The organism is Paenibacillus sp. SZ31, from assembly GCF_012912005.1.
Lineage (GTDB): Bacteria > Bacillota > Bacilli > Paenibacillales > Paenibacillaceae > Paenibacillus.
Map to the genome: position 1 here is coordinate 57,672 of NZ_JABBEA010000003.1, position 461,373 is coordinate 519,044.

383 protein-coding genes, 1 pseudogene and 1 riboswitch (2 of these 385 running past the window's edge) are annotated in these 461,373 nt (G+C 47.8%); of the genes and pseudogenes, 100 read left to right on the plus strand and 284 right to left on the minus strand.

Features of this window, described 5'->3' with window-relative positions:
- The 4 genes from HF638_RS07810 to ftsE all read right to left on the minus strand — a co-directional run.
- Positions 1-1,218 carry the 5' portion of a S41 family peptidase gene (locus HF638_RS07810; protein WP_169479724.1) on the minus strand. The gene continues 255 nt to the left of window position 1, outside the view, so only the first 1,218 of its 1,473 coding nucleotides appear in the window; its start codon is at positions 1,216-1,218; its stop codon lies beyond the left edge, outside the window.
- Between the two features lie 136 nt (positions 1,219-1,354).
- Complete coding sequence (locus HF638_RS07815; RefSeq protein WP_169479725.1) at positions 1,355-2,635, minus strand: murein hydrolase activator EnvC family protein; 1,281 nt, start codon at positions 2,633-2,635, stop codon at positions 1,355-1,357.
- Positions 2,636-2,822: 187 nt separating this feature from the next.
- Positions 2,823-3,740 carry a permease-like cell division protein FtsX gene (gene ftsX / locus HF638_RS07820; RefSeq protein WP_169479726.1) on the minus strand — a complete coding sequence of 306 codons (918 nt, stop codon included), beginning with the start codon at positions 3,738-3,740 and terminating at the stop codon, positions 2,823-2,825.
- Positions 3,730-4,416, minus strand: coding sequence for a cell division ATP-binding protein FtsE (gene ftsE / locus HF638_RS07825; protein WP_024631580.1), 687 nt, complete (start codon positions 4,414-4,416; stop codon positions 3,730-3,732). The genes ftsX and ftsE overlap by 11 nt, the downstream gene beginning before the upstream one ends.
- Before the next feature lie 254 nt (positions 4,417-4,670).
- On the opposite strand from ftsE, the gene HF638_RS07830 reads away from it, so the two are divergent.
- Positions 4,671-6,104, plus strand: coding sequence for a VanW family protein (locus tag HF638_RS07830; protein ID WP_169479727.1), 1,434 nt, complete (start codon positions 4,671-4,673; stop codon positions 6,102-6,104).
- A gap of 235 nt (positions 6,105-6,339) precedes the next feature.
- Here the strand turns inward: HF638_RS07830 and HF638_RS07835 are convergent, their stop codons facing one another.
- The 4 genes from HF638_RS07835 to HF638_RS07850 all read right to left on the minus strand — a co-directional run bounded on the left by HF638_RS07835 (position 6,340) and on the right by HF638_RS07850 (position 10,049).
- Entirely contained in the window at positions 6,340-7,893 is a 1,554-nt protein-coding gene (locus tag HF638_RS07835) for an MDR family MFS transporter (RefSeq protein WP_169479728.1), read from the minus strand.
- A gap of 72 nt (positions 7,894-7,965) precedes the next feature.
- Positions 7,966-8,649 (minus strand): hypothetical protein, encoded by a 684-nt coding sequence (locus tag HF638_RS07840; protein ID WP_169479729.1) that lies wholly within the window; start codon positions 8,647-8,649, stop codon positions 7,966-7,968.
- 33 nt (positions 8,650-8,682) lie between these two features.
- Entirely contained in the window at positions 8,683-9,411 is a 729-nt protein-coding gene (locus HF638_RS07845; RefSeq protein ID WP_169479730.1) for a polymer-forming cytoskeletal protein, read from the minus strand.
- A 14-nt stretch (positions 9,412-9,425) separates the two neighbouring features.
- Positions 9,426-10,049 (minus strand): YhbD family protein, encoded by a 624-nt coding sequence (locus HF638_RS07850; protein WP_169479731.1) that lies wholly within the window; start codon positions 10,047-10,049, stop codon positions 9,426-9,428.
- 131 nt (positions 10,050-10,180) lie between these two features.
- Here HF638_RS07850 and HF638_RS07855 point away from each other — a divergent pair, with 131 nt between their 5' ends.
- A complete protein-coding gene (locus HF638_RS07855; RefSeq protein ID WP_169479732.1) occupies positions 10,181-10,969 on the plus strand; it encodes an alpha/beta hydrolase in 789 nt (262 codons plus the stop codon).
- 198 nt (positions 10,970-11,167) lie between these two features.
- Here HF638_RS07855 and argH read toward each other — a convergent pair whose 3' ends face one another.
- From argH to argC, 7 genes are all read right to left on the minus strand, one after another.
- Positions 11,168-12,571, minus strand: a complete 1,404-nt coding sequence (argH, locus tag HF638_RS07860; RefSeq protein WP_169480027.1) for an argininosuccinate lyase — start codon at positions 12,569-12,571, stop codon at positions 11,168-11,170.
- Between the two features lie 106 nt (positions 12,572-12,677).
- Positions 12,678-13,913, minus strand: a complete 1,236-nt coding sequence (locus HF638_RS07865; RefSeq protein ID WP_091013058.1) for an argininosuccinate synthase — start codon at positions 13,911-13,913, stop codon at positions 12,678-12,680.
- Positions 13,914-14,015: 102 nt separating this feature from the next.
- The gene (gene argF, locus HF638_RS07870; protein ID WP_047840650.1) at positions 14,016-14,981 is read right to left on the minus strand and encodes an ornithine carbamoyltransferase; all 966 of its coding nucleotides are present in this window, start codon (positions 14,979-14,981) and stop codon (positions 14,016-14,018) included.
- A 197-nt stretch (positions 14,982-15,178) separates the two neighbouring features.
- The gene (locus HF638_RS07875; protein WP_169479733.1) at positions 15,179-16,432 is read right to left on the minus strand and encodes an aspartate aminotransferase family protein; all 1,254 of its coding nucleotides are present in this window, start codon (positions 16,430-16,432) and stop codon (positions 15,179-15,181) included.
- Positions 16,433-16,789: 357 nt separating this feature from the next.
- Positions 16,790-17,629: an acetylglutamate kinase gene (argB, locus tag HF638_RS07880; RefSeq protein ID WP_169479734.1), complete on the minus strand. Its 840-nt coding sequence runs from the start codon at positions 17,627-17,629 to the stop codon at positions 16,790-16,792.
- A 336-nt stretch (positions 17,630-17,965) separates the two neighbouring features.
- Positions 17,966-19,204, minus strand: coding sequence for a bifunctional glutamate N-acetyltransferase/amino-acid acetyltransferase ArgJ (gene argJ, locus HF638_RS07885; protein WP_169479735.1), 1,239 nt, complete (start codon positions 19,202-19,204; stop codon positions 17,966-17,968).
- 129 nt (positions 19,205-19,333) lie between these two features.
- On the minus strand, positions 19,334-20,383 hold the full coding sequence (argC, locus tag HF638_RS07890; protein ID WP_169479736.1) for an N-acetyl-gamma-glutamyl-phosphate reductase: 1,050 nt from the start codon (positions 20,381-20,383) through the stop codon (positions 19,334-19,336).
- A gap of 330 nt (positions 20,384-20,713) precedes the next feature.
- On the opposite strand from argC, the gene cls reads away from it, so the two are divergent.
- On the plus strand, positions 20,714-22,162 hold the full coding sequence (cls, locus tag HF638_RS07895) for a cardiolipin synthase (protein ID WP_169479737.1): 1,449 nt from the start codon (positions 20,714-20,716) through the stop codon (positions 22,160-22,162).
- A 156-nt stretch (positions 22,163-22,318) separates the two neighbouring features.
- Here cls and HF638_RS07900 read toward each other — a convergent pair whose 3' ends face one another.
- The 71 genes from HF638_RS07900 to prfA all read right to left on the minus strand — a co-directional run bounded on the left by HF638_RS07900 (position 22,319) and on the right by prfA (position 111,055).
- The gene (locus HF638_RS07900) at positions 22,319-23,227 is read right to left on the minus strand and encodes a YitT family protein (RefSeq protein WP_169479738.1); all 909 of its coding nucleotides are present in this window, start codon (positions 23,225-23,227) and stop codon (positions 22,319-22,321) included.
- Between the two features lie 93 nt (positions 23,228-23,320).
- Positions 23,321-24,434 (minus strand): peptide chain release factor 2 gene (prfB, locus tag HF638_RS07905; RefSeq protein ID WP_169479739.1). Its coding sequence is split into 2 segments (ribosomal slippage): positions 23,321-24,361 and positions 24,363-24,434, totalling 1,113 coding nucleotides; the frame shifts between segments, so codons are not numbered across the junction.
- A 478-nt stretch (positions 24,435-24,912) separates the two neighbouring features.
- Complete coding sequence (secA, locus tag HF638_RS07910) at positions 24,913-27,417, minus strand: preprotein translocase subunit SecA (protein WP_169479740.1); 2,505 nt, start codon at positions 27,415-27,417, stop codon at positions 24,913-24,915.
- A gap of 788 nt (positions 27,418-28,205) precedes the next feature.
- Positions 28,206-28,769 (minus strand): ribosome hibernation-promoting factor, HPF/YfiA family, encoded by a 564-nt coding sequence (gene hpf / locus HF638_RS07915; RefSeq protein ID WP_047840659.1) that lies wholly within the window; start codon positions 28,767-28,769, stop codon positions 28,206-28,208.
- 421 nt (positions 28,770-29,190) lie between these two features.
- Complete coding sequence (locus HF638_RS07920) at positions 29,191-29,388, minus strand: cold shock domain-containing protein (RefSeq protein WP_017691992.1); 198 nt, start codon at positions 29,386-29,388, stop codon at positions 29,191-29,193.
- Between the two features lie 277 nt (positions 29,389-29,665).
- The gene (locus tag HF638_RS07925) at positions 29,666-30,025 is read right to left on the minus strand and encodes a hypothetical protein (protein ID WP_169479741.1); all 360 of its coding nucleotides are present in this window, start codon (positions 30,023-30,025) and stop codon (positions 29,666-29,668) included.
- Complete coding sequence (fliS, locus tag HF638_RS07930; protein WP_105406901.1) at positions 30,022-30,405, minus strand: flagellar export chaperone FliS; 384 nt, start codon at positions 30,403-30,405, stop codon at positions 30,022-30,024. Before fliS ends, HF638_RS07925 begins: the two co-directional genes overlap by 4 nt.
- Before the next feature lie 23 nt (positions 30,406-30,428).
- The gene (gene fliD, locus HF638_RS07935; protein ID WP_248278074.1) at positions 30,429-31,910 is read right to left on the minus strand and encodes a flagellar filament capping protein FliD; all 1,482 of its coding nucleotides are present in this window, start codon (positions 31,908-31,910) and stop codon (positions 30,429-30,431) included.
- 13 nt (positions 31,911-31,923) lie between these two features.
- A complete protein-coding gene (locus HF638_RS07940) occupies positions 31,924-32,316 on the minus strand; it encodes a flagellar protein FlaG (RefSeq protein ID WP_169479742.1) in 393 nt (130 codons plus the stop codon).
- A gap of 131 nt (positions 32,317-32,447) precedes the next feature.
- The gene (locus HF638_RS07945) at positions 32,448-34,355 is read right to left on the minus strand and encodes a glycosyltransferase (protein ID WP_169479743.1); all 1,908 of its coding nucleotides are present in this window, start codon (positions 34,353-34,355) and stop codon (positions 32,448-32,450) included.
- Positions 34,356-34,726: 371 nt separating this feature from the next.
- The gene (hag, locus tag HF638_RS07950; protein ID WP_169479744.1) at positions 34,727-35,617 is read right to left on the minus strand and encodes a flagellin Hag; all 891 of its coding nucleotides are present in this window, start codon (positions 35,615-35,617) and stop codon (positions 34,727-34,729) included.
- A 144-nt stretch (positions 35,618-35,761) separates the two neighbouring features.
- Positions 35,762-36,007, minus strand: coding sequence for a carbon storage regulator CsrA (gene csrA, locus HF638_RS07955; protein WP_024631614.1), 246 nt, complete (start codon positions 36,005-36,007; stop codon positions 35,762-35,764).
- A 1-nt stretch (position 36,008) separates the two neighbouring features.
- Entirely contained in the window at positions 36,009-36,416 is a 408-nt protein-coding gene (gene fliW / locus HF638_RS07960; protein ID WP_211175551.1) for a flagellar assembly protein FliW, read from the minus strand.
- Positions 36,417-36,533: 117 nt separating this feature from the next.
- On the minus strand, positions 36,534-37,103 hold the full coding sequence (locus tag HF638_RS07965; protein WP_169479745.1) for a DUF6470 family protein: 570 nt from the start codon (positions 37,101-37,103) through the stop codon (positions 36,534-36,536).
- A gap of 18 nt (positions 37,104-37,121) precedes the next feature.
- Positions 37,122-38,042: a flagellar hook-associated protein FlgL gene (gene flgL / locus HF638_RS07970; RefSeq protein ID WP_105406881.1), complete on the minus strand. Its 921-nt coding sequence runs from the start codon at positions 38,040-38,042 to the stop codon at positions 37,122-37,124.
- A 24-nt stretch (positions 38,043-38,066) separates the two neighbouring features.
- Positions 38,067-39,623: a flagellar hook-associated protein FlgK gene (gene flgK / locus HF638_RS07975; RefSeq protein WP_169479746.1), complete on the minus strand. Its 1,557-nt coding sequence runs from the start codon at positions 39,621-39,623 to the stop codon at positions 38,067-38,069.
- Between the two features lie 19 nt (positions 39,624-39,642).
- Positions 39,643-40,146: a flagellar protein FlgN gene (locus HF638_RS07980; RefSeq protein WP_145149342.1), complete on the minus strand. Its 504-nt coding sequence runs from the start codon at positions 40,144-40,146 to the stop codon at positions 39,643-39,645.
- Positions 40,147-40,157: 11 nt separating this feature from the next.
- On the minus strand, positions 40,158-40,442 hold the full coding sequence (gene flgM / locus HF638_RS07985) for a flagellar biosynthesis anti-sigma factor FlgM (RefSeq protein ID WP_047840678.1): 285 nt from the start codon (positions 40,440-40,442) through the stop codon (positions 40,158-40,160).
- A gap of 176 nt (positions 40,443-40,618) precedes the next feature.
- Positions 40,619-41,023 carry a TIGR03826 family flagellar region protein gene (locus HF638_RS07990; RefSeq protein ID WP_062836993.1) on the minus strand — a complete coding sequence of 135 codons (405 nt, stop codon included), beginning with the start codon at positions 41,021-41,023 and terminating at the stop codon, positions 40,619-40,621.
- A gap of 150 nt (positions 41,024-41,173) precedes the next feature.
- Positions 41,174-45,202, minus strand: coding sequence for a fibronectin type III domain-containing protein (locus HF638_RS07995; protein WP_169479747.1), 4,029 nt, complete (start codon positions 45,200-45,202; stop codon positions 41,174-41,176).
- 305 nt (positions 45,203-45,507) lie between these two features.
- Positions 45,508-46,458: a ComF family protein gene (locus HF638_RS08000; protein WP_248278075.1), complete on the minus strand. Its 951-nt coding sequence runs from the start codon at positions 46,456-46,458 to the stop codon at positions 45,508-45,510.
- A 12-nt stretch (positions 46,459-46,470) separates the two neighbouring features.
- Entirely contained in the window at positions 46,471-48,360 is a 1,890-nt protein-coding gene (locus HF638_RS29000) for a helicase-related protein (protein ID WP_169479748.1), read from the minus strand.
- A gap of 453 nt (positions 48,361-48,813) precedes the next feature.
- Entirely contained in the window at positions 48,814-49,191 is a 378-nt protein-coding gene (locus HF638_RS08010) for a hypothetical protein (RefSeq protein WP_169479749.1), read from the minus strand.
- Positions 49,192-49,547: 356 nt separating this feature from the next.
- Entirely contained in the window at positions 49,548-50,270 is a 723-nt protein-coding gene (locus HF638_RS08015; protein ID WP_026081439.1) for a response regulator transcription factor, read from the minus strand.
- Between the two features lie 7 nt (positions 50,271-50,277).
- The gene (locus HF638_RS08020) at positions 50,278-51,438 is read right to left on the minus strand and encodes a sensor histidine kinase (protein ID WP_074092506.1); all 1,161 of its coding nucleotides are present in this window, start codon (positions 51,436-51,438) and stop codon (positions 50,278-50,280) included.
- A 47-nt stretch (positions 51,439-51,485) separates the two neighbouring features.
- Entirely contained in the window at positions 51,486-54,209 is a 2,724-nt protein-coding gene (locus HF638_RS08025) for a stalk domain-containing protein (protein WP_169479750.1), read from the minus strand.
- Between the two features lie 297 nt (positions 54,210-54,506).
- Positions 54,507-58,220, minus strand: a complete 3,714-nt coding sequence (locus tag HF638_RS08030; protein ID WP_169479751.1) for a SwmB domain-containing protein — start codon at positions 58,218-58,220, stop codon at positions 54,507-54,509.
- A 192-nt stretch (positions 58,221-58,412) separates the two neighbouring features.
- Positions 58,413-59,615: a methionine adenosyltransferase gene (gene metK / locus HF638_RS08035; protein ID WP_169479752.1), complete on the minus strand. Its 1,203-nt coding sequence runs from the start codon at positions 59,613-59,615 to the stop codon at positions 58,413-58,415.
- Between the two features lie 255 nt (positions 59,616-59,870).
- Positions 59,871-60,143, minus strand: a complete 273-nt coding sequence (locus tag HF638_RS08040; protein ID WP_169479753.1) for an alpha/beta-type small acid-soluble spore protein — start codon at positions 60,141-60,143, stop codon at positions 59,871-59,873.
- Between the two features lie 149 nt (positions 60,144-60,292).
- A complete protein-coding gene (locus tag HF638_RS08045; protein WP_169479754.1) occupies positions 60,293-60,859 on the minus strand; it encodes a hypothetical protein in 567 nt (188 codons plus the stop codon).
- A gap of 140 nt (positions 60,860-60,999) precedes the next feature.
- Positions 61,000-63,597: a hypothetical protein gene (locus tag HF638_RS08050; RefSeq protein WP_169479755.1), complete on the minus strand. Its 2,598-nt coding sequence runs from the start codon at positions 63,595-63,597 to the stop codon at positions 61,000-61,002.
- A gap of 143 nt (positions 63,598-63,740) precedes the next feature.
- Positions 63,741-66,749, minus strand: coding sequence for an S-layer homology domain-containing protein (locus HF638_RS28780; protein ID WP_282435647.1), 3,009 nt, complete (start codon positions 66,747-66,749; stop codon positions 63,741-63,743).
- 586 nt (positions 66,750-67,335) lie between these two features.
- Positions 67,336-67,677, minus strand: coding sequence for a hypothetical protein (locus HF638_RS08060; protein WP_169479757.1), 342 nt, complete (start codon positions 67,675-67,677; stop codon positions 67,336-67,338).
- Between the two features lie 205 nt (positions 67,678-67,882).
- Positions 67,883-71,791 carry an S-layer homology domain-containing protein gene (locus HF638_RS08065; RefSeq protein WP_169479758.1) on the minus strand — a complete coding sequence of 1,303 codons (3,909 nt, stop codon included), beginning with the start codon at positions 71,789-71,791 and terminating at the stop codon, positions 67,883-67,885.
- A 161-nt stretch (positions 71,792-71,952) separates the two neighbouring features.
- The gene (locus HF638_RS08070) at positions 71,953-73,083 is read right to left on the minus strand and encodes a glycosyltransferase family 4 protein (protein ID WP_169479759.1); all 1,131 of its coding nucleotides are present in this window, start codon (positions 73,081-73,083) and stop codon (positions 71,953-71,955) included.
- A 373-nt stretch (positions 73,084-73,456) separates the two neighbouring features.
- On the minus strand, positions 73,457-74,218 hold the full coding sequence (locus HF638_RS08075; RefSeq protein WP_169479760.1) for a WecB/TagA/CpsF family glycosyltransferase: 762 nt from the start codon (positions 74,216-74,218) through the stop codon (positions 73,457-73,459).
- 7 nt (positions 74,219-74,225) lie between these two features.
- A complete protein-coding gene (gene csaB, locus HF638_RS08080) occupies positions 74,226-75,407 on the minus strand; it encodes a polysaccharide pyruvyl transferase CsaB (protein ID WP_169479761.1) in 1,182 nt (393 codons plus the stop codon).
- Positions 75,383-77,404, minus strand: coding sequence for a DUF5693 family protein (locus HF638_RS08085; RefSeq protein WP_169479762.1), 2,022 nt, complete (start codon positions 77,402-77,404; stop codon positions 75,383-75,385). Before HF638_RS08085 ends, csaB begins: the two co-directional genes overlap by 25 nt.
- 217 nt (positions 77,405-77,621) lie before the next feature.
- On the minus strand, positions 77,622-79,340 hold the full coding sequence (locus tag HF638_RS08090; protein ID WP_169479763.1) for a phospho-sugar mutase: 1,719 nt from the start codon (positions 79,338-79,340) through the stop codon (positions 77,622-77,624).
- A 111-nt stretch (positions 79,341-79,451) separates the two neighbouring features.
- Positions 79,452-79,883: a 3-hydroxyacyl-ACP dehydratase FabZ gene (fabZ, locus tag HF638_RS08095; protein WP_169480031.1), complete on the minus strand. Its 432-nt coding sequence runs from the start codon at positions 79,881-79,883 to the stop codon at positions 79,452-79,454.
- A gap of 486 nt (positions 79,884-80,369) precedes the next feature.
- Positions 80,370-80,594, minus strand: coding sequence for a DNA-directed RNA polymerase subunit beta (locus tag HF638_RS08100; RefSeq protein WP_062836973.1), 225 nt, complete (start codon positions 80,592-80,594; stop codon positions 80,370-80,372).
- 12 nt (positions 80,595-80,606) lie between these two features.
- Positions 80,607-81,446, minus strand: a complete 840-nt coding sequence (locus tag HF638_RS08105; RefSeq protein WP_062836972.1) for a flagellar hook-basal body protein — start codon at positions 81,444-81,446, stop codon at positions 80,607-80,609.
- A gap of 420 nt (positions 81,447-81,866) precedes the next feature.
- Positions 81,867-82,751: a flagellar hook-basal body protein gene (locus HF638_RS08110; protein ID WP_169479764.1), complete on the minus strand. Its 885-nt coding sequence runs from the start codon at positions 82,749-82,751 to the stop codon at positions 81,867-81,869.
- A 102-nt stretch (positions 82,752-82,853) separates the two neighbouring features.
- Positions 82,854-83,852, minus strand: a complete 999-nt coding sequence (gene mreB / locus HF638_RS08115; protein WP_145324412.1) for a rod shape-determining protein — start codon at positions 83,850-83,852, stop codon at positions 82,854-82,856.
- Positions 83,853-84,071: 219 nt separating this feature from the next.
- Positions 84,072-84,359 carry a sporulation transcriptional regulator SpoIIID gene (spoIIID, locus tag HF638_RS08120; RefSeq protein ID WP_024632710.1) on the minus strand — a complete coding sequence of 96 codons (288 nt, stop codon included), beginning with the start codon at positions 84,357-84,359 and terminating at the stop codon, positions 84,072-84,074.
- 170 nt (positions 84,360-84,529) lie between these two features.
- A complete protein-coding gene (locus HF638_RS08125) occupies positions 84,530-85,270 on the minus strand; it encodes a M23 family metallopeptidase (protein ID WP_169479765.1) in 741 nt (246 codons plus the stop codon).
- A 478-nt stretch (positions 85,271-85,748) separates the two neighbouring features.
- The gene (spoIID, locus tag HF638_RS08130) at positions 85,749-87,089 is read right to left on the minus strand and encodes a stage II sporulation protein D (protein ID WP_169479766.1); all 1,341 of its coding nucleotides are present in this window, start codon (positions 87,087-87,089) and stop codon (positions 85,749-85,751) included.
- Between the two features lie 468 nt (positions 87,090-87,557).
- Complete coding sequence (gene murA, locus HF638_RS08135) at positions 87,558-88,904, minus strand: UDP-N-acetylglucosamine 1-carboxyvinyltransferase (protein WP_169480032.1); 1,347 nt, start codon at positions 88,902-88,904, stop codon at positions 87,558-87,560.
- A 522-nt stretch (positions 88,905-89,426) separates the two neighbouring features.
- Positions 89,427-89,684 (minus strand): DUF1146 family protein, encoded by a 258-nt coding sequence (locus HF638_RS08140; protein ID WP_169479767.1) that lies wholly within the window; start codon positions 89,682-89,684, stop codon positions 89,427-89,429.
- Between the two features lie 605 nt (positions 89,685-90,289).
- On the minus strand, positions 90,290-90,694 hold the full coding sequence (locus HF638_RS08145) for a F0F1 ATP synthase subunit epsilon (protein WP_169479768.1): 405 nt from the start codon (positions 90,692-90,694) through the stop codon (positions 90,290-90,292).
- A 60-nt stretch (positions 90,695-90,754) separates the two neighbouring features.
- Entirely contained in the window at positions 90,755-92,158 is a 1,404-nt protein-coding gene (atpD, locus tag HF638_RS08150) for a F0F1 ATP synthase subunit beta (protein ID WP_169479769.1), read from the minus strand.
- Between the two features lie 93 nt (positions 92,159-92,251).
- Positions 92,252-93,121: an ATP synthase F1 subunit gamma gene (atpG, locus tag HF638_RS08155; protein WP_169479770.1), complete on the minus strand. Its 870-nt coding sequence runs from the start codon at positions 93,119-93,121 to the stop codon at positions 92,252-92,254.
- A 129-nt stretch (positions 93,122-93,250) separates the two neighbouring features.
- Positions 93,251-94,765 (minus strand): F0F1 ATP synthase subunit alpha, encoded by a 1,515-nt coding sequence (gene atpA, locus HF638_RS08160; protein ID WP_047840700.1) that lies wholly within the window; start codon positions 94,763-94,765, stop codon positions 93,251-93,253.
- 16 nt (positions 94,766-94,781) lie between these two features.
- Positions 94,782-95,330, minus strand: coding sequence for a F0F1 ATP synthase subunit delta (locus HF638_RS08165; protein WP_169479771.1), 549 nt, complete (start codon positions 95,328-95,330; stop codon positions 94,782-94,784).
- Positions 95,327-95,815, minus strand: coding sequence for a F0F1 ATP synthase subunit B (gene atpF, locus HF638_RS08170; RefSeq protein ID WP_169479772.1), 489 nt, complete (start codon positions 95,813-95,815; stop codon positions 95,327-95,329). Before atpF ends, HF638_RS08165 begins: the two co-directional genes overlap by 4 nt.
- A 119-nt stretch (positions 95,816-95,934) precedes the next feature.
- A complete protein-coding gene (atpE, locus tag HF638_RS08175; protein WP_056693857.1) occupies positions 95,935-96,159 on the minus strand; it encodes a F0F1 ATP synthase subunit C in 225 nt (74 codons plus the stop codon).
- A 73-nt stretch (positions 96,160-96,232) separates the two neighbouring features.
- On the minus strand, positions 96,233-97,051 hold the full coding sequence (gene atpB / locus HF638_RS08180; RefSeq protein ID WP_169479773.1) for a F0F1 ATP synthase subunit A: 819 nt from the start codon (positions 97,049-97,051) through the stop codon (positions 96,233-96,235).
- A 48-nt stretch (positions 97,052-97,099) separates the two neighbouring features.
- The gene (locus tag HF638_RS08185; RefSeq protein ID WP_169479774.1) at positions 97,100-97,477 is read right to left on the minus strand and encodes an ATP synthase subunit I; all 378 of its coding nucleotides are present in this window, start codon (positions 97,475-97,477) and stop codon (positions 97,100-97,102) included.
- A complete protein-coding gene (locus HF638_RS08190) occupies positions 97,470-97,724 on the minus strand; it encodes an AtpZ/AtpI family protein (RefSeq protein WP_145324430.1) in 255 nt (84 codons plus the stop codon). The genes HF638_RS08185 and HF638_RS08190 overlap by 8 nt, the downstream gene beginning before the upstream one ends.
- A gap of 185 nt (positions 97,725-97,909) precedes the next feature.
- A complete protein-coding gene (gene wecB, locus HF638_RS08195) occupies positions 97,910-99,067 on the minus strand; it encodes a non-hydrolyzing UDP-N-acetylglucosamine 2-epimerase (protein ID WP_169479775.1) in 1,158 nt (385 codons plus the stop codon).
- Between the two features lie 56 nt (positions 99,068-99,123).
- Positions 99,124-99,753, minus strand: a complete 630-nt coding sequence (gene upp, locus HF638_RS08200) for a uracil phosphoribosyltransferase (RefSeq protein WP_017691929.1) — start codon at positions 99,751-99,753, stop codon at positions 99,124-99,126.
- Positions 99,754-100,178: 425 nt separating this feature from the next.
- The gene (locus tag HF638_RS08205) at positions 100,179-101,426 is read right to left on the minus strand and encodes a serine hydroxymethyltransferase (RefSeq protein WP_169479776.1); all 1,248 of its coding nucleotides are present in this window, start codon (positions 101,424-101,426) and stop codon (positions 100,179-100,181) included.
- 219 nt (positions 101,427-101,645) lie between these two features.
- Positions 101,646-102,239: a TIGR01440 family protein gene (locus tag HF638_RS08210; RefSeq protein ID WP_169479777.1), complete on the minus strand. Its 594-nt coding sequence runs from the start codon at positions 102,237-102,239 to the stop codon at positions 101,646-101,648.
- A gap of 141 nt (positions 102,240-102,380) precedes the next feature.
- Positions 102,381-102,462, minus strand: a riboswitch (ZMP/ZTP riboswitch).
- A gap of 96 nt (positions 102,463-102,558) precedes the next feature.
- Entirely contained in the window at positions 102,559-103,131 is a 573-nt protein-coding gene (locus HF638_RS08215) for a low molecular weight protein arginine phosphatase (RefSeq protein ID WP_169479778.1), read from the minus strand.
- 58 nt (positions 103,132-103,189) lie between these two features.
- Positions 103,190-103,750: a manganese efflux pump MntP gene (locus HF638_RS08220; protein WP_169479779.1), complete on the minus strand. Its 561-nt coding sequence runs from the start codon at positions 103,748-103,750 to the stop codon at positions 103,190-103,192.
- 177 nt (positions 103,751-103,927) lie between these two features.
- A complete protein-coding gene (locus HF638_RS08225; protein ID WP_481856146.1) occupies positions 103,928-105,124 on the minus strand; it encodes an L-threonylcarbamoyladenylate synthase in 1,197 nt (398 codons plus the stop codon).
- A 240-nt stretch (positions 105,125-105,364) separates the two neighbouring features.
- Entirely contained in the window at positions 105,365-106,024 is a 660-nt protein-coding gene (gene spoIIR / locus HF638_RS08230) for a stage II sporulation protein R (RefSeq protein WP_169479781.1), read from the minus strand.
- 256 nt (positions 106,025-106,280) lie between these two features.
- The gene (locus HF638_RS08235; RefSeq protein ID WP_169479782.1) at positions 106,281-107,501 is read right to left on the minus strand and encodes an FtsW/RodA/SpoVE family cell cycle protein; all 1,221 of its coding nucleotides are present in this window, start codon (positions 107,499-107,501) and stop codon (positions 106,281-106,283) included.
- A 271-nt stretch (positions 107,502-107,772) separates the two neighbouring features.
- Entirely contained in the window at positions 107,773-108,993 is a 1,221-nt protein-coding gene (locus HF638_RS08240; protein ID WP_169479783.1) for an FtsW/RodA/SpoVE family cell cycle protein, read from the minus strand.
- An 85-nt stretch (positions 108,994-109,078) separates the two neighbouring features.
- Positions 109,079-109,963: a peptide chain release factor N(5)-glutamine methyltransferase gene (gene prmC, locus HF638_RS08245; protein ID WP_169480033.1), complete on the minus strand. Its 885-nt coding sequence runs from the start codon at positions 109,961-109,963 to the stop codon at positions 109,079-109,081.
- Positions 109,964-109,987: 24 nt separating this feature from the next.
- Entirely contained in the window at positions 109,988-111,055 is a 1,068-nt protein-coding gene (gene prfA / locus HF638_RS08250) for a peptide chain release factor 1 (protein ID WP_169479784.1), read from the minus strand.
- 521 nt (positions 111,056-111,576) lie between these two features.
- Here prfA and HF638_RS08255 point away from each other — a divergent pair.
- A complete protein-coding gene (locus HF638_RS08255) occupies positions 111,577-112,431 on the plus strand; it encodes a carbon-nitrogen hydrolase family protein (protein ID WP_169479785.1) in 855 nt (284 codons plus the stop codon).
- A gap of 143 nt (positions 112,432-112,574) precedes the next feature.
- On the opposite strand, the gene ychF is transcribed toward HF638_RS08255, so the two are convergent.
- Both ychF and HF638_RS08265 read right to left on the minus strand, forming a co-directional pair.
- Complete coding sequence (ychF, locus tag HF638_RS08260) at positions 112,575-113,675, minus strand: redox-regulated ATPase YchF (protein ID WP_017691917.1); 1,101 nt, start codon at positions 113,673-113,675, stop codon at positions 112,575-112,577.
- A 192-nt stretch (positions 113,676-113,867) separates the two neighbouring features.
- A complete protein-coding gene (locus HF638_RS08265; protein ID WP_248278076.1) occupies positions 113,868-114,338 on the minus strand; it encodes a GNAT family N-acetyltransferase in 471 nt (156 codons plus the stop codon).
- 208 nt (positions 114,339-114,546) lie between these two features.
- Here HF638_RS08265 and HF638_RS08270 point away from each other — a divergent pair, with 208 nt between their 5' ends.
- Together HF638_RS08270 and HF638_RS08275 are read left to right on the plus strand one after the other, a co-directional pair.
- Positions 114,547-114,981 (plus strand): hypothetical protein, encoded by a 435-nt coding sequence (locus HF638_RS08270; protein WP_169479786.1) that lies wholly within the window; start codon positions 114,547-114,549, stop codon positions 114,979-114,981.
- 72 nt (positions 114,982-115,053) lie between these two features.
- Positions 115,054-115,494 (plus strand): hypothetical protein, encoded by a 441-nt coding sequence (locus HF638_RS08275; RefSeq protein WP_169479787.1) that lies wholly within the window; start codon positions 115,054-115,056, stop codon positions 115,492-115,494.
- A 150-nt stretch (positions 115,495-115,644) separates the two neighbouring features.
- Here the strand turns inward: HF638_RS08275 and fni are convergent, their stop codons facing one another.
- The 9 genes from fni to HF638_RS08320 all read right to left on the minus strand — a co-directional run bounded on the left by fni (position 115,645) and on the right by HF638_RS08320 (position 126,256).
- On the minus strand, positions 115,645-116,712 hold the full coding sequence (gene fni / locus HF638_RS08280; protein WP_169479788.1) for a type 2 isopentenyl-diphosphate Delta-isomerase: 1,068 nt from the start codon (positions 116,710-116,712) through the stop codon (positions 115,645-115,647).
- A gap of 325 nt (positions 116,713-117,037) precedes the next feature.
- Positions 117,038-118,519 carry a phytoene desaturase family protein gene (locus HF638_RS08285; protein ID WP_169479789.1) on the minus strand — a complete coding sequence of 494 codons (1,482 nt, stop codon included), beginning with the start codon at positions 118,517-118,519 and terminating at the stop codon, positions 117,038-117,040.
- Positions 118,516-119,664, minus strand: a complete 1,149-nt coding sequence (locus tag HF638_RS08290) for a glycosyltransferase family 2 protein (protein ID WP_169479790.1) — start codon at positions 119,662-119,664, stop codon at positions 118,516-118,518. The genes HF638_RS08285 and HF638_RS08290 overlap by 4 nt, the downstream gene beginning before the upstream one ends.
- Before the next feature lies 1 nt (position 119,665).
- Entirely contained in the window at positions 119,666-120,427 is a 762-nt protein-coding gene (locus tag HF638_RS08295) for a lysophospholipid acyltransferase family protein (RefSeq protein ID WP_169479791.1), read from the minus strand.
- Positions 120,396-121,163, minus strand: a complete 768-nt coding sequence (locus tag HF638_RS08300; protein ID WP_169479792.1) for a carotenoid biosynthesis protein — start codon at positions 121,161-121,163, stop codon at positions 120,396-120,398. The genes HF638_RS08295 and HF638_RS08300 overlap by 32 nt, the downstream gene beginning before the upstream one ends.
- Positions 121,163-122,035, minus strand: coding sequence for a phytoene/squalene synthase family protein (locus HF638_RS08305; protein ID WP_169479793.1), 873 nt, complete (start codon positions 122,033-122,035; stop codon positions 121,163-121,165). Before HF638_RS08305 ends, HF638_RS08300 begins: the two co-directional genes overlap by 1 nt.
- Positions 122,032-123,495: a phytoene desaturase family protein gene (locus HF638_RS08310; protein WP_169479794.1), complete on the minus strand. Its 1,464-nt coding sequence runs from the start codon at positions 123,493-123,495 to the stop codon at positions 122,032-122,034. Before HF638_RS08310 ends, HF638_RS08305 begins: the two co-directional genes overlap by 4 nt.
- The gene (locus HF638_RS08315; RefSeq protein WP_169479795.1) at positions 123,492-125,042 is read right to left on the minus strand and encodes a phytoene desaturase family protein; all 1,551 of its coding nucleotides are present in this window, start codon (positions 125,040-125,042) and stop codon (positions 123,492-123,494) included. The genes HF638_RS08310 and HF638_RS08315 overlap by 4 nt, the downstream gene beginning before the upstream one ends.
- A gap of 266 nt (positions 125,043-125,308) precedes the next feature.
- Positions 125,309-126,256, minus strand: a complete 948-nt coding sequence (locus HF638_RS08320; protein ID WP_169479796.1) for a MerR family transcriptional regulator — start codon at positions 126,254-126,256, stop codon at positions 125,309-125,311.
- Between the two features lie 268 nt (positions 126,257-126,524).
- Here HF638_RS08320 and HF638_RS08325 point away from each other — a divergent pair, with 268 nt between their 5' ends.
- The 8 genes from HF638_RS08325 (at position 126,525) to HF638_RS08355 (ending at position 136,303) form a co-directional block, all read left to right on the plus strand.
- The gene (locus tag HF638_RS08325; RefSeq protein ID WP_169479797.1) at positions 126,525-128,000 is read left to right on the plus strand and encodes a phospholipase D family protein; all 1,476 of its coding nucleotides are present in this window, start codon (positions 126,525-126,527) and stop codon (positions 127,998-128,000) included.
- A gap of 126 nt (positions 128,001-128,126) precedes the next feature.
- Positions 128,127-128,750, plus strand: coding sequence for a TetR/AcrR family transcriptional regulator (locus tag HF638_RS08330; RefSeq protein ID WP_169479798.1), 624 nt, complete (start codon positions 128,127-128,129; stop codon positions 128,748-128,750).
- Positions 128,747-129,088, plus strand: a complete 342-nt coding sequence (locus HF638_RS08335; protein ID WP_017691902.1) for a DMT family transporter — start codon at positions 128,747-128,749, stop codon at positions 129,086-129,088. Before HF638_RS08330 ends, HF638_RS08335 begins: the two co-directional genes overlap by 4 nt.
- A complete protein-coding gene (locus HF638_RS08340) occupies positions 129,088-129,402 on the plus strand; it encodes a DMT family transporter (RefSeq protein WP_169479799.1) in 315 nt (104 codons plus the stop codon). Before HF638_RS08335 ends, HF638_RS08340 begins: the two co-directional genes overlap by 1 nt.
- Positions 129,403-129,704: 302 nt before the next feature.
- Positions 129,705-129,836 (plus strand): hypothetical protein, encoded by a 132-nt coding sequence (locus HF638_RS28785; protein ID WP_282435648.1) that lies wholly within the window; start codon positions 129,705-129,707, stop codon positions 129,834-129,836.
- A 231-nt stretch (positions 129,837-130,067) separates the two neighbouring features.
- Positions 130,068-131,015, plus strand: a complete 948-nt coding sequence (locus HF638_RS08345) for a TetR/AcrR family transcriptional regulator (protein ID WP_169479800.1) — start codon at positions 130,068-130,070, stop codon at positions 131,013-131,015.
- Between the two features lie 33 nt (positions 131,016-131,048).
- Entirely contained in the window at positions 131,049-134,285 is a 3,237-nt protein-coding gene (locus HF638_RS08350) for an efflux RND transporter permease subunit (protein WP_169479801.1), read from the plus strand.
- Between the two features lie 341 nt (positions 134,286-134,626).
- Positions 134,627-136,303: a PucR family transcriptional regulator ligand-binding domain-containing protein gene (locus HF638_RS08355; RefSeq protein WP_169479802.1), complete on the plus strand. Its 1,677-nt coding sequence runs from the start codon at positions 134,627-134,629 to the stop codon at positions 136,301-136,303.
- 15 nt (positions 136,304-136,318) lie between these two features.
- Here the strand turns inward: HF638_RS08355 and HF638_RS08360 are convergent, their stop codons facing one another.
- The 11 genes from HF638_RS08360 to HF638_RS08410 all read right to left on the minus strand — a co-directional run bounded on the left by HF638_RS08360 (position 136,319) and on the right by HF638_RS08410 (position 148,785).
- Complete coding sequence (locus HF638_RS08360) at positions 136,319-136,546, minus strand: hypothetical protein (protein WP_169479803.1); 228 nt, start codon at positions 136,544-136,546, stop codon at positions 136,319-136,321.
- Positions 136,546-137,991 carry a dihydropyrimidinase gene (gene hydA / locus HF638_RS08365; protein WP_169479804.1) on the minus strand — a complete coding sequence of 482 codons (1,446 nt, stop codon included), beginning with the start codon at positions 137,989-137,991 and terminating at the stop codon, positions 136,546-136,548. The genes HF638_RS08360 and hydA overlap by 1 nt, the downstream gene beginning before the upstream one ends.
- The gene (gene preA, locus HF638_RS08370; RefSeq protein WP_169479805.1) at positions 137,988-139,283 is read right to left on the minus strand and encodes an NAD-dependent dihydropyrimidine dehydrogenase subunit PreA; all 1,296 of its coding nucleotides are present in this window, start codon (positions 139,281-139,283) and stop codon (positions 137,988-137,990) included. The genes hydA and preA overlap by 4 nt, the downstream gene beginning before the upstream one ends.
- Before the next feature lie 502 nt (positions 139,284-139,785).
- A complete protein-coding gene (locus HF638_RS08375) occupies positions 139,786-141,153 on the minus strand; it encodes an NAD(P)-dependent oxidoreductase (RefSeq protein ID WP_169480034.1) in 1,368 nt (455 codons plus the stop codon).
- Positions 141,154-141,203: 50 nt separating this feature from the next.
- Positions 141,204-142,085: a nitrilase-related carbon-nitrogen hydrolase gene (locus HF638_RS08380; protein ID WP_169479806.1), complete on the minus strand. Its 882-nt coding sequence runs from the start codon at positions 142,083-142,085 to the stop codon at positions 141,204-141,206.
- Between the two features lie 3 nt (positions 142,086-142,088).
- Complete coding sequence (locus HF638_RS08385; protein WP_169479807.1) at positions 142,089-143,378, minus strand: M20 family metallo-hydrolase; 1,290 nt, start codon at positions 143,376-143,378, stop codon at positions 142,089-142,091.
- Between the two features lie 38 nt (positions 143,379-143,416).
- Positions 143,417-144,790, minus strand: coding sequence for an aspartate aminotransferase family protein (locus tag HF638_RS08390; RefSeq protein WP_169479808.1), 1,374 nt, complete (start codon positions 144,788-144,790; stop codon positions 143,417-143,419).
- A 241-nt stretch (positions 144,791-145,031) separates the two neighbouring features.
- Complete coding sequence (locus HF638_RS08395; protein ID WP_169479809.1) at positions 145,032-146,096, minus strand: ABC transporter substrate-binding protein; 1,065 nt, start codon at positions 146,094-146,096, stop codon at positions 145,032-145,034.
- Positions 146,097-146,232: 136 nt separating this feature from the next.
- A complete protein-coding gene (locus tag HF638_RS08400; RefSeq protein ID WP_248278077.1) occupies positions 146,233-147,171 on the minus strand; it encodes an ABC transporter permease in 939 nt (312 codons plus the stop codon).
- Positions 147,168-147,980, minus strand: coding sequence for an ABC transporter permease (locus tag HF638_RS08405; protein ID WP_169479810.1), 813 nt, complete (start codon positions 147,978-147,980; stop codon positions 147,168-147,170). The genes HF638_RS08400 and HF638_RS08405 overlap by 4 nt, the downstream gene beginning before the upstream one ends.
- On the minus strand, positions 147,961-148,785 hold the full coding sequence (locus HF638_RS08410; RefSeq protein WP_169479811.1) for an ABC transporter ATP-binding protein: 825 nt from the start codon (positions 148,783-148,785) through the stop codon (positions 147,961-147,963). The genes HF638_RS08405 and HF638_RS08410 overlap by 20 nt, the downstream gene beginning before the upstream one ends.
- A gap of 480 nt (positions 148,786-149,265) precedes the next feature.
- Here HF638_RS08410 and HF638_RS08415 point away from each other — a divergent pair, with 480 nt between their 5' ends.
- From HF638_RS08415 to HF638_RS28790, 3 genes are all read left to right on the plus strand, one after another.
- Complete coding sequence (locus HF638_RS08415; protein WP_348982086.1) at positions 149,266-151,491, plus strand: methyl-accepting chemotaxis protein; 2,226 nt, start codon at positions 149,266-149,268, stop codon at positions 151,489-151,491.
- Between the two features lie 119 nt (positions 151,492-151,610).
- Positions 151,611-152,612, plus strand: a complete 1,002-nt coding sequence (gene moaA / locus HF638_RS08420) for a GTP 3',8-cyclase MoaA (protein WP_169479812.1) — start codon at positions 151,611-151,613, stop codon at positions 152,610-152,612.
- A 236-nt stretch (positions 152,613-152,848) separates the two neighbouring features.
- Positions 152,849-153,694, plus strand: coding sequence for a methyl-accepting chemotaxis protein (locus HF638_RS28790; protein WP_282435649.1), 846 nt, complete (start codon positions 152,849-152,851; stop codon positions 153,692-153,694).
- A gap of 131 nt (positions 153,695-153,825) precedes the next feature.
- Here HF638_RS28790 and HF638_RS08430 read toward each other — a convergent pair whose 3' ends face one another.
- From HF638_RS08430 to HF638_RS08455, 6 genes are all read right to left on the minus strand, one after another.
- Positions 153,826-154,653, minus strand: a complete 828-nt coding sequence (locus HF638_RS08430) for a carbohydrate ABC transporter permease (RefSeq protein WP_169479814.1) — start codon at positions 154,651-154,653, stop codon at positions 153,826-153,828.
- Positions 154,650-155,534, minus strand: coding sequence for a carbohydrate ABC transporter permease (locus HF638_RS08435; RefSeq protein ID WP_017691891.1), 885 nt, complete (start codon positions 155,532-155,534; stop codon positions 154,650-154,652). The genes HF638_RS08430 and HF638_RS08435 overlap by 4 nt, the downstream gene beginning before the upstream one ends.
- Positions 155,535-155,714: 180 nt before the next feature.
- Complete coding sequence (locus HF638_RS08440; RefSeq protein WP_169479815.1) at positions 155,715-156,995, minus strand: ABC transporter substrate-binding protein; 1,281 nt, start codon at positions 156,993-156,995, stop codon at positions 155,715-155,717.
- A gap of 147 nt (positions 156,996-157,142) precedes the next feature.
- On the minus strand, positions 157,143-158,252 hold the full coding sequence (locus tag HF638_RS08445; RefSeq protein ID WP_348982087.1) for a response regulator: 1,110 nt from the start codon (positions 158,250-158,252) through the stop codon (positions 157,143-157,145).
- Entirely contained in the window at positions 158,249-160,039 is a 1,791-nt protein-coding gene (locus HF638_RS08450) for a histidine kinase (protein WP_169479816.1), read from the minus strand. Before HF638_RS08450 ends, HF638_RS08445 begins: the two co-directional genes overlap by 4 nt.
- A 123-nt stretch (positions 160,040-160,162) precedes the next feature.
- On the minus strand, positions 160,163-162,166 hold the full coding sequence (locus HF638_RS08455) for a beta-galactosidase (RefSeq protein ID WP_169479817.1): 2,004 nt from the start codon (positions 162,164-162,166) through the stop codon (positions 160,163-160,165).
- A gap of 248 nt (positions 162,167-162,414) precedes the next feature.
- On the opposite strand from HF638_RS08455, the gene HF638_RS08460 reads away from it, so the two are divergent.
- Complete coding sequence (locus HF638_RS08460; protein WP_169479818.1) at positions 162,415-163,386, plus strand: AraC family transcriptional regulator; 972 nt, start codon at positions 162,415-162,417, stop codon at positions 163,384-163,386.
- Here the strand turns inward: HF638_RS08460 and mobA are convergent.
- On the minus strand, positions 163,356-163,988 hold the full coding sequence (mobA, locus tag HF638_RS08465; RefSeq protein WP_169479819.1) for a molybdenum cofactor guanylyltransferase: 633 nt from the start codon (positions 163,986-163,988) through the stop codon (positions 163,356-163,358). The two genes, HF638_RS08460 and mobA, sit on opposite strands and share 31 nt — an antisense overlap.
- 159 nt (positions 163,989-164,147) lie before the next feature.
- On the opposite strand from mobA, the gene HF638_RS08470 reads away from it, so the two are divergent.
- Complete coding sequence (locus HF638_RS08470; RefSeq protein ID WP_169479820.1) at positions 164,148-165,341, plus strand: MFS transporter; 1,194 nt, start codon at positions 164,148-164,150, stop codon at positions 165,339-165,341.
- A gap of 703 nt (positions 165,342-166,044) precedes the next feature.
- On the opposite strand, the gene HF638_RS08475 is transcribed toward HF638_RS08470, so the two are convergent.
- Entirely contained in the window at positions 166,045-167,778 is a 1,734-nt protein-coding gene (locus HF638_RS08475; protein ID WP_169479821.1) for a glutamine--tRNA ligase/YqeY domain fusion protein, read from the minus strand.
- A gap of 266 nt (positions 167,779-168,044) precedes the next feature.
- On the opposite strand from HF638_RS08475, the gene HF638_RS08480 reads away from it, so the two are divergent.
- Complete coding sequence (locus tag HF638_RS08480) at positions 168,045-168,302, plus strand: DUF2164 domain-containing protein (protein WP_169479822.1); 258 nt, start codon at positions 168,045-168,047, stop codon at positions 168,300-168,302.
- Positions 168,303-168,348: 46 nt separating this feature from the next.
- On the plus strand, positions 168,349-168,897 hold the full coding sequence (locus tag HF638_RS08485) for a GNAT family N-acetyltransferase (protein ID WP_036612698.1): 549 nt from the start codon (positions 168,349-168,351) through the stop codon (positions 168,895-168,897).
- Between the two features lie 114 nt (positions 168,898-169,011).
- Here HF638_RS08485 and HF638_RS08490 read toward each other — a convergent pair whose 3' ends face one another.
- Together HF638_RS08490 and HF638_RS08495 are read right to left on the minus strand one after the other, a co-directional pair.
- The gene (locus HF638_RS08490; RefSeq protein WP_047840749.1) at positions 169,012-169,800 is read right to left on the minus strand and encodes an SDR family oxidoreductase; all 789 of its coding nucleotides are present in this window, start codon (positions 169,798-169,800) and stop codon (positions 169,012-169,014) included.
- A gap of 26 nt (positions 169,801-169,826) precedes the next feature.
- Positions 169,827-170,327, minus strand: a complete 501-nt coding sequence (locus HF638_RS08495; RefSeq protein ID WP_169479823.1) for a GNAT family N-acetyltransferase — start codon at positions 170,325-170,327, stop codon at positions 169,827-169,829.
- A 263-nt stretch (positions 170,328-170,590) separates the two neighbouring features.
- Between HF638_RS08495 and HF638_RS08500 the strand changes: the two genes are divergently transcribed.
- Positions 170,591-171,787, plus strand: coding sequence for a methyltransferase domain-containing protein (locus HF638_RS08500; protein WP_169479824.1), 1,197 nt, complete (start codon positions 170,591-170,593; stop codon positions 171,785-171,787).
- 79 nt (positions 171,788-171,866) lie between these two features.
- Here HF638_RS08500 and HF638_RS08505 read toward each other — a convergent pair whose 3' ends face one another.
- The gene (locus tag HF638_RS08505) at positions 171,867-175,259 is read right to left on the minus strand and encodes a GH36-type glycosyl hydrolase domain-containing protein (RefSeq protein ID WP_169479825.1); all 3,393 of its coding nucleotides are present in this window, start codon (positions 175,257-175,259) and stop codon (positions 171,867-171,869) included.
- A gap of 161 nt (positions 175,260-175,420) precedes the next feature.
- Positions 175,421-176,410: a LacI family DNA-binding transcriptional regulator gene (locus HF638_RS08510; protein WP_169479826.1), complete on the minus strand. Its 990-nt coding sequence runs from the start codon at positions 176,408-176,410 to the stop codon at positions 175,421-175,423.
- A gap of 722 nt (positions 176,411-177,132) precedes the next feature.
- Between HF638_RS08510 and HF638_RS08515 the strand changes: the two genes are divergently transcribed.
- The 3 genes from HF638_RS08515 to HF638_RS08525 all read left to right on the plus strand — a co-directional run bounded on the left by HF638_RS08515 (position 177,133) and on the right by HF638_RS08525 (position 181,706).
- Positions 177,133-178,770 (plus strand): AraC family transcriptional regulator, encoded by a 1,638-nt coding sequence (locus HF638_RS08515; RefSeq protein ID WP_169479827.1) that lies wholly within the window; start codon positions 177,133-177,135, stop codon positions 178,768-178,770.
- Positions 178,771-178,880: 110 nt separating this feature from the next.
- Positions 178,881-179,909, plus strand: coding sequence for an iron-hydroxamate ABC transporter substrate-binding protein (locus tag HF638_RS08520; RefSeq protein WP_169479828.1), 1,029 nt, complete (start codon positions 178,881-178,883; stop codon positions 179,907-179,909).
- 84 nt (positions 179,910-179,993) lie between these two features.
- A complete protein-coding gene (locus HF638_RS08525; RefSeq protein WP_169479829.1) occupies positions 179,994-181,706 on the plus strand; it encodes an ABC transporter ATP-binding protein in 1,713 nt (570 codons plus the stop codon).
- A 349-nt stretch (positions 181,707-182,055) separates the two neighbouring features.
- Here HF638_RS08525 and HF638_RS08530 read toward each other — a convergent pair whose 3' ends face one another.
- The 10 genes from HF638_RS08530 to HF638_RS08575 form a co-directional block, all read right to left on the minus strand.
- Positions 182,056-183,342, minus strand: coding sequence for an ABC transporter substrate-binding protein (locus tag HF638_RS08530; protein WP_169479830.1), 1,287 nt, complete (start codon positions 183,340-183,342; stop codon positions 182,056-182,058).
- On the minus strand, positions 183,339-185,096 hold the full coding sequence (locus HF638_RS08535; protein ID WP_169479831.1) for a sensor histidine kinase: 1,758 nt from the start codon (positions 185,094-185,096) through the stop codon (positions 183,339-183,341). Before HF638_RS08535 ends, HF638_RS08530 begins: the two co-directional genes overlap by 4 nt.
- Before the next feature lie 92 nt (positions 185,097-185,188).
- The gene (locus tag HF638_RS08540; RefSeq protein ID WP_169479832.1) at positions 185,189-186,838 is read right to left on the minus strand and encodes a type 2 periplasmic-binding domain-containing protein; all 1,650 of its coding nucleotides are present in this window, start codon (positions 186,836-186,838) and stop codon (positions 185,189-185,191) included.
- A gap of 26 nt (positions 186,839-186,864) precedes the next feature.
- Entirely contained in the window at positions 186,865-187,734 is an 870-nt protein-coding gene (locus HF638_RS08545) for a carbohydrate ABC transporter permease (protein WP_169479833.1), read from the minus strand.
- Between the two features lie 15 nt (positions 187,735-187,749).
- Positions 187,750-188,610 (minus strand): ABC transporter permease, encoded by an 861-nt coding sequence (locus HF638_RS08550; protein ID WP_235193717.1) that lies wholly within the window; start codon positions 188,608-188,610, stop codon positions 187,750-187,752.
- Positions 188,611-188,942: 332 nt separating this feature from the next.
- Positions 188,943-190,490 (minus strand): response regulator, encoded by a 1,548-nt coding sequence (locus HF638_RS08555; protein ID WP_169479834.1) that lies wholly within the window; start codon positions 190,488-190,490, stop codon positions 188,943-188,945.
- Between the two features lie 284 nt (positions 190,491-190,774).
- A complete protein-coding gene (locus HF638_RS08560; protein ID WP_169480038.1) occupies positions 190,775-191,998 on the minus strand; it encodes an MFS transporter in 1,224 nt (407 codons plus the stop codon).
- 191 nt (positions 191,999-192,189) lie between these two features.
- Positions 192,190-194,253 (minus strand): molybdopterin-containing oxidoreductase family protein, encoded by a 2,064-nt coding sequence (locus HF638_RS08565; RefSeq protein WP_169479835.1) that lies wholly within the window; start codon positions 194,251-194,253, stop codon positions 192,190-192,192.
- Positions 194,254-194,696: 443 nt separating this feature from the next.
- Entirely contained in the window at positions 194,697-195,548 is an 852-nt protein-coding gene (locus HF638_RS08570) for a formate/nitrite transporter family protein (protein ID WP_169479836.1), read from the minus strand.
- Positions 195,549-195,854: 306 nt separating this feature from the next.
- On the minus strand, positions 195,855-197,216 hold the full coding sequence (locus HF638_RS08575; RefSeq protein WP_169479837.1) for an FAD-dependent oxidoreductase: 1,362 nt from the start codon (positions 197,214-197,216) through the stop codon (positions 195,855-195,857).
- Between the two features lie 460 nt (positions 197,217-197,676).
- On the opposite strand from HF638_RS08575, the gene pelA reads away from it, so the two are divergent.
- A complete protein-coding gene (gene pelA, locus HF638_RS08580) occupies positions 197,677-198,852 on the plus strand; it encodes a pectate lyase (protein WP_348982088.1) in 1,176 nt (391 codons plus the stop codon).
- A 111-nt stretch (positions 198,853-198,963) separates the two neighbouring features.
- On the opposite strand, the gene HF638_RS08585 is transcribed toward pelA, so the two are convergent.
- The 10 genes from HF638_RS08585 to HF638_RS08630 form a co-directional block, all read right to left on the minus strand.
- Complete coding sequence (locus tag HF638_RS08585) at positions 198,964-199,443, minus strand: glutathione peroxidase (RefSeq protein ID WP_169479838.1); 480 nt, start codon at positions 199,441-199,443, stop codon at positions 198,964-198,966.
- 152 nt (positions 199,444-199,595) lie between these two features.
- The gene (locus tag HF638_RS08590) at positions 199,596-200,408 is read right to left on the minus strand and encodes a (2Fe-2S)-binding protein (protein ID WP_169479839.1); all 813 of its coding nucleotides are present in this window, start codon (positions 200,406-200,408) and stop codon (positions 199,596-199,598) included.
- A gap of 93 nt (positions 200,409-200,501) precedes the next feature.
- Entirely contained in the window at positions 200,502-201,389 is an 888-nt protein-coding gene (locus HF638_RS08595) for an ABC transporter ATP-binding protein (RefSeq protein ID WP_169479840.1), read from the minus strand.
- 496 nt (positions 201,390-201,885) lie between these two features.
- Entirely contained in the window at positions 201,886-205,104 is a 3,219-nt protein-coding gene (locus tag HF638_RS08600; RefSeq protein ID WP_169479841.1) for a GAP1-N2 domain-containing protein, read from the minus strand.
- Positions 205,101-206,360, minus strand: coding sequence for a TRAFAC clade GTPase domain-containing protein (locus tag HF638_RS08605; protein WP_024632789.1), 1,260 nt, complete (start codon positions 206,358-206,360; stop codon positions 205,101-205,103). The genes HF638_RS08600 and HF638_RS08605 overlap by 4 nt, the downstream gene beginning before the upstream one ends.
- A 90-nt stretch (positions 206,361-206,450) precedes the next feature.
- Positions 206,451-207,098, minus strand: a complete 648-nt coding sequence (locus HF638_RS08610) for a beta-mannanase (protein ID WP_169479842.1) — start codon at positions 207,096-207,098, stop codon at positions 206,451-206,453.
- A gap of 19 nt (positions 207,099-207,117) precedes the next feature.
- Positions 207,118-208,401 (minus strand): vWA domain-containing protein, encoded by a 1,284-nt coding sequence (locus HF638_RS08615; RefSeq protein WP_169479843.1) that lies wholly within the window; start codon positions 208,399-208,401, stop codon positions 207,118-207,120.
- Positions 208,402-208,486: 85 nt separating this feature from the next.
- A complete protein-coding gene (locus HF638_RS08620) occupies positions 208,487-210,934 on the minus strand; it encodes a transcription initiation factor TFIID (protein ID WP_248278078.1) in 2,448 nt (815 codons plus the stop codon).
- A 1-nt stretch (position 210,935) separates the two neighbouring features.
- On the minus strand, positions 210,936-214,325 hold the full coding sequence (locus HF638_RS08625) for a tubulin-like doman-containing protein (protein ID WP_169479844.1): 3,390 nt from the start codon (positions 214,323-214,325) through the stop codon (positions 210,936-210,938).
- A 258-nt stretch (positions 214,326-214,583) separates the two neighbouring features.
- Complete coding sequence (locus HF638_RS08630) at positions 214,584-216,377, minus strand: vWA domain-containing protein (protein ID WP_169479845.1); 1,794 nt, start codon at positions 216,375-216,377, stop codon at positions 214,584-214,586.
- Between the two features lie 262 nt (positions 216,378-216,639).
- On the opposite strand from HF638_RS08630, the gene HF638_RS08635 reads away from it, so the two are divergent.
- Both HF638_RS08635 and HF638_RS08640 read left to right on the plus strand, forming a co-directional pair.
- Positions 216,640-216,783, plus strand: coding sequence for a hypothetical protein (locus HF638_RS08635; protein ID WP_167350926.1), 144 nt, complete (start codon positions 216,640-216,642; stop codon positions 216,781-216,783).
- Positions 216,784-216,785: 2 nt separating this feature from the next.
- Complete coding sequence (locus tag HF638_RS08640) at positions 216,786-217,718, plus strand: hypothetical protein (protein ID WP_169479846.1); 933 nt, start codon at positions 216,786-216,788, stop codon at positions 217,716-217,718.
- 479 nt (positions 217,719-218,197) lie between these two features.
- Here the strand turns inward: HF638_RS08640 and HF638_RS08645 are convergent, their stop codons facing one another.
- From HF638_RS08645 to HF638_RS08745, 21 genes are all read right to left on the minus strand, one after another.
- Positions 218,198-219,805: a DEAD/DEAH box helicase gene (locus HF638_RS08645; protein WP_169479847.1), complete on the minus strand. Its 1,608-nt coding sequence runs from the start codon at positions 219,803-219,805 to the stop codon at positions 218,198-218,200.
- A gap of 934 nt (positions 219,806-220,739) precedes the next feature.
- Positions 220,740-222,191, minus strand: coding sequence for a SulP family inorganic anion transporter (locus HF638_RS08650; protein ID WP_169479848.1), 1,452 nt, complete (start codon positions 222,189-222,191; stop codon positions 220,740-220,742).
- 544 nt (positions 222,192-222,735) lie between these two features.
- Positions 222,736-222,909 (minus strand): hypothetical protein, encoded by a 174-nt coding sequence (locus tag HF638_RS08655; RefSeq protein ID WP_169479849.1) that lies wholly within the window; start codon positions 222,907-222,909, stop codon positions 222,736-222,738.
- Positions 222,910-223,021: 112 nt separating this feature from the next.
- Entirely contained in the window at positions 223,022-224,692 is a 1,671-nt protein-coding gene (locus HF638_RS08660) for an ABC1 kinase family protein (protein WP_169479850.1), read from the minus strand.
- The gene (locus HF638_RS08665; RefSeq protein WP_062836874.1) at positions 224,693-225,073 is read right to left on the minus strand and encodes a phasin family protein; all 381 of its coding nucleotides are present in this window, start codon (positions 225,071-225,073) and stop codon (positions 224,693-224,695) included.
- A 72-nt stretch (positions 225,074-225,145) separates the two neighbouring features.
- A complete protein-coding gene (locus HF638_RS08670) occupies positions 225,146-225,784 on the minus strand; it encodes a ThuA domain-containing protein (RefSeq protein WP_074092596.1) in 639 nt (212 codons plus the stop codon).
- 43 nt (positions 225,785-225,827) lie between these two features.
- Positions 225,828-226,547 carry an SDR family oxidoreductase gene (locus tag HF638_RS08675; protein ID WP_169479851.1) on the minus strand — a complete coding sequence of 240 codons (720 nt, stop codon included), beginning with the start codon at positions 226,545-226,547 and terminating at the stop codon, positions 225,828-225,830.
- 181 nt (positions 226,548-226,728) lie between these two features.
- Positions 226,729-227,235, minus strand: coding sequence for a hypothetical protein (locus HF638_RS08680; protein ID WP_211175555.1), 507 nt, complete (start codon positions 227,233-227,235; stop codon positions 226,729-226,731).
- 240 nt (positions 227,236-227,475) lie between these two features.
- Positions 227,476-228,306 (minus strand): uroporphyrinogen-III synthase, encoded by an 831-nt coding sequence (locus HF638_RS08685; RefSeq protein ID WP_169479852.1) that lies wholly within the window; start codon positions 228,304-228,306, stop codon positions 227,476-227,478.
- A gap of 130 nt (positions 228,307-228,436) precedes the next feature.
- Positions 228,437-229,579 (minus strand): GerAB/ArcD/ProY family transporter, encoded by a 1,143-nt coding sequence (locus HF638_RS08690; protein WP_169479853.1) that lies wholly within the window; start codon positions 229,577-229,579, stop codon positions 228,437-228,439.
- Between the two features lie 62 nt (positions 229,580-229,641).
- Positions 229,642-229,863 (minus strand): hypothetical protein, encoded by a 222-nt coding sequence (locus HF638_RS08695; protein ID WP_169479854.1) that lies wholly within the window; start codon positions 229,861-229,863, stop codon positions 229,642-229,644.
- The gene (locus tag HF638_RS08700; protein WP_169479855.1) at positions 229,856-231,055 is read right to left on the minus strand and encodes a Ger(x)C family spore germination protein; all 1,200 of its coding nucleotides are present in this window, start codon (positions 231,053-231,055) and stop codon (positions 229,856-229,858) included. Before HF638_RS08700 ends, HF638_RS08695 begins: the two co-directional genes overlap by 8 nt.
- 4 nt (positions 231,056-231,059) lie before the next feature.
- Positions 231,060-232,655: a spore germination protein gene (locus HF638_RS08705; RefSeq protein WP_169479856.1), complete on the minus strand. Its 1,596-nt coding sequence runs from the start codon at positions 232,653-232,655 to the stop codon at positions 231,060-231,062.
- A 176-nt stretch (positions 232,656-232,831) separates the two neighbouring features.
- Positions 232,832-233,167 carry a hypothetical protein gene (locus HF638_RS08710; protein ID WP_169479857.1) on the minus strand — a complete coding sequence of 112 codons (336 nt, stop codon included), beginning with the start codon at positions 233,165-233,167 and terminating at the stop codon, positions 232,832-232,834.
- Positions 233,168-233,211: 44 nt separating this feature from the next.
- Positions 233,212-233,913, minus strand: coding sequence for a pirin family protein (locus HF638_RS08715; protein ID WP_169479858.1), 702 nt, complete (start codon positions 233,911-233,913; stop codon positions 233,212-233,214).
- A gap of 333 nt (positions 233,914-234,246) precedes the next feature.
- Positions 234,247-234,660: a DoxX family protein gene (locus tag HF638_RS08720; RefSeq protein WP_169479859.1), complete on the minus strand. Its 414-nt coding sequence runs from the start codon at positions 234,658-234,660 to the stop codon at positions 234,247-234,249.
- A gap of 46 nt (positions 234,661-234,706) precedes the next feature.
- Entirely contained in the window at positions 234,707-235,567 is an 861-nt protein-coding gene (locus tag HF638_RS08725; RefSeq protein ID WP_169479860.1) for a M56 family metallopeptidase, read from the minus strand.
- Position 235,568: 1 nt separating this feature from the next.
- Positions 235,569-235,985: a BlaI/MecI/CopY family transcriptional regulator gene (locus HF638_RS08730; RefSeq protein ID WP_017691824.1), complete on the minus strand. Its 417-nt coding sequence runs from the start codon at positions 235,983-235,985 to the stop codon at positions 235,569-235,571.
- A 210-nt stretch (positions 235,986-236,195) separates the two neighbouring features.
- Complete coding sequence (locus HF638_RS08735; protein WP_169480042.1) at positions 236,196-237,659, minus strand: catalase; 1,464 nt, start codon at positions 237,657-237,659, stop codon at positions 236,196-236,198.
- Positions 237,660-237,948: 289 nt separating this feature from the next.
- A complete protein-coding gene (locus HF638_RS08740; protein WP_076332450.1) occupies positions 237,949-238,755 on the minus strand; it encodes a winged helix-turn-helix transcriptional regulator in 807 nt (268 codons plus the stop codon).
- On the minus strand, positions 238,731-239,126 hold the full coding sequence (locus HF638_RS08745; RefSeq protein WP_036612807.1) for a Fur family transcriptional regulator: 396 nt from the start codon (positions 239,124-239,126) through the stop codon (positions 238,731-238,733). Before HF638_RS08745 ends, HF638_RS08740 begins: the two co-directional genes overlap by 25 nt.
- A 275-nt stretch (positions 239,127-239,401) precedes the next feature.
- On the opposite strand from HF638_RS08745, the gene HF638_RS08750 reads away from it, so the two are divergent.
- Positions 239,402-240,514 (plus strand): GGDEF domain-containing protein, encoded by a 1,113-nt coding sequence (locus HF638_RS08750; protein ID WP_169479861.1) that lies wholly within the window; start codon positions 239,402-239,404, stop codon positions 240,512-240,514.
- A gap of 127 nt (positions 240,515-240,641) precedes the next feature.
- Here the strand turns inward: HF638_RS08750 and HF638_RS08755 are convergent, their stop codons facing one another.
- On the minus strand, positions 240,642-241,580 hold the full coding sequence (locus HF638_RS08755; protein WP_169479862.1) for an aldo/keto reductase family protein: 939 nt from the start codon (positions 241,578-241,580) through the stop codon (positions 240,642-240,644).
- 162 nt (positions 241,581-241,742) lie between these two features.
- Positions 241,743-243,338, minus strand: coding sequence for an ATP-binding response regulator (locus HF638_RS08760; protein ID WP_169479863.1), 1,596 nt, complete (start codon positions 243,336-243,338; stop codon positions 241,743-241,745).
- A 482-nt stretch (positions 243,339-243,820) separates the two neighbouring features.
- Here HF638_RS08760 and HF638_RS08765 point away from each other — a divergent pair, with 482 nt between their 5' ends.
- The 3 genes from HF638_RS08765 (at position 243,821) to HF638_RS08775 (ending at position 247,343) form a co-directional block, all read left to right on the plus strand.
- Positions 243,821-245,782 (plus strand): anaerobic ribonucleoside triphosphate reductase, encoded by a 1,962-nt coding sequence (locus HF638_RS08765; RefSeq protein WP_169479864.1) that lies wholly within the window; start codon positions 243,821-243,823, stop codon positions 245,780-245,782.
- A complete protein-coding gene (nrdG, locus tag HF638_RS08770; protein WP_169479865.1) occupies positions 245,779-246,288 on the plus strand; it encodes an anaerobic ribonucleoside-triphosphate reductase activating protein in 510 nt (169 codons plus the stop codon). The genes HF638_RS08765 and nrdG overlap by 4 nt, the downstream gene beginning before the upstream one ends.
- Positions 246,289-246,503: 215 nt before the next feature.
- Positions 246,504-247,343 carry a methyl-accepting chemotaxis protein gene (locus HF638_RS08775; protein WP_169479866.1) on the plus strand — a complete coding sequence of 280 codons (840 nt, stop codon included), beginning with the start codon at positions 246,504-246,506 and terminating at the stop codon, positions 247,341-247,343.
- A gap of 148 nt (positions 247,344-247,491) precedes the next feature.
- Here HF638_RS08775 and HF638_RS08780 read toward each other — a convergent pair whose 3' ends face one another.
- On the minus strand, positions 247,492-250,314 hold the full coding sequence (locus tag HF638_RS08780) for a glycoside hydrolase family 3 C-terminal domain-containing protein (protein WP_169479867.1): 2,823 nt from the start codon (positions 250,312-250,314) through the stop codon (positions 247,492-247,494).
- A gap of 368 nt (positions 250,315-250,682) precedes the next feature.
- Between HF638_RS08780 and HF638_RS08785 the strand changes: the two genes are divergently transcribed.
- The 5 genes from HF638_RS08785 to HF638_RS08805 all read left to right on the plus strand — a co-directional run bounded on the left by HF638_RS08785 (position 250,683) and on the right by HF638_RS08805 (position 255,295).
- Positions 250,683-252,227, plus strand: a complete 1,545-nt coding sequence (locus HF638_RS08785) for an FAD-dependent oxidoreductase (protein WP_169479868.1) — start codon at positions 250,683-250,685, stop codon at positions 252,225-252,227.
- A gap of 296 nt (positions 252,228-252,523) precedes the next feature.
- Positions 252,524-252,853: a helix-turn-helix transcriptional regulator gene (locus tag HF638_RS08790; protein ID WP_169479869.1), complete on the plus strand. Its 330-nt coding sequence runs from the start codon at positions 252,524-252,526 to the stop codon at positions 252,851-252,853.
- Positions 252,846-253,439, plus strand: a complete 594-nt coding sequence (locus tag HF638_RS08795; protein ID WP_169479870.1) for an HAAS signaling domain-containing protein — start codon at positions 252,846-252,848, stop codon at positions 253,437-253,439. The genes HF638_RS08790 and HF638_RS08795 overlap by 8 nt, the downstream gene beginning before the upstream one ends.
- Positions 253,436-254,335 (plus strand): DUF4097 family beta strand repeat-containing protein, encoded by a 900-nt coding sequence (locus HF638_RS08800; RefSeq protein ID WP_169479871.1) that lies wholly within the window; start codon positions 253,436-253,438, stop codon positions 254,333-254,335. The genes HF638_RS08795 and HF638_RS08800 overlap by 4 nt, the downstream gene beginning before the upstream one ends.
- A 240-nt stretch (positions 254,336-254,575) precedes the next feature.
- Complete coding sequence (locus HF638_RS08805) at positions 254,576-255,295, plus strand: 3-ketoacyl-ACP reductase (protein WP_017691809.1); 720 nt, start codon at positions 254,576-254,578, stop codon at positions 255,293-255,295.
- Positions 255,296-255,428: 133 nt separating this feature from the next.
- Here HF638_RS08805 and HF638_RS08810 read toward each other — a convergent pair whose 3' ends face one another.
- Both HF638_RS08810 and HF638_RS08815 read right to left on the minus strand, forming a co-directional pair.
- Positions 255,429-255,968 (minus strand): helix-turn-helix domain-containing protein, encoded by a 540-nt coding sequence (locus HF638_RS08810; protein WP_076332438.1) that lies wholly within the window; start codon positions 255,966-255,968, stop codon positions 255,429-255,431.
- A 66-nt stretch (positions 255,969-256,034) separates the two neighbouring features.
- Positions 256,035-256,400 carry a glyoxalase superfamily protein gene (locus HF638_RS08815; protein WP_169479872.1) on the minus strand — a complete coding sequence of 122 codons (366 nt, stop codon included), beginning with the start codon at positions 256,398-256,400 and terminating at the stop codon, positions 256,035-256,037.
- 240 nt (positions 256,401-256,640) lie between these two features.
- On the opposite strand from HF638_RS08815, the gene HF638_RS08820 reads away from it, so the two are divergent.
- The 5 genes from HF638_RS08820 (at position 256,641) to HF638_RS08840 (ending at position 261,231) form a co-directional block, all read left to right on the plus strand.
- A complete protein-coding gene (locus HF638_RS08820) occupies positions 256,641-257,315 on the plus strand; it encodes an alpha/beta hydrolase (protein WP_169479873.1) in 675 nt (224 codons plus the stop codon).
- Positions 257,315-258,085 carry a DODA-type extradiol aromatic ring-opening family dioxygenase gene (locus tag HF638_RS08825; RefSeq protein WP_169479874.1) on the plus strand — a complete coding sequence of 257 codons (771 nt, stop codon included), beginning with the start codon at positions 257,315-257,317 and terminating at the stop codon, positions 258,083-258,085. The genes HF638_RS08820 and HF638_RS08825 overlap by 1 nt, the downstream gene beginning before the upstream one ends.
- 459 nt (positions 258,086-258,544) lie before the next feature.
- Positions 258,545-259,141, plus strand: coding sequence for an SMI1/KNR4 family protein (locus HF638_RS08830; protein WP_169479875.1), 597 nt, complete (start codon positions 258,545-258,547; stop codon positions 259,139-259,141).
- A 195-nt stretch (positions 259,142-259,336) separates the two neighbouring features.
- A complete protein-coding gene (locus tag HF638_RS08835) occupies positions 259,337-260,338 on the plus strand; it encodes a cation diffusion facilitator family transporter (protein WP_169479876.1) in 1,002 nt (333 codons plus the stop codon).
- A 392-nt stretch (positions 260,339-260,730) separates the two neighbouring features.
- Positions 260,731-261,231, plus strand: a complete 501-nt coding sequence (locus HF638_RS08840) for a hypothetical protein (RefSeq protein ID WP_017691802.1) — start codon at positions 260,731-260,733, stop codon at positions 261,229-261,231.
- 290 nt (positions 261,232-261,521) lie between these two features.
- Here the strand turns inward: HF638_RS08840 and HF638_RS08845 are convergent, their stop codons facing one another.
- Genes HF638_RS08845 through HF638_RS08860 form a run of 4 tightly spaced genes read right to left on the minus strand, consistent with a single transcriptional unit; the run spans position 261,522 to position 265,308 of the window.
- Positions 261,522-262,595, minus strand: coding sequence for an ABC transporter substrate-binding protein (locus tag HF638_RS08845; protein WP_169479877.1), 1,074 nt, complete (start codon positions 262,593-262,595; stop codon positions 261,522-261,524).
- Positions 262,592-263,401, minus strand: a complete 810-nt coding sequence (locus HF638_RS08850) for an ABC transporter permease (RefSeq protein ID WP_169479878.1) — start codon at positions 263,399-263,401, stop codon at positions 262,592-262,594. Before HF638_RS08850 ends, HF638_RS08845 begins: the two co-directional genes overlap by 4 nt.
- Positions 263,376-264,209 (minus strand): ABC transporter permease, encoded by an 834-nt coding sequence (locus HF638_RS08855; protein ID WP_017691799.1) that lies wholly within the window; start codon positions 264,207-264,209, stop codon positions 263,376-263,378. Before HF638_RS08855 ends, HF638_RS08850 begins: the two co-directional genes overlap by 26 nt.
- Positions 264,199-265,308, minus strand: coding sequence for an ABC transporter ATP-binding protein (locus HF638_RS08860; RefSeq protein WP_036612848.1), 1,110 nt, complete (start codon positions 265,306-265,308; stop codon positions 264,199-264,201). Before HF638_RS08860 ends, HF638_RS08855 begins: the two co-directional genes overlap by 11 nt.
- 256 nt (positions 265,309-265,564) lie before the next feature.
- On the opposite strand from HF638_RS08860, the gene HF638_RS08865 reads away from it, so the two are divergent.
- Complete coding sequence (locus tag HF638_RS08865; RefSeq protein ID WP_169479879.1) at positions 265,565-266,926, plus strand: MFS transporter; 1,362 nt, start codon at positions 265,565-265,567, stop codon at positions 266,924-266,926.
- 51 nt (positions 266,927-266,977) lie between these two features.
- On the opposite strand, the gene HF638_RS08870 is transcribed toward HF638_RS08865, so the two are convergent.
- From HF638_RS08870 to HF638_RS08880, 3 genes are all read right to left on the minus strand, one after another.
- Positions 266,978-268,189: a nitric oxide synthase oxygenase gene (locus HF638_RS08870; protein ID WP_169479880.1), complete on the minus strand. Its 1,212-nt coding sequence runs from the start codon at positions 268,187-268,189 to the stop codon at positions 266,978-266,980.
- Positions 268,190-268,316: 127 nt separating this feature from the next.
- A complete protein-coding gene (locus HF638_RS08875) occupies positions 268,317-268,796 on the minus strand; it encodes a Dps family protein (protein ID WP_211175557.1) in 480 nt (159 codons plus the stop codon).
- Positions 268,797-269,179: 383 nt separating this feature from the next.
- Positions 269,180-269,917 (minus strand): HAD family hydrolase, encoded by a 738-nt coding sequence (locus tag HF638_RS08880; RefSeq protein ID WP_169479881.1) that lies wholly within the window; start codon positions 269,915-269,917, stop codon positions 269,180-269,182.
- A gap of 287 nt (positions 269,918-270,204) precedes the next feature.
- Between HF638_RS08880 and HF638_RS08885 the strand changes: the two genes are divergently transcribed.
- Complete coding sequence (locus HF638_RS08885) at positions 270,205-270,468, plus strand: hypothetical protein (protein ID WP_248278079.1); 264 nt, start codon at positions 270,205-270,207, stop codon at positions 270,466-270,468.
- A gap of 210 nt (positions 270,469-270,678) precedes the next feature.
- A complete protein-coding gene (locus HF638_RS08890; RefSeq protein ID WP_076332428.1) occupies positions 270,679-270,864 on the plus strand; it encodes a hypothetical protein in 186 nt (61 codons plus the stop codon).
- Positions 270,865-271,045: 181 nt separating this feature from the next.
- On the opposite strand, the gene HF638_RS08895 is transcribed toward HF638_RS08890, so the two are convergent.
- The 7 genes from HF638_RS08895 to HF638_RS08925 all read right to left on the minus strand — a co-directional run bounded on the left by HF638_RS08895 (position 271,046) and on the right by HF638_RS08925 (position 278,545).
- Positions 271,046-272,785, minus strand: a complete 1,740-nt coding sequence (locus HF638_RS08895) for an adenine deaminase C-terminal domain-containing protein (protein WP_169479882.1) — start codon at positions 272,783-272,785, stop codon at positions 271,046-271,048.
- A 160-nt stretch (positions 272,786-272,945) separates the two neighbouring features.
- Entirely contained in the window at positions 272,946-274,004 is a 1,059-nt protein-coding gene (locus HF638_RS08900) for an ABC transporter ATP-binding protein (protein WP_169479883.1), read from the minus strand.
- 18 nt (positions 274,005-274,022) lie between these two features.
- Positions 274,023-274,814 carry an ABC transporter permease gene (locus HF638_RS08905; protein ID WP_169479884.1) on the minus strand — a complete coding sequence of 264 codons (792 nt, stop codon included), beginning with the start codon at positions 274,812-274,814 and terminating at the stop codon, positions 274,023-274,025.
- A gap of 4 nt (positions 274,815-274,818) precedes the next feature.
- Entirely contained in the window at positions 274,819-275,640 is an 822-nt protein-coding gene (locus HF638_RS08910) for an ABC transporter permease (protein ID WP_036612869.1), read from the minus strand.
- 203 nt (positions 275,641-275,843) lie between these two features.
- A complete protein-coding gene (locus tag HF638_RS08915) occupies positions 275,844-276,770 on the minus strand; it encodes a nucleoside hydrolase (protein WP_169480045.1) in 927 nt (308 codons plus the stop codon).
- A 112-nt stretch (positions 276,771-276,882) separates the two neighbouring features.
- Complete coding sequence (locus tag HF638_RS08920; protein WP_169480046.1) at positions 276,883-277,950, minus strand: ABC transporter substrate-binding protein; 1,068 nt, start codon at positions 277,948-277,950, stop codon at positions 276,883-276,885.
- 250 nt (positions 277,951-278,200) lie between these two features.
- The gene (locus HF638_RS08925) at positions 278,201-278,545 is read right to left on the minus strand and encodes a Na-translocating system protein MpsC family protein (RefSeq protein WP_017691786.1); all 345 of its coding nucleotides are present in this window, start codon (positions 278,543-278,545) and stop codon (positions 278,201-278,203) included.
- 374 nt (positions 278,546-278,919) lie between these two features.
- Here HF638_RS08925 and HF638_RS08930 point away from each other — a divergent pair, with 374 nt between their 5' ends.
- From HF638_RS08930 to HF638_RS08940, 3 genes are all read left to right on the plus strand, one after another.
- Positions 278,920-279,837, plus strand: a complete 918-nt coding sequence (locus HF638_RS08930) for a zinc ribbon domain-containing protein (RefSeq protein WP_169479885.1) — start codon at positions 278,920-278,922, stop codon at positions 279,835-279,837.
- A gap of 368 nt (positions 279,838-280,205) precedes the next feature.
- Entirely contained in the window at positions 280,206-280,952 is a 747-nt protein-coding gene (locus HF638_RS08935; protein ID WP_169479886.1) for a DUF3105 domain-containing protein, read from the plus strand.
- A 205-nt stretch (positions 280,953-281,157) separates the two neighbouring features.
- A complete protein-coding gene (locus HF638_RS08940) occupies positions 281,158-282,876 on the plus strand; it encodes a methyl-accepting chemotaxis protein (protein ID WP_169479887.1) in 1,719 nt (572 codons plus the stop codon).
- Positions 282,877-283,026: 150 nt separating this feature from the next.
- Here HF638_RS08940 and HF638_RS08945 read toward each other — a convergent pair whose 3' ends face one another.
- Positions 283,027-283,980 carry a nucleoside hydrolase gene (locus HF638_RS08945; RefSeq protein ID WP_017691781.1) on the minus strand — a complete coding sequence of 318 codons (954 nt, stop codon included), beginning with the start codon at positions 283,978-283,980 and terminating at the stop codon, positions 283,027-283,029.
- Positions 283,981-284,249: 269 nt separating this feature from the next.
- Entirely contained in the window at positions 284,250-286,481 is a 2,232-nt protein-coding gene (locus HF638_RS08950) for an MMPL family transporter (RefSeq protein ID WP_169479888.1), read from the minus strand.
- Between the two features lie 177 nt (positions 286,482-286,658).
- Between HF638_RS08950 and HF638_RS08955 the strand changes: the two genes are divergently transcribed.
- Together HF638_RS08955 and HF638_RS08960 are read left to right on the plus strand one after the other, a co-directional pair.
- On the plus strand, positions 286,659-287,285 hold the full coding sequence (locus HF638_RS08955) for a TetR/AcrR family transcriptional regulator (RefSeq protein WP_169479889.1): 627 nt from the start codon (positions 286,659-286,661) through the stop codon (positions 287,283-287,285).
- Between the two features lie 89 nt (positions 287,286-287,374).
- Positions 287,375-287,965: a GNAT family N-acetyltransferase gene (locus HF638_RS08960; RefSeq protein WP_169479890.1), complete on the plus strand. Its 591-nt coding sequence runs from the start codon at positions 287,375-287,377 to the stop codon at positions 287,963-287,965.
- A gap of 40 nt (positions 287,966-288,005) precedes the next feature.
- Here the strand turns inward: HF638_RS08960 and HF638_RS08965 are convergent, their stop codons facing one another.
- Positions 288,006-288,902 (minus strand): diacylglycerol/lipid kinase family protein, encoded by an 897-nt coding sequence (locus HF638_RS08965; RefSeq protein WP_169479891.1) that lies wholly within the window; start codon positions 288,900-288,902, stop codon positions 288,006-288,008.
- 269 nt (positions 288,903-289,171) lie between these two features.
- Here HF638_RS08965 and HF638_RS08970 point away from each other — a divergent pair, with 269 nt between their 5' ends.
- On the plus strand, positions 289,172-289,723 hold the full coding sequence (locus tag HF638_RS08970) for a hypothetical protein (protein ID WP_169479892.1): 552 nt from the start codon (positions 289,172-289,174) through the stop codon (positions 289,721-289,723).
- 98 nt (positions 289,724-289,821) lie between these two features.
- On the opposite strand, the gene HF638_RS08975 is transcribed toward HF638_RS08970, so the two are convergent.
- From HF638_RS08975 to HF638_RS08985, 3 genes are read right to left on the minus strand one after another with little or no spacing between them, the layout of a single operon-like run.
- Entirely contained in the window at positions 289,822-291,699 is a 1,878-nt protein-coding gene (locus tag HF638_RS08975) for an ABC transporter ATP-binding protein (protein WP_169479893.1), read from the minus strand.
- Positions 291,696-293,423 carry an ABC transporter ATP-binding protein gene (locus HF638_RS08980; protein ID WP_169479894.1) on the minus strand — a complete coding sequence of 576 codons (1,728 nt, stop codon included), beginning with the start codon at positions 293,421-293,423 and terminating at the stop codon, positions 291,696-291,698. Before HF638_RS08980 ends, HF638_RS08975 begins: the two co-directional genes overlap by 4 nt.
- The gene (locus tag HF638_RS08985; RefSeq protein WP_169479895.1) at positions 293,420-293,962 is read right to left on the minus strand and encodes a MarR family winged helix-turn-helix transcriptional regulator; all 543 of its coding nucleotides are present in this window, start codon (positions 293,960-293,962) and stop codon (positions 293,420-293,422) included. The genes HF638_RS08980 and HF638_RS08985 overlap by 4 nt, the downstream gene beginning before the upstream one ends.
- A 277-nt stretch (positions 293,963-294,239) precedes the next feature.
- Between HF638_RS08985 and HF638_RS08990 the strand changes: the two genes are divergently transcribed.
- The 3 genes from HF638_RS08990 (at position 294,240) to HF638_RS09000 (ending at position 299,393) form a co-directional block, all read left to right on the plus strand.
- Positions 294,240-296,231: an S-layer homology domain-containing protein gene (locus HF638_RS08990; protein ID WP_169479896.1), complete on the plus strand. Its 1,992-nt coding sequence runs from the start codon at positions 294,240-294,242 to the stop codon at positions 296,229-296,231.
- Between the two features lie 208 nt (positions 296,232-296,439).
- Complete coding sequence (locus tag HF638_RS08995) at positions 296,440-298,257, plus strand: sensor histidine kinase (RefSeq protein WP_169479897.1); 1,818 nt, start codon at positions 296,440-296,442, stop codon at positions 298,255-298,257.
- Positions 298,254-299,393: a response regulator gene (locus HF638_RS09000; protein WP_169479898.1), complete on the plus strand. Its 1,140-nt coding sequence runs from the start codon at positions 298,254-298,256 to the stop codon at positions 299,391-299,393. Before HF638_RS08995 ends, HF638_RS09000 begins: the two co-directional genes overlap by 4 nt.
- Before the next feature lie 176 nt (positions 299,394-299,569).
- Here the strand turns inward: HF638_RS09000 and uxaC are convergent, their stop codons facing one another.
- Positions 299,570-301,012 (minus strand): glucuronate isomerase, encoded by a 1,443-nt coding sequence (gene uxaC, locus HF638_RS09005; protein WP_169479899.1) that lies wholly within the window; start codon positions 301,010-301,012, stop codon positions 299,570-299,572.
- A 203-nt stretch (positions 301,013-301,215) separates the two neighbouring features.
- Between uxaC and HF638_RS09010 the strand changes: the two genes are divergently transcribed.
- Complete coding sequence (locus tag HF638_RS09010; protein WP_169479900.1) at positions 301,216-301,959, plus strand: MBL fold metallo-hydrolase; 744 nt, start codon at positions 301,216-301,218, stop codon at positions 301,957-301,959.
- Positions 301,960-302,140: 181 nt separating this feature from the next.
- Here HF638_RS09010 and HF638_RS09015 read toward each other — a convergent pair whose 3' ends face one another.
- The 3 genes from HF638_RS09015 to HF638_RS09025 all read right to left on the minus strand — a co-directional run bounded on the left by HF638_RS09015 (position 302,141) and on the right by HF638_RS09025 (position 307,278).
- A complete protein-coding gene (locus HF638_RS09015) occupies positions 302,141-302,770 on the minus strand; it encodes a hypothetical protein (protein WP_169479901.1) in 630 nt (209 codons plus the stop codon).
- Positions 302,771-303,308: 538 nt separating this feature from the next.
- Positions 303,309-304,790: an alpha-amylase gene (locus HF638_RS09020; protein WP_169479902.1), complete on the minus strand. Its 1,482-nt coding sequence runs from the start codon at positions 304,788-304,790 to the stop codon at positions 303,309-303,311.
- A 175-nt stretch (positions 304,791-304,965) separates the two neighbouring features.
- Positions 304,966-307,278 (minus strand): ATP-dependent DNA helicase, encoded by a 2,313-nt coding sequence (locus tag HF638_RS09025; RefSeq protein ID WP_169479903.1) that lies wholly within the window; start codon positions 307,276-307,278, stop codon positions 304,966-304,968.
- A gap of 137 nt (positions 307,279-307,415) precedes the next feature.
- Here HF638_RS09025 and HF638_RS09030 point away from each other — a divergent pair, with 137 nt between their 5' ends.
- Together HF638_RS09030 and HF638_RS09035 are read left to right on the plus strand one after the other, a co-directional pair.
- Positions 307,416-307,913 carry an antibiotic biosynthesis monooxygenase family protein gene (locus HF638_RS09030; protein WP_169479904.1) on the plus strand — a complete coding sequence of 166 codons (498 nt, stop codon included), beginning with the start codon at positions 307,416-307,418 and terminating at the stop codon, positions 307,911-307,913.
- A gap of 171 nt (positions 307,914-308,084) precedes the next feature.
- Positions 308,085-310,067, plus strand: coding sequence for an LTA synthase family protein (locus tag HF638_RS09035; RefSeq protein WP_248278080.1), 1,983 nt, complete (start codon positions 308,085-308,087; stop codon positions 310,065-310,067).
- Between the two features lie 183 nt (positions 310,068-310,250).
- Here HF638_RS09035 and HF638_RS09040 read toward each other — a convergent pair whose 3' ends face one another.
- Entirely contained in the window at positions 310,251-311,141 is an 891-nt protein-coding gene (locus HF638_RS09040; protein ID WP_211175559.1) for a LysR family transcriptional regulator, read from the minus strand.
- 168 nt (positions 311,142-311,309) lie between these two features.
- Between HF638_RS09040 and HF638_RS09045 the strand changes: the two genes are divergently transcribed.
- Positions 311,310-312,167 carry an alpha/beta fold hydrolase gene (locus tag HF638_RS09045; RefSeq protein ID WP_169479906.1) on the plus strand — a complete coding sequence of 286 codons (858 nt, stop codon included), beginning with the start codon at positions 311,310-311,312 and terminating at the stop codon, positions 312,165-312,167.
- Positions 312,168-312,329: 162 nt separating this feature from the next.
- Here the strand turns inward: HF638_RS09045 and HF638_RS09050 are convergent, their stop codons facing one another.
- The 4 genes from HF638_RS09050 to cidR all read right to left on the minus strand — a co-directional run bounded on the left by HF638_RS09050 (position 312,330) and on the right by cidR (position 315,831).
- Entirely contained in the window at positions 312,330-313,001 is a 672-nt protein-coding gene (locus HF638_RS09050) for a GNAT family N-acetyltransferase (protein WP_169479907.1), read from the minus strand.
- Positions 313,002-313,047: 46 nt separating this feature from the next.
- On the minus strand, positions 313,048-313,722 hold the full coding sequence (locus HF638_RS09055; protein WP_169479908.1) for a GNAT family N-acetyltransferase: 675 nt from the start codon (positions 313,720-313,722) through the stop codon (positions 313,048-313,050).
- 254 nt (positions 313,723-313,976) lie between these two features.
- Complete coding sequence (locus tag HF638_RS09060) at positions 313,977-314,834, minus strand: carbon-nitrogen hydrolase family protein (protein WP_169479909.1); 858 nt, start codon at positions 314,832-314,834, stop codon at positions 313,977-313,979.
- A 112-nt stretch (positions 314,835-314,946) separates the two neighbouring features.
- Entirely contained in the window at positions 314,947-315,831 is an 885-nt protein-coding gene (cidR, locus tag HF638_RS09065) for a cidABC operon transcriptional activator CidR (protein WP_169479910.1), read from the minus strand.
- A 161-nt stretch (positions 315,832-315,992) separates the two neighbouring features.
- Between cidR and HF638_RS09070 the strand changes: the two genes are divergently transcribed.
- The 5 genes from HF638_RS09070 to HF638_RS09090 all read left to right on the plus strand — a co-directional run bounded on the left by HF638_RS09070 (position 315,993) and on the right by HF638_RS09090 (position 319,406).
- Positions 315,993-316,364, plus strand: coding sequence for a CidA/LrgA family protein (locus HF638_RS09070; protein WP_017691758.1), 372 nt, complete (start codon positions 315,993-315,995; stop codon positions 316,362-316,364).
- The gene (locus HF638_RS09075) at positions 316,361-317,041 is read left to right on the plus strand and encodes a CidB/LrgB family autolysis modulator (RefSeq protein WP_169479911.1); all 681 of its coding nucleotides are present in this window, start codon (positions 316,361-316,363) and stop codon (positions 317,039-317,041) included. The genes HF638_RS09070 and HF638_RS09075 overlap by 4 nt, the downstream gene beginning before the upstream one ends.
- 105 nt (positions 317,042-317,146) lie before the next feature.
- Positions 317,147-317,665: an AbrB/MazE/SpoVT family DNA-binding domain-containing protein gene (locus HF638_RS09080; protein ID WP_169479912.1), complete on the plus strand. Its 519-nt coding sequence runs from the start codon at positions 317,147-317,149 to the stop codon at positions 317,663-317,665.
- A gap of 128 nt (positions 317,666-317,793) precedes the next feature.
- Positions 317,794-318,489 (plus strand): Crp/Fnr family transcriptional regulator, encoded by a 696-nt coding sequence (locus HF638_RS09085; RefSeq protein ID WP_169479913.1) that lies wholly within the window; start codon positions 317,794-317,796, stop codon positions 318,487-318,489.
- Positions 318,490-318,566: 77 nt separating this feature from the next.
- On the plus strand, positions 318,567-319,406 hold the full coding sequence (locus tag HF638_RS09090) for a DNA alkylation repair protein (protein WP_211175560.1): 840 nt from the start codon (positions 318,567-318,569) through the stop codon (positions 319,404-319,406).
- 126 nt (positions 319,407-319,532) lie between these two features.
- Here the strand turns inward: HF638_RS09090 and HF638_RS09095 are convergent, their stop codons facing one another.
- Positions 319,533-319,910 (minus strand): DoxX family protein, encoded by a 378-nt coding sequence (locus tag HF638_RS09095; protein WP_169479914.1) that lies wholly within the window; start codon positions 319,908-319,910, stop codon positions 319,533-319,535.
- A 422-nt stretch (positions 319,911-320,332) separates the two neighbouring features.
- On the opposite strand from HF638_RS09095, the gene HF638_RS09100 reads away from it, so the two are divergent.
- Complete coding sequence (locus tag HF638_RS09100; RefSeq protein ID WP_169480049.1) at positions 320,333-320,632, plus strand: winged helix-turn-helix transcriptional regulator; 300 nt, start codon at positions 320,333-320,335, stop codon at positions 320,630-320,632.
- A gap of 110 nt (positions 320,633-320,742) precedes the next feature.
- On the opposite strand, the gene HF638_RS09105 is transcribed toward HF638_RS09100, so the two are convergent.
- From HF638_RS09105 to HF638_RS09125, 5 genes are all read right to left on the minus strand, one after another.
- Positions 320,743-321,747 (minus strand): Gfo/Idh/MocA family protein, encoded by a 1,005-nt coding sequence (locus HF638_RS09105; RefSeq protein WP_169479915.1) that lies wholly within the window; start codon positions 321,745-321,747, stop codon positions 320,743-320,745.
- Positions 321,748-321,815: 68 nt separating this feature from the next.
- Positions 321,816-323,474, minus strand: coding sequence for a glycerol-3-phosphate dehydrogenase/oxidase (locus HF638_RS09110; RefSeq protein WP_282435650.1), 1,659 nt, complete (start codon positions 323,472-323,474; stop codon positions 321,816-321,818).
- Positions 323,475-323,885: 411 nt separating this feature from the next.
- Entirely contained in the window at positions 323,886-325,373 is a 1,488-nt protein-coding gene (gene glpK / locus HF638_RS09115) for a glycerol kinase GlpK (protein ID WP_169479916.1), read from the minus strand.
- A gap of 28 nt (positions 325,374-325,401) precedes the next feature.
- The gene (locus HF638_RS09120; RefSeq protein ID WP_169479917.1) at positions 325,402-325,971 is read right to left on the minus strand and encodes a glycerol-3-phosphate responsive antiterminator; all 570 of its coding nucleotides are present in this window, start codon (positions 325,969-325,971) and stop codon (positions 325,402-325,404) included.
- Positions 325,972-326,162: 191 nt separating this feature from the next.
- A complete protein-coding gene (locus HF638_RS09125) occupies positions 326,163-326,930 on the minus strand; it encodes a GTP cyclohydrolase II (RefSeq protein ID WP_169479918.1) in 768 nt (255 codons plus the stop codon).
- A gap of 323 nt (positions 326,931-327,253) precedes the next feature.
- On the opposite strand from HF638_RS09125, the gene HF638_RS09130 reads away from it, so the two are divergent.
- The 4 genes from HF638_RS09130 to gntK all read left to right on the plus strand — a co-directional run bounded on the left by HF638_RS09130 (position 327,254) and on the right by gntK (position 332,197).
- Positions 327,254-328,528 (plus strand): ABC transporter substrate-binding protein, encoded by a 1,275-nt coding sequence (locus HF638_RS09130; protein ID WP_169479919.1) that lies wholly within the window; start codon positions 327,254-327,256, stop codon positions 328,526-328,528.
- Positions 328,529-328,656: 128 nt separating this feature from the next.
- On the plus strand, positions 328,657-329,523 hold the full coding sequence (locus HF638_RS09135; RefSeq protein ID WP_481856147.1) for a carbohydrate ABC transporter permease: 867 nt from the start codon (positions 328,657-328,659) through the stop codon (positions 329,521-329,523).
- Positions 329,524-329,543: 20 nt separating this feature from the next.
- Complete coding sequence (locus HF638_RS09140) at positions 329,544-330,371, plus strand: carbohydrate ABC transporter permease (RefSeq protein ID WP_036612996.1); 828 nt, start codon at positions 329,544-329,546, stop codon at positions 330,369-330,371.
- A 275-nt stretch (positions 330,372-330,646) separates the two neighbouring features.
- Positions 330,647-332,197 (plus strand): gluconokinase, encoded by a 1,551-nt coding sequence (gntK, locus tag HF638_RS09145; protein WP_169479920.1) that lies wholly within the window; start codon positions 330,647-330,649, stop codon positions 332,195-332,197.
- 556 nt (positions 332,198-332,753) lie between these two features.
- Here the strand turns inward: gntK and HF638_RS09150 are convergent.
- Entirely contained in the window at positions 332,754-333,143 is a 390-nt protein-coding gene (locus HF638_RS09150) for a nuclear transport factor 2 family protein (RefSeq protein ID WP_169479921.1), read from the minus strand.
- A 375-nt stretch (positions 333,144-333,518) separates the two neighbouring features.
- On the opposite strand from HF638_RS09150, the gene HF638_RS09155 reads away from it, so the two are divergent.
- The 3 genes from HF638_RS09155 to HF638_RS09165 all read left to right on the plus strand — a co-directional run bounded on the left by HF638_RS09155 (position 333,519) and on the right by HF638_RS09165 (position 335,997).
- Positions 333,519-333,836 (plus strand): ArsR/SmtB family transcription factor, encoded by a 318-nt coding sequence (locus HF638_RS09155; RefSeq protein WP_211175562.1) that lies wholly within the window; start codon positions 333,519-333,521, stop codon positions 333,834-333,836.
- 267 nt (positions 333,837-334,103) lie between these two features.
- The gene (locus HF638_RS09160) at positions 334,104-334,919 is read left to right on the plus strand and encodes a hypothetical protein (RefSeq protein ID WP_169479923.1); all 816 of its coding nucleotides are present in this window, start codon (positions 334,104-334,106) and stop codon (positions 334,917-334,919) included.
- Between the two features lie 118 nt (positions 334,920-335,037).
- On the plus strand, positions 335,038-335,997 hold the full coding sequence (locus HF638_RS09165) for an MraY family glycosyltransferase (protein ID WP_062836785.1): 960 nt from the start codon (positions 335,038-335,040) through the stop codon (positions 335,995-335,997).
- 110 nt (positions 335,998-336,107) lie between these two features.
- Here the strand turns inward: HF638_RS09165 and cydC are convergent, their stop codons facing one another.
- Genes cydC through HF638_RS09185 form a run of 4 tightly spaced genes read right to left on the minus strand, consistent with a single transcriptional unit; the run spans position 336,108 to position 342,380 of the window.
- Positions 336,108-338,045 (minus strand): thiol reductant ABC exporter subunit CydC, encoded by a 1,938-nt coding sequence (gene cydC / locus HF638_RS09170; RefSeq protein WP_211175563.1) that lies wholly within the window; start codon positions 338,043-338,045, stop codon positions 336,108-336,110.
- A 1-nt stretch (position 338,046) separates the two neighbouring features.
- Positions 338,047-339,963, minus strand: a complete 1,917-nt coding sequence (gene cydD / locus HF638_RS09175; protein WP_169479924.1) for a thiol reductant ABC exporter subunit CydD — start codon at positions 339,961-339,963, stop codon at positions 338,047-338,049.
- A gap of 1 nt (position 339,964) precedes the next feature.
- Positions 339,965-341,020: a cytochrome d ubiquinol oxidase subunit II gene (gene cydB, locus HF638_RS09180; protein ID WP_248278081.1), complete on the minus strand. Its 1,056-nt coding sequence runs from the start codon at positions 341,018-341,020 to the stop codon at positions 339,965-339,967.
- Positions 340,965-342,380 (minus strand): cytochrome ubiquinol oxidase subunit I, encoded by a 1,416-nt coding sequence (locus tag HF638_RS09185; protein ID WP_169479925.1) that lies wholly within the window; start codon positions 342,378-342,380, stop codon positions 340,965-340,967. The genes cydB and HF638_RS09185 overlap by 56 nt, the downstream gene beginning before the upstream one ends.
- Before the next feature lie 383 nt (positions 342,381-342,763).
- On the opposite strand from HF638_RS09185, the gene HF638_RS09190 reads away from it, so the two are divergent.
- The 4 genes from HF638_RS09190 to HF638_RS09205 are packed head-to-tail and all read left to right on the plus strand — an operon-like array spanning position 342,764 to position 347,100.
- Entirely contained in the window at positions 342,764-344,056 is a 1,293-nt protein-coding gene (locus tag HF638_RS09190) for a tetratricopeptide repeat protein (RefSeq protein WP_169479926.1), read from the plus strand.
- Positions 344,053-345,045 carry a glycosyltransferase gene (locus HF638_RS09195; RefSeq protein ID WP_248278082.1) on the plus strand — a complete coding sequence of 331 codons (993 nt, stop codon included), beginning with the start codon at positions 344,053-344,055 and terminating at the stop codon, positions 345,043-345,045. Before HF638_RS09190 ends, HF638_RS09195 begins: the two co-directional genes overlap by 4 nt.
- Position 345,046: 1 nt before the next feature.
- Positions 345,047-346,432, plus strand: a complete 1,386-nt coding sequence (locus HF638_RS09200) for a glycosyltransferase family 4 protein (RefSeq protein ID WP_169479927.1) — start codon at positions 345,047-345,049, stop codon at positions 346,430-346,432.
- A complete protein-coding gene (locus HF638_RS09205; protein ID WP_169479928.1) occupies positions 346,429-347,100 on the plus strand; it encodes a class I SAM-dependent methyltransferase in 672 nt (223 codons plus the stop codon). The genes HF638_RS09200 and HF638_RS09205 overlap by 4 nt, the downstream gene beginning before the upstream one ends.
- A gap of 222 nt (positions 347,101-347,322) precedes the next feature.
- Here HF638_RS09205 and HF638_RS09210 read toward each other — a convergent pair whose 3' ends face one another.
- The 5 genes from HF638_RS09210 to HF638_RS09230 all read right to left on the minus strand — a co-directional run bounded on the left by HF638_RS09210 (position 347,323) and on the right by HF638_RS09230 (position 355,662).
- On the minus strand, positions 347,323-349,419 hold the full coding sequence (locus HF638_RS09210) for a tetratricopeptide repeat-containing glycosyltransferase family 2 protein (protein WP_169479929.1): 2,097 nt from the start codon (positions 349,417-349,419) through the stop codon (positions 347,323-347,325).
- Positions 349,420-349,510: 91 nt separating this feature from the next.
- A complete protein-coding gene (locus HF638_RS09215; RefSeq protein WP_169479930.1) occupies positions 349,511-351,481 on the minus strand; it encodes a glycosyltransferase in 1,971 nt (656 codons plus the stop codon).
- On the minus strand, positions 351,438-353,720 hold the full coding sequence (locus HF638_RS09220; RefSeq protein ID WP_169479931.1) for a glycosyltransferase: 2,283 nt from the start codon (positions 353,718-353,720) through the stop codon (positions 351,438-351,440). The genes HF638_RS09215 and HF638_RS09220 overlap by 44 nt, the downstream gene beginning before the upstream one ends.
- Positions 353,721-353,799: 79 nt before the next feature.
- On the minus strand, positions 353,800-355,119 hold the full coding sequence (locus HF638_RS28390) for a DUF6385 domain-containing protein (RefSeq protein ID WP_211175564.1): 1,320 nt from the start codon (positions 355,117-355,119) through the stop codon (positions 353,800-353,802).
- Between the two features lie 45 nt (positions 355,120-355,164).
- Positions 355,165-355,662, minus strand: coding sequence for a DUF6385 domain-containing protein (locus HF638_RS09230; protein ID WP_169479932.1), 498 nt, complete (start codon positions 355,660-355,662; stop codon positions 355,165-355,167).
- A gap of 199 nt (positions 355,663-355,861) precedes the next feature.
- Here HF638_RS09230 and HF638_RS09235 point away from each other — a divergent pair, with 199 nt between their 5' ends.
- Positions 355,862-356,395, plus strand: coding sequence for a hypothetical protein (locus HF638_RS09235; RefSeq protein WP_169479933.1), 534 nt, complete (start codon positions 355,862-355,864; stop codon positions 356,393-356,395).
- Between the two features lie 30 nt (positions 356,396-356,425).
- A complete protein-coding gene (locus tag HF638_RS09240; protein WP_076333781.1) occupies positions 356,426-357,007 on the plus strand; it encodes a hypothetical protein in 582 nt (193 codons plus the stop codon).
- Positions 357,008-357,119: 112 nt separating this feature from the next.
- Here HF638_RS09240 and HF638_RS09245 read toward each other — a convergent pair whose 3' ends face one another.
- The 18 genes from HF638_RS09245 to lspA all read right to left on the minus strand — a co-directional run bounded on the left by HF638_RS09245 (position 357,120) and on the right by lspA (position 376,900).
- The gene (locus HF638_RS09245; RefSeq protein WP_169479934.1) at positions 357,120-358,466 is read right to left on the minus strand and encodes an MFS transporter; all 1,347 of its coding nucleotides are present in this window, start codon (positions 358,464-358,466) and stop codon (positions 357,120-357,122) included.
- An 85-nt stretch (positions 358,467-358,551) separates the two neighbouring features.
- Entirely contained in the window at positions 358,552-359,715 is a 1,164-nt protein-coding gene (locus HF638_RS09250) for a winged helix-turn-helix domain-containing protein (protein ID WP_169479935.1), read from the minus strand.
- A gap of 159 nt (positions 359,716-359,874) precedes the next feature.
- Positions 359,875-360,669 carry an ABC transporter ATP-binding protein gene (locus HF638_RS09255; protein WP_036606660.1) on the minus strand — a complete coding sequence of 265 codons (795 nt, stop codon included), beginning with the start codon at positions 360,667-360,669 and terminating at the stop codon, positions 359,875-359,877.
- A gap of 2 nt (positions 360,670-360,671) precedes the next feature.
- On the minus strand, positions 360,672-361,532 hold the full coding sequence (locus HF638_RS09260) for an ABC transporter permease (RefSeq protein ID WP_248278094.1): 861 nt from the start codon (positions 361,530-361,532) through the stop codon (positions 360,672-360,674).
- A gap of 150 nt (positions 361,533-361,682) precedes the next feature.
- Entirely contained in the window at positions 361,683-362,732 is a 1,050-nt protein-coding gene (locus HF638_RS09265; protein ID WP_169479937.1) for an ABC transporter substrate-binding protein, read from the minus strand.
- A 341-nt stretch (positions 362,733-363,073) separates the two neighbouring features.
- Positions 363,074-363,508 (minus strand): phosphotransferase, encoded by a 435-nt coding sequence (locus HF638_RS09270; RefSeq protein WP_169479938.1) that lies wholly within the window; start codon positions 363,506-363,508, stop codon positions 363,074-363,076.
- A gap of 118 nt (positions 363,509-363,626) precedes the next feature.
- Positions 363,627-364,532, minus strand: a complete 906-nt coding sequence (locus HF638_RS09275) for an Rpn family recombination-promoting nuclease/putative transposase (protein ID WP_169480060.1) — start codon at positions 364,530-364,532, stop codon at positions 363,627-363,629.
- A 196-nt stretch (positions 364,533-364,728) separates the two neighbouring features.
- Positions 364,729-365,376 (minus strand): winged helix-turn-helix transcriptional regulator, encoded by a 648-nt coding sequence (locus tag HF638_RS09280; protein ID WP_169479939.1) that lies wholly within the window; start codon positions 365,374-365,376, stop codon positions 364,729-364,731.
- 12 nt (positions 365,377-365,388) lie between these two features.
- Positions 365,389-366,276: an oxygen-dependent tRNA uridine(34) hydroxylase TrhO gene (gene trhO / locus HF638_RS09285; protein ID WP_169479940.1), complete on the minus strand. Its 888-nt coding sequence runs from the start codon at positions 366,274-366,276 to the stop codon at positions 365,389-365,391.
- Positions 366,277-366,515: 239 nt separating this feature from the next.
- Complete coding sequence (locus HF638_RS09290; RefSeq protein WP_169479941.1) at positions 366,516-367,622, minus strand: TolB-like translocation protein; 1,107 nt, start codon at positions 367,620-367,622, stop codon at positions 366,516-366,518.
- Between the two features lie 75 nt (positions 367,623-367,697).
- A complete protein-coding gene (locus HF638_RS09295) occupies positions 367,698-369,197 on the minus strand; it encodes a sensor histidine kinase (protein WP_169479942.1) in 1,500 nt (499 codons plus the stop codon).
- The gene (locus tag HF638_RS09300; protein ID WP_169479943.1) at positions 369,194-369,904 is read right to left on the minus strand and encodes a response regulator transcription factor; all 711 of its coding nucleotides are present in this window, start codon (positions 369,902-369,904) and stop codon (positions 369,194-369,196) included. Before HF638_RS09300 ends, HF638_RS09295 begins: the two co-directional genes overlap by 4 nt.
- A 391-nt stretch (positions 369,905-370,295) precedes the next feature.
- On the minus strand, positions 370,296-371,192 hold the full coding sequence (locus HF638_RS09305; RefSeq protein ID WP_169479944.1) for a helix-turn-helix transcriptional regulator: 897 nt from the start codon (positions 371,190-371,192) through the stop codon (positions 370,296-370,298).
- Between the two features lie 130 nt (positions 371,193-371,322).
- Positions 371,323-372,732, minus strand: coding sequence for an MATE family efflux transporter (locus HF638_RS09310; protein WP_169479945.1), 1,410 nt, complete (start codon positions 372,730-372,732; stop codon positions 371,323-371,325).
- 269 nt (positions 372,733-373,001) lie between these two features.
- Positions 373,002-373,829 (minus strand): carbohydrate ABC transporter permease, encoded by an 828-nt coding sequence (locus HF638_RS09315; RefSeq protein WP_169479946.1) that lies wholly within the window; start codon positions 373,827-373,829, stop codon positions 373,002-373,004.
- The gene (locus HF638_RS09320) at positions 373,829-374,695 is read right to left on the minus strand and encodes a carbohydrate ABC transporter permease (protein WP_036606633.1); all 867 of its coding nucleotides are present in this window, start codon (positions 374,693-374,695) and stop codon (positions 373,829-373,831) included. Before HF638_RS09320 ends, HF638_RS09315 begins: the two co-directional genes overlap by 1 nt.
- A 24-nt stretch (positions 374,696-374,719) precedes the next feature.
- Positions 374,720-375,910, minus strand: coding sequence for an ABC transporter substrate-binding protein (locus HF638_RS09325; protein WP_481856148.1), 1,191 nt, complete (start codon positions 375,908-375,910; stop codon positions 374,720-374,722).
- Positions 375,911-376,408: 498 nt separating this feature from the next.
- Positions 376,409-376,900: a signal peptidase II gene (gene lspA, locus HF638_RS09330; RefSeq protein WP_169479947.1), complete on the minus strand. Its 492-nt coding sequence runs from the start codon at positions 376,898-376,900 to the stop codon at positions 376,409-376,411.
- A gap of 226 nt (positions 376,901-377,126) precedes the next feature.
- Between lspA and HF638_RS09335 the strand changes: the two genes are divergently transcribed.
- On the plus strand, positions 377,127-377,606 hold the full coding sequence (locus HF638_RS09335; protein ID WP_248278084.1) for a heme-degrading domain-containing protein: 480 nt from the start codon (positions 377,127-377,129) through the stop codon (positions 377,604-377,606).
- Between the two features lie 70 nt (positions 377,607-377,676).
- Here the strand turns inward: HF638_RS09335 and HF638_RS09340 are convergent, their stop codons facing one another.
- The 12 genes from HF638_RS09340 to HF638_RS09395 all read right to left on the minus strand — a co-directional run bounded on the left by HF638_RS09340 (position 377,677) and on the right by HF638_RS09395 (position 388,099).
- A complete protein-coding gene (locus HF638_RS09340; protein ID WP_169479948.1) occupies positions 377,677-378,654 on the minus strand; it encodes a permease prefix domain 1-containing protein in 978 nt (325 codons plus the stop codon).
- A 6-nt stretch (positions 378,655-378,660) separates the two neighbouring features.
- Positions 378,661-378,990, minus strand: coding sequence for a PadR family transcriptional regulator (locus HF638_RS09345; RefSeq protein WP_017691704.1), 330 nt, complete (start codon positions 378,988-378,990; stop codon positions 378,661-378,663).
- A gap of 161 nt (positions 378,991-379,151) precedes the next feature.
- On the minus strand, positions 379,152-380,099 hold the full coding sequence (locus tag HF638_RS09350; RefSeq protein ID WP_036671600.1) for a nucleoside hydrolase: 948 nt from the start codon (positions 380,097-380,099) through the stop codon (positions 379,152-379,154).
- Between the two features lie 247 nt (positions 380,100-380,346).
- Positions 380,347-380,751: a DUF350 domain-containing protein gene (locus HF638_RS09355; protein ID WP_017691702.1), complete on the minus strand. Its 405-nt coding sequence runs from the start codon at positions 380,749-380,751 to the stop codon at positions 380,347-380,349.
- Positions 380,733-382,136: a glutathionylspermidine synthase family protein gene (locus HF638_RS09360; protein ID WP_169479949.1), complete on the minus strand. Its 1,404-nt coding sequence runs from the start codon at positions 382,134-382,136 to the stop codon at positions 380,733-380,735. Before HF638_RS09360 ends, HF638_RS09355 begins: the two co-directional genes overlap by 19 nt.
- 4 nt (positions 382,137-382,140) lie before the next feature.
- Entirely contained in the window at positions 382,141-382,425 is a 285-nt protein-coding gene (locus HF638_RS09365) for a hypothetical protein (protein ID WP_169479950.1), read from the minus strand.
- Positions 382,425-382,892, minus strand: a complete 468-nt coding sequence (locus HF638_RS28395; protein ID WP_211175566.1) for a hypothetical protein — start codon at positions 382,890-382,892, stop codon at positions 382,425-382,427. Before HF638_RS28395 ends, HF638_RS09365 begins: the two co-directional genes overlap by 1 nt.
- 405 nt (positions 382,893-383,297) lie before the next feature.
- Positions 383,298-385,379, minus strand: a complete 2,082-nt coding sequence (gene abc-f / locus HF638_RS09375) for a ribosomal protection-like ABC-F family protein (RefSeq protein ID WP_169479951.1) — start codon at positions 385,377-385,379, stop codon at positions 383,298-383,300.
- Between the two features lie 98 nt (positions 385,380-385,477).
- Positions 385,478-385,639 (minus strand): hypothetical protein, encoded by a 162-nt coding sequence (locus HF638_RS09380; RefSeq protein WP_017691697.1) that lies wholly within the window; start codon positions 385,637-385,639, stop codon positions 385,478-385,480.
- Between the two features lie 112 nt (positions 385,640-385,751).
- Positions 385,752-386,036 carry a YesK family protein gene (locus tag HF638_RS09385; protein ID WP_169479952.1) on the minus strand — a complete coding sequence of 95 codons (285 nt, stop codon included), beginning with the start codon at positions 386,034-386,036 and terminating at the stop codon, positions 385,752-385,754.
- Between the two features lie 53 nt (positions 386,037-386,089).
- Positions 386,090-387,088: a glycosyltransferase gene (locus HF638_RS09390; RefSeq protein ID WP_169479953.1), complete on the minus strand. Its 999-nt coding sequence runs from the start codon at positions 387,086-387,088 to the stop codon at positions 386,090-386,092.
- A gap of 18 nt (positions 387,089-387,106) precedes the next feature.
- The gene (locus HF638_RS09395) at positions 387,107-388,099 is read right to left on the minus strand and encodes a phosphotransferase family protein (protein ID WP_169479954.1); all 993 of its coding nucleotides are present in this window, start codon (positions 388,097-388,099) and stop codon (positions 387,107-387,109) included.
- Between the two features lie 151 nt (positions 388,100-388,250).
- Here HF638_RS09395 and HF638_RS09400 point away from each other — a divergent pair, with 151 nt between their 5' ends.
- Positions 388,251-388,841: a TetR/AcrR family transcriptional regulator gene (locus HF638_RS09400; RefSeq protein WP_169480065.1), complete on the plus strand. Its 591-nt coding sequence runs from the start codon at positions 388,251-388,253 to the stop codon at positions 388,839-388,841.
- A 311-nt stretch (positions 388,842-389,152) separates the two neighbouring features.
- The gene (locus tag HF638_RS09405) at positions 389,153-389,731 is read left to right on the plus strand and encodes an NAD(P)H-dependent oxidoreductase (protein WP_169479955.1); all 579 of its coding nucleotides are present in this window, start codon (positions 389,153-389,155) and stop codon (positions 389,729-389,731) included.
- A 557-nt stretch (positions 389,732-390,288) separates the two neighbouring features.
- On the opposite strand, the gene nikE is transcribed toward HF638_RS09405, so the two are convergent.
- From nikE to HF638_RS09455, 10 genes are all read right to left on the minus strand, one after another.
- Entirely contained in the window at positions 390,289-391,089 is an 801-nt protein-coding gene (nikE, locus tag HF638_RS09410) for a nickel import ATP-binding protein NikE (protein WP_169479956.1), read from the minus strand.
- 160 nt (positions 391,090-391,249) lie between these two features.
- The gene (gene nikD / locus HF638_RS09415; protein ID WP_047840856.1) at positions 391,250-392,056 is read right to left on the minus strand and encodes a nickel import ATP-binding protein NikD; all 807 of its coding nucleotides are present in this window, start codon (positions 392,054-392,056) and stop codon (positions 391,250-391,252) included.
- A gap of 39 nt (positions 392,057-392,095) precedes the next feature.
- Entirely contained in the window at positions 392,096-392,926 is an 831-nt protein-coding gene (nikC, locus tag HF638_RS09420) for a nickel ABC transporter permease subunit NikC (RefSeq protein ID WP_169479957.1), read from the minus strand.
- Positions 392,923-393,867, minus strand: coding sequence for a nickel ABC transporter permease subunit NikB (gene nikB, locus HF638_RS09425; RefSeq protein WP_169479958.1), 945 nt, complete (start codon positions 393,865-393,867; stop codon positions 392,923-392,925). The genes nikC and nikB overlap by 4 nt, the downstream gene beginning before the upstream one ends.
- 66 nt (positions 393,868-393,933) lie before the next feature.
- Complete coding sequence (gene nikA, locus HF638_RS09430; protein WP_169479959.1) at positions 393,934-395,568, minus strand: nickel ABC transporter substrate-binding protein; 1,635 nt, start codon at positions 395,566-395,568, stop codon at positions 393,934-393,936.
- Between the two features lie 295 nt (positions 395,569-395,863).
- A complete protein-coding gene (locus HF638_RS09435) occupies positions 395,864-396,805 on the minus strand; it encodes a glycoside hydrolase family 113 (protein ID WP_169480066.1) in 942 nt (313 codons plus the stop codon).
- A gap of 5 nt (positions 396,806-396,810) precedes the next feature.
- Positions 396,811-397,848: a glycoside hydrolase family 130 protein gene (locus tag HF638_RS09440; protein WP_211175568.1), complete on the minus strand. Its 1,038-nt coding sequence runs from the start codon at positions 397,846-397,848 to the stop codon at positions 396,811-396,813.
- Between the two features lie 22 nt (positions 397,849-397,870).
- Entirely contained in the window at positions 397,871-398,704 is an 834-nt protein-coding gene (locus tag HF638_RS09445) for a carbohydrate ABC transporter permease (RefSeq protein WP_169479960.1), read from the minus strand.
- A gap of 2 nt (positions 398,705-398,706) precedes the next feature.
- Positions 398,707-399,594 carry a carbohydrate ABC transporter permease gene (locus HF638_RS09450; protein WP_169479961.1) on the minus strand — a complete coding sequence of 296 codons (888 nt, stop codon included), beginning with the start codon at positions 399,592-399,594 and terminating at the stop codon, positions 398,707-398,709.
- A gap of 195 nt (positions 399,595-399,789) precedes the next feature.
- Positions 399,790-401,103 carry an ABC transporter substrate-binding protein gene (locus HF638_RS09455; RefSeq protein ID WP_062836745.1) on the minus strand — a complete coding sequence of 438 codons (1,314 nt, stop codon included), beginning with the start codon at positions 401,101-401,103 and terminating at the stop codon, positions 399,790-399,792.
- 224 nt (positions 401,104-401,327) lie between these two features.
- On the opposite strand from HF638_RS09455, the gene HF638_RS09460 reads away from it, so the two are divergent.
- The 3 genes from HF638_RS09460 (at position 401,328) to HF638_RS09470 (ending at position 404,916) form a co-directional block, all read left to right on the plus strand.
- Positions 401,328-402,518 carry an AGE family epimerase/isomerase gene (locus tag HF638_RS09460; protein ID WP_169479962.1) on the plus strand — a complete coding sequence of 397 codons (1,191 nt, stop codon included), beginning with the start codon at positions 401,328-401,330 and terminating at the stop codon, positions 402,516-402,518.
- A complete protein-coding gene (locus HF638_RS09465; RefSeq protein ID WP_169479963.1) occupies positions 402,515-403,699 on the plus strand; it encodes a glycoside hydrolase family 130 protein in 1,185 nt (394 codons plus the stop codon). The genes HF638_RS09460 and HF638_RS09465 overlap by 4 nt, the downstream gene beginning before the upstream one ends.
- 140 nt (positions 403,700-403,839) lie before the next feature.
- Positions 403,840-404,916, plus strand: a complete 1,077-nt coding sequence (locus HF638_RS09470; RefSeq protein WP_348982090.1) for a substrate-binding domain-containing protein — start codon at positions 403,840-403,842, stop codon at positions 404,914-404,916.
- A 75-nt stretch (positions 404,917-404,991) separates the two neighbouring features.
- On the opposite strand, the gene HF638_RS09475 is transcribed toward HF638_RS09470, so the two are convergent.
- The 3 genes from HF638_RS09475 to HF638_RS09485 all read right to left on the minus strand — a co-directional run bounded on the left by HF638_RS09475 (position 404,992) and on the right by HF638_RS09485 (position 408,137).
- Positions 404,992-405,669 (minus strand): hypothetical protein, encoded by a 678-nt coding sequence (locus tag HF638_RS09475; protein ID WP_169479964.1) that lies wholly within the window; start codon positions 405,667-405,669, stop codon positions 404,992-404,994.
- Positions 405,670-405,903: 234 nt separating this feature from the next.
- Positions 405,904-407,331, minus strand: a complete 1,428-nt coding sequence (locus HF638_RS09480) for a pectate lyase family protein (RefSeq protein WP_169479965.1) — start codon at positions 407,329-407,331, stop codon at positions 405,904-405,906.
- A 290-nt stretch (positions 407,332-407,621) separates the two neighbouring features.
- A complete protein-coding gene (locus tag HF638_RS09485; protein WP_062836740.1) occupies positions 407,622-408,137 on the minus strand; it encodes a DUF2179 domain-containing protein in 516 nt (171 codons plus the stop codon).
- Between the two features lie 346 nt (positions 408,138-408,483).
- Here HF638_RS09485 and HF638_RS28795 point away from each other — a divergent pair, with 346 nt between their 5' ends.
- The gene (locus tag HF638_RS28795) at positions 408,484-409,698 is read left to right on the plus strand and encodes a Leu/Phe/Val dehydrogenase (protein WP_169479966.1); all 1,215 of its coding nucleotides are present in this window, start codon (positions 408,484-408,486) and stop codon (positions 409,696-409,698) included.
- 426 nt (positions 409,699-410,124) lie between these two features.
- Here the strand turns inward: HF638_RS28795 and HF638_RS09495 are convergent, their stop codons facing one another.
- The 10 genes from HF638_RS09495 to HF638_RS09540 form a co-directional block, all read right to left on the minus strand.
- A complete protein-coding gene (locus HF638_RS09495) occupies positions 410,125-411,792 on the minus strand; it encodes a hypothetical protein (RefSeq protein WP_169479967.1) in 1,668 nt (555 codons plus the stop codon).
- A gap of 1 nt (position 411,793) precedes the next feature.
- On the minus strand, positions 411,794-412,585 hold the full coding sequence (locus HF638_RS09500; protein WP_169479968.1) for an ATP-binding cassette domain-containing protein: 792 nt from the start codon (positions 412,583-412,585) through the stop codon (positions 411,794-411,796).
- A 235-nt stretch (positions 412,586-412,820) separates the two neighbouring features.
- Positions 412,821-414,329, minus strand: a complete 1,509-nt coding sequence (locus HF638_RS09505) for an RICIN domain-containing protein (protein ID WP_211175569.1) — start codon at positions 414,327-414,329, stop codon at positions 412,821-412,823.
- A 362-nt stretch (positions 414,330-414,691) separates the two neighbouring features.
- On the minus strand, positions 414,692-415,318 hold the full coding sequence (locus HF638_RS09510; protein ID WP_169479969.1) for a PepSY domain-containing protein: 627 nt from the start codon (positions 415,316-415,318) through the stop codon (positions 414,692-414,694).
- A 238-nt stretch (positions 415,319-415,556) separates the two neighbouring features.
- Positions 415,557-416,357: a PepSY domain-containing protein gene (locus tag HF638_RS09515; protein ID WP_169479970.1), complete on the minus strand. Its 801-nt coding sequence runs from the start codon at positions 416,355-416,357 to the stop codon at positions 415,557-415,559.
- A gap of 78 nt (positions 416,358-416,435) precedes the next feature.
- Positions 416,436-417,812, minus strand: coding sequence for a sensor histidine kinase (locus HF638_RS09520; RefSeq protein WP_169479971.1), 1,377 nt, complete (start codon positions 417,810-417,812; stop codon positions 416,436-416,438).
- The gene (locus HF638_RS09525) at positions 417,809-418,564 is read right to left on the minus strand and encodes a response regulator transcription factor (protein ID WP_169479972.1); all 756 of its coding nucleotides are present in this window, start codon (positions 418,562-418,564) and stop codon (positions 417,809-417,811) included. The genes HF638_RS09520 and HF638_RS09525 overlap by 4 nt, the downstream gene beginning before the upstream one ends.
- A gap of 55 nt (positions 418,565-418,619) precedes the next feature.
- Complete coding sequence (locus HF638_RS09530) at positions 418,620-419,264, minus strand: SDR family oxidoreductase (protein ID WP_169479973.1); 645 nt, start codon at positions 419,262-419,264, stop codon at positions 418,620-418,622.
- 316 nt (positions 419,265-419,580) lie between these two features.
- Positions 419,581-420,762 carry an NAD(P)/FAD-dependent oxidoreductase gene (locus HF638_RS09535; protein ID WP_017691659.1) on the minus strand — a complete coding sequence of 394 codons (1,182 nt, stop codon included), beginning with the start codon at positions 420,760-420,762 and terminating at the stop codon, positions 419,581-419,583.
- Positions 420,763-420,786: 24 nt separating this feature from the next.
- Complete coding sequence (locus HF638_RS09540) at positions 420,787-421,233, minus strand: DUF1641 domain-containing protein (protein WP_017691658.1); 447 nt, start codon at positions 421,231-421,233, stop codon at positions 420,787-420,789.
- Positions 421,234-421,919: 686 nt separating this feature from the next.
- On the opposite strand from HF638_RS09540, the gene HF638_RS09545 reads away from it, so the two are divergent.
- Positions 421,920-422,093, plus strand: a complete 174-nt coding sequence (locus HF638_RS09545) for a CsbD family protein (protein WP_169479974.1) — start codon at positions 421,920-421,922, stop codon at positions 422,091-422,093.
- A gap of 165 nt (positions 422,094-422,258) precedes the next feature.
- On the opposite strand, the gene HF638_RS09550 is transcribed toward HF638_RS09545, so the two are convergent.
- Positions 422,259-423,260: an NAD-dependent epimerase/dehydratase family protein gene (locus HF638_RS09550; protein WP_348982091.1), complete on the minus strand. Its 1,002-nt coding sequence runs from the start codon at positions 423,258-423,260 to the stop codon at positions 422,259-422,261.
- Positions 423,261-423,412: 152 nt separating this feature from the next.
- On the opposite strand from HF638_RS09550, the gene HF638_RS09555 reads away from it, so the two are divergent.
- Positions 423,413-423,931 carry a cupin domain-containing protein gene (locus HF638_RS09555; RefSeq protein ID WP_169479975.1) on the plus strand — a complete coding sequence of 173 codons (519 nt, stop codon included), beginning with the start codon at positions 423,413-423,415 and terminating at the stop codon, positions 423,929-423,931.
- Positions 423,932-424,099: 168 nt separating this feature from the next.
- Here HF638_RS09555 and HF638_RS09560 read toward each other — a convergent pair whose 3' ends face one another.
- From HF638_RS09560 to HF638_RS09595, 8 genes and pseudogenes are all read right to left on the minus strand, one after another.
- Complete coding sequence (locus tag HF638_RS09560) at positions 424,100-425,182, minus strand: DUF1835 domain-containing protein (protein WP_169479976.1); 1,083 nt, start codon at positions 425,180-425,182, stop codon at positions 424,100-424,102.
- Positions 425,183-425,258: 76 nt separating this feature from the next.
- Complete coding sequence (locus tag HF638_RS09565; RefSeq protein ID WP_083679557.1) at positions 425,259-425,918, minus strand: TVP38/TMEM64 family protein; 660 nt, start codon at positions 425,916-425,918, stop codon at positions 425,259-425,261.
- Between the two features lie 269 nt (positions 425,919-426,187).
- Positions 426,188-426,631: pseudogene (locus tag HF638_RS09570) on the minus strand (HNH endonuclease); the annotation flags it as partial.
- Positions 426,632-428,199: 1,568 nt separating this feature from the next.
- Positions 428,200-429,375, minus strand: coding sequence for an acyltransferase (locus HF638_RS09575; RefSeq protein ID WP_169479977.1), 1,176 nt, complete (start codon positions 429,373-429,375; stop codon positions 428,200-428,202).
- Between the two features lie 282 nt (positions 429,376-429,657).
- The gene (locus HF638_RS09580; RefSeq protein ID WP_169479978.1) at positions 429,658-431,004 is read right to left on the minus strand and encodes a cryptochrome/photolyase family protein; all 1,347 of its coding nucleotides are present in this window, start codon (positions 431,002-431,004) and stop codon (positions 429,658-429,660) included.
- A 27-nt stretch (positions 431,005-431,031) separates the two neighbouring features.
- Positions 431,032-432,195 carry a response regulator gene (locus tag HF638_RS09585; protein ID WP_169479979.1) on the minus strand — a complete coding sequence of 388 codons (1,164 nt, stop codon included), beginning with the start codon at positions 432,193-432,195 and terminating at the stop codon, positions 431,032-431,034.
- Between the two features lie 258 nt (positions 432,196-432,453).
- Positions 432,454-435,549 carry an ATP-binding protein gene (locus HF638_RS09590; RefSeq protein ID WP_169479980.1) on the minus strand — a complete coding sequence of 1,032 codons (3,096 nt, stop codon included), beginning with the start codon at positions 435,547-435,549 and terminating at the stop codon, positions 432,454-432,456.
- A 240-nt stretch (positions 435,550-435,789) separates the two neighbouring features.
- On the minus strand, positions 435,790-436,218 hold the full coding sequence (locus HF638_RS09595) for an SRPBCC family protein (protein ID WP_169479981.1): 429 nt from the start codon (positions 436,216-436,218) through the stop codon (positions 435,790-435,792).
- A gap of 227 nt (positions 436,219-436,445) precedes the next feature.
- Here HF638_RS09595 and HF638_RS09600 point away from each other — a divergent pair, with 227 nt between their 5' ends.
- Positions 436,446-437,213, plus strand: coding sequence for a class I SAM-dependent methyltransferase (locus HF638_RS09600; RefSeq protein WP_169479982.1), 768 nt, complete (start codon positions 436,446-436,448; stop codon positions 437,211-437,213).
- Between the two features lie 268 nt (positions 437,214-437,481).
- Here the strand turns inward: HF638_RS09600 and HF638_RS09605 are convergent, their stop codons facing one another.
- Both HF638_RS09605 and HF638_RS09610 read right to left on the minus strand, forming a co-directional pair.
- Positions 437,482-438,516: an NADH:flavin oxidoreductase/NADH oxidase gene (locus HF638_RS09605; protein WP_169479983.1), complete on the minus strand. Its 1,035-nt coding sequence runs from the start codon at positions 438,514-438,516 to the stop codon at positions 437,482-437,484.
- A 44-nt stretch (positions 438,517-438,560) separates the two neighbouring features.
- A complete protein-coding gene (locus HF638_RS09610) occupies positions 438,561-438,755 on the minus strand; it encodes a tautomerase family protein (RefSeq protein WP_169479984.1) in 195 nt (64 codons plus the stop codon).
- A gap of 444 nt (positions 438,756-439,199) precedes the next feature.
- Between HF638_RS09610 and pepT the strand changes: the two genes are divergently transcribed.
- Positions 439,200-440,438: a peptidase T gene (pepT, locus tag HF638_RS09615; RefSeq protein ID WP_169479985.1), complete on the plus strand. Its 1,239-nt coding sequence runs from the start codon at positions 439,200-439,202 to the stop codon at positions 440,436-440,438.
- A gap of 82 nt (positions 440,439-440,520) precedes the next feature.
- Here the strand turns inward: pepT and HF638_RS09620 are convergent, their stop codons facing one another.
- Positions 440,521-441,213: a Crp/Fnr family transcriptional regulator gene (locus tag HF638_RS09620; protein WP_169479986.1), complete on the minus strand. Its 693-nt coding sequence runs from the start codon at positions 441,211-441,213 to the stop codon at positions 440,521-440,523.
- A gap of 662 nt (positions 441,214-441,875) precedes the next feature.
- Here HF638_RS09620 and HF638_RS29005 point away from each other — a divergent pair.
- Positions 441,876-442,334 carry a methyl-accepting chemotaxis protein gene (locus HF638_RS29005; RefSeq protein ID WP_248278099.1) on the plus strand — a complete coding sequence of 153 codons (459 nt, stop codon included), beginning with the start codon at positions 441,876-441,878 and terminating at the stop codon, positions 442,332-442,334.
- A gap of 152 nt (positions 442,335-442,486) precedes the next feature.
- Here the strand turns inward: HF638_RS29005 and HF638_RS09630 are convergent, their stop codons facing one another.
- Complete coding sequence (locus HF638_RS09630) at positions 442,487-443,923, minus strand: alanine/glycine:cation symporter family protein (protein ID WP_169479988.1); 1,437 nt, start codon at positions 443,921-443,923, stop codon at positions 442,487-442,489.
- 248 nt (positions 443,924-444,171) lie between these two features.
- Here HF638_RS09630 and HF638_RS09635 point away from each other — a divergent pair, with 248 nt between their 5' ends.
- The gene (locus tag HF638_RS09635; protein WP_062836714.1) at positions 444,172-445,101 is read left to right on the plus strand and encodes a response regulator; all 930 of its coding nucleotides are present in this window, start codon (positions 444,172-444,174) and stop codon (positions 445,099-445,101) included.
- 171 nt (positions 445,102-445,272) lie between these two features.
- Here HF638_RS09635 and HF638_RS09640 read toward each other — a convergent pair whose 3' ends face one another.
- On the minus strand, positions 445,273-445,449 hold the full coding sequence (locus HF638_RS09640) for an aspartyl-phosphate phosphatase Spo0E family protein (protein WP_169479989.1): 177 nt from the start codon (positions 445,447-445,449) through the stop codon (positions 445,273-445,275).
- A 433-nt stretch (positions 445,450-445,882) separates the two neighbouring features.
- Here HF638_RS09640 and HF638_RS09645 point away from each other — a divergent pair, with 433 nt between their 5' ends.
- Together HF638_RS09645 and HF638_RS09650 are read left to right on the plus strand one after the other, a co-directional pair.
- Positions 445,883-446,506, plus strand: a complete 624-nt coding sequence (locus HF638_RS09645; RefSeq protein ID WP_017691635.1) for an acetate uptake transporter — start codon at positions 445,883-445,885, stop codon at positions 446,504-446,506.
- Positions 446,507-446,902: 396 nt separating this feature from the next.
- A complete protein-coding gene (locus HF638_RS09650; protein WP_026081401.1) occupies positions 446,903-447,415 on the plus strand; it encodes an acyl-CoA thioesterase in 513 nt (170 codons plus the stop codon).
- A gap of 35 nt (positions 447,416-447,450) precedes the next feature.
- Here the strand turns inward: HF638_RS09650 and HF638_RS09655 are convergent, their stop codons facing one another.
- Positions 447,451-448,527 (minus strand): anthranilate phosphoribosyltransferase, encoded by a 1,077-nt coding sequence (locus HF638_RS09655; RefSeq protein ID WP_169479990.1) that lies wholly within the window; start codon positions 448,525-448,527, stop codon positions 447,451-447,453.
- An 18-nt stretch (positions 448,528-448,545) separates the two neighbouring features.
- Positions 448,546-449,139: an ANTAR domain-containing response regulator gene (locus tag HF638_RS09660; protein ID WP_169479991.1), complete on the minus strand. Its 594-nt coding sequence runs from the start codon at positions 449,137-449,139 to the stop codon at positions 448,546-448,548.
- A gap of 589 nt (positions 449,140-449,728) precedes the next feature.
- Here HF638_RS09660 and nirB point away from each other — a divergent pair.
- From nirB to cobA, 4 genes are read left to right on the plus strand one after another with little or no spacing between them, the layout of a single operon-like run.
- Positions 449,729-452,170, plus strand: a complete 2,442-nt coding sequence (nirB, locus tag HF638_RS09665; RefSeq protein ID WP_169479992.1) for a nitrite reductase large subunit NirB — start codon at positions 449,729-449,731, stop codon at positions 452,168-452,170.
- Positions 452,171-452,186: 16 nt separating this feature from the next.
- Positions 452,187-452,504, plus strand: a complete 318-nt coding sequence (gene nirD, locus HF638_RS09670; RefSeq protein WP_169479993.1) for a nitrite reductase small subunit NirD — start codon at positions 452,187-452,189, stop codon at positions 452,502-452,504.
- Positions 452,505-452,541: 37 nt separating this feature from the next.
- On the plus strand, positions 452,542-453,423 hold the full coding sequence (locus HF638_RS09675) for a formate/nitrite transporter family protein (RefSeq protein ID WP_169479994.1): 882 nt from the start codon (positions 452,542-452,544) through the stop codon (positions 453,421-453,423).
- Entirely contained in the window at positions 453,420-454,190 is a 771-nt protein-coding gene (gene cobA, locus HF638_RS09680) for a uroporphyrinogen-III C-methyltransferase (protein WP_169479995.1), read from the plus strand. The genes HF638_RS09675 and cobA overlap by 4 nt, the downstream gene beginning before the upstream one ends.
- A gap of 9 nt (positions 454,191-454,199) precedes the next feature.
- Here cobA and HF638_RS09685 read toward each other — a convergent pair whose 3' ends face one another.
- The gene (locus tag HF638_RS09685) at positions 454,200-454,838 is read right to left on the minus strand and encodes a TetR/AcrR family transcriptional regulator (protein WP_169479996.1); all 639 of its coding nucleotides are present in this window, start codon (positions 454,836-454,838) and stop codon (positions 454,200-454,202) included.
- A 195-nt stretch (positions 454,839-455,033) separates the two neighbouring features.
- Between HF638_RS09685 and HF638_RS09690 the strand changes: the two genes are divergently transcribed.
- Entirely contained in the window at positions 455,034-455,801 is a 768-nt protein-coding gene (locus HF638_RS09690; RefSeq protein ID WP_169479997.1) for an SDR family NAD(P)-dependent oxidoreductase, read from the plus strand.
- Positions 455,802-456,404: 603 nt separating this feature from the next.
- Here the strand turns inward: HF638_RS09690 and HF638_RS09695 are convergent.
- The 3 genes from HF638_RS09695 to HF638_RS09705 form a co-directional block, all read right to left on the minus strand.
- On the minus strand, positions 456,405-456,659 hold the full coding sequence (locus tag HF638_RS09695) for a hypothetical protein (RefSeq protein WP_124116914.1): 255 nt from the start codon (positions 456,657-456,659) through the stop codon (positions 456,405-456,407).
- A gap of 171 nt (positions 456,660-456,830) precedes the next feature.
- Complete coding sequence (locus tag HF638_RS09700) at positions 456,831-458,180, minus strand: sensor histidine kinase (RefSeq protein ID WP_169479998.1); 1,350 nt, start codon at positions 458,178-458,180, stop codon at positions 456,831-456,833.
- Entirely contained in the window at positions 458,180-458,857 is a 678-nt protein-coding gene (locus HF638_RS09705; RefSeq protein ID WP_169479999.1) for a response regulator transcription factor, read from the minus strand. Before HF638_RS09705 ends, HF638_RS09700 begins: the two co-directional genes overlap by 1 nt.
- A 254-nt stretch (positions 458,858-459,111) precedes the next feature.
- Between HF638_RS09705 and HF638_RS09710 the strand changes: the two genes are divergently transcribed.
- The 3 genes in view from HF638_RS09710 to HF638_RS09720 are tightly spaced (at most 27 nt apart) and all read left to right on the plus strand, a layout consistent with a single transcriptional unit that may run on beyond the window.
- A complete protein-coding gene (locus HF638_RS09710) occupies positions 459,112-459,930 on the plus strand; it encodes a polyphosphate polymerase domain-containing protein (RefSeq protein ID WP_062836703.1) in 819 nt (272 codons plus the stop codon).
- On the plus strand, positions 459,923-460,603 hold the full coding sequence (locus HF638_RS09715; protein ID WP_062836702.1) for a DUF4956 domain-containing protein: 681 nt from the start codon (positions 459,923-459,925) through the stop codon (positions 460,601-460,603). The genes HF638_RS09710 and HF638_RS09715 overlap by 8 nt, the downstream gene beginning before the upstream one ends.
- A gap of 27 nt (positions 460,604-460,630) precedes the next feature.
- On the plus strand, positions 460,631-461,373 hold the beginning of the coding sequence (locus tag HF638_RS09720; protein WP_169480000.1) for a carbohydrate-binding domain-containing protein. Its footprint extends 1,564 nt past the window's final position; the window shows 743 of its 2,307 coding nt (coding positions 1-743); it begins with the start codon at positions 460,631-460,633; the stop codon falls past the right edge of the window.

Consider the following 461,373-nt stretch of genomic DNA (forward strand, 5'->3'; position numbering starts at 1 on the left):
CGCACTTTTCACATCCGTGCTATTACTGTCATATTTCAGTGGTAACTTCTCTTTGTTAATCGGTGCCACCGAGAAATAATCCGGTTGGTCTACCGCAATATCCGGTTTGATTCCTTTTTCATGAATCCAGTCCCCGTTCGGAGTGAGCCACTTCGCAATGGTAATCTTCAGCAAGCTGCCGTCACCCATTTGTTTGTCATAACTCGTCTGTACGGTTCCTTTACCAAAGGAGTTTTCACCGATCAACTTAGCGCCCGCTGACTGTTGCAATGCACCGGCCAAAATCTCCGAGGCACTCGCGCTACCTTTGTTCATCAGGACTGTGACTGGATAAGCTTTCGCTGATCCATTGGATTTACTTTGTTCCTTTTTGCCGTTCTTGTCTTCGACTTGCACAATAACCTTGCCTTTAGGAACAAATTGCTCAGCAATATCAATGACAACTTGCAGTACACCGCCTGGGTCATTCCGTACGTCGATGACCAGACCTTTCATGTTCTGCTTCTCAAGCTTCGCCAATTCTTCTTTAAAGCGATCGCCTGTATTGAGAGAAAATTGGGTAATGGCAATAACGCCAATTCCGCCATCCTCCATGTGAGCATATACGGTCTCCAGATCAATGTCGTCCCGTACAATAACAAATTCAATCAGTTCTGAAGATCCAGCACGTTTGACTTGTACCTTCGCTTCACTGCCCTTTGGACCTCTGATTTTGTTAACAGCCTTGTTCAGTTCCAAACCTTGCAGGGATTCACCGTTTACCGACATAATCATGTCTTTCGCACGAATACCCGCTTTCTCGGCAGGTGATCCTTTGATCGGGGAAACAACAACGACGTTTCCATCCTGTGAAGATACCTCTGCGCCAATACCGGTAAATGAACCTTCGATCGACTCTTCAAACTGAGCAGCTGTTTCCTGCCCCATATAGTTGGAGTACGGATCACCAAGGGATTCCATCATGCCGTTGATCGCACCGTCAATCAATTTGGTCTGATCTACGTCTTTATAATAGTTGCTTGAGATCAAATCCATCGCGGTTTCAATCTTCTTCAAATCGTTCTTCTGCTGCGTATTGCCGGTTACACTGGCCAGCAAACCTTCACCCGGTGTGGCCTGGCTCGCTATTCCCGGATAAGTCATTAATACCAGGGTTAGTAAACTACCGCCAAGGAGACCCACAATGACAAGCAGTAGCGCCGATCTTTTCTTCATCATCCGTTTGTCACCGCCTTTAGTTTTGAAGCGTGTCAGATTCCATTGTTGCCAGAATCCATTCCCTAAACATGCCAGCTTAGTATATGTCTAGCTTGTACGGAATATGTTTTTTCCATTCGGTCTGTAGATGAGGAAATTACAAATAGTTCATTGGATTGACTGCTGTACCATTATCTCGTACTTCAAAGTGCAAGTGAGGTCCAGTAGAGTTTCCTGTATTTCCTGACTCAGCAATGGTATCACCTTTGCTCACGGTGTCGCCCTTGCTGACTTTAAATCCACCTTCGCGCAAGTGACCATATAACGTCCATAGTCCGCCACCATGGTCCACAATAACCGTATAGCCATAACCGCTATACCATTCAGCCATGATTACAATTCCGCCGGAGGCAGCATGTACAGAGGATCCCACAGGCACAGCGAAATCAACACCGTTATGCATCTTACCCACTACACCCGTAATTGGGTGGGTACGGGGACCGAATGGAGAAGAAATACGTCCGCCAGATACCGGTCTTGAGAAGATACCATTACCTGATGAATACGTGACCTCACTGCTGCTATCCGAGCTGACTCTGGTTGGCGTCTTGGCTGCTGCTTTCGCCCGAGCTGCTGCTGCGGCTTTTGCTTTGGCTGCGGCTGCTGCCTGTTGTTCACGCAATTTATTTTTCTCTTGTAGAAGTGCTGAACGTTTGCTGGCAATCTGCATCAATACATCTTCTTGCTCTTGTGTCAGCTCTTCTGATTCTTCAATCTTAGCATCATATGAAGCGAGAAGCACTTGCTTTTCCGCTTCTTTTTCATTCAATTGGGACTTGCGCTGTTTCTTCTGTGAATACAGGCTCTTGGCTTCTGCATATTGCACATCCAGTTCTGCCTTTTTGTCCACAACGAGTTGCTTGTCCGCTTTGTGCTCATCCAGCAGATGCTGATCCTGATCCACGATCGTTTTGAGTGAATCCGCACGGGTCAGAAAGTCAGTGAAGCTGGTGGAGGACAACAATACATCCAGATAGGATACAGCACCGTCCGTATACATCAGACGCACGCGTGACTCCAAAAGTTTCTCCCTTGCAACAATACGTTCTTCTGCCGCTTGCAGGTCTTTCTTGGTTGTACGGAGATCTTCCTCCGTGTTCTCGATCTGCAAGGATACGCTGGCCAGTTCATCACTAACGACATTGATCTGTTCCATAACAACCTTCAGATAAGCGTTGGTTTTGTTCTTGTAATGCTGAGCTTCCTTTTTGTTGGAAGCAGCTTTTTTCTGCTCCTGCTTGGCAGTAGCTGCCTTGTTCTCCAGTTGCTGAATCTGCTGGTCAATATCGCTGATGCTACTCTTGGCATATCCGTCAGAAGGTTGAAGCGTCATACCGGCCAATAACGTTAGGGCCAGCAGCGAAGCGGTTTTTTTCAAAATGATGATCCCCCATCCTATGATTTCACAAGAAAGCAACCTGCACAGGTGGTGAACAGCATGTTCTTTGCTTTCTTCCAACTTAAAAGACTCCGTCTTTCCTACATATCGTCAAACAGCGTCCATTAATGAACCTGCTTTACCATTCTTTTCGACATATTCTGCAATTCGATCGATCAAAACAAAATTAAACGTTGAGTGATTTCCGAATGGACAGTGTACTTCCCAAAATACCTACCAGCACACCGAGTCCGATCAACAGTGTTCCAAACAGCAACCAGATTTCGCCGAGCGGAATCAAGTTAAGCATCTGCATGAATACATCCTGACCAATCGTGTTCATCAACTGGCTGTATCCAAAGAACAGCACCCCAACCGTAATAACCGAGCCAATAAATCCAATGAGTGCACCTTCAATAAAGAAAGGCCAACGAATAAAGGTGTTGGTTGCGCCGACCAGCTTCATAATGCCGATTTCCCGGCGACGGGCCAGAATCGTTACGCGAATCGTATTCGAGATCAGGAACATGGACATCAGACCCAGTCCCCCGACAAAAATAAATCCGATATTACGGACCAGTTTCGTGAATTTGAACAACACTTCCACCGTTTCCTTGCCGTAGTTCACTTTCATGATCGGCTTCTCTGGGTGTTTTTCGTTCAGGGCTTCGATTTTTTGCGCCACAAAAGTGACGGTTTCCGGTTCAATGACCTCAACTTCAATGGTCTCCGGCAGTGGATTGTTGTCCACATCGAAACCGCTAAGCACATTATCTGCACTCTCTCCAAGACGTTCACGGAACTCCTGTAGTCCTTCTTCCTTGGAAACAAAACGAATCTCACTTACTTCAGGCATCGCGCTGATTTCTTGCTCCAGTGTGTTACGCAGGTTCTCGTCCACATTCAGTTCAAGGAACGCGCTAATCTCCACCTGGCTATCAACCTGATTCGCCATGGAGTTAACATTGAGCACCAGCAACATGAACACGCCAAGAATCAACAGCGACACAATGATGGACATGATGGAGGCTACAGACATCCAGCCGTTGCGGAATACGTTTTTGAATCCCTCCCGCAGATGGCGCAAGAGAGTACTAAAATTCATAACCGTATTCCCCTCTCATCTGATCCCGTACAATCTGTCCACGTTCAATGGCGATTACCCGTTTACGCATCGTGTTTACGATATCTTTGTTGTGAGTCGCCATAACAATGGTTGTTCCTCGGAAATTAATCTCATCCAGCAGTTGCATAATGCCCCATGACGTCTCTGGATCGAGGTTCCCCGTAGGCTCATCCGCGATAATAACCGATGGGTTATTGACGATAGCCCGTGCAATGGCAATACGTTGCTGTTCCCCGCCTGAGAGCTGTGAAGGTTCACGATTTGCTTTGCTGCGCAGTCCCACCAAGTCGAGTACTTCCATGACTCGTTTCTTGATATGACGCTTCGGTGCTTCGATAACTTCCATCGCAAATGCCACATTCTCAAATGCGGTCATCCGTGGCAGCAGACGAAAATCCTGGAACACCACGCCGATGTTACGACGTACATAAGGAATCTTTCTTGGCTTTAACTTACCAATATTAAATCCGTTAATGGATATTTGTCCTTTGGTCGGAACTTCTTCTCTGTACATCAATTTCATAAATGTCGATTTGCCTGCGCCGGACGGACCGACGATATAGACAAATTCATTGCGGTCGATCTTCACCGACACCCCTTGTAATGCGTGGGTCCCATTGGCGTAGGTCTTCCACACGTCCTGCATTTCTATCACATCATCACTTCCTGCTCGCATAGTTAGCCATTATCATTTCGACACAATCCCGGCATTTCCTTTAAAAAGACCTGAATTTCATCAGGAAAAAATCCACGTCATTCCTGTTTTGATGGTGAAGCATGGATTCATATGAAGTTTATTGTAACAAATTTGTTACCTATTGAGTACCCGAAAGTTTTCCTGCATTGGATCATATATATAGAAAGTGTTACAAAGTCGGGAACAACTGAAGTATAAAGGAGCGTACGGTTATGAAAAAAATACATCTGACGGTCATTGTTCTATTCTCCATCCTCTTGATCGGCTCCGCATCCTATGGATTGTTGTATATGTACGTGAATCAGCCTGCACTGCCCAAAGACGTTCATGTTGGCGGCATACCGGTGGAAGGGAAGAACCATAAGGATGTACTGCATGAACTGGAGGAAAAGATCAAAAAGCTCGAGGACTGGCCTGTCACTCTTGAGTTGACCGAACCTGACCCCAAGACGATGACGTACAGCACAGCTCAGGTGGGTGTAAACTACAACGTTAACGGCTTCAAGTCCGCTATAAAAGAGCTTGAGGAAGGAGATATATGGGAACGCGCTTATGCACGTTATCATTTTCCGAAAGAGTTCTCTCTGGATATGAGTTACGATTTACGACCACTCCAAGAACACCTCAGCCCTGCCTGGGAAAAAGAAACCTTCGGTACACCTGCGAACGCTGTTCGCCGCATTACCGTAAGTGACAAAGTCCAGTATATCCCGGAAAAAGGCGTCCGCCGGATTGATTGGGATACACTCACAAATCTCATTCAAACCAAGCTGAAACGGGATTTCAATGTACTGAACCCGGATGAGAAACCCGCCCCATTGCTGATCCAGATACCACTGTATACGCTGAAACCAAAAGTAACCCTTGATTCGCTGCGTGAGGAAGGTATTGACCGGAAGATCATCCAGTTCTCTACGGGTCTTGGCAATAGTAGTGAAGGCCGGATACATAATGTCAGCGCAGCGGCGGAAGCGATTAATGGTATGATTTTGCCACCGAATGCCGTGTTCGATTATGAGAAGGTCGTCCGTACAGCTGAAAAGGATTACGGGTTTCGTGAGGCCCCGGTCATTGTAAACGGAAGACTGACGCCAGGAATTGGCGGGGGGATCTGCCAAGTGTCCAGTACGGTGTATAACGCAGCGCTGTTGACCGGTCTAGACATTATTGAGCGTCGCAACCATTCCCTGCCGGTCAAATATTTGCCGAAAGGACTGGATGCTACCTTTGCCTCAGGCGCCATCAACTTTCGTTTTAAAAACAATACTGGAAAATCCTTACTCATTCATACAGAGGTGAAGAACCACCAATTGATGGTGAAATTTTTCGGCACATTCCCGGAGAATGTCCGCTACGCCCTTGAATCTCGTACCATTGAAACATTAAGCGTCCCGGTAAAATATGTGTCCAGTACGGTACTGCCTGATGGTGCCCAACAGGTGCTGCAAGACGGACAGCCTGGATATATTGTCGAGACCGTGCGTACCAAGAGGGTGGACGGCAAAGTGGTCGAATCCAAAACGATTACACGAGATACGTACAAAGCACAGAATCGTCTGATTGCCCGCTCAGGTCATATCAGTCTGCCTGATCCACAAGAGCCTTCTGTTGTCGAGGATGGTATTAGCGATACGAAACAGCCTTAATTTTTTTTCAAAGCAACCGACAACTTACAGATCACGGAATGGTACAAACAAGGTCCTGCCGTAATTCATGGATAAGCATAAGCTGATCACACGAAAACAAAAAGACACACTTCACATCCTTTTTGAGGATAAGCGAGAAGTGTGTCTTTACATTTTCAAGATAAGTTATTCGAGTTTTACCAAGCTACGATCAGCTGTACTACCTTAACTTATAGTTAGTTTACTTCATTACGGTTTAGTGACCGCCAGTGTATTCGCCTTGCTCTTCGCCTATGACCATTTTCTCTTTCCCCATGAAGAAGGAAGCGACCAACGCGAGTGCAGCCGGAATCACAGCCCAGGCAAATAATTGCACAATGGAAGAAGACAGTGCATGTGTGATCGTATCCAGCACCTGAGGCGGAATCGCCTGTCTGAGTTCTGGCGAGAGCAACGCATGCGGATCGGTCAGATCCACTCCCTGCGGCACGCCACCCGCTGAAGCACCGCCTGCCTCCGCAGCTGAACCAACGAGGGCATCGTTCATTTTACGCGTAAACACCTGACTCTGTACGATACCAAAGATCGTAATGCCCATCGTCATACCGAGGGACCGCAAAAAGTTAAGTGTGGAGCTTGCTGCTCCGCGTCTTTGCGGTTCAAACGCGTTCATGGCTGCATTGCTAAGTACGGAGAACGAAGCACCGACACCCAGACCAACCATCACCATGTAGATACGTATCGTCCAAAGGGATGAATTCTCATCCAGTGTAGTCAACAATCCAAGTCCAATGACAAGTAAAGCCAATGTAGGGATCATGATATTGCGATACTTGATTTTGGTCATCAACACCCCGCCCAAGGACGCCGTCACAACGGACCCAAGCATCATGGGCAGCAGTACCAGACCGGAGTTGGTCGCTTTACCACCGAGTACCCCCTGTATGAAGATCGGAATGTACACGGATGCTGTAATGAACGCCGCACCACTGAACATACCAATAACGTTACTGGACCAGTAGACCCGGTTGCGGAACATGCCGAAGGAGATGATTGGTTCCTTAGCTTTCGTTTCCGCGTACAGGAACAGCAGCGCTAGTGCTACAAATCCGGCAAACAAGCCGATAATCTGCCAGGAACCCCAGGCAAACGTTTTGCCGCCCAGTTCCAGACCGAAGATCAGGCACACAACTGCACCGATCAGCGTTACAGCACCCAGCCAGTCGATCTGTTGGGATTGATGCTGATGGGATTCTTTATAAAAGAACGCAATAAACACAAATGCAATCAAGCCGAGCGGCAGGTTGATATAAAATACCCATTCCCATGTCGCATACTGTGTAATGTAAGCACCGAGCAGTGGTCCAAATACGCTGGACAAGCCGAAGACGGCTCCAAACAATCCGCCCAGTTTACCGCGTGATTCTGGTGCAACCACATCAAACATGATCGTAAACGCAATCGGCACCAGTGCACCTGCACCAATACCCTGAATCGCTCTGTACATCGTCAATTCCACAATAGACGTTGCCGTTCCGCACAGCGCTGAGCCAAGCATAAACACAATAATACCAAATACAAAAAACTTCTTCCGTCCATACATATCCGATAGCTTACCGAAGATCGGCATCCCTGCCATCTCAGCCACCATATACGCGGAGGTAACCCAGACGAACTTGTCGAGCCCGCCCAGCTTCCCGACAATATCCCCCATAGCTGTTGCCACGATGGTATTATCCATCGAAGCCATTAATATGCTGAGCAGTAACCCTGCCAGCACCAATCCAATACTGTTTTTACGTGCAACCATTGTACTCAATCTCTCCATTCACGCTCTATTCATATGACTGCATTAGTATATCCGAAAAGAAGTCTTCGTTAATCAGTCCAAGGACCGATTGCTTTGCAGTAAAACTTCCGATTGCGGATGAATTTGCAGAGATGAACGGTATTCCACTGTACCAATACGGCAACCTGGACCGATTTTTATTTTATCGCCACGGACAATCTCGGCCTCCGTATTTTCTAATTCAATATCATCACCTTCGATAATCTGCGTCTTGAGAATCGACTTACTCCCCGTAAACAAGTCATTCAACCGTCCACTCTTCACCGAGATGATGGAACCGCCCATTTCCTTCACCTCGGATGGACCCATGATTTTGAGTGTCATCTGTTCAGCGCTGAGCATGCCCGCTATCGTCAAACGCCCGTTCAGCTTGATACTTTCGGCCTGACAATCTCCTGACAGATGAAGCTCACCGACCACTTTTATATGCTCAGCTTTGGCATGCAGGCCAGATGCCTGGATTCCATCCTCACCATCGTTGCTGATCTCTCGCTCTGTCAGGGTAAGGGTTCCCGTGATTTTAATATCTGTGGATTCAAGTGATCCGTATATGACCGATGTACCCGTACATTTGAAACGATCACAATATAGATTGTCGTTAAAGGACGCGTCCCCTACGACCTTGATTTTGCCGTACACGCCCCCAGCAGAACTACCATCACCAACAATGCTGATATCCATTTTTTTGTCCAATGAACGCCCCGGATTGTTATTCATATCGATCCCGTCCCTTTCTCTCCAGTTCAAACTTTAAATTCGCTGACTGCTGCCCACCTTGGCATCCCGATCAATCTCAAGTTCACCTGAATACTCAACCAGCCTGATGTTACAGCCACGACCAATATGAATATTGCTACCTCGCACAATATCAGCTTCGGTATCTTCTAGGACAATCTCATCACCCTCAATTAAGGATGTCTTAAATGAAGGGGTCCCGCCCAGACCAATACTTTTCCAAAATCCATTCTGTTGTTCCTTGCGACGAATATCGATACGCTCTCCGCCAATCTCTTTGGCCGAAGAAGATGTATGCAGCCTGATCTCCACTGTTCCCGCATTCAGTAAGCCGCTGATCTTAATATTGCCCCGCACATTCAGGGACTCACATTGCACATCTCCTTCAATATCGATCACACCGCCAATATCAATTCGTTCCCCATCTACTCTTCCACGTACGGTACACTTTCCGTTCACTTCAAGTTCAGGGCTATGGAGATTTCCGTTAATCGTCGTCATGCCATCCACCCGAACACGAGAACTGGTCAGAGGTCCATTCAACGTGCACATGCCGTTAATCGCTGCACTCTCGGAGGTCAAAGCGCCGTGCATCTTCAATGTTCCATTCACTTCCATAGAGGTGCAGTCCAGGTTGCCGTTCACCTTAGCCATGCCATCAATAGATACACGGTGAAACTCCCCGCCTGCCGTTTGACTTATGCCCGCCACATTCAGATCATTCCGCTTATTCCGCTCTTCCATAGATGATCCTCTCCTTAGCCCAATTTGAGTTTTAATTCTTCCATAAATGTTCCCATCGGCTGCCTAAGAACCACTTTCACACCATTGTCAAAATAAAACTCTGTTCCTGCTGTCACCAGCATGAATGACGGAATACCCATCTTGCGAGTAAGCACTAGTTCGCTGGGTTTACCTGTGAAACGATAATAATGTTCGGACATCACATCGATTAGCAATGCACCCTCTTGCCGCGTAATATCTCCGCTCATCAATAGCTTATCTAGAACATACAGCATCATAATCTGCTCCAAAGCATACAGTGGTTGTTCTCGACCTTCTTCTTTCAAAAGATCTAATGAGATTTGTGAAACAATGTTTCGCTCCAACAGCTGTTGCGCAGACATCTCCACTTCACCCAACGTAGGCGAGAACACATCTGCCAGCTCATCCAGCGACAATCCGTCTTTCATATTGAGAATCTTGTCAATGCGTAGTAAAATCTGTTGTTTTGGAAAAAAGGTCTCTTGTCCGGTGTAGGACGACTTCCGAATGAACCATTCCTCCGGAATGAGATTTTTCCGCTTCCAGCGGTACAACTGGCCGTATGAGATTCCTGTCAGGTCCAGCAATTCTTTTTTGGAGATCAAATCATCCGTCATATATGGTCCCCCTTTATATCGAAATCAGTGTAACATAACATTGTTACGTTGTAAAACGTTTGTTATTGCATTGATTTGGCATTGGGTATAACCTGTTAAATATGAACTTATGAAAGGGGTTTCTTATACTCATGGCACTAATTAAATGTGATTTTTACTCCGATACACTCGGACTAAGCACCAGCATGCATGTCATTCTGCCGCAACAAACCCACAATCAGATCGGTATGGATAATGTAACCGGCAAGGGACTGCACCCAACCCTATATCTGTTACACGGTCTGTCTGACGATGACTCCATCTGGCTGCGCCGCACATCGATCGAACGTTATGTAGCTAACCTTGGGATCGCCGTTGTTATGCCACAGGTTCACCGTAGCTTTTATACGGATATGGCAGAAGGCGGACAATACTGGACGTTCATCAGTGAGGAACTGCCAGCACTCGCTCGCTCTTTCTTCCCACTGTCGCCAAAGCGTGAGGATAACTTCGTTGCAGGCTTATCCATGGGTGGCTATGGCGCGTTCAAGCTGGCCCTTCGTAAACCAGATCAATATGCTGCCGCGGCAAGTTTGTCTGGAGCACTCGACATGGCTGCACATATGAATAGCGAAGTATCATCCGCCTTGCAACAATCCGAACTGCTGCGGATATTCGGACCACAGATTGCAGGCTCGGATAATGATCTGATCCATCTGCTGAAAGCGGGTCAAGCGAATCAAGGGCCTCAGCCCCTCCTCTATCAATGTTGTGGAACAGAAGATTTCTTGTATGAGGAGAACCAGACTTTCCGACAAACCTGTGCACAGACCGATTTCAAACTGACGTACGAGGAAGAACCAGGTGGGCATGATTGGGGTTATTGGGATGCGAAGATTCAGGATGTATTGAAATGGTTGCCTTTACCCAAGCGGGACTAGTGGAGAATTGTAGTGGAGCTACTGCGAGTAACTAAACGGGTACTCCGCTAACAGAACGACCTTCCTTCCGTTCGCGGTTGAGTTGAATATATCCAGAGCACCTCTCTGTAAAACACAAAAAAGCAGGCCGCTGAGAACAAAGTTCTCTGGGCCTGCTTCTTTATTGTACGTTCACATTTCAATATGATAGCTGTGGTATTAACCGCGGTTCGTAATCCATTGCTCGGTAATCTCCAGTACCTTCTCGCTGCGTCCAATGGCTTCAGCGACTTGACCCGAAGCTGTTCCGCCGTAAACATTACGAGCGTTCACTACCGCTTCTGGTTGAAGCACGTCATAGATCCGGTCATCGAACAGTGGCGAGAACTGACGGAATTCATCAATCGTCAGATCCAGCAAATACTTGCTGTTCTGGATGCAGTACAGCACTGTTTTACCAATCACTTCATGCGCCTGACGGAAAGGCAAGCCTTCACCCACGAGGAAGTCAGCAATATCCGTAGCGTTGGAGAAATCCTGGTTGACCGCTTGACGCATCCGTTCCTTGTTCACTGTCATTGTCGCGATCATTGGAGCGAACAGTTGCAGCGCACCCTCCAGTGTTGCTACTGTGTCGAACATGCCTTCTTTGTCTTCCTGCATGTCCTTGTTGTAGGCCAGCGGAAGAGATTTCAGTACCGTCAGCAAACCGATCAGGTTGCCGTACACACGTCCTGTTTTGCCACGAACGAGTTCAGGAACGTCTGGGTTTTTCTTCTGAGGCATGATGCTGCTGCCTGTGCAGAACGCATCGTCCAGTTCAACGAATCCAAACTCCGTGCTGCTCCACAGTACCAGCTCTTCACTCAGACGGGACAAGTGAGTCATGATCAGCGAAGCGGCTGCCAGGAACTCAACGATGAAGTCACGGTCGCTTACTGCGTCCAGACTGTTCTCGTACACGCCGTCGAAGCCCAGTTGTTCCGCCACAAAATGACGGTCAATCGGGAATGTTGTGCCCGCGAGCGCACCTGCGCCCAGTGGCAGGATGTTAATGCGTTTGTAGCTGTCCATCAGACGCTCAGCATCCCGTTGGAACATGGATACATACGCCATCAGGTGATGGGCGAACAAAATTGGCTGGGCCCGTTGAAGATGTGTATAACCCGGTACGATGGTATCGAGGTTATCTTTAGCCTGTCCAATCAGCGCTTCCTGTAAGGACTGCAGCATGCCCACAAATCCAACGACGCGCTCACGCAGGTACAAGTGCATATCTGTTGCCACCTGGTCGTTCCGGCTACGGCCTGTATGTAATTTGCCGCCTACAGGACCAATCGTCTCGATCAGGTTTTTCTCAATATTCATGTGGATGTCTTCGTCCGATACGGAGAATTCCACTTCGCCCGCACGGATTTTGTGCAGAACGGTGATCAGACCTTCTTTGATCGTTTCCACATCTTCCGCCGGAAGAATGCCGCATTTGCCCAGCATCGTTACATGGGCCAGACTGCCCTGGATATCTTCCTCTGCCAAAGCTTTGTCAAAATTGATTGATGCCGTATATTCCTCAACCAAATGATTGGTTTGTTTTGTAAAACGTCCTCCCCACAGCTTGCTCACGGTGAGTACTCCCCTTTCGCTCATGGACAAAGCCGCTCCTGCCAGATGTGCAAGAACGGCCTGCCTTGTCATTTATATTGATGTAGCTTTATTGTGCAGGTTGAAATTAGTTTTTGTTTTGCTCCACGCCGGAGTTTACTTTCAAACGCAGTGCATTCAGGCGGATAAAGCCTGTTGCATCGCCTTGATCGTAGGCTTGCGTTGGATCAGCTTCCATCGTTGCGATGTCCGGATTGTAGAGGCTGACAGGGCTTTTCACGCCTGCGCCGATGATGTTGCCTTTGTACAGTTTCACACGAACCGTACCTGTAACGTTCTTCTGACTTTCGCTAACCAGCGCTTGCAATGCAAGACGCTCTGGTGCGAACCAGAAACCGTTATATACCAGTGTGCTGTAACGTGTGATCAGGCTGTCACGCAGGTTCATCACTTCACGGTCCATCGTGATGGACTCCATTTTGCGATGTGCGGTGAACAAGATTGTTCCACCTGGTGTTTCGTATACGCCACGGCTCTTCATCCCAACAAAACGGTTTTCTACCATATCTACACGGCCAATACCATGTTTACCACCCAGTTCATTCAGTTGCTCCATCACTTGCAGCGGGCTCAGACGCTCACCGTTAAGTGCAACACAGTCGCCTTGTTCGAACTCCAGCTCAACATATTCCGCTTGATCTGGTGCATCTTCAGGTGCACTGCTCAGCAGGAACATGTCTTTGTTCTCGTCCGCACTTGGATCGAACCAAGGATCTTCGAGCACACCGCTCTCATAGCTGATATGCAACAGGTTACGGTCTGTCGAGTACGGTTTAGCTGCAGATGCGGTTACCGGAATACCATGTTTCTCAGCGTAAGCGATCATCTCAGCACGTCCTGGGAATTGGTTACGGAATTCTTCCAGACGCCAAGGTGCAATTACGTTAATGTCTGGTGTCAATGCAGCCGCGTTCAACTCAAAACGAACCTGGTCATTTCCTTTACCTGTAGCGCCGTGAGCGATGGCTGTAGCACCTTCTGCACGAGCGATATCCACCATACGTTTAGCGATCAGTGGACGAGCGATACTTGTGCCGAGCAGGTATTGTCCTTCATAGAGGGCTCCTGCCTGGAACATCGGATAGATGAAATCTTTTGCGAACTCATCGCGCAGATCGTCGATGTATACTTTGGAAGCGCCTGTTGCCAGTGCTTTTTCCTCCAAACCGTCCAATTCATCCTTTTGTCCAATATCCGCTGTGAATGCAATAATCTCAGCATCGTACGTTTCTTTCAACCATTTCAAAATTACAGATGTGTCCAACCCGCCTGAATACGCGAGTACAATTTTTTCCTTAGCCATGTTCAATGGTCCTCCCCAAGATCAGTTCCTATAGTTGCTATAAACTTTTATCTATCATCGCGAAATCTGCGCCTAAAATCAACCCATAAAGGCAAACAGCATCTATTCGCTCATTAACGCAGCCATTAATGCCTTCTGTGCATGCAAGCGATTCTCCGCCTGATCAAAGATCAGGGAGTTCGGTCCATCAATTACACCGGCACTCACTTCTTCGCCGCGGTGTGCTGGCAGACAGTGCAAGAACATGTAGTCTGGCTTCGCGCCTTTCATCAGTTCCTCGTCCACTTGATATGCGGCAAATGCCTGCTCCCGAATCTTCTGCTCTTCTTCAAAGCCCATGCTCGCCCATACATCTGTGTATACGATATCTGCATCTTTGGCTGCTTCTTGTGCACTGTAGGTTACAGTCACTTCAGAACCGCTCTCCTGTGCAATGATGCGTGCCTGCTCCACAACTGCACTATCCGGCTCATATCCTTCTGGCGTTGCTACAGCAACATGCATACCCATCTTCGCTGCACCGAGCATCAGGGAATGCGCCATATTGTTGCCATCTCCGATGTAGGCCATTTTCAGACCTGCCAGCTTGCCTTTATGCTCCAGCACCGTTTGGAAGTCTGCCAGTACCTGGCAAGGATGCGCCGCATCGCTCAGGCCGTTAATAACCGGAACATCCGCATGCTCTGCCAGTTCAGTTACATTATGGTGTCCAAAAGTACGGATCATGATGCCGTCCAGGTAGCGGGACAATACTTTGGCTGTATCATGTGTTGTTTCCCCGCGGCCAAGTTGGATATCATTTTTGCTCAGGAAGAGTGCGTGTCCGCCCAATTGGAACATGCCCACTTCAAAGGATACACGCGTACGTGTGGATGATTTTTCAAAAATAAGTCCGATCGTTTTACCTTTCAACGGTTGAAAAGGTACACCGCTTTTTTGCTTGCCTTTAATCTCAATCGCGAGATCAAGCAGATAACGAATCTCCTCGGCCGTATAGTCCGTGAACTCGATAAAATCCCGGCCTCTCAGATCAATCTTCTGAATCTTTTCCGTCTGTTGTGCTGTCATCTGTAATGTCCTCCTTATTTCCGGTTCCCTGCACCCGCATGGGCAGAAGAGAGCAACGTTGACACTTTGTTTGAATGCTTCTCAAGTTTATTCATTTCCGCCTTCTGCAAGTTCACCGCGCGGCTACAGGGATTCATCATCTCGTTCTGCTTCGAGGCCGGTAATGGCCCCGAGACAGAACGGTTCTCATTTTTATGTTAGGCTTTCGCCGCTACGTGCTCTTCGATCAATGTGGCTACCAGCGATACGGCCTCGTCGATCTCTTCTTTGCTCACATACAGGTTCGGAAGCAAACGGATCACATTCGGTCCTGCAGAGACAAACAAAATCCCGCGTTTTTGCCCAGCAAGCACAATATCCCCTACCGGCTCAGCACATTCAATACCGACCAACAATCCCAAGCCACGTACTTCCTTCACAAAGGAATTGCCCGCCAAACGATTCCGCAGGGAGCTCATCAGGTATTCACCCATCTCCGCTGCGCGCTCTGGCAAACGATCTTCCAGCATCGTTTCGATTGTTGCGATTACAACGGATGAAGCTAGTGGTGTTCCACCAAATGTCGTCGCATGGCTTCCTGGCGTGAACGCATCCCGCAGGAAGCCTTTACCCAGCATCGCGCCTACAGGGAAACCACTACCGATACCTTTGGCAACGGTGAACACGTCTGGCTCAATGCCATAATGTTCGTGTGCAAACAGTTTACCTGTACGTCCCATTCCGGTCTGTACTTCATCTACAATCAACAACAGCCCATGCTCGTCACACAGTTTCCGTACATGTTTGACGAATTCCGGTTCAACTGGATATACGCCACCCTCGGCCTGAACCATTTCCAGCATAATAGCTGCTGTGTTGGGTCCGATTGCCGCTTCAAGGGCAGGGATATCATGCAAAGGTACGGTTACAAATCCCGCTGGCAATGGCAAAAATCCTTCTTTCACCTTATCCTGTCCTGTTGCTGTCAGTGTTGCAAGCGTCCGTCCATGGAAGGATTGGGCAAATGTAATCACTTCATAGCGATCTGTGCCTTTCACCTTCTGGTGATAACGACGGGCTACCTTAATAGCCGCTTCGTTCGCTTCGGCACCACTGTTACAGAAAAACACTGCGTCAGCACATGTATTGGCTGTCAGCAATGCTGCTGCTTTCTCCTGGCCTGGAATCTGGAACAGGTTGGATACATGCCACAGCTCATCAATCTGAGCTTTCAGCTTGGCTCCAACTTTCTCCGGTGCATGGCCCAGGCTAGTTACAGCGAGTCCGCACATGAAATCGAGATAACGGTTACCCTGATCGTCCCATAACCAGCTGCCTTTACCTTTGACCAGACTGATTGGATAACGTGCATACGTTTGGAAAAGCGAGCTTTCCGTCTGTGCCGCTGCACCTGTTGCTGTAGCGCCCGCTACTGCTGTGCCAGAACCTGGCTGTTCGTTGCCTTTTGCCATGACCATAATCACTCCTTATTGGTTGGTGTACGCCTAAGGTGAATAAACATAACACTAGACCACTTCGATTGCAGTCCATCTTCCGAACGTATGCATACTTCCACTTCGATAACAGAACAACCTTCCGATCGCTGTTATCCCCGGAATTCTTTGATTAATTGTTTAAAGGTGGAAATCCGGGGATAAAGGCGCACGCTTCGCTTCTTCAGGTTATTTCTGTCCTCTCCGTTCTTGCGTCTTTTCTTCAGATTGGCTCTGCACTCTTCTGTTATCGCGTTATGTCCAGATTCACAAAAAATCGTGCACATATTTTTTTATATAATATACGGCTATTCAGACCCTAGCGTATCGAGCAAATTATTGCATACGGATAATTTTTGTTCCGATGATTTCTCCGCCGAGCACTCGGCTCAGGATTTGGGGTTCGCTGCCGTCTACGATGATGACCTCACGCACTTGACCATGGATACATGCGATTGCTGCACGTACTTTGGGAATCATGCCGCCGTAGATTTCTCCGGTTTGGATCATATCCTCGATCTCCTGTACAGATACAGAAGGCAGTACTTTTTTCTCTCCGCCTACGTTCTTCATGATGCCAGGAACATCGGTCACGACAATCATCCGACTCACGCCGAGATGAGACGCCACTGCACCCGCAGCTGTATCTGCATTTATGTTATAGCGTTGTCCAGTTGCATCTACGCCAACTGGTGCGATAACTGGCATGTAACCCATGTTCACGATGCCTTGGATAATCTCTGCATTCACGCTAGTGACATCGCCTACCCAGCCGATCTCTGCGTGGTTTGTAACAGGTTTAGCCTGGATCAGACCACCGTCCACGCCGGACAAGCCTAGTGCACGACCGCCAACACGTTGGATCAGACGTACGATCTGTTTGTTGATACTGCCCGCAAGCACCATCTCCACTACGTCCAGCACAGGTTCAGTCGTTTTGCGTAGGCCGTTAACGAATTCGGTTTCGATACCGAGCTTCGCCAGGTTATCCGAGATGGCAGGACCCCCACCATGCACGATTACAGGCTGTGTACCCTGAGACTGCAAATCACGCAGATCCGCAAAGAAAGACTCGGGCAACGCTGCTAGCGTACTGCCTCCACATTTCATGACAAACGTTTGTTTCTCAGTACCTGCTACCGTTCCGGCACTCTCATTTGGCAATGTTGAATTCATGAGGGCAAGCTCCTATCATAGTAAAAATTATATTCAAAAAAATATAACACTTTTATACGGTCACAAAGCCTGGTAGGAGTCCATTCCGAATTCGGATTGTTCTTTCGATCGCTGTTGTCTCCAGGTATCTTGAATTATCCCTATATAGGGGAACACCCGGAGACAAAGGCGACCGCTCCGCTTCTGCAGAATCAATTCCGTCTTCTCCATTACTATCGCTATATGTCCAACACCAAACAACAAGTTTAAATTTCATTGATAATTTTTGAAACATCTCACGAAACAGCTTCACAATAGAAGACAGCTGTTTCGCAAAACCTTTATCCCAAAAGTTTATTAAGTGCGGTATGCTGCGTTAATTCGGACGTAGTCATACGTCAGGTCACAGCCCCAGGCTGTTGCCGTTCCTTCGCCGTGGTGCAGATCCACCACAATGCGAACCGTATCGGTCTGCAAATAGGCCAATGCCGCTTCTTCGTCAAACACGACTGGGCGGGACTGCGCGAGTACTGATATCTCTCCCAAACGGATATCTACCGTATCCGGGTTCACCGGTTGTCCTGCGCGCCCTACAGCTGCAATAATCCGTCCCCAGTTGGCGTCAGCGCCAAACATAGCGGATTTCACAAGACTGGACCCAATGACGGTTTTGGCAATTGCCTGCGCGGATTCATCACTTACTGCACCTGTAACTTCTACCTCGACCAGTTTGGTTGCTCCTTCACCATCGCGAGCAATGGCTTTGGCCAGCACTTGGCATACATAGGTGAAGCCAGCTGCAAAAGCGTCCCAATCCGGGTGCTCCATCGTCAGCTCTTCATTGCCTGCATATCCACTGGACATAGCTACCAGCATGTCGTTCGTACTCGTATCCCCATCGACGGTAATCATGTTGAATGTATGATTGGTTGCCTGGCGCAGCAGACGCTGCAACGCTTCTGCACCAATGACCGCGTCAGAGGTCATGAAAGCGAGCATTGTCGCCATATTCGGATGAATCATACCCGAGCCTTTGGCGGCTCCCGCAATCGTAACCGTCTTGCCGTTAACCAGAACGGAGACGCAAGCTTCCTTTTTCACCAAATCCGTTGTCAGAATCGCTTGTGAAAATTGTTCCGCCTCATTCGACTCCTTGCCCAGATGCGCCGGAAGTCCGGTGATGCCTGAATGTACAGCATCCATCTTGAGCAATTCCCCAATGACACCTGTGGATGCCACAGCCACATCCTCTTCTGCCACACCCAACTCACGCGCAGCAGCCGAACGCATCGCATAAGCATCTTCTTCACCTTGTTGTCCTGTACATGCATTGGCATTACCACTGTTGACGATGACAGCCTGAAGGCGTCCATTGCTCAAGCTTTCCCGCGTTACTTTGAGTGGCGCCGCCTGAAACACGTTCGTCGTGTATACAGCAGCAGCTGTAGCCGGTACATCACATCGGATCGCACCGATGTCATTACGAGATGTCTTTTTCAATCCACAGTGAAGTCCACCAGCAGTGAACCCCCCAGGGGTTACAATCGTTCCGTTCTCAACCACGGTAAAAGTCTGTTGCTCCACATTCGTTCCCATATCATATCCCCCGTATGCGTTCAGCTATATGCTGATGATCGCCTGCTTAACCTGATCCGTTCTCCCTAAGTGACTCCGAGAATGCACTCTTACACTCCATATGCCAATGCACCTCTTAAATTTCATCTCTTATGGATATACCGGTGTCATGTTCAGCCCGAGGTTCTCCTCCCATCCCATCATCAGGTTCATATTTTGAATCGCTTGCCCGGAAGCACCCTTCACCAGGTTGTCGATGACCGAAATAATCGTCAAACGCCCTGTGCGAGGATCCACCGCAAATCCGATGTCACAATAGTTGGATCCGTACACTTCTTTGGTCGAAGGCCAGATGCCCGGTTCACGTACACGTACGAAAAGTTTGTTTTCATAATATTTGCGGTACAAATCCACGATCTCCCGGTCGCTGTGTTCCCCAACGAGGCTGGCATACATCGTACTCATGATTCCACGTGTCATTGGCACCAGATGTGTTGTGAAGGTAACTGTAACAGGCGTTCCCGTTATATTGCCAAGCACTTGTTCGATCTCGGGAATATGTTGATGTTTATTCAGTTTATAGGCTTTGAGATTCTCGTTCATCTCTGCATAATGGTACGACAGATGGGTTCCACGTCCTGCACCGGATACGCCCGATTTGGCATCAATAATAATAGTAGAAGGATCAATCCAGCCTGCCTCTACTGCAGGGATCAGTCCAAGAAGTGTAGCTGTTGGATAACAGCCTGGGTTGGATATAAAATTCTGTCCCTTCACTTCTTCGCCATACACCTCAGCCATGCCGTATACCGCTTGTTCCAGCAAATCAGCTGGAGGCGCCGGATGTTTGTACCACTCTTCGTACACTGTTCCATCCTTAAGTCTGAAATCGCCAGACAGGTCAATCACCTTAAGTCCTGCTGCCAGCAGGCTTGGTACGAGCTTAGCACTTACGCCGGACGGGGTCGCTGTGAATACCAGATCCGCGCGACTCGCAATTTCAGCCGGATCTACACCGTCGAGTGGCCTGTGAATCACGCCCGTCAAATGCGGAAATCCATCTGCGATGGACTCACCACTGCTCGATGATGAGATCACCGATGTGATTTCAACCAACGGATGGTTCTGGAAAAAACGAATCAGTTCCACCCCGCCGTAGCCGGTGGAACCGACGATTGCTACTTTTAATTTGTTATTCACTCTCGCTCCCCCAATCTCGATGTATGCGCTACTTGTGCTATGCCCTGGCCCTAATGAGACCTGAACACAGCAATTCCGTCGCTTATATGCATATTTGTGTATTATTATACGACTCTGGTTATATAAATACAACACTCTATCATCAATTTCACATGGATTTCCACCCAATCCGAACATATCTTTTTTCTCATCCGGGACGAATAGATATACTTCTGTTAAAATACGTATTAGTAGGAAACATTACAATCAGGGTCTCATTCATAACTAACCTGCTAATCAAGGACATATGAATAGATTTATGATGGTCATTATGAGACGTGGGGGACTATAGTGCATATCGAATCCATTTTACTTATTGTGCTCCTGGGCCTGAATATTATTTTTGCGGCAGCAGTCGTTTTTTTCGAACGGAAGGATGCTAGCGCTTCCTGGGCTTGGCTGCTCGTCTTGAACTTTATTCCAGTGTTTGGGTTTGTACTTTATCTTTTAACCGGTCAGAACCTGACCCGATACCGGCTTTTCCAGTGGAAAGAACGTAAGAAGCTCGGGCTAGAGGAACGTATTGAATCCCAGCTCACGCAGTTGCACGATAACCGCACCCCTTTCCGCAACCAAGCAACCGAGAGTAGCCAGGACATGATCTATATGAACCTGAAGCAGAACGGTGCTCTGTTAACGGAGGATAATGCGGTTGAGATCATTACGGACGGAACAGACAAGTTCCAGCGACTCTTGGACGACATCGAAGCGGCTCAGGATCACGTGCACGTACAATACTACATTTATAGAGGCGACCGTCTGGGCAAAAGAATTCGGGATGCACTCATCCGCAAAGCACGTGAAGGCATCAAAGTTCGTTTACTGTATGACGCGCTCGGATCGCGGCGGGTATCGAAACGCTTTTTCAAAGAATTGCGCGAAGCAGGCGGTTTGGTTGAAGTCTTTTTCCCCTCCAAATTCAGTCTGATCAACTTGCGTATGAACTACCGGAATCACCGGAAGATTGTCATCATCGATGGTAATCTTGGATACACGGGCGGGTTTAATGTTGGAGATGAGTATCTTGGCTTGAACTCGAAATTCGGTTACTGGCGCGACACCCATCTGCGTATTCAGGGGAATGCCGTTCATGCGCTGCAGACCCGTTTCCTTCTGGATTGGAATGAAGCGTCCAAACAACACGACACACCTTATGTTCCGGCGCATTTCCCTCATATCGAGGGTACAGGAAAGATTGCCATGCAGATTGTCTCTAGTGGACCGGATGCAGAGACCGAGCATATCAAGAACAGTTATCTCAAGATGATTAACGGGGCCAAACAATCGATTCTGATTCAAACGCCTTATTTTATCCCGGATGCCAGTGTATTCGAAGCTATTCGTCTCGCGTGTCTGTCCGGCATTGATGTTCGCATCATGATTCCAAATAAACCCGACCACGCCTTCGTATATTGGGCTACGCTATCTTATATTGGTGAGTTGTTGAAGGTGGGAGCCAAAGTATTTATATATGATAATGGCTTCATTCATGCCAAAACACTTATCATTGACAGTTTGGTCGCATCCGTAGGAACCGCCAATATCGACTACCGCAGTTTCCGGTTGAACTTTGAGGTTAATGCTTTTATGTATGATGAAACAATTGCGACAGCACTTGTACAAACCTTTGAGCACGACTTGCACGTATCTCGGGAGATGACACTCGAAGAATACAAAAATCGTAGTCTGATCATTCGCTTCAAAGAAGCGATTTCCCGTCTGCTATCTCCGATTTTGTAGTGGTCAATATAAGTTAAATTAAGGTTAAGTTGAACTTTTAATAAAAGAAAAGCAGGCACATCCTCTCCCGCCATTTCGGAGAACGATATGCCTGCTTTTTTGATGAAGTCATTTCTTATGAACCTAAACGGCTAACTCACTATTTTTCACACCCATTCACACATGTTCTCCCCGCTTAAAGCCTTCACCGAGCACTTCGTGCGCGTTACTGATAATGACAAAAGCTCCAGGGTCCACAGACCGGATCAACGCTTTGAGTCTTGGCACCTCATTTTGCCCAACCACGACCATCAGTACCGTTCGTTGATCGTCAGTGTAACCGCCTTTGGCTTCCAGCTTCGTTAATCCGCGATCTAGGTCATCCAGAATCACTTTGCTAATCGCTTCCGTCTGGTTGGAGATAATATATGCCACCTTGGAGAAGCCCAGCCCCATCTCAACGGCATCGATCACTTTACCGGTAACATACAACCCAATCAGCGCATAGAGAGACTGTTCCAATGACAATACAAATGCTGCCATAATAATAACCGTAGCATCCATAATGACTACACATAGAGAGTAACTCAGTCCACTGTACTTCTGAACGATTCTGGCAAGAATGCTCATGCCTCCTGTTGACCCTCTACCCCGGTATACAATTCCGATTCCCAGACCAACGCCTATTCCACCATACAGAGAACCAAGGAGCGGATTCGTTGTTGGGATGGCCCAATCCTTTGTGAGATAGACTAACAGCGGCAGGACAATACTGCCCAGGACTGAACGAATACCATACTGCTTACCAATAAGCAGGAAACCCGCGATCAGAAGTGGAATGTTAATTGCCCATTGGGTGTATGCCGGCTCCCAATTAAGCCATTCCTTACCCAGAATTGATAACCCGGATACTCCACCCGAAGCGATCTGATTCGGTAATAAGAATAAATTAAAGGCCACTGCGATTAAAAACGAGCCTACAATGATAGATACCGTATCCACGACATTTCTCCATGGACCATTGAGTGGAATGAGGCTAGTTATCCTCTTTTTGCGATTATTGTGAAGTTGTGATCGTTGTTGCATGTTCTCGTGCTCTCCTTTTGTCTGTAAACTCAAAAAAAGCTCCTGTACACACCAGCATACGCCTACACGTATGGGTCCATACAGGAACTTAGTTTAATCGGTTTCTACTTTAATCTGGCTACGCAAATAACCATCGATGAATGCATCGAGGTCGCCGTCCATTACTGCCCCTGTATTTCCAGTCTCCACGCTTGTACGGTGATCCTTTACCATACTATAGGGATGGAACACATAGGAGCGAATCTGGCTACCCCATGAAATATCCGACTGATCTCCTCGGATTTCATCCAGCTGTTGTTTTTGCTCTTCAATTTTACGCTCATACAATTTCGAACGAAGCATCGTCATCGCTCGCTCACGGTTCTTGATCTGTGAACGTTCATTCTGACACGTTACAACTACACCTGTTGGTAAGTGAGTAATCCGTACAGCAGAGTCGGTGGTATTGATATGTTGTCCACCCGCGCCACTTGCCCGGTACGTATCGATCTTGAGATCCTCTGTGCGAATGTCCAATTCAATCGTATCATCAATTTCTGGTACCACATCACAGGATACGAAGGACGTATGTCTACGGCCCGATGAGTCAAAAGGAGAGATCCGAACCAGTCGGTGCACACCCTTCTCAGCTTTCAGATAACCATAAGCGTTATGTCCTTTGATCGACAACGTAACACTCTTGATCCCCGCTTCATCACCTGGCAGATAATCCAGCACCTCAACCTTGAAGCCACGCTTCTCGGACCAGCGTGTGTACATCCGGAGCAGCATCTGTCCCCAGTCCTGGGACTCCGTACCACCCGCACCCGGGTGAAGCTCCAGAATCGCATTCATCTTGTCGTACGGCTGGTTCAGGAGCAGCTGAAGTTCGAAGTCTGCGACTTTGTTCACGATCGCTGTAATACTGTTACCAATCTCGGCTGCGAGGTCTTCATCGCCTTCTTCGTCCGCTAGCTCTATCATCATCACCGCATCATCATAGTCCTGCTGAAGTCTGGTGTATTGATCCACAGATCCCTTCACCGCATTTAGCTCAGCGATTACGGATTGCGCCTTGTCACTATCGTCCCAGAAATCCGGGGCAGACATCTTCACTTCGAAGTTGCCGATCATCTCTTGCTTCAGATCTAAGTCAAAGAGACCCCCTAAGGTTTGTTAGTTTCTTGCCTATTTCACGCAGGTCATGCTTCACGTTTGGATCGATCATGTGCAATTCCTCTTTTCATTAAGATAAGCTCCCCGCATCCAGGGCATTCCTCCAGACCAAGCATCAGATACGCCAACCTGGTGTTGAGATCACTGATGTATCAGTATATCTCTTTCCCGTAATCATGGTCATATAATTATAACTATGCACCATTAATCGGTTTTGCATCCTTCACTTCATCCTATGGAATACCCGGCTGCGAGGAGCCGTTCATGTCATGCTATTTAAGTTGAGCCAGCATTCTTTACACCGTATCACTCCGATTGCAGTAGCATCTTCCAATCGCTCTTATCCCCAGATTTTCTTGATTCCCTCTTACAAGGGAAAAATTCGGGGATAGCGTATGCTTCCGATGCAGCTTTCTTACAGAAAGCTTTTAGGCGAACGCTCCGCTTCTTCAGATTGCTTCTGCACTCTCCGTTATGTGTAAAATCAAGGTTCAACTTATTACACTAAAGTGTATATAAAAACCATCGCTCTACTCTTGACCGTGACAGTGTTTGAACTTCTTACCACTACCGCATGGGCATGGATCGTTACGTCCGATTTGGTCAGAAACCTTCACTGGACGTTTCTCAGCAGGCTCACCGCTTGTCGAGATCTGACTTTCCTCAACAACCGCTTGACGCTCCTGATTGCTCTCGATCTGTGCTCTCATCACATAAGTCGCTACTTCTTCTTGAATCGAAGCGATCATTTGATGGAACATCTCGAAGCCTTCGAACTGGTACTCACGCAGTGGATCTGTACCGCCGTAGGCACGAAGGTGGATACCTTGACGCAATTGATCCATTGCATCAATATGATCCATCCACTTGCTGTCTACTGCACGAAGCACAACCACTTTCTCGAACTCACGAACCATCTCTTCGCCAATTCGCTCTTCACGTGCATTGTATTTGTTCTGAACTTTCGTGAACAGGAACTCGATGATCTCTTCTGCTTCCTTACCCCACAGATCATCTTTAGTTATGGAACCATCGTCCAGCAATTTACTGTTCATGTAATCAGCAACTTCCTGCAGCTCCCAGTTTTCCGGGATATCGTCACTACAATGTGCTTCAACGATACGTTCAATGGAAGGTTTGATCATATCCATAACGATTTGTTTGATATTTTCGGACTCCAGTACCTCGCGGCGCTGTTTATATATAATTTCACGTTGTTGGTTCATTACATCATCATATTGGAGAACGACTTTACGCACGTCAAAGTTGTTACCTTCAACACGCTTCTGCGCTGATTCAACTGCACGGGTAATCATCCGGCTCTCGATCGGTTGGTCTTCTTCAAAACCAAGCCGCTCCATCATGTTCAATACATTGTCTGCACCGAAACGTCTCATCAATTCATCACCCAGTGACAGGTAGAATTGTGTTGAACCCGGGTCACCTTGACGTCCTGCACGACCACGCAGCTGATTATCAATCCGGCGTGATTCGTGACGCTCAGTACCGATGATATGAAGGCCGCCTACTTCAGCTACACCTTCACCCAAGATAATATCCGTACCCCGTCCAGCCATGTTGGTTGCAATCGTTACTGCACCCGCTTGTCCAGCTCCTGTAATGATCTCTGCTTCTTCCGCGTGGTACTTGGCGTTCAGTACCTGGTGTTTTACACCACGACGCTTAAGCATGTCAGACAGACGTTCAGAGTTCTCGATGGACACTGTACCTACCAGAATCGGTTGATTCTTGCTGTGACGTGCCACGATCTCTTCTACAACCGCTTTGAACTTGCCATCGATGCTCTTGTACACAACATCTGCCATGTCGTCCCGTTTGTTTGGACGGTTGGTTGGAATTTGCAGTACTTCGAGACCGTAGATTTTTTTAAACTCTTCTTCCTCGGTTTTCGCCGTACCCGTCATACCCGCTAGTTTACGGTACATCCGGAAATAGTTCTGGAAGGTAATCGTAGCAAGCGTCATGCTCTCATTTTGTACTTCAATGCCTTCTTTGGCTTCAATCGCCTGGTGCAATCCATCACTGTAACGACGTCCAGACATCAGACGACCTGTGAATTCATCGACGATCATAACTTCCTCATCACTGACAACATAATCTACGTCACGACGCATGATTACGTTGGCTTTCAAACCCTGTACGATGTGATGGTTAAGTGTAACATTGGCATGATCATACAAGTTCTCGATACCAAATGCTTTCTCTGCTTTTGCCACGCCCGCCTCAGTCAACGCTACGGATTTCACCTTGATGTCTACCGTAAAGTCTTCTTCTGGCACCAGACGTTTCACAAAACGATCTGCTGCATAGTACATGTCCGTCGACTTCTGAGCTTGTCCAGAGATAATGAGTGGCGTACGCGCCTCATCGACGAGGATGGAGTCCACTTCATCAATGATACAGAAGAACAATGGACGTTGTACCATCTGCTCTTTGTAGAGCACCATGTTGTCACGCAGATAGTCAAATCCAAACTCGTTGTTCGTTCCGTACGTAATATCACATGCATATGCATGTTGTTTCAAAGCATGGTCCATACCGCTCAGGTTAACCCCTACCGTCATGCCCATGAATTCATAGATTTGTCCCATTTCCTGGCTATCCCGCTGTGCCAAATAGTCATTGACCGTGACCACGTGTACACCTTTGGACATCAACGCGTTCAGATATACCGGAAGTGTTCCTACCAGCGTTTTACCTTCACCCGTTTTCATCTCGGAAATACGGCCTTCATGCAGAGCGATACCGCCCAGCATCTGTACATCGTAATGGCGTTTGCCCAATACACGGCGTGAAGCCTCCCGTACGGTTGCAAATGCCTCTGGAAGAAGTTCATCTGTCGTTTCTCCCTTTTCAATACGAGCACGGTATTCGTCCGTTTTGCCTTTCAGTTGTTCATCAGACAACGCCTGAAGTTGTGGTTCCAGTTTATTGATCACATCGACCGTCTTCATCAGACGTTTAACATCACGTTCGTTCATGTCGCCGAAGATCTTTTTGACAAGTCCTAGCATGGTATACCCCTTTCGTGCAAAACAGAATAGACCCCCTGTTGCCGCCATGCGACACCATCGGATGGATGTTGCTCCACTTGCCCGGGGGTGACAAACAATATAAAAAGTAATATGGATGAATCAACTCCAGGCTTGCCAAGGGTTCCTCATGAAGCTGATTCGGTGTTCAAACGGATCCGGTTATTAGAAAACTAGCCGAAGCCCGAGCCTTGCGAATCATGTTCATGGTGCTGTGCCTGTCATTGATTATGATTAGCGATCATTCGTTGACAATTCCTCATCAGGACAATGATTCTCTTTGCATAAATTGTAACAGTTTGTAAGGGCCGCCGCAACACGCCACGGCACACTTCTTTGAACTTCTGAGACATATCAAATCGAGTTTTAGTGCAAAAAATCACAGTCGTTAGCGGAAGCCTTCGATTGTCATGTTTCGTTTTGCAGGATAGACGGCGCTATCAACGAATTTTGATGGTAAATTTGGATGGAAATCTCAATATCCAGTTCTCGAATGCATGTGTACGAATATTTTCGTAATCATGAGAATCTGGTGGTAAACTTGTACAGTTTGTGATTCTTCTTATTATCTATTAGACGCAGCAGCATAGGGAATAGTTTCACCATTTTATTTCCAAAGGTCATTTCCCAGCCCCTTTACGCACAAAAGAGCCCCATCCCCTGAGGGATGGAAGCTCTTGTTAAGTCTAATCCAGGAAACTACAGTTCCTGGATTCATTATTATTAGATATTCATATGCAAGTCCGATCCGATGATCTTGTACGTTAAGATTAACCTTGTTCGATCAATCCGTACTTACCATCGTTCCGTTTGTAAACAACACTTACTTCTTCACTGTCAATGTTGGAGAATACGAAGAAATTGTGACCAACCATGTTCATTTGGAGGATTGCCTCTTCCACGTCCATTGGTTTCAACATAAAGCGTTTCGTCCGTACGACTTCCAAATCATCGTCATCCGTGTCCGCATCCAGTTCAGCTGTAGCTACAGTACCTGTTGGATCTTCAACGAAGAGTGTTTTCAGGCTACCTTCTTGGCGGAACTTACGGTTAATTTTTGTTTTGTGTTTGCGGATCTGACGTTCCAGCTTGTCCACCACAGAGTCAATGGATGCGTACATATCGTCGCTCTCATCCTCAGCGCGGAGCACAATGCCTTTCAAAGGGATCGTCACCTCTACCGTATGCAAACCTCTCGTCGTGCTCAATGTGACAGCACCGTCAGAGTTAAGGGGTGCATCGAAATACTTCTCGAGTCTACTCAACTTTTTGTCGACATAATCCTTCAAAGCATCAGTAACCTCGATTTGTTGACCTCGAATACTTAAATTCATAGGGCACTCCTCCTTTTTCCTTTGCCACTTCATTATAACACGAATGTAAGCGCCATGTAAAAACTCCCGGTGACCGAATAATGACATCTGTTCAAGCCACATCTACCAACGTAGGAATAACGCCATAATTCGCGATATTTCATCATATTCAGCCATAATCGTATATTTACATGGAATGTCTTATTAGGCGCTTGATGATGTATTTAACCGTTTTTGAGCTTGCTCAATCTATTATGTAAAATGAACCTCAATCAAGCTTGTGAATCTATTAAATTCATTAAGATAAGGTTCCTCGAATGATCCTCTAATCTCGAATCTATTAGAACAAAAAAAGACCCCGGAAAGTACCGGAGTCTGATGCTAGCGATAATTCAATTTGGTAACCATCTAACCATATATGTAGGTCGGATTGTCCGGATGATTATAATTTGATTACGTTAGCTGCTTGCGGTCCACGCGCGCCTTCGACGATGTCGAATTCTACGGATTGACCTTCTTCCAAAGTTTTGAATCCTTCGGTTTGAATTGCGGAGAAATGTACGAATACGTCGCCGCCGTCTTCAGTCTCAATGAAACCGTAACCTTTTTCTGCGTTGAACCATTTTACTTTACCTTGCATGCACTAACATTCCCTTCGTCATCAAATGAAGTAAGCTTCGGCCTTAACCTCGCCCACAACTCAGATAATAACATCCAAAGTTATCCATTGTCAATTGGTAAAGTAAATGTTTTCTTGGAATTTTTTGTAGATTAATTGGGGATTGTGTTGAAAGGTGATGTATCTTGAATATATCAGGTAATTGGAGGGTTGGGACGTCTATTTTAATAGACACAAAAGACCCCATACTGAGTTTTGCCAGTACGGGGTCTCATTGTAATTATACAATACTTTGGTACTACTTTCGTTTATCCATAAGATAACTCTCGGAAGCATACTTGGATTCATATACCGTACGCTGCGTTTTGGCCGAATTTCGTTGGAGCAACCATTCCTGCGCTTCATTTTTAAGTGATGACATACGTTGCTCTATTATCGGGTCATGTGCCAAAACTTTCTTCAGCGTTTCTTTTTGCAGATCACTCATCTCTTGAACATCCAAAACATCATGCAATTGTTGCACTAGAAGTTGACGCTCTTCAACAAATTGTTCTACCAGGTCAGAATCTTGAATTTCTAAATCTTTGATAAAATTCTGCGTGAGCTCAGAAAGTTGGCTGAGAACATCGTTTATCAAAGTCTTGTTACTACTATTCATTGAGCTGAAGCTCCCATTGCTTGCTTGCTTGCTACAATCCAAGTCTCACGCAGTTCCTGAAAGTATCCCAGAGCTTCTTCCCCATGCTTGATCTCTTTTTTAATATTGGCTTGAATCAACAAATGGTTCATGTACTCGTATAGCGAGAACAAATCTTTAGACACAGGATAAGATAGATTCAACGTAGACATTAACTCACTAACAATCGTTTGAGCTTTACCAAGGTTCACATTCGCTTTAGAATAATCTTTGTTTTTAATTCCTTCCAGGCCCAATTTAGTAAACCGAATTGCACCATCATATAACATAATAACCAATTGTCCTGGAGTGGATGTTTGAACTGAAGACTTCTTATATTTGTCATAAGGAGATGTAATCATGCCAAACTATTCCTCCTTTAAATTTATTGAAAATAACTTGCTAAACTGGAAGACTGGGACTGGAATTGACTCATTGCTTTTTCCATAGCGGCAAACTGTTTGTAATATCGAGTCTCCCAAACAGTCATTTTTCTATCCAAGTCTGAAATCCTACTATTGTAGTTTTTCAATTGTAGGCCCATACTACTTTCTATTTTCAATGCGATGCTAGCGTCTGCATCCTGCTTCGAGGTACCTACTTTTTTAACTAACATATCCAAAGTGGAGTTCAATTCTTTTCTCAATCCGCTAAAGATAGCAGGATTGTTAGCGTCATTAGAAGGGCCTCTAAAAGCACTTAGAATTCTATCAGGATTACTGTCCAACGCACTTTTAAGTTTAACCTCATCAATCTGTAGTTTACCCTTCTCATAGTATTGCCCAGTTGTTATTCCTGCCTCACTTAGCACTTTCAAGTTCCCTGAAATGACAGACCTCATTGAGGCTACGGCAGAGCTTAGAATGGTATCATTTTTTAGGAGGCCACTTTTGGCGCGCTCTTCCCAGTTTTTAATGTCGTCTTCTTTCATGTCCTTCTTTTGCTCTGCGGTCAAAGGTGCATAATCACGATACTTCGCTTCAGATAATTTCGTATTCATTAATCCCAATAATTCATTGTAGGTATCAACAAAGGATTTTATCGTCTCCATCGCTTTTGTAGGGTCAGACTGTGTTGAAACCTTGCTGGGTAAGCCTTCAGTTGTCTCTAATAAAGTCAAATTCACACCATTGACTAACAACGTATCCCCTGTAGTTTCATATTTCCGGGTACCTGAAGAAGTGGTAATGTTTACTTCACCTTTTACAGCCCCATTCGCTTGTAAACCTAGTACGTCTGATAACGAACTGGACATTGCTGCCCCACCAGTCCCTGTCCCTGTGATTACTTTCCCATTCTCTCTGGAGGTAATCGTTAACTTACCACTGATCTCATCATAACTTGCATTAGCTGTTGGAATTTCAGAATTAATCCGAGAAATTACGGTAGATAAAGAATCTGTATCTTTAAATACTAAAGATTTATCATTAATATGGAGTTCATATTCTGCCTTAGGTGGGCCTGTTTGGTCAAGCTGTGCTAGCGTAGTATTCAAGCTTGCTTTTGCATCAGGCGTTCCTGTAGTTAGCACTGTTTGGGTTTGTAAATTAGCCTTCTTAGCCAATGTTTTCACTTCAACAGTCATTGTCACAGAAGCTGCGTCCGCATTTGCCTCGGCTCTAACTGCTGTTGTATTTCCACTGACCGTTGATTTTTGTGTATTTGTTGCTGCAGACAGATCCATCTGTTGCAATTTGTTGCTTAGCTGCACAATTTTACTATTTAACTGTCTATAGCTATCTCTGGTCCAATCCAAAATCTGTTTCTGTTGATTTAACTTGTCCAGCGGAACTCTCTTCACTGTCATAAGAGATTTGACCATACTGTCAATATCCATACCTGAGAATCCATTAATTCGCATATTCATTTATAGTAACCTCCTATACCTTTTCATCAATTAGGATACCCGCAATTTCCATCATCTTGGCTACCAAGTCCAATGTTTTTTCAGGTGGAATCTCGCGAATCAATTCACCGGTTTCTTTATTCAGGACTTTCACTAAGATTTGATGAGTTTTTTCATGAACGCTCATCTCCAAAGTTGTTGTAGGTCCCTGAAGGGCTTTTACAGCTCTGTCAATCGCTTTAATAAGATGTTCGTCTCCAGACGGAATGCTAATTCCTTGTCGTTCAAGCTTAGACATATCAACGCCATTTCTCACTGCTTGAATGAGTTGTGTTTTCGAATTTACTAATGCTTCACTTGGTTGACTTAAAGAACTTGAAGTACTGTTGTTCACTGAATTCGTTGAAAGTGAGAACTGTAGATTCATCGTTCATCCCCCGATGGAATTATTTATTATATTTATCGGTAAGTATAAACAGAGAATGAAGAGGTATGGTAAATTAAAGTATCGCTTGACTGTAGATCCACAACTAATAGATTGGGTCAACTCCAAAAATCTCACTTGATAAGACGATTACGTATAGGATAAAGCTCATGGACCCAGGAAACTGCTGGGAACTTCTCTATGATTTCATTTCCAACTTTACCCATTCCTTGTTTATCATTTTTTTTCTCATAAAGACAGAAATTCCGTTCATATACTTCATAACTGGAATCTAAGTTTAACAATTTGGTATAAAACATTTCCGCATCTTCAAGATAACCATTACGGAAACATAAATCTCCTAACAGACGGATGACCTCCGGATTATTAGGAGAATCTTTAAACGTTACAATTAACATATCAATAGCCAATTCATCAAATCTATATTCACTAAGGAGTTTACTTACCCTCAAATGATTTTTCTGATCGTTATTTATCAGCTTCTCGGTGAGATCCTGGAATAAATCAAACTCTTCTATTGTGACCAATTGTCTACATAATGAGAATAAAATATGCTGTAGCGCAGAGCTAATGGATCCAGTTAATGATTCTCCTTTAAGTAGCTGTTTAATAACTTTCATCTCTTTATTGCCAAAATTCATTAAGTTTTGAATTTTATTCACTAAACTTTCTTCCTTGAAAACGTATCCTACAAGCAAGATATCTTGCGCATTTTCTCTCTTGTCCATATCATGGATCTCTTCCAATACGGTTCTCATTTGATTCTTATCTTTACTATATATTTTCGCTATAGCATGAATATGAGGTTCAGTTGTAATATTGAATTTTTTCAAATAAACGTTCAGTAATGGATGACGCAAGCTGTATAATACGTTCATTAAGTTTTGAAGGTCATCAATATTATTCATTCTATAGTAATCTTCAACAATCTGTTTAATGTCATCTAAAGGCTGATTTATCTTTAGAGTGAACTGCAAATAATCCTGTAAAACATGGGCAGAATCCCCTTTGATCTCCATAGCTTTGATTCTTGCATTGTAACTTTTATCTAGTTGGTTGGTTTTCTCATAAACATCTGATAATTGAAGATAAGCCATGTAACTTCCGCTGCCCTCAGTAATCGTTGTTCCTTGATCTCCCAAATCTAAGCAATTCAAGAAACACTTCTCAGCATCTATGAGATACCCATTACTCCCAAATATAATTCCAAGAATATATTTCATTTCAGTTTCTAGTGGGAAGATAGCCGTGGCATCATTTAATATCGAGATAGCATCATCAATTTGGCCATTCTCATTAAGGGCAAATGCTAACTTCGTTAGCAACTCAGGTATATATACTTTATCCTTAGCTAAAGAGTACGATTGTTGAAAATAAGGAACTGCCTTCTTAAACTCATTCATACCAAAATACGTTTTTCCCATATTAAATAAGTTATAAGCAGTAGGGTTCTCTATGACTTCCAATTTCATTAATGGCAAATTACGCTTATATTTTTTTTCTTCAAGTATTTCTTCATCCATGTATCCTAAATGTTGGATTGTACTGACCGACATATCGCTAACATACTTGTTGTTGCTCTCCAGTATATTAAGATGCTCATGCAATCTGTTTTCATACTTAAAATCAACATGATTTCGGAACATTCTCACGGCAGTGTGTGAAAAGGATTTATTAAATTTCATATGATTCTTGATATTGAATACATAATAATCGTAGTCTTTAATTAAATCTTTTTGTAAATCTACGTCTTCTTCTAAATACTCATCAGCATCCATCACTAAGATATAGTCAGATTTCGCATGCTTTATAGCAAAATTTCTCGCCGCTGAGAAATCATTCACCCAGTCAAAGAAATGAATATTTGTGGTATATTTATTAGCTATATCAATAGTTGCATCATTCGAGCCTGTGTCCACGATAATAACCTCGTTAACGACATGTTTCACACTCTCTAGACAGCGTTCTATATACTTTTCTTCGTTTTTTACAATCATACAAAGTGAAACAGATTTGGTCATGATATCCACTCGTCTCTTCATAGTATTATTTTAAATTTTGAATAATAATTTATAGTTTAATCTATATAAACTGGCCTGAAGTATACGCAACAGTGAACTGAGCATAACCATACCCTCTATTATTTTTAAGTTTATGTTTTTCTTTGAGCATTTAATATAAAATTATCGGAGTTATCGTTTCATTATCTACTTTTCATGCATTTTTTAATTATATCAAACGTAAAAGTCCTCTGAGCTCTATAACGGACATACAACAGGTTCCAATGTTACTTTCTTATCACTTCAATATTTCACCATATTTGGGCATAGTAAAAAAGGTTGTCGATGTAAAGATCGACAACCTTTTTCTACCTTTAGGTACTTGATTAAAATTAACGAAGCAATTGCAGAACAGCTTGTGGCTGTTGGTTTGCTTGTGCCAACATTGCTTGGGAAGCTTGAGCCAAGATGTTGTTTTTCGTTTGGTTCATCATTTCTTTAGCCATGTCTACGTCACGAATACGGGATTCAGCAGCAGACAAGTTCTCGGAAGTTGTTCCCAAGTTGTTGATTGTGTGCTCCAAACGGTTTTGGTAAGCACCCAGTTTAGAACGCTCTGCAGATACTGTTTCAATAGCAGCATTGATTGTTGTGATTGCTGCATTTGCAGATGCCGCACTTGAGATACTGATACCACCACCTGCTGTAGCAGCAGTAGATCCTGTTGATGAAGTAGCTGTAGTGTCACCAACAGCCAAACTTGCAGCATCCATAGCTTTAATGGTAAGCGAGATGTTTTGGCCAGCGTTTGCACCAATATGGAAGCTCAAGTTAGCTGCGCTAGTTACACTAGAATCTCCATCTGCGAAACCGTCAAGCAATTTCTTCGTGTTGAACTCAGTTGTGTTGGAGATACGAGTGATCTCTTTAGCCAACTCATCAACTTCGTTTTGAAGAGAAGTACGGTCTTTATCTGTGTTCGTGTCATTGGAAGATTGAACTGCCAATTCACGCATACGTTGCAAGATGGAGTGAGTTTCGTTCAATGCACCCTCAGCTGTTTGGATCAAGGAAATGCTATCTTGACCGTTTTTAGTAGCCATATCCAAACCGCGGATTTGACCGCGCATTTTTTCGGAAATTGCCAAACCTGCAGCATCGTCACCAGCGCGGTTGATACGCAGACCGGAAGACAATTTTTCGATAGCCTTGTTTGTGTTAGTTGTGTTTGCACCCAATTGACGGTGAGTGTTCATTGCAGCAATATTGTGGTTGATAATCATTAGAAATTTCCTCCCTGAAAATAAGTTAGTTCCACATCCTTGTGGTAAACGCCGCGACATTAAGGTCGGCCGCCCTGCCGAAGCAGCGTCTAAACTATATATCGACAGGAAGAGAAGAACTGTTAATAGTAAATTGGAATATTTTTATTTTTTTTTGTTTTCAATACCTTGGAGCAACTCCATAAAAGCAGCGACACTAGGAGCATCAGGTTTTGCAGACTCTCGATTAGCCTCCTGAATTGATGCATATACCTCTTTCCGGAAGATATCAATGTGTTTGGGGGCGGAGATGCCAATTCGCACTGTATCACCTTCCACTGCCAATACAGTTACCTCAATGTTATCTTGAATGATAATAGATTCTCCCTTTTTACGTGACAATACTAACATTTCAGACCCCCTCCTTTGCCGAAGTCGATTCTTCTGTCCATATGAGATGTTTAGTCACATAACCTGTTTGCTGTAGAACAACTTGTTTACCTACCCGATGTGCAGGATTAATTACAACTGGGGCCAAGAGGTTCATCGTTGATTTTGTCACATCTGAATGTATAGTGACTATGGAATAAACGGCTACATCTTCTTTGATTTTGAGTTCTTCTTTATCTTCTTCACTCAGTTCAAAACTATAATCCTGTTTAAACTCAAATGGACTGACTACCAAAAAAGAGAGCTCTTTCTCCTTTAATGATTGTAAGTAACTAAACGGCGTATCTTCCCAAGGAATCAATGCAAAGCTAGTTTCGCTTTCGAAACCAGGTAAACCTCTTGGAAATTCATATATGCTGTGTTCATCCAATTCAATTTTCCCCCATGTACTCGTCTCAATTAAAATAATAAACGCCTCCTTGGCGATGATTTTATAGAAAAAAGCTATAGCGGGGTATTATAACCGTCTATAGCTTTACATTATATCTTATAATCCCATATCAATCGTAGGCGGAGTGTATTGTATAGAAGCATATTGCTGCACATAAATATCCAACTTACCACGTTGATATTCAATCTCTGGCTTGTTCACAATTACATTCATCTCGGATTCCGCTGCTTCAAAGCGAATGTCTGGTGCTTGCGTAAACACACGCACATCCACATTATCAGAGGAAGCTGCCGTACGTGTCTCCGGGAACGGCTTAGCTTGCCAATTTGTTCCTACAATATTGGCAATTGTATTGCCTGGTTTGTGGATGGCTGCCATATCATTTCCTTGTTGCACACGTTCAGCCATATTCTGCATGAATAATTGCTGAATACCCGAATATATTCGGGCATTCATATCAATCATATTCCCACCATGATAGGCAGAAAAAGCCTTGGACTGATCCACATTCAGCTCTATTGCATGGCTTTGCACCGTTAATTTACCAGGCTTGGTCTGGAGCTGAACCTCTGCCTTCGGCTGGCGAATCGAATACTGACCAATGTCCGCATCGATATGTAATATCGTGGGCGTTGTGTGGATTTGTACCACTGGAAGAGTACTCATTAGATGATCTCTCCTTTGTTATCTAAGAAAATCAACTAATGACTGAGATATAATTTTAGCACCAGCGGAAAGGGAAGCATTATATATATTTTCTTGAATTTTGGACTTAATTGATAACTCAGCGTAATCTGCATCCTCAACCTTTGCTTGCAAATCCGTTAAGTTCACTTCGAGATCACTTAATCTACCTTGCATAAGTTCCACACGATTGGTTTTCGCACCAATCTCCGCACGGATCGCGAGCATCTTGTTGGTACGAGTATCAATGTTTGCAAGCTGATTCGATACTTCCTTTTGATCCCCACTGGCGAGAGCCTGACTAATCGTGTTAAAGATTACAAATAGATTATCAGCTTCCGTAGAATCACCAAACACTTCATTACCGGTTACGTTAATTGGGAGTTGGATACTCTCACCCACGATAAAATTAATTTTACCCGAATCAGTAACGACGGAAGCAGCATTTGTTGTATCGAACGATCCGTCAGTACTGGTAGGGAAATCATAAGGCTTCACATCATAGGTTTCACCATTAAACACATACTTCCCATTCAACGTGCTGTTTGAAATATCAACAAGTTGTGCTTTCAATTGCTTCACTTCTTCATTAATACTATCTAGTGCAGATTGCGGGTTAGTCCCCGTAGCTGCCTGCACCGTCAGTTCTCTCAACCGCTGGACCACGCTACCTGCTTGATCCATAACGGTATCATTAAAATCCAACCATGATACAGCGCTATCCACATTCTTTTGATACTGCTCATTAGAAGACAGTTCTGCACGATAACGAAGGGAGTACGTAATCCCTACCGGATCGTCAGAAGGTTTGTTGATCTTCCGTCCCGTTGCCAATTGAGTTTGTGTGCTATTCATCTGTTGTGCATTCCGGTTCAGGTTAAGAATCAATTGTGAGCTCAACATATTATTTGTAATTCTCATCGTTTGTTATGTCACTCCCTTCTATTATCTGCCTACTACGCCAGTAGAGTTAATTAATTTTTCAAGCAATTGGTCATATGTGGTCATAAAACGTGCGGAAGCACTGTAAGCATGTTGGAATTTGATCATATTAGCCATTTCTTCATCCAAGGAAACACCACTGACCGATTGACGGCGAGTGTCCACTTGTTCTACGAGAAATTCAGAATTGGACGTCTGACGTGCCGCTTCCTGAGATTGAACACCCAACTGTCCAACGATCGCACTAAACTGAGCTCCAATCGTTGCATTGCGCAAACCATCAACGGATTTCATTGGAGTATCCTTCAAGTTAGCCAGCAGATTAGCAAGTGTGTTGTTACCTTTAATCACTGTTTCTGCTCCTGAAGAATCCGTAGTGGTTCTGAGCGAGGTTGCAATCTTATTCGGGTCAGCCAAGATTTCGGCATTCAATGAAATGTTGCCAGCTGTAATTGCTGTTCCACCACCCGCTGCTGTAAAGAAAGGTAATCCTGGCGAATTGGTTCCGTCCATACTATATCCAAGTTGGTGCAGACCGTTCAGACCTTTAACCGTAACCTTCAAATCAGTTGCCAACGTCCGTGCTGCACCTGTGTATGTAACTCCATCGAGTACAGTATTATCTGGCAAGATAGAACCTGCAGGAAGGGTGATCTCGATATCCCCATTAGCAAGCGTATTAGCTAAGTCATCCATTTGTTTCTGATAATCAGTCACCAAAGTGTCTCTGGACTTGATCATACCGTGGACCTCGCCGTTAGTGAGCGTACCTGCTGTATAAGCAGCATTCAGAAAAGCAGGATCTACCGCTACTTGTACCGCACCGCCAGTGACGAGTGCCTGTCCATTCATCTGAACCTGATATCCTTGCGGAGAATCCGTAACGGTAACATTCATGATTTTGGAAAGCTTGTCTGTCATCAGATCACGTTGGTCACGTAAATCGTTGGCATTGTCGCCAAGAGACTCGACTTTTACAATGGCACTATTAAGGTTCGCTATATTACCCAGGTAGCCCTGAATTTCATTGCCTTTCACAGCAATGTTACTATCAAGATCCTCGCTAAGTGCATCCAGTTGACGGCTAATCTGATTCATCGCATCGGTAAGAGCAAGGGTTGTTTCTTTGACAATCCGACGTGCCGTAACATCCTCAGGATTCTTACTCAGGTCTGACCATGATTTGTAAAAATTATCCATAACGGTCCGAAAACCAGTGTTTGATGGTTCGTTTACAATAGCCTCAAGTTTCTCAAGCGTATCTCGTTGAATGGACCAACTCCCGAAGTTGGTATTTTCATTGCGATACTGGTCATCCAGAAATTTCTCACGCACACGTGTAATAGAGTCAAATTCTACCCCTGTACCAAGCTGTCCTGGTGTTGTGCTATGCAGAAATGCGAACGGCTCCATTGGAATAGATGCCTGCATGTTTACCTTTTGGCGTGAGTAGCCTTCTGTGTTGGCATTGGCTATGTTATGGCCTGTTGTGCTAAGAGCTGTCGTCTGTGTGAACAAACTGCGTTTAGCCGTTTCGATTGAATGAAATGTAGATGTCACCTGGTTTCCCCCTAATTAATCAGGCACGCGTGTCAAACAGACCGATTCGCCCTGGATTACCGTTCTTATCAGCAGGATGCTGATACGTGGCATCCTGTTCTGGCCGAGAAGCAAAGATGTCCATTGAAAGATCAATAAACATCAACGATTGCTCGATCAGCTTTTGATTCAGTTGATTAATTTCTTTTAATTCATGCAGTGTTCCCGCCAGCTTTTTCTGGACTTCAAGCAATCGCAGTTTGTCAGCCGGATCAAAAATCAGCTTCGAGATCTCGGTAATATTCAGGTTCAGCATGGACTTGATGCCCCGCTCCTGTAGCAGTTCGTGAACTGCACTCTGCCGCTCGATCTCCAATGGCTCCTGTTGTTTCATGAAACGAGATTCTTTGTTGAGGAGGGCAATGAGTTCATCTACATCATTTTTAACAATGACCTGTCTCTTGACCTCGCTGAGTGCCAGCATATCGCGGTGACTTTGTTCCATTTGCTGCAAAACTGCAATTAATCTATCCAGTGCTGCCATTACGTGATCACCTATTCCTTATCAAAAGACTTAAAATACGGCAGCAGCTTGTCAGCAAGCTTGCTACTATCTACCTGATACGTTCCGGAACTCACCTGTTCTTTCAGTTCCTGTATCCGTTGTATGCGTCCTGCATCCTGTGTACGACTTTGTTCCTCAAGCATCTTCATCGCCTCCGGAGAAATGGATACTTCGTCCTTACGGCGGCTCTTCTTGGCATCAGCCTGCTGATTGGATTCAACGTTCCTTTGATATGAATTGATGGCGCCAATTCTACTCGGTTCATTGATTTTCATTTAACTTGCACTTCCTTCCACATAAGGTTTTTACGACGATATACGTTTTTCTTACTTTATCTTTATGTTATCAAAATGATTAGGATAATAAAAAAAACCGATAATCTTTAATAAGTTTATCGGTACGTTTCAAAACATTTGTTATAGCAAAACATGTATTTGAGCCCTCGCTCCTATTAATCGCGTAGTTTGTCGACAGCATTGTAGGTTCGTCCGCCTACATTGTTGTTATCCTTCTGACCTACTTCACGAGCTGCTCCTGCCAAGTCTTTCGTTAAACGATTACGGCAAGAGTCACACATATGACCTTCGCGAATCAACGTTCCGCATACTTCACAAGGATACATCATATTCGGGGCGTTCTCGATGGAAATTCGTCCCTCACGAATGAACTTGGTAATATTTTTAATTGAGACTTCTGTTGCATCGGATAGTTCCTGTATGTTGGTGCCCTTGTTTTCGCGCAAATAATCTACACAGATCTGATATTCCTGCTCTATTTCCTTGATACAGTTCGAGCATACATCTCGAAAATTCAACGCATATAATTTACCACAGCGAGGACAGTTACCTAGATTCATCGCTAAAACGCCCCTCTCAAACTTCCATTTCCGAATAGATAATAACTATACATTACCTTATTTTCTCTGATGAAGCCATAGTCTATTTACAAAACAAAAGGGGGAACAGAATGCATATATACGCAATCCGGTTCCCCCCACTCTACATCATTAATTCAATGTTCTAATACTTAGAACAGAAGACCAAACGCTCGTGTTCTGATCATTTAATGCCCGAATACGATATTTGTGCAAACTGGAAGGTAGCAGATCGGAATGAACAAACGTTGCATCACTGACAACCGCCACAATTTGCCCATCTGCTTCAATTTCGTAAGACGAAGCTCCCACCACAGCATTCCATGTTAAGGTAACATTCGTTCTATCCGATGTTCCCTTTAGAAGTGCTGCAGGCAATTGAGTCGTTCCCGGTATAATCTCACTCCAAACACCCGTACCGGAAGCATTTTTGGCTCGAATTCGGAATGTATGCTCCGTATTCGGTGTAAGCCCGCTCTTCGTATAAGTAACTCCACTCACAGCGACCACTGTACCATCAATCTCAAGATCGTATCCTGTAGCTCCGGTAACTGCATTCCATTTCAGTGCAATAGCCACTGTTGTTGATGAATTAATGATCAAACCTGTAACACCAGTAGGTAGCGTGGTTGATGACACAAGGGATGTCCACGCACTCAGATTGGTGTCGGTCAGAGCACGTATACGGTATTTATGAATCGTGCCGCCAAGTACTCCATTATGGACATACAAGAGATCACTCACAGTACCAACCACTGTGCCGTCTGCCTCAATCTCGTATTTTGCTGCACCAGCAACTTCATTCCACGTCAGCGTAACTGCCGTTTCTTCAGGTACAGCTTTCAGCATTGTTGGTACATTTAATTGGGTCGAGGCGGTTACGATCTCACTCCAGCTACCAATGCCAGCAGCATTCTTCGCACGAATGCGGAAGGTATGATCCGTATTGGCTAGAAGACCACTTTTCGTATAAGCAGCCCCACTCACAGAAATCACAACACCGTCAATTTCCAAATCGTAAGCGGTAGCGCCTGTAGCAGGGCCCCATTTCATTGAAATAGCAACAGGTGTAGCTGTATTTAACATGAGACCGTTAACTGTTGCAGGGATAGTGCTTTGTGTCAGGATTGATGTCCACGCACTTGTATTGGTATCCGTCAACGCTCGAATACGATACTTATGGGCCGTTCCTGGCAACTGTTCTGTATGACTATAGCTAGGTTCTTCTACCGTTGCCACTACTACTCCATCAGCCTCAATCTCATACTTAGTCGCATCAGCAATAGCTGCCCAAGTTAAGTTGATCACAGTTTCTTCCGATGCTGCTTTTAGTACTGGTGTATTTAGGAGTGTCGTTCCATTGATGAGTTCGCTCCAAGCCCCTACACCGGCAGCATTCTTCGAACGAATACGGAAAGTATGGTCTGTGTTCGCTGCAAGACCGCTCTTCGTATAAGCTACTCCCGTTACTGGGACAACCGTTCCATCGATCTCTAGATCATATCCCGTTGCTCCCGTCACTGCTGTCCATTTCAAGGCAATGGCTACGCTCGTAGCCGAGCTAAAAGTTAATCCTGTAACGGAGGCAGGGATGGTGCTCTGCGTCAAGATTGCTGTCCATGCACTCGTATTGGTCTCTGTCAACGCACGAATGCGATACTTATGGGCCGTTCCTGGCAGCAATGCTGCATGGCTATAGCTAGGCTCTTCTACCGTTGCTACCACTGCCCCGTCAGCCTCAATCTCATACTTGATTGCGTCAGCTACGTCAGCCCACGTCAAGTTAACTGCAGTCTCTACTGATGTTGCTTTCAAGACAGGTGTGTTCAGCAGCGTTACTCCGCTGATCAGATCACTCCAAGCCCCTACACCAGCGGCATTTTTCGAACGAACACGGAAGGTATGAGCTGTGTTCGCTGCAAGACCGCTCTTCGTATAAGCTACTCCCGTTACTGGGACAACCGTTCCATCAATCTCCAGATCATATCCCGTTGCACCTGTAACTGCTGTCCATTTTAATGCAATGGCTACGTTCGTAGCCGAGCTAACTGTTAATCCTGTAACGGAAGCAGGAATCGTGCTCTGCGTCAGGATTGCTGTCCACGCACTCGTATTGTTCTCGGTCAACGCACGAATGCGATACTTATGGGCTGTTCCTGGTAACAATGATGTATGGCTGTAGTCAGGTTCCTCTACTGTTGCCACTACTACTCCGTCCGCTTCAATCTCATACTTTGTTGCGTCTGCTACATCAGCCCACGTCAGGTTAACTGTATTTTCTTCTGATGTTGCTTTTAATATCGGTGTGTTCAACTGCGTTATTCCGCTGATTAGATCACTCCATGCTCCTACACCAGCGGCATTCTTTGAACGAATACGGAAAGTATGATCTGTATTTGCTGCAAGACCACTCTTCGTGTAGGTTACTCCTGTTACAGGGACAATTGTTCCATCGATCTCGAGGTCATAACCTGTGGCTCCGGTTACTGCTGTCCATTTCAGAGTAATAGCTGCGTTGGTTGCTGCATTAATCACCAATCCATTAACAGAATCAGGCAACGTATTCTGTGATTTCACTGCCGACCATGCGCTAATGTTATTGTCACTTATAGCACGTACACGATACTTATGTGCCGTTCCAGGTTTGAGCCCCGTGTGCGTATAGATTAAATCTGATATATCTCCAACGACAACACCATCCACCTCAACTTCATATGACGTTGCACCATCAACTGGTGACCAGATGAGAACAACTTCTTCTTGTGAAGGATTGGATTGAACTACAGGTGTACTCATCTGGGTGATTCCTGTAGTTACATCGCTCCAGCTTCCTGCACCACCAGCATTTTTAGGTCTGATTCTAAAGGTATACTCTGTATTGGCTGCAAGGCCAGTTTTGCTATATGTGGTGCCTGTTACAGCAACATTAGTGCCATCAATCTCCAAATCATATCCGGTAGCACCCTTTACAGCAGTCCAAGCTAGCGTTAATTTATTGAATGTGGCATCAGTAACCATCAACGCATCGGTACGGTCAGGTACTGTTAATTGACTCACCATTTTACTCCACGCACTCTCATTGTTAGCCGAGAAGGCTTTTAACACATAGGTATGCGTTGAATTCGCTTCAAGCCCTTCATGTACATAAGAAGTTACGTTTCCTAATTCAATTGGTGTGCCACCATCAATCTGCAACTGGTAGCGATCTGCAGACTCAACCGCCATCCACTGAATCGTATTCTTTCCTTCCTCTGCCGTTACGGCCAAGACGGGTTTGGCAAGCAAGGTTGTTAATGCAGCCGGCTCACTCCACTCACTAGCCCCTAGTCGGTTAATTCCACGTACTCTATAGGTGTATGTAGTATTTGGTGTAAGTGAAGAACTTGTATAATTAATTCCGTAAAAAGGCCCTTTTACCACGCCATTCTCTTCAATCTCATATTGGACAGCTTGTGGAGCAGCAGACCAATTGAGATTAATAGCTACATCATTGGCATCAGTCATTAAATTAGTTGGAACAGCTGGAACCGTAGTAATAGGCTCTGTTGTCCCCGGCTCTTTTACAAAACTGAATGATTCTGCTTTCCGTATGTAATACGGATTCAGGTTGGATACAAAATCTACTACCGCTCCTGTATCTGCGTTAATTACGAGACTTAGCTGTGTTGCCTCGTAGCTTTGCACATATCTTGGCGTAGTCATTCCAAACTCATCAACAGTGGAATTTTTCCATACTCCAACATTGGTTCCGGATTGTCTGTATTCCATAGTCGTGTAATACTCCCATACCTCAGCAAAGTCGACGATAAAAGCATTGGTAACTTTGCCGGTATACGTAGATGTGTAGGAGCCAAATGAAATCTTGGTTATGTCTCCAACTGCCCCATTGATCGATTGACTTCTCCTAAAAGAATATCCTGATGTTGAAATCTCGTATGATCTCGCCCAACTCAGATTAACTGATTTTTGATTTACCTGTAGTTGGCCGTTGTTGTTAGTCAACACATATTGGTAATCATTACTTGATGAGACTATCCCACTTCCTACCGCTGCATGTGCCCGGTTCCCCCCGTACACGCCAAACTGTCCGAATACCAGCATGAATACTAGTAGACGGACAGTCCATAAGTAAAATCTGTTTTTTCTTTTTCCTGCGACCACTTCTGTTCTCCCCTTCAAAAGATATGATGTGCCACTCCCCGTGGTGAACGGCAAAACTATCTATTCTGCGCGAGAAAACCAATTCCTCTTTTTTACATGTAAAAATTTTCTTATAACGCTTTCATTCATCATTTCTTCAAACAACTATACTTCAAACGGTATAAATGGAATGGAGACAATCACAATTATAACAATGATTAATAAAGGAACATATTTTCCTGTCTACTATTAATCATAATGTATAGATTCCCCGCCTAGAGTGTCTGAAGATTACTGGACAGTCATTTATTATTTGGATTCACCTCCTAAGATCTTGCCAGTGTCAGTGTGTATATCTCGAACGGAATCTCCATGGAGAAGCCAGCATTTAGGATAACCCGCCCACAAGCGTCCAAGGTGCTACCTGTTGTGTATATATCATCGATTAGCAGTATCTGTATCGGTTCGGCATATGACATGCCCTTTCGTGTTGGAAGATGAGATCCCCTGTATAGCTCTTCAATTAATTGCATACCATCCGGGTTGATGGTGAAAGCATTCTTCATCGTTTCGATACGCTCACCGCGTGATTTGAAGCTTTGTTTGGTCGTGTTGATCTGGCGCTGCAACAGATCAACGATGGGTAGGCGGCAGGCGGTGGCGAGCCCAGCAGCCAGCCGCTCCGCCTGATTGAAGCCACGTTCGGCCAGGCGCTCGCTGCTCACCGGAACATAGGTGACCGCGTCAGGCCACCATTGCGGCTTCATTTGTTGAGCAGGTGTGGCGGGACGAGCCACGGGGGCTGGGGGTTCTTTTGCCAAAGCAGAATTCTGTTCATCGCTCATCGCTTGAAAGGCTTGAATCAACAGCGCGATTAAGAGCGGCGCGTATCGTTCATGGCCTCTGAATTTGTACATGCCAATCCACTCTTTCATAAGAGCGTTGTACTGTACGGCGCTGCGGTTGAGGATAAAAGAACGGTTTTGCATGTGTGGACGAGCACAGTCCGGGCATCCGACACCCCGACCACAACGCAGGCAGCGGATGGAGCGGATCCATGGAATCTGCTTCACACAACGTGGGCATATGCCCGGATAGATTGGAGACAGGATCGCTCGAGTGCCGCATGTCAGACAAGTCGCTCCCGGTGGGGCGAGCAGGTGATGAAGACGCCCGGTCAGGTGCTGCGCATAATCGGTTAAGTTACTGAGCCAGTTGAACATGGATGAACAAACCTCCAGTCTTGGGAATGTAATGTGAAGTGTGGATACGAACATGGCAGATGGCAATTAGGTTTGGGATGGTGGATGCAGGTAGCCTTTGCGACGAGCGATGGTGTTCATTTTCCGAATCTGGGCAACGGCCTTCACCTGTGAGCGCGTCCGACGAGACGATGCAAAAACCACTCTACCCGCCGGGTCATCCATGGAACGCCCTGCTCTGCCCGCCATCTGAACAAGTGAAGCTTCATCAAAGAGACCATTGTCTGCATCCAATATAAAGACATCGCTACGCGGAATGGTTACGCCACGCTCCAGAATCGTTGTCGTTACGAGCAAACGAATTGTGCGTTCACGAAAGGCTATAACTTTGCTAGCGCGATCAGGATCCTGAGATGAAGTTCCTTCGATATGGATTCCGGGAAAGGTACGACGCATCAGGTTAACAAACGCCTCAATCTGGGCAATACGTGTCACAAAAACAAATACCTGGGCGTCACGCTTCAGTGAAATTTGGATGTTATTTTTAATTACAGTTGGCAATTGCCGTCTTTGAATACACTGGGTCACTGTAACCATCTTGATCAATCTTGGCACGGGCAAAGGATGACGGTGGAAACGTACTGGAACTTTGGCATGAGTGAGTTTTCCCTGCGCTGCTTCCCTCTGTAGCCGAGCTGGCGGTGTAGCAGACAGATAGACGAAATTCCCCTCCGGTTTGCAGGAAGATGACGCGGCATGAGCGAGCATTGGATCGTTGTGATATGGGAAAGCATCCAGTTCATCGATAATGACGAGATCAAATCCCTGGTGAAAACGCATCAGTTGATGTGTGGTCGCGAGCGTGAGCTGAGCGTCTTTCCAGCGTTCGTCACTGCCTCCGTAAAGGGTAGCGAGTGAGGTGTCCGGAAAAGCTTTAGCTAGACGCGGAGCTAGTTCCAGCACCACATCCCTGCGCGGCGTAGCGACCAGTGCTCGTCCACCGCGGTCCAATGTATGTTGGAGTAGAGGGAATATCATCTCGGTCTTGCCGGCCCCGGTCACGGCCCACAGCAAGAACCGCCCCGGCCCATCCCCTGCGGGCGGCCGGGCCAAAAACGCTAGCGCCGCGGTTGCTGCCGCGCTCTGCGCTGCGCTAAGCCCCCACCGGGCGAGCTCGCCGCCGGTGGGGGCCAAGGCCGTACCACGCGGTGCTTCGCCGCGTCGTGGCACGGCCCCTTGCGCTGCACTGCGTAGCAGCAGCGCACAGGCACGGCTGCGCCCCAACGCGAGGCAGGCCTCGCAGTAGGCGCACGCCGCCAGGCCGCAGGCAGCGCAGGGCACGCGCTGCCTGGCTTCGCTGCCACAACGGTGGCAGCGGGGCGCGCTCCGCGCGCGTCCAAGCCACGCGTGCCGACGGCGCGTGGCAGGCCCTTCGAGGGCGGCTGTGATACTCAGCCGCCCGTGCAAGCGCGCGAGCTGCGCAGCCGCGCGCCACTCCCTTGGCGGCTGGGCGGTATCCGCCAGCAACGCCTCCGCCTCGGCCGCCAGCAGTTGGCGGCCGCTGATCCGCTCAGCCAGCAGGGCAGCGTCCCGCTCCAGCTGAGCCCACTGCCCGGCGGGATACGGATCGGGCATCCCGCCTACCTGAATGCCACGCAAAGCAGCGCTCCCTGCTTTGCCCGCTATACCTTTTCTCGCCTCAACTTCCCCCGAGGCCAGTTCATATACATCCAGCTTCCGCACAAGATAGCTATGCCATTCGCGCTCGCCCCACTGATCCATGCCTCGCTCCGTATCAAAATGTTCAACCAACCAAGATGCCTGACTTAACGGCAACCCCTGATCTAACAGCAACCAGCGCAGCACATGTCGCCCACTTCTACCCTCGAGCCACCAAGCCACATCCACTCGAATATCGAGGGACAAGACCATGCTCCACCCTTCACCTACACGGCACACATATAAAGCAACCTTCATATACGCTCCCCCCATCCTAATTTCTCTGAACGCAAAAAAAGCACATGCCAACCCGGCTGTTCGCCGGAGCATGTGCTTCATGTCCATATTCAATCTTCTTATGATGAATCTATTTATTTACTATACCAATTGAATCTCTACATCACAAGGTTAGTCAAACGACATTATCCATCATACAATTCTGCTAATAACCAGAATCTTTCTTTAAAAGAGCGAAACTTTTTCCAATCTGTATCGTCTATACTTTTAAATTAAGATTTCTGACTTCGAAAATCTTATTTCTGTGATCAAGAACTCACCGCACCCAGACAATAACCATAGATTGCATAAAAACCCATTTTTAATTTAAAAGCAGACTTGGCTACAATTACAAAAAAAGACTACAGCTTCTGCTGTAATCTTTTCACTGTAGATCTGCGAAATGATAATCTCATTTCCCGTTCACATGATGATTTATTGCTCTGACTCGCGCAAATCAATCAGTCGAAAAGTGTGATCGGTCTGCGCTACCTGTTCAATATCAGTAGGGACAGCAGGCAGATAGGATGTCTCCAATCCTTGCCTTCGCATAAGCTTTTCAATAATCGTAATCGTTTCCGCTTCTGTACGATCAGCGACAACTGTTAATCTGAAGCTCTTTCCACGGTATAACAATTCCCGGCAAAGTTCTCTTACAATGCCTTCGATCCGCCCTGCCTGATTGGAAGGGATGAGCAAAATCTGCTCGAAACCGTCAGGTTCCGGACGGGAAAGATGGCGCTGGTGCATGGCATGAACGGCCATTGCCGCCAGGAAGTATATGAGCAGAATCATAGTCAGATGAGCAACCATGGCAACTGCACCTCCTCGGAAGGTCATGCTCACCCATGGCGAACATCCCTGTATACAACAAGTATATGCTGTACTTCCTGAAGGGTTACACTTGCATTTCCCATCACTCATATTCCATTCTGATCGACACCGGACGAAGAAAGACAGGCCAGGTCATTCATTCACGCCTAAGCTTGAACATATGTTCCGCACAACTTTACACTTTGCTCATTTGCAGTGATAAAGTCCATTAACCCGCAGACCAATCCAACATTCTGGAAAGGGCGCGAGTGAACACCAATCTATATTTCATCAAGGTTGAACCAACCAATGGACTGACTTACGATATAAATGCTGCTTTATAAAGAAATAGGCTATTAGAGCGTAACCCAACCATATTTGATCGAATTGATAACAGCTTGTGTACGGTCGTCCACTTCCATCTTTTGCAGAATACTGCTGACATGGTTTTTTACTGTTTTTTCACTGATGAACAGGAATTCACCAATCATCTTATTGCTCTTACCTTCTGCCATCAAACGCAGTACTTCAGCCTCACGACGTGTGAGCGGGTTATTGTCGCCAGCGACAAATTTAACACCTGCTTCCTTCGAAGCTCCTTCACTCATTGCCCCTGTTTCATTAAGATACGTCATACGACGCAGCTGCATGATCAGTTTGCCTGTTACTTTCGGATGAATGAACGCATGTCCTTCATGCACGGAACGAATCGCATTGATCAGAGACTCGGCCTCCATATCCTTCAGCAAGTACCCGTTAGCCCCTTTACGAAGCGTCTCAAATACATAACTTTCATCATCATGAATGGACAGGATAATCACTTTGACATCAGGGAACAGCTCACGCAATTTCTCCGTTGCCTCAACCCCGTTTTCGATCGGCATGTTAATGTCCATCAAAACGATATCAGGTTTATCCTGATTGCAGAATTCGAGCACTTGAATACCATCGCCGCATTCGCCGATGACCTCAATGTCGTCCTCCATATTTAAAATGCGTTTCAGTCCCTCACGGAACAGCTGATGATCATCAGCCAAAAGAACTTTAATCGATGCTTTACCAGTATCACGGTTTTCCATCATCCTGCTACTCCTTTCCCTTATCCACGTTTGTCGGGATATGAATCACTATTTTGGTTCCTTGATTTTCTCCGGATTCAATCTCTATTCTTCCTTCTAACAGTTCAACCCGTTCTCTCATCCCAATCAGACCGAAGTGGGTATGATCCTTGCTTTTCTTCGCAAGAAGCTCCGGTTTGAACCCAAGCCCATTGTCCTGAACGACAATTTTGACGAGCTGAGCCTGGTATGTAATTTCCACTACAACATAAGTGGGATAAGCATGCTTTGCAGCATTCGACAGACCTTCCTGCACGAGGCGGTAGATCGCTGCCTCCATCGCGGAAGATAAACGGTGTTCTTTACCTCTTGTTTCAAAAAGCGACCGGATTTTCGTTTTTACCTCAAAATCCTGCACGTACTTCCGAAGCGTTGGAATCAGTCCCAGATCATCCAGTGCCATAGGACGCAGATTGAAAATAACTTTTCTCATTTCTTCAAGACTGGAACGAACCTGGCCTTTCAAATCTACTATTTCGGCCTGGACCATCTTAAAATCCTGCTTAATGAGCATTCTTTCTACAATTTCCGTCCTAAGCACTAGATTGGCGAGCATCTGCGCAGGCCCGTCATGAATCTCACGAGCAATACGTTTCCGCTCTTCTTCCTGGGCCAAAATTATTTTCAAACCAATCATTTGTCGATTTTTGGCAGATTCGATGATCCGGGTCACTTGACCCAGTTCACCTGACAGGTATTCGAGTACAACACCCATCTGCGAACCGATGGTCTCGGCACGCTCCACAGAAGCTTCCACATTTTTGGCACGCTTCTGCAGGTCATCCCGACGGGCCTTCAGATACATTTCCTTCTCACGATAAATCATCAGATCCAGCTGCAGCTGTGTTGCTTTCTCATACGCCTGCTTGATATCATGCTCGGAATAACGGACAAAGTCGCGGCTAACCTCAGTCAGCCGGATCCGGGAACGGCGGTAGTTCAGCTCCAATTGATCTACTTTCTCGATCGTTTCCGCCGTCTCCTTCAACACCGACTTTAACTCCTCGTTGAGTGTTTTCAGCTCATCGCGAGTCGCGTCCATGATCTCGAACATTTGATATTTGCTGTTTTCCATGACTTGTATGGCGTTTTTAATGACGCGGTCTATGGCATCGGCTTGTAAATCCACGTTTGTTCGACTCCATTTCTATCGTTTCCGGTATATATCATACCATATCACGATGAGATGGTAACGGTCTTCGTTTTCTGTTCCCATTTTACAGTCAGTCCAAGTTGCTCGGAAACGAGTCTAAGTGGGACTAAAGTCCTGCCACCCGTTACGTATGGTGCAACAGTTGCGCTCTGTCTTTTACCATTCAGAATGAATTCTTTCTGCCCTACAACCAGATCAATCAGCTTGCCACCACGTAATACCGTGATCCGCTGATTTTTGCTATCCCAGCTTGCCTGACCACCAAAAGCGTCCAAAACATGTTTGATTGGCACATACGTCGTACCATTTTTCAGGACTGGTGCTGCATCAATGGCTTTTTTCGTTCCATTCATCGTCATCGACTTCTGCCCAAGTACAAGCGAGGCTGTTCCCGTAGGCAATCCAACTTCACTGGACTTGGAAGGCATCGTGAATGCGATGTTGTCAAATGCAACCGTACCTGTCTTCGCGCGCTCATCCTGACCCTCTTCCACGTTCACCACATAGACCCGCTTCAGCTTCGCCGGATAGGCGATGTTCAGTCCGTTCAGGTCTACACTCAGCTTCTTCCAACCGTTCCAGTCAATCGCTTTGGCAAGATCGGCATATACGGTTTTGCCATTGGCATCCGTAAATTCGGCACGCAGCCAGTTCAGGCTCTTATCTCCCATAACATCCATCGACATCGATGTCGCTGCAGCAGATACCTCTCTGCCGGTAGAACCATTCAGTTGTGCATAAGCGTACATTTTGCCTGTTCCAGCTGTCATATCATAACCGAGTTGCAGTACATTGGAGCCAGCCTTCTCACCAGTTCCTGCTGTAACGGTTGCCGAACCAGTTACGCCCGCTGCGTTCGTTGTGAAGTTGATCGGATAATTCACATTTTCGAAGTTCTCCCAGATCGTTTCGCTTGCAGAAGCCGAGAGTACTACGACTGTGCTGTAACCATCATAACGACCAATCGCATATCCTACTTGTGCACCGGAATTGACGGAAGATACGGTTAATTGGTCAGCAGTGACTTTACCTTTGAACCCGATAAATTCCCATGTCAGCGAGTCCGCCGGAACCGTAACACTTTGTCCGCTCTTCGTTGTTGCCGTTACCGGAATGGACATCGTTGTGCCTGCTTTGAGCGAACCTAGACCCGATCCTGCTGTCAGGGAAGCCAATTCACTTCCACCCAGTACCGATACTTTAATGGAGGATGAAGCTCCATTGCTCGTTGCCGTCAAGGTTGCTGTACCTGGCTTCACGCCTTTGATCGTGCCGTTGCTGACACTCACGATGCCGTTGTTGCTGGACTTCCAGGACATGCTGATATCGCCTGTTGCGATTGGGTTGTAGTAGGTGTCATATCCTTTGGCTGTGTACTTGCCCTCTTGTCCCACCAGCAACGTTTGGCTGCCACTCACGGCAAAGCCCTTCAGTTTACCTACAGGAGCCGTAGAGAACACACCCAGCGTGTTTACAACCTGACGTTGCTCGGTGCCATACTCTGTGTTGAACGTCAGACCGGCGGTTTGCTCACCTAGTGGACGTGTTACCATTGTTGTGGAGCCGCCTCCGTCCAAGTTCATGCCTTTCCAGACACCCACACTGGTCATAAAGGATTGCAGTTCCGTCAGCGACATCCCGCTGCTGTTACTGTTCTTCTCCGCTGCAATGATGTAGACATACCGACCATCCTGGGAGTATCCTACTGCCGTTCTTGCACGAATACCACCAATGCCGGACGCAGCGATATCACGGGAAAAGGAAGCTGCCTTACCACCATTCACAAGAATGGTATGACCGCCAATCATCATCTCCAGATTACTTGGATCAACCGATTGCCCCGTTGTTTTGGCTTTTAACTTGTAATCCGCATCCAGGGTTTGCCCAACAGATAGATGGCTCATGATCCATGTCGCTGCTGTACCATGCGCACGCAAAATGTACCCATCCTTCGGCACCGTCATGTTTAACGCTTTTTTATCCGAGATTTGGGTGATTACTCCGTTCTGCACGAGAACCTCTGTCGGCGTTGTGGAAGGGTCATTTGGACGTTTGGTGGACGTCCAGGCAGGTGTATAAATATACATCGAGTTGGCATGACTATATTTCACTGCACCCGACTCTACCGTATAATCCTCTTTATTTATCCCACGCAAAGCGAAGGTTGAACCATCCTGCGCCTTCACTGTTCCGTCAAAGGAATACTCGTCGATCATCGGCTTGCCATCCTTGGTCACCGTGAGGGCATACATGCCCGATAGTTCGGAAGGTGTGGAAACCAGTACGCCATCAGAGACCTGTCCACCAATAGGGGCGAGCTCTCCGGATACATTGAAGTAATCGCCGTTTACAGCAGCTACTGCACCATTTTCCTTGGCCATGGCACCTGTGCTCTGTTTGCTGTTCAGATTACCGCCCTTTCCTGTCATCACATCCAGCTTCACATATGGGTTCTGCAGATCCACCTGGATTACATCCGCCAGTACGTTGACCTTGGAACCGGAACGTGTTGTCGTATATCTGTATTTCATGAGCTTCGCACCCGAAGTCAGAATTTCTTCACTCAACTTGCTAGTATTGGTAGATGCCGCTGCGGCCACCGATTGCCACGAAGTGCCTGACCATATCTGCCCGCCTGTGCTCATCACCGGTGCAATCCAGATCACACCCGCCAGCGTCACGATTGCCCATTTTTTCACCTTACTGCCCTTAACGTCTTCCAGCTGTTTCTCATGTTTCCCCAGCATGTCTGAAACGTCTCTCCCATCTTGTATATCAATCTTAGACATCACGAACACTGCCAAGTAGGCAGCCGATAGCGAGATCTCTAGTATACTCTTCTATTAATAGACTGCTTTTTGTGGAAAAAGTTACGTTTGTCCCCTACATTAGCATGCATAAATTATGAAAATAGATAACTGGCCACATCCTTACTGCCGGTTTTAGCTATTCTCGTCCATCTCAACGAAAAAGAGGCATATCAGCAAGTTTAATCTGGCTGATATGCTTCTTAAATAGCATTAGTTATTTCGTGGGATTCGTTATTACAGGTAACCAATCTGATTCAGCATACGTTTGAGCATTACTGCAGCCTGTGCTCTTGTTGCTCTGTCCAAAGGCTTAAATTCCGTTGGTGACACCCCTTGGATAATTCCTGTCAGAACCGCCTTCGCAACAGCATCCTCAGATTTTATTTTATCGGCATCCTTAAATCTGGACAGTGTGTTCTTTGCAGATAATTGAAGAGATGGTGATTGCCCGGCATAATTCATTGCTCTAACCAACATGATTGCCATCTGCTCCCGAGTGACTAAGCGGTCGGGCTGAAATTTTCCATCGCTAGTGCCCACAATGATTTTGGCTTCAACCGCTGCACCAATTAATGCATTTGTTGAACTTTTCTTGCCAAGATCTTTGAATTTTTGTGCCGCTGTCGCGTTGGCTTTGAGCCCCAAACCTTTGGCCACCCATTCTGCAAACTCTGCTCTTGTTATCTTCGTATTTGTATTGTATGTTCCAAGATTATCTGAGGTAATAATCCATTTGGAGGCCAATTCGGTTACAGCATTTCGTGCCCAATCTGCCGTGTTCGGGAAGCTAACCAGATGTGTTATCGGTGCTACAATTTGATTCCCATTAAGTAATCCTCTTGCTGTAATTCCAGTTGACGTTGTTCTAAATCCGGTCGGTACATAGGATAATGCCTGTGTGTTGGGATCAATCGCAGTCAATCCTGTTAGAGTAGTGGATGTGTTGCCAGGAAGCTTAATCCAGTACTGGCTTTTGATATTCTGTTCCACACTTTTGCCTGTGTTGCCATTGAATAATGTGGTGAATACCTCCGTGGCATCTCCCAGACTCTGAGCGTTGGATCTCGATAAAACATATTCCATGGCGCCTGCAGAAAGTCTTGGCACAGTCTCCATCTGTACATACAGTGTTGCCGTACCCGGAGCTGTAGTAATTCCTGCACTTTGTCCCATACTTACCAAGTTCAGTTCAGATAAAGGCACACTCCATATGCTGTCTTTATATTTGACCCCAATCGTACCCGTGCGATACCTGGAAGCCATTTGGGATAACTTATGGAATGGAATTCCAACGTATGCTGTCTCATTGCTTTCTGGTACTTCGAACAATATAGGTTGGTTTAATTTATAATTTGCAGAAGCATATTCAAATGCTTGTCCAAGCTTGGTCTCATCGATCGTATACTGCTGCGTTGTACGATTATTATGTGAGGGTGTGCTCTTAGCAGAAGCTACATCCGTACTCATGACCAGAAGTCCTTGACCAAATCCAGAATCAGCCGCACTCCACTCGGTCAGCCACGCGGGGCGCCCTACTGCTGTAGTATCTGTGGGATTAGTGATTGTGCTCTCCTGAAGTGTCAACGGACCAAATGCCCCTACCTCAGTATTAAGCGCATCTCTAAGCGACACTAGTCCAGGTGTATAGGTAACCGTGCCCGTCTGTCCAGCCGGCACCGATTCGGACAGTTTCAAGGTAACCACTGATCCTGTCACCGAGGCAGAATTCACCTGAATGGTCTTGCTACCAATCAATACTTTGAACTGAGCAGGTGTTAATAACGGCTCAGTTTTCAAAGCGTTTCGGAAGTTAATCCGTATTGTGTCCCCTTGTAAAATACCTGACAAGATCGTTCCGTTGCCATATGTATGTGTCACAGGAACAAGATCTAGCAGAGCTGCCTGATTACCAGCTAAGTCCGTCAGACGATAAGCCCCTGGAACATAAGAAAGGGTTACGATCTGTGCACTTGTTACGGGTGAAGCAAGCGTTAGTGTCACAAGATCGTCCTCGATGTCTACATTGTTAACAAATACAGCTTTGCCATCTACCAATACGGAATACTGATTGTTCAAAGGTTTGTTCAATCGACTTAATGGCTCATTATAGTAGATCCATAGCTTATTGCTGTTAATCTCAGCCTTCTGAAATTCAGGTGGCTTCGTATCATTGCTATTACGCACATAAAACCCACTGAAACCAGCAAGTGCCTGCCCGCGACTATCCTTAATAGGCTGTTCACTCGGCTGATAGGATACCCGGACAACTTCACCATTAGATATCGAACGACCGAGATTCAATGTAACAAGTGAACTGTTATTGGTCGACATACTGCTGACACCCACAGCTGATCCATCTGCAGTAACACTGAACTGTTTATATGCATCACTTGAGTTAATATACACGGTCTCTGGATAATAGAGATTAATTGTATTCGTATATGCTATACCTTCACGTGGTTTGGACATGATGGAATCCAGACCATTCTCCACGTCTCTGGTAGAGAATGCAGGTGCTGCATTAAGTGATAAGTCCTGAATTTTGCGTATCCCGGTTGCTGGTGTATAAGCGATTTTTACTACCTGCCCTACCGCTACTCCCGTATCGAGTACAACATACACACTATCCCCTGACACGTAGGATGAGCTTACATTCCGATTCTCGCCATTAACTGTAACTGCGAAACTTGACGGTAACGGCTCAAGGGTTGAAAGTAACTCGTCATACGTCAATCGGATAATCGTATTGCTGTACATTTTTACTGTCTTAAGTACAGGAGCGGTTGTATCAACAGACAACGTTCTGAATGTCCATGCCGTAGCTCCATTCAATCCAGTGAAAAGATTTCCTGATCTGTCTCGAAATACATTGGCGGGAATATCAATGGTATACGTTGTGTTACTCGTCAGACTCGTTTGCGGAATGATGCGCAACTGACGATTATCGGAACTGTTTATGATTGTTGTAGCATTAACCGTTCCACCATTCATATTTTTCAGCATGGCTTGCGCCGTGTAATTGGTATCCAGTTCTTTGTTGAACGTTAGGGTCAAATCACCTGACAGCCCCACACCTGTTGCCCCATTCGTTGGAGACAAGGAGGTCACAGTTAATGCTGTAGGATCGGATAGCACAGTGAATCCCCAATCGATTCGTTGTATTGCGGACGTGTCATTCCCATTGGCATCACGTAAAAAACCTGTTGGTACAGCTATGTATATCGTGCTGTTATTTGGCCAATTTCTAGCCGGATCAATCGTAACCGTTGTTTGGGATGTATTAAAGCTGATCTGTGTTGAATTCGCATCAATCTCCTCATATAAGGTACTTCCCTGATAGATCTGTAGCTTGCCAGTACCTCTGGACATTGCTTGATCGTAGGTAAGCACGATATTAGCAGACGGTGATACGCCTGTGGCTGCCGTTTGCGGTGACCGGTTTAACAGTCTGGCTGGATTAGCTGCGGAAACATGGAATACCCATTCCTTATTTAAACCTGCAAAGGGTTGATTATCCGCATAGACAAAAGATTGACTGCCAATAGAAACATAGAAGCTACCGCCTGGCAAAGCTGAAGCTGGTCTGATTTCTACCAATTTCCCTAGGCTCGCATCAGCATCGATATCGTCTGGTCTGACGGTTACCGCTGGACTATTCACGTCAATCTCTGAAACGATGGAGCTATCGGAGATTCGACGGATAGTGATTTTATCTCTAGTACCATCAAACTTCTTTACCGGGTTATTGAATTCAATCTTGAGTGGCACAGAACCGTCCACCTGAGTAGCATTTAACAAAGGAAGCGTCGCAATAATTCCTTTTCCAGCCAATTCGTCTGCTGCATATGCAGACTCCATACCTACCCATCCGGTCAACCAGCCTTGTGCAACTAACATCACAACCATAAGACTAACCAATCCCTTACGGGCCATTTTATTCACTAACACCCAACCTTCCCCCTTATCTCAATTTCCTAATTGTCTGATATACAGACCTCTATATTTATGTCGGTCAAAGGGAGATTTTCAATTAATAAAATGGAAATATATGGTGCTTTATTTTGTAAAAAGATGCAAAAAGCCCCTGATTCCATATTGGAATCAAGGGCTTCATTGGATCGACAAATGACCGTTAACGAATTACAGTCCTGCTTGAGTTTTCAAAAGGTCTACTTTGTCCACTTGCTCCCAAGGTACATCCAGGTCTGTACGGCCGAAGTGACCGTAAGCAGCTGTTTGTTTGTAGATTGGGCGACGCAGATCCAGCATACGGATGATGCCAGCCGGACGAAGATCGAAGTTGTTGCGAACAAGCTCAACCAATTTCTCTTCGCTGACTTTGCCAGTTCCGTATGTATCCACGTTGATCGATACCGGGTTGGCTACACCAATCGCGTAAGCGAGCTGGATTTCCACTTTGTCTGCAAGACCTGCAGCTACAAGGTTTTTCGCTACGTAACGAGCCGCATATGCTGCGGAGCGGTCTACTTTTGTCGGATCTTTACCAGAGAAAGCGCCACCGCCATGACGTGCATAACCGCCGTAGGTATCTACGATGATTTTACGTCCAGTGAGGCCTGCATCTCCCTGAGGTCCGCCAATAACGAAACGTCCTGTTGGGTTAATGAAATATTTAGTCTGCTCATCCAGCAATTCAGCTGGAACGACAGGCAAGATTACGTGTTCTTTGATGTCTTTTTGGATCTGCTCCAGTGTAGTCTCTTCAGCGTGCTGAGTAGACACAACGACTGTATCCACACGTACCGGCTTGTCACCGTCGTATTCAATCGTCACTTGAGTTTTACCATCCGGACGAAGATATTCCAATGTACCGTTCTTACGCACTTCCGCCAGACGGCGTGCGATACGGTGGGACAATGCGATTGGCAAAGGCATGAGTTCCGGTGTTTCGTTCGTTGCAAAACCGAACATCAGACCTTGGTCACCTGCACCAATGTTTTCTGTCTCACGAGCCACTTGTTCCGGGTCACGGTTCTCAAGCGCTGCGTTAACGCCTTGGGCAATATCAGCAGACTGCTCATTCAAAGAAGTCAGAACTGCACAAGTGTTATAATCAAAACCAAACTGGGCATTTGTATACCCAATTTCCTTAATAGTATTACGAACGATGGACGGAATGTCCACGTATTCAGAAGCTGAACTGATTTCACCGATGACAAGCACTAAGCCTGTGGCTACGGAAACTTCGCAAGCTACGCGAGCATTGGGGTCGTTTGCAAGAAACGCGTCCAATACGGCGTCTGAGATCTGATCGCAGATTTTATCCGGATGTCCTTCGGTTACAGACTCCGATGTAAATAGATGCCGGCCTTTAACAGACATGAAGTTTCAACCTCCCATAACTAGTAGTATGGCGATTGCCCGAACAAAACATGACAGCGATTCGTTCACTGTACCCTCGAAGCTTTCCAAATGGAATAAGGACGCAGGGTCCGCAGTTACGAAGATAAGGATTTTTCAGGTAATTGCCTCAAACGAAAATCAACCTTTCCCTAGTGGAAAAGGTTGCATACCTCAAATGCCATCTTAACGTATTTGTCAAGACGTGTCAAACGGATTTGGGATAAGGAAAATGCTCTATAAGTGCTGCTCTGCCTGACGAATTAGCCTTTTCGTTATCTCTCCACCAACCGATCCATTCTCGCGGGAAGTCAGATGCCCCCACCCTTTGTATTGCCCATAAGAGTGATCACTCACTTCACCCAGTTCAGATCCAAATTCTGTATCCGCACCAGTCAAACCTCTGCCACCATAACCCACATTGAGGCCAAATTCTGCAGCGATCTCATACTTCATCTGATCCAACATTTGACGACTTTCGGGTACCACTTTGCGATTGCTTCTAGCCATGGTTCCTGCACCTCCGTATAATTGATTGTCAACAGTTATAGAGTGAGCAGGAACAAGGCTGACTAGCCGTATTAATGTTTGTTAGAACTGGGTAATCTGCGCAAATGAAATATACGACTACTGAATAATTCCTTTTACAGCTACAAATCCTATTTCAGAGTATATCCACCACGAACCATTACGGTTAGGCTATATTTGTTCCCTTCCAATACCGCGATCCCCCGTCCATCCCTTGGAAAAGAGAGCAGGTGATTGGTCGGCGCTGCCTGCCCATTCGTTAGGTCAATCCCGTCCGTCAGATCAGCTACACCATTCGTACCTTCACTGACGATCACAGCTTTACCGCTACGTACAATGAACTCCGCGCCAGACTTGCCGATCAGCTGTTGACCCGGCTTCACCGTTACGATCTCAACGGCATCAGAAGCGCCTGACACCAGTGGAGGAAGTGAAGTGTCTCCACCTGTGCTACCGGAGTTCCCGTTTCCGGTAGAGCCGTTATTGCTGCCAGATGAGTTGCCAGAGCCTGTGCTTGTGCCTCCACCCAATGCTTTTTGAATCTGCTGGTCTACATAACTCTTCGTTACAACCGGATCGTCTGCTGTTCCTGGCTGGCTTGTACCTGCACCGATGGCCGTATTGCTATATACCGACCCAACCCACACGCCAACACCAATCGCGAGCGCAGCAAGGGATACTTTCATATAAGGTTTCATGTGAATCATTTTCCTCCTCTGGTAATCTATTAACTTTAACTATAGAGAAAAAATAGGGATGCCACAAGCAAAACCTCGTTTCCATTGGTGTGGAAACGAGGTTTTGTGGACAAATCTAACGATTATTCGAATCTATGCATCTATCTCAAATCGACAGGTTCTTCCTTCGGTAGCTTGGTCAGGTCATATCCGTAGCTTTGTTCCGCAAGACGAAGACGTTGTCCCTGGAACTGATCATCTACGCTTAAGCGATACGAACCACCACGCAACTTCTCGAAGAAGCTGTCTTCTACGCTCCAGCTCAGTGTCTGGTTGGTTCCCACTTTCAGATCGGTTCCCAAAGTCAGCTCTTTCTCATATGATTTACCTGCTTGATCCGTCAGAGTGAGGATTAACTTGTGTTCGTTCTCACCCATCTCAATCTCTTCATTACGGGATAAGCTGTAATTCATCTCAATCTGTACAGATGAGCTGCCTGCCAGATATGCTCTCACACTGTTGGCAGTCCAAGAATAAGGATAGAGATCAATATTGGTTAACGAGCCTTGAACACTAATGGAGGTTGTCGGTACTTCGAATGCCAGAGCATTCACATAAGCAGTCGCTTCCCCTTGACCGGTTACAAACTTGCTGTCTGCAATACCTTCACCCACAATCAGACGCAGGTCTGAGAAAGTAACGGACTTCGGAATCTTAGCCCAGAACGTAACAATCGACTTCTGTCCCGGACCAGGCAGACGCTCTGCTTGCTTCGCAGTTGCTCTGTAATACTGGCCATCCGATGTTTTGAAGTAACCTACCAGTTTACCGAGACCACTTTGACGCAGTGATTTGTTCGTCATTTCGAATTCTGTATACACGATGTCCGACGAAGTTCCCGGATAACGAATCGTTCTCCGCACACCCATTTCGGTCTCTTTATCAGCAGTACCCGAAGTGTATGTCTTACCACTTCCAACATAAGATAACGGTGGGACTAATCCAGACGTATTTAACGTAATCCACTCATTCGACTCTTCTTCACTAACTTTCTCGTTAAGACTAAGTTCCAGACGAGATATACGTAATTCAGAAGGAATCTTGGTCAACAGATAAGCCTCGGTTGTCATACCTGCTCCAAGTAGCTTGCCACTTTGTGTGTAGATTAGCTTCTTGTCTCCTTCAATCTCAGCAGAATCAATCATAAACATCGCTTCAAGTTCAGGAAGTTGTACCGTTTTGTTACCTGCATTACGAATAGTCACTTTTGCGGCAACAATATCACTATCGAGCCACGGCAATCGCTGTAACGATCCAAAAGACACACCAAATGTACCTTTGTTATTCTTAATGACTGTTTCGGTCGTCAATCCATCTCCGCTGGATACCGATTCAGGAATCGCATAGACACCTACAGGATAGGAGAAGACAAATCCATTCGTTGGAGAAGACGTTGTGGATTCTGTGCTTTCATTTTTGTCTACCGGACTCATAACGTACAGCTTGATTTTGCTTGTATCCCCATCACCCTGAAGAGTTGCACTGAGCTTAATCGTCTTGATATCGCCCGGATTCAACTTCAATGTATCCAATGCTTTGGTTTCAATCGGATAGACTGTCCCGTCTGTATTCCGTACCTCAAAGGTATACGTCGGCACCTTAATCGCTTTCTTGCCTTCATTCTTGAGCTTCATTTGAAGGTTAAGACTATACTCACCATCATCAATTCGGACTTTGGCAGATTCAAGCAATGTGGACAGTCGTTGTCCTTCAACAGAAATGATATTGGGCTGATGGGTTGCGACTTCTACATTCGTTTTGCTAGCCTCTGGCAATTGCAATGCAGCAACAGGCAGAACACTCTTCTCTTCACCCTGTTCCTCTACCAGTAACAGCTCAGACCTTTGCAGCTTCACAGACGTAGGAAGAGATGCCATCAGACTGAGGGCCTTATTAGCTTGAGCCTGGATGCTAACATTCGTACTGTCTTTATCCGGAGTTAACGGATAGTTCGTACCACTTGGCGTACGCAAGATCCATTTGATATTCGGATTTTCAAGCAATTTATAACTGATATTGTTTAAATTCACGCCAATTTTCACATACTGATTCTTATCTTCACCTGGAAACACTTTAATGCCAGATACTTTCACCTTCACCGCAGAATCGCTCAGACGAACCGTCTTTGGCTTACCTACAGGTGTAGTAATACTATAGGATGCGGGCACGTTAAACTTACCCAACGTACGTTCATAGTTAGCTTGACTGAAATCCCATTTCACGATGAGGAAGTTCAGATCGCTCAGTTTTACTTCGCGACCCACTTTCATGACATAGGTCAAGTCAACTGTTGATCCAGGCGCGACTGTTTTCTTTTCCTGATCTTTTGCGATTAGTTTAGGTGAGAACGATGTTCCACCTTTGGTTTTCACTTTGCTCCAGTAATCAAGCATCATCATTGGAGTACTGTCATTGTTCTTATAAGACAATGTATACGTAACCACGTTACCATCGTCCTGAGCCAAAATATTGACATCTGTTAATCTTACGGAACTTCGTGCTGTCACTTTAACAGCTGATAGGTTACCGAGTGTATGTACAACCTGTTTCGTAGTTGTTGTCGTTTTCTTCGATATACTGCTATTTGAACTGGTGGCAGACGTTTTATTGGTTGTGCTCGCTGCCATGGCAATGCCAGCTGTTGAACTGATCAACAACATACTCGCGAGCAAGCTCACAAACATTTTCTTTTGATCCACTTCCAAACCTCCCATAAGTTGCTTGTTGCTATTATAGTATAAACGTTTGAGAAGGGTAGAAAGTTACGATGTTGTTGTGATTTTATGTACAAAAAAAATAAAGACCCTTGCTTAGAGCCAAGGGTCCTTATTTGTAAAATAAATTAGTTGATAAGGTTGAACTGTTTTTGCAAGGAAACGTTAGAAGGATCCACAGCGTTACCTGATGTGTCAGTTACAAACTTGTTAGTTGCATTTGTAGAATTAAGGTACAATTCTACATAACTAGCATTAGTAGGTGCAACTTTAGATTTAAATGTCACTACTACTTTAGAAGCGTCATTAGCATCGACTTTAACATCAGTCACGGTAGCTGCAGAACCAGCTACACGAGCCAAGAAACCAGTAGAGTTAGTTGCAACATTCAAAGCTTCATTAAATGTCAGAGTAGCTGTGTAAGTGTACTCTTCTTCAACTGGTGTAGTGCTTGCTGTAACAACGAAGTTGTTGTCTGCAACCAATTTAGGTGCAACACCATCTTTAACATCTACGTTCAAACCATTAGCAACTTTGATACCATTAGGGCTAACAGATTGAATGTTATCTACATTTTGAACAGCAGCAAGTGAAGTGAATTTAGCATCAGTTGGTACTGCAGCAAACGTTTGAGTACCGGAAATTTCAAAGTGTGCCAAAGTTTTTCCATCCACAGTTTCAACATTGTTCAACTTCAGATCATATGTTGCATTAGTTACACTAATTTTGAAGTCGCTAGCAGATACAGAGGAAAGGTATCCATCGAATTGAACATCGATTTTTTTGTCAGAAACTGCTTTTGCAGATTCAACTTTGATTCTTCTCTCTGATTTAGCAGCTACCGCTTTTGTAACTACGTTACCAGCAATATAGTTGTCTTTAGTGTCAGCAACGTTAGCAATACGCACATTCAAAGTTTGACCATTTTGAACATAACCGCCATCTTTCGCTGGGAAAGAGATGCGTACTTGTTGTGCATTCACTTGAGTAACTTCAGTGTTTGCTGGCAATGGCAACAACGAACCTTCTGTTGTACCATTGTCAATACGGTAGTTATATTTGTTTGCATCAACTGCACTACCTGACCCACTCGCAGACATATCTTTGCTGAATGTCACGTATACATCCAGATCTTGAAGAGTTCCGTTACCAGTGCTTTGTTGTGTAAACCAAGCATCTGTAACTGTTGGTTTAGCAATATCACTTACATCGATAGTTGTAGTGTATGGCAACATAGTATTGGCAATTGCAGAAGTATCACGGATACCAGCGATTTCCAAAGTATATTTACCTTGTGGCAACTCACCGATTGTAGTGATTTGTACACGTCTGTTACCAGTACCGTCTACGAATTTAGGAGCATTAACTGGGTGACCAGCAGCTGTAAAGCCTCTAGTTGTTACCAGTTCGCCTTTTTCATTTTTCAATGTGAAGTTAGCATTAGCAGTTTTGGTAACATCATCACCTTCAACGCCTTTGCTGAATTCAACCGTGATTACATGGTTGTTATCTTTTACTTCAGCTGTTACAGCAGAAACTTCTGGACGAGTAGTATCAATTACTGGAGTTACTTTAGTAGTACGTGTAGCAGAGTTGTTGCTGTAGTCTGTTACACCTTCCAAAGTAATTGTGTTTTCACCCAGGCTGAGTTTGTTGTCATTACCAAAGTTAACAGTAACTTTGTTATCTTCCACTGTTACAGTACCTGTTTTACCAGAAGATGTGTGATAAGCTTTGCTAACCGATTTAACAGTTTCGTCGAATTCAATTTCAACTGTATTCAAGTTAGTTGCTTTTGCACTTGCTACTTCTGGAGCTGTAGTATCTTCAACTACTTCGAACTCAACTTCTTTTTGCAGAAGTTTGTAGTTAGCGTAGTCTTCTACACCATTGATTGTCAAAGTATGTTTACCAACAGTCAGATCAGTTGTGATAACTGCAACACTCGGGTAAGTGAAGTTAACATAACCAGAGATGGCTTTACCATCAATACGGAAGTTGGAAGTTGTGTTTACAGTAGAAGCTTTAACTGGCTCGGAGAATACAACTTTAAATGCTTTAGTTCCAAGACCTTTAACTTCAGTTACTTCTGGCAAAGTTGTATCCACAGGAGTCACTTGAACAGTGTCTTTGAATACTTTAGTTTTGTCAGAATTTTTAACATTGCTTACGTTCAACTTGTAAGTTTTTTGGGAAGTGAACGTTTGTTCTGCAGGCAACAACAATGTTACAGTTTTCTTATCAGTAGACAATGTTGCAGATTTGAATGTAAATCCATCTACTGTGTAGTTAGAAGCAAGTTCAGCACTATCAGCATCAACATCACCATCGAATGTTACAACAACTTGTTTGTAGTTGTTAGCTGTTGCACTTACAACTTTTTGAGCTGCAGTTACAACATAAGTAACTTTCTCAGTGAAAGCTTTATCTTTATAAGTGAATTTCACTTCAGTTTCTTTGTTAGCTTCAAGAGCTTTATCCAAAGTTACTTTTACAGTTTCACCGTCACTGATTTTGAACTCAACCACTTTACCAGCTTCAGTTACTGCGTAAGATTCAACTTTGATGCTTTGTGCTTCATCAATTGTGAAAGAAGCACCTACCAGCAATTCGCGCGAAGCGTTAGCTGAGAAGTTCAGACCAGCATCCAACAATCCAGCGTTGATCGCTGCTTGAACATAACCTTTAGCCCATTCAGGAGCACTGTTGTTAGTTTCAGCAGGGATTTCCAGATCAAGAGCACGTGTAAGGATTGTCGCCATTTGAGCGATTGTTACTTTACCATTGCTGTCAAAAGTTTTGCTGTTTGTGCTTACGCCTTCCATGATACCAGCAGCTGTTACTGCTTCAGCGTAAGGAACGAACCAGCTGTCAGCTTTGTAGTTTTTATCTGTATAAGTAAGAGTTCCAGTGATCTCTTTCAGACCAAGCAATTTAGTAACGACTTTTGCAAACTCAGCGCGAGTCATTTCTTTTTCCAAACCAGCGGAACCATCTGGATAACCAGAGAAGATACCTTTTGCTTTCAATGCATCAAATTGTTGTTGTGGTGAAACTGCTGTATCACCGAATGCTACAGATGCAAACATTGAGAATGCCATTGCTGTAGACAATGCTACGGATAAAATTTTCTTCATAACCTTTTTGTCTCCTCCTTGGGCGTTCATAACATTGGAATTTTCTTTAATAGGGTCGCTCGTGTTCCTCATTCTATTGTCGCACCCCCTTTCCAGAGTCATGAGCAAGTTAATATAAATGATGTCTGTGAGCATATCACAGAAACTTGTAAACAAGAATAATAATAGAATCATACGTAAATAGAGTAGTTTCCTAATCCTACCTTACGTATTATACAATGGGTCTCTCATGCCGTAAAGCAATTTTTTCTAATAAATAGACAAGATTCTTCACGAGGTCATTCTTGGTAAGTTCCCCAATGTTTTTGACTCTACATCTTAAACGCAGTAGATTTCAAAAAGTTGCGGATTCCTCAAAAAAAGTTTTGAACTTATTTATATACTGATGCAGTGCGGGTATTTGGTACGTTATAAACCATTAAATAGCTGTATTTAGTACAACCACTTCAAAATGATCCTGTGTAAGTAATGATAAGAACGTTTATTTATACCCGTTACTTTCCGCGATGAAGCGACAAATTCTACAATATTGAAAATAAAAAAAGAGGGCCCTCGGGGCACCTCTTCTTGAATCAGTAACTATTACTTAACGAATCTTCATTGCCAAATCAATAATCTGAGCACGCATATTCGGATCACTATTCAATCTCAGATACATATCGTCAATTGGCTGTCTGTTCTCCCGGTATGTTTTCTCATGCTTCATCGTGGTGTGAGACCATTCAATCAATTCATTCTCAGCCAGAACCAGATTGTTATACGCATCATGGAAGCCAGTAGACTTTACAAGTCCTTCCATCACTTCCTGAGAGATCTCTTCAGTCTTACGTGTATCTTCCAACTTTTTCTCAAGAATGACTGCCTGCTTCTCGAATTGTGTCTTCGCCTTCATGTAGCCCAGCTGGGCTCTTGAATAAATCGGTTTCATTAGCTAACTTCACCCTCTAGATCATTGTGTATTTACCGTTATTGTATCTTAATCTCTAGCAAATTACAAAAATAGTTATTGGTAAAAAGCAGTTTCCTTCTATTATAAATGAACTCTATACAAGATGTTCCTCCGTCATAAAAAGAACCCGCCCCTTTTAGTAAAAGGGACAGGTCCTTCCTAAAATTATCTTAACAATGCTAGATTAGCTCAATGTTTTAGGGAATAACTTCGTGCTCTTCTTAAGAAGTTCTACAGCAATCTTGGCTGCTTCTGCACGTGTCAGATTGCCTTTAGGATTAAATTGGTACATCGTTTTGGTAGATCCTGTGACCTGAACAGGGCTACCTTCCATAATTTTCGCTTTGGTTATCGCTTGTACTGATGGACGAGCATAGTACTCAATGGAAGTGGAGTCCTGGAACGACTTCGCTAAAGCTGAGGACAATTTGCTATCGTTGGCCGCAAGCTTGCTGCTCATTGCCCGCGCAATCATCACTGCTGCCTGTTCACGTGTAATCGAGTCCTCTACTCCAAAGTACCCATCGCTTAAACCTGTTACAATACCCGCTCTCGCCGCTGTTTCAATGGAGGCATAGTCCCACGTGTCGCTCTTCGTCGTAGGAGACACGTCAGTAAAGGTTTGTGTATTGGTATAGTTCAATGGGATATCCAGACCTTTAACTAGCAAGGTAGCGAATTCTCCGCGTGTCGTCTGATCATCTGAACCAAACGCGTTGAAACGCAGGTTATTCATGATCCCTTTGGAATACAATGCATTCAACAAATTTCTTGCCCACGGGTGATTCGTGATGTCCTGATAACTTTTACTTTGCTTCATCACTTTGTAGTATCCAAACTCATCAAATGAAACTGTAATCGTGTGTTTCTTGGTGTCCACGACTCCACCAACAGGAACCCATTGACCAATATTCGTTTTGTCTGTGTATCGGAATACCGTAATCGTTGAGCCCACCTCATCGACAATAGTCGGGTCATACGAGAGCGTTAATGTTCCCCGGTTTGAAGGAACCAGAACACGCTCTGTTGGATATTGCGTAAAGCTTCCTTCCAGCGAGTACGGTGTCACGCCATCTGTTCCCGGCTTGTATCCACTAGATCCTTTATCTCCAAGCTCACCAATTCCTCCGTTGATCCAGTACGTCTCCGAGATCGGCACAAAGTTACTTGTAGTGAGATTCGAGTTAAACATCTCTGTTAAAATGGTTGGCACTGTGATCGGTGTCAATCCTCCTGTACTACGAGGATCAGCCTGTCCGATATTAAAGCCATAGTCATTTTTCCGTTCAAGCACGCCATCCCTCGGATCAGCAATACCAAACAGGATTTTGTTGTCTGGGTAAAATTTGACTACACCACTGCTCGACTTCGCAGCTGATTGCAGTATGGTTCCTTTAGGGAAAGCCAACTCAAGCTTCTTGTTAAACACAGAATATTTATTGACAATCTTAGGTGCCATGTACTGCGCATCTGTCGCTACTGTACCTGTATAGAATACATTGACAGTATCGTTGATGGCACCGCCATCTCTGATAATCTGGATTTTAATAGCATTACTCTTATCCTGTTTCAGTCCTACATAATCCAGAACGAAGCGATTATTCATGTCCGGACGCTTAACGGCAGGTTCTTTATTGATCAGAACCTGAGTTGCTCCTTCAGCTTCAATATCAAAGTGCACATAGTTTTTAGTGACTACAATCTGCTCTCCTACGGTTGCTACAGGAGACAGGATACGATAAGAAGAAGGTTCTCTTACAATTTCCAGTCGTTGTGTCGTTCTTGCACCTGTTCCGTTAATTAACTCCAACGTGTAGACGTGGCTGCCAGGTGCATCAAATACATAGTTACGAATTCGAATCATAAATTCATCTTGATTTCCTGCAAAATCAAAGGTATGTCCATCTGATGTTTGCTTATTAATATCCTGTAAGTCCGTACCTGGGATCGGATTATAACTAAATATCAGCTTTGACCCAGAGTATAAGTTGGCAACTTGTGCACCGCCACCTTTGAATACAAGGTCATATCTTTCTTCGCTCGTTACGTATTTGCCATCCCGAATCACAAAGTCTGGCGTGACTTTGAAGATTTTGTCCATTTCCTCTGTTGTGTACTTGCTCACGTCTGCATCATAAAATTCCTGACGAGTGTCTGTCGGAACAAGGGTTGGCATGAATTTATCAATATTGGATACGTTACTATCCGAGATGTAGATTCTCAATTTTTTCTCAATAATTTTGGCTTTACCGGCACCATCCTGGTCAGTACCAATAATCGTGATTGTGTTTTCCCCGTATACAAGCGGTCCCTCTTTCTTAATGTCTAATGAGAATGAGAACTTGCCGTTTGTTCCTGGGAAACCAGTAACCTTGCTTTGATCGACCCCATTCACTAGCAACTGGGAAACAAATTGGTTTGAGCTTAATGTGCTGAATCCGATAAACTCGCCATCAACCTTTAAAGTATTCGTTATTCTTGAGTTAAAGTTATAGGTCTGTCCATCGTATAAGTTGGCTACATAGATATAGCTTTTAGAAGCGTAAGATACAGTAACGTCGTAATATGGATCTGGCGTTGTGTAGTAAAAGCGAATTTTCTGAGTACCATTGGCCAGGTTTTTGACCAAATATACTGCTTGTTTGCTTGTAAGGCCAGTAGCGGCCTTATCCGTTGCCGAAATATTAACCTTATTGGTACCTGTAGGCATGTATTGACCAATTGGTATTTCAGCACCAATGTCTTGACTCGATTCAACCAAGATATAGAAGCTATCCTTATCAATCTGAGCATTATTTAATGCGATTTTGTTCGTTACTGCTCCTCCAGCATAATCTGGAAGGTAATACATATCCGTAATTGCCTTCACGTCAGGAGCGTAAGTAAATTTACCTTTGTAACCTGCACTGAAATTGCCATAAACGACTGCAACATCGACTGTCTGATTCTTGGCAGGTTTTGTTGGATCCGTCGTACCTGGTTGCAATGCATACGCATTGTTTGTCTTGAAAGATACCAAACGGTACTCAGGTGTAGTTCCGTCTGGACCTGGAATGATGACCTCCTTAACACCCGTCAGTGTCATTGGTCTGCCATTAGCTGAAAATGTTCCTACATCCTCGAATGTACTGTTGCTGGCAGTGTAGGGCAATATTAATTGCACATCAAGCTTAGCTTCGCTAGCAGTCGTAGAGAACGTAGGTGTAACATCCAGTACTGATTTGCTATCGGCAGTACCCAAAATCACATCGAGCGCTGAGAACGGCTGGTTTTTATCATAATAATAAACGGAACGCTCTGTAATCACAGAATCGGAACCATTCGCTATGGTGAACTTCAAATTATTCAATCCAGCATTCAACTTAAGCTGGGGTGTGAAAAACGTCCCGTTTGGTAGCAAAGGGGTATCCAGTTCTTCCCCGCCATTAAGGGAAACCGTAACTTTGGATGAATTCTGAACTTTACCTTGTACTGATACGAGTTGTGTATTCACAACTGTCTGCGATCCTTCATTCAGACCATAAGACGTGTTGGACCCAGTGCTAGGATCGGTGAAAATCTTAAAGTCCTGAACAAAAGGAACCTGGTCATAGAGAACATAGAACGTGTCCGAGCGTTCCACTGCACCCTGATTACCGTAAAAGGTAATTCGGTTAAAACCCGGGAACAGTGTCAAATTGTTAGCAGAGAATTTATTGTTACCACTTGTGCTCGCAGTAACTGCAGTCGTATTCGCACGAGTAGCATCTGCTTCCCACTTCATCTTGGTGCTTCCCGCTGTCACAGGAACGGAGTTAAGCTGTTCGACCTTTACCCGCATCGTATCTTTGGATACGAACGCGTAAGCACCTGCTATCGTAAGCGTCCCTGAAGTCGTTTGGTAAGCCAAAGCCCGAGACAAAAATCTTGCATTATCTGAGTCATCCAAATTAAGATCGGCTGTATTGCTAATGGTGGTATTATCTGGTGTGAAATAAGTAGTCTGTGCGTTGGCAGCCGAAGCAACGGACCCACCGAATAGACCTTGTGGGAACAATGAGAACACCATGGTGACCAACATGATCCAGATCAACGGCCGTTTCTTTTGTTGCATTACGTATCATCTCTCCTCTTTTTAAGTCAGTTACCTTTATATATCGGCAAAAGGTTCCAATTATTTAGTAAAAATCTCAAAATAAACAAAAAACCTTATCCACTAGGGATAAGGTTGGGTCTGGAATAATATTCAAGAATAGCTGTAACCAATACATTTATCTATTTATGATTCGAACGGGTCTCCGGATTCAGCTTGACGCGCATACGCATCAGGAAGTTAATAACCGGTCTTCTCGTCTTACTAACAAGTCCGATGACTTCTGCTCCCACCTGGAGGAAGAACATCATGATACAGATGACCACGAATGTTACCCAGTTCGCTTCAAACATGGCAGCGGAAGATTGGATAATTGCCAGAACTCCGAAGAATGCAGCAATTCCATAAATGATCAGTACCGTCTGACGGTGACTGAATCCAAGTTCACGCAAGCAGTGATGCAGGTGACCTTTATCCGGTGCAAAAATCGGTTTCCGCTGTACCGCACGACGGATAATCGCGAAGAAGGTATCCGAGAGCGGCACACCGATAATGATCAGCGGGGTAATGAAGGACACGATAGCAATTTGTTTGAATCCGAGCATAGACAGCATCGCCAGAGAGAAACCAAGGAATAGTGAACCAGTATCTCCCATGAAGATCTTCGCCGGGTGGAAGTTGAAGAACAGGAATCCAATGATGCTACCCAACAACACAAGGCACATCAAAGCGATCATCATGTTCCCCATCAGGAAGGACATCACGGCAATGGTACCAATTGCAATACCAGATACACCAGCAGCCAGACCATCCAAACCGTCAATCAGGTTGATCGCATTCGTTACACCAACGATCCATAAGATCGTCAGCGGAATGGATACCCAAGCTTCGAGTGAAGAATAGGAATCCTGAAAAGGAATGTTAACGAAATCTACGCGGATATTAAATCCGAATACAACGACAGAAGCAGCAACGATCTGACCAAGTAACTTCACTTTGGCTGATAGTTCAAACCGATCATCGAGTGCTCCAATCAGTACGATAATCGTTCCACCAATCAGAAACGCGCTGACAAAACTCATATCCCGAGTCGTGAACCATGCCGATACAAATGGAAGCAACGCAGCAACCGTAATAATAAAGGCCAGAAATATTCCTAGGCCACCAAGACGTGGCATGATCCGTGTGTGTACTTTACGTGCATTCGGCGTATCCATCGCGCCAATGCGGACTGCGAACTTTTTGACAAGTGGTGTCAGGGCAAGAGCCAGTCCCATTGACACGATAAATCCAATGATAAAGATCGCTACCATTTGAACATTCGACCCCCAATTATAATACCTGTACGAAATTATAAATCCCCTGATCTCTTTTTATATATGAAAATTATTGTTAGTCACTTTTGATGAAAAATTTTGTTACACGATAACGAAGAGTGCAAGGAAAACCTAGAGAAGTGTAACGTTCGCATTTATCACCGGATTTCATCCTTTGGAAAAGGATAAAAGGAAATCTGGGGATAACGGCGATCGACAGGTTGCCTTGCAATCGTAGTGCCAAGTGTAACGCTTCTGTTTTCATGGAGTGGCACACATGTAATCCGGAATGAATTATACGCTCATCACACCCGAAAAGCCATCCTCAATTTCTAGCAAAAACAAGCATTTATCTCGCAATTACCTGTTTTTAACGGACTTTCATCACGTTTTCTTTGTCCCGCATCACCTTAACAGCGAATTTCGGAAGCGCAAGCATCCGTCCAGCCCGGCTTGGTTCACGCAACAAGCGATAGAACCACTCCAGTCTTAACTTTTGGAAAAGGACAGGCGCACGTTTGGTTTTGCCCGAAATTACATCAAAACTGCCGCCAACGCCCATGGTTACGGGAACCTGCAGTGCATCTTTGTGCTGGTGAATCCACGGTTCTTGTGTGTCGGCTCCACGTGCTACAAACAACAGATCAGGTGCTGCTTCCCGAATGGAAGCGACGACCTGTTCATCCTCAGCCGGACCAAAATAACCGTCGCGATAACCCACAATTCGAATCGCCGGATATTGCTGTTGTAACCGAACTGCCGTTTCTTGAATCACCTCAGGGGTCGAACCAAGCAGATATACGCCCCATCGATAGTTTTCTCCAACACGCAGCAATTCATGTAAAAGCTCAAATCCCGGCACTCGCTCAGCTACAGGATCTCCACAATAGTTCGCAGCCCATACAACACCTGTTCCATCAGGAACAATCAATTCCGCAGCTTGCATGACTTCCATGATTGCGGGATTTTCCAATGCGGCCATAACCATAATCGGATTGGCTGTAATGACCTGATGGGGTGTCTGCTTGGAAAGCACAGCTTCCTGGAGAACCTTCACCGTTTCTTTCATCGTCAGTTTGGAAAAAGGAATGCCGTAGATCGAAACGGTAGGTATTGATCCGGTCTGACTCATCTTTATCTCATCCTTTGCGGCCTAAATAGTTAATAATCTGCTGTGCAGGCACTCTGGCTTCCTGCTTCAGTTCGGTGATGCCTTCTTCATGTTCCTTCAACCACTGTGAACGTTGATCCAGCAGTCCAACGACCGTCTTGGCGAGCTTGTCGCCATCGAGTGTATCCGTATTGCCTGCTGGTTCACTATCCAGACGAAGCAGGAATTGATCAATTTTCGGATCATATGAGATGCCCACCGGAGGAACATATTGCGATGCTGCATAGATCAGACTGTGCAGACGCATACCGATGACAAGATCACACTTGCTGACTTCCTCCAGCATAAGCTGAGGATCGGTCAGATCCGGTGTGATGCTAATCTCACTGCCTTTGCTAGTCACATCACCGAGCATTTCCATAAGGAATCGTGATGCCTGTTCATCATTCGGCAAATGAAATGGCAGAAAGCGCAAGTGCACGGCTCTTTTGGAGCACAGCTTTTTCAATCCGGCTGCAATAGCCGTAAGCTCCTTCCGGTCTGACTCCCAGAACCGCACCGATATGCCGATCACAGGAAGCTTGGTATGTCCTCCAGATGAAGCTTCCACTCGGCTAGCTTGATTAGCAGCATTTGCTGAAATAGCACCTGTGCCACTCTCCACTTTTGCTTCAGGTAATGGCAAACCCATGACTGGGTCGGGTACTACATGGATCTGATTCCACTGTAGCCCGAGCCCACGTAGGTAGTCTGCAGATTGTTCATCCCGAACGGATACATAGGTACAGGCCTTGAAGACTGATTTTATCATCGGATTGAAAATTTTACGCTTCACAGGGCCAATACCCTGTGCATAGATAAACGTTGGTTTTTTCAGCCACTGGGCCAGCTTGATGACACCCAGATAATAAGGAATGGATTTCAGTCCAGTTGCATCCTGTAATAGACTTCCTCCGCCACTGATTAATCCGTCACTCTCCTTGAGAGCTTCACGGACTTCCTTGAGTTTCATGCGATGAACAGAGCGTACACCGTACATGGAGGTTGTCCACTCGGGGTCACCCGAGAGTACAATCGGCTCAATGGTGACGTTCGACCTCTGACTTTCCTCTTCCAGCGCTGTCAAAATCGACTTTAGCACCGCTTCGTCTCCGCTGTTGCGGAATCCGTAATACCCCGAGATGACTAACTTTTGAGAAGTGGTGACCATTTTTTCCAACATCCTTCCGCTACTTGCCACACACCCACAGCAATGATACCGAAGATTAAGCCAAGTCCCAATCCCATCACTCCACGAATGAGTGACAATACAGCTGGCGTATGAATATGCGCGAACGTATCCACCATGGACAATTGTCCAATAGCTGCAATAATGAGCACAAAAATGACTTTACGATATTTTAAAGCGGCGAACACGCCAACGATAAACAGCGGGTGTCCCAGCATGAATTCTTTGAATCTCGGCCGTACACCGAACGTATCTTCCAGCGTGGTACGCAGGAACATCTCGAATGGTGTTACTGAACCCGAGTTACCTGTACGACTCAAATAATAGTATCCAACAACGGCAGCAACGAGTGCCAAAACAACCATTAACACATTAATTGGCATACGAAGCATTTCTTTAATTTTCTTAATAGAGAACGAACCTGAACCACGGTAAAACACAATGTAAATCGCTACCAGGGCCATAGGTGCGAAGTGCAACAGACTCACGCCGCGGAACTGGTTAATCACCAGACTGTACGTAATGCTGTTAAGCAACGCGATGACAAAAGGTACCGCCAGGAACGATAGAATTGACGTTCTTACATATAAAACTAATGTCTGCTTCAAACGACGACCCGCAGATGCGTCTGGTTGACGTTGTTGCTGATAGTTCACTGTACGAACGGCCAGCACCATCGCTATGGTCGGCGCAGCTATGGCCACAAGCAAGGCAATTCCTTGCTCCAGCAGCGTTGGTTTTAAGAGGAACAATCCGGCACTGCCCACTAGAGCAACTACAAATGAGATCAAGGTCAGTAGTGGGATAAAGTAAGAAACCATAAGTGCAATCATCGCAATTGCACCAACGAGAGCAACCAGCTTGGCATAACGCTGAATCGACGAATCCTTAACTGTAAATGCTTCAGCTTGTCCTAGTTCGAATCCATGCTTCGCCATGCGTTCTACCGCATGACCTGGTTCACCCAGGCTGTTGATCAGATTCTCAATTGGATCTGTAATCATGGCCTTTGCTGTGTTCCGGCTTGGCGATGCATTCATATAGAGCATACGAATGTTACGGTCTTTGGTTGCCAGAACAAAGCGGTCAGCAATTGTATCTACGTCCAGATTGGCATCTCCATCACTAAGCGAGTATAAACGCGTGACATTGTAGTCTGTTTTATAAGCAAGGGTCTGGAATCCCGACTGCGGTTTCTTCAAGTTCTCAATGGCTGCAAGACCAATGTTGTGTTTGTTCAGCAACTGTGCGAACTGGTCGAGACTTTTCATCTCTGCATTATCATTGTACCCTTTCACAGCATCACCATCAAACAAGATGCGCTTCACGCCATTTTCCTCGAAGAAGGTAAGCAAGCGCTCCATCGATTCCTGGCTGTATGGCACACCGTCCGAGATGCGGGGCAAAATGTAGAAACCTTTATCACGCAGCATCTTCACGGCAACCGGATCGGGCTGCAAAGGCTGCATGTTGGCATTCTCCGGAGGAGTCTGCAATATTAAGCCGCTACGACCTTCATATTCCCATGGTAGCACTGGAATCTGCCGATCAGCGAACGTTTGTTCAATAATAGGGGTATACGTCTGTGTGTTTTCCTCTGATGTAAATAACACATACGTGTAATTTGCGTTAGAAGGAATCACATCTTTGGTCAGGTTCGCGAGATCCTGGCCGTTGTATACCATTAGTCGGCGTGTCTTTCTCAGCTCGTCCAATGTACTTTCGAACACAGCCATCGTTGTTACGCCTGCGTCTTTCAGACGAGTCAATTGTTCATTCATGAAATCTTGCGGATGTGCCTGATAGGCGGAAATATCCAGCAGACCTCGATAGTTGAAGACAAGCTCCACCTTTTTGGCAGAAGATTCTGTCTGCACCCGATCACTGATTACAGGGATGGACGCAACGAGACCGATAATAACGACGAGCCACAACCACTTCCGAGAAGCGTTATTCCAATAAAGCCATTTTTGACGCACTACATGTACCTCCTCAAGTGTTGGAACCAAATGCACGTTCAGCTCAAGTAATTCGTTCATTTAACATTTATACAATAGGTTACAAACAGCTTGTGTCAACAAGCCCTCTTATATGCTAGATCCATCTACACTTTTATTTCAAAGAAAAACCCCTCCGCCAACCAACCTTACGGTGCGGAGAGGCCTTCTCATGTTCTTGCTCATTGCTGCATTCGTATTATTGTGCGTCTACACGCGACATCACTGTAGTCACCAGACGCTCGATCCGGCTTTCCGCATCTTCCAAGTTCTCTCCACGCACGGCGAAGTATACTTTGATCTTCGGTTCTGTTCCTGAAGGGCGCAAGCAGAACCATGAACCGTCTGCCAAAATGAACTTCAGTACGTTCTCCTTCGGAAGACCGTCTAAACCAAGGGAGTAGTCCAGTACATCTTGTACAGCAATTCCCGCTACTTCTTGTGGCGGATTGGAACGCCAGTCGGTCATTTTGCCCTGAATCTGAGCTACGCCATCTTTGCCTTTCAGCGTACGGGACTCCAGCTTCTCCAGGAAGTATCCGAATTGGTTGTACAACTCTTGCAAGACATCATAGAGCGTCTTGCCTTGACTCTTATAATACGCAGCAGCTTCAGCAATCAGCATCGAGGCAAGGACAGCATCCTTGTCACGGGCATAGTTGCCGGAAAGGTAGCCATAACTCTCTTCATATCCGAACAAGAATGTATGACTGCCTGTTGCTTCGAACTGGTTCATTTTTTCACCGATATATTTGAAGCCTGTCAGTGTATTCATCACTTCTGCACCGTAATGTTCAGCAATGACAGCACCCATCTCACTTGTTACGATCGTTTTGACAACCGCACCATTGCTTGGCAGTGTACCCGTCTCTTGCAGGCGACTTAACAGGTAATGTACCATAATGGCACCAGACTGGTTACCGGACAAGACGAAAAATTTGCCATCGTTGTCTTTCACAACAGCACCCATACGGTCTGCATCCGGATCTGTTCCGATCAGAATGTCAGCGCCTACGGATTCTCCCAGCTTCATTGCAAGCGTAAACGCTTCGCGTTCTTCCGGGTTAGGGGATTTCACTGTAGAGAACTCAGCATCCGGCTGTTCTTGTTCCGCTACAATGTGCACTTGCTCGAATCCGATCTGCTCCAGCACGCGACGTACAGGGATGTTGCCTGTTCCGTGCAGCGGTGTGTATACGATTTTGAAATCACGGCCTACGGATTGGATCAGTTCGCGGCTCAGGCTGCAGCTTGCTACGGTATCCACGAACGCTTGGTCTTGCTCTTCACCCAACCAAATCAGAAGGCCTTGAGCTTCTGCTTCTTCTTGCGTCAGCTTCTTCACATCAGCAAGAGAAGGCACTTCTTGAATGTACTGAATGACTTTTTCCGCTTCATCCGGCACCAATTGACCGCCCTCATGATTGTAGACTTTATATCCGTTATATTCCGGTGGGTTATGGCTCGCTGTAACGACGATTCCGCCAGTTGCATTCTGATGACGAACCGCGAATGACAACTCAGGAGTTGAACGCAAGGATGGGAACAGCTTGGCTACAATGCCGTTTCCAGCCAGTACAAGCGCAGCATCCAGTGTGAATTCAGGTGAGAAATGACGGGAATCATGAGCAATGACGACAGAAGGTTTGCCTTCTTGGTCACCATGCTGCTCAAGGAGATAACGCGCAAACCCTTGCGTCGCCCGACCCACAGTGTAACGATTCATCCGATTGCTTCCGGCACCAATGACTCCACGCAATCCTCCTGTACCGAACTCCAGGTTTCTGTAAAAACGTTCCTCCAGCTCTTTCGGCTGATCCTGCAAGTCACGAAGCTCCTGTTTCGTTGCTTCATCAATCGAAGCATCCTCCAACCATTGCTGCAACGTTTCTGCTGCTGCTGTACTTAACTGTTCCATTCCGATAAACCCCTTCCGTCTATATAAATTCAGGTGTGCTGCGTTACTTCAGCATCTTGCATCATTCGGTCCGACTAAGTCCCTGCATGATGTAATTGCTCACGTATGTAATCAGCTTGGGTCAGACAGTGCAAACATGATCTCGCCTTCAGCGACCACTTTGTCGCCCACTCGGGCTGTTGCTTTACCTTTACCAATGGAACCCTTCAGACGTGTAATCTCTACTTCCAACATCAACGTATCTCCGGGCACAACTTGTCCACGGAATCGGAAATTGTCCAGTCCCGCCAAAAAGCCGATTTTGCCTTTGTTGCCTTCCAAATTCAGAATGGCTACTGCACCAACTTGCGCCAGCGCTTCTGTAATCAGTACACCCGGCATTACCGGATACTCTGGGAAATGACCAATGAAGAAAGGTTCGTTAATGGTTACGTTCTTCAAACCAACGGCACGTTTGCCATCCTCAATCTCTAGAATCTTGTCCACCAGCAAAAATGGGGGGCGGTGCGGGATGATCTCTTGGATCTGTTTGATATCGAGCACAGTGTAATCTCCTCTCGGGATGTTTATATGAGCGTTCTTCATCATGGATTGACTCTTAGCGCTACGGTGGTCGTTACGGTTACGGATCGTCCTTCTGATCGCTGTTGTCTCCGATTTTTTTTGATCAACCTCAGAGAGGTCAAAATTCGGTGACAAAGGCGAGCGCTTCGCTTCTTCTGAACGATTCCGTTCCCTCCACTTACTTCGGTGCTGCAAGGTCAACCCTCACATGACAAAATCAAAAGCTCATACAAATGGGTTTTTAATTTTTAAATTTTGTATGAAAAGCATATTTTCGGTTAACACTAGTTATATCCTTCATGACTGCAGTAGTGAAGGTTAAGATAAGGGGTCTCTCTTCGCGATGACGAATGTCTTTCGCAGGGGAGGCCTCTTTTGACGTCAAACGTCATCCATCATTATACTGTTTTCAACGTCAAAAAGAAAACTCCTGCCTGCGCAGGAGTTTTCGCTTAACTCGTTACATTATGGAGCGAATACCAGATTATATACATGTTCCCATGTACTCCATTGCAATACGGAACCGATATCCTGTTTGCCCAGTACCACATATCCAGCTACCATTCCGCCAGCAAGGGCAAGAACAAGCAGGACCGGAACCAGAAACCATCTTGCGATGCGCCATCCACTCTTCTTCTTCTTGACTTCCTTCTTCTCTGGCTTACTGTTCTGCTGCTGTGTTTCTGTCATCACATTCACCTTTTACGCTCTTATAGTGTTGGCAAGACCCATCATGGAGTCACTCGAAGTTAGCGCCCGTGCCGCCAACTGATATGTCCGCTGTCCTTGCATAAGCAAAGCCATCTCCTGTGTCAGATCCACATTGGATTGCTCCAGATAACCTGGACGGATCATGGCAGTCGCTTGACGTGTAGCTGCATCAGCGCCAAATACATCATCCTCGGTTAATCCCGCATCCAGCCCGAACAGGTTATCCGCATACTGTACCAGCCCCTCAGGGCGTTCAATGTCTACCACTTGCAGTTGTGCTCCAATGGTTGCGTTCGCCTCATTACCGCGTCGGATTAGCAGGTTGCCATTTTCATCAAAAGCAACCTTGCTATTATTCGGTGCCGTAATACGGTTTCCTAGACGATCCAGAGCAAAGTGACCTTCGCCATTGACCATAACCATCATGTCTGGTGAATTCGGAGTAGGCTTCGGTCTTGTATCCGGTACAAAATGAAATGCACCCTGACGTGTCCACATTTTTTCCCCATTCGCTTCAACTGCAAACATAGCATTTCCCTCAATGGCCAGATCGGTTGGAAGGCCTGTCTCATTTAAGGTGCCCTGAGACATATCCTTCGTCACATCTGCCAAACGAGCACCAAAACCGAGGTTATATCCCATCGGTGTGGAACGTCCATCCAGTTTGTATTTGTCCGGTTGTTGTTGAACCCGGGTCAGCACATCCTCGAAAGCCGCTTGCTTGCTCTTATAGCCTGCCGTATTCACGTTGGCAATATTATCGGAAATGACATCCAGACGCTGCTGTATGGCAGTCATGGAAACTTTGGCACTAATCATGGAATTATTCATTGGTGGTTTACCCTCCCTTGGTTCCTGTCCACCCTCCCAAACCCTCCCTAGTAGGGAGGGCCCCAGATGGCGCTGCCCTCTGGACTCCCGAAACAGGCGGATTAGGTAAGTGGGGTACGATCTTGCTAAGTGGCGGTGGTGTGTGTGCGCCGCGACTGTCCGACTATGATTCCCGCCATCGTTTCACATGGCTAAATCATAGTCGGACACGCTCTTTATACGGCGTGTAGCTCCGCGTGGTCTCTTCCCTGCTTTGCTTCGCAAAGGACTGTCGAGACCGTCGCTACGCTCAAGTACAGCTGCGCAACCCTCGCATAGGCTCGGCTGCGTCTAGGCTCTTGCGCTTCGCGTGAGCCTCTCTACTTTGCTACGCAAAGGGCGTTTGGCTCTCCGCTACGCGGTTATATTTAAACGTCGTCGTTATACACGACCGACTTCATTGACGGCTTTTTCCAAACTGCGGTCGTAGAACTGTACGACCTTCTGGTTCGCTTCATATGCACGGTATGCAGCGTTCATATCAACCGTTGCCTGTGAAGCATCGACATTCGAGCCTTCCAGGTATCCCTGACGGATCTGCACATTATCACCGGCAGCCAGCATCCGGGCAGTTGCCCCATTTTCATCACTCAGACTGAAATTGCCATCACCTTGACGAACCAGTTGATTCGGCTGGTCAATGACACTAATACCGAGAGTAACGCCTGTCGGTGCACCCGTTGCTGCATCCACAAGACGGCCTTGCTCATCCACTTTAAATTGCTCTACCGAACCTGTCAACACTACAGGTTGTCCATTATTATCCAACACTTGTGAACCTGTTGAACTCAGCAGCTGTCCGGTTCCTGTAATCTCGAAGTGACCATCACGTGTATATCCGGTATTACCTTGTGCATCCTGAACTGTAAAATACGCCTGAGGCTGGTAAGTTACCGTACCATCGGCCCGTACAAATTTGCCTGAAGCATCAAACGGGACAGGTTGTCCAGTCTGTGGATCATTGACAGTCATATTGGATGAAATGGAAAAATCATTTTTCTGTCCAGTCTCCATAATGGTCCCCTGCAAATTCATGGACAAACTCTCTTCCGCGAACACCCCTGTGTTCAGCTTGCCCAGCCGCTTTGTCGGGAGATTCGCATCTCCGCCTACCAAGGTAATGAGCATTTCCGGGAAGGAACGGCTTACGCTATTCACCTGTTTATATCCCGTCGTGTTCGCATTTACAATATTCTGCGTTGCTGTATCATGGCGGCGTTGTTGCGTAATCATTCCCGCAGTAGCGGTGTACAGACCTCTTAACATGAATTAACCCCTCTCCTCAAGCGCTTGTCCTGCATCACAGGCTGGCTGCTTGTCCGTTCTGCTTTCCGAGCATGGCGAACCTTTGCTATTTATATCGGCAGATTAGAACTTTTTCTTAACCACCTGATCCAAATTATTAAGCATAATGCCTGTCCCCTTCACGACACAATGCATTGGATCTTCCGCAACCCATACCGGTACATGCAATTCATTGGACAAAAGCTCGTCCAGTCCTTTGAGCAATGCGCCTCCACCAGTCAACACTACACCACGGTCGATAATGTCCGCTGACAATTCCGGCGGTGTACGTTCCAGTACCGACTTGGCTGCAACGATGATGGATTGCACGGAATCCCAAAGTGCTTCCTGTACTTCTTTTCCCGATACCGTTACGGTAACTGGCAGACCGGATACCATATCGCGCCCACGAATATCCATCTCGGATTGATGTCCACCTGGTGTCACCGAACCAATCGCAATCTTGATATCTTCCGCAGTCCGTTCACCGATCATGAGCTTGTACTTGGCTTTGATAAACTTGATAATGGCTTCGTCGAACTTGTCCCCTGCGACTTTAATAGAAGAGGCGGTGACTACGTCGCCCATAGAAAGGACTGCAACGTCAGTCGTGCCGCCGCCGATATCCACGACCATATTGCCGCTCGGCTGAAAAATATCCATTCCCGCACCGATCGCTGCCGCTTTCGGCTCTTCTTCCAGAAACACTTCTTTGGCACCGCTGCGCTCCGCTGCCTCGCGGATGGCCTTCTGCTCCACGGAAGTAATGTTCGTTGGTGCACAAATCAGAATTCGAGGGTGGCTGTACCAACTTCTTGCACCCACACGATTAATGAAATGTCTGAGCATCGCTTCTGTAATCTCGAAGTCCGCAATAACGCCGTCGCGCAACGGTCTAATGGCAACAATGTTACCTGGAGTACGCCCCACCATACGACGCGCTTCTTCCCCAACAGCAAGGACACGCTTCGTATCTCTTTCAATGGTCACGACGGAAGGTTCATCGAGGACAACCCCACTTCCTTTCACGTGAATAAGCACGTTCGCCGTGCCAAGATCAATACCGATATCCTTGCTAAACATAAAAGAGCCCCCAAAGTGATATTATTTGGTCAGCGTATCCTGTGAAAAAGAGTCCCTTATCACGTCACCGCTCGTTCGACAAAGTGCAACATATATATGTAAAAATCGGGCTGATAAGATGTCATAATTCGATCCTGTACCAGCTTTTAACATATCATACTTCAGGGGAGGGATTCAATGCATGTGTGAGCTTTTTGGCCTACGTCTTTGTGAAGATGCTTACGATTTGGCGGAAGCCAACACCTCACGTTTCTTGCCACTCGTTTTTTTGTATTTGATTTTGGTCGCTTCCCCGCCCCGCAAATGGCGGATCGACTTGTGATACTCCAAAATGTGTTTCACCTGGTCAGCAAGATCAGGGTTGATTTCCGGCAGACGCTCCGTCAGATCCTTATGCACAGTACTCTTTGACACGCCGAATTCCTTGGCTATGGTACGGACCGTATTCCTCGTCTCAACAATGCAGCGACCAATTTTGATGGTCCGTTCCTTGATGTAATCGTGCACGCTCCCGCCTCCCTACTGTGTGGATAGTTTGGTACATTATATGAGGAGCATGCCTATATATTCGCGGTTTAGAGGTGTGACAAGCTTCGAAGGTCCCATTATTTTCTGAAAAGCACAAAAAGAGCAGAGGTTTAACCCTCTGCCCGTCATGTTACTGCGGTATAAATCATTTATTTTTCCGGAAGATATCCTTGCGGGTTAACCGGCTGTCCGTCTTCGTACACTTCAAAGTGAAGGTGGTTGCCGAGCGTTTTACCCAATTCATTAACGCCAGCAGATGCAATCGCATCTCCCTGTTTCACTTCGTCGTCCTGTTTCACTTTGACGTCTGCCAAGCTTTGGTATACCGTCTTCAGGTTATCGCTGTGAGTGATTTCCACAACCTGACCTGTGAGCGGATTTTGTTCCACCCGTGTAACTTTACCGGCAAGTGCTGCTTTGACTTCAAACGTTTTGTTATCCCCACGTGCCAGATCCACACCTGTGTTCGGGATAAATGTATCATTGTACTGCACCATCGCCGCTTCATGTTCCTCCGTTGAAGCTTCGTTATCATAGAAAGGTTTCACTACCGAAATTTCGGACGGTACCGCTACCGGCCATACAAAATTCTCCGACTTTGCAACAACTTCCACACTTTCTTCTTCTCCGCCTACCGCTGTTCCTTCTGTACCCGCCGATGCGCCTGTTTCTACTACCCCGCTAGCAGGGTCCGAGTTCAGCGTTTTGTCGCCTGTGCCCTGATAGACCCACACTAAGGTTAGTATAATGCCTGCTGCTGCGATGTAGGCTGCCGGGAAGACCCAGCGTTTGGACATTGCTCTTTTCCATGAAGAGGGCTGGCTAGCCGGTACTCCTTGAGTTGTTTTAGGAGTTTCTTCTTGGATTGTTTTTTTGTTTTGTTCATTCATGTTAATCACCTCAGTAACAAGTGTTACCGGGTGCAACTCTTTTATACACGCGCGACTCTAATTATTTTCACGGAGGTTTCAGAGAGTGCTATATATGGAGTGTGTGTGCAGCTAGTTGGTGCGCCGCTTCGGGGCCAGAAAACCTTTCGACCGCTGGTTACTACCAGATTTCTTCTATCACCTTCTTCAAAGGTGAAATCCGGTAGTAAAGGCGGACACTTTGTTTCTACAGGTCTTTTCTGTCCCCTACGCTCCCCATACGGCTAGCACTCTTCGTATATATAGCCAAATCTCGAAAGCTCCGGAATGGGTGGTTGGTACTAAGCTCAAATTGGCTTTAATGACCAATCTTTCTACGAAGTCAGTTTACTAGCAGAAAGCGAAATGATATAGGATGTGACTGGATACCGGTCAACTAAGGCTTTCCTGACGTCCTCATGAGTCAAAGCATTTATCTATACATCCCTGTCCCTATCTCCTACTTCGATGCCAGCATCTTGGATGCCTGTCCGAATGAGATACCTGTATAGTAATGTTTGAGGATCTGGGTGGCGGTGTGTCCCTCCTGCGCCATGCCGTTTGCTCCCCATTGGCTCATACCCACACCATGACCATACCCGTACGTTGTAATCTGGACCTCATCTCCCACAGCCTTCCAACTGAATTGGCTGGATCTTAATCCGAGCAGCTTGCGAACCTCAGGACCGTTGAATGTTTCACCTGCGATCTGCATTTCCTTTATTCGATGCCCTTTGGTGGTAGATAATACTTCCATCCATGATCCATCCTTCTGAGCAGTAACCGGAATGGCATCCAAGTTTAGCTTCTGCAGAATCTCGTTACGCTTCATGGTGACCGTCTGCTCGAAGCCGGGTGCCAGGTTTTTATCCCAGGGACTGTCTACACTTTGCAGATATGGCACAGCGTTCCCCCACACATCTTCTGCATTCTCCGTATATCCATTACTTGTAGAGAAAAAGGAAGCTGTGATCGCTTTGCCCTGATATGTCATAACCGCATCTCGACTTTCGCGTACAGCCTGTTGCAACTTCTCCCATTCCTTCGCCTTCCCCAGACGAGTCCATTCCGATTTCACCTGATCTGGCGGAATAAACACCTGGTGGCTGACCGTATCCGTCACATCGGCCGTACCCGATGGAACACCACTTGTATCACTCGCAGCGAGTCTTCGTACGATAAATGTGCGCGCTGCGATCGCCTGCGCCTTTAACGCCTCCAGTCTGAATTCCGCTGGCATCTCTGCTGCTACTACCCCGGTAACATAGTCTTCCAATGGCAGATTCATCGTTGTCCCCGTTGCAGACAGGTATACGCGCACTTGGGGTTCGGGGTAGGTAACAGGGACTGCTGGCGCAGGAGCTGGGGATGGTGTACTGTTGGTATCTGCTCGAACAGGGGTTGGCTTAACCGATTCGCTCTCCCGCGGCCATACCAGAATCACCGGGATCAGTAATGCCATTGCCAATAAGGCAGATACAGCGGCAGCCGGTTGCCATCTTGTTGGGTTACGTCCCCATCGACGTTTTCGTCCGAATGTCCGCATTCGACGACGCTTCACCCGGCGGAACTGGTCCAACTCAATAACAGGTATATGGATGTGCTCGGCTGCCTGTCTGTCTAGTTTATCTGTCGACATCTGCTCTGGGCTTGAACATTTTCCAGGATGTGATGGGACAGCCCTCAGGTTCACTGGGGCAAACTTGTCTTTTTCCACTCCAGTTACGATATTTCCCTCCGGCTCTTGCATACCCGGACGAGGGACAAGGGGTACCTTTACCTGTACACGAGCTTCTTTCATTCGAATATAACCCTCCGTTGTCTATGGCCGGTTAAGTGCCGGTCGTGTTGTTCAAATCCATAGTTTAGGGTATGAGTTAGCTTGATCTGATAGAACCTGATTTAAGAGAAACGAGGCCCCATTCGTTCCGTTACATTTCCAGCTTTCTTTTACTATGTACATCTTAAAAAGGTTGATCTATCGCTGAATACCGGTGTTTAACTGGATACGAGACCCTATATAGAGTACGCTCTTTCATTTGGTTCAGAATTGATACAGAATACGATGTTATGCTATACAAGTTAGGACCAGCTATTAATAGAATCAGGTATTAAACATCACATTCGTCTTCTTGAAAATAAACACAAAAAAAGCCAAGCCGGATGGCTTAGCTTTTCATCTTTTACAACATATGTCTATCGCATTTGTAATCCACACAATCGTGTGACTCAATACTATAGAACAGGATTTTTTTAGTTCAATCCAGTGTTAAGCTAAAGTCGGTTGCACCTTAAACATCGGTACTTCTTTCTCCACTTTTTCACTAGGCGCTTTGGTTGCTTCCAGCTTAGGCTCATCAACCGAAATCCGATAGATGTCAGCGCCAAGTCCGTTAAGCTTCTCAGCGAGATGTACATAGCCACGGTCGATGTGATGAACACCGCCCACTTCCGTTGTACCTTCAGCAACAAGACCTGCAATAATGAGTGCGGCACCCGCACGCAAATCGGTAGCCGTTACTTTGGCACCCTTCAGTTTGGCATTACCTGTGATGATGGACGAACGTCCTTCAACTTTGATCTCCGCATTCATCAATTGGAATTCATCCACATGCATGAATCGGTTTTCAAAAACAGTCTCTGTCACGACACTTGTTCCTTCAGATGCGAGCAAGAGTGCCATCATCTGGGATTGCATATCGGTCGGGAATCCTGGGTATGGTAATGTTTTCACGTCCACAGCCTTAAGAGGACGATCTGCGATTACACGCACGCCATTCTCATCCGGTTGAATCGTTACACCCATCTCTTCAAGCTTCGCAATAACGGAGCCCAGGTGATCAGAGATTGCACCTTCAATGTACACGTCACCACCAGAGATTGCAGCAGCAGCCATATACGTACCAGCTTCTACTCGATCCGGAATGACCGTGTGAGTAACGCCTGTCAGCTTCTCCACACCTTCGATGCGGATCACTCCAGTACCAGCACCACGTACAATGGCACCCATTCCATTCAGGAAGTTGGCAAGATCCACAATTTCAGGTTCTTTTGCCGCATTCTCCAGAACAGTTACGCCTTCGGCCAATGTAGCAGCCATCATAATATTTTGAGTGGCACCTACGGAAGCCACATCCAGATAAATTTTCGCGCCACGCAACCGACCTTGGCTACGAGCTTCGATATAACCTTGGCCCAAGCTGATCTCTGCGCCCATGGCTTCAAAACCTTTCAAATGCTGATCAATAGGTCGTGTACCGATGGCACATCCACCAGGAAGTGAGATTCTTGTATGACCCATTCGCGTCAACAAAGGCCCCATGACCAGGAAAGACGCCCGCATTTTACTTACCCATTCATACGGGGCTTCACAGGAAGTAAGTTTCTCCGCATTTACGGTAATCACTTCGTCCCGGTATGTAACTCCCGCTCCCAGCGATTCCAACACCTTGTTAATCGTCATCACATCGTCTAGAGGAGGCGCGTCAACAATAACGCTTTGTCCTTCTTCCCCTAAGAGAGAGGCAGCGATGATCGGAAGAACAGAATTTTTAGCGCCGCTAACTTTGACACTTCCGGTCAACCTTTTGCCACCGCGGACGATAAATTTGCTCATCATGGTTCCCTCCGCGCTTTTATTCCCTTTTCTTCATTCCGGAATACGTAAGCCCCACTGTGCTAGAAAGGACTGTTGCTGTGTATGGAATTTCGACATATTTTGGCATATTGCCACAGATGTCTGTTCAGAAAAGAATTAGTTTTTATAATCCATATCAATGATACCATGTGCCGTACATCTTGCTATTCAGCATGTAAAATCAGTGTCTTACAAGCCAACAGAGCATCAGAACAGACAGAGTGGGATGGTTATTAGCCGGCATCAACCGGATATCCCGTTTATAACTACAAAATAAGTGAACAATTGTGAATTCCCTAACTTCCATCATAACATTGTTGAATTGTACGATACAAGCATTTTTACATAAAACATCTCAAATTCATCCAATTTTACGTCACATTTTTTTTCTTAATTACTTTACCGACAACTCATACTCTAATTGTTAACACAATTAATCGATGTTATTCGACAATGAGCTCCTTGAAGATCCTAACAGATGATTAACCAACCATCTCAACATTAAAACAAATTCTTCAACATTTGGGTCCAAGACAAGTAGTCAATGACAAAGCCAGCAACGGCGTGCCCCAAAATGATGGCGAACAACAAATGTAACAGTCTTCCCTGAGCACCTCGTGGCTGTCTGATGATTAAATCCAGTTTGAGGTTCTGTAAAGCCCACCAAGACAATGCTATACATAACAGGGAGACGATAATTGAGACCAAGCCATTGGTGCTTAGCGCTTGGTTCACCTGATTCGTCAGATCAGTATCCATATATTCATTACCTCCACATTTGTTGCAGCGATCAGCATATCATATGCCCAACACCCATAACTTGTTAGCATAGGTATGTATTGAGGATAACATGCTGAGCGTACTGTCAGATTTACTCCTGCCATGCAGGAATCTCCTGATGCCCAATAGGCGAGCAGCAACAATCCGGCTGTGCATGACTATGGAATCTACTACGCAGCTGCCTGCTTCTGCTGACTCTATGGAATATAGGCTCTTTCATCATACATTGTCAATTACATTGATTTCCACTTCTAAAATATTTTAATTTTAAAATGCCGGGATTTTGTGACTAAAACGACATAAAAGAGCGCTATTTCGATATCGATTCTGTCATTTCCTCGGAAATAATTTGAATTCCTTCTTGATAAAAATGGTTCTCTCAGTGGTAAATGCGCCCACTACTTTAGTCCTACATTCTATTCAAGTCCTCATAATCGGTGATTAATCTGCTTAATAAACTTCTGTTTAATGAAGGGATCACATGGAATTTGAGGCCAAATCTTTTACTATATTTGATAAAACAATTCTATTAAACAAACTCAAAAAAGCCCGGCAGACTAAGCCGCCGGGCTTCCGAGAATCGTTTATTTGCCGAATACATTAATCCGGTTAACCGCTTTTTGCAGAGCAATCTCTGCACGGCGGTGATCAAAGTGGTCCTGATTGCTTTGGCTTGCAAGCCGACGTTCTGCCCGCTCTTTTGCCGCACGAGCACGATCCACATCAATGCTTTCCGGGAATTCAGCACTCTCTGCGAGTACAACAACCTTATCTCTACGTACTTCGATAAACCCGCCACCGATGGCAACTCGTTTATTTTCTTTTCCGTTATGAATATAGATTGGTGCAATCTGCAAAGGTGTAACCATAGGAATATGACCTGGCAGAATGCCCAGTTCCCCTTCAATACCACGAGCCGTGATCCGATCTACCTGTTCTGAATATACCAGACGCTCGGGTGTTACAATTTCCAACAAAAAGGTGCTCAATTCCATCCCTCCTGAAACTATCCGAAGGATAGCCCACATAAGGACAATCCTGGATTCAGACTAAACCAGTGTTTTGGCTTTCTCCACTGCCTCTTCAATTGTACCCACAAAGAGGAAAGCTGCTTCCGGAAGATCATCATACTTACCTTCGAGAATCTCTTTAAAGCTGCGCACCGTTTCTTTAACCGGAACGTATTTACCCGGAATACCGTTAAATGCTTCAGCAACGTGGAATGGCTGGGACAAGAAACGTTGGATTTTACGAGCACGGTATACAAGCGCTCTGTCTTCTTCACTCAACTCGTCCATACCCAGGATTGCAATGATATCTTGCAATTCATTGTAACGTGCCAAGATACGTTTAACGCCTTGAGCTACGCTGTAGTGTTCCTCACCTACAACTTCAGGGGACAAGATCCGTGAGCTGGAAGCCAATGGATCCACCGCAGGGTAGATACCCATCTCGGAAATTTTACGCTCCAAGTTCGTCGTTGCATCCAAATGGGCAAACGTCGTTGCAGGAGCCGGGTCAGTGTAGTCATCCGCAGGCACGTAGATGGCCTGAATGGATGTTACAGAACCTTTTTTTGTTGATGTGATACGCTCTTGCAGCTGACCCATTTCTGTTGCCAGCGTAGGTTGGTAACCTACCGCGGAAGGCATACGTCCAAGCAAGGCAGATACTTCTGAACCCGCTTGGGTGAAACGGAAGATATTATCGATAAAGAGCAACACGTCACGGCCTTCTTCATCACGGAAGTATTCCGCCATTGTCAGACCTGTGAGGGCTACACGAAGACGTGCGCCTGGAGGCTCGTTCATTTGTCCGAAGACCATTGCTGTTTTGTTGATAACGCCGGAATCACTCATCTCGTGATACAAGTCATTACCTTCACGTGTACGCTCACCAACACCCGCGAATACGGAGATACCGCCGTGCTCTTGTGCGATGTTGTTGATCAATTCCTGAATGGTTACCGTCTTACCTACACCGGCACCACCGAAGAGACCGATTTTACCACCTTTGGCGTAAGGAGCGAGTAAGTCGATAACTTTAATTCCTGTTTCCAGCATCTCTGCTTGGGTAGTCAGTTCATCAAATGCAGGCGCTGAACGGTGAATCGGGTTCTTCCGTTCAGTAGCTACGGCACCGCCAGTATCAATGGTTTCGCCGAGTACGTTAAATACACGACCCAGTGTCGCTTCTCCGACTGGTACAGAGATTGGCGCTCCTGTGTCTAATGCTTCCATACCACGAACAAGTCCATCCGTGGTGGACATCGCAATACAACGTACCCGGTTGTCACCCAGATGTCTAGAAGCTTCGAGTGTAAGGTTCACACTTACGCCGCTCTCACTTACTGTGGTGATCGTAATGGCATTGAGGATTTCCGGCAGACCGCCGCGATCAAACTCGACGTCAACAACCGGACCCATGATGCTCACAACGCGTCCTTTGTTCATCTTAACGTTCCCCTCCTACAAGCCTGCTACTTTTGCAAAAATAATGTCCGTTCGTTTATCTTTGCTCTGCAAGCCTTCATTAATAAATAACAATTATCCTTGTGCTGCGTTAGCACCTGCCACAATTTCCGTAATCTCCTGCGTAATCGCCGCTTGACGGGCACGGTTATAGGTCAATGACAAGTCGTTAATGAGCTTAGATGCATTTTTGGTTGCATTACCCATTGCTGTCATTTTCGCGCCCAGCTCACTTGCCTTACCGTTTAGAAGCGCACCATAGATCAGCGTTTCCGCATAACGCGGAAGCAAAACCTCCAGTACAGCTTCAGCAGACGGCTCGTACTCGTATGCAGCTTGTCCTTCCGCAGCAGTTACCTCAGGTGTTTCCATCGGAAGAAGTTTTTCTACCGTAGGAATCTGGGTCAACGCATTCACAAAGCGGTTATAACAAATGTACAATTCATCAAATTCAGCCAGTTCAAACCCACGAACTGCTTCGTGTGCAATGGATTTGATATCTGCAAATGAAGGCGAATCCGACAGATCTGTTGTTGTGGATGCCATCGCCATTTCACGACGTCTGAAGTAATCGCGTCCTTTACGTCCAATGACGAACAATTCGTAGTCATTCGAGGAGTTATGGCGCTCTTTGAGCGTCTGATTAACTTGACGCAAAACGTTCGCATTGTATCCACCCGCAAGACCACGGTCCGATGTAATGATCAGGTAAGCTGTCTTTTTAACAGGACGGCTCTCCAGCATCGGGTGTTTAATATCTTGTGCGCTAGAAGCAATACTCGCTACAACTTCTTTCAGTTTCTCCGAATATGGACGGGCTGCTTCCGCTTTTTCCTGCGCTTTACGCAGTTTTGCAGCAGCTACCATCTCCATTGCTTTGGTGATCTGCTTGGTGCTTTGTACGCTTTTAATTTGCCGCTTAATTTCGCGCATGCCTTTTGCCATGATTTCACCACCTCAAAACTTTGACGGAGTCAAAGTTACTTCGTAAGCATCATCTTTTTTGACTAAGTCAAAGTATTACATGCAGACATGCGGAATCGAATAGACAACTCCGCAGCTGCAATCATTTATTTAGACAGAGACAGCAAAACTCTTTCTGAACTTCTCAATTGCGCCTTTTAGCGCATTTTCGTTGTCTGCAGTCAATTCTTTAGTATCACGGATCGATGCAAGAATTTCCGGATGACTGCTCTCCATGAACGCAAGGAACTCACGCTCAAAACGAGTAACATCACCTGTTGGAATTTCATCCAGGAATCCTTTAACTGCAGTGTACAAGCTGACTACCTGTTGTTCTACAGGCAGAGGCTGGTTAACACCTTGCTTCAGGATTTCCATCATACGAGCACCACGATTCAGGCGGGCCTGAGTCGCCTTATCCAGATCGGAACCGAACTGGGAGAACGCTTGAAGCTCACGATATTGAGCGAGGTCAAGACGCAGGGAACCTGCAACCTTTTTCATCGCTTTGATCTGAGCAGAACCACCGACACGGGATACGGAAATACCTACGTTGATCGCTGGGCGTTGTCCAGCATTGAACAAGTCAGCTTCCAGGAAGATCTGTCCGTCCGTGATGGAGATTACGTTCGTTGGAATGTATGCAGATACGTCGGAAGCTTGTGTTTCAATAAACGGAAGCGCGGTTAAAGAACCACCACCCAGTTCATCATTCAGCTTCGCGGCACGCTCCAGCAAACGGGAGTGCAAGTAGAAGACGTCACCCGGATAAGCCTCACGGCCCGGTGGACGACGAAGCAACAAGGAAAGCTCACGGTAAGCAGAAGCTTGTTTCGTCAAGTCATCATAGATAACCAAAACGTGCTCGCCTTTGTACATGAAGTACTCACCCATCGAACAACCGGAATACGGTGCGATGTACAAGAGTGGTGATGGATCGGAAGCTGCTGCAGTTACAACGATCGTGTATTCCATTGCGCCTTTACGACGAAGAGTTTCCACAACTTGAGCAACCGTAGACTGTTTCTGACCAATAGCCACATAGATACACTTCATGCCACTACCTTTTTGGTTCAGGATCGCATCAATTGCGATGGATGTTTTACCTGTTTGACGGTCACCGATGATCAACTCACGTTGTCCACGACCGATTGGAACCATTGCATCAATGGCTTTGATCCCTGTTTGCATTGGCTCATGAACCGATTTACGATCCATTACGCCTGGTGCTTTACCTTCGACAGGACGGAATTCCGTTGTAGCGATTGGTCCTTTGCCATCTACCGGAATACCTAGTGGGTTCACAACGCGTCCAATCAATGCTTCGCCTACAGGCACTTGCATGATTTGACCAGTACGTTTCACTTGGTCGCCTTCACGAATATCGTAGTAAGGTCCCAGGATAACGACACCAACATTGCTTTCTTCCACGTTCATGGCGAGTCCCATAACACCGCTTGGGAATTCAACCAACTCGTTGGACATGACGTTCTCAAGTCCGTACACACGAGCAATACCATCACCAACCTCGATAACCGTTCCGACTTCGACTACATCGATATCGGTCTTGTATTGTTCGATTTGGCTCTTAATTAATGTACTGATTTCTTCTGGTTTGATACTCAAGTGTCCTCACCCCAATCTACTGTACTCGTCTGTTAAAAGACTGCTCAAGACGTTCGAGCTTGCCAGCCAAGCTGCCGTCATAGATCGTATCGCCAATGGCGACTTTCAATCCGCCCAGCAGAGTCGGATCAACAATGTTCTCGATACGAATCTTTTTATTCACACGGCCACCGAATTCACGGGCTACCGCTTCTTTTTCTTCATCATTCAATGCATATGTCGAGTAGACGCGCGCATCAGCGAAGCCGAGCGACTCGCCTTGAATCTTCCGATAATCGTTCAGCAAATCTTCCAGCAATTCAACGCGTCCGCGTTCAATCAACAGTAAGACCGTACGGATGACAGGCTCGGACACCTTGCCATCAAGGCTTGAATGAAGCACATTCTGCTTGGCTTCATCAGAGATATTAGGAGATATGATAAACTTCTGAATATCGGAATCTCCAGTCAATGCACTGACAACTACGCGCAGTTCCTCTTCAACCTCAAGAACCTGTTGTTGTTGAAGAGCAACTTCGAACAATGCTTTCGCATAACGCTTGGCAACTATCGTATCGCGGCTCATTGTCGGCCTCCTACCTCATTGAGGTATTGGTTCACAAGTTCCTCTTGTGCAGGACCGTTCTCAACTTCTTTTTTAATCAATTTAGATGCAATCTGAACGGAAGCTGTACCCAGTTCGCTGCGAAGCGCTGCAACTGCTTTGTTCTTCTCGCTCTCAATTTCGCGTATTGCATCGGTTTTAAGACGATTTGCTTCCGCGTTAGCATCTGCGAGAAGAGCTTCAGCCTGTTTACCACCTGTTTGACGAGACTGCTCAATAATATCCTGAGCCTCTTGGCGCGCTTGCTCCAGAGCTTTCTTCTGTTCTTCAACATAAGTAACAGCCTGTTTACGAGTCTCAGCAGCCTCGTTCATCTCTGACATCACGAGTTCACGACGTTTTTCCATAATAGAGAACAAGGGTCCGAATGCGTAACGACTAAGCAACCAATATAGAATTGCAAATGCAACAATCGCGAGAAACGTGTTTTCCCATAAGAAACTCAATCTGTTCACTCCTTCCTGGAGGTATCCTTAAAACTTTATCCTTTTCAGGATGTTAGCTGTTAGCTAATAAAGAAGGCGCGGAGGGCTCAAGCCTTCCCCGCCATTCCATGGTTTATAATTTATGCTGCTCCGTAGAACATGAATGCAAGTACCACACCAATGATCGGCAATACCTCGATCAAACCTACACCGATAAACATTGTTGTTTGAAGCGTTGATTTTGCTTCCGGTTGACGTGCAATACCATCCACCGTTCTGCTGATTACCATACCGTTAGCGATACTCGCGCCCAAAGCGCCCAATCCTGCAACAATTGCTGCTGCGATTAATGCCATTGCTCCCATTTGTATATCCTCCTTAAAAGTATAAATCAAATTTTATTGTTCAGCCTGACGAGAAATCCCGCAGGACTCAAACTTAATGTTCTTCGTGTGTCTCGATCGTCTGTGAAATGTAAACCATCATCAAAATAACAAAAACAAATGATTGAATGGCCCCGATAAAGATACTAAAGCCTTGCCACACCATTAACAACGGAATAGCTGCCAAGAAACCAGCCACTTTGAACGTTGTCAATTTTAGAATCGTTGTAAGTAACACTTCGCCTGCAAAGATATTTGCAAACAAACGCATTCCGTGTGTCACTAGTTTTGAGATTGTCTCAATAATATTGATCGGCACGAAAAACGGATACGGTTTGAAATAGTGCTTCAGATAACCGCGTGTGTTACGGAACAACCCTAGTCCATGAGCTACGAGGAACGCTACAAGAGCTAGTCCCATTGTAACGGACAAATCAGCTGTTGGCGATTTGAACCATGCAATCTCAATATGAGGATGAGCTTCTGGGTTTCTAGCGTGAGCCTCTTCATAAGCTTCTACTGCTGTAACGATTGGCTTACCAAATGCCGTTGCCGCGTTGATATCCTTGACATCCGTCACCGCTTGGAATGGAAGGCCCAGCATGTTACCTAAGAAGATGAACATAATCATCGTAAGCGCAAGAGATACGAAATGTTTTCCCTTTTTCAGATCCATCGTGCTTGAAATGATGTTTAGTACAAATTCAACAGCCCACTCCATAAAATTTTGCAGTTTGCCCGGATTCTCAACTGACAGATTCCGCGTAGCTACGATGGCGAAAATAAAAACAAGAGCACTGGTTACGATCAACATCAGCAAAACGGACAAATCAAGATGAAAACCTCCGAGCATAATCACTGGAGCTTCATGCATACTTTTTTTCACCCCTTTCTCGACTTGAAAGCTGCAGCACCTGAAAAATCATACTTCTTTGCGGGACTGTATAATCCCTATAATCAGTAAGGAAAATTGTGCAATGGCCAGACCACCTGCAACCGCATATGTATTGAAGTACTGCGGAAAGCGCATCGATACATAAATACCTAGCACTGCGAGTGCCGCTCTTGTCAAAAATCCCAGGTTCACACGTTTCAGGTTACCTTCTGCCGCACCATCAGCTAACTTCTTCACTTTGTGGCCTAAATATAACGCATTGATCAAACTGATCCCCGCGCCCAGCGCCAATCCCAAAGCAATTGTCTCCAAACGTGGCATAAACGCCGCTGTAAGAAAACAAAACATAAGAAGATACATGATGAAAACAGTCATCGATCTGCGGTATCTGGTTAGTTCACTCATCACTTTCCCCCATGACTTTTTTCGCGATAAAGTAGATGCTTACACCGCCTGCCGCAAGAAAAAAGAGAACGCTTACGGCGATCCATATTCCGTTACCTCCGATGGTCTTGTCCAACCAGGAGCCAGCGTAATATCCGGCAACAGCCAGAATGGCAATCTCGATCCCAAAAGCTGTCACGAGCCCCATCGCTTTCCATACATTATCATCATGGTTACGGGATGAATTTGGTTTGTTCGAATCGGCCATTTTCCACGCCACCCTTGCAATCCCAGTTAATTTTACTGAATGATGAGAGCCTTTGTCAATTGAATGATTTTAGCGTTTTAAAGGGGGAAACGACGGGAGTATAGACTCTTAGAGCCCATAAACCCGCGGAAACCGTACAGTTTAACTGTATACTTACCCTTTATAAATCCGTCAGAAAATTTGTATTATTTTTTGAATTTTCTGTGAAATGATTCCGGACGCTCACTATTCACACCGAAATGGTGCAAAATCGCATTGACAATTCTTTCCGAAGCATGTCCATCACCGTATGGATTGGCAGCCTGGCTCATGCTTGCATACAGTGTTTTGTCTGTAAGCAGAGCTTTTGTCCGTTCATATACAAGTTCCTCTTCGGTACCTACCAGTTCCAGCGTTCCAGCTTCAATGCCTTCCGGGCGTTCTGTTGTATCTCGCAATACGAGCACAGGCACACCAAACGAAGGCGCTTCTTCCTGCAAACCGCCTGAATCGGTCAAAATCAAGTGAGTGTGCGGGTAAAAGTTATGCAAATCCACCACGTCTAGTGGATCAATTAATTGAATACGGGGATGATTCCCCAAAATCGCGTGAGCCGGCTCCTTCACAGCAGGACTTGGATGCACCGGGTACACGATGGCAATATCTTCGAATTCGTCGGCAATCCGTTTGACGGCCTGGAAAATGTTGCGGTGAGGCTCGCCTTGAGATTCACGGCGATGAGCTGTCATCAGCACAAGACGTTTGCCTTGGGCCCAATCAAGTACCGGGTGTGTGTAGTCCTCCCGTACTGTATATTGAAACACATCTGTTACCGTGTTGCCTGTGACATACGTACTAGACTCCGATTTATTTTCTTTGGCAAGATTAGAAGAAGACCAATCCGTAGGCGCAAAATGTAGATCAGCCAGTACTCCCGTCAACTGACGGTTCATCTCTTCCGGATATGGAGACAGCTTGTTCCACGTCCGCAGCCCCGCTTCCACATGTCCTACCTGAATCTGTTGCAGGAATGCTGCGTAGCTCGCTACAAAGGTAGTCAATGTATCCCCGTGAACCAGTACAATATCCGGCTTAGCTTCAGCTAACACCGGCTCCAGACCACCAAGTACACGTATCGTAATTTCGTTCAATGTCTGGCGGTCTTTCATCACATCCAGATCATAATCGGGATGAATGTCGAAAACTTCAAGTACCTGATCCAACATTTGGCGATGCTGCGCAGTTACGCAAACAATAGATTCAATAGACTCGGGATGTTTTTGCAATTCCAAAATAAGCGGAGCCATCTTGATGGCTTCTGGACGCACCCCGAAGATCGTCATGACTTTAATTTTGTTGGACATTCGAGCAAAGCCCCTTTTCTATAAGTTCCGAACCTCTTACAAGCATGAAAAAATGCTTATTTAGTGCCGTATAGACGGTCTCCTGCATCTCCAAGTCCTGGAACGATATAACCATGATCATCCAGACGGTCGTCCAGTGCTGCTACATAGATATCCACATCGGGATGTGCATCCTGTACAGCTTTTACGCCTTCTGGCGCTGCAACCAAGTTCATCATCTTAATTTGAGTACAGCCACGTTTTTTGAGCACGTCAATGGCTGCAATGGCCGAACCACCAGTCGCAAGCATCGGATCAATTACGATCAATTGACGCTCTGTCACGTCTGTAGGCAGTTTGGTGTAGTATTCTACCGGTTGCAGTGTTTCCGGGTCACGGAACAGACCAACATGTCCAACTTTTGCCGCTGGCAACAATTTCACAACGCCATCCAGCATTCCGAGTCCTGCACGCAGAATCGGCACCAGTCCGAGCATACGTCCAGAGATGACTTTACCTTGTGTTGCGGCTACAGGTGTCTGTACATCAATCGTTTCCAGTTCAACATCTCTTGTAATCTCATAAGCCATCAACGTTGCTACTTCATCCACCAATTCACGAAAATCTTTCGTATTCGTACGCATGTCGCGTATAAACGTCAGTTTGTGTTGAATCAAAGGGTGATCACATATTACTAATTTTCCCATCTAATTTGTCCCTCCGGTAAGTTCTTCATGTTCAGCATTTCCAAATATACCTAGCCATCATTCATAGGCTCGATAAATCCTGTATATTATATCATCACCAACAACGAATTACACCATCAAAGGGCACCCAATCATTACAGAATACCGAATCCTATAAAAAAAAGGACCGGAAAATGATCCATCCGGTCCTTTTTTGCTCTTGCTGTTATGTCGTTGAGAATGTTCAAAAACGTGTAAACACTAATGGTGCTCCGCAAACCGAATGACCTTCCGATCGCTGTTATCCCCAGATTTCTTTGATCCAATTATAATTGTTGAAATCTGGGGATAAAGCGAGCGCTACGCTTCTTCAGGTTCTTTCGGTTTGCTCCGTCTGCGTGTGTACATTAAGAACACTCAAATACAAACAGCATGAGCAAAGTTTTTTAGTATTTAAGATCGGTATATAGCGGGAATTGGTCTGTAAGTGCAGTCACTTCTGCACGCGCTTCATCCAGCTTCGCTGTATCTTTTGGATTTTTCAGCGTTTTGGCAATGATCTTACCGATCGCTACCATCGCTTCTTCGTTCATGCCACGGGAAGTTGCAGCAGGTGTACCAATTCGAATACCACTCGTTACAAACGGGCTTGTAGGGTCGAATGGAATTGCATTTTTGTTCACGGTAATGCCGATGGAATCGAGCACATGCTCAGCTTCCTTACCAGTGATGTTCACACTGCGTGTGTCGATCAGCATCAAGTGGTTATCTGTACCACCGGATACGATGTTCAATCCTTCAGCGATCAGTGTTTCAGCCAGAACTTGTGCGTTTTTCACAACATTCTCAGCATATGTTTTGAACGATGGTTGCAAAGCTTCACCGAATGCTACCGCCTTGGAAGCGATCACGTGCATCAGAGGTCCACCTTGGGAACCAGGGAATACGGCTTTATCAATTGCTGCTGCCCAAGCTTTGGTACACATAATCATACCTCCGCGTGGTCCACGCAGCGTTTTATGTGTTGTTGTTGTTACGAAATGCGCATGCGGAACTGGGCTTGGATGCAATCCAGCAGCAACCAGTCCTGCGATGTGAGCCATATCCACCATGAACAACGCACCAACATCATTGGCAATGGAAGCCAGCTTTTCAAAATCAATGGTACGCGGATATGCACTGGCACCTGCAACGATCATACGAGGACGGTGTTTGAAAGCCGCTTTGCGCACTTCATCATAATCAATCAGGAATGTATCTTCCTGTACGCCGTATGCTACGAAGTTGTACAGCAAGCCGGATGCGTTAACCGGGCTACCGTGTGTGAGGTGTCCACCATGAGCAAGGTTCATACCCAGTACAGTATCACCAGGTTTCAACGCTGCAAGATACACTGCCATGTTCGCTTGTGCACCGGAGTGAGGTTGAACATTCACGTGTTCTGCTCCGAACAATTCTTTTGCACGATCACGCGCGATGTCTTCAACGATGTCCACATGCTCACAACCGCCATAGTAGCGTTTGCCTGGATATCCTTCAGCGTACTTGTTGGTCAGAACAGATCCCAATGCTTCGATTACTGCTTCACTTACGATGTTCTCGGATGCAATCAGTTCGATGTTGTTCTGTTGACGTTTCAGTTCAAGATTCATCGCTTCCAGTACTGCCGGGTCATTCTTGCGCAATTGTTCCATGATTAAATTCCTCCCAGTTTATAAGTGAAGTTATAAAGTGAAACTAATGTTTACACGAAAACGGCGAGTGCAACACCAATCTGAAGAAACGAAGTGGTCGCCTTTATCACCGGATTTCCCCTTTAAATAGGGAATTAAAAAATCTGGGGATAACAGCGATCGGAAGATGGTGATGCAATCAAAGTCAGGAGTGTAACCCAATTAGTCTCGCTTTATATGTTAGTCACAAAATGTCGAATCTGGTTGTTCTTCCATACGATACACCGCGCGTTCGCCGCCAATCAACTTCGGACGAGTCAACGCTGTGGTCACACGTGCATCTCCAACATAGCGGAGCGCTGTACGAAAAGGTACGGCCACATGCCTTAGATGCATTCCAATCATCGTTTCCCCAATGTCCAGTCCCGCATGGGCCTGCACATGTTCAGCCAGGCATGGATCGGTCAGCGAACGATATGCTGCGGATGCCATTGAACCTCCGGCCTTGGGCACGGGTACTGCACCAACCTCGGTCAATCCAAGTCGAGTAAGCACAGAACGTTCCATTACCAGTGCACGGTTCAGATGCTCACAACATTGGAATACCGTGTCAAAACCGAATTCCTCCTGCACCTCGCGTATACCCGCAAGAAGCTGCTGTGCCACTTCAATGGCACCACTCGTACCAATCCGAGCGCCTGCGACTTCACTTGTGCTTGTACCGATCACAACGATCTGTCCAGGCCCAAGCTGTCCGGCAAGCGCCAGTTCATGCAGAATAGACGCGGTCTGTTCCTGCAATCCGGGTTGTTCCGAATCTAACTCAATAGTCATCCTATTATCGCCTCCCGATAAAATCATGCCCGCTTTCTCTTGGCTGTCCTTCGTATTCTTGCACGGCATCTCAGGTACTATTATAGCGAATAATCAGATGAAAGACGAAAAAAAGAGCAGTCTGCGGGTAACGCAGAATTGCTCTTTTGCCCAGGCGACCGGCCGTTTGTTCCGGTGCTCCATCGTGGTTATGCCCACTTCGTCGCCAGTTACACCGGATCCCTGTTTTCCCCTTCATCATAAAACAACCTGAGGCTAAAATCAACGGTTAATTTACATCATGTGTCCTGTTTTTATAACCTGCCCCGCAGGAACAGAATTATCCCAGCTTATCCAAAAGCCGGTCCAATGCGGTCCGAATCTCGGCCGCAGCCATATTGTAATCATCACGGCTGCCACCAAACGGATCAGAGATGTCGAAACTTGGAATGCGTTGTCTGATCTCTATGGCTCGCTCACGCTCCGATGCCAGGATCTCTTGGCCAAGGGCACGTTTCATCTCCAGCGTCGCAAACAGGCTGTCCAATTCCTGAACATCATTTAATACCTGTTCATCATCCTCCACATATTCTTTCAATGTATAGGTTTTGTGGACCGAGTCGGGAAATACCTGCATGACATGCTGCTTATGACTGCGTGTTAACGTAAGAACCAGATCAGCCCAACCTACCAAGTTGGAGCTAAGTTGTGTGGAATGAGGTGGACCTTCAACGTTATGATCTCTCAAAACCGCTTCAGCATGACGGGAAATCGGCATACCCGACGTTGCTGCCACACCTGCGGAGCGAACCTCTACCTGAATGCCGCGCTCCGATGCCAATTTTCGCAAGAGCCCCTCTGCCATGGGGCTGCGGCATGTATTTCCTGTACATACGAATAAAATATGTTTCATTGTGTTAGCCTCCCCATTTTACATATGATGCGAATGATATGATTTCTCAAGTTTTATTCTAAAATATAAACAAAAGTCCAAACGCAAGCAAGATTGCGCCACCAATAGCTTCGCCGTAATCACCCAGATTCTGACTCACCCGGCGGCCTAATAACAGACCCATAACCGACATCACCCCGCCACACACGCCGAAAGCAAGTACGGTCAATACCAGATCACTGCTGAACATTCCTAGTGAAACACCCACGGAAAACGAATCCACACTTACACTGAGGGAAAACAAAACGACGCCGAGCAGGGAACGATGGTCCACCAGCTTCGTATCGCCTTCACGGAATGCATTCAGAATCATATGACCACCCAGCAGGATAAGCAATCCACCTGCGGCATAGGTCGTAATGTCACCCAGCAGCGAGCTGACGTATTTGCCCATGTACATGCCGATGAGCGGCATGATGATATGAAACAGCGCTGTTACTGTACTGATCCGCAATACATCCCGCAGTCGAATGCCCTTCATGCCAATTCCGATTCCGAGCGAGAACGCATCAAGGCCTAGCGCAACAGCCATGATCAAAATGGTTACCAACTGCCCTACATGGGCAGACACATCCCACATCCCCATACCCCCAAGTCACGTAAAGGTTCTTGTACACGTTATGCGGACAAGGACTTAAACATGACCGATGAAAGGTAAACGGTGACGAATCTAATGATCTCGATGCTGGCTTTATAAGTATATTGATGTTGTTTTGGAAAAGTTGAGCAACTCTCCTGACTGTATGATCAGGAGAGGTTATGAGGGTTGCTGGTTGCCAACTTGTATGAGTTGGTTACCCGCCGCCTTGAGCAGCCGATTCATGACGGCTGCTCCCAGCCCTTCGCGTGAGCAGGCTTCAGCCACAATATATGTGGCGCCTTGCTCATCGCAGCTGCGCAGCGCGGCGTATAGCCGGCGCGCTGCTTCTTCCAGCTCGCTGGCGTCACCCAGCGAGAACACGGCATCGGCGCGGTACTGCTCCGCGTGCTCGGCGAACGCCAGCACCGCGGTGCGCTCTCCGCGCTGCGCCGCCTCTGCGAGGGCGGCGCTGATCCAGGCCGCCACCGCTGCGGGCGGCCCCTCCACCACGCACAGCGCCCCTGCGGGTGCGTAGTGCGTGTACTTCATGCCCGGCGAGCGCGGCGCCGGGCTGCCCACGCCATCGGACCCCTCCGCGAGTAGCGCGGGGTCCGTGGCGACACGGGCGGCAACGGCGGACAGCTGTTCCGCCGTAATGCCGCCAGGGCGCAGGATGGTGACGGTACCGTCGTCACCGACCTGCACGACCGTGGACTCGACGCCCACCCCGGTGGGGCCGCCGTCCACAATGCCGCCGATGCGGCCATCCAGATCCTCGCGCACATGAGACGCGAGTGTCGGGCTTGGCCGCCCGGAGCGGTTGGCGCTTGGCGCAGCCACAGGGCATGCCGCCGCCGCGATCAACTGCAAGGCCACCGGATGGTCCGGCATGCGCACGGCCACCGTGTCCAGACCGGCGGTGACACGTGGGGACACCGCCCCCGGCCTAACCGGCAGCACAAGCGTCAGTGGTCCCGGCCAGAAGGCCGCCATCAGCGCTTCCGCTGTTTCATTCACTTCCGTGACCAGGGCATCCAACTGGTCACGATGCGCGATATGCACGATCAGTGGATTGTCGGATGGTCGGCCTTTGGCGACAAATACAGCCTCCACGGCTGCTGTGCTACGCGCATCAGCACCCAAGCCGTAGACCGTCTCGGTCGGGAAGGCCACCGTCTGACCTTGACGAATGCAGGCTGCGGCAGCCTGCAAGTCGGCGAGCGCCTGTTGATCGGCGCTCCCCTTTTTCACATCCACCGTTTCAATATTACCCAATCCGTGATCATTCTCTGCGCTCACCAAGACGCGTACATCCCATATAGCGGTGACCAGATCTCCCGGAGCTTTCGTATCACGGTCTTCTCTATCCCTCATCTCAGAGGTGTTTTGCAATGGTTCGTCGTTTTCTCTGCTCATATATCATCATTCCTAAACTTCAAGTAGGTTGGTTCACACACATATTCAATATAAGTAATTATAACATACCTGTCCCAACTCGGATGCCCTTCACACTTCGCTCCACGTATGGGTCTCTCTGTAACTTCACCACCAATTCATATCAAAAGGGCAGCTTCCTGAATCGAAGTCGCCCTTATCCATAGTATAAATTCGTTGTTATGAGAATAAACTACTGACCCAACTCCACAGTTTCACAGCCATATCCCACAGAAAGAATCTCGCCTCCGGTGTATCTCCCTGCACGGATGCCTCTGCATCTCCAGGTTCAGCCGCTGCGGCCGATACCGTTGAAGGTTTAGCCAGTGCATCCCCAGTTCCTGCATCAATGAAGCACAGCGGCGGGAACAACACACACCACCAATTCTGACCTTTGCCTTCGCCCAGCGTGATCCGAACCGCTTCGTAATCTCCAGCAGGGTACACGGTGCCACCATATAGTTTGGTTGGGAACGGAACAGAACCCAGCTCCACCTGATATGCATAATTCAAGCCACGACTCGCCAGCTCTTCTCCTACTCTATTCTCAATCTCGGACAGATGCTCACGAATGACCTTGCGCGCTTCATCCAGACTTTGCGGATTTTCCAGCTCGGCTACCCAATCGCCCATCTGCGCAACGACAGCATCCCGAATCTCTCGTTTCACCAATTGATCCCCCGGTGCATCCGAGTTTGCTAGAATACGCAAGCGAATCGATTGTTCCGGAATCGCTGTGGCTGCCACAGCTGCATCCGTTTTCTGACCTTCCCACATCATGATAATCATCATAAGACATACAATAATAAGTCCAATTTGCTTTACAATTCGTCTGTTCATTCCGTTCTCCCCCTCGGCTCTCTGATCACGTTGCCTGCAACTCTCTCATGTCTATCAGTATGCCCCGGGGAATCGGAAGTAAACCTATCATTTGCAATAAATCTACTAGATCGATTCTATGATTTACATTCACTCACCAGTCATGTTAAAAAGGCTGATTCGTACCTGGTTACAGGGCAAATCAACCTCTTCATTTCTAAGTACGTTCACGTTATACACTCCACCGCTTAACTTCTCACCTATACCGACTCAACAGTTACACAGTACTTTTCTCTTTCTTGAGCATATTCCATAAACGTTCCGACAACCGAGGCTGCTGCTCCCCCATCAGAAGTTCATCCTCCTCTTCCTGTCCGTACAACTTAATGCTCATGACTACCCCAATACAAGCCATATTAATAAGCAAAGAAGTACCGCCGTAACTGATAAACGGTAACGTTATACCTGTGAGCGGCATCAGCCCAAGGAACGCCCCCACATTCTCAAACACCTGATACAATAGCATTCCGATAATACCTACAATGATAACGGGTCCAGCACGATCTCTGCATGCCAGAGCAATCAGCACCATGCGGTGGATCAGGATAAAGTACAACAGAATCAAAATGGATGCACCGACAAAACCAAACTCCTCTGCGATCACGACAAAAATGGAATCAGAATACGTATAGGGGACTCGTCCACTCTGAACGGATGTTCCTTGCAAATAACCTTTGCCGATGATGCCCCCAGAACCGATGGCTAAGCCTGCATTTTTCGTATGCCAAGAAGCTTTGGAGGTAGCCTTTTCCGGTACAAGCCAGGGATCAATCCGCTCCGCCCAATGCTCTCGTTTTACCTTTTCAAGAAAGGTAAATACTTCATCATGGTAGAAGGTATAGGCTTTGACAAATCCAAAAAACGCCACTCCCACAATCGCCAGCCCGATCAATACATGCTTCAATCTCATATTTCCGATCCAGAACACTGCAACCAGAATCACCACATATCCCAGCGCATTTCCCAAATCATTCTGAGCCATAACCAGTGCAAACGGAATAAACGCCCAGCAACCAATCGGCACAATATCTCTCCAGAACTCCAGCGTGCTTCGTTGCCTCTTCACAATTAAATGGGCGAGGAACAGGATCAGAATCATCTTGAACAGCTCTGCCGGTTGAAAAGAAAAATTGTCACCCAGCTTCAGCCAGCCGTTGGCATTATTGATCGAACTGCCTAGTACATTGGCCAGGATCAATAATATGATCCCCAAGCCATACAAATAAAACGCATATTTCACGTATAACTTGTAATTCACAAGCCCGATGACGAGCACTGCAATGAACCCGGCCACATAGAAATACAGCGTTTTGACATGATGATTCGCCAGGTTGGCATCTGTCTGCGTCCCGCTATAAATAGCAAATATACTTATAATCATGAGCAACAGCATTACAAAAAGAATCACACCATCCATCTTCTTCAGCATTCTCAACATGATTCCGTTCATCCCCCTGGATTCATCATTCCATCATTTCCAATTAAGCTCAATATTACCATTGTATATAATTGGATAATAAAATGGAAATCTGGATTGCTTCAGGTTAAACATTGAATTATTCAATGGCTTGAATTACACCGTAAAAACAATAAAAACCCCAAAACATCCATCCCAATGTAAATTAGGCTGATCTGTTCCAGGGTTTTTATAGTTAACGGACTCATATGCAAATATTTTACGTGCTATTCCAGGGGTTGATTCGAGAGAGTTACTGCTCTTGCTGCGACGGCTTCCGTCTGAACAACTTCATAACCATCTCCGTGATACTGAGTTGTTCTGATGAACCCAGGATATCTTCATTTTCTTCCGTATGCACTTTGATACTCATGACAACACCCATACTGAGCATGTTGAGCACAAGAGAGGTACCGCCGAAACTGATAAATGGAAGTGTGATCCCAGTTAATGGCATCAGACCGATAAACGGACCAATATTAACAAAAATCTGATAGAGCAGCATCGAAATTATACCTACAATCAGGTACGGCCCAGCCCGATCCTTGCACTCTAGTGCGATCAACACCAGCCTGTGAATCAGAATAAAGTAGAGCAGTAACAATACCGAGGCTCCAACAAAACCGAATTCTTCACCAATCTGCACAAAGATGGAATCCGCGTACGCGAGTGGTACTCGATTGGACTGAATTGTCGTACCTTCGAGATACCCTTTACCACTGATTCCTCCGGAACCTATGGCTAACTTGGCATTATAGGTCTGCCACAAAACATCTCTCGATGTCTGTTCTGGCACGAGCCAAGGGTCAAACCGCTCAGCCCAGTGAGCACGTCCAATATCCTTGAGGAACTTGGCAACTTCATCATGATAATGAATATAGGCCTGTGTTCCACCAATAAAGGCAGCAACAGCAATCACAAAACCAATCAGTGCATGGCTGAATTTCACATTGCCAATCCACAACAGGCCGACAAGAATGACTACATAACTCAAAGCATTTCCCAAGTCATTTTGAAGTAGAACCAACAACAAGGGAGGCAAAACGCACAGTGCGATCGGAATGACATCCCGCCCGAAGAATAAGGGTCTGTTTTTCTTTTTCGCAAGCAGAGCAGACAGGAAAACGATTAAACATAGCTTAAATAATTCTGCAGGCTGCAAACTCAGGCCAAATATGGATAACCAGCCTTGGGCTCCATAATACGTAACACCAAAAAAGTTAACGATGACGAGTAGCAGTAAACCCACACCGTAGATATATAAATAGTTTTTGATGATCACTTTATAGTTAATCATGGACATTCCGAAGAATACGATGAAACCTATAATATAGAAAATCCCTGCCCTTTGGGGATAGGATTCCCATCTTGGACGACCAAACGTTGTACTGTAAATCGACAAAATACTGATAACCATCAGAATAACGAGTATAAAAACAATAGAATAGTCTATCTTTTTAAATTTGTGCAGCATGTAATTATGTTCCCCCAAGCATTCAGAAATCTTCGGTATATCTCATTGTAGAGGATTTCACGGCAAAAAGAAAACCCGCGGAACCTTACATTTTCGTCACCTGTTCCGAAGTACGAACACCCAGGACATGCCGCTCGATTCCGGCAAGGTCCGGTACAATGAACATTTCCGGCCAATGTCCCGCCGATTCAAGCAAAGCTGCGATGTCGCGAGCCTGCCCCTGGCCCAGCTCAAAACCAATGATCTGTGGCGGCGCAGGCAACAGTGCCAGTTGCTCCAGCATGATACGGTACGGTGCGAGCCCGTCCGGACCGCCATCCAGTGCCATGCGCGGCTCATGATCGCGCACCTCTTGTTGCAACCCGGCGATATCTGCCGCCGGGATGTAAGGCGGGTTGGACACCAGGATGTCCACCCGAGCCCCGGCGAACGGGGCCAGCAGATCGCCTTCACGGAAGTCGATCTGTACCCCGTTCGCGGCCGCGTTCCGCGCGGCCACTTGCAGGGCGGCCGCCGAGAGATCCCCGGCGCCGACCTGCCAGCGCGGGCGTAGTGAAGCCATCGTCACCGCGATGGCGCCACTGCCCGTGCCAATATCGACGGCGAGCGGAGCGCCGTCAGGAAACACGCGGTCGGCTTCGCGCAGCACAGCCTCGACCAACAGCTCAGTCTCCGGCCGCGGAATCAGCACGGCCGGCGTGACCTCGAACGGCAGCCCATAGAATTCCTGGCTGCCGATAATGTATTGCGCCGGCTCACCCGCAGCCTTGCGCGTGACGGCGTCCTCCCAGCGGCTGCGATGCTCGCTGGAAAAGGGCTCCGGCTGCATCATGTAGTACGCGGCGCCATAGACGCCGAGTACATGTTCCAGCAGCAGCCGAGCATTATTTTGCGGCTCGTACACGCCGCACTTCTCCAAAAAAGAGGAAGCCTCCACGAAGGCTTCCCGACAGCTCTGTTCCGGCGTCATGACAAACTGCGCGCGGGTCACAGATTATTCTCCTCTATCCATCAACTCGGTCTGCTGAGCAATCGTCAGTGCAGACAAGATATCTTCAATCTCCCCGTTCATGATCTGATCCAGCTTGTGCATCGTCAGGCCGATACGGTGATCCGTCACACGGCTTTGCGGGAAGTTGTACGTACGAATACGCTCACTGCGGTCGCCTGTTCCCACTTTGCTCTTCCGCTCAACAGAGATCTTCGCTTCCTCTTCCATACGTTTCATATCGAAGATACGTGTACGCAGAACCTGCAACGCTTTTTCCTTGTTGGAGTTCTGTGATTTTCCATCCTGACATGTCGCCACAATTCCCGTTGGAACGTGCGTTACCCGTACTGCGGATTTCGTCGTATTAACCGATTGTCCACCGGCACCACTGGAACAGAACGTATCGACACGGATGTCTTTGTCATGAATTTCGATATCAAAATCTTCGGCTTCAGGCATAACCGCAACCGTTGAAGTTGACGTATGAATACGTCCGCCGGATTCAGTTGTTGGAATACGCTGCACACGGTGTGCGCCGCTTTCGTATTTCATTTTGCTGTATGCACCACGTCCGTTGATCAGGAAAACAACCTCTTTGAATCCACCGAGATCATTTGTGTTAACGTCCATCAGTTCTACACGCCAGCCTTGTTGATCTGCATAACGAGTGTACATACGGTACAGATCTGCTGCAAACAATGCTGCTTCATCTCCACCAGCTGCGCCGCGAATCTCAACAATAACGTTCTTGTCGTCATTCGGATCTTTTGGCAACATGAGTACACGAATCAATTCGTCCAGTTCCTTCTGGCGAGTGCTCAGTTCGTCAATTTCCATTTTGACCATTTCGCGCATCTCATCATCCAGTTTTTCGCCCTGCATTTCCTTGGCAGCATCCAGATCCTCACTTACCTGTTTGTACTCATTGTACGCTTCATAAGTCGGTTGCAGATCCGATTGTTCTTTGGAATATTCCCGCAGCTTTTTATTGTCGCTTGCTACATCCGGGTCACACAGCAACTCACTCAACTTGTCATAACGGTCGGCTAACGCCTGTAATTTATCCAACATGTATAGTCACCTCACGCATTATTTTGTCCATGCAAATAAAATTTTCAATAATTATTTCGGTTTCATTATTCATAACATCTATAATCTATATTCCACAACGCACAGGATTCTCACCGAATCCCCTGACCGCAGCATGTATTCACATTCATGTATGATCGACGTATAACATCGCTACAACGTCATCAAATCCTTTACTTTTAAAGTGATATCAAGAAATCGTGTACCCTGTGTGAAGCTCGCTTCAGCTCATCTGTTACAGCGCGAAATCCAACGTGGTATACGACTCTTAATTATAGCATATTCTTATGGTTCTGAATAGTAACTGTTCCGCAGGCGGATGAACTAATTTTTATAATGCAAATTTATCAACTTTCACTCGTGGCCATCCTGCTCATGGATTAGCCCACCGGGAATATTGTAACAAATAGATCATTCAAGTTTCTTTCTGATGTTGTGAAATATATACAATCGACGCTATAATTCATGGTTTTGATATTTTATTTTAGGAGGGAATGGATGATATGAACTTAACATCAGATGCTTTTCCAACAGAAAAATTAAAGATTGCTTTAGCACAGTGTTCTTCGATCGACGGAAATATTGAAGAGAACGTTAATAGGGCTTATGAGATGATTGAAGAAGCTGGAAAAGAGCATGCCGATATTATCATGTTTCCAGAAAAATATCTGACGGGATATGTGCCAGAAATCGTAGAATCCAATGTAACTGAATACACGCTTTCCATTAATGATGCGCGGATTGAAAAGTTGCGTCAAGCATGCGAAAAGTACGGCATTTGGTCAATCATCGGAACCCCTCTAAGAAGAGGCGAGGATGTGTTCATCTCTTCAATTATAATAGATTCCAACGGACATGAAGTAGGCGTTTATGACAAGTCTCATTTATTTCAAACGGAGAAGGAAATGTTTTCAACCAATAATGAGCAGGTCATCATTAAATTAAAGGGTTGGAATATTGGGATGGCCATCTGTTATGACGCAGGTTTCCCTGAACATTCTCGTCTTTTAGCACAAAATGGCTGTCATTTATATATGAGTAGCTCTCTTTTTAGTAAAGGAATGGGGTATAAAGAGTCACGAGTATGGTTCCCTGCACGTGCTCTGGATAATACGATATTTACGGCGATGTGTAATCACGTTGGAACAACCGGAGTCTGGGATACGTGTGGACATAGCGGTATATGGAACCCTCTAGGCGATAATCTAATTGATGCCTCGCAAGACAACGTTGAGTTGCTCATAGCTGAATTAGACCCCGATCTTCTTAATCAAGCTAGAAATGGTGAAAGAATGCTTGCAGATTCGTTTGATATAAATAAAGAACACTATTCTTTCAAGACTATTGTTGGTAACTAAGCAAACCTCATATGAATTGATCCGTACATACGTACATTACGATTGATTGAAGTGGCCCCATACATCGATACTAAAAACCCTACAATCTTCACGAGAAGATCGTAGGGCTTTGGTTATTGAATCTACATATAAAGGTGTAACAACTATACGTTGAAACGGAAGTGCATAACGTCGCCGTCATTTACAACGTACTCTTTACCTTCAAGACGAAGTTGTCCGCGCTCTTTGGCACCGTTCATGGAACCCGCTGCAACCAGATCGTCGTAGGAAACCACTTCTGCACGGATGAATCCACGTTCGAAGTCGGTGTGAATGACACCCGCTGCGCCAGGCGCTTTTGTACCTTTGCGGATTGTCCACGCACGAACTTCCTGTACACCTGCTGTGAAGTATGTGTACAGACCGAGCAATTTGTAAGCCGCTTTGATCAACAGGTTCAGACCGGAATCCTCGATACCGAGTTCTTCCAGGAACATTTGTTTATCTTCGCCTTCCAGCTCAGAAATCTCTTCTTCAACCTTCGCACTGATCGGCACCACTTCTGCGTTTTCAGCAGCTGCGAATTCTCTTACTTTTTGCACGTAAGCATTGTTCGCCACGTCGCCGATTTCGTCCTCAGCTACATTGGCTGCGTACAGAACAGGCTTCAGGGTGAGCAAGTGCAGATCGCGCACGATCAGAAGCTCATCATCCGTAAGTTCCATGCTGCGTGCCGGCTTGTCATCGTACAGAACAGCCTTCACTCTCTCCAATACTTCTACTTCTTGAGAGGCAGTCTTGTTGCCGCCCTTCATGTTTTTCTTGGAGCGATCGATTTTCTTCTCAACACTCTCGATATCGGCCAGGATCAGCTCCAGATTGATTGTCTGGATGTCGCTTACCGGGTCAATTTTGCCATCGACGTGTGTAATGTTCTCATCTACAAAGCAACGTACCACGTGTACAATCGCGTCTACTTCACGGATGTGGGCAAGGAACTTGTTACCCAGACCTTCGCCTTTGCTCGCACCGCGAACAAGACCCGCGATATCTACAAACTCAAACGCCGTTGGTACTGTTTTCTTAGGTACAACGAGTTCTGTCAGTTTGTCCAAACGCTCATCGGGTACTTCAACGATCCCCACGTTAGGGTCAATCGTACAGAACGGATAGTTTGCCGATTCGGCACCTGCTTGTGTAATTGCGTTAAACAACGTAGATTTTCCGACGTTCGGAAGCCCTACAATTCCTGCTTTCAAAGCCATGTATATGACAACTCCTCATTGATTACTTGTTCGGTATGGATAATCCTATACATTATATATGACAAACCTCAAGGCATCAAGGAACTTCGCCAATTCGACCAGAGTCCCTTCCGCTTCCCGAAATCCCCGGTTACTGCGGATAATTCGTTTTGCGCAGATCTTAAGTTCGGCCTAGATTATCCGCTATTAGGTTTACCCTTTAATTTCCTTGTACATGGTCAGATCCGTTACCTCATATCCCATCTTGCGATACAGGCTGCTCGCCCGCACATTATGTCCAAAGACATGCAAACCAATGCGATCCACGCCTAGACTCAAGGCCGTCTGTTCAAGCGCCTGCATTGTCTCTGTTCCGTATCCCTTACCACGATGCGCTTCTTCAACCACAATATCCAGCAAAAAAGCATCCTTCCCACGACGATTATCCGTGATATTAAACCAGATATACCCCACATTGCCGTCCACAGGATGCACCAGATTGTAGAGATACGCTCCCGGTGTATTCAAGCCTTCTGGCAGATAACGTTCATAAGATTCCTCCGCCAGTTGCTGCGCCTCTTCCTCCGCCCAGGTACCTGCTTCTACTTTTTCTTCTGCAAAATCTTTAATGGAGCGAATACGAAAACTCGCATAATCTTCCTGATTCATTGGAGAAAGTTCCAACTTGTTTCCCTCCTCAATTGAGTGTTCTATGTAAGATCTCTGTACACTCTTTTATTGCACTACTATATCGTATTGTATCTTGTTATCCCGCTTAGCGCATGAAGTTATTCTGACGATTCAGATTTCAATATTCATATTATCCATTTTGTTTATAACTTTTGATCTCTTCCCATCGTTTATACCTCATGAAGGAAGGGAGTGGATCATATTGAACACACGTCGCCGATTCTCCAAAAAGAAAATGATTATCTTGTCCGCTATCATACTCGGAATCGCCATCGTCGCTTTTATGAGCTTTCTTAATGCAATGGATCCTTTTCGCCACTTAAGAATCACGATCCACAATCAGTCTGACTATGACCTCAACAATATTCAGACAAGCCTGACTACAGGTGGCAACTCGTTCAACACGAATGAGAAGGGTTCCCTACATTTATTGGAGGAGAATATCCCCAGCGGTGAGAATCTAAAATTCGCTCCACAGCTGCAAGTTTCAGGAGAATCGTCTGTTTACCTTACATTTACCGACAGTCGTGGAAAAACATATAACGAGGTGGTATGCGGTTATACGGAATACTTGTCCGGCAATTCGTACGTTACTGTAACCAATGAGAATGTCACCGTGAAAGAAGAATGTATGTAATAATTTAGAAATACCATTATGTGAATTACTGAAACATTTTTACATACCACTAGCATAAAGGAGGAAATCAGATTGATATTCAACGTAATTTTAGGTGCAGGGTTAGCTCTATCTATATTACTTTCTGCACATCCATCTAGTGCTATTGAATTAGAGGATAGAGTGCAAGATGCTCTTACCACCTCTCCAATCACTATGGATCCGATTGTTACTCCAATGGATATACAGCTTATCAGACCATTCAATTACAGCAGTTACAATGCATACGAAAAATCCTTCACATTGGATCCTGACAATGGAGAGACTTCTAATCTTTGGATTAACAATACTAGTACGGATACTGTTTATGCCAAAATTACCGTGGGCAGTCTCTCCCCAATTGACATTCCAATCAAGAGAGGGACTCAAAAAACAACAAGAATAGGTGTCATAGGAACAACAAACGTCAAAGTTTATATCTATAGTTCAACAGGTCATAAAATGGATGTGAATATCAGTGCCCGACAATTTTAATATAATAAATAGTGTAGCGGATATTTCTTAATGAAGTATCCTCTACACTATTTTTGTTCCAGATTATATCGCAAGCAATATGAGTAGACTCAAAATATATAATTAAATAACTCCTAATGAAGTTTATATCATCTTCATTTCAACCCCGGCCTAACGCCGTTCCACCAGACGTGACGTCTGCTTCAAATCCTCAATCTGACCTGCGCCAATACCAAACATCACGGTACGAAGTTCAAACTCAACCTGTTCCAACCGCTCATTCAGCGCATCATCGGAAGCTACTGCGGATTCGAGCAGAGATCGACCAAAACCAGCCAGATCTGCCCCGAGCGCGAGGGCTTTAGCCGCATCCACGCCAGTGTGCAGTCCGCCGCTGCCGATCAGAGCACCAGTAGGGTTCAACGCTCGTACTTCCTGAATACACTCCGCTGTGGGAATGCCCCAGTCCGCAAAAGCTTCCGCTGCTACCCGGCGTACCGGGTTATTGTTGCGGTACTTCTCCACCTGTACCCAGCTTGTACCTCCAGCGCCAGCTACATCGATAAACGCGACACCCGCTTCATATAGGCGTTGAGCCGTCACACCATCGATGCCAAAACCTACTTCTTTCACGCCAACAGGTACGTCTAGCTCGCGACACAAGTTCTCAATCCGCTGAAATAAGCCGCCGAAGTTGGTGTTGCCTTCCGGCTGGAAAACTTCCTGCAACGTGTTCAGATGAAGCACGAGCATGTCCGCACCCGCAATATCTACAGCACGCTGGAAATCAGCCGTGGTGAAGCCATAGTTCAGCTGCACCGCGCCCAGGTTGGCAATGACCGGAATGTCCGGTGCCCAGCGCCGCACATCGAAGGTACTTGCGAGTTCCGGCTGTTCCACGGCAGCCCGGATCGAACCTACGCCCAGCGCCCAGCCTCTGGCGTTTGCTACTCGTGCGAGGCGCTCATTGATGGCGCCCGTTGTTTTGCTTCCACCCGTCATCGAACTGATGAGCAAGGGTGTACGCACCCTTTTTCCAATAAAGGAAGTCTCCAGATGCACCTCTTCAAAATCCAGCTCCGGCAGTGGGTGATGACGAAACGCATACCGCTCCATGCCGCTGGTTACCCCTTCTCCTGCCACATTCTCCTCAAGACAGAGGCGCACGTGTTCCAGCTTCCGTTCTCCCGTAGCCACTTCGGGAAGCAGCCGTTCGCCGGCTCGCTCTTGTTCATTCATGATGAGACCTCCTATGTGAGAATCGTGCGGATCGACAGGATAACCTGCCTGTTCCTAGCTTCTATGTATATACGTCTTTTTCAAAAGACAAAAACATCAATTCTATTAGCATTACCACTTAACTCTATCCAGTATAACGTTCCAAACCATCTATTGAAAGGATGCCCCGACACCAAATGTCTCACTTAAATCTCGGAGCACCACTATCTTATGCCTAATCAAAAGCACGGATCATCCGTCGCACCTTCAAAGCTGGTTAGCACAGACGATGCACACGCATATGGATCAACACAACAGATTTCACTCCATCATCCTGCACAACGAACTATATCAAAATTTCCGATGCCAACTGCTCACCAACAAGCTGTCCGGACAACGTCACAATCGGTGTGCCGCCTCCAGGATGCGTGGTTCCGCCAACGTACCAGAGTCCTTGGACATCTTTGCTTCGGTTGCCTGGTCGCATAAAGGTCTGTTTTACCGAATTGGAGGAGATGCCATAGATCGACCCTTGATGCGCCAAAGTATCCCGTTCGATATCTCGCGGCGTGTACCGGATCAGCACATCGGATTGGTTCAACCCGGTGATTCCCCGTCCTGCCAACTGTTCCAGTACAAACGCTCCATAACGTTCCGTCTGCTGCTCCCAATTCCATGAATCCGACAAGTAGGGGGCATTGACCAGAATGAATAGATTACTGGCTCCCGCCGGGGCCATGCCTGCTTCCGAATAACCGGAGTAACAGATGTAGATCGTCGGATCGTCGGGCATTTTACGGTCGCGGAAAATATGGTCAAACTCCGGTTCATACCGTTCCGGGAAGAAAACCGTATGGTGCAGTAGTGCATCATATTGTCTTCGCACACCTGCCAGCGTCACAAATCCCGAAATGGATGGCTCATACTTCCGTATACGGGCATCGCTCATCTCTTTCCGATGTTCCGGTGCGAGCAGCAGTCGATTCACGCTAAGCACATCTCCATTGGCAACCACCCGATCGGCTTCCCGGAAGCCTTGATCCGTATCCACGCCTGCCACTTTGCCATTCCGAACAACAATCTGCCGGACCTCTGTGCCGGTAATGATCTGTACACCTTTTTCCCGAGCCAGCCGGGTCATTCCTTCGATCAGTTGATAGGTTCCGCCTTTGACCCCGTAGATGCCGACTTCTGCTTCCACATGACCCATCATTGCAAAGATGGAAGGCGATTGATACGGCGATGATCCCACATAGGTCGCGTACCGTCCGAACATAGCGAGCGTATGCGGATGCTGGAAATACGAACGCAGCAACTTATCCAGCTTCACCGTTGGCCGCACGCGGAGCAGGCTGCGCAGCATCTGAAGATTGTATTTGTCAGAAGGAGACAGCAGCAACTTACCCAGAAAATGACGATTGGCTTCCGCATACAGTGCAGCAGACTCATCCATAAATGCATCATAACGAGCCGCATCCTCCGGACTGTACGCTGCGATCTGCTCCTTCATCCACCCGCGATTACCTGACAAATCTACCACTGTGCCATCTGCGAATACATTACGCGTGCGCGGCTCTAATTCATATAACTGTACGTAATCTTCCATTGCTACTCCCGCATGGTCGAAGACCGAACGAAAGGTCGATGGCATCGTGATCGTGCTCGGTCCCCGGTCAAAATGATACCCGTCCCGTTCAATCTGCTGCAGCTTGCCACCTACATGTTGCTGCCGTTCCAGAATGGTCACCTGCACACCTTGTGAAGCCAGTCGTATCGCACACGACAGACCTCCGAATCCTGCACCGATTATAATGACGTTACCTCTCAACTGTACCGCCTACCTTTCCATACATACCCCTTGCCCGAGCGGCCAGCCTGCCAGGAAGCAAGTCCGATGGCAATGACACAGGCCATGCTGACCGGTTGCAGAAGGGCAAGCCACCAGGGCTGTCCGCCAGCATGATCCGCTACTCTTTTCACAGCCATACCTAATAATGTTCCTAACAATCCATACAAAATGGACATCGAACTGCCCATCAGGAGTCCAATAATCAAGCCCAGCGGAGGCACAATATACATCAGTGTATACATCAGCATCGTACCCAGCAGCAGTACGTCTTTACGTCCCATACCTTCGTACATGTTTTTCTTGTATCCATTCCATACTTCAGCACCGTTCTGATACATACGGGTATTTGTTACGTCATGCACATCGGTCAGCATTACCGGATGACCTGCACGCTTGACTGCTTTAGCGAGACTCATATCATCCACCAGATGCGCCTGAATGGCAGCATGACCACCGGATGCTTCGTAACTGGAGCGATGAATCAGCAAAAAAGCCCCCGTAGCGGCCACAAACATCGGACTGGATGATCTGCGTATCATGAAAATGGGCAGATGACTGATGATGGTGAAGACCATCATCGGTACGACAAGCTTTTCCATCCACGTCTTCGTTACTTGATAAGGAAAACCGGTTACCAGCCCCCCGCTCTGCTCACACCCTGCTGCAAGAGTCTGCCGAATGGCACTTGGCTCGAGACGCACATCCGCATCCACAAACATAAACCATTCTCCCTTGGCCTCATGAACCAGCCTGTGACACGCATGGGATTTCCCCATCCAGCCCTCGGGAAGATCGACACCATGCAGCAGACGCACACGTGAATCCCGATCCACAATCGCTTGTACCATGGCCGCTGTCTCATCTTCAGAGCGATCATCCAGCACCAATACTTCCATCCGGAATCCCGACGTATCGCTCGCGAGCACACTTTCCAGACATCCTTCGATATGTAGTCTTTCATTTCTGGCTGGAATCAGCACCGAGACCAGTAGGTCTGGTGGTTGTATTCGGTCTGCTCGGAATGAACGCACTTTGGGCAGACAGGAGACGTTCCATAGAGCGAACAGCAACTGTATGCCCAATATGCAGGTAAGCACAATCCAGAAGACTTCAGATGCATTCATGCTAACGGTTCACCCGCTTTCGTGCCGCATCGTATTTTTCACTTGTCGAACGTACATGACGAATCAACGGAAGCGCATCTGGCAAACTTCCCTGCCCCATCCGTATAAGCTCTGATCTATGATCGTCTAACTGCTGTTCCAGCACATGGCCGAGTCTGGCGGCAATCTCTTCACTCTTCAACGCCTTCCAGTCTTCCATCACAGCCGGGCCCGCCTGCATCGATATTTCCGGTAGATCATGCTGGACCATCCCATGGCACAAGGTTACCGGTACGGCGATGGCATTCGGAGAACGACGAAGCAACAATCCGATGCCTGGACGGAACTGAATTGGTCTGGCCTCCTGATGCAATATTTCTCCTTGGGGAAAAATCCAGACCCTTTTACCTGAATCCAATAATTCACTGGTGTACTGTAGAGAGGTCCGAATACCGGACGCACTCTCCTTATTGATCGAATACGCACCCAATTTACGAAAAAAAGCATATTGCTGAAGCTGTTGCTCCTCCATCATCACATAATGATCACCCCGCGATGTCTGCCTGGCCGCATGATAGAGCAGCAGACCATCCCACCAGGAACTGTGATTCATGAAATAGATCACCGGACGGTTTGGATCAATCGGGGAGTTGTCCCGGATATCCACCTGGGGGTCCAATGACCCCGAAAGAGTGAAGGAGCGGAAGCGCCGACGCAGCAGATAATAGTGATTGTATAAGGAAAAAATCTGATTAAACGGTTTTGATTTTACGGCGCGAATCATAGATCCAGCTCCCTTCGGCAAGAAGCACACCAGCAATAGCGATGATAAAGCTACCTGTAATTCCTTCCTTTAGGGCAAGTAGACCGAACAGAAGAATAAACAGCTGGTACAACCATTTGGCACGTAGCAATGAGCTACGGTCATTAGGCATGGCCGGAAGGAAGAGGGATAAGAATGCGCCCATGATAAACCAGCTTATGTAATTGGTCCACGGAACACCGTAGAAACCACCTGGAGCTTGCCACTCCCAGAATCCTCTCGCATGTGCAACAGGGTCGAGTACCAAATCGAGTACAATTGCCCAGAACCCGGTCTTCACTGCCCGAAGCAGTTTGCCAGTCCAAGTTGAACCGCCACCACTTAACAGCGCGGAGTTACCAACCACTGCGATCCAGGCGAAACCCAGCGTAACTGGCACACTGAACAGATGAATCCCAAAGAAGTCCGAGTAAGCATACTCGCCAAAAGGCCAATGGGTATGAACCCCTACCCACTCCACGCCCATACCTCCCAGCCAGATGATCACAGAGGCTATCCAGAGTCCGGGTTTCAACCAGATGACTGACTGGTCGGACAGACCTGTCCGATTACGCCCTTGGTAGATCAGATCCAGCACATACAATGCGTAGAAGATTAGAAATAAACCATTTGAAAAAGATAATACGTCAGGCACACCGATCGTCAGCATCAAGACGGCTCCAATGACATACCACGCCCAGTAAAGCCACTGGACCATCAGGATACCGCCGTTCGGGAAGCTTGGAAGGCCAGCATCGGGTAACGTTTCACAATCGCACCCAGCATCTCCAGTTTCAATTCATCGCTAACATAGGCCCGCTTGGTATATACGTCATAGTCGTTGCGTTCAACCGCGTGTAGAATAGTGGAGTAAAAGGCTGCTGCCAGCTCGATCGAAAACGCACTTTCCGTTGGATACGTATCCAGACGATCCATGCCAATACGGAACCAGTTCAATGCTGCCGCTTTTAATTCGTGAACAATGGCAATAAAGCGTTCGTCCACGATCCCGTCTTCGAAGTCCTGCTCGGTGTAACCATGCTTCTCCATGATCTCCAGCGGAACATACCGGCGCACTCTGGCCCGATCTTCACCAACATCCCGAATAATATTGACGATCTGCATCCCTTTACCCAAAGCAATCCCGTTCACGGCTACTTCCGCGCCGTTATCATCCCGCAATACAGGCAACAACATCTCGCCTACGGTTCCCGCTACCAGATAACAATAATGCTCCAGTTCCTGCATCGTTGTATAATGCGTTACTTTAAGATCCGTGAGCTGCCCTTCCATCTGACGGAAAAATGGCCCCTTATCCAGATGAGGGAAACTGCTGAACAACCATCTCAGTGCTGGCCAGATAAAATGTCCTTCCGCGTCATCCAACTGATCAAACAAATCATGGATTTCGTGAATCGTATAGGGCGAATGTTCCGGCTCGTCTACACTGTCATCAATCATGCGGCAGAAGGCATAAATGACATATACCGCTTCCCGACGTGGACTAGGCAGCCCTCTAAAGGCCTGATAAAAAGAGGAAGAACCCTTTTGCATCAACTCTTCACACCTGCTCAAAATCGCTTCATTCATGTTCCCATCTCCTTCATGAGTTGATTGACGGCCATCCGTGCACTCTGCATCACAATCGGCACTCCGCCTCCAGGATGTACAGATGCTCCTGCGGCATATAATCCCTGTATATTGGGGAATGGTTTGGGTTGTGGTCGGTATACACCGGACTGGAACAATACTGGCGCAATACCGAAGCTTCCGCCCCCATAGAGCCCGTCTCGCTCTGCGTCAGCGGGTGTACGTACCTTTTTCCACTTGATCGCTGCACGAAGTCCCGGGAATCCCCGTTGCTCCGCTTCGTCCAGTACCCGTTCTGCCAATGCTTCGCTCTCCTGATCCCAGTCGACACCTTCGGCATCTGGTACGGGAATGAGGAAATACAATACACTCTGTCCTTGAGGCGCTGCAGTTTCATCCAATGCGACCGGATTAAATACGTAAAATGAGGACTTTGCCGGAATGCGTCGCTGATTAAAGACTTCCTGTAAACTACCTTCAAGACTCGGTGGCAGGAAGAACTGGTGTGTCGTAGCATCTTCCCAGGTTTTGTCCACGCCGACATAGAGCAATACACATCCGGAAGAGGGACGATACGGCTTTCTTTTCCGCGCTCCCTCTGGGGACTGACCAAGAAAACCCGAAAGATGGGGGAAATCTCCATTGTAGATAACTGCATCCACATTTTCTGCGCCTGCTGCCGTTTCTATACCTTCACACACACCATTTTTAATGGTGAGCCCTGTCACTTCCGAATTCAGCACGACACGTCCACCACGCGATATCAGTTCCTGTTCCAGAATGGCCGGCAATGCTGCATATCCGCCTTTGACCATCCAGATGCCATATTCATGCTCGGCGTAAGGCAAAAGAGAATAGATGCCTGGCGTCCCAAACGGTGATCCACCGATGTATAGACTTTGCAGAGAGTACGCATCAAGTAATTCCTCGTGCTGAAAATAATCGCCTACCGCTTTCCGAACACTTTTGTGGGCACGCAATCTGCCCATGAGTGACATGAGAGAAGGTGTGAAGAAATCCCTTTTGCGTGGAAAAGCCCTTTCCAGAAACGCGGCCCGTCCTGCCGGAAACAACGTGTCCATATCTTTCATGAACCGTGTGAATCCCCGGCTCTCTCCCGGGAACAAACGTTCAATCTCCGACGTCTGCTCCTCACGTGAAGTCATCTTGGTCATGACACGACCACTGTGGTAGTGCACTCTGTATAACGGATCACAGCGAAGCAGCTCAATCTTCGAACGATCTACGCCTGCCTCCTCCATGATGCCAAGTAACATCTCAGGCAGAAGCACAATGGTCGGCCCCTGATCGATCCGGTACTCCCCTTCCTGCTCATATCCAATGCGTCCGCCAACCCGGGAACCCCGTTCATACACGGTGACATCCCAACCCTGACGATTCAACAACAGTGCCGAAGTGAGTCCACCAATCCCGGCGCCTACAATAGCGGCCCGCTTCATGAATGCCCTCCGGCTTCCGCGGTCTTCACATAAGAGGATGGTTTCGAGCGTGTGCGCGCGTCCTCTTCCTGTATCAGCCTCACGCTGATCCGTGCCGATTCGAAGATCGTTGGCAACCCACTTCCCGGATGTGTTCCACCGCCCACCAGCCATACACTTTTCAACTCTTCAAACTGGTTATGTGGACGCAGATACATCATCTGACCCAAATTATGCGCCATGTTGAACGTTGCTCCGCGGTACACATCCAGTTCATTCTCCCAATCGAGTGGAGTGAACAGCATACATTCTTCAATACGGCTGCGAATGTCTGCCAGCTCAGGAATGCCTTCCATGCGTTTCATCATGGCCTCCTGCACATTCTCCCGTTCTGCATCCCAATCGATGTCTGCGGTAAGGTTAGGCGTAGGCATAAGAACATACAAAGCAGATTTTCCTTCCGGTGCCAGCGTCGAATCGAGTCTGGAAGGGTTATGAATATATAGAGATGGATCGGCAGACAGCATTTTGTGCTTTGTAATCTCATCGACGTTCAACCGGTAGTCCTCGGGAAAATAGATCGAGTGATGTGGTAGATCTACTTCACCATCCACACCCAGATACAACATTGCTGTAGAGCAGGAATACTTTTTGCGTTTCATTTTCTCAGGAGTATATTTTTTAAGCACGCCCGGTTCAAACAGATGGTTCACCGCATGAGCGAAGTCGGCGTTCACAACCACATGGTCCGCTTCAATGCGTTCACCGCTCTCAAGCAATACACCTTCTGCACGACCATTGCGAACGATGACCTGTTTCACTGGAGTGGAAGTATGTATGCGTCCTCCGTGTTCTTCCACGACATCGGCCATGGCTTGGAAGATCCGATTCACACCGCCAATGGGGTGGAACAACCCGTAGTGATGCTCAATGAACGATAGTATGGTAAAGGTGCCTGGACAATCCCAGGCAGACATGCCGAGATATTTGGATTGGAATGTAAATGCCCAGCGTAGACGCTCGTCTGTAAAATAGCGGGACAAGATCCCGTAGACCGTATTGTGGACATCAAGCTTGGGTAGAGCTGTTACCGCATCTTTGCGCAAATAGTCAGTCAGCCTGCCAAAAGGACGACGGAGCAAAGGCATGACTTTGCCAAACTTCACTTCTTCTTCTTGCATGAACCGAAGGTAATTGTCCTCATTACCCGGAAACAATTCCTTAATCTGTGCAGCTGTATCTTCCCGATTACGAGAAGGCTTGAACACCTTGTCACCAAAGTTCAGTGCATACAGCGGGGTTAGCTCTTTCATATCTACATAATCGGATAATTTGCGTCCGACCACATAGAACATCTCTTCAATCAGCTGCGGCATCATCAAAAATGTTGCACCCCGGTCGAATCGATATTCGCCCAGTTCCAGTCTGGCAGAACGCCCCCCGATGACTGGCTGTTTCTCGTACACATCTACTTCGTATCCCTGACCGGACAATAGCATCGCTGCTGCAAGCCCGCCAGGACCTGCGCCAATGACAGCTGCACGTTTGCGTTGTTGATTCGGTATCATGCCACTCACCTTTCTATGTAGGGAATTCCTATAGTTCTCTAGCCCCTAACCTATTATTAAACCGCCCAAGAACACTTTAAGCGGGTAACTAGCAAAAACATTATACAAATATAATACAAATATTATACGGCCTTGTAAACTAAAAAATGACCCGTCGGTCAAAATACTCTACTAACCCATTTATAAACACAAAAAACACCCTTTGATCACTTTCGTCAAAGGATGTCCTTTATACACTAACCTATTCATATCATTTGAGATTATGTTTAATTATTGGCCTGTCCGAACCGTACACCGGGTGGTTGCTCTGCGAGATATTCCCGTTCCATCCACGACTGCCAATCCGCAGAACTCTCCGGCATGATCCAATGTGGATAACGCGCATGCTCTGTACGCTCATAACCTTTACCTCCAAGTACAAAGCGAATATGCGGGAACTCGTTCATAATACGCTCGACGAGTTGATCACATTTTTCAAGAAGCCCTGGACTTGTAATCGACAGGCAGACCAACTTGATCTTTTGCTCCCGGATAATGGGGAAGATGCCTTCCTCTGGCGTGTTGGCACCGAGATACAGTACTTCCGCTCCATTTTTGCGCATAAAGAGAGAGAACAGCAGCAACCCCACCTGATGATGTTCCCCTTCCGGACACAACGCCAGAACTTTGGGCAGATGCGGATAGATCGGGAACAGATGGAAAAACTGATAAAAGCGCTGTGATATCAGCTGTGTCATGAAGTGTTCCTGCGCCACCGAAGCTCTGCCTTGCTCCCATGCATCTCCAACCCGAACCAGAATCGGCACCAGCACATGATAGAACATCGAGTCGTACCCGTACATGGTAAAACCAAAATCGATCAGACCATTGGCACGTTCACCCTGAAAGTTGTAGAGCGAGTCATAGATCTGATCTGCCATGCGTGAATAGGCTTCTTCCATCGTTGGCACCGGAGCCATGATCGGCGTGGGCACGGCCGCCTCGGGCGGATTTAATTTGTTTACTTTCAACATCCGTACCGCTTCCGAAATATTGGTCTGATGCAGCTCTACCTGCTCTTTTAACCAGCGCAGATCCGCAACATTCTCTTCGGTGTACATTCGATAACCCGATTCCGTCCGCTCAGGGGTGACCGCACTATACCGATTCTCCCAAGCCCGGATTGTTACCGCCCTGATACCGAGCATGGCAGCGACTTGTTTGATGGAATACACTTTATTACCCACTTTCTTTCCTATATGTGTCCATAATACACAGGTTATATCATTGGTTCCCGTCCTTGTCAGGCATATGAAAACCCCAACATTCTACAAAAATAATACACTCATTATACACAACGGTCACAGACCTGTCGATTGCATCCTGCCAATTTAGTGTTCTGCATTTTACGGATATATTTGCTCTCCTTCCGGTCTATACTGCGTCAACGTTAACATCCGTGTGGTAATAGAAGTCAGCAAGCACAGAAGGGGGAGTCCACCGTTGGTCTCATTACGCCGCCATACATCAGACCGCAAGTCTTCACGCGGCAAATTTCCATACATACGAACAGGTCTCGTCCTATTGGCACTATGGCTCATCGCCGTCATGCTCTATCAGACCTACAAACCATTACCACCTGGCATTTCCTATGAAAGTCCAGAGTATCGAGTGGATCAAGTCGAGTTCCTGCACGACCTCACTTATCCTTCCTCTGACGGACAGATGCAGCATGAACAGCAGATCTTTCAGCGCATGATGCAGATTGTGGAGGAAGCAGAACAGTTTGTCCTGGTCGATATGTTCTTGTTCAATAATTATCAACATAAGGGACAGAACTTTCCACCTGTCAGTTCCGAATTTACCGAAGCGCTGGTTGCCAAAAAAAATCAGCACCCGGACATGGACATTTGGTTCATTACAGATGAAGTAAACACCAACTATAACTCAGCACCCAATCCGTTGCTGGAACAAATGACACAAGCCGGCATTAACGTGGTCATCACCGATGTTGACCCTCTGCGTGATTCAACTCCAGTATACTCTGCGGTCTGGCGGACCTTCTTCCAATGGTTTGGTCAATCCGGAGATGGCTGGATCAAAAACCTGATGGCTACGGATGGTCCGGATGTCACTGTGCGTTCCTATCTCAAGCTGCTCAATGTGAAGGCGAATCATCGCAAGGTTGTTGTTAGTGAGAAGACGGCGATTGTCTCTTCTGGCAATATCCATGATGCGAGTGCCTACCACTCGAACATTGCTTTTGAAGTAACTGGTCCGATCATTGGGGACATTCTTAAGTCAGAGCAAGCTGTACTGGATATTTCAGGCTGCGGTCAGGTTCCGACCTACACGGCCCCTTCCACGGATTCAAACACAGGAGATCTACGCATTCGCTATTTAACTGAAGGCAAAGTGAATGACGCCGTACTCCATGAGATCAATCAAGCTGGCAAAGGTGACACCTTATGGATGGGCATGTTCTATGTGGCCTCTCCGAAAGTGTTGGAAGCCCTGCTGGAAGCCTCGAAACGAGGAACCGAGATCCGGCTAGTGCTCGATCCAAATGAGAATGCCTTTGGTCAGGAAAAGATCGGCATACCGAACCGTCCTGTCGCCGCTGAATTACATGATAAATCCGACGGTAAAATTCAGATACGCTGGTATAACACCACCAAAGAGCAGTACCACACCAAGATGATCTATATTGCCAAAGCAACCGGGGATCATATTGTCCTTGGCGGTTCAACCAACTTCACGCCCCGAAACATGAATGACTACAATCTGGAGAATGATCTATGGGTTGCTGCACCTCCAGACAATAAGTTCACGGTTGATATCGCGAATTATTTTGAGCGGATTTGGAATAATAATGATGCTGAGTTCACGTTAGACCTGGATGAATTTCAGGAGAAGACTACGTTTTTGAAAGGTATCCTATATAAGTTGCAACTGATTCTGGGTCTTACGACCTTTTGATCAGAAACCACATTCATACCTTTTATATCCGCCTGTACTCTACTGTGCAGGCGGATATTTTCATCTTGACAGGCGATGTGAAGTGTGAAAATATAATTACCTAACGACCGTTAGGAAGGTGATTGAATGACTGCACAATCCATTCGGGATGCAGCCCTGTTCCATTTTGCGAGAGATGGCTATGAGGGAGCTTCTCTGAGAGCTATTGCTGATGAAGTCGGGATTAAAAAACCGTCCATATATGCGCATTTTAGCTGCAAGGATGACTTGTTTTTACACACACTGGCCTTTGCTTTTCACGAGGTAAAACGGCACACACTGGAATATTTCCGTGATCATGCGGATCTGCCATTGGAGCAGAGGCTGAAAGGCTTGTTGATCTGGTTCGAACAAGAATACAATGCCCATGCTTCGGCTCGTTTGATGTTGCGTAATTGTTTTTACCCACCCCTTTCTCTGTATGGCGAAGTGATGGATCAGGTATATCCGTTTATCGACGGAATGGAACGCGCGCTAACTCGTCTGCTGCAACGAGCCATGCGTAATGGAGATATTCCGGCCATCCCCGCGGAACAGGCTGCCATTGCATTCATGACGTTTCTCGACGGTATTACCGTGGAGATTATCTATGGAAGTTCCCGTCGGTACAAGAGACGGTTGGAAGCATCCTGGCCTGTCTTCTGGCATGGCATTCATCATTTGAACGAAGAGGCACACAGCGTTGTGCCGGAAGGAGATTCAACAAGATGAACCGCAACTGGTTATATGTATTTATCGGTGGAATTATTGAGATTGTCTGGGTAAGCGGGCTGAAACATGCCTCGAATGCCTGGGAGTGGACTTTGACGGGGATTGCCATCGTGATCAGCTTTGGACTGATCATTGCCGCTTCCAAAAGGCTGCCTGTGGGTACGGTGTATGCCGTCTTTACGGGAATTGGTACGGCGGGTACCGTCCTGACGGAAATGGTACTGTTCGGTGAGCCATTCCGCTTGGCCAAAGTATTGCTCATTGGGCTGCTGCTCTGCGGCGTAATCGGACTGAAGCTGGTTACGGATCAGCAAGAAGCCAAAGGAGGTGCAGTATAATGGCTTGGATGGCAATTGTAGGTGCAGGGATATGTGAAATTTTCGGCGTAATCGGTATTAATGGTGCCTCCACCAAGAAAGGATGGCCATACATCGTACTTATGCTGGTGTCGTTTGTGTTCAGCTTCTCGCTGTTGTCCTACGCCATGACGTCCATTCCGATGGGCACAGCGTATGCCGTGTGGACAGGGATCGGGACGGTCGGCAGTACGATAACAGGCATGTTCCTGTTCGGTGAACGGAAAGAAGCGAAACGGATCCTGTTTATCGCGATGATTTTGGTGGCAGCGGTTGGTCTGAAACTGATCACATAACGGAACGAACTGAATTACACTCTATATCTCCGATTGCAGTACCACTTTCCGATCGCTGTTATCCCCAGATTTCTTTTATCCCCTTTGAAGAGGGATAAATCCGGTGATAAAGGCGAACACTTCGTTTCTTCAAGTTGGTTCTGCAATCTCCGTTATCGTGTAATTCTTAGCTTCCATTATGATATCTATTAAATTTAGTAATATAAAAAAGACGACTTCGATCAGGAAGTCGTCTTTTTTGGGATATGATATAAATAGGGAACCTCTCTAAACTCTATTACGTAAGAAAGGATGGTGTAATCATGAGAAAGTTATTGGTACGCATGTGTGCTTATACTGGGTATACCCTTCTGATCGGTATGGCTATCTTCTACCTAATCGCACTTATCACCATTATCATACTCGCCTTTTACGCCTTCACTGGAGAAAACTAGCCTAATCCGTTCTTGTGACTTTTATTGTACATACAGACTGCAACTTCTTACTTGTTATGCCTACTTCCTTGATTCAGCCTCATGTCACTATACAGATATCACTTCTTAACCCACTCTCATTTTCCAATTTACTCCCATTTGAATTCCTTCAACCAGATCGTTTATACTTGGTTTGACCTTAAAGTCAATTCAAGAACTCACAAGTTCCCTGATGAGGTGAATGTATCGTTAATGAACCCTATACATGATATGAATGAGAAGAAAAAACTCATCATTACTACAGCACTCAAGTTATTCTCATCCAAAGGCAGTGCTGCAACATCCATGCAAGAGATTGCAGAATTATGCGGGATGTCCAAAGGCAGCCTTTACCTCATGTTCAAATCCAAAGAGGAATTAGAAGCCAGTACTCTGGAATATTGCATGTACACACTAATGGACGAGATGACACAGATTGAGCATGAAACCAGCCTCACCTCGCGAGAACGTCTGCACAAGCAGATCGAGACACTGCTCATCCATGTTGCCGAACTCAAGGAGTTTTTGCGAGTACAGATGCGCAGCATGATGATGGATGATGAACAGCAACGCAAGGAACAATGCCATCCGCTGCAAAGAGATCTGGAGGTTCGTACCTTACATTGGTTTAAGGATAAGCTGGAGGAGCAGTACGGATCGGAGATTGAACCTTATACGATTGACCTTATTTTGCTGACACAGGGGCTGTTCCTCTCCTACGTAAAAATCTGGTTTACGGAGATGCCGTCCCTTACTGTTACCAAAATGGCAACAAATTTACTGCAAATGATGGACTATGCAGCGCACGGATTCCTTAAGCAGCGACCTTTGCCTTTGATTCCTTTGGAGGACTGGCCTGCCTGGATTACCGAACCCCATCCAGATTCCACGGTGATGCGGCATCCTATTCATATTATCAAGCAAATGCAGGATATTGCTGCCTCCGAATTGCCTACTGGACAACCAAAGAATGATGCACTTGAGACCATTGCCATTCTGAGGCAGGAGATGATGGAATTCACACCGCGGCGTGCCATTATTCTGGGCATGATGCACAATCTGGAGAACGTAACTGCCATTAAACCTTTGCACTCCGAGCTTCAGCATATTCTGGATGCCATGTATAGCCGGTTCATCCAAGCTGACTCGTCACACACATAAACAGGAGAAACAGAGAGGAGAAGAAACCATCGTATGAAAGGTATTATTAATTTTTCACTGAACAACAAGTTTGCGATTTGGATTCTGACGATTATCATCTCTTTCGCAGGTTTGTACAGCGGATTGACGATGAAACAAGAGACAATTCCGAACATCAACGTACCGTTTCTGAATGTCACTGCCATTGATCCGGGGGCTGCACCGGAGGGAATTGTTGAGGATGTCACGAAGCCGCTGGAAGTAAAACTACGCAATGTAGATGGCGTGAAGACGGTGACCTCCACTTCCATGGAGAACGCAGCATCGATCACACTCGAATTTGATTATGGAACAGATCTGACCAACGCGACGGCAACCGTTCGTGAGGCACTGAATGAAGTCCAACTGCCTGACAGCGTGCAGAAGCCGACCATTTCCAAGTTCAGCATTAACTCTTTCCCGGTTGTATCTCTGAGCTTGTCCGACAAAGACGGCGGCGACCTGGAACAATTGACAAGACTGGTTGAATCGGATATTCAGCCTGCACTTGAAGATATTGACGGTGTAGCTCAAGTTCAGGTTTCCGGTCAATATGTGAAAGAAGTTCAATTGAAGTTTGACCAAGCTAAAATGTCCGAGCTGGGCCTCACTGAAGATACGGTAAACGGTATCGTTCAAGGTTCATCCATTCGTGTGCCCCTTGGACTGTTCGAACTGGATAAATCCCAGAAGGCCGTTGTCGTAGATGGAAACATCATCGACATCGATGATCTGAAAAACCTTGCCATTCCAGTCGTACCCGGCGGTGCTGGGGCTTCTACAGGTAATGGTTCAAACTCAGCCCCACAAGGCTCTGGAGCACCAACTGATGAAGCTGGTCAAGGTACGGCTCCTGGCTCTGCACAAGGAACAGACCAGGCTGCGGGCCAAGCCGCTGGCGGTAATGCCAGTGTAGGTAGCCCATCGGGCGCTGCCAACGCGCCTGGCATTCCAACTGTAAAACTAAGTGAAATTGCCAAGATCGAAGTCATCGGTCAAGCGGAATCCATTTCCCGGACAGACGGCAAGGAATCGATCGGTATTTCCGTTGTAAAATCCAACGATGCCAACACGGTTGATGTCGTTAACGCAGTCAAAGACAAAGCGGAAGAATTGCAGACGCAGTTCAAAAATGCTGATTTGACTGTACTGCTTGACCAAGGTAAGCCGATTCAGGACTCGGTGAACACGATGTTGGGCAAAGCCGTTTTTGGCGCCTTGTTTGCCATCCTGATCATCCTGCTGTTCTTGCGTAATATCCGTTCAACTATTATTTCCATTATCTCGATCCCGCTCTCCTTGCTCATGGCATTGACTGCGCTCAATATGATGGATATTACCTTGAACATGATGACGCTGGGTGCCATGACCGTTGCCATCGGACGGGTTGTCGATGACTCCATCGTTGTTATCGAGAACATCTACCGCAGATTAACACTCAAAGGCGAGAAACTGAAAGGCCGTGAACTGGTTCGCGAAGCAACGCGCGAGATGTTTGTGCCAATCCTTTCTTCCACCATCGTAACGATTGCGGTATTCCTGCCACTGGCATTGGTAAGCGGTATGGTGGGTGAGCTGTTCCTGCCATTTGCACTGACCATGGTATTCGCCTTGCTGGCATCCCTGATCGTTGCCATTACTATCGTGCCAATGCTTGCGCATACCCTGTTCCGTAAAGGGTTGAAGAACAAGCAGAATCACGAAGAAAAACCAGGCAAGATGGCGGAAGGTTACAAACGCCTGCTGAACTGGACCCTGTCACATAAACTCATCACGGTTGGTGGCGCTGTATTGCTGTTAGTCGGCAGTTTGTTCCTGTACCCGTTCATCGGTGCAAGCTTCTTGCCAGAACAACAGGATAAATACGTGACCATTACGTACAGTCCACAAACCGGAGCTTTGCGTGAAGATGTCGAAAAAGAAGCACTCGTTGCCGAGAAGTGGTTGCTGGAACAACCAGGTCTGGAGAAAATGCAATATTCCATCGGCGGCACGAACCCACTGAGCAGTATGGGTGGCGGTGGTGGAAACTCGGCTCTCTTCTATATTGAATATAACGAAGATACGAAAGACTTTACTCAAGTGAAAGAACAACTTGTCGAAGGTCTGAAGAAGGAAGTTACCGTAGGAACCTGGAATGAGCTCGACATGTCCGGCGGTCTGGGTGGCAGTGGTCTGAGCCTCTCCATCTATGGCGATAATGTAGAGCAACTCAAACCTGTATCAGATGAAATTCTGAAACTGGTTGAGGCAGATACGGATAATTTTGAAAAAGCAGATACATCACTCGCTGACACCTACGGGCAGTATACGCTCGTGGCAGATCAGGAGAAATTAAGTTCCCTGGGCCTCACTGCAGGCCAACTGGCTATGACGCTGAGCCCGGCACGGGAACGTCCTGTGCTCACGGAAGTCGATATCGATAACAAAACGTATAAAGTTTATGTAGAGACAGACAACAAAACATTCAGCAGTATTGATGAGATTGAGGATGAAACCGTCACTTCACCGCTTGGCATCGAAGTACCGATCAAAGATGTTGCCAAAGTGGAAGAAGGTACGTCCCCGAACTCCATCATGCAAATTGATGGTAAGGTTGTCGTGCAAGTCACAGCCAACATCCTGGCTTCGGATGTACAAAAAGCTTCGAGCAACTTACAGGCTGAGATCGACAAGCTGGATCTGCCTGATGGCGTTGAAGTGAAGTTTGGTGGTACAACCGAACAGATTAATGATACCTTTACTCAACTTGGTCTTGCCATGCTGGCGGCCATCGCCATTGTATACTTCGTGCTCGTTGTTACATTCGGCGGCGGATTGGCACCATTCGCAATCCTGTTCTCCCTGCCATTTACGGTCATTGGTATTATGGTAGGTCTGTTCATCGCTGGTGGTACGCTTGACGTCTCGGCCATGATGGGTGGACTGATGCTCATCGGAATCGTGGTCACCAACGCCATCGTGTTGATCGACCGTGTTATTCACAAGGAAAAAGAGGGTATGCCTACCCGTGAAGCCTTGCTGGAAGCCGGTGCAACTCGTCTGCGTCCAATTCTGATGACTGCTCTCGCAACTATCGGTGCCCTGTTGCCACTGGTAACAGGTCTCGAAGAGAGTGCCGGTATCATCTCCAAAGGACTCGGAATTACCGTAATCGGTGGTCTGATCAGCTCCACGCTGCTCACGCTGGTTATCGTACCGATTGTGTATGAGTTCCTGATGAAATTTAAAAAGAAAAGAATCGAAGATTAAGAAGTAGAGGGTCGTTCTCATGTAACGGTTCGAGTCCAACTTAAATGTAGACTATACTATCTAACTTCTCGCCTCTTAGCGCATATTGGAATGATTGAATTCCGATGTGATGCTAAGGGGCTTTTTTTCATGTAAATTCACACGATATATAGACTGTCATATAAATACTGCATTTTAATTAAAATCACAAAAAGAATAGTTGTGTTTGTCATTTGAAACAAATGAACGTGAGATTTTAGCCCATCTGCTGTAAATCAACTTATAATATGGATTAATTATGTAAGTCGACGGATTCCAGACTTCAGATAGATCACATGTGATTGGGGAAGGATGGTGGTTGTGTGGGGGAGACAATGCTTCATATTCAGATCAGAGACATGCTAAAACGTCCCGTATTTCGCAAGGCGGAAGTTCTGGCCAGTGATCGTGCGCTGGAGCGGTATGTTCGCTGGGTTCATATCATGGAGGTTCCTGAGGTAGGGGACTTGCTCAATGGCGGGGAATTAGTACTTACGACAGGCATTGGCTGGCAGGAAGGTGAGCAGCACGGCCTGTCTTTTTTGCGTCAGTTAATTGCACGTGGGGCTGCCGGACTCTGTATGGAACTGGGGGATCACACGAAATCGCAGCTCGGTGCGATGAAAGAAATTGCAGTCGCCGCGGATTTTCCGCTGATCTGGTTCCACGAACAAGTCCGTTATATTGATATTACGCAAGACTTGCATTTCACCTTGATTCGAAGTCATCAGCGGATGATTGCCGAACTCGATCGTCTCACCACCTCCTTTAACCAACTTCTTCTGAATGGAGATGGCGTACAACCTCTGCTTCGATTATTGTCACGAACAACCGGATGTGCCGTGGCGTTATATCCACTTGAAGGGGAAGCAAGCGCCGTTCCCTACTGCCCTCAAGAGGAGTTGGAGACTCGACGGCAGGATTGGTTTTTACAGCGAGGACAGTCAGCGGAGGAGCATATTACAGCGTTAAAAGCATACACGGAGAGTGCATTAGATGTGATCAGCATGCCTGTTCAGGCGTTGGACTATACCTTTGCCGACCTCGTGCTGATGCATCAAAAGCTGGCGGATCACGATTCAAGCATACCGATCAAACCCTCAGATGAATTCGTCTTTCAGGCACTGGAACGTTGCGCGGCCGCGATTGCCCAAGACTGGATGCGAACCAAGTACATGGAAGAGAAACGTCGGTACAAAGAAGATATGTGGGTCATTGACTGGCTTAACGGACACCACTCCACGAAGGAAATCCATGAATATATATCTGCCGTTAATCCCCTTCTCGCAACGAGCAAAGCCACTATTATTTTATTCGACAGCAATCCCGCATACACAGATAGCCTCAGACTTCAGAAGTTATTGATCCAACGCAACATCGTCGCCCGGTCAGTATTTGCACGGGAGAACTTCACCCTCTACAGCACAGTTCTAAACCATCAGATCATTCTTATCATTCTCGACCCACTGCCTGGATCTCAGCGCAAAAGTAGTCTCTGGCGCTGCATCCAACAATTGCAGCAACACGAGCAGGAACAGACCCACCGCCTCTTCTCAGGCCTGTTCGGTATCGGTCATAGCTGCGCGGACCTCGCCCGTCTCAAGGATAGTCTGGATTCCGCGAAGGAGACACTGCGAATTCAGAAGGACATCGGCGAGATGCAGCAGCCCTTTTACAGCAACCTTCATTGTTATCGCATCATTGCCAGCATGAAGCAGAGCGGTAATCTGGATGATTTCATCGAAGAATACCTGGGGCCGCTCATTCGTTACGATGTGGAGAAAGGAGGTCAGCTGCTGCGCACCCTCAAGCAATATTTGGTCCTATGCTGCTCCAAGCAAGAGACGGCCACCGCTCTATATATCGTTAGACAGACGTTGTATCACCGTTTAGACAAAATCGAAGCCCTTTTGGGAGAAGACTATATCCTCCCCGAGAAAAGGGTCGCGATCGAACTTGCCATCTACGCCTATGAGTATGTTCATGGTCCAATCGCGTGAAGAGCTAGGCATTGTCTAAGCCCCCCACTGCTCCTGAAGCTGACGAATCAGAATATGACTGAACCACTTCCGTCCAGACGCCGTGCCCACGTATTGCTCTTGTTTCTCTTCGGGAAGATCCGGGTGCCCCCATATGACGTGAGCACCCTCCAGATGTTCCCGTACCGCATAGATCCGATAACCTTGTGCAACCATTCGCTCTATGGCGATCCTCTCGGCCTCAAACACATCATGATCCGACATCAGCTTATCCCTCCATTCACTGCTGTCACGGGCTGTTTCATCGGCATGGGTGCACCTGCATCGTATTTAGCACGCTTCACATACTGCCCCGCTCCTGCCAATCCGCCAAATTGCCGATCTCGAATGACATATTCTCCGCGGCACAGCACCGTAACTGGACATCCCTGTACCTGCATACCTTCAAATGCGCTGTAATCCACGTTCATATGATGCGTATCTGCCGAAATCACCCTGTTTACAGATGGGTCAAAAATAACGATATCCGCATCTGTCCCTACGGCCAGAGTACCTTTCTGCGGAAATAATCCAAATAACTTGCTCGCTCTTGTCGAACATAGATCAACCCACTGATTGAGCGTAATCCGCCCCTTGACTACACCTTCGGAATACAGAATGCTGAGACGATCTTCGATGACCGGCCCTCCGTTAGGAATTTTGCTAAAATCATCCTTGCCCAAGTCCTTCTGCCCTTTGAAATTAAATGAGCAATGATCAGAGCCGATCGTCTGCAACTGACCACTTTTCAGTGCGTTCCACAGTACTTCCTGATGCGCTGCTTCCCGCAGCGGTGGTGACCAGACATACTTTGCACCCTCGAAGTTTGGCTGATCCATAATCGACTGATCCAAAGTCAAATACTGAGGGCAGGTCTCCCCCCAGATCCGATAGCCCATTTCACGCATGCGCGCGATCTGCTCCACCGCTTCCGCACAGGTCACGTGCACGACATACAGCTGTGAATCCGCAAGTGCAGCCAAACGGGCCGCCCGCCCTGTCGCTTCACCCTCCAGCATGGATGGACGAGTCAGCGCATGATGAATCGGCTCCGTGCGCCCTTCGGCGAGCGCCTGTCGAACCAGCAGGTCAATGACATCCCCGTTCTCGGCATGAACCATGACGAGTGCGCCGTACTCTTTTGCCTTTTGCAACGTCTGGAAGAGAATCCCGTCATCCGCCTGAAACTGGTTTTTATACGCCATGAACACCTTGAAGGATGACACACCCTCTTCTTCAATGATCTGCGGCAACTCTTCCAGCACCTGATCATTCATCTCGCCGATCATGAGATGGAAACCGTAGTCGATGGCGGCTTTACCCTCGGCTTTGGCATGCCATTCCTGGAGAGATTCGATTAATGGACGGCCTTTTTGTGTCAGACAGAAATCAATGATCGTCGTTGTACCGCCAAAGGCTGCTGCTGTCGTTCCCGTCGCAAAATCATCCGCCGTTACCGTTCCACCGAATGGCATATCCAGATGGGTATGTGGATCAATCCCGCCCGGAATGACGTAACAGCCCGCTGCATCCACGACTTCCGTTCGTTCGTCCGGCATGAGCCCAATGCCAATCTGTGTGATTTTACCTTTTTCGATCAAAATATCTGCTTCAAAGGTATCCGACGCTGTGACCAACACACCATTACGAATCAATTTGCGGGTACTCATGATATCGCCTCCTTGGTTGATTGATCTCTAACCGATTGCAACATGGCAATCGCAGACTGACGTTCATTCCAGGTTACAGGTTCCTGCTCTGGCACAAGTTCAACCATCTCAATCGCCCCATCCACCGGGCAAACAATCGAACACAGATTGCAGCCAACACAGTCCTCTTCCACCACTTCCAGATAGGAACCGGACGGGTCGGTCAACATATCAATACATTGATGCGAGGTGTCCTCACAAGCAATATGGCATTTGTTGCAATTGATGCAGACATCGCGGTTGATGCGGGCGACCACTTTGTAGTTCAGATCGAGATTGCCCCAATCCGAATACCGCGGAACGGTCTGACCTACGAGTTCTGCAACGCTGCTCAGACCCTTTTCATCCAGATAATCGTTCAGGCCATCAATCATTTCCTCCACAATGCGAAATCCATGATGCATCGCTGCCGTACATACCTGAACCCCTGTAGCGCCCATGAGCAAAAACTCTGCCGTATCCCGCCAATCAGATATGCCACCAATCCCTGAGATTGGAACACCTACCTCCGGATTACGGGCACACTCGGCAACCATGTTCAGTGCGATGGGCTTTACCGCTGGGCCACAGTATCCGCCGTGTGCTCCTTTGCCGCCCACATGCGGCATGGTATTCCACGAATCCAGATCCACACCAGCTAGAGAGTTAATCGTATTGATCAGAGAGATCGCATCTGCGCCACCTCGGACAGCTGCCCGGGCAGTTGCCGTAATATCCGTGATATTCGGCGTGAGCTTCACAATCACCGGTGTGGTCGCCACTTCCTTCACCCACATCGTCTGGAGTTCGACCAGGTCAGGTTGCTGACCAGAGGCAGCTCCCATACCACGTTCGGCCATGCCATGCGGGCAGCCAAAGTTTAGCTCCAGACCGTCGACGCCGACGGCCTCCACCTTTTTGACAATCTCATGCCACTTCTCCCGCGTAGGTTCCACCATCAGTGAAGCGACAACCGCACGATCCGGGAATCGCTTCTTGGTCTCGGCAATCTCCCGCAGGTTCACTTCCAGCGGACGATCGGATATCAATTCAATATTGTTAAACCCCGCTACACGCTGTCCGCCAAAATGGACCGCCGCGAAACGCGAGGATGTGTTGATAATTGGCTCGCCCAGCGTCTTCCACACCGCGCCACCCCAGCCCGCCTCGAACGCACGCTGAACCTGATATCCCGTATTGGTTGGTGGTGCAGAAGCCAGCCAGAATGGATTGGGTGATCGAATACCTGCCAGATTAATGGATAAGTCAGCCATAACGATCCCTCCTTGGTGTTGTTTGAACTTACTAGTTACACTGGACACTCCGATGACAGAACAACCTTCCGATCGCTGTTATTCCCAGATTTTTTTTGATTCCTTTTCTAAAGGGAAAATCCGGGAATAAAGGCGAGCACTTCGTTTCTTCAGGTTCTTTCTGTCCTCTCCGTTTCGTGTAAATGTTTAGTTCAATGTATATCGTTGTATTGGATATTTGGTCGTGCTCAGGATTTCTGCGTAGTAATAGGTTCTAGATAGCACGCACCTAAATTTTAACGAACCGTACAGCTCTTATTCGGGTCCTATGGGGCAATTTCAAAATCTAACGAATCGTAGAAAGCTTATTTTGCTGTATTCGCTCATTTCGGCTTCATTTCAACGGTTTATTATCAAAATAAGACGTGTGAGATTCGTTAGATTTTTCAATCCTCCATTATTGCCACTATAAGATGTGTAGGGTTCTTTAGCGCATAAGGGACACGAGAATTCAATGAACTACTCACGCCGTCTCTTCCACCTGTCCAGGCAACGCCTTCATGACTGCCGCTGCGGCCAGCTTACCCTGCTGTGCAGCCGAGACAACCATCGCCTCACCCTGGCCCTGACCAAAAATAACATCTCCTGCCGCATAGATCTGAGGGTGTGAGGTACGGTACGTATGCGGCTCGATCTCAACGACGCCCCAGTGGTGACGCAGCCCAAACGCTTCGATTAATGGTAGTAGACGATGCTGTCCAATCGCCCGGATGACCGTATCACATTCAATCATGAACTCCGATCCCTCCACAGGCACTGGCAACGCGCGCCCACCTCCAGGCGGAGTAATCAGCTCCATTTTCACGCATTCCACAGCCTGAACCCGACCGTTCTCGTCTCCAATGATACGCTGCGGCATCGTAAACCACCGGAACTCAACACCCTCCTGCTTGGCAAACGTATATTCAAACGCATACGCCGTCATCTGGCTTTCCCCGCGCCGATATAACATCTGCACCCGCTCGGCACCAAGACGTACCGAACAGGTTGCTGCATCTACCGCTGTATTGCCCGCACCAATAACGGCGACCTTCAGACCATTCAGCGCGGGCGGAACACCTTGCTTGGTAGACTCCACCAGTTCAATCGCATCATAGATGCCTTCCAGTGTCTCCCCTTCAATGCCCAGCATAGGTACTGAACCCATGCCACAGGCCAGAATGACCGCTTCATGCTGCTCCAGCAACTGCGAAGCAGGGATATCCACACCGATGCGCACCCCATAACGGATCTGCACACCAAGTGCCTCCACCTGCTCCACTTCCCATAGCGCAACCGATTCGGGCAAACGGAAGGATACGATGCCATACGTATTCAGCCCGCCCCCCTTGGGTTTGGCTTCATAGATCGTCACCTCATAACCTGCACGCCCCAGTTCACGTGCTGCCGACAATCCCGCAGGCCCTGCTCCCACAACAGCGACGGTTCTCCCATTGGCAGGCGCTGCCTGGAATAACGGCTCATTCTTCGCCCGCACCCAGTCGGTGGCGTAACGCTGCAAGTCACCAATCTGAATCGGCTTCGACGATTCGTTTAGTACACATGCGCCTTCACACAGTTCCTCTGTGGGACAGACACGTGCGCAGCTGGCTCCAACCGGATTTGCATCCATGATGGTGCGGGCCGATCCTTTCAGGTGCCCTGTTGCTATTTTGCTAATAAAAGAAGGGATGTTGATATCAGTTGGACAGGCTTTTATACAAGGTGCATCGTAACAGTACAGACAGCGGTTTGACTCCTCCATCGCTTCCTTGCCTGTCATGGCAGGTTTCATCTCGGCAAAACGACTCTCCCACCCATAATCGGATAACGTTGTTCCTGAGCTGTTCATCAATGTCATGCACCTCCTGAAGTTTGATCCGGGCTAGCTTCCAGCTGCTTTTACAGGCTAACGAGATGTTCGTACGTTTCTGGCCTGCGATCACGGTAGAACTGCCACACATTCCGTACCTCACGAATCATCTCCGTATCCATCTCGCCAATAACGACCTCATCCTGATCCCGGCTGCCTATCGCTACCATCCTGCCTCGTGGGTCGACCAGGTACGACTGTCCATAAAATTCACCCATATTCCATGGCGCTTCCACGCCGACCCGGTTGATGGCCGCTACATAATATCCATTAGCTACCGCGTGAGCAGGCTGTTCCAGTTTCCACAGATATTCCGATGTCCCCGCAACCGTAGCGGACGGATTGAACACAATTTCTGCTCCCGCGAGCCCGAGCAATCGTGCCCCTTCCGGAAAATGACGATCATAACAGATGTACACGCCGACTCTGGCGTAGGCCGTATCAAAAACCGGAAACCCGAGGTTACCTGGTTTGAAATAATACTTTTCCCAGAACCCATTTGTACCCTCACCTGCTTCCACATGCGGGATATGATGTTTGCGATATTTGCCCAGATACGAACCATCCGCATCAATAACGGCTGCCGTATTGTAATACGAAGCAATGCCCTCCACCTCGTACACAGGTAAAATAATCACCACCGCAAGCTCCTTCGCCAGCTCTTGAAAACGTCTGGTCGTTGGCCCTTCCGGCACAGGTTCAGCGGATGCATACCATTTGGAATTTTGCTCTGTACAAAAGTACGGGCCATAGAATACTTCCTGCAATCCGATGATCTTGGCCCCTCGTGCAGCAGCTTCACGGACCAGCGCAATGTGCTTCTGAACCGCAGCTTCTTTGTGCACCTCAACGGGAGCCGAACCTTCAATCTCATGAGAAGCCTGGATTAATCCGATGCTGATTTTGCCCATACGTCATAACGCCTCCTCAGGTAAAATGATTGGTTGCTTCACTCCACTGCACATCCTCCGAATGGTGCGATACAACACTTCCGTGCCCAGCCCAATATCCTCCGGGGAGGAATATTCGCTGGGATGATGACTGATGCCGTCTTTGCTGCGGACAAAGATCATGCCATAATCACACACAAGCGAAAGGGCCAACGCATCATGGAACGGACCACTCATCAGTTCTGGCAAAGTAATCCCGATCTCTTCCGCGGATGAACGAATCACCGACATGATTGACTCTGCACAATACCGCGGCTCACTATTCGTATCCTCTGTCAGCGAGTAGGTTAGACCATATCGGGAACTCACGTCATCCAAAATGTTCATCAATCGGGCTTCAAGCCCGTTCCTTCGTTCCATCTCCATATCTCGTAAATCCACCGTGAAGCTGACTTCCTCTGGGATGATATTCCGTGAGTCTGGAAACACCCTCAGACTTCCCACCGTACCTACGGTTGGGGCTTCCGGGTCTTCTCTCACCATGTCGTCAAAAGCCGCAATGACTTTGGCGCTGCCTACCAAAGCATCATGCCGCATCCCCATGGGAACGGAACCAGCATGACCGGCCATGCCTTTCATCGTCACCGTAAGCCACAGCGGGCCCGAGATGCCCGTCACCAGACCTACTGGTGCATTCAGCGTTTCCAGCACCGGCCCCTGCTCAATGTGCAGCTCCAGATAACTGCCTATGGAACCTGGCGGATAGATCGCTTCTTCAAAATCCGAAGGAGAACAGCCGAAGGCTTCCAGCGCCTCCCGGCGGGTCACTCCGTTTTTATCCTGCCGCTCCAGTTCGCCCTCTTCCAACTGACCGGTTATGCCACGCGAGCCGAACAGGCCTTTGTTAAAACGTGAACCCTCTTCATCGCAAAAGGCAACTACCTCAATCGGCATAAGAGGCTGAATGCCATTTTCGATCAGGCATTGCACTGCTTCGAGCGCACCTAGCACACCAATTGCTCCATCATAGCGACCGCCATACGGCTGAGAATCGATGTGGGAACCAATCATGAGGATCGGCAGGGCCTGATCCTCACCTTCCAGACGACCAATCAGATTGCCGAAGGGATCGAGTCGAGTCGTCAGACCGGCCTTTTCCATCCAGAGACGAACCTGAATGATGCCATCCATATCCTCCGGGGTCAGGGCAAGTCGGCAAACACCCGTCTCTGCGATTCGGCCAATGCGTGACAACTGCTCAATTCGCTCATTCAGCCGAAGCTGATTAATGAGTTTGCCTGTTGTGGTCTGCATCCTGCCTCGCCTCCTTTTGTGTTATCCATCTATGGCAACTAACCTGCGTCCAGACTACGGAGCGCAACGAGCAAACTTCCAGCGATCAGATCCAGCTCTTCCTCGGTGGTGACAAATGGTGGGGAAATCGTCAAAATATTTGCAAACCCCGGTACGGTATCACCGTTCTTGCCAATCAGGATGCCGTCCCTTTTACAACTGGCGAGTACCTTCATTACTTTATCCGCCTCCGCAGGAGATCCGTCTGCTTCAATCAATTCAATGCCACAGGCGAATCCGAATGAACGGATATCCCCCACAATGGACAGCTCCAGCAAAGGTTCCAGCTTCTCACGAAGCAGATATCCCAGTTCTTCCGCCCGGCTGACCAGATTCTCTCGTTCCAGAATCTCCAGATTCGCCAGTGCCACCCGACAGGACACCGGATTTCCGCCAAATGTATTCACATGCCGAAAGTGTGCATCCGGGCCGGGTTCCCGGAACGTGTCATACAGATCGGCTCGCACGGCCGTTGCTGATAGTGGCGAATACGCACTGGTCATGCCTTTTGCCATCGTCACAATATCTGGCTGTACGCCATAGTTCTGATGACCAAACTTCTGCCCAGAGCGGCCAAAACCGCAGATTACCTCATCTACAATGAGCAGCACGCCATAGCGTTGACAGATCTCTTGTACGGTACGCATATAATCCGGCGGGGGCACAATCATACCGCCCCCCGTGATCACCGGCTCCATAATTACTGCGGCAACCGTCTCGGGACCTTCCCAACGAATCACCTCTTCATAGATGGTTGCACATTCGAGTCCGCATCCATCCTTGTTTCGTCCAAACGGACAGCGGTAACAATACGGTGGTGGAACATGAGAGAAACCTACGCCGAGCGGCTCGTATTTGATCTTGCGGGCGGCTTGCCCGGTGGCTCCCAGCGCTCCCATGGAGTTGCCGTGATACGCACGGTGACGGGAGATGAATTTGTGCCGAGTAGGCTCACCATTCTGATGGTGGTACTGACGGGCTATTTTGAAAGCCACCTCATTCGCATCTGAACCCGAGTTGGAGAAGAATATTCGATACTCCCCATCCAGCCAATCATTCAGCTTCTCCGCCAGCAAAATCGCCGGTTCGTGACTCTGCGTCATCGGTACATAAGCGAGTGCTTTCATCTGTTCGTAGGCACTTCTCGCAATCTCCTCACGGCCATGCCCCACATTCACACACCACAGTCCCGACATCGCATCCAGATAACGCGTACCATCCTGATCGGTGATCCAACTGCCCTCCCCACTCACTGCAATCATCGGATGATCGTTATGAGGCGAGATGTGATGCCATACGTATTTGCGATCCTTCTCCAGCCATTCTTCCTTCGTACTGCCAAGCGGCTGAGGCTGCTGATCCACAGAATTCATTCGTCATCCTCCTCTCTTTAAGCTGGACCTACAGACTTTACACTCACCCACTCCGATTGCAGTACCATCTTCCGATCGCTGTTATCCCCAGATTTTCTAGATTCATTTTTTCCTTAAGGAAAAATCCGGGGATAAGCGTATGCTTCCGATGCAGCTTTCTTTCAGAAAGCTTTTAGCGCACTCTTCGCTTCTTCAAATTGGTCCTGCACTCTTCGTTCTCGTGTAAATGCTTGTTCCACGCTTATTTCACCGCTTCTTCATAGATGCTTTTCTCAAGCGCTTCATCCAGATTTGCGGCTTTTTTGATCAATCCATAATTCAGTGCAATATCCGCAGTTCGGGCAAAAGACTCATCCACAAAGCTACCGACTTGCTGCTCCGTAAATCCTTCCGGGCGAATTAGCTTCGCAATCTCTTCCAGCATCGTTACCTGATGCTCACGAGTGGTACTGCCATCCGTCACATTGCTCATCACGATATCCACCGTCTCATCCTGTTGATCGATGGCGTAGTTCCAGCCTTTCAAAATGGCACGGGTCACTTTGACCGCAAGCTCACGGTTGCTGTCTACCCAATCCTTCTTGGCAATCAGCGTATCCTCCAGCATGCCAACACCGGCATCTTCAATGTTGAACACATCCAGATCGGACTCTTTCGTTCCACTTTCCAGCACAACGTGGTATTCGTTATAGATCGTCGCCGTAGCTACATCCACCTGATCGTTGAAAAACTGATCCATCGTGAACCCCTGCTTCACCAGTTCAATGTCTTTCTTTGGATCTAGGCCATTCTTCTCCATGAACGCGAGCACCTGAAACTGCTGACTGCCGAACCAGGTACTGACCTTCTTGCCTTTCATCTGAGCCGGATCAGTAATACCTAGGGACTTCTTGGCAATCAAGCGATAACTACTCTTCTGTGAGATCTGGGCGAGCGAGACGAGCGGCAGACCGTTATCCCGGCTAACCAGCAGACTGTCTACTCCTGTGATCCCCACATCTGCCGCGCCATTGACCACCTGCTGCTCAATCACGATATCCGGACCACCCGGAATAATCTCGGCATCAATGCCTTCATCTGCAAAAAAACCTTTTTCCTTCGCTGCGTAGATGCCGGCAAACTGCGCCTGCGGCACCCATTTCAGTTGAATCTTCACTTTGGTTAAGGGTTTATCCGCCTCTCCCGATTCTCCTGAACCTACAACAACTGGCTGTGCCGCCGGCTCGGACTTCGTAGAACATGCGCTCAGAACCGTAACCACCAACATAACCATGACCAGCAGACCCAACTTCAACGTTTTGTACATGGACAGAACAACCCCCTGTGTATATACGATTTTTCAATCATCAGTCCGTGTTCAAAAAGTCTGGTTTTCAGTACCGTGGACTTTTTGAACAACCTCTATCAGGTATTACGATCTATGGTTGCTATCCTGATGTACGTTATGAATCTGTGCGTGCACGGTTCCACGGAATGAGTCGCTTTTCTGCAAGGACAACCGCTTCATACAACACAATGCCGAGCGCGGCGGCGATGACAATGCAGGACCAGGCCAAGGGCATGTTCGCCAGTCGAATCTGATCCGAGAGCAAGTACCCGAGCCCCTGGGAGGCGATGAAAAATTCACCCACAATGGCCCCGATAATACTGGTCGACATGTTGATCTTCAGACCGGCAAAGAGGGAAGGCAGGGCATGAGGCAGTCTCAGCTTCCAAAAAAACTGCATCCTGCTCGCGGCAAGGCCACTCAGCAAATCACTGTAATGCGGCTGAATGGAAGTCAGTCCTTTGAACAGGCTGACCGCCATTGCTGCCATCGTAATCACCGTGACGACAGCAATACGCGACCAGATCCCGTCACCGAACCAATTATTCATAATCGGGGCTAGGGCCACGATGGGAACGGCGTTCAGTGCCGATAGAACAGTAACTGCCGCCCTGCCGCTTGTTGGGAAAAACGATGCACCTGCCGCCGCCAGAGCACCCAACAGGGAACCGAGCAGGAAACCACCCAGCATTTCGGTTCCGCTGTACATCGCGTATCGAAAGAGCATATTGGCATTTTCCTGAATGGATGCCGCAATCGCAGAAGGCACAGGCAGTTGGTAGCTTTCCAGCGAGAATATCCAATGAAACAACCTGAGCTGCCAGAGGGCGAGAAACATTACCCCGGCACCCCAAGGAAGCATGCTCAGTGCAATTGAGCGCCCGCGAAAGCCGGTTCCCGGTCTGGCCTTTCCGGCTTGTCCCCGTTGTCCATGGATTTCCGATCCGGGAGCAGCTGCCATCTGTGAACCCGTGAGGGTCGTTGCTGCACCAGTTACAGCAGCAATCGTCACACCTTCATCACTTTTCCGGCTCAACACTCTACCGTCACTCATGTGGCACGGCCTCCTTTGGCCCTGAATTCAGGCTGCCAGGGGGTCAGCCAACGTTCAGCCAGGCTGATGGCCAAATACGAAATTAGTCCAATACCGATACTAAGTATGATGGTGGCCCAGAACATGCCAACTTGGGCATGGCCGTAATATAACGAACTAACCATTAGGACGCCAAGTCCGTCGGGAGCCCCCATTAATTCCACAACGATGGAGGAGGTCACCGCCAGCGGAGCAGCTATTTTCATACCAGAGAATAGTCCCGGCAGTGCTGAGGGTAGCAGGCATTTGATATATCGTGCAGTCAATGAAGCGCCACAGGATCGCATAAGCTCCAAATGCTCTGGTGCTGCACTTTTCAATCCTTTCAACGTATGGATGATGATCGGGAAGAAGGTGACATAAGCCGCCATAACAATCCGCGCCCACTCCGCATTGTGGATGATGCCGTACACAATTGGTGCGAGACCGATGACCGGAACCATCTGTGAGGAGACTACATAGGGCGATAACGTGCGCTCCAGCCAGACGGCACCGCTCATGAGTAGAGCCAGACCTAGACCAAGCAGCGTCCCCCCCGCAAAACCAATGGCTGCATTGCCAAAGGTGACAACCCCCTGCTCTGCCAGCGTTCCCGAGTAGCGAAACAAGGCCGCAAGAACATCATGCAGATAAGGAAGGCGAGATGCCGCCTGCTGAGGTGACAGGAACAGTTGGAGCAACCAGGCGATTCCTTCCCACAGCACCAATACGGCCATAATCCAGATGACAACCCAGGAACGATAACCCGGTTTAAAGAATCGCAGGGACATGAGATTCATCACGCTCCTCGTAAAAGCAATTGCGGATGGTCGTAATCATGTGGTAGAAAGCTTCCGTTTCTCTCAGTTCACTATGACGTTCGGAAGGCAGGTTGACGGAATGAATGGAATGCACCTGTCCCGGATGCGCCGAGAGCACGATGATTCGGTCGGACAGAAATACCGCTTCGGGGATGCTGTGTGTGACAAAGAGGAAGGTCTTGCCTGTCGAGCGCTTGATCTCAAGTAGCTCCAATTGAAGCTTTTCTTTGGTGAATTCGTCCAGGGCCGAAAAGGGTTCATCCATGAGCAGCAATGGCGGATCAAGCGCAAGGGCACGTGCAATGGATACACGTTGCTGCATCCCTCCACTGAGCTGCCATGGATAATGGTCGGCGAAGCGGGTTAGCCCTACCATTTCAAGCAGCTCACCACTAATGCGGTGGCACTCCTTCCGGCGGGTACCGAGCAGCTCCAAGGGCAATTCCACATTGTGACGAACGGTGCGCCAATCGAACAAGGCAGGTGTCTGGAAGACGATGCCGAACTGCTGCTGTAGCCGAGCACGCTCAGGCTCCTGACCTGCGATGCGAACGGCTCCTGAGGTAGGCTGAAGTAGATCACCCACCAACCGGAGCAAGGTCGACTTGCCACAGCCGGAAGGGCCCAGCAGGGAGACAAACTCATTAGACTGAATCTGGAATGTAACATCCGACAAGGCAGTGACTTGTTGTGACCCTGTGCCGAAGACAACGGACACATGATCTACATCAATATGACAGGCTTCGGGGACTGTAGCTGAGGATATGGAGGACATGGGCATTCTCCTTTGTGGAAAGTTGTTTTCATTGCACACCAAGGCTGAATGGGAGGTTTATATACACGAACGTAACAGGTTTTGCTTGTTAGATAATACTATATCGCTTTGAGCGGGGATTACATTATACAGTGTGTTTTGAGTATGGGCCTGTTCATGTTACACAATGTAAAATGAGAGGAATTCTCAGAGACATCCATGTAAGTTTTCTTGATAGATAGCTAACATGAATTTCACCTAACAACAAACGCACGATCATTTGTATTTATTGAATAAATATTCGGAAAATATGACATATGCCCTCGTATTCTTGTTCGTTTTCTTGTATAAAGATTGAATAGACGTACAAGGACTTCCACCACCACGTGAGTCACGGCTCCTGAATGATGAAGGCGGTACCATTATTCCGGATCAACCACTACGCAGGAGTGTCCATAGATCAGTAGAACGAAGCTTTCAAATCCAGAAATCGGGGTGGTCATGATGTTTGATTGGCTGGGATGGAGAAAAGGATTGCCGCTGTGGCGATCGTATCGGCTGAACGCACATATGAAGGAAGATGTGGAACAGATTTTTGAGGGGATTGCCGAAACGAGACGGCAGCTCATGATGGACTGGGCAGATGAACAATGGAATCACCTGGATCGTTTACTTCATCAAATACAGTCCGTTCGACCACAAGATGTACTGCCAGGTTCATCTCATATAAGTAAACTAGATGCATGGTTTCAATCCAGTTATATTCGAGCCGTTGATAGTACGGAGCTATTTATGCTGAACGAACAGAATCAGGTGGTATTCTCTACATACAAGAAACATATTGGACAGATCTATGCAGATTACGAAGCTTTGATTGGACCAGGATTGAAGTACTCCCGAGCAGATATTCATGGGAAAAAGTGTTTGTATGGCCCATATTCCGATCCACTGACGTTGGATATTGGACCACGCTCGTCCGCTTTTCACGATGATGTCACCTTGCTGTTTATCAACCCAATTCTACAGGAAGGTCGATATGTTGGTTCATTATGCAGCCGTGTTCCCGGGGATGTCCTGGGTGACCTGATTCAACGAGAATCAGGCCATATCTATCCCGACTCTGGTGACAACTATCTCTTTATGGCTGAGTCGAAATTACGGCCCCATCTGCAGCCCGGCACCGCCTTGTCCCGAAGCCGCTTCGAGGATCGTACTTTTACACATGGGGAAAATCTCAAAGATGGCGTCACCACCGAATGGGGTATCGTTTCCGTTAAGGAGCATACCGAGCTGGAGCTCATGTTCACCGATCCATCGACCGGCCAGCTGCACCCCGGAGTAGCGAATACCATTCAGAATGGCTCCAATCTGTTCGTTGCCTTTCCCGGCTACTCGGATTACCGCCATATCTCTGTCATTGGCAAAGGCATCACCTTCCAGCTGCCACACTGTCCTGATCGTTGGGGCATGATGTGTGAGGGGGATCTGGAGGAAGTATACCGGATACGGAGCATCGGCTGGCGCCAGTTCAAGCAGCACAGTCTCTTCACGCTCTTGTCAGGCGTTGCAGGAGCGGCACTTGTCTATGCCCTTACTGGCAGTGGGTGGAGTGCGGCAGCAATGGCGGCTTTTAATGTGCTGTTTGGATTCTTCACTGCATTACAGCTGCATCGCAGCCAATATCGACGGGTTCATGATGACTTGCGCCGCATCAGCCGATTTATTCGAATCAACGCTGAAGGCAAAGGTGATCTGACTCAGCGCCTGAACACGTCTGATTTTGCCCAAGACGAATCAGGTGAACTGGCGAAGTGGATCAATAACATGATTGATTCTCTGGAAGGCATTATGCTGAAGGTACAACTTGCCACGGTAGACGTTATGGACAACCAGTATCAGATGCGAACCTCAACAGAGACAACCCAGGGTACGACTGAGCGCGTGAACTACAAGCTTGGTTCGATGATTCAGGCCATTCGCACCCAACTGGAAGATCTTGATCAGGCCAAGATCGCTGCCGATCACATGCGCTTAACGCTGCAGCAATTGGAGACATCTGCAACGAAACAGATCGGCGTGGCCCAGCTGGAAGTGGAACGAATCGGCGACAAAATGACCCAAATCTCCGGAGCCGTGTCCGATACCAACCGTACCATCCTGTCCTTCATGGACACGATGAAAGAGATTTACCATGCACTGGCTGTTATTGATGAAATTTCTGCTCAGACCAACCTGCTCGCTCTGAATGCTACCATTGAAGCTGCACGCGTGGGCGAACATGGCCAAGGGTTCTCGGTCGTGGCGGGGGAAATCCGTAAGCTGGCCGATGTATCCCGCTCTTCCACTGAAAATATCCATCAGATTCTGGACCGAATCTCAACTGCAGCAGGAGCTGCGTCCCAATTAATCACAGAGGGAGATCAGGTGCTGGCTGAAGGAACAACACTGGTTCAGGCCGCTTCGCAACTTCTGCAAAATGCTACCGCAGAAGAACCTGAACGCACGCAAGTCGTAGATCAAGTGGTCATGCTGATGGAGAATATTGCGGCGATCAGCCATCAAAATCGGGCGACTTCCGCTGAGGTAGAAGCAGAGATGATGGAGCTGATCCATGATATGTTGCAGGTTCAGCATTCTTCGCATAACGTGGAAGCCATTACGGTCTTCCTGCAACAACTTGTGGGACAATTCCATCTGAATCATCCCGCCAAAAATGCTGTCATCTGACGTCATCGTTGACGCGGATTGGAGAAATAGCTAAAATTTGATGCAACTGTTCCTTTTGAAATTGTCGTATCATTTATAATAGAAGATTTCCAATCTGAACCGATGAAAGGGTGGTCTGCATGGAACTGCTTCAGGATTCATTTGGCCGGATACATGACTACATCCGTATTTCTGTTACGGACCGCTGTAATTTACGCTGTGTGTACTGCATGCCTGCAGAGGGTATGGAGTTTGCTCCACATGATGAGATTATGAGCTACGAAGAGATCGCACAGGTGCTGAAGGTGCTTGCTCCAATGGGCATGCGCAAAGTCCGGCTTACCGGGGGCGAACCGCTGGTACGCAAGGATCTGCACAAGCTCGTCGGCATGATCTCGGCGATTGACGGGATTGATGATATTGCACTGACTACCAACGCTCTTCTGCTGGACAAACAAGCTCAGGCATTGAAAGACGCTGGGTTGAACCGGATTAATATCAGTCTGGACTCCCTGCAAGCCAGCCGCTTCTCCATGATTACCCGCGGTGGGGATGTGAACAAGGTACTGAAAGGCATTGAAGCTGCAACAGCCGTTGGTCTGGCTCCGATCAAGCTGAATGTTGTGCTGATGAAGGGTATCAACGATGATGAGATCAAAGATTTTATTGCCATGACGATCGATCAGCCACTTCATGTGCGCTTCATTGAATATATGCCGATTGGACAGGCTTCGGATTCATGGCGCAAATCCTATTTGCCGCTAGAGGCCGTCACGGATGTATGCGCTGAAGCGGGTTGGGCGGTAGAAAATACAATAGGCCCTGCGGGGAATGGCCCATCACGCAATATGAAAATTGCGGGCTCCGAAGGCACATTTGGATTGATTCATCCCGTGAGCGATCACTTCTGTGACAATTGCAATCGACTTCGGCTGACCGCTGATGGACATATCAAAGCCTGCCTCTACTGGTCGGATGAGTATAATGTTCGCCGCTTCGTGGATGACCCAAATGCCATGGCTGCGCTCTTCCTCAAAGCGCTGGGTACGAAACCGAAAAATCACGAGATGGCCCTGGCTCTGGAACAAAAAATGCAATCGCACACGCCGACGGTACGACGCATGTCCCAGATTGGTGGATAACAACAGTACGCAATATAACTCAACGCGTATTCCTGGGTACAGATAAGCAGACAAGAACATCATGTTCTCGTCTGCTTTTTCGTTATTTTTTCATAATTTTCTGAAAATTATCAATTCTGCTGTTTCATTTGTTAAAAATGAAAGTAATATACGTTATGCCCTTGTTGGGTCTTCAAGATTCCCATAATTCTGACGATGTATATACAATACATCTAGATGATATGCACACATAGGAGATGACCATATTGAACATTGTTGAAGCACTCGTTGCAGCAAGCCCGTATTTTAAAATTATGCTGAAAGAACACGATATCATGATTGCAGTAACCGATACCGAGAAGTTCTGGTATTATGTTCCGAGCAACGAGCTCGATCTGGGCATCAAAGCAGGAGACATCATCTCGCCGGATGACCCTACACTACGCCGAGCCCTTAAACATGGCGAGACTTCAGCCAATCGTATTGATGCCAAATTTTATGGTACCTCCATTGTCTCGGCAGCAACTCCACTTCGAGATGAGCAAGGAAATATCGCCGGCGCACTTGCCATCGGCTTCTCCCTTCAGAATGAGGAAAAACTGGAGCACTTCACCGAACTGATCGGCGGAATCAGCGGCAGACTGACCGATATGGTGCAGACGGTAGCTGCCCAATCCGAACAATTGACGGCCTCTTCCACGCAGATTTTGGACAATACGCGCATGGCTGTGCAGAACTCAGGCGAAGTGAATAAAGTCGCTGCATTCATCCGCGAAATCTCGGAACAAACCAATCTGCTCGGCCTGAATGCTGCCATCGAAGCAGCACGAGCGGGTGAAGCAGGCGCAGGGTTCAGCGTCGTTGCATCCGAAGTGCGTAAACTTTCTACAGGTACCAAAGAAGCTACGGTGAATATCGAACGCTCCTTGAAGGATGTCCAGCATTCCATCCAGCAGATGGAGCAGGAGATCACATCGATCTCACAGTCGAGCAACCAACAGGCTGTGATGGTAACCGAGTTCAGCGAGGTCATTGATCAGTTGAACAGCGTAAGCCGTGATCTGAAAGTGTTCATTGAATCCATGCTGCTGAAGGCAGAATAGAATAAACAACGCATACAGATCGATACTGCATGAACATCAAAAACCGTCTTGAACTGTAAGGAAAGTATCCTTCAGATCAAGACGGTTTTTTTGATACTTCAACGGTCACATACAGATGACCTCGTTTCAGATTACCCCTTTACAGCACCCTCCGCAATACCTTCCATAATGAACTTCTGGAAGAAAGCATAGATCAGAATAACTGGAATCGCTGTCAGTACTAGAGATGACAGAATCAACGGCCATTCCTTGTTGTATTCCCCAAACAGCATGTTCGTGGACAGAATCAGCGTATAACGATTCACATCGGTCAGCATGAGTAGTGGCAACAAGAAGTCATTCCAGATCCACAGGAAGTCCAGAATCGCGATGGTGACTGTGATCGGAAGCAAGAGCGGGAAAATAATCTGGAAGAACGTCTGGAATTCATTACATCCGTCAATCTGAGCCGATTCCTCCAATTCACGCGGAATGGACTTCACAAACCCGTGATAGAGGAAGATTGCCATGTTCACACCAAGCCCGATATAGATCAGGGCCAATCCGTACGTACTTCCTTGTACACCCATGCCTTTGGCTACCCGTGTCAGCGGAATCATGATCGAGTGGAACGGTACCAGCATGGAAGCAACAAACAGGAAGAAGATCAAGTTGCTCAAGCGGCCGGAGGTACGTGACAGTTTGTATCCCGCAAGTGAGGCACAGAGGACGATTCCCCCGATCCCCAGAAAGGATACAATTGCCGAGTTCATCGAACTGCCCAACAGATTGATTTTGTTAAACGCGTCTGAATAATTCTCCCAGTGCAACGTTGTAGGCAGCGCGATAAAAGATTGGAACATCTCACCCTGCGTTTTGAAAGAGTTCACAACCGCCATATAGATCGGCAGCATGGCGACGAGAGAGCCCAGAATCAGCAGCAGTCGAATCAGATAACTGTTCAGTCGTTGCATCCTCATGCCTCCACCTCTTTCTTCTTCATGACGGTGATCTGGATGAGTGTAAAGATGAGTACGATGATAAACAACACAACCGATTTGGCACTCGCATAGCCGTATCTGAAGTTGTTGGAGAACGCTTCTTCATAGATGTTCATCGTGATCACCTGCGTGGCTCGGCCCGGTCCGCCACCAGTCAGTCCATACACCACTTCGAACACTTTGAATGCTCCGTTCAGCGTCAGGAAGAAGCAGATGGTCACGGCATGAGTTATCATCGGCAACACGACATTGCGTAGCACCTGGAATGCGTTAGCCCCATCAATAACAGCCGCTTCCTTGAGACTTTTCGGCACACCCTGGAGAGCAGCCAGATAAATGATCATCATATACCCTACACCGTTCCAGAGCGATACGATCAGAATCGAGTAAAATGAAAACTTCGGATCACCCAGCCATTGCTGGTCGAGGAACGAAAAAGCCAGTTTCTCTGCGAGCTGTGGCAGCACCTGAGAGAAGATGAAGGTCCACATGAAAGCACTGATGATCGTACTGATCATGTTAGGCATGAAGAACAGGGTCCGGAAGAGCCCCTTGCTGCGCGTCCGTGATTCAATCAACACGGCGAGCAGTAAGGCAATTCCATTTTGCAGAATCAGCATAAATATTACATATTTCATCGTGAACCACAGGGAGTTCAGAAAGTCAGGATCTTCTTTGAACAATTCCACGAAGTTGCCCAGACCGATAAAGCTGTAATCCCGATTAAGTCCGTTCCAATCCGTCAGACTATAGAACATGCCACTAAACGTAGGGTACAGCAGGAAAATCGCATAGATGACAAAGGCAGGCGCAGTGAACGCGAGCAGTGACAGATACTTCTTGAACACATTCGTAGCCATTGGTTCTCCCCCTTTTCACTCGAAGCGGATGATCGTAAACGAGGGAACGAAGAACGTTCTGCCTGCTGTATCATCTGCTTGGAGACTGTGACGAAATAAAGTACCGCTTAATTTGTTAACAAAACTCTCAAACCGTTGAGATTTGCCAACAAAAGCGGATACTCTATTCCTCACAGCTCCTTACTTGTTGACTTTGTTGTAGGATTTCCACGCCTTGTCGAGCGCATCGATAACCTGCTGTTGATTTAATTGCCCTGAGTAGTAGCCCTGCAACGCTTTGCCTGACTCGTCTTTCACCGCTTGAGGGATAGATGGGTCCTGATAGGCTTTACCTTCATTCACATATTTCTGGGCATCGTCTACCCATGGGAAGCTCTTGAAGTCATGGATCTTGGCAACTGGATTGAACTTGAGTGCTTCATAGAATGCACTTGAATCCTTGTCATCGAGAATGTAGTTCACGAAATCGAGTGCCACTTCTTTATTCTTGCTTGTTGACGATACCGCCAGTGAAGTAGAGGTACTCAGATTGATTTTGGTATCATCCGGATTGTCATTGATCGGCATTGGTGCTACACCAAAGTTCAAGTCCGGGTTGGACTTCAGGATGGTTTCGGCAAACCATGGTCCCTGAATCCACATTGCGGCGCTTCCTGAAGCAAAGGCTGCTGAACCATCATCTCCGCCCACTTCCAGCGCTTTGTCTGTTCCATTGGCATTGACCAGATCGAAGATATCGAACAATTCTTTCATATCCGAGAAGGAGCCCTGATCCTGATTCATCTTCTCGACGAAGTCTTTGTGCTCCGATTGAGTCAAGGCACCCACAGTGAGTGGCAGGAATAATTGCGGAATCCAGGATTCTTTGTAGGACAGTTCAAACGGTGTGATGTTGGCTGCTTTTAGTTTCTCCACGACCGCTTTCATTTCAGTTAAAGTCGTCGGTACCTCCAGCCCTTGCTCTTCGAAAATATCTTTATTGTACAAGTAGCCCCATGATAACGTTTCCAATGGAACAGCCACGACTTTGCCCTCCGCATCCGTTACGGAAGGTTTAACCGAATCTACCAACTTATCGACAAAAGGTTGGCCCGACAGATCTTCCAGATAACCCGCTTTGCTGAACGGTGGAATCTCATTGACCGCATGCAAGGCGAACACATCCGGTGCATCATTGGAGGCGAGTCGTGTCTTCAGAATCTGAGGCGCATTGTCCGCTGGCGGCATCTCCAGTTGCACGTTCACCTCAATGTTTTTCTCTGCTTTCTCCTTGGCTTTGAACTGTTCTATATATTTATCGTAATGTTCTTTCAGCCGAGGTTGTGCAACGAATACTTTGAGTGATACCGTGCTGCCTGATGCCGATTCCTCCTGCCCATTGTCCGTTCCTGCATTGGAACCGCAACCTGCGAGCAGAACACTGACCAGTACTGCACTTGCTACGCTTTTCCATACTTTCATCTCTTATGACCTCCCGGTGTGTAACTGGTTTGTCTTTCATAGGCTCATTATATATCAGAAAATGAAAGCGCTTCATTGGACAAAATTAGACTTGTGTATTGGATTATTTTAAACCTTAATCCTGCCTCAAATGCTCTCTCGTACGTCTCATTCCGTACTACTGCCTGATTTACCTGATATACGAGCCTGTCCCTTCCGCATCTCCCCTGGAGATACTCCGAAATGCTTTTTAAATACCCGATAGAAGTAGGACACATCTTCATAACCCGCCATCTCGGCAACATGCTTGAACGGAATCTGTTCATCCATCACCCATTCTTTCGCTCTCGTCATACGTAATTGGATAACATAGTCGGTTACGTTCACCTCATACTCTTTCTTGAATACCTTGCTGAGATATTCCTTGCTGACAAAAAAGATCTGGGCGAGCTGCTCCAGCGTAATCATCTCCATACAGTGTTGCTCAATGTATTGCTTCACCTCGTCCAGGTTCAACTTGTTCTTAAATTTGCGCTGCGTAATCAGCTGCTCCAAAGCCTGATAGTACGGAGTCGAAATCCATGCGATCGTGGATTCGATGGAAGCCAGCGCAGCCGCAAGAGGTAGCGCCGTTGCTTCGGGCCGCTCGTACAAGCCATTGGAGACGCACAACTCATCCAGCAAAGCCTGTAATTCATGAGCCACCCTGCCAAGCTGGCGAGGTCTGTTAATCTCGCATCGTTCCAGCTTCTGCTGTAATTGCTGGAACCACTCACGCAGACTCTGACCGTTCAGGTCATTAAACCGCAGGCGGGCCTGCTGCTGAAACAGGGAGAACTCACCTGCGAACGAAGATGGGTACGATTCCCACGATTCAGGTGCTGATTCAACCTTTTCCAACTCCCTTGCACATTTAGCAAGTACACCATTCAGTTCATCCGGATTCACCGGTTTGAGCAGATAATCAGCAGCCCGATGGCGGAGCGCATGTTTTGCATAATTGAAGTCATCATATCCGCTCACCACGATCACCTTGATCTGTGGGTACTGTCCGCTAAGCGTCTGCAACAGCTCCACACCGTCTGTGCCGGGCATGCGCATGTCCGTAATGATAATGTGAGGCTGATGATGCTTGACCAGTTGAATGGCCTGCTCGCCATCCTCTGCCTCACCTGCAACGGTCATGCCAAGTTCATTCCAATCTCCTAGGTTACGCAAAATATCCCGGTTCCACGGTTCATCATCCACCAACAGCACTCTGTACAGTTCCTTGTTCACAAGGCTTCGCCTCCTGTATTGCAGGGGATTTGTACCGTAACGCTTGTCCCCTGTCCGTATTCACTTTCAATGCTCATCCCATATTCAGGTCCAAAATGCATTACCATTCGTGAGGCCGCATTGACCAGTCCAATACTTGTACCTGAACTCCACACCCGATCAGCCTGCCGGGTAATCCGCTCCAGTCTGGACTGCATCTCCGTTAGTTTCTCAGCATCCATACCCACGCCGTTATCACAAATTCGAATGGTTACATCTGAAGGTTCACAGACGACCTCAATGCCCAGCTTCCATTCGCCCTGTTTCTTCTCCAGACCATGCAAAAATGCATTCTCCACAATGGGTTGCAAAGACAACTTGGGGATATAACACGCCCGAAGTTCTCCGGTAATCTCCAGTGTATATTCAAGCCTGCCGGCAAAACGCTGTTTCTGAATCAGCATATAATGCTCCAGCTGGTCCAGTTCAGACTGTAGGGGCACAAGCCCATCCGGCGCTCGTACAATATAACGAAACATCTCGCTCAAGGCTCGAATGACCTTGTAACTGTCTGCCGGTTTTTGCGAGTAGACCATGCCGCCAATCATCTGCAACGTATTTTGCAGGAAATGCGGATGGATCTGGGATTGCAGTGCTTTGAGCTCGGCCGTCTGCTTCTCCAGATTCATCAGATAGTTGTCGCGAATATGTTCCCGAATACGATTAGCCATGCCGTGCAGATTTTTCTCCAGCAGACCAATCTCATCCACCCGGCCGCTTCGTACCACTTCCCTGTCTTTGATTAGCTGGATACCCTTCATGGAATTCGCCAGTCTGACAATCGGCTTCGATGTACGCCAGGCCACGAGCGCAGCTAGTCCCACAGAAATGACGGTTGCCAGGCCCCCCACAACTAATCCGTATTTCATCGTCTCCAAAGCACTTTCGTTAATGACATGGGCAGGTACAACCTTGATCACACGTAATCCTGACGGCTCGATGGAGTGAAAGAATACATACTCCTTGGCTGTACGAATGAAGCCCGAACTTTCTTTCGTGCCTGCCAATTTCTCCAGTGCTTCCGCAGACGGCTGAATCTCTTGGTTTGGCTGATAGACTGGACTCCCCGCATTGTCCGCAATGTATACCGCATAGTCTCGCCGGCTATCCAGCAGCTCCAGGGTCTGGTTGAACTCAGCCCACTTCACCTCCAGACTGATGGCGCCAATCTGTGCCTGATCCTCGAAGCGGTTCATGCTGCGGGTCATGTGAAACTTTTGCGGATCGTCCGGATCATTGATAATCGTAAAATCTTTATGTTGTGCAAAAAGCTCATGATATCCTTCCGGTATTTCCGATACCGCCTTGATGCGAGAATCCATGGAGTTGAAGGTGAACAGGGTGTCCAATTCCTTCAGGTACAGTTCAACGCCAAATACATAATTGCCAGCGGAATAGTATACACTGTTGAGCATATTGAAAACGGCCTTCTGTTCGTCGAATCGACTGGCTGCCGGCGCTTCCTGGTTCAACGCCAGATATTGATGCAATTCGTCACTGATCTGAATCGAATAGATAATATTGTTCATGCGGGCAAACTGTTCACCCAGATAGATGGAGGCCCAGTTCATATTGGCTCGGTTGGTCTCCATAATCTCCTCTTCCATGGAAGAGCGGGTATTCTCGGCTGCCATAGCGGTCATGGCAATAACGGGCAGCACGGCCAGCAGCGTCATGGTAAGAATCAATTTATTGCGAATGCTGCGTTTGAAAGGATCTGTCAGCTTCCGATAACATTCGGTAAACACAGCGCATCCACTCCTGAGCTAAAATAGACAAACGCCCCAGCATGGAAGCCGAGGGCGCTTTGGTCTTTATATTCGTTTGGAAATGCTAAATTCAACTTATATACCTAAATTTATTATTTCCTATTATTGTTCGATAATCCGTATGCCCCATGGCTCCAGTTCGATCTTCTCTCCCGCAGCAATCGGGGTTCCTGCCAGAAGTTCCGTCCCTTCCCCATATGCATTCACGAAGGATGTTGCCTCATCTGCATAATTGAAATAGTAGCGAATCGTGTTCCCTTGATCGTTCACACCGGTCTTCACAATGATAGGAAAAGCCAACTCTTGATCAGCTCCCCATACACCCGCTTCCTTCATAACACGTTCCAATACCTTACGGATCACCGCAGAACTGGTATAACATCCGACATAGGTTGCTTTGCCTTTTCCATAGGCATTCTGGGTAATTGCCGCATATTCACCCCAATGTGCATGATCATACCAAGCGAGTACCTCAGCCGTTGTCGGTGTAATTAGTTCCATCCAGGTGTGAACCTGTTTTTGCTCCTCACCAACCTCGAATGGATCATCGCGCAGCGAGACATGTTTTGGCTCTACAAAAAGGTTATAGCTGATCCCGCATGCCTCACTAATCAGGCCGGGCTGGCGAGTAGAGCGTACCTTGATATGCTCATTCGCAAATCCGCTTTTGAACGAATAGATGATATGTCCGCCATCCTGTACGAATTGATTCAATTTTTCCAGCAATGCATCCGAAGCAGCATACAGAGCAGGTACAACGAGTACGTCATACTCCGCATAACTCTCAACCGATGGATCGATCAGGTCACAGCCCATGTTCATCTTGTACAATTCATCGTACATCCAGCGCACCACGTCATTGTAGTTCTTGTCACTGGTGAAGTTAAACCCAAACCACTTGATTGATGTCAGCGCCTCATTGCTGAACAGCACGGCCACCCGATTCTTTTTCTTCAGATTCACGAGCTTCGGACTCAGTCTTGCAAAATCCCTGCCAATGGTCTTCGCTTCGTTGTACACCGGATTCGGTTCGAAATCATGACTGAGCAATCCTTTCCAATACGTCTCAAACGAATTGTGCAACGAATGCCAGTGCCAATAGGCAACCATGTTCGCTCCCGATGCCAGATGGCTGAATGCCTGCAAACGCAGTTGCCCCGGATAGGGAACCCAATGCCAGAACGCCTGCGCTTCGGTCTCCAGTACCAGATAGTTCGATTGTTTGGTCGAACGCGCCACATCCCCGCCGAATGAAATCTCAATGCCGGTCAGATCATCCTGGGAAGGATGGTAGATGTCCACACTGGTGATGTCAAAAGGTTTCGATGCGGCAAAATGATCCACATCCCCTTGAATGCCGTAGGAATACCCACGCCAGTCGAAGTCAAAGTTCTGGGTAACAAACTGTCCTTCCTGTTTGTATTCATTCACAATCCCCACTTGCCAAGCCAAAAAGTTGGTTACCAGCTGCCGCTGGAACTTGGCAAATTCAGCACCCAGACTGCCGTTAATCGTTCCTACAACAGACGGGAAGTCCTCCCAGCTATTGATCCGATTACTCCAGTAGTCGAGGCCAAATTCCTTGTTAAGCTCATCCAGTGAGCTGAACTTGTTACGCATGTATTTGACAAATTGCAGTTGTACATTATCTCCTGCGGTATTGTAATGCTTCGTCTCGTTATCTGTCTGATAACCGATTACTGCTGGATGTGTGCTCACTCGAGAGATCAGCTTGCGGATGATCCGCTCGGCATAGAATAGATAGGTTGGGTGTGTAATATCCATGATCTGTCTTGCGCCGTATTTGCCAGGTCCCTGTGAGGTGGTAGCCAGCACGTCCGGATGTTCCTTCACCATCCATGTAGGAACAGCATACGTTGGTGTCCCAACGATGACCTGAATCCCTGCCTCATGCATGGCATCCAGCACACGATCCACGGAAGAGAAGTCAAATACGCCATTCTGCGGTTCATGGGTGCTCCAGGTTGATTCTGCAATGCGGACCACGTTGATCCCTGCATCCTTCATCATCTGAATGTCCTTGTCCAATCTTTCGTAAGGCATATATTCATCATAGTAGGCTACGCCATATAATAATTTGTCCATGATTTAATCTCCTTTTTGTCGGGAAAATGTAATGATCTTGACATGTGCACGAGTTGACACATTCCAACCCATAATGGTAGCGTTTACATTAATATCGGTTGAAGAACTTGGATTATTCAGTAACCCCTTCAAACGCTTATTCGTTCCATGGATTATCCATGCTTGCGTTAAACTGATTATAATGAAGTATACTAAGGGTGCCGATTGTACAAAGCGAGTTGTTTTTACCCTTTTCCGAGGTGAATGTTATGGATATCCGATCACAGCTCCGAGAAATGCCTCACCATACACTGGCTCACTGGCTGCCTATTATCGACTGTAACATCAAATTCTATGGCGCGCACAGCCAACAAGTTCCCTATGGATGGGCGATGCCGGAGGAATCACATCCGGGCTTTGAGATTATGTTGATTATCGAAGGCACACAAGAGAGTGTGATTCATGGTTATACCTATACCGTGGAGGAAGGTTCCATTCTCCTCATTCCTCCCGGGTTTAAACATACCAATCAATGTGTATCCAAAGACGGCATGACTTATTTTAGCGCTCACTTTAATGTGGATGATCCAGTCTTCACTCTGAAGCTGATGTCACAGCATAGCCAAATCTACGCAGCAGGTACGATAGATAATAGGAAGATGCGCGTTGTGCTGGAGAGCTGGATGGGCATGATTAACGTATCTGAGGCCTACACCTCCACCGACAAAATGATCATGCAGGCACGCATGTTCGAACTGTTCGCCCTGTTGTCCCAAGCCGCTGATAACAAACCGGAGTCCACCACCTCCGTTGCTGCTTCACACACGCCAGCCCCAACAGCCATGCATTATGCGGGAGCTATAGCGGAGGCGATCAAGCAGGCCTTCTATGCCCAGCTTCGAACCAAGGAAGATAGTGTATCCACGGTCAAAGTAGAGCAGATCATATCCTCGTTTGGCATCAGTCCGGGATATGGCTTGCAGGTCTTTCGCAAGGTGTATGGGCGATCGCCCAGGGCTTACCTGTCCAGCCTGAAGTTGCAGGAGGCCAAAGTCCTGATCGAACAGCCAGAGCTGTCGCTCGGTGAAATTGCGTGGAAGCTCGGCTACACCCATCTGTCTCATTTCAGCAGACAATTCAAACGTTGGACAGGCCAAAGTCCGCTACAATATCGCAATCATCATGCAGATGCATCTGGCGATCCTGTATCCTACAGATCCGAATCGAGTCCAGAATCTTGATTGCAAATACGTTCGTAGTCTTCCGGCGTGTTCATATTACTCAATTGCATCGCTACTTGATGAATACCCGCTCTTTCAAGCTCTTCGGCTTCGACATAGCGGCAACCGATCTCTTCAAGCCATCGCATGACTCGAAGATGATCCTGCATCAAGCGTTTCTCCAGATCGGGGAGCACACGCTTGTGATACGCACCTGCAAGCGGATGGACACGTCCATCCACGCGTGGAACATTAGCGGAATAAGAATCATGTGACTCAGCCACCTTTTTTATCCCATCAAAAAAGGACGTTTGCAGGAGCGGCATATCGCAGGCGCAGACCAGATTCCATTCTGTACTGGAAGCCTCCAGGGCCGCGTGAAGACCCGCGAGTGGTCCCTTCCCCGGATAGTGATCCTGTACGCAGTCGTAGCCCATTTCGCCGTAGGTTGTCACGTTGGGTCCGGCTGCCACGATGATACGGGATACTGCGGGTCTCATGGCCTTTGTGACATGTTGCAGTACAACGGAACCGTTCAGTTCCAGCATGGCCTTATTGGTCCCCATGCGACTGGATAACCCTCCTGCCAATATGATGCCTGTCCATTCCCTCGTGTTCATCATGCCATGCTCCCTCCTGGTAACGATGTGGGCTTGTTATATCAATCGATCAACATTTTCTATAGATTGAATCCCCTTTCAACAAATGATACATTGAACAATATGCATTTGAAAGGAATGGCTTAATTGGACAGACCTGTACCTTCAAGAGGTAATCCCTCATTGGTTTCTCTGAAACTATATAACTTTTTCATATATGGCGCCATTTCTATCTTCGCCGGATTCCTGCAGCTCTACCTGCAAGAGATTGGTATGACCAAACTGGAGATTGGCAGTCTGATGGCGATTGGACCCTTTGTATCCTTGTTCGCTAACCCGTTCTGGGGCTTCTGGAGCGATAAATCCCGCAATATTCGTATCATCCTTATGATTATGATGGGAGGCACATTTGTGCTCGCCCAGGGTGTGTTCTATGCGCCCAGTTATACGTGGATCTATGTAGCCATGATTTTCTTTTATTTTTTCCAAAGTCCATTATTCGCTCAGACGAACAGTCTGATTCTCGGATATATCGATGGTACGACCCAGAAATTTGGGGCATTCCGGCTCTGGGGTTCACTCGGTTGGGCGCTGACTGCCGTCGCTGCCGGACCGCTCATTGACCGTTTTGGCATCGGCAGTGTATCCATTATATTTGCGTGCATGATTGCCGCAGCCTTTGTATTCTCCGTATTTCTGCCCAGACAGCCGATCGCTTCGGATACACCCGTGGTTACTTTTCGGCGGTTTGGCAAAGTCATGTTCAATCCGTATTTTATGACATTTATCGGCCTGGGTGTACTCGTATCGGTGCCCAATGCGATGAACAGTACATTTATGTCGCTATACATAGTAGAGATGGGTGGAGACAAACAGATGGTCGGTTGGGCCATCTTCACCTCATCCATTCTCGAAGTCGGCGTATTTCTGCTGCTCGACCGCTTGCTCAAACGCAAAATGAGCATGCTCCTGGGATCGCTCATCCTGATCAGTCTGCTGTTTGCACTGCGCTGGCAGCTCATGGCACTGGCCACCAACCCGATGGAGATTGTATTCATTCAGCTGATGCACTCCATTACGTTCGGTGGGTACTTCTATGTAGGCACACAGCTGACCATGCTGTTTATTCCAAGACCCTATCGTTCCTCCGGTCAAGCGGTCTACACGATGGCTTGGGGCGGTCTCTCCGGCGTGATTGCCGGTCTGTTCGGCGGCTGGTTGTTCCAAAGCTTCGGTGCGGAAATCATGTATAGCATCGGCGTATTCTTCTCGCTCATCGGCGCGGTCGGATTCGGCATCATGTGGTTATCGAATCGCCGTAACGGCTATCAGCCGGTTGTGTTGACGGAGATGGGCAGTATAGATGAGGACAGATAATCTTTTGTTGCAGGCTATTCGAACGTTAAAGATACACTAGGGCACTCCGATGACAGAACAACCTTCTGATCGCTGTTACCTCCGGATTTTCTTGATTCCCTTTTCAAAGGGTAAAATCCGGAGATAAGCGTATGCTTCCGATGTAGCTTTCTTTCAGAAAGCTTTTAGGCGAACGCTTCGCTTCTTCAGGTTATTTCTGTCCTCTCCGTTAGGGTGTAACATCAGCGTACAAAAAACCGAAACAAAAGATTAAGCATAGGTGCAGTAAAGAGAAAGGCGTCTAAGGTTTGTTGCTCCTAACGAACCTTAGACGCCTTATTTGCAGAAATTTCACGAAATTCTAAAGCCAAAGAATCTCAGACACGTTATTCCGCATAAAAGATGTTAAAAAACCCAAAAAGACTAGCCAAATGAGGTAATACGGTGTCTACGATTCGTTTCATTGCTGGAATGCCCAAATACACTTGAATAACGTGTCTTCGGTTCGTTAGATTTTTGGCTCATACGTACATCTATCGCCTCAGCTCATGGTCAGGGTCATGCGGTATTGTATTACTAAGTCTAAAACTGGACCTGGCTAGATCCAGAAAAAAAGAAAGGGCATCCTTCGCCATGATCATGACGAAGGATGCCCTTTCTTTAACTTTTAACTCGGCTGTTTACCAGCACGCTGGTGAACAGACCTTAACTTTTTCCAGCGGTCTTATGCTTTCGGCAGTTGGAATGAGCTTTTCAGGGATACGACCCGGTTAAATACCGGACGTCCTGGTTCGGAATGTTTCGGATCTACACTAAAGTAACCGTGACGGAAGAACTGGAATTTATCCTGAGCATTCGCTTCCTTCATCTCTTGTTCCACAAAACCGTTAACAATCTCAAGGGAGTTCGGGTTCAATTGATCCAGGAACGTTTTCTCTGGTTGCTCTTCCACGACCTCAGTTTCAGCCCCAGCTACTGCTACTTCGACCTCTGCTTCCGGCGCTTCATCCAAGATCAAAGGCTCGTACAGACGGAATTCAGCAGGTACCGCTTGAGTCGCTTCTACCCAATGGATTGTTCCTTTGACTTTACGGCCAGTGAAGCCACTGCCGCTCTTTGTCTCCACATCATAGGTACAATGAATCTCAGTTACATTACCTTCTGTGTCCTTAATCACATCATTACATTTGATAAAGTATGCATGTTTCAGACGAACTTCGTTGCCAGGGAACAAACGGAAGTATTTGTTCGGCGGATTTTCCATGAAATCGTCTTGTTCAATATAAATCTCACGAGAGAACGGAATTTGGCGATTGCCCATCTCCGGATTCTCCACATTGTTCTCTGCTTCAAGCCATTCCACTTGCCCTTCAGGGTAGTTGGTAATAACCACTTTGAGCGGGTGCAGGACAGCCATCGTGCGCGGAGCTTTTAGTTTCAAGTCTTCACGTACAAAGTGCTCCAGCGTTTGCAGGTCGATAACCCCTTGGCTCTTCGAAATGCCTGTCTCAAATACAAAATCACGAATGGCTTCCGGTGTATATCCCCGGCGGCGCAGACCTGAAATCGTTGGCATACGTGGATCATCCCATCCATCCACATGACCTTCGTCCACGAGCAGTTTCAGCTTCCGCTTGCTTGTCACCATCTGGGACAGGTTCAAGCGGCCAAATTCGTATTGACGTGGTTGACTCTCCATCTCACATTCCGCAATAACCCAATCATAGAACGGACGTTGATCCTCGAACTCCAGTGAACAGAGGGAATGCGTTACACCTTCAATTGCATCTTCGAGCGGGTGAGCAAAGGCGTACATCGGATAGATGCACCATTTGTCGCCGGTGTTATGATGGTGTGCATGTGAAATCCGGTAAATAACCGGATCGCGCAGGTTGATATTCGGTGCAGACATATCGATCTTGGCACGCAGCACTTTCTCCCCGTTCTTGAATTCACCTGCACGCATGCGTGTGAAAAGGTCGAGATTCTCTTCCACCGAACGATCACGGTACGGGCTGTTCTTGCCCGGCTCCGTCAGCGTTCCACGCATTGCACGGATTTCGTCGGCGCTTTGGTCGTCGATGTAGGCTTTTCCTTTTTTAATCAACAAGACAGCACGGCTGTACATCTCATCAAAATAATCGGAGGCAAAACGCTTCTCGTTCCACTCGTATCCGAGCCATTTCACGTCTTCCTGAATCGATTGAACGTACTCTACATCTTCCTTGACCGGGTTCGTGTCATCAAAGCGCAGATTCGTTTTGCCGCCAAATTCGCCGCCCAGCGTAAAGTTAATCCAGATCGCCTTGGCATGGCCGATATGCAGATAACCGTTCGGTTCCGGAGGAAAACGGGTAATAACTTCCTGGACTTTCCCTGACCGGAGATCTTCGGTAATAATATTTTTGATAAAGTTAGGTGGGGTTGTACGATTGTCCACAGGTATCAAACCTTTCATGAATTGATTGGAGCTTTCGGGAATTGCAGCAATTCCGGCTATAATTCCTTTATAACGAAGTCATTTCCTGAAAAAAAACTGTTTTCTTGGAAAGTTTCGTACGCGTTTCATTTAAATATACCTTTAACGGGGGAGGAGTTCAATAAAGAACGGCACCAAAGTCAGGATCAGCCGTGCATAAATAGGCCCATAACCATTTTGACGGGTTGGCTCGAATCATGTAGCATGATAGTAAAATCAAATTAAAGGGAGGGTTTCCCATTCCATTGAACTCGCTTAAACTGACCAAAGATCAGCAGGATGAAGCCATTCGCACCATCCAGTCGTATTTCGAAGAGGAACGTGGCGAAGAACTGGGTGATCTGGCCGCTTGGGGTGTCCTCGACCTGTTCATGACACAGCTCGCTCCCTACATATATAATCAGGCACTCCGTGACGCACGTACAACGGTCAATCAACGCATGGCCTCAATGGAAGAAGATCTGTTTGCACTGGAGCAAAAGTTACCCAAGGCTTCCCGTTAATCCACTACAAACAAACCAATACTTATACAGAAAGAAGGTTGCATTCATGTTTACCTATTCATTGGATGAATATACCGAACTCCGGCCACTGGCCATGGAACATACCAAACCGCTGTTCGAACTGACGGATCGTTCGCGGGATCAACTGAGACATTGGTTGCCGTGGGTGGATCATGTGACAGAAGTGGAACACACCTCGAACTTCATTACCAACGCGTTAAAACAAGGTGCCGAGAATGGCGGATTCACCGCGGGAGTATGGTCAAAAGGGGATCTCGCCGGCGTTATTGGATTCCACGAAATTAACTGGACCAATCGCTCGGTAAGCATCGGATATTGGCTTGGCAAAGGTTTTGAGGGTCAAGGCTTGATGACAAGCGCTTGTCGCGTTCTGGTAGACTATGCACTGGTGACCCTGGACCTGAATCGCGTTGAAATTCGCTCGGCAACGAACAACAAACGGAGTCGCGCTATCCCTGAAAGACTCGGATTTGTTCTCGAGGGTGTCATTCGTCAGGCAGAGAAACTGCCTAAAGGTTACGTGAACCATGCGGTGTACGGCATGCTTCAGCATGAATGGGAACTCTTGCGCTAATTCGCCTACATAATGAATCGGGAGTGATCTCTCCCAACATAATGGATCAACACGAATACCCTCGATCTCCACGTAATGTGGTGACAGAGGGTATTTTATTTTATTCAATGACTTTTATAGTGCTCGGACCATACCACCATCCACGATCAATGAAGTTCCGGTAATGTACGTATTGGCTCCGGATAACAGGAATACAACCGCTTTGGCAAACTCCTCCGGTTGACCATAACGGCCTAGTGGAATCTCTTTACGGAATTGGTCAGAGACCTCTTCCTCACTTATTCCGTTCTGCTCAGCCCGTGCTGCATCCAGTTCACGAATACGATCTGTTGCAATACGACCCGGAGCCACCGTGTTGATCAAAATTCCGTATGGAGCAAGCTCTTGAGACAACGTCTTCGCCAATCCAAACACGCCGGTACGGAACGTGTTGGACAGCACCAGACCCGGAATGGGCTGCTTCACCGAAGTTGAAGCGATATTCACAATGTGTCCTCCGCTTTCTTTCATATAAGGAAGAGCACCTCGAATCAGCCTTACATAACTGAGTACATTTAATTCAAATGCACGTTCCCAATCCTCATCCGTCAGTGACTCAAATGAACCCGATGGCGGGCCACCCGAATTGTTCACCAGAATATCAATCTGTCCAAACAGCTCCGCTGTCTTGTGAATCAGAGCCTCAATATCTTCCTTGCGTGTCACATCGGTTGCACAATATTCCACACGTCCGCCACCACCAAGCGCCAGAAGCTCCTGCTTCACTGCTGCGAGCTTTTCTTCGCTCCGACTGGCAAGCATGACGTCAGCACCTTCTGCTGCCAATTGAGCGGCTACCGCTTTGCCCAGTCCTCGACTGGAAGCCAGCACCAGTGCTTTTTTACCTTGAAGTCCCATGTCCATCGTTGTTCCTCCTCCTCAGCTAGTTTCTATTTGGTCTGGATAAAATAACCCATAAGAATATCGTCCACATACTTGTCTCCGATATAAAACTCGGACACCAGCCTGCCTTCCGTCACAAATCCACACTGTGTATAAAACGTAATCGCTCCCGGATTGCTAGAAAGTACGCGCAGCCTGAGCTTGCGAACGCCTTGTTGGGCCGCATGCTGCTTGATGGCATCCATCAAAGCTGTGGCAATGCCACAACGCCGATCATGAGGATGAACTGCAATATGAATCTCGTAGACATGACGGTTGACGGGCATACCTGTGGCTGGCTGAAAGCCCACATAACCACATACCCGCTCTCCCTGCACTGCAATCAATTGACTGCCTGGCGGACAATGCTGCAGATATTGCTGTCTGGAGCGCCAATGCATCGGTGCAGGAGAGGTATATTTGTCCCATACCAAGGTGTCCAACTCCATTAGCTGAGCTGCATCTTTAATCTCGGATGGACGAATCGTAAATGTATGGCTGGTAAGCATAATGATTCAACCTTTCGTGCTATAGTCGACAACGCTGTACGTTACAACGTCGGGAAAGTTTAGAAAATGAAGATTGTTAAGAAACTTAGAATATATCGTTCGTTCGCTTCACTGATTAAAATTCTTTGTTCTATATATTGTAGCATAGCCTCAGCTTTGACTAAAATTCCACTCGATATTGAACCTTTTCGAAAAATGAGATAAACACTTAACCTTGCCGTAACGTCATGGTTTATACTGGTTCGATAAGGAGCGGATGAATAATGAATATCAAAGAGGCAGCAAGCAGGCTCGGTATATCGGCGAGAGCCATTCGCTTTTATGAGGAAAAAGGATTAATTCTGCCCGCCAAACAGTCTAGTAACGGGTATCGTACCTATACCGAGAATGATATCTGGCGGCTTCAGACCATTGCTGCGCTGCGTGAGATTGGCATGTCGTTGCAGGATATTACACACGCGCTCGGAGAGATTGATCAGGGGAACCAGCAGCGGCTGGAAGAATATCTGGAGCTGCAACAGGCCGTCATGTATGCCCAGTGGATTGAGTTGAAACGTATGATGGATACAACCCAGCGCATGATTGACCTGAATCGTCAGGACGGTCCGCTGGATGTCAGCCATCTGCACGACCTTGCGGATAGTGCGCGTCGCCTGCGTGAAGCACGACAGAACTGGCATGATCGGTGGAATTATGATACGCAGGCAGCCATCCACGATCAGCGAGTGCAGGCAGAAGGCAGAGTCACTACTGAACACCACAATTCAGAGGGCAGGCATCCTTCGGATGAAGCCTTTCCCATAAGCGATGAGCATGAAGCTTCACATCCACACCATAATGCAGGTCATTCCACGCCGAGCGAATCTAAGGATATGGTACAGTCTTCCTTTTATCTGTATCACAACTATGAAGAAGCGCTCGAACAGACAACTCATTGGATCTCTCCCGCCCTTGGTGAGAAAGGACTTGATATTGGTACAGGCACGGGTAATCTGGCTGGGAAACTGCTACAGCACGGCGCAGACATGACCGCAATCGATCAGTCCCGGGAGATGCTGCGTAGATGCCGTACTAAATATCCCGAGATGCATGTGAAGCTTGGAAATTTCCTCGCTCTACCTTTTGCTGATCATTCCTTCGACTTTGTTATATCCAGCTTCGCCTTCCATCATCTGAGTCCAGACCAGCAGCTACTGGCATTACAGGAGATACAGCGGGTGTTAACCTCGCGCGGGCGTATCGGCTTAACCGATCTGATGTTTGTTGATGCGACTCACCGTGATTCCTATATTCGGCAGGCCGAAACCACAGGACACCAAGAACAACTGAACGCCTTGCGCGAGCGTCACTTCCCTCTGCTCGATGAGCTATGCGGCTGGTTGGAGCAACAAGGGTACGTAACCAAGCATGTTCGGCATAATGAGCTGTTGCATACGTTGCTGGCGGTTCCGCTGCGTTGACCAATCATGAGTATATGCCAAAAAGGCCATCCCGCCTTGAAGAAAGGAGGATGACCTTGGTGTACATCATGCTATGAATTTACATATAAATATCAACAACCGTGCGCTCAGTTGCGCTACGTGCTTGTCTGAACTCATCAAGTGAGATGCAGACCCCGCCCTGACGGTAACGGTTCGCTGTACGCTCGGTGCGAATGTCCTTACCGTTCACCGCTACACGGCTCACAGCACCTTCATTCAAGTGATAGATAAACGTCACTGGCTCACCCGCATACTCGAATTCGAATTGCATGCCGTTCAGCTCAGCTGGCAATACCGGGTCAATGACCAGATCGCCGCCCTCTTGACGAATGCCAAGCGCGTTGGAGATCAGCTGATTCATGTAGATTCCAGGGCCGCTGGAGTAGATTCTCCATCCGCCTTTCACCTGTACAGTCCCTTTACGAAGCTGGTCAAAATGCTCCTGTGCCTCGTAACGTGTATTAAACTTACCGTCCGAACTACTGAAGTACGAGTTCGCTTGGCGAATCTCCGCGTTAGGTACAACCTCGCCGATACCAACCGGGTTGATCATCGCGAGACCATTCCACACCTGATCTGTCTTGCCGAGCTTCGCCATCGCTTCCACGTAACGGATATGAGCGTGTACATATTGCAAACCAATCTCACGTCCGAAGTTAGACGCTTGCTCTGCACGCTTGAAGTGTGTGCTTACACCACCAGCATATTGAGCTGGACGATTCATCAGACGCACGCCATCCGGGCATAGGAACTGCTCACGGATCAAGGCATAATGTGATTCTGCTTGCTCTGCATTCAGCAACTCACCGATCATGCTGCGCGTCATTGGCAATAGACGATATTGAATGCCTGTCTCTGTGTCCGTTGGATGAAGCATCAGCTTCGCTTGGTCGGCTTCTTCCATGTATACAAAGCCTGGAATCACATCTGTGCCCAGCATGTAACGGTTAAAGTCCTCACGGATGCCTTGAGCCAGCACGTCAAGCTCTTGTGCAAAGTCCGCATCCTTGAATTTCAGCGCTTGCGAGAGCACATTCACGGACTGATACGTCAATGCCACCGTCCAACTGCTCACCATGTATTGCTTGAGCTGTGCATTGGCTGGTTGGAGCGTATCATCCCAGTCGCCATCGCCGTAGGAAGACAGGAACGTATCGTGCAGGAAGTGCGAACGGATATATTCGATCTCTTTTTTCGCGTGATCCAGTACAGTTGCCGTCTCTTCCGTGAACCCGAAGCTATGCTTGACGGTATAAGGTACTTTCTCATCCAGGATCGCATAATCGCGAGTCGCTGTCAGGTAGTCCGCCAATACTTTCAACGGCCATACGATGATGTCACCATGGCTCTCTTCCTGTTGGATCGCAAAGTATTTATCAAACATGAACCATTGCGGCCAGTTGCCATCATCTTCATATTGGTGAGTATAGACCATTTTGATGATATCGCGAACTTGCTCATATTTTTGCGTAGCCATAAAGTACTCCACCGGACCTTGGCACACATCCCGTGTACCCCAAGCCGCGCCGCCGTACTGCTCCAAACCGTGAGGCACAGAATAGTGAACCAGCATATTGTGGGTGTACCACCAAGCCAGCGCATTTACTTTGAACAGATCCTCAGCACTCTGACCTTCGCCACGGGACAAACGGAACCCGTTCATCACACTTGCGAAGAACTCGCGGTATGCCTGCACTTCCTCTTCAAACGTCAGGCTTGAACCTGCTACCACTCCGCTGTCCGCTTGGCCTTCCAATACCCCTTGTACCTTCAGCGTCCATTCAGCACTCGCTTCCAGACTAAGCGTTACCAGAGATGCGGAACCACTGCGGATACCACTTGCCAGCAACGTTTCGTCCCCTACATTCACAGCTGCGCCGTCCACCGACATGCGGTATTGCAGATCTGGATACGTTCCTGCACTAATCGCTTGTGGATCAGCCTTGAAGATCAAAGTATCGCCATCCTGCGTCATATGCAGCGGATATTCGTACTCATTCACATTCATCGTAATCTGGTTTGTTACCAGGTAACGGTATGCCGTGCCACTTGTGGAGCGTACGTTCATGCTCACTTCAGTGGTGTGTGCCCCTGTGTAGTTCGTCACGATGATCGTATCGGATGCCGTTTTGTAGATCCAACGTACATAGTTGAAGCCAATCTCGAACAGGGAAGGCATCGTCAGCAGACGATATTGTCCGTCCATTTCCACATAGATGCGTTGTCCCGCCGTTTTCGGCACGTTTAATGCATTGCGAGCATTACTGATCATTTTATTAAAATTGGTGTTACCAATAACGAGTTGTGAGTTGAAAATACCGTACATATACGATGTTGTCGTAATAACCTGTGCTCCAAGTTGCACGTTGCCACCACTCATCAGAATGTGACCATGTGGACGCTCCACAAGCAATTCTTTTGCTTTCAGAACGATATGCTCATAGCTGCCTGTGAAGAAGGACAACAGTTCCTCGCCACTGTGCTCTTCCTGATGACGATCAGGGAACAGATCATGAATCTCATCTTGTGTCAGATCAAGTGTAACCAGCGGTTCACCCAGGAAGGAGGACAGTTTCACCTGTTCCAACGTATCGCCGTTTTCCACTGTCAGAGCCTGTACTTCATTCCATGCTGCTGTAACTTCATCTCCAAATTCCAGTGCAGAGATTCCTTCGGCATGATTAGGCTTCGCCAGTCCATAGAAGACTACCTGTGCTTCTCCGTTCAGATTCAACAGTTCGGATTGCAATGCCGTATAGGCAAATTCATACTGATATGTCTCATTTGCCAGCGTTGGGCGATTCAAGCTCTCTGGTTGATTCGTTTCCTTGTACGACAGACCGAAGAATTGGAATCCATCTGTGGAGTAACCAACTGCTTTGGTCAGGGAACCTTGTTGCATATATGGAAATGCACCGCCCTGAGGCTGGTTTTGACGGGAACAAACGACATAACCTTTCGCTTCATCTTCAAACACCGTGTGGTCAATGTATTGTGACAGATAAGCTTCATTACTGCGTACCGCACCTGGATCAGCAAGACCTACATCCTGTCCATATACTACGTCTACGTTATGTTGTTGTCCTGTGAGCTTCACATCCCAGAACCATACACCTTGCGGTGTAGCCGTAAATACAACCTGGTAGCCAATGCCTTGTTCTTTGCCTTCCAGCTGGACTGTGCCCTCCCAGATCAACTGGTTGCTGGACTGTGCTTTGCTTGTAACTACCTTGCTATTCGAACGTACACCGAGCAGGGGGAACGAGCTGATGTTCTCTCCCTCGTGCACACGCAGGTACAGGTTATTCAGAGATCCATCAATCTGGTTGCTGAGCAACTGGTTCAACATCGTTGTACCGGATGTAGCCTGGTACAGGTCTCCGCTGTTCAAAAAGGTAAAGGATAACTCCCCGGCACTCAACCGGATCGGTTCATTAATCATCGTTGTCATAAGGTTCACTCCTTGATTTAGTATAGAATCGAAACGTTTCGATAAACTTGAAAAAGAATAGGGGCCTCTTCAAACCGGCTTTTTACAGCCCGTCCGGACGATAACCCCATCATTAAACTTTTACTTCAGCATGCAGGCAATTCTTCGCTTCCAGACCCGGTCTACACCGAACGTACAGAGCTGCGCTCGATCATATTAATCGTTAACGTATACGATGGATCTACCACTTCGCCATTAAGCATCTGGAATAACAAATGTCCCGCGAGCGACCCGGCTTCATGCTTCGGCTGGCGTATCGTTGTCAGCGGTGGACGCACATATTCGGACAACTGAATATCGTCAAAACCGATCACGGAAATGTCATTCGGCACCGATACATCGCGTTCTTCCAGCGCCTTCAGGCCGCCAATCGCCATCTCATCGTTACCGTAAAATACCGCTGAGGGAAGCTCGCCCTGCATGATCATCATTTTGGTTGCACTGTATCCGCCATCACGTACAAAGTTACCGTTCAAACGCCATTTGGACTTTTCTTCAAGTCCCGCTTCCCGCATCGCCCGCAGATACCCTTGGTAACGCAGCGCATTGTCATACGAGTTGGAAGGACCGCTGATATATGCAATCTTCTGATGTCCTGCCTGAATCAGGTGGCGGGTTGCAAGGTAACCGCCCTGCTCTCCATCCACCAGCACGTTGACCAGATGGTCACTCGACAGCTGACGATCCATCACAATGATCGGAAAACGAGGACCGGCAGATTCCACCAGAATATCATCATGAATGTTATGCGCCAGGATGATGGCTCCATCTACTCTTTTTTCACGCAAAAATCGTACTGCCGTTGAGTCCCGTCCACCCATGGAACTGCACGCAATCAGATCATATCCGTTCGCAAGTGCTACATCCTGTACACTACGGATCAACTCCGAGTAGTACGGACCTGACAGATCTGTCAGAATTAAAGCGATCGTGTTCGTCCGGCTCCGTTTCAGGTCCATGGCAAAGCCGTTCTTACGGTAATTCAGTTCTCGTGCTGCCTCAAGCACTTTAGCCTTGGTCTTAGCACTAACCTTGCTATCCCCGCTCAGCGCATAGGAAGCAGTCGAGAGTGCTACACCTGCGAGCTTTGCCACATCCTTGATCGTTGCCATTCCACGTTCGCTCCTTCTAAACTATATATAAGTTCAACTAAAGAATATTTACACTTACCACTCCGATGACAGAATAACCTTCCGATCGCTGTTATCCCCAGATTTTTTTAATTCCCTTCTTCAAAGGGAAAATCCGGGGATAAAGGCGAACGCTTCGCTTCTTCACGTTATTTCTGTCCTCTCCGTTCTCGCGTAAAAAGTTTAGTTGAACCTATAAAGAACAAATTCTAAGTTATCTACATTTTATACGGTACATGGTTAGAACAACCACTAAATCCTAAACAATCGTTCATTAGTCATTTTACACATCAATGGAATAACCATCAATCGAAACGTTTCGAGGCATTCTCAAAAAAAATCCTTGTTTCCATCCTTATGGTACCAGGGTTGAATGCATCCCGTCCCAGTCCATACATAATTGATGGTTATGACGCGTCTTTCAATCTGGAGCTCTATAAACAGTTCGTGCCTAACACAATGAAACTGGCAGTAAACGCCAGATTGAAACGTTTCGACATTTTCATTATAGTCGGTGTTGATAGCGATTTCAACCACTTTATCTATTTTTCACAGAAAAAGTTGATTTGTTCAATCTGTCCATCCACGTCACTTCGTTTATAGTATATACTGCATAATAGTCGAGATTCGAGAATTACGCCAGTACACCAGGGGCATGAGACGAATAATGCCCCTGCTGACTTATGTAAGGAGACAGTTATCTAATGAATATATCCAAGCCCATTTATCATAAAAAATCGCTGTCCCGCCCCGTTTCCTTGCAGAAGATTCAGTCCATCCCTGATGCCCTGTTCAAGCTGCGCCATCTAGTGCAACTTCACGACCGTGAGGCGTTCTCTCGTACAGATGAGATGTGGAGCACACTTCATGTACTATACGTCATCACTGCTGGCCAGGCCAGGCTGATTAGTGCAGAGGGTAAACTGACATTAAATGCAGGCTCCGCAGTGGTTCGGCAAGCTGGAAGCCTGCTTCAGCACGAGAACAAGCGCGGCTCCCTGTCGCCAATACAGGGCATTGCTATTGCTTTTGATTCCACTGAAAATGAACAGCTGTTCTGGCCGTTCGGGATACCAGCTCCCATTGCGAGTCGTACTCTCACCGATAGGGCAGTAGAGCTGGTTCAAGCAAGTTCGAAGGGACATGATTCCAGCCCCTTCAGGCCACATATGCTTTTCTATGAGTTACTGGATATTTTGCGGGATCATGTGGCTCACTCTGCGCATGAGGATCACTCTTGGCTCGATGCCGTGCTTAGACATATCCATCAGATGTATACCCATCCGTTGACCCGCGAACAATTGGCACGGGATGCGAATGTGAGTCCCGAGCATTTCTCACGAGAGTTCAAGAAACATACAGGTCTTACGTTTGTTGAATATGTGACTCGTCTCAGAATCAGGATGGCTCAGGAACATCTGTTGTTCGCGAACCCTACGCTACAGGAAATTGCACAACTGACAGGCTACAGAGACACCTTTTATCTGAGCCGCAAATTCAAACAGATAGTTGGATCAGCACCAACACACTACCGGAAAATGCCCAAGAAGATTGTATCTTTGACTTACAATCATACGGCCTCACTTCTGGCACTGGGCCACACTCCCCACATGGGTGCCGTCGCCAGTTGGATGGAAGAAAAACTGGGGGAACATGGTCATGAACCATTTGAGCAACATTCCGAATATGAGCTGGTTAAACATACGGATCTGATTGCAAACGCTGATCCCGATGTCATTGTCGGATATGCACCGCATCCCGCTTCCGATGAACTACGTCTGATCGCACCAACCATTCTGATGCCTTTTGAGGAACTCGATTGGCAAGAGCAGCTTCTTCATTTGGGCCGAATCACAGGGCTTGAGTCCAATGCACAGACGTTGTTAGATCAATATCATCAACTTGAGCAAGAGGCCAATCATACATTGGATCAATGGATGGAAGGGTCTCGAGGGTCTGCCGTTTGCATGTTTATGATTGGAGAGGACGGCGCTTATATCTATGGTCATGGCTGGGGCAGAGCTTCTCATGTGCTGTATCAATCACTCGGTTTCACTCCACCGTCACGGATGGAGCAGGATGGACAGTTACTTACGGGGTACGTTCATGTTCCGTTATCCGAGATTCACTTGTATGCCGCAGATCACATGTTTGTCGCCTTCCCTGAGGAACCTACCGAACGAGAAATGCTGGATAACCTGCTGAATCAGGAATCCTGGGGTACCCTCTCCGCCGTTCGTGAAGGACGCGTATACGAGATTGATGCCGACATGTTCTATGGATTTGACCCCTTGTCCGTTATGGAGCAGTTGCAGCATATCATGCGTCACCTCACATCATAATTGTCCATGCAGTAGTGATCATAGTTGTCCATGTACAAATACCACATCTTCCTCTATGTTATTAATGAGAATAATAATCATTATTGATTATACACAGGGGGAACAATAATATGTTTGCTGCAAAAAAACGCTTTTCTGGCTTGCTGCTTATGCTCGCCATCATTATGATTCTGGCTGCTTGTAGCAGCGGAACAGGCTCGACTGCCACTGAACAGACATCGGCAGCGGGAACCGAAACGACGACAGCCTCTTCCGAGACGAACACAGACACGTCGTCCGGTTCAGACAATTCGAATGCTACACGGATCTACAAGTCATTAAGCGGGGATGTTGAAATTCCGGCTGAACCGAAACGGATCGTTACGGATATGTACGTAAGTGATCTGCTTGCACTGGGTGTGAAACCCGTTGGTGCTGTTCAATATTATTTGGAAAACCCGTTCTATGCAGATCAGGTGGAGGGCATCGAAAGTATCGGTGATCGGGCGGCAGTATCCATGGAGAAGGTCATTGCCATGAACCCGGATCTGATCATTACTTACTCCGATCAGGCCAGCGAAATTGAGAGTTATCAAAAAATCGCCCCAACCGTAGTGATTCCTTATGGTACATTCACCAATGTATATGACGAAATCCGGGGATTCGGGGAGCTGATGAACAAATCCGAAGAGGCCGAAGCTTGGCTGAAAACATACGATGAACGGATTGAAGCCGCTCGTGCTAAGGTGGACACAGTCATCAAACCGGAGGAAACCTTCTCCATCCTTGAAGTATCCGACAAGAGTTATTATGGATATGGAGACAACTTTGGTCGAGGAGGACAGGCGGTCTACCGCGCTTTGGGACTTGCTCCACTCGAAATCACCAAAAAAGAACTGATGGGTGATACCCAATGGAAAGAGATTTCGCGTGAAGTCGTTGGTGATTATGCAGGGGATCATATCTTCTTGACTGTAGGGGAGAACACTAAAAATTACCAAGGTGATTCCATCTGGCAATCCCTGCCGGCTGTAAAAAACAATCAGGTGTACGAATTGCTGGAAGACCGTTACTGGTACTTCGACCCGATTGCGATTCAAGGTCAGGCTGAAGAATTCGCCGATATGATCGTAGAACGTGCCGAGCAAAACCGTAAATAACATAAGCATGAATACAGGTGTCCGGACAGGCTAATAAGCCTGCTCGGGCATTTGTGTCATATTGAGAATGAGGAGGACTTACATATGCTTCGCCGTTTCATGTCTTATTATCGTCCTTACAAAAGGCTCTTTATATTGGACTTTTCCTGTGCCATCGCCGCCGCGCTACTGGAACTGGCCTTTCCACTTGCTGTTAACCGGGTGGTCGATCAACTGCTTCCGGCTGGCAATTGGTCCATGATCTTAGCGGCGTGTGTCGGATTGCTCGGCATCTACCTGCTCAGTTCCTTTTTCCATTATGCCGTCACCTATTGGGGCCACAAGCTCGGCATTAACATCGAATCCGATATGCGGCGTGAACTGTTCCAGCGTGTACAGAAGCAGTCCTTCCGCTTCTTCGATAACAATAAGACCGGGCATCTGGTCTCCCGCATGACCAACGATCTGATGGATATTGGTGAGATCGCGCATCACGGACCCGAGGACCTGTTCATTGCCCTCATGACACTCGCCGGAGCTTTCGGTATCATGCTGGGGATCAACTGGCAGCTCGCTGTGATGACGTTCATCATTGTACCGTTGATGATCTACCTGTCGCTGTATTTCAGTCGCAAAATGTCCAAGGCGTTCAAGCGCATGTTTGCGGATATCGCCGATTATAACGCACGGGTAGAAAATAATGTGAGCGGCATCCGTGTGGTACAAGCTTTTGCCAATGAAAAGCATGAAGTAGGACGTTTCGTTGAGAACAACGAACGTTTCAGACTCACCAAACTAATCACCTACCGCATCATGGCCTGGAACTCTTCACTCAGTTTTATTCTAATGAAATTTGTATCACTGTTTGTGCTGGTGTGTGGAACCTGGTTTGTTATTCAAGGAAGTATGACTTACGGAGAATTCATCGCTTTTGTGATGCTATCCAATGTATTCCTTGGACCGATCGAGAAGATTAACTCTGTCATCGAGACGTATCCCAAAGGCATCGCCGGATTCAGACGTTACCTGGAGTTGCTTGAGGCTGTACCGGATGTAGAAGATACACCACAGGCAAAACCGATTCCGGATGTGAAAGGCGATATTGCCTTCCATAACGTTACCTTTTCTTATGGAGAACACAAACCTACGCTGTCTCAGGTCAATCTGGATATCCAGGCAGGCCAGACGGTTGCTCTGGTTGGACCTTCGGGCGGGGGTAAAACGACGTTATGCAGTCTGATCCCACGTTTCTACGATGTCGATGCAGGACATATCTCCATCGATGGCATTCCGGTGAAGGACATGACGCTGGAATCATTGCGCTCCCATATCGGGATTGTGCAGCAGGATATTTTCCTGTTTGACGGAACGATTCGTGAAAATATTGCATACGGCAAACTGAATGCTTCCGATGAGGAAATCTGGCAAGCCATTCGCCGGGCCCAATTGGAAGAGCTGGTACAATCCCAGCCAGATGGACTGGACACCATGATCGGTGAACGTGGCGTGAAATTGTCCGGCGGACAGAAGCAACGTTTATCCATCGCGAGAATGATCCTGAAAAACCCACCAATTCTCATTCTGGATGAAGCTACCTCAGCACTCGATACCGAGACAGAAGCTGCCATTCAACTGGCCTTGTCCGAGCTGGCTCAGGGCCGTACGACATTGGTGATTGCCCATCGACTGGCGACCATCAGACACGCGGATCGCATCGTGGTCGTGGAGAACGGCACCGTCGCTGAACAAGGAAGCCATGAAGAACTGCTCGCGCGTAAAGGCTCGTACAGCCGACTGCATCAAGCCCAGTTTGGTTAAAGGCAAGGCTTAAAAGTGAAACCAAGTAGTTGGTAGAATTAAACACATGGTCACAACAACAGAACAACCTTCCCTCTGTCCTAGAGTGAAGGTTGTTTTATATTTACTATTCGTTATATAAATTGAACTACATATTTACACGAGAACGCAGAGGACAGAAATAACCTGAAGAAGGGGAGCTAAAAGCTTTCTGAAAGAAAGCTGCATCGGAAGCATATGCGTTCGCCTTTATCCCCGGATTTTACCCTTTGAAAAAGGAAATCCAAAAATTCTGGGGATAACAGCGATCAGAAGGTTGTTCTGTCATCGAAGTGGCAAGTGTAAATGGCGTTTAGTTCAATTTATATAACTACCCATCCAAAATGGCATTCGCTCGCTCACGAAATTCCACCGCCGCCTGCTCAGGCGTAATTTTGCCAAACAACAGGAGATCATACAACTCACGTAGCACCGCAGTGACCTCAGGTGCACCTACAGGATCAGGCGGGTCCATCTGGCTGCTGTTATCGGCAACCCAATCAATGTAGTCAAACACCTGCGCCAGCTCTGGTTCAACCACCAGCTTCATCCGCTCTTTGACACTGGATGAGACAGGCACACCCCGCTCCCCTTTGAGCAGCAGATTAGCATCCAAATCATTCACAAAAAAGCTGATGAACTTGGCAGCTTCCTCCTTATGTCTGGAATTACCCGCCATGGAGAAAAACATGCCTGGCTTCAAGAACAATCCATCCTGGCTGTTTGGCCCAGGCATTGGGGAGATGGTTAATGGCTTGCCATAACGCTGAGCGGTGCTGATAAATTGATTGGAATACCCCCAGCTAAACAAAGCCTCTCCCAGATAAAACGGGTCGTTATCAGGCTGGCCAATATCTGATGTCCAGATATCCGGTGCAAAAATAAGCTTCTTCTCTGCGAGCTGCTGCATCCTGCCAAAGTAATCAATAAACAGCCCATCGTCTTCATAACCCAATCCCCTGCCATCCTCGGCATATAGCTTGGAACCATACTGTCTCAAGTAGTACGCAAAAAACTGTTCGGGCGTAAAATAGGTTCCCAAGTAAATGCCTTTCCCCAGCAATTGCTCGCCCATCCGATCAAAGTCCGCCCATGTCCACGTCTCCGTTGGCAATTCAATATCATTGGCCTTCAACACTTCCGGATCATAGATGCTAAGCATGGCGTTAACCCCTAAACTGAGTCCGTAGGTTTTTCCATCCAGGCTTCCACTCTCCAGCTGCTCCTTCTCAATATCTGTCGTGTCAATCAGCCCGCTCTGCATGTACGGCGTCATATCCTCCAACAGTTGCAGCGAGCTGTACTGGGACAGATAGGAGATGTCCATCTGGATAATGTCGGGCAACGCATTGCCTGCTGCATGTGGGGCAAGTTTTCTCCAGTATTCGTTGAAACTGCTATATTCGTACTCAATGTTCACATGTGGATTCAACTTCTCATACAGGTCGATAACGGCAATCGTTGCATTGTTGCGGAACTCTCCACCCCACCAAGCGATTCGTAGCGTTATCGGCTCTTCATCCACAATCATGCCCGGCCTTTGATTCAGCTGGTTCACGCAGCCAGGAAGAGTCAGCATAAGACAGATCATGCCTATCGTTCGCAATAATCTTCTCATAGCTTCTCCTCCTTACCTGGTGATGGTGGTGGAAGCAATACGGTTACTTTCGTTCCAAGCCCTGGCTTGCTCTCCAGCAGTACATCATATTCTTCGCCAAAAGCCAGACGTACCCGCTCCCTGATATTCAGTAGACCAATACCTGTGCCTCTGGTTTTCACTTCACCGCGCAGCACCTGTTCCACATATTCGGGTTCCATGCCGGGACCTTGATCCTCCACGATAAGGGCCAGCTTGCCACCGGATATCTCGGCATACACTCGAATCAGACATGATCCAACCTGTGGTTCCAATCCGTATTGAATAGCATTTTCCAGCAGGGGCTGTAGGGTCAACTTGGGAATGGCACACCCCAGATAGTCAGCGGTCACATCCAAGCGGAAATCCAGTCGCTGCCGGAAACGGTAGGTTTGAATGGTGATGTAATGATTGACGATCTCCAGCTCTTCGGCAATGGTAATGATATTTTGCTTGAAACTGATGGAGGAACGTAGCAAATATCCGAGTGATAGCACCATACTGGAGATTTGCTCCTGCCTGTTCTTTTTGGCGAGCCAATGGATCGAATCCAGCGCATTATACAGAAAGTGGGGATTGATCTGCGCTTGTAATGCCTTGAACTCTGTTTCCTTAATGACCAGCTGGCTTGCATAATTTTCTTTGATCAATGTATTAATATGTGTAATCATCAGTCGATACGTACGTTGTAACAATCCCAGTTCATCCATGTGCTGGTGTGTTGGAATGGACAGATTGGCATCTATGTTCTCCAGATCCCCATACTGCACTTCTTTCATCTGACTGATGAGCTGCCTGATCGGCCTTGTCAGACTGCGTGCGAAGACCATGCCGAGCGCAAGCACGACCAGAATTGCGATAAGATAGATGACAATCAGTATATTTTTCAACCATATAATACGTTCAAAAATTTCATCGTAAGAGGCCATATTGTAATAAACCCAGCCGGTATAAGAGGATTTCTTCTGGGAAAGGAATATCTCCCTCCCATCCAGATTTTTGATCTCATATCCCCCACTGCCTGGAAGTGGATTCAGTCCGGCGGACACCGCTTCCGGAAGCTGGCGATATGGATAGACCACATCACTGCCTGCTTTTAAAATAATGTCACTGTCCTGGCTGTCAATGCCCGCATACTCCTCAACGAGTCGCTCGATATTGATACGTAGAAACAGTATACCTACCGGTTCCAGGGTCATCGGTTCGTAGGCTCGCACCTGACGCACCATAACCAGCATCGGATCATCGTCATCCGGGTATAACCAGCGTACTGCACCATTGGCCTGCTCCGCAGCCGCAATCATCCGATCATATTTTTCCTGGGATACGGTTAGTGTCTCGCCATATTTATTCACTCTTCCCCTGGAATCAATCAGATGAACGGACTGCACATAACGTGCAGCCCCACTGATATGCTCCCATAACCGATCCGTGATCTTCTTTCGTTCAATAAAGCTTGAATATGCGCTATCGTCATCCAACAACGACTTCAAGGCTCTTTGAATCTGCGTATCGGAGATCATGTTCAATGATAACGCTTCCAACTTCTGAAGTTCAACATCCACTGTAGACGAAGAAAGGTTCAGAAGTCGGGACGACTTATCAAACAGCTGTTTGTCATACACCGAGTACGTATAATACAAGGACCCAAACGCCAGGATGATGATAAACGCCATCATGAACATAATCATCAGAAACATTTTCATTTTGATGCTCAGTTTTCGGTAGGCTGTCATGACCAAAGCGCTCCTTTGAACCACGTGATACTACTAGGTATATCACATACAGGAAGGTTTTCCCAAAGTTTTAGCGCTCGATTTCTCACGTATTATTTGGACTGATATCGATCATAAGCCGCCTGATGAACCTCAATCGCCCGGTCAATGTCCATGCTCTTGATTGTTTCGGCCATCTTGTCAAATTCGGTGATCGGTTTCTGTCCGCTAATAATGGCAGTCATCGTCTCATTCAAATACGTATTCACCTGGCTCATGATGGATGTACTTGTGGTCACCTCATCTGTTGACAAACGAATTGGAGGAAGCGTTAATGCTGAGCTTGCTTTCATCCATTCCGCATTCGCCGCACGTTGTCCGTCGTCAAATAATAAGGCATCCAGATAACGGCTATCCTGATTGATCGGACCGTCCATAATGGATAGGGCATAGGAAGCCAGTGCCTGGTCATACGTCAGACCGTTCGGATTATCAATGATGGTATCTGTGAATTTGACACCTTCACCGTCACGAACATAGCTGTCATTTTCGATACCAAAGTTGAACAGATCACTACCCTCTTCGCTATAGTTGTAGTCCATCCACTGAACAATATATTTCAATTTGTCTTCGTCTGCGGAAGCCGTAATGGCCTCACCATAAGTCAACACTTTAGCATCCAGATTAAATGTCGCATAGGACGTTCCATCCTGAGATACAGGCCACGGTACGCCGGTTACATTAAAGTTCGGGTCCGTATCTCTCATCAGATTGAAGTATTTCCCCATGCCGCTGAACACACCGCCCTGATATGCGCCTGCCAGATTGCTGGTGACCTTATAGTCGAATGCTTTACCGTCATTGGTCATGATCTCGGGATCAATCAGCCCTTCCTTGTACCACTTGGCCATGGTCTCCAAGAAATCACGGTAGCCCGGCTGAATCGGTCCGAATTCCACCTTGTTTCCATTCATCTGGAAGCCACCAATTACACCAAAGGCCGCTGCAAAATCATGGAGCTTGGTCAGGTTACCCGGTCCCCAGTTTCCCGTGAATGGTAGCTCATCAGGCTTGCCGTTGCCGTTGGGGTCCTGTTCCTTGAATGCCTTAAGCACCGTATACCACTCATCGATGTTGGTAGGTACCTTAAGGTTCAATGCATCAAGCCAATCCTGGCGCATAATTAAACCGGAAGTGGCATTCAGCTTCAATGCATCCAGCTTGAGCAGCGGGAACATATAGATCGTGCCATCGTCGAGTGCAATCTGTTTCTTCACATCCGGATCGGATTCAATAATCCGCTTTAAGTTCGGTGCATAACTGTCGATCAGTTCATTCAACCGGATGATGCGGCCGTCTTTGATCATTTTTTCCGGTCCGCCAACGGCATCCGCCCAGTTATAATAAATGACGTCTGGCAGCTCCTTTGTGGAGATCAGCAGATTGAACTGGTCCCGCTGTTGTCCAAGCGGAGGATGTGTGAACTTCACTTTGATACCTGTCAGCTTCTCCTTTTCCTTATAAGCCGCCATATCGCCAAAATTGTTCAAGGAAGCTGTCAGTTTGGCATCATTGGCGCGCCAGTAATCAATGGTAAATGGCTCACTTGTAATCGGTAGCGGAATCTCGGTCAACGCCTGAACCGCAGGTTCTGTTCCTTCTGCTGGCTCAGCGGTACCTGGTTCATTATCTCCCGTACAGCCCGCCAGTAAAGACATGGTAAGTAGCGATGACAACAGGATGGACCCCATTCTTTTTTTCACGTAATTCGCCTCCATAGATTACATTTTTATTGTTTCACAGCGCCGATTAGAGCGCCCTGAACAAAATAACGTTGGATGAACGGATATACCAGCATAATCGGCAGGGTAGAGATAATGATGGTTGCATATTTGATGTTCTCCCCAATGGCAAAGCCGGTATCGGCGCCCGCACCCATAGCCTCTGTACTGCTGCTGATCAGAATATCACGCATAATAATCTGGATTGGATACAGCTCCTGACTGCGCAGGTAGAGCATCGGTCCGACATAATCATTCCAATGGTCAACCGCATAATACAGCATCATGACTGCCAGGATTGGTTTTGACAAAGGCAGTACAATTCGGAACAAAATCAAAAAGTCATTGGCACCATCAAGCTTCGCCGATTCAATCAGACTGATCGGAATGCCTTCGAAGTTTGTTTTCATAATAAGGAAATAGAAGGTGCTGATGGCACCGGGAATAATAAGCGCAAAACGGGTATCCACCATGCCCAGATTCTGAATCAGCAGAAAAGTTGGGATCATGCCCCCGCCGAAGAACATCGTGAACGTAATTAATTTCATCAGCGTTTTTCTGCCCATCAGATCACCACGTGATAACCCATAGGCAGCCAGCGAAGTCATGAGCAGATTGATGGCGGTACCCACCACAACATAGAACAAAGTGTTCATATATCCCGTATAGATACGAGTATCCTGAAATACCGACTTGTACGCTCCCAGCTGGAAGCCTTCAGGAATGAGCATGAGTGACCGGGAACGCAACATCTGATCCGGGTCGCTGATTGAAGAATTGAACACGTACAGCATCGGGTAAAAGCATAAAACCATGATCACCAAGAGCAGCAGTGTATTAAATACATCAAAAAGTCGTTCCCCTATAGACTGTCTCATCGCTTCACCTTCCGATTACCATAGACTGGTTGAGTTAAGCTTTCTGCTGATCGCATTCGCGATAATGAGCAGCGCGAAATTAATGACGCCGTTAAATAGTCCGATGGCGGTTGAATACGTATAGTTTCCCTCCAAAATACCGGATCGATAGACAAAGGTGGATATGACATCCGATGTCTCATAGGTCGGTGCCGTTTGCATCAGCAATATTTTCTGAAAATCCGCGTTCATGACCGCCCCCATACGTAGAATTAACATGATCACAATCGTTGGCATGATGCCCGGCAGTGTAATATGTAACAGCTGTCTCCAGCGACCTGCACCGTCGATTTTGGAAGCCTCATATAGCTGTGGATCAATACCACTTAGTGCTGCCAAAAAGATAATCGAGGCCCAGCCTGCGCCCTGCCATATGTTGGACAGGATGTACATCGGACGGAACATATCTTTTTCCGCCAAAAACATAATTGGCTGCAGATCGAAAAAGTCACGAATGACGTTAAACAAGCCGCCGTCCAGAGATGAGAACGTTTTCAACATTCCAACCACGACAACAACCGAGATGAAATGCGGCATATAACTGATAGTCTGCACTGCACCTCTGAACCACTTCTTCCGGACTTCATTCAGCAGCAGTGCTAGTAGAATCGGAGCCGGGAAACCAAACACAATACTGTAAAAACTTAAAATCAGTGTGTTCTTAATCAGTCGCCAGAAATAATAACTTTCAAAAAACATGGTGAAATTGTCAAATCCGACCCATTCGCCTGCCAAGATTCCTTTGATCGGGTTGTAGGATTCCTGAAATGCCATCAGTAGCCCGTACATTGGCCCATAGCTGAAAATCAGATAGTAGGCTACAACAGGAACGAGCATCAGATAGACGTATCTGTTGCGGACAAGTTCCTTTTTCACCGAACTCCATTTGCCAGCTGGCTTCAAACGCCCAGGTTCAATCCCCCGGCTTCGATTCAGCTCCATCCACTCGCCCTCCACTCTCGGTATTGATTCACTAACATGACACTTCTAATGATAGAAGCGAGCACCATTTATTCCCATGTTCATTTCCGTTAAATGGATGTTCAAAACCGAGTTCCGTCCGACAAAAAAAGACCCTGCTGCCGATGAATGGCATACAGGGCACGATCACAGATTAGATGTAGATCGGATATACAGGTTGCTATGCAGAAGCTGGTACCAACGCTGTCCTAGGGTACTTTTTTATACTCGGAAGGGGAGAAGCCCGTATATTTCTTGAACATTTTGCTGAAATACGGCCAGTTGGCACCAAAACCTGTCTGTTCGGCAAGCGAGGATACAGTGTAGTTCCCGTCCTGCTCGAGAAGCTCTAATGCTCTACGGATGCGGTAACTCAACACATAGTTCGTAAATTTCTCACCGGTTTCTTTTTTGAACATTTTGCCGATGTAGTCTGGATTCATGTATATTTCCCCAGCGATGGACTGGAGTGTTAGTGTCTCGTCCCTGTAGCGTTTCTCTACCAGCTGTTTCACACTACCTACCATATGCGATTGTCTGGAGCGGTGTTGTTCGTAGCGACGTAGGGTAATTTCCTTGGCGACGGCAAGCAGAAACTGTTGAAAAGAATGTAGCGTGCTGGATTCAATCATGCCTGGTAACTGGTCCATATACCTTTTCATCTCGGTAGAGCCGCTGAGCCGAATGATTTCCATGAACATCTGAATAAGGTAGGACTTCGTTTGGGATATATCGTATCGCAAGCTCGCAAGCAGCTGAAACATCCGGTTAAGCTCTGATCCAACTTCCTGCCAGTGCCCAGCCTTGATTGCAGTAACCATCCGCTCCGGATCGTATTCGAATTCAGGAAGAATGCGCTCTCCGGGAGAGTAAATATCCCGCTCCATAATAAGGCTACCCTCACCGAGGTAAAAGCGGTAATTGAGATACACCAGCGTCTGCATGTACAATTGCCGTGCCTGCGAAAGGTCTCCTGGCTCGCTCAGCGCAATCGTGAGATCATCATGATAGTATCGGGTAAATGTCGCACGAATCTCATCGATATTATGGAACAACTGCGTTTCAGACAACTTGTCCTCCATGATTAGTAACACATGCCCTCCAACCGTGGTACTTAAGATGGGATTGTGAAAAATATCCTCGGCAATGTTCTTGACCGCAAACAAGTGCAAATACTCATGATCTCCCTCAATCTCTACCAGCAACAACCGCACACGCTGATCCTGAAACTGTACATCAAACAACTCCTCAAAGTACTTCCATTCCTTGACCCCGTATGTTCTGTTCGTAACTAGCTCTTTCAGAAAATATTCCTTGGCATGCGGCAGTACACGCTCCAGATTATATTGGATCGACTGCACAAAATGTTCCTGATCGGTCAACTCCCGCTTCTCACTGACCAATTCACTAATAGCCTGTACGAGATGTTCTTCACTGCAGGGCTTGAGCAGATAGTGCTTCACCCCATAATGCATGGCCGTCTTGGCATATTCGAATTCCGTAAAACCCGTGAGCATGATAAACGAGATATCCTGGTACTTCTCCGCCACAGCTTCAACCAGTTGTAAGCCATCCATTCCCGGCATGCGAATGTCCGAGATGATGATATCCGGGCGTTGCCGCTCAATTAAAGCAAGCGCTTCCAATCCATCTTGAGCTATACCGATCAGTTCTGTTCCCAATCGGGACCAGTTCACGACACTGGAGATCCCGTCCGAGATCATAAATTCATCATCAACCAACAAAACCTTGTACATCGTATGCATCCTCCTGCCTTTAACCAGTTCCATTCTATTATATGGGCATTATGCACAAATAGAGGAGAGAACGTTGATTGACATGGGATTAAAGTTTAACAAATCTGATTTCTGAACAATCCTGTCTCATCTCATCGGGAAAATCATTCGCTGGCACGGCTATTGGAGTTAGTCTCTGTAAAGACAAAATAACCATCACCCCGCTACTGGGGTGATGGTTATCCTCGCTTCATTTTACAATATCATCAGGGTATGGGTACGGACGGAGTAATTCCGGTACAACATTACGCATCCATCCCATACTCCTTCACTTCACGATTGCGGTTCAACACCGCGTGCAGCACAAAACCAAGTACCGCAATAGCTGCTGTGCCTGTTGCCAGCCACGCTACAGGAATAAGTCCCTGTTTGTCATACATGACCCCCATCGCATAGGGGCCGATAACCCGTCCAACCGCACCGATCCCACCCGATATCCCGATGTAAAAGGGTGCCGCACTGCCCGCATGCTCCGATATAAAGGCAGGCGTTGCAGGGGAGATCAACATCTCCCCAAATGTGGCCAGTACCATTGCAAGCACCATGCCCGGATAGCTGTACATGGTAATCATGACAATGTAGGCCATGCCATAGAATACCGCACTTGCGGTCATCTGGGCAGTGGAGGTACGGGCCATGGTCCGTTTTACCCAACTGGTGAAAGGTTGGCCTACAAAGATCAGCACCCCGTTCAGGGTCCAGAGCAGACCGTACATTCTTTTTTCCATACCCTCAGAAATGATATACGGGGACACACCTGTGTTCCAGATGGAATTTCCGAATAACAGGAACAGCACCCCCAAGCTCATAAACAGATATAACCGGGTATTGCCCAGCAATGCCCAAACGCCCGGCCCATCGGGAACGGTTTTGCGTTTCGTCAGATGCACTTCCCCCTGATCCGGTTCGACTCGCGATAGATAATACCAGAAGAAAATCGCAAACCCGGCTGAGGTCACTCCGTTCAATACAAAGCTGAGGTGATAGGAAAAGTCAGCCAGGAAACCACTCAGCGCCGTACCAATCGCCACCCCGATATTGTTCGCTACATAGATAATATTGAATAATTCGCCACGTCGCTCCGCAAACCGAAAGCCAATAAAGGCCTGAATCGCTGGCAGCGACAATGAACTGAACAGGCCAATCCAGCCCATCGCACATATAAATACGACCCAATACGCACTAATCCAGGGCAGCGCAAACAAACCTAACGCATTAAGCGCCAGTGAACCAATGATCAGCTTCTTCACGCCCACCCGATGATACAACGAACCTCCAAGCAGTTGTCCGAAGATACCACCCAGGGACTGAATGAGGATTACAAAACCCGCGTTAGCCATCGTTCTTCCAAGCTCATCAAACACATACATGGTGGTCAGCGGCCACATCAATGCACTGCCGGTTGCGTTAACCAGACTTGCTAACAAAAATATTCTCACTTCTTTTGGATAGTTATCCAGCCATCTCATCATCTCTAGTTCATTCTCCTTAATACTCTACAGAACGTTTTACCATATCAAAACAAAAAAAGCCTTAGCCCTGACGGCATAACCAGCCAGAGCGAAGGCCTTTGGAAGTGTTACTTTTTATTGCTCTTTAGATCCTGATACATTTTGTTCTTTGTTTATCTTACCTCAAAAAAATCACCCTGCAAGCACACTCATTGACGCTTCACTTCAACAGTGGCCGAGAAGAAGGTCGCCCCGTTACCCATGTCCGACAACCGATTCGAAGTGAGTGAATTCGCCCGCTGCTTCTTCCCGTCACCATCCCACCATAAGCCTTGGCTGATGACGGTTCCCGGCAACATAGCCTCACTTACCTTGGCGGTAAGTTCGATACGTCCACGATCATTCCATACCACTACAGCATCCCCATCCTCCACGTTTCTGCGGGCAGCATCCTCCGGGTGCATTTGCAATAGAGGCATCTTTTCCAAACGCTGATGTTTGGCTGAATTGCCAAAGGTGGAGTTCAGGAAATTATGGTTTGGCGGTGACAGGAACATCAATGGATAGGTATCGGCAGGTCCAGCCGGATTCTCCCCATCATATCCTTCAACCAGAGCACTATAGGTAGGGAGCGGCGGAAGCCCTCTCTGTTCCATCGTCTCGGAATACAATTCAATTTTGCCTGAAGGTGTGGGCAGCTGATCCAGATATGCAGCATGTGGCGTCATATCCAGCTTCACGAATCGATGTTCCTTCAGTCCCTCCAACGTGACTCCATTCATGTAGGGGTTGCCTGTGCCCTGAAGTGCGTCCTCAATCATCTGTTCCGGCGTTTCTCCGAAGATTGCAGGATCGTACCCCATAGCCTGCCCAAGCAGTGAGAACAGTTCCACATTGCTCTTGCTCTCCCCAATCGGTGCAATTACCGGCTCTTGCAGATGGACGTACTGATGCCAATAAGAGGTGTACAGGTCTGTCGCTTCAAATGAAGATGTGGCTGGCAACAAGATATCTGCATATTTCGCCGTATCCGTCATGAACAGATCATGCACAACCGTGAACAGATCCTCCCGTGCAAAACCTCGCTCTACCCGCTCGGTATCCGGTGCCACCACCAATGGATTGCTGCAGTAAACCATCATCGCCCGGATTGGCTGCTCTGCTTCCAGCAACGCTTCACCAATCCGGTTCATGTTCACCACTCGCGGCTCCGGATTCTGCCGCAGTTCTGGACGTTCCAGCGCGTCGCTATTTGTGCTCGCGTAGCTGTTGGTTCGAACGGCACCGCCGCCTTGCTTCAGCCATTGTCCTGTGATGGCAGGCAGACATGCAACGCTACGCACGTTCATCCCACCATTATCATGGTGCTGGAGGCCGTTGCCGATGTGAATATGAGCCGCATGTGCGTTGCCGTATAGTTCGGCCAGCTCCACAATGGTCTCCTCCGGCACGCCCGTAATGCGTGCAACGCGGTCAGGGGTGTAACTTCGGACATGATCACGAAGTGCCTCATGACCCACCGTATACTTTTGCATAAACGCTTCATCCGTTAGGCCCCGTTCGAACAACACATGCATCAATCCCAACGCCAGTGCGCTGTCCGTGCCCGGATATAGAGGAATAAACCAGTCGCCCCATTGGGCCGTACGATTGCGATGAACGTCGATGACGACGATCTTGGCGCCTTTTTTGCGGGCTTTCTCCGCCAAAACAACCTGGTGCATATTGGTACTGACGATATTGCCACCCCACACCAGGATGAGATCCGCATGCTCCGTATCTTCTGGCACCGTTCCCCGGTTGGCGCCCATCGTATATTTCCAGCCGGTATTTCCAGCAGAGTTACAGATCGTCTGCTCCAGTACACTCGCACCAAGCGCATTGAAGAAACGCCGATCCATACCGTCTACGCCGAGAATGCCCATGTTACCGTAAAAGCTGTAGGGCAGGATGCTCTCCGGGCCGTAGGTTTCGGACAATGCAGTGAATTTGGTCGTAATCTCGCGAATCGCTTCATCCCAACTCATTCGTTCGAACTTGCCTTCGCCTTTGGCTCCTACACGTTTCATCGGATATTGTAGACGCTCGGGATGATACACCCGCTCGGTCATATTTCTGACTTTATTACAAATGGCACCCTTGGTGATCGGATGATCCGGATTACCTGCCACCTTCACAATTTTACCGTTCTCTTTATGTAACAACAGACCACAAGTGTCCGGACAATCGAGCGGGCATACCGCTGCAAATACCCCATTCTCCTGATCGATCATCGTATGGCTCCCCCTCTTTAAAAAACTATCCCTATATCATATCTTCTTCGAGGTTATCACGTAAAGAGAACAGTATATTTTCGCCTAATATTAACCGCTATAGCAGCTTTAAATTATTTTCAAAAAAATGTTTTATCGTTTGATTCAACTTCAGAATTCAGGGGTAAATTAAAAATAAGGCATTAGGCTAGTGTTTCCCCACTTCCTCCTCATGCCATATCATGGACCACTCCCGAAATTCGCCATGAACAGGTTTCGTTCCCCCGAACCTTGTCATGGCGAATTTATTTTGCGTTAAACTTCAATAAAGGACACAAAAAAAAGATTCCGGCCTGCTCCATCACAGCATATTTGCCATGAACCGAGCAAAGTCAGAATCGTCTTCACTTCTATGTGTATATGATATACGTGTATCGAGTAATGCATTGTAGTGCTATGTTCCGCTACGCCTGCTTGCTCAACATCACTCTACCCTCCGTCTCCACAGGTTCGATTGACGTTACTACCTCTGGTTTCACTTTCGGCTCAGCTTGGCGCAGGTACACCACCCAATAGGCTGCAGCTACAAACAGAGCACCACCAGTCAGATTGCCGAGCCACACCGGAATGAAATTCATCACATATTGTCCCCACGAATAATGTCCTTCGAAAATTGCAGCCGGAATGAGAAACATATTGGCTACAACGTGCTGGAATCCAATAGCCACAAACGCCATCGTTGGAAACCAAATACCCAGTACCTTGCCACTCATCGTATCGGATGCATAAGATAGCCATACTGCCAGCGCCACCAGCCAGTTACAGCCGATGCCAGAGATAAAAGCCTGTAGGAAGCCATCATGCAGCTTATGCCCAGCCATATCCACCACTTTTGCCAGATATACACCCTCTCCAGTCAGACCAAGCACATGTCCAAACGCGTACGCGACAAACAAAGCTCCAACAAAGTTACCAATCGTCACTAAGGTTAGATTTTTCAACATGCTGCCCGCGGATAATTTTCGAGCAATCGTTGCAAGCGGAACTGCCATCATGTTACCTGTCAGCAGCTCTCCTCCACCAATGAGTACCATGATCAATCCCACCGGGAACACCGCTGCTCCAATCAGATTAACCAGGCTCCCCCACTCTGCTGGCGCAGAAGCAATCACCCGAATATCCAGTAGAAAACCCAGCGCAATAAAAGCCCCTGCCAGAAAACTGAGTACCAAGACAGAAGACACCGGATATTGCGCCTTTTTCATGCCTGTTTGCGCCGTATATTGTGCAACCTCAAGAGGTGTTTTCGCTGCCATATCGTTCATCCTCTCCTTCATTGTTCATTCATCATTACAATAAAATCATTGGGAAACTCTTCGGGTAGGCGTTGAATGCCATATCCTAATTGTATCTCGGTCCTATACAAAACTTTGTGCAAATTATCACAATGTTGTTTATAAAAGTCGCTATTACGATTGTCATTGAATGACTCTGACAGCAAGAGATATCGTGCATGTTACTTACACCACCTTACAGATATACAAAAAAAGACTGACGATATGCTCGCCAGCCTTTGTGCATTTTATGGTTCATTATTTTATATCAACATCTATTCTGCTTCCTTACACCATTGCTGGTGCTTTCACTTCTACTGGTGGCAATGCTTGCAGACCCGCCGTGTTCAAGAAGTTCCACGGTTTGTTGTAATGTGGCTGGAAGAAGAAGTCGATGAAGGCCAGCTCATCTACGGTCATGTTGTTTTGGATGCAGACCGAGATCGTATTAATCGATTGAGTCAGATCAACCTGTGACATTACTTGTGCTCCGACGATGCGACGAGTAGCCTGTTCATATACCACTTTAAGCAACAGTTTCTCCGCCGTTGGCATGAACTCCGGACGGTAGCTGTCTTCCAGTACGACGGCTTCCACAATCAGACCTTCGTCAGCAGCAGACGTTTCCGTCATGCCTGTACCCGCGATATTTTGCTCATAAATTTTAATACCCGATGTTCCTTGTGTACCCATATACGGTGTCGTAGGACGTACCAGGTTACGAGCTACCAGTGTCCCCATCCGCACGGCGTTAGTCGCCAGTGGAATGTACGCTGCTTTGCCTGTCGGGTTGTAATGAATAGCACAGCTGTCACCCGCAGCGAAGATGTCTTTTTGACTAGTTTTCATATATTTATCCACGACGATTGCGCCGTTCGGCAGCATATCCACTTGGCCTTTGAGCAGTTCGGTATTTGGACGGAAGCCGATGCACAGAATAACCAAATCCGTTTCAAACTCCCCTTTGGACGTGATTACCTTAGTCACTTTGCCATTCTCTCCAGTAAACTTCTGTACCGTTTGACCAAGAGCCAGCTTGATGCCGCGTCCAGTCAGCGTATCTTCGATTGCATCCGTGAATTCAGGGTCCAGGTATTTGTTCAAAATCCGGTCCACACTGTCGATCAGGGTAACTTCCTTGCCGTTCATCTGGAAAGCCTCAACCAGTTCTACGCCGATATATCCTGCACCCACAACGGTAACGCGTTTGGCATCTTTGGCTTTTTCAATAATCGTGTTGGAGTGATTGTAGTTTTTGCAAAGTAAAATGTTGTCCATCTCAATGCCTTCAAGCTTCGGAACGACAGGCCATGAACCAGTTGTTACGATCAGTTTGTCAAACGTATCTTCAAATTCTTCCCCAGTTTGCAGGTTTTTAGCCTGAAGGGTATGACCCTTGGCATCAACTGCTGTTACTTCATGAAGCATCTTGGTCACTACACCGAGATCTGCCAGTTGATTAGGCGAAGAATAGAACAAACCGTCAGGGTCTTTCACAACTCCACCTACGTAGAGCGCAATGCCACAAGATAGGAAGGAGATATTATCATTGCGCTCATACACCGTGATGGTAGCATCCGGGTACAATTTGGCGGTGTTTACGATGGCTGCGGTCCCTGCGTGTGTACATCCGATAACTGCGATTTTCATTAAAAGTTCCTCCTCGAAATATATAAATGAGTTTGAATATAAGGTTTTTGTAGTTGTGAAATATTTCACTTCTTAATCGATACTGTGTATGTGATTTATTTCACTTTATACACTCATTATAATGTGATCTTTTTCACATTGCAATAGGTTGAGCAAAAAAAGTTTGTCGAAAGAGGTCTTTTCCCTGTATTCAAGCCTTTCTTCCCTTCGTTTTATTGATTTCATTTTCCCCGGATTCGGGTGGATTTATGCTATGTAAAGGCTTCCGCGTTCCTGTATGGACGTTTGTAGGTAGAACCTTCTTCTCCATTCACGTTTTACTTGTACAAAAATTAAATGGCTTCAATTTTCAATACAGGGTTGATTTTTAAATTGGTAAGCGCTTACAATAATAACAATCCTTTAAATGGATTTTATGTAAGTCAACAACCAAATCTCATTTCGTTCAGGAGGCGTTCATTTGAAGAAACGTTCAATGTCTGTTGCTTTCCGCCTGGTTCCCGTTACGCTTGCCTTCACCATGATGACAACTGGAGTAGCTATCCCCTCTGCTGCTGCTTCTGCCGATCTTGCACCCGTTACAATTAAAACAGAGGTTCTATCCTCCAAAATCCCAGCAGGTGCCGATGTGTCTTCGCTGCTTCAGAAGTTTAGGGATTTTAGTCATTTTGCAACCGGCGATCTTACCAAGGATACGGCCTATGCCCTAAATATCGTTTCGTGGCAAATGCCTCACGGTGGATTTTACAAAGACATGGAAGAGCAATACACAGCCCCTTGGGATGGTGTAACAGCTCGATCAGGCTGGAAAGACCCGAATGGCATTGAACTTGGCACCTTCGATAATGATGCGACAACTTCCGAGATCCGATTCCTGGCTGACATGTATGAGAAAACAGGCAATCTGGCCTTTAAGAACAGTGTCCGTAAAGCGGTGGACTTTATCCTGATTTCCCAATATCCATCTGGAGGTTGGCCTCAGGTTTATCCCAAACGAAGTAATTACTCTGATGCAGTGACCTACAACGACAATGCCATGGTACAGACGATGCTTTTGTTAGACGATATGGTTGAGCGAAGAAGTGGGTTTAACAACGATATATTGACCACCAACGACCGTAGCAAGCTGAAGAAAGCTCTGGATAAAGGGATTGATTATACGCTGAAAGCGCAAATTATCAATGCTGGTCAGCCCACCGTTTGGGGTGCGCAGCATGATCCTGTGACCTATGCCCCTGTGCCGGGCAGAGCCTATGAGTTAGCCTCCAAGTCGGGATCAGAGTCGGTGGCGATTACTGCTTTTCTGATGTCCAGGCCTCAGACTCCCGAGATTGAACAAGCCGCCAAAGGAGCTCTCCGATGGTTCGATACGGTACGAGAGAATGGAACCAAGTATAACCGACAAGGACCCGTGTATTTTGAACCGAATGCAGGGAGTGTGATCTGGTACCGTTTCTATAACGTGGATGAAGATGTGCCTTTCTACGCGGATCGGGATGGACTGAAGTATATGAACATTCTGGATATCAGTGAGGAACGACGACACGGCTACTCTTGGGCCGGAAGCTATGCTCGTAACCTGCTTAAGCTGGCTTCGGATCAAGGCTATTACACGCTAAACCAGCCATTGCCTTAATCAGGGAACCAACCTCTACCTACTGAGAGACTGAAGCTACGTCGTATACGAAGTCAACTTAAAAAAGCCTATCCTCGCTAATGCAAGGATAGGCTTCTCAACGTTCATGTATTAACCGAGCAATTTCTCGATGTCTGCGATCATGGTCTCCGGAGATTCTTTCGGTTCAACACGACCTACTACTTCACCTTCACGGTTAACAAGGAACTTGGTAAAGTTCCATTGGATGTCGCTTGTTTCGCCTACGCCGGGTTGTTGCTCCTTCAGATATTGGAACAGAGGATGTGTTTCCTCACCATTCACATCTACCTTGGCAAACACCGGGAAATTCACACCATAGTTAAGCTGGCAAAATGATTCGGCTTCCTCACTTGTACCTGGCTCCTGCCCTCCAAACTGGTTACAAGGGAAACCCAGTACAACCAAGCCTTGATCGCGATAACGATCGTAGAGCTTTTGCAATTCACCGTATTGCGGGGTAAGTCCACACTTGCTGGCTGTATTGGCAATGACCAATACCTTACCTTGATACAGATCCAGTGAGACTTCCTGGTTCGCGGTGGTTACCGCCTGATATGAATATACGGACATGACTGATTCCTCCCATGACATATGTTGGTTTGGACTGTTGCGAGCACGTTGGTATAACCAATGAACCTACAGCCTGTCTTATTATTATAAACCTGATTCGATGCGATTACCAAATCTCGGATTTACCCATATCCCTTTGCTCCGGACGCACTTTAACCCGACTTGGCAGCCACAATCGCATCATACCGCTCTTGCCGCTCGGTCTTGGTCAGTTTGGGACAGCTGTAACAGTAGTTCTGCCCACCGTACACCTGATAGTGCAGGCAGCATGTCGGCTTCATCAGCATAGTCTCTCCCGGTTGATGCGGATTATCGATCTCGACCGGTTTGAATGACAGCAAGTTCTTGCGTAACCCCAGAATCTCCGGTGGCATGGCAATGACATGCTCATATCCCTGAATTACAGCTTCTCGTTCCAATTCTGTAATATCCATCTTTACCACCGTCGTCTTGAACCATCTCAAGATGGATGCGAGCTGTGCCCACATCTGACCCGTGTTTGCTTCTCCGGCAAGGGCCACTCCTTCAATCAGTGGTCGTAGTTGTTCGCCGTAATATGCTGTAAGTAACTCATTCCGCCAGAGGGATCCACCTTCAATACCGTTATTGACTGAACCAGGATGGGCATGCTCAGTTGCATCTAAAAGTTGAAAATGGAGTACGGGGCGCCCCTCTTGAACCTCCAACTGCAGTTGGATATTCTCCAGCGAAATATTCAGCGACGTGTCACACATGCAAGTCATGTAATGAATACCAAGCAATAGACCTCGAACAGAGTGCATGAAATATACAGCAGCAGAGCGAAGAGAATCTGCACGCAGGTGCTCATTATAGGCTTCGAGCATAAGCTTTGCGTTCTCCGGATGTCTCAACAATGTCAAAGGCATGCCAAAAACCGGTTCGTTAACCGGGCCGGTCGTTATACGTCCATATTGCTCTAACCACGTGTAGTTGATTGCTCCCATTGGTTGCAAACCTCCCATGAATGCGAATGAGCCGCGTGCATTATGCACAGCGGCTTCATTCTATAATGTAAGGACCACGTATGGCCCATTTCGTTAACTTCCTGTCGCTTGACGAGCAAGTTGCTCTGTCCGTCCGCCTGCATGAACCATCGCGCTGTTCATGACCATCTGGTCTGGCGTTTTGGATTGCTGACGTTCACCTGCAAGAGCGTATGGCAAGCAAAGCGGTACACCGGAGCGCGGATCCGTTACGATATCTGCTTCGATGTTAAATACTTCACGAAGTACATCCGTGTTCATAACTTCCACGGGTGAACCATGTGCAATGGCTTTACCTTTTTTGATACCAATCATGTGATGAGCATAACGGGAAGCGTGGTTCAAGTCATGCACAACCATAACAATGGTACGATTGGCTGTGGCATTCAGCTGCTCCAGCAATTGCAATACTTCAAGCTGGTGAGCCATATCCAGGAACGTTGTCGGCTCGTCCAGGAAAAGGATGTCCGTTTCTTGGGCAAGTGCCATGGCAATCCAGGCACGTTGACGCTGTCCACCGGACAGTTGATCAATCGGACGATCATGGAATTCAGTCATGGCTGTCACTTCAATAGCCCATTCAATCATGCGTTTGTCTTCAGAACGCATGGAACCAAATCCTTTTTGATAAGGAAAACGTCCGTAGGATACCAGTTCAGTAACCGTAAGTCCTTCAGGGGCTGTCGGGTTCTGTGGCAAAATCGCAAGTTGCTTGGCAACTTCACGCGTAGACTGCTTATGGATGGACTTCCCGTCGAGCAATACATTACCTGCTTTTGGAGCCATAATACGTGCCATCGTTTTCAGGATAGTTGACTTCCCTGAACCATTGGCTCCAACAAGTGCTGTAATTTTTCCTTGGGGAATCTGAATATTCAGATCCTCTACAATTAGTCTTTCCTCATAAGCGATATCCAGCTTGGTCGTCTCCAGACGAAACATGCGATCATCCCTCTCTCATTTATCCCGGTTATGTAATCCGGCTATGACAACGAAAACGAAATTGTAATTCTGAGTATTTCCGGCGCAAAAATCTTATACATTAAAGATACTGATAATCATTATCATTTGTCAACATAAAAAACCAAATTTTCTGCTTTTTTCGAGCTTTATTCGGTCTTTTTGAAGCAGATATCTTACTCTCTTTCCGATTACACATGAGAGCTTTTCTCATTCATTCCGCGCACTTCACCACTTCTGACAATCTTTCGAGCTCTTGAATCGCAAATTTTGTGTCCGAATTGTGAATGACTGATTTATTTTCATGCAATGGCTGTATCCGCCATATCAAAAAAAAAAATAGATGACCTTGAATCTAGAGTTCAAGGTCATCTCACATACGCTCGTTTAATAAGGTATGAAGTCAGCATTTTTCAATATTTGGTCAAAAGGCACTCCATGAATCTATGCAACACGCTCAAATAATATGATTTACAGCTTAATTAGGCTGCGGCATCAATTGGATTACCGTCATCCCGCCCTGCGTGCTCTGCACACTGGCAATACTCTCGGCATCAAGATCTGCTGGAAGACTGATCTGCAATCCATACGGATAGAGACGATCTACCTCTCCAATAGACAGCTGTGCAGAATTGGTCGCATCCGCATCCTGTTCATTGGATACAGATGTGTCAGGCGATGTCGAACCAGTAACTTGATCTGCATCCGTACCTTGATCCGTGTCTCCACTCGCAGCATTAGACGATGCATTCGTCCCTGTATCCGTTGTTGTATCGGTAGCAGGATCTGAAGTGGCATCACCCGATATTGCTGGATCTGCCTGCTGAACGCCATCCTCCGTCTGCTCTGTGTTCCCCTCGTTTCCGGCTGAGGAACCATCTGTGCTTCCTTCGGAAGTACTCCCTGAACCACCATCGGATGTATCTTGGGTATCTGGCTCCTCATTCCGATTAAAACTCTCCCACTTGCCTGTAGTATCCAACTCCTGAGTACTATCATCCTTCATCGTCAATTGCAGTGAGCTTTGCTCAAACTCAGTGCTTCCCGTATCATTCCTGAAACGGATCACCAGTTGAGCAGGTGATTGCGTACCCTCCTGTTCACTCGCAGGAATCATATAAGCAATCTGCTCCGCGAGCTGTACCTCAGGTTCAGCCGGTATGACAGGCTCCTGGGTAGATGGAGGGGGTGCCGCTGGCGGCTCTACAGAATCTTTCATCCATGCATATGTACCGCCAGCAATACCCAGAACCAGGATCAAGAGGATTAATCCGAACAGATTTTTCCTTTTACCCGTTAGCATCCGCACCAGTGGAGAGGACAATTCCGTCTTCGCACGGTCATAGACCGGCTTCATTGTCTTGCTGGCTCTCACGTAATACGGTTTGAAAGCTGACTTCGACTTGAATGCTTCACGGTCATGGGCTTTGAAATACGCCACGATCGCATCCGCATATCCTTTATGCGCATTGGAACCCCGGACAAACATTCGATGATCTCCTGACCATTCGAAGAATGGATACAGCCCCTCAGCACGACTTGCATTGGTGCGGATGAATTCAGTCAGGCCAGGATAATCCAACCGGTTGCTGCCGCTTCCTCCCCGATAAAAAGCCATCGGTAAAGCTTCATATACCGCGATCCCCGGATTAACCTGTAACTCTCCGGCAAGCCAGCGACGCGACCAGCGTTGAAGTTCATTACGTTCTGCCAGGGAAAGTGCCTCCAATGCCTCTTCTTCATTCCCCTCGCCACTAAGCCACACTCTCGCAGCCAGCATCATGTTCGTTCGAGCAGATACATCAGAACCCTGACGTGCCGCCCAATCCCGAACCTCATTGCCATGCTGCAAAATATCAATGCTTAATAGCTGTTCACGGTTAACCCGTTCCAGATCCAGATCCTGAATCATAAACAGGTTAATGACATAAGCCAGCTTGTCTGCAAGGCGGGTTAACTCCTCCTGATATGCCGGATCTTGACTGGCAGACGAAGATCCCCCTTTGCGATTAGGACGGGCTGTAGCTTCAGATTGACCAATTCGTGCCGTAATGCCTGTATCATAGGTGACATCAGCGGATACCCGATCCAGTATGTTAACACGCTGGAGGGCTTCATTCGCAGACTGTACCGGATTAGGCGCAGAACATAACCGTTCACGCAGCTCACTCGCTGTCCGCTCCTGCAAGAAGCTGTAGTGGATCGCAGATGGATGGGACGTAACCCATCTTCGGATCACTTCCACAACGTTCGCTGCCGATTCCGTGCGTTTCAGCTGATTGTCCAGATAAGGCTCGAACAACAGCTTGGTGAGCGATTCATTGGCCAATACTTTATCAAAGAAAGCCCGATTCAGCTGAGGATCTCGATCCAGCACAGCATACAATTCCTGTACAGCACGCATCCGCTTCTGAGCACGGGCATTATTTACACCGTAGATGAAATAGTCAACAATCCAGGATTGCACCACCGGCGCGGCAACACTGAAATATTCGCCAATGCGAGCTGCGACGTCTTCTTCGGGTACGTTCTCACGCTTCACGCTGTCCAGTTCCCTGCTGAGCAAGGTCAGGAACAGCTCGTTCAGACGGGAACGTTGCTGTAATCCACCATCCGGCTTCAAATAGGTCAGCAAGCCACTCAGGACGTGACTTTTGTTATCCAGATAGAGGTCTTCCATGCCTTGTTCGAGACCATAGAACACCGCAAGTTCGCCATAGGCTTCAATGGAAAGTTCCCGCCCAGGTTCCATGCCGGACATCATTTCATCCGCAAACGTATAGAACGCATCCGCCGCACCAGGTTCCTGCAATAAAGCCCAGGCGAATTCCGCATAAGGTAACTTCGCCACAGATGCATCCGCATGTGTCACTCTGCCGGATACCAGATCAAAGGTGAAATCCTTCTCCGTATTCCGGTCTTTCGGACGTAACGTCCCTCGCTCAACAAACTGGACGTGGATGCCCTTCTTGGCCTGTGGCTCCTTGGCAAACGTCATGAATCCCAGCTGCCGCCGGAATGCGTATGGTAAAGCCGTGTACAGCAAACGTAACAATCCTTTGGCCCCTGCTGTCACTTCCTCTGCGGGAAGGTCCAGCGCAATGTATACTTTTCTACGTGTCGCTACAGACTGCATTACCGCATAGAGCAGGCGCTTGAACAGCACTTCGTTCATTTTCAAAGCGCTCAGCACTTGGGTTGGTGATCCTACGCCAGCATCGGTCGCCCCACCCTGTCCGCTCCTAGGTGATATAGGCAATTCAGCAAGCGCCGGCAGAACTGTACCTTGTTCGATGTCATAGGACGTGGCGAACACGGCATCCAGCCAGCCGCCTTGTTTCATCTGCTCTTCCGAACGTTCGGGAGACAAGACGTAATTATGTGCAAAAAAGGCACTGCGCAGCCCGGTGAAATCCGCCGACTGGTACACATTTTGCCCAAGAATCGTCTCTCCACTCTCCAGATGAAGCAGGTGAATGGAAGCCGGAAACTTCGTCTCGTCCTTCTCGCTACGGCCTGTGAGCTCCGCTGGAGCGTCATAGACACAGTAGGGGTGAAGCACTTTTTTGATAAAAGAAGGGTCCAGTCCCGGCGATGCCGCAACCGTATCGAACCCCTCTGTTGTGCGAAACACCCCGCGCCGCTCTCGGGTATACAGCTGTTGTTCAATGGGCGGGGTTACGGAAGAACGCATCATCCCACTCTCCCCTCAATGTACTTCAGCTTGTACAACAGCCACAGGAAAGGTTCATCCACGCGGATCGGGCTAACCACACCCTGCAATTTCATATCCACCGGATTGCTGCCCAGCGCAGATACTGCGAAATAGGCTGTATCTTTGAAGTACACATCCATCGTGCCCTTGAACGGACGATCCACCTTCTCGATAAAACGCCGGATCTCCCCGTCGATATTCTCGAACTCGGTTAGGTCAAACCAATCGCGGTGCACCATATTGCGGAAGACATTACTGTTCGATTTGATATAATCCCCCTCTTCATCCTTCAGGGAATGCAGCATGTCGCTTTTCGTGAGCACAACAGCCGTTGGAATATTGGTCTTTGCTTTGTCCTGATACGCGATAAAATCTCCGAACATCGTCAGCACCACGTCACGCGGCTCATCGTATCGTGGTGTCCACTCTCCCGGCTCGTTGCCGAGGTTAATGCGAATCTTGTCCCGAATCGAACGAATCTGAAGCGGGTCCACCATGAACAGAATACCTGCCGAGTTCTTGATGTGCTGCCCGTGAAGTCCGAGATAATCCTGCTCCACCATACCTTCACCCGCAACGTCAAAGAACACCAAGGTCAGCGGCGCTTTATCTTCATCCTTGAACACAAACTGGAAGATAAACGGCTCCTGCAACTTCTCCTTCTGCGTGGAATCCAGCAGATCGCCCCGTTCGAACAACGGTTCTTCATAATCCGCACGGAATCGGCGGCTTATCTCCGCATTCAATGGCATGCAAGCCGCGTCAAAATGATCGGCCGTATAATGCTGCAATGTATGAATTAATGAAGTCATGTAGACGGATTTACCTACCTGAGATGCACCAATGATGGATATGATATTGCTCGGTGCTTTACCTGCCGTAACAGGTAGCTCGTTATGACATTGCGGACACAACCGGCGACGTGTAACGACACCATACCGATCGTTCAGACCCATCACGATGTTATCGGAATAAATCCGATGTTCCTCCGGTACATCATGCGGAGCCAATACGGCCTCCATATCAAATACCGTGTCGAGTCCGAATCTTTCACGATACCGATTCAACTTCGCATCTTCCCCGAGTGCGTAGTCCTCATCATCATCGCGGTGATGGGCGGCGCGGAACACTACCTCTTCCGGTGAAAACTTACTGAAACAATAAGGGCACACAATATCGTAAAACAGCGGACGTTCCTCCGGCTGTTGTCTCTTCAAAAACCGACTAAAAAAGCTCATAGCCACTCCCCTCCCCTGATCAGTTAGACTAAGATGATTTACACTTGCACTACGATGACAGAGTAACCTTCCAATCGCTGGTCCAACTATCTAGTCTGATATAAGTCGATAGGCGGCTCCATATTTCGGTCCGTCCGTGAAGAATAATCGCACATAATCATCCTTGGCAACTTCAACGGGCGGCATCTCATTTCTTCCGGGAGCAAAATCACTCACAAAAGGATACACCGTACCATCCTCCTTATTCAACGGAACCCCGCCCTGTTTGCGAACATAACAGAGGGCTTCCTTTGGAACAGGTACTTCCGCTGTGACGGTGATCAATACACTTTTTCGTTTCTGAAAAAAACCGCTCTTGTAACGAATGGAAAAGCGGATATCCGCCTTCCCTGCGCTTGCAATCACCATGTTGTCCTCGTCTCGTTGACGGATCAGTACAGGTCCCTCTTCCTGCATCTGACACACATACACGGTGTACTTGATGGCACCAAAACCTGTGATCCGATCCGTGTAACCATTGCTCGCCTTATATTCCTCTCTTGTGTACAGCTTCAGCTTGCCCTGTGCAGGCTCTTCCCCGGTACGATCATCGCTCATCATATCCAGCTCCAGCCGTTCCACATAGACAGCTTCTACCCGTTCCGGCCAGAGCCAGCGAAGTGTACAACGTCCTTCGTCCACCGCAAGTGTCAGTTTTCGAATCAAGGGTGTCGAAGGGTCTGCATCCGTAAACCGCATTTCCATTGACCTCCCGACGTTAGAATCCTTTGCTGCGTGTATCTCTTGCTCTCTGACCGAATCCTTCAGCCGAAGAAGTTCCGCCACCAGCTTCGCGACGACCTCTACTCTTCCGCGGCGTGTTCTCCCTAATCGGAACAATCCAGGAGAAGAGGGTCAGTACGCCAGACAAAATGAGCATCGCACCAAGTCGTACGAATGTATCACCCACGTTCGAACCGTCGAGGCCCCATTCCAGCAGAAGTCCTGCCAGTAGACCCGACACCGCACCACCAATACCGAAGCTGAGCGCGAGATGACGGTTATCAAACACGAGTCCGAGTGATACACCCAGCGCCACGCCAATCAGTAACACGGCTGCTACACGGAAAATCGCCAGATAAACGCTATGCTCCATCATGCCTGTACGCTCCGTTACCAGCGTCCGTTCATCTATCGTATCGTAGATCTGCTGGAATGCCAGATTCAGACCACCGGAATCCGGTACATCATAGTACATGCCACCCGTTTGTTGGGCAATATTACGCAGCAGATCTGTTCCTGATGGGTCCACTAGACTTAGGCCGACCGTATTGATGGAGATCTGTTCACTCGCATATTGGGACAAAATATCTGCCGTATCCGCTTCACTGAAGCCATCGGATAACAAGATGACCACTGTACCGCGTTTCGGGTCCTGTTTGCCCCGAATCTGTTCCATGCCTTCCCTCAGCACGGCATCAAAATTGGTGCCACCCGAAGTTGTAACAATGTCATCGATTTTGCTATAAACCTCATTCTTGGCCGCTTCACTATCGAGCGCAATAAACGGCTGTAACAACTGCGGTTGGTCATCAAACGTAATGACAGCTACCTGTTTGTCACTCTCCATTTGGCTGATCAGTGTCTTGGCTGCTTCAAAGCGTCCGTTATCCGGATCTGTCTCGCTCATGCTGCCCGAGTTATCGATCATTAGTACGATGTCCTTCACTTGCTTCACACCGCCCGGATTGATCTGATACAACAATTGCAGGGCGAGTCCAACAACAAACAACAGAGCGAGTGTTGCCGGAACAAGCAGTTTCCACGACAGTCCCAGATACCGGAGCTTCCATGAAGCGCCATTCAGCTTGGGTGAGATTATCTCTGCGATCAAACAGAACAATCCAACGCTCAGCGCCAGTACGCCAAAGTATAATCCCATCAGCAACAGACGTGGCATCTCCCCAAGCCATTGACGCAGCATGATTTCTCCTGCCGCAAAGCCCACTGCCCCGCCAATCAGGCTGAACAGGACCAGGAGAAGATTGATTTTTCGCTGCATGTCTACATGCATCCTTTCCATACCAGCCGTAAACAGGCTGAGTTAATACAAGATTGGTGCTGGGTGTAGGACACCGCCAGACGTCTTAACGGATGGGTGACAACTTCTCCACCAGACCCACGGGGTGAAGTTCATAGCCATTATCCGTGTACGAGTCATAATATACCTTGCCGTTCCGATACACCATGAGATCCTCCAGATGGAAACCGCCCATCAGATTCAGCTTCTCCACGCCACTACTGCGTTCTTCGTACACCACACCCAACTTGTAGATACGTGACGTCTCTTCGGCATGTGCCGCGTAGTCCATGAAAGCACTATGATGGTCACCAAAGAAATACTTCTCTTCATATCGATGTTCCTGCGTATAATCGAATACCCGGACCCGAACAACCGCCTGATCCTCCAGCGTGTGGTACAACCTGCGGAACAGATCATCGCGGGTTAATACATCTTTATCTCCGTAGGCAATCGTGACATTCGCCCGTTGCAACAGTTCTTCTTCAAATGGCAATCGCAATGGCTCGGCCGTAAGCAGCAACGAGTGACATACCTCCATCAGTCGTTTCAACAGACGGTCATCGCCTTCTGTGGCAAGCCGGTTCATGTCTCCCATGTAACGGTCCTCAAACCATACATCCCGTCCGCGTTTGGCTTCCAGGTCGATGATTAGCTCTTCCGTCACTTTGCCGTAGTACTCCATCACGTTCTGGCCGATGTATTCATCCGCAGCAGCGATACTTTGGGCAGCTGTCTCTCGCAGTGTGCGTTCCAGCGCTTCAAGTGCTACTGTGACGTGGCGACTAAAACGATGAAGTTCTTCCATCTCCGTATCGTAGATACGCAGCAGGTGTAATTCATTTTCCAGTCGCAGTAATTCTACCTTTGGTACATACACTCGCTCCAGCATGCAGTCAATCAGATTGCGCACATTCTGTTTATCACGGAACAACGCACGTTTGAACGACTGATCTTCCACTCGCTCTTGCTGACGTTGCTCCAGCAGAGCACGTGCCGATTCAAGCTGCATCGATTTATCCCGAATCAATCCGAGCAGCGCTTCACGCACACTGCCAGGCTCACTGTCACTCCAGGCCGCCCACTGGAAGTAACCAACCTCTGGATGCTCCGCGCGGGAATGTTCAGCATGACGGCGCAGGGAACCGCTAGAGCTGCGCTCGCGCACACGCTCTTCGACAAGACGGACAACGTTATCGCGGAAGTACGCTTCAGCTCCTTGTCCAAACAACGCTCTCTCCGCTTCACGAAGTGAGAGCGGCTTCAGATCAGAGAAACTGACGTTATGCGTCATGATGCCACTCATGCCACTAACCAGATCTTCATTGGGCAGCAGACCTTCGACTTTGCGTTCCACCGAGGCCGCGTCCAGTCCAAAGAAAGATAGCTTGTCCTTAATGCTCCAGTCCGGCTCCTGCCGTATGCGTGCGAGCAGATACCGATACATGTGATATAACACCGCCAGTGCAATCGGCTTGTTTGGCCGCCTGATCTCGGCAAAACCCGCGCTGGCATAACCATGCTGATCAGAGGTGGTACGAATATTGTTTTTAAAAGATGTATTGTTGTACGTGTTCGCTCCCGTGCTTGAAACGCTACCCGAGTGATCCACATCCTGCTTCCTGTTCTTCAGCAGGCAGATGCGGCAGATGATCTCGGCATTTTCGATCCAGCCACCGGGAACGCCGGTTCCACGCTCATTTTTGTCGGACAACAGATATACCAGATCAAACAACGGCGAAGCAGGATGTGCAACGGGAATGGAGATCCCATCCTCCGTCACCAGCAGTTTACCGTTGAATGTGTAGTCCAGCGACTGCATATAATCCAGTTCCCGCAGAAAAGCGAGGCCTGCTGCGCTGGCATATCCGAAGGAGTCCACCTGTTCCATCTCGCTGACCAATACATGCAGATCCGTCTGCACCGACTTGAAGGCTTGGGACAAAATAGTCTCCGTCAGCTTGGTGAGCTCTGGCAACAATACATTCAACGGATCATCCGCTCTGGTTACCACCGTAACGTAAATCCGATCAAATGACGAGTATAACCGTCCATATTCGGCAATCCGGTTGCTTACTCGCCGAAGCGTACGATTCAGGTCAAAGAGCGCCTGATCCGATTCGTGGAAACTGCGATGTACATCCTTACGCCGTGTTTTGGACGGTCGCTCCGTCTGCCCAGCGGACAAAGGCAAGCGGTGAAGAGTCACCTGACCGTCATCGGACGAGCCACCATTCCTCGTTTCAACCGGACGTGCTTCCTGATCTTCTGTCCCGATCTGAACGTAGACCACACCGTCTCCGTTATCCCACTTCAGCCGATTAATCTCCTGCACAGCAGATACGGCAGGTGCAACCAGATCACCAACAAACAGGAACAGCGCCGGGTAATGGATACTGCTGCGTCCATCCCCCAGGCTGCCTTGACGCTCCTGCTCTATTGCATACTGCGCGGCATACTTCTCCAGATCACGCTTCAGGGTATTGTTCGAATTGAACTCCATCCCGGCCGCCATCTTACTTCAGCCTTCTGCGAATGTCATTCAGCTTGGACGACATCGTTCTGTAGAACTGATAGATGTCTTCTCCATTAGCTAGTTCTACCCGCTCATATTCCAGACGATCACGTGATTCCATGAACAGCGCAGCCAGATCATCCAACTTCGTCAGCAGTGGGGTGATATCCTCTGAAGCAGTTAGATCGTTATCGCGGCGGGAGGCTTTGCGCAGCAATGTACTGCGATCCTTCTCCGCCAGACCGCGGAAGTTGCCAAACACTTCATACTCGGCAAAGTTACGGCTCTTCATCAGGTTCGCGAATGGATCCCATGCATCTTCTTCCGGGTCACGGTCATAAACGTAGAGCGCACCTTTTTTGACGATGGTGTCGGTATATAAAGCTTCGATGAAGCGGTCATACCACTGTTCCTCGTCCTGGTACTGGGCAAGAATTCCTTCGAGTTCCGCAACTTTGGCCGAGATGGCATTCATCTTCGCCAGTTCCTCTCGTACACGTGCGATCAGCTGCGGAGAACGTACCAGGTTTTCTTTGGCCATATCTTCATTAATACTGCCGAAAATATCCTTAACTCCTACACGCGGCAACCCTTCGGACTGCAGACGCTTCAGCTCGATCACGGCCCGCTTCACTTCGCCGAGGTTCGGTGTAGTGGACGTCAGACGCATGTCGTAGGCTCCCAGTTTGGCAGACAAATCAAATGCTTCTGTCGTCACAATCGCATACCGGTTGCTTGTATTCTCATCAATGGATTTGGCTGTCACGATGTTGTATCCGAGCGCCTGCTCGAACTCGCTACGCACACGAGCGTTATATTGCTTCACGCGGGCGTTCTCATACACATCTCCCCATGATTTTTCTGGAATCGGAGACGGCAGATAGGTCCAGTTGTTTTTCTCCGTTTGCACCAAGTGACGACCAATGCCTTCTTTGTCCAAAATGGTACGTTCATAACTTTCCTCATATACTTTGAGCGGTGTATACACAAAGAGTGGTACCCCGTTGCGGGTGTTCAGCCAGAATATCCGGTTACGCACTTCACTTTCCTTGACGGTAAAATGAGACTTGCCTACCGCATTGTTCTGATAATTGCGAATCCCTTTCAGAATGCCTGGCGCCTGTGCCGGTACCGATACAAATCCCCATGAAGGGAAATGCAGACTGCCTGTACTGTTGCTCAGATTGAACACCGGAACAGCCTCATCATCCAACTTGCCAGCAATGAAACGTTCCACGAATTTCTCGACTGACTCATCCTGACCGTATTTGATCACCAGGAAATCTTCCATGGAACGGGTAATCAGATCACCGAATTTCTCACTTAGGAAGTCGGAGATGGAGCTGACGATATCAATCTCGTTTTCTTTCACCCACTGGCTGGAGTTTTCCAGCAATTCACGAGAGAAGTCACGGATCAGATCATCTGTATCACGCTTATCCAACAGCCCGTCCACCACACTGACGATATCCGGTACACTTACAACGTTCCAATAATATGTTTTGTTGCCTTTGTGATCGGCTTGTTCTTCGCCGCGTGTCAGCAGATCACCGTTCTTCGTGAATATCGAGCTAAGGGCATTCAGCGTTTCGGTAAATACGTTATAAATGCGGCTGTTCTCCTGGTTCAGCAACTCATACAGATCTTCATAGAACTCGATCATCTGATCGTTGCGTTCCACGTCGGCGTGCAGCCAGTACTCATGAATTTTTGCTTCAATATAAGCATTCTTTTTCTTCTCTTTGGAGACAAAAGCACTCTTCGCATCGCCCAGCTTCTCTTCGGACTGCTCCTGAGCTGCTTCAATATCACGCGGAATGCGGAAGGCATTCTCACGCAGCGTTTCGATGTACGACTGAATCATCTTCAGTACACAGAAACCTTTTTCCGTATAAATCAGACGCGAGACATAGAACGGACCTTGTTCGGGATGCAAAAACATACGCCGGATCTGTTCGGTGAACTGACCCGCAATCTCACCCGGCAGTTGTTTCTTCGCCTTGATATATTCTTCACGAGCACGAGCCAAGAAGTTCTGCTCCAGTTCGGTATCCATATTCACAACCTGTGATTTCACCACGTTGCCATAGGATAAACGCTCGCTGTTCTGATAACCAGGCAGCGGCTCAGGCACGCGCGCTTCGAAGGACTTGACCACACTTTCGAGATCAATACCCAGCTTGCGGGCAAACTTCTCGGTATCCTCCTGATTCGGTGCTTTGGAGAACATGGTGTTCATTTTGTCGAACATGCGATACGCCAGATACGTGGTCATCTCTTCAATTGGCAGTACAGCCGAAGAAGCACCGATGATGTTGTAATCATAGTTAGCCGGGTACACCTTGTTCATCTGTGCAATGTTGGTCCGGATGTTGCTGATATAATCATGGATTGCAAACTCCTCACCCGACTGCTTCTCTTCACTTGCCATGAAGTTGGTAATGTTCTCGGCCGTGACGTTCATGCAGTAATCGTAGGCGTTCTCCAGCAATTTACCTTCGGTATTCGTCGCAGAGATCAGGTGACACAGGTTAAATGGCGGCAGTGGTGAGTTGACTGTTAAAATATTGCCGTACTTCTGTGTAAACCGCTCACCGCGGCTATCCACGTTCATCCAGTAATCCAGCTCTTTGAGCGCAGCATATCCGTTCTTACGAATGTATTCACGAGTGTGTTCGCTCAAGCTTTTGTTGGACAGGTTCACGTCTGGCGTGAACAGATATCCCAGCGTATTCACGCGGTCAATCCCGGCAGAGCCGTGATCCCGTTCGATAATGCCGCGCACGATATAGGAAATATCGAGGAAACAGCCGCTGCCAGTACCGCCGGACAGACCTGTCAGCAGGAACACCATCAACTTTTTGTTGGTACCTACGGATAAGGTTTTGATCTTTTTGTCGATGGCCTGCACGACCTGATTAATCTTCGTGAACAGGAGCAGACGTCCAGCCTGACGTACACCTGCGGCGCCGTTCATACCATCCGTGATGCTTAGTTCTGGAGACAGCCAGTCCGTAATATACGGTTCAAGCACGCTGCGGTTTTGAAGAAGTCCGCCAATCTCGGCATTGGACAGCAGCACGAATTCATTAATCGGATCAAGTCCGATCCCTTTATACTTTTTGGCGCGATCCTGTTCGTTCGTCTCAAAAGCCAGAAACTCCACATTGTCCGGCTTGTCCATTTTTTTCTTGGATACCGGGTCTTGTGGCAGCTTGAAACGACGGTTGATCTGATATTTGAGACGCAGCAACGCATCAATTCCCGTTCCTCCCAGACCAATAATCAGAATGGGGTTATCAATCGTATCAACTCTGATCTTCTCACTGACAATACCTCCGCCAAGTGATACATCCAGTTGCTGAATATGTTCTCTAACAATCGGTTTCATTCCATGTCCTCCTTTGATTAACAAAGTTGGAACTGCAACTTCATTACACTTGCCACTCCGATGACAGAATAACATTCCGATCGCTGTTATCCCCAGATTTTTTCAATTCACTTTTACAAAGTGAAAATCCGGGGATAAAGGCGAACGCTTCCGCTTCTTCACGTTATTTCTGTCCTCTGCGTTCTCGTGTAAACAGTTGGTCCCAAATTTTATTGGCATCCTTTTAAACTAAACAATCAACTTAAATCAAATAATCCTTCACACCAGATATTCAATCAAAATCGTTTTGTCCGCCTGTTGCAGCGGGATGCTCAGTCGGTCACCGTTCTTCAGTTCAACGCCTGAGCTTGCATCTACTGCACGACCGGATTTCTCCAGCGTACCGCCTGCGGTGTTACGGATTATAATTCGATCCCCATTGCTGGGCGTAAATACATATTTTTCGGTTTCCTTCAGCTCAGGGTCCAGTTGCAACAACTGATGCAGATGAAATCTGCCGCGGAAGGATACCAGCTTTTTATATTGTGGATATGACTTATCTCCCGTATTCTCATCACGAATCTCCACGACCATCTGGCCTACAAATCCCCGGTTTTTGCGTTTCAGCCAGCCCATCAAGAACCAGGCACCAACACCGACCACAATCAGAGCTATAACACCCAGGATGACAGGCAACCAAGGAAACGGCTTGTCCTGTTCACCGCCTGACGTTGTTGGTTGAGATCCACTTCCAGCTGCTCCGCTCGCGTTGATCGTGATTGGCGCACTTTCACGGTAGAAGCTGTCTTCTTCCGCACGGATGACTAATTCATAGTTATGATTGTCTGGTACTTCAAACGTTCCGGCAAAACCAGAACCTGTGTTTTCCAGCGGTTGTTCCTCGCTTTTACCTGTATCCACATCTTTCACAACCAGCGTGGCCTTCATATCTGTATACAGATCATTATCCTGAAGTGGCTGACCGCCATTCTCCAGTTTGGCTGCAAGATCAACCTTGTCCCCTTTGGCATAGGACTTGGTCTTAATTGGGTCCACAACGAGCTGAAGATCATAGTTGAACAACAGGTTGATATCGATGCTGTCTTTCGGAGCCCCTTTTACCCGAAGTTTCCAGTCTCCTTCTTGGGGTTTCAACAGCTTCACGAGTGAATAACTCTTCGACGTCGAGAGCTTGGCTGCATCCGAGTTCAGGTCCACGGCTTGTCCGGAAGGGTCCGTCAATTGCACTTCCACCGGCTTCGAAGACATGATCGAAATGTTTGCTTCCAATACACTGTCATTCGGTACATTCACGGTAACTTCCTGATAACTGCCGTTTCCCGTTACAGAGGGCAGCTTCACCACATTCAGTTTGGCATGATCGGCGAAGATCTCACTCAGAATCTGTGGCAGATCATCCGGCGTATCGGTAATGAATGACTTGCCTCCGGTCTGCTGGGCCAGGTCTGCGAGTGCATTCTTGTTCAGCTTGCCATCGGCGTTCAATCCAATCGTATACACCGGAATACCCTGATCCTGTGCTTCCTTCACGGCTTTTGCCAGATCAGCATCGGATTGTGCCTGTGTACGGCCTTTGGTTTTGTTAAAGTCATTGTTCCCATCCGCCAGCAGCACGATCATTGGCGAGTGGGATGGGTCTGCACCATGATTCAGTATGTTGACGGCTTCGGCTAAACCAACTGAGACATCGGTATATGGCCCCCGGCCGAGCTGATCAATAAAATCTTTCAGACTGCTCTTGTCCGCATCGGACTGAATCTCCAGCATAGCCTTTTCCCGCTCCACCTGATCGGTATAAGCGACAATCCCTACCTTGTCCCCCTGGACCGGCAGCATATCAATAAACATTTTCATGGCTTCATTACTGATCTTGTCACGGTCACTTGTATTCATCGAATTACTTACATCGGCTACAAGTACCGCATCGATTCCGCTTGTCTGTGCCTGAGCCGCTGCAGCTTGTGGCAGCAACGCTTGAGGTAGCAGTAGCGTTAGAATTGCCAGTAGAACCATCGTTCCGCTGAGCCAGCGTATTTTGCGTGTCCGCAGCATTAGGTGTACTCCTTCACGTTTGAGATTAAAATGGGAATAGTTTATTATAGGCGTCAAGCCTTAAGGAAATCTTAACAGTCTACTAATAATTTCTGAAAAGCACCCCTATCTTGAGTTACAGTTTTGTAATGACTGACAAAAATCGACGATTTCACACCTGTAACTGGCACAAAAGCACCAACTATGGAAATATGATATAGTTATTGCCAGCAAACTGCAATATAACAGCGCTTGTTTACCAAGCTATAGAAGGGAACGGATTATGGTTACATACGGATGCCTCGCCATATTGTTTCTTTTTGTCATGATAAAGGGTTTTGCACTCCAGCTTCATCGGCGGAAACCGGTCTCCCGCGAAGACACGGATCGTACCCTCTACACTATTCTGAATGGTGAGCGTGATTGAGCATGAGTACTAAACTAGTTGTATCCATACGACCATTTCATCGAACCACCTATGCCTATGAAAAGTTGCAAGTCTGCTCACGTTGTGGACAGTATACCTGCCTGTGGGAAGATGAGTGCACGGCCTGTGGCCGGGGTACTCTGAACTCCGTTCAGGAGAAAGCGACTTCCCGTGTAAAACGCCGCATTGCACGCGACCTGTTCATTACGATATTGTTCGGTGCAGCGGCTACCTATTTTGGTGAAACCATAGATCAGACCATGGCGGCGGCCAGTGTTTCCCTGCTGCTTCTGGCCTTACTGATCTTCATGCAGAAACGTTCGTTCGAGGTAGAGCAGCAGCGCGAGTTGAAGCGAACATTGCAACAGGATGAGGAACTCATCCGCCAGGGTATTAACCGCAACTGGGCTCTGGTCGCCGAAGCTCGAAAGCAGGATGAAGCACTTGCCTATGAGATGCTCCGCGAGATCGGATCACTCGTCTACAATGACCGGATTCGACTGCAACAGGTTGCGCTGTTACAATCCTTTGTCCTGCGCAGTGATATGGATCTGCAGCTCAAGCCCTTGCTGCTGAGCAGTTTTGAGCGGCTGCTCGCTGAATATATCGGTGAGATCGCACGGCTTAAGCCGGATTTGATCCGTGAAGATGCGATTCGTTATATCGCTACCTATGAAGTGAACATTTTACAGCTACACAACGGGATTCAGATTCTTACAGCCGTAGCTGCAGCTGCCGTGCGCAAGAGCAAATATATTGAGTTATTCCCTAGTCTTATTACCCGCTACGCCCGCTTTATGCCCAAGGATCGATTCATGCGGCTCTATCACACGATTGAACGCTATCCGAGCAAGGCACGTGGGGGACTGGCAGAGTCGGTAGGCCGGGTGTACAACGAGAAATATCGAGATCAATACGCAGATGTTCATGTGTAGGGATGATATATTGAGAAAGAAAAACGTAGTTTAGTGCAAACTCACTCCGTGTATATAGACGACTGCAATTTCATCCACCCCTGCATGCACGTCCGCACCACGGATCGAAGGTTATGCTTCTAATGATATAAGAATTGATCCAAAAACACCCCATCCTTAGGTCTAGGATGAGGTGTTTTGAAGTTTATGGCAGTATGCCGAGTGCTATGCGCAGTACACGGACAAAAAGAAAAACTAGATGGGGAATACCTAAATGGCATCTTCCATGGATCAAACAGGCACTAGCAGATGACAAAAAGAATAAGCGGAAATGAGCATCTGTCCTATTGAAAAAGGGCCGCGACATGGTTCCGTCGCGACCCTTGATCTGAGGGTTCGGTACATCTGTACCCGAACCCTCTCATATGTGCCATGCCAATCCCTGTGGCATGGCATGGTGCCTGCGCGGATGCGGCTACATCGCCGCTTGCGTCAAGGCTTTACCGTCCGCGACGAGAATCGCGACGGTCACCCTTCGCCGGTCCGCGTCCTGCGGATTCCGGACGGCGAGAGCCTTCGCTGCTGCGCCCGGAGGTGCGCTTGTCGGCACTACGGCCAGCCCAGCCGCTGCTAGCTGCACCGCGTCCGCTTTGGCCCGCTGCTCCGCGACTGCTGTCGCTGCTGCGCGCGGAACCACGACCTGCGCTGCGCTCGTCGCCACTGCGACCCGCACCGCGTCCACCTTGGCTTGCTGCACCACGACTGCTGTCGCTGCTGCGGCCACCACTACGACCACCACTGCGTCCGCCTTCACTGCGGCCACCTTCGCCACCGCGGGAACCACGACCCCCACGTCCGCCGTCTCTGCGATCGTTACGGCCTGCACCGCGACGGGCACTACCAGTTCCGGAAGAACGTCCGCCTGAACGTTCGTCATCCCCTTGACTGTTAATGGAACGTCTAGCTGCTCCAGTTGAAGCAATTGGACCTTCGCTCGTCCACTGGATACGGGACAGCTTCTGGTCGATACCTTGTTCAATACGTGCAAGTTCTGGTCTGTCGTGCTCTGTTGCAAACGTTACAGCAAGACCTGTACCGCCTGCACGGCCCGTACGACCGATCCGGTGGATATAACTTTCCGCATCATGCGGCATATCGTAGTTAAATACATGCGTTACGCCTTCAACATCAAGTCCACGTGCAGCTACATCTGTAGCAACGAGTACTTGCAGTTTGGCATCGCGGAACGCTTTCATTACGTTCTCACGCTTGGATTGGGACAGATCTCCATGAAGTTCATCACTTGCATAACCTGCTTCACGCAGATCTTGGTTCAGCTTGGATGCACGACGCTTGGTCCGGCAGAAAATAATCGCCAAGTATGGGCGATACGTATCAATCATGCCGCGAAGAGCTTCAAGCTTACCGCGATCCGTACATTCCAGCACCTGCTGGCGAATCTGCTTGATCGGGATAACAGATTGAGAAGATACTTTTACATCTTCCGGATCTTTCATGTAGGTCTTCGCCAGGTTGCGAATACCCTTCGGCATCGTTGCTGAGAACAGCATTGTCTGACGTTTATGTGGTAGCTCGCTAAGAATCGTCTCCACATCGTCCAGGAAGCCCATGTGCAGCATTTGGTCTGCTTCATCCAGCACCAGTTTTTTCACATTATCAAGTTTCAACGTGCCCCGACGCAGGTGATCCAGCAGACGACCCGGTGTACCAATAACGATCTGGGTACCGTTCTGCAATTTACGCAGTTGCTTGTCCACATCCTGCCCGCCGTATACGGCAAGCACGTGCAGTTTATCGTCGTTAGCAGTAAGCTTCTTCGCTTCTTCCGTAATTTGCAGCGCAAGCTCACGCGTAGGCGCGATAATCAGCGCTTGCGGGGAACGGTCGGATACGTTAATTTTCTGAATAATCGGCAGCAAAAATGCCAGCGTTTTCCCTGTTCCTGTCTGTGCCTCAGCGATAATATCGCGTCCACCCAGCAGTACCGGAATCGAACGCTCCTGTACCGGAGTCGGCACGGCGATTCCCTGATGTTTCAGGATCTCGCACCATTCCGGGCGAATGCCCAGTTGTTCAAAGTTTGCCAATCGTTACACCTCTGTATATTCATTTAGATAAGTCCATTTCATAATGACCTTAGTATCAGTATCTGCCATCAAGACTAGTTTTCCTTATATCAATCATAATTATGAAATGAATTTTTTAAAAAGCAATCCACTCGTTGCTCTTCTTCTCCATACCCTGTAGTTTACACGTTAGTCAAGCAAAACAAAAGGGGATACAGCTTTACACCCCCAACTTGTAGCACAAAATTCCAAGATCAGCGTGACTTGTATCAACCAAGTGAGTTTGAGGATGGTTTTGAGAGTAACTATCGGAGCTACCTTTTAACTCTCAAGATGAAACAAACTCCCTCGACTACTAATTTCTAACGAATTGAGGACACCCTATATCGACATTTAGAGCCTTCTGGAATTTCTAACGAACTACAGCCACCTTATTACCCGGAAACATCTGCGGAAGCGCTTCATTATTGGCGAAATCGGCAAAATAAGATGTTTGAGATTCGTTAGAATAACGAAAACATCAAATAACCTCATATAAGACGTGCCAGGTTCGTTAGAGTTTATACACACTGAAGGACACAAGCTTCAACAAAATAACATCAGCTACAGCAATAACACATCTACCAGAACCATAACATCTACTACAAAAACTAGAACTAGGAACAACAACCAAAAATAATCAACACTACCTATACTTCTACTAGAAGTACCACTACTACCATTAGAACTGCCACTAGAACTACTACTATTCCTTCTTCTTCGCTGTACACACCACATTCTCTAATAAAAACAACGACGCCCTCTCCCTGATTTACATTGGGAAAAAGTGCGCCGCTGATTAAAAAGTATCTTTTTATGTTGTCTACTACATAGGGATGTCTAATGTCCGCTCACTTTAATTTTTCACCTTGTCTGCGTAACTACGTTTTGACATTGAACCTTCGTTGCAAACAAGTTACGAACCGTGCCCGCCCGCTGTAGCAAACCCACTCCGTTCAAGAATGCGAGTGCTCTCTTCGTTTAACCCTCGTAGGTGCACGGTTTTACCAAGCTTCGCGTATTTGAACTTCACTTTGCCAATAGCCACAACCGCAGTATTGTCCCAGATATGTGACCCTCCGAAATCAATCGTGATTTCCTTCGGATCGGCCTCTGCATCGAACTCATCCACGAATCGTGACGAAGAGCCAAAGAAGAATGGTCCGTGAACCCGATATACCTTCTGCCCTTGCTCCTGGCTCGCCTGTACACGGATCTTGGTCTGTTTCCAGCCAAAATGCAGCACACTGAGCACAACGCCGACCATGACCCCGATCGACAGATCGTGAGTATAGACCACAATCGCCACCGTCACGATCATGACAAAGGCTTCCGCGCGCGGCACGCGAGCAATATTTTTGATGGAACTCCAATCGAATGTTCCGATACACACCATAAACATCACACCGACGAGCGCACCCATCGGTACCTGTTTCACCACACCGCTAAACAGCAGCAACAGGATCGCGAGAAACGCACCCGCAGTAAACGTAGATAATCTTCCACGTCCGCCAGACTTCACATTAATGACCGACTGCCCAATCATCGCACAGCCGCCCATACCGCCAAACAAGCCGTTCACAAAATTTGCGATACCCTGACCACGAACTTCACGGTTCTTGCTGCTCTTGGTCTCGGTCATCTCATCCACGATGGTTGCGGTCAGCAAGGATTCCAGCAAACCAACCAGTGCCATGGTGAATGAATATGGCAGCAGAATCATCAGCGTGTCCCAGGTCCACGCAATATTCGGCAAGTGGAACATCGGCAAAGTGCTCGTTATATTCCCCATATTGCCTACCGTACTTACATCCAAATGAAACACCACGGTAATAATCGTCATCACGACGATCGCAATCAGTGGAGCTGGAACGCCTTTGAAAAACCGTGGCAAAATATAGACGATTGCCAACGTGCCCGCCACCATCGCATACATGATCCAGTTCGCTCCCGTGAAGTGGGTTAACTGCGCCATAAAGATCAGGATAGCCAGTGCATTCACGAATCCGGTCAGTACCGAATGAGGCACAAATGTAATAAACCGCCCAACCTTAAATATGCCCAGTAGAAACTGGATAATGCCCGTCAAAATCGTCGCCGCAAAGAGATATTCCACGCCATAATCCTTGACGAGTCCAACCATTAGTACCGCCATGGCACCTGTTGCCGCCGAGATCATGCCTGGTCTTCCACCTGCAATTGAGATCACAATCGCAATCGTAATCGAAGCGTACAACCCGACCATCGGATCAACACCTGCAATGATGGAGAACGCAATGGCTTCCGGAATTAACGCCAGCGCTACCGTAATGCCTGCCAGCACGTCTCCGCGAATGTTGCCAAACCATTGTTGTTTTAAAGTATTCATATGTTCTTGCCGTTCCTCCTACGTGTTTTCCTCATAATGGACAATTCTACTGAAGAGTAACGGAAGCCGTTCACACTAACCAACTACCCAGGACAGCACAAAACAACGGATTGCTCTCCGTATGATCCGCCTATGCTCTTGCCTGAGCTGCATCATTCTTTACCATCCGTATAGCCTTGACGGGTTAATGAGCACTCAAGTCTTTTCCGTTCCAGTGTGTACCGCTGGTGTTCCCATTACTGCCTCAGTTGCCTTACTCGTGCGACATCAGGAGCTGATCCTGATGTCAATGGTTTTCCCCTCTCAGAAAAACCGGGTCCGTTAATGTACTGACCTATTATTATAGTCACAGGACCGGATATGTACTAACACAGTTAAGCCGAAAAAACAGAACCTTATCTCCTATTATCTTAATCTTTCTATAATTTACTCACCCATGCTCTATTCACAAAAAATACTCTCACTGTTGCAAAAGGTTTCGCCACCCAGATGATCCGATCTTTGGCGCTTCACATATTTCTGCATTGGCATCTAGGCTCTAGTTTCAGCTCTCTCTGCCTCTCTTCATCCAATACGGAACCAGATAGAACATAGCGACAATGCCTGTGGCTGCCAGACTGACCCATATCGCACTTAGGGTTAGGGTCCGTGCCACTAGATAATAAGCAACAATCCCGGTTAGAAACGTTAAAACAAGGTTACTGACCATCTTTCTCAAAGTACCCCACCCTTTCATCTCTATAGAGTTATGCAAAATACTACAAAAATAACCCGTAAAGATCCTTTAATGAAAGTCTCTTTACGGGTACTCTTGTGGTGTCATGCTGTTTCTAGAATCTTCCCGATTTGAAGATCGAATAGAGCAGGAAAGCCACCATCAGAATCGCCACCAGAAAACCAATCTCAATGACCGGAATATCCCACAGCATCGTGGATTGATGACTGATCGACGAACCGATAATCAATCCCACCATGATGATACAAAAGGCGAGTAACACGATACTGAAAGACAGCCGATTACTAATCTGGTCCATTCTACGCATGAGTGCATCGAGTTCAGGGACACTGATCTCCAGCCTCAGCTTGCCTTTGCTAATGATGGATGATAACTGCCTTAACTGCCCTGGCAGACCAATGACACTCTCGGCCATATCAGCCGCACTGCGGAACAAGCGATTCTTGATTCTTCCTGCGCTAAAACGTTCCTTGATCAGCTTCCGCCCAAAGGGCTCGGCCATATCTACAATGCTCAATGAAGGATCGAGATGTTCGATTACACCTTCCATCGTCAGCAACGATTTACCGAGCAGCAGAATATCGGCAGGCATCACAACCCGGTGCCTCTGGGCTACGCCGAATAAATCATTCAATGCCTGACCCACACTGATCTTGGAAAAGGGAATATCGTAATATTTAGTACGCAACTTGTCCAAATCCACATGAAGCCCACGCAGGTCCATGTCATCTGGCATCATGCCCAATTTCTCAATCGCCCGGATCATACTGTCCGTATCTTTGCGCATTAACCCAATAATAAGCGAAGCGAGTTGTTGTTTCATCTCATCGCTCAGACTGCCCACCATGCCGAAGTCTATAAAAGCAAGACGTCCATCCTTCAATACCATTAGATTGCCCGGATGGGGGTCAGCGTGAAAGAACCCCTGGATAAAGATCTGATTCAATAATGAATCCACCAGCCGCTCGGCAATATTATTCAGATCATGACCGCGTCTGACCAGTTCTTCACGATCATTGAGCTTGATACCTTCGATATACTCCATAGTGAGTACACGTGATGAAGTCTGGTCCCAGTATATTGTCGGGATTTTGACCTTGTTGTCCTGTTGATATTGCTGTGCAATCTTTTCCGTATTCCGGCCTTCGACCGTATAATCCAGCTCGGCCATCAACGCCTGAGCGTATTCTTCTACCATTTGCGGAATCTGATATTGTTTCACCCAATCCCAGCGCTTCTCCGCCATGGCTGTCAGCTCACGTAAGATGTCCAGGTCACGCTGCACAATACGCGATATGCCTGGCCGCTGAATCTTGACAGCTACCGATTCACCGCTTTGAAGTTTGCCCAGATGCACCTGTCCAATGCTGGCCGCAGCTACAGGGGTATCCTCGAACCGGGAAAAGATCTCCTCCAGCGGTGTATCCAATTCCTGTTCCAAAATACCCCGTGCCGTCTCGGAAGAGAACGGCGGGACCTGATCTTGCAACTTCACCAGCTCGCGAATGACAGACTCAGGCAATAGATCTGCCCTTGTGCTTGCGAGTTGCCCCAGCTTGACGAAAGCTGGCCCCAGCTCCTGCAGCACAAGCCTGATGCGTTCACTCAACGTTTTGGTGGTGTGTGCTTCACGCGACATCCACCGTCTGGGCAGAGCCAGCAGCTGGAACAAGCCCAACTCCTCGACCATATAACCGAAGCCATGACGCACTAGCGCCATGGCAATTTCACGGTATCTGCCGACATGTTTGATTCGCACTGCCATCTACTCGATCTCGTTTCCTTTGAGAGGAGGAGGAACTTCAAGTGGAGCCGGGGATTCATCAGGTTGAAGCTGTGGTGAGTGGCCCAGTTCGGCAAGTTTTTTCTCCAGGACGGCAACGCGCTGTTCCAGACTGGTTACATCACTTTCGGATGCTACACCAGCTTCCTGAAGCACTCGTTTAACCTGTTCCTGAATCACCCGCTTGAGCTGGCCTTGCTCTTCATCGCCCCGTTCCAACAGGCGTTCAACCAACGCTTTGGATTCACCAGGCGCAAGTTCCCCGCGCTTGACCAAATCATCCACGGTTTTCTCAATTTTTTCTTTGCTTACGACAGTAAGACCAAGCCCTAACGAGATCGCCTTTTTGAACAAATCGCTCATTTTTGTCATCCTCCTCTTCGTTGATCTCTATATTATACCCCTTATACTCCGCATGCAAAAATATCCGTCCAATCAGACGTAACGAGCAGCCCATTTGCCTGCTTGCAAGAGTAATTTACGGTACGTTTCGTGCGCAAAAGACGGCACATGGTGACCCGGCATAAGATAAACAATGCGTCCAACACCATATCGATGTGCCCAAACCGCAGGCTTTGGTCCATCTTCGGATTGATATTCCAGCAATATTTTCGTTTCGGCAAAAGAACCAAATTCGAACTGATACGGCTCTTCTTCCATTGTGAAATTCGAAATGCCCTCCGTCACGGGATGGCTTTCCGCCGTTACAGTGAATTCAAGCGGTGCATACGCCGGATGATGCAGGAACTTGGCACCGATCATCTGTTTGAGCTCATAACGATTTTGGAGCGAAATGCCGTTATGTATAATGACCAGTCCACCTCCATTACTTACATAGGACAACAAACCTGCTGTCTGCTGTGGAGAGACTTTCCCCTTCCAATCGTCCATGTATGAGATACATACATCAAATCCGGTTATATTTTCTTGCAGCAGCATATTCCGATTCTCACTGCACTGCACAGTCATAGTATCATGGAAAATTCGGCTAATCTCCGCATCCACCCCCTGAAGCGGGTGCCAATCCGGATGTGTATAATCGCCAAGTAGTAGTGCTTTTTTACGATGATCCATTCAATTAATCTCCTTTCTTGTTCACCTCACTGTATAAAACCAACTACCAGGGGAGCTTCTCTCCCTTGTAGTCCACATATGCGGGCTGATCTCCTTTAAACTGTTCATGGCGGTCGATAAGTACTGCGATATGCTGTGCAGATTGCTCGGGCGTGAGATCCGCAGCAACATCCAATTCGCCCCTCATATAACTCTGTACCCAACCGGGATGCACAAGCATCACTTGTCCGCCTTCATCCTTCAGACCATTGTGCACAAGACGGGCCTGCATGTTCAAAGCAGCTTTGGACATACAATAGGCATACCACCCATCCCGACTGCATTGCTCTATACTTCCAGCCTCGGAAGAAATATCAACAATCAGCTTGACCTGTCCTTGAAGAAGGAGGGGTAACAGGGAATGAGTCACACGCAGTGTACCTAAGGTGTTCACATTAAATACTTCAGCCATCTCCGCCATATTCAACGGCCCGCGGATATGATCCGTAATACTTCCTAGTATAGCCGCATTATTGATCAGCATATCCAAATGATTCGTATCCAGCTTCAATGTCTCTGTGAACAGAGCTACCGACAGGTCGTCCGAGATATCCAATTCGATCGCGCGCAGATGGTCTGGATACCCTTCTGCAAGCACACGAATTCCCTCGGAATCTTCCACGTCCAGACCCGCCGCATACACGAGATAACCTCTCTTGAGCATCTGTGCCGTCAAAGCCAATCCCAAACCCCGGGCAGCTCCAGTTACACATACGGTTCTCATCACGAAGTCCCTCCCTCGCATAATGATTCTGTCTTTTATTCATTCCACATTTTCATCTGAAAACCTTTAATTCAGAATGGGATCGCCAACTTCACGACCAAAGACTCAGGAGGCAAAAGCGAGATTAGAGCCATTTTGCTTATTGAATTCAGCTATCTATTTGAGCTATAAATAGCTGCTATTATCTCTGCATATATCGCTCCTGTCGATAGACTAGACAATGCTCCACCCATCTTCGAGCCGCTGCCGGATAAGAGCCCAGATGAACGTGTGTATACCCCGCCACAATGTTGCCTGCGGCATACCCTTCTTGCTTCAAGCCACGCAACCCCTTGGTCTCATACGCATAAGGGATCGTTTCTTCATCACGATAGCTCATCGTGGAATAATGAAATTCATGACCCCGAAGTACTTCACCCTTTTTCAGCAAAAAGGAATCCTGAACGCTACTCGCTTCACGGTAGCCAAGCGCAGCGCGCTTCTTCTGCATCTGCACCTGTGCGGGGATAATGCCCGCCATGTCAAAAGTAACTCCCTCACGGTCGGTCAACGTTTCTCCAAGTACCATGTAACCACCACACTCGGCAAATAAAGGCATGTTGGATTGTGCTGCCAGTCTAAGTCCTTCCAAGAACTCTTGGTTACCGGCGATTTCTGCTGCAAACTCCTCTGGAAACCCACCGCCCAAGTCGGGGCCTGGCGTTACGATCTACAATGGTCATCGTCATTTCCACCTTGTCTTCGAGATAAGAAAAGCTTCTGATCGAAACACTATCAAGGATGTACATTCGTGTTTTAGTTGTAACGTATACATTCTATAATCTAAACAAAACCGCATCATATAGCGATGCGGTTAAGGTTAATGCACACTCTTTATTCATGAAGCGACGCCAAAAGCTTTTTGTCGAACTGATCTAAAACCAGGCCACTAATCTCTAATCTTGGCCGCACGCCCTGCTGCAAAGTAACGTCCAAGCTCAACGATGAGTGCGCCCATCTTCTCTTCTTCCGGAATGACCAGTGCCTCGATGCCTTCTTCACGCATGGAGTTTGCAGTGACTTTCCCTACAGAGGCAGGGATTACGCCTTGTCTGAAGGCTGCAAGCATCGGTTCAAGCTTGTCCTGCGAAGCCGCATATTCGGTCAGGAACCGGACCTGAGGTCCGCTCGTGAAGGCAACAGCATCAACCTCGTGCTGTACAATCTCATTCAAAAGCTGTTCCAGCTCTGCCGCTTCCGGCGGTACATGCCGATAAGGGAGTACTTGTCGAACGATCGCTCCTTGTTCTTCCAACCAGGCTACAAGTTTGGGAGCGGTCTCCCCATGAAGCTGCAACATGACCTTTTTACCCTTAAGATCGTGGGAGGCGAATTCACGTATAAGCCCGTCCGTGCTGCCATCATCATCCCGTACCAGTGGCATTAACTTGCGCTTTTTGAGGGCATTCACTGTCTTGTACCCTCTGGCTGCAATCGGGGATTCCGACAACGCATCGAGTAATTTCCCCGCCACTTCCATGTCCTCAGCCATCTCAAACAACGCGTCCAATCCCATGCCCGTGGTCAATACCGCCCAATCCGGCGGGTCCGAGATCCAGGATACGAGCCCGTCCCTGATACTCCGATCATCCAGAAATACCGTTCCCTGTGCCGGTCGCACAAGCGGAATACCACCCATTTTTTCAACCAGTAAGGACATTTCTTTCGATTTTCGTGGTCCTGTCAATGCTACACGTACACCTGCCAAATGTTGAGCCATTCATGTTCCCCCCGTTAGTTCAGCCGAATGTTCATCAGTCTGACTACAGTATACAGGGTACTTCTGCGAAGGGAAACTGCACTTCCCCTCTTTTTGCCCGTTCATATATAAGGATTTTTGATGGTATGCATCAGGAAGGCTGGAGTTCTCCACCGTGAGAATCCTGCCGTCCTTTCTCCACGTCCTTCACGGAATCTTTCGATTCTTGTGTCTTCTTTTTGCGAGGGCGAAGGAAAAGAAAGAGCACGAGAGGAAACAGCACTTCAAATACAATGGCGATCCATGTCCATTCCCGGGTAAATCGATAGAGCTGAATTGCGTTTCTGAAAAACCAGAAGGCACAGACAAAACCCACCAGCGCGACCGGACCTGTCATGACCTTTCCCGATACGTTCGGGATCATTCGCTTCAATCCCCAACAGACAAAATACAGATCAAATGCAATCTTCGTAATCATGGTAGGCAAAGTTGCCGCTGCAAGTGCTAGGTCAAACCGGTCCAGAAAGTCACTGATTTGCAGCTGCCTTGCCAGTTCATACGAAGGGTATACCAGTCTGGAGGCGATAGGTACACCAATCGACGTGATGGTTTCCACCATAATCAGCATCATCAGCAATCCCGAGATAATTATCCCCCATAGCACAGGCTTGAAGCGAAAATCACTGCCCTTGACGACGAAAGGCAATGCGATCATCTCTCCATAAAAAGAAAATATGTACCAACTCCCTTTGCCTACACCCACCGGATCGACATGAAAGTAGGGCATCAGATTATCCATATTCACCTGCTGAATCAGCATGAAAGGCACAATTACAGAGTTCAGCAGGAACAAGGTAACATACAATTCTGACATGCCGATCAATGAACCAAGTCCACCTCTGACGATAAATACCGCCATAATCATGAGTGACAATACTACAATGGAAATCGGTGTCGTCTCTAGCAAGGTTATGCTGACGTAATCACCAATTAATCGGATATCTCTTGCAAATACAAAGAAAAAAAACAGAATGTACATTACGCCTGCGAGCCTCCCCAACAAGGGGAATCTGTCAGCTAGCGCTTCAAACAGATCCTGGTTCGGAAATCTCCGTTGAACCCGGCTGATCATCCACATCGATACAATCATCACCAGAACGACTGGCACATACGAGAGGTAAGCGTGCTGTTCCGCATAAAAAATGGCCTGTGCATGGGGTTGAATCAATGTACCCGTAATACTGAGCAGCAGCACGAGCAACACGATCTGTCGATGAGTCACACTCTGATTCATACCATACCTCCTTTCCATCATTTATCATTCAATCTGTACTCCGCAACATCCTTAGTCTGCATCTATGGTAACGGTAAGAATCGCTGAATAACATGGCTGATCCATACCGCTACAAAAAAGGTTTTGCTCAAATGGGTTATATATAACCAAATGCCTAATCCCAATGCAATCAGACCATAGGATAACCAGCGATTAATAACTGCCGCCTGCTTCAGATGTCTGAAATCCATCACAATAACAATGATGACCATCCCCAAATAGGTGAACAAAAGTGGTTTAATCATGTATGATATCCTCCTCAACGACACCGATCGGTTTATTGACTACCCCTACATTTTCAATAATGACATGCGGGATAACGTTCACCTCAACATCAGGGTAGATATCATCCCATCGATCCTTCATTTTGTCCCACTCTTTAGGCAAGTGCTGATGAATAGACCGACCGATTCCGAGAATATCCGCACGATATTTTCCTTGAATTAATCGAACACCTTCAACGATATCCTCTTTTATTTTTTTGTGAATCGCGTCATTTAGTTTCAGAATCTCTGTCTCACGCAGATCACCGTAGTTGGATTCGTTATCTACAACCACGCCTTTGGCATACAATTGAATGGTCACGGTCACCTTGTCATTCTTGATACTGGGGTGCAGTGAAGAGTTGTTCTCGTTCAGCTTGATGAATATATCTCCTTCTCCGCGTGGAGACTTGACCATAACTTCCGGCGCATTAGCTTCCCCCATAGCGAGGATCAGTGCATCGGCGGGGGCCTTGTCTATCATGCCAACCAGTTTGTCTTTCTTGAACACGGCCAATCCATCCAGCTTAATATTTGTTTTGACGTCCTTCCAATCTTTCGGAACATTGTCCACTTTCGAAGCGACCGGCAGGAAGGGATCTACGCCATCACTAAGAATGGCATCTATAAACGTTTTGAGTGAACGCGGATTCCGCATATTTAAAAAGCATAGTTCTCTCACCATCTCGGATGGGAATTTTTCTATAGGTGCATCCGTATCCATCACGGCGTACGCCTCACCTTTGGTAACGACTGGCAATGCTGAGAATCGGTTAAGCGGGTACCGTGTAAACAAATCGAGCATGGAGGCCACGCCATCCCGGGCAAGATCCTCTCCAATGAGCATGGTTCGGCGGTGCGCATAATAAATCCTACGAGATAGCGCTTTTTGACCCTCAAGTGAAGTCCCCCGCAGTGTCTTTGCGGTGTTGGACAACATGAACCATGACTTATCCCCACTTGTGCCCCCTCCGCCTCCTTCACTACCGGAAGAACCGGATTGACCTGGAAGCGCAATCTGCAGACTGGATCTGTAATTTTCACCCTCCTTATCGACGGCTATGCCAATCACAAAGGCAACATCGTTAATCTCCTTACGATCCCAGCAACCTGAAATAAACGTGGTACATAACAACAGCACTATCACTGCCCGGTACTTATACATGAATTGCATCTGTTCACCATCCTTCCTCAGCTTCAGGCGAACCATTGATCTTTTCATTCATCCGTTTCTGGTTATCCTGAACTGTAGAAGGACGATTGATCATTTTCCACCACGGCACACGAATAAGAATATCCTTGGTATCTGTTTTACTGTACGGGCTAAGACCTGACAGATAAGGCACACCAAACGAAGTCATCTGTGTCAGATGCACCGAGATCAGGACCAAACCAATCACGATGCCGTACAGTCCGAGCATGCCTGCCAGCAACATGATGGGAAATCGCAGTAAACGCACCGTAATCGCAAAGTTAAACCGCGGGATCGTGAAGGAAGCTATACCTGTCATCGATACAATAATAACCATGGGTGCCGACACAATCCCCGCTTGAACTGCGGCCTGTCCGATCACGAGTGCACCGAGAATACTGACGGCCTGACCCACTGTTTTCGGTAACCTGACCCCGGCTTCCCGGAGGGCTTCAAACGATAGCTCCATGATGAGAGCTTCCACCAAAGCCGGGAAAGGGATCGCTTCCCGTGCACCGGCAATACTGAGAATCAGCGTGGTGGGTAACATGTCCTGATGAAATGTCGTGATCGAGATATACAAAGCGGGTAGAAATAGAGCAATAGCTACGAATAAAAAGCGAATCCAGCGCACCAGATTACTGATGAAGAATCGTTCATAGTAATCCTCACTGGCCTGAAGCATCTGCCACATCGTGACTGGAGCAATCAGCGCAAAGGGAGTGCCGTCTATCATAATGGCAAACCGCCCCTCCAACAGGTTACCTGCTACCGTATCCGGACGCTCGGAATAGTGCATCTGCGGGAATGGAGAATACGGGTGATCTTCAATCAGTTCCTCGATATAACCCGACTCCAGAATGCCGTCAATCTTGATTTTTTCCAGGCGTTTCTTCACGTCCCGTATCAACTTCGGATCAGCAATATCCTCCATATAAGTCAGAACGATATCTGTCTTGGTTTCTGTACCGAGTGTCATACTCACCATCTTGAGAGAGGGAGTTTTCAGCTTGAACCGCAACAAAGCCGTATTGACACGGAGTGTTTCGGTGAATCCTTCCCGTGGTCCCCGAATCACAGACTCCGTTTGCGGTTCCTCCACCCCACGTCTGACGCCGCCTTTAACATTGAACATCCAGGCTTCGCTACTTCCATCTACCACCAGAAGGGCGGAGGATGCCAGCACCCCTTCTGTCGCAGCAGCCCAGGTTTCAACCCGCTTCACCTGCGTCAGCTCAACGGTTGTATCATCCAATGGAACATCGGGTTCGTCTGTACGCTGCTGTACCAGCCCTCGGATAATCGGACGCAGCATATGCTCCTGGATATCAGCCGAGTTCACAATGCCCTCGATATAGACCAGAAGTCCTTTGACTTCCGGCGTAATCATGACGTTGCGAAACACCACATCCGAACAATCGGAGAAGATTTCCTTCACTGCTTTAATCTGAGTTTCATGTATCGTACTGATCGGCTGCCGAATAAAAGGCGGGGACGGCAGTCCCAGAGGGATATGTTTTTTTTCTTCTGAATTTCGTTCAGGTTGTCGGGACTTGTCTTTCCCAGATGTTTTGTCTGCCATATGCCGCCCCTCCGTTCTTGTTTTTTATACAAGGTAGCTTGTGCCAGACAGCTGGGAATTATGTGGTCTTTTTTGCAAAATTACGAATGATTCCTCTGAATGCAAACAGCAAAAAGGCCTCTGTATTTAACAGAGACCTCCTTAACTATTCCAAAACCTGTTCAATCTATTTTTAGTTAATCGGCAAAATAATCTTCAGGGACATAACGAATCTCCGACTTCGCGTAGATGCTTAGCGTGTGACGCTCCCTGTCATACTCTACACGTTCACCCTCCACGTAGTACCAGTGCTTCAAAAGGGGCTGATCCTTGCGTTGAACGAAACGAAATACGTTCAGTTCCTGTCTGAGCTTCACAATCTGTTCCACAGTCTGCTCGTCCAGGCCCGTAACGGTAAATATAAAACCTGTGCCTTCCTGTTGGAACCGATAGGACAGCGCATCTGTTTTGCTATTCGCCAGTCCTCGTCCAGTCACCGCATGTTTAACCATAAACCATTCCTGTTGCGCCATAAGTGTATATCCTCCTTCATCTTGGAGTTCACTCCATCAGCCATTTACGGCAGATCAATGATCATATAGAACGTGTCTTCGTTTGCTTGCAGCTCTATTGAATCCCGCTGTTCCACACGAGCCGTGTCTCCTTCATTCAACAGGTGCTCTCCATTCAATTCCAGCTTGCCTTCAATGGAGAAAATGTACATCCGGCGGCCCGTATCCTGATTAAAGGTTAATGTCTCGTCTTTGGTCAAACGGCCAAGGTAGATCGTCATATCCTGATGAATGGTCGCAACTCTTGGACCTCCGTCTGGCGATACAATAGGCACAAGCTTTCCTGCCAGTGCTGCTGGATCAAATGATGTGGTCTCATAGGAGGGTTGCAACCCTTTCGTATGCGGCATGAACCAGAGCTGAAGCAGACGTACTTCTTCAGTGTCGGATGCATTATGCTCGGTATGAATCATGCCACTGCCTGCTGACATTCGCTGAATACCACCAAAGCCTGTAACAGCTACATTCCCCAGGTTATCTTCATGTCGCAACTTGCCGTTCAGTACGATGGATACAATCTCCATGTCACTATGCGGGTGAGCCCCAAAACCGCGACCAGGCGCAATCACATCGTCGTTCGCTACTCGCATCGGTCCAAACGCCGTATTCTCCGGGTCCTGGTATTCTCCAAAGGAAAAGCTGTGACTGCCACGAAGCCAGCCTCGATCGAAGCTGGAGCGGGCATCGGATGGAATGACGTTAATCATGAAATGCATCCTCCTCATCTTAATTTGATGTACTCAACTTCATGTTCTATTTTTTTATTAGTAACATACTTATTCTCATTGTATCAAAAGAGAGGCATGACGTCCAAACAAGGTGAAACGGCTGTCGCCGTCCTCTAGCGACTCGGCGTGTTTCATTCCGAAGAAAAATAGAGAAGGATGGTGAATAAACATACTTCCCTATATTTTGAAAAAAGCTCTCTACCGATCAGTCCGGTTCGCAAATCCATTTCACGAACCGGCCTGGCCAATAGAGAGCCTCGTTGCAGAATTTATCCTGCAATTCAATATTTTTTTAAGCGATGATTAGTCGATTCAAGCACTCACATTCTGGCGAGCGTTCCCCTGTCTGGAGAAAATATGATCTACGGCTAGGAAGCGGCTTCCTGTGAAGAGCAGTGTCAAGGAACCCGCCAGCAGCAGGTAATCGAACTCCGTACCACTCATGAACGGCTCACCCACTTTGGCTGTAAGCAGAACGCCACCCATAACGATGACAAACAGGGCAGCAAATACGCGTGTTCCCAAGCCCAGAATCATCGCCGCTCCACCCACCAACTCAATGATGGCTACAACCGATGCAAGAAATCCGGGAATACCGATACTTTCGAAGAAACCTACCGTACCGCTGATTCCACCCTCAAATTTACTCCAGCCGTGCAATACAAAGATCAAACCGATCATAATCCTTGAGAAAAGTAATCCTATCTCTACACTTTTGTTATTCATGTTCATCTTCCTCCCTAGTGTTATATTCAACCTCACATAAGTTGATTTATCCAATGGACCAAACAAACAAGATAGACAGCAACAGGAAAACGGTAGCCGACATCAGAACAGCATAACGTGGCAATCTCAGCGTTACGTCCTTTTCCGGGTCCAGGAGACGTGAAATTCGCACATTTACCGACGTATCTGCAAATGAGGATTGAACGGTCAGTTCTTTGGGTCCCCAAGGTTCAGGACAAGCCCGGAGCAACTTGAGTAACGCACTGCCAATGCCTGCCACATTGCCTGTTCGCTCGATGGCCTCATTGTCCGCCAGAATTTCTCTCACGATATTGTAATGTTTTGAAGTATGCTTCAGTACGGGAATATAAGGCATCATGATTGCAAACACCGACAACAGCGTCGTCTTCAGTGGGTCACGGTGCCACAGATGATGGACTTCGTGGTACACAACTGCGGTCTCCTCTTCAGCATCCAGCATCGTCAGAAGTCCTGTGGAGAGTACGATACAAGGTCTCCATAGACCAATTGTGAATGCAACAGGCGATGGGTTGTCCACCACAATGAATCCAGGCTGTCCGAGATGGTGATACCTGGACTCCATCTCGCGGGATAATGCACGAACCTCCATGGAGCGGAGTTTACGCACAGCTGCTCTCGTTTTCATCATACGAACCGTTAGCAACCAGCCTGTTCCGGCAAATGTCAGCAAGACCAGTGCCAGCAGGAAATGCCCAACGGATAACCAGCCCAGACGACTCATCCAATGATTGCAGAGCCAGAGCAGATTAAACGGGATATCCCAGCCAAAAATTTTGTACATCGCGTACATGAACATCTGCATGAACACGAGTAACGGAATGCCAAACCCGACGGTAAACAACAACTTCGAGCGGGCCTTCCACATCTTAATCGCTATCCTTTTTCCACTGTTTGATCTTCTGTTCCAAGCGTTCAATCAGACCCGCATCTGCTTCATCCAGCGCATCCAGCATATGATTCAATGCCAGAGCTCCGAATTCATCCACCAACTCATGTGACAGTTCCTTGGATTGGTCGTTCATAAACTCCTCCTTGCTCTGTACCGGTTGGTACAAAGATGTTCTGCCCTTCTGAGACTTGCCAAGCAGTCCTTTGTCTACGAGCCGATTCATCACGGTCATGACTGTATTAAAATTGACGTCTTTGTCTTGTTCAAGTGCGGTCTGCACTTCACGAATGCTACTGCCAGGACGAGCCCATAAAATGTCCATGATCTTGGCCTCCAGCGGACCGAAAAATCGGTTGAGCCCACGCTCACCCACTTTGAAATTGTGTATTCTCATTTTCTGACACCCCTCACACTACCCATTGTAGTGCCATCAAATGAGAAGTCAACCTCTATGTCAGCTATTTTATGTAAATGATTTGTAAATTTGTTTTCCATTTCAGAAAAAAAGCGAAAGAACCGGGGAGTTCCGCAATTTCACGGTTCTGCCCGGTCTTCACCGAATATCAGTCAATATTATGTTGTGCGAGCAGGGTCATACTGCGTTTTATTTTCCATCCTGTGAAGGCATATGTGCAGAAATATCCACACCAAGTCCATGAGCCAAACGTCCGCCAAGCTGTCCATCCGCCCGGAAGAAGTGACAGAGGGCACGCATTTGAATATCTACAGATACACCCTTGAGGTCATTGATCAGGTTATCCAACAGATGCTGCTGCTCTACAGGGGTGAATGAACGGAAAAGCTCCCCTGCCTGCGTGTAATCATCCGTTTTCTCGATTTTCTCGCGTGTAACGTGCCCTTGCAACGGAACCTGACTGTCCCGGTATGCCGGATCTTCCTGTGGGCTGTTTCCGGAACTGTTGGGTTCATAGTTCACCGGAGATGGGTCCTGATTCACATTCATGAGTCCATCACGCTGATGATTACGAACAGGTGCGTACGGGCAATTCACCGGAATTTGCAAATAGTTTGTACCAAGCCGGTGACGCTGTGTATCCGGATAAGAGAATAAGCGTCCTTGCAGCAATTTGTCCTCGGAAGGCTCAATTCCAGGTACAAGCGCACTAGGAGAGAAGGCCGCCTGCTCCACTTCAGCAAAGAAATTCTGCGGATTCCGATTCAGGGTCATGGTGCCCACCGTATGGAATGGCAATACATCTTCAGGCCACGTTTTGGTTGGGTCGAGCGGATCAAAAGCAAAATCATCCATCTGATCAGGCTTCAATAGCTGTACCTGAAGCTTCCACTGCGGGTATTGCCCGTTCTTGATATGTTCATGCAGGTCCCGGGTAGCATGATTAAAGTCCTGTCCCTGAACTTCGGCAACTTCCTGACGAGAGAAACCTCGAACCCCTTGTGCAGACTCCCACTTATATTTTACATAGTGAACCTGCCCCTGTGCATTAATCCATTTGAAAGCATGTACGCCGAATCCATCCATCTCTCGATAACTCGCCGGTGTGCCCAGATCAGAGAACAACCAGGTCATCATATGCGTTGATTCCGGCGAGAGGGTCATAAAGTCCCAATATCGCGCCGGTTCCTGAATATTCGTATCCGGAGCTGGCTTCAGGGAGTGAACCATGTCGGGGAACTTCATGGCATCACGAATGAAGAACACTGGCAGATGGTTGCCGACGAGATCATAGTTGCCTTCCCGTGTGTAGAATTTAACGGCAAATCCACGTGGATCTCGTGCTGTCTCTGGTGATCCCGTACCGTGAATAACGGTTGAGAAACGAACCAGCACATCTGTCTCCGTACCCGGATCTTGCAGGAAATCTGCTGTTGTATACGCCTTCATGCTCTGCTCCAGTGTGAATACACCATGAGCACCTGCTCCTCTTGCATGTACCACCCGTTCTGGAATACGCTCACGGTCAAAGTGGGCAATTTTCTCAATGAGATGGTAGTCTTCAAGCAGTGTCGGCCCTCTTCTGCCTGCTGTACGGGAGTTCTGATTGTCACCTACGGGTGCGCCCTGATTGGTTGTCATACGTTCTGTCATCATGTCGTCCTCCTCTAATGGGTTTCACGGATGCTATATATCTACTATTAAAATCATATTCGGCGTCAAATTAAATATACATTTAGACTTGATCTAACTGTTAAATTAATTCTAACATGTCCCACTCTGCTCTTGCATGAGGTTCACATGAGTTTAAGATGAGGTTCTTACACACTTCATGAATGAAGCATGAAATGTTTTTAAGGGAATAATTCTGATCTGCCTATCTAATAGGTAGTACCCGAAAAAGCGTGAAGTGAACGATAAAACTAAGCAAAAAAAAAGCGGACTAATCCGCCAGGCGGTAGCCCACTCCTCTTACTGTTACGATATATTGCGGCGAAGACGCGTTATCGCCCAATTTTTTGCGCAAGCTTTTGATATGAACATCGACCACATTACTTCCGCCTGTAAAGTCTGTCTCCCAAATATCGCTGAGCATCTCCTCACGGGAAATGACCGCACCTTTGGCATCGATCAGCTTGAGCAACAGATCATATTCGGTCTTGGTCAAGTGAATGCGGTTATTATCGCGCTGTACACTCATGCGTTCACGATCGAGCCACAGATCCTTGAATCCGATACGTTGCCCTTCCTCAGGTAAAAATCCACGTTTGGGCAGAGCAGGACTATTGCCAATCATACGCTGCACCCGGTACAGAGCTTCCTGCGGACGTGCAGGCCACACCAGCAATTCCTCCTGAAGCATCGGTCCACTCGCGCTGCCGATCATCTTCTCACCGACCAGATACAGACAAGGCGTTGTATGTTCTGCCTCACGGTTCAATCGGCTGCTGATCCCAGCGAATGCATCGATGGTTCCGGCAACAGACAGATCATAGATCAACAGATCGAAGACAAGACGCTCATGCAGATCCGGTTCCCAGCGATGAAAGACCAGCACATCGAAGCAGCTATCCGTCAAGGCCTTTACCAGTTCATGTACCTGCCCTGGCATCGGGCTAATTAGAATAACACGCCGTGTAACAGGACAATTGTCCACAAGAGGTGCTGAATCGGACAAGGCGGGTTTAACCCGCAGGGGTAAACGACGGCCAGGCAGCTTTATTTTTACTTGATCCGTTTGTTTCTGCATTCCCCGCAGACACCTCCAAAGACCACATGAGCATGGTCGATTGCATATCCGGTTTCTTCAGCTACCTGTTTCATCCATTGTGGAGGAACTTCCGTCATCACCTCGTCCACTTTGCCGCACACTTCACACATAATGTGCTGATGATCATCCATGCGGGCATCGTACCGGCTTGCTGTCTCCCCGAGCTTAAGCTCCCGGATCAATTCTTTGTCCGTCAGATAACGAAGAGAATTATATACCGTACCATAGGCCAGATTATATCCTTGTTCTACAAGTCGATTCATGACATCAGCAGCTGTCGGGTGATCCTCTGAATGGCGCACCACATCATATACCGCTTGCCGTTGTATCGTCAGATTTAAAGTTCTCACAACCATTTCTCCTTTATTATTGATGCATTTTATATGAAATCAGACGCTGATCTTCTGCTTACTATAGTTTTCCCTTAAAAGAAGGAATGAATTTTGATTTAGATTAAGTATAAATCTCATTGTATAATGAAGTCAATATCCACGCCAACAACCCGGATATGGAATTAAAAACGTATTTCCCAGCAATCCCCTCAATAATTTGGGATAATATGGTTCGCTACAGCATCATTTTTCAGATAAAATGTAGAGATGTGCGTAAAAAGGGGGAATGTCGGTTGTTTAGCACTTTTTTCATTAATATCTGTATCATGATTACGTTTATGTATGTGTCCGGAATTATCGCCAAGTTCTATAGTATCCGATTGCCTTTTCCCTCGTTACGTGTTCAGTTGATCGGCGGCTTATTATTCGGCATATACGGCACAGTACTCATGAACTATTCCTTCCCTCTGAACGAGAGTACGATTGTAGATCTACGGCATCTGGCCATCGTCACCGCAGCGGTATATCTGGGAGGACTGGCTTCGGTCATTACGGGACTCGTTATCTCGATCCTTCGTATTCTGATGTTTGGCATATCTTCCTCTGCCATTGATGCAGGATTTGTCATGACGCTGATTGGACTATCCGGTGTATATTTCGCCTATGCTTCCTGGTCCAGACTGACCAAAATCATTACGATGAATCTGCTGGGCATAACGTTGATATTTATCGTCCTTATGCTGAACACGGACAGCATGAATTCATTAATGAAGGTATATCCGTTACAGATGACCATTTCCTTTGTCGGTGGGATCTTTATCTATTTCATCGCAGAATTTATTAATAAATCGAATGAAATGTTATTTCTTCTAGAGAGAAGAGCATCTACCGACCATCTTACCAACCTGAGCAATCGACGACAGTTCGAAAAATCACTTCAATCGGAGCTTCAGCATGCGCGGGAGTACCAACAAAAGCTGTCCTTGCTGGCCATCGACATTGACCGATTCAAAAAAGTAAACGACACCTTCGGTCATTCCGCCGGTGATGCGGTTCTGAAGCAACTCGGACAACTGCTCGTTGAACATGCGCGTTCCACCGATATCGTGTCACGAAACGGTGGTGAAGAATTCGCCATTCTCTTGCTCGATTGTGGACAACGTCAGGCCATGGCTATCGCTGAATCGATCCGCCAAGGGGTAGAGAGATATCAATTTGCCCTGCCTGACGGGCACACGATACGTCTAACCATTTCCATTGGTGTAGCTGTGTATCCGGATCATTGCGATGATCATGACGATAACGACTTCTTCGAACAAGCCGACCGTGCTTTATATGAAGCCAAGAATACAGGGCGCAACCGCGTGTGTGCCTTACCACTTCGCTCTTTGTCTCTTACGCTTTAAAGCCTGTTATCACCTAATCATGTTCCACTTCACAAAAAGGGATGTCTCGTTCGCCATTCTGGCGTACAGGACATCCCTTTGCTTATGGATGATTTTATATCATCCGAGCTTGTGTGCTGACAGGAGATTAAGCAAGGATGCCCTCAATTTCCTCGATAATGGCAGCATCCAGCTTCACGCCAGATGCAGCCGCATTCTCTTTTACCTGCTCGGGACGACTCGCCCCTACAAGTGCACTGGATACATTGTTCTGGCGCAGGATCCAGGCCAGGGCCAGTTGGCCAACCTTCAGATCCAGCTTGTCTGCCACTTCAATCAGTTGACGAACTTTCCCGATGCGATCCGCATTGATTTTCCCTTCGTCCCAGCCCAGTTTGGCAGCACGGCTGTTCTCCGGAATATCGGAAACGGACGTATATTTCCCGGTCAATAGACCTTGAGCAAGCGGGGAGTATACGACTTGTCCGATACCTTTACGCTCACCCAGCGGAATAATCTCATTTTCAATATATCGGTCGAACATGTTGTACACTGGCTGATTGACCACGATATGATCCAGGAGCAGACGGTCTGCTGTACCCAACGCAGCTTCCATCTGAACCGCAGTCCACTGGCTGACGCCAACATACAACACTTTGCCCTGGCGCACCAGATCATCGAGCGCGCGGAGTGTTTCTTCAATCGGTGTTTCTGTATGATAACGATGGCAATAATAGATATCCACATATTCAACGCCTAAGCGCTTCAAGCTGGCTTCACATTGCTCCTTGATATGTTTGCGAGACAGGCCTTGGTCATTCGGACCATCACCCATTTTGCCAAATACTTTGGTTGCAAGTACATAGGAGTCACGGGAGTACGCTTTGAGCGTCTGCCCTAGCAGTTCTTCTGCTGCACCCCGTTCGTATACATTGGCTGTATCAAAAAAGTTAATGCCTTCATCGAATGCAGTTTCAATTGATTTCACCGCATTTTCACGTTCCACATACCCTCCGTACGTCAGCCAGCTTCCCAGGCTGATCTCGCTCACTTTCAGTCCGCTTCCACCTAATCTACGATAATCCAATGTGCATCCTCCTCTGTTGGTTATAAAGATGAAGTTCACACTCTATTGTAACGTAACCAGCTCGGAATAAAAGGGCTTTGGCTCAGAAAATGGAAAACCCAAAGAAGCGCACCTACAATAGGTACGCCAAATTAAGAAATTCATATTCGACTGTCTGCTCGTTTAAGGCATAGTAATACTCAATGCGTTCAACAGATCCGCCTGTCTGACCGGCTTCGTCAGAACAGCATCAAAGGTTTCCGCCTCATTCTGGTCGATGTGCATGCCATAGGGAACCAGTACAATGACGGGCAGATTGTCCGTACGTTGCTTCAGTTCATGTACAAAATCGACTGCTCCGCCTTCCAGTAATCCCATATCCACAACGGCCACATCCGGCTTGAAGCCTTCCTTGATCCAGTCATGCGCTACCGTCGAACCGGAGGTCATATGCACATCCATCTCCCATCTGCGCATCAGGGAAGAAACGCCTTGCAGTATGTCAGGGTCTTTGGCAAGCAGTACCTTTCTGCCTCTTAACCGCTGCTGGACACTTGCAAGCTGCGGCAACTCCCAATATCTGCGTAATGGAAGGCTAATCTGGAATTCCGTCTCATTCTCCATCACACGATCCACCTGAATACGACCATGCATGAGAATGGCAAGGTTCTGACTTACAGCCAGACCCAGATTGCTTCCGATCAGTTTTTGGATATCCGATAACATCTGGCCCGTGTACTTCACCTTGAGCAGAAGTGTTCCGGTCTCCTCGGTTTCATCTCCGTTCACCACTGCCGTGATCAGAACCGAGCCTTCACGCGTTGAATCCATAGCATATTGAATGACATGCGCAAGCAGTTGTCCAATCTTGACCTCATCACCAACGAACACTTGCGACACATTCAGTTCGAGATTTAATCCCAACTCAATGTTTTTGCCCGCCGCAATCCCCGCATAGAGATAGACGGTGTTCTCGATGGTACCGACCAGATCGAACGGATCATCATGTATAACGGTTTTCCCTGCCTCATTAATATTGAAATTCATCATATTATTCAGCAAGGAGAGCAGGATATTGCCGCTCGTCTCTATCATATTCACATACTCCGACTGCTCCTCGGACATATCCGGAGTGCGCATCAGATCTGTCAGTCCCAGAATGCCGTTCAGGGGATTACGAATCTCATGACTCATCAGTTTTAGCATCTGCGTTTTGGTCATGGCCTCGGACTCGGCCCGTTCCTTCTCTGCCTGGAGCTGCTCTTTCATTTGTTCCGAATCACTCAGTTTCCGCTCCTGTACATGTAGCGTGCTCTCCAGATCGACAACATAACCCAGGAAGACAGCCATCGCATTCAGTGTCTTCATGTCGGGTTCACTAATCACGTAATCCGGATTATCCATCAAACAGATGGTACCGAATGTTTCGCCGGATCTTCGCATAATGGGTACGCCCACGAAGAAACGATTTCCGAGCCCGCTTGTGACGTCCATAGATCGTGTCATCGGATGTTCACATGTATCCTGGATGGTAAGAACGCTACCTTTATCTCTCAATACCAGGCTGCAATATGAATCCGTAAATGGAAGGACACTGCCTTTAACGATTAACTCTTCCGCACGATTAAAAGCCTCCAAAATGACATTCGTTACCCCGTCATTCGTGGCAACGAAGATGGTATTGACCTTCAATATACCGCTTAATACGTCTACGATATGGGCCGCAGCTTCCTTTATATCTTCATAGAAGCCTCTCGTAATGCCTTCTGCCGTTCCCATGATTCACCCCTCTTATCTTAGCTGCACTTTCAAATCTGTATATCAGAATGTTTAATTACGTACAGGGGTCATCAAAAATCCGAATAGCTGTCACAATCTATACTTATATGATTAACACCGTAGAAGTATAAGAGAATCATACTCCCTGCCCATAGCCCATTTTTCGGACAAAAGTAGGTCTTAAACGGATGGTTTAATAACCGAAAAATCATGTCAAATCTCCTTTTCAGATTGATTAAAACCCATCTTGTCCGACTTCGGATATTTACTTGCAGGATAACTAGAAATTATACGCTTTCGCTCAGACTTTGGGAACCTTTAACCCGTAACAATAAACGGAAAGTCCACCTTGTCCAGTAAGCAGTGTGATCATTATCACACCCAAAAACCCACATATAGTTTATAAATGGATAATAAGAATCTACATATAGTGTTACACGGAAATTGAATGATATCCAAAATCATTTTAGGAGGAACCTTACATGAACATGCTTGAGTATGCCACTCCACCGGCATCCGATCTATTATCCGACCTGGGAAGACGAATTATTGGCGCTGAAGACGCCGATACGCTGAGGGAAAATGCCAATCTGAACGGAGACTCCTTCAGCGGCAAGATGAGCAGGCTCGGTTCGGAGACCGCCAAGTGGCATGCTCTGCGTCATGTGTTGCCGGAAGAGCTTGCTCAAGCTGTGGAGAACGGGGATCTGTATGTGCACGATCTGGACCAGTATGCACTCGGAACGACCAACTGTATCTTTATCCCGTTTGACCGTCTCCTCGCTGCGGGTTTCAACACAGGCAACGGATCGGTGCGCACACCTCAGACGATCATGTCTGCCATGGCTCTAGTTGCGATCATCTTCCAATCCCAGCAGAACAGTCAATATGGTGGCGTATCAGCCAATAAGATTGACTGGGATCTGGCTCCGTATGTACTGCGGTCTTTCCGCAAACATTACCGTAAAGGACAACGCCTCTTTGGTGAGAATGTCCTGCTTGAGGATGAACAGCTTCATCTGGACAGCATTGAAGCGAAGAATCAGTGTCCACGGGCGTATGCCTTCGCCTATGAAGAGACTGAACTTGAGACAGGACAAGCTGCTGAATCGCTGATTCATAACCTGAACACGATGAGCAGTCGGGCAGGTGGTCAGATTCCGTTTACTTCACTGAACTATGGATTATGCACATCAGCGGAAGGACGCCTGGTATCACGCTCATTGCTGGAAGCGACCATCCGTGGTCTGGGCAACGGCGAGACTCCTGTCTTCCCTCAACATATTTTCCAATGCAAACAGGGGATTAATCAGGCTCAAGGCGAGCCGAACTATGACTTGTTCCGTCTGGCAGTCACCTGTTCATCACGGCGGATGTATCCCAACTTTGTCAATGTGGATGCCTCCTTCAACTTGCCCTTCTATCATCCGGAGGATCCGGATACGATCATCGCAACCATGGGATGCCGCACACGTACACTGGCTGACCGGTTTGGGCGCAATCGTCAAAGTGGTAAGGGTAATCTGTCCTTCAACACCATTAACCTGGTCAAGCTCGGCATCCGGTTTGGTATCTGCCAAGGCAGCAGAGCCGTTGCCGATCGGGCAGGCTTCTACACCGCCCTGGAATCCGTGATGCATAATGCTGCTGACGGCCTGTTGCATCGCTACCGCATCCAGACTGTGCAACCTGCCAAGGCATCGGACTTCATGATGCGGGAGGGTGTATGGGAAGGTGGAGAGCAACTCGCTCCGAATGAACCTGTTGCCGATCTGCTGAAACACGGCACGTTATCCCTTGGGTTTATCGGTCTCGCTGAATGTATGACAGCTCTCTATGGACGCCATCATGGCCAGGACCCTCATGTGCATCGGGAAGCGCTGAATATTATTCGGACCATGAGAGAGTTCTGTGACCGGATGAGCGAGCAGCATAACCTGAATATCACCCTGTTTGCCACACCTGCTGAAGGGTTGTCCGGCAAATTCACGAAGATTGACAGAGAGCGATATGGCCTCATTCCTGGAGTTAATGATCGTGAGTATTATACGAATTCATTCCATATCCCGGTCTATCACACTCTTCCAGCTTATCGGAAGATTGAACTGGAGGCCCCGTTCCACACGTTATGTAATGCGGGTGCAATCTCCTATGTGGAGCTTGACGGAAACGTTCGAGCCAACACCGCAGCTTTCCTGCGGATCGTACAGTATGCACTGGCACAAGATATCGGTTATTTCTCTATTAATCATCCGATTGATCGCTGCCCTGCATGTGGTTATGAAGGGGTCATCGGGGATGTATGCCCAGGTTGTGAAGTCCATGAGGACCATGTGCACTTCCAGCGGTTACGCCGCGTAACTGGCTATCTGACCGGAGATTACAAAGTACGCTTCAATGCTGCGAAACAGGCCGAAGTACGGGATCGGGTGAAGCACCGGTGAATCTGTATGGATACATCCCGGAGTCGGTGAATGAAGGGACAGGCCTGCGTGCCGTGTTGTTCATCAGCGGATGCCGTCACGCCTGTCCGGGCTGCTTCAGTCCGGATTCATGGAGCTTTCGAGCGGGTGAGCCCTTTACAGAAGAGCGGCAGCAGCAGATTCTGCATGAAGTGACGAACCATCCGTTGCTGGATGGCGTTACGTTATGTGGTGGTGATCCCTTTTTCTCGGCAGCAGAATGTACGTCCTGGGTTCAGCAGCTTCGGGCTGCACGTCCTGATATGACGGTATGGGCCTATACGGGATTTGAATATGAAGAGCTGATTACCGACCCTGAGAGGGCGGAGCTTGCCGGATTGTGCGATGTTATTATCGACGGGAGATATGTTAAAGCTGAACGTGATGTCTCCCTGCCCTTCCGCGGCAGTCGAAATCAGCGTCTAATTGATGTCAGTGCAACACTAGCCACTCAGAAGGTCGTTACGATGCAGCTCAGTATGCTGTAAACATTGATTTTATTCCCCTCACTAATTAGAAGACACGGGTCCCCGCGGACTCGTGTCTTTTTCGCGTATAGCTGCCTTCTTTAAAGAAATAAGTTTTATCCATTCTCTCTACTTTCTTCTCTATTGCATGACGATATATTATATAGGTAGTTAGTAATTCAGCATTTAAAATTTAACCGTTTACATAAGGTAACCAGGGAGGATTAACCTTTTATATGGATATTGTTCAAGCATTAATTACATGTATGCCTTTCTTTCGAGACACCATCCGTCAGGATGTGACCCTGTCCGTTATTGATCACGAGAAATTCCTGTATTTCTCCGCAGGTGAATCGTTAAAGCAACTGAAGTATCAACCCGGAGACCCTTTGTTAGATGGAAATCGAAATTTTGCAGATCTGAACGGCGGTACAGTCAAACGATTCGATCACTACTCCAAGGATATATTCGGTGTTCCTTTTGACGTAGCATTTATTCCCATTAAAAACGAACAAGGTGAAGTCATCGCCCTGTTTAATCTGCTCTACAGTATGGATGACCAGGATCAGCTGCAACAGCTCATGGATGCTACCGAAAATCTGACCAACCAGTTAATTGACAGTGTACAGCATGTAGCTGCACACTCCGAGGAGCTCAGTGCCACAACCGAAGAGATCCGGAACAACTCCAAACAAGCCGTACAGAAATCAGGTAATGTAACTCAGGTCGCCAGCTTCATTCGTGAAATCTCCGAACAAACCAATCTGCTCGGCTTGAATGCAGCTATAGAAGCTGCTCGTGTAGGTGAAGCCGGTGCAGGTTTTGGCGTTGTTGCCAAAGAAATTCGCAAACTGTCTGTGGATACCAAAGAAGCGACGGCCCGCATCGAAGATTCTCTTCTGTCGGTTCGGCAATCCATTCAGGGCATGGAGAATGAACTGGGTGAGATCACCGCAAGCTCCCAAGAGCAGGCTGAACTCGTAAACAATTTTATGAGCACGATTGAGCAGTTGAATGAAACCAACAAGCAATTGAAGCAATTTGTACAAAAAATGATTTCGTTTGACGGAAAATAAAGATACATTCAATGAAACAAACGCGGTTCATATCATAGAAATTTGCATAATTCGATTCCTACCGCTCAGGGGATTTATGCAAAATGGTCATTAAACAACAAACTAAGCCTCCGAATGTATTCGGAGGCTTTTTCATTAGCTATTTGACTTAACGAATCTCGAAGTGACTGATACGTACACCTGCGGACAGCACAATGTATACATCCTGTGCACCTGATGCACCCGTGAGTTCTGCCTTAACGGTAGACCACTGCTGGGCTTCACCTTGCGCAAGTTCCACACGTCCTGCGAGCGTACCCTCCGGTGAACCAAGTCGCACTTCCAACACAGCACCTGCTTGTTCTGCGGAAACACGAGCTTCAATTGCTGCTGCCCCACTACCCAGATCAGCATCCTTAAAGGTAATCCATCCTTGCTCTCCAATTACGCGGACAGCACTTCCGCCCTCTTTGCTCTCATCCAGGTCAACACCCAGATAAGCATCATAATTCTCGGCACGAGTAGCCACGCCCAGATTACGAGCAGGGATCGTCTCTCCATCTACCGTCAGGTCTGCAACCAGCTGAACATCGGAGGATGACTTGGCAACCATGATGGAGTAAGTTCCACTTTCCACGACATAACGATTACGAGTTACATCCCAGATCGCCAGTTCCTGCACAGGCAAGGTGAAGGTAACTTTCACTGTAGCTCCGGCTTCGATATGAAGACGACGGAATCCTTTTAACGTTTTGAGTGGACGTTTCACCCGGGATTTACCTGCACGAACATACAACTGTACAACCTCGTCACTGGCGATTGAAGCGGTATTAGTCACATCTACAGTTACCGTAACGTTGCCCTCTGTACCCACTTGAGTTGGGCTAAGTTCCAAATTGCTGTATTTAAACGTCGCATACGTCAGACCATGTCCAAACGGATACAGTACATTGCCTTCAAAATATTGATACGTACGACCGGATTGAATAATATCGTAATCTTTGATGTCGGTCAGTTGATCTGCCGATTGTACCCATGTCATGTTCAAACGGCCTGCTGGCGCATAGTCGCCATACAATACGTCAGCTACTGCATTACCCAGTTCCTGTCCTGCGTGTGAAGTATACAATACCGCCGGGATGTTCTCCTGAACCCAGTTGGATGTGAACGGATAACTACCCACGATGACAACTACCGTGTTCGGATTCGCGGCATAGACCGCCTCAACCAAACGTTGCTGGGATTCAGCGAGATCCAGACTTGGACGGTCAATCTCTTCTTTACCATTGACAAGTGGATTGTTACCGACAAAGACAATCGCCGTTTCCGCAGCCTTGGCCGCTGCTACCGCTTCCTCAAGTCCATTCACAACGACATCCTGCTTGAATGTCTCTGTAGCACCGAAGGTTTTCAGTTCTTCGGACACCGCGAATGCATCGTTTCCACCATTAGGTGCAGTCACCGTTTTGCCATTCCATGTGGTCAGACCTACACTTCCGTCCTGTTGTGGCAACAGGTGGAATACTTCCTTCACGAACCAGCCGTACACTTCATCTGCAGAAGCCGTTACGGTCTCTTCATCTGTGGTAAGATATTTTCCGTTGCTTTCCGCCTGCAAGGTATAACTTCCGAAGCCCCAGTCGGACACCATAAACGTCTCTGCTTCTCCGGAAGCAATAACAGGTGATTTCTCACCATTTGCCAGTCCAATCTTCTTCCCATTGGCTACAGAAGTTAACGTAATGCGGTCATTTCCATCCTTGAACGCCACTTTGTCGCTGCCTACTTTGCCACGGATCGCCTCAAGCGGGGATACGTTATACGGCATGGTGCCTGCATACCAGTCACGATAGACGGTTCCGCCTAATTGACCAATTACAGCCACTTTACCAGCTTTTGTTTTGTCCAACGGGAGCGTGCCTTTGTCGTTTTTGAGCAACACTACTTGTTCTCTGGCAGCTCTGAGCGACAGTTCTTTTGCTTTCTCCGTCATCATGGACTCTTCACCGATAGCAGCGTACGGGTTGCCTTCTTCCGGATCGAACTCGCCCAGACGGAAACGCACACGGAACGTATTGAACAACGCCTTGTCGATGTCATCCATCGTGAGTGTACCTTGTTCCAATCCTTCACGCAGTGCCTGTTTGGACAGATCAGCATCATCGGTGATGCTGTCAATTCCGGCTTTAACAGACTCTACCGTACCTGGTGTATGGGAATCATAGTATTTATGATCATTCTTAATACCCATTACATCGCCTGCATCACTGACAACAAAACCATCCATGCCCCATTCGTCTTTGACAATCTCGTTCACAAATGGATGCAACAATGCTGGCGTACCATTAATGGAGTTGTACGCAGTCATCATGGACTGTGCGCCGCCTTCTTTGAAAGGCTTCTCGAACGCTTTCAGATAATATTCACGCATGTTGCGCGGATCAATGCTGGACGAACCACTTCCGCGATCCACTTCGTTATTATTGGCGAGGAAATGCTTCAAGGTAGCGACCGCTTTGTAATACTTCGGATGGTCGCCCTGAATTCCTTTGACCAATGCTGTTGTCAGCTCGGCTGTCAGTTCCGGGTCTTCACCATACGCCTCTTCATTCCGTCCCCAGCGCGGGTCACGTTCCATATCCACTGTAGGTGCCCACAGCGTAAGACCGTTCACTGCCGGATTTCGTTTATAAAATACACGTGCCTCGTCTCCGAGTACGGAACCGATCTCCTTCATCAGATCCGCATCCCATGTGCATGCCAACCCCACCGGTTGTGGGAAGGATGTTGCTTCGCCAAGCCAGGCCAGACCGTGTGCCGCTTCTGTTCCGTGTTTGTATGCAGGCACACCCAAGCGTTCTACTGCTGGCTGATATTGCAGCATGGATTCAATTTTTTCATCCTCAGTCAGGCGGGATACAAGGTCCTTCACACGGGTGTCTAACTCTACTGCTGTATCTTGAAACGGATATTTCGTTTGGTTGGTCGTCATATGGAATCTCCTTTGGTTATCGGTAGTTAATTAAATGATAGCGAATACATATCTGAATAAAAAACGGGGGTTAATTCGGATGAATTCGTTCTTCCGATGGATAAATTAATCCTTTTATAATAAGCATTTATTGCTGTGTAACTTCGTTTTTATCCTTAAACCTAAAACGGTTTCGATAATCCTATCATATAGCATGTTTAGCAAAAAAAATAGAGGTTCTGCGCAGGAAATTGTGAACATCTCCCCTGCAAAATCTGAACAGCACCGTTTTTTCCTGCCATAGTCTGGCAATCATGAATAAGAGTACATCGACGTGCGCTGAACGACAAGCCAATCAACCGATTGAAGATGATCAAGGAGGAAGACAAATGAGCGACAATCAGCAGCCCAAGACGGGTTTGCCCCCGGTCCCGGAATCACTGTGGCGTGCGACGCATGAATTCGATGCCTATCCAAAACTGACCGAAGATATCACTGCCGATGTAGCGATTATCGGTGCTGGTATTGCCGGGATTACTACAGCCTATCTGCTCGCACAGACGGGTATGCGTGTGGTCGTGCTGGAGGCTGGAAAAGTACTGGATGGCACGACCGGACATACCACGGCCAAGGTATCTGCACAGCACGGCGTCATATTTGATGAAATTATGCATCACTTTGGACAAGAGCAGGCCCGGATGTACTATGAAGGCAATGCTGAAGCAGCCAAGTGGATGCGTAATTTGGTGAAGGAAAAGCAGATTGATTGCCAGTGGGCAGAAGAAGATGCCTACGTCTACATTCAGTCAGAGGAAAACATTAAAAAACTGGAAATCGAGCTGACCGCCTATGGCAAACTCAATATTCCTGGTGAATGGGTAGATCCACTCCCTATTCCAGTTCCCGCAAGGGCAGGTATTCGCATGCCGGGTCAGGCACGTTTTGATCCGCTGGCCTACCTGCACTACTTGCTCGATTCTGCTGTGAAACACGGGGTGCAAATCTACGAGCATACAACAGTTACGGATGTAGAGGAAGATGCTTCACTGCATGTCAGAACTTATGGAGATGGCCCATCCGTAACAGCGAAACACGTTGTCGTGGCTTCTCATTTTCCCGTCTATGATCCCGGATTCTATTTCACGCGGTTACACGCGGAACGATCCTACGCCGTATTAGTCGAGCCGGAGAAATCGTATGCGGGTGGCATGTACATCTCTGACGATACACCGTACCGCTCCCTGCGTACCGTCTTACATGACGGAAAAGAACTTATTCTCTTCGGCGGCGAAAATCACAAAACCGGACAAGGCATCTGCACCTTCGGTCACTATGAGCGCCTGGAGCAGTTCGCAGCGGAGACATTTGGCATTCGCAACATTCCATATCGCTGGTCAGCCCAGGATCTAATCTCCATTGACAAGGTGCCTTACATTGGACCGATTACCGGAAGACATGAACGTGTCTATGTGGCGACCGGGTTTGCCAAATGGGGGATGACGACTGGCACGATGGCAGGTCATCTTCTCGCGGATCGCATTACTGGACGTGATAATCCACATGCTGCTATATTCGATCCAGCTAGATTCAAAGCCGATCCTGGGATGAAGCATTTTATTGTGGAAAATGTGAATGTAGCCAAGGAATTAATATCCGGTAAAGTAGGCATTGTGCACAAAAACGTTAGTGATATTGGCGAAGATGAAGGAGCTGTCGTTCGTCATAACGGTAAACGGGCTGGTGCCTACAAGGACACCAGTGGCAAACTGTTTCTGGTGGATACAACGTGCACCCATCTGGGGTGCGAAGTGGAATGGAATGAGGGGGAGCGGTCATGGGATTGTCCATGTCATGGTTCCCGCTTCGATTATGCAGGCCATGTCATTGAGGGCCCTGCTGTGGAAGACCTTAAAGTTCTCGACGCACAAGAGTAACCGACGTGTAGCGATTAATCTGTAAACCGCAGAACCAAAAGTTCATCTCTCAGACCGGATCGGAATCCGCCTCCAGACGGAAGTAACCGATCCGGTTTTTGCGTATGCTGAATTATAGTTACACAGACGGCTTCAGCTGAGCATCAGCATCAAACGAATATATTATCGATCAATCGTGATAAGGAACTATTTTAAAATCACTACCTTGCATTAAATAGTACTGAATGCTATGATGATTCCACTACTACTGAACAATATACACTAGCGATAAATGAAGCTACTGAGGAGGAACCTGTGTGAATGTGAACATCCAGTTCAAAAAAGGAGTATTGGAGCTGTGCGTCCTGGTATTGATTAACCGTCAGGATCGTTATGGCTACGAACTGGCTCAGGCGGTCTCCAAACATATCGAAGTTGCTGAAGGTGCATTGTATCCCTTGCTTCGCCGACTTGTGAATGACGGTTACTGCACTACCTACCTGCAAGAATCAACTGAAGGACCGCCACGTAAGTATTACCGACTGTCCGATACAGGTCGCGCCTACATGACGGCACTAACTACAGAGTGGAATGATTTTGTGCGCAATGTCGCAAATCTGATTGAGGAAGGAACTCCTAATGAATAGACAACAATTTATGCAGGCCATGGAAGTTCATCTACGGCCGATGGACCCGCAGGAACGGGCGGAATTACTCTCGGACTATGATCAACATTTCGAGCTTGGACTACGAGAAGGCAGACTGGAAGAAGAGATCGCTCGGGAACTCGGACAGCCGGAAGAGATCGCCAAGGAAGCACTGGGTGATCGTTATGACGCGCATACGCCGGGTTCAGATGCGTTCTATGCACCGACATATCGCGACATGCGATCTCCCAGAAACAGCACCAGAGCCACTCGCAACTTCTTCACAGCCATCGGCCTGTTGTTCCTGAATCTGATCCTTGGTATCCCTCTTGGTCTCATGATGTGGTCGGTATGGCTTGTTATTGCCAGCCTTTCCTTGCTGGTGTTGGCTCCTGTGGCAGCGGTTGTGGATTTCGTATTCCTGAGCCAACTCGATAAAGCTGAGATCTTCGTTGCGATTGGGGCATTCGGTGTCGGCATTTGTTTTGCCATCGCATCCAAATACGTTTTTAAAGCCTTCAAAATCGTCACTCTTCAATATATTAGATGGAATAAAAACACGATGAAAGGGGATGTTTCTGCATGAGTACCAAGAAGTGGCTTGCTTTGGCTGTGATATGTATCGGAATAGGTTTGCTTGGGACATCCATCTATGGGGTTCAGTTCGGAGATGAACGGGAGCATTACTCCAAACGATGGGATTTCAAAGCGGATGAATTGCAGAACATGATCATGGATGCTAATTTCAGTGCGGATATTGAGTTTGTCGTAAGCCCGGATTCGAATGGTTATATCGAAGTGGATGGCAAATGGGACACTGCCGTAGTCAAAAGCTTTGAACAAGCCACTTTATCCAACGGTACATTCCAACTTTCTCAGACAGAACGTGATCGATTGCAATTTTTTACCCTGTATTGGAATGATCAAGACTCTACAATAACGGTTGCCCTGCCTGAAGGACACCAGTTAAATGAGGTTAAGCTGGATTCTTCTTCAAGTGACTGGGATCTGACAGGTCTGAATGCCAATCAGCTTGAGCTGAACAATACCTCAGGTTCCATTCGTCTGGAAAACATCAAGGCGCCCAATATAGAATTGGCTCTAACTTCGGGTGACATTAACGCTTCCATGATTAATGGAGACATGACCGTGAAACAGACATCCGGAAGCTTCACTGCTGATCAGATAGTCGGTCAAGTAAACAGTGAGATTAAATCAGGAGATATTGAGATCACTGAATTGAATGGTGCGGCCGATGTTCAATTCACCTCGGGTAGCATTCATATTGAACAGTCCCATTCCGCCCCAATTAATGCGTCTGGAACATCAGGAGATATTTTCATTCAAGCTGCACCTGATTTTGACGGAATCTATGATGCTAAGGCTACTTCCGGAAGTGTAGATGTACCTGAATCGCCAATGGTAAGCCGGGAAGTGATCAAGGCCCGTACTTCTTCTGGCAGCATCGAGATTACCAAATAGTGATGAAGCCAATTTCCGAACTGTGGGTAATAATAGTATAATTGAATGCTAGGACGTGTCTCAAAACTCGCTGAAGTGCAGATTTTACCGCCTTTTCGCCCCATGCTGCGTCACTTTCCCTTGACGTGCCCCGGCACGCCTGCAGAAAACTTCCTTGCTTGGAACGAAAATTCAGCAAAATCTGCTTCCTTCGGAGTTTTTAGACACGCCCTAGTCCATTTCTAAGGAGGAATTACCCACATGGAACTTAAAAATAAAACAGCTATCATCACAGGTGCCGGTAAAGGTATAGGCCGTGCGATCGCTGAAGCACTTGCCAAAGAAGGTGTACACCTCGGGCTTATTGCACGTACCGCTTCCGATCTTCAGGCTCTGCAACAGTCTCTGAGTCAAGAATACGGTGTGAAAGTAACCAGTGCTGTAGCAGATATCTCGGATCGCACGCAGGCGGAAGCCGCTGTAGCAGCCATCGAGATGGAACTCGGTGCGGTGGATATCCTTATCAATAATGCGGGGATCGGAAAGTTCGGGACGTTCATGGAGATGGAGCCGGAAGAATGGGAGCGCATCCTGCATGTTAACGTTATGGGTACATATTACGTTACACGCGCTGTCCTTCCGAGCATGATCAAGGAAAGTAGCGGCAGCATTATCAATATTGCTTCCACTGCAGGTGAACGCGGATTCGCTACAGGTTCGGCATACTGTGCATCCAAGTTTGCGCTACTCGGCATGACCGAATCCCTGATGCAGGAAGTGCGCAAGTCCAACATTCGTGTAACAGCACTGACTCCAAGCACCGTTAATACGGAGCTTGCGACCAATGCCGGACTGAAAATTGGCGACGAAGATCGCATGATGCAAGCGGAAGATGTAGCTGAACTTGCACTCGCAACGCTCAAGCTGTCCGACCGTGTCTTTGTCAAAGCAGCAGGCATCTGGACGACTAATCCACAATAGGCAGAGTCTCCCTCTGTCTTTTCTAACGAACTTCTCGCACCCTATTGTTCGTTAGAAATATAAAAGGACGTTTCCCATTGTACATGTATGCAGGTTTGCATGTTCATGACTTGGGAGCCGTCCTTTTTTTATTCTATAAATGATCCAAACCCAATTCTTTGGATACTGCGATGAGCACAACAGCAGGTTCCTCACCGATGTTCGTCACTTCATGGGGCACAACAGCATTCCAGGTAAACGAATCACCCACTTCAAGAACTTCCACATCTTCGCATTGCTCCGCACGAATCTTGCCCTGCAACACCAGATGGCTTTCCTCTCCGGCATGTTTGCTAACCCCGGTCGAAGCACCTGGCGGTAACTCCACAATGGACATACGCATCGCACCTTTGGCTGTAAGCTGCTGCACTTTAATCTGTCCACTTCCGGCTGTCGTTTCCTTACGCTCGTTCTTGCGTACCACGTTCATCCGTTGCTCCGGTGTCAGCAATAAATAGGGAAGTGGCACTTCCAGATAATCCGCAATACTTTCAAGCGTAGCAATGGAAGGTGACGTTTTGTTGTTTTCCACGTTGCTGATAAAACCTTTGGACAACCCTGTGCCCTCGCACATCTGCATGATCGTAATCTGTTTCTGCTTGCGGATCGTACGAATAGCCAAACCAATATCCATATCGCGTCCCTCCCTTCTATTGATCTATATAAGACACCAGTCGTACGCGTAACTTCTTCAGGTTATCTATTCGGCGCTTGCCTCAACAAATATAATCCGGTTGCCAAACGGATCCGTCACGGTCATCTCCCTTGAATTCCAAGGGGTCTCCTCTATACCGGGTCTCGCATGTTTGTACTCTTTCTGACGAAGTGCACCATGTAATGCATCCAAGTTATCCGTTTCTACGCGTAAGGCAGCTCCTGGTGTACAATCTCCATGATGTTCGGACAGATGAATCACGATGGAATCGAGTGAAATCTGCATATATAAGGGCATATCTTGCTCAAATCGATGTTCCCAATCCAATTGGAAACCCAGATATTCAAGGTAGAACTCTCTAGCTTTATTTTCATCAAATATTCTCAGAATAGGCACAATACTTTTTAACATCCTGATCACGTCCTCGGGAATAAGATATGAACCATGCATAGCGGCATTTATTGTAGAACCATTCAAGATTTTTTATAAACAACATATATTCATCATACAAAAAAAGTATTGACCCTACAATGAAACCATGATAAATTTTGTTCATAAATAAGAATATTTATTTCATATTGGTGAACTTTTATTGTAACTTTATTGTCAGAACGATATATTTAACTCAATCCTCTTCAGGTGGTGTTTTCAATGAATTCTCCTTATATACATGAAGTCCGATTACCGTCCCATTACAATTCAGATCAGCGTTATCCCGTAATCTTCGTCTTACATGGTATGGGATCAGATGAACAAGATATGCTTCGTTTGATGGAGCCTATGCAGTCTGATTTTATTATTGTCGCCATCCGTGGACCTATCGTTCAGGGTAGTGGTTATGCTTATTTTCAGATCAAAAGCATTGGCAACCCTATCCGTGAATTGTATGATGCCTCCGTGTTGGGACTGCAACAGCTAATTGTTGATCTGTCCGCCAAATATGCGATTGATCCCACGCGGCGTTATATCGCCGGTTTCAGCCAAGGCGCCATTATGGCGATGACCCTATCGCTGATCATGGGAGATGCGATTAAAGGCATTGTAGCGATGAGTGGATACATCCCGCAATTTGTGAAAGACGAGTACAAGCTGCAACCCGATTCGGAGCTGTCTGTGTTCATCTCACATGGAGATCAGGATCATCTATTCCCGCTCCAACTGGGCGAAGATAACGCCGATTTCTTCCGTCAACATAGCGATCACGTCACATATGTACCTTACAACGGCGGGCACCAGGTGACCCCTGATCTATACCAACAATTCCAACAATGGCTTCGGACAGATGCGAACCTGATTAACGAAGACTCGAAAGGACTGAATTCATAATGATGCCATCCCTGTTTATTGCTCACGGTGCCCCATCACTGGCACTGGAGGAGAATGTGTACACCGAATTTTTGCAAAAACTTGGTCAAGAACTGCCGAAACCCAAAGCAATTGTATTGTTCTCTGCTCACTGGGAATCCACAACTCAGCTTGTATCCTCGGTAGCCAATTACGAAACCATCTATGATTTTGGCGGTTTCCAGCCTGAATTGTACCAGATTAAATACCCCGCTCAAGGACATGCAGAGACTACAGCCGAGGTGGAGCGTCTATTCGCGGGAGCTGGGATTCCAGTACAAACGGATGATGTTCGTGGCCTGGATCACGGCGCTTGGGTTGTTCTGCGCCTGCTCTATCCAGATGCGGATATTCCCGTAATTGCCTTGTCCGTGAATCGATATCTGACAGGTGAGCAGCAATATCAGGTTGGACAAGCACTCGCTTCCTTGCGTGAGCAAGACATTCTCGTCATTGGCAGCGGTGGAACCGTCCACAATCTACGTCGATTGAACTGGGAAAGTAACGGCGTTGACCCGTGGGCATCAGAGTTCGACAACTGGCTTCATGACAAGCTGGTGAGTTGGGATACGGAATCCCTCTTCTCCTATGACAAGCTGGCACCTTCAGCTCAAGCCGCCGTGCCTACCCCGGAGCATTTTGTACCGCTGTTGCTCGCCATGGGTGCGGGTGATCAGAACAAGCAGGCATCGCTCCTTTTCAAAGCCTATCAGTATGGCAACCTCAGTCTGTCTTGCTGGAAGTTTGATTAAAGAGGACTATATAAAACGAACTAAAGTATTTACACTCGCTACTCCGATGACAGAACAACCTTCCGATCGCTGTTATCCCCAAATTTTTTTATTTACTTTATATAAAGGTGAAAATCTGGGGATAAGCTTATGCTTCCGATGTAGCTTTCTTGCAGAAAGCTTTTAGGCGAACACTTCGCTTCTTCAGGTTATTTCTGCCCTCTACGTTTTCGTGTAAAAGATTAGTTTCATTTATATAGTAGATAAATAATTAGCGTGGGTTACAGGGATTGCCCCTGTAACCCACGCTTTATTTGTTGTTTGGTTTAAATGATGAGACCAATGTAGCAGGTAACACAAGGACTCTGGATTCTTGTGTGCTTTTCTGGATTATAACTATAATATGAGGTGAAATCAGGCACAAATTGCTCGCATATCACTCAGCATATTATCTGAATAGCTCATACGGAGGGGAATTGGATGCCAGAACAGCGCATATATGAATTGATGGATGAACTTGATGTTTTACTTGAAGAGAAGGTACAGGATGAGGAAAACCGAGAGCTCTTAGAGGCATATCGCGAGTTTGATGGCGTGACGGATGAGCAGCTTGACGCATTCGAGCGTGAACATGGTATTCGATTACCCGCTGACTTTCGTGCGTTTTATAAGCGTAAAAATGGGAGTGGTTATGGCTTTCACGTCTTGTATCCAAGCCTTGAGGAAGGACGAGAATCCGACCCATTTTACCTGTTATCCCTGGAAAAGATTCAAAAGGAACAGTCCTCGTTGGTGGAGAACCGCCTGGATGATTATTATACCGAAGAAGAGATCCGTGAGCTTGATCCCCGAATCAAACCCTACCTTTTTCAAAAGAAATGGATCACGTTTGGCATGCTTGGAGGTGGCTCACTGTATCTGATGTTCGACTTTGATCCGACAGAGCAAGGAACGGTTGGGCAGATTATTATGTACGTACATGATCCGGATTTTATATATTATGTAGCCGGCACATTTACGGAGCTTTTGGAACAATCCAACCGGAACTTACGTGCCCTGGAGGCCATCGAGTACTGAAGAAGTCTAGCGTGTCCCAGCTGGAATCAGCCTACTCCTTATGGATCACATGAATCACATGATGATATGACCTTTTTTGCATAATGCTGGGATATGTCAAAGCGGTTATAATAACATTTAGTGGAAATGTACAACCTATGTAGATGAGGACTACCTTTTCTACACCATCACATTGATCTGGGAGGAACATACGAAGTGGCTGAACAACCAAAGTCTGAGAGCTTTATGTCTCTCGTCAAAAAAGGAAACACATCCTCCGCCGTAGCGATGGCAGGTAATGCTGTACTTGCTGTGTGCAAAGGGGGAGCCTTCCTATTCAGTGGCAGTGGTGCCATGTTCGCTTCGGCGATGCATTCACTCGCTGATGCCATTAACCAAGGGTTTGTATTTGTCGGAAGTGTGTTGTCCGAGAAAAAACCTACACGCCGCTTCCCGACCGGATTCGGACGGGTCATTAACATTTTCTGCATGATCGCCGTTATTGTCGTGACAATTATGGCCTATGAGACGATTCATGAGGGGATTCACCTGCTCCAACATCCTGCCGGTCATTCCGGTGGGCTCTGGATTAACATTGGTGTGCTCATCTTGAACATTCTGATCGACGGGGCCATTCTGATCAAAGCCATGAAGGAAATTCTCAAAGAAGCACGCGCACCCAAAGCCACCGGATTTGCCTTGGTCCCTGCTGCCATCAAAAATGTAGGCCGTGCTGCACCACCAACACGTCTCGTATTCTACGAAGATGTTGTCGCTGTGCTCGGTGCCCTGCTTGCATTGATCTCTGTCGTGGTCATTGCCTTGACCAATTTTGCATTGCTCGACGGCATTGTGACGACGATTATTGGATGTCTGATGATCGCTGTAGCTTTCCGTGTCGGTTACGATAATATGATCGGATTAATCGGTGTTGCGGCTCCGCAGGATATTGAGGACAAAGTGTCCCAAACCATTCTCGCAGACACGCACGTTGCCGATATTCAGATGATGCGTATCATCCAGGAAGGCCGCTATTATCATGTGGAAGGTCTGATTGAACTGACCAAAGGACTAAGCCTTGCCGATGCAGATGACATCAAGTTCCGTATCCAGGAGAAGTTGATGACGAACCCCGACATCGCGGACGCAGCCATCTCCATCATTGAGGATGACGGTGTGAACAGCTGGGGCAAGAAACATTCGGATGTGGTGAAATAACGAGCTTTGCTTCTGATAACTCATAACAGTAGCTTTACCATTCAGTAGTTGCTCAATTTAAGTTTAACTGTTGACTAAACAGTCAACGAAACGTATGTTGTTAATAACAGATCTCGCCCGCACCTCTGCTTATGCATGTGGAACAGGGCGAGACATTTTTGCGTTATGGGGGTATTTTCCTTGCCAGATGAGGTTTTACTCGAAGTAAGTTATTTTCACGGTCATAAAAAAACTGCTGAGCATCTTTCATACCTAGACTTTGGTCTAGGTTCACTTTAACTCCAAAGACGGAGGATAGACTTTTCCAGTTCATGGTATGCTGTGAGTAACGAAAGTATTGCTCTACATACAACCGTTCGGAAATTGATGTTTGATTGAGAAGGAGAGATATTATGGCTAAACGTACGATCCTTGCGCCTGTTCTCATTTTACTGGGCGTGTACTTGATTCTGAATCAGGGAGGTTCACTCGGTCCGGGTACGATCTTTGCGACCTTCTGGCCCACGTTATTCGTGATTCCACTGGGACTGTTCTTCCACTGGCTGTACTTCTCCATGATTGGCAGAGGGGTTGGACTGCTGGTTCCTGGTGGCTTGTTGCTCACTGTCGGTATTGTCTGTCAGATCGCCATGCTGTTTAACAACTGGGGTACGATGTGGCCGGGCTTCATTCTGGCTGTAGCTGTTGGTTTGTTTGAATTGTACTGGTTCGGTGGTCGGAACAAATGGTTGCTGATCCCCATCAACATTCTAACGGTGATATCGCTGCTGTTCTTCGCTGTGATGTCGATTGGTACGATGCTGAGCAGCTTGAGCTTTATCCAACCGTTTGTGGCGATTGTGCTGATTATGGGTGGGGCATGGATCATGGTGGGTCGCAAAAAGCGCATGTAACCCTTTATTCGTTTCCACTTGGTGACAGAACAACTTCGGATCGCTGTTATCCCCGGTTTTTTTTGAATCCCATCTAGAATGGGAAAATCCGTTGATAAAGGCGACCGCTACGCTTCCTTCGTTTTTTCTGTCCCCTCCGTTAACGTGTGTACGAAAATAATATAACCTGAGCTATTGCTCTGAAGTAGGTAATAGAAAAGGGTTGCTGCTCGTCATTCAAGTGGAATGACGAGCAGCAACCCTTTTTGTTTTTTTCATAATCTAACGAACTGTGCACACGTTATTGGTGGTTATTTACTGTGCATTTTAAACTCCAGGAACAGGTCGTTATAATGCGAGAGCATTTTTTTGCCCAGATTATCGTAGACCTCCAGCTTACCTGTCAGTTTCTCGTCTGGATAGAAGCGTTCATCCTCGGAGATGTCCTCTGGCAGTAACTTAAGTGCCTCCGCATTCGGAGTGGAATAACCGACATATTCCGCATTGCGAGCGGCATGATCCGGGTCCAGCATGAAGTTGATAAACTGGTGCGCCCCTTCAATATTACTCGCTGTCTTCGGAATAACCATGTTATCAAACCAGAGGTTCGAGCCTTCTTCCGGCACCATGTAATCCAGCTTGTCGTTCTCATCCATAATCTCGGATGCATCCCCGGACCACACAAGTCCAACCGCAGCTTCCTCGTTCGCAAGCAGCATCTTGATCTCGTCCCCGACAATCGCTCTGACGTTCGGTGTCAATGTCGACAGCTTCTTCAGTGCTTCTTGCAGATGGTCTTCGTTGGTATCGTTCAGGGAATAGCCGAGACTGTTGAGCCCCATACCAATGACTTCACGTGCACCGTCAAGGAGCAAGATTTGATTTTTCAGACGTGTGTCCCACAGGTCATTCCAGCTATCAAACGTCAACCCATCCACCAGTTCGGGATTGTACACAACCCCCACCGTTCCCCAGAAATAAGGGATAGAGTACTTGTTGCCTTCATCAAAGGACAAGTCCATGAATCGCGGATCAATGTTGTCCAGATGAGTTAATTTGCTATGATCGAGTGGAACGAGCAGGTCTTCTTCTTTCATTTTGCTAATCGCATATTCGGAAGGAATCGCCACATCAAACGTGGTGCCCCCCTGCTCGATCTTGGTCAACATTGCTTCATTGGAGTCAAACGTCTGATAGATGACCTTAATGCCGGTCTCGTCTTCAAACTCCTTAAGCAGATCCGGGTCGATATAATCGCCCCAGTTATAGATGGTCAGCGTGTTGCCGCCAGAATACCCCTGACTCTTGTTCAGATACGAAGCCAGAATCATTAAGGCAAAGGCGGCCACAAAAACAATTGCAAATGTCCGTACCAGTTGCTTCATGGACGCAGCCCCTTTCCTCCGGGTGGTATCCGTGTTGCACGGCGGTTAATGAAGTAATATCCGACTACCAGCAGCACCGTGAGCAGGAACAAGAGGGTTGATAGCGCGTTGATTGACAACGATACACCCTGCCTTGCTCTGGAGTATATTTCTACAGAGAGTGTAGAGTACCCATTACCCGTGACGAAGAATGTTACTGCAAAATCATCGAGCGAGTACGTCAATGCCATGAAGAATCCAGCAAAAATACCCGGTTTCACGTATGGCAACACCACGCGCGTCAGAATCTGCCATGAACCAGCGCCCAGATCGCGCGCTGCATCCATCAGTGTTGGGCTCATTTCCTGCAGCTTTGGCAGTACCATGATTACAACGATCGGTACACTGAATGCGATATGAGACAGCAGGACCGAAATGAAGCCCAGTTTGATGCCAATCATGGTGAACAGAATCAGGAATGATGCACCAATGATGACATCGGGACTCACGATGAGCACGTTATTGAGTGACAACAACGTATTTTTGGTCCGTTTGCGACGCACATGGTAGATTGCCAGTGCTCCTGCAACACCAAGGATTGTCGAGATCGCTGATGACAGCAGCGCAATGATAAATGTATTCAGCACGATGATGAGCAGCCGTGTATCGGCGAACACCTCTCTGTACCATTCGAGCGTGAATCCTTCGAAGCTGCGCATATGGCCGCCACTATTGAAGGAATAGAAGATCAGGTACGCAATCGGTGCGTACAGTATGGCGAATACAACGGCTAGGTAGACGTTAGACAGCTTTCCGTTTCTTCCCATTACGCACCTCCTTCTTGCCTGATCCAGTCAGGAACATAATAATCGCCATCGCAATAATCAAAAAGACGGCAATCGTTGAACCCATCCCCCAGTCCTGGGTGACGAGAAAATGCTGTTCAATCGCTGTTCCCAGCGTAATTACACGGTTCCCCGCAATGAGGCGGGTAATCATGAACAGAGACAGCGCAGGAATAAATACAGCCTGACAGCCTGATTTTACTCCACTAATGGTCAGTGGAAAGATAACCCGGCGGAAAGTCAGCCACGACGAGGCCCCCAGATCCCGCGCCGCGTAGATTAACGATGGATTCATCTCTTCCAACGCATTGAAGATCGGCAGAATCATGAATGGAATGAAGATGTACACCGAGACAAAGATAAAGCTGAAGTCGGTGAACAAAATCTGCTGTGTACCAATACCCACGACTTCAAGTAGAGAGTTGGTCAGGCCGTACGTTCCGAACAGGCCGATGAAGGCGTACGCTTTTAACAAGAGATTGATCCAGCTTGGCAGAATGATCAGCAGCAACCATAGCTGCTTGTGCTTCGTCCGGGTCAGCATATACGCTGTCGGGTAGGAGATTAGCAGCGAGAACGCCGTAATCAGAAATGCATACCAGAACGAACTGAGCGTCATCTGTAAGTACACCGGTGTGAAGAACCGGGCGTAGTTGCCAAACGTAAAGTTGCCCTCTACATCGAAGAATGAATAATAGATGACCAGCAGAACCGGCGCCACAACAAACAACACCATCCATAATACATATGGAATCAGATACGCATTGCGTGTGCTGGCCTTAGTCTGCATGAGCGGCCTCTTGGTAGGCTTCGAGTCGTTTGTCGAACTCTTCCTCGGTCTCGTTAAAGCGCATGACGTGTACAGCTTCCGGGTCAAAATACAGTCCAATCCGCGCGCCGACAACGGCTTTCTTGGTTGAATGAACAAGCCACTCATTGCCCGCATCGTCGTACGTGGATATCTCGTAATGCACCCCGCGGAATAACTGGGAGTCCACATTAACCTTCAGCTTGCCTTGGTCTTCGGTTGTAATCTCCAGATCCTCTGGGCGAATGACAATCTCTACCGGCTCGTCCCGCTGGAGGCCCTGATCGACACACTCATGCTGTGCACCAGCAAATTCCACCACAAAGTCCTGCTTCATTTTGCCCGATACAATGTTCGATTCCCCGATAAAGTCTGCTACAAAGCGGTTAATTGGCTCATCATAGATATCATTCGGTGTACCACTCTGTTGAATCACGCCACCATTCAGGACAAAGATCTCGTCGGACATCGCCAAGGCTTCTTCCTGATCATGTGTAACAAAAATGAACGTGATGCCCAGTCGCTGTTGCAGCTCCCGCAGCTCGTACTGCATTTCGGTCCGCAGCTTCAAATCGAGTGCTGACAAAGGCTCGTCTAGCAGCAGAATTTCGGGTTCGTTCACAATCGCGCGTGCAATCGCAACACGTTGTCTTTGTCCGCCGGACATTTCACCAATTTCACGGTTTTCATACCCGGACAGATTGACGAATTTGAGGGCTTCCAACACTTTGCTGCGAATTTCAGCCGTTTTCATCTTTTTGATCCGCAAACCAAAAGCTACGTTCTCAAATACATTCAAATGTGGAAATAATGCGTAATCCTGAAATACGGTATTGACCTGCCGCTGGTGGGCGGGCACTCGGTTGATGAGCGCACCGTTAAAATAAATACTGCCCTGTGTCGGCTCCGCAAAGCCGGCAATCAGCCGCAATATCGTTGTTTTCCCGCAGCCCGATGGGCCGAGAAGCGTATAAAATTTACCCCGCTCAATCTCAAAGCTGACTGCCTTCAATACGGCTTCATCCTGATCGTATTGCTGAGTCACCGCTTCGAAGCGGATAATCGGTTGTTGTTCTGACATGCTTCACATCGCCCCCTTATACTTGAGGTACACCTTAAGTCTGTACACTTTTCGTTCATGCATCCTTATAGATAACCCATCTATTATATATGATTCAGGTATATCCGCAATGGTTTTGATGTAAACGCCATGTGTGATTTCTTCTTATTTTCAAAAATACTGCATACATTACGGTTATATGTCGATATCTACGCATTCCTTTGGGAAATGAAGTACGTTTGGGATTCCATTTTATGTGTGAGAGGAGTCTTGGCTCTTGGATATTCGTCGTAACTTGCCTTTGCTGATGACGATTTGTTTCCTTAGTCAGATGGGCGGATTCATGATCCTGCCCCTGTTTCCGTTGTTTATTGAAGAATTCGGCCTGTCCGGCTGGATGATGGGGGTTATTTTTGCACTCTTTTATGTAGGTAAAGTCCTTGGGGGCATTCCTGCAGCGGCAATTTATAAGAAACTAGGTGGTAAAAAGGCGCTCATCCTCATGCTGTTACTGCTCGCTGTCTGCATGGGCGGCTTCGCGCTGTCTTCTGCTGCGGTGTTGTTCGGCCTGCTCCGACTGCTGCAAGGGCTCGCTTCCACCGGGCTTACCGTGGTCGTGCGTTCCATCATCGGGGATGGGGGTAATGTAGATAACCGCGGCCTGTACAATGGATATGTCAGCAGTAGTGAAGGTGGCGGCATGGTGCTCGGTCCGGTGATAAGTGGCTGGCTCGCATTGCATTGGCCACTGTCGGTTCCTTTTTTGCTCGTCACGGTATGTTGTCTGATGGCCATGGTCGCTGCGATGGGGATGAAGACGAACACACAAGCTAGAGCTAATCTTAAATCCGGGGATACGTTAAGTGATCATCTATTAGAATATCCTTCGGCTGTCGTGAAGCAAGAAACTCTTGATAACTCAGGATACTCGGTGCTCCACACGGATGACGCCCCTCCTTTACCTTCAACAACATCTGATGCACTGCATACGCAAGCTGCGGACACCTCCTTAACCTCCCAATCCAATCAAGCTCCCGAATCAACAACAACTGGCCCATACACAGGGTTCACCCGGCGGCAACAGCTTGTTGGCTACGGTACGGTACATTTTCTGGAGATGAGCGCCTATGCCGTATTTCTCACCTACTTCGCACTGTATGCAGCTCACATCATGCAGTGGGACCCGTTTGCCACCAGTCTCGCCTTCACCGTATCCGGGATTTCTACGCTTGCCGCTGCTCCCTTTGTTGGTTATCTCTCTGACCGGATGGGCGATCGTCTGCTGCTCTGCATGCTTGGCATATTCCTGATTGGAATCGAAGTTGTTGTATTTCTAAGCACGTCCTCTCATCTATGGGTCTACGTTGGCATGCTGATTGGCGGGGTTGGCGGTGCATGTTATATGGATTCATTCTTTGCTCATATTGGTGATCACATCCCAGACGAGGGTCGAAGCTCTGTCATAGGCAAAATTGTCTCTGCGGCCGAGATCGGCTCCATCGTATCTCCACTAGTTGCAGCACTACTTATGGAGGTTGGATCGCTGTACTCCGTGTTTGTGTTCAATCTGGTGCTGATTGCTGCTGCCATTGTAGTTCAGGCCGTGATGCGGAGTCGATATCGATTGAAAGAGGGGTAGTTCCTTCTTTTGGATAAAAAATGATCACAAAAAATAACCCGCCTGCACAATTTAATGTGCAAACGGGCATTTCATTGGTGTATCTCCGGCCTGTGGCTGGAGATTCTCTACCTGTGTATTCTGCTGCTCGTTGCTTCGCGGCTCTGCGGCAGATGCCACGCCATCTTTCAGGGTATACGCCTGATCTTGACGGAAAAAGTTCGGCTTCACGATCTCATTACGATAGGAGCTGTGGAAAATATGTGTCGTCGCCGGGGACACTGGCGGAATCAGCCACACCCAATCTCCGGTCAACTCTCGCCCTGCCTTCTCTTCCCGCTGTTCAAATAACTCGAACTGCGCTGCCGCCGTGTGGTGATCCACAATGCTCACGCCTGCTTTTTTGAACGAATGCAGCACAGCCACATTCAGCTCGACTAACGCACGATCCTTCCACAGCGTCGTTTCACTCGACGTATTCAATCCAAACGCTTCCGCCACCGCAGGCAGCTTGTTATACCGGAACGTATCCGCCAGATTACGGGCGCCGATCTCGGTACCCATATACCAACCATTGAATGGTGCTGCTGGATAAGATATACCGCCAATCTCCAGTCGCATATCAGCAATCATCGGCACACCGTACCAGCGCATGCCCAGCTCGGCCATTTCCGCTTGCTCCGGATGTTCAATAAGAACTTCCACAATCTCTTCTTCTGGCACAACATACCACTCTGGGGCTTGTCCTTGTGCCTGAATAATGAGCGGTAACACATCATAGGGGCTACCTGCCCCTTGCCAGCCAAGTGACATCGCCGCCTTGGTCAGCTCCACCGAAGCAGGATCTCCGATAATACCTTGCTCTGTCTCATATCCCGCATAACGAATAAGCTGATGATTCCAGAGGCGTACCGGAGTTCCATTCGGCCCATCCGCTGGAAGGATGGTAATCATCGGGATTACTTTGCCACCGTTGGATGCCACATGGATATGATTCAGCACAGCTTCCGCTGCCGTTCCTGCCGTATCAGCGTGACGGGCATCCACAATCCGCAATTTATCCCAGAACAGCCGCCCGATGCAGCGGTTGCTGTTCCGCCATGCCATTTTACAACCCTGCTCCAATTCCTCAGTGGTATGCACATAAGTACCGGTTACTTCGATCTCTCCCATAACGGCAACAAGCCGGGCCTCTGCGTCTTCACGCGAATGGCCCAGCTCTTCATAACAAGTATATATAAACCGTTCAGCTTCTTCCTGCAATTGTTCCAGGTCTGACCGCATCGTTCATTCCACCATTCTGTACATCTTGAATGCCATCATTATACGGCAAGCGCACCGGATTTGTAAGCGAACGGACACTTTGTTCACGGACTCTACATATCGTTGTCAGGATGTAGGGTGACTTTGCTTATTTGCCCAGAAATGCGGTTAACATCCAGACCTCTTTATCCAACGTAGCGGTGAATCCAATCAGCATATCTTCCGTTGCGTTATCTTCCGCTTCTCCTGCTTCGTGAATGCCTTGACGAATCACTTCCACCATTGTGCGCAGATCAGCAACTACCGATTCTACCATACGTTCAGCAGACAACGGTCCTTGTGCCTCTTCAATCGGAGACAGACGCAGCTGTTCACCCATCGTAGCCACTGGACGTCCACCAATAGCCAGCAAACGTTCTGCAACTTCGTCCATATTCGCCGTAGCCAAGTTATACAGTTCTTCGAATTTGGCATGCAGTGTGAAGAAATGAGGTCCTTGGACATACCAGTGGAAGTTATGCAGTTTCGTGTACAGTACGGACCAGCCTGCGATCTGACGGTTCAGGACCTCTTGAAGTGCTGTGGCGTTGTTAGCAAAAGTGTTGTTTCTAGTTTGGATTGTGCTCATGGAATTTATCCCCTCTCGAATATAAAAATAGAATTTGAATTTTATGATGGATTGCTTTGGTTTGCTTATTTTAATTTAGACTTAATCTAAATCTTGTTTTAATTATAACACCGCATATACGGTTTGGGAAGGATTTTGCCCTGTCTTGTACATGAAGATTCCATGAAGCTGAGCTTCATCCTATATCATTAAAAAAAGTGGAGTTACACTGTCCACACGGCTGATTAATGAGGGTGTGTAGTACTTCCTGCACCAGATCCCACTTTTTATTTATACCTTTAATTACGCTCACATACTGCGAATATTCTCACAGTGCACATAACGCAAAAACAGCCCTTCATCTCCGCGAGATGATAGGACTGCCTGAACCCACCTGTACAATTTTATTGCTTAACAAACTCAAAAGTCAGAATACGACTGATTTCCTCATAGCTCGATGCTACAAAATGAGGTTGATGATCGGACTCCGGCGGCGCCTCCCGATGGTTGAACCAGATGACTGTCCAGCCTGCATCCACTGCACCTACCACATCATTACGCCACGAATCTCCGATGTAATAGCTGGAACGGGCATCTGTCCCAGACTGCTTACTCACATATTCGAACAATCTGCGATCCGGCTTGGCATAACCAGTCGTACCGGAGATAAAGATCAGATGCTCGTCCACGAGACTGAGCACATCCAGTGCTTCAAGCTTACGCTGCTGATGCTCTCCTTCTCCATTGGTGATTAGACCAACAGTATGGCCTTTTGCCTGAAGCCTTCTGATCAGCTCATATGCTCCTTCAAAAGGTACAATCTCGAACTGTCTGCTCAAATACTGTGCTTGCAGTTCTTCAGCCTGTCCCGATTGTAGGGGGAGTCCGAACTCTTCCATCGTCAACTCAAACCTCCGACGGCGCATTCGCTCCACTGCATCCGGCTCTGGTACAGCGGACAAATCTTCTTGTGCAGACAGCCAGTCACTATAATAACGAAAACGATGATAGGCCTCAGCATAAGAGAAATCATCCGGCAGGCCGAGAACGTCCTGCAACGCGCCACGAAGCGGCTGCAAGTGATCATATAACGTATCGTCCACATCGAAAAATATCGTTTTAGCTTCATTTTTTATATTCATAGTTGTTACCGATCCCCCTGCTCCTGTCTCAAGCATTCTCTTCTTACTACTATATATGTAATCCTATGGCTCGTCCAAAAGGGATTTGTTGCATGATCACTTCTACTCCAGAACAGTGCCCATAATAAAGCTTAGACCAGCATTGATCGGACGGCTTTATATGTTAAAATAAGGATGATTAAATCTGAGGTGATGACGATGTTCAACCCAAAATTCTTCTTCTATTAGTTGTGCTCAAGGCACTGGCTACTCAAGCCAAAATCTAGCCCGGTACAACGGGGATGAAGATGTTCACACAGGAAGAGATTCAATCATGGGAAAATGAAACAGCTTTTGCACAGAGACACAACAAGAAGTTCATTGATCCAAGAAAAGAAAAGCTGAAAGATCACCGTAAAGGAATCAAGAGCACGCATTACAACAAAGAATGTAAACCCGCTCGTAAACACGATTATCGTCTGTATAGAACCAAAATGAAGCGTCTCATGTACCAGGAGCAATATGATCTTCTGTACAACTATAAACGTACAAGCGGTTGGCTTACCTGGTAAATCAAAGATATAAGGAGTAGTCCTTACATCATCGTGTCCTGCTATTTAAGATGAATAGTAGGACACGATGATGGAGGACTCTTTTTCCAATGGAGTACATAGTCTTACTCAAATAATAGCCGTGGACAATCAGTGATTGCCTCATCCCAGTTACTGGAATATAATTTATTAAAGAACACATCCAAAATGATAAAAAGGTGGAATGAACATATGAGTACTTCTGTAAAGAAATGCACCGATTGTGGAAGCACGTCTTTCGTACAGGCATCTGACTTCATCAATCTTCGTCCATTGGATAAGAAATTGTCAATTGGTTCGGAAAGAGTATATACCGTTTGTTTGGATTGCGGGGAAGTGGTCTCCATTAAGGTGAAAAATCCAGAGAAATTAAAATAAGCGGGGTTCGGATTATATATAATTACACGAACATGATAATACGAATATGAATCCGTGAAAAAGAAGCCCCGGCTCACCTGAGTGAACTGGGGCTTCTTTTTCTTATAGAACACACAAACGATATAATAACGAATAATCTAATGGATCATCGCAAGCAGACCACCAGAGGTGTCTATCCCACTTAAACAATTAACGATACAACCTTACCTGCATTCACATCAATCAGACCATGGTCCGTGATCTTCAGTGCAGGACTTACCGCAAGAGAGTGAGTACTGATCGACATGATCGGGTTGTAATGCACATATCCAAGTGACAACATCGCTGCTCTCAGTTCCTTCACTTGATGGGATACCACTGCCAGTGGTTCTTCCGTCAAAATGCCACCTACGGGAAGTTCCAGATGGGACAGCACCTTGCCGTCTTCCACCACACAGAAGCCACCCTGGCTCGAAATCACTGTGTTAGCTGCCAATATCATATCTTCACGATTACGTCCTACAACCAGCAGGTTGTGATTGTCGTGTGAATATGTCGTTGCAATGGCGCCGCGTTTGATGGTGTCTCCACCGATCAGACCATGTGCACGATTGCCGTTCACGCCATAACGTTCAAAGGTCGCGATCTGCGCATATCCGCTTTCTTCCCATAGCAATTCGCCATCCGCAGACTGAACCGGTGCAATATGCTCTTCCACGAAAGTAGAACCATCCTTCACCATCATGACACGACATTGATACTCACCCTCATCAGCGAGATCAACACCTGATCCACTGACTTTCGGGTCTGACAACTGAATTGCAAAATCTGCTACGCCCAGCTTCTCCAACTGCACACTCTTATAGAAGTGAGGTGGAAATTGCCCGATTACTCGTTCTTGCCTATACGGTTCGGAATTGTCATAAGTTTTGCGGCCGTTTTTGTACACCTGATCAATAGAGAGCTCCTCCAGGTTGGATAACAACACATAATCGGCCACTTTGCCCGGGGCCACGCTGCCACGATCGGTCATTTTCATCCGGGAAGCAGGGGTAGATGTTGCGGCGTAGATCGCATCTTCCGGCCGCATCCCCATCTGAATTGCTTTACGTACGATATGATTGAGATGACCATGCTCCACCAGTGAATCCGGCATCACATCATCCGTTACAAAGCAGAAATGCTGCGCCACATCATGTTGAATCAGGTACTCCATGACTTCCGTGGTCATTGATTTCTCTTGAATTTCAATAAACATACCTGCCGCAATCCGCGCCTGTAATCCCTCAATGCTCTGATGAGTATGATCGGAATCAATACCTGCGTAGATCAGTCGATGCAGATCGAGTCCAAGCAGTTTCGGTGTATGACCTTCGATCACAAGATCCGGATAGTTTTTGCGAATATGCTGTAAAATCTGGTTTGTCTTGCATTCCGGATCACGGATGACATCGACATAGTTCATGATTTCGCCCAGACAGATGATCTCGCCAGTGGCAAGCAGCACGTCCATATCTTCGATTTCAATTGAACCACCTGTTGTCTCCATCGGGGTTGCCGGAACGGAACTCGGGATCGCATAGAACATGTCCACCGTCGTCTCCCGACTCACAGCCATCATTTCCTGTACACCTTCCAGTCCGAACACATTCGCCATCTCATGCGGTTCTGCGACAATGGATGTTACCCCACAGCCAATCAGACCATGGGAAAAGGTTTCCGGTGTCACCATCGTACTTTCGATATGCAGATGGATATCGATCAAGCCAGGAATCATGTATCTTCCCCGCGCATCAATGACTTCGTCTGCCTGAATCATCTCCGGTCCGCCGGGCCCAACGTATAAGAATCTGCCGTCGAGTACAGCGACGTTATTCATTTCAAACCGTTTATAATAACTGTTATACACATGTACATTCACAATTAGTTGATCTGCACGCATGGGGCATAATCTCCTTTTTCACAAGCATTTCACCGAGATCCGGACTGAACAATGAACCTACACTTTAATCAGATGCACTGCACTTGATTGCGTACCACTGCCTCGTCCGGAATCATCGCATGAAATGCCTTCTTTGCTGCTCTTATTACTACATTCACGACTACTCTACCAATACAAGCTTGTCCTGTGGGAAAATCAGGCTAACACGCTGCCCACTAAGGTACGGTGTTTCCATCTCTTGATTTGCTGTAAAGTCACCGAGTTCCGTCTCGATCACATACTGATAACTGCGTCCCAGATACGTGCTGACCTTGATAATACCCGGCAAGGCGTTCACCACATCCGCAGAGGTATCTCCACTAACAATCAGATCATCCGGGCGAATTGCGCCTTTGCGGGCACCGGGACGTGCTGTTCCGGGATGAGCGGTTGCTGTAAACGTGCGTCCACCTGCGCTCAGTGTGATTACTTCACCTGCATCAGTACGCTCAGCGAATTCAATGAAATTATGGAATCCGATGAATCGTGCTACAAACTCCGTTGCCGGATATTTGAAAATCGTTTCCGGGCGGTCGAGCTGCTCAACCACGCCTTTGTTCATAATCGCTACCTGATCCGAGATCGAGAAGCACTCTTCCTGGTCATGAGAGACATATAACGTTGTAATGCCCAGCTCTTGCTGAATGCGACGAATCTCCACCCGCATGTTGAGGCGCAGGTTGGCATCCAGGTTACTGAGCGGTTCGTCGAACAAGAGTAGGTCAGGTTCAATGACCAATGCACGAGCAATGGCTACACGCTGACGCTGTCCACCTGACAGTTCTTGTGGAAAACGTTTCTCAAATCCATTCAGGTTAACGACTTCCAGGATTCGCATCACACGGGAAGAGATATCCTTGTCTTTTACTTTGCGCATCCGCAGGCCAAAGGCCACGTTGTCATAGACCGATAGATGCGGGAATAACGCATAACTCTGAAATACAAATCCGAAGTTCCGCTTGTTCGCCGGAACCTTCGTATAATCCTTGCCGCCGAACATAAACTTGCCCTGTGATGCTTCCAGAAATCCGGCGATGAGGCGCAGCGTAGTTGTTTTGCCGCAACCGCTCGGTCCGAGCAGGGAGAGCAGTTTACCTTTTTCCAGCTCCAACTGAAAATCCTTCAGGATTGTCTGCTTATCGTATGCCACGGATACGTGGTCTAATGTCAGCAATGCCATAGCGTTCTGCGCCTCCAATTAACGTTTAGTAAAGTATGAAAATCCGCCCATGATCCGTTCGATCACGAACATTAAGAGTCCGGTCAGTACCATCAACAGCACGGAAATCGCTGCAATCGTTGGGTCAAAATAATTCTCCACATAAGTCAGCATCTGGATCGGTAATGTGCTTACCCCTGGTCCGGTCATGAACACCGAGATGTCCACGTTGTTGAAGGACTCCAAGAAGGCAATCAGCACGGCAGCGATAATTCCTGAGCGGATGTTAGGCAGCACGACCGTGAAGAACGTTCTTACCCGTCCCGCACCAAGACTCAGCGCAGCTTCTTCCACTGCAAAGTCAAAGCTCGACAGACTCGATGCGATAACCCGAATGATAAATGGAAGCATGATAATCGTATGACCAATCAACAATCCGAGATACATCGGCAGATGGTAGATTACGATCAGGTATTTCATCAATGTAAAACCAAGCACGATTCCCGGGATCAACACCGGGGACAGGAACAGTGCGTTCAGCACGGACTTGCCTTTGAAATCGTAACGACTAAGTGCATACGCAGCCGGAACTCCGAGCACCAGTGCCAACAGGTTCCCCAGTAAGGAAATGATGATGGACGTCTGGAATGTGCGGAGGAAACCGCCTGTGTTGAAAATATTCTCATACCAGCGGAAGGAGAAGCCTTCCGGCGGAAATTTGAGTACCGTTCCCGGTTCAAACGAAGTGACCGATATGATCAGAAGCGGGCCCAGCAGAAAGATAAAGACCAGCAGACTGAACAGGCCCAGCCCGATATGTTTCTCCCGCATATGTCTACCCCTTCGGATTTAAAGTTTTGGCCATTTTGTTCATGACACCGACCACGACAAATGTAATCACAATCATAATCGCGGCAACAACCGAGGCCAGATACCAGTCGTTGAGGGTCATGGCGTTCTGATACAGGAACGTAGCAATCACGCGTTGCTTACCTCCTAGGAGGGCAGGTGTGGTATACGCCGTGAGGCTTCCGACAAAAACAAGCACAGCTCCGATCACAAGTCCTGGCACAGCCAGTGGGAACACGACCCGGCGGAATGCCGTAATGCGCGATGCACCCAGACTTTGTGCTGCTTTGAGCAGGTCACCGTCAATGTTCTCAAGTACACCGACCAGAGAGATAATCATCAGTGGCAGGAACAGATGCGTCAGACCGATCATCATCGCTGCCGGCGTGTACAGAATATCCAGCGGCTTGTCCACGATGCCCAGGCCAACAAGGGTGTTATTGATCAGCCCTTTGCGTCCAAGGATAATCATCCAGCTAAACGAGCGCACGACCGGGCTCGTCAGCAGTGGGAAGATCGCCAGTGCCAGCAAAATGCCTTTGCGACGCGGCGCTTTCTGCGAAATATAATAAGCTGTCGGGAATCCGAGCACCACACAGACGATGGTGGTGACCACGCTGACTTGCAGCGTCGTAAGCAATATTTTCAAAAAGTATGGGTCTCTGAAAAAATGCATGTATCCTTCAAACGTGAAGGAGTTTTCTTGGAAAAACGTCGACCCGATCGTCAGGACAATCGGAATGATCATAAATGCCGCCAAAAACACGAATCCCGGCAGCAATAGCCAGTAGATTACTGATTTCTTCATCGCGATACTCCTGACTTGTAAATTTAATTCGAGATTGATACTTGAGTACTCCGACTGCAGTACCGTCCTTCGATCCCTGTTATCCCCCGATTTTTTGATTCATTTTCATAGGTGAAAATCGGGGGATAAAGGGGAACGCTTCGCTTCTCCAGATCGGTTCTGCACTCTCCGCAATCGTATAAATATCTTATTGGGCAGAGCAACTACGCGTTTAACGCGTTGATAAACAGTTCAAGGAATGCTTCCGCATCTACGGTTTCGCAGACGAGGGTGTTGGGCTGCTCGCCCAAACGGTTTTGGAAGTCGCATACCATCTGGCCATCGCACAGGCGACTGGCGGTTTCGACATCGACGTAATACGATTTGCGTCCTACCAGTTCCGGGGCAAGGGCTACGCCCACGGCTAGTGGATCATGTAAAGCGCAAGCGCGGACGCCGTTCATTTGTTCATAACGGTTGATGTAAATCTCCGTGCTTTGAGCGACATATGCGCGCAGTGCAGGATCAGTAAGGCGCTCAATCGTTGCTTCATTCAGCAATGTTTGACGCGTCACATCAAGTCCGACTTGGGTAAGCTTCTCGATGCCTGCATGCAGTACGATGCGTGCGGCCTCTGGATCAGCGTATGTGTTGTACTCGGCGGTCGGTGTAATGTTGCCATGTCCGCGAACAACACCACCCATGAAGATGACTTCCTTCAATAAAGAAGGCAATTCAGGACACTTCATCAGCGCGAGGGCCAAGTTCGTTAAGGGTGCAGTCATGATTAATGTCAGTTCGCCTGGATACAACTTGGCTTGTTCCACGATAAAGTCTGGTGCAAAACCTTCCTCGGCTTTCTTAGACACGGCCGGATCAGGCAGCGCACCACCCAATCCATCTTGTCCATGTACCCGATGTTCATAATGCGACTTGCGAATGAGTGGTCCAGCTGCTCCGGCAATCACTGGAATGTCTGGTGCACCCGCGAGTTCAAGAATTTTGCACGTATTCTCTGTTGCCTGCTGAAGTGATACGTTCCCACAGACCGTGGTGATGCCGAGGATGTCCAGCTTCCGGCTTTTGACCGCCAGCAAAATCGCCAGTGCATCGTCAATCCCCGTGTCCACATCCAAAATGATGCGATTCAGCGATTCACTCATCCGTTCTCAACTCCTATGCGGTGATATGGTTGCTTGCTGCAAATGATATAAGTTAAACATGTTGATCAAAGATAACTTTTAAGACATCCGGTTGTATGTTTTATTGTGCAATCTCACGGTTCCAGCGATCTGTCCAACCTTTAACCTGTTGATTCACGAATTCCATATCCAGCTTGTTCAGCTTCTCAACCACGTCCGCACCATATGTTACGCCTTCTGCTTCTTCAGCAGTCAGTTCAACCTTGGTATTAACAGGAGAATCGACTTTAGCTTTGGCAGATTTCGCTTGTACATCCTGGCTCAGCTGCCAGTTGATGAACTCTTCAGCGAGCTCTTTGTTTTTGCTGCCCTTCACGACATTGATTGTGTTCATCACGGCATATGCACCTTCGCTAGGTGTAACAAACTTCGCATTAGGCACGGCTGCTTTCAGATCTTTGAAATACATTTCCATGATCGGTCCACCTGCAATCTCTTCTTGGGAGAACATGTTCACGAACTCGGACGTTTGGCTATAGAATTTCACCACATTGCCGCTCAGTTTTTTCAGTTCAGCAAATGCCGCATCTTCATTAAACGTATCGTTTCCGGCTACACGGGAAGCTGCATCCACAACCATTGGGCCAGCTGTTGCCGTAATATTCGGGATAGTCAGGTTACCTTCGAACGCCGGGTCCCACAGGTCACTCCATGAAGTCACTTCTTTGGATACGAGGTCCGGGTTATAAGCGATACCGAGCTGTCCAACTGTGTAGGCCGGGCCATAATCTTCACCAAGTGGTGCTTTGGCAATATCATAAATGTCATTTACATTTGGAATTTTGGAGCGATCGATTTTCTCAAACAGACCTTCATCAATACCTTGTTGTGCATAGTAGTCAGACAGGTAGATGACATCGACATTCGATGTACCCTGACGGATTTTGTTCAGACGTTCAGCGTTATTGCCGACTTCGAGTACGATGTCTACATTATGTTCTTTTTCAAAAGGACCAAATACCGATTCATTGAAGAAATCCTCCGAGAATCCCCAAGTGGAGATAACCAATTTGGTAGCTGCTGTTCCCCCACTGCCTGATCCGCCTGTTGCATCCTCTGTGCTGCCACAACCTGCAAGTAATACTGATGTCATTGCCACTGCTGCCAAACCGCTAATCCACTTTTTCATCATGATCCTAATTCCCCCTGATATATGTGATGTGTATGAAAAAACAAAAAGAAAAGTGCTCTTGTATAAACAAGAACACTTTTCTTCGTAAACAAAGGAAAGCGACACCCGCTGCCGGTACATCATCGGTTTCTGCTTCAGAATCAATCCGAAGACAGACGCCATCATATGAAATTGTATGGAACCTGATCATGAATCCGGGCCATAACCTCCGTATACATCAACAAGAATCAATCCTGCCGATCCATCCTTAGGCCTGTTCCAGAATCACATTCGTGATCGCCCACTGAGTGGACGCATCATAATCCCGCAATATAGCTTCAATTGGCAAACCCATGTGTTGCTCGAGCTTCTCCCGGAATTTCTTCTTATATAAGACAGACATGCGGAAGTCCACTTCCAGCTTTAAGCCGGGGGCCTCCCCTTCCAGGGCGTCAGAGCGCGGTGAACGTCGGTGCTTCGCGTAGAAGGTCACAATATTCTGGTCAATGGTCACTCTCAGGAGAGTGGTGCCAAATCCGAACAGTTCCTTCGAAATTTCGTTATAATACTGGCACATCTTCTTCTTGCTCTCATTGCTGTCCAGTAGTTCCATGAACTCACCCACATCTCTTACTACCGTACATTCGACGTGTTAACACGATTGATTATACATAAATATACGATCGTAGGCAACCCAAAAGATATAGTTAACATGAGAATAACACATAAAAGCGAACGATGAGACATTAACGGTCAAAAACAATTCGTCTTATACCACAGTGAATTTACATTAATATGCCTGCATGTCATTCCTATACTATTGTTACTTCTAAGCCCCGTTTTCATACACAGGATTCGATTCATTGTTTCAAATTTTTCTCTATGGGTATTAATTCCTGCGAAACATAGACAAACTTCGTCATCAACCGTTAAAATGAGACACAATGTTTACCTGTTTTTATTTTCTAGAAATTGGAGGCTTATACCATGAAATGTCCAGTATGTAATCACGAAAATGGAGATGCCCACTTTTGCGAGAGGTGCGGCTCTAATCTAACGCAGACAACCTCTTCGTCCACTCCAGTACCGAACCCGGAATCTGCTGCTGCTTCTGAACCCGAATACACCCGTTGGTCCAGTACGCAAGCCACATCTTCCCAGGAACCCGTTCCATCCAACACACCATCCGTCTCTACTCAAAAGCAACAGTCAACAGAATCAACAGGCAGCGATGACCATGCTTCTGCAGGAGACAATAGCTCCAATCAGTGGAATAATATCGTACAGAATGAGAAAGTTCAGCAAGCCAAAGAAGTAAGCAAACAGTATCTATCCTATTTCCTCAGTGTATTGGCCCGTCCTTATCAGACGATGAAAACCGTTGGTGACCAGCACTCCATTAACGGATGGCTGACGATGGCGCTGATTGCAGTCCTATCTTCTACATACTTCTTAATTACCTTTAGTCGCATAGGCATGGACGGCTTGTTCATCGGTGGATTTATCCGGCCGCTGTTGTTCACCGCCATTATCCTGATTGCCTCTATTGCACTGATGTACGCTATTCTGAAGATTGAAAAAATAACATTCCGTCCCAAAACACTGGTTGCCCAGTTCGGTACATTACTTGTTCCTGCTGTCGTATCCCTTGTTCTGGCGAATTTGTTTATTATCATCTCGTATTCCATCGCGATCTCATTGCTCGCTGTCTCGTATATCATTATCTTTGTCGCTCTGAACTCGGTGCTGTTCCAATATCCACTGAATCGTACCAAAGCAGCCATCGACAGTATGTACAGCGTATTAATCGCCAATGCGGTCGTGTTCTTTATTCTGTATCGATTGTTGGGTGAAATTATTATTGGACTGATCGGCCTGATGCTTTCGCCTTTTGGACGTCTGTAAAATAGTTCAGTTGGAATAAAGCTGTTTACACTCGTTACTTCGATGACAGAACAACCTTCAGGTTCTTTCTGTCATCTACGTTTTCGTGAAATGGTTATTCCAATGAAAATTTTCCTGGCTCTTTAGATTCATACCAGGCTTTCCCTGCTCGCGCGGGGAAGGTCTTTTTTTTGGTTTTCCAAGGCAGCATTGCGCTGAGCATGATTCATACACTATAATGTGTAGTGCAATAGGTATGTTCTTATTTACGTAACAAACACGGACCTAGCAACTCCCGCTACGTAATGAGAGGATCCACTGTTGTTATTAACACTACATTATGTAGTGTATTGATCACTCATTTTACACAGAAAGCAGAGGAACTCTCTATGGACATGTCTCATATGAATCATATGCAAATGGAGCACGAAGCAGGTACATCCTACCTGTGGCTCATCGTGGGTGCAATCGTGTTGCTGTTCTCCATCGCCGCTTATATCTGGGCATCACGCACACAAGGCAAAATCCTGGGCCACATGAAAAAGAAAGAACGGGCGGACATCCAGAAAAAAAGTCGATACCTTCGGCTGATCGCACATGCATTGATGGCTGTGTCAATTGTTACGTTTGGTCTGTTCTTCCTACAGGGTGCAGGGGCAAAATATGATGTAGCTGATCTGACGTCCAACGCGACAATCGATGTGACTGACGATAAATACTCTGGGGCAGACCATACAGAGGACCCGATCCAGTATGAGATGACAATCCCAACATCGGGGCCGCATAACCCGCATGATATCAAATTTGGATTTTATACCGACTTCCCGGGCTATAATTACCTGGTACACAATCTGGAGCACGGAGATATCATCATCTATTATCGTGAGAACGCCAGCGAGGACTTGAAAGAGCATCTGAAATACCTTGCCAAATTTCGCGAAGCCGGGGCAGGTATACTGGCTGTACCAAACAAGGATATCCCCGAAGGCAGTGAAGTTGTCGTGACTGCATGGACCAAAACGATGAAACTCGACCAATTCGACGATGCTAAAGTGGGTACTTTTATCAATAAATATATTAATCAGGGACCTGAAAAGATTCCTGCCTCCATTCGCCAGGGTGGCGGAACGATGTAACGACGTCTTATAGAATTGAAACGTAATTAGCTCCCGGATCAAATTGACTCGGGAGCTAATTCTTTATCGCCCAGATGCCGATATTTCAAATAGAAAAGTGAACATTGGAAATACAATACATACGAACAAAAAGGAACGACCAGCACCAAAGTAAAGAGACACAGAGATGATTCATCCAACAGATCAAGGGGGAACACTTTTACCAATGAACAGTTTGTTTATGCGGATCTTTTTATTTTTTTCCTGTCTGATGCTGGCCGCAGGTGCGGTTCTTGGCATTACGATGTACCGTTCATCGGCTCAACTGGTCGAGCAATCCATGGGTATGCAGGCACAGGCTGTAGCTGAACGGGCAGCAGCATTAATTGATACCTCCCTGTATGTACCACTCAGTACTGGACAGGACCAAACAGCGTATTATGGCACTTTGCGTGAACAGCTCAGTCAACTGCGTGAAGCCAATGGACTCAAGTATCTGTACACCCTTGGTACACGCGAAGAAAATGGAACTGCTACGTATTTCTACGTTGTGGACGGGGCCGCTGCTGATGTGGCAGAGGACGACTTCTCTCCTTACGGTTCCGCAGAAGAGACCCCTTACGAGGGAATGCTACAGGCTTTTGAGCAGAATGAACCTATTCGGGGCGAACTCACACAGGATGAATATGGCGCTACCATTACAGCGTATGTGCCGATCCATGGAGATGATGGGAAAGTCCTGGGGTTGGTCGGTGCGGATTTGGACTCCACTGCGGTCTATGAACTGATGTCCCGCAACCGTATGACTATGATCTGGACAGCGCTGGCGATTGTGCTGCTCAGTGTCTTGTTGGTGTATGGATTCGCCCACTACTTAACCCGTCCATTGGTGAAACTCAAGAAATTAATTACCGAAGTCGGAAAAGGTGACCTGACGGTAAACGTTGAACTTAGCCGCAAGGACGAGGTGGGACAGCTCGCTTCCGAGTTCAAACATCTGGTCACAGGTACCCGGGATGTCATGACGGGCATCCGTCAAAGCTCTGATTCTCTGCTACAAGCTGCAGAAGGAGTATCCAAACATTCACAAGCGACTGCGGAAGCCAGCCAGCGTATTGCCGAGCATACCAATCATACAGCCAGTGGTGCTGCTGAACAGGTGGCTCGTGCGGGCGAAGTTACGGTAGCTATGGAAGAGATTACACGCAGCATGCAGCACATTGCGAATTCTTCCACCATCGTTGCGGATGTCTCGCAGGAAACGACCAATAACGCGGTGCAAGGTCAAGCCAACATCAACACAGCGATGGACAGTATGGACAAAATTCATGAGGCGAATGTGCAGATGGTAGCCTCCACCTCCCAACTGGAGCAGTATTCCGATAAAATTGAGTCGGTGGCACATCTAATGAAAGGTATCGCTTCACAGACCAATCTGCTTGCACTTAATGCAAGCATTGAAGCCGCTCGTGCAGGAGAGTATGGCAGCGGGTTTGCGGTGGTTGCCTCAGAGGTTCGCAAGCTTGCGGGGGAATCGGAGCAGTCTTCCCAGTATGTAACCGAACTGATCGCCGAGATGACACGCCAGACTGCCCTGTTGTCGGACCATATGTCAGCCAGCACTTCAGCTGTACAGTCTGGTCTCGCTGTTGTTCAGGAGGCAGGCCGTTCGTTCACATCCATTCATACCGGGATTGAGACGATGAATGAACGTCTGCATGAAGTATCCGCAGCATCCGAGCAACTGTCTGCCAGTGCAGAAGAAGTGTCCGCTTCCGTGGAGGACATGGAGCATATCTCGCGTGAATCCTCTTCGAGTATCCAGAAGGTGTCGCACGCTACCGGAAGCCAGCTGCAATCCATGGATGAGATGAGTGCATCCGCAGAATCTCTCCGGGTATTGTCCAGTGAGCTGAACGGATTGATTGGTCGATTTAAAATATAGCGGGCAGCTTAGATTGTTATATAGATCAGCCCACAACAAACAAAGCCGCACGGCAGGGACGGGATTAAGGGGTTCAACCCCATATCCAGACCACTGCCTGCGGCTTTATTTTTGTACCTTTAATGTTGGCACGCCCTAAGGCTGCCTGAATTAGTAGCGCTGCGGAGCAGCTTTTTTACCCAAATCCGTCATGTACGTAAAGAACGCTTCCGGATCGGTATCATACACCAGTTGTACTGGACGTCCGTCTGCTTGCTCAACCGTTCGGCCCTGGCTAGGACCATCCGGGATAACAATACAGTTTACGGTTTTCTTCTTCACGATGTCCTCGCGTCCAACGGAAGCCGTTGTCAGTACATCCCACAGATAGTATGTGGAATTTGTCTCACTGTACACCAGTGGCGGACAACCTGCGTAACAGTTACCCAAGAAATCAACGCCTTCGAAGCGGCGCTCTGCTGCCCAGCGGTTACGAACGGCTGGAGTCAGAGGCACTTTGTTCGTGCTTTCCAGTGCAACCAGATCGATCTGGATGCCGCTCTGCCATACACGGTAAGCCGCTTCCGGGTCCCAGAATACGTTCCATTCAGCTGTGCCGTCATGCTCAGGCTCTTCTACGTTACCACGCTCGAATGTACCACCCATCCATACCAGCTTGTCGATTTTCTCTTCAATGTCTGGTGCTTCGTCCAGTGCACGCGCAAGGTCTGTCAGTGGGCCTGTGAACAGGAGCAACGTTTTGCCTTCGGTATTGCGCACTTTCTCGATTAGATGCTGGTGTGCAGGAACAGCAGAGAGTGGTGCTTCCATTTTGCCGGACTCGTTCAGTACAGGAAGTGCATCTACATAGAAGGAATGCAGTCTCCACGCCGCAGGAAATGGATTTTTCCCTCTGGAGTTGGATTTGGATACCTCTACGGAATATGTACCGAAACGATCGATAATTTTACGGCTGGCATCTGTTGCTGGCTCCAGATATCCGTCTGCCGGAATAACCGATACGCCGGTTACATGTACATTGTCCATTTGCAGAAGCATGAACAGCGATACGAGGTCATCCACGCCGCCGTCATGGTTAAAATACACATTAAGTTGGTTCGTCATGCTTGCTTTCATCCTTCCCCTGGTTGTCCCATTGATGTTGATTCATCCGTCTGCCCTAGGCCGACGCTTCCTCTATTATGTCCCAAAACCCTTGGCTACGTAAACCTTCCCCATGCAAAGAAAACAAGGATCATGCCTCATCCTGCGGATATTTTACAGTTCCACCATTCCATCTCAGGAGGACACACTGCTCTACTGTCATTGTTATAAAAATAAAGAAATGGACAGCGAACTTGAAGCCTCGCCATCCATCTCGCCCAATCCATGCATTACATGGACTGGTTCTGTTTCTCCTCATTCTTTTCGGCAATTGGAACATACTTGCCTGGCCAGAAAGCCCATTTGCCCAGCAATGCGGTGATAGCCGGTACCATGAATGGACGAACCAGGAAGGTATCCAACATCACACCAACGGCTGTGATTATACCAAACTGCACCAACACCTGAATTGGCAATGTAGCAAGTACCGCAAACGTTCCTGCCAAGATCAGACCTGCAGATGTAATAACAGAGCTTGTCTCGCCAACACCTTCTCTAATCGCTTGACGAAGCGGCATCGTTTTGCGTTTCTGCCAGATGCTAGAGATCATGAAGATGTTGTAGTCTTCACCCAGTGCCACGAGGAATACGAAGGAATACAGCGGAATCGCTCCCTGAATGGCATCCGCGCCAAGTCCGTAGTGAATGATGATCCAACCCAGACCCAGTGCAGAGAAATACGATAGAACAACTGTCGCGATCAGGTATGCTGTGGCTACGATTGAACGCAAGTACAACAGTAGTAACAATGTAATCATGCCGATGACCACCGGAATAATGATCTTGGCATCCCGTTCTCCGGTCACTTCAATGTCATACTGTTCAGCCGTCTGACCATCGATCCAGACCTGACTATCCACATTAGCTACACCAGCATCTTGAAGCGCCTGTTCTGCAGTAGCCCGCAGATCCGGAATATGCTGCATTGCCTCCATCGAATATGGATTCAGATTGAACTCAACATCAAAGGCGGTAATGTTGGCATTTTCAGCCCCTTGCTGGGCGTCACCCACCTTGCTGATGTAATCCAGCGATTCGAGACGTTGCTTCAGATCAGTTTCTTTGCCTTCGGCATCGATCATGATTTTGACTGGAGCCAGCTCACCTTGAGAGAACTGTTCGCCAATGACCGTGAACCCTTCGCGGGAAGGTACATCCTCCGGGAAGGAAGACAACAGATCGTAGGTGAATTTCACCTGAGTAGAGAACGCCGCAAGTCCTCCCAGCAATACCAACGTAATTGCAAGAACGGTCCATGGCTTCGTTACTACAACACGGCCAATCCAGCTTTCCTTCACTTTGCGCGGGGCAGGAGCCGGTTTGCCTTTTTTCTTCGCACGTTCGACTTCCATCTCATGAGTACGCGGTACGAACGGGTAGAATGAACCCCGACCGAAGATCGCAAGAAGGGCTGGAACCAGCGTCAGACTTGCAATAAACATAATAAAGATGGACAGACTGAATGGTACGGCAAAGCGATGATATGCACCATATTCAGCCAGCAACAGCACCAGTAGTGCTGCAACGACCGTGAATCCACTCATGGCAATGGCGCCGGAAGATCCGGTAATTGCCTGGAAGATGGCTTTCTTTTTATCCGGCTCATGATAGAGAATTTGGCGGTATCTGGAGATCATGAACAGACAGTAATCCGTTCCTGCTCCAAATAACAATACGGTCATGATCGAGATCGACTGTGCGTCCACCGTGATCCAGCCCTGATCCGCCATGAATCCGAGAATGGGGCTTGTCACCATATACGCGAATCCAACGGCAATGATCGGGATAATCGCCAATACCGGCGAACGATAGATCAACAACAGCAGGACTAATACCAGTACAACGGTAGCGATCAGCAAGGATACATCGGCGGAGGAAAAAAGTCCGCTCGCATCAATGGATATCCCTACTGGCCCTGTCACACGGGCAACCAATGTATTGGTATCATCTATAGCTACATCAAACGGGTTCGCCCCGAAGATGTCTTGTGTTTTTTGCTCAAGCGCTTCAATACCTTCCTTCAATTGTTCCGAATCGGCACCTTCATTGAAGAAAAGTGGCATAACCAAGGTGCTTCCGTCTTCCGAAAGCTGGCCTTTCAATGCCTGTGGTGGCAATTGATAGAGTGGCACAACGGACTGCTGTTGTTCTACCGGATCTTGATCCAGTCGCTCCGTTAATGCCTGAATGTTCTGAATCTGCTCATCCGTCAGACCGCCGGCTTGACGCCATACGATCAGTGCGGGCAATCCTTCACCACCAGGGAATTCCTTCTCGGCAAGTGCAGCTGCCTGAACCGATGGTTTGGATTCACTCAGATCCTGTGCGTTATTGGTTTCACGATCACCTACAGCAGGCCATACCATACCAAGTACAACGGCGATAATGATCCATACCAACAGCGTAATCCATTTGCTTCGTTTGCCAGCAACCCAGCGGCCATAACCCGAACCTTCCTGCATTGTCTCTTCATCTCCCTATATTGTTTCTATGAGGCCCTATTTTTGTGATGTTATAGAAATGAACCACGGGTCATAGTATAATCGAGTTAATTATATATACCGGAAGGTTAATTATGCAATCCCTATTTTTGTGAACACGTCTAACAATCGATTAAATACGTAAAGAGGTATGTACCTATGAGCAAAAAAACAAACATTCCCCGTTCACCGGGTAGACCCAAAGCAGGTGTGGATCAAGCATCTGTCCAAACCAACATATTGATGACTGCGTCACGTCTGTTTATGGAATACGGGTATGAACCCGTCTCACTCCAGCAGATCGCTTCGTTATGTAATGTGACCAAAGCATCGATCTATTATCACTTCTCCAGCAAAGCCGATTTGTTCACCGTTGCCATCACCCGCATGATGGCGATGGGCATGCAGCAGACTTCGCTCCGTCTGGATGAACCTGGTACATTGCAAGAACGACTGGTTAAGGTTGCTGAAGCGAAGATGCAGCATTCCCATATTGAAACGGAGACCATGATGCGAGAAGCCGAGAAACATCTGGATCCGGAGCAACTCGCTCAGATTCGGGAAGCAGAGGTTCGTATCTTCGAAGTGCTAGCCACCCATTTTCAGAAGGAGATGGACAATGGTTATTTGCGGGCCGCCAGTCCCATGCTGCTTGCCCATGCGTTTACGTCACTGCTCATGCTCGCCAATCGCGAAGATGTACGCAACATGAATGGCGGCAGCATTGAGGAACTTGCGCAGGAACTGGTGGCGCTGTTTCTGGATGGAGCGGTTAAGCGGAACTAAAGACCCTTCTATACGCTGTCAGTGAGCAGCACAAGATGAATTCCGGAATGTTGACCCCTTATTCCAATCACATTTTAGGAGGAACAACTATGTCCCCACCAAAACCATCACCCCGCATCACCCGTCTGCTGGAAACATCGCGCATATACCTGCGCCCTTTCGAGATTACAGATGTGGATGCTTATTTCCCCAGCCTGTTTGATGCCGAGATGCGCAGGATGACGGGTACACAGAACAGTTTTACACGAACTCAGGTTGAACGTTACGTTGAGAATGCAGCACAGGATGACTCCAGACTGATGCTACTGATTGCTTTGCAGGAAAATGACCAAATCATCGGAGATATCGTCCTGATGGACATGCATGCCAAGAATCGCAGTGCACACATCCGGGTTGCTATCGATCAGGCTGAGCATCAAGGAAAAGGTTACGGTAGCGAGGCGTTGCTGCTTATGCTGGACTACGGCTTCGGAATCTGTAACTTGCATCGAATTGAGCTTGAGGTGTACGCCTTTAACGAGCGAGCCATTCGCACGTATGAGAAGCTTGGATTCCAGCGCGAGGGTGTGAAGCGGGATGTCTTGTTCTACAATCATCAATACCATGATGCCATACAGATGAGCATGCTGGAGGATGAGTTTAGGCAACGTCATATGAAAGATCAGGCAGGGAATGTTTGATTTTTCGATCAGCTAAAATCAAACTAAAAAACCGGGGGATCTAATAACCCTCCCCGGTTAGAAACTTCAAATGACCCGTCAGCACCGATAGCTCGGCGGGTGTCTTCATATACAATTCGCCATCCGTGTCAGCTGACATCGGCGCATCCGTCTTCACTTTTAACGTAGATGCCTTGAAGTATGAAATGCTCTCACTCTGAGGTTGCCAATCTCCCTCTGGCTTGTGCGACAGCATCTCTCGCAGCAGCGGAACGCCTGTCTCATGAATAATGAGCACGTCCAGTTCACCATCCTGCAACGCATCCGGTGCAAAGGGCAGGGCATTCGTTCCCAGAAAACGGCCATTGGCTGCGTAGATCATCACAGCTTCGCCTTCCATCTCTTTCCCATCCGCCTCCAGTTGGTAACGAAACGGCTCTGTACGACTAATTGTCTGTAAGGTGCTGATGAAGTAACTGAGCTTACCCAGCGCGCCTTTCAGATTCTCGTTAATATTCTGCGATGCATCACTGATCAAGCCAATGCCGAAAAAGTTCGTGAACACCCGATCATTAGCCCGTCCAACATCAATGGACACCACCCGACCTGCCAGCATTTCTTGTGCCGCAGTCTCTGCATCCGGTGAAATGCCGAGAGAACGCGCAAAGTCATTACAAGTGCCTCCAGGCAATATGCCAATCAACGGAGGATTTTGCAGATCGGCCAGTCCATTCACACATTCATGCACCGTGCCATCCCCACCGAGGATAAACACCACATCGAATTGTTCCCCGCGCTCACGACACAGCTTCTCTCCCTCACCCGGTTCATCCGTGCGCACAATGACGAGTTCGTGAACAGCAGGAGCCAGCACACCAGCCACCATACCCACTGTATTCTCACGATTGGCCTTGCCCGAATGATGATGATGAATTAACAACGCTTTGTTAAACTCCATCCTTCTCTTCCTCCATTCCAATGTTTGTTACCCTTTACCCACAAAGGTCGAAGCCGTAAACAAGCCCTGCGCTACTCGCTCATCATGATCCAAAATAGGTTTCCCAATTAAGTATGCATCCTAATCGGCATTCATTCGTAATAGTATGCATGAGAAAAAAGGTTTCTCCACACCTTATGTCATAAGGTTGCAAATTTTGCTGGTGAGAACCCATTCAAAATGAGTCAAAGCGGTTATATCTATACCATATACGAATGGAGGGATTCCCTATGATTCCGGCAACGTTGGAACAATTAGAGCAAGTTCGCAAGGAATGCCGTACCATGGTTCGCAAAAGAGCTACCGCATCTGCCGGTACAACACTCGTTCCGCTGCCCGGTACAGACGTACTGGCTGATGTGGGGATGCTGATGCAGTTGCTGCCTGCCATTAACAATAAATTCGGATTATCACAAAAACAGCTGGACGGCATGGACCCCGAGACCAAATCCATGATCTATGGATTCGTCATGTCCATCGGAAGCAAAGTCATCGGTCGTATGATCACCAAGGAATTGGTGGTACAGGTTTTGAAAAGAGTCGGCGTACGCGTAGCCACCAAATCGGTCGCCAAATTTGTTCCATTTGCAGGACAGGGACTGGCTGCCGCACTCAGCTTTACAGCCATGCGCTATGTGGGTAACAAACATGTGGATGACTGTTATGAGGTCGTCAAACGCATGATTGAGCAGCGCGAATTGATCCCGGGTGAACCCGCTCCATCTGCACTGAAGGAAGCTAATAGCGACGACGCGAAGGTGGAAGTGAATAAGAATCAGTAAATAACTCATTCATATCTCAGCGTCAATCCTCTAGAGATACGACAAATAGCCGGAAACCCCTAAGGGTTTTCGGCTATTCTTGTTATTTATATCTATAATCAGATCGCTTGCGGCTGTTGCTCCGTAAATTGACTATTGTACAGATCCGCATAGAAGCCCTGACTTGCCATCAATTCTTCATGATTGCCCTGTTCAATCACGTTACCATGATCCATAACCAGGATCAGATCGGCGCCGCGAATGGTGGACAAACGGTGTGCAATAACAAAGCTTGTGCGATCTTTCATCAGATCATTCATTGCTTTCTGGATAAACACTTCGGTCCGTGTATCTACACTGCTCGTTGCTTCATCCAGAATGAGAATAGCTGGATTTGCCAGGATCGCTCTTGCAATTGTGAGCAACTGTTTCTGCCCCTGGGAAATGTTCGATGCCTCTTCATTCAGCACCGTATCATATCCATCAGGCAATGTGCGAATAAAGTGATCCGCATGTGCCGCCACGGCTGCTTTGATGACTTCCTCTTCCGTAGAACCTTCTCGACCATAGGCGATGTTGTCCCGAATCGTTCCGTTGAACAACCAGGTATCCTGGAGCACCATTCCGAACAGACTGCGTAACTTGCCACGTTCCATGTCCTTAATGTCAGCACCGTCAATCGTAATCCGACCATCCTGAATTTCGTAGAAACGCATTAACAGGTTGATCAGGGTGGTTTTACCGGCTCCTGTTGGTCCAACAATGGCTACCGTCTGTCCCGGTTTCACATCAATGTTCATGTTATGAATGAGCAGTTCATTTTCTTTATATCCAAAATTAACACCTTGGAATGCAACCGCACCTTTGGGCTGCTGTAATTGCACGGGTTGTTTGGACTCTGGAACTTCTTCCTCTTCATCCAGCAACTCGAATACACGTTCCGCCGAAGCAATCGTCGATTGAATAATATTCGAGATATTCGCAATCTGGTTAATCGGTTGTGTGAATTGACGGGAGTACTGTGTAAAGGCCAGAATATCCCCGATGGAGATAGACCCACGTGTAACGAAGATCCCACCGACCACACAGATCAGCACATAACCCAGGTTACCAACAAAACTCATGAGCGGCATAATAATACCGGAGATAAACTGAGCTTTCCAACCGGATTCATACAGCTCTTCATTGACTTTCTCGAATTGCTGTACGGATTGTTCTTCGCGTCCAAATGCTTTGACGACCTTGTGTCCCGTGTACATCTCTTCGACATGACCATTCAGTTCCCCAAGGGATTTCTGTTGACCTGCAAAGTGTTTTTGCGAACGGGATGCGACCAGCATGACAACAACCACACTGAGTGGCAACGTCAAAATCGTGATCAAGGTCATCCATGGACTAATCGTCAGCATCATGATAATTACGCCGACAATCGTGACGATAGACGTAATAAACTGTGCCAAACTTTGCTGAAGTGTATTACTGATATTGTCCACGTCATTCGTGGCACGGCTAAGCGTCTCCCCAGTCGTGCGGGAATCAAAGTATTTCAAAGGAAGGCGTCCAACCTTCGCACTAATCTGCTCACGCATGTCATAGACAACACGCTGGGCTACACCGGCCATCAGATATTGCTGAACATACATAAATGCAGCACTGAATAGATAGAGTCCGCCAAGCAGGTATAATACTTTCATCAATGCAGGAAAATCAATCCCGGCCCCCTGCACACCCTGAAGGATGGCAATGGCGCCTTGGCTGAGAATATCCGTTCCTTCGGCCATGATCTTTGGACTGATGATGCTGAATACGGTACTCAGAATGGCTGCGACCAGCACACCCAATAGGCGAGAACTGTGGGGCTGGAGATAACGAATCAAGCGCCGCAGTGTACCTTTGAAATCTTTCGCTTTCTCAGCGGGAGGTCGCATGCCCATTCCGGGACCTGGACCCGGTCCACCAGGTGGACGAGGCGACTTGCGTTCTGTACGTTCACTCATGCGATCTCCTCCTCTGTCAGCTGGGAGGATACAATCTCACGATACACTTCATTGTGCTCCAGCAGCTCTTTATGTGTTCCTGAACCGACAATTCGTCCCTCATCCATGACTAGAATGCGATCGGCATCCATTACTGTACTTACGCGCTGGGCTACAATCAGCACAGCCGCTTCTGTCGTTTCGGACTTCAGTGCAGCACGAAGTTTAGCATCCGTTTTGAAATCGAGAGCAGAGAAACTGTCATCAAAAATATAGACTTCCGGACGGCGAACAAGTGCGCGAGCGATGGACAGACGTTGCTTTTGTCCACCAGATACATTATTACCTCCTTGTGCGATAAGGCTATCATATCCTTCTTTCATCTCGGTAATGAAGTTCTCTGCCTGAGCCGTACGGGCTGCATGAACAACTTCATCCATTGTGGCATCGTCTTTCCCGTGACGGATATTCTCCGTAATCGTACCCGTGAAGAGGACTGCCTTCTGCGGTACAAAGCCAATTTTGGCACGTAGATCTTCCTGCCGAAGTTCACGCACATCCGTACCATTTACCCGAACACTACCTTCAGTCACATCATAGAATCGTGGAATAAGACTGAGCAATGTCGATTTCCCTGAACCCGTACCGCCAATAATGGCTGTCGTCTCACCTGAGCGAGCTGTGAAGGAAATACCAGACAAAGCTGCATTCTCTGCACCCGGATAACGGAAGGTTACATTATCGAACTCAATCATACCTTGCATCGCTTTCATGCCACTCGGCTGCTCAGGATTGCTAAGATCCGGCTGCATATCAAGTACTTCGTTGATCCGCTCTGCCGATGCCGAAGCTCTTGGAATCATGACAAAGATCATGGAAACCATAATCAGCGAGAACATAATCTGCATCGCATACTGAATGAAGGCAATCAGAGAACCAATATTCATATTGCCGCTGTCAATCCGCAAACCACCAAAATAAAGGATGGCAATCATCGAAAAGTTCATAACCAGCATCATTACAGGCATGATGGTCGCCATGAGCACATTGACCTTGATCGAAGCGTCCCGCAGTTCCGTGTTGGCCCCATTGAAGCGTACACGCTCATGCTTACCGCGGTTAAAGGAACGAACAACCCGAATCCCTGTTAATTGCTCCCGCAGCACCAAGTTGAGTCGGTCCAGCTTTTTCTGAATGGTTTTGAACAAAGGTAAACCCTTGGCACCAATCAGCGCAATGGCTCCACCCAGTACAGGAAGCACAACCAGGAAGATCGTAGATAATTTGGCGTCCTGAGATACCGCCATGAAGATACCCCCGATACACATGAGCGGAGCCATAATCATCATGCGCAGCATCATCGTAAGTACGTTCTGTACCTGTGTAATGTCATTCGTTGTACGCGTAATCAATGAAGCAGTACCCATCTTATCGAACTCCTGGAGCGAAAAGTTCTCCACATGACGGAATACTCTGCTACGCAGTTGTTTGGCAAACCCACCCGCTGTGCGGGATGAGAGGTAACTGGCAATCACCGAACATACTGTTCCGCCAATCGCAATGACCAGCATCCAACCGCCAATCTGCCAGATATATGGGATATCTCCTTTAATAATGCCGTCATTCACGATGTCTGCCATCAGCGTGGGTAGGTACAGTTCAGCCAAAGACTGTAACATGATCAGACCCAGAATGAAGAAGATGGGGATTTTGTAAGGCTTCAACATGCGAAACAGTTTCATCATGGCGTATCATCTCCTTGTGTCGAATCATCCTTTTGCAGGGAGGGAAGTGTATCAAAAAAGGTGTATACCTTCGTCAATAGCTCAGCCAGCTGAGTGCTGTCTTCTTCCCCCAGGTGTTTAACGAGTTTGTTGAATATCTCCATGCGCTCTTCATGAGCAGCCCGAATGATTTCACGGCCTGCTTCAGTAATCGTGATGCGGACAGCACGCCGATCCTCCGGGTCCATCGTCCGCTTGACCAACCCCTCATCTTCAAGACCCCGAATAACCGGTGTAATGGTTGGTGACTTCACTCGTAGCAAAGCACTGATTTCCGAGACTTTCATCCCGGGATGATTGGATTGGATCGTGTCATTAAAATCAGGCGGGTTATCCTGCCAATTCAACCGTTCTCCCGGATGCATCCCGTGGAGCAAACAACCCAGCACCATAATTTCATTGTGATTGCGCCCATGAGGTTTATGTTGCCTCCATTTGCCTTTATTAAACTGCATGATGGAGTATAAAAGCTTCTGAGCGACCGGATCAATACCCGTCATAATGGGTTCCTCCTTCTTTCTTTATCATTCCATAGACATCCAACATCATAGGACATCTATTAAATAGCATTACAATTAAATAGATGTACAATTAATTAGGTATACTAAGTATATTCTCGAAAGAAGACAAAGTCAAACATCTAAAAATAACCAATATAACCCCATAACAAGAGCTGATGTGCGCTTGATTATGGGGTTTGTCATTTTGCCGTCATTGGAGCCCGTTATACTTATTTCAAAATGTAGTAACCAGAATTTAAGGAGATGAAGATCAAAGATGAACAGATTCACAATAGGAAAAGCAGGCTTGATACTGGCTTTATTTGCAATAGTGCTAAGCGGCTGTGTAAGCAGCAAAAGTTCTTTTACAGTAGAATACCCAATGGATATGCCAAGTCAAGATACCCAATTATTCTTCCGCTATTCCACTGGAGAGATTGTACAGGTTCCAAATATTGAAACTGGAAACCAGGTAGAAATGATTACGGATATTAATAAAAAACTAGTCGGGGGATATGCTGAAGCCGATGGGGTTGCTTGGGTTCCTGATCCTGAATATCCAAGTAATAGTCTAATTTATCTGAAAAATATTCAAACTAACAAACCAACAACTGCCGCAGATCATGTAACGCTAACCGGAGCACCCGTGCCGTCTCCTGTTTATCCTGGTTATTTAAGTTATACGTTGGCTGTCTACGATGATCAGGGGAACCCTGTTAACAACCGAACTGAAATCTTTCTGCATGGAGACGATCCCAATCTGGAGTTTCATAGTCTGTATGGATATGGCGACCAAACCGTAACAAGTGGATACTCATACTATACAGAGGGTGGACTTGGGCTTGTGACTTTCCACATCAAATCCACTCCAATTACTAAGCCAATCAGTGTATACTCTGGCTCAAAACTGCTTAATAGTAACTTACTATCCATCGTTACCGATGTTAAAATAACCAACCCGGACGATGTCTATTCCGTAGTAACTGGTGAGACGTTGGCTCTAAATGCTACAATCCTACCTACTAATGCAGCTAATCCTAACGTAACCTGGTCTGTCTCGGATCAAACCGGAACAGCCACGATCGATTCGACTACAGGCGTAATTACCGCTGGAGACCCGGGAACCGTTTTGGTTCAGGCGACTGCTACGGATGGTAGTGGAGTCGTTGGAAGTGTTCAAGTCACCATTACACCGCCTCCTATTCTCGTCAATTCCATTACGATCAACGGCAGCGATTCTGTGCAAGCAGGCCAGTCGATTCCACTAACCGCAAATGTTTTTCCATCCGATGCTTCGAATTCTTCTGTAGTCTGGACCGTGCAGAACGGAACAGGTAAAGCGACTATTGACGCAAACGGAAAACTAACTGGAACTTCAGCAGGATCTGTTCAGGTTAAAGCCGAGGCAGCAGATCTTTCAGGCGTATTCGGAACCAAAACCGTTGTGATCAGCGCGATTAACAACGGGGGTAATGGAGGCAATACAGGTGGTAACTCTGGAGGAGGTTCAGGTGGTGGATCAAGCTCACCAGCAGCACCTGCACCAGTTCCTACAACTGTACCAACACCCGTGACACCATCTGAGCCGAGTCCTCAGCCAACACCCGGAACAACGGTAATACCTGGACCTACATTCAACAACCAGGTTATCAATATGGATACCTTCATGACGAGCTTCACCCAGAAGATTAAAGCAGCACAGTCCAAGCCTGCGTCAGTTCAATTAACCGATACAACTACGCACTGGGCGGGTTCAACTGTAGATACATTCGTAAAACTGGGTGTCGTAACGGGTTATACGGATGGCTCCTTCCATCCAAATGCCAGCATCACCCGTGCCGAGTTCGCAACCCTGATCACCAAAGTATTCGATCTGTCGAGTAACCAAGGCAATACAATAAGCGACGTATCAGGTCACTGGGCAGAATCATCCATTCGCTCTCTGCAAAGTAAGGGTGTGTTGTCCGGTTACCCGGACGGTACATTCAGACCGAATCAAGAGATCAAACGTTCTGAGATCATCGCCATCATCTCGCGCATTATGGATCTGAGCAAGGTACCAACCGCAGAAGCACCCGCTTTCTCCGATCTGGAGCATACCTGGAATAAAGCTCAGCTCCAGCAAGCGGCAGCAGCCGGAATTATTCAAGGAGATCGGAATGGAGAATTCCATCCTGCGAACTCTGCTTCCCGTGCAGAAGCACTGACTATTATTTTACGAGTGCTCCAGACCAATTCTGAATTTGCAGCACTTCTTCACTCCCTATAATTAAGATGCAATAATTGAAGCCTGCCAAGCCTGTTTCCAAGTCTTGGTGGGCTTTTTTAACAGATTCAACCATCGATGGAAACTTCCTTTTTGAACCCAAAAATAAAAGTGAATATCCGCTCTCAAACACGTATGTTTTTAATCTTTATTCTGATAACATAGGAGGCATATCTTGCATGAATATTACTTAGATCGAGGCGGCCCATCCATGAACCCTAATATGTATTTATCTGCATTGCTGATGGCTGCAACCTGCTGCACGTTAATGCTCGCTTACCTCTCCTACAAAAGAAGAAGCTCACCCATAGCCGTCAGTTACGGCCTGGGGATGCTTGTCAGTTCTTTTTATACATTCGGCTATGGCTTCGAGATTATTAGTCAACAACTGGACCATATTCGTTTCTGGCTTCGAATTGAATATATTGGAATTCTGCTCGGGCCAGTTTTCTACTTCCTTATGGTGCTGCATTACACAGGCCGTGAATCATGGGTGCGTACACGCAATGTGCTTCTGTTGCTACTTGTGCCTTCTGTTACGTTCATCATACATAATACCAACGAGTGGCATCACCTCTTCTATACCAATATGACGATCGATACATCCTGGGGATTCCCGCTCGTGTCTCTTGAGAGAGGACCTTTATTTTCTGTTCATGTTGTGTTTTCCTATGCACTGTTCTTTATTTCTGTTTTTTTCCTAGTACAGATGTTGCTTCGTGCCACACCCCCTATGAAAAAACAAATCATATTTATGATTATTGGCTCCTGTGGGCCATTCATTTTCTCACTAATTTACCTAAGCAACATCTTTCGTTCACCCCTTGATTTTTCTCCATTTGGATTTGTTATATCGGGCATCTTCTACACATGGGGAGTCTTCCAGTTCAATATGCTTCGTCTGGCTCCGCTGGCATACCAAAAGGTATTCGAATCCATACAGGATGCTGTTATTGTGTTCGATCTAGATCATATGTTGACCAGTTACAACCGTTCTGCCCGGAGTATCATTGAGTCTCTTCATCCCCAAAGCTTGGGCCAGCATGCGAGTCAGATACTTGTACAATACCCACAGCTTCTAGCAAAGTTGCTTGAACAGGAACCGCTTAACGATGTCCGCAAAGTTCAACTCTCCAACGACCCAAGTGGCAAAATCTATAACGTTCATCTTTCTCTTGTTCAGCATCAAAGCGGTAAGACCATTGGCAAGATGCTACTGCTAAATGATGTGACTGAAGCCGTACAGGCCGAGAAGAAACTTCGCGACAACGCCCAGCAGTTAAGTGAGCTCAACACGTTCAAAGATCGAATGTTCAATGTCGTGGCTCACGATATTCGTGATCCTGTAGCCGTACTGGTTAATTTGATGGACTTGCTTGAGGAAGAAATACAAGAATCGAGTGCTGATCATGAAGAGATTATCCATGAAATGAAGCACCAGATTCAAAATACGTTCGCTCTGGTAGAAGGACTGCTCGAATGGTTCCGCAGCCAAGGCGAAGGGCAGGTCTTCCATCCGGTAGAACGAGATTTACACTATTCTGTGGAGGCCAGTATACGCTTGTTACGTGTTCGCAGCGAGAATAAGCAGATTCGAATGGTATCGAATATTTCACCAGGAGTGTCCGTCTATGCGGATAAAGAGATGCTTGACCTGATTCTTCGAAACCTTTTATCCAACAGCATTAAATTCACTAATCCGGGAGGACAGATCACGTTGAACGCCGAACGAAAGGATCAGCATATTGTGGTATCCGTAAGCGATACGGGAGAAGGGATTACAGATGAACAGGCACGTTCTCTGCTTCAGGATGAGTATCCGGTATCGGCAACGGGAACCGCAGGAGAACGAGGCATCGGGTTTGGTTTGAATCTGTGCCGGGAGTTCGTACGCCTGAATGGGGGCGAAATCTGGTTTGACAGCAGACCTTCCCAGGGCAGCAACTTCTACTTCTCTGTACCTCTTCCACCCCAGTTTAATGCAAACGAGCCTTCTCCATATCCCGTGCAGGTGGAGGACAATACATGAAGGTTATTCTGGTAGACGATGAGAAAGCCATGCACCTGATTATGAAAAAGATGCTAGCAAAGATCGGGGAAGTGGAGGTCATGGGTGCATTTTTGGATACTATGGCGGCATCCTCTTATCTGAATGATCACGAGGTAGATCTAATTTTTGTCGATATTAACATGCCCCGGGAAAGCGGATTGGAATTTGCAGAAGGACTGCGACAGCAGGGCAAACAGACTCGGATTGTATTTATAACGTCTCATGTAGAATATGCCTTATCTGCATTCGATGTCTTTGCCTTTGATTATATGGTGAAACCGGTGAAACAGGAGCGACTCCTCCAGACCGTACACAGAGCGCTGGCAGAGTCGCGCAGCATGCTATCTGTGGAAGAAGTCGTGGCGACGATTGAAACACAAGCGGTAGAGTTCAACGCTCTCGGCAGAATCGAAATTCACAGCGACCACGGAACCAAGACCAAATGGAGATCCAGTAAAAGTATAGAATTGTTTGCGTACCTGCTTGTCCAGCAAGGACGGCTTGTGTCCCGTACCCGTCTCATTGAAGATATCTTCGGAAACATGCCACAAAAAAATGCTGAAGTCTACCTCAACACCACGGTCTATCAGCTACGCAAGTTGCTTAATGCGTACGGACTGAAGAAAGTACTGCATACGTACAATAATTATTACGCCCTGAATTTAAATGATATTACGGTGGATGTTATCCGCTTTGAAGAAGGATGCAGACGACTATCTGTCATCCAATCCAAGGCCGACATGGAACAAGCCCTGTTGCTTGAGCAGCTGTATGTCGGTGATTTATTCGGAGAGTATGGATACACGTGGTCCTTGAGCGAGGTCGAACGACTGTCACTCATGTATAGCGCACTAAACCAACGGTTGTGTAATGCCCTACTGGAGGCCAAAGATACCAGTAACGCCATCCGCCTGCTCAAAAAACTCCTGCATCGCAATGAATTAAACGAAGAATCGCTGATCCTGCTCATGCGGGCACTTTCCATGCAGAAGAACAAGGAAGCCCTGATCGAACATTATGAGCAATATACAGCACATTTACTTCAGGAAATAGGTGCGGCCCCTTCTCCCGAGCTTGCTGCTTTATATGCACAATTATTATCAGAAACCCAGTAGTTGTAGGGTCAATGGATATGGTGCCATGAATCCAAATTATAAAAAAAGCTCCCATTCTATACTCCGGTGGATGAAGACCCGGATATATAATGGGAGCTTTTTATTTCAATGGAAAAGAAGAAACAAGATAGCTCTGTTATTGCATAACTTGCATGATTAGGTGTACTTGTTGAGCATCAAGACTGTGAAGCTGAGACCGTTTTAAGTACTGAGGCAAACGGGAAATATTCTTTCGCATTGTTGTAGGCAATGCCCTGTACGATCTGACCGAGCAGCTCCATATCCTGCGGTGCCTCGCCCTGTTCAGCCCATTCACCAATGAGATTGCAGACCAGCCGACGGAAATACTCATGCCGCGTGTAGGACAGGAAGCTGCGTGAATCGGTCAGCATGCCGACAAATCGGCTGAGCAGTCCAACATTCGCCAGTGCCTTCATCTGAGCGAGCATGCCATCCTTTGTATCATTGAACCACCAGGCGGCACCAAGCTGGATTTTGCCCGGAATACCCCCGCCCTGGAAGCTGCCGATGATCGCCGCGAGCACTTCGTTGTCCCTTGGATTCAGAGAATACAGAATCGTTTTGGGCAGTGCTTGTTGCTGTTCCAACGCGTCGAGCAATCCAATCATCGCTGCGGAAAGCGGCGTATCATTCACGGCATCGTAACCAGTATCCGGCCCAAGCTTGGCAAACATCCGCGTATTGTTGTTACGGGCTGCATTAATGTGGAACTGCATCACCCAGCCCCGATCTGCATACAGTTTGCCAAGGAACGTCAGCGTTACCGTCTTGTACTTGTCCTCTTCCTCACGAGTTACCTTCTGACCTGCAAGTGCCTTGGCAAAGATGGCAGCTGCTTCCTCTCGCGTAGCCACGCCGTAAGGAACATAATCAAGTGCATGGTCAGAAACTCTGCCGCCTACGGAATGGAAGAATTCCACCCGAGACTCCAGCGCAGCAAGGAAGGATTCATAATCGGAAATCGCGGTGCCGGATGCCTGTGACAGCTTGCCCACCCATTCGGTGAAGGTATCCCGGTTCAATTCCAAGCCTTTATCCGGGCGGAAAGAAGGTAATACCGCCGTATCAAAGCCTTCGATTTCCTGAATCTTCAGATGATACTCCAGAGAATCCGTTGGATCATCGGTTGTGCACACAACAGTGACATTGGACTTGGTAATCAGATCACGTGCACCGAATCCGTCACTGTTCAGTTTGGCATTTACTTTTTCCCAGATGGCTGGTGCGCTTGTCTCATTAAGAACTTCGTAGACGCCAAAGTATCGCTGTAATTCCAGATGAGACCACGCGTACAGCGGATTACCAATCATCATGGGTACCGTTTTGGCGTAAGCCAGGAAACGATCGTAATCGGTCACTCCCTCGCCGCCGGTTACATATTGCTCTTCAATTCCGTTCGCGCGCATGAGCCGCCATTTGTAGTGATCACCGTATAACCAGGCCTCTGTAAGATTGCCAAAGGTTTTGTTCTCGTAGATCTCCTGAGGACTGAGGTGGCAATGATAGTCAATAATCGGCATGTCTTTGGCATAATCCTCATATAACTTGACCGCCGTTTCATTGTGCAGCAAAAATTGTTCATCCAGAAAAGATTTCATTCGCCTCGCACGCTCCCTTTAGGTGAGTTTACGTTCATATGGGTTCACTTCCCATCTTTACGCTACACTGTTTGCCATCAAAGTTCAATATAAAATGATAGCGTTATCAAAAAAGGTTGATTTAGGCATATATTCGCGAACAAGGTATACTGGATTTAACGCAAGGATGCTGATCTGAAGATCACACAAGGAGATGAAATGAATTGAAAATTACTTTTCTCGGCACAGGAGATATGTTCAGCGTGGAACAGCATCACAATAGTATGCTGGCTGAATTCGGAGAGACGCATCTGGTCATTGATTTTCCAGAATCGAATGCAAAAGCACTCAAGGAATATGGATTCGCCATGACCGATATTCAAAATGTGTTCATTACCCATCTGCATGAGGATCATATTAATGGTGTACAGATGCTGGGTTATTACGCACAGATCGTAGGCGACCGCAAACCCCGTCTGTTCATCCACGAACAATTGGTAGAGCCACTCTGGAACATTCTATCTCCGGGCATGCGCTACACAACGGATGGTGAACGTACCATGAGCGATTACTACGATGTAGTTCCCCTGCCAGATGGAGGCACATTTGAACTGGGCGGCGTGACGTTTGAGACGTTTCGAACGCAGCATGTTCCCGGTATGATAAGCAATGGGCTACTCGCCAAGCCTTACTTCTATTACAGTGCAGACAGTACACTCGACCAGGAACGGGTGGAGCAGATCGCCGCTGATGTGCAGCTGATTTTCCATGAATGCCATATGCATGATCTGGTGATCAAATCCCATACTTCATTAAAGGATCTGGAGCAGTTACCCGCCGAAGTGAGACGGAAAACCATACTGATGCATTATCATGACGAGTACGCCGATGCGGACAAACGGGAACAATTCAACCGCGAGCATGATCTGCGGATGGTTGGCACGTTGGAATCATTTGAACTGGAGTAGGTAAAATCATACACCCGAAAAGCCTGGAGCATTTTCAATGGAACGAAGTGAGTTCAATCGAATGTGGGATACGATGAATCAGTATTTTGAAAGGTAATAACCTTATCATTTCAATAAAAGAACCGGCAGCGTCTACTCAGATTCCTAATATGGAGCTAGTGTGCGCTGCCTTTCTATGAATCTAATCTTTCTCCCATGACTTCATATACTCAATCGTTCTCGGAGATGGCTCGGCCTGGATATGGAAATAATCTTCCGTTCGCTGATCATTCGGCCCATAGGAAATTTTGATATACATATTCGCGTAACTCTGGATGAAATGACTGGCGCTCTCCGCCTTTGGCTTCAAGACATAACTCCTACTCAAACTCAATCCGAGCGGTTCCTTGTCCAGTCCTAAACTAATCTCGTGTGTATTGCTCACATTGGAATGAAATAGCTCTCCGGCATCGATCTGATTCATCATGTCGGGATCGAGGGTGAAGGACTGAATGACATTAACCATGGGCACCCGAGCCTCATTCACCAGAATCTCATAAGAAATCCGATCAACTCCGGACTCATGACTCACATCCACCGTTGCAGTCAAAGTATACTCATCCGGCGTATTCTTCTGAAAGGACTCAGGTTTCTTCGTAACCCGCTCATTCAAATCTCTTCGCTCCGAATTAAACGTATAATCATCGGTTCGTTTCGGTTCACCCGCCGGCCTCTGGTTTGCTCCCAAACTGCAAGCCCCCAGACACATGGCTAATACAAATAGATACATGACTAACGGGAAGAAACGGTTCATCTCTCTTTTGAAGCTCATACCATCCCTCCTCTTCTCAAGTCGTCTATCAAGAATAAAGCTCATTAGATTTTGTTGTTCGATTTTTTCTCACTCCATATTTGGATTATTATACCGTATATTAAGATGTAAAACTGAACTGACTCTGTTTCATTTCATGTTTAACTTTCAGCAGCAATTTGTTTGCGTATGGTGAGCCTTAGGCCACGTTAAGCTAACGAATCTGAAAGACCTTATTCGGATTAAATTCAAGGTTTCAATATTCTAACGAATCTCAGACGCGCTAATCTGCTGATGTTGCTCCATTTGGCGCTAATTCTATCACTTTTATGGGCAATAAGGTTACTGAGATTCGTTAGAATTCCCATAACGCCATTTCAGTGAAAATAAGGTGTGCTGGGTTCGTTAGGATGGAGTTTTAGTTGTACATAGGAAAATGCAAAAAACCACCTGAACACAGGACTGCTAGCTCGCCTGTTCAGGTGGTTCAACGATTTATATACTTTTTTCATAGCATAGCGATCTGATTATCTTTTCGTATCATGCTAGCACTATGCCATTACTCAGCGTTAGCGCAGTCCTCATTCTGCTCCGGAAGAGCCCATACCGAGACGCCTCCACCGCATACGTGGAAGGTGGTCCAGCCGTCTTCCTCAATGGTAATCTGGTCCTCACAGCTGTTCGTCAGATCCACCCACACTTCACCAGCACGATGCTCTCCGATGAACATTCTCTTCTCACCGTCATCCCCGTTGGAGATGACCACCGCACAACCGGAACCTTCGATTTCCTCTACGCCACGACGTACCCAGCCAATCGTATTCGCGTGATCAAAGTAATCTTCCTGCTCTCCATAGGCCTTGTTGCAACGGGCAGACAGCAGAATGTCCAGAATTTCTTTTTTGCCATCCACAGGTTCTGGTCCACCAATGCCGTAATAATCTCCGTAAAATACAACCGGATAACCATCGCGACGTAATAGCGTCAACGCATAAGCACTTGGCTTAAACCAATCTCCAATCCATGATTCCAACGCTTCATGGGGTTGGGAGTCATGGTTATCTACAAAGGTTACCGCATGGGTAGGATGTGTCTGAACCAAGGTGTCATCAAAAATTTTGGACAGATCGAAGTCTCTGCCGGCAAGAGAAGCCTCATGCAGCTTGTAGTGGAGAGACACATCGAACAGATCGATCTGATAGTCTACCGTATCAAGGAATTCACGACATGCATCCAGGTTCGAGTTCCAGAACTCACCTACGATGTAGAAATCCTGGCCGCGTTTGCGGATCATCTCTGCTGCGAATTCCTTAATGAATTCGTGGTTGATATGCTTGATGGCATCCAGCCGGAAGCCACCGCATTGGAGAGTATCGATCAGCCATTTTCCCCACTCGACCATTTCGTGCCGAACATCCGGGTGGTTATAATCTATATTGGCAAACATCAGATAATCGTAGTTTCCAAACTCATCATCGACATTCTGATTCCAGTTTTTGTTCTCACCTGCGATGCGGAATACACCGCTCCGTTCTCCCTTGGCATCAAAATCCGTGCCATTGAAATGTTCGGAGTTCCACTTAAAGGAGGAGTATTGATCCCCGCGACCCGGGAATGTGAATTTGGTCCAACCCTCAATTTCAAACGGCTCAGAGATTTCCTTCGTCCGATCATTGGGATCAACCTCAATCACTTTGAACACTTCCGTCTCATCTGCTCCGGCCTTGTGATTCATGACCAGATCCACATAGACGGCGATTCCGTTCTTCTGACACTCGGCAATGGCCTCCACCAGTTCCTGCTTGGTGCCATATTTGGTCCGCACGGTACCCTTTTGATCAAATTCGCCCAGATCGTACAGATCATATACACCATAACCTGTATCTTCTGCAGACACTGCCTTGGTTACGGGAGGTACCCATACCGAGTCAATGCCTTTGGCTTTCAGTTCCGGGGCCATTTCAGCCAGTCGCTTCCAATGATCTCCGTCTGCAGCCAGGTGCCACTCAAAAAACTGCATCATGGTATGATTTCTCTTCATTTTAACCGACCTCCTTGATTGCTTTCGAAGCGGACCGCGGAACGGATAGGGTATTCGCCGTTGTTCGTTCGTTGCTAACCAAGTTATAACCCTTTCACCCTACCCTTCAATCACGAAAAAGAAAGAAAAGCGAAAAATATATGCTACATGCATCATATCATCCGTAGTTTATTCATCAAATTCGCTTATAATCATGCCATTCATCAGGTAGCAACGAACGATACGGTTCCTGCGTAAAACGATCATCGACCAGCACCAGTACACCCTTGTCTTCTTCCGTCCGAATCAGCCGTCCACCCGCCTGCAGCACCTTGTTCATACCAGGGAAAATATAGGCATAATTGAACCCATTGCGCCCTGTCCGATCATAGTAATCACGAAGCACATTGTTTTCCAGACCAATTTGCGGCAGCCCCGCACCTACCACAACGACGCCATTCAAGCGGTCTCCCGGTAGATCGACACCCTCCGAGAACACACCACCCATGACGGCAAACACCAATCGTGTTCGTTCAGGATTTGGTTGGAATCCATCCAAAAACTGCTCTCGTTCCAGTTCGTTCATGCCCTGCTTCTGTATGACCGTATCCGCTTCATTCGGAAGCTGTGCATAGGTTTCATAAATCTCTCGCATATAAGGGTAAGAAGGGAAGAACACCATCAGATTGCTGCGCGGCCATTCAGCCACCAGTTGTTGCAGCATCTCTGCAATGGGGCGCCGGGACTGTTCCCTGTCCTTATAACGCACAGATAAGGGCAGGAGCCTTACATCCAGTTGTTCACGCTGAAATGGCGATGGAATCTGCAACGTATAATCCTCTTCCTCTGCACCCAGCATATCCCGATAATAGCGAAGGGGTGACAATGTGGCCGAGAAATGAATGAGCGAGCGGAATCCTTTGGCCGTCTGACGAAGCAGCACAGAGGGATCGAGACAGAACAACTTCACTCTCACTTCACTTCGAACACACTCTGCATACGTAATAAAACGCTCATCATACAGCTTGGCAATACGCAAGAAATTCTGTGCAGTGAAGTAGGCATCCAGCAGCAGCTGATCCGTCTCAGCATTCCCCGAGCCACCTTCCACAAGACATTGCTCCGCAACCATGACAAAAGGCTCCAGCCGTTCAATCAGTTCCTCCGGTGCCTCCTGCTGTATGATCTTTCCTTCCTCCCCACCATTTTTGCGAAGGGTAATCAGATACTTATCAATGGCTCCCGTGTAGTCAACAATGGCTTTGGCAGCAGGCACACTGCTGCCCAGCGTCTGGAACTCTCTTTTCACATCCAGAAACACTGCCTTCTCCAGCTCAGCGGAAAACATCATGCGGCCACGATCGACCAGATTATGTGCCTCGTCCACCAATAACACCGTCTTGCGCTTCTGCTCCTCCAACATTCGTTTCAGAGAAATACGCGGATCGAAAATATAGTTATAATCGCAGATCACCGCATCGGCTGCATACGCCGCATCCAGTGAAAACTCAAACGGACACACCCGGTGTTTGCGCGCATACTGTTCGATGACCGGTCGTGTCATTAATGTCTCATGTTCCAGCATATCCAGCACGGCTCCGTTAATACGGTCATAATATCCTTCGCACATGCCGCATTGCCCCGTATCACAAGCTTCTTCTTCCTTAAAACAGATCTTATCCTTCGCAGTAAGACTGATCACATGCATCTTCAATCCTTCCGATTGCATCCGAGCAAAAGCTTCTTCTGCCGCCACCCTTGTCGTCGTCCTCGCGGTTAGATAGAACAATCGGCTCGCTTCGCCTTCACCAATCGCTTTGACCGTGGGGAACAGCACGGACATCGTTTTACCAATGCCTGTTGGTGCTTTGGCCATCAATCCCTGACCCTCACGAATCGTCTTGTATACGGCACCCGCCAGCTTCCGCTGCCCCTCCCGGTATTTGCGAAAAGGAAACGGCAGCTCTTTCACACTGATATCACGCTTTTCTTCATATGCAGCGATCATCTCTGCATATGGCGCATAACCAGCAATCACTTCTGCCGCAAACTCTTCTAGTTCTTGTCGCTCTGCCATTCGACGGAAACGCCTTTCTTCATGGGTTACCGAATGCACGTACGTCAACTGCACTTGCATACGTGGTTCATCTTCCTGAACGGCGTACATGTAGGCATACATCATCGCCTGCGCCCAATGCACGGGAAGTCCCTCACCCAAATCATCCAGATTGCCCGCAGTCGATTTGATCTCATCTACCGTTAACTGACCCTCCAACCGGATCAGGCCATCACATCGCCCTTCCACCACGTAGGTCAGATCGCCATGATGAATCTCAGCTTCGAGTACGATCTCTTTCAGATCCTCTTCGGTGTACTCCTTCTGTACCCGTTGATGGATTCGAGTTCCCTCCTGCATCGATGCATTGGTCCGGAACCCTGGACGTATGCTGCCACTGCGGTACACATACTCCACCAAAGGTCTTACCGATATCCGAATTGTTGTTGTCATACGATCACCCGTTCTGTTTGTAGTGACTATACTTTATCATGAAAAGACGTACTCAAACCAGTTGATCCGCCGATTGGACTCACTGATTCCCATATGCTATCTTGAGATAGAATGTACTTAATGAGGAGGCAGCTTCTATGTATATCTATTTGGTTCCTTCACCGATTCCGGATGCACTTGCTGCATACCCGCATCTAACTTTGCGAAGCGAAGAGCAAGTGCGCCTGGCGATTGAATCTGCAGAACGCCTGATGAATATCGAGTCTGATGATAAAGTAGCCGCATATGAAGCTTTCGATGCCGCAGGCTCCTGGACTGGCGGAGGTTATGCTGTTTTGAACAATATCCCTGTCACAGAGGATGGTCGTAACGACTTCGAAGAACGGTTCAAGAACCGCGCCCGCAAGGTAGAAGACGAGCCTGGCTTTGTCGGTATTCGTGTGCTTCGTCCTCTGAAGGATGACACCTATGTTGTACTTACACTCTGGCAGTCGGAAGAACATTTCAAAGGCTGGCAGGAATCCCAAGCTTATAGTCACGCTCACCGTAACCGTAGTACAAGCGAAGGCCTGACCGCACAGAAGCCATCCATGTTCCCCAGATCTTCTTACGTCACAACGTACACTGTAGAATAACGAATCGGGTACGAACTGGCTTTTCTTACAGCAACCTGCGCACGCCACACCTCTTCCAGCATGGGAGAGGTTTTTTTGTTGTCGATTGATGGCGGCTTTCATTTTTTGACACGGACATGCTGAGATAGGATAATACTTGTTAAATGAAACTTCGGAAGGGAAGGCGGTACCTTGTCACGCAGTTCACTCACCCGGTTTCTAAGCGGACCGTTTATATTCTTTACCATTATCATGATGATCAAAAGTTCACTGGCTTGGATTGTTATCTTCGATGACATCCCTGTCTGGAAGCCACTGCTGACCGAATTGCCGCTCATCTGGATCGGCTTCTGTCTAATTGAGTGGTTTGCTGCCAAGCGGCGCATGTGGATATACCTTGCCGTGAATCTGCTGCTCTCGGGCATTTTCTTTGCAGCCATCATGTACTACAAATACTACGGCGTAATCGTTAACTATCACGCGCTGGCACAGGTCAATCAAGTGACCTCGGTCAAGAGCAGCATGTTCTCTTTGCTTGACCCCTATTATTTGTTTATTTTTGCAGACGTTCTGATCATTGGAGGGGTACTCGTTCGTCGTCGGATCAAGCTCGGGAGTACAGAACGCCCGAACCGCATTCCGCTTGAACGACGTGCCAGAAGACGGGTTGCCTCGGTCATTCTGATCTTGTCCATGATCCTGTGCATGCTTAACATCTATCCCAATCGGGCCAGCATGAGTGAGCTTACACAAGCAGAACAGATGGGCATCCTCGGTTACGAGGCGTATACCATCCTGGATCGACCTGATAAACCTGTGCCCATCACTCACATTGATCAGACTGACATCGACCAACTGAAACAAACGACCGAACTTCCTGCGATTGTGGAGCAGGGTGCCGCGAGCGGACGCAATGTGATTATGCTCCAGTTGGAATCGTTCCAGAACTTCCTCATTGGATTAACGGTAGATGGACAGGAGATCACGCCTAATCTGAACCAATTGGCTAGAGAGAGCCTGTACTTTCCGAACTTTTATCAACAAGTGGGGCAAGGAAATACATCGGATGCAGAATTTGTTGTGAATACATCGTTCTACACCCCGCCGAACGGGGCAGCAACGACTGTATATGCAGATAAAGCTCTGCCAAGTCTACCTAAGCTGATGTCAGCAAACGGGTATCAAACAGCCACATTCCACACGAATGATGTTCATTTCTGGAATCGGGATCAGTTATACAAGGCACTTGGGTTCGACCAGTATTACGATATCGATTATTTCGGCACACAGGACTCTATCGCCTTTTCGGCCTCGGATGAGATTCTGTATTCCAAAACACTGGATAAGCTGCAATCCATGCAGTCTTCAGGTGATCCCTTCTATGCCCATATCATCTCCATGTCAGCCCACCACCCGTACACGCTGCCTGAAAACAAGGTGAAGCTGACGCTGCCTGAGCGTTACAAGGATACGTTGCCCGGTGATTATCTAATATCACAGCATTATGCCGATCAGGCGGTTGGACAGTTAATTACGGGATTGAAAGAACGAGGATTATGGGAAAATAGCCTGCTCGTCTTTTACGGGGATCACCTGGGACTTCCCATCTATTCACTAGATCGGGATGACGAAGTCCTCATGAAAGAGTTATATGGTCGGGAATATACATCAGCAGATATGATTAATATTCCACTCATTATCTCCGCCCCGGGCGTTACTCCGGGTGTACAGCTGGAGCAGATCGGAGGCCAGGTGGACATTCTGCCAACGATTGCGGGATTAACTGGAATATCACTGGAGGATCAATTGCACTTTGGTCAGGATTTGCTGCATGAAGGCGGAAATCTGCTACCCGAACGCTATTACCTCCCTTCCGGGTCGGTGCTAAACGATGCTTCTCTCTTCATTCCGGCGAAAGGATACGGGGATGGGACGCATTATTCCCTAGCTGATGCGGGCAGGAAGAATGCCGGGCAACAACAGACAGGTGTTCCTTCAGAAGAGACGCCGAAAATTTCGGGAGAAAAGGGATCTCCAACAGTAACCACACCCAATAACAGTGGGCCGTCTTCTTCACGGTTTATAACGAAGGAACAATATAATCGGGCATTGGATCTTGCACACTTGTCCAACAGTTATTTGAGCCAGTTACCAGATCGAAATGACGCGAACTGATTTAATTTTTTTAATATTGTAAAAGAGCTTCATAGCGAATCACCAAGTACTGATGTTTCTTCAAAATTACACACCTATAACGCACATGATCCATCTTCTTAGGATGAATATGTGCGTTATTTGAATTACACGCAATCGGAATTCAACCCTTTTCCGTTTCAGAAAACTACACGAGCTGATCGATCAATATTCTTTAAAATATGTCAGTAGTTCTGATTGAAAATTTTGGGCAGTAGAGCTATGCTCTCGATTTTTATGAACAATCAGACCATGCGTAAAGCTTATTTTAGAAGTAAAAGGAAGAATTTTTAATCTACCCATCTTTAGTTCGTTTTTGATCGCTATTTTAGGGACCAAGGCAAAACCTTTTCCACAGCATACAAATTCCTTGATCATCTCAAGACTTGAAAGCTCTAATGCATCCTTAACCACAATCCCTTCATTTTTTAAAACATCTACAGCAGTCGTATGATACAAACAAGATGTACCGTTACTGATAAACACCTCGTCATTTAGAATCTGTGCCCCTGCACTTTCCACTTTCCGAACCAAATCCTCAGATGCAGCAAAAACAATAGTCTCTTCCATAATCGGATAAAAGAGAATGTCATGTCGCTCAGGGTTCTGAGGAACAATGCCAAAATCCAGGGCATAATCCAGCACACCTTTCAGAATATCTTGATGCGCCCCTTGTTCAACACGTAAATTTACGCTTGGAAAGTTTCTCGTATATTCCTGTACAAATGGAAGCATCCGTGTAAGAAAAAAGGATTCCTGTAGTCTAATATTTATTGTTCCACACGGCTGATCCATATCATTCATACTTTCTTTAAGGGATTCACTTAATTGGACATACTGATAAGCATATTTGGAAAATACTTTTCCAGCTTCCGTAGGTTCCACCCCTCGTGGAAATCGATGAAACAACTTCTGTCCGCAGATCTTCTCCAGCTGTTGAATATGAGTTGTTACTGTGGACTGGACATAACCTAAGCGCTCCCCAGCTCGGCTGAAACTCTTCTCTTCTAGCAAAGCAATAAATGCCTGAAAAAAGCGACCCTCTAAGGAATTCATCACATCTTTCACCCTTTGTATTTTGATTTGAAATAGCTAGCATTCAATCTATTCGTTATTCAAATGAATAGTTTAATTATACAATAAAAACATGTCATCACCAGTTGTACAAGTAAGTAAGAGAACTAATATTGGACTTCTTAATGAATCCAGAAGGAGATGTGAAAAATGAAGATTAGTTATCAGCAACAGAAGGTTGGAGATGTCGACGTTTTTTACCGTGAAGCCGGGCCTGAGGATGGCCAAGTTATTTTACTATTACACGGGTTTCCATCCTCTAGTCATATGTTTCGCGACCTAATTCCCAAACTGGCAGAACAATACCGTGTCATTGCCCCTGATCTTGCTGGGTTCGGTCGCACAACAACTCCACCGCGTAGTCAGTTTGACTTCACATTTGACAGCCTGTTTCGAGTTATTGAAGGTTTCACTGAAGCATTAGCTCTTAAGAAATATGTAATGTATGTGTTTGATTATGGGGCACCTGTCGGTTATCGCTTGGCAGTAGCTCACCCGGAACAAGTTCAAGCCATTATTAGTCAGAATGGTAACGCATATATCGAAGGGTTTAGTGACGCATGGGGACCTTGGGAGATGTATTGGCACTCTCCAACACCTGAAAATCGTGAAGCATGTCGTGATTCCTTAACCCCCGAAACTATCCGTAACTTTCAGTATCTTCATGGAACTGATGCTAGCCTTGTTTCACCAGACGGATATTCACTGGATATTGCCTACATGTCACGCCCGGAAGCTGAGGAAATCCAACTGGATTTAATCCTCGATTATAGAACAAACGTGGATCTTTATCCTGAATTTCAGGCTTATTTCCGGAATTATCAACCTCATCTTCTAGCTGTATGGGGTAAAAATGATCCTGCCTTTCTTCCTGCTGGAGCTTTAGCTTATAAGCGTGATATCCCATCTGCAGAAGTGCATTTACTGGATACTGGGCATTTTGCTCTCGAAACACATGTGACAGAGATCCATGAGCTCATTCACCACTTCTTAAAGAAAATATTTTAAAACCAACTTACATTGGCTCAATCTCAACCTCGAACTAAATAGAAAAAGCCCGTAGAAAGCAGGTCCAATAATGGCCTGTTCTACGGGCTTTTTGCATAACTGTGATCATTCTTCAAGGTACTTGCAACGCCGCTATGATCTAATGTTCCATCCCGCTCCCGTTTACAACGGCAGTAGCGCAACCGACTTGCGAGTAGTCAATTGCTCTACCATGGCAAGCCATTCCTGCGGTTTATTAGGAAGCACTGCATAATATCGATTCAGGAAATCAGCCACTAGGCTGGCTGGCAGTTCACCAAGCGACTCATCGCCTGGCATGAAGCACAGATCCAAGCCGCCCACCGCTTCGCCGTCACCTTGCCAGGATGGATGAACATACGGGAAGTCCAGACGCTGATATCCCAGATGGGACAATACTTCGCGACGTACATACGGATCCATCGGCTTGATGCCGCCAAACTCGTGATCCTGACTCAGATAAGGGTTATAGATTTCGGCAAACATGCCGAACAATTCTTTCCCGTTTGCTGCAGCCAGCTTTTGCAGATCACGCTTGCGGTGATTCGCCAGGAAACTGCCGATTCCCAGTCCTTCTCGTCCAATAATCGTGAAGTCCGTCATGGCTACGTTCCAGTCCTCGTAATAACGGTACTCCGTCGCTCCAACAACTTGTCCTTCATGCACAGCCACGAACACCCGGATACCCGGATCTTCCAACGGTTCTACCCACAGTGGGAAGTCCAGCACTTCTTCCCGCGGGAAAATCTCCTGCATCAGCTTGTGCATTTGGGCAAACAATGGATCATTAATGGATGTAATACGCGTAAATTCCATGGATTAATGCCTCCTCAATCGATGATGTATTTCATTTAAAATTTCTTTATCTGAACGGATTCTGCCACTCCATCAGGGCTGCATAGTTGCAGGATTCCTCATCGTCCAGATAGTCCGCTGTCACACCAACTGGCATGCGCCCACAACGAAGCAGAAATGATATCACCGGATCACGTCTTTCTCCCGCTGCCACCTGGTTCAGATATTCCTGTGCAGAGAGTTGGTCTGCAACCAGATGATAACCCGGCATTCTACCAGCACCTAGTAACCGATCCATCCCCTGAGCGATGACAAGGTGGTACATCGCCTGCATCATAAGCTGAGCCAGTCCCCACTTGCGGTACTTTGGACGAACACAGAGATCAACAATATACAGCGTGTTGCCATCCGGCTGATGGTTACGAATATAGCCGTCATCCGTCACTTCGGCCCAGGTATGACTTGCCGGATGTGCAGGGTCCCACTGCATACGCAGCGAAGTCATCGAGCCGGCCAATTCTCCATCTACTTCAATACAGATGGCGCCCTCCGGGTAATGATGCACATGACTGGTGAGCTGCTCGTGACTCCAGAGCAGCTCTTCCGGATAAGGAGGAGGGAAACTCTCCGCCTGAATGCAAATGAGTTCCTCAAAGTCGGCTGCAACATAATTGCGAACGACTGCCTTTACCCTTTTGCCACTTCGCTCCGGGTCGGTGATCCGCATTTCTTTGGTATACATGTTGCCGGTTCACCCCTTTCCACTGACAAAATGAATTCCCTACTCTGTTTCGCTTCGGTTTTAATTATGTGTTCAAAAAGGTCGGTTTTCAGTACCGAGAAGATGGGATGAAGCTAGAAATGGAGTAGCGGAGCGTAGGGAAGACTACGTGAGCAACGGACATTTCGGCTGAATTCCATATTCGATGCTGATGATGCCACTAGGCATCCTTCGTAATCAAAAGCGGGCTTTTTGAACAACCTCTATAAGGTTGCCTACTCCCAATCGGTATACAAATCGGTACGGCGGTCACGCCACGTCGTTACCGATCCACGTTCACGTACCTCATACAGCAAGTCCAGATCCAGATCGGCGGTCACAATCATATCGTTGTTAATCTCACCCTCGGCCAGAATGCCACGAGGCGGGAACGGAATATCATTTGGCGTAATAATGGCAGCCTGTCCATAGTTGGCCCGCATGAAGTCAACGGTCGGCAGATTGCCCACCGTTCCGGTTAACACAACATACACCTGATTCTCTACCGCGCGGGCATGACTCGTATAACGCACACGGTAGAAACCGTGACGATCATCCGTACAGGAAGGACAGAAGATCACGTCAGCGCCTTTGGCTTTGGCCATCCGCACAATTTCCGGAAATTCAATATCGTAACAGGTCAGCATCGCAATACGGCCTTTATCCGTATCGAATACTTCAAGCCCATCCCCAGGAGCCATATTCCATTCCTGTACTTCGGTTGGTGTAATGTGAATCTTGTCCTGCCGCGCGATGCGACCATCCGGGTAGAACATGTGAGCTGTATTATACAGCTTCCCTTCACGGCGAATGACGTGGGTTCCCCCGATGACGTGCATACCGTACTTAGCAGCAAGTGATGTAAACAGTTGCTCATATTGCTCCGTAAAGTTTGGTAGATCCTCAATTGTCAGCGCATTGCCTTGTTCGTCCCCAATGGACATTAATTGCGTTGTGAAAAATTCCGGGAACAGCACAAATTCGGTTCCGTATTCGCTCGCTGTCCGTATGTAATGCTCAACCTGAGCGGCGAACTGCTCAAACGAGCTGATTGTGTGCAATTGGTATTGTACAGCGGATACCCGCAGTTTCATGTTCGTACACCTCCATCATGATTATGATTCCATTGTAACAACGTTCCGGGGTCAACAAAAGAGTATTTACACGGGACACCACACTGACAGAATAACCTTCCGATCGCTTCCTTTAATTGCCTAGCATGGACTGTGTGAAACCGATCCACTCTCTCGTGGCAAATGACAGATAGCGGTCCTTCCGCCAGATCATACCGAGCTGCCATGGAATCACAGGTTCCACCACCGGTATAATACGCACGCGCATATGGTCCACCTCACGACAAATCGTTTCCGGTAGCAAGGCTACCCCCAAATTGGCAGCAACCATCGCGCTGAGCAGATCCCACTGGGAGCTTTCATATACTACACGGGGCTGGAACCCCGCATGCTGACAAGCCACAATAATTCGGTCATGCAACGCAAAATCCTCCCGAAACAGTACGAATGAGTCATTTTCCAGTTCATGCAGCGCAACCGACTCTTTCTCCGCAAGTGGATGTGAAGGGTGTACGAGTAGGTTCAGCTTCTCTTTGACAAACACAAAATGATCCAACAGCTCATCCACGGTTGGCAGTACGGCAACGCCAATATCCAGTGCACCGCTAATCACATCGGCCTCCACCTTTTTGGCACCATCCTCGAACAGTTGAATGGTCACCTGCGGGTAGGCTTTGTGAAATTCGCCAATGATCATGGGGAAAAAGCTTGATCCTACCATCGGTGGCAAGCCGATCCGCAGATGGCCTTTCTTCAAATTCATCAGGTCGTCCAATTCGGACGACAGACTGCGGAACGACTTTTCGATCTCGAGTGCCTGCCGAAAAAACACATGGCCCGCGTCCGTTAGTTCAACTTTCTTCCCATAACGGTCCAATAACGTGATACCCAATTCCTCTTCAAGACTCTTGACCGTCTTGCTGATGGTGGGCTGGGTGATATATAGAACTTCAGCGGCTTTCGTGAAGCTTTGTTGCCGGGCGACTTCCAGAAAATATTGCAAATGGCGGATATCCATCGCTTGGTTCCCACCTCTCATAGATAAATGGAATAGTAAACATTCTTAATATGCATTTTACTCATGAAAGAATGCCATGTAAAATTTGTGATATCAAATGAATCATTTTCATTTTCATAATAACTTAAACGATTACGTTGATTATACAAGGAGGGATTGAAGTGAAAAAATGGGGCCTTGGTATTGCACAGGTTGCGCTCTTAATGGTTTTTTCACTGCTCATGGACCTGTTGGCCCGTACTCTCCATCTTCCTGTACCGGGTTCGATCCTCGGTATGGTCGTGTTATTCATTCTGCTTCAGACTCGTGTCGTGAAGCTGCGCTGGATTGAAGTTGGAGCTGCCTGGCTGCTCGGTGAACTACTGTTATTTTTTATCCCGTCAGCCGTTGGCATCATGAACTATATGCCCATGCTGGAGCATGACGGATTGCAGATTTTATTCATCGTACTGCTTAGTACATTCCTGGTCATGTCCTGCACAGGTCTGGTTGCTACACGAATTGCCAAACGAAAGGAGCGTCACACCGGATGATTGGATTCCTCTGCCTGTTGTTAACCGTCGGTATCTATTGGGTTACCAAACGAATGTATCGCAATCTGCCAAAAGTATATCTGTCTCCGCTGCTCATTACGCCACTGCTTGTCGTTGGCATATTGCTCGCAACCGGAACGGATTATACCACTTATAGCAGTGGCGGCAAATGGCTGAGTCTGCTGCTTCAACCGGCCACCGTGGCTTTTGCCGTACCACTCTACACCTTTTTCCATGTACTCAAAAAACATATTTCCGAGATTGTCTTCAGTGTCATGACCGGCTCGGTCGTTGCCGTACTTTCTTCTGCCCTGCTCGCCAAATGGTTACGCCTGGATTCAGGGCTAATCCACAGCTTGATCCCGCGCTCCATTACAACACCCATTGCCATGAACGTATCGGCTACAATCGGTGGCATTCCCGCAGTGACAGCTGTTTTTGTTATTATGACAGGCCTGCTCGGGGTGATTATGGGACCTTCGATCGTCAAAATGCTGCGCATCGATGGGGAGATTGCACGAGGCACACTGTTTGGAACCGGTGCCCATGGCACAGGGACATCCAAGGCGTTTGAACTGAGTTCCCTGACAGGTACCATCTCCAGTATCTCCATGGTGCTCGCCGCATTGTTCACTTTAGCCATTGCACCCATCCTTTCCAAACTTATTTTCCCATAATAGATGGAATTATCCCACTTTTTTGAAATATTATTGTTGTATTAAAGCCCTTTCTTCCTTACAATAAGGACAGGTTTTAATTGTGAATATTGCGGGGGAGATGCGATGAAAAGAACCGGAATGAAGAGATCTCTGGACCGTCTTGGACGAATTGTCCTTCCCAAAGAAATGCGGGATACGATGGAAATCCATATCGGCGATCCGCTTGAGTTTTTCATTGAAGGGAAAGAGTTGATTTTAAGAAAGTACAAATCAACATTATGTATTTTTTGCGGTGATGTAGATACGGAAATGTATTTCAAAGAGCAATTCATCTGCCGGACTTGTGCAACTCAATTAAAACACCCGGATGACTCTCCCAACTGGTCCATACCTCAGAACAAACAGGCTCCTGCACCCGTGGAGCGTCCTGCTACCAAATCCGCCTCAGTCTCATCTCCCGCTAGGGAAGAAGGGACCACCGCTGACAACCCAGAATACCCGGACCTGCGGCCGAAGACGGCACGCATGCTGCAACAGATGAAAGAAATTGTTGAACAGAATCCCGGTTTGGCTCAACAGCAAATTGCGGAAAAGCTTGGCATTAGCCAAGGACGCGTCTCTCAATTAAAAAAGTTACTATAATAAGAATGGCATTCGATCATTTATAGTCAGAAGACCTTCCAATTCAGGAAGTCCCGCTGCAAGAGAACCCGTTGTGTTTCGTGGGTTCTTCTTTTTTTTATATTCATATCGTAATGGGAAGGAGTCCTATGGATAAAATCTTGTATTTATCACAATTCGACCTGATGTCCTCCTTATCAGAGGCTGACCTGATTGAAATGGATGGAATGACTTCCATAACGACCATACCTAAAAACAGACAAATCCAGACCCCGCATACGTTTACAGAGGGTTTCTATTTTGTAAAACGGGGAAAGGTTCGTTTATATACATTGAACCCGGAGGGCAAGCAGTTCACTCTCGATATTTTGACGGAAGGTAATGTGTTTGGAGAAATGAACGGAATCTCCCTCGGAACACGTGCCGTTTATATCGAAACAATGGAGGAGTGTGATATTTGCCTGATGGACAAGCAACGTTTTGAGCAGTTTCTGATTGAACATCCACAATTTATGATGAGACTGATGAACGTACTAAGTGAGCGGATGAGGCGAATGAGCGAGTTGACACAGACGCTCGCGCTCGGAAACCTGCATGAAAAGGTGATACATAATCTTTACCGGCTGGCCAAACAGATTGGATGGATTGAAGAGAATGAGTATTGCCGGATTCAGCTCGCGCTTACTCATCAGGAGATTGCCTGGATGGCGGGAGCCACACGGGAATCGGTTACGATTGTCATGCGAGACTTAGCAAAAGCAGGCCGTATCCGTACCGGATTCAAATCAGTCTCCCTTCATCGTGACGAAATCGCTACCCTCCGGAGAATCACTGCCCAGTTGTAAGCTGCCTTACATCTCTGTTCTCCAGCTAGTTGTATTGTATAGCTCATGAGTCTATACAACCAAGGAGGAGTATATCGTTGAATGTTAAGTCAGATCTGTTTATCCCTGATGACGTTCTTTCTCGCAAAGGTGCCCGTAAAGCAACAGAAATTCCAGAGTATATTCGCAATTGGCTACAAGCCGGACATATCGAATCGGTCAATTTGACCGAATGGCTGGCAGTAGATCATGTTCTTCTTTTTCAGAAGATTACCCACGAATGGGGCATGGATGCTGAGACTAAAGAAATCAGTGAGCAGTTAAAACAGATGAATGAACAACGGATTATGAAAATCATTCCGGCCATAGGTATGCAATGGCTTGATGTGTTGAAACGCCTAGCAATCAACGAACAAACAATGCTCTTCCGTTCCATTGCAGAACATCGTTCAGATAGCGTTCGCTGCTGGGGGGCTTATATCATTGGACTGGATTCCCGTCTGAACCTGACTGAAAAACTGGAGCATATTCAGCCCTTTGCAGCAGATCATCACTTTGGTGTAAGAGAAATCGCCTGGATGGCTGTACGGGAGTCCATCTCTGCAGAATTATCCACAGCCTTGCAAAATTTAATATCATGGTACAATGACCCTGATCCACTCATCCGTCGCTTTGCCATAGAATCTACTAGGCCGCGTGGTGTCTGGGCCAAACATATTCCGGAGCTAAAAGAGAACCCGACAGCGGCCCTCCCCTTACTTGACGCAGTGAAATCGGATGCCCATAAGTATGTACAGGATTCAGTAAGTAACTGGCTGAACGATGCCAGCAAGACGAACCCGGAGTGGGTGCGGCAGATCTGTACCACTTGGATTCAGCAGTCGGATACCAAACATACGCTGCGAATCGTCACACGCGCCAAACGGAGTCTAACATAAAAAGATGACCACCGCTCATTGGCAGTGGTCATCTTCTGTATAGGCATCCGCGTATTACATTTCTGTTAAAGGGAATATCCTTCTCCTCGGTGAACTAGCCCAATTAATGTAATCCTTATCTTTCGCTTACGCCTGAATCGCGTCCATATATTCTTCTTCCTCTTCCAATCTGCGCATGCCCACAACCAGGACAATAATGTTAGCTACCAACAGTACAGCCGGGAACGGAACAGCAGCATATTGTGCATAGATCAGATGACTTCCCACGGCCCCAATCAGAATGAATGTCAGTATGCCTGAAGCTAGGATGCGAGTCCGTGGAATCAGCAGTCCTACTGCACTAAGCAACTCCGCAGCGCCCAGCAGATACATGGTCCATGTCGGATAAGAGAAACTTTCGAATGTCTGAATCATCATGTCTGCCCCACTAATCTTGTTAAACCCTGTCATGACGAATACCCCTGCAAGCACAACTAGAAAAACATAACCCAAAATTTTGTTCATATGTATATCCTCCTATAACGAATTGTATGTTCCTACTATGGGATGATTAAGTTTGCGATAAATAGTAAAAAAGAATCTATGTAAAAGTTCCCCAAAGGTAACTCTGTTTTCATATGGTCAGTCTCATTCACTTCCAAAATAGTACGCGTTCATATTATAGGTATTATTTATCAGCAACTTACTTTTATGAAGTAAGTATATAATAATAATATAATTTCTTCAAGTAATTTTTCACTGTATGATGTATAATACATACAAAAGGTATGTTACAGTATATTTTGTAGTAACCCTCATTTACTTGGGTGTCCCCTATTCTTAAAGCGGCAGAAATCATGTCCTTTCATATACAACTTTGAAGAAAATGATCATGAATCGAGGTGAATACGTTGAAGCTGAAAAAAGTAAAAGCACCAAGTCCCTGTATGATCACTCAGGCCATAGACATTATAGGCAAGAAGTGGGTACTGTTAATCATGTACCAACTGTTGTCTGGACCCAAGCGGTTTACGGAGCTTGAAGCAGAGATGGCGATCAGTGGACGACTTTTATCGGAGCGATTGAAGGAAATGGAGGCGGAAGGTATCGTAACCCGGCACATGTTTCCCGAGATTCCTCCTCGTGTAGAGTATGAATTAACACCTAAAGGCAGAGCCATTGAACCAGTCATTGATCAGATCTACAGCTGGTCTTCCGACTGGTTGAAACAGCAGAAATCCGAGTAATATGGATTCCTGATCCATGACATTCCACTCAACATAAATACGCCTGAATCAGGCTGATCTACACGGATCAGTTCCTGATTCAGGCGTATTTATATTACATTCAACTTTTATTAATGAGAAAGATGCTTTGAAGGCTGAAGCTGTACCGGCAGGCCGGAATCTGCCGATGCCAGTGCCGCCGTCGTAATCTCCTGTGTACGACAGGCATCCGCATAATCGGACAGAATCCGTGAACGGTCTCCCGTACGCAGGGCGTGAATGAACGCTTCATTCTCACGCTCGTATGGATTATGTCCTGCCGGAATTTCCAGACCTGCCATCGCATGTGATGCGGCACTTGGCAGAAGCAAACGTTCCGGCGTCCAATCCCACACGCCTGCATCCGTGTAGAACTGTAGCCCTGCGCCGCCCTCTCCGTCTGGCAACAGACATGTATTGGCGATACTGGCAATCGCTCCACTTTCCAGCTTAAGCGTCACATTTGCCACATCGGCAACGGTGACATGCTCATGCTTCTCATGCATGCTGCGCTGAGCTGCTACGGCATATACCTCCGTAACTTCTCCTGCACAATACCGAAGCAAGTCTACAATATGTGTAGTCTGCTCCACGAATTGTCCTCCTGAACCATCCTGACGCCGCCACCAGGCAACCCCTGGCATTCCACCCATCCAGCGGCCAAGAGCCATGCCGACCGTCTGTTCTTTCATTGCTTGTTGTAGTACCTGAGCAGCCTCCTGATAACGGAAATGATATCCGACAGAGGTTAACAATCCGCTCTTTTGTACCTGATCCAACACCTGACGCGGTACGTCCATTCCAGTACTCAGCGGCTTCTCCACCAGGAATGGAATTCCGCGACGATTCAATTCGGATTCAATCGATCCGTGAGACATCGGAGGCACACAGATATACACCGCATCCAGTTTTTCACCATCCAGCATATGTTCAAGTTCACCGTAACCAACAGCATCATAGACGGAGGCCATAGCCTCTGCCTTTTCCAACGTTGTTCCACAGACACTCGCAACACGAACACCTTCCATTCGTGCGAGAATATCCGCATGTACCTTACTGAACCAGCCTGTTCCAATGATTCCGATCTGTAATGTCATGGATGTAATCCCCTCTCTGTGTTACACGCTTACATGTTCCATTCGACTCTTAGCCTTGAAATCCTGCCTCAGATTTTGCCGGATGCTTCCAACAATAGCTGATCCAGTTCCTGTGCATGCATGACCGCTTGCTCTTCAGACCAGTTCAAACGCCCGGCCATATAGGAGTTAACCGCTGCCTTATAACGACGGACTTCATCAATACGGAAAAATAAATCTCCTGTTCTTCGTACTAAAAAATCTGACGGGGTTACTGCCATCTCTTCTTCGATCGCGTAACATAGCATCAACAGCAGCTCCTGTGGCATGCCATGAAGCTCGGCCTTCGTCCGCGGATCAGGCAATCGCTCATACAGTGCCTTCACATTGGAACCATACGTGCGGACCAGCCGCTCCGCAGCAGGTCGAGCAAGCCCCAAGGCAACACCATCCTTGATCTTGCGCTCCGCATAGGATACGAACCCAGCCGAACCCCCTACGTCACCGCCGGAGATAGGCATCTTCTTCGTTACGCAAGGGCCTATAGAATGTCCGTGCTCCTGCTCCATCTGACGCGCGACCAGATCAACAACCATCTCCGCCATTTTGCGGTATCCGGTTAATTTGCCCCCGGCAATCGTAATCAGATTGGAATCAGAGACCCAGACTTCATCTTTACGTGAAATTTCGGAAGGATTCTTGCCTTCCTCATGAATAAGTGGACGTACACCCGCCCATCCGGATTCCACATCTTCGATACCGATCTGTACATCCGGAAACATGCCATTGACTGCATTAATGACATAATCACGGTCGGAGTCGGAGATTCGGGGGTGTGCAGGATCGTCCTGATATACGGTGTCGGTTGTCCCTACATAGGTTTTGCCATCACGTGGGACAGCAAACAGCATTCGACCATCTGGTGTATCAAAATAGACCGCCTGTCTTAACGGGAATCGTTCACCGTCAAAGACCAAGTGAATGCCTTTGGTCATCTGTAGCGTTTTCCCCTGGCGCGAACCATCCAATTCCCGCAGTCCATCCACCCAGGGGCCGGAAGCGTTGATTACCTTGCTTGCTTTCAGGGTATAGGTCTGGCCACCGATCTGATCCATGGCTTCAATACCTGTAATTTTACCATTCTCCTTCAGGAAACCTGTCGCCTTCACATAGTTCACTGCCTGTGCCCCACGTTTGACAGCTTCTTTCATGACTTCAATGGTAAGCCTGGCATCGTCTGTCCGGTACTCCACATAGAGCCCACCACCCAACAGTCCCTGCTTGCGTAGTAAAGGTTCACTATCTGACACCGCTCCAGCATTCAACATTTGGCGCCGTTCACTGCGCTTCACCCCGGCGAGCCGATCATATACCATCAGTCCAATGGATGTGCTGAAGCGGCCGAACGTACCTGCCGTATAGATCGGTAGCAACATCGGTTCTGGTGTGGTCACATGTGGCCCATTCTCGTAGACTACAGCCCGCTCCCGTCCTACCTCCGCAACCATCTTCACTTCATATTGCTTCAAATAACGCAATCCGCCATGGACAAGCTTGGTCGAACGACTGGATGTACCTGCTGCAAAATCCTGCATTTCTACAAGCGCTGTCTTCAATCCCCGGGAAGCCGCATCCAATGCAATCCCTGTGCCTGTAATCCCACCGCCAATAATTAATACGTCAAAATGTGCATTCGCCATGCTTTGCAAATATTCGGTCCGGTGTGCTGACGAGAATGTTTCTGCCATCCTTGAACCTCCCATTGATTCCCTTTATGTTTCCGCAAAAAAACAAAAAAAGGACCACGTCATTCGCTCAGCAATTGCTGAGCGGCACGTGGTCCCTCCCGATCTCCAGACATCATTTTTTAACTTGTGCCTTTATCCTATCACAGATTTTTGACGGCGTGAAGTCCTGAAATGACACATTATTCAAAAAATATTCAAAAAGTTGTTCTGCCAAAGGATGGAATTTCAAATGAATCCACTAACCTTAATATTTCCCTTATAGTGGGTATATGGTTTTGCTTCTCCAGGAAGAATAACCCTGTAAATTGTGCATCATTTTCCACCAGTAAATATCATTTATAACATAAGTTTAGCGAAAAAGTACAAATACCCACATCGTGAGGATTGAAGTTCAATTTCATTTCATTTCTTTTATTTAAAAGCCATTGCTGCATTCACTGCACGCTTCCAGCCTGTATACAGTTCTGTCCGTTGTTCCTCAGCCATACCAGGCTGGAAGACACGCTCGGTATTTTCATGATCCGTCAATTCATCCGCACTCGTCCAATATCCAACCGCCAGCCCTGCCAGATAAGCCGCACCCAATGCCGTCGTTTCATTCACGGTCGGTCGTTCGACAGGAATGCCCAGAATATCACTCTGGAATTGCATAAGGAAATCATTGGCCGCCGCGCCGCCATCAACACGCAGAGCATGCACGGGAATACCTGAGTCGGATTCCATTGCCTCCAATACATCTTTGGTCTGATATGCCAACGCCTCCAGCGTAGCCCGGATAAAGTGTTCCTTCGTCGTGCCACGGGTCAGACCAAACACCGCACCTTTAACCTCACTATCCCAATAAGGGCTGCCCAGTCCCACAAATGCAGGTACCATATAAACACCGTCTGTCGAAGGCACACGTGAGGCGTATTCCTCACTATCTTTTGAAGAGCGAAGCATCCTTAATCCGTCACGCAGCCACTGAACCGCAGACCCTGCAACGAAAATGCTACCTTCAAGCGCATATTCAACCTTGCCATTCATCCCCCAGGCAATCGTCGTAATCAGTCCGTGATCGGATTGTACCGGGTTCTCTCCCGTATTCATAAGCATGAAACAACCGGTCCCATATGTATTTTTCATACTGCCCTTGGTGTAACAGCCCTGACCAAACATCGCTGCCTGCTGATCTCCTGCCGCTCCCGCAATCGGAATCCGATGACCGAAGAAATGATAATCTGTTGTGTGTGCATATACCTCGGATGAACCTCGTACTTCTGGCAGCATGGCCTTAGGAATGTCCAGAATAGCCAGCAATTCGTCATCCCATTGCAGATCATAGATGTTATAGATCAAGGTACGTGAGGCATTGGATATATCCGTGACATGTGTACCCCCACTCAGTTTCCAGATCAGCCAGCTATCAATCGTGCCAAATAGCAATTCACCCTTCTCGGCTCGCTCCCGTGCACCAGGGACATGATCCAGGATCCACTTGACCTTCGTTCCTGAGAAGTAGGGATCGATCAATAATCCTGTCTTGCGGCGGAAAAGGTCCCCGAGACCCTGCGTCTTCAATTCTTCGCAGATGTCTGCGGTCTGTCTGGATTGCCAGACCACCGCATTATAGATGGGTCTGCCGGTTTCTTTGTCCCACACCACAACGGTCTCCCGCTGATTCGTAATTCCAATTCCGGCAATCTGGACAGGCTTGATCCCACTCTCTGCGAGACACGATGCCATCACGGCTAGAATGGAACTCCAGATTTCGTTGGCATTCTGCTCTACCCAGCCCGGTTTGGGGAAATATTGAGGGAATTCCTGCTGTGCAATGTGCACAATCTCCCCGCCGCGATTAAACAGAATAGCTCGGGAGCTTGTCGTTCCCTGATCCAGAGCCAATATATATTTTTCCATACAGACAACCTCCTGTTGTGGGTTCTTTTTACGGTGTAAGCGATTGCTCAAAGTGTCGGATCAGATCTGCGTTGGATGTGGTCACTGCCGTTGCTCCAACACCAAGTGCAAGTTCAACCTCTTCCGGTGAACGAATCAGTCCCCCAGCAATAATGGGGATACCTGTACGTACAGATACTTCCGCAATAATATGCGGAATGACGCCAGGTAGTACTTCAATATAATCAGGTTGGGTTTTGGCCAACAGCAGATAACTCTTCTCCAAGGCATGGGTGTCCAGCAGAAAGATACGTTGAATCGCTGTAATACCCTTCTGCTTCGCCTTCTGAATAACACTTGCTCGCGTAGAGATCAATCCTGCCGGGCGAATGTGCTGACACAGATACTCTGCCGCATACTCATCGTTTTTCAATCCCTGGACCAGATCTGCATGCAAAAGTATCTTTTTGTCATACCGCCGCGCCTCGTCCATTACACTCTGAAGCTGTGCAATATGCGTTTCCAGCATCACCCCATAGGTATAAGGGCCTTCAATCATCGCTTCAAACTGCTTCATGCTCTTCGCAGCTGGCAACATACGTTGTCCCTCAAATGGCACCTTGGTTCCTCCCGCATTCATCAGATGCCTATATTGTATAATCCGTACTGTACGAACGGCAAGCCTTCCGTGAATCAGGAAAATCGAAGCGCTACGCTATTATCCATGCAAAAAAGCCGCTGTATACTTCTCCATGGCGGAGAGTACAACAACGGCTAATCAGCTAATCGTATATGTTCAATGAGTAATGATTAAGCCTGCGCATGCGGAAGCAGCGTCTCTGCCCCAGCCCAGCCATCACTTTCCGCCAAGTGACCAGAACGGTTCACTTTCGTTTGCAGATATTTCTCGTTGAAAGCAGAACGATCTCCCCACAGTGGGACACGTCCGCCCACATTCAATCCCGCTTCCTGCAAAGCAGCCAGCTTCCGTGGGTTGTTCGTGATCAATGTAACCGGTGCGGACCGAAGTGCACGCAACACTGCAATCGCATCGTCATAATTACGAGCATCGTCCGTGAATCCGAGCTGCAAGTTCGCATCTACCGTATCCAGACCTTCTTCTTGCAAAATGTACGCCATAGCTTTGCTGAACAGACCGATGCCACGGCCTTCATGGTTCGCAAGGTAGAATAGTGCACCCGCTCCGTGAGCGGCAATCATCTTCATGGATTGCTCCAGTTGGAAGCCACAGTCACAGCGTTTGCTGCCAAAGATGTCGCCTGTATGACAGATACTATGCATGCGAATAAGCGCATCCTGTGCTTCGGCAAAGTCGCCATACACCAGGACACTGGATTGCTGGCGCTCTGCCAACTCAGCAGCAGCAAGAGATTCAATTAACTCGCCGCTCTCCATTGCTTTGTCTGACTTCATCCAGCTATACCACTGGAATGTCTTGGTCTCCCCATCAAGGTTTACCGGGAGCTTAATCGGTCCCACGAGGTATATGAACTCTTTTCCACTCGGAAAAGTCTGAATTTTGGGGGCAAGCAGTTGAATAATATGTGAATTGATCATTGTCGTTCCTCCTGTTTAGGCCAACTTGTCTGTTGATTGATTCGCATCCAAAGCGAAAATGGATCACTTGGACGTTATATAGTACGTATCTATATTATTCTCATCATCATTAGTTACTTTATGTAAGTTAGTTTAGAATAAAAAATATAATGTGTCAAGTAACTTTTATTTTTAAAGTAACTACCCAATTTATGTTACGCAATGGTCACAAATATGTGTTTCATTTCAGGAATATTGGGTATGAGTTTATAAACTGCTCATACACTAATGTTGTAGTCCAAAGCACTTCATGCCTCGAACTTAATGATGAGGGGGTAATGCACATGATCCGCCGGAAAAGAACTTGCTGGACAGCCATACTGATGGTCTGCGTCCTGCTCATAAGCGGATGCTCCATCTGGCCCGGACAGGACGATTCAGCGAACAACAAAAAGGTAACGCTTACATTATGGTACTGGAACCGTTCCATCGATGATAAGTTGATTGCCAGGGCTAAGGAAAAGTTCCCCAACATTGAACTGACAGCTCAGAAAATCGGCGGTGATTTCAAGGCAAAGCTCAAAACAACACTCGCTGCACGCTCAGGTGAACCAGACATTGTGGCATTGAACGACTGGATCATGGAGCTATTCCCCAGTGAGGACCGTTTCTATAATCTGTATGACCTCGGTGCAGGCGATATTGAAGACCAGTATCTGCCGTGGAAATGGAAGCAAGGCGTTACGCCAAGCGGACAGATGATCGGGTTCCCGATGGATACGGGACCTACAGCTCTCTTCTATCGTGAAGATCTCTTCAAGGAAGCCGGATTGCCCTCTGATCCCGAGGACGTTACACGTCAGATTAACAGCTGGGATGCATATGCCTCTGCCGGAGAACAGATCAAGGAGAAATTCGGAGGCAAGGTATTTCTGACCGATAACATTGGAAGCGTTTACAACCAGGTGCTGTCGCAAGGAGCTGAACGTTATTTCCGTCCAGATGGTTCATTCATCGGCATGGATTCCGCTCTGGTGCGAACAAGCTGGGATACATCCATTGCCTTCAAAGAGAAGGGACTACTTGCCAATGCAGACGGCTGGACTCCGGGCTGGAACGCAGCGATGAATAATGGCGAGATTGCCTCGTTCGTGGGCGCTGTTTGGATGAAACAAGTGCTTCAGGAAGCCGCTCCGGATACATCGGGAAAATGGCGAGTTGCTCGGGCACCAGGGGGAGATGGCAATAACGGAGGATCATTCCTGTCCATCTTGAAGTCGAGTGAGCATCCTCAGGAAGCCTTTGAACTGGTTCGCTGGCTACAAAGTCCCGAGAATCAGTTGGAGCAATATCAGACATTGAACCTGTTCCCTTCCGCACCAGGTGTGTTTGATGACCCTGCCATGAAAGAGGAAGAACCTTTCTTCGGCGGACAGGCGACAGGTCCTGTATTTGCCGAATCGGCACAGCAAGTGCCGGATGCTTTTTTTGGCGAAAGATACCCATCCGTACACAACATTATCACCCGGCGGCTGAATGATGTGGCGAAACAAAATGCCGATCCACAGCAGGTCTGGACAGATACGGTACACCGCGTCGAGCGGGAATTGCAGCGTTAACCTGAAGAACGTGTGGTTTCGTTATCCGCAAAGGAGGAATTCATATGGCTGTAACTGAACCTCGTCTTACTCCCGATCCCGGAAATGCAAGACCTGATCTGGATCGGCAGAAGTCACTGTGGGCCAGAATGTGGGAGCACCGTGCACTCTATGTTGCGATATCACCGTTTTATATTCTGTTTGCGGTATTTGGCCTGTTCCCGATCGGGTTCTCACTTTATCTGGCTTTTCATAAGTGGGATGGTATTGGTGTCATGACGTACAACGGGCTTAACAATTTCAAATACCTGCTGACCGATGCCGAGTTCTGGCAAGCTGTGGGTAACACATTCATGATCTGGATCTATTCGACGATTCCGATGCTCTTCTTCGCCCTGATTATTGCCTTTCTGCTGCATGCACCATTTGTGAAGTTCCGCACCCTATTCCGGGTCGGTTATTTCCTACCGAACGTCACATCCATTGTGGCGGTAGCCATTATCTTCGGTGCCTTATTTGCCAACAATTATGGCTTTCTCAATTATCTGTTGCAGTCGGTCGGGCTACCTGTTGTGGAGTGGCTTAATGCACCATGGGGCATTAAAGTCGCAATCTCCTCCATGGTGGTCTGGCGTTGGACCGGATATAACGCCGTCATCTATCTTGCCGGACTTCAGAGTATCCCGCAGACGTTATACGAAGCGGCCAAGATTGACGGCGCATCAGCGATACAGTCCTTTTTCCGAATTACAATTCCGATGCTGCGTCCTGTGATCCTGTTTACCGTCATTACATCAACCATCGGCGGTATGCAACTGTTCACCGAGCCTCAAGTATTGGTAGGTAATGATGGTGGCGCTGGTGCAGCAGGCATGACGATTGTATTGTACCTCTACCGTGAATCCTTCATTAACAATTACTTCGGATATGGCGCTGCCGTTGGTTGGGGCATGTTCCTCATTATCGCCCTGTTCTCGATTGTGAACTGGAAGCTTGTTCAAGGCAAATCATCCTGATGTGATAAGGGGGAGCGCACATGGCGACCAAACACCTCAAATCGCTGGTGTTGTATACCGGTCTTATCGGGGGCATGCTCATATCCATGTTCCCGTTCTATTGGCTGATTGTAATGTCCACCCGGACAACGTCCGATATCTACAAGTTCCCACCCCAGCTCTGGTTCGGCGGTGAACTATGGAATAATATCACGCGGGTATTGCAGCAGATTGATTTCTGGGGCGCTTTTCTAAATACGTTGTTTGTGTCGGGCTTAGTCACGATCCTGGTGCTGTTTTTTGACTCACTGGCGGGGTTTGCGTTTGCGAAGTTTGAATTTCCCGGCAAAAAGTGGCTCTTCATCCTGCTGCTCGCGACCATGATGGTACCTTCCCAGCTCTCGCTGGTGCCTTCCTTCGTGCTCATGGCCACGTTCGGCTGGGTCGGTTCCTTCAAAGCCCTCATTATTCCCGGCATGGTGAACGCCTTCGGTATCTTCTGGATACGCCAGTATGCCACGGAGTCCATTCCGAACGATCTCCTGGATGCGGGTCGCATCGACGGCTGTAATTTCTTCCGACTCTATTGGAACGTGGCGTTGCCAATCTTGCGACCTGCCTTTGCTTTCCTCGGCGCTTTCACCTTTATTGGTGTATGGAATGATTATCTGTGGCCTTTGATCGTCCTGACAGATGAACGCAAATACACGTTGCAGATTGCGTTGTCTCAATTGAACGGATTGTATAACACAGACTATGCAATGGTCATCGCAGGTACGTTGCTTGCCGTCATTCCGCTCATCGTTATGTTCCTGTTCATCAGCCGCCAGTTTATCTCGGATATTGCCGCAGGGGCGGTGAAGGATTAAAATTCTGGCATTTTGATCCATCCCTCAAGTCTGATATTCTTATCTATAGATGAAATAACAGATGCCATATAAGTTGGATGAATAGCACCACGTGCGCGAAGGGGACAGAAAGGGCCTGAAGAAATGGAATGTTCGCATTTATAACCAAATTTCTCCCTTTGAAGAGGGAATCAAGAAATTTGGGGATAACGGCGATCGGAAGGCTTTCTGTACCCGAAGTGTTAACGTGTAACAGCATTCATTCACTTATATATTTAAGAAAGAGGGATGACAAAATGGCTTCTTCACCCTATATGATCGGCGTAGATATCGGCACGACCTCCACCAAGGCCGTCTTGTTCGAACAGAACGGAACCATTGTGGCACAAGGCAGTGCCGATTATCCGCTGCACACCCCCACACCTGCGATTGCGGAGCAGGATGCGGAAGATATTTTCAAAGCAGTCATCGAATCCGTTAAACAGGCCACTTCCAAAGCGGGAGTGAAGCCAGATGATATCCTGTTTGTATCCTTCAGTTCAGCCATGCACAGCATTCTGCCAGTCGATCAACACGGCAAACCGCTGATGCGGGCTATGACATGGGCAGATAATCGCAGTGCCGAGTGGACCGAAGTACTCAAATCCGAGATGAATGGTCATGAGATCTATCTAAGAACAGGTACGCCGATTCATCCGATGTCCCCACTCACCAAGATCATGTGGCTCACTCGGGATCAACCGGAACTGTTCAGACAGACCCACAAATTCATATCCATGAAAGAATATGTCTTCTATAAATTATTTTCTGAATACGTCATTGATCACTCCATGGCCTCCGCCACCGGACTCATGAATCTGGAAAAACTCGACTGGGATGACGAAGCGCTCCATGTGGCGGGCATTACCCCGGAACACCTGTCCCGATTGGTACCGACGACACATGTGCTGAAACATGGGTTGCACCCGGAGTACGCCAAGGAGATGGGCATTGCAGTCATCACACCATTTGTCATCGGGGCCAGTGATGGTGTGCTCTCCAATCTGGGCGTGAACGCCATTGATCCAGGCGTCGTGGCCGTGACTATTGGTACCAGTGGCGCGATTCGTACGGTGGTGGACAAACCGGTGACCGATCCAAAAGGACGCTTCTTCTGTTATGCGCTCACGGAGGATGCCTGGGTCATTGGCGGACCAGTGAACAATGGTGGTGTTATTTTCCGCTGGATTCGGGACGAGTTTGCGGCTTCCGAGGTGGAGACGGCCAAGCGACTTGGCATCGATCCATATGAAGTGCTCACTCGTGTAGCGGAAAATGTACCTCCGGGTTCGGAAGGCCTTTTGTTCCATCCGTACATGACGGGTGAGCGGGCCCCGCTCTGGAATCCCAATGCACGCGGTTCGTTCTTCGGCCTGACGCTACATCATAAGAAGGAACATATGATTCGCGCTGCGCTCGAAGGTGTGTTGTTCAACCTGTACACGGTCATGCTCGCGATTGAAGAAAAAATCGGTCGGCCGAAAAAAATCCAAGCCACAGGCGGCTTCGCCCGCTCTGAGTTGTGGCGACAGATGATGGCCGATATTTTCGATCAGGATGTCATCATCCCCGAAAGCATTGAAAGCTCCTGTCTCGGCGCAGCCGTACTGGGCTTGTATGCTCTGGGCCGCATCGATTCCCTGAGTGCCGTCTCCGGCATGATCGGATCAACGCATCGGCACCAGCCTGATCCAGAAAGTGTCCGCGTCTACCGGGAGCTACTGCCGATCTTCATCCGCATCTCCCGTAAGTTTGAAGAGGAGTATGCGGATATCGCCGCTTTTCAGAACAAGACGATGCAAGGGTAGTGATGCGATGGGATAGCTAACGAATCGTAGACGTCTTATTTGAAGCTTTTCGCGTGTTTTCAAAATCTAACGAACCTGAGCCACCTTATATCGAATTTTAGTGGCGGAAAACTGTTCTAAAGTGAGAATTCCCAGAAAATAACGTCTCTACGATTCATTAGAATTTGACTTATGCCGATTTTCGTCCAATAGCGCGTCTCGGGTTCGTTAGAATTGACAGAGCATCGTTACCGTGCAGCGAATCACCATTCTCCTAAGCTGCGTCCGGCTCAAATTAACATTCGACTCTAACGACTAGTTTTATGCACGTTCACGAGGACCTTCCCGCCATGTTTTGGACATGCGGGAGGGTCTTTTTCATTTACAAATCAGATCTTCACATACTGTTTTTATGTACCAATTTTCTTTTGGAAACTGTGCTATTCGATAGATGAAGCCCCCGTCCTCATCAGCGCCTTTCAAATTAGCTAAATATTACAAAAAAAGCCCCACAGCTTGAAAGACTGTGGAGCTTCGTTTTCTAACCATTTCATTATTACTTATTTACACTGCGCTATTACTGATTATACTTGCTGAACGCATTCTGGTCGGCTTGTACATTCTCCAGGTACACAATCTGCCCTGCCTCATTCACACGTGCGATATCAATGCCTGCTTTGGCATATACCGTTCCGTCCGCCGCTTGTCCGCATACCGCCCAGTTGGTCTGGTAGCTGCCGTCAGGCTGTTGCACCCACGCATCCCACATATGTTTTACATCTTTATTGTACTCGTAGAAAGCTTTCATGAAACCGTCGAATCCCGTTCGGCTTGTGCCGTTAAGTACAATCTCTGCGTCCGGTGTAAACAGGGACAATAAGTCCTGCATGGCGCGCTCGTCTGTACGTGAAGCATCAAATAAACGGAAATAGTTGTTCAACATCGTAGTAGTACTTGTGGTACTCATTCATATTCCTCCTAAAATAAAAAGCCGTTTTTCAATCTTACAGTTCGAATATTTTCGAACTAACTGAAAAGAAATGTAACACACTTCTTATACCGCCCGCAAGAAATATATAAATTGAGACCGACTTTTACACTAAAACGGAGAGTGCAGAACCAATCTGAAGAAGCGAAGCGTGCGCATTTATCACCGGATTTTTCCCTTGGACCAAGGGAATAAAGAAAATCTGGGGATAAGAGCGATCGAAAGATGGTACTGCAATCGGAGTAACCATGTGTAATAGTTGTAGTTCAACTTATATAGTTCGAAATTTTTCAAACATTGAAAGGTGTGGCCGATTATGCTAACGTCATAGATATGAGAACTCCAACGATACCTATGGCTTCGGAATTGAAACTGACTACGGTCTGCAATGCATTGGGTGATCCGATCCGCATGAAAATTGCACACTGCCTAGCCAGCTCTGGCGAGAAAAATTGTTCTGCCTTCGAAGTAGACCATATTTCCAAATCCACGTTGTCCCATCACATCAAAATTTTACGCGAAGCTGGCGTGATCCAGCCGCGCATTGAAGGTAAACAGCACTTTTATTCCCTACGAAAGGAAGAATTAGACGTACGTTTTCCAGGTCTCGTCGAGATGATTCTGAATACAACCGAGGAATACGTAACACAGGCCCCAGATAAATTGAACTAACCCTTTAGACAAGAACGTAGAGGGCAGAAATAACCTGAAGAAGCGGAGCTAAAAGCTTTCTGCAAGAAAGCTACTTCGAAAGCATAAGCTTCGCCTTTATCACCAGAATTTCACCTTTTAAAAGTGAATCGAAAATTCGGGGGATAACAGCGATCGGAAGGTTGTTCTGTCATCGAAGTGGTAAGGATAATTGCTCTTTAGTTCAATCTTATAGATAGAAGCATCACAATGATCATAATCGCAATTCCCATAAAGGAGGCTAACCACATGGACAAAAAGGCGGCAAAGATACTACTGAGCACCTTCTGGGGAGGTGGTGGCTGGAAAACAACTTCTGTACCCTTCTCCGGAGATGAATTTGAATATGCCAAAAGCAAAGGCATTATGTTCGATCCACTCACGATCACGCATGACAAGATTGTCCAGCGTCTGTACGCCATGCATCAGGATGACTCGTTCAAGGAACGGGTGATCTCGGCCTTTCTACATAGTCTGTCCACCAAAAAAGTCTATCTGCGCAGCGCATTATCCAGCTGGGCTTTAACGTCGAAGATGCCTTTGCATACCTATGCGGAACGCCCTGCCCTTCACCCTAACACCAGTGCCTGTGGAGATTGCAACTTCTTGCGTTTGCAGTCAGACAAGGAATATTCCAACGTCGACTTAAACGTCCTGAACTTTGAACGGATCAAGTGGGGTGGGGTTCGTCATGGCTGGTTGCTCTACTGCCTGATGGATCTGGAATTACTACTCCAGGACAACGATACTAACTATGAAGTAACTCCTGAAGATCAAACTATCCTTGTTAACCTACTTGAAGCAGCTCAGACGGAAGACCCCAAGGACAGTGCACGTTCCCTCGAGAAGAAGTGGAAGGATCTCTTTCCTTCCAGCAAACAGGAGCGGGATGCCCTGCTGGAAATCTGGGCGGCAGCCGGAATATTGGCTCCTGGAGATAAACCGCGAAAAGGCAAAGGTGGTTCCAGTGATTTCGTCTTTGCAGCAACCTGGCAAGGCGATGATGGATATAATACAGAAGCGGCAAATCATTATTTCGGTTCCTATCTTCCTCAAATGCATTAAAACCTGATATTCTGCTCACCTTAACGTGTGTCTGGTTACAATAATGACATCGACAGATTTCCTGTTTAACTCGTATAATAAGGGGAAATTGGTAGATGGGAGTGAAACAAGCGAGTTTATGGTATACATACTGGCTTTTATAGTGTCTTTTGCTGTCGTGGTTCTGCTTATTCCGCCGCTTGGTCGACTGGCTCACCGGCTCGATTTTGTGGACAAGCCTCGGGAAGATGTGGAGCGTAAGCTGCACAGGCAACCGATCCCGCTCACGGCGAGTTACGCGATATTTACTGGATTTTTCCTGACATACATTGCTCTAACGAAAGAAATCACATGGGAAACGGCGGCTCTGGTCGCTGGTGGTATGCTTCTGCTAACGATTGGTACCGTCGACGACTGGTACAAAACGAAAGGCAAAGATTTTCCTGCCCTGCCCAAAATGCTCGTACAGGTCTCTGCGGCAGTGCTCGTATTCGCTTCTGGCATAGCGTTCACCGGATTCGTGAATCCCTTTAACGCGGAATATGTCATGCTTCCGATCTGGCTGCAATTCATTCTCACGATCCTCTGGATCTTCGGGGTGACAACCGTCATCAACTTCTCGGACGGCATGGACGGACTGGCTGGCGGATTATCGGCCATCTCGGCGATCACCCTGTTCATCGTGGCGCTTGCCAAAGGTCAAACGGATTCCGCACTCATGTCGATCATTCTGGTCGGTGTGACCATCGGTTATCTGAAGTACAACAAAGCTCCTGCCAAAGTGTTCATGGGCGATGCAGGCGCTACGTTCCTTGGCTTCATTCTGGCGGTTATCGCTCTGGATGGTGCATTCAAACAAGCGACCATGTTGTCCATCTTCATTCCAATTCTGGCGCTCGGTGTACCGATCTTCGACAACATCTTTGTCGTTATCAAACGTTTCATTCAAGGTAAAGCGATCTACCAGGCCGATGCGAGTCAAGCTCATTATCGACTGCTACGTGCCGGATTGAATCACAAACAGGTTGTTGCTGTGCTCTATCTCGTCAGCACTTGTCTGTGCCTTTCCTCCATTATTTTGATGCTGGTAGAGATGTAAGTATCCGCAACAAAAGCGGTCATATCCGAATGTAAAAAGAGACGAGTCCAAGATTTCCTTGGCTCGTCTCTTTGTTATGTTTTTATGGTTCGGTGCTCACAGGCTCACACCTATCTCGAAGCTACAGGAGGCAACGGTTGTTCTTGTTGCTGTCGATCTGTCCACCCCGGCCGATCGAGTTCGATGAGACGGCGGTATCTCTCTTCCCCAGCCAGCAATTGTTCGTGAGAACCTTGCATAGCAATCTGTCCATTTTCCATAAAAATAAGTTCATCCATCTGTTCCGCACCAATCAGGTGATGGGTCACCCAGATCATCGTCTTGCCTTGCAAACTATCCAGAATGGTCCGCATCAGCTCGCGTTCCGTCACCGGATCAAGCCCTACCGTCGGTTCATCGAATATCACAACGGGTGTCTCCCGGAGCAGTACACGGGCCAGGGCGATCCGTTGCCTTTCCCCACCGGAAAAACGCAGACCCGTCTCCAGCATTGGCGTATCATATCCCTGCGGCAAAGATTCGATCAGACCAGATAAACCTACTTGCGCGGCTACCTGACAAATCTCCTCATCCGTTGCATGCGGGCGCCCGATCCGCAAATTATTCGCTACCGTGGTGTCGAACAGGTGAGGACTCTGATTCAGCACCGCGATGACATCAGTGACACTCTCACCCAGGGTCTGCACAGACATATTATTAATTAGAACTTTCCCCGCAGGCGGAAGCAATGCTCCCTGAATCAGCTTCAACAATGTCGATTTGCCACCGCCGCTTCGTCCAAGAATAGCTAATCGTTTGCCTTGTGGCAGATGAAGGGATATGTCCTGTACGGCGTAAGAATCATCCGATGCATAACGGTAACTAACACGATTGATCTCGATGTCTGCTCTTAGTTTGGGCGGAATACGAAGACGAATTCGTCTGTCCGGGATATCATTCGCAGCTGGCACGGACTCCGATGGCTGTCCAGCCAATCCATTGCCGTTTTTTACTACAGAGATTGATTCGCCCGTTCCGTCAACATCATCCGCTCCATTCTGCACCGAAAGATGCTCTTTCCCTTCCAGCTGTTTCAAGCGGTCCAGCGATTCCCGGTATTGTGGAAGATGCTCCACCGCATCCCCTACAGGCAGGAGCGTTTCCGTGAGCGGAAATAACACCAGCACAAAAGCAGCAATCATCACAGCAGGCAATTGTCCGATAGATGCGGCATTTCCGGCCCATAACGTAACCGATACCACCAACAGGCCAATGACACACTGAGCTATCAGATCACGCCAGCGTGTCCAGCGCCGCAATTTGCGACGAACTGCGTCGACCTGTTCTTCCGCTTCCTCATGCTGCTGAACAAATTCCGCGGCTCGTCCACTTGCAAGCCAATCTCCCAGCCCAAGCACACCGTCGGTCAGACGGGTATACAACGTGCTGTTTTCCTTTTTCAGCCGTACACGCCATTTCCACGTCACTTTCAGCGAGATCGCAGGTAGCCCGGCAACGAGAAATAACATATACAAACCCATCCACAACGCAAATCCCAGATCAACACTGCCAAAGGCGACCACAGCTGCACCGTACATCACGAGCGCCGTAACCGCAGGGAAGACTGTCCGCAGATAAATATCCTGCAACCGCTCCACATCATCGGCGAGTGCTCCAAGCACATCTCCGGTCTGCATGCGAGAGCGCAAGAACAGGGCCTGCGGCTCCAGAATGCGATATAGCTTCACCCGCTGATCGGCCAACACCCGCAGTACGGCATCATGTCCTGCCAATCGCTCGATATATCGAAAGACAGCGCGGAATATCCCAAATGCACGTACACCTACAATAGGTACATACACCATCAGCATATTTTCAGGACGCAGCGCAGACTTGGAGATCAGAAATCCGGAGGTGAACAGCAGCAGTACCGCACACAAGGCAGCGCATGTACCCATCGCAATGACTGCAATGAATCTCCACCGGTACTGTGCCACATACGGAGCAATCCAGCTATTTTTTTCTTTTCCGTTACGGACGGTCTCCATATGTTCATATCCGGACTTCATTTTATATCGCCTCCATCTGGGCCTGAGTCATCTGATAATATACGCCTTGTCGTGCCAGCAATTCCTGATGTGTTCCCGTCTCTGCCACTGTGCCGCCGTCCATGACAATAATTCGATCCATATGCGGCATCCAGTGCAGACGATGGGTAGCCAAAAATACAAGTTTGCCTTCAAACAGCGGCAGCATCGTCTGTTTTAGTTCATACTCTGTTTCCACATCCAGATGTGCTGTCGGTTCATCAAGCAGCAGAATGTTCCGTTGACTAAGCAAGGCTCTCGCCAGCGCTACCCGTTGCTCCTGCCCACCACTGAGCTGTCTGCCGCCAGCCCCAATGAGCTCATGCAACCCACCGGATAATGAGGTCAGAAGCTTGGTTAATCCAGCTGCGCTAATGGCCTTCGCCACTTCCGCATCCGATGCCTCCGGCATATAGAAACGAACGTTATCGGCCAGGCTTCCACTAAAGATATACGGATGCTGCGGGATAGCTGCCGTCTGTCTTCGCCAGGATTCAAGCATATCCTGTGTCACAGGCTGTCCGTTGGCTAATACTTGGCCTGAAGTAGGCAGCTGAAATCCAGCCAATACGTCAATCAACGTGGATTTGCCCGCTCCGCTGGCGCCAATAATACCGATTTTTCCAAGACCCGTGATTTGAAATGTGACATCCTTTAACGAAGAAGGACCTTCATCATCGTGTCGTACCTGTACATCCGTTAGAGCCAATCTGCTATTCTCATTCCAAGAGAACACTGAGGAAGAGGAAGAAACAAGCTCAGGAGTAGTAGAAACAGAAGCAGGATCAGGAGCAAGATGCCCCACAGCCGTTTGATCGTTCAATACGACGCGTATGGTCGAAGTGTCGGCTTTCCTTTTACCCGAAGATAACGATGATGCAGATCCCGTCCCATCCTCTGCCATGTCCGCATGCGTAACAACATTTGCATAGGCTTCTTTCTGTTTCTGTTCAGCGGCTTTCCCCCGATCAATCACCGAATTAATGGCCGCTCCGGCTTCCTTACCGTCTAATGTGGCATGATAATCGGCGCCGAGCATACGTACAGGCAGGAAATATTCAGGTGACAGAATCAGTACTGTCAGCGCAGGTCCGAGCAGCATATGTCCCTCCGTCAGACGTAATCCCAGACCAACCGCCACCGAAGCAACGGACAGCATGGTGAAGAAGTCGAGTGCAAACGAAGAGAGAAAGGCCATTCGCAGGGTGGACATTGTCGCCTTCCGATACCGCTGACTGACCCGCAGAATGGACCCTTCGTGTGTTTTGCTCTGTCCCAATGTTTTTAGCGTCTCCAGCCCACGCAAGGTATCGACAAAATGGTTAGCGAGTGCTTTGTAGGATCTAAATTGTCCGTCTATCTTCCGCTGAGCTGCGAGGCCAATTAGAATCATGAACACGATCAGGATTGGTAGTGTCAGCATTAGAATAACTCCGGACATCAGATCCAGCTTGAACACATACAGCAAAATGACGATGGGGGTGAACCCCATGCCCAGCATGCGAGGAATAAATAGTTCCAAATACGTCTTGTATTGAGCTGTCCCCTCACGTGCCAGTGTGACCAGATGGCCTGTGCCCTCTGTCTTAGCATAACGCGGCCCGAGCCTGAACCACTGCTCCACCATCTGTCTGCGCAGATCGGTCCCTGTTCTCTCCGCATATCGTGAAGTCACGAGTTGTAACCAGAAGGATAGGGCGTAGCGGGCGGCAAAAGCAGCCAGGAACAGCAGCAGTACAGGATACTGCTCCGTTACGGATGAACCTTCAAACAATGCCGTGATGGCCTGTGCCAGCCATTTGGCTTGCATAATGATCGTCATCGCCTGTAGCAGCACCAGCGCTGAGGCCAGCGCAAGTACCGGCCGGATGCCCGGCAGCTTCATCAGCCCCCGTCCCATATCAGTACTCCAGGTGGTGCTGCTCGTTCAGACGTTTGCGTAAGATATAATAACTCCAGATCTGATAACCAAGAACAAACGGCAGCAATGTGCAAGCTACAATTGTCATTACTTTCAATGAATAAGCGCCGGATGCGGCGTTGTATACGGTCAGGTCATATGCCGCTCCAAAGGAGCTCACCATCACTCTTGGGAACAGTCCGATAAATACCGAGGCAAAGGCAATTGCAATCACTGCCCCTGTCATACCGAAAGCCCAGCCTTCACGCTTCTGACGAACGAAGTAGGCCGCAAGTGCAAGCGAGACTGCACCAAGTACAACCATAATCCAGAGGGCCCAACCGCGTACGGTGAACACATCGGTCATGAAATACGTCATTAACGCGTAAACGGCGAGCAGTGCAGCCAGCGGCAGCATCAATTTTTGCGCTGTATTCAAGGCACGCTCTCTGAGTTCGCCTACTGTTCGTAGTGATGCAAACAGCAATCCATGAACCAGACATAGCAGCGTTACGCTCAAGCCACCAATCACGGTGTACGGATTAACGATATCGAAGAATCCTGCGCGCAACTGCATCTCCCCATCAATGGGCAGACCCTTCATCAACGTGGCAAAGACCACCCCGAACAGGAAAGGTAACAGCGCACTGGAAACAACAATAATGATGTCCCACGTTTTGCGCCAGCGCTGCTGTTTCATTTTACTGCGGAATTCGAAAGCAACCCCGCGACCAATCAAGGCGAGTAACACCACTACGAGTGGCAGGTAAAAACCACTGAACAACGTGGCATACCAGTGCGGGAAGGCAGCAAACATCGCGCCCCCTGCTGTAATCAGCCATACTTCGTTGCCATCCCAGAACGGACCGATCGAGTTGATCAGGGTCCGGCGTTCACGGTCTGTTTTGGCGATAATACCTGTAGACATCCCCACACCAAAATCAAAACCTTCCAAAAAGAAGAACCCGACAAACAATACGGCAATCAGCAAAAACCACAACTCACTTAGTGACAACGGAATAACCTCCATCCACGCCGAACGGATCGGCCGATTCATCGTGATCTTCCGGCTTCTCGACCGCAAACGGTCCTGCTTTGATCTCACGTACGAACAGGTATACCATCACGATTCCGAGAACCGTATACGCAGCGGTAAAAGCAATGGTCGAGAACAAGATCATTCCTGCGGATACATTCGGTGAGACCCCGGCTTCAGTTGTCATATAGCCGAATACTGTCCATGGCTGCCTTCCAACCTCGGTCATAATCCAACCTGATGTATTGGCGATAAACGGCAGGGAGATGGCAAACACCATCAGACGCATAAACCACTTCCCAGCGACCTCCAGCTTCTTGCGCATGGCCAGAAACGTACCGTATAGCGCCAGTGCAATCATCAAACCACCCGCTGCAATCATGATGCGGAAACTCCAGAACGTTGTACGTACCGGCGGGATGTAGTCCCCCGGTCCATACGTCTGTTCATACTCAGCTTGAAGCTCCTTCATGCCTTTGACACTACCGGAGAACTTACTGTAGGACAGATAACTGAGCAATCCGGGGATTTTGATCTCGCCCGCATTCTCCTGTTTATCCGGATCAATAAAAGCGACCACCGTCCATGGTGCCGGATCTTCTGTCGTCGTCCATGTGCCCTCACTGGCTGCCATCTTCATCGGCTGTGTCTCCACCAGATATTGCGCCTGGAAGTGACCGGAGAAAGCAACGCCGAATGAAGAAACCAGAGCGATAATGATCGCAATATTAAACGATTTGCGGAAGATCTCTACATCCTGCTTTTTCATCAATTTGTAGGCACTGATACCCGTTACGACGAATGCCCCTGTCATCAATGCCCCAAAGATTGTATGTGGGAACTCAACGAGAAGCTGACCATTCGTGATGAGTGCAAAGAAATCATTCATCTCGGCTCGGCCGTTGTTAATCTCAAACCCGACGGGATGCTGCATAAACGAATTGGCCGCCAGAATCCACAGCGCGGAAAGGAATGTGCCAACGAACACTAGCCAGATACAAGCCAGATGCACTTTTTTGGACAAACGATCCCACCCGAATATCCACAATCCGATAAATGTAGACTCCATAAAAAACGCCAATAGGGCTTCAATAGCCAGTGGCGCACCGAACACATCCCCGACAAATCGGGAGTACTCTGACCAGTTCATACCGAACTGAAACTCTTGCAGAATACCTGTGACTACCCCGACGGCAAAGTTAATCAGGAACAGTTTGCCCCAGAACTTGGCCATCGTTTTGTAGATCTCCTTACCCTTAACAACGTACAACGTCTCCATAATCGCAACCAACAGCACAAGACCGATGGATAGCGGCACAAAAAAGAAATGGAAAATCGTTGTAAGTGCATATTGGATACGCGATAACATAATCGGATCCATACCGTTACCCCTTCTTTCTGTTCACTTCGCAGTATGCGTATCTGGCATTGAAGCTGCACCTTCGCTGTCTGTCCACCAAATACGTTGATGAACGTATTGTGCCAGATTACCTATTTTATACATGTGAGAATTATCACAATCTACGTGTTTAGAGCAAAAAAAAGTGATCCTGGTCACACAAAAGATAAAAATTAGCCTATTACCACAGCTTGCCAACTTCATGTATTCATGGAAGATACTCATGTTTGGGACGGAATGCCCATATGTTAGTCTCAGGCATAACATGCGAAGTGCCGTGAGGGCTTTACATATGAAGTGAAAGCATGAAGCACATGCAGAGAGAATGACGCACCATAATTCAGTCAAGGTGAGGTGAACAATTTATGGAAAATCCTGCGCCGTTACCTGATTCAGCCCCCGAAGTCGGCCCGGATGAGGCTACTACGGCACAGCCCCCTGTCCGGTATGTTCTCTTCCCCCGCAAAGGAGGCTGGTCATCCTTTCCCTATCCCGATATTGCTGCGCTGCTGTCGATCGAGGGAGATGTCTACTATGTCAGCAGCCTGACGCAAACAGAGGATGTACCTTCGGTCATCACCGTGATCTCCCTTCCTGAAGCCGAGCAGCTATTACTGGAACCACGAACCGTTGCGGTCGTTACCCATCCGTACTGGCTTATGGCTACAGCTTCGCTGGAGCCGGATCTATGTATTGTTCTGCTCCCTGAGCCTGCTGGAGATGAAGCAACTTCTCCGCTATGGGAAAGCAGTATTTCCAAACTGGTTGGCATCGCCGATCTGGTGGGTACCTCCTCCGAAACACGATATATGAAGCTGCTTTTCCAAGGTGTACGCGCTGTCTGGCTAGGCGGCGAAGATCCTACACCTGCGGGTACGATGCAAAAGGATGACCTCGAAGTCCCTCTCCGGGACTACGAACTGTTCTTCCTGCATGCGCTGCGGCAGATCCTGTCAGGAACGCTGGATAGCGTCACCCTGCTTCAATGCAGTGTACGTGCTGACTTCTACCGCCAGCTCCGATCCAAAGCAGGCGCCCATGAGACGATATCCTTTTTGCTGGCAGCCTATGAGTACTTGCTTGAAGATCCTAGGGCTATCCATTCACTGCAAGAAGCCTTCACCCATGCGGTCATGAATGGTCGCAGCGATTGCGTAGTCTCCCACTATCGCTTCCTGTCTGCCATCCATGCCCGGGCCGGGAAATTGGAGGACGCCCTGCTGGTGTACGGTATCAGTGCGAGCGACGAACAAGAACGACATCATTATGAACAGCTCTGCCGCTGGCTTGAAGCGGGAGAAGATCAACTTGTACGAGCGGAATTGCTACGTATTAACGATGATTACGGAAACGCCTTGCGTATCCTGGACGAACTTGGCGGAGAAACGGCGAGACATTGGAAATTCCGCATCTATCAGGAGACTGGACGTGTGGAAGAGGCACTGGCTCTGGTGCATGCAATCGATATTCAGGATGATGCCAGTCGCCGGGATTATCAGCAATTATCCGGAAGTGCGCTGGCTCTGCGAGGAGAGCGACACGGAGCAGTCCGACATTTTCTCGAAACGGCACTGGAGGATGAAGATGCGCTCGCCCGGATTGTCGAACTGGAGCTGTTGGATCATGCTGTACAGCAATTGCTTGGGGAGGTGCCATGATGCTGGACCCGAAGAAGCGTAGACAACAGGTGAATGGGCCGATGGTGCACAGGGATATCCGAACCGAAACCACTTACACGCCAACGGAAACAGTCGATCGGACACATACAGACGCATTGGGAAATGGCGATCACACGCCGGATCATGCACAACCAACGCCGAGCACTCGAAGCCAAATTCATCACTGGGGCGACGTACAAGGTCATGGAGAACAGGATGCTGTCACACAAGAGGAAACAAGTGTATTCAAGGAGCCCTTTTCCATTCGTCGGGTTCGCAAAAGCAAAGGCAACAAGCTGACCGCCATGCTCCAGGTTCGTAATGAACGTGGCCGATACCTTGAAGAGGTACTGCATGATCTGAGTGAGTTCGTGGATGAGATCGTGATTGTGGACGATGCAAGCACAGACGGAACCCCGGACATATGCAAAGCCTATCCGAAGGTGGTCCGGCTGGAGGTATTGGAGAAACCGCTGTTCGCCGAGGAATGGCGGCTTCGCAACACCTTATGGCAAGCGGCTGCGGGAACACGTCCCGACTGGTTGCTCTCGGTTGATGCGGATGAGCTATACAGCATAGAGGCCAAGAAAGCCATACGCACTCTGATTAATCAGGAGTATGCGGACTGGTTTGCATTTCGTTTCTACGATATGTGGGGTGGCCGGACCCACTACCGGGAAGATGATCTCTGGTGTCTGCATAAACGGCATACCGCTTCACTTGTACGGTATATGCCTGGATATCCTTATTTTTATCCACAGCAGAATCATCACGTCCCCCGCCTTCCCTTGTCCTGCACTGTATTGCCTGGGATCAGCACGGAATTGAAGGTTCAGCATCTCGGTTGGGCCGGCAGCCTGGAGGATCGGGTTCGTAAATATTTGCGTTACAAACGTATTGATCCTAGCGGTGAGTGGGGCAATCTTGCACATTACGAGTCGATCCTCGATCCGGAACCTCGGCTTCTTCCCTGGAAGGAGGGACAGTGACATGGGCGTGGTGAGTATTCTGACGCATAGCTTTACCGATGGGTACAATCGGGAATTTGGCCGGGTATTTGGCGGTGGACTGGAGCGCTACATTCTGGATCTGTGCAGTGTCATCCGTGGGCTCGGGCATATTCCCGAGGTTCATCAGCTCTCTTATTTTGAAGCGTTTCAGACGCGGACGGAGCAGATTGATGTATTTGGCTATGCGTATGACATGAACGATGTGCCTGAAGCCTTTGACCGGATGGCCGCCGCGGCGCGCGGCCCTGTGATCTATGCGAGCTGTCTGTGGCAACCCATCACCTACAAACCCGGCAGTCTTGGCATCTGTCACGGCATTAACTGGGATCGTCCCGGACTGCCACTGGACACCAAACAACAAGTAGCAGAACACATTCAGCTGGCTTTGGATGGACTTGTGCGCATCGTGTCTGTGGATTCCCATTTCCAGACCTTTTGCCGGGCCGCTTGCACCTATACCGACCCAAGGCAGGTTGTCCTGATTCCCAATGCAGTGGATACGTCCTATTTCACACCAGCCCCGCCAACGCGGACCTTAGAGCAGGAACAGGAAGACGAATGGCTTGCTGCATGGAAGACCGATCTGGCGAGTCATGAGGAGAAGGCTGATGCAGTTATATCAGGGGTGCAAGCTGTAGAGAGCAAGGGTGGAGCAGGTGGTGATGGAACGAATAGAGGTAGGGCTAACGATATTCTAATAGAAGCAGATGCTGACTACCAGATTAATGGTCCAATTCGGGGACAGGTTGAAAAGAAAGCTGTGGATGTAAGTTTGACCCCTCCCCGCCCAATTCGCATTATATATCCGCGCCGCATCAGCATGGAACGCGGCATTATTCCGATGATGCTGGCAGCAGATAAGCTATTGGGTGCTTTTCCGGATCTGGAGATTGAATTTGCCGGGGAACTGGTCGAAGGCAGTACGGTGGGGAGAGCCTTTCGTTATTGGCATCGTACTCATCCACATGCAGCGAGAATTAACCAGCGCACGTATGATTTCCGGGATATTCGGGAGGCCTACCATCAGGCAGATATCGCCGTAATTCCAACCGTGTTCTCAGAGGGCACCTCCTATGCCTGTCTGGAAGCGATGAGTTGTGGTCTTCCGGTGATTGCCTCCAATGTTGGCGGATTGAATGATCTGATTCAGGACGGGTTTAATGGGCTGCTCGTACCTCCTGGCGAGCAGGAACTCACCGCCGCACTGGTACGTCTCGTTCAGGACCGGGCCGAGCGAGAACGACTGGGAATCTATGCGCGCGAGACTGCACTGTCCTATGATCTTGCCAGGTGGCGGAGCCGGTGGGGCACGGTGTTGGAATCTTTTTTGGCAGAGACAGGATTAAAGGAGGGAATTCGGGGATGATGGATACGCCCAAGGCAACGGAATTCATGGAATCAAGATACATCCGGCAAAGTGACCCTAAAACGGACACATTGGTCTTCCCGCTGCATCCGGCATGGTGGAGCCGTCCCTACGAATATGAATGGGCCCGGCGGTTTGCACGTCCGGACGATGTGGTCCTTGATGCAGCCTGCGGCATCTCCCATCCGTTCAAATTCTGGCTTGCAGAGAACTGCCGCGAGGTTCACGCCTGCGACTGGGATGAACGCATTTTGTCTGAAGAGGCGATCCGACTGGATATTGTTTCTGACTTTGGCGAGCAAGCCGCCCAGGATCTGCCGGATTCAAGTCTCGCCCGATTGCACCGTGCACAGGCTAATCTGGCCCAGCTTCCGTATGAGTCCGGCAAGTTCGACCGGGTGTTCTGTATCTCCGTATTGGAACATCTGGATACAGGCACAATGCTGCGGGCTTTTCGTGAATTCGCGCGAGTGCTGAAGCCCAACGGACAGTTGATCGCTACCTTCGATGTGCCCGAGATGCGGCCGGATCTGCTAGAGACGATCATGGCTGTCACTGGATTAACCATTGAAGATAAGCTGAATGTGGAAGAGCCAGATGATGCCATCTGGTCTGATATGTATGGCACGCCGATTCGCTGTTTTCGTGCAGTGATATGCAAAGGTTGAGACGAATTGGGCCGCATTGAGTTAAGTGCAGAGTGGAAGTTGAGGGCATGAAGGCTCGACTCATTGGCAACGGAACAATGTACGGTTCGGGAAATAATCCGATTACCGGCAGCTCCGTTGCTTTTGTACTTTCAATGGAGGTCCTATTGCGGGAATATGTGAGTGATATATAGGGATTGGGGAACTAGAGATGAAAGACAGAGATTAAAGATTAAAGAAAAATTATAGGTGTACCAGTAGCATGTTGCACTGGTTGGTGTACTCTTTGGCAGAGGCTGCGCCGGGTGTTGTCAGGCGCAGCAAGGTTTGCAAGCCCGGCGCGATCGCAGTCGCCGGGCGACCTGTGGCGGCAGGTTGCCGCGCAGTGAGTTGGGCTGAATCAGCCCATTCACGCGCCAGGTTCTGCCGCCCGGCGAGCAGCGCGAGCGTGCCCGCGAGGAGCGCGTGAGCGGTGCGCTCCGGGGCGGGCACTTCGTCCGCGAAGGGCTGTTGCGCGCCGTCAGGCGTGCCACATAGCGCCAGCAGCCCTTCGCGGACGCTCGCGGGTGCGCGCAGCAACCCGCAGCGTGCCGCAGGCGGAAGCGCTGCGAGCAACGCCAGCGCGCCGCGGGGCGGCAGGGCCTGCAACAGGCGCAGCCATGCGGCCCAGGCGCCAACGCTGGCGAGCGCTTGCGCAGCGGCGAGCACGCCGCCAGGCGCAGGCGGGCCGCAGGCAGGTGCGCGGCGCGGCGAGCCGCAGGCAGGTGCGCGGCGCGGCGAGCCGCCGGGCATGGCGCCGCGGGGCGGGCTTCCGCAGCTGCTGCGCGCCAAGGCGTTGCTGCCGGCCGTGGCCCCGCGCTGCAGCAACGCCTCGGCGGCGTGCGCCGCTGCGGGCAGCGCTGGCGCATGGCGATCCGCCGCTCGGGCGTTGTGCCCGCCTGGCTGCTTGTGGCCCAGCGCCCACAGCGCGAGCGCCGCCTCTGGCCCGTGCTGCGCATGCGCCGCCCAGGGCTGCAAAGCCGCCCGAGCCGTGGCGTCTTCGCCCAGCTGGGCAAGCGCAAGCCCGGCGGCCAGCGGCTGTGCCCGCAGCGGGGCAGCAAGTGCTGCCGCATAGCGCAGCAGCCACTCCGGCCGATGCGCAGCCAGCGCGGCCGCGATCAGCGCTTGCCATGCCGCAGGCGGCAAGCTTCCCCGGGCGGCTGCGCTGGCGATGGCCTGCGGCCGCCCGGTGGCTGCGGCTAGCAACAGCAGCCGCTGCCATGCAGGCAAGCTGCCGGGCTGCATGCTCAGCGCCGCTATGTACGCGGCTTCTGCCTCTGCCCAGCGACCAGCCCGCTCATGTGCCATGCCTTCCAGTGTTAGGCTGCGATAGGTTCCAGCACCAGAAACTGATGTATACCTGCTGGCCGTGGAAGCAGCGGATCTAGCCTGTTTTAACCAGTCCAAGGCTACATCCTCTCTCCCTTGATCCAGTTCAAGTACAGCACCAAGCTCCAACAAATCCGGAAAATCCTCATACACGGGCGCCCATGCTTCCACCACAGCAAGCGCCCTCTCCGGGCTACCACTCTCTCGCCAAGCGTAAGCTGTTTTCAGTACCAGATCCGAGTGATATCCGCACTCCGGTGTAAGTTGTGCCAATAATGGGTGCAACAATCGGAGTGCTTCATCATACTTCGCTTGCTGAAACCATTCGGCAGCCAGAGCATATAACAACTCCGGTTGGTCGCCCTCCTGATTTAACGCGGAACGAATCAACTGCATATTTCGTGCACCTTTATTTTTGGTAGTAATCACCTGCTCCAGGTATCCGTAATGAATAACCTCAAGGCCAGAATGAAGCACACTTTGCGGAGCCAGTGCCATGATGGAAGAAGCAATTTCTTCATGAATTCTGCCCTGAAAAGCAATTCGGGGATCATTTCGGAACAAACGACACACCGCATCTGTCACACGCTCTTCACCGGACACACCCAGCAGACTTGTGACCTGTATCCAGTATCCCCACACGTCATCCCTACTTGCCGCTAACAACCGCATGAGTTCTGTATTCATCTGAGGGGTCTGTACCCATACCTCATCCGCATCAAGCACCAGAATCCACGGTTTCGTAGCAGCGGCCAGTGACAGATTACGGGCTTCACTGAAATCTCCGTTCCATTCCGTACGAATTACAACGGCACCATGGAGACGCGCAATTTCAGTTGTATCGTCTACCGATCCTGTATCCACGACGATGATCTCATCCACAACATCCCTAGCTGCGTTCAGGCACCGCTGGAGTGGCACGGCTTCATCCTTCACGATCATGCACAAGCTGATACCTGTACTCACATTCATCACCACCCTCATCAACGGAGTTCAGTCCCATCCAGTACGCATCTGTAATCCTTTAGCTCCTGCACCTACCTTATACCGCTTAGCTCTCGAATTAGTTCTCGAACCCATCCGCCCCTGGCAGTTCAAGCCGAATATGCTGAACGACAGGCCAACAACGGTGTCGCTGTCCATCTGTATGTTGGGCGAACACCTCCAGATGATGATCCGCAGCACTGACCAATCCTTTCACCAGCCAGCTTGTTCCCGTCAGGGTATCCGAAGCCCCAGGGAACGACTCAATGTCACTCACCTTCCCGTTTTCCTTTTTCCCGTCCATCTCTTTCTCTTTCTCTTCCACCCGAATGCTATCCCCAACAGATAAATCATCTCCCACCAATTGCTGCCGACACATCTGAATCAGACTATGCAGTTCCTTCCATCGTCCTGACTGTACACAGCCTTCCATCATCAGTCCGAGCGCCTGCCAGCCATCATACTCTGCTCCTGCAACCGTTCCGTCCATATCGGAGTCCGTGTCCCTCTTCTTTGTCGCTCTCAGACCAGCAATTCGTCCTGTCTGCACAGCAGGTTCCTCATTCGTTACTGCCCCAACCTGAGAACCACGCTTCAACCACAACGTCAATGGATCGTCTCCGCTGACTTCCTTCCCTTCGAGCCATTCCAACCGTTCAAGCCATCGGGCAGACGAGATCGCGAGCAGTCCTTTTTTCCGCTGCACAGGTTCCAGTTTCAAACGTGCCTTGTGCCATCTTCCCTGCTGGATTTGGAGCATGGCCTCCGCCACGGATAAGCGTTCCCTCATCTCTGCGGAAGGTTGTGTGGATACACCCGTTAACAATTGCAGAGCCGCTTCATAACAACGACTTTGCTCTAGAATGCCCAATACTTTATGTGTAGCCTCTTCCGATCCGAGCGCAAAACGCTCCGTCACCAGCTCTGGAATCTGATGTTCCTGCCCGGAGACTCGCATAATTCGGAATATCCGATAGAGTGGCGGTAACAGACTGGATTTGGCGCGTACCGCTTCCACGTAAGCATCCACCGCGCCTTCCAGATCAGCCTTTCCTTCCAACAATCGGCCTAACGTATACCACGTCTGATAGGTGCCGATGCCTTCTTCCGTATGGTAGATGGGTGGGGGTGGCCCCATGCGAACCGCTTCACGCAGCGAACATTCTGCCCGATCAGCATCCCCCAATTCGTCTGCACAGACTCCACGATGATGCATCAGATCCGTGTACTCTGGAAATAGTTCAAGCGCGGCGTCGATTCGATCTAATGCCTCCTGCCAGCGATTCAGATGCTGGAGACAGCGTACTTCATATTTGAATAGCAAATGCGCGTAACTGGTCACCGCAGGATCAATCCCCATCCGGGCAACACCAAACGTCTCCAACGCCCGCTCCGCTTCCCCCACACGCAGATACTCAACACCCAGATTATAGTGATGGAACGGCTGATCCGGTTCTTCCTCCACTGCCTGTTGCAGCAGGCGGACATTGCGGTTCACCTTATCTTTGCGCTCCACAATCGCTGTCTGATACCCATAATGATGGATGATCATGTCCGTCACATGAAAAGCAGCCTCTGGATTCCTACGGCAAATCGCCGCCGCAATCTGCTCATGAATTCGACCTTCGAACCGATGCTCCGGGGCATTACGAAAGAGACGCAAAACGGGATTCACGGTAACCCCCTGCTGACCCGTACCTGTATAGTTATGAATGTTTAAAAACAATCCGTCACATCCGCTGACCGTCGTCCAGCTCCTGATCTGCTCCCGCGCAGCCCTATCGAGCGCCTCGTCCGCATCAAGGAAAAGAATCCAGTCGCCAGAGGCCCGCTCCAGGCCAGCATTCCGTGCTGCGGCAAAATCATCGCACCACTCAAATCCGACAACCACCGCGCCATATTGCTGCGCAATCTCCGCGCTGCGGTCCGACGAACCGGTGTCCACGACGATTACCTCGTCCACCGCTCCCTGGACACTGGAAAGACAATGGGGCAGTAACTCTTCCTCATCCTTCACGATCAAGCATAGGGAAATTCGTTTCGCTCGCAAGCTGATTCCTCCTTTCCTTCGCATGGAAAATCGTGCGCCATGGGATACCTTCGGCCGTCCGCAGCCTTTGTTCCAGTGCAGCATGTTGTGCCGCGAGTGCCCCTGCCGACGGGGAGCGAACCAACTCCTGTCGAAGTGCCTCCATTGCTATCCGCAAGTAACATACCGCTGCACCAGCTCTGGCCTGTTGCAGATCAGGTTCCCGCTCCAGAGCCTGCTCGAACAGAGACAGCGCCTGATCATAATATCCTTTGGCAACCAATGTTTCACCCAGCCAGAATAACCCTTCGGCATCCAGCTCACTGTCGGTCATGCACTGAATCAGGATGTTCGCGGCTACCATGGTATACCCGTGACGATACAGCAGACTTGCAAACTCCCGTCGGACCGTGACTGCCTTTCCCCGATGCTCACGCATCATGATTGCCCGCAGTTCATGCAGTTGCTCAGCAAGCGTGAGCTGTCCAGTCTTTATCGCCTGCTGTACAACCTGTTCTGCCACCATCTGTGACTGCGGACCCCACTCCATAAGCTTCTGCTCTTCTGACGCAGGTTCCATGCTTCGCGGCTCTTTGGTCAACTGGTCCAGCAGACGATCCATGACCTTCCAAACCGTCTTTTCCTGTGAATGGGTAGATGCGAGGAATGTATCGGTTAATCGTAATCCATTAGCCCAATAAGCCAGTGCCCAATCCATTCTGTGCTCAGTCGGCAGATTGACTTCATGTACACATCCAACGTTCCAGTGTTCTTCTGCCAGTTGTAATGCCTCCGAAACCTTATTCGCACACAACATCCAATGTATTCGATCCGCTACATGGATACGAGCAATACGAGAATCTGTATCCAGCATTTTCAATGCCTGCCCATATGCTCCGCAGCCTGCGAGAACATGAATGACTTGTGCAAAATGATCCTCATTCTTCACAGCGTATGGATGGGACATTTCACCACGGATCGACTCAACGTGACCCGACTCTTCGATCCGTTTGCATCTGGCAAGTAATGTTTCTGCTACGTTCTCATCCGTTTCTCCCGATTGTTGCAGTACATCCGCTAACCCCACCCATGCCGGAGCATATGCAAACATGCTGTCCAATGCCAGACCGTACAGATGTGCTGATTCATTCAGGAATCCCCGTTTCTGTGCAAGTCTTGCCATAGCGGTATAAGCTCTGTAACTGTCAGAACCTGCTTCCGTTACATATGACGAGTCTAACGTGCTACCACCATCACTTTGTCCATCACCATACGGCACCTTCAGGCACTCAGTCGCTCGGACGTAGGATTGGTATGCACGTTCCTCCAAACCTTGCTGCTCTAACGTCTCCCCATACAACAGGTGCAAATCCGCATAAGATGGATAACGCTGTCTTTCCACAGCCAGAAGTGCATGCGCCTTGTCGTAACGTTCTAATTCCACAAGGGTCTTCGCATAATCCCTAACCAGTGTAGGGCGATATGGCGTGAGCAACTCTGTCAGGCGCAGTGATTCACTGAACGCTTCAATTGCCTGTTCAATCTGACCAAGTTGGCAATACGTTACTGCCAGATTGTACAGGTGAAAAGGCTGTGCAGGATCATCCTGAAGTTCACGCTCAATCAACTTCAAATTACGTCTTGGTTTATGTTCCTTCGCAATCGTGGAAGCCAGATATCCATCATGAAAGAGGCATAGCGGGGCCAGCGGTTCAGTCTCGATCAATACATTTTCTTCATCTGTATATTTCTCGTTCTTATCCCCATCAGCAGCCTCATTCAGGACAAGCTTGCTCGGGCCGCTACGAACCAACTGCTCATGGATGCGTCCCACATATCGATATCCCTGATGTGCACGGAACAGTCTCACTGGCTGAGAGATAACGCTCTCCTCTACCCTATTACCGAAACGATTCTCTATAGTAATGCGTAATCTTGAAATGCTTTTATGGACTTTGGGCAAATAATTCAGCAGTTCTTCCAATCCCTGTGTAACGTACTCATCGGCATCCAGACATAGGACCCATTCGGTGCTAGCCAGAGGCAAACTTATATTCCGCGCATGGGCAAAGTCATCTTCCCAGCGGGCGTGCAACACCTTTGCTCCGTATGTTCTGGCGATCTCGGTTGTGCGGTCAGTCGAGCCCGTATCAGTGATATAGCACTCCGTGCCGATATGCTTCAAGCTGTCGAGACAGCGGGGCAGGTGATGTTCTTCATTTTGCACAATCATATGGATTCCAAGTAAACGGTTCTTCAAACATAACCACCTCCAATACAAAAAAAGTACATGAAGTCCACCAAAGGAACTCCATGTACCTATATGACAAATGAATGGGTTATGTGCCTTGTCCATTGAAGAACACATCAATCGTACTTGGTGCACCAACTAGGCTGGAGCGGTAGGATAGACGTGTATATTTGAGAAAACGCTGCGGAACCAATACATCAACTGACCCGGACAAAATGCCCGTTACCGTCGTCACATCCGTGTACCAGTTCGAACCGTTCGCACTGATCTCAACGCGCGCATCTACCCGGTTTACACCAGGTCCCCTGTTATATACAAAGAAAGAATACGTACCAAATACACTGGTTGTCACTGCTGGAAGTGGTGTAAAGGTGTTAGCGGTCGGGGTGCTAATAAGCTGGTTTTCCTGAAAACTCTTCTGTGATATGGAAGTAACGCTGCTAAGCGTTCCCGCCGTAATTGTAGCGCCGAGCACACTGGTGATCGTACCATTCAGCAGGTTTGTCAGCGTCCCCGCTGTTACTGTTGCGCCGAGCACACTGGTGATCGTTCCGTTTAATAAATTCGTCAGGGTGCCTGCGGTGATGGTTGCTCCTAGTACGCTCGTGATCGTACCTGCGGTAATCGTTGCTCCGAGTATACCTGTGATGGTCCCCGCTGTGATGGTCGCTCCAAGTACGCTGGTGATGGTTCCGGCCGTGATCGTTGCTCCCAATACACTTGTGATCGTACCATTCAGCAAGTTCGTCAGTGTCCCCGCCGTTACTGTAGCTCCGAGCACACTAGTGATGGTTCCGGCTGTGATTGTTGCTCCTAATACACTCGTAATCGTACCATTCAGCAAGTTGGTCAGCGTTCCCGCCGTTACCGTAGCTCCGAGCACACTAGTAATCGTTCCGGCTGTAATCGTTGCTCCAAGTACACTTGTGATCGTACCATTCAGTAAGTTTGTCAATGTTCCGGCAGTCACCGTGGCTCCAAGCACACTCGTGATGGTACCATTCAGCAAGTTCGTGAGTGTTCCTGCTGTTACCGTTGCCCCGAGTACACTTGTAATTGTTCCCGCCGTGATCGTTGCTCCCAATACACTGGTGATCGTACCATTCAGCAAATTCGTCAACGTACCTGCGGTAACGGTAGCTCCAAGCACACTGTTGATCGTACCTGCCGTGATGGTCGCTCCAAGTACACTTGTAATTGTGCCGTTCAGAATGTTCGTAATGGTTCCGGCATTAATCGTAACGGTGGTCAGACCGGAGATGTTACTGATGGTTCCGTCCAAAATGATGCCAACCACGTTCCCGCTCGTATCGGTTCTGACGGGCTGGGCTGTGCCTGTACTATCCTGGCCGAAGATCAACGTCCTCAAATTATCCGGATTCGTATTAAACGTTGTAAAGTTAGGCATGTGCCTCGTCCTCCTCCCTGGTCAAATCTGTGAAATCTTACTCCCTTACGGCATACGCTGCGCCTGAAAGTAAACATCAAGCCGGGTCGGCTGATCCGGTTCAACAGATCGAATTGCAAGCCGGGTATAATGCAAAAATCGCAAGGGTACCAGCGCTTTGGTCTGACCTCCCGCGACCACCTCCTGGCTGTCCACAGCATAGTCCACGGCATTGGGACTGATCTGGATCTGTACAAGAGCCGGATGTTTGCCCCGATTCACAACGCCATAGGTATACATGCTGAGTGATGAGGTGTCTTGTGCCGGGAGTGAGTGTATGCTGCTACTGGTCTCGGCTCCGACATACGTATGCTCTGTAAAACAATGAATAGCACCAGGGAGTTTCGTACGTGAGGAAGCACCCTGCTTGAACCGGGGACGAGTGATCCGGGAACAAGGGGGTTTCAGCAATTTAGCGCGGCAGGAATGACGGGAGCGACGACGGCTAACATATTTAGTTGGTTGCTTCGTTCTCTTCTTGCTTCGCTTCGCTGTTCGACTCATCTCGATTTCCCCTTAAAAAATGTGCTTACGCATCGTATGCCCGGATTGGAAATACGGGCACGGCAACCGCCTTTATTTCCAGATATACGGCTCAGTCCCCAATCCATTTTTCTGCTTTTCACATACACTGCAAGTACAATGACATGTGAATTAACCGGAGTGTTGCTCTAAAAGAACTGGTCTACGGGAGGTGGATGAGATGACCAACTACAATATATTCAACCAATCCAATGGTCCCCTGTTTACTCAACTGACCAATACCTTCTCGGCACCTGGAATTGAAGCTTCACCAGACAGCGGTGCTGCTGCTGCCGGAAGTTTCTTTGCCCTAACGACGAACAATACCGCAATTCCTGCCAGCCAAAATCTTCTTCTACAGATCGTGAATGGAGCCGGTAGTGGCAGAACTTTACGCATATCCAGCCTCACCGGAGGCACAACAGCAGCAGCTACGCTTGTCATCTATTCTGGAGGAACGGTGACTGGTGGCAGCTCGCCTGTACCCGTCAATACGCTACTTGGAAATACCAACGTCAGTGTAGTCACAACGAGGCAAAGCACGGGTACTCTTGGGGGAACCTTCACGAGCATCGCAAGTATTCCGCTTACCGCAGGTATGTATTCACTGAATTTGAACGGCTCGATTATTGTGCCACCAGGACAAACTTTATCCATTAGTGTAGGCACAGGGAGTCAGACGGGAGCCATTAACCTGTTCTGGTGGGAATTCTGAGTTGGATCATAGTAGAAGGTGGTGTATACAGTGCCAAACAATAATGTATTCAACCCGTTAAGCCAGCCCGTCTATACGTCAAATACCAACACATATACCTCTCCCGGCATTGTTGCCCCACCGGAGAACGATGCCGGCAACACAGGCAATCTGTACAATGCAGGTTCCACCAACTCCACAACACTGGGATTGCTCGGAGGAACGGTAATTGCCACCGTACAATTGGCCAATCCAGCGGGGAGTGGAAAAACCCTATACGTATCACGGATCTCTGGCGGAATTACAGTCTCACTCAACCTGTTATCTTCCTTCAGCGGTTCCATGAGTCTGACCGCAAATGGAACGCTGTCCTCTCCCAGTACACTTACGCCGGTGAACAGCAATCTTTCCAGCAGTAATACCAGTGTAGCCGTAGTACGATTCTCTGCTGCCGTGCCTTCAGGTGCGACTTCATTGATGGCGATGCCCCTTCAAGCAGGGCCATTTCTATCCAATGAATTCGGCCGTTATGTGGTTCCTCCGGGTCAGGCCATTAACCTGTCTGTCGGCGGATCACTCTCGGTTGGTGGACTGATGGCCTCCACTGCCTATTTCGCCTGGTGGGAAGTATGATGTTTCATACATCGCAACGTGCAAACAGCCGCTTTCGGATGAATACCGGAAGCGGCTGTTCGTTTTATTGTAGATGTAATGATGATTAAATATGTTGTTCGGGCAAAGACTGTCAGGCCGATTCCTGCGGAATGATCTCTTTTGCTTCAGTCATGAGAGGTTGCTTTCCCTCCCACAAGATACGCTGTAGCAGAATGCCAGCAAGACCAATCACCAGCGTAGCGAGACCGATATATTGAAAGGTGGGACTCGGCCCTGCGGCTCGAATGAGCGCCCCACCTGCAAGTGGAGCTACGACCAGTACAACACTGGATAGTGAATTTTGGATGCCGAAGACACGCCCTACATAGGCAGGAGGGGTTTCTTTTTGCAACAGATAATTCAGAGTTACCATAAAGAGCCCATTGCCTACCCCGATGCAGAGGCCCCAGATAATGACCCAAATTTCCGGTGTTTGTGGGCCGATCCACCCCAATGCAGCGATTCCGGCACCCACGAACAGATATCCTCCACCCATTCCCCACCCATACCCAATCCTCGGCAGCCGATTTAACAGCAAAATGACGATTACTGCCCCTGCTCCTGCCGATGAACCCAAGCAGCCGAGCAGTGATTCGTTACCTGGCTTGATCTCCCGAAACAGGGTCGTAAACTGATAATCTATCATTAGAATGGCCATGAGTCCAAAACAGCCAAACAGAATCGTGCTCAGCACAGTGCGGCTGCGACGTATAAAATGCCAGCCTTGCTGCCACTGAGTGAATAAAGATTCCGAGCCATCCTTTGCATCAGCATCACTTCCTTCTGTTCCAACCGGGTCCGACTTCTCCACCAAACGCCGTAAGGGCCATAACACCGCGCCCGACAACAGGCGGGTACAGGCATTAATGGCAATACAGATCTGTGGTGAGAAAAAGGCCAAAATGACTGCTCCCAGAAGTGGTCCTGCCACTTTCGAGCACTGGCTCACAAAACCGTTCAAGGAAGATGCCTGGAACAGATGCTTCTCTACCACCACTTGACGAGTTAACGCCTGCTGGGCTGGAACATGGAATACCCCCATCATGGCCCGCAGGGCAAGCAGTGGAAGCAACCATGCCGGGCTTGGTGCGAATAAAATAGCAACGGTTAATCCCACGGTGATTACATCGCACAGGATCATGATTTTCACTTTATGAAGTCGATCAGCCAGTGCACCTGCAACGGAGCCCAGTAATATGCCCGGGACAGCCATACATACAGGAATCAGCGCAATGATCAGTGGATCAGCACCCCAGCGGTAGGCCACCATCACCTGGATGGCTAGTGCATCGAACCAGTCTCCAAACGTAGCCAGAGAGTATGCGATAAACATGCGGACAAACCGGAGGTTGGTCCATAGACTTTTGGAGGATTCCGCAGATGAGGCGGGTAATTCGGTGGATTCATTGGACGTGGGTTCATTAGAAATGACGGTCATACATGTACTTCCTCCCTTGATTACAGCCGTTTACGGTCTGTATGTTCCTTGGCTGTAATCATAAGGGCGTTATATCAGAGGAAGATCAGAGGATGGGGGGGATCGGGGATAAAAAGTTGCGGACTTCATCCACAATTTGCTGTCCATATATGGGAACGCCGTAACTTTTGCCGATCTCTGCGTACACTTGACGATATTTACTGCGAAGTCTGCCTTCAATTCGATGATGACCCATGAACTGGAGAATCTGATATGCAGCATTCAGATATAACGGTGCGTTCAGCGACATCTTCAATACGTCCAGACCATCATCCATTCTAAGTTCCGCTTCACGAACTCGTCCCTGCCGAAGCAACCATAACCCTTCCATCATCTGAAAACGTCCAATCTCCCGCAGATACGGAGCATCCTTTAATCCTGCTCGCAGGACTGCTATCTGAGCCTCAACCGCTTCACCGCTGCCACCCCACAGTTCCACATACAACGCTGCAAGAGCTACAGGCAGTTTGAAATTAACTAGCTCGTCTGTCTCGATCACACGATACGTGTCCTCCAGCTGCATACGGGCCCGTTCAACCTGTCCGATCTCTGCATAGACCTCAACGATGTTTAGTATCCGAAGCTCCCGAAGCTGATCTGCAGACAATGCCGATGAATTCAGAGCCTGCTCATACAGCTGTATACTATTGGCTGGCTCAATTAGGGGGTGCACGAAAATCAGTAGCCAGTATAGACGCTCCTCAAAGGGAATTTCCTTTGTTGTAATCAGCCACTCCAGATCTCCCTGTATAAAACGGATATACAACTGATAATACGGGACAATCTGAATGCCGAGCGCTTCCTGCTGTTGGACCAAGGTCTGTATGGCGTTTCCCTGCCCAAACAAGTGATATTTACGAAGTAATCCGTGAATAGCCTCCTGCATTTCTGGGTCCTGAGTGGAAGGACTCGCGGGTAGAACGGACTTGTTTTCGTGCACAGCAAGCCGATAACCGTAGCCCCGTACCGTATCCAGACTGATCTCATCCCAGCGTTTCAGCTTCTTGCGCAGACGATAGATATGATCATCCACGGTACGTTCAACCGGATATTCCAATGGCCATACCCGGTCCAGCAGTTGGCTGCGGGTGAAGGCTTTTTCCTTGTTTTCATACAGAAAATGCAGCAGTGCAAATTCCTTAGCGAGTAGACGAATGGATTCCGTTCGCCGTGTTACCGTATATGTCCCTTCATCCAATTGCAAAGACATGCCTGGTTCCTCCTACTATGTATAATTCGCTAATCCGAAAACGTATAGATTCATTCCATTTTTTCTCTTCATGGTGTTCAACATACCACAAAAACCCTTTGCGAGAACGCAAAAGGTTTCTGTCGTGGAGCTATTCTTTGAACGAGTTATTCCCTTGCCTTAACCAAGCACGACTCGGTCATCCGCCATTTTTTTGCCGCTAATACGCTCGAATTCACCCAGCAACTCAGGTACCGTCAACGTACGCTTGCGCTCTTCGCTGACATCCAAAATAATTCGGCCTTTGTCCATCATAATCAAACGGTTACCCAGACGAATCGCCTGTTCCATATTGTGCGTTACCATCAATGTAGTAAGTCTCATCTCACGCACAAGTGTCTCCGTCAGTTCCGTGATCAGTTCGGCACGTGAAGGATCAAGGGCAGCCGTATGCTCATCCAGCAGCAGAATCTGCGGCTGGGTAAAGGTCGCCATCAGCAGACTGAGTGCCTGTCGCTCCCCGCCTGACAAGAGACCGACTTTCGCGTTCGGTCGCTTCTCCAATCCAATTCCCAGCTTCTCCAGTTGCGTGTTGAAAATCTCACGTCTGGCACGGGTTACTCCGAAGCCCAGTCCGCGTCCTTTGCCACGTTTGTATGCCATCGCCATATTTTCTTCAATGGACATATGTGGTGCTGTGCCTGCCATCGGATCTTGGAACACCCGGCCAATCCAGCTACTGCGCTTATGCTCCGGCAGGTTTTTAATGGAACGGTCATTGATCAGAACATCGCCCATATCCGGCTTCATCACACCCGAAATGATGTTCATCAGGGTGGATTTCCCCGCTCCGTTACTGCCAATCACCGTCACAAAATCTCCCGGATTCATCGTCAGATTCACACCAACCAGCGCGGTCTTCTCATCCGTTGTGCCTGGGTTGAACAGCTTGGTTACTTGCGTAATCTCCAGCATGATCACATACCTCCCTTCGTCTGCTGACCCCCGGATCGCATCAACTCTTCCGTTCGTTTGCGAGCCAGACTTCGCTGCTTCATGGAGCGCTGCATCGTTGGGAATACAAGGGCGATAATGACGATCACTGCGGTGATCAACTTCAGATCAGATGTATCAAACCATTCAACCTGTAGAGCAAGCGCGACCACAATCCGGTAAATGATCGAACCAACGATTGCTGCGAGTGTAGCCCAAAATACCGTTCTTGCACCAAGGATGGCTTCACCGATAATCACCGAAGCCAGTCCAATGACAATCATACCAATGCCCATCGTAATGTCCGCAAAGCCTGATTGCTGGGCAATAAATGCACCAGACAGGGCAACCAATCCATTGGATAAACTGACACCTACAATCGTAGTCACATCCGTATTCGCACCAAAGCTGCGAATCATGCGTTTGTTATCACCTGTCGCACGGAGCGCAAGTCCAACATCTGTTTTCATGAACAGATCGAGCATAATTTTAAACACCAGCACGACGATAATAATAAGCACCATGACATGCTCACCCGAGAATGGATTATCCATGCCCATAATGGATTTATTCGGCGCGCCAAGAATACGCATATTAATGGAGTAGAGCGCAATCATCATCAAAATCCCGGATAACAATCCGTTGATTTTGCCTTTGGTATGAAGCAGACCTGTACAAGCTCCGGCCACCATGCCGCCAGCCATTGCCGCCAAACAGGCGAGCCAAGGAGAGAAGTCATTGGAGATCATCACCGCCGCGATTGCGCCTCCTGTTGTAAAACTTCCGTCTACGGTAAGGTCAGGAAAATCGAGTATGCGGAACGTAATATACACACCAAGTGCCATCAGTGCATATAAAAGCCCCAGCTCGATTGCTCCTTCAATTGAATTCCAGCTTATACTCACGCTACTTCCTCCCTGTCTATCGAAAAGAATGAGGCGAACCCGTTGCATGTCCGCCTCGCATCCATCCTGCCAGATTATTGTCCGGTCAGATTATTGAATAATGTTGTTGTCCTGGTCTTGCACTGCCGTCTTCATCTCATCCGTAACCGTGATACCTTGGGCTTCAGCCGCTTTCAGGTTCAGGATCAGATCCAGCTTGTCCGGAACGGTGACTTTCATATCACCAGGTTTCGTACCGTTTTTCAGAATGTCCGCAGCCATCTCCCCAACCTGATATCCATGGTCATAATATTTGAAACCAACGGTTGCGAAAGCTCCTTTTTCAACAGTATCTCGATCACTGGAGAAGAACGGAATTTTGTTGTTGTTCGCCGTTTGAATAATCGTATCGACCGCACTCACGACAGAGTTATCAAGCGTAATGTAAAAGGCGTCTACTTTGCCAACGAGGGAATCCGTTGCCTGTTTTACTTCAGATGTATTCGTAACTGGTGCTTTCACCAGCTTGATATTATGTGTTGCTAGTGCCTTTTCAGCGTTATCTGCCATAACCACCGCATTCGGTTCGCCTTCGTTAATCACCAGACCTACCGTTTTCACATCCGGCAGATTTTTGGCGATAAAGTCAGCCAATTGTACGATCGCCTCCGGGTTCGTGTCCGATGCACCTGTAATGTTGCCGCCTGGCTTGTCCATGTCAGTCACCAGTTTGGCACCCAGTGGGTCTGTTACCGCTGCGAACAGCAATGGCTTGTCCTTCACTTGTTGAGCCAAAGCCAGCGCAGATGGTGTTGCAATTCCAAGTACGAGGTCATTTTTGGAATCACCCGAGATTTTCTGTGCAATGGACAAGTTATTCGTCGAATCACCTTGCGCATTATTGTAATCAATTTTGAGGTTCTTGTTCTCTTCAATGCCCGCATCCTTCAAGGCTGCAATAAATCCTTCGCGTGTAGCATCCAGGGATGGATGTTCAACAATCTGGGAGATGGCAATCTGGTATGATTTTTCCTCGCTGCCTCCACCTGTTGTACTTCCCGATCCTTCGGATTCCGAACCTGTACCGCTGTTATTTCCGCAACCTGCCGCAACGATCATTGAAGCAACCATCATCAGTGACATCCAGAATTTCTTTTTCATGTGTGAGAACCCCTCTCCATCTTATAAAATGTGGTTACCCTTATCGCTATCCAAGTGACACGATAGGGCGGGACAAAACGAACGCTTCAACGCATTGTTGCTTTTACCGACAAAAGCAGACAAATATAGACTTTTCTCATGCGACTGAAGTCCATGACCCGTGTTGGTGTTTTTGTGTTTCCCTAATATTAAGGGGCGACCTGATTTCCGTCAATGGTTGAACCGCTTCCAATTTACTTTCATTGTATGATGGTGATAGAAAACATTACATAAAGTAAAAAAAACACCCACAATGTTCCGTAGATGGTCGCCATTAGTACAGCTATAACGTAAGGTTCTACTTATAAATAGGGAGTATGGAGTCTTTTTCTAATCTCGTCCATAAGCATTTTTTTCTCCACATCGGATATGGCATCTGCAATCAGTTTGCGTGCTGCAACAGGCGCAATCGAGGATTCAACATCTGCATAACCAATACCGGACAACTTCTCATACTCCTCCATAAAGATGCGAATATTGGCCTCTCTGGTAGCATCGAGAACAACCGTCGCTTCATGTGGCAGATGCGGGGGCAGTATGGCGTATCGAATCATAATAATGTATTCGGCCAAGTCGGCTTCGGGATTTCCGGTAGAAGCATTGTTCCAGTCAATAATAATGGCATCATTGTCCCTGATCAGTATGTTACCTGGATTCGGATCACCGTGACATAGTTGCTGCTTCATCGGTAATCGATCCAATTGGGCAATCACAGCAGCTTTCTCCGCTTCAGACAAGTATTGTGCTTCAACATGAGAATTTCATATTTAAATTTTTTAAAAAAAGAGGCAACCTTCCCAATATACTTTGGGTAAAGGTCACCTTCTAGCGATCAATGGATAGCTCCAGAGTGCTTTATTCCTTTTCTTTTTGCAGCTCTTCTAATTCAGATGGTGTTAGCCCGGTAGCTTTAATAATAGTAGCCTGATCAAGACCTAAAGTGAGCATATTCATTGCGATTTTCCGCTTGCTCTCAGCTTCACCCTCTTTGATGCCTTCTTCGATTCCTTTTTGAATTCCTTCCTCCATGCCTTTCTTGAGACCCTCTTCTCGTGCTCCCTCAATCATGGAAGCTTCGTCCCATAGAAATTTCTGACGGTCGATATATCGTTGACGCGCTTGCTCATCCTGGCTCAGAAACTCTAATACACTCATGGCTTTTTTTAAAGCCGGTTCGGGTTCGTGCATCATTAACGCCTCCCAGCTTGATCTAGTCATTCCTTTCAGAAATAACAGCCAACGCACCAATCCATCCTTCATTTGAATATTTTCATCATTCAGCTTTGGTATTTCCATAAAGTGAATCTCTATAACATCCGTCAACGGAATATCAGTATGGTCTTCTCTTAAATGAAATACGTTGTGATACTGGTCATTAGCGAGTATTTTGAAATTAACAATGTTGATCGCAACGCATTTTTTGAGTTGGCTATATCTCTGTCCTTCAAGTAATTGTCCGGAGTATTGTTTACCCCAATAGAACAAAGTCCTCTTCTCTAAATCATACTGATTAAACAACTGCATTTCAACATTAATTAGCTCACCTTGATCTGTTTTGGCCCGTATGTCCAGAATGGACTGTTTATCTCTCGGGGTATCTTTGTCCAGATAAGGGTTGACTAACACAATCTCGGTCAGTAAGGATTCACCTGCATTTTTGAAGGTGTGATTCAGAAAAGCCAGAAGAACATCCTTATTCTCTTCACTTCCAAAGATTCGTTTGAACACATAATCGTTCTTGGGATCAAGCAACTCTGTCATCATTATTCACTCCTACGCACAAAATGAACAGGATATATCTGCTGAAATTTCAGCAAACATAAGGATGCGAACATGCACTCGATGTTAGCTCTATTATATCACGCATCGCCATACGAAAATAGCGTTTATACGTAATCCATTATCAAAAAAAGAGACTATCTCGACGAATCGAAACAATCTCTTCTGTATAAACCAGTTAATTCCCCGACGCTTCGCGAATCTCATACTTGCACCTTTTGCCGCCATCGGCGTAACACTCGGTACGCTCCACCTCAGCTTGAAGCAGCGAGCGGAACAGATCGAGTTCACAGCGGCAAGCCTGTTTGTATACACTCGCGACTTGTACAATCGGGCAGTTCATTTCCGTAATGACGTAGGTTCCATCTTCTTCTCTGGACGCATCCGCCATATATCCATTGGCATTCTGGATTCGCGCGAGTTCCTCCACCCGTCCGGCCAGATCCTGGCCCTCCATCTGTGGCAGCCCGCTGCGAAGCAGTTTATCCCGGCGACTCTCGAACAACGCATCTACTACACCGCTCCCGGCTGTGTCAGACAATTCTTCAAGCAGTTCCAACGTAAGGGACGAATATGATTTTGGAAAAAAGCTGTCCCCGCGTACCGTCAGTTGGTACACCGAGGACGGACGTCCGGCCGTAGCCCGGGCCTCCCGAACCTCGATCCAGCCATCCTGCTCCAGTGCCGTCAGATGACGGCGAATGGCCATGCCGGTCAGACCCAGATCAGCTGTCATTTCCCTCGCGGTCAATGTACCATTCTGCTTCAGCATGAACAAAATCCGTTCACGCGTCGTTCGTTCCTCTTCGCGCTTCACGATCAGCACCTGCTCTCCTGCTTATGCGTGTACCGGTGCTGCCTCCCGGCAGGCATCCGAGCAAAAGCGGTTATGCGTCTCTTCGCAATCCTCACAGCTTACATGCTGCAGGTTGCAGGTTGGACAATTAATATATCGGTCATGTGTCGTTCCACAGTGATAACAGCTGGCAATGACGATATCCTCTTCTGTCCGGTTGATCGGTACAGAGATGCGCTCGTCAAACACGTAACATTTACCATCGAACAGATGGCCTTGTACTTCCGGATCTTTACCGTACGTGACAATACCGCCGTCCAATTGAGCCACGTCCTGGAATCCTTCATTGATCATGAACCCCGTCAGCTTCTCGCAGCGAATGCCGCCAGTGCAATAGGTAATAATCGTTTTGTCCTTCATGTCACCCAGGTTCTCCCGAATCCACTCTGGAAACTCACGGAATGACTCAACATCTGGACGAATAGCCCCGCGGAAGTGACCAATTTCGTATTCATAATCATTGCGACCATCGATAACGATCACGTCATCACGTTGCAAATGCTCATGGAACTCTTTCGGCGAGAGGCGTTTGCCGCTAGTCACATTCGGATCAAGATCTTCGTCCACGCGGAACGTAACCAGCTCTGCTTTGTGACGAACAAAGATTTTTTTGAACGCATGCTCTTCCACATCATCAATCTTGAACACCATATCACTGAAGAGCGGATTAGCCAGCATATCTTTCATGTACTGTTCCGTCTGTTCAGGCGTTCCGGATACCGTACCGTTAATACCTTCGGATGCGATCAGAATACGGCCTTTCACACCAAGGTCCTTACAATATTGCAGATGCTCTTGTGTAAACGTCTCAGGGTCTTCAATCTTCACGAACTTATAATATAAAAGCACGCGGTACGCGCTGTTACACATGTATATCACCTGTTCCTATTCCATGTTGTTATTAGCCGGATCATCCGGCAAGACGACTACGTTGCACCCTTACTGTTAAAAAGAAAATAAACAGCCGCCCGAAACATCGTCTCGAACTGCTGCCTGACATTCGACTTTTATTCCTGCATTCTAGTTTATCGGAAGCGGAATAGCTTAGTCAATATAAATGTATAGAAAGGCATGAAAGATATGGAACATATCTGTCCGCAACAATCACCTTACTCCGAGATCGTAATGACCGAGGTTACAAAGTGATACGATTCATTCTCCAATATCGCCTGTGATACCAGGATTTTATTGCCTTCCGGGCTCCAGGCGAGTGGGTCAGAAGCGTTGTCCATATCCGCCGAGATCTGGAACTGTTCTGCCGACTCCGTATTGGAGACGAACAGTCCTTTCTCATTATCATTCTCGGAATTAATCGTATACGCAATCTTGGAATCATCACCTGACCAGCTTGTGCCGAAAATCTGTGTGCCTCTGGCGAGCGTGGCCTTCTCATTGCCTTCCAAGTCGGTGAGCACCAGCGCCCGTTTGGTATCAGCCGTTCTTTTCACAATCGCAAGCCTTGTTCCATCATTAGATGGGATGACCCACTCCACACTTTTCAACACCTGTCTCACTTCACCCGTCTTCGCATCGTATGCATTCAACTGGCCGTCCTCGCCCGTAATATAATAGAGCGTTCCGTTTGAAACCTCGATACTCCGTACATTGAAATTACCTGTCTCCACCAGCACTTTCGTTGTGCCATCCACACTTGCCGAGATCAGATCACCCTTCATATTGGGAAAAACAACATGTTCATTATCCAGCCATGCGCCCTCTTGGATAAACCCATCCTCCTTGCCAGCAGGGGTTGTCTCCCCATTATGCAGGTTCAGGAAGTAGCCTTTGCCCGTATTTTCCTCCGGCTCCCGATAGAATAAGTACTGACCATCCGGTGACACTAGCGGTGCACCCAGACTCGCTTCACCTTCTTTGAGCGGCGTGTCTGTGCCTTTCGTCAGATCATACATATATAAATTATGCGCGTATCTTTCCTGGCCTTCAACCGTGACGGGTTTCAGGGACTTGTTCTCCTTGTCGGATACAATCCAGTCGTCACTTAGCCATGCAATCCCGCGCATATTCGGCAGTTTATCAATTTTCTCCAGCTTGAAGCTCTGGTACACGGACGTGTTGGTGTTATCTTTCACCGTAATATCGGTGCCCGTTTTCCCACCTTGTGCGTTGCCCCCCGGCTCCGTTGTCCCCCCGCATGCTGCTGTCGTTAACAGGGCGATCGCCCCGAACGTGCCCAAAGCTGCTTGTTTCCAATTCATGATGGTCCCCCCTGGTTTCTCTTGCTATAGACCAAGCATACACAGCGCATACTTCCAAAGTTATTCAGACTTGTTTCAAACTTGTAAACTTGCATCTGCCAAAGGAAATACGAGTTGGAATGTTACACCTTCCCTATCCTCTGAATCGCCCGGATTGCTTGGTAACAAGGTGATTGTACCGCCCTGTTTTTCAACAAACTGCTTCACGAGAGATAGCCCCAGTCCGGTTCCGCCGGTTTTTCTGGCCCTGTCTTTGTTCACGGTGTAAAAGGGTTCAAAAATCTTCTCCCGCGCCTCTACTGGGATCAGCGTACCCGAGTTATAGATGCGAATGACCGCTTGACTCTCCTGCATCCGCAGTTCGTTCTTCACCCGGATCACACCATCCGGGACGTTATACTTGATGGCATTATCCAGCATGTTGATGAAAATATGCATAAGACTCTCCCGATCACTGCGGATCACCGCCGGTTCAAGATCCAGTTCCATGTTCAGCCCAAATTTCTCGGCTTTCCCCCGCATCCGGCCACAGGCATCCTTCAGCAGAGCGCTGACCTCTACATCTTCGGCCTGGTTCTCGAAGTCATACTTCTCCAGAGCAGATAAATGTAAGACTTTCTCGACCATCTCGTACAGCCGCTCCGTTTCTTTGCCAATGTTACTCGTGGCATCATCAAGCAGTTGCGGATCATCCTTATACATGTCGAGCAGCTCCACATAAGCTTTGATCGACGTCAGCGGCGTTTTGAACTCATGGCTGATATTGCCGATATATTGTTTCTGCTGCTGCTCCAGCGCCTGAAGCTTCTCAATCGCGAGTTGAAGCTTCTGCTGCTCCGCATGCATGGCTGTGATATTTTGTTGGATCGATGTACTCATATAATAGATGCCCTGCCCTAGCTCCCCCAACTCATCCTTGCGCTTTAAAGGAGACTCCGTAATGTAGTGCCCTTCGCGAATGGAATCTGCGGACTTCTTCAGCCGGGTAATGGCGACAGCAAATCGATTGTAGAACAGGTACCCCAGAATGAAGCTAAGCGCAACAACGGCAATGCCCGCCCATATGAACAGTTGAAGGATACGGGCATAGAATTCATGATAGCTCTGGACTGGATACTGCATCCATACGGCACCCATCTGTCCATCGGGTCCATCCAACGGTGCAGCATAAAGCAAGGTATCCCCTTGCTCATGGTAGGCAATTTTATTTTGCAATGCATAGTTGAGCGTATCCTGAACAATCGCACTCTCCCCAGAGCTGATCGATGAACCGACTTGCTGGCCTTTCATATCATAGAGCGCTATCGGCAATCCGGTAGAGTTGGCCAGTTCCTGTGCAAGCCTACGGCCGTTTTGTTGTAAAAAAACGTCCTGTTCGAGATGAACGGACTCTGTATAGTAGGCCTGTCTCACATTCAAATTCACCAGACGTGTCTGCTGCGATAGAATTCCCTCGATCTGTGACTGCTGATTGCGTTCAATACCGCGTAGTACCAGTGAACTGAGCACCACCACGGTCAGGATAAGTAATGCCGCCAGAAAAACACTGAATTTCAGCTTGATGCTGACTCTCATACCGCCCCGCCCGTTTCAGGCGCAGCGGCTTTGTAGCCAATCCCGTATACCGTCTGCAATTTTTGCTGATCCGTATCTCCAATTTTTTTACGCAAACGCTGGATGTGAATGTCCACGGTCCGTGTGCCACCTGCATATTCCATGCCCCACACCCGATCCAGCAGATCGTCTCGTGTGTACACACGCTCGGGATTGGACATAAGAATCGTCAGTAGGTCAAACTCCTTCGGTGTCAGTTCCAGCTTCTCTTCATTTACGGTCACCGTGCGGTGAGCGACATGGATACGCAGTGTGCCATTTACAATGGCCTGATTCTTCGAATCGTCAGGTGGTGGACTGCTTTTCTCGACACGGCGCATCAATGCTTTTACCCTTGCGAGCAGTTCGCGGATCTCGAATGGTTTGGTCATGTAATCATCGGCGCCCATTTCCAAGCCAACGATTTTGTCTACGATATCATTTTTGACGGTCAGCAAAATAATGCCGATATCCTCCCGGTCCTCCAGCCTGCGGCATACGCCGTATCCATCAAGCCTTGGCATCATCACGTCCAGAATCATGACCTGTGGGTGAAACGATGCGACCTTGACCAAGGCCTCTTCACCGTCACTCGCAGTCTCTACTTCATATCCTTCGCGCCGCAGCGCGTAAGCAATGGCACTGACGATGCTTGATTCGTCATCTACCACGAGCACTCTTTTATTCATAGGATTCATCCTCTACGTTACACGAGATAACTTCAAGTGCAGTACCGTCTTCTGATCGCTGTTAGTTGATAAAGGGCGTAGCATATGCTTCCGAAGTAGCTTTCTGACAGAAAGCTTTGAACTTTGTTTCTTCAGACTGGTTCTGCACTCTTTGTTTTCGTGTAAATATTCAGTTCTTTTTATTTATGTTAGCAAGGTCTATGTTAATTGGCTATGGATGAGTTATCAATTTGTATGAGAAGCTCATGTCCTCTCAGCTTGGACGTTGCTCTACTTTCTTTATACCCCAAAGGCAACAAAAAGAGCCAACCCGTGATTTGGATTAGCCCTTGGTCTGTAGATTCCTAATTCATAATGCTGTATTGGCAACCGTTTTTGATCTCCTCTGCATCTACTCCTCAAATGACAGATTGAGCGGCTCGTCCGACATCTCATACTCTGTCTCCATGTGCGTCAGCGGTGTGTTCAGATCAACCTCCTCGAAGCGGAAGCTGTCGACCCACACTTTTCCTTTGCCGTTCAAAATAACCCCGAATGAAATGACCGCGCTGCCTTCCGGCACATCAAGCACAATACTATACTGGTTCCATGGCTGCGTACCCGTAATAGGCCGATCGTGCATGTTATCGAACTGAAGCACATCATGCACGTTATTATCCACCCGCATCCATAATCCGCAGAACGCGTCCACACGCTCGGTCTTCACGAATCCCGATAACTTCATCCGCTTACCCACATACTTGTCCGCTCTGAACTGTTGCATCATCGTTGCGAACTCGTTAGGCTCCATTGGCGTAACTGCTTTCAAATATCCTGAAGCTTTCCCCTGATGCACTTCGGCAGGATCGATGCCCATCTCATAATTTTGCGGATGACTCCCGGTTAACATCCAACCTGTAATCGTTGACGGTTGATTCATCTGTAATTCTCCTCCTCTGGTTCTTCCTGCGAATAATTTCAGATCGAACAGTTTGCGAAAACGTCCTGGTGGTATGCCATATAATTTGCGGAATGCGCGGGTGAAGGCTTCCTGACTCTCAAAACCACATGCCAGGGCGATGTCCAAAATGCCTGCATCCGTCGATCGCAAGCTCGTGGACGCCAGACTCATCCGTCGGTTCCGGATATAATCCACCACGGTCATGCCCACCTCATTACGAAAAACACGGTGGTAGTGATACGGCGATAACAATGCCTCGGATGCCACTTCTTCCAGCCCAATCTGCTCATGCAGATGAGTCTCAATATAGAACAAACTATGCTGAATCATTTCACGGTAACGGCTCAACTGAGGTAAATCCCCCTTCCATATCCTTACTATACGTGAATGAGTTATCTCCGTTTTGATCATTTCTGCTAAAAAAAACCGATCAAGGGCTCGAACCCTTAATCGGTTTTTCGTATCTTCACTATTTCATTTATACCGCAGGCACAGGTTGCGCTATACCATGATCCTCTTCGTCATGATCCACAAGCGCATGTTTCTCCCAAGCCCGGCTCTTCCAGCGGAAGTACATGATGAAGGCACGTGTCCATTCATCCGCTGCAATGGCGAGCCAGATGCCCGCCAGCCCCATATTCAGCTGGAATACAAACAGGTAGCCCAGTGGCAGACTCAGGCAGACCATGGAGATCAGCCCCATGTACACCGGGAACTTGGCATCCCCCGCTGCACGCAGCGAGTTGATGATGACAATATTGGTGGTACGTCCGGTCTCCAGTACAATACTCAGCAGAATAACCTGCGCAGCAATGCGAATGACTTCCGGATTATCCGTGAACAGACTCACCAGTGGTACGCGGAATGCAATGACCACCAGATCGACGGCAATGGTTACGATCATGGCCCATTTCACACTTTTCCAGACCCGGTGATAGGCCGTTTCCTGCTGCTTCGCACCAACGAGACGTCCAACCATAATTGCCGTTCCCATCCCAATCGCAAGACTGAACAGATAGATATAGGATGAGATGTTGGTTGCGTACTGGCGAGAAGCCAGCGCTTCAGCGCCCAGGAATGTAGCATAGAAGAAAAAGACGAGCTGGCATGAGTGGTACATGATCTGTTCCACTGCGGATGGTACACCAATCTTCAGAATCTTCATGACATAATTTTTCGTAAATTGCAGATAGAATTTGAGTTCTACTCGCACTTCCGTCACGCGATACATCAGCCAGAAGAAGATTAACAGGCAGACAAAACGACTTACAATCGTCGAGATGGCTGCACCCTCTACACCAAGAGCTGGCATGCCGAAGTGACCAAAGATCAAAATGTAGTTTAAACCAACGTGAAGCACGTTCATAAATACGGAGACGTACATCGTCTCTTTTGTGAATCCATGCGTACGAATGATCGCAGCCAGTGAGTTGATTAGCGCCTGAAGGAAAATGGCTCCACCAACGATGTGCATATACGATTTGGCATAGACGAGAATTTCGCCCTGCACATTCATTTTCTCCAATAAAAATCCGCCAAACACCAGGAATGCTCCACTGAGCAATAGCCCCACCACAAGGTTGAGCGTAATCGCCATACCTGTGATTTTGGCTGCTTCATACAGCTTCTTCGATCCGATATATTGGGCGACCACAATCGCTGCCCCGTTACCAACGACCTCCAACAGCAGTATGGCAATTGAAATAATCTGATTCGACGCCCCGATTCCCGCCACGGCATTGTCTGATACGGAACTGATCATCAGCGTATCGACTGTACCCATCAACATAAATAGAAATACTTCCAGAAAAATCGGCCAGGTCAGTGTGAACAAATTAAGCTGTTTGCCCTGTTGTTGTGTCCCGGTCTCTGTAACGGCTGCACTCATGATGTCACCTCTTTAAACTCCGTAAAATGGATATTGCTCTATGATTTCCGACATCGTAACTAATTGTTTCAAAATGTAAACAAAGGGTATAGTAGCACAGTCTTTCTGAAAAAGCATCTGCTTTTACGAAAATATTTTTATTTTTTTCAAAAATATTGAAAATGATTGGAAAAGCATGAAAAAGCCTGGACGATATTCGCCCAGACTTCGGTTTGGAGTTAATTCATGGTTGTATTTCATGATGAATGTTCCGCCATGCGTGCTCTATTTTATTTCACAGAACCTTGTGTAACCCCGTTGATGATCCATTTCTGTGCAAACAGGTAGATGATAATCATCGGAAGCAACGCGAGCAGGTAGGATGCAAACGCAAGGTTAAATTCAGTATTGAACTGTCCTTGGAATACATACTGTACCAGCGGCAGCGTGTATTGTCCCGGATCACTGATAATAATGAGTGGCAGCAAGAAGTCGTTGTACGTGGACAGACAGGTCAGAATACCAACTGTGGCACTGATGGGTGCCATGAGCGGGAAAATGATTTTCCAGAACGTGCCCCAGGTTGTCGCCCCGTCCACAAACGCCGCTTCCTCCAGTGCTACCGGAATGGACCGGATGTAGCCAACGTATACAAATACGTTGAATGCCAGGCCATAAACCGTGTGAAGCAGGATCAGACCTACCAGATTTGTCATCTCCAGCGATGCGGTCAGCTTAACAATCGGCAGCATGATGATCGGGAACGGAATGAACATCGCGCTGACGAAGTAATAATAGAGTCCTTTGAAAAACTTGCGTTTCTGCATATTCCGCGCAATGGCATAGGCCACCATCGAGTTACTGAGCAACGTCAAAAGCACGGTGGATGCGGTAACGATCGCACTGTTACGGAAGGATTGGAAGAAGTTCGTCATGTCGATAGCCCTCGCGAAATTCTCCCAGTGAAGCGTTGTCGGAATGGCGAAGACCGATTGGGCCATCTGTTCCGGATTTTTCAAAGCAATCGTAACGGTCATATACAATGGGAACAGGATAAACAGGGTACCCAGCACAACGAGCAGCATAACGAGCCAATTGATTCGTGTACGGCTTCTCATTACAGATCCATCTCCCTTCTTTGCAGGAACCGGATTTGCAGAATTGAAATCACCGCAATAACGATGAAGTAAATAACCGAGTTCGCAGATTGATATGCATATTCGCCGCCTTCAAATCCGCCGGTGTAGATCAGATGGGAGATGGATTGCGTCGCCCGTCCGGGACCACCGTTGGTCAAGGCTACGATTTGGTCGAAGACCATAAGTGAATTTTTCATCGCCAGCACCATATTAATGGTGAAGAAAGGTGCAATCAGCGGGAAAGTAATGCTCCAGAATTCACGCCATTTGCCTGCACCGTCGAGATTGGATGCCTCGTACAGTGTCGTTGGTATCGTTTGCAGACCAGCCAAATACAGAATCGTATTCAGGGCCACCGATTGCCATACGGCAACAATGACGATACCGATCCAAGCCAGACTTTCGCTACCGAGAATGTTGGTGGATAGCGCATTGATGCCCAGATTTTGTCCCCAGATCGGGAATACGTTGGAGAACAGGTAGTTAAATATGTAACCTACGATCAGTACGCTCAGAATATTGGGCAGGAAGTAGATGCCGCGGAAGAAGTTACGGAACTTGATCTTGGCATTCAGCCCGAGTGCAATGAGTAAGCTCAGGATATTGGTCAGGATCGTCACCACGATCGCAAATTTGAATGTAAACCAGTAGGCGTTGCCTACATTATCATCCTGGAACAAGTTGAAATAGTTTTTGAAGCCAACAAAATCATACTCTTTCCCGAATCCGTTATAATTCGTAAATGAGTAATAGATGCCCTGGAGAGCCGGCAGCGTCATAAATACGAAGAACAATACTACCGCCGGGACCGTCATCCAGTAATAGGGTGCGATACGCTTGTTCATATTCCATCCTCCTTCAGACCAGGCCTAGCGCCGATTGGCAACCTTGTCCCATTCTTTGTCGAGTGTATCTAGATAGTTGTCGATGTTTTGGTTCTGCAAAAAGGACTGTACGATGGAATTCAGCTGCACCGCAGCCGGAATATAGTGATCGGCAAAGTCAATGACCTTACCCTGCTCAATATATGGCATCAATTCCTGTACAGCAGGATCATCCTGCTTCACACCTTCGACCGCAGAGAACAGCGTCTGCTCGTCAATGTATCTTCCGATATTTTCAGGCTCTAACAGAAACGCAATAAACGTCTCTGCCTGCTCGCGATTAGGCGTGTCCGCCGCAATGGTAAACAGGGAGTCGATCCCGTTCACCAGCTTGATCTCGCTTGCATCGTTGCCTGTTGGGAATGGGAAGAAACCGATGTCAACATTCGGGTTCGCTTTGCGAATCTCCGAGATGGCCCAGGTTCCCTGGATGTACATAAAGGCTTCACCGTTAGCAAAAGCACGGTTACCGTCCGAATAGGCTTTACCAAAGTTATCGCCGTGACCGTACTTCATGAGTTCCAGCTGCTTCTCGGCTACCTCGCGGTACTTCTCCTTGAAGGTCACTTTGTCATCGCGCCGCTCCTGGTAGAAATCAATACCGACCAGATTGGAGCCAAGTGCATTGAAGGGCAGGCTCGTCTGCCAGTCATCCTTGTATGTGAAGTAAAATGGAACCTCACCTGCATCCTTGATCTTTTGGGCGGTCGCAATGAGTTCATCCCACGTCTTGGGTACGTCCAATCCCATTTCCTTAAACAACGTTTTGTTGTACATGATGCCGTTTGCATTAGTCGCGTAAGGAATACCTGTCACTTCGTCCATGCCTGTGAGATCCTTCAGCATTTGTATGTAGTTCGGATCAATCGTCTGGAGTAATGAACTATCCGTCAGATCGGTGAAAATATCACTCTGGGCAAGAATAGAATAGGTGTCGGTTGCACCCATAGCCATAATATCCGGTATATCATTTTTGACGACACGTGTCTTTAATACCGTCTCCGCATCGGGTGGATTCACCTGTGTCACCTGGATATCGTCATGCTCCGCGTTGAACGTCTTAATCAATTCATCAAAGGTTGTTTTGGCTTCAGGCTTGTTCTGGAAAAACTCAATCTGCACTTTGCCATTCGCGCTATCCCCACTGGTACAGGAAGATAGAAGTACAGCCATCATTCCACACAGCAACATTGTCCCGAGAGCCTTGGTAAGCGTTGTTCTCATGTTGTACCTCCCTCAGCTTTATAAATTGAACTAATGTGATTTACACGGTGTCACTCCGATTGCAGTACCATCTTCCGATCGTTGTTATCCCCAGATTTTTTTTGATTCCCTTCCTGAAAGGGAAAATCCGGTGATAAACACGCACACTACGCTTCTTCAGATTGGTTCTGCACTCTCTGTGTTCGTGTATATCTTAGTTTCACTTTATATACGTAAAGATTTACCCATTCAAATGGTGAAATAGCCATTTGGTTAATCCTTCCAAACCGACTTCAATCTGAATGGATGATATACGTCTTTATTATTTCTAAAACGATTTCGGTAAAAATGAATCACGGCAGTTCTTCCCATGACCTGAATCAGGGATAACAAAAAGGACACTGGATGATATCCAATGCCCCTCATTTAATAAGCTTATATTCAGCCACTGTAACGCTTTTATCCAACCTATTAAGAACGCCCAACCTTCGGCAAAGCATTGCGTAAACGCTTGGCTCGATAACTCTGATATGCACGAATCAACATGCCAATGATAATCATGACCACACCGATGTTAATTGCGACATCAGCGAGATTCAAAATCCCGCGTCCTGACGGAAATACGAGGAAATCCGTTACCCGGGCATAGATAAATCGATCGATTGCATTTCCCAACGCCCCGCCAACCATAAAACCCGCGCCAGCTTGCATCCAGAAACCGCGAATCTCACCTTTACTCCGGTAATACAGCATGCCTGCTATGAACAGAACAGCAATCACACCAAACAGACGCGCATTTCCCTGAAACATGCTGCCCGCCATTCCACTGTTCTCGTAATGCTGTAACTGCATGCCCGAGTTACCCAGTCTCATGACGTCGCCAACTTCCATATACATCCTCACTGCAATCTTGGTTCCCTGGTCCACCAAAGTCACCAGCAGTGCTACAAAATAAAACAGCATCGTGCTTCTCCTCCTGCCTACGTAGCAATAACTTATTTTAACTTTAAGAGTTATGTATATTAGTTTCCCTTCACTTTACCACAGCCGATGTACGGTCTCCAAATGAACGGTCTTTAACCACGCAAATAACGTCCACTAACATCGTTCAGACTGCATCCAGAAGGGACTACACCAATCCATGTCGAATGTAGACATCAATCATATATGTAAAGGGGCTGCCTGTAATTTGAACCTGACCATGACAGAGAAATTAAAGGAAATGCAGCAGGAAGAAAAGGACTTGGTATTTGGCAAATTTGATTCTGAAACGGCGCTTAACCTTGGCCTGCATCTGGTCGAAGAAGCGAAGCGTCGTTCCCAAGCCGTGACCATCGACATAACCCTGAAGGGACATCGTCTCTTTTTGCATGCGATGGAAGGCACTCATCCCGACAACGAAGACTGGATTCGCCGTAAGAACAACGTAGTGAATCATTTCTCGTCCAGCTCTTGGCACACGGCTCTACGCCTGAGAAACGAGGACCAAACGCTTGAGCAAGACTTCAATCTGCCTTCATCGGACTATGCCCTGGCCGGTGGCGCTTTCCCGCTGATTCTGGAAACTGAGGGACAGGTCGGCACCATTACAGTATCGGGTTTGCCTGATGAGGAAGACCATGATCTGGTCACGACAGGCATTCGCTCGTTTTTGTTGCAGCAGAGTTAGATTAAATGGAGCCAAAAAAAGCCCACCTGATCAATATAGATCAAGTGGGCTTTACTAGCTAAAGCAGTGCTCAGGACGGATTTTTGCTTTTCATAATATGGTACACATTGCTAAAGCTGCCGGAGAGAATGCCTGTAATCGGGAATATGGCCCAATTGATATCCCACCGTTGATATACAAAGCCTGTGAACAAGAAGATGGCTGTCGCCAGCGGCCATACAATCGCTTCCATGGCTCTCACAATTTTTACTTCTTGCTTCTTCTCTACCGTCAACTGGTGCTTCTCCAGCAAGTTCGTGTAAGCCCCCTGAATATTACCGTAATATACAAACAGGAATGCTCCTACCCCAGCCATAACCATAAAAGCAGATACACCATAAGAGGCGTAGTTATCATTGATAGATGAGGCTGCGAAAATAAACACAGGAGACAGAATGCACAGGCAGACACCCGTAATGATGGCTATACGATAAGTCAGAGCGAAGCTCTCCCGACTATGCTGAATACTCATTTTAAGTGTATAAGGAAGCTGGAAGCCCTTCTCCATATGACTGAAGCGTTCAAGCTTCATGCCACTGTGAATGAACATGCCTACCGCAATGGCAATCAGCACGAACATGCCGATCAGGCCCAGTACAGCCCCCGTTTCCACCGAACGGTTTGCAGCTGAAGTGGCATAGTTCTCAAATAAAGTATCCATGAAAATCAGAAACGCCACACCCGACGCGCACAATAAAACACCCAGCCCGATCCAAAATCCGGCATTTCTTTTTGCAGTGGTATATGCGTAGGCTTCTTCTTCCGTCAGCACAGGTACTGCCTCTTCCGCACTGACTGGTTGAATACCGAGTTCTGCAGTTAGCTCCTCAATATTACCAAATTCTGAGATTACAATACCGATGGCTTCATTCTCTGACTTGCCTTCCCGCTTCAACTCCAGGTACTTATCTTCCATCCCCGAAAGGAGCTCCTGCTTCAGATGCTCCACCTCGGGTGTCTTCGGTAGACCAGCAAACATGTTCTCCAGATACACCATAATTGTCTCCATGTTCCGTCACAACTCCCTGATAAATAGATTAACAACCTCCTGCGTAACCTTCCATTCCTCACACTTTTCTCTGTAATAGTCGAGGCCGGGCGGCGTAATCCGGTAATAGGTACGACGCTTTCCCAAACTATTCTCATCTAGGTAAAACGATTCAATATAACCGTTCTTCTCCAATCGGGTGAAGGCCGAGTATAATGTCGTCTCCTTCATGACGTACTTTTCCTCTGTCAGCTGCCTGATGTTCTTGGAAATCTCGTAGCCGTACGACTCCCCTTCGAGCAACATGTAGAGGATCAGTGTATCATTGTAGCCACGTATAACGTCACTGCTGATCACAAAAGATACTCCTCCTCATTACTTCATCTGTCGTAGTAGTTGAAGTATAGCACAATTTACTACGACAGGTGAAGTAGTTATTCCAAAAATGGGCAATAAAAAATCCGTACCTGGGATAGGCACGGATTTTCTTCTTTTTCCTGTAGTTAAATTCTTGCGTTTTATTGGATCGCTGAGAGAACGTCCAGCAGCATGGATTTGAACTTGGGCCGATCAATGGCTTCACAGACACGTACATTCGGCTCTTTGCCAAAACGTCCGTTGATATCGACCACGCTATATCCACGTGTCAGTTCTCCTGCCGCTTCCACGTCCACATAATACTGACCCGACTTGGTCATGATGGATTCATCTGCCGCTACAGCCATCAACAATGTATCCGGATGAGTGGTGCCATTGAGTTTATGTACCGACTTGTTGAACTGCATAACCACTTTGTTGATTGCAGTGAAGAAATCGGCACCCGATGTACCTAGAGCCGCAATCTCTGCATGATCGTCATCGTCCATCACTGAATATTGCGTGCACATCTCCCACCCAACCATCGTGATCGGAATGCCTGCATGCAATACAATTTTCGCTGCTTCCGGGTCCACGTAGAAGTTATACTCGGCTGCCGGTGTGATATTGCCGAGTGCATTATTGGTTCCGCCCATGATGTACAGGTGAGCAATCTCCGGAATAATCGTTGGGTCCTTCTGAATCGCCATTGCAATATTAGTCAACGGGGCAATCGCCAGAAGTTCAATTTCACCTGGATGTGCATGCACCTTCTCAATGATAAAATCAACCGCATGCCCGCTCTCGGGACGCTGATCTGCCTTCGGGAAATGCGCGCCGCCCATACCATCATCGCCATGCACATCTTCCACTGTCCGGTGCTGAGCTTTACCGTAGGCCATTAGCGGACGCTCGCAACCTTTATACACAGGTACCTTGCCGCCATGTCCAGCAACCTGTACCGTGTACAGAGCATTTTCAACCTCCTGGTCGAATTGTACGTTACCGCCCGTAATGGTGATGCCTTCCACCTGAAAGTGGTGCAATGCCGTCAGGATCGCAATCGTATCGTCTCCTGCTGTATCTGTATCGATGATGACTCTTCTCATGATGCCGCGCTCCTTCTTCCGTTTGATATTCATTTAGAACAAAAATACAACATTACACTTAATAACTCTGCGTACAGAACAATCTTAAGATCGCTGTTACCCTCGAATTTCTTTATATACCTTCTCTCAAAGGTAAAAATCCGATGATAAAGGCGAACGCTTCGCTTCTCCAGATTCTTTCTGTCCTCTTCGTTTACGTGTAAACACTATATTCATTCTAAATTATCGTTAATCCCTATGTCTTATTTTACATCAAAAACGTACCAATGACGATGGAAACACCGATTATAATCGAACGCAGCAGCTGGGCTACCGCCATATTGCCTCGTGCAATTTCGTCACACACCCGCATTTTTGGAATCAGGAAATCAAATATAATATAGACCAGGCACAACACAATAATTCCAAACGCCGACCACAGCAGCATATCCAACCACGAATGCGTCGAGAAAGATACCATCCCCACAATAATACACAGTCCCAGCAATTTGCTGCCCATGTACATACCTGCCGCCTCGTTACCTTTGGCGATTTCCTCACTATCGTTATACCGGGTCAATTTGCTAAAAGCGAAATATCCACACACCAATACCACCAGCAGAATGCCTACACCCACCGCCACATTCACGAGGTTTAATCCCAAGTTCTCCATTCCTTCTTCTCCTCCTCATCATTCATCTGTTCACGAACCGTAGCCGCGCAATAATAAGCCATATCTCCGGTCACTTTCTCCCCAATCCGTGGTAACACCCCAGCCAAACGCCCACCGATAACAAACACCCCTGTAAGCAGATAACCGCTGTACGCTCCAGCTTCCGTCTCGATCACAACCTGTTCCATCGGAACCAGCTGCTGATAGATTTTGGGCTGATTTTCGTAATAAGCTGTAATCTCTTCATCCTCTTCTGTTGCTCCAGTTGCAAGATTCGATTCTAGCTCCTCGTTAAGGCGACACACTATATTCTGCTTTCCAAAGGCATTGTCCGTTCCTCCATCCAGCAAAAGAGTTCCTCTGCCTTCGCGCCCCCAATAGCTCTTGGATACATATGGGATGGCGTTCAGCTCGAAAGGCTCCGCCGAAAAATAGGTTGGCAACAGATATCGGGAAATCACGTCCATCTCTGCTTCATCAAAGAGGGTAAACCCGCAATATTCCTGGGTTTGCTCGTTACGCTCGTAAAGTGACCAGATTGCTGCCATGAAACCTTTGCTCTGCATCAGTACATGCTGAACGGGATTCATCAGGCCCAATCTTCCCTCACGTACAAGTTCAAGCAGCGCAGCCCCAATGTCCACCCCTGTCGTCTCATCCCGATCATCGATCAGATACTCCAGCGGATAAAGGCGATACAGCAAGTTAATCTCCCGCCCCCTATGGTAGAGCGCCTCTCCCGGAACAATCTCCAGTTCCTCAAGTGGAGCATAGAAAACTTCGTATCCCGCTTCCTGACAGCGTTTCATCAGGTATTCCGTATTTGTTCGATCTTCGACATGTTCGCCAAAAGAAGTGAACGTCACCGGACCCTGTAATCCCTGCTCTGCATAGAATCGCAGCCATATCCTGAAACACTCCCGAATACATATATCCATCTCGGCAGATGGTGCAGTCAACGCGGCATCTTCAGCAAGACCAACCAGGATATCTTCCAGTGCAGCGGCCTCCGGTATACCCGTAGGAGTGTCCGTATTATTTTCAATACACTTGGGTCCAGCTTCTCCAATAATCCAGTCCTGACGGGTAATGCCTCCAGTTACCAACTCCATACGTGCCGTCGGAATAAGCCCGGGATGGATACCCAACTGATGCTCCAAAAAAGAATCCGGCATGTATTGCTGGATAAATCGCATCACTTTACAGTAAATGCCGTCTACCGTCTCGGCTGCAATACGCAACTCCTCTACCTCCGAGGGAGAATAGACCGTTAATGCAGGCACACAATATTGCTTCCCGTACATTCGATGGTATGGAATCTGTTGTCCCGCCTCACCCTGAAATACCTCTTCGTGACTTAACGGCAGTTGAACCACTTGCCTCATCCGTTTATCCTCCCGAGCTGCGGAAGAAGCTACCGAAGCCGCTTGATTTGGACTTGGATTTGCTATAGGAGCTGTTACTATCCTTGTTGCTTCGATACGACGACCCACCGTAGTAATAGTGCCCACTGCTGGAATCATATTCACATCCGGTATCATACTCCGGGTCACATTCATCATTGTTGCTGCCACAACCGGATAACACGGCAGGAACCGCCAGCATCAGGGAGAAAGCAACCAGCTTCGCTTTTGATCCGGGTTTCGATACTTGCCCCCGCTCTTGGTCACTCATTACAGATCCACCTCTTTCATATAAAACAACACTTTCTTGCGATCCGCATCCAGCACGGAATACAGGAACTCATACGTCTTGCCACCGCGAACCATATAATGGTCCAGCAGTTGCTCGGCAAGCTCCATCGTATAGGTGGAGCTTGCTGTGAGTTCCAACTCCTGAAATGAACTTCCATTCCACAACATATACTCTGCGCTGTACATGGAAGACATTTTGCACATCGCCAGCGCAGCATCCGCAATGGCTGCACCGTACTCGTCCGGCATCTGTTGCTCATACGCCGTCACGTATACTGCATGTTCCCGCCCATCCTGGCATTCATTGGACAGATGCGCCCAGAGTTTATTTTTCACCAGGGTGGCATCCACCAGTTTGCGCATGAACAGTTCATCTCGTGTGACTGAAGTCTGTTCCAGCACCCCTGTCTCCGCTTGTCGATCATCCGACCAACTCCGATACGTCAATGAATAATAGATACCGATAACCTCCCTTTTTGCGAGCTCTCAGGTGAGCCGTTTCAATTCATACAAACGTATTTAACGCATGGGGAGGTAAAAAGTTACACTAGTGAATTAATTTCATAGTACCTTTAGCTGCTTCAAATCAAGGCTAGACATAGATCAAAATGGTTTAATTTGTCTATGTCTAGTTACAAAACTCCATTTTTAGTGAGTTATGAAATTGATTCTATTCCCCATGACATGTAAAAATAGCTACTATTCGAGGTGCTATTGATGGTGCTACACTCGCGTTTTAACGCTTGCTTGGCAACCATGCAGATTCCGCGTTTGGTATGTAACCCCGGTCAAAAAGGCCGGAGAAAATTCTCCGACCTCGTTTGTTCCATCTTATGCTCATGCCAATCTGACTTATAACTCAGCCCACTGGGCCAATACATCATTATATTCAGCGGACAATTGCTCCCGATCATTCCAGATTTGTTCCAGTTCAAGCGGATTGTTCTGTACGGTTTCCAACTGTTGGTCCAGCACCTGAATCTGTGCCTCAAGACGAGCCAACGTCTGTTCCAGCTTCTCCGCAGACGGTTTGTTGCCATTGCCACTTCTATGTTTCGATACAGTTGATGCCGAAGAGGCCATTGCCTTACCTGATTCAATAGAAGCTTCATGATCTCGATTCCCACCGGCAGCCACAACAGTGGAACCGTTCATTATCGAGTTTGTTTCTGGCTTCTTCCCTGATCTGGCAGTCCCACTCGGCGCGGACGTTAAACCTGGCTTCAGCTCTGACTTGGCGTTCCCACGAGAAGAAACGCCCGCGCCTGCTGTAACATGACCTGTCGCCGCCGCACGAGCTTGCAAATCAAGCTTCTTCTCACGATACGCCTCATAGTCTCCCAGATAAGCGGTCATCTTACCGTCCTCCAGTTCCCACACACGGGAAGCGAGGCGATTGACGAAATACCGATCATGAGAGATGGCAAGTACGGTTCCTTCAAAATCAACCAGCGACTCTTCCAGCGCTTCTCTCGATGCGATATCCAGATGGTTGGTTGGCTCATCGAGCAGCAGTACATTGAGTTTGCGTTGCACCAGAAGAGCTAGCCGCAGACGCGTCCATTCCCCGCCAGATAATTGCCCGACAGAGCGAAATACATCCGCTCCGTAGAACAGGTATCGGGCCAGAATTCCGCGAGCCTCTCCTTCCTCCACGCCTGCTTCCAGACGGAAGTATTCAAGTACGTTCAGCTTCGGATTCGTGGGTTCCTCCTGTTGAGCCAGATACCCCACATCCACACGCGCCCCCCACTCCAGCTTGCCCGCGTTGGGCTGCTCGTCACCAAGCAACAGCTTGAATAAGGTCGTCTTGCCGGAACCATTGCGGCCAATGAGTGCAATTTTATCTCCATATTCCAGCAGACCCGAGATTCCGCGCAGGATTTCACGCTCACCATAGCTCTTCTCGACCTGTTCCAATACCGCTACCCGTTTACCCGTTCGATCCGTAGGACGCACATCGAACTCGGCATTTCGGCGCTCCAGTACAGGACGCTTCACCTGTTCCATCCGCTCGATGGCTTTACGCATAGAAGCCGCCCGTCTGAAGAACTTTTCATTCCCACCAACTCGGCCCCACTCCTCTAACTGGCGGATCGTTTCTTTCATTTTTTTGATAACCTTCTGCTGCTCCTTGAACTCCTCGAATTGCTGCAACAGCCGTTGTTCCTTCACTTTCATATATTCCGTATAACCGCCAGCAGATGTTTCCGCTTCTCCATCCTCCAGCTCCAGTGTTCGATTCACGACCCGATCCAAAAAATAGCGATCATGCGAGATCAGGACAATGGTGCCGGGATATTCTCGTAAAAACCCTTCCAACCACTCAACCCGCTCCAGATCAAGATGGTTTGTCGGCTCATCCAGCAATAACAGGTCGGGTCTTACGATTAGCTGTGAAGCCAGCACCACCCGAGTCTGCTCCCCACCGGACAGGGAACCAAAGCGCCAACCATATTGTTCCTTGGCGATATCCAAACCGTCCGCCACCTGATCGATCCGGGCATCCATTTCGTATCCACCCTCACGCTCGAACTGGTCTTGCAGTGCCGCGTAGCGTTTCAGCAGGCGCTCCAACTGATTAGGGTCTGCTGCACATGCCGGATCGGACATCTGCTGCTCCATTTCCTTCATTTGCGTGCGACATATCATAAGCTCCTTGAATCCAAGACTCAGTACACCCAGTACGGTATGGTCATCCAATCCTTCTGGAACCTGAGCCACATATCCCATTCGTGTATCTTTCTTGATCATCAATTGCCCTTCATCCGGCTTGTTCAGTCTTGCCATCAGGCGCATAAGTGTGGTTTTGCCGCTCCCGTTGCGGCCGATTAGGGCGACCTTGTCACCCTCCATAATTTCAAACGTAATGCCGTCCAGCACCAGATGTGCTCCGTGGTATTGAGTCAGTTGTTGTGCGCTAATAATCATCATAATAAGGTTCCTCCTATGGTATGGAAGATCCTGACCGCAACACAAAAAGAGCCGCAGGAGGTTAGCTCCGCGGCCCTTCAGAATTCAAGCAATATCGCTTATCGTCCGAATGAGGTCAAGGCAGGCATCTTCTCGCAAATGTTAACTTCCGTATATTCAAAATTGGACAGACTTCTCCCGTTGGTCAGAAAAGTATGAACAATGCCAGCCATAGCGATCGGCAGCTGGCTAATACGGTTGTTAAGCATCTCGTGATTCACCTGTCTTCACCTCCTTGTCATAATTAATGTAAATATATCACAGACGGTTGCTTTACTGCAACCATCCCTTCGCCCAATTCAATCATACTGTAAAGTAGTTTCATTATTCCGCTTAATTCCTGCCGCGTCGTCGAAGCATCACATCCCTGATCGCCACCGTAATGAGTGTTAACATTCCCGCGGTACCCAGCGATACGCCAAGCAGAGCATAACCGATGCCGTTCCACCCGCCAATGTTGATGCTGATCATGATTACAACGGCACCGCCGAGCAAGGCCACACATGGCAATATATATTGAACCCACGTCAATCGACGTCCTTGCATCCGGTAGATAAGCCATTCAATCAGCAGCTGCACCGCCCACATCCCCAATGTCCACAAGATCAGTACTTCCATAAGGTTCCCCTCCTGTTGCTGGATGGATCAAGCCCTGTGTTACAGACCTTACGTTACTTCAACCAATCTGAGAAAAAGTTCCGGTACCCTTCTTTCATCTTCGTGCGCGAAAAAGCACCAAACGCATACTCCCGGTTGTCTTCCGATACACTGCGCGGCGCAGCCGCAGCCATGTTCACCAGTTCAAACCAGTTATCCTCGTTGCCTGCAAAGGCATGCGTGGATCGAATGTGACCGTAGCAGGCATGCTCCGGCTTCACGACCATTTTGCCCATCGCCATCGCTTCCGTCAGCGGCATCGCAAACGTATCAAAGGCCGAACAGCTCCAATATACCTTGGATGAGTTCATCAACGTAAATATCTCATCCTGCGTGAGCGCAAACTTCAGCTTCACGTTGGAAGGAATGTCGTACTTCTTCATGGTTTCCTTATAGCGTACACCGCCAAACACCATGTATACTTCCTTGTCCGGATTCTGCCGAGCATATTCCAGAACTAGATCCGGGCGACGGTTCACCTCATCCCGACCGATCCAGAGCACCCGATTATGCACAACCTGACTCGGATCATAGTGCCGGTTCGCCAGCTCTTCGCTAAAGCCAATCGGGATGACGTTCACGTCATGTACGCCGAAATTGCGACCCAGTTCTGTTTTCAAAAACTCGGTCTGCACAATGGCTTTATCCACCATCGTATAGAATGGCTTCATCATCTCATATCCCGTCAGCGCGGGATCGGGGAAACTGTGCGGGAACAATACGCTCTTTGGTAAGAACATCTTCAAAAACGTAAACCCGGATACGGTGTAGATGACATGCTCTATATTTTGGCTATGAATCTGGTCCAGCACGATATCGTAGTTTACCAGGTCACCTTTCTCATGCTCATAACCCGGCAACCAGTCGTATCCGCTGACATGACGCTCCGGCGAAATAAACACAATATCCACGCCCAGCTCCAGACCAATCTGCTTCAGCCGATCCGCAAATACGCGCGGTCCCTGAGCTTCCGTGAATTGAATTTTACGCATAACAAGTCCGACTTTACGCAAGCTTCTCACCCCTCATTTCTATTCCTCACCCATATGCTTCATGCACTGCTCCAGCGTCGCCGCCGTCTCAAGCCACTGGTTCCGCAGCTGTTCCCTCGGCCACACACATTCCTCACTCCTCAGGTCACCATCAATCAAACGCAGCATCCAAAGCGAGAATACAATAGCATAAGCATCGTACCATTCTGCAAAAGAAATCCGTTCAATCTGCACGCCCAGGCTCCCCAGTTTGTCCAGATACACATCTATAACCCGCTCTCGCAAAGCAGGCGTAACCGTTCTGGGAAACAGCGGATGCGAGAGATCAACTAGGTGATATATATCCCACAGTGGCGTATTCAGATGGGCATGCTCCCAATCCAAGATGACCAGTCTGCCGTCCACCTCAGCCATGTTACCTGGATGCAGGTCTCCGTGACACAAAACGGTTGGAAGTTCTTCCTCTGCCGTGAGGATCCACCTGGAGATCTTGTCCCAATCGGATTCGGACAGCTGCATATCCAGTCTGGATAACAGTTCATCATTAGATTGCCTATGCATTTGCAACTCATCCAACATTGTGCGAATGGACGGTTTCTGACCCACGCGAGGCAGTTCGCTCCAATTCGTAACAGGTAGCGTATGCCACGCCGCCATATGTACCGCTGCATCAAGCATCGTCGCTTCTTGTGAATCATGCACCAGTTGCCCCAGATCCTCGTAGATCATCCAGCTCTGTACTGGAGCAATGGTAAGATCCGACGCTGCAATGAGTTGCGGATAGATTGGAGGTAGACCAGACATCACACGCTCGTACATCCATCGTTCCCGTCCATGCTGCGCAGGATTCGTCAGTGGTTTGAAAATATAACTTTCACCGGTAGGAACAGTGAATCGCTCCACATATCTTCCGTTCATTCCTTTATACAATTGTTCGCGGCTTGTTATATATTGAACATTCAGCATTCCTTCGGGCGTCACCCAGCTGTATGCATCCAACTCTTCATTCACGCTACCCACCATCCATTTCATTCTTCCTGCTACTCCGATGTTGATTTCTATTCATCATACGTTGCCACTCACAAGCCTGCAAGCTTTGGTCGTAAGCACTTATTTAGTGCTCCAAGAGTGAGGTTCAAAAGTGCTTATTGCATTTTGGTTAGTAATCACTTACTATACAATCATGAAGAACAAATCTCATGTGGATAGCAAAAAGAAAGATATCCTACAAGCGGCGATGCGCTTGTTCGCAACCAAAGGCGTTGACGGCATATCCGTCAAAGAGATCGGTGACGCCGCCGGAGTAACCGATGCGGCGATCTACAAACATTTTAAAAACAAAGATGCCGTTGCCCTGGAAGCCTTCACCCAATACTGTGTCGACTATACTTCACTGATTGACGGGTATGTTCGACAGGAAGGTCCGGTGCTGGAACGCTTCAAGCAACTGGTTACCGAGGTTCTCCATCTGCATGATGAAGATCCCTACGGACTGCTGTTGATTTCACAGAATCATGAAATATTCATTGAAGCTGGAAGCAGCGAGGATTACCGTCAGCCATTGGATGCGTTAATGGATCTGATCGATCAGGGAATGATGCGGGGTGAACTGCCTCAGCAGGATTCACGGCTTACAGCCGTGCTGGTGATCGGTGCAATTACGCGCATGGCGGTCTCGAGTATGCAAGGTGAACTGCCGGAGTTGTTGGTACCTTATACGGGCGAGACTGTTCATCGTCTTGCATCGATGTTGGGGCACTTACCTCAGGAGTAACAATGGAGATGGGATGAAGCTAGAAATGGATTAGCGGAGCGTAGGGAAAACGACGTGAGCAACTACATTGTTTCCGAAGGAAACAACCTTCGTAAGTTTCCGCTAATTTCGGCTGAATCCCATATTCGATGCGGATGATGCCGCTAGGCATAATTCGTAATCAAAAGCGGATTTGTTGAACAACTTCTAAAAGAGAATCTTCAGCATACCATCAGGATATACAGATGGATTACCGGGTCATACGTGACCTTTTCTTTTTGTACATGAGGTTAGTGTTCATTAACTAAAATAGTCAGGACGTGTCATCTTCGATGAAGAAAATACTAATTATTCAAGGCAATCCCGTCTCACCCAGTTACAACGGCGCATTAGCCGAGGCTTACCGCAAAGGTGCGGTGCAGGCTGGTGCTGACGTCCGCACGATCACCCTGAACGAGTTGGCGTTCAACATGAATCTGGAGGGAGGATATCGTAATAAACTTCCACTTGAACCGGATTTGCTACAAGCTCAAGAAGCAATCAAGTGGGCCGAGCATCTGGTATGGGTATTCCCAATCTGGTGGGGAGGACCGCCTGCCCTGTTGAAAGGTTTCGTTGACCGAATCTTTATGCCAGGTTACGCCTTCAAGTATCAGAAAGGAAAACCTTTCCCGGATCAACTGCTCAAAGGCCGCACCGCCCGCATGATCACCACGATGGATGGCCCGAGCTGGTACTTCAAATGGTTCCAGGGTGAGCCCGCACATAAAATGATGAAAATATCCACATTTGGACTCACTGGCATCAAACCTGTGCGGATAACAACTGTAGACCAAGTCGGGAAGAAGTCAGATGAACAAAGAAAGAATTGGTTGGATAAGATTGAACAGCTTGGGCGTAAGATGGGGTAAACACTTTTCTGCAAGAAAATCTCATGGGAAGTATATGCTTCTCTCCAGATTTTCACGTTGTAAGTTAAATCAAAGATCTGGGGATAAGCCGCAATTCGAAGGTAGTTCTGTAATCCGCGAGTGGCGCAATTGTAATTATAGTCTGACTTATATCAGAAAGTAGAAATGTGCCTATTCCCAGTTACAAAAAAGGGTTGTCCCCTACGTCTTGAACAAGACGTAGGGGACAACCCTTTTAGCATTCATTATGGTCTAACGAACCGTAAACACGCTATTAGCGCCATTTTCGATAAGTCTGAGGTTTAACGAATCATAGACGCGTTATTTCCTCGATCTGTGTATCATTTGACGGTTTTAAACTAGTTTGCACCGGAATAACTTCACTGAGGTTCGTTACATTTTGCATTCCACGCTAAATCGCCATTTAACACTCACTCGGTTCGTTAGCGACCTGCATTTAGAGAGACAAATCCGCTCGACAGGCCAGCGTGATGCGCCGACCCAAGTCTTTGGAAAGTCGACTTCGTAACCAACGGTAATGGAATAGGAACAACGCATTACCCAAACGAAATACGACCTGATGGATGCTCAGGCAAAATGGAAGATACCAGCTGCTGCACAGCCGGATGATCCGACTGCATTACCGAATCCCCGGCATCACCGCTATAGACCAGCTTCCCCTGATCCATTACGGCAATACTGTCGCAGATCGTCATGGCGGCACGAATGTCATGCGTGATAAAGAGGTACGACAATCCGTAGGTGGTTCTTAACTCCGCCAATAAGGATAAGATTTGCGTCTGGTGCACCATATCCAGGCTGCTGATCGACTCGTCCAGTACGATTAACTTTGGCTTGAGTGCGATAGCTCGTGCGATGTTAACTCGCTGTAATTGCCCACCGCTGAACTGGTGCGGAAGCTTGCTCCCATCCTCAGGTGAAAGTCCAACCTGCTCAAGCAGTTGTCCAACCACACGAAGCTGTTCTTTTGCCGAAAATCGCTCGTAATTATCCAGTGGCTCACCGATGATCTGCGCGGCAGTCATGAGTGGATTCACAGCCGAATAACAGTCCTGGAACACGACCTGCAGATCGCGCCGTAATCCCTTAAGCACGGGTTTGCTGGATCGATAGATATCCTGACCCTGAAATAAAACCTGACCCTGGCTGGGCTTCTCCAGACCAAGAATGATTTTACCCAAGGTACTTTTACCTGCCCCGCTCGTACCCAGGAGCCCCAGACACACACCCTTTTCGATCGTAAGTGAGATATCTGCCAGCACAGGAGGACGCGCTCCCGAACGATCCAGCCAGTTGCGTTTGCCATAGCTATGGCTTACTTCACGTACCTGAAGCATCAGGTCACCCTCCTCTTTTGTACTTGGCAGAAGCAATCTCCGAAGAAGCTGAAATTACACATCACCATGTTCATTCCACCCCTACGCCTACCCACTCAAAACAAGTGTATTCCCGCTCTACACATAAACTCACTGAACAATTCAACTCATCTGTCATTCGCTATCGTCCTAAATACATACTGGGTCTGGCATTTAACAACATCCGTGTATACTCATGCTGCGGGTGATCGAACAGTTGGTACACATCCGCCTGCTCCACAATTCGCCCCTTCTGCATGACCGCGACTTCATCCGCCATTTGCGAGATCACGCCCAGATCGTGGGAGATGAGCAAGATGGATGTGCCATACTCCGTACGTAGCCGATCCAATTCCTGAAGCACCTTGAACTGATTCACGACATCCAGTGCCGTCGTTGGTTCATCAGCAATAACCAAAGCCGGTCGCAGACACATCGATATGGCGATCATCACACGCTGCAACATACCGCCACTCAGTTGGAAGGGATATCGCTTCATCAGTTTAGCTGGTTCGGGTAAGTTCATATCTGCCAAGGCAGCAATGGCCCGCTCCCTGGCAGCTGCTTTGGACATTCCCGTATGCGTACGCAAGGTTTCAATGAATTGAGATCCAATCGTATATACGGGTGTAAAAGCATTCATCGGATTCTGCATAATAAATCCGATTTCCTTGCCGCGGATGCGCCGCATCTCCTCACCTGACAACGAGCCAAGCTCCCGTCCATTCAGGTGGATGCTGCCCGACACTTCCATCCTGCGCGGATCAAGCAGATGGAGCAACGCGTTACATGTAACGGTCTTACCGCTGCCACTCTCACCGACGAGACCGAAGACACGACCTTTTTTTAATTCAAAATCAATGGGCTCCAGTAACGGGACTGAACCCTCCGCTGTTCTTAGATTCACTTGCAGACCACGAACTTCGAGTACCTTCGCTGCATCATCCATCGTTACGTTCACCCCTCATATGCCTTCGATTCCGAACCACTACCTTTTTGCTATACCATAACGCTCGGATAACGCTTCACCTAAGATGTTGAACGTAATGACTACGAGCAGAATCAATGCCCCCGGGTAGATCATCAACTCCGGATGACTGCGAATATAACCTGTCCCCTCATGAATCATAGCGCCCCATTCTGCATTCGGTGGTTGAATACCAAGTCCCAGGAAAGACAGAGCAGATATATCCATAATCGCCCACCCCATCTCCAGAGTACCCATCACAACGATCGGACGCTGCACGTTGGGGATGATATGTTTCCGAATAATCGTCCACGAAGAGGAGCCGCTAATCCGCGCCGCTGCGATGAAGTTCCGTTCTTTCAGACTAACGACCATGTTCCGGCAGATACGTGCATAATACACCCACTGTACCATCATGAGTGCTAGAAGCACCTGCATCAAACCTGGACCAAAGATCCCTACAATACCGAGCACCAGCACCAGATTCGGAAACGCCATAATGCCTTCACACAAGCGCATCAGCAGACTGTCCACCCAGCCACCAAGGTAACCGGAGATTGAACCTACAATGACACCAATGAGCAAAGATGACAGGAAGATCAGGGTAGCAAAACCAAGCGACACCCGCGCTCCATACATCAGCCTGGTGAGATTGTCGCGTCCCAGATGATCCGTTCCCAGCCAATGCTCAAGCGATGGACTCGCCAGCTTCTGCAACAGATTCACCTTCACCGGGTCATGAGGAGCAATCCATGGGGCTAATAACGCGATCACGAAGAAAAGCAATAGGATCACCGAGCAGATCTGGATGGCTCTCTGTCCTTTAAATACCGCACGCCATTTGTTTATCAATGTTCTGCCCGTCCTTTCGCGGAAATCCGTGGGTCCATAACGAGCTGCACCAGATCAACGAGCAGATTGCATACGATGAACAGGCAGGCCGCCAGGAAGACATAACATTGAATCACGGGAATATCCCGGTTAAATATCGCATCGACAAAGTACCGTCCGAACCCCGGCCAGGAAAATACCTGCTCTACAATAATGGTGCCTGTGAGCAGCTTGCCCATACTCATGCCCATTCCTGTAATAAGGGGCGATATGGCGATTTTCAGCACATGTTTCAGCATAATGACTCGTTCGCGAATTCCGCGTGTTCTCGCGTACTGTACATATGTCTCCTGCAATTGCTCCAGTACACTGGAACGTAACAATCGGGTGTAGACCGCAATAAGAATCAAGGAGAGAGTAATCGTAGGCAGAACCAGATTCTCCCACGATCCACGCCCCTCCACAGGTAGCCAGTCCAGCTTCACCGAGAAAAAGAAGATCAGCAGATAACCTAACCAGAATTGCGGAATAGATGCTCCAAAATAGGAAATCGCACGGCTGACCATGTCAATCCAGCTATTCTTGTACACCGCCGCCAGTATTCCCAATGGAATACTCACCAAAGCGGATAACAACATACTCCAAAAGGCTAGTTCAGCCGTAGCGGGAATCCTTAGTTTCACTTCATCCCATACGGGTTTGTTGGTGAGATACGAAGTGCCGAAGTCGAGCTTGGCAATCTTCTGAATCGTATGCGCATATTGGGTTACCAAAGGCTGATCCAGGCCGAACTCATGCCGCTTTTGCGCAAGCAGCTCCGGTGTTGGATAGATATGAGCGGCTGTCAGATAAGCCTCGGCCGGATCAACCGGTGAAATATGAATAAGCGCAAAGGTAACGAGTGTAGCGATAAAAACGATAGGAATGATCGCGATCATTCGTTTACCGATATAACTGATCACCAAACGTTCCTCCTTTTATCAAGCTACATGACCTTAGCAAGACCTTACTATTCTCGAAATTATTACTTATTGATTGCCCAATTCGATGCCTACAAACGGATTTTCGTCACGGTTTGCCGGGAAAATAAAGTTGGAGATTTTCTTCTGATATACAGCCGTTTTCTTAATATAAGAGATCGGTACGATCGCCGATTGCTCCTGAAGTGTTTTCAGGATAGAGCCATATAACTCTTGGCGTTTCGTCTCGTCTGTGGATGATAGGGCTGCATGCACCTGATCGTCCAGTTCATTTTTCATCGGCAACGCACTCAGGGTCTCGGAAATCCCGAATCCAGGGCTCGCTACAACGTTAATGAAGGAATGCGGATCATACGGTGCGCCATAGTTGTACCAGAAATACAGGTCGAAATCATTGGCTTTCAAACGTTTGATCTGTACCGTCAGTTCAAGCCCAGTAAGGTTCACTTTAACCCCAAGCTCGCTCCATTCCGCCTGAATGGTTTCAGCCATCGCTTTCTGAATTGGGTCCGTCTTGTCAAAAATCATCTCAAAATCAAGCTGCTGACCGTCTTTCTCACGAACTGTACCACCTGCTGGCAGCTTCCAGCCTGCTTCGTCCAGTAAAGCTTTGGATTTCTCCACGTCGTACGTGATCGGTTCCAAGTCTACATTGGTGTACGGATAATTTTTGGACAGTACTGTATCGGCTGGTTCTTCCAATCCGGAAGTAACACCTTCCACCATCGCCTGTTTATTAAACCCTTGCTGAAGCGCCATCCGTACTCTGACATCGGACAGCTTCGGATTGGAAGAGTTCAGCAACAAGCTGCGAGTGCCTACCGGATCAGACAATTGGGTCACATATTCATCGTTGTCACGCAGCTGTTGGAATGCATCCAGACTGATCACACCTTCACCGTAGATGAGGTCGAGATCACCTTTTTCAAAAGCGAGTACACGGGTTTCACCGTCAGGAATGATTTTGACTGTAATCTGATCCACCTTCGGTGCTGTTCCCCAATAGTTCGGGTTACGCTTGAAGACGGCATATTCGTCCTGCTTGTATTCAGCCAGCATCCACGGGCCCGTTCCAACCGGCTCTTTGATGCCTTGGGATGTATCTCCATCATCCGGGAATCCGGCTTCTCCCAAGAAGCGGAAAGGACGAACCACCGACAAGTCCTGAAGAACAGGATAATACGGCTCTGTGAGTGTCATGCGGAAGGTCTGGTCGTCCACAACCTCCGTCTTGTCGAGCACACCTACAATGCCCAGCCAGCTATGTGTATCTTTATTTTTCATTACAGCGTCAAAATTCTTTTTCACAATCTCAGCATTAAATGGCGTACCATCTGAGAATTTCACACCTTGGCGAAGCTTGAATGTATATACTTTGCCGTCATCGGAGATGGTCCATGATTCTGCCAGAGCAGGTTCCAGTTTTCCGTCCTTCTGGTAACTGATCAGCGGCTCATAGAGCATGGATTGGGCAAATAATTGCGAAGGATTGTACGTGTGCGGATTCATTGTGCCGATATCACGTGGCCATGACATCGTAATCGACTTCGTAGATGTTTGATCCGAAGCAGCAGATGAGGATTCATCTCCACTTCCTGTATTGCTGCAACCCACGATAACGAATAGCAACAAGAGCATAGTTGCCAGCATGAGGGCCGAAGATTTGCGATGTTGTACAGACATGGATGTTGAACCCCTTTTCTCTATTTTATGATAATGATTATCATATTCATCCATTAAGAATAGGCAGGAGCCCTCCTTTTGTCAACAAAATTCGACATGGTATGTATCACTACTAAATATGCCAAAAAAGCCCTTCCTGTAGGAGGAAGAGCCTCTCGACCTGAATATGAATCACAACTGCAATAATAAGCTCAACCATAATCTGCTATTCCTTGCTCACAGCATGGAAATCACGAAAGTACATATGCAGATATATCACTGAAATCTATCTTCACATACGCTTCTTGTTTCTCATTTAAACTTCTACAGCGATGCCTTCATAGAACTCACGAATCACCTGCTCCGCTGGCTTGCCGTAAACTCCATATCCGTCATCGGTCAGCGCATCCTTCTCCGTGTGCAGATTTGCGCTCCAATCCCACAGACCGAATCCGCGTACCCAGTCACGCTGACTGACATGCTGGAACATCGCTTCATAGAAACGCTCCTGTTCCTCCGCGCTGACTTCGCCTTCCAGCCCCCAATCGTTTGGCACCTGAGCTGATCCGCTGCGGCTGGGACAACCGGCTTCCGCGAAGAAAAAGGGTTTGCCATAGGGAGCAATCGCGTGCTCAATGCGATCCAGCTGTGCCTCCCAATCTCCGATGGGATAGTAACCACTGGAAGAGATCACGTCCACAGCATCCCACCATTTCACATGACCTTCCTGATATTTGTCCGTGTTGTATGACACCAGTCCCGTGTACACTTCACGCACACCGGCGATCAACTCGCGCCATTCCTGATCCCGACGCTCGGATTGCACCATCTCACAGCCTACGATGAACATCTCACACTGTTCCTGCTCTGCAATCGCTGCATAATGCTTCTGATATGCCGTGTAGCTGCGGAACCAATCCTTCCACTTCGGCTCACACGGCACATCGATATCAAAAAAGTTAATGTGTGCACGCCATGTGCCATCGGTACAGTTGACGGTTGGTTTCAGAATGACACGCAGCCCGAGTGTACGGGCATATCGCATCATGTCCACCAGTTCATCATCCTCCACCAGATGTGCACCCCGATACTTTACTTCTACCGCCTGTGGATGATCCTGATGTGCCGCCAGAGCAAAAATAACATGAGAACTGCCTGTACGTTCAGCCATCAGGCGCAAGGATTCTTTGGCTTCCGGCTTGCGGAAGTCTCCCCTGCCACTCATCCAGCCAAATGTAAATCCCTTGATATACTCCATATGCATTACAGCTTGCCTTCCTCGTGATCTCCGGCGATAACTTCATCGGTCTGGATCACATAGTTCACAATCTCTTCGATGGTCGTGTAAGCGACGCCAACATATGTGTCGGCAGCACCGTAATAGATAGCGATACGTCCGGTATCGGCATCATGTAACGTTGCGCATGGGAAGATGACGTTATCAACGAAGCCTTGTTCCTCATACCATTTTTCGGGTGTAAGTACGAAGTTGGAGGAACGATATTTTACTTTGGACGGCTCATCCAGATCCAGAATAACTGCCCCCATACTATATACCAAACCGTTACAGGTTCCCGTTACGCCGTGGTAGAACATCAGCCAGCCTTCAGACGTTTCGATCGGAGCGGGCCCGCCGCCAATTTTGACCGATTGCCACCAGCCTTGGCCGCCTTTACTCATCACATGACGGTGCTTGCCCCAGTACACGAGATCCGGGCTTTCACTCAGGAAAATGTCTCCGAATGGGGTATGTCCACTGTCGCTCGGTCTGGACAACATCACATAGTTATCGTTGATTTTGCGAGGGAACAACACGCCATTACGGTTGAACGGCAGCAGTGGATTTTCGAGACGGACAAATGTTTTGAAATCATCCGTCTTCGCCAGTCCCAATGCTGCGCCGTAGAAATCGGTACACCAGATGATGTAATACGTATCCTCGACTTTGACCAGACGCGGGTCATACGCATAGTTCGGCATGAACGGATCGCCATTTTCATCTACAAATGCAATGCGTTCCTCTTCAATTGTCCACTCCAGACCATCTTCGCTTGCACCCATGTGCAGATGCGGACGGCCATTAACGGTTTCGGCGCGGAACACCCCAATGAACTTTCCTTCATAGGGAATAACAGCACTGTTGAAAATACGGGCAACGCCTTTGACCGGATTGCGCGGAACCACGGGGTTCGCCGAGTGTCTCCATACCGGGCCTTCTACTCCCTCCGGTTTGGCTTCCCACGGCATATTCGGCAAAGCATCCCCAACAATGTGTACGTTTTTCGTTTCAGCAACTGACATTTTCATTTCTCCCTTCGGATTTTTATTTAACTGAGCCTTGCGCGAAGCCATTGTAGATGTACTTCTGTAGCAGGAGGAAGATGATCATCGTTGGAATAATGGCGATCATGATGCCGGCGCTGATGACTTCCCACTGCGATCCGAACGGTCCCTTGAATTTGAACAAGGCGGTGGATATGACCTGTAGATCGGTCTTCGGCATGTACAGGAACGGTGTGTAGAAGTCGTTATAGATGTTCACACCCTTCACGATAATGACCGTCACAATGGCCGGTTTCAGCAGTGGCAGAATGATTTTCCAGTAGATCGTGAAGTACGAAGCGCCGTCCAGCATGGCGGATTCATCCAGTGCACTTGAGATGGAGCCAAGGAACTGCAGGAAAATATAAACCGCGATGATATCTGTACCCAGGTACATCACGATGGCCGCCCAGCGTGTGTTAAACAGGTCGAGCGCGTTGATGATCTGGAATGTGGCGACCTGCGTCGTAACACTTGGAATCAGGGTAGCGAGCAGGAATGCCGCGACCATGATTTTCTTGCCTTTGAATTTGAACCGATCCAGTACATATGCGATCATGGAACCGGTTAAGGTCGCCCCTATAATGGAGATGACCAGGATAATAATTGTATTTTTGAAACCGACCAGCATGTTACCATCCACAAAAGCCTTCGCGTAGTTCGCAAAGTTCAGCCAGTTGGCTGGTGGAGCAAGCGGGCTGCTGGTGGCGTATTCCGCATTCGTTTTGAGTGATGCAAACAGGATGACCACGATGGGTAACAGTGCGATAAATGCTGCAAGGATGAGGGAAGCATATTTAACCACGCTCGCAAGGGTGTATTTGAGTTGTGTCATGTTTATTCCTCCCCTTTCATGGTGACGCGCTGCACGAGCGTAACGAGAATAACGATCATGAGCAGCACGACTGCCATGGCGGATGCCAGTCCCAGCTTGCCATATTTAAATGCCAAGTGAACCGTTTGGATTACAAATGTCATACTGCCGTTGGAACCATCGGTCATGATATATGGAATATCGAACGCACTAATTGCGCCGCTAATGGCCAAGATCAGGTTAAGCTGCAGGATACGCGTTATACTTGGCAGGATGATATGGCGGAATTGCTGCCAGCGATTGGCCCCGTCAATATCCGATGCTTCATACACATCCTTCGGAATGGAAGAGATCGCTCCCAGGAAAATGATAAAGTTGAAGCCCATGTATCTCCATACCGATGCGCCTGCAAGTGACACATTGATAATATTCGGATTACCGAGCCAGAGCTGCGTATATTGTCCAAGTCCTACAGCATGCATGAGCATATCAAGTGTGCCGTCCGGTTTGAAGAAAAAGAGGAAGATAAAACCGATGGCTACACCGTTCAGCAAATATGGGAAGAACAATATGCCTTTGAAGAAGTTTTTTCCACGGACTTTGAAACTCAGGATCGTGGCAAAGTAGAGTGCCAAGCCCATCTGTAAGAACGTAGCCACAAAGTAGTACAAGCTGACAATAAATACTTTGAAGTATTCCGGATCACTGAAGATGCGCGTATAGTTCTCAAACCCAACATAATCGAACCTTTTGCTGTATCCGTTCCAATCGGTGAAACTGTATTTGAACATGTTAATGACAGGTAAATACGCAAACGTGAACAGCAACGCCAGCGGAATAATTGAGAAGGCACAGATGATAAATATGCGTTGCGCTGAGTAACCCCAATTCGAAACCTTTAAGTACTTCATGCTCTCCACACCTCCAAGCGGTTCACCCGCCTATATATCGAAAGACTCCCGTCCAATGGAATTCCTGCGGAATAACTGCCGGGGATGAGTATGGGTATCATGCTTTCAAATACCACATACTCCATGCTCCATTCATAAATGGCTTCCTATATCCCAGCAGTCCATTCATCACCTGATCCACTTACGTTAATCCAATTATTTCGTGAGTTCTGCCCGTGCTTTGACCCACTTGTCGTTCAGATCTTTCATGATGTCGTCATACGATTCCTTGCGGTTACCGATACCTGCTTCGATAATGCGTTTCTTGAAGTCAGGCTGCCAGAGGCCAATTTCACCTTCGTTATCGATCTTATCAACGAGACCTTCCTGGCCTTCTTTGGCAGGTGTAAGTGTGGAGAATTTCACATCTTTATATTGATCCAAAATGGGTGGCAATTCAGCATTCTTGTCTGCATCCATACCTCCGCCTTGTTCAACTGCGTAGTTCGACTTCGCCAGGAACCAGTCAATCCAGGCTTTAGCAGCAGGTTTGTTTTCACTGTTTACGTTCATGCCAATGTTATAGTCCGCGGAGAGCGGAACCACAACCTCACTTGCATTCGTAGGGAAAGGAAGGAATCCGATGTCGTCTGGTGTATCCGTCATCCCTTGGATCTGTGTGATCGCCCAAGAGCCAAGTGCCATCGTGGCAATTTTGCCTTTGGCAAGATCAGCCTTGGAGCTTTCCCAGTCGGTTGTCGTTGGATCTTTCTCGATTAGACCGTTCTTGGCTGCATCATAGAGCACTTTGTACAGTTCATAGTGCGGCTGACCAGGCACAAAGTTTTCATCTGTATTCGGTTGGTCCACGTTCACGTAGTCCACGCTGCCTGCAACGGTTGGCAGGTCCGATTCCCATTGAGTGAGAGCCCAGCCGGATGCATAGTTGGTGTAGAGCGGAACTGCATCAGTATTGTCTTTGACCAATTGAAGCGCAGCCTGGAATTGCTCCGGTGTTTTTGGCAATTCGGTAATGCCTGCGTCTTTGAAGACCTGTTTGTTATAAATAATGCCGGAGAACGTGATGACCGTAGGGATACCATATACCTGGCCATCTACCATACGTTCTTCAATGGCGGTGTATTTGTCTTTCAATTCATCGTACGTGCCAAGCGGCTCGAAAAAGTCCGGGATATCCGCGATCGGAACGCTGGTCGGGATCATCAAGACGTCACCGTAATCCTTAGTGCTCATACGGATTTTCACTTGTCCTTCATAGTCGGCCAGTGCCTGAAAGTTTACTTTGACATCCGGGTATTCCTTATTGAACTCAGCAGCGTAATCTTTGAATACGGTATCAACAATATCTGTACGTTGGGTAAGGACGGTAATTTCACCCTTGATATCTGCCGGATCTGTACTGATCTCCTCCCCTGCCTGCGAAGATCCACCTCCGGATGAACATGCAGCAAGTAGTGAAGTGATGAGTAGCATCGTCAGCAACATCATCCAACCTTTGTTTTTTCTCAATTGTTTCGACCCCTCTCTTAAGTTAATTAAGTTATCGTTAAGGTTACAAAATGAATTCTATTATGGTAACGCTTACCTGTCAATTAAATTATTTATAACTTAACAAGAAAAATTGCGATGCATTTCGTTGACATCTGTTTTTCAGAGCACTAATATTGATTAATAAAGTTACCGTTAACTTAACTAAATGTGATTGATGTAACATTCTGAAGGAGCGCTCACTTATGAATACAAAAACAACCGAACTTCAATCTGAGATTAAGACGCATTGGGAGAAGCAGATTTTACCCTTCTGGTCCAACCTTAAAGATACAACCCACGGTGGATTCTACGGCTGGGTCGGCAACGATCTTCAGGTGAATCCACAGGCACCCAAAGGCGGGATCGCCACAGCACGGCAACTATGGTCTTTTGCAGCTGCCTATCGGGTTACCGGAAACGAAAGATGGCGCGATCACGCTGAACATGCATATCGTTTTCTCGCTGACCATGTGATGGATACCGAATATGGCGGTATGTACTGGATGGTAGATTACACAGGGGAAGCGCTCGACACGAGCAAACATGTGTATACGCAATCATTCGGCGTGTATTCACTCAGTGAGTACTATCGAGCTACCGGGGATACTTCTGCATTGGAACTTGCGAAAACGCTTTTTGCTCTAATCGAGGACAAAGGTCTAGATGCCGAACTACCTGCGTACAAGGAACAATTTGATCGCACCTGGAAGGAACAGCCCAATGAAATGCTGAGCGAAAATGGGGTGATTGCGGATTACACCATGAATACGCATATCCATGTGTTAGAGGCCTACACCACGCTCTATCGCGTGTGGCCGGATCAACAAGTAAAGGCGGCGCTGGAACGCCTGCTTGGAATTCTGTATGAACGGGTGTATGACCAAGACACCAAGTTTCTCGGGGTATTTTTCAACAAACAGTGGGAATCCATCATCGATCTGCGCTCGTTCGGACATGACATTGAAGCCAGCTGGCTGATTGACGAAGCACTGAAAGTGCTGGGGCTGGAACAACATCCAGAGTATGCGGCGATGGTTACAGATATCGCCTACAACATCTCCAATGTAGCCGTGAATGCCGATGGTTCCCTGCTTAATGAACAAGAAGGTGAACATATCGATGAGAAGCGCATTTGGTGGGTTCAGGCGGAGGCGATGGTCGGGTTCTATAATGCATATCAGCGTACAGGGGATCCACTGTTTCTGGAGAGAGTGGAACGCTTGTGGACCTATACCAAAGAAAACATCATTGATCAGCGCGCTGGTGGGGAATGGTACTGGTCGGTTGACGGCAACGGAACACCGGATCAGAGCGAAATTGCCGGACCGTGGAAATGCCCGTATCACAATAGCAGATTCTGTATTGAACTAATTGAGAGGATGGGATCAGAATGATACACCCGAAATACAAGGAGTTACTGGAGAAACAGGAGCAGCTGCTTACTCGGCCTAATGAGATCAATTCTTCCTTCTACAACGGCGTATATGATCGGTACCAATATCCGGTTATCACTCGCCATCATGTACCGCTGCATTGGAGATTCGATTTGGATGAGACTACCAACCCGCATTTCATGGAACGCCTGGGCATTAACGCAACGCTGAATCCGGGAGCCATCTATTTCAATGGAAAATACGTCATGGTCATCCGCACGGAAGGATTGGATCGCAAATCAATCTTTGCGCTCGCCGAGAGCGATAATGGTATCGACGGATTCCGTTTCACGGGTAAACCATTGGTCTGGGAAGATATCGATGCGGATGAAACCAATCAGTATGATATGCGCCTCGTTCAACATGAAGATGGCTGGATCTATGGCATCTATTGCTCGGAACGCAAAGACCCTGATGCTCCTGCATTTGATACATCCAGCGCAGTGGCACAGGCAGGACTGGTTCGTACACGCGATCTCACAAGCTGGGAACGGTTGCCCAACATTACAACGAATTCCCCTCAACAGCGCAATGTCGTTTTGCACCCGGAATTCGTGGATGGAAAGTATGCCTTCTACACCCGTCCACAGGACGGTTTCATCTCAACAGGCAGCGGCGGCGGAATCGCCTTCGGTCTGTGTGAGGATATCTTGAACCCGGTCATTCATGAAGAGACTATTATCGACGAACGGCAATATCATACAGTCTATGAGGTGAAAAACGGTCAGGGCCCTGCTCCGCTCAAGACGGATCGTGGCTGGATTCACATCGCTCACGGAGTTCGGAACACTGCGGCAGGCCTGCGTTATGTGTTATACACCTTTGCCACCGATCTGAATGATCCGGCGCGTATTATCGCCAAGCCGGGCGGCCACTTCATTGCCCCTTATGACGACGAGCGTGTAGGCGATGTATCCAATGTTATTTTCTGCAACGGTGCTGTGGTCAATGAGCAGGAAGAAGTCTTTATCTATTACGCATCCAGTGATACCCGCTGTCATGTGGCAACAACCACATTGGAAAAACTAGTCGATTATACGTTTAATACACCGGCTGATCCATATCGTTCCCTGAACTGTGCCAGCCAGCGGGGTCAGCTGATTGAACAGAATGAGAAGCTTTTACAGAAACAATTAACATAACATCGGTAGAGCGTCCTCTCAGGGAAACCTGCAATGTGCTGAAAATTAGCGAAACAACAGCCAGAATGGCTTTATTCCAAGTGGGTAACGATGTATACTGATATGGATTGTTATTATGTTGGAAGAAAGTGTTCATCATAGTGACAGCACATTGTGCCTATACCGGCTTGAAGGAGGCGACCATACTGAAGAACAATATCACCATGCGGGATATCGCCGACAGGCTCGGGGTCAGCAGTGTGACCGTCTCGAAAGCATTGAATGATAAAGATGGCGTGAGTGGCGAATTAAAGGAAAAAATTAAAGTGCTTGCTGTTGAAATGGGTTATCGGTATAATGCCGCTGCCCGTTCCATGAAGGAAGGCTTAACCCATAATATTGGCGTAATTATCCCGGAGCGATTTACCGGGCCGACGCAGTCGTTCTATGTACGCGTGTTCCAGCGCATCACCAAACATCTGGAGGAACAGGGCTACTACGGCATTCTGCACATTCTGAATGTGGAGGATGAGGAAGAATTAACGTTGCCCAAACTGTACAGCGATAACAAGGTCGATGGTTTCATCGTGCTCGGACAGATCAGCAAAGAGTATATTGAACTGGTGCGATCGATGGAGGTTCCCAAAATGTTTCTCGACTTCTACGATGAACATTCGGACATCGATTCCGTCGTTACCGATAACTTCTACGCTGCCTATGAGCTGACGAACTATTTGGTTCAGCAGGGCCACCGTAACATTGCTTATGTAGGGAACCTGTATTCCACGAGCAGCATCCAGGACCGATTCCTCGGGTACTACAAATCCTTACTGGAACATCGCTTGCCGATGAATCCGGAACTGGTTCTGAATGATCGGGATGAACGGGGTACGTTTATTGAGATTGATCTGCCGGAACAGCTGCCAACGGCCTTCGTATGCAACTGTGATCAGGTCGCTCATCTGCTCGTTCAGAAACTGACTTCCATGGATATTCAGATGCCTGGCCAATGCTCTGTTGTTGGTTTTGATAATGATATCTATGCCACGCTCTCCGATCCCAAGCTCACAACCGTCGAAGTGGATGTGGAACAGATGGCACGCACGGCAGTTCAGTCCATGCTCAAAAAGGTCGACAACCCAAACCGCAGTTTCGGCCGTGTACATGTGAAAGGCAACATCATCTATCGTGACTCGGTGAGTACTGTGTCTGCCTCATCAGATACTATGGATACTTGAACAAAAAAATGAAATAAACGAACACAGATGACTGGCCTTTATCTTACTGGCCAGTCTTTTCTGATGCATTGGAGCTTAACGACGGCGATGATCTGTTGAATCCATCAAAAATGTAATCGTTCTCCAAATCGAGAGGATAAGGATCAGCTCATACACATTGGTTAAAGTACCGGTTTCCACTGGCAGGGAGATTAACTGCCCTACAAACAACAAGGCAGTTCCAACAAACAGCCAAACCCATTTATGTTTGAAAAGAACGACCAGGCTAACAAATAACAGAACAATCCCCACGATGATCACCATCATCGGCGGACCTCCATGACCTTCTGCCATATATCTCAGTACTCCATACTCTTCTGTAACTTTGAGATTTTTAACCTCAGATAAAGTAAAACCTACAATCTGGTAGATAACCAGACCTAAAGTTATCAGCCATGCTACCACACTCGTTATACTTCTATTGGCAAACTTGGCACCTGAGCTGCGCAAGATATGGTAGCCAACAAGAATAAGGGTAGGGGTAGCAAAGGCATGTAGCCAAAATCGAAGGCTACTGAGAACCATTAACACTTCCCCATCCCCTATCAAATTACCTATAGCAATAATTCCATTGTCGTATGCCAAGCTGAACGCTACGAATAGCTGAAAACTGGAATACGCGAGCCATTGCTTCCTATGGGTTAAATCGACGGCCATCCAAACAACAAGTATCAAATAAACAAGAGTAAGTGCGGAGTATATCCATACATCCAAGCTGCTTCACCATCCTTATTGGTCAATTCTAATAAATTATATTTACCGGTAAGTAAAATTACAAGGAATCACTCTTTAAACGGCCGCCAAACTGTATATGGAGCTAAATTATATAAAAAGAGCACCCCCGGCTATCGTAGCTGCAGGAGCACTCTTTTCCTTGTTTGAAGAATGAAAAAGCAACAGGTTACTCTGATGTCTACTCGTTTGTTCAGACTTAAATCACATCATCGTCTAATAACTTGTCTTCAACCAATTATCCTTGGACCAGGTCAATTTACCCGAACCCGCACCATTGGAAGCCGTGAGGCGTGCATTCAGCGTGGATGGATCATCCGTAGTGTAGCTGTATGGGAGTGACGAAAAGCCGTTCCAGGAGAACGATTTTACCACGGCCGGGATTGGCGCCAACGGGCTGCCAGACGTATCACTACTGCCACGGAATGAGCTTCCATCCAAAGAATACATGGTATCGGTCACTCTGATTTTTCCAGTATAGTTGGCATCTGCGGGATCGGTCTGATTGTTGCGAACAGGGTACAGAACGTCCTTAATGATTGATTTTTCAACTAATACGGCCCCACTCTCCGTAGAGATTGCCCCGTTACCAATAATATCGAACTTATAGCCTTTGGATGCAATCGCTGTTGCCATCGCCGTTGTAATTTTAGCTTTAGCGGAACGTGCCCCTGTTGCATCCATCACGATGTTGTATGCATGTGCGTTGCCTCCACGCAGGCGTGGCATCCGGTCCTGAATATCTTTGTACAAGTTATGGTGCAGCGTCATGGACAGATTGGCGTTAGCCGACTCCAGGCTGGTGGAACCGACCAGATGTCCTTTCTTTTGCGGTCCAGAGATCGCGATAATATCAGCTTTGCTGAGACCTACAGCACTGCTGCGCAGGTAGTTGTACATGGGATAGGAAGCCTTGTTCGCTTCCAATTCGTTAATCTGCTGGGTAATCCAGCTGTTCGAGCTGCCGTCATCCCCTTTGAAGAGGGACCAGGAAATGGTCACGCCGCTGGTTCCTTTTTTCGAATCGACGAGTCCATCATAGGCTTTATTAAATGTGCAGTGATCAATCCATACGTTGCTATTCTCCTCCAGGGTGATGTAATCCCAATCGTTCTTGTCGTAATCCCCTTTGGTGGATTCATCCCATTCCCATAACTCATCAAATTCCAGGTTGCGGATGATGATATTCGAGCTTCGTTTCACGCTGATCGCAGCGTGTTTGATTTTGGAGCCGTTAGCAGAGAAAATAGTGAGTCCATTGAAACCGTCAATCGTGAGCTTGCTGACACCTGTCTGCTTCAATACGGGATGCGTCAACGCATCATTATGCTTGGCAAAAGGAGAAGTCTGCGCTGCGCTCGGAATTTCATTCCATCCCAGATTCAGATCGTTCATGATCTCAACGACTTTGACACCGGAGTTCTTTTTCAGCGCCAATGCCAGATCGGTCGCATTATACACTTTCTTATACGTTGCTGTGTTTGATTCGCTGACGATGCCGCCGCCCGCATTACCTTGGGAGAAGCCTGTGAGATTGTAGTCTGCGTTGCCCGCTGCCTTTACACTTGCCGGTCCGGACAATAAAGTTAACCCCAACGTTAGAGCCAAGGCTGTGCTGCATAAGCTTCTAAATTTAGTTTTCATAGATTCCATTCCTCCCGAAATATGATGATGACATTCGTCCATCGCTGCCATGCCAAGTTACGAAGGACATGTTCTTAATGTATATGTTGAAAGCGATTACAACAATAATCCCTATCTCACATGTGGTTAGGAAAGGCTGGTATGGTAAGGGTTTATACTGTAAGCAACCTTGAATCGTACGGAGTTAACTTTGGAAGTGAGGTTTTAGGGATACATCGAGGCAACAAGAAGGTGTCGGATAAAATGAAACCAAAAAAGCAGGACTGCATCTGCTGCAGACCTGCTCGATTTTACTTTTTGATGGAACGTGTCCAGAAGCCGCCATGGAACTGTTTGGGTTCCACGGTAATGACAAATGCTTTGGGGTCCAGATCGAGAATTGTCTGGTAGAGCAATTTCTGGTTTTTACGTTTTGCCAGAATCTCCATGACGAGCCGATCCCCATCCCGTCCACTGCCCACCCATGCGGTGACGCCGTACCCTTTATCCCGCAAGGCATTAGCAACGTTGCCGCCCATCTGATTACAGATTACTTTAACGGTAACGTAACCGAGTGCAATCTTTTCTTCAATCCAGGCTCCGAGCAACACACCAAGTCCGTAACCCACCGCGTAGACGATTAAGGCAGAAGGCTGGGTCAGATACTTGAGTACCAGATTCAGACCAAGCACATAGATCACAATCTCACCCATGCTGATGAGTGCCGCGATATATTTCTGTCCTTTGAGTGTCAGAATCATCCGGAGTGTATAAGCCGATACGTACACAATCTGGATCAAAAAGATAAATACCAATATTTTAAACAATCAAAATCCCTCTTTCCTGGCCTTCACATCGAAATTGGCCCTTTGCTGCGTATACTCGACGATTTTGTTTCATCTACACTTCCTGTACGTTCACTCTATCTCCATCATTGGACGTTATACCCTCATTCTAAACGGTTGGGTGTCAATTCGTAGGCATTTTCTGCTCTCTGGCATGCCGGAACTGCCATTATAGAACCGTTTGTACCGATTATCAACCCGGCGGAGGTCCCAGGGTCGAAAACCGGTGCCTGTGAATATGCTGTATCAACAAAAAGCCAAGCACGATCACACAGGATAACAGGTCAGAACCAGGATGGATGGGTCAAAACAAAAAGGGGGTACCGTCATGCAGCTATGGCAGGAGATGGAGTGGGAAGGCATGGAGGAACTCATTTTTTGCCATGATGCAGATAGTGGATTGAGGGCGGTCATTGCCATTCATAACACGGTCCTTGGACCCGCGCTCGGCGGATGCCGCTACTGGACGTATGCGTCCGAGGAAGCGGCTGTTCAGGACGCCGTGAAGCTTGCCAAAGGCATGACGTACAAAAATGCAATCTCCGGACTGCCGTATGGTGGCGGGAAAGTGGTCATATGGAATGTGCCTTTTGTGAAAGATGCGGCACCGAATGATGGTAGTTGCGAGTCTGTTAGTGGTGAGCAGGTCATTAGAGATCTAGGGGTAGAGCAACGAAAGGCCGCTGCCACGGAACGGGAAGTCGTCGCCGATCAGGGTGCTGATCGTATAGATAAAAGCCTGGATACGGACGTATCCAGGCGGGCGCAGCGCTTTCGCGCACTGGGTCGTTGTCTGGAGCGGCTGAACGGACGGTACGTGACCGGTCTTGATCTGGGTACCACGGCGACAGACATGGACCAGATCCGATTGGAGACCGCACATGTGACGGACACCACGGGTTCGCTTGGGGCGCAGGATGACTTCACTGCCGAGATGACCGCCTATGGCGTACACATCGGCATTGTGACCTCGCTGCGCCAGCAAGGCATTGCATCTTTGCAGGGCATTCCCGTTGCCGTCCAGGGACTGGGCAAGGTCGGGTATGCCCTGTGCCGTTACCTGCATGCAGCCGGGGCACGGCTCATTGTGGCAGACGTTGTACCGGAGCGTGTACAACGTGCCCTTGTGCAGTTCAGCGGCGCCATCTTGGCCGATCCGGCCCATATTCACGCCGCTGACTGCATGGTTTTCGCCCCCTGTGCCCTAGGGGGCGTACTGACCCCGGCAACGGTGGAGGAGCTGCGCTGCTCCATCGTTGCCGGGGCGGCCAACAACCAGCTGAGTGAACGACAGCTGGTTGCAGGCCGCATGCAGGCGCGCGGCATTCTGTACGTGCCTGATTATGTGCTCAACGCAGGCGGAATCATCTCCACCGCCTACGAGCTGGAAGGCGCCGGGCCTGACCTGATCCGCCAAAAGGTGGCGGGGATTTCAGGCACGCTGAGCAAGGTATATGCAGAAGCTGCGCATTCTGCAATTTCCACAGCCGATGCAGCTGATCGGCTGGCAGAATCCATCCTCCGGTCAAGCCATAAGAAATAGGGCATCCAACCCTGCTACCTATGTATATTCACACCGCCCACACATTCTTCGTCACTCTAATGTTCAAAGCTATAGCATATCTGGAACTCATTATAGCTTCACTGGATTTCGACATTTCGACGTACTGAAAGAGAGCCTCCACTGCTTTACTCCATTCTAACGAATCTCAGACGCACTATTTCGCCTAGATTGGTCCTTTTCCAAGCTAAATAGCTACTTTTCGGAAGGATAGCGTTACTGAGATTCGTTAGAATTTATTTTTCTGATTATTCCCCCCAATAGGTTATCTCAGGTTCGTTAGCGCTGCGGCGAAGGTTTCTTTGGGGGTAGCATCACTTATCAAAAGAGCTAACCTCGACATCAGCGTCTAAGTTAGCTCTTTTACCCTCTCTTATCGTTTAGCGCTCTTACTCTACTACTCAATCCTTAAACTGCAACCGACCTAATCTTCGCTGTCTTCTTCTCTCGAAACAGTAGCGTCCACAGCAACACATTCGCTATGATCAGAAGCGCACCATATATCCATACGCCCCCTGACACGGAACGGAAAAAGACATGGACTCCCCAAAGCATAGCAAGCACAGGGAGAGCGGCAAATACATACCAACCATCACTTTGCTGCGCCACACTGAAGGATTGGGAGAACGGCGGCTTACGCAGCAGCAACTTGCCTGCCAGTGGTACAAGCGCTGTAGCTGTCAGCATAATTATCGCAATATCCGGCAGTATTCGTAATCCAAATGTCCAGGTAAACAGAACGGCATTCGCCAGAAATATAGGCAGGAACATGTTGCACAAGAACGCCTTCAGAGCGCCTTTGTATAACGCGCTATCATTTGCCATCGGTGCAGCGCGAAAGGTCCAGAACGCCTTATATTGTCCCGAAAATTTCAGCATGACTACGACCGTAACAACCAGCATTAGCACAATATAAAAGGTGTATACGAATGAACTTTGCCTAAACTCTGCCCAGGTAGAAGATTGCAATTCGGTAAACCAAAATACATAAGGTAAGACAAATGATAAACCAAGCGATGGATACACCTTCAGCTTGAATTCCCGTTCACTGCGCATCATGCTGGCTGACAGACGGAAGCAAGCTTGCTCCTCTCTGGAACGACTAACCACCTTGGAGATCAACCGATCCCATCTTCCGCGTCTGCGTCCAGAGGACTGACCCGAATGTGCCATTTTTTCCAAATACAGTTCAAAGGCAGGCATAAGCTTCACATATACGATCAGACTCACCACAGGAACCAAGACTGCAAGTGCTGTGAACGTATAGATCCACACATTACCACCCCCTGCAAACAACCATTCATATGCGGCCGCATACCATAACGGAGGTAACAGCAACTGCCACCATGCCGGGGTAAATACCATACCAAAATCAATAATACTGAACGAACGGATAACCAGCTGATAACCGATCGCAATCCCCACGGAAAGCAAAATCTGTACCATGTTAATCATATCCTTCAGCTTCTCACCATCCAGAAACTTCATCATGAACAGATAGATCAGAGACGTTGTCACCAAAATCAGCATATTGATCAGAATCAGTTCTACAAGGAAAATCAGAAAGAAGCCGATCCCATGCGTCACCAACGCGGCAATTAGCGGTATACCGGTTAATGAACCCGTTAGCAATAGTAGATAAACGCCTGCGTGGATGGCTCGGGCCATACCCACCGTTCGCCCATTAACGGGCTTCGTCATAATGATATTGCGATCCCGAATGTCCAGCAGCACAGAGGAAAAATCCGAGATCATGGACGTCATGATCATAAACATTAATATGCCGAACACAAGACCCATCTGAAGCATGAAATGGCCCGCATCCCAGACGATGAAGGGAACCATCAACAGTCCCATTAATCCATACAACCACAGGGAACGAAGAAATTGATTACCTTCCTTGCGCTCCTTTTTCCCTGAATTGTTGGACAAAATGGTAGGTACTCTGCGTTGATCCATCTGGAACTTCACTCGCAAAATCAGACGCAGCACATCATAATCCGCCCCTGTTCTGGCGATGAGCGGACGAAAGCGATCCAGAATCTTGAGTGTGCGGAAGTCGGAGGATTCCTCCATATCAGTACACCTCCTGCACAATGGATACAAAACGCTCAGCAATCGCTTTATGTTCATTGAAGCCTGTCAATTGATTGAATACTTCCTCCAATGTCAATGAACCTTCTATGGATTGCTGTTGGAGCTGCTTGAACGTTCCGTCAGCCACTACGCGTCCTTCAGCAATCAGTACAATTCGACTGCTGATCTTCTCCACAACATCCATGATGTGTGACGAATAGAAAATGGTTGTGCCTTTGGCTGACAATTGTGACAAAATCTCTTTGACCACCATCACACTATTGGCATCCAATCCGCTGAGCGGTTCATCCAGGAACAACAGATCCGGGTCATGCAGCAGTGCAGAGATCAACAGCACTTTCTGACGCATGCCTTTGGAAAAGGAGGCAATTCGGGAATGATATGATTTTTCCATTCCAAAACAATCCATCAGCAGCTTGGCTTTATAATCCGCATCTTCATAGGACATCCCGTACAACTCTCCTGTAAAGGTCAGATACTCCGCAGGCGTTAATTGTTCGTACAATTCCGCGACCTCCGGAACATAACCGATTCTGCGTTTGTACTCTACATCCCCATCCGCAATATCTTTACCAAAGATTCGCACCGTGCCTACATATCCTTCAACCAGCCCGAGTAAAATCTTAACCGTCGTACTCTTGCCGGCCCCGTTCGGACCAATATATCCAATCATCTCACCACGATTCGCTTCCAGATCGATGCCATTCAGCACATAACGTCCGTTGTATCGCATACGCAAGCCTTCAATTGACAGTACTTGTTCTCCACTCACTTCGTTATCCAGCTCCTGTCTCTATCTTTTTTCTACAATTCTACTAGTTTACCACAGATTGGGATGGTAATGATCGGAAATAGGTCACGATATGAGCCATCATCTGCATATCCCCTTCGAGTAAGAGCATCACATAACAAGTGTGAACACATCACAAAGCCCCTGTCCCACCTTATGGTAAGAGACAAGGGCTTCCACTTTAAATTGAACCTTATTTTGTAATATTTAAAACGCCTTATTGCACCTTAACAATCTGAAAATGCTGATTCGTGCCGCCATTATCCGTCCACTGGATGGCCGCAGCCCCATCTGCCAGGGATTGACTGGAGATGTCCAAGACCTTGCCTGTACTGCGGTTCTTCAGTTTATAATAACCACCACCTACATGGACGAGCTGCCACTGCTGGCTGGCCCAGCCCCCATCATTCCACTGTTCAATGACAGCCCCATCCGTCGTCGCACCATTCTCCACACCGATTAACTTACCGCTGGAACGGTTGATAATTTTGACATAACCGCCACCCGCATCAGTAATCTGCCACTGTTGACTGGTTGTTCCCCCATCTGCTCGCTGCTCCAGATCCGCACCGTTGGCGGAAGAACCCCCAATGACATTCAGCAATTTGTTACTCTTACGACTAATCAGCTGATATGAAGCATTCGGGTCCCATACATCCGGTGTACTCACTCCGGTTACAGTCCCTGTTGCTGTATCAATCGTAATACTGCTGGCCCAGTTCATCGCCAGACTGGTTGCACTCGGGAATGAAAGTGGCAGCCAGACATACTTGGAATCCTGCACCGGTCCACTCCACGCACCAGCCCAGCGATCACCCATGTAGAGATAGGATGTGGTCTGTGAACCTTCTACTGGAACAACATAGGTGGATTGAGAACCATACGTTGTGCTGTCCCCAAAATTGCTGAGGCCGCTCCATGTGCCTGTAATGCTGGTGGCTGTGGCATATTTGGCCTGATTCGGATTCCAGCCGGTCGCCCCTGAAGTAATCAGGAAGTAGACGCCGTCTTTTTTGAATAGAGCAGGTGCTTCACGATATTGTCCAGGCCACAGCGTTGTGACTAGGGATTCCACACCCAGGAAATCAGGGGTCAACTTATATATATTCAGATCTGCATTCACTCGGGTCGCGGAGATCAGATAAGCGGTTCCGTTATCGTTGTACACCGTCATATCTCTGGAATCATACCCAAGTGGACGATAGCTGCCCACATACGTGTAGTTGCCATCAACCGTATTCGAAGTAGCTACGGCCACTCTGGCCTCGCCATAATCCAGACCATTCTCTTTATGCATCCACAGCACATATTTGCCAGTCGAACTGTTATAGATGACTTTCGGGCGTTCGATGTTGGAGATATTTAGCTCAGCTGCCGAACTGCTGGTCAGCACATCATTACGATACTCCCAGTTCTTCAGATCGGATGAACGATACACGGACACTGCCTTGAACGTTCCATTCGCATTGCGGTTCTCCCCAAACCAGTAATAATACCCGCTCGCCTTGATCATCCCGCCCCCATGGGCATGAACGACATTGCCATTTGTGTCTTTAAACTGTACCCCGTTCGTTACACTCAGCGGAGCAGCTGAAGCATTCGGTACGGGTGCGAGTAGCATACCTAATGATTGCAGCGCCAAAACCAACACAAGCAAATAACTTAAGCGGCGGGTAAAGCGACGGGAATGTGTATTCTTTTTCAACCATCCATCGTTCATAGCCATATCGTAATGCACCTCCATGTTTTTTGTGAAGCGCTTACATAAAATAAAACCGATATGTCTCATCTGCCTCCGATCGATGATGCATTTTAGCATTAGAATTCTTGGCAAGACTGGCTGGGCATTCACCTCCCTGATTCCGATTGTATCCGCCACGTTCCTGCTCGCATAGTGAACAATCCGGCGGAACATGTACAAATTTATACTCCGCTCTCTCTTCATAGACAGCAAAAAGACGCTTCCCCCGAAGCGTCCCCTGCTATACCTGCCCTGTCCTCCATGATGTGACTATCGCTTGCGGTGTGTGACTTATAGTGGGCAGGTTCATTATATGATATGTTATCGGCATTACTCGCCTTTATTACTCAATCTTCGTCGTCAAAATCCTGATCGAACGATAACACTTTGCCTGTGTTGGCATCGATATCTACATCCGCTTCACCCTGAGCGGTTCTCAGCTCGATCTCATATACATAGCGACCGTCATCATGATCCAGCTCGACTTTGGTTACTTTACCACCCGTAACTTGTTTCAACGCAATATTGGAAGCTTGGGATGCCGTCAATTTGACCTGCTTGGAAGCAGAGGTATTAGACGTATTGCCTGTTACATTATCTTGATAATCATCGTCATCATCGTAGTCTTCATCATTCACGACTGCCAGGATTTTGCCTGTGTAAGCATCCAGACGAACTACCACATCATTGGTTCCTTTTCTGTCGATCTCAATTTCATAGAACGTTTGACCGTTTCTGCGCTCCAGATCCACGTCATCCACTTTACCATCTGCTGCTTTTAACGCTAATGCTTTCGCTTGGGATGCATTCAGCATTTTACCTGTGCTGTTCTGATTCTGTGTTACGGATTGTGTTGTTGATGTTGGTGTAGTTTGCACCGCTTGTCCGTTCACATTCCCGCTAGCCGCTACGGCTGATCCACCAAGTAATACTGCTGCTGACAAGCTACCAATCCAAAGTTTATGTTTGTTCATCATCATTCATCTCCTCGTTGTTGTTGTTTTCGTTCTCGTCTACATTTATAGAATAACCTGCAGGAATGAGAGATCAGCGAGAGTTAGATTAGAATTTGATGAGAAAATGAGGAGATTGCTCATTTAATGAGTGTTCATTATGTATGTAATCTAAAAGAAATGAAAAGATGACCCCTAAATTAGGAATCATCTATCCAACAAGGTGTAACTCTATATTCAATGGATTCCTGTACAAATGTTAATCATCGTCCTCATCCCAAGTCACGGAACGAATCGCTCCCGAGATGGCATTCACTTGCACAATGGCTTCCCGGCCATCCTCCAGATCAATCTCGACCAGATAATACGGATTTCCGCTGTTGGTTCCACGCAGTTCGATGTCGTCCACTTCTCCCGGGACCTCTGCAAGTGCCTTCTGCTTGGCTTGTTTCTCGCTTAGAAACTGAGGCTTGGGATCTTCCTTTGTCGGTTCAGTTGTCGGCGCTGCTATTGTTTTGGAAGATATCGTCTCTCCGGTATATGGATCAATCGTGAGTTCTTCACGGCTGTTATCTTTAGCCTTTACTACCGCGGTGTATACCGGACTTCCTTGCTGCTCCACAAGTTCTAGCGAGACCAATTGGTCATCCGTTTGTTGTTTTAACAACGCCGTCTTGATCTGCTCGCGGCTCCATAACGTCTTCTCTTCCGCTTGCGGGTTGGACTCCAGCCGTTTGATGGAATTCACAGTTGCCGTAACGGCATCCACTTGCACGTCATATAGGCCGGTCTCCGAGCGAAGCTGCATGATATACGTCCCGTCCTTCAACGTGGAATTCACAATCTCACCCGGATACTGATCCAACACCGATTGGGCTGCCGCATCTGCCGTAAGTACCACACCACTCGATTGCCAAGGCTTCCACCACACAACTGCTGCCACAATCAGCACAACGAGAAGCCCTGCACCCCACCAAAGTGATCTTCGCGATTTCGCCCATCTACTGTTCGCCTGTTCATGCCGTTTCATCTCCGGTGGTCGCTGCTCATGCTCTGTCATCACGTTTCCCCCTATGCACTCTCTTATCATCCCCAGTTGATCTGATGCTTATCAGTATATAAGAGAAGAATGAGAATTTCATGAGAGCGGCCCGTTTTGAACCGATATTGGCAAAATAATTGAAGCCTCGGTGCCTTTACCCTCGGTGCTGGTCAGTTCGATCCGTGCTCCAACTGCCCCTGCAAGCTCTTTGGCAAGTGACAATCCCAGACCTGAACCACTTGCACCTAAGCTGCGTGTTCTGGCCGGATCAACCCGGTAGAATCGGTCAAATACCTTTTCCAGCTCGTCCTCCCGCATACCAATCCCGGTATCCACAATCCGAATACGGCACTCTTGCCCCTTGGCTTCCAGCCTGACTTCAATGGCATCTTCACTATACTTCCGGGCATTATCCAGCAAAATAAACAAAAGCTGCTTCAGCTTGCTCTCATCGCTGATCGCCCAGATTGAACCTGGATCTTCACACCTGACTTCGCGGTGATAGGCTTCGCGAAACGCACGTGTGGAGTCTGTAGCCAGTCTCGTGATATCCACACGCGCCAACTGCACATTCCACTGCTCTGGCTGCTTCGCGAGCAGTAGCAGTTGCTCGGTCATCTCTCGCATGCGAACCGATTCGGACAGAATCGCTTCCACTGCTTCATCGAATACCTCGGGCCGCTCTTTTCCTCGCCGCTGTAGCAGACTGGCATAGCTCTCAATAATGGTCAGCGGTGTTTTGAGCTCATGAGATGCATCCGATACGAATCGCTCCTGTCGTTCAAAGTTGGATTCGAGCAGATCCATCATCCGGTTGAACGTCTGCCCCATCGTTTTCAGTTCATCCTTCGATCCTTCCTCCAGTGGAAGACGCTTGAATTGTCCGCTGGACTGTATGTCAGTCATCGTGCGTGTCATCTGCTGAATCGGTCTGGTCATCCGGTTCGCCAGAATCCGGCTGGAGATAATGGCTGGAATGAGAGCAATAATCGTGACCGCCACAAGCACAGTCCGAAGTACAGACAGACGATTCTCTGTCTCTGCAATGCTCTCGGTGACCTGCACATTCACTACCTCGCCATCAGGCCAGATGACTGGGACTGAAACCCACACATAACCAATCTGTTCAACTTGGGTATACTCCGATTTCTTCTCACTTTCGTACTTATAAGGCAGCTTGCTCAACTGCTCGGAAGCTGCTGTTGTTGTCACCGGGGAACTGGTGCCGTCTTCATTGACGATCCGAAGCATGCCGTTCACAGGCGCGTAGGCCCGCAACAAGTCGTCTGGCGGAATGGAGCCGGCAGACTGACGTACTCCTTTGACAATAGACTCGGCCTCTGCTTCCACCCGATTAACCTCGTTATCAATCGACATCCGCTCAAACACGATATAGACCGACAGGTTCACCGCGATTAACAGCACAGCAAATAATACAGACGAATATCCGTAGATTTTACTACGCAGGCTCATGACTGTTCCTTCAGGACGTATCCTACGCCCCGTACGGTATGTATTAAGGGTGGTGTGAATCCGTTATCCACCTTTTTGCGCACATAACGGATGTACACATCCACCACATTGGTATCTCCATAATAATCGTATCCCCACACGGCCTGCACAATCTGATCACGACTGAGCACCTGACGTTGATTCTGAAGCAAATACACGAGCAGGTCGAACTCACGTGGAGTAAGCTCAATGGCCACACCATCTCGGGATACCTCTCGCGTTCCTTCATTTAGTCTCAACCCCGCAGCCGTCAACCAGCCCGACTCAGCTTCAGCCTGATGCCCAGAAGAGTCATTCCCCATATCAGCAGGTGTAGACGAAGAAGCGGAAGAAGCAACAGACGCGACTGCACTAAGCCGTAAAGCTGCCCGAACTCGGGCAAGCAACTCTTCAATCTGAAACGGCTTGGTGATGTAGTCATTGGCTCCGAGATCCAGGCCGGATACTTTGTCTTCCACGGAATCTTTGGCGGTGAGCATAATGATCGGTACTGTAGCATCTTTGGCCCGAACTCGCCGCAACACTTCAATTCCGCTCAGACCAGGCAACATCACATCAAGCAGAATCAGATCCCACTGTCCTTCTGCATACTTCTCCAGCCCTTCTGTTCCACTACCAGCCTTGCCTACCTGATATCCCTCATACTGTAATTCCAGTTCAAGCAGACGTGCTATTTTGGGCTCATCCTCTATGACCAGCACGGCTTCGTTCATGCAGCGCTCCCCCTCATCCCCATCAATTCATTCTCCCGTTATCTTACAATAACATCTACAGTTTGCCCAAGGCATCTTCAACCGGTTGCTCCCCGGCAATCAAATCAAAGGCCATCCGATACGTCTTCTCTTCCTGCAAGGAAGCCACGATGACGCGGGCCACATCTTCACGCGGGATGCTTCCCGGCTTCAGATCGGTTCCAACTGCAATCTTGCCCGTGCCCGGTTCATTCTTCAGACCACCTGGGCGAATAATCGTGTAATTCAGATCACTTGCAAACAATGCACGATCCGCATAATGTTTCGCCACGTAATAAGGCTTGATGGATTCTGACCACTTCTCCCGTTGATCTGCGCCATACGCACTGACCAGAATATATCTGGAGATTCCTTGCTGCTCTGCGGCTTCCATCGTTTTCACCGCACCATCGAGATCAATCAACAGTGTTTTGTCCTGACCGGTAGATCCGCCAGAACCCGCCGTAAACACAATCGCATTATGATCCTTCATTGCCTCGGTCAAGTCCTCCACACTGCCCTCCAGATCACCGATCACCACATCGGCACCAAGTTCCTTCAGCGCGTCTGCCTGCTCCGGTTTGCGGATCATGGCCGTTACTTTATGCTTGCCTTCCTGAACCAGCTGCTCCACCAAAGATTTTCCGATTTGTCCATTTGCTCCTATAACTAAAACGTTCATACGTCATTCTCCTCTCAGTTGAACGGATGGCTTGTTGTTGCTCCCCGTTCCTTTTATTTAAAGATGCTCATCTTATAATTTAAACGAAAGCCGGCGCTTCTAAGCGCCGGCTTCATGTCCATGCCTGTTCAGTACCTCTATGAAATGTGAAGTCTTCCGTTGTCCCATTAATATGCCATATCCCCTGGGTACTTTATACGCGACCTCACATTTGACCACTTCTGCCGCACCTTTTTTCCATCTGAATATCTGTTATCCTTTGTAATCGTGACAACCAAAAAGGACGCCCAAAGGGCGCCCTTGAATGGCATTAAGATTAGTAAGCCAGTGCGAACAAACCGTGAATATGAGCCAGGTAACGGATGTTACTTGCTTCTTTCATCATGGTTGCAGGCAGACCTTTCAGACGAGTCTGGTTGCCACCGATCATGCCGACAGCATCTTTACGACCCAGACTTCCCAGCGTACCGGAGAATACTGGTGTGAAGGATTCCATTGCGCCACCTTTGAACATTACGCCCAAGTTGTGACCGATGGTTTCACCCATTTGCCAAGCCAATTGTGCTGTTGGAGGGTAAGGGCGAGCGCCTTCGCTAGGGAAGACCACTGCGCTGTCACCAGCAACAAACACGTCTTTGTGAGAAGTAGATTGCAGAACTTCCGTAACTTTCGCACGGCCACGATCCACTTCAATTCCGCTGTTAGCAACAACAGCGTTGCCTTGTACGCCCCCTGTCCATACGAGTGTGCTCGTAGGGATGGAGCTGCCGTCTTTCAGCAGAACTTCGTTTTCTTTCATCTCAGTAATCGCTACGCCAACGATGAAGTTAACGCCACGTTTCTCAAGACTCGATTTAGCACGCTCAACCAGTTCTGGTGGGAATCCAGCCAGGATGGAAGGACCAGCTTCAACCGTGTGCAGGGATACTTCTTTGAAATCGATCCCTTTTTCTTGACATACAGCAGGAAGCAGGTCAGCGAATTCACCAACAAGCTCAATACCTGTCAAGCCGCCGCCACCAATAACAAACGTAGCGTCTGCTTTGTTGCCGGACTGTTTGTAAGCATCAAGACGTGCTTCAACGTGTGCACGAATACGGTTTGCATCGCTAACCGATTTGAGCGTGAAGCTGTACTCTTGCAATCCCGGAATTCCGAAGAATGCCGTTTCGCTGCCCAGGGCAACGACAAGTGCATCGTAAGAGTATGTGGAGCCGCTGGTCATCAGAACTTTCTTCTCGTCCGGCTTGATTGTATCCACCGTATCGATTTTCAAGTTCACGTTTTTGCCACGCAGCAATTTTTCGAGTGGAAGAGCTACTGCTTGCTCAGCAATGCTTCCCGCTGCAAGACGGTGCAGTTCCGTGATAATTTGGTGTGTAGGGTAACGGTTCACGACAGTAATTGTCGCTTCTTCCGGAGACAAGTATTGACGCGCAGTCAATGCAGTCAACAGACCGCCGTATCCTCCACCCAAGATCAAAATTTGCTTCGACATATCCATCCTCCGTTCTTCTAAGTCTTAACGTTTCGGTTGTTGACGCTCGTTCAAGATGCTCAAGAAAGATTGAGCAAAACGAAGCGATTGTTGTACGTTTGGATCTTTAAGCATTTTCAGCATAGCGAACAAGCCAACTGAAGTTTGCTCTGTTTGCGCACGGTCATTGGCTTCAATGGCAGCAGAAGCTACACCTTTGGCTTTGTCTACAACAGGCTTAGCGAACTCGCCCATTGCGCTCATTGTGTCGCTGATCAGAACTTTGTCTGTTGCTACACTTTGTGCAAAGTCATAAGCTTTCGTCATAGCAGTAACCATTTCAGCCAATTTAGGCAGGTTCTCCACCAGAACGGTTAAAGACTCCTGTACCTCAGGCTTCATCAGTTGATCCAGAACGTCCAAGGACTGGCGCTCGGAAACGTTGGCACCTTCTGTAACTGGCACCTCTTGTTGAGTAGGCGATTGTGACATAAGAGAAAGTCCTCCTTTACTTTGGGATAGAAGTCCGCGACTTTCATGATGCCTGTCAAGCAGAGCCGAACCACAAAATACATCGAATACATCTAAATGTACCAAATTTCACACAATAGGATGAGCGTAGCTCAGGGCCACTCCCATATCATGCATTGTATCTTGGATCTATTGCGGACAACATGTGTTGACGCACAAAACGACAAGCAGGCCGAAACCGAACTCTATACCCTTATATTACACCTCTTACACATGAACATGAAAAAGAAATTTTTTACACTTGTGAAGATATTGTGAACATTGTAACAAAATCGATTTTTTTGTCAACCCATGCAGGCAAGCTAGTGCTGCCGATCTTCCTGTCCAAAATCCGTATTCCTACCACATGTGGTATTAAGACAAGATCACATATGACCAGATGTACGATATGTACACAAGGAAGGATTGGTTTATCGATATTCACAGGAATTGTTTTCCAAATTCAATAATCTCGCGCAACGAAATTGGTCACTGTCGTTATTATGCAGCGATGAGCACAGCCTTATTCCATTATTGAGACATCTTTTCTATTTCAAGTATGAACCTCTTGCGCCGCGAATGCAAAAATTGGATTATACCTCTTTTGTTTAGAATGCTGGCATCCCGGTTAATTAGGACTACACCAGACAACGAAGGAGATGTTCGATATGAGTAATTCAACTAGCGATAAAATCAAAGCAGGCATTAATAAGGCTAAAGGCGAAGTGAAGGATCAGATCGGTAATGCAACCAATAACAGATCCCTTCAGGCTGAGGGCAAGAAAGACAAAGCCAAAGGTGCTGTACAGGATAAAATTGCTGACGTTAAAAAAGATCACTAGATCCTTTTGATGTGAGGTCAACAGCACGATGATTTCGTGCAATAGATCGTTGTAAACTAGCCTGGCCGTCCGTATTCGGATGAAAATCTGAACATGAGACGGAGGCGCAAAAAAGCCAAGGAAGGTGTTATTCAATACACCCTTCCCTGGCTTTTTTTGTGCGTTCTATACTGCTGGAACTGCGTATCTAGCCATATCGATAATGAAACTGCGCGTTTCCCTTGTTGTATGGTATTCACGGCTGAACTGTCTTACCCATTCGGGATGTTCCTGATACCAACGGAAGGTTCTTTCTAAGCCTTTTTCCAATGTGGTTTGTGGTAACCACCCCAATTCCGCTCGTAATCTGCCTGAATGCACGACCAGACTGGAGCCTCTGGACTGGGTGGGTTCTTGCTCCCGAATCTCTACAGCAGCTAAAGATCGATCCATGGGTTTTAACATCTCCCCGATCTCCTGCATCGTTGTTCCAAGCCCTGTCGATATGTTGTAGACCTGTCCATCTTTGCCTTTCAGCATGATCTGTTCAATGGCACGTAGGGCGTCGTCCACATACAAGAAATCACGCACGGCCGATCCCTGAATATCCAGAGGCAGTCCGTCCAGCATTCGACCAAAGTTTCGGGGAATAATACGGTCTGGCAATTGCCATGGACCATAGAGGTTGGTCAAGCGAAAGAGTTTGACTGGAAGCTGGTAACATTGAGCGTAGGAGTGAGCAAGCATTTCACAGGCAACTTTGGATGCGGAATAAGGCGAGACAGGCGCATACGGATCTGATTCATGATAGACTCTGCCCCAATCGCCCCCATACACTTCAACAGATGAAGCCAGCAAGACTGGAATGTGATGTTCCGTCGCATATTGCAGAATAGCCTGTGTGCTGAGTGTATTATTGCGGAAAACTTCCCCTGGCTGATGATACGAATAATCCACATGAGGCATGGCTGCCAGATGAATAATGTAATCTGTTCCTGGAGGCAGATGAATCCGGTCCGATGCAAGGTCACAACAGGTGAATGGCATCTCATGTAGAGGAGAGACGTGAACAAGCCTCTGACAATAATCATCCCGATCCAGAAGGGTAATTCGATGCCCCTTTTGCGCCAAATACTGTGAAAGATTAAATCCCACAAATCCAGAAGCCCCTGTAATAACAATGTTCACACACGATTCCCCCTTGCGATTTATACAACGAGTGCATTGAAGAGAGTATATGTACTGAGTATAACCTTAAAATGATACATTTTGTATCATTTTACAATTGTTTTTTGTTCGCCCTTGAGGATATCGGGTAATTTATCGTGAGGTGATACCAAATGAATGAACGAAAAAAGAACATAGAGACGTTATTCCTTCAGGAGAATGGTGTAATTCCCAATCATCCGACCCTGCCTGTGCTTTTGTATAAGAATGTATGGGCAGAGGAAGCACTGAATGCAGAATCGTTGCTGAACCGTAATGGATGGGGAAATAGCTGGTTGAATGGTGTGTTCAATTATCATCATTATCATAGTAACGCGCATGAGGCTCTTGCTGTGGTGAGTGGATTCGTGAAATTGATTTTAGGTGGAGAAAATGGGCATAAAGTGTACCTTCAGACAGGCGACGTTGTCGTGCTTCCCGCTGGAACAGGGCATAAACGTCTGGAGTCCAGCACTGACTTTCGTATTGCCGGTGCCTATCCGGGCGGCATGAGTTACAATACACGCACAGGTGAGGAAGGCGAGTTGCAGAAGGCTTTTCAGGAAATACGTGAGGTTCCGATTCCGGATACCGATCCGGTCTATGGGCAGCACGGACCGCTACTAAAAATCTGGAATGGGAAGAAGTCATAACAGATATCATGGAGAGAAAAAAGAACTTTATTAGACAATGCACAGGAGAAATTGGTCCAGTATTCAAGCATGAACAAATAGACTGTCCCCGGACAAGTAGGAGAATCATGCCGGAGTACAGTCTATATGTTTTTCTTCAATCTCTAATCTATCGCACGCCAGTAACTTTTAGTTCCGCTCCTTACTCGCAAGTCGGACACCATAGTATCTCATCGCATATGGGATACCTTCCATCTCCAGTCGGCCCTGCAGCACAAGTTGACGTATTCGATATTCAATAAATGCATCTCCCACAGTTTGTTCTAAATATCCAAGTACTTCACCTACAACACGGGCACATATTATAAATTCATCTGATTGTCTGGTTAATGTAAGATCTCTCACCTTTTGCATAATGAAATCATCAATTCCGTCCTCGGACACGCTATGAATCTTACTATCCTTCATTATTCGCAGATGGTCTTGTTGTTTAGAGAGAGAATCCCACTCTTGCTCCATCTGCTTGCGTTCTTCTGAAGACACCGGCTCTGCATTTACACAGTGGTTCCACATGGCTAATAGCTTCTCAGAAACAATCTCTCCTGTTCTCCAAACATCATACTCAATGTCAGGGTTATGGAATAACTCCTGATACAGTTCACTTGTCTCGATCAGATAAACAGGACTCTTCCTGTTACGAAGCAAATGAATAGCAAACAGAAGACCCGTTTTCTCATGGGCGTTATTAGCATACCAAATGGTTATTCTAGTCTCTTCATCAATGGAACTCATCACGTTATTTAATTGAATCAGTTCATCTACGCCTTTGATAGCGTAATTTCCGTGTTCACTTAAATGCAGTCGCTCCAGCAACCAGAGGTGTCTACGTTGTAGAACTATCTTCTCAGTGAGATCCCCTAATGGGCCTATAGCATAGTAGTCATTCATAGAATAAAAACGTCGTCCCACGCGTCCAGGAACACTACCCATGGCAACCTTAATGCTACCCAACGGTGATTCACCAATCGCTATATGAATTTCACGCGGCTTCTGTGTATCAAGCATTTGCTGCTCAGCTTGCTTCCGATTCCTCTCCTCGCCTAACCCCTCAAAAATCCGCTGTACGCTCACCGCAAAATCAACCGAATGTTCTTCTGTCTGATGACTAACTGCCATGTCCGCGCCAAGATAGAGCATACGCAATAATGAACGAAGCTCTTCTTCATTCATGCGATATAATTCTTTATCAAAATCAAAGACATTTTCAATCATACTAATCCCCCTTTAAAAAAGGTTCATCTCCGGGTAATTCATAAATACCACACAAATATACCACTGTACCCCGAAACTAGGAGGAAATCGATTTGCCAGTTGGTTGATTCAGATCATTCAGCTCTTCACCATCTGACGATGACCGGGTAAAATGTCGCTCCAGTTTACGGCTTGCCCACAGGGATACCGCAATGAACAGCAATACGCCTACCCAGCGTACAGGATGCTCCAAAAATTGTTCCACATTGGAACCGATATACGTAACAGAGAAGATCATGATCGCTTTACCACAGCCCACCGCAAGCAGGAAGGATAACAAGCGCATTCGCGCGATACCTGCTGCCACATTAATAATGACGAATGGACCTACCGGGAAGATACTCAGGAGAAAGACATAACCGAACGCATTCCTCCGAATCCATACCATACTGCGCTGCACACGGGGTTTGCGTGCCCATCGTTCCACAAAAGCGGATTTCCCGATCTCCCGTACGATCAGAAAAGTAACGGTGCAACCAAGGACCATGCCGATCCATGAGTATAAAAATCCTGCCCACAGACCGTATACCGCACCGTTCACACCCACTATTAATAGCGTCGGAAGCGGCGGCACAAATGATTTCATAAACGTAAGCAAAATTCCCGGTAATGGGCCCAGGGAGCGAAACTTCTCCAGCCAGAAACGAATATTTTCTTCCGTAATATAGGACATAATGTCCAATGCTGCTGGGGTCATCTGCATCCATCCAATCTATACAGTCTACGTTCTCAGGTTTGATGTTCACTACACATTTCATCATTCATATGGATGATGAAGCTTCTTTAGCAACTCCCTCCCAGTATAACGTACATCTTCGATGAACATCGTTGTCAATTTGAAGAAATTATTGTACAGCGAACTGACTTACCACCCCAATCAAAATTAAATCAAAAAAAGCACACCTCGACCTCTTGTGGTCTTGGTGTGCTCTTCATATCGAAACCCCGATCCTTCTTTGGGGGTATTTATCCTTCTTCCAGCTGCGCTTCCTGCATGGCCAGTTCAATCAGTTCTGCCTGATGTGCAGCATTCCACTCGGGAATACCGGAACGCATGAACTCTTCGGCATCCATAGCTGCTTTGGACTGGTTGCACAAATTACAGGCGCAGACACAGTTAAGCGGGGTGGTATGTCCACCTTTGGCACGCGGTAGCAGATGGTCAATCGTATCTCCATACGATCCACAGAAGTAACAGGTGTAGTGATCCCGGGTCAGAATATACCGCTTGAAATCCTTGTTGCTGAACAATCGGCGAATCGTGTACCGATTGACCACCACAGCGGCTTTTTCCTTGACCAGCGTGACCGCAAGCTCCATGTCCACTTCCTGATGCCAGCGCCTGCCCTTGTCCGTCTTGCCACGCATCCGTACCATGCCTTGCCGGTTGGTCCGGAGCGAAGCCGGATCTTCCGGGTCAATGGCTACCGGGGCCGCCGGTGTCTGACGACGGGGACGGCCGTCCATGCCAGCTGCGTGACTGCGGCTGGCATGCGCGGGTCGCTGCCCGGATGTACCGCGGGCAGCGTCTTCGCCGTTCGCCTTGGGCGCACGCTCCTTGCGCGCTTGGCGCGGCTTGGACCCTGGCGAGCCAGGCTGGCGCACGGGCGCAGGAGGCCCTGCCTCCGCAGCAGCCCCCGGCGCTTGCCCAGGCTCGCGCCTGGTGGCGGCAGGCTGTGCCTCCGCCGCCGTAGGTGCAGCGACCGTGGTGGAATCGCCACGGTCGCTCAGTGCCGGCGCAGGGGCCTCAGCAGCTACGCTGCGGGCCTGCCCTGCGCCGGGCGCGAGCGCGGCAGCACGCTTGCGGCGCCGCTTGCGCTTGCGTTTGGCTGCGGTCGGTTGATCCGCAGCCAGGGGCTCTGCTGCCGGGCCTTGCGGCTCAGCGGGCAGCAGAGCTTGGTGGGCCGCCGCAGCTTGCTCGGCGGCCTGCACTGCAGCGGCAGCTCGCTGTGCAGTGCCCTTTTCATTCGCAGCAGCATGGCGCTGCGAATGCCCTTCTTCCCCACGCCAACGATCACGTGGCTGAAGATCAGCTACTGCCTCACCTGCCAAACCATCATGCTCGTGATTCGTCTCCGCTTGCTCATTGCCTGTCAGTCCCTCTGAACGCTTGCTCTTCCTCCGTCTTCTCCTCTTCTTCCGATTACCCGAAGAAGAAGCTGAGGAAGTCACCAAGTCAACATGTTCATCGTCATTCGCAGACGTCGAGTCTACTGAAGATTGAGACACCAGACGTCTGTCTGAAGACGACTCGGTAGCAGATCCCTGCTCCATGCCATGAGAGATCCGACCCGCTTCATTTTTCGCAGAGGCAGACGGTCTCGTAGTAACATCACGTGTCTCCAAGCCACCCCGTTGATGCCCCATCCGTTCATTCGTTTGACCGCTCACGCTTGAACCCACATCATGATCAGCCTGTCCGCCCAGCTGACGACAGCTGCGGCAGGCTCCCCGTCTGGCTCCAGGGCCTGCCCGTTTTCCGGTTCTGCGCCTGAATTCGGACATAGACCGCTGTTGTCCGCAATACATACATGTCTTGGTCAGTCGCGCTTCTTGTTCCGTCTTTCCTTGCCGGAAAGGGGCTGGCCCCGTCTCCATGTTGTCACCTCGGTTCCGTATGAATCCGGTTTCTTTCTATTGTATCACATCTGCTCGCGAACACCCTCATGACCGAAGGCCTCATAATCTTTCGATTTGTACTCCTGTGTCTGTTCATTGCATTCATGAAGAATGTGTTCCACGTATTCCAATATATCTTGCATCGGTCTCCCGCATTTATCGCATGTTGTCATTATTTTCACCTTAATCCTGTTATCTATAATGTATTATCGTTCCGCCTTATGATTACCCCTCGTAGATGTAAAAGAAACACTCGTTCCCCACATTACAGATATCTGCATGCATCAAAAAAACCGCTTCCTGCTCTCCCCTAAGGTCGACCAAGAAACGGTTTATTATTCCTGTATTGGAAATGTGTCTTAACGAACGTCTAGTTGCCCCGAGTTCTGTTGTGGTGCCAGACGCGGTTTCGGTTTTGGCAGATTACCAAAGATCACCCATGCATATGGAACGAACCTTGCCGTCAATCCAACAACGATCCACGAAGCGATCAGAGCTACGCCGAATCCTCCGGCATACCACAGATGCACTAACCACGACACTCCCGTTTGCGGCGGATAATTCCGATACACCAGCAGGAACAATGGATGGATCAAATAGATACCAAAGGACAGTGCCCCAAGCCGATTCAGCGGCTTAACGATCAGAGACGGCCCTTTGCGGTAGAGCAGATAAGCGATCTGAATGAGTACCAACGCACAAGCAAAGGTATGCACATTCCAGAAGAATTCATACCACAGTGTGTTATACGTTGCGATCTTCAGACGCAGCTGATAATAGATGTACACATGACCCAGTCCGGCAATGATCCACACCGCCCAGAGCAGAATCCATGAAGCTATGCGCCCTTTAGTGGCATTGGCCCGACTGATGACAAACCATTGCTTGATTTTAGGGAAATAGACTCCGATAAAAGCACCCAGCATGAAATAGGAAAAGTAAGAGAACGCCCAGCTTCCCTTATTGGGTACCTGGAATCCATATTTATTACTTACGATAAATGCCCATTGAATCAATAATCCAATCGGTACAGACCATTTCACCACGGAAGGATACTTTTTGAGCAGCCATAGCACCAATGGGAATAACAGATAGAATTGCATGTTAATAAACACAAAATACAGATGCGTATAGGCCTTACCCGTAAACAATTTCGTAATGAAACTTACAGCCGATTCGCCGAACGGTCGGCCTTGATAATGCGTGAAATGCAAGATAACAAAATACATCAATGAAAACAGGAAATATGGAAGCAAAATATACACAAATCTTTTCTTGTAAAAATTACTTACGAGTTTCTTGTCCAGCGGACGGGAATAATAGTTATAGAACAGTACGAAGCTGCTCATAAAAATAAAGGTTGGCGTACCATATTTCATAAAGATATTAATAAAGTTGTACAGCCAATAATAGCCCGAACCGGTCATGTCCACCGTCGCGTAAGAAGTGGAATGCACGCACAGTACGCCGATAATCGCCATGGCACGTACCAGATTCAGCTCCGGAATTCGCTCTCTTTTCAGTGTTTCACTCATGTTTAAAATTTCTCCTTCATTTGTTCGTCAATATGTCAGATATGACTTAATACGATAAAGCTCTCTATCTATTAAAAGGCATAATGCTTAAGATGGGTAGTCCATTTTCTTAACAATTCCTAAATTTTCATCATATTTCACACTATTTTCATGTCTATATATGTAAAAAAGACCGCGAGTACGCGGTCTGTACAACATCCTGCTTTCAACCAAATGATTGTTGGTTCAACCGGATGAGAATGGTAAATTTGGGTTTGGACACGAACCAGCCCCTGACGGAGTCTACTTCTGGCGGCTCGCCAGAATCTGTTTATACACCTCAATCGCTGCTTGTCTCGATGCCTTCAGATCGACAATGGCATCCTTACGCGGTTGATGGATGTCCTTACTATGCAGATCCTTCAGCTCAGGCAACCACTTCCGAATATAATCACCTTGCGGATCATACTTCTCGGATTGTGTCACTGGATTGTTCACCCGAAAATACGGAGCTGCATTCTCACCAAGCGAAGCACACCACAGCCAGTTACCTCGGTTCTGAATATTATCGTAGTCACTCAGCTTGCGCCTGAAATAGGCTTCACCCAAGGTGAATGGACATTGCAGGTTTTTGGTGAGAAACATCGCCGTGAGAATCCGTAACCGGTTCGGCATATGTCCGGTTTCGTTCAGTTCCGTCATCGCTGCATCAATAATCGGAATACCTGTCTCCGCCTTGCACCAACGTTCGAAATGCGCGTCATGGAGGGCCGAGAGATCGTACACCTTTTCATATGTAAAGTAGTGACTCTCATAGACCGCTCGATACAGGTAGAAATCACGGAAGCACAACTGCCTGATCCATTCCCCCGCCTCTGCCGTGTGACTCGCCGCATCATACATCTTGCGAATGGATACGGCTCCCACTGCTACGTAAGAACTGAGATGGCTCGGTTCGTAAGCCTCATATTCGTCCCGATGCTCACCATATTCAGCAATCCGATCCGATAAGAATTGATCCAACAGCAGATGCGGGTCCTCGTCATTCGAGCCACTGGACTCCAGCAACTCCGGAGGTACCTGCATCGCCTCCGGCCATTCAATCTGACGATCACTCACCTTCAGCTCTGCAACCGTTGTTGCCGAGGGAGGATTAGGATGTTCATTCATGAATTCCACCCACCGCCGATGAAAAGCCGCAAATACTTTATACGGCTCTGACTTGCCTGTGAAATTAGCATATCCATTCAGATCCATCAGCAGATGATCGGTTAGTTGCGTGAACGAAACCTCATGCGCCTCACTGACTTTGCGTATGGCCCTATCCCGCTCGATTGCATATGGCGTCATGTCTCGATGGACTACAATCTCGTCAATCTCACCTTTGAATTCGTTCAGGACGAAATCAACTACTTCAGCCGGTTTGCCGTAAGCAACATGCAGTTTTCGTTTGGCTTCAAGATACTGTCTGCTCAGGCCCGCTGCATGCTTCCTAAAATTCACACCGCTGTGTTCCTTCTCTCGGCCTTGCCGCAGGAGAAATGCATCATAGATGAGAACATGCACACTCTCTTCTTCGTGTTCCCGCAAATAATCGAATCCAGCCAGATCATCCGTACGCAGATCTTTGCGGTGTATGAATAGCTTCATGCCTCACCCTCCTGTCTAAAATTACGTTTATTTATCCGTTAGGTTCTGATATAACCTGCTTGTTTCGGGCTCCGGCTCATGTCCCAGATCTTCATCCAGGGTTAGTGTGAATGAATGATATAAACGAAGTATGCCTTGCTGATCATCTATGGATGCATACACCTCCATCATGAGTCGGCAAATTTCTTCCGAATAAGGCTCCCGTTCCTGCAGTATCGTTAATTGCTCAATTGCTTCCTTACCCCGACCATGCTTCATGTCCCATTCCGCGATATCCATAACCAGCCCGGTATACTTGCGTCTGAGTTCTCTTGCTTTGGCCTGCGCCCAATGGTAATCATGCTCTTCCAGATAATCGGCACGATAAAGTGGAATCATATGCCTCAAGTCATCGACATTGTCGGAGGTAATGGCGTTGTAGACCATGGCTTTTTCGAATTGTTCCACATCACTCACCAGATTACCTGATAAAAGACGATAGCGGTTCATATTGTACTCCAGCTTACCTGTCATGTTCCATTCCTTAAGCAGCTTTCGAATCTGGTACACGGAAGTATGTAGATGGGTTAATCCCTTTTCCTGGGAAACATCACCCCACAGCTTATCCAGCAGAATCTCCTTGCTTACCCACTCTTCCCTGTGATGAAACAAAAAAGCAAACAATTCCTGCGATTTGGTTGTACGCCACTTATGTTTCTTGGCACCCTGATCCAGGCTTCTGTAGATATCCAGATGTTTGAACGTAAGCAGCCCCGGAACTTCAGTATCCAGTTCCACAGATACAGATTCCGATTCCTGTACCTCGGCGGTGGCTGCAACGTGGGAATGATGCGACATTATGCCCGCAATTCGATCAATGGTTTTGGCCAATCGTGCGGAGCTTACCGGTTTCAGTACATAATCCAGGGCATGCAGCTCGAATGCCTCCACCGCATGATCGGCGTAAGCCGTAACAAAGATAATACGAATACTCTGATCCAGTTGCTGTATATATTCAGCCGCCTCCAGGCCATTCATCTCCGGCATGCCAATGTCCAAAAATACAACATCCACACGTTCGTTTGCCAGAAAATGAAGACCATCGCGCGCTGTTGAAAAACATTGTACGGGTGTAATTCGTCCGTCCGTTCGAAGAAGGCGCTCCAGATGAAGCTGCGCCGGCTTCTCGTCATCAATCACAATGGCTCTCACCGTTCATTCAGCCTCCTGCCATGAAAGATTCAATAGGAATACCGATTTTATCGGCATCCGCTTATTAGGGCGTGTCTCAAAACTCTGAAGTGCATCTTTTACCGCCTTTTCGCCCCCTGCTGCGTCACTTTCCCTTGACGTGCCACGGCACGCCTGCGTAAAACTTCCTGGCTTGGAACGAAAATTCGGCAAAATCTGCTTCCTTCGGAGTTTTCAGCCCCCCCTAGTCTGTTAACCATAATTGCTTCACTCAGCACACTAATTGGAATAATCCACCTTTTGCACAGGGATACGGAATCGGATCTGCGTACCTTGACCCACATGGCTATGAATCTCCAGTCCTTGACCATAGAGAGACATCAGGCGACGGTTTATATTTTGCAGCCCGACACCTCCCGGACCTTCGGTACGCCCAGACTTGACCTGAGCCATACGCTCAGGGGGGATACCGACGCCATCATCCTGAACCTGAACGACCACATGCTCGCTCTCTTTGAAAATTCTAAGCTGAACTGTCCCGCCTGCTGCACGCTCCATCACGCCATGACGAATGGCATTCTCCACAAGCGGTTGGATGCTGAGAGGCGGCAGATACAGATGCACGTCCGGTTCCACCTCATATTCAACCACCAGTCTTTCCTCAAATCTGGCCTGTTCCAAATGTACATACGACTCCACCAGTTCCAGCTCTTTGTTCAAAGGAACAAGCTGCTCCCTGTTCTGGAAGTCAAAGCTCCCACGTAGGTAATGACTCAATTCAATTAGCAGATCGGTTGCTTTGTCCGGATTCACTGCACAGGTCGCGATAATGACATTCAGTGCATTGTATAGGAAGTGTGGCTTGATCTGGGCCTGCAAAAAGGCCATCTCGGTTCGAATAGCCTCCTGCACAGAACTCCGCATCTCAATTAACGTCCGAACCCTAGCGCGCAATTCACCGGCATCCACCGGTTTGCTCAGGAAGTCATTGGCTCCCGCCTGAAATCCGTGCTTGATATCCTCAGGCAACCCACGGGCAGTCAGCATCAAAATCGGCAGCTCTGACAAGGAACTGTGCTCGCGCAGCTTGCGACATAACTCAAGCCCGGACATTTTGGGCATCATCCAGTCCGTAATGACAAGATCGATCGACGGGAATTGTTCACGAAGTTTTAATGCAGTGAGTCCGCTGTCCGCTGCGATTACACGGTAACGTTCCGTGGACAACAGATTCAACAATACCTGTCGATTCACGGGGTCATCGTCTACAATCAGAATTGTATGTTCTCCTTCCGAAAGATCATCCGGCTCATCCGATTCTCTTGTCACAAGCTCTTTCGCTCCTGTCCCCTGTGCGGCCACATAACGGGCGGCAACTGGTTTCGAATGAGCTTGCAGCAGCGGCAATTTGATAATGGGCAGGGTGAAATGAAAGGTAGAACCTTGCCCCGGCTCCGATTCTACCCAGATCTCGCCTCCGTTAAGCTCGACGAGTTTCCGAGTAATACTCAGACCGAGCCCGGTTCCATCATTCACTCGCTCCATTGTCCCATTACTCTGCTCATAGGCTTGGAAGATATCCTCTTGTTTGTCCAGGGCGATGCCTACCCCCGTATCTGCGACCGATACCCTCACCCGATCCCCATCGACACTGGCGTACAGCCGAATCTCACCCTGCTCAGTGTACTTATAGGCGTTACCCAACAGGTTATACAGAATCTGCCTGAGGCGATCTTCGTCAGCCTCTACGAGCGGCAACGACTGGGGCCATTGCTGAATCAGTAAAACGGGCTTATCCTCGAACGTGAAACCCGAGACTTCAACTACAGTACGGGCAACCGATTCGAGATCGACAGCTACCCGTTTCAACTCGATCTCACTATTTTTCAGTTTGGAAAAATCCAGAATGTCGTTAACCAACAGCGACAGCCGCTTACCGGTTGCCGTAATCATGGACAGATTTTTAGCTTGCTTGGGTGTGACCGCGCCGGCCGCACCTTCCAGCATGGATTGAGCAATATTAATGATGCCGTGCAGGGGGGTTCGTAGCTCATGAGACGTATTCGCCATGAACTCGTCCTTGAGACTGTCAATGGCGAGCAAACGCTCCGATAGAGCTTCCACGTCACGGAATGATTGTGCGAAGCGGATTGCGGTCACAATCATCTGGGCTAATACAAATAATAAAAGTTCGATCAGCGCAAAGAACGCTGTATCTACGGCAGTGAACGCACCGAGCGTGTGCAATACAACAACCATAAGTATGCTCATCATGCTCACCAGTGCAAAGTGACTATCATTCGGTCGTCCTTTTAACCAATAGAACATCGCTCGCAGCGTATAGAACATGACAACAAGCGAGACCAGCAGCATGGGAAGCTCAAACGATGAGAAAAGGGTCGGAGGGAGCGTTAGGCCCACAATGGTCTGGGCAATGATTAGCACTACAGCAAGACGAACAAACCACTGATGAACTGCCCCTGGTACACGAGCATCCATATATCGAAGCAAGAAGTAATAGGCAAAGGCTGAACTAAGAAGCTGAATCCGAAGCATCTCATTGTTAGTCAGGAACGGTACAAACGTTCCCAGTAACTTCTCCCCATGGGTCAAAGCGTAAAGTGCACCGGAAAGACTAAATAATCCGAGATAATTCAGTTCCTTCTCACTACGCCGCAACCGAAACAGTAGCAGGAAGAAGGCGGCGGGCAAGATAAAGCCGAACAAGGTCATCAGATCCTTGAGCCAGTCCTGTTGCTGGCTTTTCAGGATGCTATGCTCGTCTCCAAATAGAATGGGTGCCACAATGCCCCCAGACGAGTAACTATAATTCGATACTTGAATGATAATGTCAGCCGTGTTGCCCTCAATGGACGTGAATCCCGTAAAGGGCAGATTTAATTGCACATCCGTATCCGGGGTCATTCCCGGCAGTCCTTTGCCGCCAATCTCTTTACCATCGATAAATACCCGGTGGGCCATACGTATATTCTGCGTGCGTATGCCGTAATCGTTTTTCATCGTTCGGGCTGTAAGCTGGACTTGCAGATGGTAGGTTCCATACCCATGTGCTTGCCCCAGAGATTTGTTCCATCGGGCCGGAACTTGAGTGCCTGACGAAGCAGGCAATGGCTTGCGACCGGATACACTTGCTTCAATATCTGCCGGACTGAGCAACTGCCCAGGGTAGAAATCCCAGACACCCTTTAGAGACGCCGGACCCTTGCGATCAAAGTCCCACTGGGTCAGGTCAATTCTTCCATCCGCAGCCTGGGGGTTACTCCGCTCACTAATTAACGTCTGGGCAATCCAGCCCAGTGGAACAATGACAATGCATATGAAACTGATCGTCAGCATAATCCAGTGTTTTCTCATCTATGTATTCCTTCCATCCACAATGGCGAGAGACGTCTAATTTTGTCGATTTATCACTATAATTCATGTTACACGTTTCTGGTGCTCACGGAAATAGTTTCCGTATCATAATCGGTCAAATTCGTTATAATTTGAAGGATTTCTATCTGTTTCCGTTAGGTCTTGGTACACAAAGAAACCCCAGACCGATGTTCACCCAGATAAGCGGGCGAAATGGCCTGAGGTTGATTGAATGAAGATTTATTTAACAACTTGAGCAAGCTTCTGAACGATTCCGGCCCATCCCTGCTCCATACGTTCGCGTACGATGGCGTGAGCCTGTCCAAATTCAGTCAGTTTATCCGCATCCCAACCGCTGTGAATCAGTGTAAAATCCGTACCTTCCGGCTGTTTAAGCAATTGGAACGTCAACGTCCAGTCCCTTCCCCAGCGAAATGACAATTTCTCTAGTGGAAGAACTTCCGTCACCTGACAAGGTGATTGACCGAATGGGCCTGCTTCCAATATAAAGTGGTGACCCTCCACGGGTTCCAGATTGCCTGGCATGAACCAGGTTTTCAGTCCTTGCTCCGTTGAGACCATCTCCCAAACCTTCTCTACAGGTGCATGAAGCAATAGTTCCTGACGGATATCCGGCAATGCACTTGATGAACTTGATGATGAATCCATTCGTATCACCTCCTTATACATTTCATTTCGTATAACTACCCGAATAGAAGTTGACCTCCGCTTTATCCCCACCCTATAATTGGAACATATTACATAAAAGGTGCGTGATTCCTATGATAGTCTGCTCTGAAAAATCCAATTCCAACCGTTGCCGGAAGGGATAATCCTGCTCACTTCCCTTCCACATTTTCGTTTTAATACATTTACATGTGGGGGACACCTATACTATGTCATTCCGTTATTACGGTCCATTATGCACCGCCGTTTATGATCTAACGAAACCTGTGGGACACTCCTTGGGAGGAGACATTGAGTTCTATCGCCATTATCTTCAGGGCTGCAAAGGACGTATCCTTGAAGCCATGTCGGGATCAGGCCGAGTGCTCATTCCTTTGCTTGAAGCAGGCTTGAAGGTAGACGGACTTGATTATTCAACCGATATGATCGACTCTTGCCGTTCTCGTTGTATGGATCGAGCATTACCCATGCCTGAGCTGTTCATTGCCGATCTGGAGAACCTTGACCTTCCATATCGATACGAGGCAATAATCATTCCCGGAGGTTCTTTGCTCCTCATTCAAGATAGAGAGGCATCGATTAACGCATTGCGTAGTCTATTTCAACATTTGGAACCTGGAGGCAGGCTCGTGTTTGATCTGTTTCTACCCGATGTGACACAACCCTCTTCGGTAGAAACATCAATTGTTTCATTACCCGATGGTGATACGATCACAGTAGAAGTGAAAACCATTGAAGTGAACCTTCTTCACCAGTACAAAGTGAGTCTGATCCGCTACGAACAATGGCATCAGGGTGCTCTTGCTGCTACGGAGCTGCAACAACTGACCTTGCGTTGGTACGGCATCGAAGAATTGCGCCTAATTCTGGAACAGGTTGGTTTCTCAGACATCAAGGTATACGCAGACTTTAACCCGAATCAGCCACCTACACAGTCGAATCAAAAATTCGTATACGAAGCGACTCGAAGAGCGTAATCATCAGTAATTTAGTCTACATGCTTCTCATCATACAAGAAAAGGCCACAGCATGAGGTTTAACCCATGCTGTGGCCTTTTTTACTATATAAGATTTGCAATAACATTTACACGAGAACGCAGAGGACAGAAATAGCCTGAAGAAGCAGCGCGTTCGCCTTTATCCTCAGATTTTCACCTTTGAAAAAGTGAATCAAAAAATCTGAGGATAACAGCGATCGGAAGGTTATTCTGTCATCGGAGTGGCAAGTGTAACTGTTAGTGCAAATTAGTATCCACGAGAATATTGCTCCGCAATGGCAGCTTGATCCTTGCTGATACCCAACTCCAGAGCCGCATGGTTCGCCCAGTACGGATCACGCAGCATGCCTCTACCAACCGCGACCAGATCCGCATCGCCGTTGCCAATAACCGCTTGAGCCAGTGCTGCATCCTCCAGCATACCTACTGCAATTACAGGAACGTTCAGTTCTTCACGGAAACGACGGGCAAATGGCAATTGGTAACCCGGATAGTTCCCCGGTTTCCGTTGTCCGGAAGGACCTTCGCCGCCTGAGCTAATATGGAACATGTCCACGCCTGCATCTTGGTAGGCACGCGAGATATTAATGGTATGCTCGATGTCGTATCCACCATCCGCGTATTCTACAGCTGAAATCCGCAAAATCAGCGGCATGTCTGCTGGCATTTCTTTTTTCACTGCACGAATGACTTCAACGCCGAAACGGGACAGATCCTGCCCATACACATCCTCACGATGGTTCATCAGCGGGGAGTGGAACTGATGAATGAGATATCCATGTGCGCCGTGCAACTCAATAGCGTCCACGCCAGCTTGTACCGCGCGGCGAACGCCGTCTGCGAACTTCTGCACCATAGCCTCTACTTCTTCTGTACTTAACGCACGAGGCTCCTTGTACTTTTCTCCCGGGAATGTCACCACCGATGGGGCAACCGGTTGTGGAGCATCCTCTGCTTTTCGTCCCGCATGGGCGATCTGAATAGCTACTTTGGAGCCGTATGCATGAATTCCATCGACAAGTTTAGTGAAGGCAGGTACATGCTCGTCTGACCATATCCCCAAGTCATTGTCGGTAATGCGTCCGTCCGGATCGACATCCGTCATCTCAATTACAATCAATCCAGTTCCTCCAACCGCACGACTCACATAGTGAACCTGATGCCAATCGTTCGGAATGCCATCCTTCGCCGTCACGGAATATTGGCACATCGGTGCCATGACGACACGGTTATTTAATTGCAAACTTTTGAATTGATAGGGTGAAAATAATTGCTCAGTCATTTATGTTGCATCTCCTGTTCCTTGATCATGATGTATATGAAGCCTTACTTATTGTCCAAATCCGAAAACATCTTCCCATTCTTGCCGTAATTGTCCTTCTCCAGATCCTCAATGAAAATAAAGACCTTGCTCGGATCAACATCCAATGTCTCACAGGCTACCTGGGTCATACGTTCAATCAACTGACGTTTCTGCTCAGTCGTCTTGCCTTCCAGTACCTTAACGGTGATAAATGGCATGTCTTGAACACATCCTTTCTTCATCATTTATTATGAACCTGACGTATAGAAACACAAGTACGTACATTTTTGTGCCTTGGTACCCTTTTTGATACCTAGTCATCCTCACATATTTCGGTTCTGCCCCATTCTGGAAATGACTGCAAAACATGATATGATAACCGTAGAGAACCACAATAATTACTATACCCAATTTACATAAGTTGTGACTAACGGTTACACGATAACGGAGAGGGCAGAAATAACCTGTAGAAGCGGAGCTAAAAGCTTTCTGAAAGAAAGCTGCATCGAAAGCATACGCTATACTCAGATTTTCACCTTTGTAAAAGTGGATCAAAAAATCTGGGGATAACAGCGATCAGAAGGTTATTCTGGCCTCGTAGTGGATCAGTGTAAAACAAGTAGCTCAACTTATATACTACTCAAGCTAGGGAGCGATAATAGATGAAAGATATATTAATTCAAAGACTGAGTACTTATGTTCAGATGGATACCCAATCCGATGAAAATAGCGAGACATGCCCTTCCACACCCGGCCAACTGGCCTTGGGCAAACTGCTCGTTGAAGAATGTAACTCCATTGGTCTGCAAGAAGTGACGATGGATGAGAACGGTTATGTCATGGCTACACTGCCATCCAATACCGACAAAGATGTTCCCGTGATCGGTTTCCTGGCTCACCTTGATACAGCGACCGACTTTACAGGTAAAGATGTTAAACCGCAGGTTATTGATAACTATGACGGTGCTGACATTGTGCTGAACTCCGAACTGGATGTTGTGTTGTCCAACAAAGATTTCCCGGAACTGCACGAATATAAAGGCCACACGCTGATCACAACCGATGGTACAACGTTGCTTGGTGCTGACAATAAGGCAGGCATTGCCGAGATCATGACGGCGATGGCCTATCTGATTGAGCACCCGGAAGTGAAACACGGTAAGATTCGGGTTGCTTTTACTCCGGATGAAGAGATTGGCCGTGGACCGCACAAGTTTGACGTGGCTGCTTTTGGAGCCAAATATGCTTACACAGTTGACGGTGGACCACTTGGTGAGCTGGAATACGAGAGCTTTAACGCAGCTGCCGCCAAAATTACCGTACGAGGTACCAATGTACATCCCGGAACTGCGAAGGATAAAATGGTGAACTCTCTGAAAATTGCGATGGAATTGAATCGTCGCCTGCCTGTAGAGGAAGCTCCTGAATTCACGGACGGTTACGATGGTTTCTACCATCTGCTGTCTCTGGAGGGTGACGTTGAGCTGACGAAGATGAGCTACATCATCCGTGATTTCGACCGTGAGAAGTTTGAAGAGCGCAAAACGAATCTGTTGAATATCGTGAATGAACTGAAGTCTAAATACGGAGAGAAAAGCATCACGGTCGAATTGAATGACCAGTACTATAACATGCGTGAGAAAATTGAACCGGTACGCCAGATCGTCGATATTGCCCATGAAGCCATGACCCGGCTGGACATCGAACCTGTTATTCGCCCCATCCGGGGAGGAACAGATGGTTCCCAGCTATCCTATATGGGCATGCCAACACCGAATATCTTCACTGGCGGTGAGAACTACCATGGCAAATTCGAATATGTATCGGTAGATAATATGGTGAAGGCAACCCGCGTCATTGTAGAGATTGCTCAATTGTTTGAGCAGCACGGAGATATCTAATCCGCTTAAAGCGCGGTGCAAAAAGAGCACCCTCTGGTATATTCCGGAGGGTGCTCTTTATGGTCTTAACTTTTAAAAGCTATCACTCATAGATATTGCCTCCCGCGATGACACGCAGCTGTTCCAGATCACAGATCACGAGCTTTCGCTGCACTTTGCGAATAATATTTCGATCACACAGATCGTGAACGACCCTGTTCAGATGTCTGTAACTGGTACCCAACATATCCGCCAGCTCAGTCAGCTTGGAGGTCTGAATCTCTTCGGAAGAGGTCTCATCCTGATCCATGGTGGACAACAGATAGCTGGCAAATCGGCTCTCAACGGGATATAACATATTCAGACTCGACAGGTTGGAGAAGGTGTACAATTTATGCGTAACTTGACTGAGCATGAAGTGGAGAAATTTAGGATTCTCTGCATACGTATTCTGGAGAGAACGATAGCTGATACCAAGCAGCAGGCTTTTGCTCACAGATTCTACCGTATTATTGGCCTCCTTGCCATTGACCAGTTCCAGATCGCCCACAAGCGCGAGGGGTGTACTGAAACGAAGCAACAGCGACTTGCCGTTAGGCAGGGTGGTATAGATCTTGAGCTTGCCCTGCACGAGAAAATACAATCGCTCAGGCCGCTCGCCTTTGGCACATATCAACTCACCCTTGGCAGCCTCCAGCAGTCGCAACTCAGCGAGTGCAGACTCGTCCAGCACCTGATCCAGTCCATTCTCACGTGCAAGCTTACGCATTAGCCCAAAGTCCATAATTTCTTTCATTCCGACTTCCCCTCCGTTGCCATATATAACGTACCCAAAGGGACATATGTCCCATAATTGATATCAACCCGTACAAATATCTTGATATAAAAATAGTTACAACTAGAACTTATATCCAATAAATCATTTTAGATGGGAAATATTTAAAAATTTAATCATAAAATGTTCATTTTTCATGCAAAATGCCGTTCACGAAAAGCCCTTCCTGTCCGATGAAAGATAGAGCCTTCTATAGATCGTTAAAATAATTCATTTAAATATTGAAAGGATGAGCACATTCAATGAACGTTGTAGATGCACTGCTTAAAGTCATGCCTTATATTAGTAAGATCCTCAGAGAGCCAGCCAGTTTGACTGTTTATGATCATGAAAAAGTATTAGATGTCATTATGACAGACAAATTTGATCTTGGTTTTGAAAAAGGAATGCCTCTCTTGGATTCGTTCCAAAACTTTGCCGTCTTGAAAAACGGAAGAGAAGCTACCCTCTCTACTCTCTCCAAAGAAGTTTTTGGTATTGAGCTGGATACCCTGAACATTCCGATCTTTGATGATCAGCAAAAAGTCGTTGCTGTCTTCTGTGTATCTTATGACCAGTCCAATCAGAATCAACTTGAAGATATTATACAAGAAAATCAGGCTATCAATGGTAACCTCGTTGATATGGTACAACACGTTGCCGCTCATGCTGAAGAATTGCAGGCGACCAGTGAGCAGATCCTGCAAAACACACGACTTGCTGTTCAGAACTCTTCCCAAATCAACAAAGTAGCCGGGTTCATTCGCGAAATCTCCGAACAAACCAACTTGCTTGGCCTGAATGCCGCTATTGAAGCTGCACGCGTTGGTGAAGCCGGTGCTGGCTTTGGGGTGGTTGCTTCCGAAGTACGCAAACTGTCTGTGGATGCCAAACAAGCTACAAGTGATATTGATACCAGTCTGAGAGATGTACAACAGGTGATCAAACAGATGGAAGTTGAGGTCTCCCAGATTGCAGCCTCTTCACAGGAACAAGCGACGCTTGTATCTTCCTTCACAGATGTCATCGAGAAGCTCAATGACACGGGCGAGCGTATGAAAGCTCTGTCGGAACAACTGATCAGCTACTCGATCAAAAACTAAAATTTAACGTGTCACCAGATTCCCGATGCATATCGGTTATTCTGGTGACACATCGAATATGTGATAAACAGGACTTGGGTTTCCATGATGGATAATCCAAGTCCTGTTTATTATGTCCGTTTGGTTATTATTAACCAAATTCAGCTATCATCTTAATTTGCTACACGTACTGATTTGTCCCCAATCACTTCTTCTTCCGACTCCCAGCACTCTACTTCACCCGGAATATGAATGCGGTCCCGCGTAAAGATCGGGTCACGTCCTTCGGCTTTCTGTTTCTTGTAGTCCTTTAGTGCTTCAAACGTCACCTTGGACAGCATCAGAATCGCAATCAGGTTCACCACCACCATGAGCCCCATGAACAGGTCCGCCAAATCCCATACCAGCTGTACTTTAGCTACCGCACCGAACACCACCATCGCGATAACGCAAATGCGGTATACCCACAGCCAAACTTTATTGGATTTGATAAACTCAATATTGGTTTCCCCATAGTAATAATTTCCGATTAGCGTACTGAAGGCAAACAGGAACACCATGACCGCCAGGAATCCCGATGCCCATGGACCAATATGTACACTTAAAGCAGCCTGAGTCAATTCAATGCCACCCAGATCGGAACCTTTGTACACCCCGGATAGCAAAATAATCATGGCTGTGCTTGTACATATAACTAACGTATCTGTAAGCACACCAAAAGCCTGAATAAGTCCCTGCTTCACCGGATGTGTTGTATCCGCTGTAGCAGCGGCATTCGGGGCACTACCCATGCCCGCCTCATTGGAGAACAATCCGCGTTTCACACCGTTCATCAGCGCAGCACCCAACGTTCCGCCTGCCACCTGCTCGATGCCGAAGGCATTTTTCACGATCAACGCAATCATGGACGGAAGCTGGGTAATGTTCGCCAGCACCACAAAAGCCGCTACCCCAATGTACAATACGGCGAGCACAACGACGATGTACTCCGATGCTTTTGCAATCCGTTTGACACCGCCCATAATAATTCCTGCAAATATCACGGCCATAATGATACCCACCGTTAACCGATCCGTACCGAATGAGTTTTCGAATGCGACGGTAATGGTGTTCGACTGCACCGCATTAAAGACCAAGCCGAATGAAAGCGTAATGAGAATGGCAAATAAAATCCCCATCCAGCGCTTCCCCAGCCCACGCTCCATATAATACGCCGGACCCCCGCGGAATCCGCCCTTATCCTTCACTTTATAGATCTGAGCCAGCGTGCTCTCCACAAAACTGGAGGCAGAACCGATAATCGCAATAACCCACATCCAGAATACAGCCCCAGGTCCCCCCAGTGCGATGGCCAGTGCAATACCGGTGATATTCCCTGTGCCTACGCGGGCCGCCATACTGATACAGAATGCCTGAAATGGTGAGATTTTGCCTGGTTCCTTACTTTTCGGCTCTCGAAGCACCTTCACCATATCTCCAATCATGCGGAATTGCATGAATCGGGTCTTGGTGGTGAAGTATATACCACATACTACCAATAGTATAATTAACACTTTGGACCATAGAAAATCATTGAAAATGACGACAATATCTTGTATTGTTTGCTCCATCGGTATGCCCCTTTTATATGGTGTATTTCGAGTACAGAGATGAGTCAGATGAAACGTTTGTACCATTCTGCACAACATCGGACCCAGACTTTCAGATGTTACTTATACTACAAGCGCATCTACGAAAATCGACAAATACCTACATGTAATCTCTACATTTATTTTAAAAATGGGCGTTAACTGCCCAATCATTGTCATTTAACCTAACATGTCAGGTTCTATGCAAGCAGAGAAAGGAAATGACTGATATGCGTTATTTTATTGTGGATGATGATCCTGGTGTTCGTTCCATGTTGATGGATATTATTGAGGATGAGGGACTTGGCGATATTGCCGGGGAAGCTGAGGACGGAGCACACATTCACGCAGAACTGTTGGAACTACATAAGGTGGATGTACTGCTGATTGATCTGTTGATGCCACAACGGGACGGGATTCAGACCGTACGGGCGCTTGAGGGAAGGTTCGAGGGCAAGATCGTCATGATCTCCCAGATCGAGTCGAAAAATATGATCGGAGAAGCCTATTCACTAGGCATTGAATATTACATTACGAAGCCGATTAACCGCTTGGAGATTCTGTCTGTTCTGCGGCTGGTGGGCGAGAGGTTACGGATGCAGCAATCCATCGCAGATATTCAGCGGACATTGCAGGGATTGTCCGGTTTGCACCCTAACGAGCGCACTGCGGCTCCGGTTCCGGACAAAACGATTACTACAGCAGGACATTTCCTGCTGTCCGAGATGGGCATGATCGGCGAAGCGGGAAGCAGAGATCTGCTGGACATGCTCGAATATCTGGAGCAGGTAGAGACAGATGAGCATAAGCTGTCGCCCTATACATTCCCATCCCTCAAAGACATCTTTCAGAACGTAGCAGTACGCAAGCTGGGAGAGAACGCCTCTCTCGCGGAGGTTAACAAGGAGATCAAGGCATCAGAACAACGTGTCCGCAGGGCTATCTTCCAGACACTGAGCCATGTGGTTTCTCTGGGATTAACGGATTATACACATCCCAAGTTCGAGAACTATGCATCCAAATTTTTCGATTTTACCGAAATCCGCAAGAAAATGCTGGAGCTGCAAAACAATGTGGAGCCTTCTCTTTCCCAGACACGCATTAATACGAAAAAGTTCGTACAGGTGTTATATCTGGAAGCCAAACGATTGCTGCATTAAGCAGATGCATGATGGATACGATGCAAAAACAAACGGGCATGAATAATACGCCGGATGGTACCTCTTTCTCAACTGAGGCTGTCCATTTCGGCGATATTCATGCCCGTCTGTATGACCAAGCGCTACGATCTATTTCTTCGTTCCGTATATAAAATTAAAATCCATTCGGGCTCAGCCCCGTGAATGGTTTCGGCTAACTCGGTTATACTCATTAATCAATTCGTCCAATGCCATAGACTGCCGAATCACATCGGGATGTCCAAGACCACCCTTGTTATGCTCTACCAGCATATGAAGGTTATGTCTGGCCTTTTCTATTTTATTTTTCAAATCCAAACTCATAACCATGACCCCTGATACCTCCTTATTCTGTGAACCATTTTAGTTTTTCCTGTCAATCTATAGATGGATTAACATATGGCATAGGGGACAAGGATGTTTTGTCTTCTTCTCCAAATTTTGATAAATACTATTCTATCACACAAGAGCGTATCCGAAAATGACTGATTTAACGCTATTTTAGCGAATAATCAAGGATTGGATTCTAGCGTTGGAGCTCATCATTCACAGCCAGAACGGATTGTGTCGTTATTGTGTATATTGAAAAAACAAAAGTCTATTGACTCAAAAGGTAATAAAATCCCTTTCCATAACGGGGCCATTCAGGTACAATAGGGCGATGTGTGTGTCCGGACCCGGCGGATACAAATGATGTAATTTAGAGGACGGCCAACGACGGCCATTGATCCTGATTTGATATTATTGGAGGCTTATCATCACCATGCAGACCGATTCACAGACTAAAGTCAAAATTGTTAATGCCGATCCCAGCGCAATGGGATTATTTGGGTTGGCAATCGTAACCCTGGTCGCTTCTTCTCAGAAGCTTGGCATTACAGAAGGACTTAGCTACGCTATTCCTTGGGCGATCTTCCTGGGTGCATTCGCCCAGTTATTCGCATGCATTCAAGATTCCAAACGCAACAATACTTTTGGTACAACGGCTTTCGGCGCGTACGCATTCTTCTGGTTCGCTATGGCTGCCAACTGGATGATCAAAATGGGCGTATTCGGCTCCACGCTTGCTGAACAGGCCGATGGCAAGCAGCTCGGATTTGCTTTTGCCGGATACCTGGTGTTCACCTTGTTCATGACAATCGGTGCTATTGAAGCGAATAAAGTATTGCTTATCATCTTCATTCTGATCGACTTCCTGTTCCTTGGCTTGACCTTTGATGCTTTCGGCGTAGCTCCTCACATTTTCCACACCATTGCAGCATACGCTGAACTGGCGATCGGAATTGTGTCCCTGTATGGTACAGGCGCTTCGGTACTGAACGCTCACTTCGGCTATACGTTCTTGCCGATCGGCAAACCGTCCGGCATTTTCAAACCCAAGGCTTAATATACAGCAGTAAACCGCCCGCGCGCCGGTCCGCGCCTGGCGGTTTTTTTGCACTCTGACTTCAATGAACTACGAATCCGACCGAAACTTATACTAAGGGATGCTATATAAGTCAAACTAAACATTTACACGGAACGTAGAGGACAGAAATAACTTGAAGAAACGGAGTGGTCGCCTTTATCCCCGGATTATTTCTTTATAAAAAGGAATCATAAAAATCTGGGGATAACAGCGATCGGAGAGTTGTTCTGTCATCGGAGTGGCCAGTGTAAATAATCTTTAATTGAACTTATATAGATCAAAAATAGACCCTGCAACACATGAAATGTCACAGCAGCCATACTGTAAGGAGGAAAAAGCATGAGAGAGATACCGAAACCTACGGAGATGGATCAGGTGGAGAAAAAGTACGTACGCGAAACGCGTTGTTTTAAGACGGCACGGGTATTCCCAACCGATGTCAACAATCATAACACCCTGTTCGGCGGCAAGCTGATGTCCTACATCGATGATATTGCATCCATCGCCGCTTCCAAGCTATGCCGAGTAAATACCGTAACAGCTTCAACCGACTCCGTCGATTTCCTGTACCCGATTAACCCGACGGATTCCGTTACGCTTGAATCGTTCGCGTCCTGGACAGGACGAAGTTCCATGGAGATTTTTGTGAAGGTCATTCGTGAGGATCTGAAGACTGGAGAGAAGAAAATTGCGGCGACCGCATTTTTGACCTTTGTGGCCCTGGACGAAAATAATCGCAAACTGATTGTACCTCGCATTATCCCGGAGACCGAAGAAGAGAAGAAACTATACGAGACCGCTCCGGATCGGGCGGCCATGCGGAAACAACGGCGGGAAGAGAGCAAGAAATTCGCTGACTTCCTAACCGTTACTTATCCTTGGGAATAAGAATACGCTCAATCATCATAATGTTGCACAAAAGGTTATCTGGACGATGCCGGATAGATGGACACTGCTCTGCTATCCGGCAGTTCGCCACCCATGGAGACACACCATTGCTGATAGATGCGATACGCCGCACCACTCTCCAACAACCCCTGACAAGTGTATATGCCCTCTTCGATGGAATTGACACGCCCCGCTGCGTACAAGCGGAAACCTCCATTTAACAAGACCTGATTCACAAAAGCGATATGACCATCACCGCTTAACACACTTTCCGCCACTTCAAGCTGTTTCGCAGCCGTCCAGACCAGCTCCGGCACTGGCATATCTAGTTCGTAGGCTGCAGGATCAACCAGTTCCAGCTTCATATCGCCATCTTCCACGGCGTATACGCGGGTTGGCCGATCAATATACAGATCCTCAGACCCTTCCATCCCCTGCACCACATAAGCACGGCGATAGTTAAACCGAGTAAGCAGCTTCGCAATCCGATCGAGAAAGGTATTATGAAACACACCAAACACCAGATACGGTGAATGGTTATAATCAATGAGTTTCTCTGCCGTGTTAAACACCGTGCGGAAACCCAGCTCTTCCCGTAACGGACGAAGCTTGCGAAGAGGCTCGCACCATTCTTCGGAGGATACATACATGACACCCGAACGCAATGCAGCACCCCGGGCATCTTCCCGATCCATTTTACATGTATCAATTCCCGCTTCCTTTAACAGAACCGACAGCGTAACTCCCCACTTGGGTGGTAAAGGATCACTCCCATGTAAAGTCACCGGCAACCCTGCCGCCGCGAGTACAAATGCAACCGGAAACGTAGCCATGAATGACTTTGTCCGTCCGTCATAGGGACCAGCACAGTCCAATCCGTTCTGAAATACGGAGAACCGTTCCGCGCTGTTACGGCACGCATGAACAAAGGCTTCCAGTTCCTCGACGTTTTCCATTTTCATTCGTTCAGCCATTAGAAACGCAGCCGTCTGGGCAGGGGAAACCTCCTGTTTCAGGATTTTCTCTGCAACCGTCAGTGCCTCTGTATAATTCAGATCACGTGAGCCTCTTTTCCCACGTCCGACCTCTCGGAGTATCTGAGACATATCCATGGAGAATCCTCCTTCCAATTAAGACTGGAGCAGTTGATGTGCCTTCACAATCGCTGTAGCTACATCGACCATCCGTTTGCGTTCATCCATCGCTTTCTTACGTAACAGGTCATAGGCTTCAGCCTCGGAGATCTGCTTTAGATCACTAAGGATAGCCTTTGCCATATCAATCCACTTTCGATCTTCCAGCCTGGATTGCAGCTGCTTCCGTTCCTGCTCCCACTGCTTGCGTTCCATGTAGCGCCGGGCTGCAAAGTGAAGGCTCCAGTGGATCTCCGGTCCAGTCATCGATGGGGTGAGTATTCCATCAATTGAGGTTTCTATCTCGCATGATTCTGCGGAAGAAGAGACCGTATCTGGCCCGCACCACCAAAGCAGCGGGGAATCCGACTTCCCCTTTCCCAGGCAGTTCACCCAGTATTCCACATCAGCCAGCGACAGGTGCAAGATGGACGCTTCCGCCTCACGAGCCAGCTTCAGCGCCTCCGCTTCACTGCCTGCCACCTGTACATGGTACCCGTTTGCTCCCAGCAGCCTCTCCGGTGTCAGAGGGATTGCATCAGATGAGGCAGGTATCGTTGGTTGTACACGGATGACCAATAAAGATCGCATGATGGATCAATCCCTCCCTATTACGTATAGTCAGAGTCCATAACATTTAAGGCGTTAATACATGAAAGCAATAAATGTGTTATATTACCTAACAAAAAGCAGATGGTAACATTTTTGCGTCTTGATTTTAAAATTCGAATCATCTTTTCACGCCTCATCATCCTGCAATAAAAAAGGGCAAAGCACCGTACATGGCACCTTTTCTACAATGTTTATCGTATCCGGTATGCCAACTTCATCTAAATCCTTCATTCTATGAAGATATACTCGTAAAACTTCGTCGTCCATTCGATATTCCAATAAACTCATGTAAACATAATTAACTTTAAATTTCAAATACTTTTTTATGTCAACTATCTTGACATGGATAGATGGATCTTTTATAGTTAAGCCATAACAACTCCATATTTGAATCGATCACAGTTACAACGGCGTAGCTGGTTGAAACGGCAATGAAGCCTGTTTTGCAATCTCGGAGCAAGGGATGCGTATGTATATGCGCAGTCCTCCGAGGCATAACAGGCTTTTTCGATTTTAGAGACAAGGTTTCGAGGCAGTTTGCAGAATGGACCTAAGGGGGCTAATCATAATGAGTACAACGAAAAAACTGGTGCTGGTCGGTAATGGCATGGCGGGAATCCGCACAATTGAACATATCCTTAAGCTTGCTCCGCATGCTTATGAAATTACAGTCTTCGGCGCAGAGCCGCATCCCAACTACAACCGTATCATGCTATCCTCTGTATTGGCTGGCGGAACAACGATCGAAGATATTGTAATCAACGAGTGGAGCTGGTACGAAGATAACGGCATTCGGGTATACCCGGGTGATCCGGTCGTTCAGATCGATGCCGAGCGCAAGGAAGTTGTATCTCAGAATGGTGTACGTGCATCCTATGATGAGCTGATCATGGCAACAGGTTCACAGGCGTTCATCCTCCCACTTCCCGGCGCTAACAAGGAAGGCGTTATTGGCTTCCGTGATATTAAAGATTGCGAGACCATGATAGAAGCATCGCAAAAGTATCGTAAAGCTGCCGTCATTGGAGGCGGATTGCTAGGACTGGAAGCAGCGCGGGGGCTGCTCAATCTGGGTATGGATGTCACTGTCATTCATATTAACGGCCATCTCATGGACCGGAATCTGGATCTCCCGGCAGGCCTGATGCTCCAGCGGGAGCTTGAAGAGCAGGGCATGAAGTTCCTTTTGAACAAACATACCGAAGAAATCACGGGGAAACAGCGCGTAAAAGCCATTCGTTTTACTGATCAAACGGTACTTGAAGCGGATCTGGTTGTCATGGCTGTCGGGATTCGTCCTCAGATTGAACTGGCTCGTAATACCGGCCTCGACGTGAATCGGGGTGTCATTGTAGATGATTATATGCACACCAGCATTCCTAGTATCTCTGCCGTCGGCGAATGTGCAGAACACCGTGGTATTGCCTACGGACTGGTTGCTCCATTATATGAACAAGGTATGGTGCTCGCGAAACGTCTGGCTGGCGCGGCAACTGAAGGATATGAAGGTTCGGTCACTTCTACCAAGCTGAAAGTATCCGGTGTCGACGTATTCTCTGCTGGACAATTCAAAGACGCTGCGGACACTCGCAGCATTCGTATTCAGGATGATGTTGATGGTGTGTACAAAAAGATGGTGATCAAAGACGGACAGCTGATTGGAGCTGTATTGTTCGGAGATACCACAGACGGCGCTTCTCTATTTTCCCTCATTAAGAGTGGTGAGAACATCAGCGGTCGGGAGAAAGAAATTTTGCTCGGTGTACCTTCCGGTGGTTCAGGCTCGGGTCCATCTGTCGCAGAACGCATGGCAAGTATGCCTGATGACGAGATCGTCTGCGGTTGTAACGGTGTTACCAAAGCTTCCATTGGAGATGCTGTACTGAATAAAGGCTGTAATACGCTCGGTGCAATCAAGTCCTGTACCAAAGCTTCCGCTTCTTGCGGTGGATGCAAACCTATTATCGAAAACCTGCTTACGTATTACGCAGGTGATAATGTAGGCGAACAGACCAAAGAAGGCATCTGTGGCTGCACATCCTATGATCGGGATGAGATTGTTGCACAGATCAAGGAAATGGGACTGAAAAACGTTAAAGAAGTCATGAATGTTCTCGGGTGGAATGAACCGGAAGGCTGCTCCAAGTGTCGTCCTTCCCTCAATTATTATCTCGGCATGATCTGGCCGGCTGAATACACAGACGAACGTGTATCCAAATTCACCAATGAACGTTATCACGCCAACATCCAGAAGGACGGTACCTATTCCGTTATTCCACGGATCTATGGTGGTGTCACTTCCCCGGCGGAATTGATTAAGATTGCTACTGTCGCAGAGAAATACGATGTGCCATTGGTGAAATTCACGGGTGGACAACGACTCGATCTGCTCGGTGTTCAAAAGGAGAACCTGCCGAAGATCTGGGAAGAGCTCGATATGCCTTCCGGTTTCGGTTATGGCAAGGCGCTGCGTACGGTGAAGACTTGTGTAGGTAATACGTTCTGCCGATTCGGCACACAGGATTCCATTGAGATGGGTATTCGACTGGAGAAAAAACTCGACAAAATGGTTGCTCCGGCTAAAGTGAAACTCGCTGTATCTGGATGTCCGCGGAACTGTGCTGAAGCGACCATCAAGGATCTGGGTGTTGTCGCCATTGATGGCGCTTGGGAGATTCATGTTGGCGGTAACGCCGGAGTCAAGGTTCGTGCAGCCGAGTTGCTGTGTACGGTGAAGACCGATGCGGAAGTGGAAGAGTGGACTTACTCTTACCTGCAATACTATAGAGAGAACGCAAAATGGAATGAGAGAACGGCGGCTTGGATTGAACGGGTAGGTCTGGATCATGTGAAAGAAGCTTTGGCGGATCGGGATGTACGTCTCGCTCTGGTCGAACGTCTGGAAGTTACACTGGGTCACACGGTTGATCCTTGGAAAGAAATCATTGAAGACGAGAAATTGCGTAAAAACTTCACCCCACTGTCCGGTGCCGAGCCGGTAACCCACTAGAAGAGGAGGAACAGCGATGAACAAATTCCGGATTGGACACGTTGCGGATATTGATGAAAAGGGAGCACGGACATTCCTGATACAGGATACCGAAATTGCAGTCTTCAAGCTGAGCGACGGAAGTCTGCACGCCGTCGAAAATCGCTGCCCTCACAAGGGCGGCAAGCTGTCGGAAGGCATGGTATGCGGGACAGCCGTTCATTGTCCTTTGCATGATTGGAAGATTGATCTGCGTAACGGTAAGGTACACGAGCCGGATGAAGGCTGCTTGAATACCTACAAAACCGAAGTGGATGGCAATAGCGGAGAAATTTACATCACGATTGCGGGTTAAATGTTAGAGATACCCTGACATCAAGGAGGCGTGCGCTATGGATTTTGTTAAACCTGCAGAAGTGCTGCAATCGATGGTCGAAGCTGGTGAAAGCAAAGCCAGAATGAACCGGGTACAGATGCTGATCCGCGGTTTTCTGGCAGGGGCTATTCTCGCCTTTGCAACCACACTGGCATATACCGCTGTATCTCAAACTTCCGTTGGTTTGGCAGGTGCACTGATATTCCCGGCGGGATTCGTCATTATTATTCTGCTGGGTCTTGAATTGGTGACAGGAAACTTTGCGATGCTTCCACTCGCAGTGATGAAACGAAAAATAACACTGCTGGATATGTTCCGGAATTATTTCTGGGTGATCACAGGTCATCTAATCGGATGTGCATTCTACGCTCTGTTATACGGACTAACCATTACGAAGATGGGTACGGATATGAGCAACCCTCTGATTCAAACGCTGATCCAGACCAGTGAAGCCAAAACATTGGGTTATCAGCATTTGGGTGGAGCAGGAATTGTTCTCGTGATCATCAAGGCCATTCTATGTAACTGGATGGTCACACTCGGGGCAGTGATGGCGATGACGTCCACTTCTACACTGGGTAAAATCGTAGCGATGTGGCTACCCATTACCATATTTTTCGCTCAGGGATTTGAGCACGCTGTGGTAAATATGTTTGTCATCCCGGCAGGTATGATGCTCGGTGCACAGGTCAGTATGGCTGACTGGTGGCTGTGGAATCAGATTCCGGTATTGCTGGGCAATCTCATAGGCGGAGCCGTATTTACTGGTCTCGGTCTGTATACCGCACACCACTGGGGAAATCCGGTGAAGATATCTACCAAACTGGCAACCATTCAGGGTGGTCGTTCAGGATTGGCAAGTTCCGATGCTGCACCGAAACTGGGGACACGATCATGAGCCGGGGCCTGGTTAGTATTGTCGGCGCTGGTCCTGGAGATCCGGATCTGATTACGGTAAAAGCCCTGAAGCGTATTCAGTCCGCAGATGTCATTATGTATGATCGGCTTGTGAATGATCAATTGCTCTCCGAAGCTCGCGAAGGAGCACTCCGCATCTACTGCGGCAAGGCTCCAGGCCTTCACTCCATGAGTCAGGAGATGATTGGACGGATGCTTGCTGCGCATGCAGCGGAAGGCAAACAAGTTGTAAGACTAAAGGGTGGCGATCCGTTCATCTTTGGCCGTGGTGGTGAAGAAGCACTTGTGCTGGCGGAAGCGGGGATTGCATTTGAAATCATTCCCGGCATCACTTCAGCTGTGGGAACATCCGCTTCCTCCCTTATTCCGTTAACTCATCGTGGGATTGCTTCATCCTTCGCATGTGTCACTGGAACCGGTAGCGACGGAAGTGTATCCTCGGTCCGCTGGGACCTGCTCGCTCATAGTGTGGATACACTGGTCATCTACATGGGCATTAGCCAACTGCCTCAGATTCAACATGAATTGCTTCACCATGGCAAAAGTGGAAGCACACCCGCAGCTTTAATTGAACGGGGAACCACTTCGGAGGAACGGATTATTACCGGCACACTTGCCGAACTGCACTCCCTCGCCCTGTCACATCAAGTGAATAATCCAGCATTAATTATGGTCGGAGAGTCGGTCCTGGTCCGCGAACAACTGCTTCAGATGCAACAAGCCGCGAACGCCTCCATGACCGGATAATCCGGCACTCTAATCCAACAGCATACGCTCATGAATAGTCCGGCCCTTCTGCCCTGGTTCAATCAGCAGACGGGTCGGTTTGATGTTAATCAGTGCCGTAAGCTGTTCCCCCATATAATGTGCAGAATACTTGAACCCAATCTCCGCCCAATGCATAATCACACCCACCGTAGCAGATACCAAATAACTTAACATGATGTCGTAATTAATGGTTTGCTCACTATCTTCGGTCACCAATACAAAATCTTCGGTTAGATACGTTCTAAACATATTGCATATTCGGGAACCCATATCTGAGTGCATCGTGATTAATGCACGGAAAATATCCTGATGAGCCTCAATATATTCAAATACAGGCATCGTGGAGGGCAGTAATGCAGTCATGTCCACTTCTTTGAGATGTGTGTACGGTTCTGCATAAGCTTGTCCCACCCCCTGCATGAAATCATCCAGAATGAACTGCAATAACTCCGGTTTGCCGGGAAAATGCAAATAGAAGGTTCCCCGGTTGTAATCCGCCCGTTCCGTAATATCTCGAATGGTTAAAGCGTCTGCCCCCTTCTCCAATATCAAAGAAACCGCCGCAGCGATGATGGCATCCTGCGTTCTTCGTGCTCTCCGGTCCTGAGGATGTTCAATGATCAACATTTTCGCCTCCTTTGTTCATTATTGTAAACTAAATGAACACCGCTTACATCTCTGTCCGATAGCTGACATATGCGCTGTCAATGATTATTGTCACACGGCTATGTATATCTTAACATTGAGACAGGAACGATAGATGACAGGTTCAAACTTTTTTTGAGAAATACCTGTCAATAATGAATGAGGAGCGGATAGTTCATGAGTACATCTTATACACATACAGCCATTATTACAGGAGCAGCCGGAGGCATTGGTAAAGAATTGGCACGTCGCCTGGCTGAGCGCAAAATCAATCTGGTGCTAGTCGACCTGAATGAAGAAGCCATCCAACAGACAATTACCGATCTGAACCTCGACAAAGAGCACGTCATCGCCGTAAAAGCGAACGTATCCCAAGAAGCAGACGTGAAAAACTATGTGCAAAAAGCACTGGATGCGTTTGGCCGAATCGATTACTTTGCAAACAATGCAGGGATTGAAGGTCCAACAGGACTGATTGAAGACCTGAGTGTTGAAGCACTGGATATGGTCTATAACGTCAACATTCGTGGCGTATTCCTGGGTCTGCAGAACGTCATTCCAGTTATGAAAAAACAAAAATCCGGTGCGATTCTAAATACCTCTTCCCTCGCGGGTCTGATGGGTGCACCTGCTGTATCTCCATATATTATGTCCAAACATGCCGTAGTTGGTCTCACACGTACCGCTGCGAATGAACTCGCACCTTACAATATCCGGGTAAACGCTGTATTGCCAGGCACAATCAACACACGTATGATGCGTCAGATCGAAGCTAACTCCGGCAACGTGGAAGATTACCAATCTGCTACGGTATCTGCCATTCCAATGGGCCGTTACGGTGAACCGGAAGAAGTCGCTGCGGTGATGAACTTCCTGTTGTCCGAAGAAGCATCCTATGTCACAGCATCCCTCTACACCGTAGATGGCGGCATGATGGGTCAATAAGAAGCTGTAAACGGTAGGTTTGATAGGGATTACCTAAAAATCTCACCTTACAGCGATGTCCAATAGGGATGACTGTAGAGCAAACAGATGAGTGATGCGATGAGGTTGTCCGATAGGTCGGCACTCTTAGAGCCGTACTCATAGCGAAACTCGACAAATGATCCGATATAGTGGCCCAGTACGATAGAACTCAATTTCTATCCTAGTAGCGTTAAACCAACAGGTGACCTGTAGGCATGCCAGGTCGCTACAATCTAAAAAAGGCCTCAACACCACAGTATTGTGGAGTTGAGGTCTTTTTTACGTACAACACTTGCCATGCAGAAGGCTGCATATGTGAAATTCACTTTAGAAACAGCCATCTAACACCTCGTTGTACCCTGTGATTACTCTAACGAATCTAGGGCACCTTATATCGACTAAAAGAGCTTATTTCCCAAACTAACGAATCTCAGACACGCTAATTCCGCAAAAATACTGCAATTGCACCGAAAAGCCCTAAAATCCAGAGAATAATGTGTCTGAGATTCGTTACATTCCCAAACGAGCGAGAAATACCCGAATAACAACTGTCAGGTTCGTTAGATTTTGCCTACGCTTAACTTAATCGACGTACCCTGCGTGACCCTTGTCCATCAAGTAGTCCATTTCAGCATCCAAGATGCTTTCCACAGTCAACTCATCCAGCTTCACATCTTTGCGACTAAGGATGTAGTCAGCCAGATCATCGCCGTCAATATCCACATCGTTGCCTTTGGCATTTTCGTGCGCCTTGTTGATGTACGCTTGCTCATGCTTCAGCACAAGAGCGATGTTCGCCTGGCTTGCCTTCGTTTTATCTGCAATATACTGCATCATTTCTTGTTCATTAATTGCGTTTGCTTCTGCCACGTTCAGTTCATCTCCTTGATTCATACATACTGTTGCCATTGTAGCATAGGTTAACCCATTACAGGCAGAACTTATGCCTGACGAACGATTATAGAGCGGTAGCGAAGGTCAGTGTTGAGCCAGCGTATCACTCCACCCCTACGACAACCGCACGTAAAATGTAGCACCCTCTCCGACCACGCTTCGAGCATACACCTCTCCTTTGTGCTGATCCACAATGGAACGAGCAATCGCGAGACCCAGACCATGCCCACCATGTTTGCGGGCTCTTGAAGAATCGGTACGATAGAATCGATCGAAGATCCGATCCAGATGTTCCGGCGCAATGCCGTCACCTGTATTGGACACCGCCAGCATAACATCATTATTCTGTCTCTGGAGCGTAACGTTTACGGACCCTTTGGGACCGGAATACTTCACAGCATTATCGAGCAGGATCAGAATGACCTGTTTGATCTGCTCACTGTTCCCATGAACCGTAAGATTCGGCTCAATGTTGTAATCGAGGGAGATGTTTTTCTCAAAAATAACGGCCTCCATCGGTAAAATAATACTCTCTACCGCATCGCTCATATTGAACTTCGCATGAATCATCGTGGAGCGCGCATCATCCATCTGGGTCAGATAGAGTAAATCATTCGTAAGTCCGGTCATGCGCTCCGTTTCTGACTTGATATAGTGAAGCCACTTCGCCTGGTTCGCTATGGTATCCTCCTGATTCGCGAGCAGCACATCTGCATTGGTATTAATGATCGCCAGAGGTGTCTTCAGCTCATGAGAAGCATCTCCGATGAATTGTTTTTGTTTCTCAAATGCTTCTCTGACTGGCGCAATGGAACGATTGGCAAAATAACGGCTCAAGAAGTAGATCACAATCAGCATCACCAGTCCGACAACAGCAAAGGTATAGATCAGATTCGTAAGAATACCTTGTTGTGCAGTCACATCAATGAATACAATCATATGCCCGTCACCGCTCGGATCAACCACATAGGCCCAGTCCGTTCCATCCAACGCAAATTGTCCAGTCTGCCGTTCTGAATCACCCACTTTATTCTGGTCAACCTTTTGCAACGCCTCGGTGTAGAACGTATCTTCCATATCAAATCGAGAATGCGTATCCGTAATCTTCCACTGGTCATCCGTCTTGATCATGAACGAAACGGAACGTGCCGGAGGTGAGTTGGGGTCCCCTCCCGGTCCTCCATTATCACCACCCATGGCATCCGTGGGCAACGAATCTGAACCTACGCCTGTACTAGAACCTGTGCCGGAGCCTGTCCCCATCCCCCCATCTTCCCCACGCGGCATCTTGGATGAATTATAAGGACTGTGGTAGAAATCAGACACCTTGTACAGCTCCATACTCGTCTCACGTTGCACATTCTGGTACGTAATCGTATAGATCGTCGCAAATGCCACCAGCATCATGATGGAGATCGACACCAGATTCACGATCAGGAATCGATTTCGGAGTTTCTTGAACATCAGGACGTCACCTCAAGTACATACCCCACACCCCGAATTGTGTTAATGCGGACGGCAGCGTTCAGGAAGGTTAATTTTTTGCGTAAAAAAGAGATATATACTTCCACATTGTTATACTCCACTTCCGAATCAAATCCCCATAACTTCTCAATAATCTGCTCTTTGGAGGTAATCGCCTGTTTGCGGGCAATCAACAGCTCCAGCAGTTCATTCTCCTTCAGATTCAGCTTGATCTCCTTACCCTGAACGCTTAGCTTCAACTGGGTTGTATTCAGCTCAATGTCGCCGAACTTCAGCCCCTCCTCGGGAACCACTTCACCCTTCCGTCGTAAGGCTGCTCGAATCCGTGCCAGCAATTCCTCCGTGGCGAAGGGCTTGGCGATATAATCATCGGCGCCATAATCGAGGCCTGTGACTTTGTCCGATAGTTCGCCTTTCGCAGTGAGCAGAATAACAGGCGTATGATTGCCTTCACTGCGAAGTTTCTTCAGGACGGTGATCCCGTCCATTTCCGGCATCATGATGTCGAGTAGTAACAGGTCGTAGATGCCGCTCTGCGCATAATCCAATCCTGATCTGCCGTCGTGGACCATGTCCACGGAGTAGTTGTTTTTTTTCAAAATCTGCGATACAGCCTCTGCCAAATGAACCTCATCTTCCGCAATTAATATTCTCATGCTCTATTCATTCCTCTGCTTGAATTATTCGTCTTCATTAAACTCTTTATGATATCACCTATTCTACCAATTAAACCTTGAATCAATCTTAATTCATTTTGTGCGTGCGAACTATTATAGGAAGGTAAAAAAATGTTAACGCAATGTAAAACCATTTAAGATTCATTCAAGGTTGGGGCTCTAAGATACAGACATGGAAGCAATACACGATGCAACAAAACATACAACCCACCAACGAAAGGACTGAGTCCCACATGGCTATTGAAGTATTCAACCGATATGAGAGCAAGTACCTTCTGACGGATGAGCAGTACGCACACTTCTATAATGACCTGCTGAAATACATGGAGCTGGATGCCTACAACAAGAAACATGAGTATTACTCCATCAGCAACCTGTACTTCGACACTCCGCAGGATTCACTGATTCGCGCCAGTCTCTCCAAACCGAAATACAAGGAGAAGCTGAGACTGCGGGCTTATGGAATACCTGAAGAGAATGCCAAAGTGTATCTGGAGATCAAAAAGAAAGTTTTCGGCCTGGTGAACAAGCGCAGAACAGCTTTGAAGCTGGATGAAGCTTACGAATTCGTCCGTTCAGGACAGGCGCCAGAGCTCGCGGATTACATGAACAAACAAGTTGTTGAAGAGATCAAATATTTCCTTCGCCTCTACGACCTGGAACCGAAAGTGTATCTGGCGTATGAACGCAAAGCGCTCTTCGACAAGAACAGCCGGGATCTTCGCATTACCTTTGACACCAATATTCGCAGCCGCAGATACGATCTGAAGCTGGAACAGGGAGATTACGGTGAACCGCTGGTGAAGGACGGTCGATGGCTGATGGAAGTAAAAGCCGAGAAAACTGTTCCGCTGTGGCTGTCGCAACTGCTCTGTGAGCATGGTCTCTACCGCACCGGATTCTCCAAATACGGCAACGAGTACAGACATCTGGTGAGAACAACGAACCTGAATTACCAGACGGAGCGCATTCTTGTGCCAGGTACCGACTATAACCCATCCATAGAACAAGATAAAACGATTATAGAAAGAGAGCGTGTCCTATATGCTTGATTCACTGTTCAGTTCAGCCCTAACCGATACCAACCTGACGTTTAACAACGCAGTCATCACCATTGGTCTTGCCATCATTCTGGGATTGGTCATCAGCCTTACCTACATGAAGACTAACCAAAGCACATACTCCCAAAGCTTCACTTTAACGATGGTCGTCCTGCCCGTCATAGTCGCCATCATCATTCTGCTCATCGGCAGCAACATCGCACGAGCTTTCAGCTTGGCAGGTGCCTTCTCGATCATCCGATTCCGAAGCGCCCCTGGTGATCCAAAAGACATTGCTTATGTATTGTTCACGATGGCTTCCGGTCTTGCCTGCGGTGTAGGCGCTTTTGGATACGCGGTGCTGTTCACCATTATCCTGTGTGTACTGATGTTTGTTCTGAGTCGATTCAACTTCGGCGGCAAGAAAAGTCAGCTGAAAACGCTGAAAGTCACCATTCCCGAAAACTTGAGCTATGAAGAAGCCCTTAATGAAGTGTTCCATAAATTCAACGTACCTTTTGATCTGAAAAAAATCAGAACCACTGAACTCGGCAGTCTGTATGAGCTGGTCTACAGTGTAACCATTCACGAAAGTGTTAGCCAAAAGGAATTTCTCGATGCGATCCGCACACGGAACGGCAACCTGGATATCTCGTTAACCATGAGTCCAACAACGGAATATTAATTTTTAATTCGAAGGGAACGAACTAATATGAAGAAGAACATGATAACAGGTAGCAAACTTTGGTCCATCGCCATGATTACCAGCCTACTCGCAGCATGCAGTTCACCAGCAACCACAAGCACAACGGCCAATGCCGCAACCTCAACGACAGGAACAACCAAAACGGTATCCGTCAGCGAGCAAACTTCAGTAAAATATGCAGATCTGGTCTCTCTGGATGCTGACGATACCAATATTAGCTGGAGTGAGGCAGATTCCACAGCGATTAAGCTGAACGGAACAACTGCAACGGTGACCGGTTCGGGCGCCAAAGCAGCGAATGGTTCGGTAACCATCTCGGAAGCAGGCACTTATGTACTTAGCGGTGAGCTAACGGATGGACAGATCGTGGTTAACGTTGCCGATAAGGGGACTGTGCATCTCGTATTAAACGGAGCAACAATTCATGATAACGACAGCGCCGCGATCTACATTCAGAAGGCGGGTAAAGCGGTAATTACGCTCGAAAAAGGAACCAAGAATACCGTTTCCGATGGTAAAACATATGTGTACGCCGACGCTACAACAGACGAGCCGGATGCTGCGATCTTCAGCAAAGCGGATCTTACATTCAACGGTGCAGGTCAATTGACCGTCACAGGTAACTATAATGAAGGTATTACGAGCAAGGATGATCTCAAAATCATTAGTGGTAGCATCAGCGTCAAAGCAGCCGATGACGGGATCAAAGGTAAGGATATGGTCGCAATTCAAGCAGGTACGATTACCAT

What these genes read in the sequence shown, in the direction of transcription:
- ftsX (WP_169479726.1), bottom strand. Translation starts at nt 3,740, where the DNA reads ATGAATTTTAGTACTCTCTTGCGCCATCTGCGGGAGGGATTCAAAAAC.
- HF638_RS07830 (WP_169479727.1), top strand. Translation starts at nt 4,671, where the DNA reads ATGAAAAAAATACATCTGACGGTCATTGTTCTATTCTCCATCCTCTTG.
- HF638_RS07835 (WP_169479728.1), bottom strand. Translation starts at nt 7,893, where the DNA reads ATGGTTGCACGTAAAAACAGTATTGGATTGGTGCTGGCAGGGTTACTG.
- HF638_RS07840 (WP_169479729.1), bottom strand. Translation starts at nt 8,649, where the DNA reads ATGAATAACAATCCGGGGCGTTCATTGGACAAAAAAATGGATATCAGC.
- HF638_RS07845 (WP_169479730.1), bottom strand. Translation starts at nt 9,411, where the DNA reads ATGGAAGAGCGGAATAAGCGGAATGATCTGAATGTGGCGGGCATAAGT.
- HF638_RS07850 (WP_169479731.1), bottom strand. Translation starts at nt 10,049, where the DNA reads ATGACGGATGATTTGATCTCCAAAAAAGAATTGCTGGACCTGACAGGA.
- HF638_RS07855 (WP_169479732.1), top strand. Translation starts at nt 10,181, where the DNA reads ATGGCACTAATTAAATGTGATTTTTACTCCGATACACTCGGACTAAGC.
- HF638_RS07865 (WP_091013058.1), bottom strand. Translation starts at nt 13,913, where the DNA reads ATGGCTAAGGAAAAAATTGTACTCGCGTATTCAGGCGGGTTGGACACA.
- argF (WP_047840650.1), bottom strand. Translation starts at nt 14,981, where the DNA reads ATGACAGCACAACAGACGGAAAAGATTCAGAAGATTGATCTGAGAGGC.
- HF638_RS07875 (WP_169479733.1), bottom strand. Translation starts at nt 16,432, where the DNA reads ATGGCAAAAGGCAACGAACAGCCAGGTTCTGGCACAGCAGTAGCGGGC.
- argB (WP_169479734.1), bottom strand. Translation starts at nt 17,629, where the DNA reads ATGAATTCAACATTGCCAAATGAGAGTGCCGGAACGGTAGCAGGTACT.
- argJ (WP_169479735.1), bottom strand. Translation starts at nt 19,204, where the DNA reads ATGGGAACGAATGTGGAGCAACAGACTTTTACCGTGGTTGAGAACGGA.
- HF638_RS07900 (WP_169479738.1), bottom strand. Translation starts at nt 23,227, where the DNA reads ATGCAACAACGATCACAACTTCACAATAATCGCAAAAAGAGGATAACT.
- secA (WP_169479740.1), bottom strand. Translation starts at nt 27,417, where the DNA reads ATGCTAGGACTTGTCAAAAAGATCTTCGGCGACATGAACGAACGTGAT.
- hpf (WP_047840659.1), bottom strand. Translation starts at nt 28,769, where the DNA reads ATGAATTTAAGTATTCGAGGTCAACAAATCGAGGTTACTGATGCTTTG.
- HF638_RS07920 (WP_017691992.1), bottom strand. Translation starts at nt 29,388, where the DNA reads ATGCAAGGTAAAGTAAAATGGTTCAACGCAGAAAAAGGTTACGGTTTC.
- HF638_RS07925 (WP_169479741.1), bottom strand. Translation starts at nt 30,025, where the DNA reads ATGAATAGTAGTAACAAGACTTTGATAAACGATGTTCTCAGCCAACTT.
- fliS (WP_105406901.1), bottom strand. Translation starts at nt 30,405, where the DNA reads ATGATTACATCTCCTTATGACAAATATAAGAAGTCTTCAGTTCAAACA.
- fliD (WP_248278074.1), bottom strand. Translation starts at nt 31,910, where the DNA reads ATGAATATGCGAATTAATGGATTCTCAGGTATGGATATTGACAGTATG.
- HF638_RS07940 (WP_169479742.1), bottom strand. Translation starts at nt 32,316, where the DNA reads ATGAATCTACAGTTCTCACTTTCAACGAATTCAGTGAACAACAGTACT.
- HF638_RS07945 (WP_169479743.1), bottom strand. Translation starts at nt 34,355, where the DNA reads ATGACCAAATCTGTTTCACTTTGTATGATTGTAAAAAACGAAGAAAAG.
- hag (WP_169479744.1), bottom strand. Translation starts at nt 35,617, where the DNA reads ATGATTATCAACCACAATATTGCTGCAATGAACACTCACCGTCAATTG.
- csrA (WP_024631614.1), bottom strand. Translation starts at nt 36,007, where the DNA reads ATGTTAGTATTGTCACGTAAAAAGGGAGAATCTATTATCATTCAAGAT.
- HF638_RS07965 (WP_169479745.1), bottom strand. Translation starts at nt 37,103, where the DNA reads ATGAGTACTCTTCCAGTGGTACAAATCCACACAACGCCCACGATATTA.
- flgL (WP_105406881.1), bottom strand. Translation starts at nt 38,042, where the DNA reads ATGAGAATTACAAATAATATGTTGAGCTCACAATTGATTCTTAACCTG.
- HF638_RS07980 (WP_145149342.1), bottom strand. Translation starts at nt 40,146, where the DNA reads ATGGCAGCACTGGATAGATTAATTGCAGTTTTGCAGCAAATGGAACAA.
- flgM (WP_047840678.1), bottom strand. Translation starts at nt 40,442, where the DNA reads ATGAAAATCAATGAACCGAGTAGAATTGGCGCCATCAATTCATATCAA.
- HF638_RS07990 (WP_062836993.1), bottom strand. Translation starts at nt 41,023, where the DNA reads ATGAATCTAGGTAACTGTCCTCGCTGTGGTAAATTATATGCGTTGAAT.
- HF638_RS08000 (WP_248278075.1), bottom strand. Translation starts at nt 46,458, where the DNA reads ATGTTCGTATCCACACTTCACATTACATTCCCAAGACTGGAGGTTTGT.
- HF638_RS29000 (WP_169479748.1), bottom strand. Translation starts at nt 48,360, where the DNA reads ATGAAGGTTGCTTTATATGTGTGCCGTGTAGGTGAAGGGTGGAGCATG.
- HF638_RS08010 (WP_169479749.1), bottom strand. Translation starts at nt 49,191, where the DNA reads ATGGTTGCTCATCTGACTATGATTCTGCTCATATACTTCCTGGCGGCA.
- HF638_RS08015 (WP_026081439.1), bottom strand. Translation starts at nt 50,270, where the DNA reads ATGGAAAACCGTGATACTGGTAAAGCATCGATTAAAGTTCTTTTGGCT.
- HF638_RS08025 (WP_169479750.1), bottom strand. Translation starts at nt 54,209, where the DNA reads ATGCTGGGGAAACATGAGAAACAGCTGGAAGACGTTAAGGGCAGTAAG.
- metK (WP_169479752.1), bottom strand. Translation starts at nt 59,615, where the DNA reads ATGTCTGTTAAAGGCCGGCATCTATTTACATCGGAGTCTGTAACCGAA.
- HF638_RS08040 (WP_169479753.1), bottom strand. Translation starts at nt 60,143, where the DNA reads ATGGCTAGAAGCAATCGCAAAGTGGTACCCGAAAGTCGTCAAATGTTG.
- HF638_RS08045 (WP_169479754.1), bottom strand. Translation starts at nt 60,859, where the DNA reads ATGAAACCTTATATGAAAGTATCCCTTGCTGCGCTCGCGATTGGTGTT.
- HF638_RS28780 (WP_282435647.1), bottom strand. Translation starts at nt 66,749, where the DNA reads ATGAAGAAAATTTTATCCGTAGCATTGTCTACAGCAATGGCATTCTCA.
- HF638_RS08060 (WP_169479757.1), bottom strand. Translation starts at nt 67,677, where the DNA reads ATGAAACCGATTTATTCAAGAGCCCAGCTGGGCTACATGAAGGCGAAG.
- HF638_RS08065 (WP_169479758.1), bottom strand. Translation starts at nt 71,791, where the DNA reads ATGCAACAAAAGAAACGGCCGTTGATCTGGATCATGTTGGTCACCATG.
- HF638_RS08070 (WP_169479759.1), bottom strand. Translation starts at nt 73,083, where the DNA reads ATGGTAGCGATCTTTATCATTGGATTTATCGTGTCAATGGGACTGGCT.
- HF638_RS08075 (WP_169479760.1), bottom strand. Translation starts at nt 74,218, where the DNA reads ATGAGTCAGACCGGATCAATACCTACCGTTTCGATCTACGGCATTCCT.
- csaB (WP_169479761.1), bottom strand. Translation starts at nt 75,407, where the DNA reads ATGGTCACCACTTCTCAAAAGTTAGTCATCTCGGGGTATTACGGATTC.
- HF638_RS08090 (WP_169479763.1), bottom strand. Translation starts at nt 79,340, where the DNA reads ATGGAACAGTTAAGTACAGCAGCAGCAGAAACGTTGCAGCAATGGTTG.
- HF638_RS08100 (WP_062836973.1), bottom strand. Translation starts at nt 80,594, where the DNA reads ATGACAGAAACACAGCAGCAGAACAGTAAGCCAGAGAAGAAGGAAGTC.
- HF638_RS08105 (WP_062836972.1), bottom strand. Translation starts at nt 81,446, where the DNA reads ATGAATAATTCCATGATTAGTGCCAAAGTTTCCATGACTGCCATACAG.
- HF638_RS08110 (WP_169479764.1), bottom strand. Translation starts at nt 82,751, where the DNA reads ATGTTAAGAGGTCTGTACACCGCTACTGCGGGAATGATTACGCAACAA.
- mreB (WP_145324412.1), bottom strand. Translation starts at nt 83,852, where the DNA reads ATGTTTAGCAAGGATATCGGTATTGATCTTGGCACGGCGAACGTGCTT.
- HF638_RS08125 (WP_169479765.1), bottom strand. Translation starts at nt 85,270, where the DNA reads ATGAATGAACAAAACAAAAAAACAATCCAAGAAGAAACTCCTAAAACA.
- spoIID (WP_169479766.1), bottom strand. Translation starts at nt 87,089, where the DNA reads ATGAAAGAAGCTCGTGTACAGGTAAAGGTACCCCTTGTCCCTCGTCCG.
- murA (WP_169480032.1), bottom strand. Translation starts at nt 88,904, where the DNA reads ATGAGCAAATTTATCGTCCGCGGTGGCAAAAGGTTGACCGGAAGTGTC.
- HF638_RS08140 (WP_169479767.1), bottom strand. Translation starts at nt 89,684, where the DNA reads ATGGATACTGATCTGACGAATCAGGTGAACCAAGCGCTAAGCACCAAT.
- atpD (WP_169479769.1), bottom strand. Translation starts at nt 92,158, where the DNA reads ATGAACAAAGGACGCGTTGTGAGCATCATGGGTCCGGTTGTTGACGTC.
- atpG (WP_169479770.1), bottom strand. Translation starts at nt 93,121, where the DNA reads ATGGCAAAAGGCATGCGCGAAATTAAGCGGCAAATTAAAAGCGTACAA.
- HF638_RS08165 (WP_169479771.1), bottom strand. Translation starts at nt 95,330, where the DNA reads ATGAGCCGCGATACGATAGTTGCCAAGCGTTATGCGAAAGCATTGTTC.
- atpE (WP_056693857.1), bottom strand. Translation starts at nt 96,159, where the DNA reads ATGGGAGCAATGGCATTAATCGCAGCAGCAATTGTTGCAGGATTGGGC.
- atpB (WP_169479773.1), bottom strand. Translation starts at nt 97,051, where the DNA reads ATGCATGAAGCTCCAGTGATTATGCTCGGAGGTTTTCATCTTGATTTG.
- HF638_RS08185 (WP_169479774.1), bottom strand. Translation starts at nt 97,477, where the DNA reads ATGAGTGAACTAACCAGATACCGCAGATCGATGACTGTTTTCATCATG.
- HF638_RS08190 (WP_145324430.1), bottom strand. Translation starts at nt 97,724, where the DNA reads ATGGCCGATTCGAACAAACCAAATTCATCCCGTAACCATGATGATAAT.
- wecB (WP_169479775.1), bottom strand. Translation starts at nt 99,067, where the DNA reads ATGTCCAACAAAATTAAAGTCATGACGATCTTCGGGGTGCGTCCAGAA.
- upp (WP_017691929.1), bottom strand. Translation starts at nt 99,753, where the DNA reads ATGGGAAAATTAGTAATATGTGATCACCCTTTGATTCAACACAAACTG.
- HF638_RS08205 (WP_169479776.1), bottom strand. Translation starts at nt 101,426, where the DNA reads ATGGAACAATTGCGCAAGAATGACCCGGCAGTACTGGAAGCGATGAAT.
- HF638_RS08210 (WP_169479777.1), bottom strand. Translation starts at nt 102,239, where the DNA reads ATGACTATTGAGTTAGATTCGGAACAACCCGGATTGCAGGAACAGACC.
- HF638_RS08215 (WP_169479778.1), bottom strand. Translation starts at nt 103,131, where the DNA reads ATGAAACATATTTTATTCGTATGTACAGGAAATACATGCCGCAGCCCC.
- HF638_RS08220 (WP_169479779.1), bottom strand. Translation starts at nt 103,750, where the DNA reads ATGTGGGATGTGTCTGCCCATGTAGGGCAGTTGGTAACCATTTTGATC.
- HF638_RS08225 (WP_481856146.1), bottom strand. Translation starts at nt 105,124, where the DNA reads ATGAGGGATAGAGAAGACCGTGATACGAAAGCTCCGGGAGATCTGGTC.
- spoIIR (WP_169479781.1), bottom strand. Translation starts at nt 106,024, where the DNA reads ATGAACAGACGAATTGTAAAGCAAATTGGACTTATTATTGTATGTCTT.
- HF638_RS08235 (WP_169479782.1), bottom strand. Translation starts at nt 107,501, where the DNA reads ATGTTGAGAATGCTGAAGAAGATGGATGGTGTGATTCTTTTTGTAATG.
- HF638_RS08240 (WP_169479783.1), bottom strand. Translation starts at nt 108,993, where the DNA reads ATGCTGCACAAATTTAAAAAGATAGACTATTCTATTGTTTTTATACTC.
- prmC (WP_169480033.1), bottom strand. Translation starts at nt 109,963, where the DNA reads ATGACGCCGGAACAGAGCTGTCGGGAAGCCTTCGTGGAGGCTTCCTCT.
- prfA (WP_169479784.1), bottom strand. Translation starts at nt 111,055, where the DNA reads ATGTTGGATAAATTACAGGCGTTAGCCGACCGTTATGACAAGTTGAGT.
- HF638_RS08255 (WP_169479785.1), top strand. Translation starts at nt 111,577, where the DNA reads ATGAACTTAACATCAGATGCTTTTCCAACAGAAAAATTAAAGATTGCT.
- ychF (WP_017691917.1), bottom strand. Translation starts at nt 113,675, where the DNA reads ATGGCTTTGAAAGCAGGAATTGTAGGGCTTCCGAACGTCGGAAAATCT.
- fni (WP_169479788.1), bottom strand. Translation starts at nt 116,712, where the DNA reads ATGAATGAACAAGAGCGAGCCGGCGAACGGCTGCTTCCCGAAGTGGCT.
- HF638_RS08290 (WP_169479790.1), bottom strand. Translation starts at nt 119,664, where the DNA reads ATGAATGCATCTGAAGTCTTCTGGATTGTGCTTACCTGCATATTGGGC.
- HF638_RS08295 (WP_169479791.1), bottom strand. Translation starts at nt 120,427, where the DNA reads ATGATTCGCGCCGTAAAATCAAAACCGTTTAATCAGATTTTTTCCTTA.
- HF638_RS08300 (WP_169479792.1), bottom strand. Translation starts at nt 121,163, where the DNA reads ATGGTCCAGTGGCTTTACTGGGCGTGGTATGTCATTGGAGCCGTCTTG.
- HF638_RS08305 (WP_169479793.1), bottom strand. Translation starts at nt 122,035, where the DNA reads ATGAATGAAGCGATTTTGAGCAGGTGTGAAGAGTTGATGCAAAAGGGT.
- HF638_RS08310 (WP_169479794.1), bottom strand. Translation starts at nt 123,495, where the DNA reads ATGAAGCGGGCCGCTATTGTAGGCGCCGGGATTGGTGGACTCACTTCG.
- HF638_RS08315 (WP_169479795.1), bottom strand. Translation starts at nt 125,042, where the DNA reads ATGATACCGAATCAACAACGCAAACGTGCAGCTGTCATTGGCGCAGGT.
- HF638_RS08330 (WP_169479798.1), top strand. Translation starts at nt 128,127, where the DNA reads ATGACTGCACAATCCATTCGGGATGCAGCCCTGTTCCATTTTGCGAGA.
- HF638_RS08335 (WP_017691902.1), top strand. Translation starts at nt 128,747, where the DNA reads ATGAACCGCAACTGGTTATATGTATTTATCGGTGGAATTATTGAGATT.
- HF638_RS08340 (WP_169479799.1), top strand. Translation starts at nt 129,088, where the DNA reads ATGGCTTGGATGGCAATTGTAGGTGCAGGGATATGTGAAATTTTCGGC.
- HF638_RS28785 (WP_282435648.1), top strand. Translation starts at nt 129,705, where the DNA reads ATGAGAAAGTTATTGGTACGCATGTGTGCTTATACTGGGTATACCCTT.
- HF638_RS08345 (WP_169479800.1), top strand. Translation starts at nt 130,068, where the DNA reads ATGAACCCTATACATGATATGAATGAGAAGAAAAAACTCATCATTACT.
- HF638_RS08350 (WP_169479801.1), top strand. Translation starts at nt 131,049, where the DNA reads ATGAAAGGTATTATTAATTTTTCACTGAACAACAAGTTTGCGATTTGG.
- HF638_RS08360 (WP_169479803.1), bottom strand. Translation starts at nt 136,546, where the DNA reads ATGTCGGATCATGATGTGTTTGAGGCCGAGAGGATCGCCATAGAGCGA.
- hydA (WP_169479804.1), bottom strand. Translation starts at nt 137,991, where the DNA reads ATGAGTACCCGCAAATTGATTCGTAATGGTGTGTTGGTCACAGCGTCG.
- preA (WP_169479805.1), bottom strand. Translation starts at nt 139,283, where the DNA reads ATGGCTGACTTATCCATTAATCTGGCAGGTATTCGATCACCCAATCCA.
- HF638_RS08375 (WP_169480034.1), bottom strand. Translation starts at nt 141,153, where the DNA reads ATGAACAGCTCAGGAACAACGTTATCCGATTATGGGTGGGAGAGTCGT.
- HF638_RS08380 (WP_169479806.1), bottom strand. Translation starts at nt 142,085, where the DNA reads ATGGGCAAAATCAGCATCGGATTAATCCAGGCTTCTCATGAGATTGAA.
- HF638_RS08385 (WP_169479807.1), bottom strand. Translation starts at nt 143,378, where the DNA reads ATGCAGACCACAACAGGCAAACTCATTAATCAGCTTCGGCTGAATGAG.
- HF638_RS08390 (WP_169479808.1), bottom strand. Translation starts at nt 144,790, where the DNA reads ATGAATTCTGTGGATCAGCAGCCTCAGCCGCTTGGCAGTACGAAGGAA.
- HF638_RS08395 (WP_169479809.1), bottom strand. Translation starts at nt 146,096, where the DNA reads ATGTACAAAACGTTGAAGTTGGGTCTGCTGGTCATGGTTATGTTGGTG.
- HF638_RS08400 (WP_248278077.1), bottom strand. Translation starts at nt 147,171, where the DNA reads ATGAGTGACGGTAGAGTGTTGAGCCGGAAAAGTGATGAAGGTGTGACG.
- HF638_RS08405 (WP_169479810.1), bottom strand. Translation starts at nt 147,980, where the DNA reads ATGTCCCTGCGATTCTTTAAACCGGGTTATCGTTCCTGGGTTGTCATC.
- HF638_RS08410 (WP_169479811.1), bottom strand. Translation starts at nt 148,785, where the DNA reads ATGTCCTCCATATCCTCAGCTACAGTCCCCGAAGCCTGTCATATTGAT.
- HF638_RS08415 (WP_348982086.1), top strand. Translation starts at nt 149,266, where the DNA reads ATGATGTTTGATTGGCTGGGATGGAGAAAAGGATTGCCGCTGTGGCGA.
- moaA (WP_169479812.1), top strand. Translation starts at nt 151,611, where the DNA reads ATGGAACTGCTTCAGGATTCATTTGGCCGGATACATGACTACATCCGT.
- HF638_RS28790 (WP_282435649.1), top strand. Translation starts at nt 152,849, where the DNA reads ATGACCATATTGAACATTGTTGAAGCACTCGTTGCAGCAAGCCCGTAT.
- HF638_RS08430 (WP_169479814.1), bottom strand. Translation starts at nt 154,653, where the DNA reads ATGAGGATGCAACGACTGAACAGTTATCTGATTCGACTGCTGCTGATT.
- HF638_RS08435 (WP_017691891.1), bottom strand. Translation starts at nt 155,534, where the DNA reads ATGGCTACGAATGTGTTCAAGAAGTATCTGTCACTGCTCGCGTTCACT.
- HF638_RS08440 (WP_169479815.1), bottom strand. Translation starts at nt 156,995, where the DNA reads ATGAAAGTATGGAAAAGCGTAGCAAGTGCAGTACTGGTCAGTGTTCTG.
- HF638_RS08455 (WP_169479817.1), bottom strand. Translation starts at nt 162,166, where the DNA reads ATGGACAAATTATTATATGGCGTAGCCTACTATGATGAATATATGCCT.
- HF638_RS08460 (WP_169479818.1), top strand. Translation starts at nt 162,415, where the DNA reads ATGGATATCCGATCACAGCTCCGAGAAATGCCTCACCATACACTGGCT.
- mobA (WP_169479819.1), bottom strand. Translation starts at nt 163,988, where the DNA reads ATGATGAACACGAGGGAATGGACAGGCATCATATTGGCAGGAGGGTTA.
- HF638_RS08475 (WP_169479821.1), bottom strand. Translation starts at nt 167,778, where the DNA reads ATGAAAGGTTTGATACCTGTGGACAATCGTACAACCCCACCTAACTTT.
- HF638_RS08485 (WP_036612698.1), top strand. Translation starts at nt 168,349, where the DNA reads ATGTTTACCTATTCATTGGATGAATATACCGAACTCCGGCCACTGGCC.
- HF638_RS08490 (WP_047840749.1), bottom strand. Translation starts at nt 169,800, where the DNA reads ATGGACATGGGACTTCAAGGTAAAAAAGCACTGGTGCTGGCTTCCAGT.
- HF638_RS08495 (WP_169479823.1), bottom strand. Translation starts at nt 170,327, where the DNA reads ATGCTTACCAGCCATACATTTACGATTCGTCCATCCGAGATTAAAGAT.
- HF638_RS08500 (WP_169479824.1), top strand. Translation starts at nt 170,591, where the DNA reads ATGAATATCAAAGAGGCAGCAAGCAGGCTCGGTATATCGGCGAGAGCC.
- HF638_RS08505 (WP_169479825.1), bottom strand. Translation starts at nt 175,259, where the DNA reads ATGACAACGATGATTAATGAACCGATCCGGTTGAGTGCCGGGGAGTTA.
- HF638_RS08510 (WP_169479826.1), bottom strand. Translation starts at nt 176,410, where the DNA reads ATGGCAACGATCAAGGATGTGGCAAAGCTCGCAGGTGTAGCACTCTCG.
- HF638_RS08515 (WP_169479827.1), top strand. Translation starts at nt 177,133, where the DNA reads ATGAATATATCCAAGCCCATTTATCATAAAAAATCGCTGTCCCGCCCC.
- HF638_RS08520 (WP_169479828.1), top strand. Translation starts at nt 178,881, where the DNA reads ATGTTTGCTGCAAAAAAACGCTTTTCTGGCTTGCTGCTTATGCTCGCC.
- HF638_RS08525 (WP_169479829.1), top strand. Translation starts at nt 179,994, where the DNA reads ATGCTTCGCCGTTTCATGTCTTATTATCGTCCTTACAAAAGGCTCTTT.
- HF638_RS08530 (WP_169479830.1), bottom strand. Translation starts at nt 183,342, where the DNA reads ATGAGAAGATTATTGCGAACGATAGGCATGATCTGTCTTATGCTGACT.
- HF638_RS08535 (WP_169479831.1), bottom strand. Translation starts at nt 185,096, where the DNA reads ATGACAGCCTACCGAAAACTGAGCATCAAAATGAAAATGTTTCTGATG.
- HF638_RS08545 (WP_169479833.1), bottom strand. Translation starts at nt 187,734, where the DNA reads ATGAGACAGTCTATAGGGGAACGACTTTTTGATGTATTTAATACACTG.
- HF638_RS08550 (WP_235193717.1), bottom strand. Translation starts at nt 188,610, where the DNA reads ATGCTCGTTCCTGTTGTAGCCTACTATCTGATTTTCAGCTATGGGCCA.
- HF638_RS08555 (WP_169479834.1), bottom strand. Translation starts at nt 190,490, where the DNA reads ATGTACAAGGTTTTGTTGGTTGATGATGAATTTATGATCTCGGACGGG.
- HF638_RS08560 (WP_169480038.1), bottom strand. Translation starts at nt 191,998, where the DNA reads ATGAGATGGCTGGATAACTATCCAAAAGAAGTGAGAATATTTTTGTTA.
- HF638_RS08565 (WP_169479835.1), bottom strand. Translation starts at nt 194,253, where the DNA reads ATGATCGATCAGGAGAATGGGGTATTTGCAGCGGTATGCCCGCTCGAT.
- HF638_RS08570 (WP_169479836.1), bottom strand. Translation starts at nt 195,548, where the DNA reads ATGGCAGCGAAAACACCTCTTGAGGTTGCACAATATACGGCGCAAACA.
- HF638_RS08575 (WP_169479837.1), bottom strand. Translation starts at nt 197,216, where the DNA reads ATGAAAATCGCAGTTATCGGATGTACACACGCAGGGACCGCAGCCATC.
- HF638_RS08585 (WP_169479838.1), bottom strand. Translation starts at nt 199,443, where the DNA reads ATGTCCGTATATTCATATCAGGCGGTAACCACCGCGAACCAGGAAGTC.
- HF638_RS08590 (WP_169479839.1), bottom strand. Translation starts at nt 200,408, where the DNA reads ATGGGAGCAATCAACTACACGTGGTTAGAGCAATATGGACGTATAACG.
- HF638_RS08595 (WP_169479840.1), bottom strand. Translation starts at nt 201,389, where the DNA reads ATGTTTCGTCTGGAGACGACCAAGCTGGATATCGCTTATGAGGAAAGA.
- HF638_RS08600 (WP_169479841.1), bottom strand. Translation starts at nt 205,104, where the DNA reads ATGATGCGTTCTTCCGTAACCCCGCCCATTGAACAACAGCTGTATACC.
- HF638_RS08605 (WP_024632789.1), bottom strand. Translation starts at nt 206,360, where the DNA reads ATGAGCTTTTTTAGTCGGTTTTTGAAGAGACAACAGCCGGAGGAACGT.
- HF638_RS08610 (WP_169479842.1), bottom strand. Translation starts at nt 207,098, where the DNA reads ATGCGGTTTACGGATGCAGACCCTTCGACACCCTTGATTCGAAAACTG.
- HF638_RS08615 (WP_169479843.1), bottom strand. Translation starts at nt 208,401, where the DNA reads ATGCAGCGAAAAATCAATCTTCTCCTGGTCCTGTTCAGCCTGATTGGC.
- HF638_RS08620 (WP_248278078.1), bottom strand. Translation starts at nt 210,934, where the DNA reads ATGGCGGCCGGGATGGAGTTCAATTCGAACAATACCCTGAAGCGTGAT.
- HF638_RS08625 (WP_169479844.1), bottom strand. Translation starts at nt 214,325, where the DNA reads ATGAAACCGATTGTTAGAGAACATATTCAGCAACTGGATGTATCACTT.
- HF638_RS08630 (WP_169479845.1), bottom strand. Translation starts at nt 216,377, where the DNA reads ATGCTGCGGACACGCAAAATACGCTGGCTCAGCGGAACGATGGTTCTA.
- HF638_RS08635 (WP_167350926.1), top strand. Translation starts at nt 216,640, where the DNA reads ATGGTTACATACGGATGCCTCGCCATATTGTTTCTTTTTGTCATGATA.
- HF638_RS08640 (WP_169479846.1), top strand. Translation starts at nt 216,786, where the DNA reads ATGAGTACTAAACTAGTTGTATCCATACGACCATTTCATCGAACCACC.
- HF638_RS08650 (WP_169479848.1), bottom strand. Translation starts at nt 222,191, where the DNA reads ATGAATACTTTAAAACAACAATGGTTTGGCAACATTCGCGGAGACGTG.
- HF638_RS08660 (WP_169479850.1), bottom strand. Translation starts at nt 224,692, where the DNA reads ATGGCAGTGCGAATCAAACATGTCGGCAGATACCGTGAAATTGCCATG.
- HF638_RS08665 (WP_062836874.1), bottom strand. Translation starts at nt 225,073, where the DNA reads ATGAGCGATTTGTTCAAAAAGGCGATCTCGTTAGGGCTTGGTCTTACT.
- HF638_RS08670 (WP_074092596.1), bottom strand. Translation starts at nt 225,784, where the DNA reads ATGGATCATCGTAAAAAAGCACTACTACTTGGCGATTATACACATCCG.
- HF638_RS08675 (WP_169479851.1), bottom strand. Translation starts at nt 226,547, where the DNA reads ATGAGAACCGTATGTGTAACTGGAGCTGCCCGGGGTTTGGGATTGGCT.
- HF638_RS08685 (WP_169479852.1), bottom strand. Translation starts at nt 228,306, where the DNA reads ATGGCTCAACATTTGGCAGGTGTACGTGTAGCATTGACAGGACCACGA.
- HF638_RS08690 (WP_169479853.1), bottom strand. Translation starts at nt 229,579, where the DNA reads ATGAATCAGAGTGTGACTCATCGACAGATCGTGTTGCTCGTGCTGCTG.
- HF638_RS08695 (WP_169479854.1), bottom strand. Translation starts at nt 229,863, where the DNA reads ATGATTAAACCACTTTTGTTCACCTATTTGGGGATGGTCATCATTGTT.
- HF638_RS08700 (WP_169479855.1), bottom strand. Translation starts at nt 231,055, where the DNA reads ATGCAATTCATGTATAAGTACCGGGCAGTGATAGTGCTGTTGTTATGT.
- HF638_RS08705 (WP_169479856.1), bottom strand. Translation starts at nt 232,655, where the DNA reads ATGGCAGACAAAACATCTGGGAAAGACAAGTCCCGACAACCTGAACGA.
- HF638_RS08710 (WP_169479857.1), bottom strand. Translation starts at nt 233,167, where the DNA reads ATGGCGCAACAGGAATGGTTTATGGTTAAACATGCGGTGACTGGACGA.
- HF638_RS08715 (WP_169479858.1), bottom strand. Translation starts at nt 233,913, where the DNA reads ATGATTAACGTCATTCCATCCGATGCCCGCTCCAGCTTCGATCGAGGC.
- HF638_RS08720 (WP_169479859.1), bottom strand. Translation starts at nt 234,660, where the DNA reads ATGAATAACAAAAGTGTAGAGATAGGATTACTTTTCTCAAGGATTATG.
- HF638_RS08725 (WP_169479860.1), bottom strand. Translation starts at nt 235,567, where the DNA reads ATGTGGAAGGCCCGCTCGAAGTTGTTGTTTACCGTCGGGTTTGGCATT.
- HF638_RS08730 (WP_017691824.1), bottom strand. Translation starts at nt 235,985, where the DNA reads ATGAGAATACACAATTTCAAAGTGGGTGAGCGTGGGCTCAACCGATTT.
- HF638_RS08735 (WP_169480042.1), bottom strand. Translation starts at nt 237,659, where the DNA reads ATGACAGAACGTATGACAACCAATCAGGGCGCACCCGTAGGTGACAAT.
- HF638_RS08740 (WP_076332450.1), bottom strand. Translation starts at nt 238,755, where the DNA reads ATGCAGAAACAAACGGATCAAGTAAAAATAAAGCTGCCTGGCCGTCGT.
- HF638_RS08760 (WP_169479863.1), bottom strand. Translation starts at nt 243,338, where the DNA reads ATGGGAACGGCAGAAGGCATTACGAGAGGCTTCTATGAAGATATAAAG.
- HF638_RS08765 (WP_169479864.1), top strand. Translation starts at nt 243,821, where the DNA reads ATGAACATGCTTGAGTATGCCACTCCACCGGCATCCGATCTATTATCC.
- HF638_RS08775 (WP_169479866.1), top strand. Translation starts at nt 246,504, where the DNA reads ATGGATATTGTTCAAGCATTAATTACATGTATGCCTTTCTTTCGAGAC.
- HF638_RS08780 (WP_169479867.1), bottom strand. Translation starts at nt 250,314, where the DNA reads ATGACGACCAACCAAACGAAATATCCGTTTCAAGATACAGCAGTAGAG.
- HF638_RS08785 (WP_169479868.1), top strand. Translation starts at nt 250,683, where the DNA reads ATGAGCGACAATCAGCAGCCCAAGACGGGTTTGCCCCCGGTCCCGGAA.
- HF638_RS08795 (WP_169479870.1), top strand. Translation starts at nt 252,846, where the DNA reads ATGAATAGACAACAATTTATGCAGGCCATGGAAGTTCATCTACGGCCG.
- HF638_RS08800 (WP_169479871.1), top strand. Translation starts at nt 253,436, where the DNA reads ATGAGTACCAAGAAGTGGCTTGCTTTGGCTGTGATATGTATCGGAATA.
- HF638_RS08805 (WP_017691809.1), top strand. Translation starts at nt 254,576, where the DNA reads ATGGAACTTAAAAATAAAACAGCTATCATCACAGGTGCCGGTAAAGGT.
- HF638_RS08810 (WP_076332438.1), bottom strand. Translation starts at nt 255,968, where the DNA reads ATGGATATTGGTTTGGCTATTCGTACGATCCGCAAGCAGAAACAGATT.
- HF638_RS08815 (WP_169479872.1), bottom strand. Translation starts at nt 256,400, where the DNA reads ATGTTAAAAAGTATTGTGCCTATTCTGAGAATATTTGATGAAAATAAA.
- HF638_RS08820 (WP_169479873.1), top strand. Translation starts at nt 256,641, where the DNA reads ATGAATTCTCCTTATATACATGAAGTCCGATTACCGTCCCATTACAAT.
- HF638_RS08825 (WP_169479874.1), top strand. Translation starts at nt 257,315, where the DNA reads ATGATGCCATCCCTGTTTATTGCTCACGGTGCCCCATCACTGGCACTG.
- HF638_RS08830 (WP_169479875.1), top strand. Translation starts at nt 258,545, where the DNA reads ATGCCAGAACAGCGCATATATGAATTGATGGATGAACTTGATGTTTTA.
- HF638_RS08840 (WP_017691802.1), top strand. Translation starts at nt 260,731, where the DNA reads ATGGCTAAACGTACGATCCTTGCGCCTGTTCTCATTTTACTGGGCGTG.
- HF638_RS08845 (WP_169479877.1), bottom strand. Translation starts at nt 262,595, where the DNA reads ATGAAGCAACTGGTACGGACATTTGCAATTGTTTTTGTGGCCGCCTTT.
- HF638_RS08850 (WP_169479878.1), bottom strand. Translation starts at nt 263,401, where the DNA reads ATGGGAAGAAACGGAAAGCTGTCTAACGTCTACCTAGCCGTTGTATTC.
- HF638_RS08855 (WP_017691799.1), bottom strand. Translation starts at nt 264,209, where the DNA reads ATGCAGACTAAGGCCAGCACACGCAATGCGTATCTGATTCCATATGTA.
- HF638_RS08860 (WP_036612848.1), bottom strand. Translation starts at nt 265,308, where the DNA reads ATGTCAGAACAACAACCGATTATCCGCTTCGAAGCGGTGACTCAGCAA.
- HF638_RS08870 (WP_169479880.1), bottom strand. Translation starts at nt 268,189, where the DNA reads ATGCGGTCAGACCTGGAACAATTGCAGGAAGAAGCTGAACGGTTTATA.
- HF638_RS08875 (WP_211175557.1), bottom strand. Translation starts at nt 268,796, where the DNA reads ATGAGCACAATCCAAACTAGAAACAACACTTTTGCTAACAACGCCACA.
- HF638_RS08880 (WP_169479881.1), bottom strand. Translation starts at nt 269,917, where the DNA reads ATGAATATAAAAAATGAAGCTAAAACGATATTTTTCGATGTGGACGAT.
- HF638_RS08885 (WP_248278079.1), top strand. Translation starts at nt 270,205, where the DNA reads ATGTTCACACAGGAAGAGATTCAATCATGGGAAAATGAAACAGCTTTT.
- HF638_RS08890 (WP_076332428.1), top strand. Translation starts at nt 270,679, where the DNA reads ATGAGTACTTCTGTAAAGAAATGCACCGATTGTGGAAGCACGTCTTTC.
- HF638_RS08895 (WP_169479882.1), bottom strand. Translation starts at nt 272,785, where the DNA reads ATGCGTGCAGATCAACTAATTGTGAATGTACATGTGTATAACAGTTAT.
- HF638_RS08900 (WP_169479883.1), bottom strand. Translation starts at nt 274,004, where the DNA reads ATGGCATTGCTGACATTAGACCACGTATCCGTGGCATACGATAAGCAG.
- HF638_RS08905 (WP_169479884.1), bottom strand. Translation starts at nt 274,814, where the DNA reads ATGCGGGAGAAACATATCGGGCTGGGCCTGTTCAGTCTGCTGGTCTTT.
- HF638_RS08910 (WP_036612869.1), bottom strand. Translation starts at nt 275,640, where the DNA reads ATGAAGAAATCAGTAATCTACTGGCTATTGCTGCCGGGATTCGTGTTT.
- HF638_RS08920 (WP_169480046.1), bottom strand. Translation starts at nt 277,950, where the DNA reads ATGAAAAAGTGGATTAGCGGTTTGGCAGCAGTGGCAATGACATCAGTA.
- HF638_RS08925 (WP_017691786.1), bottom strand. Translation starts at nt 278,545, where the DNA reads ATGGAACTACTGGACAGCAATGAGAGCAAGAAGAAGATGTGCCAGTAT.
- HF638_RS08930 (WP_169479885.1), top strand. Translation starts at nt 278,920, where the DNA reads ATGAAATGTCCAGTATGTAATCACGAAAATGGAGATGCCCACTTTTGC.
- HF638_RS08935 (WP_169479886.1), top strand. Translation starts at nt 280,206, where the DNA reads ATGGACATGTCTCATATGAATCATATGCAAATGGAGCACGAAGCAGGT.
- HF638_RS08940 (WP_169479887.1), top strand. Translation starts at nt 281,158, where the DNA reads ATGAACAGTTTGTTTATGCGGATCTTTTTATTTTTTTCCTGTCTGATG.
- HF638_RS08945 (WP_017691781.1), bottom strand. Translation starts at nt 283,980, where the DNA reads ATGACGAACCAACTTAATGTGTATTTTAACCATGACGGCGGCGTGGAT.
- HF638_RS08950 (WP_169479888.1), bottom strand. Translation starts at nt 286,481, where the DNA reads ATGCAGGAAGGTTCGGGTTATGGCCGCTGGGTTGCTGGCAAACGAAGC.
- HF638_RS08955 (WP_169479889.1), top strand. Translation starts at nt 286,659, where the DNA reads ATGAGCAAAAAAACAAACATTCCCCGTTCACCGGGTAGACCCAAAGCA.
- HF638_RS08960 (WP_169479890.1), top strand. Translation starts at nt 287,375, where the DNA reads ATGTCCCCACCAAAACCATCACCCCGCATCACCCGTCTGCTGGAAACA.
- HF638_RS08965 (WP_169479891.1), bottom strand. Translation starts at nt 288,902, where the DNA reads ATGGAGTTTAACAAAGCGTTGTTAATTCATCATCATCATTCGGGCAAG.
- HF638_RS08970 (WP_169479892.1), top strand. Translation starts at nt 289,172, where the DNA reads ATGATTCCGGCAACGTTGGAACAATTAGAGCAAGTTCGCAAGGAATGC.
- HF638_RS08975 (WP_169479893.1), bottom strand. Translation starts at nt 291,699, where the DNA reads ATGAGTGAACGTACAGAACGCAAGTCGCCTCGTCCACCTGGTGGACCG.
- HF638_RS08980 (WP_169479894.1), bottom strand. Translation starts at nt 293,423, where the DNA reads ATGATGAAACTGTTTCGCATGTTGAAGCCTTACAAAATCCCCATCTTC.
- HF638_RS08985 (WP_169479895.1), bottom strand. Translation starts at nt 293,962, where the DNA reads ATGACGGGTATTGATCCGGTCGCTCAGAAGCTTTTATACTCCATCATG.
- HF638_RS08990 (WP_169479896.1), top strand. Translation starts at nt 294,240, where the DNA reads ATGAACAGATTCACAATAGGAAAAGCAGGCTTGATACTGGCTTTATTT.
- HF638_RS08995 (WP_169479897.1), top strand. Translation starts at nt 296,440, where the DNA reads ATGAACCCTAATATGTATTTATCTGCATTGCTGATGGCTGCAACCTGC.
- HF638_RS09000 (WP_169479898.1), top strand. Translation starts at nt 298,254, where the DNA reads ATGAAGGTTATTCTGGTAGACGATGAGAAAGCCATGCACCTGATTATG.
- uxaC (WP_169479899.1), bottom strand. Translation starts at nt 301,012, where the DNA reads ATGAAATCTTTTCTGGATGAACAATTTTTGCTGCACAATGAAACGGCG.
- HF638_RS09015 (WP_169479901.1), bottom strand. Translation starts at nt 302,770, where the DNA reads ATGAGCTTCAAAAGAGAGATGAACCGTTTCTTCCCGTTAGTCATGTAT.
- HF638_RS09020 (WP_169479902.1), bottom strand. Translation starts at nt 304,790, where the DNA reads ATGAAGAGAAATCATACCATGATGCAGTTTTTTGAGTGGCACCTGGCT.
- HF638_RS09025 (WP_169479903.1), bottom strand. Translation starts at nt 307,278, where the DNA reads ATGACAACAACAATTCGGATATCGGTAAGACCTTTGGTGGAGTATGTG.
- HF638_RS09030 (WP_169479904.1), top strand. Translation starts at nt 307,416, where the DNA reads ATGTATATCTATTTGGTTCCTTCACCGATTCCGGATGCACTTGCTGCA.
- HF638_RS09040 (WP_211175559.1), bottom strand. Translation starts at nt 311,141, where the DNA reads ATGAATTCCTTAGAGGGTCGCTTTTTTCAGGCATTTATTGCTTTGCTA.
- HF638_RS09045 (WP_169479906.1), top strand. Translation starts at nt 311,310, where the DNA reads ATGAAGATTAGTTATCAGCAACAGAAGGTTGGAGATGTCGACGTTTTT.
- HF638_RS09050 (WP_169479907.1), bottom strand. Translation starts at nt 313,001, where the DNA reads ATGGAATTTACGCGTATTACATCCATTAATGATCCATTGTTTGCCCAA.
- HF638_RS09055 (WP_169479908.1), bottom strand. Translation starts at nt 313,722, where the DNA reads ATGTATACCAAAGAAATGCGGATCACCGACCCGGAGCGAAGTGGCAAA.
- HF638_RS09060 (WP_169479909.1), bottom strand. Translation starts at nt 314,834, where the DNA reads ATGAAACTGCGGGTATCCGCTGTACAATACCAATTGCACACAATCAGC.
- cidR (WP_169479910.1), bottom strand. Translation starts at nt 315,831, where the DNA reads ATGGATATCCGCCATTTGCAATATTTTCTGGAAGTCGCCCGGCAACAA.
- HF638_RS09075 (WP_169479911.1), top strand. Translation starts at nt 316,361, where the DNA reads ATGATTGGATTCCTCTGCCTGTTGTTAACCGTCGGTATCTATTGGGTT.
- HF638_RS09080 (WP_169479912.1), top strand. Translation starts at nt 317,147, where the DNA reads ATGAAAAGAACCGGAATGAAGAGATCTCTGGACCGTCTTGGACGAATT.
- HF638_RS09085 (WP_169479913.1), top strand. Translation starts at nt 317,794, where the DNA reads ATGGATAAAATCTTGTATTTATCACAATTCGACCTGATGTCCTCCTTA.
- HF638_RS09095 (WP_169479914.1), bottom strand. Translation starts at nt 319,910, where the DNA reads ATGAACAAAATTTTGGGTTATGTTTTTCTAGTTGTGCTTGCAGGGGTA.
- HF638_RS09100 (WP_169480049.1), top strand. Translation starts at nt 320,333, where the DNA reads ATGATCACTCAGGCCATAGACATTATAGGCAAGAAGTGGGTACTGTTA.
- HF638_RS09105 (WP_169479915.1), bottom strand. Translation starts at nt 321,747, where the DNA reads ATGACATTACAGATCGGAATCATTGGAACAGGCTGGTTCAGTAAGGTA.
- HF638_RS09110 (WP_282435650.1), bottom strand. Translation starts at nt 323,474, where the DNA reads ATGGCAGAAACATTCTCGTCAGCACACCGGACCGAATATTTGCAAAGC.
- glpK (WP_169479916.1), bottom strand. Translation starts at nt 325,373, where the DNA reads ATGGAAAAATATATATTGGCTCTGGATCAGGGAACGACAAGCTCCCGA.
- HF638_RS09125 (WP_169479918.1), bottom strand. Translation starts at nt 326,930, where the DNA reads ATGATCAATTCACATATTATTCAACTGCTTGCCCCCAAAATTCAGACT.
- HF638_RS09130 (WP_169479919.1), top strand. Translation starts at nt 327,254, where the DNA reads ATGATCCGCCGGAAAAGAACTTGCTGGACAGCCATACTGATGGTCTGC.
- HF638_RS09135 (WP_481856147.1), top strand. Translation starts at nt 328,657, where the DNA reads ATGTGGGAGCACCGTGCACTCTATGTTGCGATATCACCGTTTTATATT.
- HF638_RS09140 (WP_036612996.1), top strand. Translation starts at nt 329,544, where the DNA reads ATGGCGACCAAACACCTCAAATCGCTGGTGTTGTATACCGGTCTTATC.
- gntK (WP_169479920.1), top strand. Translation starts at nt 330,647, where the DNA reads ATGGCTTCTTCACCCTATATGATCGGCGTAGATATCGGCACGACCTCC.
- HF638_RS09150 (WP_169479921.1), bottom strand. Translation starts at nt 333,143, where the DNA reads ATGAGTACCACAAGTACTACTACGATGTTGAACAACTATTTCCGTTTA.
- HF638_RS09155 (WP_211175562.1), top strand. Translation starts at nt 333,519, where the DNA reads ATGGCTTCGGAATTGAAACTGACTACGGTCTGCAATGCATTGGGTGAT.
- HF638_RS09160 (WP_169479923.1), top strand. Translation starts at nt 334,104, where the DNA reads ATGGACAAAAAGGCGGCAAAGATACTACTGAGCACCTTCTGGGGAGGT.
- HF638_RS09165 (WP_062836785.1), top strand. Translation starts at nt 335,038, where the DNA reads ATGGTATACATACTGGCTTTTATAGTGTCTTTTGCTGTCGTGGTTCTG.
- cydC (WP_211175563.1), bottom strand. Translation starts at nt 338,045, where the DNA reads ATGAAGTCCGGATATGAACATATGGAGACCGTCCGTAACGGAAAAGAA.
- cydD (WP_169479924.1), bottom strand. Translation starts at nt 339,963, where the DNA reads ATGGGACGGGGGCTGATGAAGCTGCCGGGCATCCGGCCGGTACTTGCG.
- cydB (WP_248278081.1), bottom strand. Translation starts at nt 341,020, where the DNA reads ATGAATCGGCCGATCCGTTCGGCGTGGATGGAGGTTATTCCGTTGTCA.
- HF638_RS09185 (WP_169479925.1), bottom strand. Translation starts at nt 342,380, where the DNA reads ATGGATCCGATTATGTTATCGCGTATCCAATATGCACTTACAACGATT.
- HF638_RS09190 (WP_169479926.1), top strand. Translation starts at nt 342,764, where the DNA reads ATGGAAAATCCTGCGCCGTTACCTGATTCAGCCCCCGAAGTCGGCCCG.
- HF638_RS09195 (WP_248278082.1), top strand. Translation starts at nt 344,053, where the DNA reads ATGATGCTGGACCCGAAGAAGCGTAGACAACAGGTGAATGGGCCGATG.
- HF638_RS09200 (WP_169479927.1), top strand. Translation starts at nt 345,047, where the DNA reads ATGGGCGTGGTGAGTATTCTGACGCATAGCTTTACCGATGGGTACAAT.
- HF638_RS09205 (WP_169479928.1), top strand. Translation starts at nt 346,429, where the DNA reads ATGATGGATACGCCCAAGGCAACGGAATTCATGGAATCAAGATACATC.
- HF638_RS09210 (WP_169479929.1), bottom strand. Translation starts at nt 349,419, where the DNA reads ATGAATGTGAGTACAGGTATCAGCTTGTGCATGATCGTGAAGGATGAA.
- HF638_RS28390 (WP_211175564.1), bottom strand. Translation starts at nt 355,119, where the DNA reads ATGCCTAACTTTACAACGTTTAATACGAATCCGGATAATTTGAGGACG.
- HF638_RS09230 (WP_169479932.1), bottom strand. Translation starts at nt 355,662, where the DNA reads ATGAGTCGAACAGCGAAGCGAAGCAAGAAGAGAACGAAGCAACCAACT.
- HF638_RS09235 (WP_169479933.1), top strand. Translation starts at nt 355,862, where the DNA reads ATGACCAACTACAATATATTCAACCAATCCAATGGTCCCCTGTTTACT.
- HF638_RS09245 (WP_169479934.1), bottom strand. Translation starts at nt 358,466, where the DNA reads ATGACCGTCATTTCTAATGAACCCACGTCCAATGAATCCACCGAATTA.
- HF638_RS09250 (WP_169479935.1), bottom strand. Translation starts at nt 359,715, where the DNA reads ATGTCTTTGCAATTGGATGAAGGGACATATACGGTAACACGGCGAACG.
- HF638_RS09255 (WP_036606660.1), bottom strand. Translation starts at nt 360,669, where the DNA reads ATGCTGGAGATTACGCAAGTAACCAAGCTGTTCAACCCAGGCACAACG.
- HF638_RS09260 (WP_248278094.1), bottom strand. Translation starts at nt 361,532, where the DNA reads ATGGCACTTGGTGTGTATATTACGTTCCGCATACTCGATTTTCCTGAC.
- HF638_RS09265 (WP_169479937.1), bottom strand. Translation starts at nt 362,732, where the DNA reads ATGAAAAAGAAATTCTGGATGTCACTGATGATGGTTGCTTCAATGATC.
- HF638_RS09275 (WP_169480060.1), bottom strand. Translation starts at nt 364,532, where the DNA reads ATGACAGAGTTGCTTGATCCCAAGAACGATTATGTGTTCAAACGAATC.
- trhO (WP_169479940.1), bottom strand. Translation starts at nt 366,276, where the DNA reads ATGTGTAACAGCGCGTACCGCGTGCTTTTATATTATAAGTTCGTGAAG.
- HF638_RS09290 (WP_169479941.1), bottom strand. Translation starts at nt 367,622, where the DNA reads ATGAATTGGAAACAAGCAGCTTTGGGCACGTTCGGGGCGATCGCCCTG.
- HF638_RS09295 (WP_169479942.1), bottom strand. Translation starts at nt 369,197, where the DNA reads ATGAGAGTCAGCATCAAGCTGAAATTCAGTGTTTTTCTGGCGGCATTA.
- HF638_RS09300 (WP_169479943.1), bottom strand. Translation starts at nt 369,904, where the DNA reads ATGAATAAAAGAGTGCTCGTGGTAGATGACGAATCAAGCATCGTCAGT.
- HF638_RS09310 (WP_169479945.1), bottom strand. Translation starts at nt 372,732, where the DNA reads ATGAGTGCAGCCGTTACAGAGACCGGGACACAACAACAGGGCAAACAG.
- HF638_RS09315 (WP_169479946.1), bottom strand. Translation starts at nt 373,829, where the DNA reads ATGAGAAGCCGTACACGAATCAATTGGCTCGTTATGCTGCTCGTTGTG.
- HF638_RS09320 (WP_036606633.1), bottom strand. Translation starts at nt 374,695, where the DNA reads ATGAACAAGCGTATCGCACCCTATTACTGGATGACGGTCCCGGCGGTA.
- HF638_RS09325 (WP_481856148.1), bottom strand. Translation starts at nt 375,910, where the DNA reads ATGATGGCTGTACTTCTATCTTCCTGTACCAGTGGGGATAGCGCGAAT.
- lspA (WP_169479947.1), bottom strand. Translation starts at nt 376,900, where the DNA reads ATGCTGTTTTATTTTGTAGCACTGCTGGTGACTTTGGTGGACCAGGGA.
- HF638_RS09340 (WP_169479948.1), bottom strand. Translation starts at nt 378,654, where the DNA reads ATGGAGACAATTATGGTGTATCTGGAGAACATGTTTGCTGGTCTACCG.
- HF638_RS09350 (WP_036671600.1), bottom strand. Translation starts at nt 380,099, where the DNA reads ATGAGAAGAGTCATCATCGATACAGATACAGCAGGAGACGATACGATT.
- HF638_RS09355 (WP_017691702.1), bottom strand. Translation starts at nt 380,751, where the DNA reads ATGGAGAACTTGGGATTAAACCTCGTGAATGTGGCGGTGGGTGTAGGC.
- HF638_RS09360 (WP_169479949.1), bottom strand. Translation starts at nt 382,136, where the DNA reads ATGAGGCAAGTGGTTCAACTGCCGTTAAGTCACGAAGAGGTATTTCAG.
- HF638_RS09365 (WP_169479950.1), bottom strand. Translation starts at nt 382,425, where the DNA reads ATGAGTGACCAAGAGCGGGGGCAAGTATCGAAACCCGGATCAAAAGCG.
- abc-f (WP_169479951.1), bottom strand. Translation starts at nt 385,379, where the DNA reads ATGATGATTATTAGCGCACAACAACTGACTCAATACCACGGAGCACAT.
- HF638_RS09385 (WP_169479952.1), bottom strand. Translation starts at nt 386,036, where the DNA reads ATGGAAGTACTGATCTTGTGGACATTGGGGATGTGGGCGGTGCAGCTG.
- HF638_RS09395 (WP_169479954.1), bottom strand. Translation starts at nt 388,099, where the DNA reads ATGAAATGGATGGTGGGTAGCGTGAATGAAGAGTTGGATGCATACAGC.
- HF638_RS09400 (WP_169480065.1), top strand. Translation starts at nt 388,251, where the DNA reads ATGAAGAACAAATCTCATGTGGATAGCAAAAAGAAAGATATCCTACAA.
- HF638_RS09405 (WP_169479955.1), top strand. Translation starts at nt 389,153, where the DNA reads ATGAAGAAAATACTAATTATTCAAGGCAATCCCGTCTCACCCAGTTAC.
- nikE (WP_169479956.1), bottom strand. Translation starts at nt 391,089, where the DNA reads ATGCTTCAGGTACGTGAAGTAAGCCATAGCTATGGCAAACGCAACTGG.
- nikD (WP_047840856.1), bottom strand. Translation starts at nt 392,056, where the DNA reads ATGGATGATGCAGCGAAGGTACTCGAAGTTCGTGGTCTGCAAGTGAAT.
- nikA (WP_169479959.1), bottom strand. Translation starts at nt 395,568, where the DNA reads ATGTCTGTACAACATCGCAAATCTTCGGCCCTCATGCTGGCAACTATG.
- HF638_RS09435 (WP_169480066.1), bottom strand. Translation starts at nt 396,805, where the DNA reads ATGGAGTATATCAAGGGATTTACATTTGGCTGGATGAGTGGCAGGGGA.
- HF638_RS09440 (WP_211175568.1), bottom strand. Translation starts at nt 397,848, where the DNA reads ATGTCAGTTGCTGAAACGAAAAACGTACACATTGTTGGGGATGCTTTG.
- HF638_RS09445 (WP_169479960.1), bottom strand. Translation starts at nt 398,704, where the DNA reads ATGACACAACTCAAATACACCCTTGCGAGCGTGGTTAAATATGCTTCC.
- HF638_RS09450 (WP_169479961.1), bottom strand. Translation starts at nt 399,594, where the DNA reads ATGAAGTACTTAAAGGTTTCGAATTGGGGTTACTCAGCGCAACGCATA.
- HF638_RS09460 (WP_169479962.1), top strand. Translation starts at nt 401,328, where the DNA reads ATGAATACAAAAACAACCGAACTTCAATCTGAGATTAAGACGCATTGG.
- HF638_RS09465 (WP_169479963.1), top strand. Translation starts at nt 402,515, where the DNA reads ATGATACACCCGAAATACAAGGAGTTACTGGAGAAACAGGAGCAGCTG.
- HF638_RS09480 (WP_169479965.1), bottom strand. Translation starts at nt 407,331, where the DNA reads ATGAAAACTAAATTTAGAAGCTTATGCAGCACAGCCTTGGCTCTAACG.
- HF638_RS28795 (WP_169479966.1), top strand. Translation starts at nt 408,484, where the DNA reads ATGCAGCTATGGCAGGAGATGGAGTGGGAAGGCATGGAGGAACTCATT.
- HF638_RS09495 (WP_169479967.1), bottom strand. Translation starts at nt 411,792, where the DNA reads ATGGAGGAATCCTCCGACTTCCGCACACTCAAGATTCTGGATCGCTTT.
- HF638_RS09505 (WP_211175569.1), bottom strand. Translation starts at nt 414,329, where the DNA reads ATGGCTATGAACGATGGATGGTTGAAAAAGAATACACATTCCCGTCGC.
- HF638_RS09510 (WP_169479969.1), bottom strand. Translation starts at nt 415,318, where the DNA reads ATGAACAAACATAAACTTTGGATTGGTAGCTTGTCAGCAGCAGTATTA.
- HF638_RS09515 (WP_169479970.1), bottom strand. Translation starts at nt 416,357, where the DNA reads ATGACAGAGCATGAGCAGCGACCACCGGAGATGAAACGGCATGAACAG.
- HF638_RS09520 (WP_169479971.1), bottom strand. Translation starts at nt 417,812, where the DNA reads ATGAGCCTGCGTAGTAAAATCTACGGATATTCGTCTGTATTATTTGCT.
- HF638_RS09525 (WP_169479972.1), bottom strand. Translation starts at nt 418,564, where the DNA reads ATGAACGAAGCCGTGCTGGTCATAGAGGATGAGCCCAAAATAGCACGT.
- HF638_RS09530 (WP_169479973.1), bottom strand. Translation starts at nt 419,264, where the DNA reads ATGAACGTTTTAGTTATAGGAGCAAATGGACAAATCGGAAAATCTTTG.
- HF638_RS09535 (WP_017691659.1), bottom strand. Translation starts at nt 420,762, where the DNA reads ATGTCGAAGCAAATTTTGATCTTGGGTGGAGGATACGGCGGTCTGTTG.
- HF638_RS09540 (WP_017691658.1), bottom strand. Translation starts at nt 421,233, where the DNA reads ATGTCACAATCGCCTACTCAACAAGAGGTGCCAGTTACAGAAGGTGCC.
- HF638_RS09545 (WP_169479974.1), top strand. Translation starts at nt 421,920, where the DNA reads ATGAGTAATTCAACTAGCGATAAAATCAAAGCAGGCATTAATAAGGCT.
- HF638_RS09555 (WP_169479975.1), top strand. Translation starts at nt 423,413, where the DNA reads ATGAATGAACGAAAAAAGAACATAGAGACGTTATTCCTTCAGGAGAAT.
- HF638_RS09560 (WP_169479976.1), bottom strand. Translation starts at nt 425,182, where the DNA reads ATGATTGAAAATGTCTTTGATTTTGATAAAGAATTATATCGCATGAAT.
- HF638_RS09565 (WP_083679557.1), bottom strand. Translation starts at nt 425,918, where the DNA reads ATGACCCCAGCAGCATTGGACATTATGTCCTATATTACGGAAGAAAAT.
- HF638_RS09575 (WP_169479977.1), bottom strand. Translation starts at nt 429,375, where the DNA reads ATGAGTGAAACACTGAAAAGAGAGCGAATTCCGGAGCTGAATCTGGTA.
- HF638_RS09580 (WP_169479978.1), bottom strand. Translation starts at nt 431,004, where the DNA reads ATGAAGCTATTCATACACCGCAAAGATCTGCGTACGGATGATCTGGCT.
- HF638_RS09590 (WP_169479980.1), bottom strand. Translation starts at nt 435,549, where the DNA reads ATGAGAAAACACTGGATTATGCTGACGATCAGTTTCATATGCATTGTC.
- HF638_RS09595 (WP_169479981.1), bottom strand. Translation starts at nt 436,218, where the DNA reads ATGGATTCATCATCAAGTTCATCAAGTGCATTGCCGGATATCCGTCAG.
- HF638_RS09600 (WP_169479982.1), top strand. Translation starts at nt 436,446, where the DNA reads ATGTCATTCCGTTATTACGGTCCATTATGCACCGCCGTTTATGATCTA.
- HF638_RS09605 (WP_169479983.1), bottom strand. Translation starts at nt 438,516, where the DNA reads ATGACTGAGCAATTATTTTCACCCTATCAATTCAAAAGTTTGCAATTA.
- HF638_RS09610 (WP_169479984.1), bottom strand. Translation starts at nt 438,755, where the DNA reads ATGCCATTTATCACCGTTAAGGTACTGGAAGGCAAGACGACTGAGCAG.
- pepT (WP_169479985.1), top strand. Translation starts at nt 439,200, where the DNA reads ATGAAAGATATATTAATTCAAAGACTGAGTACTTATGTTCAGATGGAT.
- HF638_RS09620 (WP_169479986.1), bottom strand. Translation starts at nt 441,213, where the DNA reads ATGAAAGAAATTATGGACTTTGGGCTAATGCGTAAGCTTGCACGTGAG.
- HF638_RS29005 (WP_248278099.1), top strand. Translation starts at nt 441,876, where the DNA reads ATGGTACAACACGTTGCCGCTCATGCTGAAGAATTGCAGGCGACCAGT.
- HF638_RS09630 (WP_169479988.1), bottom strand. Translation starts at nt 443,923, where the DNA reads ATGGAGCAAACAATACAAGATATTGTCGTCATTTTCAATGATTTTCTA.
- HF638_RS09635 (WP_062836714.1), top strand. Translation starts at nt 444,172, where the DNA reads ATGCGTTATTTTATTGTGGATGATGATCCTGGTGTTCGTTCCATGTTG.
- HF638_RS09640 (WP_169479989.1), bottom strand. Translation starts at nt 445,449, where the DNA reads ATGGTTATGAGTTTGGATTTGAAAAATAAAATAGAAAAGGCCAGACAT.
- HF638_RS09645 (WP_017691635.1), top strand. Translation starts at nt 445,883, where the DNA reads ATGCAGACCGATTCACAGACTAAAGTCAAAATTGTTAATGCCGATCCC.
- HF638_RS09655 (WP_169479990.1), bottom strand. Translation starts at nt 448,527, where the DNA reads ATGGATATGTCTCAGATACTCCGAGAGGTCGGACGTGGGAAAAGAGGC.
- HF638_RS09660 (WP_169479991.1), bottom strand. Translation starts at nt 449,139, where the DNA reads ATGCGATCTTTATTGGTCATCCGTGTACAACCAACGATACCTGCCTCA.
- nirB (WP_169479992.1), top strand. Translation starts at nt 449,729, where the DNA reads ATGAGTACAACGAAAAAACTGGTGCTGGTCGGTAATGGCATGGCGGGA.
- nirD (WP_169479993.1), top strand. Translation starts at nt 452,187, where the DNA reads ATGAACAAATTCCGGATTGGACACGTTGCGGATATTGATGAAAAGGGA.
- HF638_RS09675 (WP_169479994.1), top strand. Translation starts at nt 452,542, where the DNA reads ATGGATTTTGTTAAACCTGCAGAAGTGCTGCAATCGATGGTCGAAGCT.
- cobA (WP_169479995.1), top strand. Translation starts at nt 453,420, where the DNA reads ATGAGCCGGGGCCTGGTTAGTATTGTCGGCGCTGGTCCTGGAGATCCG.
- HF638_RS09685 (WP_169479996.1), bottom strand. Translation starts at nt 454,838, where the DNA reads ATGTTGATCATTGAACATCCTCAGGACCGGAGAGCACGAAGAACGCAG.
- HF638_RS09690 (WP_169479997.1), top strand. Translation starts at nt 455,034, where the DNA reads ATGAGTACATCTTATACACATACAGCCATTATTACAGGAGCAGCCGGA.
- HF638_RS09695 (WP_124116914.1), bottom strand. Translation starts at nt 456,659, where the DNA reads ATGATGCAGTATATTGCAGATAAAACGAAGGCAAGCCAGGCGAACATC.
- HF638_RS09700 (WP_169479998.1), bottom strand. Translation starts at nt 458,180, where the DNA reads ATGTTCAAGAAACTCCGAAATCGATTCCTGATCGTGAATCTGGTGTCG.
- HF638_RS09705 (WP_169479999.1), bottom strand. Translation starts at nt 458,857, where the DNA reads ATGAGAATATTAATTGCGGAAGATGAGGTTCATTTGGCAGAGGCTGTA.
- HF638_RS09710 (WP_062836703.1), top strand. Translation starts at nt 459,112, where the DNA reads ATGGCTATTGAAGTATTCAACCGATATGAGAGCAAGTACCTTCTGACG.
- HF638_RS09715 (WP_062836702.1), top strand. Translation starts at nt 459,923, where the DNA reads ATGCTTGATTCACTGTTCAGTTCAGCCCTAACCGATACCAACCTGACG.